Source organism: Pseudomonas sp. St386 (assembly GCF_018325865.1).
In the GTDB taxonomy this organism is placed as follows: domain Bacteria; phylum Pseudomonadota; class Gammaproteobacteria; order Pseudomonadales; family Pseudomonadaceae; genus Aquipseudomonas; species Aquipseudomonas brassicacearum.
The window spans coordinates 5628154-6089526 of record NZ_AP021900.1; the positions used below are offsets into that span (position 1 = coordinate 5628154).

Annotated in this window: 417 protein-coding genes, 8 tRNA genes, 3 rRNA genes and 7 pseudogenes (2 of these 435 cut by a window edge); 204 read left to right on the forward strand and 231 right to left on the reverse strand. The window is 61.1% G+C overall.

The genetic code is table 11. From position 1 onward, the window contains the following. From KI235_RS24840 to KI235_RS24870, 7 genes are all read right to left on the reverse strand, one after another. Positions 1 to 276, reverse strand: partial view of an NAD-dependent succinate-semialdehyde dehydrogenase gene (locus KI235_RS24840; protein ID WP_028236655.1) — the start only. It extends 1212 nt beyond the left edge of the window; the window shows 276 of its 1488 coding nt (coding positions 1-276); it begins with the start codon at positions 274 to 276; its stop codon lies off the left edge, out of view. Between the two features lie 130 nt (positions 277 to 406). Beyond that, positions 407 to 886, reverse strand: coding sequence for an Lrp/AsnC family transcriptional regulator (locus KI235_RS24845; protein WP_003205375.1), 480 nt, complete (start codon positions 884 to 886; stop codon positions 407 to 409). 97 nt (positions 887 to 983) lie between these two features. Next, positions 984 to 1985: a N(2)-acetyl-L-2,4-diaminobutanoate deacetylase DoeB gene (gene doeB, locus KI235_RS24850; RefSeq protein WP_003205376.1), complete on the reverse strand. Its 1002-nt coding sequence runs from the start codon at positions 1983 to 1985 to the stop codon at positions 984 to 986. Positions 1986 to 1988: 3 nt separating this feature from the next. Further along, the gene (gene doeA, locus KI235_RS24855) at positions 1989 to 3179 is read right to left on the reverse strand and encodes an ectoine hydrolase DoeA (protein ID WP_053163286.1); all 1191 of its coding nucleotides are present in this window, start codon (positions 3177 to 3179) and stop codon (positions 1989 to 1991) included. A 42-nt stretch (positions 3180 to 3221) separates the two neighbouring features. Then, entirely contained in the window at positions 3222 to 4214 is a 993-nt protein-coding gene (locus KI235_RS24860) for a cyclodeaminase (RefSeq protein WP_043042277.1), read from the reverse strand. 21 nt (positions 4215 to 4235) lie between these two features. Next, positions 4236 to 5207, reverse strand: coding sequence for a hydroxyectoine utilization dehydratase EutB (eutB, locus tag KI235_RS24865; RefSeq protein WP_028236654.1), 972 nt, complete (start codon positions 5205 to 5207; stop codon positions 4236 to 4238). 144 nt (positions 5208 to 5351) lie between these two features. After that, positions 5352 to 6746 (reverse strand): PLP-dependent aminotransferase family protein, encoded by a 1395-nt coding sequence (locus KI235_RS24870; RefSeq protein WP_003205380.1) that lies wholly within the window; start codon positions 6744 to 6746, stop codon positions 5352 to 5354. Between the two features lie 290 nt (positions 6747 to 7036). Here KI235_RS24870 and ehuB point away from each other — a divergent pair, with 290 nt between their 5' ends. From ehuB to ehuA, 5 genes are all read left to right on the forward strand, one after another. Continuing rightward, the gene (gene ehuB, locus KI235_RS24875) at positions 7037 to 7891 is read left to right on the forward strand and encodes an ectoine/hydroxyectoine ABC transporter substrate-binding protein EhuB (protein ID WP_003205381.1); all 855 of its coding nucleotides are present in this window, start codon (positions 7037 to 7039) and stop codon (positions 7889 to 7891) included. 84 nt (positions 7892 to 7975) lie between these two features. Beyond that, on the forward strand, positions 7976 to 8215 hold the full coding sequence (locus KI235_RS30700; RefSeq protein WP_348532462.1) for an ABC transporter permease subunit: 240 nt from the start codon (positions 7976 to 7978) through the stop codon (positions 8213 to 8215). Continuing rightward, positions 8170 to 8634: an ectoine/hydroxyectoine ABC transporter permease subunit EhuC gene (ehuC, locus tag KI235_RS24880; RefSeq protein WP_348532473.1), complete on the forward strand. Its 465-nt coding sequence runs from the start codon at positions 8170 to 8172 to the stop codon at positions 8632 to 8634. Before KI235_RS30700 ends, ehuC begins: the two co-directional genes overlap by 46 nt. Next, entirely contained in the window at positions 8631 to 9287 is a 657-nt protein-coding gene (ehuD, locus tag KI235_RS24885) for an ectoine/hydroxyectoine ABC transporter permease subunit EhuD (RefSeq protein ID WP_003205383.1), read from the forward strand. Before ehuC ends, ehuD begins: the two co-directional genes overlap by 4 nt. Positions 9288 to 9361: 74 nt before the next feature. After that, positions 9362 to 10156, forward strand: a complete 795-nt coding sequence (gene ehuA / locus KI235_RS24890; RefSeq protein ID WP_027911433.1) for an ectoine/hydroxyectoine ABC transporter ATP-binding protein EhuA — start codon at positions 9362 to 9364, stop codon at positions 10154 to 10156. A 224-nt stretch (positions 10157 to 10380) separates the two neighbouring features. On the opposite strand, the gene KI235_RS24895 is transcribed toward ehuA, so the two are convergent. Together KI235_RS24895 and KI235_RS24900 are read right to left on the reverse strand one after the other, a co-directional pair. Next, positions 10381 to 11115 carry an OmpA family protein gene (locus KI235_RS24895; protein WP_003205385.1) on the reverse strand — a complete coding sequence of 245 codons (735 nt, stop codon included), beginning with the start codon at positions 11113 to 11115 and terminating at the stop codon, positions 10381 to 10383. Between the two features lie 152 nt (positions 11116 to 11267). Continuing rightward, a complete protein-coding gene (locus KI235_RS24900; protein WP_003205386.1) occupies positions 11268 to 12443 on the reverse strand; it encodes an aspartate aminotransferase family protein in 1176 nt (391 codons plus the stop codon). A 99-nt stretch (positions 12444 to 12542) separates the two neighbouring features. Here KI235_RS24900 and KI235_RS24905 point away from each other — a divergent pair, with 99 nt between their 5' ends. The 4 genes from KI235_RS24905 (at position 12543) to KI235_RS24920 (ending at position 16284) form a co-directional block, all read left to right on the forward strand. Further along, entirely contained in the window at positions 12543 to 13460 is a 918-nt protein-coding gene (locus KI235_RS24905; RefSeq protein ID WP_003205387.1) for a LysR family transcriptional regulator, read from the forward strand. 149 nt (positions 13461 to 13609) lie between these two features. Continuing rightward, complete coding sequence (locus tag KI235_RS24910; RefSeq protein ID WP_003205388.1) at positions 13610 to 14623, forward strand: sensor domain-containing diguanylate cyclase; 1014 nt, start codon at positions 13610 to 13612, stop codon at positions 14621 to 14623. A 91-nt stretch (positions 14624 to 14714) separates the two neighbouring features. Then, the gene (locus tag KI235_RS24915; RefSeq protein ID WP_003205389.1) at positions 14715 to 15458 is read left to right on the forward strand and encodes a DUF72 domain-containing protein; all 744 of its coding nucleotides are present in this window, start codon (positions 14715 to 14717) and stop codon (positions 15456 to 15458) included. A gap of 121 nt (positions 15459 to 15579) precedes the next feature. Beyond that, entirely contained in the window at positions 15580 to 16284 is a 705-nt protein-coding gene (locus KI235_RS24920) for a hypothetical protein (protein ID WP_003205390.1), read from the forward strand. Positions 16285 to 16496: 212 nt separating this feature from the next. Here the strand turns inward: KI235_RS24920 and KI235_RS24925 are convergent, their stop codons facing one another. The 9 genes from KI235_RS24925 to hmpA form a co-directional block, all read right to left on the reverse strand. Beyond that, the gene (locus KI235_RS24925; RefSeq protein WP_003205391.1) at positions 16497 to 16811 is read right to left on the reverse strand and encodes a helix-turn-helix domain-containing protein; all 315 of its coding nucleotides are present in this window, start codon (positions 16809 to 16811) and stop codon (positions 16497 to 16499) included. After that, entirely contained in the window at positions 16808 to 17152 is a 345-nt protein-coding gene (locus KI235_RS24930) for a hypothetical protein (protein ID WP_013694185.1), read from the reverse strand. Before KI235_RS24930 ends, KI235_RS24925 begins: the two co-directional genes overlap by 4 nt. Positions 17153 to 17291: 139 nt before the next feature. Then, positions 17292 to 18179: a heme o synthase gene (gene cyoE, locus KI235_RS24935; protein WP_003205393.1), complete on the reverse strand. Its 888-nt coding sequence runs from the start codon at positions 18177 to 18179 to the stop codon at positions 17292 to 17294. A gap of 11 nt (positions 18180 to 18190) precedes the next feature. After that, a complete protein-coding gene (cyoD, locus tag KI235_RS24940) occupies positions 18191 to 18526 on the reverse strand; it encodes a cytochrome o ubiquinol oxidase subunit IV (RefSeq protein ID WP_003205394.1) in 336 nt (111 codons plus the stop codon). Then, complete coding sequence (locus KI235_RS24945) at positions 18527 to 19153, reverse strand: cytochrome o ubiquinol oxidase subunit III (protein ID WP_003205395.1); 627 nt, start codon at positions 19151 to 19153, stop codon at positions 18527 to 18529. Positions 19154 to 19156: 3 nt separating this feature from the next. Next, the gene (gene cyoB / locus KI235_RS24950; RefSeq protein WP_003205396.1) at positions 19157 to 21187 is read right to left on the reverse strand and encodes a cytochrome o ubiquinol oxidase subunit I; all 2031 of its coding nucleotides are present in this window, start codon (positions 21185 to 21187) and stop codon (positions 19157 to 19159) included. 3 nt (positions 21188 to 21190) lie between these two features. After that, positions 21191 to 22138, reverse strand: coding sequence for a ubiquinol oxidase subunit II (gene cyoA, locus KI235_RS24955; RefSeq protein ID WP_003205397.1), 948 nt, complete (start codon positions 22136 to 22138; stop codon positions 21191 to 21193). 775 nt (positions 22139 to 22913) lie between these two features. Continuing rightward, complete coding sequence (locus KI235_RS24960) at positions 22914 to 23423, reverse strand: disulfide bond formation protein B (protein ID WP_212795346.1); 510 nt, start codon at positions 23421 to 23423, stop codon at positions 22914 to 22916. A gap of 456 nt (positions 23424 to 23879) precedes the next feature. Continuing rightward, entirely contained in the window at positions 23880 to 25061 is a 1182-nt protein-coding gene (hmpA, locus tag KI235_RS24965) for an NO-inducible flavohemoprotein (RefSeq protein WP_003205399.1), read from the reverse strand. A 152-nt stretch (positions 25062 to 25213) separates the two neighbouring features. Here hmpA and norR point away from each other — a divergent pair, with 152 nt between their 5' ends. From norR to KI235_RS24990, 5 genes are all read left to right on the forward strand, one after another. Then, entirely contained in the window at positions 25214 to 26770 is a 1557-nt protein-coding gene (norR, locus tag KI235_RS24970; protein ID WP_013694186.1) for a nitric oxide reductase transcriptional regulator NorR, read from the forward strand. 160 nt (positions 26771 to 26930) lie between these two features. Then, a complete protein-coding gene (locus KI235_RS24975; RefSeq protein ID WP_003205401.1) occupies positions 26931 to 27833 on the forward strand; it encodes a chemotaxis protein in 903 nt (300 codons plus the stop codon). A 101-nt stretch (positions 27834 to 27934) separates the two neighbouring features. Then, positions 27935 to 28261 (forward strand): hypothetical protein, encoded by a 327-nt coding sequence (locus KI235_RS24980; RefSeq protein ID WP_003205402.1) that lies wholly within the window; start codon positions 27935 to 27937, stop codon positions 28259 to 28261. Between the two features lie 80 nt (positions 28262 to 28341). Further along, positions 28342 to 29091, forward strand: a complete 750-nt coding sequence (locus KI235_RS24985; RefSeq protein WP_013694187.1) for a YkgJ family cysteine cluster protein — start codon at positions 28342 to 28344, stop codon at positions 29089 to 29091. Between the two features lie 249 nt (positions 29092 to 29340). Next, the gene (locus tag KI235_RS24990; protein ID WP_212795347.1) at positions 29341 to 30312 is read left to right on the forward strand and encodes a D-glycerate dehydrogenase; all 972 of its coding nucleotides are present in this window, start codon (positions 29341 to 29343) and stop codon (positions 30310 to 30312) included. 41 nt (positions 30313 to 30353) lie between these two features. On the opposite strand, the gene KI235_RS24995 is transcribed toward KI235_RS24990, so the two are convergent. Then, complete coding sequence (locus KI235_RS24995; RefSeq protein WP_013694188.1) at positions 30354 to 31256, reverse strand: DMT family transporter; 903 nt, start codon at positions 31254 to 31256, stop codon at positions 30354 to 30356. A gap of 136 nt (positions 31257 to 31392) precedes the next feature. Here KI235_RS24995 and KI235_RS25000 point away from each other — a divergent pair, with 136 nt between their 5' ends. After that, positions 31393 to 32268, forward strand: a complete 876-nt coding sequence (locus KI235_RS25000; protein ID WP_027911439.1) for an AraC family transcriptional regulator — start codon at positions 31393 to 31395, stop codon at positions 32266 to 32268. 135 nt (positions 32269 to 32403) lie between these two features. Here the strand turns inward: KI235_RS25000 and KI235_RS25005 are convergent, their stop codons facing one another. Continuing rightward, the gene (locus KI235_RS25005; protein ID WP_003205407.1) at positions 32404 to 32814 is read right to left on the reverse strand and encodes an HPF/RaiA family ribosome-associated protein; all 411 of its coding nucleotides are present in this window, start codon (positions 32812 to 32814) and stop codon (positions 32404 to 32406) included. Positions 32815 to 33322: 508 nt separating this feature from the next. Between KI235_RS25005 and KI235_RS25010 the strand changes: the two genes are divergently transcribed. Then, positions 33323 to 33640, forward strand: coding sequence for a DUF3509 domain-containing protein (locus tag KI235_RS25010; protein WP_003205408.1), 318 nt, complete (start codon positions 33323 to 33325; stop codon positions 33638 to 33640). Here the strand turns inward: KI235_RS25010 and KI235_RS25015 are convergent. After that, positions 33637 to 34137 (reverse strand): phosphate-starvation-inducible PsiE family protein, encoded by a 501-nt coding sequence (locus KI235_RS25015; RefSeq protein WP_003205409.1) that lies wholly within the window; start codon positions 34135 to 34137, stop codon positions 33637 to 33639. The genes KI235_RS25010 and KI235_RS25015 overlap by 4 nt on opposite strands. Before the next feature lie 322 nt (positions 34138 to 34459). On the opposite strand from KI235_RS25015, the gene KI235_RS25020 reads away from it, so the two are divergent. Continuing rightward, the gene (locus KI235_RS25020) at positions 34460 to 34720 is read left to right on the forward strand and encodes a YebG family protein (protein WP_003205410.1); all 261 of its coding nucleotides are present in this window, start codon (positions 34460 to 34462) and stop codon (positions 34718 to 34720) included. Positions 34721 to 34795: 75 nt separating this feature from the next. On the opposite strand, the gene KI235_RS25025 is transcribed toward KI235_RS25020, so the two are convergent. Continuing rightward, positions 34796 to 36187, reverse strand: coding sequence for a PLP-dependent aminotransferase family protein (locus KI235_RS25025; RefSeq protein WP_003205412.1), 1392 nt, complete (start codon positions 36185 to 36187; stop codon positions 34796 to 34798). 342 nt (positions 36188 to 36529) lie between these two features. On the opposite strand from KI235_RS25025, the gene KI235_RS25030 reads away from it, so the two are divergent. From KI235_RS25030 to glyA (KI235_RS25050), 5 genes are all read left to right on the forward strand, one after another. Next, entirely contained in the window at positions 36530 to 37735 is a 1206-nt protein-coding gene (locus KI235_RS25030) for a benzoate/H(+) symporter BenE family transporter (RefSeq protein WP_212795348.1), read from the forward strand. Continuing rightward, positions 37732 to 38904, forward strand: a complete 1173-nt coding sequence (locus KI235_RS25035; protein ID WP_212795349.1) for an FAD-dependent oxidoreductase — start codon at positions 37732 to 37734, stop codon at positions 38902 to 38904. Before KI235_RS25030 ends, KI235_RS25035 begins: the two co-directional genes overlap by 4 nt. 29 nt (positions 38905 to 38933) lie before the next feature. Beyond that, positions 38934 to 39365, forward strand: coding sequence for a Rid family detoxifying hydrolase (locus KI235_RS25040; protein ID WP_003205417.1), 432 nt, complete (start codon positions 38934 to 38936; stop codon positions 39363 to 39365). Between the two features lie 94 nt (positions 39366 to 39459). Next, positions 39460 to 40713 carry a threonine synthase gene (thrC, locus tag KI235_RS25045; RefSeq protein WP_003205418.1) on the forward strand — a complete coding sequence of 418 codons (1254 nt, stop codon included), beginning with the start codon at positions 39460 to 39462 and terminating at the stop codon, positions 40711 to 40713. 11 nt (positions 40714 to 40724) lie between these two features. Beyond that, the gene (gene glyA, locus KI235_RS25050) at positions 40725 to 41963 is read left to right on the forward strand and encodes a serine hydroxymethyltransferase (protein ID WP_003205420.1); all 1239 of its coding nucleotides are present in this window, start codon (positions 40725 to 40727) and stop codon (positions 41961 to 41963) included. A gap of 138 nt (positions 41964 to 42101) precedes the next feature. Here glyA (KI235_RS25050) and KI235_RS25055 read toward each other — a convergent pair whose 3' ends face one another. Next, complete coding sequence (locus KI235_RS25055; RefSeq protein ID WP_003205422.1) at positions 42102 to 43121, reverse strand: Glu/Leu/Phe/Val dehydrogenase dimerization domain-containing protein; 1020 nt, start codon at positions 43119 to 43121, stop codon at positions 42102 to 42104. 187 nt (positions 43122 to 43308) lie between these two features. Between KI235_RS25055 and KI235_RS25060 the strand changes: the two genes are divergently transcribed. Beyond that, a complete protein-coding gene (locus KI235_RS25060; RefSeq protein ID WP_003205424.1) occupies positions 43309 to 44112 on the forward strand; it encodes a transglutaminase family protein in 804 nt (267 codons plus the stop codon). A gap of 140 nt (positions 44113 to 44252) precedes the next feature. Here KI235_RS25060 and maiA read toward each other — a convergent pair. The 3 genes and pseudogenes from maiA to hmgA form a co-directional block, all read right to left on the reverse strand. Beyond that, positions 44253 to 44890 (reverse strand): annotated as a pseudogene (gene maiA, locus KI235_RS25065) (maleylacetoacetate isomerase). 10 nt (positions 44891 to 44900) lie between these two features. Further along, positions 44901 to 46205, reverse strand: coding sequence for a fumarylacetoacetase (fahA, locus tag KI235_RS25070; RefSeq protein WP_028236651.1), 1305 nt, complete (start codon positions 46203 to 46205; stop codon positions 44901 to 44903). Between the two features lie 3 nt (positions 46206 to 46208). Next, the gene (gene hmgA, locus KI235_RS25075; RefSeq protein ID WP_013694190.1) at positions 46209 to 47513 is read right to left on the reverse strand and encodes a homogentisate 1,2-dioxygenase; all 1305 of its coding nucleotides are present in this window, start codon (positions 47511 to 47513) and stop codon (positions 46209 to 46211) included. 151 nt (positions 47514 to 47664) lie between these two features. Between hmgA and KI235_RS25080 the strand changes: the two genes are divergently transcribed. Then, positions 47665 to 48498 carry an IclR family transcriptional regulator gene (locus KI235_RS25080; protein WP_212795350.1) on the forward strand — a complete coding sequence of 278 codons (834 nt, stop codon included), beginning with the start codon at positions 47665 to 47667 and terminating at the stop codon, positions 48496 to 48498. Between the two features lie 610 nt (positions 48499 to 49108). Here KI235_RS25080 and KI235_RS25085 read toward each other — a convergent pair. The 4 genes from KI235_RS25085 to KI235_RS25100 form a co-directional block, all read right to left on the reverse strand. Beyond that, the gene (locus KI235_RS25085; RefSeq protein WP_013694191.1) at positions 49109 to 51658 is read right to left on the reverse strand and encodes a LuxR C-terminal-related transcriptional regulator; all 2550 of its coding nucleotides are present in this window, start codon (positions 51656 to 51658) and stop codon (positions 49109 to 49111) included. A 67-nt stretch (positions 51659 to 51725) separates the two neighbouring features. Then, the gene (locus tag KI235_RS25090) at positions 51726 to 51893 is read right to left on the reverse strand and encodes a hypothetical protein (RefSeq protein ID WP_155252599.1); all 168 of its coding nucleotides are present in this window, start codon (positions 51891 to 51893) and stop codon (positions 51726 to 51728) included. Positions 51894 to 51958: 65 nt separating this feature from the next. Continuing rightward, entirely contained in the window at positions 51959 to 53326 is a 1368-nt protein-coding gene (locus KI235_RS25095; RefSeq protein WP_003205434.1) for a DUF1329 domain-containing protein, read from the reverse strand. Positions 53327 to 53348: 22 nt separating this feature from the next. Then, positions 53349 to 55142 (reverse strand): DUF1302 domain-containing protein, encoded by a 1794-nt coding sequence (locus KI235_RS25100; protein ID WP_003205436.1) that lies wholly within the window; start codon positions 55140 to 55142, stop codon positions 53349 to 53351. 656 nt (positions 55143 to 55798) lie between these two features. Here KI235_RS25100 and KI235_RS25105 point away from each other — a divergent pair. Continuing rightward, positions 55799 to 56563, forward strand: a complete 765-nt coding sequence (locus KI235_RS25105) for an N-acetylmuramoyl-L-alanine amidase (RefSeq protein WP_013694192.1) — start codon at positions 55799 to 55801, stop codon at positions 56561 to 56563. 44 nt (positions 56564 to 56607) lie between these two features. Here KI235_RS25105 and KI235_RS25110 read toward each other — a convergent pair whose 3' ends face one another. From KI235_RS25110 to KI235_RS25125, 4 genes are all read right to left on the reverse strand, one after another. Then, complete coding sequence (locus KI235_RS25110; protein ID WP_003205439.1) at positions 56608 to 57519, reverse strand: SDR family oxidoreductase; 912 nt, start codon at positions 57517 to 57519, stop codon at positions 56608 to 56610. A gap of 204 nt (positions 57520 to 57723) precedes the next feature. After that, positions 57724 to 58626, reverse strand: a complete 903-nt coding sequence (locus KI235_RS25115) for an alpha/beta hydrolase (RefSeq protein WP_003205441.1) — start codon at positions 58624 to 58626, stop codon at positions 57724 to 57726. Then, positions 58626 to 59408 (reverse strand): class II aldolase/adducin family protein, encoded by a 783-nt coding sequence (locus KI235_RS25120; RefSeq protein ID WP_003205442.1) that lies wholly within the window; start codon positions 59406 to 59408, stop codon positions 58626 to 58628. The genes KI235_RS25115 and KI235_RS25120 overlap by 1 nt, the downstream gene beginning before the upstream one ends. A 133-nt stretch (positions 59409 to 59541) precedes the next feature. Beyond that, positions 59542 to 59997: a flavodoxin gene (locus tag KI235_RS25125; protein WP_003205444.1), complete on the reverse strand. Its 456-nt coding sequence runs from the start codon at positions 59995 to 59997 to the stop codon at positions 59542 to 59544. Positions 59998 to 60150: 153 nt separating this feature from the next. On the opposite strand from KI235_RS25125, the gene KI235_RS25130 reads away from it, so the two are divergent. Further along, positions 60151 to 60624, forward strand: a complete 474-nt coding sequence (locus KI235_RS25130) for a PAS domain-containing protein (RefSeq protein ID WP_003205446.1) — start codon at positions 60151 to 60153, stop codon at positions 60622 to 60624. 54 nt (positions 60625 to 60678) lie between these two features. Continuing rightward, positions 60679 to 61284: a hypothetical protein gene (locus KI235_RS25135; protein WP_003205447.1), complete on the forward strand. Its 606-nt coding sequence runs from the start codon at positions 60679 to 60681 to the stop codon at positions 61282 to 61284. A 54-nt stretch (positions 61285 to 61338) separates the two neighbouring features. Here the strand turns inward: KI235_RS25135 and KI235_RS25140 are convergent, their stop codons facing one another. Next, positions 61339 to 62298 carry a MerR family transcriptional regulator gene (locus KI235_RS25140; protein ID WP_027911445.1) on the reverse strand — a complete coding sequence of 320 codons (960 nt, stop codon included), beginning with the start codon at positions 62296 to 62298 and terminating at the stop codon, positions 61339 to 61341. Positions 62299 to 62518: 220 nt separating this feature from the next. Between KI235_RS25140 and KI235_RS25145 the strand changes: the two genes are divergently transcribed. The 7 genes from KI235_RS25145 to KI235_RS25175 all read left to right on the forward strand — a co-directional run bounded on the left by KI235_RS25145 (position 62519) and on the right by KI235_RS25175 (position 67211). After that, positions 62519 to 63079: an antibiotic biosynthesis monooxygenase gene (locus KI235_RS25145; protein ID WP_028236649.1), complete on the forward strand. Its 561-nt coding sequence runs from the start codon at positions 62519 to 62521 to the stop codon at positions 63077 to 63079. A gap of 210 nt (positions 63080 to 63289) precedes the next feature. After that, positions 63290 to 64000, forward strand: coding sequence for a dihydromonapterin reductase (gene folM / locus KI235_RS25150; protein ID WP_100264011.1), 711 nt, complete (start codon positions 63290 to 63292; stop codon positions 63998 to 64000). Positions 64001 to 64020: 20 nt separating this feature from the next. Beyond that, positions 64021 to 64581 carry a GTP cyclohydrolase I FolE gene (folE, locus tag KI235_RS25155; RefSeq protein WP_003205453.1) on the forward strand — a complete coding sequence of 187 codons (561 nt, stop codon included), beginning with the start codon at positions 64021 to 64023 and terminating at the stop codon, positions 64579 to 64581. Next, positions 64582 to 64953 (forward strand): dihydroneopterin triphosphate 2'-epimerase, encoded by a 372-nt coding sequence (folX, locus tag KI235_RS25160; protein WP_003178065.1) that lies wholly within the window; start codon positions 64582 to 64584, stop codon positions 64951 to 64953. It abuts the gene before it with no gap. A gap of 104 nt (positions 64954 to 65057) precedes the next feature. Next, complete coding sequence (locus tag KI235_RS25165) at positions 65058 to 65354, forward strand: DUF1244 domain-containing protein (RefSeq protein ID WP_003205454.1); 297 nt, start codon at positions 65058 to 65060, stop codon at positions 65352 to 65354. Next, a complete protein-coding gene (locus KI235_RS25170; protein ID WP_003205456.1) occupies positions 65347 to 65685 on the forward strand; it encodes a HopJ type III effector protein in 339 nt (112 codons plus the stop codon). Before KI235_RS25165 ends, KI235_RS25170 begins: the two co-directional genes overlap by 8 nt. A gap of 275 nt (positions 65686 to 65960) precedes the next feature. Continuing rightward, a complete protein-coding gene (locus KI235_RS25175) occupies positions 65961 to 67211 on the forward strand; it encodes an aspartate aminotransferase family protein (RefSeq protein ID WP_003205457.1) in 1251 nt (416 codons plus the stop codon). Positions 67212 to 67332: 121 nt separating this feature from the next. Here KI235_RS25175 and trxB read toward each other — a convergent pair whose 3' ends face one another. After that, positions 67333 to 68295 carry a thioredoxin-disulfide reductase gene (gene trxB, locus KI235_RS25180; protein ID WP_003205459.1) on the reverse strand — a complete coding sequence of 321 codons (963 nt, stop codon included), beginning with the start codon at positions 68293 to 68295 and terminating at the stop codon, positions 67333 to 67335. A gap of 311 nt (positions 68296 to 68606) precedes the next feature. On the opposite strand from trxB, the gene cysZ reads away from it, so the two are divergent. Further along, positions 68607 to 69362, forward strand: coding sequence for a sulfate transporter CysZ (gene cysZ / locus KI235_RS25185; protein ID WP_003205460.1), 756 nt, complete (start codon positions 68607 to 68609; stop codon positions 69360 to 69362). A 40-nt stretch (positions 69363 to 69402) separates the two neighbouring features. Beyond that, the gene (locus tag KI235_RS25190) at positions 69403 to 70602 is read left to right on the forward strand and encodes a glycosyltransferase family 1 protein (protein ID WP_003205462.1); all 1200 of its coding nucleotides are present in this window, start codon (positions 69403 to 69405) and stop codon (positions 70600 to 70602) included. Positions 70603 to 70720: 118 nt separating this feature from the next. On the opposite strand, the gene KI235_RS25195 is transcribed toward KI235_RS25190, so the two are convergent. From KI235_RS25195 to KI235_RS25205, 3 genes are all read right to left on the reverse strand, one after another. Next, the gene (locus KI235_RS25195) at positions 70721 to 71824 is read right to left on the reverse strand and encodes an NADH:flavin oxidoreductase (protein WP_212795351.1); all 1104 of its coding nucleotides are present in this window, start codon (positions 71822 to 71824) and stop codon (positions 70721 to 70723) included. A gap of 257 nt (positions 71825 to 72081) precedes the next feature. After that, positions 72082 to 72564, reverse strand: a complete 483-nt coding sequence (locus KI235_RS25200; RefSeq protein WP_003205465.1) for a glutathione peroxidase — start codon at positions 72562 to 72564, stop codon at positions 72082 to 72084. A gap of 121 nt (positions 72565 to 72685) precedes the next feature. Then, on the reverse strand, positions 72686 to 73171 hold the full coding sequence (locus KI235_RS25205) for a peptidylprolyl isomerase (RefSeq protein WP_003205467.1): 486 nt from the start codon (positions 73169 to 73171) through the stop codon (positions 72686 to 72688). Here KI235_RS25205 and KI235_RS25210 point away from each other — a divergent pair. Genes KI235_RS25210 through KI235_RS25220 form a run of 3 tightly spaced genes read left to right on the forward strand, consistent with a single transcriptional unit; the run spans position 73140 to position 76541 of the window. Continuing rightward, positions 73140 to 73478: a DUF3565 domain-containing protein gene (locus KI235_RS25210; protein WP_013694198.1), complete on the forward strand. Its 339-nt coding sequence runs from the start codon at positions 73140 to 73142 to the stop codon at positions 73476 to 73478. The two genes, KI235_RS25205 and KI235_RS25210, sit on opposite strands and share 32 nt — an antisense overlap. 54 nt (positions 73479 to 73532) lie before the next feature. Beyond that, positions 73533 to 75632 (forward strand): phosphate acetyltransferase, encoded by a 2100-nt coding sequence (pta, locus tag KI235_RS25215; protein ID WP_003205469.1) that lies wholly within the window; start codon positions 73533 to 73535, stop codon positions 75630 to 75632. Beyond that, a complete protein-coding gene (locus KI235_RS25220; RefSeq protein WP_003205471.1) occupies positions 75633 to 76541 on the forward strand; it encodes an acyltransferase in 909 nt (302 codons plus the stop codon). Between the two features lie 158 nt (positions 76542 to 76699). Here the strand turns inward: KI235_RS25220 and cysN are convergent, their stop codons facing one another. From cysN to KI235_RS25235, 3 genes are all read right to left on the reverse strand, one after another. After that, a complete protein-coding gene (gene cysN, locus KI235_RS25225; RefSeq protein ID WP_003205472.1) occupies positions 76700 to 78598 on the reverse strand; it encodes a sulfate adenylyltransferase subunit CysN in 1899 nt (632 codons plus the stop codon). Between the two features lie 9 nt (positions 78599 to 78607). Next, a complete protein-coding gene (cysD, locus tag KI235_RS25230; protein WP_003178041.1) occupies positions 78608 to 79525 on the reverse strand; it encodes a sulfate adenylyltransferase subunit CysD in 918 nt (305 codons plus the stop codon). 252 nt (positions 79526 to 79777) lie between these two features. After that, positions 79778 to 80536 (reverse strand): Nif3-like dinuclear metal center hexameric protein, encoded by a 759-nt coding sequence (locus tag KI235_RS25235; RefSeq protein WP_003205474.1) that lies wholly within the window; start codon positions 80534 to 80536, stop codon positions 79778 to 79780. A 104-nt stretch (positions 80537 to 80640) separates the two neighbouring features. Between KI235_RS25235 and algW the strand changes: the two genes are divergently transcribed. The 3 genes from algW to KI235_RS25250 all read left to right on the forward strand — a co-directional run bounded on the left by algW (position 80641) and on the right by KI235_RS25250 (position 84873). Further along, complete coding sequence (gene algW, locus KI235_RS25240; RefSeq protein WP_003205476.1) at positions 80641 to 81801, forward strand: Do family serine endopeptidase AlgW; 1161 nt, start codon at positions 80641 to 80643, stop codon at positions 81799 to 81801. Between the two features lie 233 nt (positions 81802 to 82034). After that, positions 82035 to 84140, forward strand: a complete 2106-nt coding sequence (locus KI235_RS25245; RefSeq protein ID WP_013694200.1) for a TonB-dependent siderophore receptor — start codon at positions 82035 to 82037, stop codon at positions 84138 to 84140. Between the two features lie 13 nt (positions 84141 to 84153). After that, positions 84154 to 84873, forward strand: a complete 720-nt coding sequence (locus tag KI235_RS25250) for a DUF4198 domain-containing protein (protein WP_013694201.1) — start codon at positions 84154 to 84156, stop codon at positions 84871 to 84873. Positions 84874 to 84988: 115 nt separating this feature from the next. Here KI235_RS25250 and KI235_RS25255 read toward each other — a convergent pair whose 3' ends face one another. From KI235_RS25255 to KI235_RS25265, 3 genes are read right to left on the reverse strand one after another with little or no spacing between them, the layout of a single operon-like run. Continuing rightward, a complete protein-coding gene (locus KI235_RS25255; RefSeq protein ID WP_003205480.1) occupies positions 84989 to 85612 on the reverse strand; it encodes an SOS response-associated peptidase in 624 nt (207 codons plus the stop codon). A gap of 39 nt (positions 85613 to 85651) precedes the next feature. Continuing rightward, a complete protein-coding gene (locus KI235_RS25260; protein WP_003205482.1) occupies positions 85652 to 85912 on the reverse strand; it encodes a DUF2007 domain-containing protein in 261 nt (86 codons plus the stop codon). 15 nt (positions 85913 to 85927) lie between these two features. Beyond that, entirely contained in the window at positions 85928 to 86110 is a 183-nt protein-coding gene (locus KI235_RS25265; protein WP_003205483.1) for a CPXCG motif-containing cysteine-rich protein, read from the reverse strand. Between the two features lie 140 nt (positions 86111 to 86250). Between KI235_RS25265 and KI235_RS25270 the strand changes: the two genes are divergently transcribed. Then, positions 86251 to 87417, forward strand: a complete 1167-nt coding sequence (locus tag KI235_RS25270) for a 1-acyl-sn-glycerol-3-phosphate acyltransferase (RefSeq protein ID WP_032833016.1) — start codon at positions 86251 to 86253, stop codon at positions 87415 to 87417. A gap of 188 nt (positions 87418 to 87605) precedes the next feature. Here KI235_RS25270 and KI235_RS25275 read toward each other — a convergent pair whose 3' ends face one another. Next, the gene (locus KI235_RS25275; RefSeq protein WP_003205486.1) at positions 87606 to 87887 is read right to left on the reverse strand and encodes a hypothetical protein; all 282 of its coding nucleotides are present in this window, start codon (positions 87885 to 87887) and stop codon (positions 87606 to 87608) included. A 231-nt stretch (positions 87888 to 88118) separates the two neighbouring features. Here KI235_RS25275 and KI235_RS25280 point away from each other — a divergent pair, with 231 nt between their 5' ends. Continuing rightward, a complete protein-coding gene (locus KI235_RS25280) occupies positions 88119 to 88325 on the forward strand; it encodes a hypothetical protein (protein WP_014340170.1) in 207 nt (68 codons plus the stop codon). Between the two features lie 169 nt (positions 88326 to 88494). Here KI235_RS25280 and KI235_RS25285 read toward each other — a convergent pair whose 3' ends face one another. Beyond that, positions 88495 to 89079, reverse strand: a complete 585-nt coding sequence (locus KI235_RS25285) for a YajG family lipoprotein (protein ID WP_003205489.1) — start codon at positions 89077 to 89079, stop codon at positions 88495 to 88497. Positions 89080 to 89284: 205 nt separating this feature from the next. Between KI235_RS25285 and KI235_RS25290 the strand changes: the two genes are divergently transcribed. Together KI235_RS25290 and mqo are read left to right on the forward strand one after the other, a co-directional pair. Continuing rightward, a complete protein-coding gene (locus KI235_RS25290; protein WP_003205490.1) occupies positions 89285 to 89518 on the forward strand; it encodes a hypothetical protein in 234 nt (77 codons plus the stop codon). A gap of 738 nt (positions 89519 to 90256) precedes the next feature. Further along, the gene (gene mqo, locus KI235_RS25295; RefSeq protein WP_003205492.1) at positions 90257 to 91765 is read left to right on the forward strand and encodes a malate dehydrogenase (quinone); all 1509 of its coding nucleotides are present in this window, start codon (positions 90257 to 90259) and stop codon (positions 91763 to 91765) included. A 116-nt stretch (positions 91766 to 91881) separates the two neighbouring features. On the opposite strand, the gene KI235_RS25300 is transcribed toward mqo, so the two are convergent. Both KI235_RS25300 and KI235_RS25305 read right to left on the reverse strand, forming a co-directional pair. Then, positions 91882 to 92169 carry a PA4642 family protein gene (locus KI235_RS25300; RefSeq protein WP_003205493.1) on the reverse strand — a complete coding sequence of 96 codons (288 nt, stop codon included), beginning with the start codon at positions 92167 to 92169 and terminating at the stop codon, positions 91882 to 91884. Between the two features lie 61 nt (positions 92170 to 92230). Beyond that, complete coding sequence (locus KI235_RS25305; RefSeq protein ID WP_003205495.1) at positions 92231 to 92713, reverse strand: hypothetical protein; 483 nt, start codon at positions 92711 to 92713, stop codon at positions 92231 to 92233. Positions 92714 to 92916: 203 nt separating this feature from the next. On the opposite strand from KI235_RS25305, the gene dauA reads away from it, so the two are divergent. Beyond that, the gene (dauA, locus tag KI235_RS25310; protein ID WP_003205497.1) at positions 92917 to 94659 is read left to right on the forward strand and encodes a C4-dicarboxylic acid transporter DauA; all 1743 of its coding nucleotides are present in this window, start codon (positions 92917 to 92919) and stop codon (positions 94657 to 94659) included. 165 nt (positions 94660 to 94824) lie between these two features. Here dauA and KI235_RS25315 read toward each other — a convergent pair whose 3' ends face one another. Both KI235_RS25315 and KI235_RS25320 read right to left on the reverse strand, forming a co-directional pair. Next, a complete protein-coding gene (locus KI235_RS25315) occupies positions 94825 to 95298 on the reverse strand; it encodes a WbuC family cupin fold metalloprotein (RefSeq protein ID WP_003205499.1) in 474 nt (157 codons plus the stop codon). Positions 95299 to 95301: 3 nt separating this feature from the next. Continuing rightward, complete coding sequence (locus tag KI235_RS25320) at positions 95302 to 95859, reverse strand: hypoxanthine-guanine phosphoribosyltransferase (RefSeq protein ID WP_003205500.1); 558 nt, start codon at positions 95857 to 95859, stop codon at positions 95302 to 95304. Between the two features lie 164 nt (positions 95860 to 96023). On the opposite strand from KI235_RS25320, the gene upp reads away from it, so the two are divergent. Continuing rightward, on the forward strand, positions 96024 to 96662 hold the full coding sequence (gene upp / locus KI235_RS25325; protein ID WP_003185330.1) for a uracil phosphoribosyltransferase: 639 nt from the start codon (positions 96024 to 96026) through the stop codon (positions 96660 to 96662). 2 nt (positions 96663 to 96664) lie between these two features. Next, complete coding sequence (locus KI235_RS25330) at positions 96665 to 97939, forward strand: uracil-xanthine permease family protein (RefSeq protein WP_013694204.1); 1275 nt, start codon at positions 96665 to 96667, stop codon at positions 97937 to 97939. A gap of 124 nt (positions 97940 to 98063) precedes the next feature. Here the strand turns inward: KI235_RS25330 and hemH are convergent, their stop codons facing one another. Continuing rightward, on the reverse strand, positions 98064 to 99089 hold the full coding sequence (gene hemH, locus KI235_RS25335; protein WP_003205503.1) for a ferrochelatase: 1026 nt from the start codon (positions 99087 to 99089) through the stop codon (positions 98064 to 98066). 13 nt (positions 99090 to 99102) lie between these two features. Further along, positions 99103 to 100002, reverse strand: coding sequence for a TIGR01777 family oxidoreductase (locus KI235_RS25340; protein WP_013694205.1), 900 nt, complete (start codon positions 100000 to 100002; stop codon positions 99103 to 99105). 196 nt (positions 100003 to 100198) lie between these two features. On the opposite strand from KI235_RS25340, the gene KI235_RS25345 reads away from it, so the two are divergent. The 6 genes from KI235_RS25345 to KI235_RS25370 all read left to right on the forward strand — a co-directional run bounded on the left by KI235_RS25345 (position 100199) and on the right by KI235_RS25370 (position 105962). Then, on the forward strand, positions 100199 to 101185 hold the full coding sequence (locus KI235_RS25345) for an NAD(P)/FAD-dependent oxidoreductase (RefSeq protein WP_003205507.1): 987 nt from the start codon (positions 100199 to 100201) through the stop codon (positions 101183 to 101185). 173 nt (positions 101186 to 101358) lie between these two features. Next, the gene (locus tag KI235_RS25350) at positions 101359 to 102321 is read left to right on the forward strand and encodes a DUF523 and DUF1722 domain-containing protein (protein WP_003205508.1); all 963 of its coding nucleotides are present in this window, start codon (positions 101359 to 101361) and stop codon (positions 102319 to 102321) included. Further along, positions 102321 to 103268: a MerR family transcriptional regulator gene (locus KI235_RS25355; RefSeq protein WP_013694207.1), complete on the forward strand. Its 948-nt coding sequence runs from the start codon at positions 102321 to 102323 to the stop codon at positions 103266 to 103268. Before KI235_RS25350 ends, KI235_RS25355 begins: the two co-directional genes overlap by 1 nt. 12 nt (positions 103269 to 103280) lie before the next feature. Beyond that, a complete protein-coding gene (gene phrB / locus KI235_RS25360; protein WP_003205510.1) occupies positions 103281 to 104732 on the forward strand; it encodes a deoxyribodipyrimidine photo-lyase in 1452 nt (483 codons plus the stop codon). Between the two features lie 123 nt (positions 104733 to 104855). Beyond that, positions 104856 to 105629, forward strand: coding sequence for an SDR family oxidoreductase (locus tag KI235_RS25365; RefSeq protein ID WP_003205512.1), 774 nt, complete (start codon positions 104856 to 104858; stop codon positions 105627 to 105629). Between the two features lie 27 nt (positions 105630 to 105656). After that, the gene (locus KI235_RS25370) at positions 105657 to 105962 is read left to right on the forward strand and encodes a YkgJ family cysteine cluster protein (RefSeq protein WP_003205513.1); all 306 of its coding nucleotides are present in this window, start codon (positions 105657 to 105659) and stop codon (positions 105960 to 105962) included. A 124-nt stretch (positions 105963 to 106086) separates the two neighbouring features. Here the strand turns inward: KI235_RS25370 and KI235_RS25375 are convergent, their stop codons facing one another. The 6 genes from KI235_RS25375 to hemA all read right to left on the reverse strand — a co-directional run bounded on the left by KI235_RS25375 (position 106087) and on the right by hemA (position 111465). Then, on the reverse strand, positions 106087 to 106605 hold the full coding sequence (locus KI235_RS25375; RefSeq protein ID WP_003205514.1) for an acyloxyacyl hydrolase: 519 nt from the start codon (positions 106603 to 106605) through the stop codon (positions 106087 to 106089). 113 nt (positions 106606 to 106718) lie between these two features. Then, positions 106719 to 107510: a glutamate racemase gene (gene murI, locus KI235_RS25380; protein ID WP_003205515.1), complete on the reverse strand. Its 792-nt coding sequence runs from the start codon at positions 107508 to 107510 to the stop codon at positions 106719 to 106721. Further along, complete coding sequence (locus KI235_RS25385; protein WP_003205517.1) at positions 107503 to 108258, reverse strand: molybdopterin-synthase adenylyltransferase MoeB; 756 nt, start codon at positions 108256 to 108258, stop codon at positions 107503 to 107505. Before KI235_RS25385 ends, murI begins: the two co-directional genes overlap by 8 nt. Next, positions 108252 to 109082, reverse strand: coding sequence for a peptide chain release factor N(5)-glutamine methyltransferase (prmC, locus tag KI235_RS25390; protein ID WP_003205518.1), 831 nt, complete (start codon positions 109080 to 109082; stop codon positions 108252 to 108254). Before prmC ends, KI235_RS25385 begins: the two co-directional genes overlap by 7 nt. A 14-nt stretch (positions 109083 to 109096) precedes the next feature. After that, complete coding sequence (gene prfA, locus KI235_RS25395) at positions 109097 to 110179, reverse strand: peptide chain release factor 1 (RefSeq protein WP_003205519.1); 1083 nt, start codon at positions 110177 to 110179, stop codon at positions 109097 to 109099. Then, entirely contained in the window at positions 110176 to 111465 is a 1290-nt protein-coding gene (hemA, locus tag KI235_RS25400; RefSeq protein WP_003205522.1) for a glutamyl-tRNA reductase, read from the reverse strand. The genes prfA and hemA overlap by 4 nt, the downstream gene beginning before the upstream one ends. Positions 111466 to 111637: 172 nt before the next feature. Between hemA and KI235_RS25405 the strand changes: the two genes are divergently transcribed. From KI235_RS25405 to ychF, 8 genes are all read left to right on the forward strand, one after another. Beyond that, a complete protein-coding gene (locus tag KI235_RS25405; protein WP_003205523.1) occupies positions 111638 to 113362 on the forward strand; it encodes a tetratricopeptide repeat protein in 1725 nt (574 codons plus the stop codon). Between the two features lie 4 nt (positions 113363 to 113366). Further along, positions 113367 to 113984 (forward strand): lipoprotein insertase outer membrane protein LolB, encoded by a 618-nt coding sequence (lolB, locus tag KI235_RS25410; RefSeq protein WP_003205525.1) that lies wholly within the window; start codon positions 113367 to 113369, stop codon positions 113982 to 113984. A 1-nt stretch (position 113985) separates the two neighbouring features. Continuing rightward, positions 113986 to 114837 carry a 4-(cytidine 5'-diphospho)-2-C-methyl-D-erythritol kinase gene (gene ispE, locus KI235_RS25415; protein ID WP_003205527.1) on the forward strand — a complete coding sequence of 284 codons (852 nt, stop codon included), beginning with the start codon at positions 113986 to 113988 and terminating at the stop codon, positions 114835 to 114837. A gap of 36 nt (positions 114838 to 114873) precedes the next feature. Further along, positions 114874 to 114948 (forward strand) — tRNA-Gln (locus tag KI235_RS25420). A gap of 47 nt (positions 114949 to 114995) precedes the next feature. Next, positions 114996 to 115937 (forward strand): ribose-phosphate pyrophosphokinase, encoded by a 942-nt coding sequence (locus KI235_RS25425; RefSeq protein ID WP_003205529.1) that lies wholly within the window; start codon positions 114996 to 114998, stop codon positions 115935 to 115937. A gap of 143 nt (positions 115938 to 116080) precedes the next feature. Further along, positions 116081 to 116683 carry a 50S ribosomal protein L25/general stress protein Ctc gene (locus tag KI235_RS25430; protein ID WP_003205531.1) on the forward strand — a complete coding sequence of 201 codons (603 nt, stop codon included), beginning with the start codon at positions 116081 to 116083 and terminating at the stop codon, positions 116681 to 116683. A 166-nt stretch (positions 116684 to 116849) separates the two neighbouring features. Beyond that, on the forward strand, positions 116850 to 117434 hold the full coding sequence (gene pth / locus KI235_RS25435) for an aminoacyl-tRNA hydrolase (RefSeq protein WP_003205533.1): 585 nt from the start codon (positions 116850 to 116852) through the stop codon (positions 117432 to 117434). Between the two features lie 22 nt (positions 117435 to 117456). Then, entirely contained in the window at positions 117457 to 118557 is a 1101-nt protein-coding gene (gene ychF, locus KI235_RS25440; protein ID WP_003205534.1) for a redox-regulated ATPase YchF, read from the forward strand. A gap of 229 nt (positions 118558 to 118786) precedes the next feature. Here ychF and KI235_RS25445 read toward each other — a convergent pair whose 3' ends face one another. The 4 genes from KI235_RS25445 to KI235_RS25460 form a co-directional block, all read right to left on the reverse strand. After that, on the reverse strand, positions 118787 to 119164 hold the full coding sequence (locus tag KI235_RS25445; protein ID WP_003205536.1) for a cytochrome c: 378 nt from the start codon (positions 119162 to 119164) through the stop codon (positions 118787 to 118789). A 106-nt stretch (positions 119165 to 119270) separates the two neighbouring features. Beyond that, positions 119271 to 119858 carry a hypothetical protein gene (locus tag KI235_RS25450; protein ID WP_003205538.1) on the reverse strand — a complete coding sequence of 196 codons (588 nt, stop codon included), beginning with the start codon at positions 119856 to 119858 and terminating at the stop codon, positions 119271 to 119273. 14 nt (positions 119859 to 119872) lie between these two features. Further along, positions 119873 to 120307 (reverse strand): DUF3592 domain-containing protein, encoded by a 435-nt coding sequence (locus KI235_RS25455; protein WP_003205539.1) that lies wholly within the window; start codon positions 120305 to 120307, stop codon positions 119873 to 119875. 131 nt (positions 120308 to 120438) lie between these two features. After that, positions 120439 to 122601, reverse strand: coding sequence for a methyl-accepting chemotaxis protein (locus KI235_RS25460; RefSeq protein ID WP_003205541.1), 2163 nt, complete (start codon positions 122599 to 122601; stop codon positions 120439 to 120441). A 923-nt stretch (positions 122602 to 123524) separates the two neighbouring features. Here KI235_RS25460 and KI235_RS25465 point away from each other — a divergent pair. Next, positions 123525 to 125825, forward strand: coding sequence for a calcium up-regulated protein (locus KI235_RS25465; protein WP_123351180.1), 2301 nt, complete (start codon positions 123525 to 123527; stop codon positions 125823 to 125825). A 243-nt stretch (positions 125826 to 126068) separates the two neighbouring features. Here the strand turns inward: KI235_RS25465 and KI235_RS25470 are convergent, their stop codons facing one another. Next, complete coding sequence (locus KI235_RS25470; RefSeq protein ID WP_003205547.1) at positions 126069 to 127286, reverse strand: MFS transporter; 1218 nt, start codon at positions 127284 to 127286, stop codon at positions 126069 to 126071. A 332-nt stretch (positions 127287 to 127618) separates the two neighbouring features. On the opposite strand from KI235_RS25470, the gene KI235_RS25475 reads away from it, so the two are divergent. From KI235_RS25475 to KI235_RS25485, 3 genes are all read left to right on the forward strand, one after another. After that, positions 127619 to 129676 (forward strand): methyl-accepting chemotaxis protein, encoded by a 2058-nt coding sequence (locus tag KI235_RS25475; RefSeq protein ID WP_013694212.1) that lies wholly within the window; start codon positions 127619 to 127621, stop codon positions 129674 to 129676. Positions 129677 to 129779: 103 nt separating this feature from the next. After that, positions 129780 to 129856 (forward strand) — tRNA-Met (locus KI235_RS25480). A gap of 165 nt (positions 129857 to 130021) precedes the next feature. Further along, the gene (locus KI235_RS25485) at positions 130022 to 131245 is read left to right on the forward strand and encodes a tyrosine-type recombinase/integrase (protein WP_039013962.1); all 1224 of its coding nucleotides are present in this window, start codon (positions 130022 to 130024) and stop codon (positions 131243 to 131245) included. A gap of 48 nt (positions 131246 to 131293) precedes the next feature. Here KI235_RS25485 and KI235_RS30535 read toward each other — a convergent pair whose 3' ends face one another. The 4 genes and pseudogenes from KI235_RS30535 to KI235_RS25500 all read right to left on the reverse strand — a co-directional run bounded on the left by KI235_RS30535 (position 131294) and on the right by KI235_RS25500 (position 134340). Next, positions 131294 to 131632, reverse strand: coding sequence for a hypothetical protein (locus KI235_RS30535; protein ID WP_235384593.1), 339 nt, complete (start codon positions 131630 to 131632; stop codon positions 131294 to 131296). Continuing rightward, positions 131629 to 132609 carry an integrase domain-containing protein gene (locus KI235_RS25490; RefSeq protein WP_039013964.1) on the reverse strand — a complete coding sequence of 327 codons (981 nt, stop codon included), beginning with the start codon at positions 132607 to 132609 and terminating at the stop codon, positions 131629 to 131631. Before KI235_RS25490 ends, KI235_RS30535 begins: the two co-directional genes overlap by 4 nt. Next, positions 132593 to 132946 carry a hypothetical protein gene (locus tag KI235_RS25495; RefSeq protein ID WP_043042858.1) on the reverse strand — a complete coding sequence of 118 codons (354 nt, stop codon included), beginning with the start codon at positions 132944 to 132946 and terminating at the stop codon, positions 132593 to 132595. Before KI235_RS25495 ends, KI235_RS25490 begins: the two co-directional genes overlap by 17 nt. Then, a pseudogene (locus tag KI235_RS25500) lies at positions 132933 to 134340 on the reverse strand (YfjI family protein). Before KI235_RS25500 ends, KI235_RS25495 begins: the two are co-directional and overlap by 14 nt. A 983-nt stretch (positions 134341 to 135323) precedes the next feature. On the opposite strand from KI235_RS25500, the gene KI235_RS30705 reads away from it, so the two are divergent. Next, entirely contained in the window at positions 135324 to 135734 is a 411-nt protein-coding gene (locus KI235_RS30705; protein WP_327207363.1) for a hypothetical protein, read from the forward strand. Between the two features lie 139 nt (positions 135735 to 135873). Here KI235_RS30705 and KI235_RS30545 read toward each other — a convergent pair. Further along, positions 135874 to 136517 (reverse strand): annotated as a pseudogene (locus tag KI235_RS30545) (hypothetical protein); the annotation flags it as partial. Positions 136518 to 136894: 377 nt separating this feature from the next. On the opposite strand from KI235_RS30545, the gene KI235_RS25510 reads away from it, so the two are divergent. From KI235_RS25510 to ggt, 10 genes are all read left to right on the forward strand, one after another. Continuing rightward, the gene (locus KI235_RS25510; RefSeq protein WP_039013968.1) at positions 136895 to 137908 is read left to right on the forward strand and encodes an iron ABC transporter substrate-binding protein; all 1014 of its coding nucleotides are present in this window, start codon (positions 136895 to 136897) and stop codon (positions 137906 to 137908) included. Beyond that, positions 137909 to 139498, forward strand: coding sequence for an iron ABC transporter permease (locus tag KI235_RS25515; RefSeq protein ID WP_039013972.1), 1590 nt, complete (start codon positions 137909 to 137911; stop codon positions 139496 to 139498). Beyond that, positions 139495 to 140523 (forward strand): ABC transporter ATP-binding protein, encoded by a 1029-nt coding sequence (locus tag KI235_RS25520; protein ID WP_039013974.1) that lies wholly within the window; start codon positions 139495 to 139497, stop codon positions 140521 to 140523. Before KI235_RS25515 ends, KI235_RS25520 begins: the two co-directional genes overlap by 4 nt. Before the next feature lie 87 nt (positions 140524 to 140610). Further along, positions 140611 to 141375, forward strand: a complete 765-nt coding sequence (locus tag KI235_RS25525) for a membrane protein (protein WP_039013976.1) — start codon at positions 140611 to 140613, stop codon at positions 141373 to 141375. Between the two features lie 16 nt (positions 141376 to 141391). Further along, complete coding sequence (locus KI235_RS25530; protein ID WP_039013977.1) at positions 141392 to 141820, forward strand: hypothetical protein; 429 nt, start codon at positions 141392 to 141394, stop codon at positions 141818 to 141820. Positions 141821 to 141884: 64 nt separating this feature from the next. Continuing rightward, positions 141885 to 142550: a response regulator transcription factor gene (locus tag KI235_RS25535; RefSeq protein WP_039014027.1), complete on the forward strand. Its 666-nt coding sequence runs from the start codon at positions 141885 to 141887 to the stop codon at positions 142548 to 142550. Next, on the forward strand, positions 142526 to 143914 hold the full coding sequence (locus KI235_RS25540) for an ATP-binding protein (protein WP_043042859.1): 1389 nt from the start codon (positions 142526 to 142528) through the stop codon (positions 143912 to 143914). The genes KI235_RS25535 and KI235_RS25540 overlap by 25 nt, the downstream gene beginning before the upstream one ends. A 462-nt stretch (positions 143915 to 144376) precedes the next feature. Next, the gene (locus tag KI235_RS25545) at positions 144377 to 144559 is read left to right on the forward strand and encodes a DUF3606 domain-containing protein (RefSeq protein ID WP_039013978.1); all 183 of its coding nucleotides are present in this window, start codon (positions 144377 to 144379) and stop codon (positions 144557 to 144559) included. Between the two features lie 232 nt (positions 144560 to 144791). Then, positions 144792 to 146729, forward strand: a complete 1938-nt coding sequence (locus KI235_RS25550) for an LTA synthase family protein (RefSeq protein WP_039013979.1) — start codon at positions 144792 to 144794, stop codon at positions 146727 to 146729. Between the two features lie 1167 nt (positions 146730 to 147896). Then, positions 147897 to 149753 carry a gamma-glutamyltransferase gene (gene ggt, locus KI235_RS25555; protein ID WP_049798036.1) on the forward strand — a complete coding sequence of 619 codons (1857 nt, stop codon included), beginning with the start codon at positions 147897 to 147899 and terminating at the stop codon, positions 149751 to 149753. A gap of 171 nt (positions 149754 to 149924) precedes the next feature. Here ggt and KI235_RS30650 read toward each other — a convergent pair whose 3' ends face one another. Further along, positions 149925 to 151241: a PAS domain-containing methyl-accepting chemotaxis protein gene (locus KI235_RS30650; RefSeq protein WP_003205574.1), complete on the reverse strand. Its 1317-nt coding sequence runs from the start codon at positions 151239 to 151241 to the stop codon at positions 149925 to 149927. 214 nt (positions 151242 to 151455) lie between these two features. On the opposite strand from KI235_RS30650, the gene KI235_RS25565 reads away from it, so the two are divergent. The 3 genes from KI235_RS25565 (at position 151456) to KI235_RS25575 (ending at position 154855) form a co-directional block, all read left to right on the forward strand. Continuing rightward, positions 151456 to 152874 carry a TIGR00366 family protein gene (locus KI235_RS25565; RefSeq protein WP_003205576.1) on the forward strand — a complete coding sequence of 473 codons (1419 nt, stop codon included), beginning with the start codon at positions 151456 to 151458 and terminating at the stop codon, positions 152872 to 152874. Positions 152875 to 152986: 112 nt separating this feature from the next. After that, complete coding sequence (locus KI235_RS25570) at positions 152987 to 154147, forward strand: hypothetical protein (RefSeq protein WP_003205578.1); 1161 nt, start codon at positions 152987 to 152989, stop codon at positions 154145 to 154147. Between the two features lie 180 nt (positions 154148 to 154327). After that, complete coding sequence (locus KI235_RS25575) at positions 154328 to 154855, forward strand: hypothetical protein (RefSeq protein ID WP_003205579.1); 528 nt, start codon at positions 154328 to 154330, stop codon at positions 154853 to 154855. Positions 154856 to 154865: 10 nt separating this feature from the next. On the opposite strand, the gene can is transcribed toward KI235_RS25575, so the two are convergent. Together can and KI235_RS30655 are read right to left on the reverse strand one after the other, a co-directional pair. Further along, positions 154866 to 155510 carry a carbonate dehydratase gene (can, locus tag KI235_RS25580; protein ID WP_003205581.1) on the reverse strand — a complete coding sequence of 215 codons (645 nt, stop codon included), beginning with the start codon at positions 155508 to 155510 and terminating at the stop codon, positions 154866 to 154868. Between the two features lie 5 nt (positions 155511 to 155515). Continuing rightward, positions 155516 to 155644 (reverse strand): hypothetical protein, encoded by a 129-nt coding sequence (locus tag KI235_RS30655; protein ID WP_256365268.1) that lies wholly within the window; start codon positions 155642 to 155644, stop codon positions 155516 to 155518. Here KI235_RS30655 and KI235_RS25585 point away from each other — a divergent pair. Further along, positions 155643 to 156047: a hypothetical protein gene (locus KI235_RS25585; RefSeq protein ID WP_003205583.1), complete on the forward strand. Its 405-nt coding sequence runs from the start codon at positions 155643 to 155645 to the stop codon at positions 156045 to 156047. The genes KI235_RS30655 and KI235_RS25585 overlap by 2 nt on opposite strands. Before the next feature lie 188 nt (positions 156048 to 156235). Here the strand turns inward: KI235_RS25585 and rimI are convergent, their stop codons facing one another. Further along, positions 156236 to 156688 (reverse strand): ribosomal protein S18-alanine N-acetyltransferase, encoded by a 453-nt coding sequence (gene rimI / locus KI235_RS25590; protein WP_003205585.1) that lies wholly within the window; start codon positions 156686 to 156688, stop codon positions 156236 to 156238. After that, on the reverse strand, positions 156681 to 157460 hold the full coding sequence (locus KI235_RS25595; RefSeq protein WP_013694215.1) for a hypothetical protein: 780 nt from the start codon (positions 157458 to 157460) through the stop codon (positions 156681 to 156683). Before KI235_RS25595 ends, rimI begins: the two co-directional genes overlap by 8 nt. 181 nt (positions 157461 to 157641) lie before the next feature. Here KI235_RS25595 and mksB point away from each other — a divergent pair, with 181 nt between their 5' ends. Genes mksB through mksF form a run of 3 tightly spaced genes read left to right on the forward strand, consistent with a single transcriptional unit; the run spans position 157642 to position 162450 of the window. After that, entirely contained in the window at positions 157642 to 158922 is a 1281-nt protein-coding gene (mksB, locus tag KI235_RS25600; protein ID WP_013694216.1) for an Mks condensin complex protein MksB, read from the forward strand. Further along, on the forward strand, positions 158912 to 159613 hold the full coding sequence (mksE, locus tag KI235_RS25605; protein ID WP_003205590.1) for an Mks condensin complex protein MksE: 702 nt from the start codon (positions 158912 to 158914) through the stop codon (positions 159611 to 159613). The genes mksB and mksE overlap by 11 nt, the downstream gene beginning before the upstream one ends. Beyond that, a complete protein-coding gene (gene mksF, locus KI235_RS25610; RefSeq protein ID WP_043042862.1) occupies positions 159610 to 162450 on the forward strand; it encodes an Mks condensin complex protein MksF in 2841 nt (946 codons plus the stop codon). Before mksE ends, mksF begins: the two co-directional genes overlap by 4 nt. Positions 162451 to 162664: 214 nt before the next feature. Here the strand turns inward: mksF and KI235_RS25615 are convergent, their stop codons facing one another. The 14 genes from KI235_RS25615 to KI235_RS25680 all read right to left on the reverse strand — a co-directional run bounded on the left by KI235_RS25615 (position 162665) and on the right by KI235_RS25680 (position 178139). After that, entirely contained in the window at positions 162665 to 164968 is a 2304-nt protein-coding gene (locus tag KI235_RS25615; protein ID WP_003205594.1) for an MlaD family protein, read from the reverse strand. Next, on the reverse strand, positions 164961 to 165584 hold the full coding sequence (locus tag KI235_RS25620; RefSeq protein WP_013694217.1) for a paraquat-inducible protein A: 624 nt from the start codon (positions 165582 to 165584) through the stop codon (positions 164961 to 164963). The genes KI235_RS25615 and KI235_RS25620 overlap by 8 nt, the downstream gene beginning before the upstream one ends. Beyond that, the gene (locus KI235_RS25625) at positions 165571 to 166230 is read right to left on the reverse strand and encodes a paraquat-inducible protein A (protein WP_212795352.1); all 660 of its coding nucleotides are present in this window, start codon (positions 166228 to 166230) and stop codon (positions 165571 to 165573) included. Before KI235_RS25625 ends, KI235_RS25620 begins: the two co-directional genes overlap by 14 nt. 148 nt (positions 166231 to 166378) lie before the next feature. Beyond that, positions 166379 to 166494: ribosomal RNA gene (gene rrf / locus KI235_RS25630) — 5S ribosomal RNA — on the reverse strand. A 168-nt stretch (positions 166495 to 166662) separates the two neighbouring features. Continuing rightward, positions 166663 to 169554, reverse strand: a 23S ribosomal RNA gene (locus KI235_RS25635). Between the two features lie 241 nt (positions 169555 to 169795). Continuing rightward, a tRNA-Ala gene (locus KI235_RS25640) sits at positions 169796 to 169871 on the reverse strand. A gap of 10 nt (positions 169872 to 169881) precedes the next feature. Continuing rightward, positions 169882 to 169958 (reverse strand) — tRNA-Ile (locus tag KI235_RS25645). Positions 169959 to 170081: 123 nt separating this feature from the next. Beyond that, a 16S ribosomal RNA gene (locus KI235_RS25650) occupies positions 170082 to 171618 on the reverse strand. The 16S, 23S and 5S rRNA genes sit together here with 2 tRNA genes alongside, the layout of an rRNA operon. 542 nt (positions 171619 to 172160) lie before the next feature. Then, positions 172161 to 172781, reverse strand: a complete 621-nt coding sequence (gene msrQ / locus KI235_RS25655) for a protein-methionine-sulfoxide reductase heme-binding subunit MsrQ (protein WP_003205600.1) — start codon at positions 172779 to 172781, stop codon at positions 172161 to 172163. Continuing rightward, positions 172781 to 173794 (reverse strand): protein-methionine-sulfoxide reductase catalytic subunit MsrP, encoded by a 1014-nt coding sequence (gene msrP / locus KI235_RS25660; protein ID WP_003205603.1) that lies wholly within the window; start codon positions 173792 to 173794, stop codon positions 172781 to 172783. The genes msrQ and msrP overlap by 1 nt, the downstream gene beginning before the upstream one ends. A gap of 75 nt (positions 173795 to 173869) precedes the next feature. Next, positions 173870 to 174715: a CDP-diacylglycerol--serine O-phosphatidyltransferase gene (gene pssA / locus KI235_RS25665; protein ID WP_013694218.1), complete on the reverse strand. Its 846-nt coding sequence runs from the start codon at positions 174713 to 174715 to the stop codon at positions 173870 to 173872. A gap of 144 nt (positions 174716 to 174859) precedes the next feature. Beyond that, positions 174860 to 175876 (reverse strand): ketol-acid reductoisomerase, encoded by a 1017-nt coding sequence (gene ilvC / locus KI235_RS25670; RefSeq protein WP_003185459.1) that lies wholly within the window; start codon positions 175874 to 175876, stop codon positions 174860 to 174862. A 44-nt stretch (positions 175877 to 175920) separates the two neighbouring features. Continuing rightward, complete coding sequence (gene ilvN, locus KI235_RS25675; protein WP_003205610.1) at positions 175921 to 176412, reverse strand: acetolactate synthase small subunit; 492 nt, start codon at positions 176410 to 176412, stop codon at positions 175921 to 175923. A gap of 2 nt (positions 176413 to 176414) precedes the next feature. Continuing rightward, on the reverse strand, positions 176415 to 178139 hold the full coding sequence (locus KI235_RS25680; RefSeq protein WP_212795353.1) for an acetolactate synthase 3 large subunit: 1725 nt from the start codon (positions 178137 to 178139) through the stop codon (positions 176415 to 176417). A gap of 401 nt (positions 178140 to 178540) precedes the next feature. Here KI235_RS25680 and KI235_RS25685 point away from each other — a divergent pair, with 401 nt between their 5' ends. Continuing rightward, on the forward strand, positions 178541 to 178963 hold the full coding sequence (locus tag KI235_RS25685) for a DUF4124 domain-containing protein (protein WP_212795354.1): 423 nt from the start codon (positions 178541 to 178543) through the stop codon (positions 178961 to 178963). Between the two features lie 6 nt (positions 178964 to 178969). On the opposite strand, the gene KI235_RS25690 is transcribed toward KI235_RS25685, so the two are convergent. The 3 genes from KI235_RS25690 to mrcB are packed head-to-tail and all read right to left on the reverse strand — an operon-like array spanning position 178970 to position 182353. Then, positions 178970 to 179299 carry a YqcC family protein gene (locus KI235_RS25690; protein WP_003205615.1) on the reverse strand — a complete coding sequence of 110 codons (330 nt, stop codon included), beginning with the start codon at positions 179297 to 179299 and terminating at the stop codon, positions 178970 to 178972. Then, positions 179299 to 180018 carry a hypothetical protein gene (locus tag KI235_RS25695; RefSeq protein ID WP_003205617.1) on the reverse strand — a complete coding sequence of 240 codons (720 nt, stop codon included), beginning with the start codon at positions 180016 to 180018 and terminating at the stop codon, positions 179299 to 179301. Before KI235_RS25695 ends, KI235_RS25690 begins: the two co-directional genes overlap by 1 nt. 16 nt (positions 180019 to 180034) lie before the next feature. Beyond that, positions 180035 to 182353: a penicillin-binding protein 1B gene (mrcB, locus tag KI235_RS25700; protein ID WP_003205618.1), complete on the reverse strand. Its 2319-nt coding sequence runs from the start codon at positions 182351 to 182353 to the stop codon at positions 180035 to 180037. 119 nt (positions 182354 to 182472) lie between these two features. On the opposite strand from mrcB, the gene KI235_RS25705 reads away from it, so the two are divergent. The 3 genes from KI235_RS25705 (at position 182473) to KI235_RS25715 (ending at position 184965) form a co-directional block, all read left to right on the forward strand. Further along, complete coding sequence (locus KI235_RS25705) at positions 182473 to 184029, forward strand: bifunctional aminoglycoside phosphotransferase/ATP-binding protein (RefSeq protein WP_212795355.1); 1557 nt, start codon at positions 182473 to 182475, stop codon at positions 184027 to 184029. Positions 184030 to 184119: 90 nt separating this feature from the next. Next, positions 184120 to 184461 carry a pentapeptide repeat-containing protein gene (locus KI235_RS25710; RefSeq protein ID WP_003205621.1) on the forward strand — a complete coding sequence of 114 codons (342 nt, stop codon included), beginning with the start codon at positions 184120 to 184122 and terminating at the stop codon, positions 184459 to 184461. Positions 184462 to 184692: 231 nt separating this feature from the next. After that, a complete protein-coding gene (locus tag KI235_RS25715; protein WP_003205623.1) occupies positions 184693 to 184965 on the forward strand; it encodes a TfoX/Sxy family protein in 273 nt (90 codons plus the stop codon). Positions 184966 to 185187: 222 nt separating this feature from the next. Here the strand turns inward: KI235_RS25715 and KI235_RS25720 are convergent, their stop codons facing one another. Genes KI235_RS25720 through KI235_RS25735 form a run of 4 tightly spaced genes read right to left on the reverse strand, consistent with a single transcriptional unit; the run spans position 185188 to position 188738 of the window. Further along, entirely contained in the window at positions 185188 to 186042 is an 855-nt protein-coding gene (locus KI235_RS25720) for a ChaN family lipoprotein (protein WP_212795356.1), read from the reverse strand. 16 nt (positions 186043 to 186058) lie between these two features. Continuing rightward, the gene (locus tag KI235_RS25725; protein ID WP_123351437.1) at positions 186059 to 186826 is read right to left on the reverse strand and encodes a heme ABC transporter ATP-binding protein; all 768 of its coding nucleotides are present in this window, start codon (positions 186824 to 186826) and stop codon (positions 186059 to 186061) included. Beyond that, on the reverse strand, positions 186826 to 187809 hold the full coding sequence (locus tag KI235_RS25730) for an iron ABC transporter permease (RefSeq protein ID WP_167331299.1): 984 nt from the start codon (positions 187807 to 187809) through the stop codon (positions 186826 to 186828). The genes KI235_RS25725 and KI235_RS25730 overlap by 1 nt, the downstream gene beginning before the upstream one ends. 50 nt (positions 187810 to 187859) lie before the next feature. Continuing rightward, complete coding sequence (locus tag KI235_RS25735) at positions 187860 to 188738, reverse strand: ABC transporter substrate-binding protein (protein ID WP_038857101.1); 879 nt, start codon at positions 188736 to 188738, stop codon at positions 187860 to 187862. Between the two features lie 255 nt (positions 188739 to 188993). Here KI235_RS25735 and KI235_RS25740 point away from each other — a divergent pair, with 255 nt between their 5' ends. Continuing rightward, on the forward strand, positions 188994 to 189311 hold the full coding sequence (locus KI235_RS25740; protein WP_028237086.1) for a Rieske (2Fe-2S) protein: 318 nt from the start codon (positions 188994 to 188996) through the stop codon (positions 189309 to 189311). Here KI235_RS25740 and sfsA read toward each other — a convergent pair. Together sfsA and KI235_RS25750 are read right to left on the reverse strand one after the other, a co-directional pair. After that, positions 189267 to 190013: a DNA/RNA nuclease SfsA gene (gene sfsA, locus KI235_RS25745; RefSeq protein ID WP_039014126.1), complete on the reverse strand. Its 747-nt coding sequence runs from the start codon at positions 190011 to 190013 to the stop codon at positions 189267 to 189269. The genes KI235_RS25740 and sfsA overlap by 45 nt on opposite strands. Next, a complete protein-coding gene (locus KI235_RS25750) occupies positions 190013 to 191185 on the reverse strand; it encodes a pyridoxal phosphate-dependent aminotransferase (RefSeq protein WP_027912140.1) in 1173 nt (390 codons plus the stop codon). The genes sfsA and KI235_RS25750 overlap by 1 nt, the downstream gene beginning before the upstream one ends. A 351-nt stretch (positions 191186 to 191536) precedes the next feature. Here KI235_RS25750 and dksA point away from each other — a divergent pair, with 351 nt between their 5' ends. The 15 genes from dksA to KI235_RS25825 all read left to right on the forward strand — a co-directional run bounded on the left by dksA (position 191537) and on the right by KI235_RS25825 (position 211628). Beyond that, the gene (gene dksA / locus KI235_RS25755; protein ID WP_003205639.1) at positions 191537 to 191980 is read left to right on the forward strand and encodes an RNA polymerase-binding protein DksA; all 444 of its coding nucleotides are present in this window, start codon (positions 191537 to 191539) and stop codon (positions 191978 to 191980) included. A gap of 251 nt (positions 191981 to 192231) precedes the next feature. Further along, positions 192232 to 193101 (forward strand): tRNA glutamyl-Q(34) synthetase GluQRS, encoded by an 870-nt coding sequence (gene gluQRS / locus KI235_RS25760; RefSeq protein ID WP_212795885.1) that lies wholly within the window; start codon positions 192232 to 192234, stop codon positions 193099 to 193101. A 78-nt stretch (positions 193102 to 193179) separates the two neighbouring features. Further along, complete coding sequence (locus KI235_RS25765) at positions 193180 to 193356, forward strand: hypothetical protein (RefSeq protein ID WP_003176118.1); 177 nt, start codon at positions 193180 to 193182, stop codon at positions 193354 to 193356. Next, a complete protein-coding gene (locus KI235_RS25770; protein WP_003205642.1) occupies positions 193340 to 196294 on the forward strand; it encodes a sensor histidine kinase in 2955 nt (984 codons plus the stop codon). Before KI235_RS25765 ends, KI235_RS25770 begins: the two co-directional genes overlap by 17 nt. Positions 196295 to 196316: 22 nt before the next feature. Further along, positions 196317 to 197747, forward strand: a complete 1431-nt coding sequence (locus tag KI235_RS25775; RefSeq protein WP_003205644.1) for a sigma-54 dependent transcriptional regulator — start codon at positions 196317 to 196319, stop codon at positions 197745 to 197747. Positions 197748 to 198463: 716 nt separating this feature from the next. Continuing rightward, positions 198464 to 199861: a polynucleotide adenylyltransferase PcnB gene (locus KI235_RS25780; protein ID WP_003205647.1), complete on the forward strand. Its 1398-nt coding sequence runs from the start codon at positions 198464 to 198466 to the stop codon at positions 199859 to 199861. Between the two features lie 3 nt (positions 199862 to 199864). After that, positions 199865 to 200350, forward strand: coding sequence for a 2-amino-4-hydroxy-6-hydroxymethyldihydropteridine diphosphokinase (gene folK / locus KI235_RS25785; protein WP_013694225.1), 486 nt, complete (start codon positions 199865 to 199867; stop codon positions 200348 to 200350). A 365-nt stretch (positions 200351 to 200715) separates the two neighbouring features. Continuing rightward, positions 200716 to 201516, forward strand: a complete 801-nt coding sequence (gene panB / locus KI235_RS25790) for a 3-methyl-2-oxobutanoate hydroxymethyltransferase (RefSeq protein ID WP_003205650.1) — start codon at positions 200716 to 200718, stop codon at positions 201514 to 201516. Further along, positions 201513 to 202373, forward strand: a complete 861-nt coding sequence (gene panC, locus KI235_RS25795) for a pantoate--beta-alanine ligase (RefSeq protein WP_212795357.1) — start codon at positions 201513 to 201515, stop codon at positions 202371 to 202373. The genes panB and panC overlap by 4 nt, the downstream gene beginning before the upstream one ends. 217 nt (positions 202374 to 202590) lie before the next feature. Further along, positions 202591 to 202971, forward strand: coding sequence for an aspartate 1-decarboxylase (gene panD, locus KI235_RS25800; RefSeq protein ID WP_003205654.1), 381 nt, complete (start codon positions 202591 to 202593; stop codon positions 202969 to 202971). 322 nt (positions 202972 to 203293) lie between these two features. After that, positions 203294 to 204958, forward strand: coding sequence for a glucose-6-phosphate isomerase (pgi, locus tag KI235_RS25805; RefSeq protein WP_003205656.1), 1665 nt, complete (start codon positions 203294 to 203296; stop codon positions 204956 to 204958). A gap of 223 nt (positions 204959 to 205181) precedes the next feature. Then, entirely contained in the window at positions 205182 to 207119 is a 1938-nt protein-coding gene (gene acs / locus KI235_RS25810; RefSeq protein ID WP_013694226.1) for an acetate--CoA ligase, read from the forward strand. A 140-nt stretch (positions 207120 to 207259) separates the two neighbouring features. After that, complete coding sequence (locus KI235_RS25815) at positions 207260 to 208276, forward strand: class I SAM-dependent methyltransferase (protein WP_212795358.1); 1017 nt, start codon at positions 207260 to 207262, stop codon at positions 208274 to 208276. A 120-nt stretch (positions 208277 to 208396) separates the two neighbouring features. Continuing rightward, entirely contained in the window at positions 208397 to 211330 is a 2934-nt protein-coding gene (locus KI235_RS25820; RefSeq protein ID WP_039014135.1) for a DUF748 domain-containing protein, read from the forward strand. 1 nt (position 211331) lies between these two features. After that, positions 211332 to 211628 (forward strand): DUF2845 domain-containing protein, encoded by a 297-nt coding sequence (locus KI235_RS25825; protein ID WP_003205663.1) that lies wholly within the window; start codon positions 211332 to 211334, stop codon positions 211626 to 211628. A 328-nt stretch (positions 211629 to 211956) separates the two neighbouring features. On the opposite strand, the gene KI235_RS25830 is transcribed toward KI235_RS25825, so the two are convergent. Next, positions 211957 to 212310, reverse strand: a complete 354-nt coding sequence (locus KI235_RS25830) for a BON domain-containing protein (RefSeq protein ID WP_003205664.1) — start codon at positions 212308 to 212310, stop codon at positions 211957 to 211959. Positions 212311 to 212582: 272 nt separating this feature from the next. After that, on the reverse strand, positions 212583 to 213008 hold the full coding sequence (locus KI235_RS25835) for a pilin (protein WP_013694230.1): 426 nt from the start codon (positions 213006 to 213008) through the stop codon (positions 212583 to 212585). A 224-nt stretch (positions 213009 to 213232) separates the two neighbouring features. On the opposite strand from KI235_RS25835, the gene pilB reads away from it, so the two are divergent. The 5 genes from pilB to yacG are packed head-to-tail and all read left to right on the forward strand — an operon-like array spanning position 213233 to position 217850. Further along, positions 213233 to 214933: a type IV-A pilus assembly ATPase PilB gene (pilB, locus tag KI235_RS25840; protein ID WP_013694231.1), complete on the forward strand. Its 1701-nt coding sequence runs from the start codon at positions 213233 to 213235 to the stop codon at positions 214931 to 214933. 2 nt (positions 214934 to 214935) lie between these two features. Then, positions 214936 to 216153, forward strand: coding sequence for a type II secretion system F family protein (locus KI235_RS25845; protein ID WP_003205670.1), 1218 nt, complete (start codon positions 214936 to 214938; stop codon positions 216151 to 216153). A gap of 1 nt (position 216154) precedes the next feature. Beyond that, entirely contained in the window at positions 216155 to 217024 is an 870-nt protein-coding gene (locus KI235_RS25850) for an A24 family peptidase (protein WP_003205672.1), read from the forward strand. Next, entirely contained in the window at positions 217024 to 217647 is a 624-nt protein-coding gene (coaE, locus tag KI235_RS25855) for a dephospho-CoA kinase (protein WP_003205673.1), read from the forward strand. The genes KI235_RS25850 and coaE overlap by 1 nt, the downstream gene beginning before the upstream one ends. Then, complete coding sequence (gene yacG, locus KI235_RS25860) at positions 217644 to 217850, forward strand: DNA gyrase inhibitor YacG (RefSeq protein WP_003205675.1); 207 nt, start codon at positions 217644 to 217646, stop codon at positions 217848 to 217850. Before coaE ends, yacG begins: the two co-directional genes overlap by 4 nt. Here yacG and KI235_RS25865 read toward each other — a convergent pair. The 3 genes from KI235_RS25865 to KI235_RS25875 all read right to left on the reverse strand — a co-directional run bounded on the left by KI235_RS25865 (position 217847) and on the right by KI235_RS25875 (position 219264). After that, on the reverse strand, positions 217847 to 218062 hold the full coding sequence (locus KI235_RS25865; protein ID WP_013694234.1) for a hypothetical protein: 216 nt from the start codon (positions 218060 to 218062) through the stop codon (positions 217847 to 217849). The two genes, yacG and KI235_RS25865, sit on opposite strands and share 4 nt — an antisense overlap. Positions 218063 to 218125: 63 nt before the next feature. Further along, a complete protein-coding gene (locus tag KI235_RS25870) occupies positions 218126 to 218812 on the reverse strand; it encodes an energy-coupling factor ABC transporter permease (protein ID WP_003205678.1) in 687 nt (228 codons plus the stop codon). 41 nt (positions 218813 to 218853) lie between these two features. Further along, a complete protein-coding gene (locus KI235_RS25875) occupies positions 218854 to 219264 on the reverse strand; it encodes a tautomerase family protein (RefSeq protein ID WP_003205679.1) in 411 nt (136 codons plus the stop codon). 151 nt (positions 219265 to 219415) lie between these two features. Here KI235_RS25875 and KI235_RS25880 point away from each other — a divergent pair, with 151 nt between their 5' ends. From KI235_RS25880 to KI235_RS25900, 5 genes are all read left to right on the forward strand, one after another. After that, complete coding sequence (locus KI235_RS25880) at positions 219416 to 220309, forward strand: LysR substrate-binding domain-containing protein (protein WP_003205681.1); 894 nt, start codon at positions 219416 to 219418, stop codon at positions 220307 to 220309. Positions 220310 to 220856: 547 nt separating this feature from the next. After that, a complete protein-coding gene (locus KI235_RS25885) occupies positions 220857 to 221483 on the forward strand; it encodes a DUF1780 domain-containing protein (protein WP_003205682.1) in 627 nt (208 codons plus the stop codon). Beyond that, entirely contained in the window at positions 221480 to 222007 is a 528-nt protein-coding gene (locus tag KI235_RS25890; RefSeq protein ID WP_003205684.1) for an MOSC domain-containing protein, read from the forward strand. Before KI235_RS25885 ends, KI235_RS25890 begins: the two co-directional genes overlap by 4 nt. Positions 222008 to 222059: 52 nt before the next feature. Further along, complete coding sequence (locus KI235_RS25895; RefSeq protein ID WP_003205686.1) at positions 222060 to 222233, forward strand: DUF3094 domain-containing protein; 174 nt, start codon at positions 222060 to 222062, stop codon at positions 222231 to 222233. Positions 222234 to 222293: 60 nt separating this feature from the next. Beyond that, positions 222294 to 223592, forward strand: a complete 1299-nt coding sequence (locus KI235_RS25900; RefSeq protein ID WP_003205688.1) for an NAD(P)/FAD-dependent oxidoreductase — start codon at positions 222294 to 222296, stop codon at positions 223590 to 223592. A gap of 129 nt (positions 223593 to 223721) precedes the next feature. Here KI235_RS25900 and KI235_RS25905 read toward each other — a convergent pair whose 3' ends face one another. The 8 genes from KI235_RS25905 to rluD form a co-directional block, all read right to left on the reverse strand. After that, positions 223722 to 225347: a methyl-accepting chemotaxis protein gene (locus KI235_RS25905; RefSeq protein WP_013694235.1), complete on the reverse strand. Its 1626-nt coding sequence runs from the start codon at positions 225345 to 225347 to the stop codon at positions 223722 to 223724. A gap of 146 nt (positions 225348 to 225493) precedes the next feature. Then, a tRNA-Pro gene (locus KI235_RS25910) sits at positions 225494 to 225570 on the reverse strand. Between the two features lie 93 nt (positions 225571 to 225663). Then, positions 225664 to 225739 (reverse strand) — tRNA-Lys (locus tag KI235_RS25915). 5 nt (positions 225740 to 225744) lie between these two features. Next, positions 225745 to 225821: transfer RNA gene (locus KI235_RS25920), tRNA-Pro, on the reverse strand. 7 nt (positions 225822 to 225828) lie between these two features. After that, positions 225829 to 225904, reverse strand: a tRNA-Asn gene (locus tag KI235_RS25925). A gap of 300 nt (positions 225905 to 226204) precedes the next feature. Further along, positions 226205 to 228769, reverse strand: a complete 2565-nt coding sequence (clpB, locus tag KI235_RS25930) for an ATP-dependent chaperone ClpB (protein WP_003205692.1) — start codon at positions 228767 to 228769, stop codon at positions 226205 to 226207. A 130-nt stretch (positions 228770 to 228899) separates the two neighbouring features. Further along, complete coding sequence (gene pgeF, locus KI235_RS25935) at positions 228900 to 229625, reverse strand: peptidoglycan editing factor PgeF (protein WP_003205694.1); 726 nt, start codon at positions 229623 to 229625, stop codon at positions 228900 to 228902. Then, a complete protein-coding gene (gene rluD, locus KI235_RS25940) occupies positions 229622 to 230584 on the reverse strand; it encodes a 23S rRNA pseudouridine(1911/1915/1917) synthase RluD (protein ID WP_003205696.1) in 963 nt (320 codons plus the stop codon). Before rluD ends, pgeF begins: the two co-directional genes overlap by 4 nt. A 150-nt stretch (positions 230585 to 230734) precedes the next feature. Here rluD and KI235_RS25945 point away from each other — a divergent pair, with 150 nt between their 5' ends. The 4 genes from KI235_RS25945 to KI235_RS25960 all read left to right on the forward strand — a co-directional run bounded on the left by KI235_RS25945 (position 230735) and on the right by KI235_RS25960 (position 235032). After that, positions 230735 to 231751 (forward strand): outer membrane protein assembly factor BamD, encoded by a 1017-nt coding sequence (locus tag KI235_RS25945; protein ID WP_003205698.1) that lies wholly within the window; start codon positions 230735 to 230737, stop codon positions 231749 to 231751. 125 nt (positions 231752 to 231876) lie between these two features. Continuing rightward, positions 231877 to 232110 (forward strand): PP0621 family protein, encoded by a 234-nt coding sequence (locus KI235_RS25950; RefSeq protein ID WP_013694237.1) that lies wholly within the window; start codon positions 231877 to 231879, stop codon positions 232108 to 232110. Then, positions 232100 to 233689 carry an ATP-binding protein gene (locus KI235_RS25955; protein ID WP_003205701.1) on the forward strand — a complete coding sequence of 530 codons (1590 nt, stop codon included), beginning with the start codon at positions 232100 to 232102 and terminating at the stop codon, positions 233687 to 233689. Before KI235_RS25950 ends, KI235_RS25955 begins: the two co-directional genes overlap by 11 nt. Beyond that, the gene (locus KI235_RS25960; RefSeq protein WP_212795359.1) at positions 233686 to 235032 is read left to right on the forward strand and encodes a sigma-54 dependent transcriptional regulator; all 1347 of its coding nucleotides are present in this window, start codon (positions 233686 to 233688) and stop codon (positions 235030 to 235032) included. The genes KI235_RS25955 and KI235_RS25960 overlap by 4 nt, the downstream gene beginning before the upstream one ends. Before the next feature lie 91 nt (positions 235033 to 235123). Here the strand turns inward: KI235_RS25960 and KI235_RS25965 are convergent, their stop codons facing one another. The 8 genes from KI235_RS25965 to KI235_RS26000 all read right to left on the reverse strand — a co-directional run bounded on the left by KI235_RS25965 (position 235124) and on the right by KI235_RS26000 (position 243514). Then, positions 235124 to 235489, reverse strand: coding sequence for a DUF6124 family protein (locus KI235_RS25965; RefSeq protein ID WP_003205705.1), 366 nt, complete (start codon positions 235487 to 235489; stop codon positions 235124 to 235126). 1235 nt (positions 235490 to 236724) lie between these two features. Continuing rightward, entirely contained in the window at positions 236725 to 237825 is a 1101-nt protein-coding gene (thiO, locus tag KI235_RS25970; RefSeq protein ID WP_003205709.1) for a glycine oxidase ThiO, read from the reverse strand. 55 nt (positions 237826 to 237880) lie between these two features. Further along, positions 237881 to 238282 carry a type IV pilin protein gene (locus KI235_RS25975; RefSeq protein WP_003205711.1) on the reverse strand — a complete coding sequence of 134 codons (402 nt, stop codon included), beginning with the start codon at positions 238280 to 238282 and terminating at the stop codon, positions 237881 to 237883. An 11-nt stretch (positions 238283 to 238293) separates the two neighbouring features. Then, the gene (locus KI235_RS25980) at positions 238294 to 241392 is read right to left on the reverse strand and encodes a PilC/PilY family type IV pilus protein (protein ID WP_027912169.1); all 3099 of its coding nucleotides are present in this window, start codon (positions 241390 to 241392) and stop codon (positions 238294 to 238296) included. Continuing rightward, positions 241379 to 241849 carry a PilX N-terminal domain-containing pilus assembly protein gene (locus KI235_RS25985; protein ID WP_027912168.1) on the reverse strand — a complete coding sequence of 157 codons (471 nt, stop codon included), beginning with the start codon at positions 241847 to 241849 and terminating at the stop codon, positions 241379 to 241381. Before KI235_RS25985 ends, KI235_RS25980 begins: the two co-directional genes overlap by 14 nt. Positions 241850 to 241869: 20 nt before the next feature. Further along, complete coding sequence (locus KI235_RS25990; protein ID WP_003205716.1) at positions 241870 to 242586, reverse strand: prepilin-type N-terminal cleavage/methylation domain-containing protein; 717 nt, start codon at positions 242584 to 242586, stop codon at positions 241870 to 241872. Next, positions 242583 to 243044 carry a type IV pilus modification protein PilV gene (gene pilV, locus KI235_RS25995; protein ID WP_003205718.1) on the reverse strand — a complete coding sequence of 154 codons (462 nt, stop codon included), beginning with the start codon at positions 243042 to 243044 and terminating at the stop codon, positions 242583 to 242585. The genes KI235_RS25990 and pilV overlap by 4 nt, the downstream gene beginning before the upstream one ends. Continuing rightward, positions 243041 to 243514: a GspH/FimT family pseudopilin gene (locus tag KI235_RS26000; protein WP_003205719.1), complete on the reverse strand. Its 474-nt coding sequence runs from the start codon at positions 243512 to 243514 to the stop codon at positions 243041 to 243043. Before KI235_RS26000 ends, pilV begins: the two co-directional genes overlap by 4 nt. Positions 243515 to 243634: 120 nt before the next feature. Between KI235_RS26000 and KI235_RS26005 the strand changes: the two genes are divergently transcribed. After that, entirely contained in the window at positions 243635 to 244174 is a 540-nt protein-coding gene (locus tag KI235_RS26005) for a GspH/FimT family pseudopilin (RefSeq protein WP_028237095.1), read from the forward strand. Here KI235_RS26005 and ispH read toward each other — a convergent pair. The 6 genes and pseudogenes from ispH to murJ all read right to left on the reverse strand — a co-directional run bounded on the left by ispH (position 244128) and on the right by murJ (position 251667). Further along, complete coding sequence (gene ispH / locus KI235_RS26010) at positions 244128 to 245075, reverse strand: 4-hydroxy-3-methylbut-2-enyl diphosphate reductase (protein WP_003205721.1); 948 nt, start codon at positions 245073 to 245075, stop codon at positions 244128 to 244130. The two genes, KI235_RS26005 and ispH, sit on opposite strands and share 47 nt — an antisense overlap. Before the next feature lie 206 nt (positions 245076 to 245281). After that, positions 245282 to 245719, reverse strand: a complete 438-nt coding sequence (gene fkpB / locus KI235_RS26015) for an FKBP-type peptidyl-prolyl cis-trans isomerase (protein ID WP_003205723.1) — start codon at positions 245717 to 245719, stop codon at positions 245282 to 245284. After that, on the reverse strand, positions 245712 to 246224 hold the full coding sequence (gene lspA, locus KI235_RS26020; protein WP_003205724.1) for a signal peptidase II: 513 nt from the start codon (positions 246222 to 246224) through the stop codon (positions 245712 to 245714). Before lspA ends, fkpB begins: the two co-directional genes overlap by 8 nt. Further along, positions 246217 to 249048: an isoleucine--tRNA ligase gene (ileS, locus tag KI235_RS26025; protein ID WP_003205726.1), complete on the reverse strand. Its 2832-nt coding sequence runs from the start codon at positions 249046 to 249048 to the stop codon at positions 246217 to 246219. Before ileS ends, lspA begins: the two co-directional genes overlap by 8 nt. Before the next feature lie 13 nt (positions 249049 to 249061). After that, entirely contained in the window at positions 249062 to 250000 is a 939-nt protein-coding gene (ribF, locus tag KI235_RS26030) for a bifunctional riboflavin kinase/FAD synthetase (protein WP_003205727.1), read from the reverse strand. A gap of 129 nt (positions 250001 to 250129) precedes the next feature. Further along, a pseudogene (gene murJ / locus KI235_RS26035) lies at positions 250130 to 251667 on the reverse strand (murein biosynthesis integral membrane protein MurJ). Between the two features lie 254 nt (positions 251668 to 251921). Here murJ and rpsT point away from each other — a divergent pair. After that, entirely contained in the window at positions 251922 to 252200 is a 279-nt protein-coding gene (rpsT, locus tag KI235_RS26040) for a 30S ribosomal protein S20 (protein WP_003185593.1), read from the forward strand. 378 nt (positions 252201 to 252578) lie between these two features. Here the strand turns inward: rpsT and KI235_RS26045 are convergent, their stop codons facing one another. The 6 genes from KI235_RS26045 to rplU all read right to left on the reverse strand — a co-directional run bounded on the left by KI235_RS26045 (position 252579) and on the right by rplU (position 258639). Beyond that, entirely contained in the window at positions 252579 to 254615 is a 2037-nt protein-coding gene (locus tag KI235_RS26045; RefSeq protein ID WP_053163381.1) for a hypothetical protein, read from the reverse strand. 81 nt (positions 254616 to 254696) lie between these two features. After that, positions 254697 to 255152 carry a CreA family protein gene (locus KI235_RS26050; protein ID WP_003205733.1) on the reverse strand — a complete coding sequence of 152 codons (456 nt, stop codon included), beginning with the start codon at positions 255150 to 255152 and terminating at the stop codon, positions 254697 to 254699. A gap of 9 nt (positions 255153 to 255161) precedes the next feature. Further along, the gene (gene proB / locus KI235_RS26055; RefSeq protein WP_003205734.1) at positions 255162 to 256280 is read right to left on the reverse strand and encodes a glutamate 5-kinase; all 1119 of its coding nucleotides are present in this window, start codon (positions 256278 to 256280) and stop codon (positions 255162 to 255164) included. A gap of 337 nt (positions 256281 to 256617) precedes the next feature. Then, positions 256618 to 257841, reverse strand: a complete 1224-nt coding sequence (gene cgtA, locus KI235_RS26060) for an Obg family GTPase CgtA (protein ID WP_003205736.1) — start codon at positions 257839 to 257841, stop codon at positions 256618 to 256620. 190 nt (positions 257842 to 258031) lie between these two features. Beyond that, on the reverse strand, positions 258032 to 258289 hold the full coding sequence (rpmA, locus tag KI235_RS26065; RefSeq protein WP_003205738.1) for a 50S ribosomal protein L27: 258 nt from the start codon (positions 258287 to 258289) through the stop codon (positions 258032 to 258034). 35 nt (positions 258290 to 258324) lie between these two features. Further along, positions 258325 to 258639: a 50S ribosomal protein L21 gene (gene rplU, locus KI235_RS26070; RefSeq protein WP_003176051.1), complete on the reverse strand. Its 315-nt coding sequence runs from the start codon at positions 258637 to 258639 to the stop codon at positions 258325 to 258327. A 239-nt stretch (positions 258640 to 258878) separates the two neighbouring features. On the opposite strand from rplU, the gene KI235_RS26075 reads away from it, so the two are divergent. The 3 genes from KI235_RS26075 to KI235_RS26085 all read left to right on the forward strand — a co-directional run bounded on the left by KI235_RS26075 (position 258879) and on the right by KI235_RS26085 (position 260857). After that, positions 258879 to 259847 (forward strand): polyprenyl synthetase family protein, encoded by a 969-nt coding sequence (locus KI235_RS26075; RefSeq protein WP_003205740.1) that lies wholly within the window; start codon positions 258879 to 258881, stop codon positions 259845 to 259847. A gap of 204 nt (positions 259848 to 260051) precedes the next feature. Beyond that, entirely contained in the window at positions 260052 to 260393 is a 342-nt protein-coding gene (locus tag KI235_RS26080; protein WP_003205741.1) for a zinc ribbon domain-containing protein YjdM, read from the forward strand. 206 nt (positions 260394 to 260599) lie between these two features. After that, positions 260600 to 260857, forward strand: coding sequence for a hypothetical protein (locus tag KI235_RS26085; protein ID WP_003205743.1), 258 nt, complete (start codon positions 260600 to 260602; stop codon positions 260855 to 260857). Between the two features lie 134 nt (positions 260858 to 260991). Here the strand turns inward: KI235_RS26085 and KI235_RS26090 are convergent, their stop codons facing one another. The 4 genes from KI235_RS26090 to KI235_RS26105 form a co-directional block, all read right to left on the reverse strand. Beyond that, positions 260992 to 261609 carry an FKBP-type peptidyl-prolyl cis-trans isomerase gene (locus tag KI235_RS26090; protein ID WP_003205746.1) on the reverse strand — a complete coding sequence of 206 codons (618 nt, stop codon included), beginning with the start codon at positions 261607 to 261609 and terminating at the stop codon, positions 260992 to 260994. 204 nt (positions 261610 to 261813) lie between these two features. Then, positions 261814 to 262302, reverse strand: coding sequence for a TIGR00645 family protein (locus KI235_RS26095; protein WP_003205748.1), 489 nt, complete (start codon positions 262300 to 262302; stop codon positions 261814 to 261816). Between the two features lie 133 nt (positions 262303 to 262435). Further along, positions 262436 to 262777: a hypothetical protein gene (locus KI235_RS26100; RefSeq protein WP_013694243.1), complete on the reverse strand. Its 342-nt coding sequence runs from the start codon at positions 262775 to 262777 to the stop codon at positions 262436 to 262438. Positions 262778 to 263145: 368 nt separating this feature from the next. Beyond that, positions 263146 to 265584 carry an ATP-binding protein gene (locus KI235_RS26105; RefSeq protein ID WP_003205753.1) on the reverse strand — a complete coding sequence of 813 codons (2439 nt, stop codon included), beginning with the start codon at positions 265582 to 265584 and terminating at the stop codon, positions 263146 to 263148. 274 nt (positions 265585 to 265858) lie between these two features. Here KI235_RS26105 and KI235_RS26110 point away from each other — a divergent pair, with 274 nt between their 5' ends. The 4 genes from KI235_RS26110 to KI235_RS26125 all read left to right on the forward strand — a co-directional run bounded on the left by KI235_RS26110 (position 265859) and on the right by KI235_RS26125 (position 269316). After that, positions 265859 to 266347, forward strand: coding sequence for a DUF3015 domain-containing protein (locus tag KI235_RS26110; protein ID WP_003185616.1), 489 nt, complete (start codon positions 265859 to 265861; stop codon positions 266345 to 266347). Positions 266348 to 266435: 88 nt separating this feature from the next. Further along, positions 266436 to 268289 carry a DUF4105 domain-containing protein gene (locus tag KI235_RS26115; protein WP_003205755.1) on the forward strand — a complete coding sequence of 618 codons (1854 nt, stop codon included), beginning with the start codon at positions 266436 to 266438 and terminating at the stop codon, positions 268287 to 268289. Between the two features lie 104 nt (positions 268290 to 268393). Then, a complete protein-coding gene (locus KI235_RS26120) occupies positions 268394 to 268750 on the forward strand; it encodes a hypothetical protein (RefSeq protein ID WP_028237098.1) in 357 nt (118 codons plus the stop codon). A 74-nt stretch (positions 268751 to 268824) separates the two neighbouring features. After that, positions 268825 to 269316: a GreA/GreB family elongation factor gene (locus KI235_RS26125; protein ID WP_212795360.1), complete on the forward strand. Its 492-nt coding sequence runs from the start codon at positions 268825 to 268827 to the stop codon at positions 269314 to 269316. 155 nt (positions 269317 to 269471) lie between these two features. Here the strand turns inward: KI235_RS26125 and ettA are convergent, their stop codons facing one another. After that, the gene (gene ettA / locus KI235_RS26130; protein ID WP_013694244.1) at positions 269472 to 271136 is read right to left on the reverse strand and encodes an energy-dependent translational throttle protein EttA; all 1665 of its coding nucleotides are present in this window, start codon (positions 271134 to 271136) and stop codon (positions 269472 to 269474) included. 271 nt (positions 271137 to 271407) lie between these two features. Between ettA and KI235_RS26135 the strand changes: the two genes are divergently transcribed. The 6 genes from KI235_RS26135 (at position 271408) to KI235_RS26160 (ending at position 280575) form a co-directional block, all read left to right on the forward strand. Next, positions 271408 to 275256 carry a bifunctional diguanylate cyclase/phosphodiesterase gene (locus KI235_RS26135; RefSeq protein WP_212795361.1) on the forward strand — a complete coding sequence of 1283 codons (3849 nt, stop codon included), beginning with the start codon at positions 271408 to 271410 and terminating at the stop codon, positions 275254 to 275256. 221 nt (positions 275257 to 275477) lie between these two features. After that, positions 275478 to 276731, forward strand: coding sequence for a serine hydroxymethyltransferase (gene glyA, locus KI235_RS26140; protein WP_003205763.1), 1254 nt, complete (start codon positions 275478 to 275480; stop codon positions 276729 to 276731). A gap of 202 nt (positions 276732 to 276933) precedes the next feature. Continuing rightward, positions 276934 to 277464 carry a hypothetical protein gene (locus KI235_RS26145; RefSeq protein ID WP_027912166.1) on the forward strand — a complete coding sequence of 177 codons (531 nt, stop codon included), beginning with the start codon at positions 276934 to 276936 and terminating at the stop codon, positions 277462 to 277464. Positions 277465 to 277755: 291 nt separating this feature from the next. Then, complete coding sequence (locus KI235_RS26150; protein WP_003205767.1) at positions 277756 to 279069, forward strand: C4-dicarboxylate transporter DctA; 1314 nt, start codon at positions 277756 to 277758, stop codon at positions 279067 to 279069. A gap of 59 nt (positions 279070 to 279128) precedes the next feature. Further along, a complete protein-coding gene (locus KI235_RS26155) occupies positions 279129 to 279833 on the forward strand; it encodes a FadR/GntR family transcriptional regulator (protein ID WP_039014177.1) in 705 nt (234 codons plus the stop codon). A 22-nt stretch (positions 279834 to 279855) separates the two neighbouring features. Then, positions 279856 to 280575: a GntR family transcriptional regulator gene (locus tag KI235_RS26160; RefSeq protein ID WP_038858937.1), complete on the forward strand. Its 720-nt coding sequence runs from the start codon at positions 279856 to 279858 to the stop codon at positions 280573 to 280575. Here KI235_RS26160 and yjiA read toward each other — a convergent pair. The 3 genes from yjiA to KI235_RS26175 all read right to left on the reverse strand — a co-directional run bounded on the left by yjiA (position 280567) and on the right by KI235_RS26175 (position 284098). Then, positions 280567 to 281535, reverse strand: a complete 969-nt coding sequence (yjiA, locus tag KI235_RS26165) for a GTPase (protein WP_013694246.1) — start codon at positions 281533 to 281535, stop codon at positions 280567 to 280569. The two genes, KI235_RS26160 and yjiA, sit on opposite strands and share 9 nt — an antisense overlap. 283 nt (positions 281536 to 281818) lie before the next feature. Beyond that, on the reverse strand, positions 281819 to 282016 hold the full coding sequence (locus KI235_RS26170) for a YbdD/YjiX family protein (RefSeq protein WP_003201656.1): 198 nt from the start codon (positions 282014 to 282016) through the stop codon (positions 281819 to 281821). Positions 282017 to 282031: 15 nt separating this feature from the next. Further along, positions 282032 to 284098: a carbon starvation CstA family protein gene (locus KI235_RS26175; protein ID WP_003205773.1), complete on the reverse strand. Its 2067-nt coding sequence runs from the start codon at positions 284096 to 284098 to the stop codon at positions 282032 to 282034. 157 nt (positions 284099 to 284255) lie between these two features. Between KI235_RS26175 and KI235_RS26180 the strand changes: the two genes are divergently transcribed. After that, the gene (locus tag KI235_RS26180) at positions 284256 to 284612 is read left to right on the forward strand and encodes a PilZ domain-containing protein (protein ID WP_003205774.1); all 357 of its coding nucleotides are present in this window, start codon (positions 284256 to 284258) and stop codon (positions 284610 to 284612) included. A gap of 136 nt (positions 284613 to 284748) precedes the next feature. On the opposite strand, the gene radA is transcribed toward KI235_RS26180, so the two are convergent. The 3 genes from radA to katB all read right to left on the reverse strand — a co-directional run bounded on the left by radA (position 284749) and on the right by katB (position 288401). Next, the gene (radA, locus tag KI235_RS26185) at positions 284749 to 286116 is read right to left on the reverse strand and encodes a DNA repair protein RadA (RefSeq protein ID WP_003185644.1); all 1368 of its coding nucleotides are present in this window, start codon (positions 286114 to 286116) and stop codon (positions 284749 to 284751) included. A gap of 42 nt (positions 286117 to 286158) precedes the next feature. After that, positions 286159 to 286707, reverse strand: a complete 549-nt coding sequence (locus KI235_RS26190) for an ankyrin repeat domain-containing protein (RefSeq protein ID WP_003205776.1) — start codon at positions 286705 to 286707, stop codon at positions 286159 to 286161. 152 nt (positions 286708 to 286859) lie between these two features. Continuing rightward, positions 286860 to 288401, reverse strand: a complete 1542-nt coding sequence (gene katB, locus KI235_RS26195) for a catalase KatB (RefSeq protein ID WP_028237291.1) — start codon at positions 288399 to 288401, stop codon at positions 286860 to 286862. Between the two features lie 282 nt (positions 288402 to 288683). Here katB and mscL point away from each other — a divergent pair, with 282 nt between their 5' ends. Then, positions 288684 to 289097 (forward strand): large-conductance mechanosensitive channel protein MscL, encoded by a 414-nt coding sequence (gene mscL / locus KI235_RS26200; protein WP_003205779.1) that lies wholly within the window; start codon positions 288684 to 288686, stop codon positions 289095 to 289097. A 56-nt stretch (positions 289098 to 289153) separates the two neighbouring features. Here mscL and KI235_RS26205 read toward each other — a convergent pair whose 3' ends face one another. Beyond that, positions 289154 to 289930, reverse strand: coding sequence for a ferredoxin--NADP reductase (locus tag KI235_RS26205; RefSeq protein WP_003205780.1), 777 nt, complete (start codon positions 289928 to 289930; stop codon positions 289154 to 289156). A 293-nt stretch (positions 289931 to 290223) separates the two neighbouring features. Here KI235_RS26205 and KI235_RS26210 point away from each other — a divergent pair, with 293 nt between their 5' ends. Together KI235_RS26210 and KI235_RS26215 are read left to right on the forward strand one after the other, a co-directional pair. Then, positions 290224 to 290937: an autoinducer binding domain-containing protein gene (locus KI235_RS26210; protein ID WP_003205782.1), complete on the forward strand. Its 714-nt coding sequence runs from the start codon at positions 290224 to 290226 to the stop codon at positions 290935 to 290937. Between the two features lie 182 nt (positions 290938 to 291119). Further along, positions 291120 to 292259, forward strand: a complete 1140-nt coding sequence (locus KI235_RS26215; RefSeq protein WP_013694248.1) for a methyltransferase — start codon at positions 291120 to 291122, stop codon at positions 292257 to 292259. A gap of 40 nt (positions 292260 to 292299) precedes the next feature. On the opposite strand, the gene KI235_RS26220 is transcribed toward KI235_RS26215, so the two are convergent. The 3 genes and pseudogenes from KI235_RS26220 to KI235_RS26230 all read right to left on the reverse strand — a co-directional run bounded on the left by KI235_RS26220 (position 292300) and on the right by KI235_RS26230 (position 294922). Beyond that, positions 292300 to 292464 (reverse strand): DUF2474 domain-containing protein, encoded by a 165-nt coding sequence (locus KI235_RS26220; RefSeq protein ID WP_212795362.1) that lies wholly within the window; start codon positions 292462 to 292464, stop codon positions 292300 to 292302. Between the two features lie 11 nt (positions 292465 to 292475). Beyond that, complete coding sequence (gene cydB / locus KI235_RS26225; protein ID WP_003205787.1) at positions 292476 to 293483, reverse strand: cytochrome d ubiquinol oxidase subunit II; 1008 nt, start codon at positions 293481 to 293483, stop codon at positions 292476 to 292478. 3 nt (positions 293484 to 293486) lie between these two features. Further along, positions 293487 to 294922: pseudogene (locus KI235_RS26230) on the reverse strand (cytochrome ubiquinol oxidase subunit I). 484 nt (positions 294923 to 295406) lie between these two features. On the opposite strand from KI235_RS26230, the gene KI235_RS26235 reads away from it, so the two are divergent. Next, positions 295407 to 296645, forward strand: a complete 1239-nt coding sequence (locus KI235_RS26235) for an MFS transporter (protein ID WP_003205791.1) — start codon at positions 295407 to 295409, stop codon at positions 296643 to 296645. 46 nt (positions 296646 to 296691) lie between these two features. Here KI235_RS26235 and KI235_RS26240 read toward each other — a convergent pair whose 3' ends face one another. The 3 genes from KI235_RS26240 to KI235_RS26250 are packed head-to-tail and all read right to left on the reverse strand — an operon-like array spanning position 296692 to position 300415. Next, positions 296692 to 298893, reverse strand: a complete 2202-nt coding sequence (locus KI235_RS26240) for a xanthine dehydrogenase family protein molybdopterin-binding subunit (RefSeq protein WP_060614149.1) — start codon at positions 298891 to 298893, stop codon at positions 296692 to 296694. Beyond that, a complete protein-coding gene (locus tag KI235_RS26245) occupies positions 298893 to 299894 on the reverse strand; it encodes a xanthine dehydrogenase family protein subunit M (RefSeq protein ID WP_003205794.1) in 1002 nt (333 codons plus the stop codon). The genes KI235_RS26240 and KI235_RS26245 overlap by 1 nt, the downstream gene beginning before the upstream one ends. After that, a complete protein-coding gene (locus KI235_RS26250; protein ID WP_013694250.1) occupies positions 299891 to 300415 on the reverse strand; it encodes a (2Fe-2S)-binding protein in 525 nt (174 codons plus the stop codon). The genes KI235_RS26245 and KI235_RS26250 overlap by 4 nt, the downstream gene beginning before the upstream one ends. Positions 300416 to 300607: 192 nt before the next feature. On the opposite strand from KI235_RS26250, the pseudogene KI235_RS26255 reads away from it, so the two are divergent. Both KI235_RS26255 and KI235_RS26260 read left to right on the forward strand, forming a co-directional pair. After that, positions 300608 to 300885, forward strand: a pseudogene (locus KI235_RS26255) (type II toxin-antitoxin system RelE/ParE family toxin). Positions 300886 to 300900: 15 nt separating this feature from the next. Then, positions 300901 to 301188 (forward strand): HigA family addiction module antitoxin, encoded by a 288-nt coding sequence (locus KI235_RS26260; protein ID WP_003205799.1) that lies wholly within the window; start codon positions 300901 to 300903, stop codon positions 301186 to 301188. Between the two features lie 6 nt (positions 301189 to 301194). On the opposite strand, the gene KI235_RS26265 is transcribed toward KI235_RS26260, so the two are convergent. Both KI235_RS26265 and KI235_RS26270 read right to left on the reverse strand, forming a co-directional pair. Next, positions 301195 to 301761: a DJ-1 family glyoxalase III gene (locus KI235_RS26265; RefSeq protein WP_003205801.1), complete on the reverse strand. Its 567-nt coding sequence runs from the start codon at positions 301759 to 301761 to the stop codon at positions 301195 to 301197. Positions 301762 to 301900: 139 nt separating this feature from the next. Continuing rightward, positions 301901 to 302356 carry a DUF4879 domain-containing protein gene (locus KI235_RS26270; RefSeq protein ID WP_003205802.1) on the reverse strand — a complete coding sequence of 152 codons (456 nt, stop codon included), beginning with the start codon at positions 302354 to 302356 and terminating at the stop codon, positions 301901 to 301903. Positions 302357 to 302560: 204 nt separating this feature from the next. On the opposite strand from KI235_RS26270, the gene KI235_RS26275 reads away from it, so the two are divergent. The 4 genes from KI235_RS26275 (at position 302561) to KI235_RS26290 (ending at position 306538) form a co-directional block, all read left to right on the forward strand. Next, positions 302561 to 303856, forward strand: coding sequence for an NCS2 family permease (locus KI235_RS26275; RefSeq protein WP_003205804.1), 1296 nt, complete (start codon positions 302561 to 302563; stop codon positions 303854 to 303856). After that, entirely contained in the window at positions 303853 to 304932 is a 1080-nt protein-coding gene (gene trmA, locus KI235_RS26280) for a tRNA (uridine(54)-C5)-methyltransferase TrmA (RefSeq protein ID WP_003205805.1), read from the forward strand. Before KI235_RS26275 ends, trmA begins: the two co-directional genes overlap by 4 nt. A 308-nt stretch (positions 304933 to 305240) precedes the next feature. Further along, positions 305241 to 305681 carry a type II 3-dehydroquinate dehydratase gene (gene aroQ, locus KI235_RS26285; RefSeq protein WP_003205806.1) on the forward strand — a complete coding sequence of 147 codons (441 nt, stop codon included), beginning with the start codon at positions 305241 to 305243 and terminating at the stop codon, positions 305679 to 305681. Further along, entirely contained in the window at positions 305681 to 306538 is an 858-nt protein-coding gene (locus KI235_RS26290) for a shikimate dehydrogenase (RefSeq protein ID WP_212795363.1), read from the forward strand. The genes aroQ and KI235_RS26290 overlap by 1 nt, the downstream gene beginning before the upstream one ends. A gap of 119 nt (positions 306539 to 306657) precedes the next feature. Here the strand turns inward: KI235_RS26290 and KI235_RS26295 are convergent, their stop codons facing one another. Both KI235_RS26295 and quiC read right to left on the reverse strand, forming a co-directional pair. Continuing rightward, positions 306658 to 307335 carry a TetR/AcrR family transcriptional regulator gene (locus tag KI235_RS26295; protein WP_028237288.1) on the reverse strand — a complete coding sequence of 226 codons (678 nt, stop codon included), beginning with the start codon at positions 307333 to 307335 and terminating at the stop codon, positions 306658 to 306660. A gap of 103 nt (positions 307336 to 307438) precedes the next feature. Beyond that, the gene (quiC, locus tag KI235_RS26300; protein WP_027912145.1) at positions 307439 to 309340 is read right to left on the reverse strand and encodes a 3-dehydroshikimate dehydratase QuiC; all 1902 of its coding nucleotides are present in this window, start codon (positions 309338 to 309340) and stop codon (positions 307439 to 307441) included. A 266-nt stretch (positions 309341 to 309606) separates the two neighbouring features. Here quiC and KI235_RS26305 point away from each other — a divergent pair, with 266 nt between their 5' ends. After that, on the forward strand, positions 309607 to 310944 hold the full coding sequence (locus KI235_RS26305) for an MFS transporter (protein WP_003205813.1): 1338 nt from the start codon (positions 309607 to 309609) through the stop codon (positions 310942 to 310944). Positions 310945 to 311083: 139 nt separating this feature from the next. Here the strand turns inward: KI235_RS26305 and KI235_RS26310 are convergent, their stop codons facing one another. Together KI235_RS26310 and KI235_RS26315 are read right to left on the reverse strand one after the other, a co-directional pair. Beyond that, entirely contained in the window at positions 311084 to 311962 is an 879-nt protein-coding gene (locus KI235_RS26310) for a DMT family transporter (RefSeq protein ID WP_003205814.1), read from the reverse strand. A 62-nt stretch (positions 311963 to 312024) separates the two neighbouring features. Next, positions 312025 to 312801 (reverse strand): IclR family transcriptional regulator, encoded by a 777-nt coding sequence (locus KI235_RS26315; RefSeq protein ID WP_003205815.1) that lies wholly within the window; start codon positions 312799 to 312801, stop codon positions 312025 to 312027. Positions 312802 to 313012: 211 nt separating this feature from the next. Here KI235_RS26315 and KI235_RS26320 point away from each other — a divergent pair, with 211 nt between their 5' ends. Both KI235_RS26320 and KI235_RS26325 read left to right on the forward strand, forming a co-directional pair. After that, positions 313013 to 313897 carry a neutral zinc metallopeptidase gene (locus KI235_RS26320; protein ID WP_003205817.1) on the forward strand — a complete coding sequence of 295 codons (885 nt, stop codon included), beginning with the start codon at positions 313013 to 313015 and terminating at the stop codon, positions 313895 to 313897. Continuing rightward, the gene (locus KI235_RS26325; RefSeq protein WP_114731639.1) at positions 313898 to 314845 is read left to right on the forward strand and encodes an alpha/beta hydrolase; all 948 of its coding nucleotides are present in this window, start codon (positions 313898 to 313900) and stop codon (positions 314843 to 314845) included. It begins immediately after the preceding gene. Between the two features lie 143 nt (positions 314846 to 314988). On the opposite strand, the gene KI235_RS26330 is transcribed toward KI235_RS26325, so the two are convergent. The 3 genes from KI235_RS26330 to KI235_RS26340 form a co-directional block, all read right to left on the reverse strand. Further along, positions 314989 to 315582, reverse strand: a complete 594-nt coding sequence (locus KI235_RS26330; RefSeq protein ID WP_013694256.1) for an HAD family hydrolase — start codon at positions 315580 to 315582, stop codon at positions 314989 to 314991. After that, entirely contained in the window at positions 315579 to 316448 is an 870-nt protein-coding gene (gene tesB / locus KI235_RS26335) for an acyl-CoA thioesterase II (RefSeq protein ID WP_003205823.1), read from the reverse strand. Before tesB ends, KI235_RS26330 begins: the two co-directional genes overlap by 4 nt. A 104-nt stretch (positions 316449 to 316552) precedes the next feature. Continuing rightward, a complete protein-coding gene (locus KI235_RS26340; protein ID WP_003205825.1) occupies positions 316553 to 317122 on the reverse strand; it encodes a GNAT family N-acetyltransferase in 570 nt (189 codons plus the stop codon). 73 nt (positions 317123 to 317195) lie between these two features. Here KI235_RS26340 and KI235_RS26345 point away from each other — a divergent pair, with 73 nt between their 5' ends. Both KI235_RS26345 and KI235_RS26350 read left to right on the forward strand, forming a co-directional pair. Further along, positions 317196 to 318116: a histone deacetylase gene (locus tag KI235_RS26345; protein WP_003205826.1), complete on the forward strand. Its 921-nt coding sequence runs from the start codon at positions 317196 to 317198 to the stop codon at positions 318114 to 318116. 276 nt (positions 318117 to 318392) lie between these two features. Beyond that, a complete protein-coding gene (locus tag KI235_RS26350; RefSeq protein ID WP_028237286.1) occupies positions 318393 to 319628 on the forward strand; it encodes a TIGR03862 family flavoprotein in 1236 nt (411 codons plus the stop codon). Between the two features lie 121 nt (positions 319629 to 319749). Here the strand turns inward: KI235_RS26350 and KI235_RS26355 are convergent, their stop codons facing one another. Next, positions 319750 to 321087, reverse strand: a complete 1338-nt coding sequence (locus KI235_RS26355) for a DEAD/DEAH box helicase (protein ID WP_212795364.1) — start codon at positions 321085 to 321087, stop codon at positions 319750 to 319752. Positions 321088 to 321145: 58 nt separating this feature from the next. Continuing rightward, the gene (yedA, locus tag KI235_RS26360; RefSeq protein WP_003205832.1) at positions 321146 to 322048 is read right to left on the reverse strand and encodes a drug/metabolite exporter YedA; all 903 of its coding nucleotides are present in this window, start codon (positions 322046 to 322048) and stop codon (positions 321146 to 321148) included. 161 nt (positions 322049 to 322209) lie between these two features. Here yedA and KI235_RS26365 point away from each other — a divergent pair, with 161 nt between their 5' ends. After that, a complete protein-coding gene (locus KI235_RS26365; protein WP_003205835.1) occupies positions 322210 to 322662 on the forward strand; it encodes an Lrp/AsnC family transcriptional regulator in 453 nt (150 codons plus the stop codon). A gap of 218 nt (positions 322663 to 322880) precedes the next feature. On the opposite strand, the gene KI235_RS26370 is transcribed toward KI235_RS26365, so the two are convergent. The 3 genes from KI235_RS26370 to KI235_RS26380 form a co-directional block, all read right to left on the reverse strand. After that, a complete protein-coding gene (locus KI235_RS26370; protein ID WP_003205836.1) occupies positions 322881 to 323492 on the reverse strand; it encodes a 3'-5' exonuclease in 612 nt (203 codons plus the stop codon). A gap of 21 nt (positions 323493 to 323513) precedes the next feature. Next, complete coding sequence (locus KI235_RS26375; protein WP_013694260.1) at positions 323514 to 323993, reverse strand: NYN domain-containing protein; 480 nt, start codon at positions 323991 to 323993, stop codon at positions 323514 to 323516. Between the two features lie 128 nt (positions 323994 to 324121). Continuing rightward, positions 324122 to 324886, reverse strand: coding sequence for a DUF2076 domain-containing protein (locus KI235_RS26380; protein ID WP_027912149.1), 765 nt, complete (start codon positions 324884 to 324886; stop codon positions 324122 to 324124). A 174-nt stretch (positions 324887 to 325060) separates the two neighbouring features. On the opposite strand from KI235_RS26380, the gene KI235_RS26385 reads away from it, so the two are divergent. After that, the gene (locus KI235_RS26385; RefSeq protein WP_003205840.1) at positions 325061 to 325723 is read left to right on the forward strand and encodes a YciC family protein; all 663 of its coding nucleotides are present in this window, start codon (positions 325061 to 325063) and stop codon (positions 325721 to 325723) included. A gap of 90 nt (positions 325724 to 325813) precedes the next feature. Continuing rightward, on the forward strand, positions 325814 to 326893 hold the full coding sequence (locus tag KI235_RS26390; RefSeq protein WP_013694261.1) for an endonuclease/exonuclease/phosphatase family protein: 1080 nt from the start codon (positions 325814 to 325816) through the stop codon (positions 326891 to 326893). A 129-nt stretch (positions 326894 to 327022) separates the two neighbouring features. On the opposite strand, the gene hrpB is transcribed toward KI235_RS26390, so the two are convergent. Next, complete coding sequence (gene hrpB / locus KI235_RS26395) at positions 327023 to 329539, reverse strand: ATP-dependent helicase HrpB (RefSeq protein ID WP_003205845.1); 2517 nt, start codon at positions 329537 to 329539, stop codon at positions 327023 to 327025. A 95-nt stretch (positions 329540 to 329634) separates the two neighbouring features. Between hrpB and KI235_RS26400 the strand changes: the two genes are divergently transcribed. After that, positions 329635 to 330054 carry a hypothetical protein gene (locus tag KI235_RS26400; RefSeq protein WP_003205846.1) on the forward strand — a complete coding sequence of 140 codons (420 nt, stop codon included), beginning with the start codon at positions 329635 to 329637 and terminating at the stop codon, positions 330052 to 330054. A gap of 28 nt (positions 330055 to 330082) precedes the next feature. Continuing rightward, complete coding sequence (locus tag KI235_RS26405; protein WP_027912153.1) at positions 330083 to 330976, forward strand: cation diffusion facilitator family transporter; 894 nt, start codon at positions 330083 to 330085, stop codon at positions 330974 to 330976. A gap of 223 nt (positions 330977 to 331199) precedes the next feature. Here KI235_RS26405 and KI235_RS26410 read toward each other — a convergent pair. After that, positions 331200 to 332209, reverse strand: a pseudogene (locus tag KI235_RS26410) (DUF6515 family protein). 414 nt (positions 332210 to 332623) lie between these two features. Between KI235_RS26410 and KI235_RS26415 the strand changes: the two are divergent. Beyond that, a complete protein-coding gene (locus tag KI235_RS26415) occupies positions 332624 to 333103 on the forward strand; it encodes an Lrp/AsnC family transcriptional regulator (protein WP_003205850.1) in 480 nt (159 codons plus the stop codon). A 199-nt stretch (positions 333104 to 333302) separates the two neighbouring features. Further along, complete coding sequence (locus KI235_RS26420) at positions 333303 to 333512, forward strand: DUF2788 domain-containing protein (protein WP_003185724.1); 210 nt, start codon at positions 333303 to 333305, stop codon at positions 333510 to 333512. Here the strand turns inward: KI235_RS26420 and KI235_RS26425 are convergent. From KI235_RS26425 to KI235_RS26440, 4 genes are all read right to left on the reverse strand, one after another. Continuing rightward, complete coding sequence (locus tag KI235_RS26425) at positions 333507 to 334073, reverse strand: pseudouridine synthase (protein ID WP_161796661.1); 567 nt, start codon at positions 334071 to 334073, stop codon at positions 333507 to 333509. The two genes, KI235_RS26420 and KI235_RS26425, sit on opposite strands and share 6 nt — an antisense overlap. A gap of 150 nt (positions 334074 to 334223) precedes the next feature. Continuing rightward, positions 334224 to 335723 (reverse strand): AMP nucleosidase, encoded by a 1500-nt coding sequence (amn, locus tag KI235_RS26430; RefSeq protein WP_161796662.1) that lies wholly within the window; start codon positions 335721 to 335723, stop codon positions 334224 to 334226. A gap of 924 nt (positions 335724 to 336647) precedes the next feature. After that, positions 336648 to 338297: an acyl-CoA dehydrogenase family protein gene (locus KI235_RS26435; RefSeq protein ID WP_039014203.1), complete on the reverse strand. Its 1650-nt coding sequence runs from the start codon at positions 338295 to 338297 to the stop codon at positions 336648 to 336650. A 71-nt stretch (positions 338298 to 338368) separates the two neighbouring features. Further along, positions 338369 to 340753 carry a hybrid sensor histidine kinase/response regulator gene (locus KI235_RS26440; protein ID WP_212795365.1) on the reverse strand — a complete coding sequence of 795 codons (2385 nt, stop codon included), beginning with the start codon at positions 340751 to 340753 and terminating at the stop codon, positions 338369 to 338371. 313 nt (positions 340754 to 341066) lie between these two features. Between KI235_RS26440 and KI235_RS26445 the strand changes: the two genes are divergently transcribed. The 4 genes from KI235_RS26445 (at position 341067) to KI235_RS26460 (ending at position 344593) form a co-directional block, all read left to right on the forward strand. Beyond that, positions 341067 to 341864: a hydroxymethylpyrimidine/phosphomethylpyrimidine kinase gene (locus tag KI235_RS26445; protein WP_003205858.1), complete on the forward strand. Its 798-nt coding sequence runs from the start codon at positions 341067 to 341069 to the stop codon at positions 341862 to 341864. A gap of 17 nt (positions 341865 to 341881) precedes the next feature. Continuing rightward, entirely contained in the window at positions 341882 to 342508 is a 627-nt protein-coding gene (gene thiE, locus KI235_RS26450) for a thiamine phosphate synthase (protein WP_027912068.1), read from the forward strand. Between the two features lie 29 nt (positions 342509 to 342537). Further along, positions 342538 to 343821, forward strand: a complete 1284-nt coding sequence (gene hemL, locus KI235_RS26455) for a glutamate-1-semialdehyde 2,1-aminomutase (RefSeq protein ID WP_003205861.1) — start codon at positions 342538 to 342540, stop codon at positions 343819 to 343821. 217 nt (positions 343822 to 344038) lie between these two features. After that, positions 344039 to 344593 (forward strand): tetratricopeptide repeat protein, encoded by a 555-nt coding sequence (locus KI235_RS26460; RefSeq protein WP_003205863.1) that lies wholly within the window; start codon positions 344039 to 344041, stop codon positions 344591 to 344593. Between the two features lie 141 nt (positions 344594 to 344734). Here the strand turns inward: KI235_RS26460 and KI235_RS26465 are convergent, their stop codons facing one another. Beyond that, positions 344735 to 345064, reverse strand: coding sequence for a DUF1820 family protein (locus KI235_RS26465; RefSeq protein ID WP_003185742.1), 330 nt, complete (start codon positions 345062 to 345064; stop codon positions 344735 to 344737). A gap of 133 nt (positions 345065 to 345197) precedes the next feature. Between KI235_RS26465 and miaB the strand changes: the two genes are divergently transcribed. From miaB to lnt, 5 genes are all read left to right on the forward strand, one after another. Beyond that, a complete protein-coding gene (gene miaB, locus KI235_RS26470) occupies positions 345198 to 346526 on the forward strand; it encodes a tRNA (N6-isopentenyl adenosine(37)-C2)-methylthiotransferase MiaB (protein WP_003205865.1) in 1329 nt (442 codons plus the stop codon). Positions 346527 to 346764: 238 nt separating this feature from the next. After that, positions 346765 to 347775, forward strand: a complete 1011-nt coding sequence (locus KI235_RS26475) for a PhoH family protein (RefSeq protein ID WP_003205867.1) — start codon at positions 346765 to 346767, stop codon at positions 347773 to 347775. After that, positions 347768 to 348226: an rRNA maturation RNase YbeY gene (gene ybeY / locus KI235_RS26480; RefSeq protein ID WP_003205868.1), complete on the forward strand. Its 459-nt coding sequence runs from the start codon at positions 347768 to 347770 to the stop codon at positions 348224 to 348226. The genes KI235_RS26475 and ybeY overlap by 8 nt, the downstream gene beginning before the upstream one ends. Before the next feature lie 40 nt (positions 348227 to 348266). Next, positions 348267 to 349106, forward strand: coding sequence for an HlyC/CorC family transporter (locus KI235_RS26485; RefSeq protein ID WP_003205870.1), 840 nt, complete (start codon positions 348267 to 348269; stop codon positions 349104 to 349106). Positions 349107 to 349133: 27 nt separating this feature from the next. Then, a complete protein-coding gene (gene lnt / locus KI235_RS26490) occupies positions 349134 to 350657 on the forward strand; it encodes an apolipoprotein N-acyltransferase (RefSeq protein ID WP_013694265.1) in 1524 nt (507 codons plus the stop codon). Between the two features lie 150 nt (positions 350658 to 350807). Here lnt and KI235_RS26495 read toward each other — a convergent pair whose 3' ends face one another. Both KI235_RS26495 and KI235_RS26500 read right to left on the reverse strand, forming a co-directional pair. Continuing rightward, positions 350808 to 351569: a YdcF family protein gene (locus KI235_RS26495; RefSeq protein WP_027912066.1), complete on the reverse strand. Its 762-nt coding sequence runs from the start codon at positions 351567 to 351569 to the stop codon at positions 350808 to 350810. A 103-nt stretch (positions 351570 to 351672) separates the two neighbouring features. Next, positions 351673 to 351993: a hypothetical protein gene (locus KI235_RS26500; RefSeq protein ID WP_003205874.1), complete on the reverse strand. Its 321-nt coding sequence runs from the start codon at positions 351991 to 351993 to the stop codon at positions 351673 to 351675. A gap of 303 nt (positions 351994 to 352296) precedes the next feature. Here KI235_RS26500 and leuS point away from each other — a divergent pair, with 303 nt between their 5' ends. The 5 genes from leuS to KI235_RS26525 all read left to right on the forward strand — a co-directional run bounded on the left by leuS (position 352297) and on the right by KI235_RS26525 (position 358480). After that, positions 352297 to 354903: a leucine--tRNA ligase gene (leuS, locus tag KI235_RS26505; protein ID WP_013694267.1), complete on the forward strand. Its 2607-nt coding sequence runs from the start codon at positions 352297 to 352299 to the stop codon at positions 354901 to 354903. Between the two features lie 89 nt (positions 354904 to 354992). Further along, positions 354993 to 355598: an LPS assembly lipoprotein LptE gene (gene lptE, locus KI235_RS26510; protein ID WP_003205878.1), complete on the forward strand. Its 606-nt coding sequence runs from the start codon at positions 354993 to 354995 to the stop codon at positions 355596 to 355598. A 39-nt stretch (positions 355599 to 355637) separates the two neighbouring features. Beyond that, positions 355638 to 356675: a DNA polymerase III subunit delta gene (gene holA / locus KI235_RS26515; RefSeq protein ID WP_003205880.1), complete on the forward strand. Its 1038-nt coding sequence runs from the start codon at positions 355638 to 355640 to the stop codon at positions 356673 to 356675. Between the two features lie 245 nt (positions 356676 to 356920). Then, positions 356921 to 357085, forward strand: a complete 165-nt coding sequence (arfA, locus tag KI235_RS26520) for an alternative ribosome rescue factor ArfA (protein WP_003205882.1) — start codon at positions 356921 to 356923, stop codon at positions 357083 to 357085. Between the two features lie 72 nt (positions 357086 to 357157). After that, a complete protein-coding gene (locus KI235_RS26525; RefSeq protein WP_003205883.1) occupies positions 357158 to 358480 on the forward strand; it encodes a lytic murein transglycosylase in 1323 nt (440 codons plus the stop codon). Between the two features lie 112 nt (positions 358481 to 358592). Here KI235_RS26525 and KI235_RS26530 read toward each other — a convergent pair whose 3' ends face one another. From KI235_RS26530 to KI235_RS26590, 13 genes are all read right to left on the reverse strand, one after another. Beyond that, entirely contained in the window at positions 358593 to 359525 is a 933-nt protein-coding gene (locus KI235_RS26530; protein WP_212795366.1) for an LD-carboxypeptidase, read from the reverse strand. Between the two features lie 1031 nt (positions 359526 to 360556). After that, positions 360557 to 361579 carry a lipoyl synthase gene (gene lipA / locus KI235_RS26535; RefSeq protein ID WP_003205886.1) on the reverse strand — a complete coding sequence of 341 codons (1023 nt, stop codon included), beginning with the start codon at positions 361577 to 361579 and terminating at the stop codon, positions 360557 to 360559. A gap of 1 nt (position 361580) precedes the next feature. Next, complete coding sequence (lipB, locus tag KI235_RS26540; protein WP_003205887.1) at positions 361581 to 362228, reverse strand: lipoyl(octanoyl) transferase LipB; 648 nt, start codon at positions 362226 to 362228, stop codon at positions 361581 to 361583. Beyond that, positions 362228 to 362503 carry a DUF493 domain-containing protein gene (locus tag KI235_RS26545; protein WP_003185772.1) on the reverse strand — a complete coding sequence of 92 codons (276 nt, stop codon included), beginning with the start codon at positions 362501 to 362503 and terminating at the stop codon, positions 362228 to 362230. The genes lipB and KI235_RS26545 overlap by 1 nt, the downstream gene beginning before the upstream one ends. Before the next feature lie 81 nt (positions 362504 to 362584). After that, positions 362585 to 363742 carry a D-alanyl-D-alanine carboxypeptidase family protein gene (locus KI235_RS26550; RefSeq protein WP_003205888.1) on the reverse strand — a complete coding sequence of 386 codons (1158 nt, stop codon included), beginning with the start codon at positions 363740 to 363742 and terminating at the stop codon, positions 362585 to 362587. Positions 363743 to 363909: 167 nt separating this feature from the next. Next, entirely contained in the window at positions 363910 to 364935 is a 1026-nt protein-coding gene (locus KI235_RS26555; RefSeq protein ID WP_003205889.1) for a septal ring lytic transglycosylase RlpA family protein, read from the reverse strand. Further along, positions 364935 to 365945 carry a lytic murein transglycosylase B gene (mltB, locus tag KI235_RS26560; protein WP_003205890.1) on the reverse strand — a complete coding sequence of 337 codons (1011 nt, stop codon included), beginning with the start codon at positions 365943 to 365945 and terminating at the stop codon, positions 364935 to 364937. Before mltB ends, KI235_RS26555 begins: the two co-directional genes overlap by 1 nt. Positions 365946 to 365962: 17 nt before the next feature. Then, complete coding sequence (gene rodA, locus KI235_RS26565; RefSeq protein WP_043042958.1) at positions 365963 to 367066, reverse strand: rod shape-determining protein RodA; 1104 nt, start codon at positions 367064 to 367066, stop codon at positions 365963 to 365965. A gap of 31 nt (positions 367067 to 367097) precedes the next feature. Beyond that, entirely contained in the window at positions 367098 to 368993 is a 1896-nt protein-coding gene (mrdA, locus tag KI235_RS26570) for a penicillin-binding protein 2 (protein ID WP_003205893.1), read from the reverse strand. Positions 368994 to 369002: 9 nt separating this feature from the next. Further along, complete coding sequence (gene rlmH / locus KI235_RS26575) at positions 369003 to 369470, reverse strand: 23S rRNA (pseudouridine(1915)-N(3))-methyltransferase RlmH (protein WP_003185785.1); 468 nt, start codon at positions 369468 to 369470, stop codon at positions 369003 to 369005. A gap of 9 nt (positions 369471 to 369479) precedes the next feature. After that, positions 369480 to 369974: a ribosome silencing factor gene (gene rsfS / locus KI235_RS26580; RefSeq protein ID WP_003205895.1), complete on the reverse strand. Its 495-nt coding sequence runs from the start codon at positions 369972 to 369974 to the stop codon at positions 369480 to 369482. A 71-nt stretch (positions 369975 to 370045) separates the two neighbouring features. Next, positions 370046 to 370690 carry a nicotinate-nucleotide adenylyltransferase gene (gene nadD, locus KI235_RS26585; protein ID WP_212795886.1) on the reverse strand — a complete coding sequence of 215 codons (645 nt, stop codon included), beginning with the start codon at positions 370688 to 370690 and terminating at the stop codon, positions 370046 to 370048. A 43-nt stretch (positions 370691 to 370733) separates the two neighbouring features. Next, positions 370734 to 372005, reverse strand: coding sequence for a glutamate-5-semialdehyde dehydrogenase (locus tag KI235_RS26590; RefSeq protein WP_003205898.1), 1272 nt, complete (start codon positions 372003 to 372005; stop codon positions 370734 to 370736). 196 nt (positions 372006 to 372201) lie between these two features. Here KI235_RS26590 and KI235_RS26595 point away from each other — a divergent pair, with 196 nt between their 5' ends. Both KI235_RS26595 and KI235_RS26600 read left to right on the forward strand, forming a co-directional pair. Further along, the gene (locus tag KI235_RS26595; RefSeq protein WP_003205899.1) at positions 372202 to 372879 is read left to right on the forward strand and encodes a DNA-3-methyladenine glycosylase; all 678 of its coding nucleotides are present in this window, start codon (positions 372202 to 372204) and stop codon (positions 372877 to 372879) included. Positions 372880 to 373055: 176 nt separating this feature from the next. Then, a complete protein-coding gene (locus KI235_RS26600) occupies positions 373056 to 374372 on the forward strand; it encodes a bifunctional DedA family/phosphatase PAP2 family protein (protein WP_003205902.1) in 1317 nt (438 codons plus the stop codon). A gap of 66 nt (positions 374373 to 374438) precedes the next feature. On the opposite strand, the gene KI235_RS26605 is transcribed toward KI235_RS26600, so the two are convergent. The 3 genes from KI235_RS26605 to KI235_RS26615 are packed head-to-tail and all read right to left on the reverse strand — an operon-like array spanning position 374439 to position 376118. Next, positions 374439 to 375029 (reverse strand): LON peptidase substrate-binding domain-containing protein, encoded by a 591-nt coding sequence (locus tag KI235_RS26605; protein WP_003205904.1) that lies wholly within the window; start codon positions 375027 to 375029, stop codon positions 374439 to 374441. Between the two features lie 10 nt (positions 375030 to 375039). Beyond that, on the reverse strand, positions 375040 to 375756 hold the full coding sequence (locus KI235_RS26610; RefSeq protein ID WP_003205906.1) for an LrgB family protein: 717 nt from the start codon (positions 375754 to 375756) through the stop codon (positions 375040 to 375042). After that, positions 375753 to 376118 carry a CidA/LrgA family protein gene (locus KI235_RS26615; protein ID WP_003205907.1) on the reverse strand — a complete coding sequence of 122 codons (366 nt, stop codon included), beginning with the start codon at positions 376116 to 376118 and terminating at the stop codon, positions 375753 to 375755. Before KI235_RS26615 ends, KI235_RS26610 begins: the two co-directional genes overlap by 4 nt. Before the next feature lie 192 nt (positions 376119 to 376310). Between KI235_RS26615 and KI235_RS26620 the strand changes: the two genes are divergently transcribed. The 3 genes from KI235_RS26620 to KI235_RS26630 all read left to right on the forward strand — a co-directional run bounded on the left by KI235_RS26620 (position 376311) and on the right by KI235_RS26630 (position 379256). Continuing rightward, complete coding sequence (locus KI235_RS26620) at positions 376311 to 376766, forward strand: MaoC family dehydratase (RefSeq protein WP_003205908.1); 456 nt, start codon at positions 376311 to 376313, stop codon at positions 376764 to 376766. A gap of 102 nt (positions 376767 to 376868) precedes the next feature. Next, positions 376869 to 378587: a C13 family peptidase gene (locus KI235_RS26625; RefSeq protein ID WP_013694275.1), complete on the forward strand. Its 1719-nt coding sequence runs from the start codon at positions 376869 to 376871 to the stop codon at positions 378585 to 378587. A gap of 27 nt (positions 378588 to 378614) precedes the next feature. After that, complete coding sequence (locus tag KI235_RS26630; RefSeq protein WP_003205912.1) at positions 378615 to 379256, forward strand: oxidoreductase; 642 nt, start codon at positions 378615 to 378617, stop codon at positions 379254 to 379256. 176 nt (positions 379257 to 379432) lie between these two features. On the opposite strand, the gene KI235_RS26635 is transcribed toward KI235_RS26630, so the two are convergent. The 4 genes from KI235_RS26635 to KI235_RS26650 form a co-directional block, all read right to left on the reverse strand. Continuing rightward, the gene (locus KI235_RS26635) at positions 379433 to 379717 is read right to left on the reverse strand and encodes a YceK/YidQ family lipoprotein (protein WP_003205913.1); all 285 of its coding nucleotides are present in this window, start codon (positions 379715 to 379717) and stop codon (positions 379433 to 379435) included. Next, positions 379710 to 380342, reverse strand: a complete 633-nt coding sequence (gene ubiX / locus KI235_RS26640; RefSeq protein WP_003205914.1) for a flavin prenyltransferase UbiX — start codon at positions 380340 to 380342, stop codon at positions 379710 to 379712. Before ubiX ends, KI235_RS26635 begins: the two co-directional genes overlap by 8 nt. Next, on the reverse strand, positions 380339 to 381688 hold the full coding sequence (gene mpl, locus KI235_RS26645; RefSeq protein WP_003205915.1) for a UDP-N-acetylmuramate:L-alanyl-gamma-D-glutamyl-meso-diaminopimelate ligase: 1350 nt from the start codon (positions 381686 to 381688) through the stop codon (positions 380339 to 380341). The genes ubiX and mpl overlap by 4 nt, the downstream gene beginning before the upstream one ends. 188 nt (positions 381689 to 381876) lie before the next feature. Continuing rightward, on the reverse strand, positions 381877 to 383784 hold the full coding sequence (locus KI235_RS26650) for a sigma-54-dependent Fis family transcriptional regulator (protein WP_212795367.1): 1908 nt from the start codon (positions 383782 to 383784) through the stop codon (positions 381877 to 381879). Positions 383785 to 384239: 455 nt separating this feature from the next. Between KI235_RS26650 and KI235_RS26655 the strand changes: the two genes are divergently transcribed. From KI235_RS26655 to KI235_RS26715, 13 genes are all read left to right on the forward strand, one after another. After that, entirely contained in the window at positions 384240 to 385760 is a 1521-nt protein-coding gene (locus tag KI235_RS26655; protein WP_003205918.1) for an aldehyde dehydrogenase family protein, read from the forward strand. A 243-nt stretch (positions 385761 to 386003) separates the two neighbouring features. Continuing rightward, positions 386004 to 387374 (forward strand): ethanolamine permease, encoded by a 1371-nt coding sequence (eat, locus tag KI235_RS26660; protein ID WP_003205920.1) that lies wholly within the window; start codon positions 386004 to 386006, stop codon positions 387372 to 387374. A gap of 315 nt (positions 387375 to 387689) precedes the next feature. Continuing rightward, positions 387690 to 389084 (forward strand): ethanolamine ammonia-lyase subunit EutB, encoded by a 1395-nt coding sequence (locus KI235_RS26665; RefSeq protein WP_003205921.1) that lies wholly within the window; start codon positions 387690 to 387692, stop codon positions 389082 to 389084. Positions 389085 to 389111: 27 nt separating this feature from the next. Further along, positions 389112 to 389936, forward strand: coding sequence for an ethanolamine ammonia-lyase subunit EutC (gene eutC / locus KI235_RS26670; RefSeq protein WP_003205922.1), 825 nt, complete (start codon positions 389112 to 389114; stop codon positions 389934 to 389936). A gap of 107 nt (positions 389937 to 390043) precedes the next feature. After that, positions 390044 to 390505 (forward strand): N-acetyltransferase, encoded by a 462-nt coding sequence (locus KI235_RS26675; RefSeq protein ID WP_013694280.1) that lies wholly within the window; start codon positions 390044 to 390046, stop codon positions 390503 to 390505. Positions 390506 to 391451: 946 nt separating this feature from the next. Next, a complete protein-coding gene (locus tag KI235_RS26680; RefSeq protein WP_027912058.1) occupies positions 391452 to 392108 on the forward strand; it encodes a DedA family protein in 657 nt (218 codons plus the stop codon). 5 nt (positions 392109 to 392113) lie between these two features. Further along, positions 392114 to 392926: a M90 family metallopeptidase gene (locus KI235_RS26685; protein ID WP_003205930.1), complete on the forward strand. Its 813-nt coding sequence runs from the start codon at positions 392114 to 392116 to the stop codon at positions 392924 to 392926. Positions 392927 to 393037: 111 nt separating this feature from the next. Continuing rightward, positions 393038 to 393565, forward strand: coding sequence for an inorganic diphosphatase (gene ppa, locus KI235_RS26690; RefSeq protein ID WP_003205933.1), 528 nt, complete (start codon positions 393038 to 393040; stop codon positions 393563 to 393565). Between the two features lie 195 nt (positions 393566 to 393760). Next, on the forward strand, positions 393761 to 394492 hold the full coding sequence (locus KI235_RS26695; protein WP_027912057.1) for a helix-turn-helix transcriptional regulator: 732 nt from the start codon (positions 393761 to 393763) through the stop codon (positions 394490 to 394492). An 896-nt stretch (positions 394493 to 395388) separates the two neighbouring features. Further along, positions 395389 to 397104, forward strand: a complete 1716-nt coding sequence (locus KI235_RS26700; RefSeq protein ID WP_212795368.1) for a class I SAM-dependent DNA methyltransferase — start codon at positions 395389 to 395391, stop codon at positions 397102 to 397104. Next, on the forward strand, positions 397094 to 398479 hold the full coding sequence (locus KI235_RS26705) for a restriction endonuclease subunit S (RefSeq protein ID WP_212795369.1): 1386 nt from the start codon (positions 397094 to 397096) through the stop codon (positions 398477 to 398479). The genes KI235_RS26700 and KI235_RS26705 overlap by 11 nt, the downstream gene beginning before the upstream one ends. Then, positions 398476 to 399513, forward strand: a complete 1038-nt coding sequence (locus KI235_RS26710; protein ID WP_212795370.1) for an SIR2 family protein — start codon at positions 398476 to 398478, stop codon at positions 399511 to 399513. The genes KI235_RS26705 and KI235_RS26710 overlap by 4 nt, the downstream gene beginning before the upstream one ends. A gap of 184 nt (positions 399514 to 399697) precedes the next feature. Then, positions 399698 to 402847 carry a type I restriction endonuclease subunit R gene (locus tag KI235_RS26715; protein WP_244864269.1) on the forward strand — a complete coding sequence of 1050 codons (3150 nt, stop codon included), beginning with the start codon at positions 399698 to 399700 and terminating at the stop codon, positions 402845 to 402847. A 296-nt stretch (positions 402848 to 403143) separates the two neighbouring features. On the opposite strand, the gene KI235_RS26720 is transcribed toward KI235_RS26715, so the two are convergent. The 14 genes from KI235_RS26720 to KI235_RS26785 all read right to left on the reverse strand — a co-directional run bounded on the left by KI235_RS26720 (position 403144) and on the right by KI235_RS26785 (position 420206). Next, positions 403144 to 404145 carry a restriction endonuclease gene (locus KI235_RS26720; RefSeq protein WP_212795371.1) on the reverse strand — a complete coding sequence of 334 codons (1002 nt, stop codon included), beginning with the start codon at positions 404143 to 404145 and terminating at the stop codon, positions 403144 to 403146. Positions 404146 to 404537: 392 nt separating this feature from the next. After that, positions 404538 to 404897 carry a DUF6124 family protein gene (locus KI235_RS26725; RefSeq protein ID WP_123423023.1) on the reverse strand — a complete coding sequence of 120 codons (360 nt, stop codon included), beginning with the start codon at positions 404895 to 404897 and terminating at the stop codon, positions 404538 to 404540. A gap of 721 nt (positions 404898 to 405618) precedes the next feature. Further along, positions 405619 to 406893 carry a glycoside hydrolase family 68 protein gene (locus KI235_RS26730; RefSeq protein WP_014340408.1) on the reverse strand — a complete coding sequence of 425 codons (1275 nt, stop codon included), beginning with the start codon at positions 406891 to 406893 and terminating at the stop codon, positions 405619 to 405621. Between the two features lie 582 nt (positions 406894 to 407475). Then, on the reverse strand, positions 407476 to 408480 hold the full coding sequence (locus tag KI235_RS26735; protein ID WP_013694290.1) for a hypothetical protein: 1005 nt from the start codon (positions 408478 to 408480) through the stop codon (positions 407476 to 407478). A gap of 228 nt (positions 408481 to 408708) precedes the next feature. Beyond that, on the reverse strand, positions 408709 to 410121 hold the full coding sequence (locus KI235_RS26740; RefSeq protein ID WP_212795372.1) for an aldehyde dehydrogenase family protein: 1413 nt from the start codon (positions 410119 to 410121) through the stop codon (positions 408709 to 408711). Beyond that, on the reverse strand, positions 410118 to 411176 hold the full coding sequence (locus tag KI235_RS26745) for a homoserine dehydrogenase (RefSeq protein ID WP_212795373.1): 1059 nt from the start codon (positions 411174 to 411176) through the stop codon (positions 410118 to 410120). Before KI235_RS26745 ends, KI235_RS26740 begins: the two co-directional genes overlap by 4 nt. A gap of 1214 nt (positions 411177 to 412390) precedes the next feature. Next, the gene (locus tag KI235_RS26750) at positions 412391 to 412828 is read right to left on the reverse strand and encodes an Lrp/AsnC family transcriptional regulator (RefSeq protein ID WP_003205952.1); all 438 of its coding nucleotides are present in this window, start codon (positions 412826 to 412828) and stop codon (positions 412391 to 412393) included. A gap of 11 nt (positions 412829 to 412839) precedes the next feature. Then, complete coding sequence (gene thrC / locus KI235_RS26755) at positions 412840 to 414204, reverse strand: threonine synthase (protein ID WP_212795374.1); 1365 nt, start codon at positions 414202 to 414204, stop codon at positions 412840 to 412842. Positions 414205 to 414235: 31 nt separating this feature from the next. Further along, positions 414236 to 415120, reverse strand: a complete 885-nt coding sequence (locus KI235_RS26760) for a LysR substrate-binding domain-containing protein (RefSeq protein WP_003205954.1) — start codon at positions 415118 to 415120, stop codon at positions 414236 to 414238. A gap of 59 nt (positions 415121 to 415179) precedes the next feature. Continuing rightward, entirely contained in the window at positions 415180 to 416610 is a 1431-nt protein-coding gene (locus tag KI235_RS26765; RefSeq protein WP_003205955.1) for an amino acid permease, read from the reverse strand. Positions 416611 to 416761: 151 nt separating this feature from the next. Beyond that, entirely contained in the window at positions 416762 to 418015 is a 1254-nt protein-coding gene (locus KI235_RS26770) for a cystathionine gamma-synthase family protein (protein ID WP_003205956.1), read from the reverse strand. A gap of 279 nt (positions 418016 to 418294) precedes the next feature. Beyond that, positions 418295 to 418753 (reverse strand): GNAT family N-acetyltransferase, encoded by a 459-nt coding sequence (locus KI235_RS26775; RefSeq protein WP_039014068.1) that lies wholly within the window; start codon positions 418751 to 418753, stop codon positions 418295 to 418297. A gap of 102 nt (positions 418754 to 418855) precedes the next feature. Continuing rightward, positions 418856 to 419818 (reverse strand): nucleotidyl transferase AbiEii/AbiGii toxin family protein, encoded by a 963-nt coding sequence (locus tag KI235_RS26780; protein WP_027912225.1) that lies wholly within the window; start codon positions 419816 to 419818, stop codon positions 418856 to 418858. After that, positions 419799 to 420206: a DUF6088 family protein gene (locus tag KI235_RS26785; protein ID WP_003205962.1), complete on the reverse strand. Its 408-nt coding sequence runs from the start codon at positions 420204 to 420206 to the stop codon at positions 419799 to 419801. Before KI235_RS26785 ends, KI235_RS26780 begins: the two co-directional genes overlap by 20 nt. A 411-nt stretch (positions 420207 to 420617) precedes the next feature. On the opposite strand from KI235_RS26785, the gene KI235_RS26790 reads away from it, so the two are divergent. From KI235_RS26790 to KI235_RS26815, 6 genes are read left to right on the forward strand one after another with little or no spacing between them, the layout of a single operon-like run. Continuing rightward, complete coding sequence (locus tag KI235_RS26790; protein WP_027912226.1) at positions 420618 to 421241, forward strand: CDP-alcohol phosphatidyltransferase family protein; 624 nt, start codon at positions 420618 to 420620, stop codon at positions 421239 to 421241. An 11-nt stretch (positions 421242 to 421252) separates the two neighbouring features. After that, on the forward strand, positions 421253 to 423010 hold the full coding sequence (locus KI235_RS26795; RefSeq protein ID WP_003205966.1) for a bifunctional alpha/beta hydrolase/class I SAM-dependent methyltransferase: 1758 nt from the start codon (positions 421253 to 421255) through the stop codon (positions 423008 to 423010). After that, a complete protein-coding gene (locus KI235_RS26800; RefSeq protein ID WP_053163456.1) occupies positions 423010 to 424347 on the forward strand; it encodes a phosphatase PAP2/dual specificity phosphatase family protein in 1338 nt (445 codons plus the stop codon). The genes KI235_RS26795 and KI235_RS26800 overlap by 1 nt, the downstream gene beginning before the upstream one ends. Next, a complete protein-coding gene (locus KI235_RS26805; RefSeq protein ID WP_013694301.1) occupies positions 424344 to 424799 on the forward strand; it encodes a hypothetical protein in 456 nt (151 codons plus the stop codon). The genes KI235_RS26800 and KI235_RS26805 overlap by 4 nt, the downstream gene beginning before the upstream one ends. A 9-nt stretch (positions 424800 to 424808) precedes the next feature. Next, positions 424809 to 425429: a lysophospholipid acyltransferase family protein gene (locus tag KI235_RS26810; RefSeq protein ID WP_003205972.1), complete on the forward strand. Its 621-nt coding sequence runs from the start codon at positions 424809 to 424811 to the stop codon at positions 425427 to 425429. A 1-nt stretch (position 425430) separates the two neighbouring features. After that, complete coding sequence (locus KI235_RS26815) at positions 425431 to 426363, forward strand: phosphatidate cytidylyltransferase (protein ID WP_003205974.1); 933 nt, start codon at positions 425431 to 425433, stop codon at positions 426361 to 426363. A gap of 139 nt (positions 426364 to 426502) precedes the next feature. On the opposite strand, the gene KI235_RS26820 is transcribed toward KI235_RS26815, so the two are convergent. The 13 genes from KI235_RS26820 to KI235_RS26880 form a co-directional block, all read right to left on the reverse strand. Next, complete coding sequence (locus KI235_RS26820) at positions 426503 to 427660, reverse strand: glutathionylspermidine synthase family protein (RefSeq protein ID WP_003205976.1); 1158 nt, start codon at positions 427658 to 427660, stop codon at positions 426503 to 426505. Between the two features lie 12 nt (positions 427661 to 427672). Beyond that, positions 427673 to 428374 (reverse strand): DUF1190 domain-containing protein, encoded by a 702-nt coding sequence (locus KI235_RS26825; RefSeq protein ID WP_003205979.1) that lies wholly within the window; start codon positions 428372 to 428374, stop codon positions 427673 to 427675. A 19-nt stretch (positions 428375 to 428393) separates the two neighbouring features. Further along, on the reverse strand, positions 428394 to 428822 hold the full coding sequence (locus tag KI235_RS26830; protein WP_003205981.1) for a DUF350 domain-containing protein: 429 nt from the start codon (positions 428820 to 428822) through the stop codon (positions 428394 to 428396). Positions 428823 to 428837: 15 nt separating this feature from the next. Beyond that, positions 428838 to 429500 (reverse strand): DUF2491 family protein, encoded by a 663-nt coding sequence (locus KI235_RS26835; RefSeq protein WP_003205983.1) that lies wholly within the window; start codon positions 429498 to 429500, stop codon positions 428838 to 428840. Continuing rightward, entirely contained in the window at positions 429487 to 430521 is a 1035-nt protein-coding gene (locus tag KI235_RS26840; RefSeq protein WP_003205985.1) for an ion channel, read from the reverse strand. Before KI235_RS26840 ends, KI235_RS26835 begins: the two co-directional genes overlap by 14 nt. A gap of 259 nt (positions 430522 to 430780) precedes the next feature. Further along, positions 430781 to 431479 (reverse strand): PspA/IM30 family protein, encoded by a 699-nt coding sequence (locus tag KI235_RS26845; protein WP_003205987.1) that lies wholly within the window; start codon positions 431477 to 431479, stop codon positions 430781 to 430783. A gap of 22 nt (positions 431480 to 431501) precedes the next feature. Continuing rightward, a complete protein-coding gene (locus KI235_RS26850; protein ID WP_013694303.1) occupies positions 431502 to 432083 on the reverse strand; it encodes a YjfI family protein in 582 nt (193 codons plus the stop codon). A 485-nt stretch (positions 432084 to 432568) separates the two neighbouring features. Beyond that, on the reverse strand, positions 432569 to 433402 hold the full coding sequence (locus KI235_RS26855; RefSeq protein ID WP_003205991.1) for a DUF2135 domain-containing protein: 834 nt from the start codon (positions 433400 to 433402) through the stop codon (positions 432569 to 432571). Between the two features lie 3 nt (positions 433403 to 433405). Beyond that, entirely contained in the window at positions 433406 to 435025 is a 1620-nt protein-coding gene (locus KI235_RS26860; RefSeq protein ID WP_212795375.1) for a DUF2300 domain-containing protein, read from the reverse strand. Between the two features lies 1 nt (position 435026). Beyond that, a complete protein-coding gene (locus KI235_RS26865; RefSeq protein ID WP_003205995.1) occupies positions 435027 to 439595 on the reverse strand; it encodes an alpha-2-macroglobulin in 4569 nt (1522 codons plus the stop codon). After that, positions 439592 to 440251, reverse strand: coding sequence for a DUF1175 family protein (locus tag KI235_RS26870; protein WP_003205996.1), 660 nt, complete (start codon positions 440249 to 440251; stop codon positions 439592 to 439594). Before KI235_RS26870 ends, KI235_RS26865 begins: the two co-directional genes overlap by 4 nt. After that, positions 440236 to 441945 carry a DUF2138 domain-containing protein gene (locus KI235_RS26875; protein ID WP_013694308.1) on the reverse strand — a complete coding sequence of 570 codons (1710 nt, stop codon included), beginning with the start codon at positions 441943 to 441945 and terminating at the stop codon, positions 440236 to 440238. The genes KI235_RS26870 and KI235_RS26875 overlap by 16 nt, the downstream gene beginning before the upstream one ends. Before the next feature lie 35 nt (positions 441946 to 441980). After that, positions 441981 to 442739 (reverse strand): DUF2135 domain-containing protein, encoded by a 759-nt coding sequence (locus KI235_RS26880; protein ID WP_049798063.1) that lies wholly within the window; start codon positions 442737 to 442739, stop codon positions 441981 to 441983. A 298-nt stretch (positions 442740 to 443037) separates the two neighbouring features. Between KI235_RS26880 and KI235_RS26885 the strand changes: the two genes are divergently transcribed. The 5 genes from KI235_RS26885 to KI235_RS26905 all read left to right on the forward strand — a co-directional run bounded on the left by KI235_RS26885 (position 443038) and on the right by KI235_RS26905 (position 449487). Continuing rightward, positions 443038 to 444174, forward strand: a complete 1137-nt coding sequence (locus tag KI235_RS26885; RefSeq protein ID WP_003206003.1) for a Fic family protein — start codon at positions 443038 to 443040, stop codon at positions 444172 to 444174. 146 nt (positions 444175 to 444320) lie between these two features. Further along, the gene (locus tag KI235_RS26890) at positions 444321 to 444563 is read left to right on the forward strand and encodes an exodeoxyribonuclease VII small subunit (RefSeq protein ID WP_003185917.1); all 243 of its coding nucleotides are present in this window, start codon (positions 444321 to 444323) and stop codon (positions 444561 to 444563) included. Next, positions 444560 to 445447 carry a (2E,6E)-farnesyl diphosphate synthase gene (ispA, locus tag KI235_RS26895; protein WP_003206005.1) on the forward strand — a complete coding sequence of 296 codons (888 nt, stop codon included), beginning with the start codon at positions 444560 to 444562 and terminating at the stop codon, positions 445445 to 445447. The genes KI235_RS26890 and ispA overlap by 4 nt, the downstream gene beginning before the upstream one ends. Positions 445448 to 445562: 115 nt before the next feature. Continuing rightward, positions 445563 to 447461 carry a 1-deoxy-D-xylulose-5-phosphate synthase gene (gene dxs / locus KI235_RS26900; RefSeq protein WP_013694310.1) on the forward strand — a complete coding sequence of 633 codons (1899 nt, stop codon included), beginning with the start codon at positions 445563 to 445565 and terminating at the stop codon, positions 447459 to 447461. Between the two features lie 145 nt (positions 447462 to 447606). Beyond that, entirely contained in the window at positions 447607 to 449487 is a 1881-nt protein-coding gene (locus KI235_RS26905; RefSeq protein ID WP_212795376.1) for a TonB-dependent receptor, read from the forward strand. 139 nt (positions 449488 to 449626) lie between these two features. Here the strand turns inward: KI235_RS26905 and KI235_RS26910 are convergent, their stop codons facing one another. The 12 genes from KI235_RS26910 to nrdR form a co-directional block, all read right to left on the reverse strand. After that, positions 449627 to 450415, reverse strand: a complete 789-nt coding sequence (locus tag KI235_RS26910; protein WP_200968039.1) for a cobalamin-binding protein — start codon at positions 450413 to 450415, stop codon at positions 449627 to 449629. Next, a complete protein-coding gene (locus KI235_RS26915) occupies positions 450412 to 450831 on the reverse strand; it encodes a hypothetical protein (RefSeq protein ID WP_003206013.1) in 420 nt (139 codons plus the stop codon). The genes KI235_RS26910 and KI235_RS26915 overlap by 4 nt, the downstream gene beginning before the upstream one ends. Continuing rightward, a complete protein-coding gene (gene ribA / locus KI235_RS26920) occupies positions 450828 to 451445 on the reverse strand; it encodes a GTP cyclohydrolase II (protein ID WP_003206015.1) in 618 nt (205 codons plus the stop codon). The genes KI235_RS26915 and ribA overlap by 4 nt, the downstream gene beginning before the upstream one ends. A 109-nt stretch (positions 451446 to 451554) precedes the next feature. Continuing rightward, positions 451555 to 452313 (reverse strand): transporter substrate-binding domain-containing protein, encoded by a 759-nt coding sequence (locus KI235_RS26925; RefSeq protein ID WP_027912096.1) that lies wholly within the window; start codon positions 452311 to 452313, stop codon positions 451555 to 451557. Between the two features lie 11 nt (positions 452314 to 452324). Next, positions 452325 to 452828, reverse strand: coding sequence for a phosphatidylglycerophosphatase A (locus KI235_RS26930; protein ID WP_003206020.1), 504 nt, complete (start codon positions 452826 to 452828; stop codon positions 452325 to 452327). Beyond that, positions 452825 to 453790 carry a thiamine-phosphate kinase gene (gene thiL / locus KI235_RS26935; RefSeq protein ID WP_114731477.1) on the reverse strand — a complete coding sequence of 322 codons (966 nt, stop codon included), beginning with the start codon at positions 453788 to 453790 and terminating at the stop codon, positions 452825 to 452827. The genes KI235_RS26930 and thiL overlap by 4 nt, the downstream gene beginning before the upstream one ends. Positions 453791 to 453808: 18 nt before the next feature. Next, entirely contained in the window at positions 453809 to 454309 is a 501-nt protein-coding gene (gene nusB, locus KI235_RS26940) for a transcription antitermination factor NusB (RefSeq protein WP_003185935.1), read from the reverse strand. Continuing rightward, on the reverse strand, positions 454306 to 454782 hold the full coding sequence (gene ribE, locus KI235_RS26945; RefSeq protein WP_003206025.1) for a 6,7-dimethyl-8-ribityllumazine synthase: 477 nt from the start codon (positions 454780 to 454782) through the stop codon (positions 454306 to 454308). Before ribE ends, nusB begins: the two co-directional genes overlap by 4 nt. Positions 454783 to 454873: 91 nt before the next feature. Next, positions 454874 to 455965 (reverse strand): bifunctional 3,4-dihydroxy-2-butanone-4-phosphate synthase/GTP cyclohydrolase II, encoded by a 1092-nt coding sequence (ribBA, locus tag KI235_RS26950; RefSeq protein ID WP_003206026.1) that lies wholly within the window; start codon positions 455963 to 455965, stop codon positions 454874 to 454876. Between the two features lie 16 nt (positions 455966 to 455981). Continuing rightward, positions 455982 to 456659 carry a riboflavin synthase gene (locus KI235_RS26955; RefSeq protein WP_014340443.1) on the reverse strand — a complete coding sequence of 226 codons (678 nt, stop codon included), beginning with the start codon at positions 456657 to 456659 and terminating at the stop codon, positions 455982 to 455984. Between the two features lie 46 nt (positions 456660 to 456705). Next, entirely contained in the window at positions 456706 to 457839 is a 1134-nt protein-coding gene (gene ribD / locus KI235_RS26960; RefSeq protein WP_003206031.1) for a bifunctional diaminohydroxyphosphoribosylaminopyrimidine deaminase/5-amino-6-(5-phosphoribosylamino)uracil reductase RibD, read from the reverse strand. Further along, a complete protein-coding gene (gene nrdR / locus KI235_RS26965) occupies positions 457836 to 458300 on the reverse strand; it encodes a transcriptional regulator NrdR (RefSeq protein WP_013694316.1) in 465 nt (154 codons plus the stop codon). Before nrdR ends, ribD begins: the two co-directional genes overlap by 4 nt. A gap of 127 nt (positions 458301 to 458427) precedes the next feature. Between nrdR and KI235_RS26970 the strand changes: the two genes are divergently transcribed. The 3 genes from KI235_RS26970 to trxA all read left to right on the forward strand — a co-directional run bounded on the left by KI235_RS26970 (position 458428) and on the right by trxA (position 460601). Beyond that, the gene (locus KI235_RS26970; RefSeq protein ID WP_003206033.1) at positions 458428 to 458892 is read left to right on the forward strand and encodes a YbaY family lipoprotein; all 465 of its coding nucleotides are present in this window, start codon (positions 458428 to 458430) and stop codon (positions 458890 to 458892) included. Next, positions 458889 to 459542, forward strand: a complete 654-nt coding sequence (locus tag KI235_RS26975) for a 50S ribosomal protein L11 methyltransferase (protein WP_003206035.1) — start codon at positions 458889 to 458891, stop codon at positions 459540 to 459542. Before KI235_RS26970 ends, KI235_RS26975 begins: the two co-directional genes overlap by 4 nt. A gap of 186 nt (positions 459543 to 459728) precedes the next feature. Next, positions 459729 to 460601, forward strand: a complete 873-nt coding sequence (gene trxA / locus KI235_RS26980; protein ID WP_003206037.1) for a thioredoxin — start codon at positions 459729 to 459731, stop codon at positions 460599 to 460601. Here the strand turns inward: trxA and KI235_RS26985 are convergent. Further along, positions 460598 to 460963 carry a hypothetical protein gene (locus KI235_RS26985; RefSeq protein WP_003206039.1) on the reverse strand — a complete coding sequence of 122 codons (366 nt, stop codon included), beginning with the start codon at positions 460961 to 460963 and terminating at the stop codon, positions 460598 to 460600. The two genes, trxA and KI235_RS26985, sit on opposite strands and share 4 nt — an antisense overlap. A gap of 120 nt (positions 460964 to 461083) precedes the next feature. Here KI235_RS26985 and KI235_RS26990 point away from each other — a divergent pair, with 120 nt between their 5' ends. Continuing rightward, positions 461084 to 461373, forward strand: partial view of a DUF2796 domain-containing protein gene (locus tag KI235_RS26990; protein WP_003206041.1) — the 5' portion only. Its footprint extends 295 nt past the window's final position; only the first 290 of its 585 coding nucleotides appear in the window; its start codon is at positions 461084 to 461086; its stop codon lies beyond the right edge, outside the window.

Consider the following 461373-nt stretch of genomic DNA (forward strand, 5'->3'; position numbering starts at 1 on the left):
GTGGGCGAGGTCTTCGCTGTGTTCGACGATCAATGCCGCCCAGCGCCGCAGCAACGCGCCCCGGGTCTCCAGGCTCTGCTCACGCCACGCCGGGAATGCACGATGCGCCGCGTCCACCGCCGCGACGATCTGCGGCTGATCCAGCATCGGCACATGGCCGATGACTGTGCGGGTGGCAGGGTTGTGGACGGCCACACTGTGACCGCTGTCGCTGTGGACCCAATGGCCGTCGATGTAGCAAAGCGCTTTGAACAGCAGCGGATGTTGGTAAGGCATGACGTTCACTCCAGAGCGTGTGCGTGAATCCATGCTAGGGCAGCGGCGCTGGGGGAATTGGGGGTTTACCGTGGGTCAAACCCTGGTTTTTTTCTGAATCGAGGGCGGTAAACCGGGTTTTCTGCGGTGCTCAGGACGGCTCGGCCAGCTCCGCCGGCAAGGCACCGGCGGTCTTGATGGTCTTGGTGACGATGTAGGTGAAGTAGCGTTCGATGCCAAGGTCTTCGAGCAGCAGTTGGTCGACGAAACGCTGGTAGGCATCGACGTCCGGCGCCTGGATCATCGCTAGGTAATCCACGCCGCCGCCCGTGGCGTAACAGAACGCCACTTCTGGCGCGGCGATCATGCGTTGCTCGAAACGGCGCATGTCCTGGGCGGTGTGCCGGGCCAGGGTGATTTCCACCAGCACCTGCTGACGCTTGAACACCGCGCCCCAATCGATCTGCGCCCGGTAGCCGATGATCAGGCCTGCTGCTTCGAGCTTGCGCACCCGTTCCCAGGCCGGCGTCACCGACAGGTTGATGGCCTCGGCCAGGCTCGACTTGGTAATCCGCCCGTCCTCGGCGAGGATTTGCAGGATCTTGAGATCGTAGCGATCGAGCTTGTGCATGGGCCGGGCTCCGGGTGGTTACATAAAACTTCCAGACATACATCAATTGTGGCGAGGGGATTTATCCCCTCGCCACAGGTTCTGTGTTCCATCTGACCTAAGCCAACACATCCGCAATCACCGCCAAGGTATCGCCACACTGCACCAACCCGGGAAAGTGCCGGGCCGCCAGCAGGCCGCTGCGGGCGGCGCGGTATTCGACCGGGGCGACGCCGCTGCGGGTGGCGTCGTAGATGCGCGCTACCACCTCACCCCGGGTCACGTGTTCCCCCAGGTCGCGGCACATTTCCAGCAGGCCGTCGTGTTCGCTGGCGATGAAACAACTGGCGTCCGGCATGTCGAGCACCAGCGATGGCTGCAACTCGATCGTGCCCCGCAGGATGCCGGCGTGGATCAACAGGTTGCGTACCCCACGCTCGGCAATCGCCACGCTACGGGCGGTCGACGAACCGCCGCCGCCCAACTCGGTGGTGACGAACACCTTGCCTTGGGACTCGGCCGCCGTGTCGTACATCGCCCCGGCGTCCAGCTCCAGCATGCGCATGCAATACGGCGCGTTGAACGCCAGCATCCCGGCCTCGCAGCGCGCTTGCTGCTGTTTGTCCGGCAACACGTGGCAGGCGGCAAACGGCAGGAAATCCAGGGTCCGGCCGCCGGAATGAATGTCCAGGACAATGTCGGCCAAGGGCAGCAGGGTGCGATTGAAATAGTCGGCGATTTTCTCGGTAACGGTGCCGTCCGGCCTGCCGGGAAAACTGCGGTTCAGGTTGCCCTTGTCGATGGGCGAAGTCCGGCGTCCGGCGTGGAAGGCCGGGGTGTTCATGAACGGCACGATGATCACCCTCCCGCTCACCTCTTCAGCCGTCAGTTGCTGCGCCAGTTTGCTCAGGGCCACCGGACCTTCGTATTCATCGCCGTGGTTGCCACCGCTGAGCAGCGCCGTCGGGCCGCTGCCGCGCTGGATGACCGTGATGGGAATCATCACCGCGCCCCAGGCCGAATCGTCCCGCGAATACGGCAGCTTGAGAAAGCCGTGCTGCACGCCTTCGCGGGTGAAGTCGACCGTGGCGCTGATGGGATTATTAGGCAGATCGGGCATGGCTCAATCCTTCACGAACAATTGACGAGGCACGTTGCACAGCGTCTCGACGCCGGTCTCGGTGATCAGGATGCTTTCGGTGATTTCCAGGCCCCAATCGTCCATCCACAGCCCCGGCATGAAGTGGAAGGTCATGCCCGGCTGCAACACGCTGTTGTCGCCGGGGCGCAGGCTCATGGTGCGCTCGCCCCAATCCGGCGGATAACTGATCCCGATGGGGTAGCCGCAACGGCTGTCCTTGTGAATGCCGAATTTCTCCAGCACCTTGAAAAACGCCACGGCGATGTCGCCAGTGGTGTTGCCCGGCTTGGCTGCGTCCAGGCCGGCGGCGATGCCCTCGACCACGGCTTTTTCGCCGTCGAGGAAATGTTGCGGCGGCTTGCCCAGGTATATGGTGCGCGACAACGGGCAGTGGTAACGCTTGTAGCAACCGGCGATTTCAAAGAAGGTGCCGGCGCCCTTTTCGAAGGGTGAATCGTCCCAGGTCAGGTGCGGCGCACTGGCGTCGGCCCCGGTGGGCAACAGCGGCACGATGGCCGGGTAGTCGCCGCCATGGCCGTCGGCACCGAGGATGCCGCTGCTGTAGATCTCGGCCACCAGTTCGTTCTTGCGCATGCCCGGTTCGATGCGTTCCAGGATCCGGCTGTGCATGTTCTCGACGATGCGCGCGGCGATGCGCATGTAGGCGATTTCCTGGGGCGACTTGACCGCTCGCTGCCAGTTCACCAGGCCCACCGCGTCAACCAGTTTTGCCTGGGGCAAATGCTTTTGCAGCGACAGGTACGCGGCGGCGCTGAAGTAATAGTTGTCCATCTCCACGCCGATGGTCAGCGCGCCCCAGCCACGGGCGATGATCACCTCGCGGGACAGGTAGTCCATGGGGTGGCGCTCGCGGGACTGCACGTAGATGTCCGGGTAGCCGACGATGTTGTCGGCCTGCATGAACACCGTGCGCTTGGCACCGTTGGCATCCTGGCCACGACCGAACCACACGGGTTCGCCCTCCAGTGCCAGCAGCACGCACTGGTGCACATAGAACGACCAACCGTCATAGCCGGTGAGCCAGGCCATGTTCGACGGGTCGGTGACCAACAGCAGCTCCAGGCCCTGGGCCTGCATGGCGGCGCGAACCTTCGCCAGGCGTTGGGTGTATTCCTCCCGTTTAAACGGAAGATTGACGACGATCTCAGACATCCATCTGCCCTCTGTTCAAATGACGCACGAATAAAAAATGCTTTAGCGACCGAACGCGAATCCCTTGCCCGCCGCACGCGCCCGCTCGAACGCCAGGTTGGCGATGGCGGTGTCCTGGGCACCGGTGCCGGTGAGGTCGCACAGGGTGACTTGCGCCTCGCGGGTGCGACCGACCCGTTGCCCCGACAACACCTGGCCCAGTTCCAGCAAGGCCAACTCATCGCGAACGGTGCCGGCCAGCAAGGCGTGGTGCAGCTCGCCAAGCACGCGGGTCTGGCTCAGACGATCGGCGACATAGCAGTCGACGGCCGCCAGGGCTTGCGGGGAAATTTCGTTCTTGTGTTCGGCGTCCGAGCCCATCGCCGTGATGTGCAGGCCAGGATGCAAATGGCGGGCTTGGATCAACGGCTCGCGACTGGGTGTGCAGGTGATGGCGATGTCCACGCCTTCCAGGGCATCGTCAATGGAGGCGCATGGCGAGACGGCAAGCCCGGTGTCACGCGCCAGCTCCTGACTGAACGCCTTGGCCTTTTGCGCATCGCGCGCCCAGACCCGCACATCGTCGATGGGCCGCACCAGGCGCAACGCCTGAAGCTGCAACGCCGCCTGCTCACCGGCTCCGATCAGCGCGACGCTGCGGCTCTCCTCGCGAGACAGGCAACGCGCCGCCACCGCACCCGCCGCAGCGGTGCGCACAGCGGTGAGGTACCCGTTGTCCAGCAGCAGGGCCTCCAGCAGGCCGGTGCGTGCCGAGAGCAGCATCATCATGCCGTTGAGGCTGGGCAGGCCGAGCTTGGGGTTATCGAAGAAGCCCGGGCTGACCTTGATGGCGAAGCGATCCAGGCCCGGCAGGTAAGCGGTCTTCACATCCACTTCACCGTTGTGCTCGGGAATGTCCAAGCGCAGGATCGGCGGCATCGCCACGGCGGCGGTGGCCAGCAGCACGAAAGCCTGTTCGATGGCGTCGATGCTGGCCAGATCGAGGGCCACGCAACTGCGCAGGTCGGCTTCGCTCAATAGGGTGACTTCACTCATGACAGGCTCCGTTAGGGGTTATCAGGCGTTGGCGCCAGCGATCACGCGGGCATGGTGTTCGGTGTCGACGTTGCGCCCGCTGACCACCAGGACAATGGGGCCGCGCGGCTCGATCAGGCCGTCGAGCAGCGCCGCGATGCCCACCACGGCAGCGCCTTCGAGCACCAGGCGTTCGTGGTGATAGGCGTGGCGGATGGCATTGGCGATAGAGACTTCCGAGAGCAGATGTACGTCATCGCTCAGTTGCCGGGTCATGGCGAAGGTGTAGCGGTTGTCCAGGCCGATGCCGCCACCAAGGGAGTCGGCCAGCGTCGGCAGTTCCTCGATGTCCACGGGCTGCCCGGCGGCGAGGCTGGCGTGCATCGCGGCACCTCGGGCCATGCTGATGCCGTGGACTTGAATCGCTGGGTTGGCACTTTTGAGGGCCAGGGCAACTCCGGCGAACAGGCCGCCACCGGACAACGGCACCAAGACCTGGGCCACCTCCGGTTGCTGCTCGAGGATCTCCAGGCCGAGGGTGCCCTGCCCGGCGATGATCGCCGGGTGATCGAAGGGCGGCAAAAAGGTCGCGCCCTGCTCCCGGGCGATGCGCTCGGCCTCGCGCTGGGCATCGTCCTGGGACTGGCCGACGATGCACACCTCGGCGCCCAGGTCGCGGATCGCCTGCACCTTGTTGGCCGGCACCAGGTTCGACAGGCAGACCATCGCCTTGACGCCCTGCTGTGACGCGGCATGGGCCAGCGCTCGACCATGATTACCCGTCGACGCGGTGACCACGCCTCGGGCCTTTTGCTCGGAACTAAGTTGCGCGACGGCATTGCTCGCCCCGCGCAGCTTGAAGCTGCCGGTGATTTGCAGCGCCTCAAGCTTGAGGTACACCTCAACACCCATCAACCGCGACAAACTCGGGGAATGCTCCATGGGCGTACGCCTGACCTGCGACTCGATGCGCTGGCGAGCGAGGTAAATGTCCTGAAGCTGCAACCCTGTCATGACTGCGTCCCGAGCGGATGTGTTGGGCGCAGTCTAAGAGGGCTGGATTGTGGTGATGAATGTACTAGGGCAATTTAGATCGATTACTTGAACCCCCATCCCAAGCCCCTCACAAATCCCCTGTGGGAACTGCAGTGTGGGGCATCAGAAATCATGAATCTGCGGGTACTGGTTGAAGATCTGCCGCATGCCGATCAGCGCATGGCGCATTTCTTCGTCACTGCATTCGGCACCGACGCAGACCCGCACCGCGCGGGGCCTGGGGGTGCCGCGGACGGTGAACGGATCGGGCGAGGTCACGGCGATGTGCTTGTGCCGCAGCGCCCGCACCAGGCTGTCCACTTCCCAATGGGACGGGATACCGACCCAGGCACTCAAGGCATGCGGGTGCTGGCCCAGCAGATGTTCGCCCATGTACTCGGTGACCATCGCCTGGCGCCCGGCCAGCAGTTGACGTTGCAATTGCACCAGCGACTCGGCGCGTCCATCGCGAATCCAGCGGGTGGCGATCTCCGAGACCATGGGCGTGGCCATCCAACTGTTGACCCGCAGGATGCTCTCGGTGCGCAGGGCCAGGCGCTTGGGCACCACCAGATAACCGGTGCGCAGGCCCGTGAGCACCGACTTGGTCATGCTCGTGCAGTAGAACGACAGCTCCGGCAGGTAATGGCTGATGGGCGGCGCCCGGCGCTCGTCCAGCAGCGGGCCGTACACATCGTCTTCAATAATGTGCACACCGAAGCGCCGGGCAATCTCGGCGATTTCCCGGCGGCGGGCGTCGGGCATCAGGCTGGTGGTGGGGTTGTTCAGGTTCGGCGTGCACACCAGCGCCGTGATGCGCTCGTTGCTGCACATGTCTTCGAAATGTTCGGGGTCGATGCCATAGCGGTCCATCTCCAGGCCCTTGAGGGTGAAGCCCAGCACCTGGGAATTGCCGATCACGCCGTGGTCGGTCAAGCCTTCGCAGAGCACCACGTCATCAGGGCCCGCCAGCGAAGCGAGAGCCAGGAAAATCCCGTGGGCCGCGCCGTTGGTGATCAGCACATCGTTACGGTCGACTTTCAGCCCTTGCCGGCCGATCCACTGCGCCGCCGCTTCGCGATGGGATTCAAAACCGGCGATGGGGCGAAACGCATGAATCCACGGCTGATCCTCTTCAGTGCTCAGCGCCGCGCAGGTATCACGCCAGGCCTGGTCATGCTCGCGGGTGTGGAGGATGCGGGTGATGGAAAAATCCACCAGCGCTCGCTCGGGACTGTCGAGAATGTACGTCGCCACCCGGTCGCTCATGCGCCGCGAGACGAAACTGCCACGCCCGACCTCACAGCGCACCAGTCCCTGGCGCTCCAACTCCTTATAGGCGTTGGTGACGGTCTGCACGCTGATACCCATGGCGTCAGCTACCTGCCGTTGCGGCGGCAGGCGCTGGTCATTGGCCAGGGTGCCCTGTTCGATATCGTCGGCAATGGCCTGCACCAGAATCTTGTATTTGGATTCACCGCTGCGGGCGAGGTCCAAGGCTGACTTCCACTTATCCATGACAGCTGCAACCGGCGTGTGTAGGGGTGCGCACAGCATTGCGCGACCATCGCGGCAAAGCAATTGTCCTAGTGCAATACAATCGATGCCGGGGCTTTTGTATGCTCGGTCCAAGGTCGTCACCCAGGCGGGCTCATCGCCCTGACAAAAAGCCGGATCGACCTGTACCGGCGCCGTTCCCGATTCCAGGCCACGCCAGGATCCGCCGCTGTACGCTTTGCTCTTGTAACACTGCCTCCTACCACAGAGCCGTCAAACGACGGATCCACAAGAAACAGGAGATTTTATTGATGAGCAATTTTCTTCCCAGCACCGGTGCGCCCTTGCGTCGGCTCTTGTTGACCTGTGCCGTACTGGGCCTGGCCGGCAGCGTTCAAGCGGCCACCCTGGATACGATCAAAAGCAACAGCAGCATCCGGATCGGCTATGCCAACGAAACCCCGTTTGCCTTCACCGAAACCGACGGCAACGTTACCGGTGAGTCGCCGGAGATCGCCAAGATCATCTTCGCCAAGATGGGCATCAAGCAGGTCAATGGCGTGCTCACCGAATGGGGCTCATTGATTCCAGGCCTGCGGGCCGGCCGTTTCGATGTCATCGCCGCCGGCATGTACATCACCCCGGCGCGCTGCAAGCAAGTGTTGTTCACCGATCCGCAGTACCAGTTGCCCGATGCCTTGCTCGTGGCCAAGGGCAATCCGAAAAAACTCCACAGCTATGAAGACATCGCCAAGCAACCGGATGTGAAACTGGCAATCATGGCCGGCACGGTGAACCTGGCTTATGCCCGCGACTCCGGGGTCAAGGACGACCAGATCCTCCAGGTGCCCGACACCACCGCACAATTACAAGCCGTGCGCGCCGGACGCGCGGACGCTGCCGTCGGCACCCAACTGACCATGAAAGGCCTGGCCAGCAAGGGCGGCGACAAGGTGGAAGCGATGACCGAATTCAAGGACGACCCGTCCCACATCGGCTACGGCGCCCTGGCCTTCCGCCCCGAAGACAAAGACTTGCGCGATGCGGTCAATGCCGAGCTGAAAAAGTGGCTGGGCTCCGAAGAGCATCTCAAGACGGTTGCGCCATTCGGGTTCGACAAATCCAACGTGACCAGCAAGACCGCGGCCGAGCTCTGCGCTCAGTAGTCGCCAAAAACTGGCGTGCCGAAACGGGCATGACGCACGGTGCGTGATGCCTGTTCCCTGCTTCACCGGACATTGGGTTGAACCATGGGCGAATTACTTCCGTTATTGATACAGGGGGCTTGGGTCACGCTCCAGGTGACCTTCTTCGGCTCGCTGCTGGCCATCGTCGCGGCGGTGCTGGCAGCCCTCGGGCGACTCTCGCCGTGGCGAGCGTTGCGCTGGTTTTCCATCACCTACATCGAAGTGTTCCGTGGCACCTCGCTGCTGGTGCAATTGTTCTGGCTGTTCTTCGTGCTGCCGCTGCCCCCTTCAACGTTGAGCTGAGCCCTTACGCCGTGGCGATTGTCGGCCTGGGCCTGCACATCGGCGCCTACGGTGCGGAAGTGATGCGCGGCGCCATCAGTTCGGTCGCCAAGGGCCAATACGAAGCCTGCACGGCGTTGAACTTCAGCGGTTTTACGCGCTTCAAGCGGATCATCCTGCCGCAGGCGTTGCTGGCGGCGATTCCACCGGGCACCAACCTGTTGATCGAGCTGCTGAAGAACACCTCGCTGGTGTCGCTGATCACCTTGTCGGACCTGAGTTTCCGGGCGCGGCAGTTGGATCAGGCGACCTTCCAGACCCTGGAGATCTTCAGCCTGGCCCTGGTGATGTATTTCATCCTCGCCCAGGCCATCAACTTCGGCATGCGCCACATCGAACGACGACTGAGCCGGGGCCGGATGCGTGGAGGTCTGTCATGACGCTGTTCGACTGGTCCTATGCCGCACAAATCCTGCCGGACCTGCTGCGCGCCTCCCTCAACACCGTGGGCATTACCCTGATCGGTTTCCTGATCGCGATTGTCCTGGGATTGTTCCTGGCGATTGGCCGGCGCAGTCGCAAATTCTGGCTATCGTGGCCGGCCACCGCGGTGATCGAGTTCATCCGCAGCACACCGCTGCTGATCCAGGTGTATTTCCTCTACTACGTGCTGCCCAACTACGGCTTGAGCCTGACGGCCATGCAGGTTGGCATCCTCGGCATCGGCCTGCACTACGCCTGCTACATCGCCGAGGTCTATCGCAGTGGTCTGGATGCGGTGCCGCGGGCGCAGTGGGAAGCGGTGACGGCACTGAACATCGCGCCGTACGACGCCTACCGCAACATCATCCTGCCCCAGGCGCTGCGTCCGATCGTGCCGCCGCTGGGCAATTACCTGGTGGCAATGCTCAAAGACACGCCGGTGCTGTCGGCGATCACCGTGGTGGAAATCATGCAGCAGGCCAAGAACATCGGTTCCGAGAATTTCCGCTACCTGGAACCGATCACCATGGTCGGCCTGTTCTTCCTCGCCCTGAGCCTTGCCCTGGCTTATCTGGTACGGCGCCTTGAAACGCGCATGGAGCTACGCTAATGACTTTACCTCTGTCCACGCCCACCGACTTGTCCCGGCGCAGCACGCTGGCGTCGCAGCAGGAGGCCCCGGCCATGCAAGATCCAACAACGTCCCGGCCGATCGTGAGTTTCCAGGACGTGACCAAAAGCTATGGCAGCTTCACCGTGCTCGACCATCTGAACCTGGATGTCGCCCCCGGTGAAAAGGTCGCGATCATCGGCCCCAGCGGCTCGGGCAAGTCCACGCTGCTGCGGGTGTTGATGACCCTGGAAGGTATCGACCAAGGCCAGATCCGCGTCGAGGATGACTCCCTGACCCACATGCCCAACCGCAACGGCGTGCTGGTGCCGGCCAACGACCGACACATCCGCCGGGTGCGCGGCAAGATCGGCATGGTGTTCCAGAGTTTCAACCTGTTTCCCCACATGACCGCGCTGCAGAACGTGATCGAGGCGCCGGTGCAGGTGCTGGGCATGAACCCGAAAGAAGCCCGGGAGCGCGCCGCCGACTTGTTGGAGCTGGTAGGGCTGGGCAATAAGCTCGACCATTACCCGTCGCAGTTGTCCGGCGGCCAGCAACAGCGGGTGGCGATCGCCCGGGCGCTGGCGATGCGGCCCAAGGTGATGCTGTTTGACGAAGTGACCTCGGCGCTCGACCCGGAGCTGTGCGGCGAAGTGCTGAATGTGATCCGCAAACTGGGGGCCGAACACAACCTGACGATGCTGATGGTGACCCACCAGATGGGCTTCGCCCGGGAGTTCGCCGACCGGGTGTGTTTCTTCTACAAAGGGCAGATCCACGAACAGGGCACCCCGGCGCAGATCTTCGAGAACCCGCAGCAGGAGCGTACGTGTGCGTTCTTGAGTGCGGTAAAAGAGGCGAATTGATCCCCTTGTGAACACCTTTGGGCGAGGAGACTTGTGGGAGCAAGGCTTGCCCGCGATGAAAGCGATGCGGTCTTTCAGAAAATCGAGGCGCCTGTTTCGCGAGCAAGCTTTGCTCCCACAAATCCCCTCGCCACAAGTGGCGGCATCAGGCGGATAGAAACTGACAACCATAAAAAAACGGGGGCCCTGTTTCCAGAGCCCCCGTTTCATTTGCCGCCCAGCCGTTATGGGTATTGCTGGTAAGTCTGGCCCTGCTGTGCCGGTGCCTGGTACTGCTGGCCGGGAATGGCCTTGAGGTTGACCTCGACACGACGGTTTTGCGCACGGCCATTGACGTCGGCGTTGCTGGCCACCGGGTTGTCCGGGCCGGCGCCACGGGCCGACAGGTTGGCACCGCTCACGCCCTGGGACGTCAGGTAGGTCGCCACGCTCTGCGCACGACGCTGGGACAGGTCCATGTTGTGCTGGCGGCTGCCGGTGCTGTCGGTGTAGCCGACGATTTCAATCTGGTTCTGGTTGAACTCCTTGAGGGAGTTGGCCAGGTTGTTCAGCGGCTGGTAGAAGCTGGACGCGATGTTCGCCGAGTCGGTGGCGAAGGTGATGTTGCCCGGCATGATCAGCTTGATCTGGTCGCCCTGGCGCTGCACTTCAACGCCGGTATTGGCCATGCTCGCACGCAGCTTCTTTTCCTGCTGGTCGGCGTAGTAGCCGTAACCGGCCGCGGAAGCCCCCACCACCGCTGCACCGATCAACGCCCCCTTGCCCCGGTTATCGTGACCGATGGCCGCACCGGCCAACGCCCCCGCCAGTGCACCGAGGCCGCCATACTTGGCGGTTTTGCTCATGCCCGAAGATTCGGTAGAGGCCTGGCCCTGGTTGTCGTAGGGGTTAGGCGACGCACAGCCGGACAACAGGGCCACAGCAGTTGCGACAACGATCAAGCGACGCGAGGTGAACATGAAGATGCTCCTGGGTTTTCAGTCTGAATGCCAAAGTGTAGGCAATCGACTCTGGCAGGCGTTGGAACGCGGCAATCGTTAAAAATTCCGTCGCGCTGCGTTGCGCTTCGCCCGGCTGACCGATAAGAAACCGGCGTCCGGGCGAACGCCCCTCACCCCTGCGCCAGACAGCGGCTTACACCCCGGACAATCATCTCCACTTCCCGCCCATCGATCGTCAACGGCGGCAGCAGGCGGATGGTCTGGCCCCGAGTGATATTGATCAGCAGGCCGTGGTCCCGGGCGGCGCGCAGGGCCAGGTCGCGAACCGGCTGCTTGAGTTCGATGCCGATCATCAACCCCTGGCCGCGAATCGCCAGGACATTCGGGTTGTCCGCCAACTCGGTGCGCAGCCGGCTCAGCAACTGTTCGCCCTGATGCCTGGCGTTGTCCACCAGCGCTTGTTGCTCAATGATCTCCAGCACCGTGCAGCCGACCCGACAGGCCAGTGGATTACCGCCAAAGGTGCTGCCATGGCTGCCAGGGGTAAACAGTTCAGCCGCCTTGCCCCTTGCCAGGCAGGCCCCAATGGGCACGCCGTTGCCCAAGCCTTTGGCGAGGGTCATGACGTCCGGCACGATGCCCTCGTGCTGGAACGCGAACCATTGGCCAGTGCGACCGATGCCGGTCTGGATCTCGTCGAGCATCAACAACCAGGCGCGCCGGGTGCACAGTTCCCGCAGGGCCTTGAGATAACCCGGCGGGGCGAGTTGCACACCACTTTCGCCCTGGATCGGTTCCACCAGTACTGCGACGATGCGCTCGGCATGAGCCTGCTGGATCGCTTCCAACGCCGCCAGATCGCCGAACGGCACCTTGATGAAATCCCCCGGCAAGCGGTTGTAGCCCAGCCGCACGGACGGACCGTCACTGGCGGACATCGTGCCCAATGTGCGCCCGTGGAACGCATTATCCATGACCACCACCAATGGCTGCTCAATGCCTTTATGCCAACCATGGAGGCGCGCCAGTTTCAGTGCGGTTTCGTTGGCCTCGGCGCCTGAGTTGTTGAAAAACGCCCGCTCCAGCCCCGACAGCTGAGTGAGCTTTTGCGCCAGGCGCTGTTGCCAATCGATGCTGTACAGGTTCGACGTGTGCAACAGCAGGCCGGCTTGCTCGCTGATGGCGGCCACCAACCGCGGGTGGGAGTGGCCGACATTGGTCACTGCCACGCCCGCCACCGCATCAAGGTATTCGCGGCCGTCCTGGTCCCACAGGCGCGTACCCAAACCATGGGTGAAACTCAGCGCCAGGGGTTGGTAAGTGGTCATCAGGCAGGCAGCGGTCATGGCATCAAGCTCCATTTGGTTGGTTTTTTCCAGTATGGTTAGCCACCAAGGCTGGATAAACTCCGCTTTACTTCAATCATTTAAAAGCTGAGCTTGATAATGGACTTGTTCCAGGCGATGACCGTTTACGTGAAGGTGGTAGAAACCGGAAGCCTGACGGCGGCGGCCCAGGTATGCGAAATGTCCACCACCATGGTGGGCAATCATCTTCGTGCACTGGAGCAACGTCTCGGCGTGCGCCTGATCAACCGTACGACGCGGCGCCAGCGCCTGACCGAGTTCGGCTCGGCCTACTACCAACGCTGCCTGGAAGTGCTCGGGCTGGTGGCCGATTCCGAGCGCCTGGCCGAGCAGACCCAGGGCGAGCCCACCGGCACCCTGCGCATCACCGCGCCACTGACCTTCGGCTCCGAGCGCCTCGCACCGGCGCTGGCCGAATTCAGCCAGCGCTTCGCTCAAGTCAAGCTCGACGTGGTGCTGACCAATCAGCGGTTGGACCTGCTCGAACATGGATTCGACGTCGCCATCCGCCTCGGCCATCCCGACCCGAAACTGATTGCCCGGCCATTGATGGACTACACCCTGACCATCTGCGCCTCCCCTGCCTACCTGGCTCGGCGCGGCACACCGGAAAAACCCACGGACCTGCAGCAGCACGACTGCCTGTCGTTCGCCTATTCGGCAGCAGACGAATGGCGCTTCGCCCAGGATCACTGGCCGATCAACGGGCCGGAGGGCGAGATCAAGGTCCCGGTGAACGGGCCGATGCTGATCAACAGTTCCTCGGGCCTGCATCGCGCCGCCCTGGCCGGGATGGGCGTGGTCATGCTGCCCGATGCGCTGGTGGCACAGGACCTGAAGGATGGACACCTGGTGACGTTGTTGCAGGGCTACCAATTGCCCCATCGCCCAATGAGCCTCATGTACGCGCAGGATCGCTACCGTTTGCCGAAGCTGCGCAGTTTTGTCGAGTTCGCGCTGGAGAAATGGGGCAAACCCCCAACACCAGCCGAATGATGTTGTGGCGAGGGGATTTATCCCCTCGCCACAAAAGCGTGCCCTGGCTTGGCTGTACGTCGCTACCCCGCTAGTGACCCCGCCCCCCATCAGCTACTCTTCCTCCTTGGACGAGCATTTTGATATCAAGGCTGATTGAGGGAACGACGATGGGAGATGCCTCGAACATCGATATGCTGCGGTTCGACCTGTCCGATCTGGACGAAGGCGTACTGCACACCATCCTGGAACTGGTCAGCGATGGCATCTGGGACTGGAATGCCAACACCGGCTTCGTCTACCGCAACCCCGGCTGGTACACGATGCTTGGCTACCAGCCTCATTCACTGGACAACACCGTGCTGACCTGGGAGAGCGTGATCCACCCGGATGACTATCCACGGGTCATGGCGTTGTTCGACGACTACCTGGAACACCGATCCCACGTCTACCAAGCCGAATACCGCTGCCGCACCCACGACGGTTCCTACATCTGGATCGAGGATCGCGGCTACGTGATCGCCCGTAACCCAGACGGCACGGTGGCGCGCATGATCGGCGCCCATCGCAGTATCGATGACAAGAAACGCCTGTTCGAACAACTGGAACGGCGCAACAAATCCCTGGAAGCCGTGATCGAAGAACGCACCCGCGAACTGTCCCGGGTCAACCATCAGTTGCAGATCCAGCTCGACGAAAACCGCAAGCTTGCCGAAACCGACGCCCTGACCCGGGTCGCCAACCGTTATCGCCTGGACCAGGCGCTGCCGCTGGCCTGTGAGCGCGCGCAGCGTTTTCGCGAGCCGTTATCGCTGATCGCCATGGACGTGGATGATTTCAAGGACATCAACGATCGCTACGGCCACGCCTTTGGCGACGCAGCGTTGATACAAGTGGTGCAGAGCGTCAAGCGCTGCGAGCGCGGCGGCGACTTGCTGGTTCGCTGGGGCGGTGACGAATTCATCATGATCTTGCCCAACACCACCCTGGCCGACGCCCGCCTGCTGGCTGAGAGCATTCGCCGGGGTCTGTCCGACCTGCTGCCGGTGGGCGACTTCCAGATCACCATGAGTTTTGGCGTGGTGCAGCGACTCGAGGATGAACAGCACGCCGTGTTGCTGCACCGGGCGGACCAGGCGCTGTATCGCTCCAAGATGTCGGGCAAGAATGTGATTTGTGAATGAACCGAGCCCAGGCCCGAAGGCAAAAAAGAATGCAGACATGAGGCGCTGCCAACGGTCATAGGCTGTATCCCTAGCAATCAGGCTTTCACCCTTGCCGACTCGACCGCCCTCCCTCTCACGCCTTTACCTGGGCTGCGCCGGCTGGTCGCTGCCCCGGGAGCACTGGCCGGCCTTTGCTGTCGACGGGACTCATTTGCAACGCTATAGCAGCCGATTCCCGGCCGTGGAAATCAACAGCTCGTTCTACCGCCCTCACCGTCCCGCCACGTATGCAAAGTGGGCAGCCAGCGTGGCCCGGGATTTTCGTTTCTCGGTCAAAGTGCCCAAACAGATTACCCATGAACGGCGACTGATCGACTGCGGAGGGCTTGTGGATGAATTCCTCGGGCAATGCTCGCAACTGGGAGAACAGCTTGGTTGCCTGTTGATTCAGTTGCCACCGTCGCTGGCCTTCGATGCCGCAGTGGCCGGGGGGTTCTTCAAGGCCTTGCGGGACCGTTATCAGGGTTACGCAGTGCTTGAGCCGCGACACCCGAGCTGGCTCATGCCCGAGGTCGCAGCGATGCTGCAAGACGAATGCATCGGCCGTGTCGCCGCCGATCCGTCCCCCTTGCCCGGCGGCGATCAACCCGCAGGCTGGCCCGGCATTCGCTACTACCGCTTGCACGGCTCACCACGAATTTACTACTCAGCTTACGAAGACGCCCGGCTGGAGCACCTCGCCCGAACGTTGAAAGCCGACCCCGACACGCCGACATGGTGCATCTTCGACAACACCGCCAGTGGCGCCGCGACGCCGGATGCGTTGCGGCTGATGGATTTGCTGCGCGACTGAAATAGACACCGGTGACCGGTCCGACCGTGACAACACCGCCCGCGTCCAATAGATTAGGCGACCGGAAAAAAGCTCAATGCCTTTCTCGCCTCATCCCGCTAACAGAAGTAGTGAAATTTCAATGTCCGATTCCAACACCGCTGAATCCTTAGTCACCCTGTCGTCCAAAGCGGAATACGAAAACTCCATCAATCTTTCACAGCATCTGCCCCAGGCCAAAACCATCAGCGAAATGGTCCTCGATGCGTTCCAGTCGAATCGCGAAAGCGACCAGATCCGCGAACTGCGCAACGCCATCCGCCAGGCTCACGATGCGTTCGACGACGACAAGGCCTATGAACTCATGGGCCAGCTCAAACAACTCAAGGACGCCGAAGCCGCCGATTTCGCAGCCCTGGAAGACCTGAGCAGCCGCTTCCCGATCAGCCGTATCCTCTCCAGCTACAAGGACGACCCGTCGTTCCAGGAACTGGTCTACGGCCTGGCCCTGAAAGTACTGAACCAGACCCACCAGGCCATCAGCAACCCGAGCGGCAGCAAGGGCAAGGCCTCGCGGGCCAAGAAGGAAGCCGAAGTGTTTGTTATCAGCAAGGATGGCATCAGCGTCACCCTGCCCCTGCGCACACCACGCTCCAAGCCGAACGTCGACCGCGAGGCCTTCGAGTTCCTGGGCTTCAATTTCGTAGGCGAAGGCGACGAAGCCGAGCTGGAAAGCGAAACCTTCCTGGACAATGACGGCACCGAACAACAGGCCACCCGCAAAAGCATCGTCACCGCCCTGCAACAGCAGAAAGCGTTCGATGGCTACAGCATCGCCCAGCAATAAGCCCATGTGGGAGCGAGCTTGCTCGCGATCGATAGTCCCCACGCTCCGCGTGGGAATGACTCCTCGGACGCTCCGCGTTCGGCTCTTGGGGGACGCAGAGCGTCCCAGGCTGCATTCCCACGCGGAGCGTAGGAGCGATCCTCCAGGCAGTGGCCATGAAAAAGCCCCGCGCTTCTCTCGAAGGCGGGGCTGTTTTCATGGATATGAGCTGATCAAACAGCGCCAAGCCGTTCGACCATATCTGGAAACTTCTCGACCAGCTTGATCAACAAAGCCGCCTGGGCGTTAGGCTTGGACTTCTCCTGCTCCCAGTTCCTGAGCGTACCTGGACTGGTCCTGATGCTCTTGGCGAAAACGGCTTGAGACATGTGGAGCTTGTCGCGCAACGCCACGATTTCTTGGGCAGACACCTCGGGAACCGGTTTGTCTTCGATCGATATCTGGCGAAGGGTAATCTTGCCCTCCCGGTGGGCGGCCATCTCCTCGACGCCTTGCATCATCTCGGCAAACAGATCGCGCTTTTTCATAAGGTACCTCGTACTTTCAACTCAGCTTCTATGGCGCGTTTGAGCGTCTTCTCTTGCTCGGAGGTCAGGTTTTCCAACTCGTCCTTGTCATAAATCGCGAACATCCAGAACTGACGATCGTTCATGAGCCAATAGTAAATAACGCGCAACCCGCCTCGCTTCCCTTTACCACGACGTTCATCGAACCAGCGCAGCTTACGAAAGCCGCCGGTACGTGGCATGACGTCACCAACCTCTGGATGCTGCAGCATATAGGACTGAAGCAGGCGATACTCATCATCAGTCAGGTAATGGCCAACCGTGTCGGTGAATGTAGTCGTTTCAAAAAATAGGGTACGCATGGCAGAAACTATAGGCAAATTGCGCATAGTTCAACAAACCATAATCTATTGCGACGAATGACAGCCAATCCACACCTCACCTCAACAAAAAGCCCCGCGCTTCTCTCGAAGGCGGGGCTTTTTTTGTGGCGTCTGAAGCTTAAGGCGCGTAGGTCAGCAGCAGCTCACTCGGCACCTTGAAGTCCAGGGACATCATGACGCTCAGGGCGGTGATGGTGAAGATCGAGAACACGAACAGCTTGCGTGCCCAGACCGTGTCATCCACCGCCTTGTAGCCGGTCCAGGCCATGTACAGCCAGTACATGCCCATGGCGGCGGCGACGGCGAGGTAGCTCATGCCGGCGTAGCCACTGAAGGTCAGCATCAAGGTCGCCACGAGGAAGGCCAGGATGTACAGCAGGATGTGCTTCTTGGCCACCCGGATACCGCGCTTGACCGGTAGCACCGGAATCGAGGCCGCCAGGTAGTCGTTGAAGCGGAAGATCGCGATGGCGTAGGAATGCGGCATCTGCCAGAGGCTGAACATCACCAGCAGCGTCAGCGCAGCCATGTCGAAGCTGTTGCTGACCGCCACATAGCCGATCACCGGCGGCATCGCCCCCGACAGGCTGCCCACCAGCGTGCCGTGGACCGACTTGCGCTTGAGGTACAGGCTGTAGAGGCCGACGTAGATGACAAAACCGATCACCGCGAACAACGCAGCCAACGGGTTGGCCACCGAGTACAACAGCGCCACGCCGGCCACGCCCAGCACCGTGGCGAACGCCAGGGCCAGTTGCACCGGAATCAGGCCCTGGACCAGCGCCCGATTCTTGGTGCGTTCCATCTTGATATCGATGTCACGGTCGATGCAGTTGTTGAACACACAACCGGACGCCACCACCAGGGAAGTGCCGATCATCGCCGCCAGGAAGATGGCCAGATCGACATGCCCTTTCGAGGCCAGGAAAAACCCGCCTGCCACAGAAAGCACGTTACCGAAAATGATCCCCGGCTTGGTGATTTGGATAAAGTGCTTCAGGGACATCCGGACTTTCCTCAGTGCGCCATCATGTTGGTGTGGATGCTGAACATGATCCACAACGACAGGCCAACCAGCAGGACAATCACGATCGCGGCAAAGACAAACGCGACCACGTTGTTACGTTGGGCGGCGGAGCGGTCCAGGTGCAGGAAGTACACCAGGTGCACCAGTACCTGGACCACGGCGAAGATCAGTACGATCCACAGGGTCAGGCTCTTGGGCAGCGATGGGTACATCACCAGGCCGAACGGAATGACGGTCAGGATCACCGACAGAATGAAACCGATGGCGTAGGACTTGACGCTGCCGTGGCCGGCGTCGTGGCCATCATGGGAATGTGCGTTAGCCATTTACAGGGTCCCCATCAGATAAACAACGGTGAATACGCAGATCCACACCACGTCCAGGAAGTGCCAGAACAGGCTCAGGCAGCTCAGGCGCGTCTTGTTGGTGGCGGTCAGGCCGTTTTTCTGGACCTGGTACATCATGATCGCCATCCAGATCAGGCCGCTGGTCACGTGCAGACCGTGGGTGCCGACCAGGGTGAAAAACCCGGACAGGAAGCCGCTGCGGTTAGGGCCGTAGCCCTCGGAGATCAACATGTGGAACTCGTTGATCTCCATGCCGATGAAGCCGGCACCGAACAGGAAGGTCATGGCCAGCCAGCCCAGTACCTGGGTTTTCTTGCCCTTGAACAACGCCAGCATGGCGAAGCCGTAGGTGATCGAGCTAAACAGCAGCAGCGCGGTTTCGCCCAGTACGTACGGCAGTTCGAAGATGTCGTGGCCCGATGGGCCACCGGCGACGTTGTTAACCAGCACCGCGTACGCTGCGAAGATCGACGCAAACAGAATGCAGTCGGTCATCAGGTAGAGCCAGAAACCGAATACGGTCATCTCGCCCGAGTCGTGGTGATGGTCATCGTGCCCATGGTCATGACCATGGGCGTGTCCAACAGTGGTCACTAAGTTCGACATGGTTTAAGCCTGTTCCAACGAGGTTTCAACACGGGTGGCGGTGGCAGGGACTTTCCCGGCCGCTACCAGACGTTTGTGCTGCTCGGCTTCGATGCGCTCGATGACATCCACCGGCACCATGTAGCCCTGATCGTCACGGGCAGCATGGATAGCGAAATACACCACGGTGCCGACCAGGCTGGCGATGGCCAGCCACCAGATGTGCCAGATCATCGCGAAACCGAACACGGTCAGCAGCGCGCCCATGACCACACCGGTAGCGGTGTTGTTGGGCATGTGGATCGGCTCGTACTTGGCCGGGACCGGGTACGCGGTGCCGTTTTCCTTGGCTTCGGTGAACGGGTCAATGACGTCTGCTTTTGGCAGCACGGCGAAGTTGTAGAACGGCGGTGGCGAAGAGGTCGACCATTCCAGGGTATGGGCATTCCACGGGTCACCGTGGTCGCACATGTTCTCTGGCTTGTTGCGATCGCGCACGCTGACATACAACTGGATCAGCTGGCAGGCGATACCAACAGCGATCATCACCGCACCGAACATGGCGACGTACAGGTACGGCACCCACTCAGGGTTGGTGGTGGTGTTCAGGCGACGGGTCATGCCCATGAAGCCCAGTACATAGAGCGGCATGAACGCGACGAAGAAGCCGGTGATCCAGAACCAGAACGCTGCCTTGCCCCAGCCTTCGTGCAGCTTGAAGCCGAACGCTTTCGGGAAGTAGAAGGCGAAGCCGGCGATGTAGCCAAACACGGCGCCACCGATGATCACGTTGTGGAAGTGCGCGATCACGAACAGGCTGTTGTGCAGCACGAAGTCAGCACCCGGGATGGCCAGCAATACGCCGGTCATGCCGCCGATGGCGAAGGTCACCATGAAGCCCAGGGTCCACATCACGTGGCTGGTGAAACGCAGGCGGCCCTGATAGATGGTGAACAGCCAGTTGAATAGCTTCACCCCCGTCGGGATCGAAATCAGCATCGTCGCCAGGCCGAAGAAGGCGTTGACGCTGGCGCCCGAACCCATGGTGAAGAAGTGGTGCAGCCAGACCATGAAGCCCAGTACCGAGATCGCGCCGCTGGCGTAGATCATCGAGTGGTGGCCGAACAGTTTCTTGCCGGAGAAGGTCGAGATGACTTCGGAGAAAATCCCGAACGCCGGGAGGATCAGGATGTACACCTCAGGGTGACCCCAGGCCCAGAACAGGTTGACGTACATCATCGGATTGCCACCAAGTTCATTGGTGAAAATGTGGAAATCCATGTAGCGGTCAAGCGTCAGCAGAGCCAGGGTAGCGGTCAGGATCGGGAAGGAAGCGACGATCAGGACGTTGGCCCAGGTGCAGGTCCAGGTGAAGATCGGCATGTCCATCAGCTTCATGCCCGGGGTACGCATTTTGACCACGGTGGCCAGGAAGTTGACCCCCGTCAGCGTTGTACCCAACCCGGATAGCTGTAGCGCCCAGATGTAGTAATCCATCCCCACGCCCGGACTGTATTGCAGGCCCGACAGCGGTGGATAGGCAACCCAACCGGTCTTGGCGAATTCGCCAACGCCCAGGGACAGGTTGATCAGCACTACGCCGGAAACCAGCAACCAGAAGCTCAGGGAGTTCAGGAACGGGAAGGCGACGTCACGGGCGCCGATCTGCAGCGGCACTGCAAGGTTCATCAGGCCGGTGAAGAATGGCATCGCCATGAAGATGATCATGATCACACCGTGGGCGGTGAAGATCTGGTCATAGTGTTCAGGCGGCAGGTAGCCAGGCGAACCCTCGGTGGCCATGGCCAGCTGGGTACGCATCATGATGGCGTCGGCAAAACCACGCAGCAGCATGACCATGGCGACGACGATGTACATCACGCCGATTTTCTTGTGGTCGACCGATGTCAGCCACTCGGTCCACAGGTAGGTCCACTTCTTGAAGTAAGTGATTCCCGCGAACAGCGCCAGACCGCCGAGTGCGATGATGGCGAGGGTCACCATGACAATCGGCTCGTGGAACGGGATCGCTTCCCAACTTAATTTACCAAACATCGTTTACTCCTCTGCCCCGGCAGCTGAATGCGAACTCATGTCCATCCCTTCCATGTTGTGGGCCACTTCCTTCTCGTTCTTCTCGTGGTGCATCGGCTTGCCCGGATTCATCCCTTCATACTTGTCGATGATGGTCTGGAACAGGTTCGGTGTAACCGACGAGTAGAGTTCGACTGGATTGTTCTGGCTCGGCTTGGAAAGGGCTTCGTATTCAGCTTTTTCAAGCTGTTTAGGTGCCTTCTTCACATCGTTGACCCAGGCGTCGAAATCTTCCTGGGTCGTGGCGATTGCTTTGAACTTCATACCGGTAAAGCCCGCGCCGCTGTAGTTGGCGGAGATACCGTCGAGTTCGGCGTTCTGGTTGGCGATCAGGTGCAGCTTGGTCTGCATGCCCGCCATCGCATAGATCTGGCCGCCCAGGCCCGGGATGAAGAACGAGTTCATCACGGTGTCGGAAGTGACCTTGAAATTGATCGGCGTGTGGGCCGGGAACACGATCTTGTTGACCGTGGCAATGCCTTGTTCCGGATAGATGAACAACCACTTCCAGTCCATGGAGACCACTTCAATGGTGATCGGCTTGACGTCGGAATCCAGCGGACGATACGGGTCCAGGGCGTGGGTCGACTTGTAGGTGACGTAACCCAGGGCAATGATGATCAGAACCGGAATGGTCCACACCGCCACTTCGATCTTGGTCGAATGCGACCACTTCGGCGTGTAGGTGGCATTGGTATTGGTTGCGCGGTACTTCCAGGCGAACAGGAAGGTCATGACGATGACCGGCACAACGACCAGCAACATCAGCAGCGTAGCGGTGATGATCAGGTTTCGTTCATCCAGGCCGACCTGGCCCTTGGGATCGAGCAAGGTCATGTTGCAGCCTCCCAGCAGCAACGTGCCGAGCAGCGGCAACAAGCCTAGTAATCGGGGGTACCTGTTTTTACTCATCTCACGACCTCTAAAGCAGCTTGCGCAATGCAGTTGGGTTTTGATCGCCAACACTTCACCCTGCCAAGGGTTGGCATTTTCTTGGATTGAATAAGGGCTGCCCGTCGAACGTCAGCGGCTGTTCGACACATCCTGGGCCAGCAGTGAGTTCTTATTCGTTGGTCAAAGGCCTAGTTCAAGCCCAATTCCATTTGGTGCGGGTAGTTGGAGGCACCGACACCTGGGGTCGCATGGGGCGCTGGCGCCCTTCGACCACTCTCGTGCTCAAGCTTGAGCCGGGTCGGAAAATCGGTGCGGGCGATTGTAGTGAGCTGAGGCGCTGTAGACCATGTCTCATCTCGAAATAATTTTTATCCGATCCGGCAACAATCTTTCGCAGATATTGCAACAAGCCAGTATGTTATCGAAATTAATTCTCAACAAGAACCCCAAAAAACGTAGGGCTACTATGCCCGATTTAGACAGCTCGACAGGATCACGAAGAGCTTTTTTGCCCGGCAAGCGCCCAGTTTTCGGGGGCTCTGGCGCCCGACGCTTCGCTGTTAAAAATGCCTGCTGCAGGTGATGCGCGTTTTGCGAAACCGGACGGCTTTTTGTTACAGGAAGGTGCGCTTAATTGCCCTCGAAAAGGCTGAGCGGCTCAAGATATGTGACAACATGTCGCACATTGTCGCAGGCTATTCTTGCCTCGGATCAAGGACGGTCCGGCTCAAGAGTGAAACGCAAAACGCCCCGGCTCTCCAGAAGAGAAACCGGGGCGTTTCATGAAGACGCTTCAGCGAATCTGTTTACGGTTACGTGACACCAGCAACGGCACCAGCACTACCGTCAACACGAAGGCCACCAGTGCCCATTGCGCCAGGGACAGACCCAGGATCGGTGGGTAGGGGGTGGAGCAAAAGCCATCGACCTGGAACCCCAGCGGAAAGATCTTCGCCAGCGGCAGGTCATCGACAATCGGTTGCAACACGTCGATGCCGCAACTGACCGCCGGGAAGAACTGGGTGTACACGTGATGCCCTGCCACCCCGGCACCGGCCAGGGCGCTGAGCACCACCAGGCCTTCGAAGATCGTCAGGCTGCGGCGGGTGCGCATGGCGGCACCGATGAAGGCGAAGATCGCGATCAGCAACAGCGCATAGCGTTGCAAGATACACAGCGGGCACGGCGCCTCGCCGAGGGTCACCTGCATGTACAGCGCACCGCCGATCAGCGCCAGGCAGATCAGCCCCAGCAGCACCAGATAGCGCCGCTCACGGCCTAACCGCATCATTTCCTCACTCATTGCGTTTCCCTTTGTCTGCATTGATCGACGCGCGGCACGGCGACGCTCGGGCGCGCGGTCGGATGCCCGAAGTCTACACGCAGACCATGACAGTGAACGAGCAGCGGGCGTCGACATTGAAGGGGAATAGACCTTGAGAAGGTTAAGTACGGATTAATTCTGGTCAGTTGGACCCAGGATGGATCTGCTGCCGCCATCGCGAGCAGGCTCGCTCCCACAAGGGATTTGTGGCGGACGCGGATTTTGTCACCCGCACAGATCCAGGGTGGGAGCGAGCTTGCTCGCGATAGCGGTGGGTCAGCTTGCATTGATGTTGAATGTACTTACGCAATCGCGAGCAAGCCCGCTCCCACAGTTTTTTTGTGGTGTTCACAGGAATCGTGTCCACCGCAGATCCCTTGTGGGAGCGAGCCTGCTCGCGATGAAGGCAACCCGGTCTCCCGGTTTAGCGCGGCCTTATTCCAGTGCCGCCGCCGGGCCGAAGAATTCGTAACGGCTCTGCTGCTCCGGCACGCCCAAGGCCTTGAGGTGGCGCTTGACGGCGCCCATGAAGCCCTTCGGCCCGAGGAAATAGGCGTCCACGTCACGTTGCTGCGGCAGCCATTGCGCCAGTTGTTCCTGGCTCAACAGCCCCACCTTGTCGGCCGCCGGGCTCAAGCCGTCGTCTTCGTCGTAGCAGTAGAAGCGCTTGAGCTGCGGATGCCGCTTGGCCAGCTCGTCGATCCAGTCGCGGAAGGCATGGGCACGGCCGTTGCGCGCGCAATGAATGAAATGCACCGGCCGCTCGGTTTGCAGCGCCGCCTGCAACATGGCCAGGGTCGGGGTGATGCCGACACCGCCACTGATCAGCACCAGCGGTTTGTCGCTGGCAGTCAGGTAGAAATCCCCGGACGGTGGGAACAACTGGATGCGGCTGCCGACGTCGAAATGATGATGCAGGTGGTTGGACACCCGCCCGCCCGGCTCGCGCTTGACGCTGATACGGTATTGACCGTTGTCCGCCAGGGCTGACAGTGAATAGTTGCGGCGTACTTCCTCGCCATCGAGCATGAGCTTCATGCCGATGTACTGGCCTGGCTCGGCCAGCAGGATCGGGCCCTTGTCCGCCGGTTCAAAGTAAAACGAAGTGATCTCCGAGCTTTCCTGCACCTTGGCAGTCAGGATGAACTCACGCTCGCCACGCCAGCCGCCCGGCGCCTCGGCCTTCTTGTCGTACATGCCGGCTTCGGCGCCGATCAGGATATCGGCCAACTGGTTGTAGGCTGCGCCCCATGCCGCAATCACTTCGGGCGTGGCGATCTCTGCGCCCAGCACTTCGGCAATTGCTCGCAGCAGGCACGAACCGACAATCGGGTAATGTTCCGGCAGGATCTGCAGGGCAACGTGTTTGTTGACGATCTTCGCCACCAGATCGCCCAATTGATCGAGCTGGTCAATGTGCCGCGCATACATCAACACACCATTGGCCAAGGCCCGCGGTTGATCGCCACTGGCCTGGTGAGCCTGGTTGAACAATGGGCGTACCTGCGGGTATTCGGACAGCATCATGCGATAGAAGTGAGTGATCAGCGCCTCACCACCACTTTCAAGCAACGGAACGGTGGAGCGAATGATGGCGCGTTCTTCTCGACTGAGCATAGGGTGACTCCTGGCGTATGACCGATAACAGTTAGGTAAGTCTTATCAGTTTCCATGCCATAAATTTTTTCATTAAATATCAGATAGTTAAAAACAATGTAGTCATATCGACACGGCCCACCTTATAGTCGTTAAGACTACATGGAGTCATTATGACCGCAACCGCCCTGCTGACCTCCCTGCTACCACTGGTGGCCGATCTGTCCCGCGAACTGCCTGAAGGCGAACGTTATCGTCGCCTGCTCGGCACCTTGCGAACCCTGCTGCCCTGCGATGCGGCGGCGTTGTTGCGCCTGGACGGCGACTGCCTGGTGCCGCTCGCCGTGGATGGCCTGAGCACCGATACACTGGGCCGGCGATTCCGGGTCAGCGAACACCCGCGCTTCGAAGCGCTGCTAGCCAGCCCACAGCCCACCCGCTTCGCCGCCGACAGCGGCCTGCCCGATCCGTACGACGGACTGGTCGAGGGGCTCGCCGAACATCTGGAGGTTCATGACTGCATGGGCTGCCCGCTGTTCGTCGACGAACGGCCCTGGGGCCTGCTGACCCTGGATTCGCTGGATCCTGAGCGCTTCGAGCCCATCGACCTGAGTGCCCTGCAAGCCTTCGCCAGCCTCGCCGCCGCCACGGTCAGCGCCGCCGAGCGCATCGAGCGCCTGGCCCTGAAGGCCGAGGACGAGCACCGCCGCGCAGAGGTCTATCGCCAGGCCAGCGGCCAGCAACCTCGCGACATGGTCGGCCAGAGCAAGGCCCACAAGCGCCTGGTGGAAGAGATCGCGCTGGTGGGCAGCAGCGACCTGACGGTATTGATCACCGGCGAAACCGGCGTGGGCAAGGAACTGGTCGCCCAGGCCATCCATGCCGCGTCGAAACGTGCCGAGCAGCCACTCATCAGCCTCAATTGCGCCGCCCTGCCCGATACGCTGGTGGAAAGCGAACTCTTCGGCCATGTACGAGGCGCCTTCACCGGGGCCACGAACGACCGGCGCGGCAAGTTCGAACTGGCCGACGGCGGCACCTTGTTCCTCGACGAAGTGGGCGAGTTGTCCCTGACTGTCCAGGCCAAGTTGTTGCGGGTACTGCAAAGCGGCCAACTGCAACGCCTGGGCTCGGACAAGGAACACCGGGTCGATGTGCGCCTGATCGCGGCCACCAATCGCGACCTGGCCGAAGAAGTGCGCAACGGCCGGTATCGGGCCGACTTCTACCATCGCTTGAGCGTGTATCCGCTGCAGGTGCCGGCGCTGCGCGATCGCGGGCGGGACGTGCTGCTGCTCAGCGGTTTTTTCCTGGAGCACAACCGTTCGCGCATGGGCCTGGGCAGCCTGCGCCTGACCAGCGATGCCCAGGCCGCACTGCTGGCCTACGACTGGCCGGGCAATGTGCGCGAACTGGAACACCTGATCGGCCGCAGCGCCTTGAAGGCCTTGGGCCGGTGCGCGACACGCCCGAAAATCCTCAGCCTCAGCGCCCAGGACCTGGATTTGCCCCAGGCGCCTGTGGACAACCTCACGCCTTCGTCCATCAGCCCGGCACCGACCGCGCAGGGCGTAACCGGAGACTTGCGCGAAGCGGTGGACGAGTTCCAGCGCACGCTGATCGCTGCCTGCCTGGAGCGTCACCAGCACAACTGGGCCGGCGCCGCCCGGGAGCTGGGGCTGGACCGGGCGAACCTGGGGCGGATGGCCCGGCGGTTGGGGCTGAAATAGAAACCTGTGGATTGGCACACTCAAAGGAAATTTGAGCAAGTGAATTGGGTTGCCGACGGCTTTCGCCCTAAAGCCTGTCCCCAACGAGTCGATAACCCAATATCAAAAGCTGTTTTGGCGATCCTCGAGTTCGCCCCACCTTTTTCCACAGAAGGTTTTTATGTCTTCCAACAAAGCCCGCGCAGATTCACTTTCGCTTCTGCTGTTTACCTTGCGCAGCGGCAAGCTGATGGCAATCAACCTGCTCAAGGTCAGTGAAATCATTCCCTGCCCACCATTGACCAAGCTGCCGGAGTCGCATCCGCACGTCAAAGGCATCGCCACCCTGCGCGGGACATCGTTGTCGGTGATCGACCTGAGCCGCGCCATTGGCGAGCGACCGCTGGAAGACCCGGATGGCGGCTGCCTGATCGTCACTGACGTCAGCCGTTCCAAACAGGGTTTGCATGTGCAGGCGGTGAGCAAGATCGTGCATTGCCTGACCACCGACATCAAACCGCCGCCCTACGGCTCCGGCGGTGTGCGTTCGTACATCACCGGCGTGACCTCGGTGGACGGCACGCTGGTGCAGGTGCTGGACATCGAAAAGGTCATCCACGGCATCGCCCCGGCACAGATCGAAACCGCGCCGACCGAACTGAGCATGGAAGACGCCGAAGTGCTGGGCAACGCACGGATCCTGGTGGTCGATGACAGCCAGGTCGCGCTGCAGCAATCGGTGCACACCCTGCGCAACCTGGGCCTGCAATGCCACACCGCGCGCAGCGCCAAGGAAGCCATCGAGTGCCTGCTGGACCTGCAAGGCACGGCCGAACAGATCAACCTGATCGTCTCCGACATCGAGATGTCGGAGATGGACGGCTATGCCCTCACCCGGACGCTGCGCGAAACCCCAGACTTCGCCCACCTCTACGTGCTGCTGCACACCTCGCTGGACAGCGCCATGAACAGCGAAAAAGCCCGGCTGTCGGGTGCCAACGGCGTGCTCACCAAGTTCTCCTCACCGGAACTGACCAAGTGCCTGATCACAGCGGCCAAGGCCGTTGCCGAGCAGGGTCACTGAATCATATCGGTTGCTCGCTTCTGCGTTCCGGCGCGGGAGCGATCACCGTCCGACAACCTCAGGCATACTCTTGTCCTGGCTTCCCGGAACAAGGCTCCCTGATGAAAATCCGCATATTGACGCTCCTTGGCCTCACCGTCCTGGCCTCCCAGGCCCATGCCTCCAGCCCGGACGCCTGGGCCGCCCACGACAAAGCCGTGCTGGCCAGTTGCATCAAGGCCAGCGGCTTGAAGAGCGCCGAGCCGGTGGGTAACGCCGCTCAATTCGACGACCGAGTCGGCTACACCGCGCTGTTACTGCAAGGCCAATATCCGCAGAAACACATGAAAGGGGCGATCGGCACCGAGTTGTGCCTCTACCGCAAAAAAACCAAAACCGCCTATGTGACCGAGTGGGACTCGATCCGCCAGGCCGCTACCGACCGGTGAGTGGCGCATAACTTGCTTCGCACGGTCCATCACGGCGTTTTTCTGTCGCCGTCCCCCAGCTTTCTGCGACCGGGCGCTCAATGAACACAACGTTTTCCTGTGTAGGGTGCGGCAAATGCTGCACCGATCACCACGTCCCCCTGACCCTCGACGAGGCCCGGATGTGGGCGGACGACGGCGGCCAGGTGATTGTCCTGGTGGAAGCCTTCCTGCCCAACGGCCTCGGCCTGCCGGCAGGGCAACGCGAGCATGCCGAGCGCCGCTCGGCGGTGGTCCACAGCGGCAGCATCGAGGCCCTTGTGGCGATCACCTTTGCCGCCTACAACGTCGGCCGCTGTCGGAATCTTGACGATGAAAACCTGTGCCGCATCTATGAGCGCCGCCCCTTGGTGTGCCGCATCTATCCGATGGAAATCAACCCGCACATCCCGCTCAATATCGCCGTCAAGGAATGCCCTCCAGAGTCGTGGGAAACCGGGCCACAACTGATACTCGGCGGTGAACTGGTCGATCAGGAACTGGTCCGGTTGATCGAGCGTTCACGCCAGGCCGACCGTGAAGAGATCGCCATCAAGGACCGCATCTGCGCCGCCCTGGGCATCCGCACCACCGCGCTCAAGGGTGACGGGTTCACCGCGTATCTGCCGCAGATGAGCGCATTCGTGGCCGCCCTCGATCAGGCACGCCTGCAACCTGCGCAACAGCACACCAGTGAATGGCTGTTCCATCTGTCTGGCGATGATGTGGCCAGCCAGGTATTGGCCAGCGGCGCGCGGGTGGTCACTGAAGCGCCGATCAATTACGCCTTTATTTCGCTGCGGGCGGCATAAACCTAGCGACTCGCTCCCACATTCTACCTGGGGTGAGCCCCAATGCCTTGTCCACTGCAGGCCCCTGTGGGAGCGAGCTTGCTCGCGATGGCGGACTGTGAGCCGACATCCATGTTGAGTGGTCTACGGCTATCGCGAGCAAGCTCGCTCCCACAGGGGTTGGCTACATTCCCAATCAGCTCCCTCTCGCCTAACCCTCGCCAGGAATGTTAGCGTGCTTGGTATCTTCTCCCCGACGAGCCTTGCACGATGAAAAAAACCGTACTTGCCTTCAGCCGTATCACACCCCAGGTGGTCGAGCGCCTGCAACAGGACTTCGACGTGATTGTGCCGAGCCCGTCCAAGGGCAATATCAACGCACAGTTCAACGAAGCCCTGCCCCACGCCCACGGGCTGATCGGGGTCGGTCGCAAACTCGGGCGCGAGCAACTGCAAGGCGCCGCGAACCTGCAAGTGGTATCCAGCATATCGGTGGGCTACGACAACTATGACCTGGCCTATTTCAACGAGCGCGGGATCATGCTCACCAATACCCCCGACGTACTCACCGAAAGCACCGCCGACCTGGCCTTCGCCCTGCTGATGAGCAGCGCCCGGCGCGTGGCCGAACTGGACGCCTGGACCAAGGCAGGCCAATGGCAGGCGACAGTCGGCCCGCAACTGTTCGGCAGCGATGTACATGGCAAGACCCTGGGTATCGTCGGCATGGGCAACATCGGCGCAGCCATTGCCCGGCGTGGCCGGCTGGGGTTCAACATGCCGATCCTCTACAGCGGCAACAGCCGCAAGACCGAACTGGAAAACCAATTGGGCGCACAATTTCGCGAACTGGACCAGTTGCTGGCCGAAGCGGACTTCGTCTGCCTCGTCGTGCCATTGAGCGAGAAGACCCGCCATCTGATCGGCCAGCGTGAATTGGGCCTGATGAAACCGAGCGCCATCCTGGTCAACATTTCCCGGGGCCCGGTGGTGGATGAACCGGCGCTGATCGAAGCCCTGCAGAACAATCGCATCCGCGGCGCCGGGCTGGATGTCTACGAGAAAGAACCGCTGGCCGAATCGCCGCTGTTCCAGTTGAAAAACGCCGTCACCCTGCCCCACATCGGCTCGGCCACCCACGAAACCCGTGCCGCCATGGCCGATCTGGCTGTGGATAACCTGCGCAGTGCATTGCTGGGCGAGCGACCGCAGAACCTGGTCAACCCGCAAGTCTGGAAGTAACCGCTTAGGCCGGCCCGAGCGGGCCGGCCAACGCAGTCATTTCAACGCGCACCCAAGGCGGCCTTCATGGGCTGTGGCCGAGGCTTGCGAAACACCAGCACGTTCCCCAGCATCACCAACACCAGCCCCACCAACGCCGGCGCCGTCCACTGGTAGCCCTCGACAAACGCCGACACGTTCAACGCCACCACCGGGAACAACACGGTGCAATACGCCGCCCGCTCTGGCCCCATGCGCCCCACCAGTGTCAGATAGGCAGTAAAGCCGATCACCGAACCCGGGATCACCAGGTACAACAGTGAGCCGATGTAGCGCGTGTTCCATTCCATGTCGAACGGGATGCCTTTGAACGCGCACCATACCGCCAACATCGCCGCGCCATAGGCCATGCCCCAGGCGTTGGTGGTCAACGGCTTGAGGCCGGCCTTCTGTTGCAGGCTCGACAGCATGTTGCCTGCCGAGAAACACAAGGTGCCCAGCAACGCCAGCGCCAGGCCAAGCAAGGTTTGCGGGCTGGCGCTATGACCGGCCAGCTCCGGCCAGAACAGCAGCGCCAGCCCCAGCAGCCCCAGGGCGCCACCCAACAGCACGTTACGGGCAATCCGCTGACCGAAGAACACGCGGGCATTGAGGGCGTTCCAGAGCGTGGCGGTGGAAAACACCACGGCGACCAACCCACTGGGAATCCACTGGCTGGCGGTCAGGAAGCACATGAAATTGATGCAGAACAGACACAGGCCCTGGGCAACGCAAATCAAGTGACCGCGCCGGTTCATCACCTGCAAGCGCCGGCTGAGCAAGAGCATCGCAAACAGGATCAGGGCCGCAAGGCCGAAGCGATAGACAATCGACACCGGGATGGCGACGACGCCCAACTGCAGTTTCAGGGCAATCCAGGTGGTGCCCCAGATGAGCACGGTAAGCAGGTACAACGAGAGGTTCATGGTGACGGCTCCTGACAATGACGTTCAGTGTCCCGCTGCCATTGACCCGGCGCTTGCGTAAACTTGCGGTTTTGTCAGCTGACAGGCTGGCACGGACCGGCCGACGGAGTAGGATGCAAGCGTTGGAGAACCGATCATGTCCACACTGCAAACCCTGCAAGTCTTTCAAGCCCTCAACAGCTCACCCAATGCTCGCCTGGAGCACAGCGCCGAGCTCGGGGACGGCTTGGCGGCCGCTTTGTGGAGCAATCACCACGATGCCCGGGACTACGAGGCGCCAACGCACCATACGCTATCGTGCTACATCGCTGGCGGCACCGGTACGTTTCGCCGCGAGCGACCCGACACCACGGGGGCACCGGACAAACTCTGCATCCTGCCGGCCGGGCATGAATCAGCCTGGGTCATCAACGGCGATATTCGCCTCGCCCACCTGTATTTCAGTGCGGAACAATTTGCCCTTGGTTGCGTCACGCTGCTGGACCGCGAGCCCCGGCAGGTGCAACTGCACGAGGAGACCTTCCTCGACGACCCGCGACAAGCACAGCGTTTTCGCCAGTTGATCGCGCTGAACTGGGACGAACCCGGTGAACGCCTGCTGACCACCAGCCTGGCCCATGACTTGCTCAATCACCTGCTGCTCAGCCAGGTGGGCCAGCGCCAGGGACTTCGCCTCAAAGGCGGCCTGGCCGCTCATCAACGGCGGTTGCTGGTGGATTACGTCGACAGCCACTTGGCCAATGCCATCAGCCTCGGCCAATTGGCGGCGCTGTGTGCGTTGTCCGAATACCACTTCGCGCGGATGTTCCGCGAAAGCTTCGGGCTGCCTCCTCATCAATATGTGCTGGCCAGACGCTTGACCTGCGCGCGGCATTTGCTGCGCACCACCTCACAACCGCTGGGCGACGTGGCGCTGGCCTGCGGATTTGCCAGCGCCAGCCACTTCACCAATCGATTCCGTCAGGCCCTGGGTGCGACGCCTGGGGAGTATCGGCAGGCGTTCTTGCGCTAGCGCCGGCTATCGCCATCGCGAGCAGGCTCGCTCCCACAGGAGAATGTGATCAATGCAGGAGCGCAAAGCGATAAAAACAAAACGGGCCTGCGATTGCAGGCCCGTTTTTCAGTCGCAAGTGAAATGAACGAGGTTTCAGCCGTGAAGCGCGGCCCGTTCGTTTTCCAGGAATTCCTCTTCCAGCATCGCATCGGCCAAGGCTACGGATTCGCTCGGTTCCTCAATGACGGCGCGCTTGCCGCGCAGTTTGCCGAACAAATGCTCCAGGGCATTTTCAAGTTTGGTGGCCGCGCCTTCGATCGCCAGTTCCAGCGATTCGGCCTTGTGCGTCACGGAAATCGGCTGATGGCCCTTTGGCCGTGCTTCAAGCTGGCAACGCAGATCATGGGGACCAGGCTTATCGCCGTTCTCGTCCCGCAGATGAACCTCAACCCGTGTCAGGTCCTCTTCATAACGTTCGAGCGTGCTTTCGATGGTAGTACGTACCCACTCCTCCAGTCGGATGCTGCTTTGAATATGGTTATCGCTGTTGACTTGGATTTGCATAGTTCATCCCTTATTTCAGCTAGCTCGCCGGGGGCCGTCGACGTTGATGCAACGGCCCCTTGAATACAGAGTCGGGCTGGCGGATGAACAATTCAACCCCTAAAAAAAGATAAATATTCATATGCAAATAAAGCCAGACAACGGCCAAAAGCGCTGTTAATGTCGGGAGTTACCCCTGCCCTGCCTGCCCACCATAAATCGCCTCCCCTCCTGCACCGTCAGCGAACATCCGCGCGTTATTGCCCCGAAACGGGCAGCGGCCACAGCCGCATTCCAGAGCGTTTGGCGCCCAGGCGCCGTGATCATTGTCCGACAGTTTTTCCGGCATGCCACTTGCTAACTCCCTGTAGGAGCTGCCGCAGGCTGCGATCTTTTGATCTTGAGGCCTGCCTGGCCCCAGGAATCTCGAGATGAACACGATCATGGAATGGCCGGTGGTCCGGTGTTGCGAACTAATCCCGATCATGGCCGGTCAACAACTGCACGTTCAATCAGGCGGTGACGCATCATGGACAACCCTTTTCAGATCATTACCGACGCCTTTGCGCCGCATTATCAAATCAACCTGAGCATTCAGGGCCTGGACGGCAGCATCATGCTGACCCTGTCCAAGAGCGGGCGCATCGTTGCCAAACGCATGATCAGCGCCCAGCAGCGCAACGACCCGGAGCGGCTCAAGCGGCTGGTGCAAAGCATTCAGTTCGGTATCGCCATCGAGCAGGGCCACAGCGCCGTGGCCATCCTCGAAGCCATGACCGGCGGTGACAGCATCAAGCTGCCACCACCGCACGCACAGGGGCCGGCGCCCTCTGCCGCCGGGATCTAGATTTCTCCTTTCTCCACCTCGGCATGCTCGCTGGAACCCGCGCCGACCTTGCGGTGCGGGTGCTCGATCTTCACCGAGGGGAACTGCGACGAAGCGTAGCGCACCACCAGGATCGAAAACGCCAGCAGCAGGATGCCACCACACAGGTAGATGATCCCCAGGTCTGGCGGGCTGTGGTGGGAAACGTTGGAAATCAGCAGCCGCGTCAGCGCCGTGATCGCCACGTAGATCAGAAACCGCACCGGCATGTGGTTGGTCTTGAAGTAGATCCCGACCATCGCCCCCAATTCCAGATAGATGAACAGCAGCAGGATGTCATCGATCTTGATGTGTCCTGCTTCGATCATCTGCAAGAATTCCATTACCGCCGCCCACGCGGTCACCGCACCGATGGCGAACAGGGCCAGGTAATGGAAGGTCTCGACGAACAGGTTTCCCAGGGACTCGGCCAGTTGATGGACGTTCTGGCGCAAGGTCTCGGCCCAGTTGATTTTCACGATGTAGTTTCCTTAGGTCGGCTCGACCGGATGATGCGGGTTGGACGTGACGGTTGTTCTGCATGCAGAAAAAAGGCCAGCGACTGAAGGTGAGATGGCGATAGGCTGGTATCCGGCACTTTTGTGATCGTCATGCGGCCTTGTCGCGAGCAAGCTTTGCTCCCACACAAGCTTTTACTCCCACAAGCTTTGCTCTCACATGCAGAAACCGGTCTACATTAAAAAGCCACTATCCAAAGCAACAGGATTCGCTTATTCTTTTGCCTGTATATAAATACAGTAGTCACAAAGACAACCAATGTGAAGGCATGTGAGGTGGTGAATGGCCGTCGAAGTGGTATACCGCAGCAGCCGAGATCTGGAGCGCTTGTTCATGGATAAAGCCGAAGCTGACCGTCATGACAAAATGCTGGAACTCGCCGAATTGCTGGCAGAGGTGTTGCAAAAAGCCGTTCCATCGCTGAGCGAGCAACAGGTCGAGGAAGCCGGGATCTACATGGCGAAGAATCGTGATGTGTTCGCCAAGGCGTTCAAGAGCCAGCCGGACGCCTTGTCCGAACTGCTCAATCCGTCGGACGAATAACTAAAAAAGATCGCAGCCTTCGGCAGCTCCCACATGGAACAACCGTGCAGGAGCTGCCGAAGGCTGCGATCTTTTTCAGTAATAACGGCGTGGATCTGAATCGATCAGGCTCGCCAGCTTGGTCAGGGCGAAACGCAGTTCGTCCTGGCTGGTAGGGGACATCAACACCAGCCGTACACAGCGGGTTGTCCCTGAGCGCTCAGCCTGGAATTGGGTGCCGCTGAGGACCAATACGCCGTTGGCCCGGGCGAGCATGGTGAACTCGTCGCTGGTCCATGGCTCCGGCAGCGTCAACCAGACGTGATAGGAATATGGCTGGGTCTTGAGCTCGAAATTGGCAAAGATTTCCCGGGCGATCGCTTGTCGCCCCGCCGCCTCGTTGCGCTGGATGCGAATCAGTTTCTTGTCCAGGCCCTCGGTAATCACATTGCTGGCCAACTGCGCGGTCAATGGCGACGGCATCCAGACGCTGCTGCGCACCATCGAGGTCAGGCGCGACAGCAGTTTCGGCGGGCTGTAGATATAACCGACACGAAGCGCCGGCATGACCGATTTCGACAGACTGGTCAGGTACACCGAACGGTCCGGCGCAAAGGCCGACAGTGGCTTGATCGATGGGTCGGTGGCCAGGAAGCCATAGATATCATCGTCCAGGATGATGAAGTCGAACTCCTCGGCAAGCGCGGCGATCTGGGCCCGACGCTTCTGCGACATGATCGCCGCCGTCGGGTTCTGGCAGGTCGCCACGCAGACCAGCATCGCCGGCTTCTCTCGCAGGCACAGTTCACGCAACGCTTCGGGAATGATGCCCTCGTCATCCATCGGCACGCCACGCAGGCGCCGCTCAAGACCGTGGGCCAGGGAGATGATGCCCGGGTAGCAAAGCGCTTCGCAGAGCACCAGGTCACCGGCGTTGGTCAGGGCGCTCATCGCCACCATCAAGCCATGCTGGGCTCCTGCGGTAATCACCACTTGCTGCCATTGCGCGTCGGGCAATGAATGACGCAACCATTGCGCCCCCGCCTCGCGATGCGCCGGGTGACCGCCATCCGGCGCGTAATCCAGTGCGCGAGCGAAATCGGTGCTCTTGGCCATGCCCACCAGCGCGCCACGCAACCAGTACTCCAGGGTTTCGCTGTAGGGCTTGATGATCGAAAGATCGAGCAGTTCGGATTGCCCCAGGTTCAGCGGCGCGGAGGCGCTGTTGCTGGCCGGCAGCTCCAGCTGTTTCTGGTTGAGCACGTAGGTGCCACGCCCCACTTCCCCCTGCACCAAGCGACGCCGATGAGCTTCGCTATAGGCCCGACTGATGGTGCCCGGCGTGACATTCAAGGTGGTGGCCAGCTCCCGCAAGGTCGGCAGGCGATCGCCCTCGTTCAACACGCCGTTGTTGATATCGCGCGCCAACGCATCGGCAATCGACAAATACATCGGCTGACTGAACTCGCTTAGCTGGGGAACCCACATGAATGATCACTGCCCATCGTAGAAATGATGAATATCCGAGCATATCACATGGAGGTTAGGCAACTAATAATTCGACACAATCGACACATTGAGTCGATTGATACGATTATTGAATCGTTTCTCAATGTCATGTGAAGAAATTTTTACTAGAAATAAAATCATTTAAAATCAAATATTTAGTTCTTTAAATCCGCAAAAATAGCCCGTCACAACGGAAAAATATCTCGTAACAATCCCGCCCCCTATTGAATCAACTCAATTCATTCAAATACACTGATCTCGAATCGAAGCAATCGACTCAATCATTCACTGCGCGCTCCTGTCGCGCCAAGTCGAGACATCATGGACACATTCAGAAAGGATCTATCTCTGTCGGCGATCATCGCGGGCTTCATCGCCGTGATCATTTCCTACGCCGGCCCGCTCATCATCGTGTTCCAGGCAGCCAAGGAAGCGCACCTGCCCAACGACGTGGTGTCTTCATGGATCTGGGCCATCTCCATTGGCAGCGGGATTACCGGCCTGTTCCTGAGCTGGCGCCTGCGTGTTCCGGTCATCACCGCATGGTCGACACCGGGTGCAGCGTTGCTGGTGTCGATGCTGCCCACCGTGACCCTGCCCCAGGCCATCGGTGCTTATGTGGTGGCGTCGGTGATCATCGCGCTGGTCGGCCTGTCCGGTGCGTTCGACAAGCTGATGAGCCGCTTGCCCAAGGCCATTGCCGCCGCCATGCTCGCCGGGATCCTGTTCCGCTTCGGCGCCGAGCTGTTCACGTCGATCAAACTGCAGCCGGCTCTGGTCTTGGCGATGATCGCGGCATACCTGATCTTCAAGCGCTTTTCGCCACGCTACGCGATCCTGTCGGTGCTGATCGTCGGTTGCGCGGTGGCCGCCTCGTTCGGTGAACTCAATAGCACCTCGATCACCATCGCCGTGGCCCAGCCGATCTTCATCGCCCCTGAATGGAACTGGCACGCAATCATCAACATCGGCCTGCCACTGGCGCTGGTGACCTTGACCGGCCAGTACGTGCCAGGCATGGCGGTGTTGCGCACCTCGGGCTACAACACGCCGGCACGCTCGATCATCTCGGTCACCGCGATTGGCTCGATCCTGATGGCCCCGTTCGGTTCCCACGGTTTGAACCTGGCGGCCATTACCGCAGCGATCTGCACCGGCCGCGAAGCCCACGAAGACCGCGACAAACGCTACATGGCCGGGATTGCCTGCGGGGTGTTCTACATTCTGATGGGGACCTTCGGCGCCACCCTGGCCTCGGTGTTCTCCGCACTGCCGAAAGAATTGATCGCCGCCCTCGCCGGCCTCGCCTTGTTTGGCGCAATCAGCGCCGGGCTGACCGGCGCCATGGCTGACGAGAAACAACGCGAAGCGGCACTGATCACTTTCCTGGTGACGGCTTCGGGCATGAGTTACCTCGGCCTGGCCGCCGCATTCTGGGGCTTGATCTTCGGCCTCGTGGCGCACTTCGTGCTGACCTACACCCGCGAACGCAACGCCGCCGTTATCGCCGAGGGCAGCCGACCATGACCGCTCGTTACGACTTCATTGTGGTGGGTGGCGGCATCGCCGGCGTGTCTGCCGCTTATGAATTGGCAGCCCATGGCAGCGTCTGCCTGCTCGAACAGGAACAGCAACTGGCCTATCACACCACGGGGCGCTCAGCCGCGATCTCGATGGAAAGCTACGGCAACCAACAGATCCGCTCACTGACCTGCGCGTCCCGGCGCTTTTTCGAAAACCCGCCCGAGGGCCTGGCCGAGCATCCGCTCTGGTCGCCCCGGGGCGCGCTGATCGTGGCCCAGGCAGCACGGGTGGACAAACTCAAAGCGCGTTTCAGCGCCGTCCTGGGGCAAGTGCCCACGGCCGAGCTGCTCGACGACAAGCAAGTGCAGGAGCTCGTGCCCTACCTCGCCGAAGGCGCCTGGAGCGCCGGGATCTACGAGCCCAGCGCCTTCGATTTGGATGTGCACGGTATTCACGGCGCCTACCTCGGTGGGCTGCGTGCCCGCGGTGGTGTGATCAAGCGCGAGACCGAAGTGCTGCGTGGCGAATATCGCGACGGGCACTGGCGCTTGCACACCCAGGACGGCCAGCAATTGCAAGCAGCCATCGCGGTCAACGCCGCCGGTGCCTGGGCCGATGAATTGGCCGAGCGCTGCGGCGTGCCCAAGGTCGGTGTCCGACCGTTGCGGCGTACCGTGCTGGCGGTCGATCCACAGTGCGACGTGCACCACACGCCCTACCTGGGCACGGTCGACGAGGACATTTTCATCAAGCCTGAAGCCGGGCGGCTGATCGTCTCCCCCTGCGATGAAAGCCCTTCGTTGCCCTGCGACGCGCTGCCGGAAGAGCTTGACCTGGCCATCACCATGGATCGCCTGCAAAACACCACGCGCCTGCGCCCACGCTCGATCATCAACAAGTGGGCAGGCCTGCGAACCTTCGTCGCCGACCGCTCGCCGGTGCTCGGCCAGGATCCGCAGCAAGAGAGTTTTATCTGGCTCGCCGCCCTCGGTGGCTACGGCATCCAGGCCGCGCCCGCCATTGCACGCCTGTGCAGCCATGCGGCGCTGGGCATCGCCATGCCGGACGACCTGGCGGCGCTGCAACTCAACTACCAGCATTTTTCCCCGGCCCGTTGCCGCGACGAGGAATTTTCCAGCCTGGCCGTCAAGCAGGTTGCCGATTTGCACTAACCCCCACCCACTTAACAAGGAACGTCACTATGCAAACCACCGCTCAAATCCAGCCCGCCGCCAAACCTTTCCTGGGCGAAGAGAACGTCATTTTCACCGATAAGGCACCACTGCCGCTGGGTACCTATTCCCAGGGCATCAAGGTCAGCCACGGGCAGACCATCTACCTGTCGGCACAGACCCCGGTCTCGGCGCTGAACAACGAAGTGCTGGCCAAGGATTTCGAAGGCCAACTGCGCCAGACCCTCGACAACCTGGTGCAAATGGCCGAAGCGGCAGGTGGCACTCTGGCGAACGTGGTCAAGGTCACGGCGTTCATCACTGACTTGAGTGAGTTCCCGACCCTCAACCGCGTCATGGAAGAGTACTTCACCAAGCCCTACCCGGCCCGCACCACCGCCGGCGCCAGTGCACTGGCACGCAACACCCTGGTTGCCATCGACGCCATCATGGTGATCTGAAACACCTTCTGTCAGCGGAGTGCCCGTCGGTCCGGTGAGCTGGACCGACGTTGGCAAGGAAAGCACCAGCACAGCGTACTTTCAGAGGGTGACCATGAAAAATTCGTACAGAGAGTATGTATTGCAGTGCCTGGTTTGCGATCGAAGCTACCAGCCCCATGAGGTCAGCTATTACTGCCCTCATTGCAAAGTCGATGGTGCCCTGGACGCGCTTTACGATTACCCGACACTCAAGCGCGAGTGGTCCCGGGACAGCCTGGCCCATGACCACGCCCGTGGCATGTGGCGCTATGACCGCTTGATGCCGTTGAGCTCGACGCAATTCATTCCACCGTTACTGGTGGGCAACACGCCGCTGTACTCACGCCCGGAATTGCTCGGCAAAGGCGCCCGGATCAAAGTCTTCGTAAAAGACGAATCGCGGCAACCGACCGGGTCGTTGAAGGATCGCGCCAGCGCCCTGGCGGTGGCCCACGCCATGCAATCCGGTGCACGCACCGTGGCAGTGGCCAGCACCGGTAATGCCGCTTCGGCATTGGCCGGGATGAGCGCCAGCCTGGGCTTGCACAATGTCATTTACCTGCCCAAGAGCGCGCCCCGCGAAAAACTCGCGCAGATGCAGGGCTACGGCGCCGAGATCGTGCTGGTCGACGGGCAATATGACGAAGCTTTCGAGCAATGCCTCAACGCCTGCGAAGAACATGGCTGGTACAACCGCACCACCGGGATCAACTCGTACATGAGCGAAGGCAAGAAAACCGTCGCCTTCGAGATGTGCGAACAACTCAACTGGCAGGTGCCGGACCTGGTGTTCGTGCCCGTCGGCAACGGCTGCATCCTGGGCTCGGTCTACAAGGGCTTTTTCGACTTGCTGCAATTGGGCTGGATCGAACGCATCCCACGCCTGATCGGCGTGCAGGCCGAGCACAGCAACTTCATGTACCGCGCCTGGCGCGACGACCGCTCGATGCAGAAAACCGAGCGCCGTCCCCCCACCAGCCTGGCCAGCAGCATCAATGTGGCGCTGCCGCGTGATCGCCTCAAGGCCATGCGTGCGGTCACCGCCAGCGGCGGCGAGTTCATCTGTGTCAGCGACCCGAGCATTGTCGCCGCCGCCTCGAGATTGGCCGCCAGCACCGGCGTGTTTCCGGAAGCCGGCGCCGCCAGTGCCTTCGCCGGTCTGCTCAAGTATGCCGAAACACACCCCGACACACCGCAAACCGCCGTGATCCTGATCACCGGCAGCGGTTTGAAAGACACTTCCATTTTTCTATCCGACTCGACCAAAAGCCAGCCACGGGTGTTGCCGCATCACGTGACCGCGCCACTGGCCGAGGCGCTTATCTAGGGAATCACACCATGAGCCTGCAAAATTTCGACCCCACCATTGCCCGCCTGATCGACCGCGAGCGCAACCGCCAGGAAACCCACCTGGAGCTGATCGCTTCGGAAAACTATGTCAGCGAGGAAGTGCTCCAGGCCCAGGGTTCCGTGCTCACCAACAAATACGCCGAAGGCTATCCGGGCAAGCGTTACTACGGCGGCTGCAAGGTCGTCGATGAAATCGAGAACCTGGCCATCGAACGCGCTCGCAAGTTGTTCAACTGCGAATACGTCAACGTGCAACCGCACTCCGGCTCCCAGGCCAACCAGGCGGTTTTCCTGGCAGTACTTGAACCCGGCGACACCATCCTGGGCATGTCCCTGGCCCATGGCGGCCACCTGACCCACGGCGCCTCGGTGAATTTTTCCGGCAAGATCTACCGGGCATTTTCCTATGGCCTGGACACGGAAACCGAAACCCTCGACTACGAAGAAATGGAAGCCCTGGCCAGGGAACACCGGCCGAAGATGATCATCGCCGGGGCCTCGGCCTATTCGCGGACCATCGACTTCCAGCGCTTTCGCAAGATCTGCGATGAAATCGGCGCCTACCTGATGGTGGACATGGCGCACTACGCCGGGTTGATCGCTGCCGGCGTGTATCCGTCGCCGGTTGGCATCGCCGACTTCATCACCTCCACCACCCACAAGACCTTGCGCGGCCCGCGCGGCGGTCTGATCCTGGCCAAGGCGCAATATGGCGCCCTGCTCGACAAGACGATTTTCCCGGTGTACCAGGGCGGCCCGCTGATGCACGTCATCGCCGCCAAGGCCGTGGCGTTCAACGAAGCCTTGGGCGATGGGTTCAAGCATTACCAGCAGCGGGTGATCGACAACGCCCGCGTCATGGCCGACGTCCTGACCCGACGCGGATTGCGGGTGGTGTCCGGCGGTACCGATTGCCATATGTTCCTGCTCGATCTGCGCTCGATGAACATCACCGGCAAAGACGCCGAGGCGCTGCTGGAAAGCGCCCATATCACCTTGAACAAAAACGCGATTCCCAACGATCCGCAGAAACCGGCCATCACCAGCGGCATTCGCATCGGCACGCCGGCACTGACCACCCGCGGTTTTGGCGAAGCCGAATGTGCCGAAGTGGCGAACTTGATCGCCGACCTGCTGGAACAGCCGGACAACGCAGCACGCCTGGACAACACCCGGCGCCGAGTGATGCATCTTTGCGAATGCTTTCCGGTGTATCTGTTGAGGTAATTGCAGCTGTGGGAGCAAAGCTTGCTCGCGATGAACGATGACTCGGTTAGCCTGAACAGTCGCGGCGCCTGCATCGCGGGCAGGCCTTGCTCCCACAGATAGGCTGCTTCACTACTACCCATTACTTCCTTTTGATTTTCAGCGGTACAACAAACGCTCCGCCAGCTCATCGGCTACCCGGGCCGGTGAGCGCTTCTCCGCCTGGGCGTGGGCGAAGACTTCCGTGAGCCGGGCACCGATTTTCGACAAGTGCGCGGTGATCGTCGACAGTTCTTCGCCACGATGTTTCAGCGCGACGTAGATCAGGCCACCGGAGTTGATCACATAGTCCGGCGCATAGAGAATTCCACGTCTTTCCAACTGGTCGGCCACTTGCAGGTTGCTCAACTGATTATGGGCCGAGCCGGCAACGGCCGAGCAGCGCAGTTGTGCCACGCTTTGGCTGTTGAGCACCCCACCCAACCCGCAAGGAGCAAGGATGTCGCAGGGCGTGCTGAGCAACGCGTCGTTGGCGATCGGATGGGCGCCCAGTTGCTCCATCGCCAATTGCACCTTGCCAGGGTCGATGTCGCTGACCAGCAATTCGGCACCAGCCGCGTGCAGTTGTTCGGCCAGGGCATAACCGACGTTGCCCAGGCCCTGGATCGCCACCCGCAGGCTTTCGAGGTTATCGCTGCCCAGGCGGGCCATGGCGGTGGCACGGATACCGGCAAAGACCCCCATTGCCGCGTGGGGCGCGGGATCTCCCGAGGCCGTGGTGCTGGTGACATGGCGAGTCTGCTGGGCGATGCAATCCATGTCGGCCACCGACGTGCCGCTGTCGATGGCCGTGATATAGCGACCGTCCAACTGCTCGATACAACGACCAAAGGCTTCGAACAACGCAGCCCGACTCTCGACATGGGCCGGGCGCATGATCACCGCCACCCCGCCGCCCACGGGCAAGCCGGCCAGTGCCGCCTTGTAGCTCATGCCTTGGGCCAGGCGCACGGCATCGGCCACGGCACTTTCGTCGTCGGGGTAGGCAAGATAACGACAGCCCCCCAGGGCGGGCCCCGGACGGCTGCAATGAATGGCAATCACCGCCTTCAACCCGGTTGCCGGGTCTACGCTTAGGTGCAGCGATTCAAGGCGGGAGCTTTGCATGAGAGCAAACATCGAAAGGCTCCCGAATCACTTTTGTTTGTTTCGCCAGTATAGGCGTGCAGTCGAAATTTGCTGGAGCACGCAGGAATAAGTCGCCGGGGTGGTCAGTCCTTTTCGGCATAACCTGTTACAGCCTCTGTCCGAGACTGGACGAAAATCCACGGCAGGGCTAAAACGGGAGCATAGCCCGGAGAGTTTGATGAAACCGCGCCAAGCCTTTTTTGATTGTCTGCACCGCTCGCCACCAGCGCTGTTCGAAGCGGCGCTGTGGATCGCTGCCGAACATGATCGCGAGGTCGACGTACCGGCCTTGCTGAAGGATTTCAAGGAGCTGCAACAACGGGTCAGCCAGGGCTTGCCGATGCTGCCTGTCAGCGAACTGGGCCAGCCCTTGCTGCGACGGCTCAATGACTTGGGTTTCGCCCAGGACGACTTCACGCCTTTGCGACCGCGAGCGGCGTTACTGGACAAAGTCCTGGCGCGCAAACGCGGGCAGCCCCTGGCCCTCGGCCTGATCGCCCTGGAACTGGCCCGAGGCCTGGAAATTCCGATGGTCGGTGTCAATTTCCCCGGGCATTTCCTGTTGAAGGTGCCCGGCGCCGATCACCTGCTCGATCCGTGCGGTGGCCGCCGGTTGTACCCCAATGACTGCCGGGAACTGCTACAGCGCCAATACGGCGCGAACATGCAGCTCAAGGCTGAACACCTGGTCAACGCCGAGCCGATGCAGATGCTGCAGCGCCTGTCGCGCAACCTGCGTCAACTGCATCTGGCGAACGACGATTACATCGCGGCCCTGATCGACGCCGAACGGGTGCTGGAGCTGGGCAACGCCAGCGCCGCCGACTACCTGGCCCGCGCCAGCCTGTATCAGCGACTCGATTGCCCCAACGCCGAACGCTTCGACCTGGAGCATGCCCTGATGCTCAGCGACGATCCGATCCAGCGAATCCGACTGACGGAGCGGCTGGGGCATTTGCCACCGAATTCGGTTGTGCATTGAGCGGTTGCAGGTGGTTAAATCGCTATCGCGAGCAAGCTCGCTCCCACAGTTGATCGCATTGAACTCAGGTTTTGTGCTTGTCACAGTCCAATGTGGGAGCGAGCTTGCTCGCGATAGCGGTGCAACGGCCTACATCAATGTCAGGCCGGGGTATCCGGCTGCTTCGCCGGGTGCGCCTGTTGGAACGCCACATGCCCAGCCGCCAACGCCGCAACACGACGGATCCGCGGATACGCCAGCAACGAAACATTGAACCGCTCGGCCGCGTACAACTGCGGGATCAGGTATACATCCGCCAGCCCCGGCGCTGCACCGAAGCAATAGCCGTCGTCGCCAATCAACTGCTCCACCGCCGCCAAGCCCTGGCTGATCCAGTGGCCGATCCACTCCGTCACCTGCGTTTCATCGTGGCCCCACTGCCGCAGTTTGTTGAGCACGCTGACGTTGTGCAGGGGTGAATGTCGCAACCGATCAGCGCGGCGACGCCTCGTTCGTGGGCGCGCATCGCCAGGTCGGCGCTGAGCAGCGGCACCTGTGGATAACGCTCCTCCAGGTATTCGATGATGGCCGGCGATTGCACCAGCAGCGCGCCCTCATCGGTGCGCAGCGCCGGCACCCGGCCCTGGGGGTTGATCGCCAGATAGGCCGGCTGGCGATGCTCGCCCCCAGGCGCAGCGATCAGGTTGACCGGCAGGGCCTGGTAATCCAGGCCCTTGAGCGCCAGTGCAATGCGCACCCGATAGGACGAGGTGGAGCGATAGTAGGTATAGAGTTCCATGCCCTGCCCCTCAACGCGCCGGCAGGATCTTGCCCCGGCACTCGCCGAAGCCGATGGACGCGAAACCCTCGCGGCGGCAACGGGCCCGCAAGATGATTTCGTCACCGTCCTCAAGGAATCGGCGCACTTCGCCAGACGCCAGTTCGATCGGTTTTTTACCGCCTTCGGTGATTTCCAGCAGACTGCCGAATTGATGGTTTTCAGGGCCCGACAGGGTGCCCGAGCCAAACAGGTCGCCGGCCTGCAACTGGCAACCGTTGACGCTGTGGTGCGCAACCATTTGCGCCACGGTCCAGTACATGTACTGGGTGTTGCTCAGGGTCAGGCGCTGGGCCGGCAGGTTTTGCTCGCCCATGGCCTCGGTCAGCAACAGGACTTCCAGCTCGATGTCGAAGGCACCGCCGGCCTGGTCACGCTTGTCCAGCAGATACGGCAGCGGTTGCGGATCGCCTTGCGGGCGTGCCGGTTGCGGGCGACGGAACGGTTCCAGGGCCTCAGCCGTCACCACCCATGGCGAAATACTGGTCAGGAAACTCTTCGACAGGAACGGCCCCAGTGGCTGGTATTCCCACGCCTGGATATCCCGGGCCGACCAGTCGTTGAGCAGGCAGAACCCGCCAATGTGTTCGGCGGCATCGCCGATGGGGATCGGTTCGCCCAGGGCATTGCCCTTGCCGATCCAGATGCCCAGTTCCAGCTCATAGTCCAGCCGCGCACACGGGCCGAAGGTCGGCTCGCTCTGGCCGGCCGGCAGGGTCTGGCCCTTGGGACGGCGCACGTCGGTGCCGGACGGGCGAATGGTCGAGGCGCGACCGTGGTAACCGATGGGGACGTATTTGTAGTTGGGCAGCAACGGATTGTCGGGGCGGAACAGCTTGCCGACATTCTGCGCGTGCTCGATACCGACGTAGAAGTCGGTGTAGTCGTTGATCCTGGCCGGCAGGTGCATCTGGCAGTCGACCGCGAGGAGCAGCAGTTTCGCGCCCTGGGCTTCGACCTTGCCACGCAGGGGGCTGTCCTCGCGCAGCAGTTCCAGCAGTCGTTCACGCAGGGCAACCCGGGCGCCTCGGCCCAGGTCGAAAAATGCATTCAACTGGCCGTCGGCCATGGCTTCGACAGCCTGGCGTGCCGCGCCGTCAAACAAGCCCGCGTGCAGCGCCGCCTGCAGATCGAAAATGCGCTCGCCAATCGCCACGCCGCTGCGCAGGGCACCGCCATCGACACTGAAGATACCCAATGGCAGGTTCTGCAACGGGAAGTCCGCATGGCCGTTGGCACAGGCGACCCAGCTACGGGCAGGGGAAAGTTGAGTCATGGGTTATCTCCGGGTCGGGTCGAACGTGACAGGCAGCGAGGCCCAACATGCATCGTAGTCGGTTTGCAGTTGCGGGCAGCCCAGGGCGAAACGACTTGGACGCAGCACCTGGCTGGTCTCGAACATGAACGCCATGGTGTTGTCGATTTTCGCCGGCTGTAGATCGGCGTTGATCGCCTTGGTACAGGTCTCGCCATCCGGGCCATGGGCACTCATGCAGCTGTGCAAGGACGCGCCGCCCGGTAGGAAACCTTCGGCCTTGGCATCGTAGGCGCCCTGGATCAGGCCCATGAATTCGTTCATCAGGTTGCGGTGGAACCACGGTGGACGGAAGGTGTTCTCTGCCACCATCCAGCGTGGCGGGAAAATCACGAAATCGAGGTTGGCCAGGCCGTGGACGCTGGTGGGCGAGGTCAACACGGTGAAAATAGACGGGTCCGGGTGATCGAAGCTGACCGTGCCAATGGTGTTGAAGCGGCGCAGATCATATTTATACGGCACGTTGTTGCCGTGCCAGGCCACCACGTCGAGGGGCGAATGATCCAGCTCGCACCCCCACAACTCACCGAGGAATTTCTGCACCAGCGGGGTCGGTTGCGCGAGGTTCTCGTAATGGGCGACCGGAGTCAGGAAATCCCGCGGATTCGCCAGGCCATTGCTGCCGATGGGCCCGAGGTCCGGCAGGCGTAGCGGCGCGCCATGGTTTTCGGCGAGGTAACCACGGGCCTGCGGATCGAGCAGTTCAATGCGAAATTTCAGCCCCCGGGGCAGCACGACGATTTCCAGTGGTGCCAGTTCCAGCACGCCCAACTCGGTGGCGATCCGCAGCCGTCCCAGTTGCGGCACGATCAGCCATTCACCGTCGGCATTGAAAAATACCCGCTCCATGGAGCGGTTGGCCCGGTACTGATAAAGGCTGATGCCGGCCGGCTTGTCCGCACCGGCATTGGCCGCCATGCACACCAGCCCGTCGATGAAATCGGTGGGCTCGGCGGGGATCTCCAGCGGGTTCCAACGCAGGCGATTGGGTGTGACGTCGCCCAATGGGCCGCCCGCCAATTGCCGTTCGAGCTTGGTGAAGGCCGGATGATTGGCCGACGGCCGGATGCGATACATCCAGGTACGCCGCGCTTCGCTGCGAGCCATGGTGAACGCCGTGCCGGAGAACAACTCGGCATAGAGACCGTACGGGGCTTTCTGTGGCGAGTTCTGGCCGACGGGCAGTGCGCCGGGCAATGCTTCGCTGGCAAATTCGTTGCCCAAGCCTGATTGGTAAGCCAGGTCCGACGCTGGGGAATCGAGGTTCATGGAGCCTCCAGGAATGCGGCCCGTCACTCAACGGAGTGGTTGAGGCGCACCGGGTTATTTTTATCGTAATTCGATTACGCATAACGTAATTTGCTCGACAGCGACCGTCAAGCTATAAAGACGCCCATTCGCCTCTGGACCCTGCGCCTCCATGGAAACCCCGCTCAGCAACGGTAAACAGAAAGTCCGCTCGGCCGAAGTCGGCACCGACATCCTCAAGGCCCTGGCCGAACTGTCGCCCTCCACGTCGCTGTCGCGGCTGGCCGAACACGTGCAAATGCCGGCGAGCAAGGTTCATCGGTATCTGCAGGCCTTGATCGCCAGCGGGTTTGCCGAGCAGAACGCCGCTACCAACCACTATGGCCTGGGCCGCGAGGCCCTGCGCGTAGGCCTGGCAGCGCTCAACGGTATGGACGTGCTGCAAGTGGCCGCCCTGCCCCTGGCCGAACTGCGCGACGACTTGAACGAAACCTGCTTCCTGGCGGTGTGGGGCAACCATGGCGCGACCGTGGTACGGATCGAACCCGCCGTGCGGGCCGTGACCGTGGTGACGCAACTGGGTTCGGTATTGCCACTGCTCAGTTCGTCCACGGGGCTGGTGTTCAGCGCTTATCTGCCGGAGCGCGAGACCATCGGTTTGCGCGAGCAGGAAGTACAAGGCACCGAGCACCACGCCCTCGCCGACGATCGCGTTTATGCCGCGTTGTGCGAACAGATTCGCAGTCGCGGCCTGCACCATGTGCATGGCTTGCTGATGCCGGGCGTGGATGCCTTGTCCGCTCCGGTATTCAATGCCGTCGGCGAGGTGAAAGCGGTGATGACGATCGTGGGACCGACCTCGCTGTTCCACGCCGACGAAGACGGCCCGGCGGCGCAACGCCTGTTGGCGGCGACCCGGGCCGTGAGTTGGCGGATGGGGTATGAAGCGAGTCCGGGATCAGCCCAGCAAATCCGGGACAACCTGATCACTAAATCATTCAGGTGAGAGGTGATCAGTTGCGGATGGAGATAACGCTCTTCGCCGCTGAAGGGAACGGTATAAATCCCCTGGTGACGGCCCTTGGAGTGATAGGGAATCACATCATTCCTGAAGTGGCCCAATAGATACTCAATCAGTTGCTCGGACGACGACACCATGCGCTTGCCGGGGCCGTGCGCAATAAAACTGGTCACGTACACGCCATCCGGATCGACGTTGGGCACGTGGACTTTCAATGCCCCGTGCACATCCTCGACGGACAAGGGCCTGAGGGGACGCGGGGATAAATCCATAGCAGGCTTGTCCGTCAAACTTGTAACAATGTCCGTGACGATTGTCTCAAACGCTATCAAGTCCAGCGTCCTGACCGGTCCTCGGAGTCTTTCAGAGTGGGAAGAAAACAACGGAGTATTCATAAGGCATCCTTGTCATTTCATCGCCTCGAACTTCCTGTCCGGGCCGTTATTGATTGTGCGGCTGATACAACAGCGCGGCATCTCGATTCAACTGAAGACGCAACTTAGGCTTGAACTTCAGTCTCGCCGTTATACACAGGCCAGCGCGTGACTGTAAAAAAGGCAAGTGTAAGCGCGCGTGAAGTGTCGAATCATTGCATCTAACCCATCACGCCCATGACCTTGGCTTTTGCCACTGCCTGCGTACGCCGCTGCACGCCCAACTTGCTGTGGATTCGCCGCGCATGGGTTTTCACCGTGTGCAACGAAATGAACAGCCGTTCGGCAATCTGTTGGTTTGAATGACCTTGCGCAATCAGCTCCAGGACCTCCAGTTCGCGATGACTGAGCAAGGTGTCCTCGGCGCTGGCGGGCGGCTCGACCTGCTCTGCCGATTGTGCCCAACGTACCAGCTCCGGCTGGCGCAAGCGCAGCTCGCACAAGGCTTGCTGGGCCCGCCAGCAAGTGACTCGCTTGAGCCCTTCTTGCAGGAGTATCCGGGCCTGGGAGCGATCGCCGGACAACCAGACAACCTCCGTCAACACCAGCTGCAGTTCGGTTTCCAGGCTGTGCATTTCACTCTGCTGTGCCCGGGCGATCATGGCTTGCAGGCGCGCCTGCGGCTCCTGTGCCCGCTGCAGGTAAACCTCGGCCAGCACCAGCAGGTATTCAAGTCGTGCAATCAATTCCAGGGTCGCGGGAGGCGCATGCTTGGCCTGCGGCCCGTGAAAATGGCGCAAGACGCGGGTCAAGGCTTCATGGGCCAGTTCCGCCCGCCCCTGTTGCAGCCAGAACTGGCAGCTGGTTTGCAGCAACACACCACGGTAAACGGTGTCGGGGATGTGCCGCTGCTGCATGATCCGCTCGGCATCGCGCAGTTGCATGAAGGCCTCGCCATAGTCGCCCTGGTTGGCAGCCAGGCTGGCCTTGCCGAGAAAGCCATAGAGCACTTGTTTGTCCAGGCTGTGCAGGCCCGTTTCCAGGCCCGTTTGAAACTGCTCGGCGGCGCGCTCTTCAAACCCCATGCGCAATGCCAGGCGCCCGCGCCGCAGGGCGATACGCCCCAACAGCGGGGAAAAGTCCTGGCCTGGTTTATCCAGCAGCGCCTGGACGGCGGCCAGCAGATGATCGGCCCGGTGAGGCGCGCCACGTTGTTCCAGGACTTGGGCGTGGTCCAGTTCCAGCAATCCTTCGAATACCAGTGAACCTTGCGCACGCGCCAGGCACAGCGCCTGGCGGTTGATCCGATGCGCAGAAGCCAGTTCGCCTTCAAGCAGCGCCTGCTGCGTGAGCCCACCCAGGCACAGCACCCGTTGGGCCCAGGCCTCGGGGTCCAGGCTGGCCTGGGCCTGGAGGAAGTGCTCGCGCGCCTGTTCGCCATCGCCCGAGAGGTGCAGCAACCAGCCTCGCAAGACCTGCCACCTGGCCAGCAGCTGTCGCTGCTGGCAGGCCGAAGGCTGCGGCATGAACCTGGCCAGTTGCTCGATGCACGTCGACGCCTGGTCGAAGCGTCCGGCGAACAACAGCGCAGCGGTGACCAACCCCACCGATTGCGGCGTACAGAGGGTCAGCGCTTCGCCTTGTTGATCGTGCAGGCCCAGCAACAGCACCACGTTGCGACGCTGCAAGACGTGCTCGAAGCTCAAATGCTGCAAGAAACTGACGGCAGTCTCGAACTCCTCGGCCAACATGGCTTGCTCGAACGCCATTTGCCAATCCTGCTCGGCAGCAAACCACTGGCAGGCCCGTCGATGCCAGGAACGCCCCTGCGGCCAGGGTTCTTCACGTACCAGCCGGGCCAGGGCCGGAAAAATCTGCAACCAGTCCGACGTCTGCTCCCATGGCTCGATGAAACATCCCAGGTCCAGTAGCAAGGGCAAGCATTGCGCGCCCACGGTGTCGCCGAACAGATGCTCGCACAGCCGGGCATTGAAGCGCGGCAGATGCGCCAGCACACGCCAGGCCTGCGCCAGATCCGGGGTCAGCGTGCTGAACAATTCGTACTCCAGGTAGTCGACCAAGGTCCCCGGCCGTCCCGGCGTTGCATGACTGCGCGCCCATTCGCAACGCTCCAACAGCGTGATGCGCACCCCGGCACACCAGCCGCCACTGCGCTGGATCACCTCGTGGGCAGTCCGGGCAGCCTGGGGATCGGGCAGATGACGCAGCAATGGCAGGACATCGTCAGGGGTGAAGAACAATGCCTGTGCATCGAACTCGTGCAACTCGTCATCGAGCAACAGTCGCGGCCAGTTGCAGTGGGGACGGCGGCGGCTATTCAGCCACAGGTGCAACGCCGGACTGCTGGTGTTCAACAGACGGTCGAGCAACTGGTCCAGTTCGGGATTCGGCACTCGGCAGTAGTCATCCAGGAACAACCACGTGGGTGTCTGCAAACGCGCCAGGTGGGCCAGCAGTCCCGCTTCATCGAGCATCGGCAGCCCGAGGGCCTGGGCCAGGCGCTCGCACATTTGCACCGTGCTCAACGCCGCGCCCCCCAGTGGCAACCAATGCAGCCGACACCCGGCGGGAGCCTGCAGGAAGCACTCGGCGAACAATGCACTCTTGCCACTGCCCGCTGGCGCGCAAAGCAGTTTTACTCGCGCTTCGGACGTCAGCAGCGGCTCGCTCAGGGACCGCCGCGGCACGTGCGTCGAGGACAGGCGAGGCAACAATCCTGGACGGTCCGGACACGGGGTCATGGCGGTCATGTGTGCAGATCCTGTTTATTGTTATCTCACCACCCTAGTCCTGTGTCGCCGAGCTTTGGAGAAGTATTCAGCGCGCTGATTGGCGCCCATAAAAAAACGACCGGCAGGGGCGCTGCCGGTCGATCACGATCATCAAGTCAGGCACAACCTTGTGGGCAAAGGATTCACTGTGGGAGCAAGGCTTGCCCGCGATGAACGATAACGCGGGCAAGCTTTCGAACAGCGGTGCGGCCATCGCGGGCAAGCCTTGCTCCGACAGATAAATCCCTTTGCCACAGTTATCTTTCCAACAGTCAGACCTTACCGAACCCCGGTCGAACGCAGCGCTGCCGGCGTGTAGTCGGCGGCCCTGGCCTCGAAGCCGTACTCGTAGCTGTGCTTCTCTTCGTTCTTCATGCCCAGGGCGATGTAGCGGCCGGCGATGATGTCGTAGAGCGCCTCGAGGGTGTAGCCCGGGTTCTGATGGTCGTAGTAGAACTGGGCATGACCTTCGGCCACCCGCCACAGTTGGCCGCGACCGTCGTAGTGATCCACCAGCGCCGCCTGCCAGCTGTCCTCGTCGAAGTACATGTGGCGCTTGGCATAGATGTGCCGCTCGCTAGGCTTGACCGTGCCGACCACTTCCCAGACCCGGTGCAATTCATAGCGAGTCAGGTCCTGGTTGATGTGGCCGGCCTTGATCACATCGTCGTACTTGAGGCTTGGCGAATCGAGCTTGTAGCTGTTGTACGGGATGTACATTTCCTTTTTGCCGACCAGCTTCCAGTCGTAGCGGTCCGGCGCACCGGAAAACAGGTCGAAGTTGTCGGAGGTGCGCAACCCGTCGGCGGCGGTGCCCGGGCCGTCGTAAGCCACTTGCGGGGCACGACGCACCCGGCGCTGGCCGGCGTTGTAGATCCAGGCCAGGCGCGGTTCCTTCACTTGGTCGAGGGTCTCATGCACCAACAGTACGTTGCCGGCCAGGCGCGCCGGCGCAGTCACCTCCTGCTTGAAATAGGTCAATACGTTGCTGGCCTTCTCCGGGTCGGCATCCTTGATCAGGAACGGCACGGCAATTTCTTCTTCAAAGCGGATCGGCGTGAAGCTGCCATTGGTCTGCGGCGTAGCCTGGGTGATGATGCGCCGCAAGTTGCCGCCGTGGTAACGGGTGACGTGGTTCCAGAGCACTTCCACGCCGCTCTTGGGAAGCGGGAAGGCGTAGTAGCGGTTGCCAGTGAAATTGGCCAGGCCATTGCCGTCGTTGATGGCGTTCACGTTGAGGGCGCTGCGCTTGGCCGACTCGTAGATTTCCGGCGGCAGGCCCACGCTGCGGTGGGTCGGATAGACCGGGATCTTGTAGGTTTCCGGGTAGCGCTTGAACATCGCGACCTGGCCTTCGGACAGCTTGTCCTTGTACTTGTCCACGGTCGCGGCGGTGATGGTGAACAGCGGTTTTTCATTGGCGAACGGGTCGGCCAAAAAACCCTTGCTGTCCACGGCACCGGCGTTTTTCGGGATACCGCCGGTCCAGGCCGGAATCGAGCCATCGGCATTGCCGGCTTTTTCCGCGCCCAACGGCGTAAGGCTGGTACCCAGTTTATTCGCTTCATCCGGCGAGACCGCCGCCATCACGTTCGCGGCCAGCAGGCTCAGGGCCAGGGCACCGCATTGCAGGATCATCTTGCGCATTGGGTTTTCCTTGTCAGCCAGATCAGAAGTTCACGCCGAAGCTCAACGCGAGGAAGTCGCGGTCTTCGAGAACGTTGTAATCGCCGCCAAAAAAGTCGGTGTAGCTCAGGCTGGCGGTGTAGGTGTTGCGGTAGTCGGCATCGACACCGACGCTGATAGCCTTGGCGCCTTCGTTGAATAAACCGTTAGGGCCATAACCGGCCACGTCGTGGGACCAGGACACATTGGGCTTGAAGTTCACACCACCGATCACGTTGGAGTAATCGAGAATCGCCCGGGCGCGATAGCCCCAGGAAGTCGAAGTGACAAAACCATCGGTGTCACCTCGGAAGCCATATTGGCCATAGACCGAATCTCGGCCGTAACGCAGCTTGTCCTTGGACTCCAGGCCCCCGACATGCACCACCGCCGCCTCGCCGACCAGGGTCAGGCGATCGGCACCCAGTACCTGATCGACAAAATGCGTCAGGGTGCTCTGGACCTGAGTGATTTCCTTGCGCCGGTAGCCGGTGTTGTCCGCACCCGGCGTGGTCGCGATGGGCGACGCCGCGCCACCGGCAATCGGGTTGACCAGGGCCAGGGTCAGGTCGTTGGTATTGACCTGCACCGGTGCGTTGGGGCGGTAGCTGATTTCCCCGGTCCAGGCGGTGCCGGTGGGCAGCGTGGTGGAGAAACTGGCGCCGTACAGGCGGATGTCTTCGGGGTATTCAAGGTAATACTGACCGCGTCCCAGCATGACGCTTTGCGCCAGGCCGCTGCCGCTGCCTGGGGCCAGAACGTTGGCAATCGAGATCATTCCCGGCAAGGCTGCCAGCGTAGAGGAACCTGCGGTGATGGTGCCAACAGTAGGCGTGCGGCTGTGGTAATTCATGAAGTAGAGGCCGTACTCGGTATCATCGCCGAGCCAGCGCAACGCGGTACCCCACTGGCCGGAGTCACGGGCATCGCGGTCGCCACTACGGGGAATGACCACGCCTTCGCTGGACACCTGGATGCCCTGGCCGAATGCCTCGGTCAATGGCACGAACGGCGCAATCGCCGGGCTGCCCACGGTGTAGCCACTGGTGCAACCATCGGCAACCACGTCATTGCCGAAGAAGGTGCCGCAGTTATCCACAACCGTCTGGTCCCACTCCAACTGGTAGAAACCTTCGACGGTGAGCTTGTCGGTCAGGCCCTGGGAGGCAAACAGCATGTTCACCGGGATCAGGCCTTCCTTGATCTCCGCACCGGGACGACGGAACGCGGACACATCCACCGGGTTGATGCTGTTGATCGAGTTGCCGATGAAGGTACTTTCCCCCCAACTGACCACCTGCTTGCCGGCGCGCACGGTGCCCGGCAAATCGGCGATGGAATAGTTGTGATAGACAAAAGCATCGAGAATCTGCGCCCCTGAGGACTTGGCGCCTTCCTTGCGATTGCTGTCGCTGATGTCCTTGAACTCGCGGTTCTCGTCCTTTAGCTCGAAGTCATACCAGTACTTGCCGCGCACGAACACGCCGGTATCGCCGTACTTGAGTTCGAGGTCGTGCAGGCCTTTGAAGATTTTGGAAAAGGTCTCGCCTTTCTTGAAATTCAGCCGCCCATCATCACCGGTGGAGGATTGGCCGCGACCGCCGTTGACCGTGCCAACCAGGTCCTTGTCGGCATCGCGCATGCCCCAGCTTGCGCCCACGGACAACGACGAATCGAACTGACCCTCGATCTCGCCAATGTTGAATGAAACGGCCTGCGCCTGGGCACAGCAACCCAAGGCCACCGCGACGGCCAGCGCCTGCGGCTTGAAGATGGCGCGCATTGTTATTGTTGTCATGCGTCTTCCCCGGTGAGTGACAGAGGCTTCACCCTACTGCCGCGCGCCATGGGCGATAAGCGCACCAAGGAGGTATTCGCGCTGTACCTAAAAAGGATTACAGCCCATGCGGGACGGGCCTTTGCGCCGTGCATGGATGGACTGGATGATGGGTCATCAGCGCCGCGCATACTCATGCCCAGTATTCGACTGTTACGCGCCCTGCAACGGTGCATGTCCGGATCCGGGCTGTTTCCCGCAAGGCTCGATGCCTATGCTGGCCGGGCTTTCAGGGTAACGGGCCTGCAAGCACAGCCTCATGGCATCCCTCATGCCTGGCACACCGTCTTCGGATGGATTGGCGTCTCGGTCCATCATCCCGTGTTTACCGACGTTGGTTTGTAGCTCCTTTGCAACGTCACGCTTAGGCCGCTGCTTTTTGCAGCGGCCTTTTTTATGTGGTTTATTTTCCCCGGATGAGTTTTTCAGGCGGTTGTTTAGTTATCCAAGAATCGCTTCTACCTTCTTACTTCTATGAACAATCAATTCCTAGACATCCAAATGCCTGCTCCTACAACAAAGCAGGAAACTCACTACAAGCCCATGAAAAATCCACTGGTAGGCTGAAAGTCAGTCGCAGCATTCTGCTTCGATTTTAACTTAGTGAAGTTTCCACGATGCCAATCAACTACAACAGCTATCGATCAAAAAAAGGCTACAACAGCCGAATTCGTTTCCTGGTTTTCCATTACACCGCAGCTAACTTCTCATCCTCCGTCAACGCGCTGACCGGCGCCTCCGTCAGTGCCCACTACTTGATTCCGGACATCACCGACCCAAGCTATTTGAACGCGGGTTTCAACGACCAACAGATTTTCAACCTGGTGGACGAAAACCAGCGCGCCTGGCACGCAGGAGTGAGCAGTTGGGGTGGCCGAACCAATCTGAATGACACTTCGATTGGCATTGAAATCGTCAATCGCGCCACCGATAACCAAGGGCAGTTCAGCTTCCCGCCGTATCAATCCCGGCAGATCGAGGCGATCGAAGTCCTGGCGCTGGACATCCTCAAGCGTTATCCCGACATCAGCCCCGTCAATGTGGTGGGGCATTCGGACATTGCCGCTGGCAGGAAAAGCGACCCGGGCCCGATGTTTCCCTGGCAGGCGTTGTACGCCAAAGGCATCGGCGCCTGGTTTGATGAGCCCACGCAGAAGGCGTACAGGGAGGTGTATCAAGGCAACGGATTGCCGACTCGTGAACAACAACTTGGACTGTTCAAGAAGTATGGCTATGACACGTCGGCCGCCACGACGGACACAGGTTTCCAGCGCCTGGTGCGCGCCTTCCAGTTGCACTTCCGTCCGGCCAGATATGACGGGGTGATGGATATTGAGACCGCCGCGAACCTGGCGGCCTTGGTGAAAAAGTATTGCCCATGAGCACGGTTGTCGCGGCTGACGGCAACCGGCCCGGGCAATGAAACCTAAATGGCGTGGCGTTGCAGATTCGCCATCATTTCCTTCAGCGCTTCCAGGTTGTCGTTCGGGTGTACGGCATTTTCGAAGTCGCAGATCTGCTGCCAATGGGCGGCGACGTCTTCGGGTGAAAAACCTTTGCGCGGATCGAAGCCCGCCCCCAGGCTGCGCTCCCAGCGCACCTTGCCCATCCAGCCGCCGCCCACTTCGAACAGGCCGGAGGTTTCCTGGCAGGTCTCACTGGCCAGGTACACCACCAGCGGGCTGACGAGTTCGGGCTTGAGTTGTTCGAATACCTGCGGCGGGATCAGGCCTTCGGTCATGCGCGTGCCGCCGGTGGGGGCGATGGCATTGACCAGGATGTTGTTCTTGCGGCCTTCGATGGCCAGGGTCCGCGTCAGGCCATAAAGGCCGAGCTTGGCCATGCCGTAGTTGGATTGGCCAAAGTTGCCGTAGATGCCGGAGGTGGAAGCGGTGAAGATCACCCGCCCGTAGTTTTGCTCACGCAGGTGCGGCCACGCGGCGCGGGTCACCTTGTAGGCACCCTCGACGTGGACGCGGTAGACCAGGTCCCAATCGGCGTCGTCCATTTTGTGGAACGTTTTGTCCCGCAGGATCCCGGCGTTGTTGACCACCACATCGACGCGACCGAACGCGTCCAGGGCATTTTGTACCAGTTTGTCGCCATCGGTCACCGAGTCGTGGTTGGCCTCGGCGATGCCACCCGCCTTGCGGATTTCGGCGACCACCCGGTCTGCTGCCGAGGCGTTGGCCCCTTCCCCTTGAGCCGAGCCGCCAAGGTCGTTGACCAGCACTTTCGCGCCTTGTCTGGCGAACAGCAGCGCATGGGCGCGGCCCAGGCCCCCGCCGGCTCCCGTGACGATCACGACTTTATCTTCGAAGCGCACAGACTCACTCATGGCAGAACTCCAGCAGGCGGACAGGACAATGGGCACGAGTGTCCGGCACAAGTTGGCCGGTCACAATCAACACGGTTGCAAGTGAATGGTGGCCGATAAGGTGAGGGGATGATGCAGGCCCAGGCCACGGCGGCACATTCGATTTCCGGCGCCGCTATCGCGAGCAAGCTCGCTCCCACACAAGCTCGCTCCCACAGGGTGTCGTCATGAACAGGCCATTTGTCTGCGCGGCGCGACGATGGCTTCGCGAAACGCCAGGTAATGCTGGAGCACCTGCACCGGCGCCTCGGTGTGTGGGTAATGACCGATGTCGGGCAACAACACCGTGTCCGGGTTCGGGATCAGTGCCTCGTAGCGCGCCACCATGTGTTCACCGGAAATCGGGTCGACCGCGCCGTCAATCACCCGCAACGGCACGTCGCCGCGCCGCATCGCCTGCACCCAACGATCACGCTGCACGCGGCGTTCGGGAATATAGGCGATGAGCTTGTGCATGATCCGCGGGCCACGATGGGCTTCTATCAGGCTCCAGAAATCATCCAGTTCGCTTTCAGTGGGGCCGGTCCTGGGACCGAAAATACGCCGAAAGCTACTGACCAGGCTTTCCCGGGAGAACGCCCGCCCCAGCAGCCAGCCCAGGGGGCTGAGCAAGAGTTTCTGGGCCCAGACCGGACGATGGGTTTCCGGGAACAGGCCGCCATTGAGAAAGACACAACTGGCGAGGCGGATGCGCGCTTCGTAGTGCCGCGCCAGCAGCTCCTGGGCCACGCTGTCACCGTAATCGTGGGCCAGCACATGCAGCGCGCCCCTCACATTCAGGTGCGCCAGCAAGGCCTGTTGCAGATCGGCTTGCTCCAGCAGGCTGTAGACGTGATCCGTCGGTTTGGCGGAGTCGCCGAAACCGAGCATGTCACACGCGATCACCCGGTAGCGTTGTGCCAACGGTTGCCATAGGTAATGCCAATCCCAACTGGCGGTGGGAAAACCGTGGATCAGCAGCAGCGGCTCGCCCTGCCCGGCCACCCAGTAACGGATGGCATGACCACGGAACATGAAGATCTGGCTGCGCTGGCGCCAGATACGCAGGGGAATCTGGGCCAGGGCCATCAACTTCTATACCCGGCATCTTGTTGATCGAGCTTGCGCAATAACGCCGGCCAGGCCAACGCGCCGCCCATGCCCTGGGCGCTTTTGGTCACCCCGGCGATCATCGCCCGGGCGCCAGCCAGGATCTGCGGTTCGATGGCAATCAGCTCGGCCCCGCCGCTCTGCGCCAGGACCTGGATGTCACAGGCCCGTTGAAAGGTGAACATCATCAGGAAAGTATCGGCGATGGTCCCGCCGCAGGTCAGCAAGCCATGGTTGTGCAGCATCAGGAAGTTGCTCTCGCCCAGGTCCGCCTGCAGGCGAGCCTTTTCTTCGTGATTCAAGGCCACCCCTTCGTAGGCGTGATAGGCCAGGCTCGACAGCACGAACAGCGATTGCTGGCTGATCGGCAGCATCCCCTGCTTCTGGGCCGATACCGCCACCCCGGCTGCCGTGTGGGTGTGCAACACACAGGCCACATCATGGCGCACCTCATGCACCGCGCTGTGGATGGTGTAGCCGGCCGGGTTGATCTCGTAGGGGCTGTCCATCAACTTGTTGCCGGCCTGATCGACCTTGACCAGGCTCGAGGCGGTGATTTCATGGAACATCATCCCGAACGGGTTGATCAGGAAATCCTCGGTACCGGGAACCTTTGCGGAAATATGGGTGAAGATCAGGTCATCCCAACCATGCAGCGCGACAAGCCGATAACAGGCGGCAAGGTCCACCCGGGTTTGCCATTCGGCCGCACTGACCTGATCCTTGATGCTGAGTGTCGTTTGGATGGGCGCTACGCTCACGGCTCTGACCTCTGGTTTCTTATATGTCTCGATCGAAACGTCGTACGCAAGAAAATCAGTCTAGTCAGCTCTTTCAGAGGCGGTAGTTGCGTTGGCAGCCAGCTTACTGGCCGAACGAGTCAGCGCATCCGCTTCAAGGGCGCAACGTATCGATCAACTCAGCGAGCCATGGCTCGGCGTCGGTTTCCGGCGTGACGCTTTCGCTGGCATCCAGACGCAGCATCGGCAGCACCTCGCGTACGCCCAATTCGACGAACAGCTCGCACATCTGCTCGCCACCGGCGCAGAAGGTATCCCCATAGCTGGCGTCGCCCAGGCCGATCACCGCGCCAGGCAAACCGCGAAAGAATCCGGGCAACTGGTCGCGGATGACCGAATACAACGGCATCAGATTGTCCGGCAACTCCCCCATACCGGTGGTGGAAGTCACTGCCAGCACGGCCTCTGGTGCGAATGCCTGCACATCCGCCAGGGTCGCACGCGGGTCGTGCCAGGCTTCGAAACCTGCCTCGCGAAGCAGTTTGGCGGCGTGCCGGGCGACTTCTTCGGCGGTGCCATACACCGAGCCGGAAAGAATGGCGACTTTCATCAATCTGATCCTGAACCTGAAAAAAGAGCCGGAATAGTAACAGTTGCACCTGTCCGGCTGCGAATGGCTCTCAACGGCCCCGATGGCCAGTGGACAGCCTATCGATTTCTTTTAGAATGCTGATCCTACAAGGATGTTCAAAGGGTTCTCCCCATGATCAACGCTCAACTGATGCAACTGGTCATCAATGCTTCGAACGACGGGATTGTCATCGCCGAAAAAGAAGGTGAAGACAATATCCTGATCTACGTGAACCCGGCCTTCGAACGATTGACCGGTTATCACCGCGACGAAATCCTTTATCAGGATTGCCGATTCCTGCAATCGGGTGATCGGGACCAGCCTTCGCTGGAGCTCATTCGCAAAGCCTTGAAAGAGGGTGGTGCCTGTCGTGAGGTGCTGCGCAATTACCGCAAGGACGGCACGCCGTTCTGGAATGAGTTGTCACTGTCCACGGTAAAAAACCAGGCTGACGGGCATACCTATTTCGTGGGTGTGCAAAAAGACGTCACGACCCAGGTCAAGGCTCAACAACGCGTCGCCCAACTGGAAAAGGAGCTGGCCGACGCACGGGAGACCATTGCCCGACTCGAAGCGACGAACGGTTCAAACAAACCCACGAATTAATGGTCAGTCACTACAATCACCAGTGAACACGTAAATTATCATTTCGAGCAGATCATGCAGCGCGATGCCCTCCTGACGCAGGATGAACTGGATTTCATCCGGACCATGCAACACAACCCGCAGCTGAACGAGCGGGATGTCACGTCGAGCTTGCTGGTAAACGGTGGGTCGCAGATCCGTGACTTGCTGACACGTCTGGCGGCAAATGAGCAGGTTACGCTGCAAGCCAGTTTCGAAAACCAGCAAATGACCTTTCCGCTGCATCTGGTGGAAGACGAATTCCATGCGATGCACCTGCGCCTGGGTGTGCCGAGCATCTACGAAGACGGACCGAAGATACGCCCATGGCGCCTGGCGCTCGAAGAGCCGGTGGCGCTGGAAAATATCAAGGGTCAGCCGGGACCGCTGTGGGTCCACGAAGTCTCCTGCAAAGGCGTATTGGTAGAGAACCGCAGTCGGACCAAACCGCCGAAGCAGTTTGCCTTGTGGTTCAGCCCATCAGGCTACGAGAGAATTTCGTTGCGAGGCAGCTTCGAACGGGAAACCGATCGCGGTCTGTTTGCCTACCACCTGAACCAGAATGACCAGGACGAGACGGAGCGCCTGCGCCAGTACATCCTGCAGCAACATCGCCTGACCCATCCAACCATGCATCTCTAGTGTCCTGTTTCGCAAATACGTTTCTTTTTGACAATGTGATACAGGACACTCCATTCAGGTATCCAGATTGCCCGCAATGAATTGACGCAGGCGCTGGCGCATCACTGTCCCCTCACTCCCCAGACAACCGATCGAGGACCCGACAAGGCTCTCCTGTGCCAGATCGGATGCTTCACCGGCCAGCATCAACGGGCAATCCAGGCTCATTGCCAACTTCCCCAAGCGTTTAGGTAGATCGGCCGCTGGCGCATGATTGGAAACCAGCACCAATGCCACCGGCTGGATCTTCTGGCACACCAGGGTCAGTTCCTCGAACGGCAGGCCGATCGACAACAGCCTGACGCCGACTTCCGCCTTGGACAGGAACAGCCCTGTAACCAGCAACTCCAGTTCATGGCAATGATCGGCAATCGCGCAGACCAGAACACGCGGCGACGCACCTTCGCGCTTGAGCAAGAGCCGCTGGATGATGCGCGAACGCAGGAAACCATCAAGAAACACCCATTCGCTGGCTTGCCCGAACGTCTGCTGGCGTTGCAATAGCTGTCGCCAAAGCGGCATCAGGATGTCCTGGAAGACGATTGGCACGGTATAGGTGGAAAAGACCTGCCCGTAGACGCGATCCAGGTCCACATCGTCAAAGTTGCTAACCGCGTCCGCCACCTGTTGTTGCCAGCGGGCGTGATCGGCCCTGACCAGATCGGAGGAAATCAGCGTGGAGACCGGTTGCACCGACTCGGTCTTCGCCAGGATCTTTCCCACTTTGCTGACGGCCACCCCGCGCTCTATCCAAGCCAGGATGCTGCGCACTTTTTCAATATCGCCCAACGAGTACAGGCGATGCCCGCTTTCGGTGCGGGTAGGTTGGATCAAACCATAGCGCCGCTCCCAGGCGCGCAGGGTCACGGGGTTCACGCCGGTCATGCGCGCGACTTCGCGAATGGGAAACAGGTCTTCCCGCTTCAAGGCACCTGATGCCTGGAAAACGAAGCCATCCTCTGTGATCACACTCATTTTGGCAGGCAATTCCGACTGGCAAATTGGATCCTAGTTTACCCCTCCCAGGACATGTCATGACAAGGATAAACGTACTCGATGTGCGGTTTTGTTGTTTTATGCGCAATCGGGAATAATCCTTGCCTGTTTTTTGGCGACCAGACGCTACCCACCACCCCGGGGCGTCCCCCGCGAACCTCCTACCCGGAGTGCCGCGCCTGTCTTACGGAGATACATGATGTCTACCTCACCCGTCACCTTGATGGTTGCCCGCCGCGTCGCCAATGGACGCTATCAGGACCTGATCGCCTGGTTGCGCGAAGGCGAACAACTGGCAACCGACTTTCCCGGCTACCTGGGTTCCGGCGTGCTCGCTCCACCGCCCGAGGACGATGAATTCCAGATCATCTTCCGTTTTGCCGACGAGCAGACGCTGCACGCCTGGGAACACTCGGCCTCGCGCACGGCCTGGCTGGGACGGGGCAGCGATCTGTTCGCCCATCCCTCCGAACACCGGGTGCGTGGCATCGATGGCTGGTTCGGCGCGGTCGGCCAGCGTCCGCCACGTTGGAAACAGGCCGTGGCCATCTGGCTGGCGTTCTTTCCCGTCTCGCTGTTGTTCAATTTCCTGTTGGGGCCGCTGCTGGGCGAACTGGGCCTGTTGAGCCGCGTACTCATCAGCACACTCATGCTGACACCGCTGATGGTCTATCTGTTTATCCCGATGTCGACCCATCTGCTGGCGAACTGGCTCAACAGTGCACCGCAGCGGACGTTGCCGGCTACGCAGAATCATTGAAGCCGCCAGCCCAGACTCACGGGCGACAAAAAACCTGTGGGAGCGAGCTTGCTCGCGATGAGGCCAGTACATCCACACCAGGCGTTGCCCGTCAGTCCGCTATCGCGAGCAAGCTCGCTCCCACAGAGGAACTCTGGATTCACCTTTGAACATAGGACGCGCCCCGTGTCGCTGTTATAGTTTTGCTCTTGCCGTGAACCGAGCCGTCCTATGTCCAGCGCCACCGCTCCGATCCTGATCACTGGCGCAGCCCAGCGCGTCGGCCTGCATTGCGCCCGGCGATTGCTGGAAGGCGGGCAACCGGTGATCGCGACCTACCGAACCGAACGCCCCGGCGTGCAGACGCTGCGGGACCTGGGCGCGGTCGTGCTGTTCGCCGACTTCTCCAGCGAAGCGGGGATCCTGACCTTTATCGAACAACTCAAGCAGCACACCGACCGGCTGCGGGCCATTGTGCACAATGCCTCGGCCTGGCTGGCCGAAGACCCGGGCAGCGAAACGGCGGCCTTCAACGCCATGTTCGGCGTGCACATGCTTGCGCCTTACCTGATCAACCTGCACTGCGCCGAGCTGCTGCAGCGTTCAGCCCCAGCGGATATCGTGCACATCAGCGATGACGTGACCCGCAAGGGCAGCGCCCGGCATATCGCCTATTGCGCCACCAAGGCCGGCCTGGAAAGCCTGACCCTGTCGTTCGCGGCGAAGTTCGCCCCGGCGATCAAGGTCAACGGCATCGCCCCGGCCCTGCTACTGTTCAACCCCGAAGACGACGCGGCTTACCGCGCCAAGGCCCTGGCCAAGTCCGCGCTGGGCATCGAACCCGGCAGCGAAGTGATCTACCAGAGCCTGCGTTATCTGCTGGACAACCCTTATGTCACCGGCACGACCCTGACCGTCAACGGCGGGCGGCACGTCAAATAGCCTTGTTTCGAGGATGCACCATGACGCTATCCCTGCCCCAGAACTACCGCGAGATCCTTATAGGCCTGGGGGAAAACCCCGAGCGCGAAGGTCTGCTCGATACCCCGGTCCGTGCCGCCAAGGCCATGCAGTACCTCTGCCATGGGTATGAACAAAGCGTCGAGCAGATCGTCAACGGCGCGCTGTTCGCCTCTGACAGCGATGAAATGGTGATCGTCGCCGACATCGAACTCTATTCACTCTGCGAACATCACCTGTTGCCCTTCATCGGCAAGGCCCATGTGGCTTATATTCCTACGGGCAAGGTCCTGGGGCTGTCGAAAATCGCCCGGCTGGTGGACATGTTCGCCCGCCGCCTGCAAATCCAGGAGAACCTGACCCGGCAAATCGCCGACGCGGTGCAGCAGGTCACCCAGGCCGCCGGCGTGGCGGTGGTGATCGAGGCCCAGCACATGTGCATGATGATGCGCGGTGTCGAAAAACAGAACTCGACCATGAACACCTCGGTGATGCTCGGCGCCTTTCGCGATTCCAGCACCACGCGCCAGGAGTTCCTGCAATTGATTCGACGGAGCAATTAAATGCCACAACTTCAGCCAGCCATGGCACGCATCAAGGTCAAGGACCTGCGTCTGCGTACCTTCATTGGCATCAACGAGGATGAAATCCTCAACAAGCAGGATGTGTTGATCAACCTGACCATCCTCTATGCCGCCCAAGAGGCGGTGCGCGACAACGACATCGACCACGCGCTTAACTACCGCACCATCACCAAGGCGATCATCGCCCACGTGGAAGGCAACCGTTTCGCCCTGCTCGAACGCCTCACCCAGGAATTGCTCGACCTGGTCATGGCCAACGAATCGGTGCTGTATGCCGAAGTCGAAGTCGACAAACCCCACGCCTTGCGATTTGCCGAGTCGGTGTCGATTACCCTTGCGGCAAGCCGCTGAGCGGCACGTTTTCAGCGGCGAGCTTGAAGCGGTAAGCTTGAGGCCACCGCAATCCATCTTGCAGCTTGAAGCCCAGCGCTTGCAGCTGCCCGTCAAGGAACACCATGAACGACCAACAACGCCTCGAACTCGAAGCCGCCGCTTTCCGTCGGCTGGTTGCCCACCTGGACAGCCGCAAGGATGTGCAGAACATCGACCTGATGAACCTCGCCGGCTTCTGCCGCAACTGCCTGTCCAAGTGGTACAAGGCCGCCGCCGATGAACGCCAGGTCGAGGTCAGCCTCGACGACGCCCGCGAAGTGGTCTACGGAATGCCGTACGCCGAGTGGAAAGCCCAATACCAGAAAGAAGCCAGCGCCGAACAACAGGCGGCGTTCGCCAAAGGAAAACCCGATGCCTGATCTCAATACCCTGCGTGCCCGCCTCAAGAGCGGCGAACATGCCTTCGCCGACACCCTGGCCTTTATCGCCGCCGGTTACGACTACCAGCCCCAGGCCTTCGACAACGGTGGCGTGCACAACGCCGCCGGGCAGAACGAAGGTTCGTGCAAGACCCTGGGCCTGGCGCTGCTCGAAGGCTTGAGCGATGAAGAAGCGCTCCTGGCGTTCGGCGAACATTACCGTTCGGTGCTGGCCACGCCCGAAGGCAGCGATCACGGCAATATCCGCGCGCTGATGGCCCATGGGCTGGCCGGTGTGACGTTCGAGGCACAGCCGCTGCAGCGGCGCTGATCCACAGATTCTTGCAGCCCTCTTCTGTGGCGAGGGCATTCATCTGTGGGAGCATGGCTTGCCCGCGATGGGCACGCCGAGGTTTAACAGCAGTTGAACCGCGTTATCGTTCATCGCGGGCAAGCCATGCTCCCACAGGTCTTCCTCCCGCAAATAAATCCTCCCGCTCTACATCCCGACTTTTAAGATTGACCCGGCAACTTTATTTCGTTTGCCGGGCCCCTCTGCTCGCGGCTTAGATAATGGAAATTTCTCCACCGTCCGAGCCGTCATCCATGAGCAGCGAAACCATCAGCCAATCGATCTCCATCGTGCATCCCGTCAGCCTCAGCCACGGCAAGAATGCCGAGGTCTGGGATACCAACGGCAAACGCTACATCGATTTCGTCGGCGGCATCGGTGTGTTGAACCTCGGCCATTGCCATCCGCGCATCGTCGAGGCGATCCGTGAACAGGCCACCCGGCTGACCCATTACGCATTCAACGCCGCGCCCCATGCGCCGTACATTGAATTGATGGAACGCTTGGCGGCGTTTATCCCGGTGGATTATCCGGTCAGCGGCATGCTCACCAACAGCGGCGCCGAAGCGGCGGAGAACGCCTTGAAGATCGTACGCGGCGCCACGGGCCGTACCGCCGTGATTGCGTTTGATGGCGCCTTTCACGGCCGCACCCTGGCGACCCTCAACCTCAACGGCAAGGTCGCGCCTTACAAGCAGAAAGTCGGCGTTCTGCCCGGGCCGGTGTACCACCTGCCGTACCCCAGCAAGGACAACGGCGTCACCGGCGAAGAAGCCTTGAAGGCCATGGAGCGGCTGTTCAGCGTCGAGATCGACGTGAATGACGTGGCCTGTTTCATTGTCGAGCCGGTGCAGGGCGAAGCCGGCTTCCTGGCGATGGACGTGCCCTTCGCCCAAACCCTGCGGCAGTTCTGCGACGATAAGGGCATTGTGCTGATCGCCGATGAAATCCAATCGGGCTTCGGCCGCACCGGCCAGCGCTTTGCCTTCTCGCGATTGGGCATCGAACCGGACCTGATCCTGCTCGGTAAAAGCATTGCCGGCGGCGTGCCCTTGGGCGCGGTGGTGGGACGCAAGGCGCTGCTGGACAACTTGCCCAAGGGTGGCCTGGGCGGCACCTACTCGGGCAACCCCATCGCCTGCGCCGCCGCCCTGGCGACCCTGGATGAAATGACCGACGCCAACCTGCACACCTGGGGCTCGCAACAGGAGGAGGCGATCGTCAGCCGCTACCAATCCTGGCGCAGCCGTGGGCTGACACCCTACCTCGGCCGCCTGACAGGCGTCGGCACGATGCGCGGCATCGAGCTGACCCACGCCGACGGCACCCCGGCTTCCGCACAACTGACACAACTGCTGGCCCTGGCGCGGGAATCGGGGTTGCTGCTGATGCCCAGTGGTAAATCGCGGCACATCATCCGGCTGCTGGCGCCGTTGACGACCGAGGCGACGGTGTTGGAGGAGGGCCTGGATATCCTGGAGGCGTGCCTTGCGAGGCTGACCTGAAATGCTCTGTTTCTGACCACACAAAAAACCTGTGGGAGCGAGCTTGCTCCCACAGGGGGTCAGCGGCAGGTATCCACCCATGAAAAAACCGGCCGAAGCCGGTTTTTTTGTACCCGCCGAATCAGAACGAAGCGTTCTGCAAGCCATCCAGGTAGCGCTCGGTGTCCAGGGCTGCCATGCAACCGGCACCGGCCGAGGTGATCGCCTGGCGGTAGACGTGGTCGGCCACGTCGCCGGCCGCGAAGATACCTTCGACGCTGGTGGCGGTGGCGTTGCCGTCGCGGCCGCCCTTGACCACCAGGTAGCCGTCCTTGAGTTCCAGCTGGCCTTCGAACAGCGAGGTGTTCGGGGTGTGGCCGATGGCGATGAACACGCCGTCAACCTTGATCTCGTCGAAGCTGCCGTCGTTGTTCTTCAGGCGGGCACCGGTCACGCCCATGTTGTCGCCCAGCACTTCGTCCAGGGTCGCGTTGAGCTTGAGGATGATCTTGCCTTCGGCGACGCGGGCATTGAGCTTGTCGATCAGGATCTTCTCGGCGCGGAAAGTCTCGCGACGGTGGATCAGGGTGACCGTGCTGGCGATGTTGGCCAGGTACAATGCTTCCTCGACCGCGGTGTTGCCGCCACCGACCACTGCCACAGGCTTGTTGCGGTAGAAGAAACCGTCGCAGGTGGCGCAGGCGGAAACACCTTTGCCCATGAAGGCTTCTTCCGACGGCAGGCCCAGGTAACGAGCGCTGGCACCGGTGGCGATGATCAGGGCATCGCAGGTGTAGGTCGCGCTGTCGCCGGTCAGGGTGTACGGCTTGGCGGCGAAGTCCACGGCATTGATGTGGTCGAAAACGATCTCGGTCTCGAAGCGCTCGGCGTGCTCCTTCATGCGTTCCATCAAGGCCGGGCCAGTCAGGCCGTGGACATCGCCCGGCCAGTTGTCGACTTCGGTGGTGGTGGTCAATTGACCGCCGGCCTGCATGCCGGTGATCAGCAGTGGCTTGAGGTTGGCACGGGCCGCATAAACCGCAGCGCTGTAACCGGCAGGGCCGGAACCGAGAATAATCACTCGCGAATGACGCACTTCAGACATGACCTGCTCCTGTTGACCGGACCTTGCGGGCCGGAACGCCGGGTGAGCGGCGTGAATAAAAAAGGACCGTTGACGCACTTGGGGAAGGCTTGGGTTCGACGGTCCTGGAAAAGAATGGGTGCAGCGTATCGAGGGAGCGAAGATTAAGGAAATACGGTTTAACAATCCAGCTCATAGGTGAGCTCTATCCCCAGCGGTCCCTTCAATAGGTGCCTTCGCCTCAAGAAACGTTGTTACACGCCATGTCGCCGCTTTCCCGGGCGGGGCAAAGCCGGTAAGGTCGGCGCGTTCACCTTCGCTCGGAGCCACCTATGCCCGCCCCCGTCCTGTCCGGCCCGCAATATTTGCGAGAGGGCCTCAAGCTGGTCTTGAGCCCGGGCCTGCGCTTGTTCGTACTCTTGCCCCTGGCGATCAACCTGGTGCTGTTCGTCGGATTGATTTACCTGGCCGGCCATCAGTTCAGCCTGTGGGTCGATACGCTGATGCCGTCGCTGCCGGACTGGCTCAGTTTCCTCAGCTATGTGCTCTGGCCGCTGTTCGTGGTGCTCGTCGTGCTGATGGTGTTTTTCACCTTCACCATGCTCGCCAACGTCATCGCCGCACCGTTCAACGGCTTTCTTGCGGAAAAAGTCGAAGTGGTCATCCGTGGCACCGACGACTTCCCGGCCTTCAGTTGGGCCGAGTTGATCGCCATGATCCCGCGAACCCTCGGCCGGGAAGCGCGCAAGCTCGGCTATTTCCTGCCCCGCGCCCTGGGCTTGTTCGTGCTGTCGTTCATCCCCGTGGTCAATCTGGTGGCGGCACCGCTGTGGCTGCTGTTCGGCGTGTGGATGATGGCGATCCAGTACATCGACTACCCGGCGGACAACCACAAGCTGGGCTGGAACGAGATGCTCGCCTGGCTGCGGGAAAAACGCTGGCAGAGCCTGGGCTTTGGCGCCAGCGTGTACCTGGTGCTGCTGATCCCGGTGGTCAACATCCTGATGATGCCGGCAGCGGTGGCCGGCGCGACGTTGTTCTGGGTCCGTGAGCAAGGCGCCGAGACCGCGTTGGCCCGCCAGGGCTGAGCCGGTCACAAATCCATCATCTTGTCGTCACAATGACGAAATGGCCCCGGTCGACACTGGGGTCATGACCACACCTCTGCACATTACCCTGATCACCGAAACCTTCCCGCCGGAAATCAATGGCGTGGCCAATACCCTGGGCCGCCTGTACGACGGCCTGCGCGCCCGCGGGCATCAGGTCGAGCTGATACGGCCGCGCCAGGTCGATGACCAACGCCAGGCCAGTGACGGGCAATTGCTACTGTGCCGGGGCTGGCCGTTGCCGGGCTATCCAGGTTTGCAGTGGGGCCAGGCGTCGATGCACAAACTGCTCAGGCGCTGGAAACGCCATCGTCCAGACGTGCTGTACATCGCCACCGAAGGGCCGCTGGGTTTGTCGGCACTGCGCGCGGCACGACGCTTGGGCATCTCGGTGGTCAGCGGCTTCCACACCAATTTCCAGCAATACACCCAGCAGTACGGCCTCGGGCTGTTGAGTCGCGTGCTCACCCATTACCTGCGCTGGTTTCACAACCGCTCCAGCCTGACCCTGGTGCCCAGCCTCAGCCAGCGCCTGGAACTGGAGCGACGCCATTTCGAGCGCGTGGCGCTGCTCTCGCGCGGCGTGGACAGCCAACTGTTTCATCCGGTCAAGCGCTCGACGAGCCTGCGTGAGGCGTGGGGCCTGGGCGACGATGACATCGCCGTGATCCACGTCGGACGCCTGGCTCCGGAGAAAAACCTCGGGCTGCTCAAGCGCAGTTTCGCCACGCTGTGCAGCGCTTTCCCGGGGCGACGGATGAAATTGGTGGTGATCGGCGACGGCCCGCAGCGCTCCGCCCTGGAGCAGGAACTGCCCGAAGCGATCTTTTGTGGCTCGCAACGCGGCGAGGCGCTGGCCAGTCATTATGCGTCCGGGGATGTGTTTGTCTTTCCGAGCCTGACCGAAACCTTCGGCAATGTGGTGCTGGAGGCGCTGGCGTCCGGGCTGGGCGTGGTGGCCTACGATCAGGCTGCGGCGGCCCAACACATTCGCCACGGCTACAACGGCGTGCTGGCAATGCCGGGGGATGAGGAGGCGTTCTGCGATGCCGCCCGTTGGCTGCTGGAAGAGCGCGAGACTTTGCGTTGCGTGCGGCTCAATGCGCGCCAGCATGCCAGTCGCCAGGGTTGGGCATCGGTGATCGAGCAGTTCGAGGCGCAGTTGCGGGGGGTTTGCCAGGTCGAATCGTCGCTGCCCCAGGCAGTGTCGCAGCGCTGAAAAGCATCGCGGGCAAGCCTTGCTCCCACAGAGTTGTCAGTCGTTCACGCACAATGTGTTCGCTGAAGATCAATGTGGGAGCAAGGCTTGCCCGCGATGAGGCCCAACAAGGCGCCGCTTAAACCAGGGTCATCAACGCCTCGCGACTGAACGGCAAGATATCCTGCTCCCGCCCTTCGCGCACTTTCTGCGCCCAGTCCGGATCCACCAGCAGCGCACGCCCCACCGCCACCAGGTCGAACTCGTCGTTGTTCAGGCGCTCCAGCAGTTTTTCCAGGCTGGCCGGTTGCGCGACTTTGTCGGTGTTGACCATAAACTGCAGGAACTCGCCGTCCAGGCCGACGCTGCCAACGGTGATGGTGGGCTTGCCGGTGAGCTTGCGGGTCCAGCCGGCCAGGTTCAGCTCGGAGCCTTCAAACTCCGGCTCCCAGAAGCGCCGTGTCGAGCAGTGGAAAATATCCACGCCGGCGTCAGACAATGGCTTGAGGAATTCGCCCAGGGTTTCAGGGGTCTGCACCAGACGCGCGGTGTAGTCCTGCTGTTTCCATTGGGAGAAGCGGAAAATGATCGGGAAACCCTCGCCCACCGCCGCGCGCACGGCACGGATCAATTCGATCGCAAAGCGCGAACGGTTGGCCAGGCTGCCGCCGTAACCGTCGGTGCGCTGGTTGCTGCCTTCCCAGAAGAACTGGTCCACCAGATAGCCGTGGGCACCGTGGATTTCCACCCCGTCCATGCCGATGCCTTGAGCGTCTTTTGCCGCCTGGGCGAACGCGGCGATTACCTCGTCAATGTCCGCCTGGGTCATACCGTGGACCACCACCTGGCCGTCCTTGAGCTTTTCGGTCGGGCCATAGCCCGGCACGCTGGCGTCCGGCTCGGTGCCGATGCGTCGCACACTGCCCACATGCCACAGCTGTGGAACGATCTTGCCGCCTTCGGCGTGTACCGCATCAACCACTTTCTTCCAGCCGGCCAACGCGGCGTCGCCATAGAAATGCGGCACGTTCGGGTAGCCGTTGGAAGCCTTGTGCCCCACCGTCGTGCCCTCGGTGATGATCAGGCCGACCCCGGCCGCCGCGCGGCGACGGTAATACTCGATGACCTTGGCGTTCGGAACGCCGCCCGGCGAAAACGAACGGGTCATTGGCGCCATCACCACCCGGGTCGGCAACTCGAGCGCGCCGAGGAGGAAAGGTTTGAACAGGGCTTTTGCAGGCATGAGGCACTCCACGGGACAAGGTCGCAGGTCGATATGACGACGATAATATGTGGAGTCCGAGGCGCTCGGTAGCACTATTGATTGGAGTGATTAAGGATCAAAAGGGCGCCGAGTAGGAGCTGTGTAGGAGCTGTGTAGGAGCTGTCGAGTGCAACGAGGCTGCGATCTTTCCCCAAACACTTGAGTCTCAAGCGAAAGATCAAAAGATCAAAAGATCGCAGCCTTCGGCAGTTCCTACATCTGCAATTTCTTGAGGATCAAGCCAGCGCTTTTTCGATCGCCTGGATCACGGCAGGATCATCCGGCGCCGTGCGCGGTGAGAAACGTACCAGCACGCGACCGTCCTTGCCGACCAGGAACTTCTCGAAGTTCCAGGTAATGTCTCCGGGAAACTCGGCGCCCTCGCCCGCCAACAGGCGATAGAGCTGATGACGACCGGGGCCGTTCACGTCCAGCTTGCTGGACAGCGGGAACGTCACGCCGTAGTTGAGGCTGCAAAAGTCCTGGATTTCCTGCTCGGTTCCCGGTTCCTGCCCGGCGAACTGATTGCAGGGCAAGCCCAGCACGCTGAACCCCTTGGCCTTGTATTGCTGATAGAGATTTTCCAGCGCCGCGTATTGAGGCGTCAGGCCACATTTGGAGGCGACGTTGACCACCAGCACGACTTGCCCCTTGAACGGCGCCAGAGCAAGCTCCTGACCATCCAGGGCTTTGAGTTTAAGGTCGTGGAAAGCACTCATGACGAACTCCAGGTTTGCGGATCTTTTCGAAACAGCCGTGGTTGATGCTAACAGCAACCGACTAAAAAGGCGCCGTATGGCGCCTTTCCAGTTCACTGGTCATTTGAGCGTAGCGCACAAATCAGTGGTGATGGCCGCCTTCGCCATGGACGTGACCATGGGCGATTTCTTCCTGGCTGGCGTCACGGATGTCGACGATCTTGACTTTGAAGTTCAAGCGCTGGCCAGCCAGCGGGTGGTTGCCGTCAACGGTGACGTCGTCGCCTTCCAGGTCGCGAATGGTGACGATCTGCATCTGACCATCGGGGGCGGAAGCGTGGAACTGCATGCCCACTTCCAGCTCATCGACGCCTTCGAACATGCTGCGGCTCAGGGTGCTGACCAGTTCGGCGGAGTATTCGCCATAGGCGTCTTCCGGCTCGACGGTAACGTTCAGGTCGTCACCGACCGTTTTGCCTTCCAGGGCTTTTTCCAAGCCCTGGATGATGTTGCCTGCGCCATGCAGGTAGACCAGCGGAGCGCCGCCGGCAGAGCTGTCGATGACCTCACCAGCGTCGTTGGTCAGGGTATAGTCGATGGAGACAGCCTTATTGGCGGCGATCAGCATGGGGCGAGACCTTTTGCATAAGAATGAAGAACGGACAAGTCTAAACAAGGATTTGCCCGAAAGCGAACGGAACCCGGACAAACGGACTTGCCCGAACAGACCGACGGTCACCGGTTTCCATCAGGACGAGGACGGGCACTGGGTGGCCGAGCTGTCTTGTGGCCATACTCAGCATCTGCGTCACCAGCCACCGTGGCAGTCCCGGGCCTGGGTGCAGGACCCCGGGCAACGTATTGAAAAAATAGGCCAGCCCTTTGATTGCGGCTGGTGCGCTCAAGGCCCGGTTAGCGATAACCTTGACGACTGAATTGTGGGTAGACGGCCAGTCATAGGCCGCGCCATTCCCCCTTAGAGAATTCGCATGCAAACTTTTTTTATCGCGCCCACCGATTTTGGTGTGGGCCTGACCTCCATCAGCCTCGGGCTGGTGCGTACCCTTGAACGGGCCGGACTGAAAGTCGGCTTTTTCAAACCCATTGCCCAACCTCACCCCGGCGACACCGGGCCGGAACGCTCCACCGAGCTGGTGGCCCGCACCCACGGCCTCAAGCCGCCGCAGCCCCTGGGCCTGGCGCACGTCGAGCGCATGCTCGGCGACGGCCAGCTCGATGAGCTGCTGGAAGAAATCATTACCCTTTATCAGCAGGCGGCCATCGGCAAGGACGTGCTGGTCGTCGAAGGCATGGTCCCGACCCGCAACGCCAGCTACGCCGCCCGGGTCAACCTGCACCTGGCCAAGAGCCTGGACGCCGAGGTCATCCTGGTGTCGGCGCCGGAAAACGAAGTGCTGACCGAACTGTCTGGCCGGGTAGAATTGCAGGCACAGTTGTTTGGCGGGCCGAAGGACCCGAAAGTTCTCGGAGTGATCCTGAACAAGGTCCGCACCGACGAAAGCATGGAGGCGTTTTCCGCACGGCTCAAGGAGCACTCGCCCTTGCTGCGCAGCGGCGATTTCCGCCTGCTCGGCTGCATCCCGTTTCGCCCCGAGCTCAACGCTCCGCGCACCCGCGACGTGGCCGACCTGATGGGCGCGCAGGTGCTCAATGCCGGCGACTACGAAAGCCGGCGCATGAGCAACATCATCATTTGCGCCCGTACCATGCGCAACACCGTGGAACTGCTCAAGCCCGGCGTGCTGGTGGTGACCCCCGGCGATCGCGACGACATCATCCTGGCCGTGAGCCTGGCGGCGCTCAATGGCGTGCCGCTGGCCGGCCTGCTGCTGACCAGCGACACCCTGCCCGACCCGCGCATCATGGACTTGTGTCGCGGCGCCTTGCAGGCGGGGTTGCCGGTGCTGTCGGTGAGCACCGGCTCCTACGACACCGCCAACCTGCTCAACGGCTTGAACAAGGAAATCCCCATCGATGACCGCGAACGTGCGGAGATCATCACCGATTTCGTCGCCAGCCACCTGGACGCCAAGTGGCTGCACCAGCGCTGCGGCACGCCACGGGAAATGCGCCTGTCGCCAGCGGTGTTCCGCTATCAGTTGATCCAGCGCGCCCAGGCCGCCAACAAACGCATCGTGCTGCCCGAGGGCAGCGAACCGTTGACCGTCCAGGCCGCCGCCATTTGCCAGGCCCGGGGCATTGCCCGCTGCGTGTTGCTGGCAAAACCGGCCGACGTCGAAGCGGTGGCCCGCGCCCAAGGCATCGAACTGCCGCCGGGCCTGGAAATTCTCGACCCGGATTCGATTCGCGAACGCTACGTCGAACCGATGGTGAGGTTGCGCAAGAGCAAGAGCCTGAACGCACCGATGGCCGAGCAGCAACTGGAAGACACCGTGGTCATCGGCACCATGATGCTGGCCCTGGATGAAGTGGACGGGCTGGTATCCGGCGTCATCCACTCCACCGCCAACACCATCCGTCCGGCCCTGCAACTGATCAAGACCGCGCCAGGATGCTCACTGGTGTCCTCGGTGTTTTTCATGCTGTTCCCCGAAGAAGTGCTGGTCTACGGCGACTGCGTGATGAACCCTCACCCCAGCGCTGCGGAGCTGGCGGAAATCGCCCTGCAAAGTGCCGACTCGGCCGCCGCGTTCGGCATCACACCGCGGGTGGCGATGCTCAGCTACTCCAGCGGTGAGTCGGCCAGTGGCGAAGAAGTGGAAAAAGTTCGCGAAGCCACCCTGCTGGCCCACGAGGCCCAGCACGGTCTGTTGATCGATGGTCCGCTGCAATACGACGCCGCCGCCAACGAAACCGTGGCACGGCAATTGGCGCCCAACAGTCAGGTGGCCGGCCGGGCGACGGTGTTCATCTTCCCGGACCTCAACACCGGCAACACCACTCACAAGGCCGTGCAGCGCAGCGCAGATTGCGTCAGCCTCGGGCCGATGCTGCAAGGCTTGCGCAAACCGGTGAATGACTTGCCGCGCGGCGCCCAGGTCGACGACATCGTGTACACCATCGCCCTGACCGCGATCCAAGCCGCCAACCGACCTTTGGACATTTAAATGCTGGACTTCTTGCCTGCCCCCTTGCGCGGCGTCATTGCCTCGCTGCTATTGGCGCTGAACACCATCGCCTGCTGCACGCCGCTGTTCATCGTGGCGATTTTCAAATTGCTGCTGCCCTTCCCCGCTGCCCAGCGCTTCACCGACTGGTTGATGGGCCACATCCACGAAGCCTGGATCAGCAACAACAAGGCCTGGATGAACCTGCTGCGTCGTACCCGCTGGCACCTCAGCGGCCTGGAGGGCCTGGACTACCAGCATTCGTACCTGATCACCAGCAACCACCAGAGCTGGGTCGACATCATGGTTTTGCAGTACGTGCTGAACCGACGCATCCGGCCGTTGAAGTTCTTTCTCAAGCAGGAACTGATCTGGGTGCCGGTGATCGGCCTGGCCTGGTGGGCGCTGGGGTTCCCGTTCATGAAGCGCTACTCCAAGGCTTACCTGGAAAAGCATCCGGAAAAGAAAGGCAAGGACCTGGAAACCACCCGCAAGACCTGCGCGAAGTTTCGCGACAACCCCGTGGGCATTTTCAATTTCGTCGAAGGCACGCGCTTCACCGACGGCAAGCATGCCCAGCAGCAGTCACCGTTTCGCTACCTGCTCAAGCCCAAGGCCGGCGGCATCGCGTTTGTACTGGATGCCATGGGTGAACAGCTGGAGTCGATCATCAACGTGACCATTCATTATCCAGGCGGTCGTCCGGGGTATTGGGATTTGCTCTGCGGCAACGTTGGAGAGGTGGTGGTGCATTTCCAGGAACTGAAGATCCCACCGCAGTTCATCGGCAAGAACTACGATCAGGATGGCGTGTATCGCCTGGAGTTCCAGGGCTGGATCAACCAGTTGTGGCAGGACAAGGATGCGTTGCTTGCGCAGATGCATCGGGAGTATCCCGCCAAGTCTTGAGGTGGCTGCACTGGCCTCATCGCGAGCAAGCTCGCTCCCACATTTGCTCCACCGCTGACCATTGTGGGAGCGAGCTTGCTCGCGATAGCGTCCTTCCAGACAACAGAAAGCCCGCAGATGATCACTCATCTGCGGGCTTTTAGTTACAGCGACTTGCCTTAGATCGCCCCACGCTTGCGCAGCAGATCGAGCACCTGCTTGACGCTCTCTTCCAGGGTCAGCGACTGGGTGTCGATCACCAGGTCGGCATCCAGCGGCACGTCATACGGGAAGGATTCGCCCGGGATGTTGTCGCCAGCGGCGGCATACAGCCCTTGCGGATCACGCTGGGCACACACCGTTGGCGAGGCCTGGACGTAGACGGTCAGCAGACGCTCCTTGCCGATCAGCGCCTTGGCCTGTTCGCGGCCTTCGGCATCCGGGGCGACAAACGCGGCGAGGGTCAGCAGGCCGGCTTCGTTGAACTGACGGGCGACATGAGCCGCACGGCGCCAGTTCTCGGTACGTCCGGAGCGATCCTGCGGCAAGCCCTTGTTCAGGTCATGACGCAGGTTCTGGCCATCGAGGACAAAGACCGCACGGCCCGAGTCGAACAGCTTGCGCTCGACCGCATAGGCCAGCGTGCTTTTGCCAGCGCCCGACAGGCCACTGAACAGGACCGTGGCTGGCTGCTGGCCGAAACGCTGGGCGCGTTCCTCCACCGACACATGGGCCAGCTTGCCGTGGTGCGTGCTGCTGCCGTGAGCCAGCGGCTGGGCGACGATCATGCCGGCACCGACCGTGCCATTGGTCAGGCGATCGATGATGATGAACGCGCCGGTGGTGCGGTTGCTCTCGTAACCGTCCAGGGCGATCGGCGCATCCAGGGCGATCTTCACCTTGCCGATTTCGTTGAGCTGCAACGCGCTGGCCGGACCTTCTTCCAAGGTGTTCACATCCACCTTGTTGACGATGCTGGCAATCGAGCCCGGCACGTAGCTGGTGGCGCGCTTGATGTCGTATTTCTTGCCCGGCAGCATCGGCTCTTCGGCCATCCACACCAGCATCGCTTCGAAGCTGTCGGTGACCGGCGGCACGTTGTCGGCATGCACCAGCAGGTCGCCACGGGAGATGTCGATTTCGTCTTCCATGGTCAGCGTTACCGCCTGGCCAGGACCTGCCTGTTCCAGCTCGCCTTCGAAGGTGACGATGGATTTCACGCGGCTGCTCTTGCCCGAGGGCAGCACCACCACTTCGTCGCCCTTGTGCACGATGCCGCTGGCGAGGGTGCCGGCGAAACCGCGGAAGTTCAGGTTCGGACGGTTGACGTACTGCACTGGGAAACGCAGGTCGGTGAAGTTACGGTCGCCCGCCACTTCCACCGTCTCGAGGATTTCCATCAGCGACTGGCCGGTGTACCACGGCGAACGCTCGGACTTGTTCACCACGTTGTCGCCCTTGAGGGCGGACATCGGCACGAAGTGCATGCTGGTGGGCTTCATCTTCAAGCCTTCGGCGAACTTCAGGTAGTCGGCCTTGATCGACTCGAACACGCCCTGGTCGAAGTCCTTGAGGTCCATCTTGTTGATGGCCACGACGATGTGCTTGATACCCAGCAACGAGGCGATGAAGCTGTGGCGACGGGTCTGGGTCTGCACGCCGTAGCGCGCGTCCACCAGGATGATCGCCAGGTCACAGGTGGAGGCACCGGTAGCCATGTTGCGGGTGTACTGCTCATGGCCTGGGGTATCGGCGATGATGAATTTACGCTTGGCGGTGGAGAAATAGCGGTAGGCGACATCGATGGTGATGCCTTGCTCGCGCTCGGCCTGCAGGCCGTCGACCAGCAACGCCAGGTCGATATCGTCACCGGTGGTGCCGACTTTCTTCGAATCGCGGGTGATGGCTTCCAGATGATCTTCGTAGATCATCTTGGAGTCGTGCAGCAGGCGCCCGATCAGGGTGCTCTTGCCGTCGTCGACGTTACCGCAGGTCAGGAAACGCAGCAGCTCTTTGCGCTCGTGCTGGCCCAGGTAGGCGAGGATGTCCTCGCTGATCAAATCAGATTGATGCGACATGACAGCCCCTTAGAAATAACCTTGACGTTTTTTATCTTCCATCGAGCCTGCGCCATCGTGGTCGATGACCCGGCCCTGGCGCTCGGAAGTTCGCGTCAGGAGCATTTCCTGGATGATGTCCGTCAGGCTTTCAGCCTCGGACTCCACCGCGCCCGTCAACGGGTAGCAGCCAAGGGTACGGAAACGCACTTTCTTCTTGACGATACGGGCTTTGTCTTCGTCGGACAGGTGCTCGAGGATGCGCTCGTCGTCGATCATGATCAGCGTGCCGTTCTTCTCGATCACTTCACGCTCGGCGGCAAAATACAGCGGCACGATCGGGATGCCTTCGAGGTAGATGTACTGCCAGATGTCCAGCTCGGTCCAGTTCGACAGCGGGAATACCCGGATCGACTCGCCTTTGTTGACCTTGCCGTTGTAGACGTTCCACAACTCCGGGCGCTGGTTCTTCGGGTCCCAGCGATGCTTGCTGTCACGGAACGAGTACACGCGCTCCTTGGCGCGGGATTTCTCTTCATCGCGACGGGCACCGCCAAACGCGGCGTCGAAACCATATTTGTCCAAGGCCTGCTTGAGGCCTTCGGTCTTCATGATGTCGGTGTGCTTGGCACTGCCGTGGGTGAATGGGTTGATGCCCTGCGCCACGCCGTCCGGGTTCACATGGGTGATCAGGTCCAGGCCCAGTTCCTCGACCATGCGATCGCGGAACTTGTACATTTCCTGGAATTTCCAGCGGGTGTCGACGTGCATCACCGGAAACGGCAGCTTGCCGGGGAAGAACGCCTTGCGTGCCAGGTGCAGCATCACGGCGGAGTCTTTACCGATGGAGTACAGCATCACCGGGTTATCGAACTCGGCGGCCACCTCGCGGATGATGTGGATGCTTTCCGCCTCCAGCTGTTTCAGATGCGTCAGTTTGTCGACCATGGCTACTCACGAAAACTTTCTTATGAACGGCCAGCGGGCCGTGTTCGAGCGGGGAATCCTAGCACAGCGACCTCTTCTAATCAGGGCGCCAACTAGATCGAAACAGCATATGGATATGCCTGCCGGTTCGGGCCCCGCACACGCTTTTCTGTGGGAGCGAGCTTGCTCGCGATGACGGTGTGTCAGCCATATTAATGTCGGCTGATCCGCCGCTATCGCGAGCAAGCTCGCTCCCACAGGGGTTATAAACAGTCAGATGGGATTCGGGCAATCGATGAAGATGTGCTCCAGGGCAAAGCGTCGCGCCAGGTAGTCACCCAATGCCTGGACACCGTAGCGCTCGGTCGCATGATGCCCTGCGGCGATGAAGCTGATGCCGTTTTCCCGCGCGCTGTGGAACGTCTGCTCCGACGCCTCGCCGCTGAGGTACAGGTCGACGCCGGCCAACACCGCCTGATCGATATAGCCCTGGCCACCACCCGTGCACCAACCAACTCGGCGGATCATTTGCTCGCCTTCGATCAACAACGGCTCACGCCCCATGACTTCCTGGACCTTGCGCGCGAAATCCCGGGCCGTCATCGGTTCGGACAGGGAGCCGACCAGGCCGACGATCTTGGGGTTGTCCGGATCCAGCGGTCCCTCGACGGTGATGTCCAACTGGCGGGCCAACTGCACGTTATTGCCCACCTCCGGGTGCAGGTCCAAAGGCAAGTGGTAGGCCAACAGGCTGATATCATGCTTGAGCAACGTCTTGAGACGACGCTGTTTCATGCCGGTGATACAAGGGTTCTCGCCCTTCCAGAAATAACCGTGATGCACCAGCACCAGGTCGGCCTCGGCCTCGACGGCAGCGTCAAGCAAAGCCTGGCTGGCGGTGACGCCACTGACGATGCGCATCACCTGGGGCGCGCCTTCGACCTGCAGGCCGTTGGGGCAATAATCGGCAATCCGGCTGCTGGCCAGGTAACGGTCCGCTTCTTCGACCAGGGTGTTCAGGGCTACGGCCATGAAAAGACTCCTAAATATCCCGTTCAGAGGCACGCGCGGCCTCGTATAATGCGCGACATTATGGGCGGTCTCATACCGCCTGCAACCTTTGTAGGACGTGCTTAATGCTCAAGGCGCTGCGTTTTTCCGGCTGGCCGCTGTTGGCCGGCGTGCTTGTCGCTCTACTGATTATCCAGCGCTACCCGGAATGGGTGGGCCTGCCGAGCCTCGACGTCAACCTGCAACAGGCGCCGCAAACCAAGGCGGTGCAACAGGGGCCGGTGTCCTATGCCGACGCCGTGACCACCGCGGCGCCAGCCGTGGTGAACCTGTACACCACCAAGGTCATCAACAAACCCAGCCATCCATTGTTCGAAGACCCGCAATTCCGGCGCTTCTTCGGCGACAACTCGCCCAAGCAGAAGCGCATGGAGTCGAGCCTGGGGTCGGGCGTGATCATGAGCCCGGAAGGTTATATTTTGACCAACAACCACGTCACCAGTGGTGCCGACCAGATCGTGGTGGCCCTCAAGGACGGCCGCGAAACCCTGGCCCGAGTGATCGGCAGCGACCCGGAAACCGACCTCGCGGTGCTGAAGATCGACCTCAAGAACCTGCCGGCCATCACCATCGGCCGCTCCGACAGCATCCGCATCGGCGACGTGGCCCTGGCCATCGGCAACCCGTTCGGCGTCGGCCAGACCGTGACCATGGGCATTATCAGCGCCACCGGGCGCAATCAGTTGGGCCTGAACAACTACGAGGATTTCATCCAGACCGACGCTGCGATCAACCCCGGCAACTCCGGCGGCGCGCTGGTGGATGCCAACGGCAACCTGACTGGGATCAACACGGCGATCTTCTCCAAGTCCGGCGGCAGCCAGGGTATCGGTTTCGCCATTCCGGTGAAGCTGGCGATGGAGGTGATGAAGTCCATCATCGAACACGGCCAGGTGATTCGCGGCTGGCTGGGCATTGAAGTCCAGCCGCTGACCCAGGAACTGGCGGAGTCCTTCGGCTTGTCCGGGCGGCCCGGCATCGTGGTGGCGGGGATTTTCCGCGACGGCCCGGCGCAGAAGGCCGGCCTGCAACTGGGCGATGTGATCCTGAGCATCGATGGCGAACCGGCCGGCGATGGCCGCCGCTCGATGAACCAGGTGGCGCGGATCAAGCCCACTGACAAGGTGACGATCCAGGTCATGCGCAACGGCAAGGAGCTCAAGCTCACCGCTGAAATCGGCCTGCGCCCACCGCCGGCACCAGTGGCGCTCAAGGAAGAGCAGTAAGCCGCGTCATAGCCGACTAGCGCGAATCGATCGTTCCCACGCTCCTGCGTGGGAATGTCGCCTGGGACGCTCTGCGTTCCACTGCTGGAAGTGACGCAGAGCGTCACGGTATGCATTCCCACGCAGAGCGTGGGGACGGTCATCTCATCCTGATTCACCTGAAAATACAGATAGCATAAATTCTCATTAGTAGTGTTATATTGTTTCAATACTAAAAATTGGAACAACATAACATGTCATCCCTGAAACGGATTTCCGTTGCCAGTCTCGCCCTGGGCTTGCTCGCCGATCCCGCCTACGCCGAAGAAGTCCAACCTCTGGAACTGGACGCCGTCAACGTGACGTCCGACTACGAATCCCCCACCGGCCCCGTCACGGGCTATCGCGCCACCCGCTCTGCCAGCGCCACCAAAACCGACACGGCCCTGCGCGACATCCCGCAATCGATCAGTGTGATTCCCGCCAGCGTGCTCAAGGACCTGGGCAGCACCAACGTCGAACGAGCATTGGAATACGCCGGCGGTGTATCGAAGCAGAACAACTTCGGTGGCCTGACGCTCTACGAATACAGCGTGCGCGGCTTCACGACATCGGAATTCTACAAGGATGGTTTCAGCGCCAACCGTGGCTATCCGAGCACGCCGGACGCGGCGAACATCGAACGCATCGAAGTGCTCAAGGGCCCAGCCGCCAGCCTGTATGGCCGTGGCGATCCCGGCGGTACGGTGAACATTGTCACCAAGAAACCCCAGCCCGAAGCCTTCACCACCTTGCAAACCAGCGCCGGCAGCTGGGATCGCTACCGCACCGCGCTGGACGTCAACAGGCCACTGGACACCGAAGGCAACCTGTTGTCGCGGGTCAACCTGGCGGTCGAGGACAACCACAGCTTTCGCGATCACGTCGACAGCCAGCGCGTCTTCGTCGCGCCTTCCATCAGCTGGCAATTGAACCCCGACACCCGGTTGCTGGTGGAAAGCGAAATCGTGCGCCACAGCTCGACGTTCGACCGTGGCATCGTCGCCCCGAACAATCGCTGGAGCGGCGTTTCCCGCTCGACCTTTTTGGGCGAACCCAACGATGGCGACATCGACAATCACAACAACATGCTCCAGGCCGCCCTCGAACATCAGCTCAACGACACCTGGCAACTGCGCCTGGCCAGCCATTACAAGCAGGGTGAACTCTGGGGCTTCGCCTCCGAAGCGCGCCCGCTGAACGCCGATGGCCACACGGTGAACCGCCGCTATCGCGAGCGCGACAACAATTGGCACGACAGCATCACCCAACTGGAATTGCGCGGCCTGTTCGACCTCGGCCCCTGGCAACACGAACTGCTGATCGGCAGCGAATATGAGGATTACCGCAAGAACGAGCGCGTGACCACCATCGGTGGCAGCACCTACCCCATCGACATCTATCAGCCGATCTACGGCCAGCCGAAACCCAATGGTACTCGGACCGGCACCGACTTCTTCGAACATGTGCAAAGCCGCGCGCTGAACCTGCAAGACCAGATCGTCTTCACCGACAAACTGCGGGGCATGCTCGGCGTGCGCTATGAGCATTTCGAGCAGAGCATCGACGATCACACCCGCGATCGCACCAACCGCCAACGCCACGATGCCCTGACGCAGCGGGCCGGCCTGCTGTATCAACTGACGCCCGAGGTTGGCCTGTTCGCCAACGCCTCCACCTCGTTCAAACCCAACAATGGCCTGGATGCCGGCGGTAAATCCTTCGACCCCGAGGAAGGCGTCGGCTATGAAGTGGGGATCAAGAGCGAATTGTTCGACGATCGCCTGAGCACCACCCTGGCGGCGTTCCATATAGAGAAGGAAAACGTCCTGAGCCCGGTCGCCGGGACCGACTTCAGCCGCGCCATGGGCAAGGCCCGCAGCCAGGGCATCGACCTGCAAGTCACCGGGCAGGTGACCGACGCCGTGCGGGTGATTGGCGCCTTCGCCTACATCGATGCCGAAGTGACCAAGGGTGACGAGCAAATCCCCACGGGCAGCCGGATCCTTGGCGTCGCCAAACACAGCGGCAGCCTGCTGGGCGTCTACGAATTCCAGGACGGGCACCTGCGCGGTTCGGATGTTGGCGCGGCGTTCACGTACGTCGGCGATCGCTCGGGCGAAGCGGGCAAGGACTTCGAACTGCCGGCCTACCACACCGTGGATCTGCTGGCCCATTACAAGGCCAGCGATGACGTCACCGTGGGGCTGAACCTGAACAACGTCTTCGATGAAAAGTACTACGAGCGCGCCTACAGCAACTACTGGGTCACCCCCGGCGAGCCGCGCAACTTCACCGTCAGTCTCACCCTCGCTCTGTAAAAGGAACATCCGCATGAAATACCCCAAGACCTTCGCCCTGCTCGGCCTGCTCCTGGCCACACAGGCCTCGGCCCATGGCCTGTGGACCGAACAGCGTCGCGGCAACATCGAAGTGATCTACGGCCACGGCGCCGAAGACAATGCCTTCAAGGCGCAGAAAATCAGCGGTGCCTGGGCCTATGATCAGGTCGGCAAGATGATCCCCGTCACCGTCGAGCGCCTGCCGGACCACGCCCGCCTGCAACCGCTCAAGCCACCGGCGGTGCTGGCCGTGGCGCTGGACAACGGCATGTGGTCCCAGACGGCGGACAAGAAGTGGATCAACGAAGGCCGCAGCAAAGTGCCCGGGGCGATCGAGTCGACCCACACGTTCAAGTACAGCCTGGCGATCTATGAGCCGGGGGCGAAACTGCCGACGCTTGCACCGATCAAGTTCGTGATCCTGCCGGAAGTCGACCCGCTGACCGTAGGGCCAGGCCAGTCATTGCCGGTACGGGTGCTGCTGGACGGCAAACCGGCAGCGGGTGTGAAACTGGTGGGTGACTACCGCAGCGCGCCGAACACCGTATCGACTGAAACCGACGCAGAAGGCCGGGCCAAGGTGCTGGTGCGCAACGAAGGCTTGAATGTGATCGCGGCGCAGATGGAAATTGCACTCAAGGACAACAAGGACGTGGCCACCCGTGGCGTGTTCACCTCGTTGACCTTCCTGGGTGAACCGCATCACGAGTAACGCCACAGGGGGATGGCGGTGAACACATTTTTTGTGAACACCCGCAGCCTATTGTGGGAGCGAGCCTGCTCCGGGCGGCGATCCGACGATAAGGCCAATACAAGCGCCGCAAAGCTCAAGCCGGAGTCAAGCACTCCGGCCCATTGAGCTTCGGATCATTGACCATGTTGGCCAGCACTCGCTCGCGCAGTACCGTCGGCTCGCTTGCCAGCAGCCCTTGCAAGGCATGCAGCGGTGTCTCGGGATCGAGCCACAGGCGCTGGCCTTCTTCGTCCAGGATCAACGGCCGGCGCTGACCCGCCGCCGGTTGGGTGATGACCGCCGTGCTCAGCCACACCTGTTCCTGCACCGGATACGCTTCCCAGATCGCGGCGAAAAACAGCGACGAACCCTCCCCCGGCGTCAACCAGTACGGACGCTTGCGCGTGCCGCCGCGCCACTCATAGAAACCATTGGCCGGCAGCAGGCAACGGCGCAGGCGCAAGGCCTCTCGGAACATCGGCTGCTCGGCCACGGTTTCGGCCCGGGCATGGGCCGGGGTGCGGGACAGGTCGGTCAGCCATGGCGGCGTCAGCCCCCAGCGTGCCCGGGCCAGTTCGCGCTGGCCCTCGGCGCCGGCCCGCAGGATCAACACCGAATCGTTGGGCGAAATATTCCATTGAGCCTTCTGATCGGCGGGAAAACCGGGCAGGGCTGCAAAGGTGGGGTTCCAGCGAAACAGGGCATAACGTCCACACATGGGGCAACACGACTCTTGATCGAACAAACGGCCGCCAGCCTAACAGACCAGCGTGCCGGGATAGCTGTCCGGTTCATCGCCGGGCAACGGCAGTGCGGCATTGTACGCGGCGATCAACTCCCGGGCGTATTGCGCCTGGTCATCCTCCACCGCCAGTCCCAGCAAGCCCTGCATCGGCAACTCCCCCGCACCGCCCAGCAAATCGCGCCCCACCAGATGCGCCGTGATGCCTTCGCTGGCAAGCATGCCTTGCAGCAACTCGCCTTCCATCAGGCTTTCCAGCTCGTAGATTCGCCGCATCGGTGTTGCCCCCCGTCAGTCGTCTTCTCTGAAGACCTCGAGATGCCATTCCTCACCATGGACCTGCAACACAAAGGTGATTGGCCGGCAACACACCTGACAATCCTCGATGTAGGTCTGGTCGCCGCCGGACAAGTCCAGGGATGTCTCAACGTCCTCCCCACAATAGGGACATTCATAATGAGCGCTTTCCAGCATCGCGGTCTCCCAGGTGACTTGTGCGTATAATCGCCGGTCTATTTGCAGGGCTATTTTTGTCTGGCTTATCTTCCTGACCGTGCCCTGTCGTTTTTTCGTTAGAACCTTTTACTTACCCTAGCCGTTTCCAACAAGAGAGCATGATGGGCGAATTCGATGCCATCCGACCTTACGACGACAGCGAAGTCCCAGCGGTGCTGGCACGACTGCTTGGCGACAAGGCGTTTCTAGATATCCTCACCCACTTCCGCTTCCCACGCCTGGCCGGCGCCTTCGGCTGGATGCTCAAACCTCTTATAGCGCAAAGATTGCGTCGTGAGTTCGCCGGTGTGACGTCGGTCGCCACGCTGCAGGACAAGGTGGAGTTCTACGTCGACCACACCATCGAGCGCGCCACCGATGGCGTGACCTATACCGGGGTGGAGCAATTCAAGTCTGGCAGTGCGTACCTGTTCATCGCCAACCACCGCGATATCGTGATGGACCCGGCCTTCGTCAACTACGCCGTCTACCACGCCGGCCTGCCGACCCCGCGCATCGCCATTGGCGACAACCTGCTGCAAAAGCCCTTTGTCAGCGACCTGATGCGCCTGAACAAGAGCTTCATCGTGCACCGCTCCATCACCGGGCGGCGGGAAAAAATGGCGGCGTACCAGTTGTTGTCGGCGTACATCAACCATTCGATCCGCAACGACTGCGCCTCGATCTGGATCGCCCAGGCCGAAGGACGAGCCAAGGACGGTGACGACCGGACCGAATCGGCGATCCTCAAGATGTTCCACATGAGCCGCAAGGACGAGCCGTTCGGCGAGGTGATCCAGTCACTGAACCTTACGCCGGTGTCGATCAGCTACGAATACGACCCGTGCGACCAGGCCAAGGCCCGCGAGTTGTACATCCGCGCCACCACCGGCACTTACACCAAGGCCCCGGGCGAGGACGACGTGAGCATCGCCAAGGGCATCACCGGCTACAAGGGCCGGGTCCACGTGAACTTCGCCGCGCCCATCACCGAGCTGTTCGAGGACACCAAGCAATTGGCCCAGGAGATGGACCGGCAGATTCTCGGCGGCTACCGCCTGTTCCCGGTGCATTACCTGGCTTACGCCCAATGGGCCGACGCCGATCCGCAGTTGCAGGTGCCTAAGGCGGCCGAGGTGTTCGGTGCCGAAGAGCTGGCCAAGGCCGAGCAGGAATGGCAGCGCCGGCTGGACGCTTGCCCGCCGGAACACCGACCGTTCCTGGTGCTGCAATACGCAACGCCGGTGCGAAATCAGTATCGGGTCAAGGCGGGGTTGGCGCTTTAAAGCCACGACGAGAGAGCTTGCTCACGCTGGGTTTGTGTAGGAGCTGCCGAAGGCTGCGATCTTTTGATCTTTCGCTTGAGATTCAAGTGTCTGGGGAGAGATCGCAGCCTCGTTGCACTCGACAGCTCCTACACAGCTCCTACGGGCGCTGCCCAGCGGGAGCAAACGCCCTTTCCACGGCTACTGCGTCAGAACTGCGTACTGATCCACGACACCAGCAACGCCAGCGCCAGGCAGCCAAAGCCAAACCGGTAGAAAAACCGGTTCATCCGCTGAGTGGCCAGATCCAGCAGCGCTTCAAATCGTTCGTTGCTATCGCGATTGCGCGCTTCAAGGCAGGCCCGCGCCCGTTGTTCACGGCGGCGCGTCGCATGCAGCACCCAGCCGCCCGGGCAGGCAAACAGCAACGCGAGCAGGTTGATCAGTTTGGCGGGGTGGGCGGCGAACAACGAAAGCAGATGCGACGACATCACGAACCTCAAGCGAAAAAACGGACAGGGTACGTCCGTGGCCTACAAACAGGGCGCGGATTCTACCGAAAGCCTGACGCCCTGCGCCGCTTTTTCCGACCAGTAACGATCCCGCCGCAACGCTGGGTTCTTCTGTGGCGAGGGAGCACGCCCTGGGTTAATTTCACCCGTCACGGTTTCGTCATCTGATTAGGCCACTCTGTCGCCCTTCAAACCTGCACGGAACCCGTCATGCTGCACGCCGAAAACCAGGACCGCCTCTATCTCATCAGCCCAAGCGACGAACAGCAGAACCTCGTCGACAGCCTGTCCTTCAACGTGCAGGACCGACATTGGCTGGTGTATTGCGCCCTGGGCGGCCATCAACATGCCGATCTTCCGGAGACAGACCTGCTGACCGGGATCAGTGTGCTGGAACTGTACTCAGAGGCTGCATGACGGTTTCACTCTGTGGGAGCAAGGCTTGCCCGCGATGAGGGCAGCACCTTCGACAATGCTGTGAAGGACAGATCGCTATCGCGGGCAAGCCTTGCTCCCACAGGTCTTGCTTTCAAAAGTCTCATCGCCCCCTGGGCCATTGCAGCCCAGGGGTCATGCCGCCGAAACCTTACTCAGCCAGTACCTGGCCAATGGTCGGGTCCTTGAACAGCCGGGTCAGGGCATCGCTCAAGACGTCGCTGACCAGCTTGGTGTTGGTGTCCTGGTTAGGTGCCATGCCGAAGCGCTGGTCCAGGGACGCACCGTAACGGCCGCTATAGCGACGGTTGGCGTTCTGCACGTCGGAGCGGAAGGTCGCGCCGATGGTCGCTTCGGTCACGTACATGCCTTCCTTGGGCGACTGGTACTTGAGCTCGGCCAGGGTCACCGTCAGTTGCGGTGCATTCAAGGCATTGGCGGTCGGCGTGAAGCCCAGCAAACGCACGGCGGCTTCAGCCTGGGCCTGCAGCTTGGGCAGGATCTGCGCGCCCTGCACCGTGATCACACTGGTTTCCGGATACAGCCCGCCACGGGTGCCGAGCGTCGGCGACGGACGACCGTCCACCACCCGCACCACCACCGGCTGGCCACGACCCACAGGCGCCAGCTGGGCATTGAGCTTGGGCTCCGGGTTAAGTTGTTGCGGGCTGTGGGCGCAGCCGACGAGGGTCAGACTGGTCACAGCGATCAAACCGAACAACAGGCGTTGCAACATGCTCTTCTCTCCAGAATCGGGCACAAACAGGCCGGCAGTATAGCGGTGCGCCATCGCCGTGAACTAGCGTCGCACGATGAATACTGAAATGTCTGACACGGGCCATGGTTGCCGGTTCCTGTCACCCCATTGTCACGGTCCTTACACCGGCATGTCATAGCCCACTGTCAGGCTTATCCCAAGCTCCCTGACCCGGTATCCGATCATGCGCTTCCTTATTTCCCTGTTCACCCCTCGTCCTCATCACCGCAGCTTCGCCTTGCTCGATCGCGACGGCCGTTGCCAGGCGTTCAAACAGTGCAGCCTGCAACCCATGGGCGAAGGCTGGGTGGAAATCGAAGAGATCCGTCTCAACTGGCTGCACCAGCCACTGCCCGCCAGCGCCCGCGTGCAAGCGCTTCCTGCTCGCGCACGTAACCGGCAGCTGTTGACCATCTGACCGGACGGCTAATAAAAGTCATTAAACACGACCATTTCCCTGCGTTTCTTCGATACAATCTCCCCCCGATTATAAGGACGTCTCCTGATCGGGCCTCGCAACACCGCTGATGCGCTGGTATTGGCACCCCGCAACGCCCACAGAGAGCCGCCCACACAGATCGAGTGAAGCTGGCGTGCTTGCTGTTCCTCCAGGCAAATCACCACTTTTCGCGAATCTGCAGAGCTGTCATTACGCTCGGTCACTGAGCTGTCTGCCCGTTTTGCCTGTCATGTATTACATGGGGGCAACCAAACCGGGCGCAGTGCCAGGCTGGGACAGCCCTTTTTTGAGGTTCACGTCTTCAAAAGAGCGTGAAAAAACGGGTTTTCACAACTTCACGAGAGTGTGGCGAGCAAATGAAGAGTTTTGCGTCTGAACAAGCACCATTAGCGTCTGAAACAGCCCAACGACACAGGACCGGATATCGCTCAAGAACCGGCGCCTGAAGCCTGTCCGCTACGGATTTGGTTGCACGAACGGATGTCTCGGCCATAAGTCGAATTGCCTGCCCGGCGCTTAAATGAGTTCATGTGACTCTTGAGGCCAGGCTGCATGCATCCGCAGTAGGTGCGAAAAATTGCGAAGATTCGGACATGGCGATCCTGGCCATGGATAACTGGGGCGCAACTGACCTGCCCCGCCACTCTTGGCCGCTATGCCGACAATTTGGTGCTGCAGATTTTGGAGACGCGTTAAATGGCGCATAACGAAGCAGTCGATGTAGTTCTGGTAGGGGCCGGCATCATGAGTGCCACCCTGGCCGTACTGCTCAAGGAGCTCGACCCCGCGATCTCGCTGGAAGTCGTCGAGCTGATGGATTCCGGTGCCGCGGAGAGTTCCAACCCGTGGAACAACGCCGGTACCGGCCACGCCGGGCTGTGTGAGCTCAACTACACGCCCCAGGCAGCCGACGGCAATGTCGACATCAAGAAGGCCGTGCACATCAACACCCAGTTCGAGGTGTCGAAGCAGTTCTGGACGTACCTGACCAGAAAAGGCACGTTCGGCTCCTCCAAGTCCTTCATCGCCCCGGTGCCACACCTGAGCTTCGTGCAAGGCGAGAAAGGCGTGTCGTTCCTGAAGAAGCGCTTCGAGCTGATGCACCAGCATCACGCCTTCGCCGACATGGAATACACCGAGGACAAGGCCCGGATGGCCGAGTGGATGCCGCTGATGATGCCTGGTCGGCCGGCCGATGAGGTTATCGCCGCCACCCGTGTCATGAACGGTACCGACGTCAACTTCGGCGCCCTGACCAACCAGTTGCTCAAGCACCTGACCAGCGCCCCGGACACCCAGGTCAAATACTGCAAGCGCGTCACCGGCCTCAAGCGTAACGGCAGTGGCTGGACCGTGAGCATCAAGGACGTCAATTCCGGCAGCAGCCGCGATGTCGACGCCAAGTTCGTGTTCCTGGGTGCCGGCGGTGCGGCGTTGCCGTTGCTGCAAGCCTCGGGCATCGAGGAAAGCAAGGGCTTCGGCGGCTTCCCGGTCAGTGGCCAGTGGCTGCGTTGCGACAACCCGGAAGTGGTCAAGCACCACCAGGCCAAGGTCTACAGCCAGGCCGCCGTGGGCTCGCCGCCGATGTCGGTGCCGCACCTGGACACCCGTGTGGTCGATGGCAAGAAATCCCTGCTGTTCGGGCCATACGCCGGTTTCACCACCAAGTTCCTCAAGCACGGCTCGATCATGGACCTGCCGCTGTCGGTACGTGCCGGCAACATCGGCCCGATGCTGGCCGTGGCCCGGGACAACATGGACCTGACCAAGTACCTGATCAGCGAAGTGATGCAGTCCATGGAACAGCGCCTGGAATCCCTGCGTCGCTTCTACCCCGAGGCAAAGGCCGAGGACTGGCGCCTGGAAGTGGCCGGCCAGCGGGTGCAGATCATCAAGAAAGACCCGAAGAAAGGTGGCGTCCTGCAGTTCGGTACCGAACTGGTGGCGGCCAAGGACGGCAGCCTCGCCGCCCTGCTCGGCGCATCGCCGGGTGCTTCGGTGACCGTGTCGATCATGCTGGAACTGATCGAGCGTTGCTTCCCGGACAAAGCCAAGGGCGAGTGGGCTACCAAGCTCGCAGAGATCTTCCCGGCCCGAGAAAAAGTGCTGGAAACCGACGCGGCGCTGTATCGCAAGATCAATGCGCAGAACAACATCGCGCTGGAGCTGGTTGAAGAAAGCAGCGAGACTCAAAGCTACGCTTGATTTGATCGCATAAAAAAACGCCCCGTTCTCCATGAGAGCGGGGCGTTTTTTATGGGTGACGCTTTCGTGGCGAGGGAGCTTGCTCCCGCTGGCCTGCGAAGCAGGCCCAGGATCAATCAGCCACGCGCCTTCTCGATCAAATCGATGTAATCCTCGGCATTACGCTGGTCGCGCACCAGCGCGACGAAATCGTTGCCGTGTTCATCCTTGCCATTGAGGTCATGACCGGCCGCGACGAAGAACGTCAGGAAACGCTCGAAATCGTCGACCCGCAGGCCGCGGTAGGCCTTGATCAGTTTGTGCAGCGACGGCGACGTGGCATCGACCGGTTCGAAATTGAGGAACAGCTTGATCTGTTCATCGCCAATCTCGTCGCCAATCACTTGTTTCTTGTCTTTACGCATTGCCGGCTCCAGCTCGCACAGTTCACGGGGCGGGCAGTTTACCCCCGGCAGGCCTCGGGGCTCAACGCGGGCGTTCGGCACCGGTGTGCAGGTCGGCCCAGATATGGCCGTTGGCGTAAGTGAGAAACTGCACATAGACCGTGTTGTTGCGCAGCAGATCGATGACCACCCGGTACTGGGCCTGTGGATAAGACAGCGTCAGGGTCTTGCTTGCCTCGTCGAAGACCGGTTTCTTCAGGCTTTTGCTTTCGCCGTCGAAGTTAAGGATCACCTGGCTGAGGGTCGCCCCCTTGTTCATCGGCTTGCCCTTGAGGCGGACCAGCAGCGGCGAAGTGACTGGAATCGGTTGCTGATTGGACTGACGCTGGTTACCCAGCACCACCGAATACTCGGTGACTTGCAGCAACTGCTGCTGTTCAGGCTGCTCCTGGCGCACCACCAGGTCATCAGGCGGCAGGAACTGACTGTGCATCGGCGCAGCCTCGGCCGCCAAGGGCAGGCTGGAGATCAACAGCAAAGTGGCGCAGCGGATCAATACACGCATGACAAGCTCCGGGGTCTTGGCCGGGCACTCTAGCATGAGCCCAAGCGGTAAAAATAACGATCCAGATCAATACATCCGCGCAACGAGCACGGCATACTCAAAGAGCCATCAGCCCCGGTCTAGCGACGCATGATCGTTCCCACGCTCCTGCGTGGGAATGATCTGTATAGGGCCAGTGCCAGCCCCACCTTCAAGGAGTATTCATGTCTTTCTCCGCCCCACCGTTGTTTGCCGCCTGGCGTCAGGCCTGGCGCGCCGGTTACACCCTTGAACGCCTGCGTGGCGACCTGGTGGCCGGGCTGACCGTCGGCATCATCGCCATCCCACTGGCCATGGCCCTGGCGATTGCCGTTGGCGTGCCGCCGCAACATGGCTTGTACACGGTGTTGGTGGCCGCGCCCTTGATCGCCCTCACTGGCGGCTCGCGCTTCAACGTCAGCGGGCCGACGGCGGCGTTCGTGGTGATCCTGCTGCCCATCACTCAACAATACGGCCTCGGCGGCTTGTTGTTGTGCACCATGCTCGCCGGCCTGATCCTCATCACCTTGGGATTGATGCGCGCCGGACGGCTGATCCAATACATCCCCTACCCGGTGATCCTTGGCTTTACCGCCGGGATCGGCGTGGTCATCGCCACCTTGCAACTCAAGGATCTGCTGGGGCTGACCACCATCGGGCAAGCCAAGCACTACATCGAACAGTTGGGCGAACTGATCATGGCACTGCCCAGTGCCCGGCTCGGCGATGGCATCATCGGCGTCACGTGCCTGGCGGTGTTGATTGCCTGGCCACGCTGGGTACCGCGGGTTCCCGGGCATTTGGTTGCCTTGCTGGTCGGGGCGCTATTGGGACTGGCGCTGGAGCGCGGCGGTTGGCCGGTGGCGACATTGGGTGAGCGTTTCAGCTACGTGGTCGATGGCATCAGCCACCCCGGTATCCCGCCGTTTTTACCAAGCTTCGAGTGGCCATGGAACCTGCCTGATGGCCAGGGGCATCCCTTGACGCTTTCCTATGACCTGATCCGCCAATTGCTGGGCCCGGCCTTCGCCATTGCCATGCTTGGCGCCATCGAGTCGCTGTTGTGCGCCGTGGTGGCGGATGGCATGACCGGCAGCAAGCACGACCCCAACGCAGAACTGATCGGCCAAGGCCTGGGCAATCTCGTGGCGCCGCTGTTTGGCGGTATCACCGCCACGGCGGCCATTGCCCGCAGCGCGACCAATGTGCGCAGCGGCGCCTCTTCACCGCTGGCCGCGATCATTCACAGCCTTGTGGTGCTGCTGGCGATGGTGCTGCTGGCGCCCTTGTTCAGCTACCTGCCAATGGCCGCCCTGGCGGCGCTACTGGTGATAGTGGCCTGGAACATGAGCGAAGCCGGACACGTGCTGCATACCTTGCGCATCGCACCGCGCAGCGACGTACTGGTGCTGCTGACCTGCCTTAGCCTGACCGTCCTGTTCGACATGGTCATGGCCGTCGCCGTCGGCCTGCTGCTGGCCGCCGGGCTGTTCATCAAGCGCATGAGCGAACTGACCGACAGCGCCGAACTGCCGCGCCACTTCCACCAGGCGCTGCTGGACATGCCCGAGCATGTGCGCTGCTACGCAATTCGTGGGCCGCTGTTCTTCGGCGCGGCAGAAAAAGCCCTGGACGTGCTGCGCAAGTTCGATCCGGGGGTGCGCGTGGTGGTGGTGGAAATGAGCGCCGTGCCCATGCTGGACATGACTGCGCTGGCTGCGTTTGAAAACGTCCTGAAGGATTACCGCAAACAGGGCATCGGCCTGATCCTGGTCGCGACGGCGCCAAGGGTGCGCCTGAAGCTGCGCCGTGCCGGTATTCATCGCGAGCAGCGGCAATTGGCGTATGTGCAGACCCTGGAGCAGGCGCGGGTCAAGAGCGAGCAATGGCTGGCTGCTGGTAGCACCGCTCGTTCCAGCCTTGCCTGAACCGTGGCGAGGGGGCTGGCTGGCGCCAGGGGCGAATGCCAAAAACTGTGGGAGCGAGCTTGCTCGCGATGACGGCGGTACGTCCGACACCCAGGTAATCCGACACTCCGCTATCGCGAGCAAGCTGGTTCCCACCCTCGGGAACCAGCTCCTCGCTACAGAGTACTAGTCGAACTGGGCGCGCATCCAGGCGTGGTATTGCGCCACGCCGGGCTCGCCTTCACGGGGCGCCCAGTGGGCCAGTTCGCCCTCGCCTACGGGCCGGTAGGGGCCGGCCTTGCATTCGAACATCAGGCTGTCGGCTTCCAGCACCACCAAACCGTGATACACGCCGGCCGGCAGGTCGACGCCGAGGCAATCGCCACCGGCCTGCAGGATGCGCTTGTCCACCACCGCACCGGTTTCATCGAAAATCAACACCCCCAGCCGGCCCTTGAGCACCAGCAAGGTTTCCGCCTTGTCGGCGCTCAGGTGGCGGTGCGGCGGGATGTAGGTCGAAGGCTGCAAGCCCACCGCCATGCGGTGGCACGGCTCATCCATCTCATGGAAGTTATGGTGCTGCCGTCCGCGAGGACTGGCCGCAGCTTTTTCGGCCAATTCATCGAACAGTGCATGATCCAGAAAGCTTGGCCGGGTCATCGATTACATTCCTTTAACGGCGAAAATGCCATTGGCGTTGCGCCAGTAACCTTTGTAGTCCATGCCATAGCCGAAGATGTAGCGGTCGATGCACGGCAGGCCGACGAAATCGGCTTTCAAGTCAGGGCGCGCCTTGCGGTCATGGTCCTTGTCGATCAGCACGGCGGTGTGCACGGCGCGGGCACCGGCGTGTTTGCAGAAGTCGATGATCGCGCCCAGGGTGTGACCTTCGTCGAGGATGTCGTCGATGATCAGCACGTCGCGGTCGATGAACGAGACTTCCGGCTTGGCTTTCCAGAACAGGTCGCCGCCGCTGGTTTCGTTGCGATAACGCGTCGCGTGCAAGTAGGACGCTTCCAGGGGGAAGTTCAGGTAGGTCAGCAGTTTGCCGGAGAAAATCAGCCCGCCGTTCATGACACAGAACACCACCGGGTTGGCATCGGCCAGTTGGTCGTTGATTTGCGCACCGACACGGGCGATGGCCGCTTCGACTTCGGCTTCGGTGTACAGGCAGTCAGCCTCTCGCATGATTTGACGGATATGCTCGAGATCAGCGGACATGGCGCTCTCCAAGGGTGGCAGGGTTCGGAAAAACCGGCAAAGGTACGCATCCCGCCCGGCCAGATCAAGCGTTTGTGGACTAACGTTCTGTATTGTCTATAGGACAACACCCTCGGATAGATTAATCTAGGCCGGTTTTTTTGCCCGCCGCCGGAGCCTTCCCCATGCCCATCCTCGAGATCCGCCATCCGCTGATCAGACACAAACTCGGCCTGATGCGCCGCGCTGACATTAGCACGAAGAACTTCCGTGAACTCGCCCAGGAAGTCGGTGCCTTGCTCACTTACGAGGCCACCAAGGACCTGCCGCTGGAGTCCTATGAAATCGACGGTTGGGCCGGCACGGTCCAGGTCGAGAAAATCGCCGGAAAGAAGATCACCGTGGTGCCGATCCTGCGCGCCGGCATCGGCATGCTCGAGGGCGTGCTGAGCCTGATCCCGGGGGCCAAGGTCAGCGCCGTGGGCGTGGCTCGCAACGAGCAGACCCTGCAGGCGCACACCTACCTGGAAAAACTGGTGCCGGAAATCGACGAGCGCCTGGCGATGATCATTGACCCGATGCTCGCCACCGGCAGCTCCATGGTCGCCACCATCGACCTGTTGAAAAAGGCCGGCTGCCGGGACATCCGCGCCATGGTGCTGGTCGCCGCTCCCGAAGGCATCAAGGCCGTGCAGGATGCCCACCCGGACGTGACCATCTACACCGCGTCCATCGATCAGAAACTCAACGAACACGGCTACATCATCCCGGGCCTGGGCGATGCCGGCGACAAGATCTTCGGCACCAAGCAGAAGGACGCTTGAGCATGCAGGATGAGTTCAACGATCCGCTCTGGCGCCAGGTGCTGTCCGGCGCGCAGATGCTGTTCGTCGCCTTCGGCGCGCTGGTATTGATGCCGCTGATCACCGGGCTGGACCCTAACGTGGCGCTGTTCACGGCCGGCCTGGGAACGATCCTGTTCCAAATCGTCACCGGGCGCCAGGTGCCGGTGTTCCTGGCTTCGAGCTTTGCCTTCATTACCCCGATCATCCTCGCCAAGGGCCAGTTCGGCCTGGCCGCGACCATGGGCGGCGTGATGGCGGCAGGTTTCGTCTACACCTTTCTTGGCCTGGCGGTGAAGATCAAGGGCACCGGGTTCATCGACCGGCTGCTGCCGCCGGTGGTGATTGGCCCGGTGATCATCTCCATCGGCCTGGCCATGGCACCGATTGCCGCCAACATGGCGATGGGCAAGGCCGGCGACGGTACCGAGCTGATTCATTATCAAACCGCGATGCTGATTTCGATGCCAGCCCTGCTTACCACCCTGATCGTGGCGGTGTTCGGCAAAGGCATCTTCCGCCTGGTGCCGATCATTTCCGGGGTGTTGGTGGGCTTTGCCATGGCGTTTTTCTTCGGCGTCGTGGACACCGCGAAAATCGCCGCCGCGCCGTGGTTCGCCCTGCCGAACTTCACTGCACCGGAGTTCAATTGGCAGGCGATCCTGTTCATCGTACCGGTAGCGCTGGCACCGGCCATCGAGCACATCGGCGGCGTGATAGCCGTGGGCAGCGTGACCGGTCGCGACTACCTGAAAAAACCCGGCCTGCACCGCACACTGCTCGGTGACGGCATTGCCACCACCGCCGCCGGCCTGTTCGGCGGCCCGCCCAACACCACCTACGCCGAGGTGACTGGCGCGGTGATGCTGACCAAGAACTACAACCCGAAGATCATGACCTGGGCGGCGATCTTTGCCATCAGCCTGGCATTCATCGGCAAGTTCGGCGCGCTGCTGCAAAGCATCCCGGTGCCGGTGATGGGCGGGATCCTGTGCCTGTTGTTCGGTTCGATTGCGGCGGTGGGCATGAACACTTTGATCCGCCACAAGATCGACCTGGGCGAGGCGCGCAATCTGGTGATCGTTTCGGTCACGCTGGTGTTCGGCATCGGCGGTGTACTGGTGGGCACCGGCACTGGGCCGGACGACTTCGGCCTCAAAGGCATCGCGCTGTGCGCGGTGGTGGCGATTGCGTTGAACCTGCTGCTGCCGGGCAATGACAGCTGGAAGCAGAAGCAGGCGGATGAGCCGCTGCTGTAGATTCACCGCCTGCACTATTGTCATCGCGGGCAAGCCTTGCTCCCACAGGTTTTGAGTGGACCATGCTTGAATGGTCAAGACAAAATCTGTGGGAGCAAGGCTTGCCCGCGATGCTTTTCGAGGTTTACAGAGCTATCGGCGCCCGTTCGCAGAGGGTACTCAACGCCTGCGCCCACTGCGCCTCATCATTGAGGCAAGGCACCAACACCAACTCTTCTCCCCCCGCCTCGCGGAACTGCTCGCGGCCGCGATCGCCGATTTCCTCCAGGGTTTCAATGCAGTCGGCCACGAACGCCGGGCACATCACCAACACTTTCTTCACGCCGCTTTTAGCCAATTCCTCCAAGCGCGCCTCGGTGTAGGGTTCGATCCACTTGGCCCGTCCCAATCGCGACTGGAACGACACCGACCACTGACCATCCTTGAGCCCCATGCGCTGGGCGAACAGCTCGGCAGTGCGAATGCATTGCGCGCGGTAACAGGTCGCCATGACTTCCGGCGGCGCGTTCTTGCAGCAGTCGGCATCCTTGAAGCAATGAAACCCCGTAGGGTCGAGCTTGGTCAGGTGTCGCTCCGGCAAGCCGTGGAAACTCAACAACAGATGATCGTGTTCCTGTATCAGGTACGGCTTGGCGCTGGCCACCAGGGCGTCGACGTATTCGGGCTGATCGTAGAACGGTTGGAGAATCGAGAACTGCACATCGAGTTTCTTTTCCCGCACGACCCGCTTGGCCTCCTCGATCACCGTGGTCACGGTGCTGTCGGCGAACTGCGGGTACAACGGCGCCAACGTGATCTTCTTGTGACCCTGGCTCGCCAGCCGCACCAATGCCGATTCAATGGACGGCTCGCCATAACGCATTGCCAGCTCTACCGGGCCCCGGGTCCACTGCGCGGTCATGGCCTGTTGCAGCCGGCGGCTGAGCACCACCAGCGGCGAACCCTCCTCCCACCAGATCGAGGCGTAGGCATGGGCCGACTGCTCGGGACGCTTGATCAGGATCAGCGACACCAGCAAGCGCCGCACCGGCCATGGCAGGTCGATGACATACGGATCCATCAGGAATTGATTGAGGTAGCGGCGCACATCGGCCACCGAAGTGGAGGCAGGCGAACCCAGATTCACCAGAAGCAACGCGTGATCGGTCATGCAACGTCCTATTTCAAAGGCGGCTGGACAAGTCTTCCAGGGCCGCAGGCAAATCAGTGAACCGGAATGTGAAACCCGCCCCCTGCAATCGGGCCGGCGTGGCGCGCTGGCCGCCGAGCAACAGCAATGACAACTCCCCCAACGCGACTTTCAACACAAGTTCCGGCATCGGCACCACGGCTGGCCGATGCAATACATGCCCCAGGGCCTTGGCAAAATCGCGGTTGCGCACCGGGTTCGGAGCGCACGCATTATAAGGACCGCGGGCATCAAAGCGGTGCAGAAGAAAATCAATCAGGGCGATTTGATCGTCAATATGAATCCACGGCATCCACTGCCGACCATTGCCGATACGCCCGCCCAGCGCCAGTTTGAACGGCAGCAGCAGCCGCGACAAAAAGCCGCCCTCGGCAGACATGACCAGGCCGGTACGAACCAGCACCACGCGTATGCCCAACGCCTCGGCTCGTTGCGCGGTTTCTTCCCAGGCGATACACAACTGGCTGGCGAAATCTTCGCTCACCGGCCCCGATTCCTCGGTCAACTCACGCTCGCCACCGTCGCCATACCAGCCCACCGCGGAACCGGAAATCAATACCTGCGGTTTCTGCTCGCATCGCTCCAGCCACGCCAGCAAAACTTCCGTCAACGTGATGCGACTGCTCCACAACAACATCTTGCGTTTGTGGCTCCAGGGCCGGTCGGCAATCGGCGCTCCCGCGAGGTTGACCACCGCGTCCACCGGCTCGACAATTTCATCGAGCCGGGCAACGCCTCGCACATCTGCCCCACAGATTTTCGCCACTTCTTCGGGTCGGCGACTCCATACCGTCAAGCGATGTCCCTGCCCCAACCAGAGGCGGCAGAGCTGACGTCCGATCAAACCAGTACCGCCGGTCAGCAATATGTGCATGAGATGTTCCTCGCATCGCGTTTTACCCGGCCCATTAGTCTATTTTTATAAGCAGGGATTTTTCGTATTGGACAGGGTCTGTGTTTAACAATAGGACAAGCTGTCCAAACGCGAACGGTAAAACTTATACCAAAAACCCGAATTGTACAGGTTTAAACGACGGCGTAGCCTGTACAGAAAGGTAAACGAGGCCCTCATGACTGTACCTATCGCAATCATCGGCACCGGCATCGCCGGACTTTCAGCCGCCCAGGCCCTGACGGAGGCCGGGCATATCGTTCAACTCTTCGATAAAAGCCACGGCAGCGGCGGACGCATGTCGAGCAAACGCAGCGACGCCGGCGCATTGGACATGGGCGCGCAATACTTCACCGCCCGCGATCGCCGTTTTGTCACGGAGGTCCAGCGCTGGCAAACAAACGGCTGGGCGGCGGAATGGAACCCGCAACTCTACAACTTCCAGAACGGACAACTGAGCCCATCGCCGGATGAACAGACCCGCTGGGTCGGCACGCCGCGCATGAGCGCTATCACCCGCGCCCTGCTCGACAAGTTGCAGGTGCAGTTTTCCTGCCGGATCACCGAGGTGTACCGCGGCCAGGAACACTGGCATTTGCAGGACGCCGAAGGTTTCACCCACGGCCCCTTTGGCCAGGTGGTGATCGCCACGCCCGCGCCCCAGGCCACCGCATTGCTGGCGGCCGTACCGAAGCTGGCCGCAGTGGCCGCCGGGGTGAAGATGGACCCGACCTGGGCCGTGGCACTGGCCTTCGAAACACCGCTGGATACACCCATGGAAGGCTGCTTCCTACAGGACAGTCCCCTGGACTGGCTGGCGCGCAACCGCAGCAAGCCGGGGCGCGACAACACGCTCGACACCTGGATACTGCACGCCACCAGCGAATGGAGCCGGCAACACATCGACCTGTCCAAGGAAGCCGTGATCGAACACCTGCACGGCGCCTTCGCCGAACTGCTGCACAGCGCGATGCCCGCACCGAGCTTCAGCGTGGCCCATCGCTGGCTCTACGCCCGCCCCGCCGGCAACCACGAATGGGGCGCGCTGGCCGATGCCGACCTGGGCCTGTACGTGTGCGGCGACTGGTGCCTGTCCGGCCGGGTCGAAGGCGCATGGCTCAGCGGCCAGGAGGCTGCACGCCGCCTGCATGCAAGCCTGCAGTAAAGCGCGTCACCCATCGCTATCCGCTGCTGTCGAAAGAGACAGCAGCCTGCCTGCGACACAGATTGAGGTCGCCTCGCCACACAATCCGGTTGACTTGTGCCCGTTCGGACCTATGATGAAAATATTGTACAGAAATACAAAACTGTACAAGATTTAGCAATCAGAGGTCGCCTATGCCCAGCACAGCCATCGCCAAACCCAGAATCGCCATCAGCGCCTGCCTGATGGGTGCTGAAGTTCGCTTTAATGGCGGGCACAAGCAATCGCAGTTGTGCAGCCGCACCCTCGTCGACTATTTCGATTTCGTGCCGGTGTGCCCCGAAGTCGCCATCGGCCTGGGTATCCCCCGGGAGCCGATTCGCCTGGTGGGCGACCCCGAACACCCCGAGGCGCTCGGCACCGTGAATCGCGACCTCAACGTGACCCGGCCACTGGCCGACTACGGGCAGCAAATGGCCGGGGAACTGGATGACATCTGCGGCTACATCTTCATGCAGAAATCGCCGTCCTGCGGACTGGAGCGGGTCAAGGTCTACGACCACAACGGCGTGACCCAGGATGGCGGCGGGCGCGGCATCTATGCCCAGGCCTTCTGCGAACGCCACCCCGACCTGCCGGTGGAGGAAGACGGTCGTCTCAACGACCCGGTACTGCGCGAGAACTTCCTGACCCGGGTGTTTGCCTATGCCGCCTGGCAACCCTTGCGCCGCCAGGACCTGACCCGTCGCGACCTGATCGAATTTCACTCGCGCTACAAATACCTGCTGATGGCCCACAACCCGGTGCAATACAAGGCCCTGGGCAATTTGCTGGGCAACATGGGCAAGGCCGACCCCAATGAGTTGGGCCCACGCTACTTCAGCGCATTGATGGCCGCCTTGAAGAAATGCGCCACCCGCCGCACCCACACCAACGTGCTGCAACACCTGAGCGGTTACCTCAAGCGCGCCATCGACGCCGAGGACAAGCAGGAAGTACAGCATCTGATCGGGCAATACCGCCTCGGCATCGTGCCCTTGGTGGTGCCACTGACGTTGCTCAAGCATCACTTGCGCCAGCATCCCGATCCTTACCTGGCGCAGCAGGTCTACCTGCAACCGCACCCGGAAAACCTCAGCTTGCGAAACGCTATTTGATGAAGAGCGAACCCGACTCCAGCGCCAGCGAAGACCTGGGGGCCGACTTTGCCAAGGCCTTGGCACAAGGCTGGCTGCCCATACGCGAGGTCGCCCGGCAAACCGGTGTCAACGCCGTCACGCTGCGAGCCTGGGAACGCCGTTACGGCCTGATCGTGCCGCACCGCACGCCCAAGGGGCACCGGCTGTTCAATGCCGACCATGTGCAACGGATCCTGAGCATTCTCACCTGGATCGACCGTGGCGTTGCGGTGAGCAAGATCAAGCCTTTGCTGGACACACCGCAGCCACCGACCGAACCCACACAGGTGCCGGAGAATGACTGGCAGCGTCAGCGCCACGCCCTGGTGCTGGCGGTGACGCAACTGGCCGAGCGCCAGATCGATGACCTGGTCAACCAGGCGATGGCGCTGTACCCGCCCTGGACCGTGTGCGAGCAGTTGCTCTTGCCGTTGCTGGCCGAGCTGCACCAGCGCTGGCAAGGCCAGTTCGGTGCGCAGCTGGAACGGGTCTTCCTCAACTCGTGGCTGCGCAGCAAGTTCGGCAGCCGGATCTACCACAACAACCGTCAGTTGCGCGGCGCGCCACTGTTACTGGTCAATCATTCGGACTCGCCCCAGGAGCCGCACCTGTGGCTCACCGCCTGGCTGGCCAGCAGCGCCGACTGCCCGGTGGAAGTGTTCGACAGCCCGCTACCGGCCGGCGAACTGGCCCTGGCGGTCGAGCGCCTCAAGGCCCGCGGCGTCCTGCTGTATTCCAGTCACGCCCTCAACCTGTCCCAACTGCCCAGGCTGCTGGGTGGAATCGATTGCCCGATCGTCATTGCCGGCCCGGCCGCGTCGATCCACCACGCCAGGTTATCCACAGGCGTGTCGATGATTGACGTGTCCTGGGCCGAAGACCCGTTATCGGCTCACCGCGAACTGAGTCGCCGAGAACTCCTTTAAATGGAAGACAGCATGCAACTGATCTGGCTGCGCAGCGACTTGCGCCTGCACGACAACACCGCCCTCGCGGCTGCGGCAGCCCAAGGCCCCTGCGTGGCGGTGTACTTGACCAGCCCCGAACAATGGCGCGCCCATGACGACGCACCGTGCAAGATCGATTTCTGGCTGCGCAACCTCGGCGCGTTGAGTGCGACCCTGGCCGAATTGAACATCCCACTGCTGATCCGCGCCGCTGCGCATTGGCACCAGGCCCCGCAGGTACTACTCAAGCTGTGTCGCGAACTGAACGTCGGCGCCGTGCATGTCAACGAAGAGTACGGCCTGAATGAAACGCGACGCGACGCCGAAGTCGCCCGCGTGTTGAATGACCAGGGCGTTGAATTTCACAGCCACCTCGATCAATTGCTGTTCAAGCCCGGTAGCGTACTGACCAAGACCGGCAATTACTTCCAAGTGTTCAGTCAGTTCCGCAAGGTCTGCTACAGCCGTCTGCACTTTTCATTGCCGAGCCTGGTCGCCACGCCGGCCCGGCAGGCCCTCACCGGCATTGCCCGCGACCCGGTGCCGACTCAAGTCGATGGGTTCGCCCCGCCCAGCGAAGCGCTACGCGCCCTCTGGCCCGCCGGGGAAACCGAAGCCCGTCGGCGCCTGGACACCTTTGTCGACCAGCACATCGACGATTACCAAGGCGAACGGGATTATCCCGCCAGACCCGGCACCAGCCAGCTCTCGGCCTATCTGGTGGCCGGCGTGGTGTCGCCACGTCAGTGCCTGCACGCCGCGCTGCAAGCCAACCAAGGTGAATTCGAGAGCGGAAGTGCCGGTGCTGTGACCTGGATCAATGAATTGCTCTGGCGCGAGTTTTATAAACACATTCTCGTGGGCTATCCACGCGTGTCGCGCCATCGTGCGTTTCGCCCGGAAACCGAGGCGCTGGCATGGCGCAAGGCCCCCGCAGAATTGGAAGCCTGGAAGCAAGCACGCACCGGCCTGCCGATTATCGATGCAGCCATGCGTCAATTGCTGGAGACCGGTTGGATGCACAACCGCTTGCGGATGGTCGTAGCCATGTTCCTGACCAAGAACCTGTTGATCGATTGGCGCGAAGGCGAGCGCTTTTTCATGCAGCACCTGATCGACGGCGACCTGGCCGCCAACAATGGCGGCTGGCAGTGGAGCGCCTCCACCGGCACCGATTCCGCGCCCTGGTTCCGTATCTTCAACCCGTTGAGCCAGTCGGAAAAATTCGACCGCGAGGGCCTGTTCATCAAACGCTGGCTACCTGAACTGAACGATCTGGACAAGCAACAGGTCCATAGCCCAAATACCCAGGGCGGCTTGTTTGGCGCCGTGGATTATCCGGCACCGATTGTCGACTTGAGGCAATCCAGGGCGCGTGCGCTGGCAGCGTTCAGAAACCTGCCAGCACGACAGGACGCGACCGTTGAGGGGATGGGCGATTAGCGAACAAGAAATTGCCAGCCAGCGGGATGCATTGTTTATCCGATAACATATAGTCTTACTAGTCGTACGGACTCTACTGAAAAGCTACGTATCAGTGCGCTGTCCAATCGAAAGGAGTAGGGAATGGGTCTAAGACTGCCACGGCGCTATTGGCTCACCGGGGCTGGCAACGGAATCGGCGCTTCGTTGGCTGAGGCGATACTGGAGACAGGTGCATACCTGGCCGTCAGTTCGCGCTCGACCCGATCATGCGAAACCCTTTCGGTACGTTATCCAGGACAAGTGCTAAGCGTGCCCGGCAATTTGACCGACAGCCAGGCCGTGCGCGAGATCGGCGAACAGATCGCCCGTCAATGGGGCGCCCTGGATCAGGTGATCGTCAATGCCGGGACGGCTGAGTACGTTGACGGGCAGCCGGCTGATCACACATTGATCGAGCATATCGTGCGCAGCAATCTGCTGGCTGCCAGTTTCTGCCTCGAAGTGGCCATGCCCTTGTTGCGCGCCGGGACCGAACCTCATCTGGTGGGCATTGCCAGCCCGGCGACTTACCTGCCGCCTTCGCAAATAGAAACGGGTGGCAGCGGGATGCGTCATCTGTTCGAATCGGCTCGGGCAGACTTGGCGTGCGCGGGTGTCGATGTGACGTTGGTACACCCTGGCTACGACGGCCCATTGCTGGGGCCCGACGATTGCTTCCAAACCCCGATTCACTGGTCGGCGGACGAAACAGCGCGGCATGTGCTGGATCAGTTGGTCGAGCGCCCGCGAGAAGTTGCGCTTCCCATTGCCTCCATGACCGCACTCTGGCCTTTGCCTTCGTCGACCGAAACCCTGCCAACCGATATCGGCTCATCCCAGGCGAAAAACGGCTATCCGATCAAGGGACAACCCTGAGCCGCCGATTGCCTTACACTGCGGACCATGAAAACCATCCCCGTCCATGAAATCCCGGCACCGGCCGTCACGTGTTCGACGTGCGCGGCGTGCTGCTGCCAGTTGGAAGTGATGTTGATCACCGACACTGGGGTTCCGGAGCGTTTTATCGACACGGACGATTGGGGTGGAGAGGTGATGCTGCGGCTGGATGACGGTTGGTGCGCGGCCCTGGATCGCGACAGCATGATGTGCACCATCTACGAAAAGCGTCCGCTGATCTGCCGGGAGTTCGAGATGGGCGCACCGGAGTGCCTGGAAGAACGCCAAGGGATTGCGACGGCGTATCGATAAAGGCGTGGTCTGATCTATTGTGGGAGCGAGCTTGCTCGCGATAGCGGTGAGTCAGACAACTTTATCTTGGCTGGTCTATCGCTATCGCGAGCAAGCTCGCTCCCACTGTTCTCAAACTGTTTTGTTACAGCGGCATCGTATAGTGCAGCGAGTAGCTTTCTACACCGTCGTTAGTCGACTTGATACCGGCGTTGGAGTAATGAGTGGCGCGAATGCCCACTTCATGCCCACCGTTGAAGCGCAGGCCGAAGCCGATACGATCTTCAAATTGGAAAGCCGTACCGAGCTTGTTGTCTTCCACTTCGGTATTGGCGAACAACGCCACACCGACACCCGCCTCGATGTAAGGCTTCACGTTCTGGCCGGAAAACTCATACACAAACACAGGCGAAAACGACAGGCTGTGATTGCTGGATGTCTCGTCCCCTTCCCAATAGGTGTAGGCGCCGCTCCAGTAGCCAGTCAGGCGACCGACATCACTTTGCAGCCAACTCTTGTCCCAGTCGAACTGCATGCCCAGGCGATAGGTCATGGTCGAATCGCTGGTCTGGCCAACCCCAAATTCCACACCCGCTGCTTGTGCAGTGTAAGTGTGCCCCAACAATGCGGCCGCAAGCGCGGAAAAGCAGAATAAGCGCTTCATTAGAAACATCCTTTTCGAACAGACTTAGTTAGTTTTGTTACAAACAGACAAAGCTATAGAAATCCGCATCCAAACAGAAGTTCAGCCCGTTTCACACGGTTTTCACATTCTTTTTACAGATCGAAGCTTCGCACAACGCCGGACGAATGCCATAGCGTTGGTAGGATTTTTCTTAAATGTATCGGGTCTGCACTCGTCCAGAAATACGTTTCGCCGGCTGGCCCCTCAGCCAACAGCTCTCGCTCAGCCAAAAGGCGCTGAAGTTGCCGGGCCACGGCGGCACCGGTGTCGATCAGGCTGATGTGCTCCGGAATCATCCGCGCGAGCAATGGCTTGAGGAAGGGATAGTGCGTGCACCCCAGGATCAGCGTATCGCAGCCGGCTGCCAGCAAGGGGTCGACGTAATGTTGCAGCAACTGATACAAGGCCGGACTGTGCAAATCACCCGTTTCGATCAGTTCAACCAGGCCCGGGCACGGTTGCGTGATGACTCGCACATCGGTGGCGAAACGGTCGAGCAAAGCGGCGAACTTGGCGCTCTGCAAGGTGCCGGTGGTGGCGAGCACGCCGACGATACCGCTACGGGTCGCGGCAGCCGCCGGCTTGACCGCCGGCTCCATCCCGACGATGGGCCAATGGGGAAAATCACGGCGTAGATCGGCAACGGCAGCAACCGTTGCGGTGTTGCAGGCTACAACCAGCGCCTTGGCGCCCTGGCCCAGGAGAAAGTCGGCAATGATCGAGCAGCGTTGTCGGATGTATTCCGGGGTCTTCTCGCCGTAAGGAATATGCCCACAGTCGGCGACATACAACAGCGATTCATTGGGCAGCAGCTGGCGAATTTCCCCCAGCACCGACAACCCGCCGACACCCGAGTCAAGCACACCAATCGGCGCTTCACTCATGCTGGCCACCGCAGACGCTGCAACCCGGGTCACGCTTGACCCGCAGTTCACGGAAACGCGTGCCCAGGGCGTCGATCAACAGCAAGCGCCCCACCAGCGGCTCACCGAAACCGGCCAGCAACTTCAAGGCTTCAAGGGCTTGAAGGCTGCCCACCAATCCTACCAGCGGTCCGATCACACCGGCCTCGCTGCAGGTCAGCTCGGCTTCGCTGCCGTGGCCATAAAGGCAGTGGTAGCAAGGGCTTTCGGGGCGGCGTGGGTCGAACACCGACAACTGCCCTTCCAGGCGAATCGCCGCGCCGCTGACCAGCGGTTTACCCGCTGCGACACAGGCCGCGTTCACCGCTTCGCGGGTCGAAAAATTGTCGGAGCAATCGAGTACCACATCCACTGCCGCGACGGCCGCGGCCAGACTGTCTTCGTCCATGGCCGCCCGGTGAGGCACCAGCCGAACCTCGGGGTTGATCGCCCCAAGGCGTCGCATCGCCGAATCGACTTTGCTCAGGCCGACGCTGTCGGTGTCATGGATGATCTGGCGTTGCAGGTTGGTCAGGTCGACGGTGTCGAAATCCGCCAAGTGCATCTCACCCACGCCAGCGGCGGCCAGGTACAACGCCACCGGGGCGCCGAGACCGCCAAGGCCGATGATCAGCACGCGGCTTTGCTTGAGACGCAATTGGCCGTCGATGTCGACGTGCTGCAACAGAATCTGCCGACTGTAGCGCAACAGCTCCTGATCGTTCAGCACGGCAGGCACCCCAAGCTGATGCGCTCATGACCACCCAGGTCCTTGCGGCTGTGGACTTCGACAAAACCTTGAGTGCGCAGCAAATCGCACACCGCCTCGGCCTGATCGTAACCATGCTCGAGCATCAGCCAGCCGCCCGGCTCGAGGTGAGCCGGTGCCTGGGCAACGATCTGGCGCAAATCATCGAGCCCGTCCGGCCCGGCAACCAGGGCACTGGCCGGCTCGAAGCGCACGTCGCCCTCGATCAGGTGCGGATCGCTGGCCGCAATGTACGGCGGGTTGCTGATGATCAACTCGAAACGCGTGTCTTCCAGCGCACTGAACCAGTGGCTGCTCAACACCGTGACGTTGTGCAGGTCCAGGCGCTGGCGATTGCGCTCGGCCAGGGCCACAGCCTCCAGCACCCGGTCGACCGCCGTAACTTTCCAGGCCGGGCGCTCGCTGGCCAGTGCCAGGGCAATCGCGCCGCTGCCGGTGCCCAGATCCAGGACCCGGGCCGGTGTAGCCGGCAGCAAGGCCAGCGCGGTTTCCACCAAAAGCTCGGTGTCAGGACGCGGGATCAGGGTATGGGGCGCGACTTCCAGATCGAGTTTCCAGAAGCCCTGTTGTCCGAGTATGTACGCCACCGGCTCGCCAGAGCGCCGCCGCCGCAGGTATTCGGAGAACAGCAACGCCGCCTCGCTGGGCACGATCCGCTCGGGCCAGGTGTGCAGGAAGCTGCGGGACTTGCCCAAGGCTGCGGCCAGCAACAACTCGGCGTCCAGCCGTGCCGTGGGCGAATCCGGCAACTCGGCCGCGCGTAACAGACTGGCGATGATGGTCATTTTTTCACCTGTGCTTACTCGCCAATCGCAGCCAACTGGTCGGCCTGGTATTCGGCCAGTAACGGCTCGATCACCGCATCGACACCACCGGCAAGGATCTCGTCCAGGGAATACAGGGTCAGGTTGACGCGATGGTCGGTGACCCGGCCCTGGGCGAAGTTGTAGGTACGGATCCGCTCGGAACGATCGCCCGAGCCCACCAGCAATTTGCGTTCGCTGGCGATGGCATTGGCGGCGGCGCTGGTCTGCTGGTCGTTGAGCTTGGCCGACAACCAGGCCATGGCCCGCGCGCGGTTCTTGTGCTGGGAACGTTCTTCCTGGCACTCGACCACGATGCCCGAGGGCAAGTGCGTGATGCGGATCGCCGAGTCGGTCTTGTTGACGTGCTGGCCGCCCGCGCCGGAGGAACGATAAGTGTCGACCCGCAGATCTGCCGGGTTGATCTCGATGGCTTCCTGCTCGTCCGGCTCGGGCAATACCGCCACGGTGCAAGCCGAGGTGTGGATCCGCCCTTGGGACTCGGTGGCCGGCACGCGTTGCACGCGATGGGCGCCGGATTCGAATTTCAGCTTGCCGTAGACGTTGTCGCCTTCGACCCGGGCGATGACTTCTTTATAGCCACCGTGTTCGCCTTCGTTCTCCGAGAGGATCTCCACCCGCCAACCGCGACGTTCGGCGTAACGCGAATACATGCGAAACAGGTCGCCGGAAAAAATCGCCGCCTCATCGCCGCCGGTACCGGCACGGATCTCAAGGAACACATTGCGCCCGTCATTCGGGTCCTTGGGCAACAGCATGCGTTGCAGACTGCTTTCCAGTTCAACCAGTTGATCCTTGGCTTCGCGGACTTCCTCCACGGCCATTTCGCGCATATCCGGGTCGCTGTCCTTGAGCAGTGCCTGGGCACCTTCAAGGTCACCCTGCACTTTGAGCAACTGTTTATAGGTGGCGACAATCGGCTCGACTTCCGCGTATTCCTTGGAATAGGTGCGGAATTTGTTCTGGTCGGAAATGACTTCGCCATCGCCCAGCAAGGCGGTCAGTTCTTCGAAACGGTCCTGGAGGATGTCCAGTTTGTTGAGCAGTGACGCTTTCATTGCGGTTTTTTATCCGAAAAGCTATCCGGTGAGCCCTCACCGAGGGCGAAGAGTTCCTGGGCCATGGCCAGCGCATCGAGGCGGCCTTCGGCGGTCAACTTCTTGAGCTGGACACTGGGGGCGTGGAGCAATTTGTTGGTCAGGCCGCGGGCCAGTTGTACCAGCACCTCTTCGGCATTGCCGCCGTTGGCCAGCAGGCGCTGGGCTTTTTGCAGTTCCTCGTCGCGCAGGCGTTCGCTCTGCTGACGATAGGCCTTGAGCACATCCACCGCCGCCAGCTCGCGCAGGCGCACCATGAAGTCGTCGGCACCGACGCTAATCATCTCTTCGGCCGCCTGGGCCGCGCCCTGCCGGCTCTTGAGATTCTCGGCGACCACCTCATGCAGGTCGTCGACGCTGTAGAGATACACGTCATCCAGCTCGCCGACTTCTGGCTCGATGTCCCGGGGAACAGCAATGTCCACCATGAAAATCGGCTTGTGCTTGCGCAGCTTCAGGGCACTTTCCACGGCGCCCTTGCCAAGGATCGGCAACTGGCTGGCGGTGGAACTGATGACGATGTCGCTGTGTACCAGTTCCGCGGGAATGTCCGACAGCAACACCGCATGGGCACCGAACTGCTCGGCCAGGGTACTGGCCCGCTCCAGGGTCCGGTTGGCGACGACTATGCGCTTGACCCCCAGGTCATGGAGATGGCGGGCGACCAGGGTGATGGTCTCCCCAGCGCCGATCAGCAGCGCCTGGCTGCGTTGCAAATCACTGAAAATCTGTTTCGCCAGGCTGACAGCGGCAAACGCCACGGACACCGGGTTTTCGCCGATGGCCGTGTCGGTGCGCACCTGCTTGGCGGCGTTGAACGTCGCCTGGAACAGGCGCCCCAGCAGCGGGCCGACGGTGCCGGCCTCGCGGGCCACGGCGTAGGCCGACTTCATCTGGCCGAGAATCTGCGGTTCGCCCAACACCAGCGAGTCGAGCCCCGAGGCGACACGCATCATGTGACGAACGGCCGCATCATCTTCATGCACATAGGCACTGGCGCGCAGTTCTTCAAGGCTCAGCTTGTGATAGTCGGCCAGCCAGCGCAGGACTGAATCGGCCGAAACGTGATCCTGTTCTATATAAAGCTCGCTGCGATTGCAGGTGGAGAGGATCGCAGCTTCGCGGCTGTCGGTGAGTCGGCAGAGCTGCTGCAAGGCCTCAACCAGCTGCTCAGGCGTAAAGGCCACGCGCTCGCGGACGTCTACTGACGCAGTCTTGTGGTTAATACCGAGTGCAAGGAAGGCCATTCAAGGTCGCTGATAGTGACGTGAAGCCGGCAATTGTCCTACTTCGTCAGATTCAGAACAACCACTCGATCTCTATCGCCCTGCCCGGGGTTGTAAATCGACGGGGCGGTTATGTTTGACCGAAGGCTTGTGTCATGATGATCTGACCGCAGGTTAGTCGTCCTCTTCCTATATGAATAGATCTTCCGCGTTGCTCCTCGCTCTTGCCTTGCTCAGCGGCTGCCAGTCCATGGCCCCCGTTTCGACGGACGGTACGCCGCCGGTCGAAGACAGCGTGCAGGTACCTGAAAAACCCAAGGTCTACGGCTCGTTCAGCGAAGAAACCATCTTCAGCCTGTTGAGCGCCGAACTGGCGGGCCAGCGCAATCGCTTCGACATTGCGCTGGACAACTACGTGACCCAGGCCATCAATACCCAGGACCCGGGGATCTCCGAGCGGGCATTTCGCATTGCCGAATACCTGGGCGCCGACCAGCCCGCGCTGGATACCGCGCTGATCTGGGCCAAGAATGCCCCGGACGACCTCGAAGCGCAGCGCGCCGCTGCCGTGCAACTGGCCCGGGCCGGACGCTACGACGACTCCATGATGTATATGGAGAAGGTCCTACTGGGCAAGGGCGACACCCACTTCGACTTCCTGGCCCTGTCCGCTGCCGATACCGACCAGGAAACCCGCAACGGCCTGATGAAAAGCTTCGATCGCCTGTTGCAGCGCCACCCGAACAACGGCCAGCTGATTTTCGGCAAGGCCCTGCTGCTGCAACAGGATGGTGACACCCAGGGCGCCCTCACCCTTCTGGAAGACAACCCGCCGGAAGCTGGCGAAGTAGCGCCGATCCTGCTGCGCGCACGCCTGCTGCAAGGCTTGAACCGCGGCGACGAAGCGCTGCCGCTGCTGGAAAAAAGCATCAAGAAGTACCCGGACGACAAACGCCTGCGCCTCACCTACGCCCGCATGCTGGTGGAAAACAACCGCATGGACGACGCCAAGGTGGAGTTCTCCAGCCTGGTCCAGCAATACCCGGAAGACGACGAGTTGCGTTATTCCCTGGCGCTGGTCTGCCTGGAAGCCAAGGCCTGGGAAGAGGCCAAGGGTTACCTGGAAGACCTGATCGCCCGGGAAAGCCACGTCGACTCGGCCCATCTGAACCTGGGTCGCATCGCCGAGGAGCGCAATGACCCCGAGAGCGCACTGATCGAGTACGCCCAGGTCGGCCCGGGCAACGACTATCTGCCGGCGCAGTTGCGCCAGGCCGATATCCTGATCGGCAATGGCAAGACCGCCGATGCCCAGAGCCGCCTCGCCGTACAACGCGACTCCCAACCGGACTACGGCATCCAGCTGTACCTGATCGAAGCCGAAACCCTGGCGGCCAACAATCAGGGCGACAAGGCCTGGAACGTGCTGCAACAAGCCTTGAAGCAGTACCCGGATGACCTGAACCTGCTTTACACCCGCGCCATGCTGGCGGAGAAACGCAATGACCTGGCCCAGATGGAAAAAGACCTGCGCCTGATCATCCAGCGTGACCCGGACAACGCCATGGCCCTCAACGCCCTGGGCTATACGTTGTCGGATCGCACCACCCGTTACGACGAAGCCAAGCTGCTGATCGAACAGGCCCACCAGATCAATCCGGAAGACCCGGCGGTGCTCGACAGCCTTGGCTGGGTGAATTTCCGCCTGGGCAATCTCGATGAAGCCGAACGCCTGTTACGCCAGGCCCTGGAGCGCTTTCCCGACCAGGAAGTCGCCGCTCACCTGGGCGAGGTCCTGTGGGCCAACGGCAAACAACGCGAAGCCCGGCAGATCTGGAGCCGATTCCTCAAGGATCAGCCTGACAGCCCTATCTTGCGCAGCACCATCAAACGCCTGACCGGATCCGAGACTCTTTAAGATTATGTTTTTGCGCCATCTCATCGTTTTCAGCTTCATTGCCCTGCTCGCCGGTTGCGCGGGCTTCGGCGCCCGTGAATCCGTCCAGGGCCAGGGCAACCAGGCCCAATGGCGCGAGCACAAGCAACAACTGAGCGGCCTCGACGGCTGGCAGATCGACGGCAAGATCGGTATCCGCGCCCCGAAAGACTCGGGCAGTGGCACGCTGTTCTGGCTGCAACGCCAGGACTACTACGATATTCGCCTGTCAGGCCCATTGGGGCGCGGTGCGGCCCGCCTGACCGGCCGACCGGGCCAGGTATCGCTGGAAGTTGCCAATCAGGGACGCTACGAGGCGCCCACGCCCGAAGCGCTGCTGGAAGAACAACTGGGCTGGAAGCTGCCGGTTTCCCACCTGACCTGGTGGGTTCGCGGGCTGCCGGCACCAGACAGTAAAAGCCGCCTGACCCTCGACGCCGACAGCCGCCTGTCCAACCTGGAACAGGATGACTGGCAGATCGAATACCTCAGCTATGCCCAGCAGAACGGCTACTGGCTGCCCGAACGCATCAAACTGCATGGCAGCAACCTCGACGTCACGCTGGTGATCAAGCAATGGCAGCCGCGCAAACTGGGGCAATGACATGAGCGCCGCACGCCTGACCCTGCCCTCCCCGGCCAAGCTCAACCTGATGCTGCACATCCTCGGTCGTCGCCCGGACGGCTACCACGAGCTGCAGACGATTTTTCAGTTCCTGGACTACGGCGACGAAATCACCTTTGCCGTACGCGACGACGGCGTGATTCGCCTGCACACCGAATTCGAAGGCGTTCCCCACGACAGCAACCTGATCGTCAAGGCCGCGAAAAAACTCCAGGCACAATCCGGCTGTCCGCTGGGCATCGATATCTGGATCGAAAAGATCCTGCCCATGGGTGGCGGCATCGGTGGCGGCAGCTCGAATGCGGCCACCACGCTGCTGGGTCTCAACCACTTGTGGCAACTGGGCTGGGACGCGGATCGCCTGGCCGCCCTGGGCCTGACACTGGGCGCCGACGTGCCGGTTTTCGTGCGTGGCCACGCCGCTTTCGCCGAGGGCGTAGGGGAAAAACTCACCCCGGTGGACCCCGAAGAACCCTGGTACTTGGTGCTGGTGCCGCAAGTCTCTGTAAGTACAGCAGAAATTTTTTCAGATCCACTGTTGACACGTAACTCTCCTCCCATTAAAGTGCGCCCCGTTCCCAAGGGAAACAGTCGAAATGACTGCTTACCGGTGGTAGCAAGGCGTTATCCAGATGTTCGTAACGCTTTGAATTTGTTAGGTAAATTTACCGAAGCAAAACTCACCGGAACTGGAAGTTGTGTGTTTGGGGGCTTCCCAAGCAAAGCTGAAGCTGATAAAGTCTCGGCCCTTCTGACAGAGACCCTTACAGGGTTTGTAGCAAAAGGAAGCAACGTTTCGATGTTGCATCGCAAGCTGCAAGACCTGCTCTAAAGGAATCGAGTGCTGGGCACTCGCAGCAACAGATACAGGGGCGTCGCCAAGCGGTAAGGCAGCAGGTTTTGATCCTGCCATGCGTTGGTTCGAATCCAGCCGCCCCTGCCATTTTCCTATACTCATCCAGGTATACCCTCAGCCTTCAGGTACTGCGCGTGTCCAAGATGATGGTCTTTACGGGGAACGCCAACCCCGATCTGGCTCGGCGTGTCGTACGTCAGCTGCATATCCCTCTCGGTGACATTTCTGTCGGTAAGTTTTCCGACGGTGAAATCACTGCGGAGATCAATGAAAACGTTCGCGGTAAAGACGTCTTCATTATTCAGCCGACTTGCGCTCCGACCAACGATAACCTGATGGAACTCGTCGTGATGGCTGATGCCTTCCGTCGCTCCTCGGCTACTCGTATCACTGCTGTTATTCCTTACTTTGGTTATGCCCGTCAGGATCGCCGTCCGCGTTCCGCGCGTGTGGCAATCAGCGCGAAAGTCGTGGCTGATATGCTGACCGTAGTCGGCATCGACCGTGTTCTCACGGTTGATCTGCATGCTGACCAGATTCAGGGTTTCTTCGATATTCCCGTGGATAACATCTACGGCTCCCCGGTCCTGGTGGATGATATTGAAGATCAGCGCTTCGAAAACCTTATGATCGTGTCCCCGGACATTGGCGGCGTCGTGCGTGCACGGGCGGTTGCCAAATCCCTGGGCGTGGATCTGGGTATCATCGACAAACGCCGTGAGAAAGCCAATCACTCCGAAGTGATGCATATCATCGGCGACGTCGAAGGGCGTACCTGTATTCTGGTCGATGACATGGTCGATACCGCCGGCACCCTGTGCCACGCGGCCAAGGCCCTGAAAGAGCATGGCGCTGCCAAGGTCTTTGCCTACTGCACACACCCTGTGCTGTCGGGTCGAGCGATCGAGAACATTGAAAATTCCGTGCTGGACGAGCTGGTGGTCACCAATACCATTCCGCTGTCCGCTGCAGCACAAGCCTGTGTGCGTATCCGCCAACTGGATATCGCACCGGTTGTTGCCGAAGCGGTTCGCCGCATCAGCAACGAAGAATCGATCAGTGCGATGTTCCGCTAAGGGCCCTGCCCTTTCCAGGACATCTCGTTGACGAAAAGCGCCCCGCCCCGGCATTACCTGTCGGGGCGGGGCTTTTTTGCCCATATCGCCTTAAGCGCTGGTCGCAAGCGCTGGGGTGAATGTGGTTACTTTGGAGATACAACATGAACGAATTTACTCTGAATGCTGAAGTGCGTTCCGACCTGGGGAAAGGTGCGAGCCGCCGCCTGCGTCGTCTCGCAAGCCTGGTTCCAGCTGTAGTCTACGGTGGCGAGAAAGCTCCTGAGTCCATCAGCATGCTGGCCAAAGAAGTTGCCAAACTGCTCGAAAACGAAGCGGCCTACAGCCACATCATCGAGCTGAACATTGGCGGCACCAAGCAGAACGTCGTGATCAAGGCCCTGCAGCGTCACCCGGCCAAAGGCCACGTGATGCACGCCGACTTCGTACGCGTAGTAGCTGGCCAGAAACTGACCGCTATCGTGCCTGTACACTTCGTTGGCGAAGCTGCTCCGATCAAGAAAGGCGGCGAAATTTCGCACGTTGTTTCGGAAATCGAAGTGACCTGCCTGCCGAAAGACCTGCCTGAATTCATCGAAGTCGACCTGGCTGACGCCGAAGTCGGCACGATCATTCACCTGTCCGACCTCAAGGCTCCTAAAGGCGTTGAGTTTGTTGCTCTGGCACACGGCGATGACAAGGCAGTTGCCAACGTCCACGCTCCACGTGTTGCTCCAGAAGCCACTGAAGAAGGCGCTGCAGAGTAATTTCACTCTGTCGCCGGAGTGACCGGAAACATCGCGGACTGGAACGTAGCGAGACAGCGGGCGAGAACGCGAAGTTTACTTAACGGTAAATCCGCCATTATCGTCCACTGTCGCAACACCGCCTGATTGCGACATCGTTATCCACACTCCAGGAAGGGCCCCTATCGTGACTGCCATTAAACTGATCGTTGGCCTGGGAAATCCAGGCGCTGAATACGAACAGACCCGGCATAACGCAGGGGCCCTTTTTGTTGAGCGCATCGCGCAGGCACAAGGCGTCAGCCTGGCAGCCGATCGCAAGTATTTCGGCCTGACCGGTCGCTTCTCGCACCAGGGTCAGGATGTTCGTCTGTTGATTCCCACCACCTACATGAACCGCAGCGGCCAGGCCGTGGCGGCATTGGCCGGTTTCTTTCGCATCAAGCCTGAAGAAATCCTGGTGGCCCACGACGAACTCGACCTGCCTCCGGGCGTTGCCAAGCTCAAGCAAGGCGGCGGCCATGGCGGTCACAACGGGTTGCGCGACATCATCGCGCAACTGGGTAATCAGAATACCTTTCACCGCCTGCGGCTCGGCATCGGCCACCCGGGCGTTGCCAGTATGGTTTCAAACTTTGTCCTGGGTCGTGCGCCTCGCGCCGAACAGGAAAAACTCGATGCCAGCATCGACTTTGCCCTCGGCGTGCTGCCGGATATCCTCGCCGGTGAATGGAACCGCGCGATGAAAAACCTGCACAGCCAGAAGGCCTGACACTTATCCGAGGGGAAACACCATGGGATTCAATTGCGGCATCGTCGGCCTGCCTAACGTCGGCAAGTCCACCCTGTTCAACGCCCTGACCAAATCCGGTATCGCGGCTGAGAACTTCCCCTTCTGCACCATCGAGCCGAACACCGGCATCGTTCCGATGCCCGATCCACGCCTGGAAGCCCTGGCGGCCATCGTGATCCCGGAGCGCGTGCTGCCGACCACCATGGAGTTCGTGGACATCGCCGGCCTGGTGGCTGGGGCCTCGAAAGGTGAAGGCCTGGGCAACAAGTTCCTGGCCAACATCCGCGAAACCGATGCCATCGCCCACGTGGTCCGCTGCTTCGAAGACGAGAACGTGATTCACGTCTCCAACAGCGTCGACCCGAAACGCGATATCGAAATCATCGACCTGGAACTGATCTTCGCCGACCTCGACAGCTGCGAGAAGCAACTGCAGAAAGTCGCTCGCAATGCCAAGGGTGGCGACAAAGACGCCGTCGCCCAGAAAGCCCTGCTCGAGCAGTTGATCGCCCACTTCACCTTGGGCAAGCCGGCACGCAGCCTGATCAAGAACATGGGTGCCGATGAGAAGCAGATCGTTCGTGGCTTCCACCTGCTGACCACCAAGCCGGTCATGTACATTGCCAACGTTGCCGAAGACGGCTTCGAGAACAACCCGCTGCTGGACGTGGTAAAAGCTATCGCCGAAGAAGAAGGCGCGATCGTGGTACCGGTCTGCAACAAGATCGAAGCGGAAATCGCCGAGCTTGAAGACGGCGAAGAGAAAGACATGTTCCTGGAGGCCCTGGGCCTGGAAGAGCCTGGCCTGAATCGCGTGATCCGCGCGGGTTATGAAATGCTCAACCTGCAGACGTACTTCACCGCTGGCGTAAAAGAAGTCCGCGCCTGGACCGTTCGCGTCGGGGCTACCGCGCCACAAGCCGCGGCCGTGATCCATACCGACTTCGAAAAAGGCTTCATCCGCGCCGAAGTCATCGCCTATGACGATTTCATCCAGTACAAGGGTGAAGCCGGTGCCAAGGAAGCCGGTAAATGGCGTCTGGAAGGCAAGGAATACATCGTCAAGGACGGTGATGTGATGCACTTCCGCTTTAACGTCTAAGTTGTCGCTGGTGTTGCGGGTGATGGTGTGTATATCCGTTATTTAGGTAACGGCTGCTTAGGATTCCGCCCTGACGGCGGCTCACTTTTGAGAAGCCCGGAAGCCGGCCCAGTCAAAAGTGACCCGCTGTAAGAGCGGAACCGCCAGTAGTCCTTACCGCAGAAACGGATATACACACCACCCCAAACCGTTTCTATCGCACTCAAGAGATCAACAGCAACCCAAAAAATCATCGGCCCTTCGAAATCACACCACCCATATACTGATTCAAATCGCGAAAATCCTTAACACTCCAAGGATACGGCGATAGCTTCACACCATTCTCTCGCAAGGTCCTCGGAATCAAATCCCCATTGGGTCGCAGTATTATCGACGACACAATCACACCCGGATAATCACTGAGTCGTTTCTTGAAAGCGGCAGTTGTAAGGTCAGGCGTAGGAGGATTGCTTTTATGAGCCAACGGCCCTGTCCCCTTGATATCTGCGCCGTGACACATGGCACATCTCTGTAAATAGAGATTTTTCCCATTGGCACTATCCGCAAAGGATAGTGATGTTTGAATGAGCGATAAAAACCCTAGCGAAGCGATGACTAATATTTTCATTATGCTTTCGGCACATGCCAATTTTTATGGGCGCAACGCCCTGCGGGAACAAACTCATTCCCACAGGTTTTAGATGCCGGGATTGTTGTCTGTTCGCACAATCTGACTAGAACAGGTAGCCCATGTAGATCGCCGCCCCACCACCAGCCTGCAAGCCAGCGTTCATCCCGGCCATGACCACCGCGCCCTTGGCCGAACGCGCCAGTTGCCGGTTGACTGTGGTCGAAGCAATGAGCGAGGTTGCCGGGTTGGAACTCAGGACCACCGACAACGCCAGCAACTTGGGATCGAGCCCGAACAGCAGCGCTGTGGCCGAACCGCCGATCCCCAGGCCCACGCCCACTTCGGTATACATGCAAGGGCCGGTGATGTCGTCACTGGTCAGGTCGCGATCGACCAGGGCGTCACTGACAAACACTCTGCCAACGCTGTAAAAAGACTCCGCCGCACCCGCAGCCGACACACCCTTGCCCTTGATCTGAATATTGATCTTGCCAAAGCGCGGCAATCGCGCGCCAACACCGACACCTACGCCGACGCCGCCATAGCGGTAACTGACGTCCTCGCCCTGGGGCGAACGCAGGATAATCGAACCGCCACTGCCAGCCACCATGACCACGGTCAGGCCACCACCGCTAGCGGTCTGGTACTGCCAGCGACTCTCATTAACCGGGAGTGGGATGTTATAGCTCATACGTTCAAAGTCCTTTAAGTGAATGAACCGCACCGCGACCGCGCTGGTCGGATGGTTTTCAGCAACCCGACCAGGGTGAAGAACAGCCCCATGGCACCCAACATCACTGGTGTCCCCCACAGTGCACCTCGATCCACGACAAGGGGGTTGGCGGCCGGCTGCTCGGGCAAATAATAAACTCGCACCGGCTGCCCCGGCTCATAGCCGAAGATGAAGCCACCCTGGGGGTAGGAAATTTTTTCACCTTTGCCAGTGGTGAACGCGATTTCGGGGTGAGAACCACCGGCGTTCAGCCGACTAACGATGCCATCGGCGGTCTGTGCCCGGGCGAGGAAGTCGCGACGGTCGAGGGTGAGATTGACGGCAATGCCCAGCAAGCCAATGCCGATCAGCGCAAAAAGCAGGCCCAGCAGTATCGTCCCGATGCGTGACGGGGTGTCGTTAGCCATAGCTTGTCCCGGTATTCATCCATGAAAGAAGGCGGCGAGGATAACAAAAAGCCTGCTATGCCGTAATGCTGTTCATTCGAGGTTTGTGACCGCCGTGGCAAGGGAACTTGCTCCCTCGCCACGGACGCCCATTAGCCTCTTTTGACTTTGAAGCGTCCCAACACCCGCTGCATCAGCGAGGCTCGCTCTGAAAGGTCCTTGGCCGCCACTGCGCACTCTTGCGAGTTCGACTGGTTTTTCTGCGTCACTTCGTCGATCTGCTCAAGCCCGATACTGGCCTGCTGCAAACCTGAAGCCTGCTCGCTGGAGGCCTGGTAGATCAGCGAAACCAGGCTCGACACCGCGCCGGTTCCGCTGACGATGTTCTTCAGCGATTCGGCGGTCCGGCCGGCGATGACCATGCCGCGCTGAGTCTTGCTCGAGGAATCGGCGATCAGCGCGGCGGTCTGCTGGGCGGCCTCGGCACTGCGGGCGGCCAGGCTGCGTACTTCATCGGCCACCACGGCAAAACCGCGCCCAAGCTCACCGGCCCGGGCAGCTTCGATCGCCGCGTTCAGGGCCAGCAGGTTGGTTTGTGCGGCAATGTTGTCGATGGTGGTGATGATCGCAGTGATGTCCTTGCCCGAGTTGTCGATTTCGGCCATGGCGGCAATCAGTTCGCTCATCAATTTGTCGCTTTCCCCGGCATCGGCCCGCGAGGCCTGGGATTGCTCATCGGCTTTCTTGGCGTTGGCGGCGTTGTCCCGGGTCTGGGCGGCCATCTGCGTCATCACCGCGCTGATTTCGGTGATGGACGAGGCGGAATTGGAGGCCCCGTCGGAGAGTGACTGACTCAAGTCGGTAACCTGCGCCGAGCTGCCGGTGATCTGGGTGGCGCTGATCTGAACCTCGGAAATCAGCTGGTTCAGGTTGCTGACCATCTTCTCCAATGACTTGCCAAGGGTGTCATGGGGCGAAGACAAGCGGACCTCCAGGTCCAGGTCACCTTCGGAAATACGCTCGGCCACCCGCACCTGCCGTTGCAGGCTTTCAGACATGTCGTTGAGGGCCGCAGACAACTGCCCGACTTCGTCTTCGGATTTCTGCACCAGGCGACGAGAGAAATCTCCCAGGCTGATGGTGGCGGCCAAGGCGGCGGCTTCGCGAATCGGCCCAACGATTTTTGCCGCGGCATACCACAGGGCAGCCAGGGCCAACAACGAAATGACCAACCCTACCGACACTTGCCAGATGCTGTTGTTGAGGCTGCGTGCCTGCAGCTCCTGCTCCAGGGCGATGGCCTGGCTCATGACCACAGCCTTGGGCAGGCGAATCAACACCGCCCAGGGCTTGCCCGTGCGACCGAGCGCAATGGGCATCAGCACTTCAATGTTCTGTGTTTGCGCATTGAGCAGGCCATCACCCCGACCGGCCTGGATATCGCGGAGCACTTTTTCCCAGGATTCAGGCAACAAGGCCTTGATCGGCTGGCCAATCAGGTCGGTCCGCTGGCTGTCCGCGACCACCAAGCCCTGGTTACTCAGGATCGAAACCGTGCCTTTGCCGCCGTAGAGATCAGCAGACATCTGCTCGCTGAGTTTCTGGATAAACGCGATATCGAAGTCAGCCCCGACCACACCGTAGAACTTGCCGTTGGACACGATGGGCACCGACAAGGTGGTCAGCCAGACGTTTTTCCCCTGGACCACATAAGGAATGGGGTCGAGCACGCTTTCCTTCAGGGTGTCGCGCGGGCCGCTGTACCAACCGCCCTTGGGCACACCGTTGGGATGACGGTCCGGGGAGTCATACTCGACCAATGGTTGCACCGCGACATGGCCGTCGGCGCTGCGCGTCCAGTAAGGCGTGAAGCGTCCGGTCAGCGGGTTATTGCCATCCTCTGCATTGCGGAACGCCGGATCCTGCCCGTCTAACGCATTCGGTTCCCAGCAGGAATAGGTGCCATTGAAGTCCGGGTTATCCTTGAGGACGCTGAGCAGTACGCTGTTGATCTGTTCACGCCCCAATGCCAGGGGGCTTTGCGAGGCCTTGCTGGCGGCAAAGGCATTGGCCATGGTGCGGGCCGCATCCAGCGCATTCTGCAACTTGGCCTGGATGGCGTTGGCCCGGGATTCGGCCAGGTTCTGAATTTCCCGGATGGTTGATTTCTCAACCAGTGCGCTGACCTCGGTCGAGACATATTGCTCATTGGCCCGGGCGCTGAAGAGCCCGTAGACAATCAGGCTGATGGATGAAACAAACAGGCATACGCCTGCCGTGACACAAATGCGTGCCTGCAATGACTTGAACTTCATATCATTCCCCGCCTGATTCTATTTATGGCCAACGTCAAAAGACGGCAGCATCTAACGTGTGCACGACACGGCATGACAATCGATCACGGCTGCTACGCCGCCCCCCAAGACAAACACCTTGGAAGAACTTGGCGATACAGCTCTTTATAAGAATTTCAATATGGCAGGTGGGGGGCACAACCCCTGTCCGCCCGCAGCGCAGAAGAGGTCATCAAACCAAGAACCGAAGGCCTTATGTCCGGGACAATAAGGGCGATAGGTGGAAAGAATGTGAAAGCCTGCTTTTCCAGTCACCACAGGGGTCACCCTTGAATAATGCTGCAGATTCCCTTCTAACCATTAACCACAACAGCAAATTAACACGACCAACCCTTATACAAATACCCACTTAAGGCTTATACAAACCAGTACTTTGGTCGCAACAGCAACGTACTTATCAAGTACAAGATTCAAGTTGAGACTCTCTCGTTGCACGGCACTGGCCGCCACCCCGCAATGGCGACCTCGGGCAAGATATGAGCACCAGGCTACACTCCATGCGCGTCCTGCAAGGCACAACGCTCAAGCGCCTTCTTCCGCATGGATAGGGAGATTCTCATGCACAGTCTCGCAGACTACGGATATACGAAGAGACCAGCCCCCGCCCCCGCCATTCGTGCAGTGCTGCCAGCCACTGGCGACATTGAACGGCACCCTCCTGGCTGAGTATTCCCTCGGCTACCTCAAGTCCGGGAGCGGTTGATTCGCTCCGGGACCTGTTCGCGACCCAACACTTGAAAAGACTTCCCGATCAATTGCATCGGCGTAGCAGGCACAGGCGCGCCGGATTCGTGGGAGCGCAACCGTGCCCATGCACTGCGCGCGCTCTCACGTCCGAAAACAACCGCAAGGCGTCCACCCAATGTCGTGAAAAGGAGATCAACATGAACAACCTGAGCGATATAGCGCTGGCAACATCCACCAACCCCAGCACCTTCCTCACGGTCCCGCTCGGCGATCCGGTCCAGGCTGACAACGGCAACATTCCACCCAACACGCGGATGCTGCCCGGCCAGTGGGCGGCAGCGGACGGTAACGGCTATGTGTTGCTGCTGCAGCCTGACGGCAACCTGGTGCTGTACCAGGTCGTCACAGGTCCCGTGGCGGCCAACAGCTCGTTCACCGGTAGCGCGATCTGGGCCACTGGCACCAACAACGGTGCCTACTTCGATGTCCAGACCGATGGCAACCTGGTCCTGGGTACCAGCGACGGCAACGTGGCATGGTCGCCCTACACCAACGGCATCGACCCTCAGGAACTGCTCGTCCAGACCGACGGCAATCTCGTGCTGTACAACACCCTCAACCAAGCCTGCTGGGCCTCGAGCAGCAATCACTATCAGGTTTGGCCGCCGACTCGCTGGGTCAATGTGCAAAGCCACCTCGTCGCGCCCGAGAAAGGTGTGCCCTTTGTACTCACCGCCAGTTCCGACGGCGTGACGTTGAGCCCCTTCGTGGCCGGTTCGCCCAACCAGATCTGGCAAGTCACCGCCGATGGACGGCTGCTCAGTGGCCTGCTCGACGGGTTGGTGTTGGGTCAGGATGCCGGCAGCAGTACGCCAATCAACACCACACAGAGTGTACCCGTCCCGGTCGAGCAGACCTGGCTCTGGGGAACGGGGCTCGGCCCCACGGCCATCCAGAACAGCGCTTCGAATCAGTATCTGAGTGTCGATATCACGGGGGGCTCGGTACAGATGCAAGACACCGACACCTCGAGCCAATGGTACCTCATGCCGACCACGCCCCTGGACAGCATCATGGCCTTGCCGGCGTCCGACCCGGCCTTCCCGGCCTTTACGCCTGACCAACAGGCTGTCTATGACTGGATAAACAACAAACTGGCGGCCATGAACAATCAGCGCCATTTGATCCTGCGCGAGCAGTACACCAACGGCGCCAGCACTCTGGACAATTACCGGCAAGACATGCTTGGCCTGGACTACAGCGCGTTCCCACCGCAAGTCTGGCAACCCGTAGTGGAGCAGTTGAAGTTGGAGCTCAGCGCAGCGAGCGCCGTCAACAGCCTGTTCGCCTGCTACACCAGTTTCCACACCCTGTTATTCGTGGACCAAGGAGCGCTGCTCTCCGAACTGGGCCTGGATGCCGGCTTCGAGGACGGTGACTCGACCAATATCGGCGGCATCATCCTGGCGGTGCTCTCGGGCGTCATCTACACCGTGCTCTCGGCTGAAACGATGGAAGGCGACATCAATTATTTCGCCGTCGCGGCCAACGTTCTCCAGAGCGGCATCAATGTGGCGGTCGCGGCCCAGAGCTCGAATGTTTCTCCCAGCCTGTTCCAGGTGGCCTATGCCGACCTGTGGGGACAATTGAGCACTACCTTCGAAGGGTTGCTGGATACGTTCGACACCATGGAAACCGCCATCCTGACAGACTGGGCCAAGCTGAAAATCACCTATACGCTGATCGCCTCGACAGCGCCCGACGGATTGTTCTGGAACTCCGGTGAAACTGGAAATATGGTGAAAGCCGCCAAGCAGGGTTACGTGCTGTCGGTGATGCAGATGCTGCTGCCGGCCAAATACCAGATCTACCAATACCTGGACGTCAATAACAACCCCATCGACGGTGTGCCCGCCTATGCGCAGTACATCACACCCGCGATCGACGGGACCTACTTCAAATACTGGATCGCCGATTCGACGGACTGGTCAATCTATCCGGAAGAAATCGCGCTCACCCAGGTCTGGGACAATGGCGGCTCGAAGGACGACTTCTTTAACAGCAGGAACGGTTGGGCGTTCGCCTTGACACGGCCCTACACCTACAGCGGCAACGCCGCCAATTACCTGGTAATCGCGCTTACCAACCTGAGCCCGAACACGCTGGTGGCCACGGTGTTCAATCCGTCCCCCACCTCCGCCGGGCCGTCCCCACAAACCCTGTATCCCTACGAGACGGTATTGATCGAGGCCGAAGCTGCATATCCTGGTGGCGTAGCGATCACTCTCTCGATCTTCGACCCTTCCCGTGGCAACTACTTCGACGAGCCAATCGCCTCGTTCGATGCCTTTCAGGATTACTCTGGGTTCGCGGCCGGTAATGTGCGCACCGCCAACGCCACGACGGCGGGCGATTACCAACTGTCGACACCGCTGTGCAACACGGGCGGGTACAAGCAATACCCCGGCGCTATCCAGGCCAGTATCTACCGTCCTTGAGGGGTGAATCGCAGGCATGAGGAGCGGGAGTTCCGCTCGAAGAAAAAGCCGTGTTGATCGGCGGGCTTGCTCCGAAGGCGTTGGGTCGGTTTGCATTGATACAGGATGTGCCGACGCCTTCGCGAGCAAGCTCGCTCCCACAGGTTTTTGTGTCGTGTGCAGATGGCCGAGAACACCCACCAACCCATGTGGGAGCGGGCTTGCTCGCGAAGGCGTCGGCTCAGCTACATGGATCTTCTCGCCTCAAGCCTTTCGAGTCCTCGGCAAGAAAATCGCCAACACCCCGAACAGCGGCAGGAACGAGCACAACCAGTACACATACTCGATGCCACGGATGTCCGCCAGGTGCCCCAGCAGCGCGGCGCCAATCCCGCCGAAACCGAACATCAGCCCGAAGAACACACCGGCGATCATCCCGACATTGCCCGGTACCAGTTCCTGGGCATACACCACGATGGCCGAGAACGCCGAGGCCAGGATGAAGCCGATGACCACGCTGAGGATGCTGGTCCACAACAGGTCGACATGAGGCAGGATCAGGGTGAACGGTGCCACGCCGAGGATCGAGAACCAGATCACCGCCTTGCGCCCGATCCTGTCGCCAATCGGTCCGCCGAAGAAGGTCCCCGCCGCCACCGCCCCGAGAAACAGGAACAGGTGCAACTGCGAAGAGGCCACCGACAGGTCGAACTTCTCGATCAGATAGAACGTGAAGTAGCTGGTGAAACTGGCCATGTAGAAATACTTGGAAAACACCAGCAGCCCCAGCACCACCAGCGCACTCAAGACCCGTCCCTTGGATAGGCCATGCGTGGCCGCCTGGCCTTGCTTGAGTTTGAACAGGTTCAGGTGGTTGGCGTACCAACGGCTGATGCGGTACAGCACGAACAGCGCAAACAGGGCGAACAACCCGAACCAGGCCACATTGCCTTGCCCATAGGGAATGATGATCGCCGCCGCCAGCAGCGGGCCAAAGGCTGAGCCGGCGTTACCGCCCACCTGGAAGGTCGATTGCGCCAGCCCGTAGCGGCCGCCCGAGGCCAATCGCGCCACCCGCGACGCTTCCGGATGAAAGGTCGACGAGCCAATCCCGATCAACGCCGCCGCCAACAGGATCAAGGCAAAACTGCCGACCATGGACATCATCACGATGCCGATCAGCGTGCACACCGTCCCAGCCGGCAGCAGCCAGGGCTTGGGGTGCCGGTCAGTGTGATAGCCGACCCAAGGCTGCAACAAAGAGGCGGTCAACTGGAACGTCAGCGTGATCAAGCCAACCTGCGTGAACGTCAGGCCATAGCTATCCTTGAGCATTGGATAAATCGAGGGCAGCACGGCCTGGATCAAGTCATTGATCAGGTGCGCCAGCGCCACGGCACCGATGATCCGCATGACCAACGGGCTGCTTTGCGCAGTGGCGGCAACGGCTGGGGTCTCGGCCTGGGTATTGCTGATAGCCATGGGAGTTTCCATACGACAGAGGGTGCACACGGGCAGGTGCGTCAATGTGCCATTTTTCGGTGCAGCAAGGCTATCCCCTTAGCTAGCTATCGACCTCGAAAAATTGCCGAAATCCAAGGTGATAGCCCTACGCCATGGTCTGAATCTTGCCTTGTTAATGGCCTACAACGCGGCTCCTTACAAAGGGGACCGAGAATGGGAAGTTTCGCTACAGAGCTGGCCTACCGAGCCGATTTGGACAAACTTTCGAGGCCTTTTAAAAGGGCACCTGTTTCAGCACTTGTGTAGAAAACGCACAAAAATAGTGCAAGGGTGTTCAGGGGAGTATGGGCATGCAGGCTTTTCTATCACCGGGAATCAGGTTGTTGGGGCATTTCGGCTTCGCCCGCAAATTCCAATTGCTGTTCCTGCTTTTTATCCTGCCGCTCATGGGCAGCCTGTGGCTCATCGGCCAGGACTATCGCGACAAACTCAGCCTGATTTCCGGGGAACGCGCCGGGGTGCGCCAATTGCTGGCCCTGGATAACCTGGACAACCTGCTCACCGCCCAGCGCAACCGCGCCGCCCGCTGGCGCGCCACCGAAACCAATCGGCAGCCGACACCCGCGACGCTGGCCGCCATGGCGGCGTATGACGCAGTGCAACCGGCCCTTACCCAGGCCGCCAGTGACCTGGGCAACGCCCTGCAAACCGAAGGGGCCGAGGCCGATACCCTCGCCCGCTATCAAGCCCTGCAAACCAGCCTCAACGGCCTGGATTCGAAGAGCCTGGGCAGCGTGGGCTGGTGGCCGGATGGCTACGACCGCTTCACCGCTGCCCTCAGCGCCCTGCAAGCCTTGCGCGAGCAGATGGTCATGGACAACCGCCTGACCCTCGCCTCCTGGCTGGAAACGTATTTGCTGACGCAGATTTCCACTCAGCAGACGCCGGACCTGATCGAACGGGTCGGTCGCCTGGCCAGCGTTGGACAAGCTTCCGTGGTATCAGGCCAGTTCACGTTGCAGAGTCGCCTGCAACTGCGGGACCTGCGCAGCCGTATCGGCGACGCCCGGGACCAGTTGGTCAAGACCGGAGCGCTGCTGGAAACCCGCCTGCCCAGCGATCTGCAAACCTGGGCCGGACAATACCAGGGCAGCCTCAAGCACTTGGATGCCGGCCTGAAAGTGTTGGATGACGGCGTGTTCGGCGGTTCCATCAATCTCAAGCCCGAAGACTTCGAGAAACACATGGACGCCCTCCTCGTCGACCTGGCGACCCTGCGGCAACAGTCACTGGTGGCACTGGATACGCGGCTGGACCACTACCACGGTTCGGCGATTCGCCAGTTCACCCTGGTAGCAACGGTACTGGGCTGCCTGCTGCTGGCGGCGCTGTATCTTTTTGTTTGCCTGCAAGCGTCGATCCGGCGCAGCGCCAGCGGCATCACCCTGCTGGCCGAAGCCCTGCGCGACGGAAATCTCAGCTTGCAAGTGCCAGTGCAAGGACGCGATGAACTGGCGGCCATCAGCACCGCCCTCAACGTCGCCGTGGTGCAGCTGCGCAACAGCCTGCTGGGGGTGGACCACGAAACGTTGCAGTTGAGCAACGCCGTACGCACCCTCAATACCCACTCCAGCGGCGCCCTGGGCGAAGTCGAAGCCCAGCAGATGCAGATCAGCCAGATCGCTGCCGCCGCAACACAACTGGCCGCCACCTCCCAGGGCGTGGCGAAGAGTTGTGAACAGGCCTCCGATAGCGCCCAGCAGACCCGCCGCATCGCCACCGACAGCAGCCGCGACAGCCAACGCACCACGGCCAGCATCCAGCAGCTCAACCAGCGCCTCAACGAAACCGCCGCCGCATTGGGGCGGGTCAGCGAACAGGGGCAACAGATCCAACTGGTGGTCGATACCATTCGTGGCGTGGCCGAGCAGACCAATCTTTTGGCCCTCAATGCCGCCATCGAAGCCGCTCGCGCCGGGGAACAGGGCCGTGGTTTCGCGGTGGTGGCCGACGAGGTGCGCAGCCTGTCGCAACGCACCCAATCCTCCACGCAACAGATTGCCGCCACCGTCGACAGCCTGCGCGCCACGGTCAACGAAGCCGTCAGCCTGATGGAAGCCGCCTGCGGCCAGGCCCAGACCGACGCCCAAGCAGTCACCGGCCTTGGCGAACGGCTGGGAGAAATAGCCAGCGCGGTGCAAAGCGTCACCGACACCCTGGCGCAAATCGCCACCGCCGTGGATGAGCAAGCCAGCACCGCCGACGAGGTCAGCGGCAATATCCAGCAGGTCGACCAGGCAGCGATGCGTTTGCTTGAAGGCGCAAGGGCCGTGAACCTGGCGGCGGATACCCTGAGCCAGGGAAGCCGGGCCCTGAGTGCCAACACAGGGAGATTTCAGCTCGGTTGATAGCGATTTGCAGCGAGGATTGTTAAGCGGTTGAAAGCGCAGAGAAATATTTCAGATTTACGCTTGACACATCTTCGTTACCGGCGAATAATGCGCGCCACTTGGCTACATAGCTCAGTTGGTTAGAGCATAGCATTCATAATGCTGGGGTCCGGGGTTCAAGTCCCTGTGTAGCCACCAAGTACCGATCCATAGATGTCTATAGCAGTCTATGAATCACCTCAAGAAGCCCGCCTCGTGCGGGCTTTCTTGTGTCTGGACATCCAAACTGATCCACCCACATCCTTCACATCCTGTATGCCCCCATGTATGCTTCAATAAAAATTGAACTGGAGGCATACACGGATGAAACGCAGCGATATCAAACGCCGTCCTCTCTCCGATACCGCACTAGTCAATCTCGCTCCCGAAGCGGGGGCCTACCGCGTGCTAGACAGCTCGGGGCTTTATTTCAGAGTAAAGCCTAACGGGCAGAAATCATGGGAGTTGCGCTATAAAAAGCCCGACGGCAAATGGTCGTGGCTCGGGCTTGGCGGGTACCCAGAAGTCAGCGGCGCCTTTGCTCGGCAAAAAGCTGCCGAATTGAGATCGGATGCAGCAGAAGGCAAAAATCCGATAGCCGCCAAGAAAGCTAGAAAAGCTGCGGAGGTAGCAGCAACAAACGAAACCTTTGAAGCGTTGGCTCGTGAATGGCATACGTCTCGCTTGGCTGGCTGGGATGTCGGCACAGCAAAAAGGGTCCTTGGAGCCTTGGAGCGTCACGTGTTCCCTCTTGTCGGAAAACGTCCTTATGTCTCCATCATGTCGATGGAGTGGATGGAGCTTTTGAGAGGGCTCGAACGTCAGGGAATCCTCGAGCAGATGAGTCGCGTGAGGGCATACTGCAAAGACATTTACGACCTGGCTCGCGTAACCGGCAGGGCGATGAACAACCCCTTAGAGGGGGTTCATAAATTTCTCTCATCGGGAAAGGCCGAGAACTACGCCCATGTCTCCCTAGAAGAACTTCCCGCACTGCTCAGAGCAATACGATCATACCCACACGCCAGGGATGTCCAGCTAGGCCTCCAACTGCTTACTCTCATGGCTGTCCGCCCCAGCGAGCTTCGAGAGGCATACTGGGCTGAGTTCGACTTTGACAAAAGGCTTTGGACCGTCCCCGTTGAACGCAAAGGCCGTAAAAAAGGGCGTGAACACCTTGTACCACTCTGCAAGCAGGCGCTAAGCGCTCTTACTGAACTACGAAAAATCACGGGAGCGTACCCACTGTTGTTCCCTGGTCGAAGCGATCGAACCAAGCCTCGCAGCGATACCGTCTTTTTAATGGCGCTAAGGCGCCTTGGTTACGAAGGACGACAGACCGGACATGGCTTCCGTCACATTGCTAGCACGGTACTCAACGAGCACGGTTTTCCAGCGGACCACATTGAAGCCCAGCTCAGTCACAAGGCGTCAGGTGTACGCGGGATCTATAACAAGGCTCAGTATCTGGAGCAACGTACGACAATGATGCAGTGGTACGCCGATCATCTTGACGGGCTTGAAGCAGGAAATATCAGAGCCGTATAAAACAACGGCCTCTTAGCTTCTTGCCCAGTAAAGAGCGTCCTGATAGGCCTAGCTTGAAGTCGACCATTTAGGCTGCGGAATGCCACAGCTTGGTGAGCACTTATCCAAATGGAGCTGACTGTCAGCTTTAACACTTTCACGCCGCCTACGAATTAACGCTGCTGTTAACTCGTAATAATAAACGGTAGACGGCGCTGAGCATCGCAGGTAGTGCTCCAGAAACCATCTCACGTGCTTTTCTCTCCAGGACCAGGGAGTCGCGCAACCCCAGCGTTCACGAATCACCTCGTGCATCCTTTCTGCTTGCCTGATGTGCCGCTGCTGCGTGGCATGTGCACCTTTGAGCACGGGGCGCAGAAACAACGCTATGTCGAACTCGGCCGTCATCGCCGACCTCCGATGTAGGCACTCACCACATCGATGCGGTTATGCCCCAACTCGTGGCTGATCTGCTGTCGTGCACGCAGATCAAGCTCTCGATCTTCGCGATAAACACGAGCGCCATTTACAGGTGCAGGAAAGCCGGTCATCTGCTCATAGCGCTCACAGGTGTAAGCCGCCCGCAGCTCATGAAAGCCTTTCAATCCATGTTCATGCAGGAGGTCCCGTGCCGGTCGCACAACTGATTGCATAAACTCTTTGTAGCTCTCGTTGGGGGCCAACAGGTTCCGACTGCCACTGGGTGAAGCCTCCCAGGCCCGATCCAAGGCGCCACGGATTTGATCAGTGACCGTAATCCAACGCGGTGCTGACGCGCCTGATCGACCGCCTTTGGTGCCGTCTTGGATGTTGATCTTGCCCAGTTGCCTGGCCTCACGTTGCAGTCGGGGCAGATCCGCCAAGATCGCTTCACGCAGACGCATACCAGTCTTCCGGGCCAGATGCACAATTGCGGCCACTCGTTGCTGACTTCGCTCTGACAGCGCGCGTGCGATCAATTCGATCTGAGCACGATCTTGGCCTTGCGGTGCCTCCCCGCGTACGCTTGAGCGCTGCAAACCCAGCGCCTTGCTCGGACTGGGGATTTTGACGTACTGATCACCGCGCAGCGCAGCCATAGTTCGGTTCACGCTGGACAGTCGGTTCTGCGCGGTGCCAATGCTGATGTTGTCCTGGTCAACCTGCTGCCGCATATAGGCGGCGTACCGCATAAGCATCTCGCGGTCGATCTGCCGCGCGTCATTGAGCCTCGGCCCTTCCTCGGATCGACACCAATTCACGAAGGCCTGCCAACGATCACTATGGGCTTTGACGGTAGCAAAATGACCGTCGCCAAACAGATCTTTCAGGGCTTGCGGTCCGGCATAGCTGAGCTGGCGACCGAAGCCGAAATTGCGCCCCGCTCGCTTACCGACGCGAGCCATTTTTCTGTTCCTGATCGACTGCAGCAAGCTCATGTAGAAGCGCTTGCCAGTGTGCACTCACAATAGCGAACTGGGCCCAATCAGTCGGACGGAAACAAAGCGTGTTGTTGGCGACGTAGAGATGCGCGCCCTGCTCTTCCAACCATTGGATGATGGCTGTCGTCGAGGCAATAGTTTTGTGGGTAGTGGCGACACCGGCGACAGCGGCGACAACCCTTGCCTTGTCTGGTTTTGAGCGTGGCGACAAAGTGGCGACACTCGCGGCGACAAGCCGCACTTTCGGTTCTTTTTGGCGCTGAGCCAGATGGTTGCGCAGCGCTTCATCAAGATTGAACATGGCGCACCTCGAAGGTGTGACCGTCGGTGATCAGCCACTGATGCTCAAGCAACTCGACCAGCAGCTTGGCGGCATGACGACTGCTCTTACGGGCAAAACGGGGACCGTTGCGGTTCAGGTCTCGAATACTGAAGCACTTCCAATCCTTGGCCTGCAGCCAACGCAGCAGACGGTCCGCCTCCTCCTTTACCCGGCATACCGGTTCCTGTTCGGTCAGACGCTGGATCTCGGTGAGGTAGTAGCCGACTAAAGCGGAGGCCCGCTGGATATGGTCGGCCCCCACCGTGCTGCCCTCCTCCACAACTGCCAGGATGGCAGCGATTCGGAGCAGGTTATCGGCGGCCTTCGATCCGCTAGGCCGCACGCTGGCCAGTTCCCCAAACTCCCCCAGCTGAGCTTCGATGGCATCATGCAAATCAATCCAGCGACGGCGGGCTAACGGACTCAGTGTCAGCGGTGATAGCCGCAAGGCACCGTCAGCGGAAAGTGACCAAGGCTGATGAAACAGGGCCGAAAGACGGTGGTGATATCGCTTTAGGGCGGGGTCTTTGGACAAGTCGACAGACTGGTAACTGCGTTGTCCGGCCAGGCTGGTGGGCCAGGTAATGAGGCAGCGACCTAGAATGCCTTGCCCCTGCAGCAACGGGTCACTGAGTAACTGCATGGCCAAATACGGTTGCAGCATCAGGTGCAGGCTTAAGCGTCGATCGTAAGCTCGCAAGCTTTCACCAGCCATAGACCGCGCGCGATCTATCGGACTGCCGTCCCAGAGCGACGACAAGGTCGTAACCGCTTTCAAACGGTTATCTCGACTCATGGTGCTGCTGCCGAGGAATTGCCCCCCCCTCGTCACAGAACAGCCCCATGCTCGGCAAGTCATGGCAGAGCCCCTTGATCAGGGCCTCGATCGTCGGGTCTGTGGTGATCAGCCGAGGGGCCGAAGGCTCCGCTTCGAACGGTACGCTGTTTGTGGGGGCGGGATCGGCAGGATTGATACGCTGCGCTTGTCGCTGTGCGGCACGGTACCGAAAGAGCTGCTCACGATAGTGTTGCCACTGTTCACGCTCCCATTGGCGCGCTGGCAGCAGTGCGGATCGGTCTGCCGCGGTCTTGCGATCACCGGACGCAGCCACCGTGATCAGGTACAACGAGAGGGGATAATGTCTCCCGTCGAGTTGTAAGCCCGCATGACCTTGAGTGGCCAGGGCCGAGGCGGCCAACACCGATTGCGCGGCCAGTGCCTGGGGCACGCCGATGACCTCGGCCATGCGCTCAACCGCGGGCCCAAGAATTCCACCCAACGCCTGCACTGGATAAGGCTCGGCCACCGTGCGCGACTCGATTAACGGTCGAGGGGATCTTGGTAGTTCAAGCTTCGGATCTAACTGCTGCATGGGCCCTCTCCTCGTTCATTACTGATTGTCCTCACGTAGTCCCGCCACGGCTGTTGAGTGTTATCAGGGATCAAGGCCCCTGCGGCCTGTGAGGTGTTCACTGACGCGGAACGAACGGCTCCTTACGACCGGGAGCAAGGGCATGACCCCATGAATCTGGCCTCCTTAAACGCATCCGAAAATGCGGGCGGGCGGAGGCTGTGCCGACTGACGAGTTCGGCACCTGGAGATCCTGAGTGGGAGAAGGCAACAACATCGACGTCTGGGGCATGCCTGACTGTCAGTCAGGTGCAGCCTTTCCATGGGCTGCGGCACCGGTGCCTGTGTCGTCGCAGATGGCGACGAATCGGATTTGTCAGACCGATTGTCACGAGGAGAGTTGCGGCAATGCCTTGTACGACGTGGCTTGCAGCAGTGCTACGAGCGCCCGTCTCTTTCCAGGAGAAAGAGACGGGCGCGGATTGGCGCAGCGAATTGAGCCGAGAGGTGAGGTTGCTGCAGCGCAGCGAGGTAGGTCCATCGTCTGCCGCAGTGGGTAGATAAGTTGAGTAGGCATCCATCACTCTTGGGAGTGACCGTACGAGCCGCCGGACGCTAATCGCACTTGGGGAAGAACCACCACGCGAGTGGCGTAGCCTTCAAGGTTCTGGCTACCTGGGCTGGTGCTGTCAACGACAGCGATCCGTGCGCCAATTTTTATACCCACACGAAAAGGCGGTCAAGCGGCACGGCTAATGCGCTCAGAAAGTGGCGACTGTCGCCACTTCTGTCGCCACGTTTCAGGTCACGTTCTACGTGTGTTGTCGCCGGCGTCGCCGCTGTCGCCACACCTACATTCATGCCTCCACGAAAAGATCCGCTTTGACACTGAAACGGCGCTGCGCCCGATACAGATCACGAGCAATTACTGACGGGTAAAAGAAGGCTGGCGCTGATCAAATTTGAAATGAAAGGGGGAACGCGGTGGCTGCAAGAAAAAGCGAGTGAACCCGCCGATCGGCGCGATCAAAGATCGCTTGATCGGAGGGTTTGGCGGGAAAAGAAAATCTCAAACGTCAATTACAGACTCAGGCATTAAAAAACGGGTTGATTGGGAAGTGACGGCCTCACGCCGCATGATCAGCGTCTGCTGCAACCGCAGCAAAAACCGGCTTCAAATGCCTCTTGTGAATCACCTGAACGATGACGATTTCGATTCTGAGACAGCGCCCACCATAACGGTAATGATGAGCCTTCAAGCCAAGTCTCTGCGCAACGAACAGCCTCCTTTATTACCGGAGCGAACTCATCACACCACGGTGTTTGGATCGCGGGAGCCCCTTCAGCATCCAACAGCTCTACTGCCAGCTCAACGTCATGCGGAAAATGAAGCAAAATACTCTGGGCTCCGTTAAGCCGGAGAGTGGCAGCCTGCCGCAGTTTAATCGCTGCACCTTCAGGAGTAAGCGATGAAGTATCGATGCTGTTGGGTTTGGGGAGGCCGATTAGAAGCGAAGATCAAACATCGCGGAATCCTCCGAGATACACACCTCCCTCCCTCCCGTCCACACACGTTTCCTTGATCTCCAACCCCGTCACGCCCACATCCAGCGCCAACCCCACATACGTGCCCCTCCCCCAGCCAATTCGAGGTCTGCGCAATCTCGCGCATGCGCTGGGTATACCCAGCAATCTCGCCCTTGTGCAAATAGCTCTTGGTGGAAATCCCCAGCACTTTCTTCTACGCCATGTTACTGCACAGCCCCGTGCCCAGGTGCGCCGCGCCTTGCAGTTGGGTATTCATCCGGTCAAACAGCACCTTGCGCTGGCGAAAAAACGCCTCACGGTCCAGGCCCCCACCCTTAACCGCTGATGCAAGTGCTCGACCTGTTACAGCGTATGCGCCACCTCATCCGGGTGCCGCGCCACGCCGATATCGCGCAACCGATGCCCAGCGAGGTGTACCCCAGCAGGCTTTGCAGCAGGTCATAGTCATTGACCACCTGGTGCCAGCGGCGTTATCCAGTTCCCGGCGAATCGCTTCGGCAGGGCGCACCAACCAGGCTTATTCCAGCGAACCGCTCAGGCTGTAGGCATCGGGCGCAATCACCAACTGCCGGGCTCACCAGCCTATGGCGGAGGTCGCGGTTCAACACATCAAAATGATCAGAACGTTGCGGGTTGATGCCAAGGCCCATCAAGCGGGATTTCAAGCTGTGGTAGTCGGTGGCGCGGTCGTTGATATAGCCCTGCGTCCCTGAATGCAATGAAGATGGCTTCGGAATATATGCAAGCGAATACGCCTCGGATACTAGCTCGGAGGGGGCTGAATTACATTTGGGAAGTTACCTACAGCCAAGAGAATAAGCGCCGACAGAACAGCCCCCTCCCATAGTTATAACTGCGTCGCCTGATAAGCCCAATCACACTTATTAACCGTTTATTTGACGTTTTTTTCTCATTCACGGCCCTACATTCGCCGCGCCTAAACATGCAAATGATTCCTATTGGCCGAGTCTCAATCGACCACCCACAGGCTTCCCGTGTACCCATAAAAAACCGGAGCATTCAACGTATGGCTTCCCGTCTACCGCCTTTCCTCACTAAAGTCCTTATCGCCACTGCATTGGTCGGCGCCGGGCAGGTGTATGCCGCCGAAACGGCCGGCATTGTGGTGTACAACGCCCAGCACGAAAGCCTGACCAAGGCCTGGGTTGAAGGCTTCACCCAGGAAACCGGGATTCCGGTCACCATCCGTAACGGCGATGACACCGAGATGGGCAACCAGATCGTGCAGGAAGGCGCCGCCTCCCCGGCCGATGTGTTCCTCACCGAAAACTCCCCGGCCATCGTGCTGGTAGACAATGCCGGGCTGTTCGCGCCGGTCGCGCCGACCACCCTGCAACAGGTAGACGCCGCGTACCGCCCGGCCCATGGCAAGTGGCTGGGCATTGCCGCGCGCTCCACGGTGTTTGTGTACAACCCCAGCAAGGTCAAAGAAGCCGACTTGCCCAAATCCTTGATGGACCTGGCCTCGGCCAACTGGAAAGGCCTCTGGGCCGCCTCGCCGGCCGGTGCCGACTTCCAGGCCATCGTCGCCGCCGTGCTGGAACTCAAGGGCGAAGCCGCCACCCTCGACTGGCTCAAGGCGATGAAAGCCAATGCGACCATCTACCGTGGCAACAGCGCCGTGCTTAAGGCCGTCAACGCCGGCCAGGTCGACAGCGGCGTGATCTACCACTACTACAGCTTTGTCGACCAGTCCAAGACCGGCGAAAACAGCAAGAACACCCAACTGCACTATTTCAAGCACCAGGACCCTGGCGCGTTTGTGAGCATCTCCGGTGCTGGGGTACTGGCTTCCAGCAAACATAAAGAAGAAGCCCAGGCGTTTTTGAAATGGATCACCGGCAAAGACGGCCAGGCCATCCTCAAGGACGGCAATTCGTTCGAATACGCCGTGGGGCAGGGCGCGCAATCCAACCCCAGGCTGACCCCGCTGGCACAGCTGGACGCGCCGAAAGTCAATGCCTCCAAGCTCAACAGCAAAAAAGCGGTGGAGTTGATGACCCAGGCCGGGCTGCTCTGAATGTTGCCTGAGGCTGCGGCCCAGGCGCTGACGGCGCCCGCGCAACGCCGCGTTCAGGGCCTGTTCAAAGGCCGTGGGGGCAGGTGGGGCACGAGTTTGTCGGTGCTGGTGTCGCTGTTGGCACTGCTGCCGATTGCGTTTGTGATCGGCGTGTCCTGGCAAATCGGCTGGGCACAGATCGAAGCGCTGGTGTGGCGCCCGCGTGTGGGTGAGCTGTTGGTCAACACCGTGCTGCTGGTGGTGATCACCCTGCCCCTGTGCATGCTGCTGGGTATTGCGCTGGCGTGGCTGACCGAGCGCACCGACCTGCCGGGGCGGCGGCTGTGGTCGCTATTGGCAGTCGCGCCGCTGGCGGTGCCGGCGTTTGTGCACAGTTACGCGTGGGTGAGCCTGGTGCCTTCGATACACGGCTTGCCGGCCGGCGTGCTGGTGTCGGTGATTGCCTATTTCCCGTTTATGTACTTGCCGGTGGCGGCGACCCTGCGCCGGCTGGACCCTGCGATTGAAGATGTAGCCGAGTCCCTGGGCCTCAAGCCGTGGGCGGTGTTCTGGCGCGCGGTGTTGCCGCAGTTGCGCCTGGCGATCTGCGGCGGTGCGCTGCTTGTGGGTCTGCATCTGCTGGCCGAGTACGGCCTGTACGCGATGATCCGTTTTGACACCTTCACCACCGCGATCTTCGATCAGTTTAAATCCACCTTCAATGGCCCGGCGGCAGATATGCTCGCGGCGGTGCTGGCCCTGTGTTGCCTGGCGATGCTCACTGCCGAGTCCGCCGCACGCGGCCACGCCCGCTATGCGCGGGTCGGCTCCGGCAGCGCCCGCGAGCAGCGAATCGTGCGCCTGAGCCCGCGCACCACCCTGCTCGCCCTGGGCCTGCAAAGCCTCACCTGCGCGCTGGCCCTGGGCGTTCCGCTGGTGACCCTTGGCCAATGGTTGATCGCCGGCGGCCGCGAGGTCTGGCGCTTCAACGAATTACTGCCGGCGCTGGAGCAAACCGTATTGCTGGGAGTGGCCGGCGCGGTGCTGACCACCTGCGCGGCGGTGCCGATTGCGTGGCTGTCGATCCGTGCGCCGGGGCGCTTGCAGCGCATTCTGGAGGGTTGCAACTACATCACCAGTTCGTTGCCGGGCATCGTGGTGGCGCTGGCCTTGGTCACGGTGACCATACACTTCGCCCGGCCGATCTACCAAACCACTATTACCGTGCTGCTCGCCTACCTGTTGATGTTCCTGCCACGGGCCCTGGTGAGCCTGCGCGCAGGCATCGCCCAGGCGCCGGTGGAGCTGGAAAACATGGCCCGCAGCCTCGGCCGCTCGCCGGGCCGCGCCCTGTGGCTGATCACCCTGCGCCTGGCCGCGCCCGCCGCGGCTGCCGGGGCAGCGCTGGTGTTCCTGGCCATCGCCAACGAGCTGACTGCCACCTTGCTGCTCGCGCCCAATGGCACGCGCACCCTGGCCACCGGCTTCTGGGCGATGACCAGCGAGATCGACTACGCCGCCGCCGCGCCTTACGCGCTGACAATGATCCTGTTGTCACTGCCGTTGACCGGCCTCCTCTACCACCAATCCAAACGCACGGCAGGCCGATGAACGCCCTTGAACTCCACGCCCTCTGCAAATCCTTCGGCAGCCAGCGCGCCTTGGCCGACGTTAGCCTGTCGGTGCCCACCGGCGGGCGCACGGTAATCGTCGGGCCCTCCGGCTCCGGCAAGACCACCTTGTTGCGCATGATCGCCGGGTTTGAATTCCCCGACAGCGGCAGCCTCACACTCAACGGCCAGGTCCTAGTGGACGCCACCCACGCCGTGCCGGCCCATCAGCGCCAGATCGGCTATGTGCCGCAGGATGGCGCACTGTTTCCGCACATGACTGTGGCCGACAACATCGGCTTCGGCCTGGCGACCAAGGGCGAGGCGCACCATAGCCGCATCGCCGAGCTGATGGACAGCGTGGCCCTCGACGCCAATATGGCGCGGCGCTGGCCCCATGAACTGTCCGGTGGGCAACAGCAACGGGTGGCGCTGGCCCGCGCTCTGGCGCAACAGCCACGCCTGATGCTGCTGGACGAGCCCTTTTCGGCGCTGGACACCGGCTTGCGCTCGGCCATGCGCAAGATGGTCGCGCGGCTGCTGAGCGATGCCGGCATCACCACCATTCTGGTGACCCATGATCAGGCGGAAGCACTATCATTTGCCGACCAATTGACGGTGATGCGCCAGGGCCGCCTGGTGCAGTCGGGCCACCCGATGGAGATGTACCAGTACCCGGCCGATGAGCAGACCGCGCTGTTTCTCGGGGATGCGGTGGTGCTGCCCGCGCGTATCCAGGCCGGCTGGGCCGACTGCGACCTGGGGCGGATCCAGACCAACAGCCCGCTGAGCCACGGCACGGCGCGGATCATGCTGCGCCCTGAGCAGGTACAACTCAGTGCCTCCGGTTGTCCTGGCGTGGTGACCGAGCGCGAGTTCGGCGGCAACACCTGCACGCTGACCGTGGCGTTGCACGCTGACCCGAGCCATACGATCCTGGTGCGCAGCGCCGGCCTGCTGGCGCCACCGGCCGGCAGCGCGGTGCACCTGTCTACCACGGGCACCGCCCACGTGCTGTTTGGATAAAAAACCCGGTCCTCAGTCTCAGCTAAGTCTCGTGCGGTACCTTCTCCCTTGCGCCAACCACCGCGCGGTCACGGAGAGGTAACCCCGATGAATGCCCCAGCAGCCCGTTGGCTGAACAAAGTACCCCAGGTGACGCTGTCATTCTGGGTGATCAAGGTACTGTCCACCACCGTGGGCGAAACCGGCGCGGATTACCTCGCCGTGGATGCCGGTTTCGGCGCCGGCCCCACCAGCCTCGGCATGGCCGCGTTGCTGGGGCTCGCGCTGTTCGGCCAGCTGCGCACCAAGGCCTACACGCCGTGGATCTACTGGCTGACCGTGGTGCTGGTGAGCATCGTCGGCACGCAGATCACCGATATCCTCACCGATAAACTCGACGTCAGCCTGTATGCCAGCACGGTGATTTTCTCGGTGCTGCTCGCGCTCAACTTTATGCTCTGGTACCGCACCGAGCGTAGCCTGTCGATCCGCGACATCGTCACCCCACGGCGCGAATGGTTCTACTGGACCACGGTGCTCTGCACCTTCGCCCTGGGCACTGCCGCGGGCGACCTGGCCACCGAGGCACTGGGCCTGGGTTTCACCCTCGGCGCGGTGATTTTTGCCGGCCTGATCGGCGTTGCCCTGCTGGCCTGGCGCCTGGGCGTCAACAGCGTGCTGACCTTCTGGGTCGCCTACATCCTCACCCGCCCATTCGGTGCTTCGCTGGGCGACCTGCTCACCCAGGCCAAGACTTATGGCGGCCTGGGCATGGGGGCCAGCTGGACCAGCGCGCTGTTCCTGTTCGTCATCGTTCTGCTGGTGGCCGTGGCGCAATTCAGCCTCGGCAACCGCAAACCCCTTACTCATTGAATCCAAGGACATCACCATGCTTAACCTCAGAAACATGATCCGTCACGTCGCGATTATTTCCGCCATCGGCCTGCTGAGCATCGCCACTGGCTGCTCGAAACCTACCGATAAACCCAAGGACGCAGCCAGTGCCGGCTCAAGCAGCAGCCAGCGCCAGGCCTCGAAACTAGGGGACCTGTCGGAGTTCCGCAACATTGCCGTGGACGTGTCGGCCCTAGTCTCCAAGCACGACCTAGCCGGCGCCAAAGCCCGCATCAAGGACCTGGAAAGCAGCTGGGACAGCGCCGAAGCAGGGATCAAACCGCGTGCCGCCAGCGACTGGCACGTGCTGGATAAAGCAATCGACCGGGCGCTCTCGGCATTGCGTGACAACAGCCCGAACCAGGCCGACTGCCAGGCCGCGGTGGACGACCTGCTCAAGGCCTTCGATTCGATGAAAGGCTGACAACATGCTTCACTACACACGCGGCGACTTCCTCGCCACGTTTGCGTTGGCGCTGGAGAGCAAGATGCGGATTCTACTAGTCGAAGACGACCCCATGATTGGCGACGCCATCCAGCGCGCGCTCAGCGATGCGAGTTATGCCGCCGACTGGGTCAAAAACGGCCTTACGGGCCTGGCCGCCCTCGACACCCACCCCTACGACCTGGTGCTGCTGGACCTGGGCCTGCCCGGCAAGGACGGCCTCGACGTGCTGGACTGCATCCGCGCGCGCAACAACCTCGTGCCCCTGCTGATCATCACCGCCCGCGACAACCTCGATGACCGCCTGCGCGGCCTGGACGGCGGCGCCGACGATTACCTGCTCAAACCCTTCGACATCGCCGAACTGCTGGCACGCATTCGCGCCGTGCTGCGCCGCAAGGGTGGAGCCGCCCAGTCGGTACTGGGCAATGGCGTGGTGACCCTGGACCTACTGAGCAAACACGCGAGCACCGACGAACAGCGCGAGGTGGCGTTGTCCAGCCGCGAATTTGCCCTGCTGCAAGCGTTGCTGATCCGCCCAGGAGCGATCCTTTCGCGCAGTGAGTTGGAAGACCGCCTGTATGGCTGGGGCAATGAAGTGGAGAGCAACGCCATCGAGTTCCTGATTCACGCCTTGCGGCGCAAGTTGGGCACCCACGTGATAAAGAATGTCAGGGGCATGGGATGGATGGTTTCAAAAAGCGTTTGAGTGAGTCGGTGCAACTGCGGCTGTCGGTGACCCTGTGCCTGGCGATCCTGCTGGTGGCGTTGGCGGCCAGCGTATTTGCGTTTGTCTCGGCGTTTGAAGAAACCCACGAACAACAGGACGCCACCTTGCGCCAGGTGGCGATGTTGTTCGACCGCCAGCACATGACCCTGCAGTACCCGCAAGGCCCGGCCCTGGCCGGCGACGACGAAGAAACCCGGGTGATCATCCAACGCCTGAGCGACAGCCCGCACGCCACGGGCACCACCGATGAAGCCCTGCCCCTGCCCTTTCCCGCCGGCCTGGCCGATGGCTTGTCCACGGTTGAGGTGGCCGGTGAAGCCTTTCGCGTGCTGGTGCACACCACCGCCGGTGGCGAGCACATCGCTGTGGCCCAGGAGTCCGACGCCCGCGACAAGGATGCCCGTGAAGCCGCCTGGCGCAGTTTGTTGCCGTTCCTGATCCTGTTCCCCGTGCTGTTGCTGGTAGTCGGCGACCTGGTGCGCAAGCTGTTTCGCCCGATTGGGGTGCTGGCGGCCGAGATCGACCAACGCGCCGAGCAAGAATTGCACCCCATCGAGGAGCAGCACCTGCCCACCGAAGTGCGCCCGTTTGTGGTGGCGATCAATCGCCTGCTGGCGCGCGTCGCGCAGTCCATGGACAGCCAGCGGCGCTTTGTCGCCGATGCCGCCCATGAGCTGCGCTCGCCCATGACGGCCTTGGCGTTGCAGGCCGATCGGCTAGCCGCCACCGAGATGTCGCCCATGAGCCGCGAGCGTTTTGTGCCGCTGTCCCGGGGCATCGCGCGTGGGCGCCAGCTGATTGACCAACTGCTGAGTCTCGCGGCAGCACAGTCAACCTCGGAGCGGGTGCACACCCGCCTGTCGGTGCATGCCGTGTACCGCCAGGTCCTTGAAGACCTGCTGCCGCTGGCCGAACGCAAGCAGCTCGATATCGGCGTGGACGGCGCTCAGGACGTGCACGTAACCTTCAACGCGATGGACCTGCTCACCCTGGTGAAAAACCTGGTGGACAATGCCATTCGCTATACCCCGGAGGGCGGGCGCATAGACCTCTCGGTGACCCAGATCCCAGGCGCCGTACTGCTGCACATCAAGGATTCCGGCCCCGGTATTGCCACAGAGGAACAGGCGCGGGTGTTCGACCCGTTCTACCGCAGCCTGGGCACAGACGAGGCCGGCTCCGGGCTGGGCCTGTCGATCGTCAAGGCGATTGCCGAGCGCAGCGGCGCACGGGTGCAGTTGTCGTTCAGCGATACCCTAGCCCAGCGTGGCCTGTGTGTGACGGTTTGGCTGCAAGCGCTGAAAGCACCTGCGCCGAATAAAGACAATCACCACCTTTTTTGACTTTTTTACCAACATCCGCCCTGGAGCGGCCTTATCAGCCCTATAGACGGCCGACAATGAAACACTCTGATGCCATGGACGACGCGCTCCTCACCCAAGCCCCAACACTTAATGCCAGTGTAGAGGGGCTTGGTTACCGCAACCTTAAAAAAGACCCCACACCTGGTTCAAGTGTAGGGGCCTTTTGAACATAAGCGCCGTTCTACTCAATGACTGTCAAAGGCCGCAATCGGCCAAAGGCTGGCGCTCGGGACAGGCAGCTCTCGGCCAATAGCTGTATGTCAAGCGTCCTCAACAGTGATTTTTGAGCGACGCACCAGCTCCAGCTTTTTACGCCAGCGCGGCCGGATGAACATTGCTACCTAAGTAGTTTCCGGCAGTGTACGCAACTGAGAAATTAGGCAAGATCTGTTGGAACCGACTAACCTGGATCCAGATCTTCCCCGCGCAAAGGAGAACCTGATGAAGAAGCCAAAAAATATTAGCGGCAACAACGCAATAATAATCAATGCAACGGATAGCATGGAGCTCAAGTACTGGGCTAAGAAGTTTGGTTGCTCGAGAGATCAGATCCGATTAGCTGTCAAAGAGGCAGGTAATTCTCTAGCCGCAGTCGAGCGACATCTTGGACTTGTAATGTGCTGATGCTGCAGCGATACGCCAAGTCGAATGGCCGAATGTAGACTCCTCGCAATTGCAACGGAGACCAGCAATCCGCTTTCACGAAATTTTGCTAATGCATCGGATAGGTTCAATTCCCCCTCAAATGGGTCGTAACTCAGCGCATTCGGAGACAGGAATGTCCTAATGCGTATGACCTGCCCATCCATCGGCACAACAATTCCAGTCTGGAGGGGAGCACAACAAGGAGTTTTTAATGCATTTGCCCGCTTCAGCCCCGCTGCGTTTCCTACTGATGATCTCCGGCCTTTGGCTAGTGATTTTTTTCCTCACCCGCCTTGTGTTATTCGCCACTCACCTTTCAGAGGCGGGTACTGCATTTGCGTCGATCTTTGGTATCGGTATTTTATACGACCTAGGCTTTTTACTATATGCCGCACTACCCATTGGCCTGTATGTGCTGCTGTGCCCGCCGTCGCTGTGGCGTGCACGTGGGCATTGCTGGTTTTTACAGGGGCTACTGACCCTCAGCGTTTTCGTCATGCTATTTACTGCGGTGGCTGAGTGGCTATTTTGGGACGAGTTCGGCGTACGCTTCAATTTTATTGCCGTGGATTATTTGGTGTACTCCGACGAAGTGTTGAACAACATTCTGGAGTCCTACCCAATCGGCAAATTGCTTAGCGGGCTGGCGCTGCTCGCGGTTGTCATTTGTATTGCTCTGCACAAACCTCTGCAGCGGGTGATTGGTGCGCCGTTGCCGTCCTGGCGCCAACGCCTGCTCAGTATCGCAGTGATTTTCGCTCTGAGTGCTGTCGTTCTGTTGGTCGTTGACCAAGACACTCCACGTGGTAAGGGTGGCAACACCTATCAGCATGAGCTGGCCAGCAATGGTCCCTACCAGTTCTTTGCCGCATTTCGCAATAACGAGCTGGATTACGATACGTTCTACGGCACGTTGCCGAATGACGTAGTTGGCAAGAACATCCACCAAGAGTTGGCGGAAGGCGACGTGCGGTTCATCGGTAAGGATCCGCTCGATATCCGTCGAATCGTGCCCCAGAACGATAAGCCCCAGCGACATAATATTATTTTGGTGACTATCGAAAGCTTCAGCGCCAAGTACATGGGCAGCAATGGGAACCCTGGCAACCTGACGCCTAATCTCGACCAATTGCGTAAAGAGAGCCTGTACTTCAACAATTTCTATGCCACTGGCACCAGGACGGATCGCGGCTTGGAAGCTATTACATTGTCTATCCCGCCGACGCCGGGACGCTCTATTGTCAAACGGGTTGGCCGTGAAAGTGGTTTCGCCAGCTTGGGCCAACAGCTGAATCACGTCGGTTACGACAGCGTGTTTGTGTATGGTGGCCGTGGCTACTTTGACAACATGAATGCGTTCTTCAGCGGAAATGGTTATCGGGTCGTCGATCAAAGCAGTGTCGATGAAGCTGAGATCCATTTCAAAAATGCCTGGGGTATGGCTGATGAAGATCTTTACCAGCAAACACTGAAGCTGGCGGACCAGAATTTTGCCAAACAGACACCTTTCCTGCTGCAACTGATGACCACCTCCAACCATCGTCCATACACTTACCCTGAAGGCAGGATCGACATTGCATCCGGTGACGGACGTGACGGCGCTGTGAAATATACCGACTATGCAATCGGCAGGTTTCTTGAAGCAGCCCGAAAGAAAGCTTGGTTCGACGACACTATCTTCGTCTTCGTCGCTGACCACACCGCTGGCAGCGCGGGCAAGGAAGACCTTCCGATTCGCAACTACCAGATCCCTTTGTTCATCTATGCGCCCAAGCTCATTCCGGCGCGTGAAGAAAATCAACTGGCCAGTCAGATTGACTTGGCTCCAACCCTGCTCGGGCTGTTGAAACTTAACTACGAGTCGACATTCTTCGGTCGTAACTTGCTTCTGCCTTCTACCTTGCCACCCCGCGTATTGGTAGGCAATTATCAGCATCTTGGTCTATTCGATGGTAGGGATCTGGCTATTCTCAGCCCACGAGCGATTTTTCGACGCCACGATGACGCTCTGGGCAAAAGCCATGAAGTGACGGTTCAGTTCGACGACCCGCTAGTGACACGTGCGATTACCTATTACCAGGCTGCGAGCTATGGTTTCACCCATCACTTATTGAGCTGGGACGGCAGCGTAAACACTGCTAAGCAATAACTCACCTCCGGTGATCCCCGTTCGCAGCCATCGTGGAAAATGATCCAGTGCATGGATTCGGCAGGCTTGGGGCGACCCGCTTGCCATGCAAGGCATGCGGCGGGTCTATGTCAATGGTGGGAAGGTGGTGCAATCATTACTGCGCGTTGGATTGGGTGATCTCCACCGTTCCCCTACTGAGGGCACGCCCTGCCCTCGATCATCAACCGAAACCTTGGATGGTTTTGCTGGAGGGTCGGAAAGGAGCTCCAGAATAATCTGCGTCCGCTGGCTGCTTCTAGCAACCGTCCGAGCAACACACCTTCCTGACACCGTCGCTTGAGGCGATGGTGTCCACCTAAATGACTAGTTTTGGCCGTTTTCTGCTAGTCACCACCTTCAGCTTTTTATCAAGCGTAACCCGTGTCCTGACAGTGGCAGGAAGATCCCCCCTGATCATAGATGAGAGCAAGGGTGTGAATTGATTACAAGCGACGGACCAGAGCATGGCTATCTCGTGAGGTATTCGAATTGGTATTCCAATAGAAATAAAAAAGACTGTTAGCGACTCATCAATAGTATAGGAGGCCAATTCAGATTACTCCGGCTGGCCGCAATGTCACTCCAATAGGTCGCCGGCTCATTGGATTACGATAAAACTCATAATCCATGCAGCATAGCAACAGAGTGGCGAATGCCGCACTTGCCCCTACTTGTCTGCGCTCTTCAGGCCAAGTCCCTGTACATGGGAAGGCTCCGCATTCCCATGTACAGGGGCTCACTTGTAAAGGCAGCAAACGGTTAAACGTCCAATCCAGATTGGCAGTTTTTGATGGATCAGCCCGAGGTCGCGATCTCGTTGCGTCAAGACGAGTGGCATCATGCCAAGCTCAGATATGAGGGAAGAACATTCGTTCACCCCCTCGCGGTATGTATGCCTATGTGTATGCCTAACTGACCGGAAATTAAAAAAATATATTAAATACAAAAAGTTATGATTGTGGTTCAAATGGCTGTGTACCACCAAGTACTAAAAACGGCCTATCGAAAGATAGGCCGTTTTTTTATGCCTCGAGAAAAGTGCCTGTCCTCTCAGGATTTGGTTGCCCCCCTGTGGCGAGAGGCCTTGTTGATTTGCGCCACACGCCTCGCATCGCTACAGTCGATCTCCATACCCCTGGCCCACGGATGGAGCGACACGTGCTTATAGATCTGAAACCAAACCTTCATCGTCTTTCAGCCGTTTCGTTGCTGGCTGTCGCGCTAACGCTTAGCGCCTGCAAGGCCCCGCCCTCCTCCTCCGCCACACCGGCATTGCCCGCTCCGCCGGAAATCACCTCAGGCTACCGCACCGATGTGCAGACCCGTTACGCCGACAAGCACATGGCGGCCGCGGCCAACCCGTTGGCGGCCGAGGCCGGGCGGGAGATGTTGCGACGTGGCGGCTCGGCCATCGACGCGGCGATTGCGATGCAAGCGGTACTGACGCTGGTGGAGCCGCAATCTTCAGGCATCGGCGGCGGCGCGTTCATTGTGCTGTGGGATGGCGAGGCCGTGCGCACCTACGACGGTCGCGAAACGGCACCGGCTGGCGCCACCGAAAGACTTTTCCTGCAAGCCGACGGCAAACCCATGCCGTTTACCGCCGCTCAGATCGGCGGCCGCTCCGTGGGTACGCCGGGGGTGCTGCGCGCCCTGGAACTGGCCCATCGCAAACACGGGCGCCTGAAATGGGCGACACTGTTCGAGCCGGCCATCGCGCTGGCAGAGCAGGGTTTTGCAATCTCGCCCAGGCTGCATTCGTTGATCGCGACCGATCCGTCCCTGCCGGGCTCGCCGGATATGGCCGCCTACTTCCTGAACGCCGATGGCAGCCCGAAAGCCGTCGGTACGACACTGAAGAATCCAGCCTTGGCCGGCGTGCTCAAGCGCATCGCCAAAGAAGGCCCGGATGCGTTGTACAAAGGGCCGGTGGCCGAGGAGATGGTCGCCAAGGTGCGAGGTCACGCCAATCCCGGCAGCCTTTCGCTCAATGACCTCCAGGGCTACGCCGCCCGAGAGCGCGCGCCGTTGTGCTCCGACTACAAGCGCTGGCAAGTGTGCGGCATGGCCCCCCCTTCTTCTGGCGGGATCGCCTTGGCGCAGATCCTCGGGACATTGCAGGCCCTGGAACAACGCGACAGCCACAATGCCCTCGCGCCGTTGAAACCACTCAAGACCGAAAAACCCGCCGGCCTCGAGCCCGCGCCCGAGGCGGCGCACTTGATCGCTGAAGCGGAACGCCTGGCCTACGCTGACCGCGCCCAGTACGTCGCCGACTCGGATTTTGTTCCCGTGCCGGTCAAAGGCCTGGTCGACCCGGGCTATCTGGCCAGCCGCGCAGGCCTGATCGGCGCACGCAGCATGGGCGTCGCCAAGCCCGGGACACCGCCGGGCATTCAAGTGGCCTATGCGCCGGACCGTTCGCCACTGCGCATTTCCACCTCGCAAGTGGTGGCGGTGGATGACCAGGGCGGTGCAGTGTCCATGACCACCACGGTGGAATCGGCGTTTGGCTCGCACTTGATGGTCCAGGGTTTCATGCTCAACAACCAGATGACTGACTTCTCGTTCATCCCTGAAGAAAACGGGCAAAAAGTCGCCAACCGCGTCGAACCCGGCAAACGCCCGCGCTCGTCCATGGCGCCGACGCTGATCTTCGATCGTCAAAGTGGTGAGCTGCTGGCCGCTGTTGGTTCACCGGGCGGCTCGCAAATTATCGAATACGTCGCCAAGTCAGTGATTGGCCTGCTCGACTGGAACCTGGACCCGCAAACCGCCATCAACTTCCCCAACTTCGGCAGCCGCAACGGCCCCACCGAACTGGAAAAGGGGCAGTTCAGCCCGACGCTGATCCAGGCGCTGAAAGACAAAGGCCATGCGGTAAGCGAGATCGACATGAACAGCGGCACCCAGGCGATCGTCCGGGTGCGTGATGCACAAGGGAAAACGTCGCTGGCCGGCGGCGCGGACCCGCGGCGCGAAGGTGCCGCGCTGGGGGATTGAGCGCTCGCCGATCAGGTTGAGTCAGCGTGCAAGGATGTTGAATGTGTGGCCGCCATCGCGAGCAAGCTCGCTCCCACAGGAGGTGGCGGCGAACACAATATCAAGGCTATTCAGGGAGAACTGTGGGAGCGAGCCTGCTCGCGATGACGGCGGCTCGCTCAGCAGTTTTCCTCAGGTCGATAGCTGGTTGGCAAACTGGCTCACCGCATCGACCACCTTCTTCGCCCCGTCCTGGATCTCGACGATCACCGTGCCCGCCTCGGCGGCCAGGGCCAGGCCGTGCTCGGCCTGGTGCTGACCGTCGGTCATCAGGGCCACGGCATTGCGGGCCATGTCCTGGTTCTGGCGGACCACGCCAACGATTTCATCGGTCGCCTGGCTGGTGCGCGATGCCAGTTGTCGCACTTCATCGGCCACCACCGCAAAACCGCGACCTTGCTCGCCGGCCCGGGCCGCTTCGATCGCGGCGTTGAGCGCCAGCAGGTTGGTTTGTTCGGCGATGCCGCTGATGGTCTTGACGATGGTACCAATCACCAGGGATTGCTCGTTCAACGCCTCGATGCCTTCACCAGCGGTTTGCATGTGCCGGGCCAGGTCGCGCATCACCTCCACGGCCTGGGTCACCACCGTCGTGCCGCGCTGGGCGGTGTTGTCGGTCTGCAGCGAGGTGCTGTAGGCGATGCTGGCCGCATCAGCGACGGCTTTTTCCTGGTTGACCTGGTCGGTGATGTTGGTGGCGAACTTGACCACTTTGTACAGTCGATCGTTGGCATCGACCACCGGGTTGTAGGAGGCTTCCAGCCAGACCTCACGACCGTTGCTGTCGAGACGCTTGAAGCGGCCGGCCACGAATTCACCGCTGTTCAGGCGTTTCCAGAACTGCTGGTAGGCCGCACTGTTGTATTCCTCGGGTTCACAAAACGTGCGGTGATGCTTGCCCTTGATCTGCGCAAGGCTGTAACCCATGGCATTGAGGAAACGATCATTGGCCGTCAGCACGTGACCACCCAAATCGAATTCGATCACCGCCGTTGAACGCACCAACGCACCGATGAGGTTTTCATGCTCGCGAGAGGCCTCGATGGTGCGGGTCAGGTCATTGGAATACATCGAAAAATAGCGGATCCGCCCGTCTGCACCCCGTACAGGCTGGAGGATCGAACGCAGCCAGGCTTCCTGGCCATTGCCTCGCAGCAGGCGCACGGCACCGGAAAAGTGCTCGCCACGGGTCAGCGCCGACTTGAAACGAACCTGGAACTCATTGGATTTCAAATACGCAGGGACCAGTTCATCCACAGGCCGGCCGATCAAGTCCTGGCTCTTGTAGCGCATCTCGTCGAGGAAATTCTGATTGACCGATTGAATCCGTCCATCGGCATCCAGGGTGAGGCCAAGCATTTCGCGATCCAGGCTTTCCTTGACTTGCGCAAGGCTGGACAGTTCTTGGCGAAGAGCCAGCAGCTCCTGCTTCAGGCGGTTGTTGAACATGGGTAGCTCCGACAGCAGGAGAATTAAATGCTGTTCCCTAGCCATCGGCCCGGCGATTTTTTTCTAAAGAGCACCACGAGCCCCTGGTGAAAATATTCCAGGACGCCCTCGAACCCGATAAGCCTCCCATGGTCACTGGATTGTTCTACTGTTGCGCCTGACCTTTGAAGCCTTTGCCATCAATACCCATAACCATAAAAACGAGGTAATTGCCGTGACCACCGACATCGAAGACAGCCGTTCCGCCCGCTTCGCCTTGCGCTGTTCCAGTTTCGCCGAGCGCTGGTTCCCCGACTCCTGGGTCTTCGCCGCGCTGGCGGTGCTGGTGGTCGCCGTGGCGACACAATTCATCGGCGCCACGCCCACGGCGGCAGCCATGGCGTTCGGCGACGGCTTCTGGAGCCTGATCCCGTTCACCATGCAAATGGCCTTCGTGGTGATCGGCGGATACGTGGTCGCCAGCTCGCCACCGGCCGTCAAATTGATTGACCGCCTGGCACGGATTCCGACCAACGGCCGCTCCGCTGTGGCGTGGGTGGCGCTGATCTCCATGGTCGCGTCGTTGCTCAACTGGGGCCTGTCGTTGGTGTTTGGCGGTTTGCTGGTGCGCGCCCTTGCCCGGCGCACCGACTTGAAAATGGACTATCGCGCCGCCGGGGCCGCTGCTTACCTGGGCCTGGGCGCAGTGTGGGCCCTGGGCTTGTCTTCGTCGGCAGCGCAATTGCAGGCCAACCCGGCCAGCCTGCCGCCCTCGATCCTGTCCATTACCGGCGTCATTCCCTTTACCCAAACCATTTTTCTCTGGCAGTCCGGGGTCATGTTGCTGGCGCTGATCGTGATTTCCCTGATCGTCGCCTACGCCACCGCCCCCGGGCCGAACAGCGCCCGTGACGCCGCAGCTTGTGGTATCGACCCCAGTTTCAGCATGCCGGCGTTGCAGCCGCGTACCCGCCCAGGAGAATGGCTGGAGCACAGTCCGCTGCTGATCATCGCCCTGGTGCTGTTGGCGGCCGGCTGGCTGTTCCACGAGTTCTCGACCAAGCCTGCGATCAGTGCCATTTCCGGGCTCAACACTTATAACTTCCTGTTCATCATGCTGGGCGCCTTGCTGCACTGGCGGCCGCGCAGCTTTCTCGACGCCGTGGCTCGCGCGGTGCCGACCACCACCGGCGTGTTGATCCAGTTTCCGTTGTACGGCTCGATCGCCGCGCTGCTGACCACGGTCAAAGGCAGCGATGCCCAGACCCTGGCCCACCACATCTCGACCTTTTTCGTACAAATCGCCTCCCATGACACCTACGCCTTGTTGATGGGCGTCTATTCGGCGGTACTGGGCTTCTTCATTCCTTCTGGCGGCGGCAAGTGGATCATTGAAGCGCCCTACGTCATGCAGGTGGCCAACGACCTGAACTATCACCTGGGCTGGGCGGTGCAAATCTATAACGCCGCCGAAGCGCTGCCGAACCTTATCAACCCGTTCTACATGCTGCCGTTGCTCGGGGTCCTGGGGCTGAAGGCCAGGGACCTGATCGGTTTTTCCTTCGTGCAGCTGCTGGTGCATACGCCGTTGGTGCTGGCGCTGCTATGGGCGCTGGGGACAACATTGAGTTATTTGCCGCCAGTGATGCCATAAAGCCATAAAAAAGGGCCGATATTTCCATCGGCCCACTTCTTCTTCGGCCCGGTCTGTTTCAGTATGGATGCGCCCTGTTTCGAGGGGCCCACACGCTGAAAAGGATCTGAGCATGTCCAAAATCGCCGTACTTTCTTTTGCCGCCCTGGCCTTCAGTGCCGCCGCCCACGCCACCGACATTGACGTACAACTGGGTAGCACCGAACGCGTCACCCGTCTCTTTGCCTTCCCCAATAACTGCAACGTCATCTGCTTTCGCGACTGGACCCTGGAACAGACCGTCGAGCACTACCTGACTCAAAGCGTGCAGCGCGACGGCTACGGCACGGCCAAGGTCCACGTCAAAATCGATAACGACAAGGTCTATGCCAGCATCAGCGGCGTACCGAAGAGCTACGGCCAACCACTCAAGGCCCTGCTCGACGCCGGTGACCTGGCGTACAACGGTGCCTCGAAACTCAACAGCGACAAGAAATGGTCCTACAACTGGTATCTGTTCCTGCCGCTGGGCATGGCCCTGGAAAACCGCAAGAGTGTCGAGTTGCTGCACTTCCCGCCGGACTACTCCCTGACCCAGGCCCAGGACTACCTGGAGTCGGCCACCACCGACCGTTGGGCCACGCTGCTGACCGTCAACGGCATTGCGGTTGAACAGACGCCGGCCTACCAGACCATTATCGACATCGCGCCCATCGCGGCACCGTCCAATGCTGGCAGCACATTGGAAGGGCTCTACAGCTACTTCAACGATTACCAAACCACCATGGTCACACAGGTCACCCAAACCGCCAGCGGCGCCGCATTGCCGATGGTGGCCTTCGGAGCGCCCGTTCGGAACTGGATCAAGACCCAGTACGGCCAGACCGTGAATGTGCTCAGCTTGGCGACCATCACAACCGGCAGCGGGGTCAAGGTTCCGGTCCTGGGCTCCAACCACCCGAGCTATATCTGGTACGCCGCCGACAAGGACAGCTACGACGGTGACGAAGCCAAGGCCGATGCCGCCGGCCTGAAAGTCATGGGCCAGGACCTGAGTGCTTCATGCTGGCAGGCCGGCATGGGCAGCAAGCCAGGCACCGACCCGAGCACACTGCTGAACCAGTGCACGCAAACCTGGCAAGTCACGCAAAAGGAAAAGACCTGTGAATTGTTCTACACCTCCATTCGCAACTTGACGCCGGATGAAGCGGCGAAAAAATGCGAAACACCGGCGATCAAGTCGCAACTTCCACAACTGAAGGTGCCCATGCCACTGCCAGCCGAGGCGGTCTAAACCTTGAGGCGCCTTCCCGCGTAGGCTGGCGCTGACGCGGGGAAGCGCCTTTGGCACCTGTCAGAGTCGACAGTAGATGACGCCCCCGACTTGGGCGAAGCTATCAAGGTTTTTTTCAACGACCGCCGGCAGGATCGCCAGCGCCAGAAAGTCGAGTGTTTAGCACCGACAAGGACTGTCATGACCACGTTCATTACAGATCGCGCCTGTTCACAGCACCGGGATTGCATCTACCCGGAAAAACCACTCAGTACCCGCCTGGGCTACCCCTCGGTGCACGACTTCGAAGTGCGTCGCACGACCGACGGCCGCGGCAACGCCATCATCGCCCGAAAATCATTCGCCCCCATGGAGAGGATGTGCAGGGTTTCGGGGCTGCTGGTGAGCCGACGGCGCCTGCACACGCTGCAGATCCTGCCGGACGTCCACATGTATGACCCGCGCTTCGCCGGATTGCTGCTGCATTCCTGCAACCCGAATGTCTTCCTCGACATGAGCGAACTGTGGCTGTGGTCACTGGCCCACATCGATGAAGGTGACTGCCTGACGATGGACTACGCCAGTACCGAACAGAAACTGTATCGACAGTTCGCCTGCCGGTGCGGTTCACCCAACTGTCATGGCTGGATTACCGGCTATGACGAACCGCCCAATGAGCAGGGAATGAAGTTTCTACGGCACTGGCGCCGACAATGTCACCGCGACTGACGAACCGGACTCAAGGCGCGTCGACCGGACGCAGCCGATACTGTGGCGGCAACTGTTCGAAACCGCTGATCGTGGTGTCCAGGCTCTTCCAGCGTCCATCCTTGATGCCGTAGATGCAGCCATGGATCGACAGTTTCTGCCCGCGATGCCAGGCGTTCTGCACTATGCTGGTATGGCCGACGTTGGCCACCTGCTGGATCACGTTCAACTCGCACAGCCGGTCGACACGTTCCTCCTCGGTCGGCAATTGGCCCAACGCCTCGCGATGTTCGTAGTACAGGTCGCGAATCGAGCGCAGCCAGCCGTCGATCAGGCCCAGTTGCCGGTCCTGCATCGAGGCACGCACACCGCCACAGCCGTAATGGCCTGTGACCAGGATGTGTTTGACCTTGAGCACGTCCACCGCGTACTGGATCACCGACAGGCAGTTGAGATCCGTGTGCAGCACTACGTTGGCCACGTTGCGGTGTACGAACAGATCGCCCGGCAGCATGCCGACGATCTCGTTGGCCGGCACCCGCGCATCGGAACAGCCGATCCACAGGTATTCCGGGGTTTGCTGACGAGCCAGCTTGGAGAAGAAGTCAGGATCTTCCTGCTTGATCGCATCGGCCCAACGCGCGTTGTTATCAATCAGATCTTGTAATTCGTTCATGCTGTCTAGCCTCGATTGAGAGTGCGCAACTGTGACAAACGACCGCCGGTCGAGGTCACGTCGGCGATGCATTGGAATTCCTGGATGCGCTGCCGGTCGACACCAGTAAGGCCCACAGTATGAGGAATTGCCATGAATGATTCACGACGCCCCTTCGATGCGACGCAACCGGAACCCATTGACGACAATGAGGATCGCATGGGCTCGATGCATGAACTGGAGTTCGACGAAGAAGAACCCAGCGCGAAAATCGGTGACGAACTGCCGGAAAACGAACGCGAACACCTGATGCCTCGCGAACGCGTCCGTGAAGCCGGGATGACCGGGGCTTCGACGGATGATCACGAATCGACCGACGACGACATGAGCCCGGAAACCCTCATCCACGAAGACGGCGCCCGGGACGCCCACGAGACCGGGGACGACGAACAGGCAGACTGGGACCTGAGCGTGGTGGATGAAAATGATATTGGCGGGGGCGATGGGCTGGACGAAGCGGAAATGGCGGATATCGATCCGCTGGATGGCAAGCGCTGACCCGACAATCGCCATCGCGAGCAAGCTCGCTCCCACAGTGGTTTTGTGTTTGGCCTCGGATTTAATGTACACCGCCAAGCCCCTGTGGGAGCGAGCTTGCTCGCGATAGCCGTGGCTCAGTTTGCATCAATGTTGGATGTACCGCCGTCTTCGCGAGCAGGCTCGCTCCCACAGGGGGGCGTGGCAGTTCAGTCCACCAAGGTACAAGCCATGACCACCGCATCCTCACGCCCACCCACCGCCGGGTAGTAATCCCGGCGCCGGCCAATTTCATTGAAGCCATAGCGCTCATACAGCCGGAACGCCGTGCGGTTGCTGTCGCGCACTTCCAGGAAACACTCCCGGGCCTCGGCCTTGTAGGCAATCGACATCAAATGTTCCAACAGGCGCAAACCCAGGCCTCGGCCCTGGTTTTCCGGTTTGACGGTGATATTGAGCAGGTGCGCCTCATCCAGGATGATCTGCACCACACCATGGCCCACTTGCTGCTGGCCTTCGAACATCAGCCAGATCTGGTATTTGCCCAGACCGTCGAGAAATATCCCCCGGGTCCAGGGGTGGCTGTAGGCGGCGTATTCGATTTTCAGTACAGCGTCGAGGTCCGCCTCGGTCATCGGGCGGAACGATACAGCGTCACTCATTCGATTCTTTCCAGCGCGCCATCAGCCGGCGCATGGCTTGCCAGACATCAGCCTTGCGCTGTGGCGTTTCCATTAACAGTTCCAACCCGGGCAACGCCCAGGCCGAGCCCAGGCCTTCGACCTGCAATTCACGATTGAACGCTTCGGCATCCGCCTCGCCGGCAAACTTCACCGCCGGCAGGCCGATCAGCCACAGGCACACGCAGGGCTCGTCTTCGAGGCGCGCCGAAACGAACCCCTGGACAAAATCCCGCGCCGCTTCGGGCCCCTGGTCCATGGTGCCGCGCGACAACAGCGGCCAGCGCACCGGTTCGCCAATGATCTGCGGGCTATCCGGCAGACCGGCGGCGCGCAGCATGTCCTTGAGCAGCAAGTAGGCTGGATCGCGGCTTTGAAACGGCTCACCCGTAGGCAACTCCACCAACAGCAGGCAACGCCCGGCCCGCAGCAGTTGCAGGGCGAAACGCGGCGGCGCGACGTAGGGCGCCTTGGGCGGCGCCTCGACAACTTCTTCCACCGGCTTGGCATTGGTACGGGTCGAGGCCAGGCTCGGACGCGGCACTTCGATTTTTGGCCGTTCGACCACGGGCGCCACCGGCTCGGCAACCGTCTTGGCCTCAGGCGCGGTCACGACCGGCGCGATGTACTCGGGCTCGGGCGTTTCCAGCAGCTCGGGCCGCGAGGGGGCGGCGAACGGCAATTCGGTACGCGGCAGCCAGTTGACCACCTGCATGGCGGTCAGATAGGCGCGGCGACGGGACTCGATAAGCAAGGGTCGGCCACTTGTGGATAACTGAAAGTGGGGGGGATTCTACCGCCCTTCGAGGCGGATCGCTTCCCTGTTGAGCCAATAGTTGATCGATAGCAAACGACAGTCCGTCCAAGGGGTGAATCGCAACCGGCCCGATGCAGTACAATCGCCGCTTTTAATTGCCAACCCGACGGCCATTGCGATGATCGAACCCAAGCGCGTCTTGCGCGCCCTCGCTGAACACTGGGCATTGCTGGAACCTTTGTGCGAGCACTTCGACCAGGGCACCCTGAGCCTCAACGAATTGCGTTCACAGCTGGCCGCCCAACAACTGGACAGCACGCCTCAGGACATCACAAGCCTGCTGGATGTGTGGATCCGCCTGGACATCCTCGTACCGGTGGCGAAAAGCCCGAACCGCTTCGAGCTCAACGCCCAGATCCATGACTTCCTCGCCTACCTGCGCCGCGAACACCGCCTGGGCCTGTGCCTGGAGATCGAAGCCTACCTGCGCCACCTCGAGCGCCTGGCCGGCTACATCCAGGACGCCTTCGACATTCGCGACGGTAACGACCTGGCCCGCCAACTGCGCCTGCTGGACATGCGCGTGCGCGACGTGCTCAAGAAACTCGCCAACGACGAACAGGCCCTGGTGGCCGTCGCCGAACGGGCCAAGACCAGCGACCGGCAGATCCCGCTGCGCCAACGCTATGCCGAAGTGCTGGCGACCTGGGACGAATACGTCGAGCCGATGATCCAACTGGTGAACGCCGACGGCGCCTTCGAGCAAGGCGTGCGCAAGGTCGAGAACGTGCTGTTGCGCATGCTCACCGAACAGCAGCGCCTCGGTCACCTGGTGGACGACGACATGCTGCTGCGCACCCACGCGCGCATTCTCGAGATGCAGACCAGCGCCCAGTTGACCCTGCGGCATGCCCGTGAACTGCTCCTGCCACTGCGCGAAGAGGCTCGCCGGCACAACGCAGTGACCCGTGGCGCGGCTTTGGCCCTGGCGGCCATTCGTCGCAAAGGCATCGATGCCGTGCCGCAGGCCGCCATGCCGATGTTTACCCGGCCGCAAAGCACGTTCCTGGGCAGCGCCAGCCAGGTCGAAGCCTATGTCTATGCGCTGGCCCGTTTCGAACCGAAACCGGCGCGCTTCCCCAAGTCCCACAAGACCCACAAGGGCGGCGAGGCACCGCGTGCGCCACGCACCGTGCGCGAGATGGTCGAGCGTTGCGAAGACGCCCTGCCGATGCCGGACCTGATGAGCTGGCTGCTGGAACAGGAACCGGACGGCGCCACCGACGAATTGCTGTACTGGTTCTCGCGCCTGTCGCGGGAAAAACGTTTCAAGCGCGAGCGTCTGGAACGCCGCGACTATCACACTCACGAGCATCAGGTCAGCCTGCGCTCCTTCGCCCTGCTCTCGGCCGGCGACACCGCCGCCGAGGATTCTGCGAGCATCCCCCATGCATCTTGATCTATCCGAACTGTCACAGCTGGCGCCGATCTTCCGCGAGCTGTTCAAGGGCTACCACGTCAGCCGCCGCGACCCGGAGCTGTACGCACAACTGTCGAACTTCCAGGACCAATACCGCACGCTGTTCAAGGCCCTGGGCTTCGAACTGGTGTGCGATACCCGTGGCTTCTATTACTTCGTGCCGGACCTGGCCGCCGCGGCGGTGAACAAGACCGCCCAGCGCCTGGCCCTGTTCACCTTCATCCTGGTCGAGCATCTGGCCGACCAGGGCCGCGACCCGATTGCCGTGCTCGACGGCGGCAGCCTGGGCCGCGATGAGCTGCCGTCGCTGCTGGAAAAGTACCGCGACCTGTTCATCCAGGCCGAAGTACAGACCCAGGAAGAACTGGAAGAGAAAATCATGCGACGCATGACCCAACTGGGTTTTGCCAGCGAAGAAAACGGCGTGTACCGCTTCCTGCCGCCGATGCATCGCTTCCTCGACGTGTGCCTGTCGGTCCAGCAGGACCGCGACCTGGCCGCCAGCCTGCACAGCGTGCTGCCGTTGCCGGTGCCCGTGCTGATCGACGAAGACAGCGACGAAAAACTGCTGCAGACCGATGATCCGCTGGACCTCAGCGAATTTGAAGGTGAGAGCGAAGAAGACGCACTGGCCCGCGCCATTGCCGAAGAACAGGAGACCGACGCATGAGCAAGGAACGCTACGGCATCCGCCGCTTTGCCCTTTTGAACACCGCCGGCTACAGCCTCGGTCTGTTCCCGCTGGAAGAACCGCTGTCGGTCTATGGCGCGAACAACCTCGGTAAATCCGCCTCGATCAACGCCTTGCAGTTCCCGATCCTGGCGCGCATGTCGGACATGAGCTTCGGCAAGTACAGCCTGGAACAATCCCGGCGTTTCTACTTTGCCTCGGACACCAGCTACATCCTGGTGGAAGTCGCCCTGCCCCACGGCCCACACGTGATTGGCGTGGTCGGTCGCGGCCCTGGCGGCGGTTTCGGTCACCAGTTCTTTGCCTACGCCGGCAAACTGGACTTGGCCCACTATCAGAAAAATGACACCTGCCTGCGTCAGAAAGAGCTGTTCACCAACCTGGAGCGCGAAGGCCTGAAAGCCTACGAACTCAAGCCGGATGAACTGCGACGCCTGCTGGTGGGTGGCCACACCTCGATCCCGCTGGACCTGACGCTGATCCCGCTGCGCTCCACCAGCGAGCAAAGCCTCAAGACCTTCCGCGCGCTGTTCATCAACCTGCTGCACATGCGCGAAATCACCGCAGCCAAACTCAAGCAACTGTTCCTCGACGCGTTCGAGCACAGCCTGCGTTCCGGTAGCGTGGACTACATCGCCGCGTGCGAAGAAGCCTTCCGCGACGTACGCCGCATGGAGCAGGACTACAACTCCCTGGTGGCGGCCGGTCCGCTGGTGGAAGCCCTGGCCAATGGCGTGAAGCAGCGCGATATCCTGCGCGGCAAATTGCATCGCCTGTCGCCATTGCTCGACTCATTGCTCGGCACCTGGTCGGACTACGCCAGTGCGCGCAAGGAAGAGCTGACCATCCAGGCCGAACACTACCGCAACGAACAGGATTCGCTGCAGAACGACCAGCGCGGCGGCACTCAGGAACTGATGCGCCTGGAGCGGGAAATCAGCGGCATCCAGCGTTGGCTCGGCGAACTGTCGGTGCTCAAGCATCGCTTTGCCCTGGTGGATGACGTCAAGGTCCTGGAGCAGCAACTGCTCGCAGCCAAGGACGCCCACGACGAACTGGCCGGCGCCCTGGCCCAGTCCCGGCAGTTCAGCGCCGAGGACCTGGAGGAGCGCCTGCGGGACCTGGAAAAACGCCTGAAGTCGGTCAAGCAGCAACTCGATCACGCCGACAACAACAGCTATGCCCGCCTGCGGGAAGAGTTCTCGCAGCAGGACGTCGAACGCCTGATGCGCCTGTTCAACAGCGCCCTGTTCAGCCTGCCGCTGGGCGAACACGGCATCGCGCTGGACGAGAATGGCGAGTGGGTCAAATCCATGGAGCTGATCCTCGACGGCTTCAAAGGTGAGCGTTTCGAAGTGCCGGGCCTGTCTATCGACCTGTCCCACATCGAACCGCCTGCCCTGCAAGCCCTGGCCGACCGCGCCGCGCTGCGCGACCAGAAAGAACGCCTGGAAAAAGAACTCAAGCAGCTCAAGACCCAGCAAGCCGTGGCCGCCGACCGCGCCGCGAGCAAGACCCAGACCGAAGCGCTGTACCAGCAGGTCCTCGATGCGCAGAAAGCCCTGGAAGACTTCCGCCGCAGCCAGACCCTGAGTGCCGAAGAAGGCGAGAAGCTCGAGCAACTGGCGCAGATGGAAGCCGCCCAGGACGAACTCAAGCGCTCCAGCGATGCCTTCACCGAGCGTGTCCAGCAGCTGTCCGCCAAGTTGCAGTTGGTGGGCCGGCAGATCGCCGACATGGAAGCCAAGCAACGCACCCTCGACGACGCCCTGCGCCGTCGTCAATTGCTGCCGGCGGACCTGCCGTTCGGCACGCCATTCATGGACCCGGTCGACGATTCCATGGACAACCTGCTGCCGCTGCTCAATGACTACCAGGACAGCTGGCAAGGGCTGCTGCGGGTCGACGGCCAGATCGAAGCGCTGTATGCCCAGGTGCGCCTCAAGGGCGTGGCCAAGTTCGACAGCGAAGACGACATGGAGCGACGCCTGCAACTGCTGATCAACGCCTATGCCCACCGCACCGACGAGGCCCTGACCCTGGGCAAGGCGCGCCGTGCGGCCGTGACCGACATCGCCCGGACCCTGCGCAACATCCGCAGCGACTACGACAGCCTCGAACACCAACTGGCGCTGTTCAACCGCGAGATCAACAAGCGCCAGGTGTCCAACCTGCAGAGCTTCCGGATCGTCCTGGCGCCGAACAAGGAAGCGCTCAAGCACATCGACCAGATCATCCACAGTGCCGGCCAGTACGAGGAAGGCGAGACGCTGTCGGTGTTCGACCTCAGCCAGAGCGCCGAGCAGGACAACAAGAACGAAGAAGCCAAGGAATACCTGGCGCGGCTGGTGGCGGCGAACCACAACCAGCTCGGTCTCAAGGACCTGTTCGAGCTGGCGTTCGAGATCACCAAGGTCAACGGCCAGCCAGTGATCCACACCGACATCGACGGCGCGGCGTCCAACGGCACCACCATGACCATCAAGGCGCTGACCAACATGTACTTGTTGCTGCACCTGATGGACCGCGAACAGGCCGGCCGCGTGCGTCTGCCGTACTACCTGGACGAAGCCGCGGACATCGACGAGAAAAACCAGGCCGCCCTGCTGGAAACCAGCCTGCAACTGGGCTTCGTGCCGATCCTGGCCAGTGTGAAGCCGCAAGTCTGCGCCAGTGTCGCCATCGACCTGGAAGGTGGCAGCGGCCCGAACGGCATCTACATCGACGAAGCGGACTGGAAGTACATCCGTCGTCACGATGCGGTGAAGGCCACGGTGAATGTCCAGGCCGACGAGCCGGAGCTGGATTCGGTGTGAGGTGAATTACCGGGCATGAAAAAGGCCGCGATCCATTGGATCGCGGCCTTTTTTATTGCGCTGGTTTTGAGTCGTCAGTGCAACTGATGGCCTCATCGCGAGCAAACTCGCTCCCACAGGTTTGGCGTCGTTCATGGCAATCAAGTACGACATTCATCCATTGTGGGAGCGAGCCTGCTCGCGATGGCGTCAGAACAGACTAACGCCACTCCAATCACTTACCGAGACTGATCTTCGGCGCCCAAGTCAGCCATTCATCTTCAAACTTATCGAACAGTGGGAAAGTCTGCTCCGGTCGAGCCGGATTGCCCATTCGTTCGCCATCCGGCGTTGCGAACGCAATGCCGCCCTGGATAAGCGTTTCAAGCGACTCGGTGCGCACCGTCGCGCCCTTGAACAGACCAAAGTCCAGACCGAAACCACTGCTATTCCAGAAACGTGTGCCGCTGCGCACCAGCGGCGCATACTTGGGCTCGATCAGGATATGGATCAGCACCCGGTCCGCGGTCTGGCCCAGTTCATAACCGGTGACCTTGCCCACCGTAATCTCGCGATAGGTCACCGGTACGCCGATCTTCAACGAACCACGGCGGGCCGCGCTCAGCACCAGGCTCAGTCCTGCTTCGGGCACAGCGCTTTCCGGTGGGTTGGCCAGGGCCACGAAGCTTTTCTGCGGCCCGAGGTTTTTCGCCGAAGGCTGCACTTCAATGTATTGGCCGGTTACCAGCGTTTCCAGGTTGGAGGTCTTCATCAACCCCAACTCCGGCTTGACCACCCAGAACTGGGACCCGACCCGGGCGATGCGCTCCGGCACTTCGGTGATACGCGCCGTGAGCAGCACCGATTGCATATCGGCGCTGAGATCAACATCCTCGATCTTGCCCACATCCAACCCTTTGAACCGGATCGGCGTACCACTGCGCAAACCATCGGCGCGATCGACCTTGATCGTGACCTCAGTGCCTCGCTGTTGTGCGGCTTCGTGATCGGCGAACAGGCGGAAACGGGGGATGCGTCTTTTCAGCGGCACATTCGGTTCCGGAGTTTCGAAGGCAATCCCACCAGCCATCAGGCTTTGCAGGGACTCGCTCTTGACCTGGATCCCGCCCGTCAAACCTCCCGTAAGCGTGATACCACTGGCGTTCCAGAAACGTGTCGAGCCGTTGACCAGCCCTTCGTACTCCTTCTCGATGTGCACACCAATGATCAGCTGCTTCTTCTTGCGGGAGAACTGATAGCTCTGCACCGACCCGACCTTGACCTGCTTGTAGAGGATCGGACTGCCGACCTCCAGCGATCCGAGGTTTTCGGTCAGCAGGACCAGGTGCAGCCCCGGGGAACGCAAGTCCAGTGGTGGAGCTTTTGCCCGGGCTTCGAACTCCCGTTGCGGCGCGCCGCCCTTGTCACCCGGTCGCACGGCAATGTAGTTGCCCTTGACCAACGCTTCCAGGCCGGTGATACCCGCCAGCGAGATCGATGGCTTGACGACCCAGAACTGCGTGCCGGTTACCAGGTAATCTTCGGCCAAGGGGTCCAGGGTCAATTCAGCCGTGGCGCTGGCCAGGTCCGGATCGACCTTGAGGTTCTTCAGGCTGCCGACCTGGATGCCTTTGTACATGACCGGCGTACGACCGGCCTGCAACCCTTCGAAATCGCTGAGCTTGACCTTCACTCGAATGCCCGCCGCAGCGGCGTCAAAGTCTTCGTAAAGACGGAACGGCAGGCTTGGGTCCGTCGGCGGGCTGTCCTTGCGGCTTTCCGGCGTGGCGAAGGCAATCCCTCCGGCCACGATGCTGGCCAGGGACTCGCTGCGCACTTTGACGCCCGAGAGGTTGGCATCGATGCTGATGCCACTGGCATTCCAGAAACGCGTGTGTTTGCGCACCAGGCTGGCATAGGTCGGCTCGATGAAGATTTTGATCTCGACCTTGCTCTGATCCTCCGACAGCAGGTAGCTCTTCACCTGACCGACCTGAATCTGTTTGTAGAACACCGGGCTGCCACGGTTCAGCGAACCCAACCGATCAGCCTTGAGGGTCAAGTGCAACCCCGGCTTGGCATCCGACAGCGGCGGCTCTTCGGCCAGGGCCTTGAATTTACGGGCCGACTCCCCTTCACCTGGGCTGATAGCCACATAGTTACCCGAGACCAGGGTTTCCAGGCCAGTGATCCCGGCCAGACTCACGCTCGGCTTGACCAGCCAGAAACGTGTTCCGGTCTTGAGGTACTGCTCGACGTCCTTGTTCATCTCGATGGTCGCGACCACCCCCTTGGAGCTGCCTTCGTCATCGAGGGTAAGAGCCGTCACTTTGCCGACCGTCATCCCTTTGTAGACGACTTCGGTTTTGTTGACCTGGATGCCTTCTCCGCTCTCAAAGCGCACATTGATCTCGATTCCGGTCTCGTTATAAGCCCGCCAGCCGAGCCAGCCGCCGATGATCAAGGCAATCAACGGCAGGACCCAGATGGCCGACCAGTTCGAAGCCGGTCGAGTTTTAGCGGTAGGCAAATCAGTCATGGTCGTCATCCGACTCCGTGTTATCCCAAATCAGTCGGGGATCGAAGGTTACTGCGGCAATCATTGTCAAAATCACTACGCTGGCAAAAGCGATCGCGCCGAGACCGGCTTCGACACTGGCGAGCCGTCCGAAATTCACCACGGCCACCAAAATGGCGATCACGAAAATATCCAGCATCGACCAGCGACCAATGAACTCGATGAAACGGTACATAAGGATGCGTTGCTGCGCCGACATAGGCTGATGCCGCTGAACGGAAAACAACAACAAGGCGATGCCCACCAGTTTGAAAGTGGGTACAACGATGCTGGCGATGAACACCACGGCAGCAATAGGAATCATGCCGTGTTGAACCAGCTCGATGACGCCGGCCATGATGGTACTCGGGGCGCCCTGGCCCAGCGAGTTGATAGTCATGATCGGCAACATGTTGGCCGGAATATAAAGAATCGCGGCCGTGATCAACAATGCCCAGGTCCGCATCAAGCTGTTCGGGCGACGGGGGTGAACCAGCGCGCCGCAGCGAGTACAGGTTTGGTTATCGGCCTCAGCATCCTGCCGATTCAACTCGTGGCACTCCGTACAGATCAGAATCCCTGCATCAATCGCCCGCATGGGCATCTTCTCCTGATAACGCCTGCCAGATCTGATGGGGTGACATCACCACCTCCAGCCAGAACTGGACCAGCAACAAACTGATGAAGCACACCAGGCCAAGGCCTACGGTGATGGCCGCCATGTCTGCCAACTTGACGATGGCCACCAGCACCCCCATGAGGTAGACCTCAAGCATCCCCCAGTCTCGTAGATGGTGATAAATGCGATACAGCAACAAACCGTAACTACGGCCAAAGTCCAAGCGAATGGACAACAGCACCACCAACTGACAAAGCAACTTGAGTAGTGGAATGCCCATGCTGCACAGGAACACCACTGCCGCGATGCCTTGCATACCGGTATCAAACAGCCCGACCACCCCACTCCAAACGGTGTCCTGGGAGGACTGCCCGAGCAGATTGAGTTCCATGATGGGTAAGAAGTTGGCCGGCACATATAACAGCAGGGCCGCGATAACCAAGGCAAGACTGCGTTCAACTACATTGTGCCGATGAGCATAGAGCTCATAGCCACAACGGCGGCACTCGGCTTTTTCACCATGGGCCAGCTGAGGCTTGCGCATCAACAGGTCGCACTCATGACACGCCACCAGATCGCTCAGGGGCAGATCTGACAACCTATCAATGTCTGACGGATCGGGCATAAACAGCTCTGGCTCAGCTAAGGTGGGGCTATTCTAGTGCTCCGGCTCGGAAATAACTGTGCAAATTTATCACGAGCTTTCGCAGACTTTCCTGGGGGCAAAAACAAAACCCCTACCTGCATCAGCAGATAGGGGTTTCGGAATTTAATCTTGACGATGACCTACTCTCACATGGGGAAACCCCACACTACCATCGGCGATGCATCGTTTCACTGCTGAGTTCGGGATGGGATCAGGTGGTTCCAATGCTCTATGGTCGTCAAGAAATTCGGGTACTGAGTCGCGGCCAGTCGGCCTCGCTTCAGCAAATTGGGTATGTGATAGCTTTGGTGTTTTGTGAGATTCGAACTTTCGGTTCGTTTCGTCTTCACACACCGCAATCTGGTCTCGTTCGCTTTTCAGCTCGGAGGATACAAATTGCTTGGGTGTTATATGGTCAAGCCTCACGGGCAATTAGTACAGGTTAGCTCAACGCCTCACAGCGCTTACACACCCTGCCTATCAACGTCGTAGTCTTCGACGGCCCTTCAGGGGACTCAAGGTCCCAGTGAGATCTCATCTTGAGGCAAGTTTCCCGCTTAGATGCTTTCAGCGGTTATCTTTCCCGAACATAGCTACCCGGCAATGCCACTGGCGTGACAACCGGAACACCAGAGGTTCGTCCACTCCGGTCCTCTCGTACTAGGAGCAGCCCCTCTCAAATCTCAAACGTCCACGGCAGATAGGGACCGAACTGTCTCACGACGTTCTAAACCCAGCTCGCGTACCACTTTAAATGGCGAACAGCCATACCCTTGGGACCGGCTTCAGCCCCAGGATGTGATGAGCCGACATCGAGGTGCCAAACACCGCCGTCGATATGAACTCTTGGGCGGTATCAGCCTGTTATCCCCGGAGTACCTTTTATCCGTTGAGCGATGGCCCTTCCATACAGAACCACCGGATCACTAAGACCTACTTTCGTACCTGCTCGACGTGTCTGTCTCGCAGTCAAGCGCGCTTTTGCCTTTATACTCTACGACCGATTTCCGACCGGTCTGAGCGCACCTTCGTACTCCTCCGTTACTCTTTAGGAGGAGACCGCCCCAGTCAAACTACCCACCATACACTGTCCTCGATCCGGATAACGGACCTGAGTTAGAACCTCAAAGTTGCCAGGGTGGTATTTCAAGGATGGCTCCACGCGAACTGGCGTCCACGCTTCAAAGCCTCCCACCTATCCTACACAAGCAAATTCAAAGTCCAGTGCAAAGCTATAGTAAAGGTTCACGGGGTCTTTCCGTCTAGCCGCGGATACACTGCATCTTCACAGCGATTTCAATTTCACTGAGTCTCGGGTGGAGACAGCGCCGCCATCGTTACGCCATTCGTGCAGGTCGGAACTTACCCGACAAGGAATTTCGCTACCTTAGGACCGTTATAGTTACGGCCGCCGTTTACCGGGGCTTCGATCAAGAGCTTCGCGTTAGCTAACCCCATCAATTAACCTTCCGGCACCGGGCAGGCGTCACACCCTATACGTCCACTTTCGTGTTTGCAGAGTGCTGTGTTTTTAATAAACAGTCGCAGCGGCCTGGTATCTTCGACCGGCGTGGGCTTACGCAGCAAGTGCTTCACCCTCACCGGCGCACCTTCTCCCGAAGTTACGGTGCCATTTTGCCTAGTTCCTTCACCCGAGTTCTCTCAAGCGCCTTGGTATTCTCTACCCAACCACCTGTGTCGGTTTGGGGTACGGTTCCTGGTTACCTGAAGCTTAGAAGCTTTTCTTGGAAGCATGGCATCAACCACTTCGTCACCCAAAGGGTAACTCGTCATCAGCTCTCGGCCTTAGAATCCCGGATTTACCTAAGATTCCAGCCTACCACCTTAAACTTGGACAACCAACGCCAAGCTGGCCTAGCCTTCTCCGTCCCTCCATCGCAATAACCAGAAGTACAGGAATATTAACCTGTTTTCCATCGACTACGCTTTTCAGCCTCGCCTTAGGGACCGACTAACCCTGCGTCGATTAACGTTGCGCAGGAAACCTTGGTCTTTCGGCGTGGGTGTTTTTCACACCCATTGTCGTTACTCATGTCAGCATTCGCACTTCTGATACCTCCAGCAAGCTTCTCAACTCACCTTCACAGGCTTACAGAACGCTCCTCTACCGCATCACTTACGTGATACCCGTAGCTTCGGTGTATGGTTTGAGCCCCGTTACATCTTCCGCGCAGGCCGACTCGACTAGTGAGCTATTACGCTTTCTTTAAAGGGTGGCTGCTTCTAAGCCAACCTCCTAGCTGTCTAAGCCTTCCCACATCGTTTCCCACTTAACCATAACTTTGGGACCTTAGCTGACGGTCTGGGTTGTTTCCCTTTTCACGACGGACGTTAGCACCCGCCGTGTGTCTCCCATGCTCGGCACTTGTAGGTATTCGGAGTTTGCATCGGTTTGGTAAGTCGGGATGACCCCCTAGCCGAAACAGTGCTCTACCCCCTACAGTGATACATGAGGCGCTACCTAAATAGCTTTCGAGGAGAACCAGCTATCTCCGAGCTTGATTAGCCTTTCACTCCGATCCACAGGTCATCCGCTAACTTTTCAACGGTAGTCGGTTCGGTCCTCCAGTTAGTGTTACCCAACCTTCAACCTGCCCATGGATAGATCGCCCGGTTTCGGGTCTATTCCCAGCGACTAGACGCCCTATTAAGACTCGCTTTCGCTACGCCTCCCCTATTCGGTTAAGCTCGCCACTGAAAATAAGTCGCTGACCCATTATACAAAAGGTACGCAGTCACCCAACAAAGTGGGCTCCCACTGCTTGTACGCATACGGTTTCAGGATCTATTTCACTCCCCTCTCCGGGGTTCTTTTCGCCTTTCCCTCACGGTACTAGTTCACTATCGGTCAGTCAGTAGTATTTAGCCTTGGAGGATGGTCCCCCCATATTCAGACAAAGTTTCTCGTGCTCCGTCCTACTCGATTTCACTTCTAAGATCCTTTCGCGTACAGGGCTATCACCCACTATGGCCGCACTTTCCAGAGCGTTCCGCTAAAATCAAAGAAGCTTAAGGGCTAGTCCCCGTTCGCTCGCCACTACTAAGGGAATCTCGGTTGATTTCTTTTCCTCAGGGTACTTAGATGTTTCAGTTCCCCTGGTTCGCCTCTTGCACCTATGTATTCAGTACAAGATAACCATCTTATGATGGCTGGGTTCCCCCATTCAGACATCTCCGGATCAAAGTCTGTTTGCCGACTCCCCGAAGCTTTTCGCAGGCTACCACGTCTTTCATCGCCTCTGACTGCCAAGGCATCCACCGTATGCGCTTCTTCACTTGACCATATAACCCCAAGCAATCTGGTTATACTGTGAAGACGACATTCGCCGAAAATTCGATCTGGCTCTAAGAGCCACTCACAAATTTTACCTTAGCCTGATCCGTTACCAGTGAAAGTAACGTTCAGTCTATCTTTCTATCACATACCCAAATTTTTAAAGAACGATCTAATCAAAAGACTAGAAATCAACATTCACCATCACTTTGATGGAATGCTCATTTCTAAGCTTTCAGAAGCAGTTTATGGTGGAGCCAAGCGGGATCGAACCGCTGACCTCCTGCGTGCAAGGCAGGCGCTCTCCCAGCTGAGCTATGGCCCCATTACAAAATTGGTGGGTCTGGGCAGATTCGAACTGCCGACCTCACCCTTATCAGGGGTGCGCTCTAACCAACTGAGCTACAGACCCAATTTCGAGCTTGTAACTGTTAGCTATGAGCTATCAGCTTGGAGCTTAAAGCTGCTTCTATCGTCTTCTTCAATGAATCAAGCAATTCGTGTGGGAGCTCATGAAGCAGCTGCGGTCGTCGATTAAGGAGGTGATCCAGCCGCAGGTTCCCCTACGGCTACCTTGTTACGACTTCACCCCAGTCATGAATCACACCGTGGTAACCGTCCTCCCGAAGGTTAGACTAGCTACTTCTGGTGCAACCCACTCCCATGGTGTGACGGGCGGTGTGTACAAGGCCCGGGAACGTATTCACCGCGACATTCTGATTCGCGATTACTAGCGATTCCGACTTCACGCAGTCGAGTTGCAGACTGCGATCCGGACTACGATCGGTTTTGTGGGATTAGCTCCACCTCGCGGCTTGGCAACCCTCTGTACCGACCATTGTAGCACGTGTGTAGCCCAGGCCGTAAGGGCCATGATGACTTGACGTCATCCCCACCTTCCTCCGGTTTGTCACCGGCAGTCTCCTTAGAGTGCCCACCATTACGTGCTGGTAACTAAGGACAAGGGTTGCGCTCGTTACGGGACTTAACCCAACATCTCACGACACGAGCTGACGACAGCCATGCAGCACCTGTCTCAATGTTCCCGAAGGCACCAATCCATCTCTGGAAAGTTCATTGGATGTCAAGGCCTGGTAAGGTTCTTCGCGTTGCTTCGAATTAAACCACATGCTCCACCGCTTGTGCGGGCCCCCGTCAATTCATTTGAGTTTTAACCTTGCGGCCGTACTCCCCAGGCGGTCAACTTAATGCGTTAGCTGCGCCACTAAGAGCTCAAGGCTCCCAACGGCTAGTTGACATCGTTTACGGCGTGGACTACCAGGGTATCTAATCCTGTTTGCTCCCCACGCTTTCGCACCTCAGTGTCAGTATCAGTCCAGGTGGTCGCCTTCGCCACTGGTGTTCCTTCCTATATCTACGCATTTCACCGCTACACAGGAAATTCCACCACCCTCTACCATACTCTAGCTCGACAGTTTTGAATGCAGTTCCCAGGTTGAGCCCGGGGATTTCACATCCAACTTAACGAACCACCTACGCGCGCTTTACGCCCAGTAATTCCGATTAACGCTTGCACCCTCTGTATTACCGCGGCTGCTGGCACAGAGTTAGCCGGTGCTTATTCTGTCGGTAACGTCAAAACACTAACGTATTAGGTTAATGCCCTTCCTCCCAACTTAAAGTGCTTTACAATCCGAAGACCTTCTTCACACACGCGGCATGGCTGGATCAGGCTTTCGCCCATTGTCCAATATTCCCCACTGCTGCCTCCCGTAGGAGTCTGGACCGTGTCTCAGTTCCAGTGTGACTGATCATCCTCTCAGACCAGTTACGGATCGTCGCCTTGGTGAGCCATTACCCCACCAACTAGCTAATCCGACCTAGGCTCATCTGATAGCGCAAGGCCCGAAGGTCCCCTGCTTTCTCCCGTAGGACGTATGCGGTATTAGCGTCCGTTTCCGAGCGTTATCCCCCACTACCAGGCAGATTCCTAGGCATTACTCACCCGTCCGCCGCTCTCAAGAGGTGCAAGCACCTCTCTACCGCTCGACTTGCATGTGTTAGGCCTGCCGCCAGCGTTCAATCTGAGCCATGATCAAACTCTTCAGTTCAAACATCTTTGGGTTTTGAGAAAACCCTAAACTTGGCTCAGCAATCGTTGGTTACATCTTTGATTTCTCGCGGAGTAACTTGTGATGCTGATAATCTGTTGACTAGCAGTCTGACTCCACAAGCACCCACACGAATTGCTTGATTCAGTTGTTAAAGAGCGGTTGGCTGAGTCTTTCGTCTCAACCGAGGCGCGCATTCTACAGCGCCCCGTGTATCTGTCAAGCGGTTATTTTCAGAAGTTTTCAAAGTTTCCTTTGCAACTTCAACCACTTGCGCTTCCGATCTCTCGTTAGCGGGAGGCGAATTCTACAGCGTTACTCGCTGCTGTCAACACCTCTTTTTCACCGCTTTCGACCGAGAAGATCGAACCGCTGATAGAGCCAAACAACACCGCTCTACCTGCTCCTTCCGGGCTTCGATGAACTGAAGCCCAGCACCTTCGAAACCTACTTAACTCATTGAATCTCAAGGAGTTTTCCGTTTCGACTGCGCCGGAAGTGGGGCGAATTATAGACTTCCAGAATCTGCCGTCAACCCCTAATTACGCTTTTGTTGCAGAAGGAACTTTCCTACCCAGCAAACGCGGGATCCGACGCATAACCGGCGGGACTCTCAGCATCAACAGTACAGCCCCTATAAAGGCGTATATCGCCCACTCCTTCAGATCTGCCCGCACGATCCACAGCATATGCAACAACCCAAGCCCCAGGATCAGATAAACCAGGCGATGCAATTTCTTCCAGCGCACGCCAAGCCGCCGCTGACTGTAGCGATTGGATGTGACCGCCAGCGCCAGCAGGCCGAGAAAGCCAAGCGCCCCGACAATAATGTAAGGCCGCTTGCTCAACTCGACGCCCAGCTGCGACCAGTCGAACCCCAATATGAACGCCGCATACCCGCTCAAATGCAGCACCACATAAGTAAAGCACCACAACCCCAACTGCCGCCTGACCGCAATCCACCCTGCCCATCCCGTCAGCTTTTGCAGCGGCGTCATGCTCAAGGTGATCAACAACAGGATCAACGTGCCCAACCCGAGCCGATCCACCAGCACCTTGCCCGGGTCAGGACCCAGCGAGTTCATCAAGGCCTCGTAAAGCCAGAACAAGGGCCAGATCGCCGCCGCGATGAAGACGCCGATTCGCCAGACTGGAAAACGCATCAGTAGTCCTTCCTCAGGTCCATCCCTGCATATAAAGAAGCGACTTCATCCTGATAGCCGTTGAACATCAACGTATCGCGAACATTGGGACTGAACAGCCCGCTCGGTAAACGACGCTCATGCGCCTGGGTCCACCGCGGATGATCGACCGTCGGATTGACGTTGGCATAGAAACCGTATTCGTCAGACGCGATGCTCTGCCAAGTCGTCTTCGGCTGCTCACTCACCAGACTGATACGCACGATGGACTTCACACTTTTGAAACCGTATTTCCATGGGACCACTAGCCGCAGCGGCGCGCCATTCTGGTTCGGCAACTCCCGTCCGTACATTCCCACCGCCAGGATAGCCAACGGATTCATGGCCTCATCCAATCGCAAGCCTTCGACATATGGCCAGTTGATCAAGGCGAAACCGGAACGCTGCCCCGGCATGACCTTGGGATCCTGCAGGGTTTCGAAGCGGATGTACTTGGCCTTGGAGGTCGGCTCGACCTGCTTGAGCAATGCAGAGATGGGGAAGCCAATCCACGGAATAACCATCGACCAGGCCTCGACACAGCGCAATCGATAGATACGCTCTTCCAGTTGATAAGGCTTCATGAAGTCTTCCAACCCGTAGCGTCCCGGCTTGCCCACCTCCCCGTCCACGACCACGCTCCAGGGCTCGGTCTTCAACGACCCGGCATTGGCTGCCGGGTCTCCCTTGTCGGTTCCGAACTCATAGAAGTTGTTGTAATGGGTCGCGTCCTTGAACGGCGTGATGGGCTCATTCTTGACCGTGACCGCGCCCCATTGGACTGAAGGCAGTTTCTCGGCAAACCAGGACGGCGCCTTTCCGGGCTCGACATCGGCATACCGCGCCGCATCGGCAGCACTGGCCCATTGAGGCAAGCTGCTGACGGCGAGGCCAGACAGGGTTGCACCGAGCATTTGCCGACGGGATAGATAGAGGGATTCGGGCGTGACGTCCGATTCACGGCAGTCGGACGACTTAGGGATCTTGATCAGCATGACAACTCCGCAGTATTGGAGGGCAGATGCACCAATAGACTGCGGAGTATGGGGGAAATTACATTAAGGCAACGTTTAGCGTCGACGAAGACGCAACAAGTATTGCACCGGTCCGGAGGCGGCATAGCCCAGGAACACCAACAACAGGATACGCGGCGGATCACTGAACACCACTGCGAACACCAGCACCACCGCCAGAATCGCCACGAACGGCACACGGCCCTTCAGATCCAGCTCCTTGAAGCTGTTGTACTTGATATTACTGACCATCAACATCCCGGCCGCCGCAACCAGCAACGCCACCAGGAACGACATTTTCGACCCCTGGATGCCGTAGTCGCTGAATGCCCAGACAACACCTGCCACGACACCCGCCGCGGCCGGACTGGCCAGGCCGATGAAGTAGCGTTTGTCAGCCTTGCCAACCTGGGTGTTGAAACGAGCCAGGCGCAATGCCGCCCCCGCCACATAGATAAAGGCAACCATCCAGCCGACCTTGCCCATGTCCCCCAGCGCCCAGCCGAACGCCAGCAAGGCGGGAGCCACGCCAAAGGCGACCATGTCGGACAGCGAATCATATTCGGCGCCAAACGCACTCTGGGTATTGGTCATGCGGGCCACGCGCCCGTCCAGGCCATCGAGCACCATGGCGACGAAGATCGCAATGGCGGCGAACGCGAAGTAACGGCTCGCCCCTGCGCTATCGCCAGCGCTCAAGGCAGCCTGGGCACTCATGGAGCTGATGATGGAATAGAAACCGGCGAACAGGTTCGCGGTGGTGAACAGGTTCGGCAACAGATAGATGCCACGATGCCGGACCTTACGGCCTTCAGCGTCATGGCCTTCTTCGACGTGCTCATCGATGGGCAACAGGCTTTCGGCGTCAGGAGCCTGGTTTGGCTCGTCGGGACGTTCGCTCATGGACAATACCTTGCAACGGTGTGAAAAAATTCGACAGATGTCTGGGACGACGGTTCGGCCGCAAACGATGCAGCTTTATACCAGAAGCCACCGCCCAAACGAAAAAACGCGGCCGAGGCCGCGTTTTTCGATCAAGTTCGCGACTTAGTTCTTGGCTTTGTCGACGATCTTGTTGGCACCGATCCACGGCATCATCGAGCGCAGTTGCTCGCCGATGATTTCGATACCGTGAGCGGCATTGTTACGACGCTTGGCGGTCATCGAAGGATAGCCGGTAGCGCCTTCGCTGATGAACATCTTGGCGTATTCGCCGTCCTGAATACGTTTCAGGGCGTTGCGCATGGCCTGACGGGATTCGGCGTTGATGACTTCCGGACCGGTCACGTACTCGCCGTATTCGGCGTTGTTGGAGATCGAGTAGTTCATGTTGGCGATACCGCCTTCATACATGAGGTCAACGATCAGCTTCAGTTCGTGCAGGCACTCGAAGTAGGCCATTTCCGGCGCGTAGCCAGCTTCAACCAGGGTTTCGAAACCGGCCTTGACCAGCTCGACGGTACCGCCGCACAGAACGGCTTGCTCGCCGAACAGGTCGGTTTCGGTTTCGTCCTTGAAGGTGGTTTCGATGATGCCGGTACGGCCGCCACCCACGCCAGCAGCGTAGGACAGGGCCACGTTCTTGGCGTTGCCGGACGCATCCTGGTAGATCGCGATCAGGTCAGGGATACCGCCGCCTTTCACGAACTCGGAACGCACGGTGTGACCCGGGGCCTTCGGCGCGATCATGATCACGTCGAGGTCGGCACGTGGCACAACCTGGTTGTAGTGGATCGCGAAACCGTGGGAGAAGGCCAGGGTGGCGCCTTTCTTGATGTTCGGTTCGATTTCGTTCTTGTACAGCGCCGATTGGAACTCGTCCGGGGTCAGGATCATGACCAGGTCGGCCGCAGCAACGGCAGAAGCCACGTCGGTCACTTTCAGGCCATGGGCCTCGGCCTTGGCAACGGTGGCCGAGCCTTTACGCAGGCCGACAGTCACGTCAACGCCGGAATCTTTCAGGTTGCACGCTTGGGCGTGACCTTGGGAGCCGTAGCCGATGATGGCGACTTTCTTGCCCTGGATGATCGACAGGTCGCAGTCTTTATCGTAGAAAACTTTCATGAATTTCCCCTATATCCGGCCGTTCAGGCCATTCGCTAATTTGGTTAGATGCTCAGTACTTTGTCGCCACGGGCAATCCCGGTGACGCCACTGCGTACGGTTTCCAGAATCGAGGCAGTGCCGATCGATTGAATGAAGCTGTCGAGCTTGTCGCTGGTACCGGTCAACTGAACGGTATAGACGCTGGCGCTGACATCGACGATCTGCCCACGATAAATATCGGTAGTGCGTTTGATCTCGGCGCGCTGGGCGCCGGTGGCCTTGACCTTGACCAGCATCAGTTCACGCTCGATGTGAGCGCTTTCCGACAGGTCCACCAGCTTGACCACCTCGATCAGCTTGTTCAGGTTCTTGGTGATCTGCTCGATGATTTCATCGTGCCCTACGGTGGTCAGCGTCAGACGCGACAGGGTCGGGTCTTCGGTTGGCGCCACGGTCAGGCTTTCGATGTTGTAGTTGCGCTGCGAGAACAGGCCCACAACACGAGACAGCGCACCTGGTTCGTTTTCCAGAAGCAGGGAAATAATATGTCGCATGATTAGGTACGCTCCGTCTTGCTCAGCCACATATCGCGCATGGAGCCGTCTTTGATCTGCATCGGGTAGACGTGCTCGCTGGTGTCGACCGCAATATCGATCACCACCAGGCGATCCTTCATGGCGAACGCTTCCTCCATCTTCGACTTCAAATCCTTCGATTCGGTGATGCGCACGCCAACGTGACCGTAGGCCTCTGCCAGCTTGACGAAATCAGGCAACGATTCCATGTACGAGTGCGAGTGACGGCTGCCGTAGCTCATGTCCTGCCACTGGCGAACCATCCCCAACACGCCGTTGTTCAGGATCACGATCTTCACCGGCAAACCGTATTGCAGGCAGGTGGACAGCTCCTGGATGTTCATCTGGATGCTGCCTTCGCCCGTGACGCAGGCGACATCAGCCTCTGGGAAGCTCAACTTGATGCCCATGGCCGCCGGGAAACCGAAGCCCATGGTGCCCAGGCCGCCGGAGTTGATCCAGCGATTGGGTTTGTCGAACTTGTAGTACTGCGCAGCGAACATCTGGTGCTGGCCCACGTCGGAGGTCACAAAGGCATCGCCCTTGGTCACTTCGCACAGGGTTTCGATCACGGTCTGCGGCTTGATCACACTGCCGTCACCCTTGTCATAAGGGAACAAGCCACGATCGCCGCGCCATTCATCAACCTGCTTCCACCAACTGGCCACGGATTCCTTGTTTGGAACCTCGCCGATTTCCTTGAGGATGGCGACCATTTCGGTCAGCACGCTCTCTACAGGACCGACAATCGGCACGTCTGCCTTGATGGTCTTGGAGATGGACGCCGGGTCGATGTCGATGTGGATGATCTTGGCGTTCGGGCAGAATTTCGCCGGACCATTGATGACGCGGTCGTCGAAACGTGCGCCGACCGCCAGGATCACATCGGCGTGGTGCATCGCCAGGTTGGCGGTGTAGCTGCCGTGCATGCCGAGCATACCGATGAACTGACGGTCGGTGCCCGGGAACGCGCCCAGGCCCATCAGCGTATTGGTGACCGGCAGGTTGAGCATTTTCGCCAGTTCGGTCAGCGGCGCGGAGCCACCACCGAGGATCACGCCACCACCGGAGTACAGCACAGGGCGCTTGGCCGCCAGGAGCATTTCGGCTGCCTTGCGGATTTGCCCCGAGTGGCCGCGTACGGCCGGGCTGTAGGAACGCAGCTTGGCTTTTTTCGGGAAGATGTATTCGAACTTCTCGGCCGGGTTGGTCATGTCTTTCGGAACATCGACCACGACCGGGCCCGGACGACCGGATTCTGCCAGGTAGAAGGCCTTCTTCATGACTTCCGGGATTTCCGACGCGTGCTTGATCATGAAGCTGTGCTTCACGATCGGCCGGGAGATACCGATCATGTCGGTTTCCTGGAATGCGTCGGTACCCACCATGGTGCTGGGCACCTGGCCGGAAATGATCACCATCGGGATGGAGTCCATGTACGCGGTGGCGATACCAGTGACGGCGTTCGTGGCGCCTGGACCGGAAGTCACCAGTACCACGCCGGCCTTGCCGGTGGCACGGGCATAGCCGTCAGCCATATGGGTGGCGGCCTGCTCGTGACGAACCAGGATATGGGTCACTTCCGGTTCTTTGAACAGGGCATCATAGACATGAAGAAGAGCACCACCGGGGTACCCGTAGATATATTTGACGCCTTCGTCACGCAAAAAGCGGACGAGCATCTCACCGCCAGATAAAAGCTCCACGTTGTTCACCTCTAAAACGCCAGAATACCGACCCACAAGAAAGGGACGGGTCTTAATAGGTTTACTTCTCGGCAGAGCATGAGCGACGGTGGTCGCCGACTACGTCAGCACTGACTGAGCAAGTATTGGGATCGTCCCAAGTGTTGCGGGCCTTTCCCACCCAGCGCGAGGTAACGCGTTGCGGGTGTAACAGGTCGGCGCGGATGTGCGCCTCATGATCTGCTGAGTGGGTCTGCTTCTGGCAGTCCCTCTACAGCGGACTTTGGATTCTTCTGTTTCGCCTCCTTCAAGTCAAGTCGTCTATGTGTTTTATTCGAAGTAAGCGCATGAGAACGCAAGAAAAAACCTTTAAACGGCAACTGTGTTAGCTTCAATTGCGCAACCCATGACAAGGAAACAGCATGCGAATGATCTTCTTGACGGCCAGCCTGCTGGTTGGCCTGAGCCCGATGTGCATGGCCGGTCAGGTCTACAAATGGGTGGACGCCCAGGGCGTTACCCACTTCGGCGCCCAGCCGCCCGAAGGCACGGAGGCCACGACCGTGATCAAGTCCGCCCCGCCGCCCGCCAAACCGGCGGCACCGCCGTCTGGCGGAGTCATTGGCGACCAAAAGGCCATCGACCAACAGGTCAAGAAACAGATTACCGAGCAGGAAGCCCAACTCAAGGCGTTCTGCGAACAGGCCCGGACCAATCTGGCGCAATTGCAGAACAACCCCAGGGTACGCGAAGACGTAGAGGGGGAAATGCGCCGCCTCACCGAAGAAGAGCGGCGCCAGCGGATCGACGAGACCCGCAAGCAAATCGAGGAGAATTGTCAGTAACGCCGGTCAGCCGGCGTTGCTGATCAACTGATCGAACTGCGCCAGCAGCCGCTGCAACTCGATGCCCTGCCCTGGCCGCTGTGCATAGACCATCTCGGCCATGGCAAGGATGCCCGAGGCGTTGGGCAGCGGCAGGTCGTTTTCCAGGATGGCTTTCATCCTGGGCAGGAAGATCCATTGCAGCCATTGCTCGAAGTCCAGGGTGTCGACCGCGAACGGCTCGACACTGGCCAGTGCCTGCGCCGAAGGCGAAACATCGCTCCACCAGCCCTGGACTCGCAACTCCCGCTCGATCAACAGCAACTGATCGGCGATTTGAGGAAAACGCGTATCCATCAAAGCGAAACCTTGGCCTTCTGACGGGCCAATGCCGCGCCAGCGGAATCGCCCTGTTTCTCACGGGCCTGGGCGATCAACTCCCACAGGCTGGCCTGAAGTGCCGGGCGACCACTGGAGAATGTCAGGCCACGACGGGCCAGCTGTTCGGCTTGCGGCGCATCGCCCTGGGCCATGCGCACCTGGGCCAGGCGATAAAGCACCTGGGGTTCGCGCGGCGCGACACGCTGGGCACGCTCCAGGCTGGAAGACGCACCGTTGAGGTCACCACCGGCCTGTTGCTGTTGCGCCGTGGTCAACAGGGCCAGAACCGGGCCGTCGAGCTGTTCATCGGCGGACAGACCACCGGCTCCTGCCGACGGAATGCTGCTCGGCGTCGAAGGCATGCTATAGCTGCCCTGGTCGATCGGCGAGGTTTCGATTGGCCCGGGGGTAATCGGGCCCGGCGTGATCGGCGTGCTGCTGATCGGCGCAGAGGTCGTCGCGCCGCCACCTGGCACCATCACGACGACACCGGTGTCGCCCTGCGGGATTGCCTGGACCTGGCCCTGCGCCGGCCGCTTCACTGTCGTTTGACGGAAACCGCCATTGGCCGAGACCCGCTCGCTGTTGGAAACAGCGGTGCCGGAATCAACGACCGGAATCGAACCGCGTTGTACGGTAGAGCAACCACTGAGCAAAGCCACGGCCGTTACCGCTGGAATCAACCACTTGTTCACTTGAAACCCTCTTTGCTTAATTCATCCAGTCCTTGACCCAATCCATCACCGATTCGGCGGGATTCGTGCCGCCACAGGCTGCACCGGGTGGCGGTTCGCTGCCGCGAATATACGGCATCTGCACGGCGCCCGGGCAATTGGCATCGGAGCCTTGTCCCGTGCGCGAATCGACCCACGCCTGGACGATGTTGTCCGGTTGCGGCATGTCCAGCGGCAACGGGTCGGCCTTGCGCATGAAGCTGGTCCAGACCTGCAGCGCACCGGTGGCACCGGTGAACGGGGTCTTGCCATTGTCATCACGTCCGAGCCAGACCACCGCCAGCAGGTCCTGGCTGAAGCCGGCGAACCAGCTGTCGCGCGAGTCGTTACTGGTACCGGTCTTGCCCGCCAAGGTCAGGGTCCGGGGCAGCACGTTATAGACCGAGCTGCCGGTGCCTTCACGCATGACCCGCTGCATCGCGCTCTGGATCAGGTAAATGGAGGCCGGATCGAAACGCTGCTGGATCTGGAACGGATAACGCTTGAGCGGTTCGCCATCGGCGGTCAGCACGCTGCGGATCCCGCGCATCGGCGTATTGAAACCGCCGTTGGCCAGCGTCTGGTACATGGCCGCCACTTCGATCGGCGTAAGGCCTCCGGCCCCCAGCAACATCGATGGGAACGCCGGGAATTCGCGACTAACCCCCAGGCGCGCCAGGGTCTTGAGTACGTTCGGTACGCCGACTTCCAGCCCGAGGCGAGCGGTCGACAGGTTGTAGGAGTGCGCCAGCCCCTGGTACAGGAACACCGTACCGTGGGAACGACGATCATAGTTCTGCGGTTTCCAGACCTGGCCATCGGCGCCCTTGACCGAGAACGTCTCGTCCGACAGCCAACTGGTCAGCGTGTATTGGCTCGGCTTTTCCAGGGCGGTGAGGTACACCGCCGGCTTGATCAGCGAGCCAATCGGACGCACCGCATCCAGCGCTCGGTTGAAACCGGCGAAACTGGCCTGCCGGCTGCCGATCATGGCCTGGACTTCACCGGTTTCCGGGTTGGTCACCACCATGGCCGCTTCAACTTCGTCGGCGCCCTTGCGCCCACCCAGCCGCTTGAAAGTGTCCTCGACCGAGGCTTCAGCCTTCATCTGCAGGATCGGATCGAAACTGGTGAAGATGCGCAGGCCTTCTTCGGTCAAGTCTTCGTCGCGGTAGTCTTCCCGCAACTGACGCTTGACCAGGTCCATGAAGCCGGGGAAGGAGCTGTCCGCCAGGCTGCCGCGCTTGGTCACGCCCAACGGCATCTTTTTCGCCGCCTCGACTTGCTCGGCCGTCGCCACACCCTGTTGTTGCAGCAGGTCGAGCACCAGGTTGCGCCGTTCGAGGGCGCGTTCCGGATTACGACGCGGGTTGTAGGAAGACGGTCCCTTGACCATGCCCACCAGCAACGCCACCTGATGCAACTTGAGTTCGGACAGCGGTTGGCTGAAGAAGAACTGGCTGGCGAGGCCGAAACCGTGCACCGCCCGTTGACCGTCCTGACCGATAAATACCTCGTTGAGGTACGCCTCCAGGATCTCCTGCTTGTCGTAGTGCAGCTCCAGCAACAACGCCATCATGGCTTCGGTGAGCTTGCGGGTCAGGCTGCGTTCGTTGGTCAGGTAGAAGTTCTTGACCAACTGTTGGGTCAGGGTACTGCCGCCCTGGCGCATGTGGCCCGAGGAGGTATTGACCCAGATGGCCCGGGCAATCGACTTGGGCGAGACGCCGAAGTGATGGTAGAAGTCGCGGTCTTCGACGGCGATCAGCGTATCGAGCAGGAACGGCGGCACCTGGTCGATCTTGATCAGGATCCGGTCTTCGAGGTTCTTGGGGTACAGGCCACCAATGAGCAACGGCTCAAGGCGCACCACCGACAGGCTTGCGTTGTTGGCGCCGGTCAGCGCAGCGACATAATCGCCGGAAAAACGCACCCGCACCGGTTGTGCCTGCTCCATGCCTTCATAGAACTGAAAGCCACGGGTGTTGAGGTCGATGGTATTGCCATTGACCGAGGCCGCACCCGGACCATTGGCCACGCTTTCACGGCGATAACCCAAGGCATCGAGCTCGGTCAGGAAATCATCCTTGCTCAGCTTCTGTCCGACGAACAGCTCCAACGGCCGGGCATAGACCTTGGCCGGAATGGTCCAGCGCTTGCCAGAGAACTTCTCCTGGACCACGGCATCGAGATAGACCGCAAAACCGGCGAGCACGACGAGGCCCACCAGGCTGAGTTTAAGGGCCCAGCCCAGCCAGGGCCGCAGGCGGCTGGCGGGTGGTTTCTTGGGGGTACGGGGGGATCGGGTACGAGTCATGGCGGCGGATTATACGCACTTTGCCTCGGTTCAACATGAGCCCTCCACGCGGTTTGCGTTAGCGCGGCTTGCGGCCATAATGACGGCCTTGAATTTTTCCAGTCTATGAAGGACCGCCCGTGAGCCAATCCCTGATCGCTGCCCTGCAAAACCCGGCCCTCTACCCGCATCCCGTCGAAGGGTTCCAGGTCATCGAGACCCACATTTCCTGGGTATTGCTCACTGGGCCATACGCCTACAAATTCAAAAAGCCGGTCAACTTCGGCTTCCTCGACTTCACCAGCCTCGAGGCGCGCAAGCACTTCTGTGGTGAGGAGTTACGCCTCAACCAGCGCCTGACCCAGGACCTGTACCTGGACGTCCTGCCGATTACCGGCAGCGCCGAAGCGCCACAGCTGGGTGGCGACGGCCCGGCCATCGAGTACGCCCTGAAGATGCGTCAGTTCCCGCAGAGCGAACTGCTCAGCACGCTGCAAGCCAACGGCGAACTGACCACCGCGCACATCGACGAGATGGCCGCGCAGATCGCCCAGTTCCATCTCTCCACGCCCAAGGTGCCCGCCGAAAACGACGCCGGCACCCCGCAAAGCGTGATGGCACCGGTGCTGCAGAACTTCGAACAGATCCGCCCGTTCCTCAACGACAAGGCCGACCTGTTGCAACTCGAAGCCCTGCAAGCCTGGGCCGAGAGCAGCTTCGAACGCCTCAAGCCGCTGTTCACCCAACGCAAGGCCGAAGGTTTCATCCGCGAATGCCACGGTGATATCCACCTGGGCAACGCCACCGTGATCGACGGCAAGGTGGTGATTTTCGACTGCATAGAGTTCAACGAACCGTTCCGTTTCACCGACGTCTACGCCGACACCGCATTCCTGGCGATGGACCTGGAGGACCGAGGCCTGAAATCGCTGGCACGGCGCTTCGTCAGCCAGTACCTGGAACTGACCGGTGACTACCAGGGCCTGGAGCTGCTGAACTTCTATAAAGCCTATCGTGCCCTGGTCCGGGCAAAAGTCGCGTTGTTCAGCATGCCGGCCGAAGCCGATCCGGTGCAGCGCGCCACCACCCTGCGCCAGTACCGCAACTACGCCAACCTGGCGGAAAGCTACAGCACCATTCCTTCGCGCTTCCTGGCCATCACCCACGGCGTCTCGGCCGTTGGCAAAAGCCATGTCGCGATGCGCCTGGTAGAGGCGCTGGGCGCCATTCGCCTGCGTTCGGACGTGGAGCGCAAGCGTCTGTTCGGCCAGCAACAAGTACCCAACGATCCAGAGGCCGGCATCTATAGCAGTGACGCCAGCAGCGCTACCTACGCCCGCCTGCATGAAATCGCCGCGGTGATCCTGCGCGCCGGCTTCCCGGTAGTGATCGATGCCACTTACCTCAAGCGCGATCAACGCGACGCAGCGGCGAAAATCGCCGAGGCCACCGGTGCTCCGTTCCTGATTCTCGACTGCGACGCGCCGCAAGCGGTCATCGAAAGCCGCCTGGCACAGCGTCAGGCCGACCAGAAAGACCCCTCCGATGCGAACCTGGCGGTCATTGCCGCACAACAATCCAGCCGCGAAGCCCTGACCCCGGCGGAAATTCTCTGCAGCAAACGGGTCCAAACCAATGAAAGCGGCACACTCGACATCGTGGTCGCGCAGATCCGTCAGCGCCTGCCAGGCCTGTAGATATTTTTTCGGCCGTGAAGCGATGCCCGGCTTCACGGCCGTCAAATAGTGGCACTATACTGGCGTCATAAAACCAACAGGTGATATGAAATGAGCCTTCCCAAGCTTCTCAACACCCCGCTTTATGCCTTGCTGCGCAAAGACGATATCGCCGGGTTCAACAACGAACGCCCACAAGGCCCGGTCGACATGCGTGGCGGCGACTTTCGAGGCCTTGATCTGCGGGAACTGAATGCGGACGACGTTGACTTCAGCGACGCCTACTTCCGCTCCGCCGATCTGCGTGGCATCGATTTTCGCAAGTCGTCACTGGAAGGCGCGAGCCTGGCCCATGCGCAAATCTCCGGTGCCTACTTCCCGCCGGAACTGTCTGCGGACGAGATCCTGATGTCGATGAACTTCGGCACCCGGTTGCGCTACCGCACTCGCTGAACCTGTTTGAAGCGGGTCGGCCAACGAGCGGACCTGCCACAGACTGAACGGATCTCCAGCGCCCCCGCTTGCGCTGGAGCATATAGTTTGCAGCCTTTTCCCACCCCATCGTGCGTAATGCATTAGAAGCTTTTGCGTCGAATCCGACCAAACAATCACGCTTTTCCTACTGACCGCTACACTGCTCAGAAGCTTGCCCACTGCACCAGTCGGCCGTCGCAAGGAGGCTCGATGAATGATGAACTGCAACACCTGAAGAATCTGGGCAAGACATCAGCCCAGTGGCTGCACGCTGTGGGCATCCACAGCGCATCCGATCTACGCCGGCTCGGCGCGGTGGACGCCTATCGCGCCGTACGCACGCGCGGCTTCCGGGCTTCCAAGGTGTTGCTGTACGCCATCGAGGGCGCGTTGATGGATGTGCATTGGAATGACATTCCCGCCGAGCGCAAAGAAGCCCTGAATAAACAGCTGGACGCCATTTCGACGCGCCACAAGGCCTGACGCCCTTTCGTTTCCTGCACGGACCCTGGCCGCGAGGTTATTTCGGCGAATCGCAAAACAATGTTTGACATGGTAATGAGAATCGCTATGATTACCACATCCGGTCGCGAGACTGGTCGATATTTGAACAGCCCTTGGTTCGGACTCTCAGATATCTCCTCATCAGGCTAATCACGGTTATTTGACCCGGCTGTTGCCGGGTCTTTTTTTGCCTGTAGAAAATCACTTTCCGACGTGTTCACGCATCTGCGCACAGTAATCCTGTGGCGGCATGGCCGGCGTGTACCACACGTAATCCGCCATGGCCGACGTCACCTCACTGCCCTCCTCGGCCAGCATCAGGACGATCGGTGCCTCGCTGGCGCCAAGATCCAGCGCATGCAGCGGCACACCAACATCCTTTCGCGCATGCCAGGCACCGGCGAACAACAATGCCGGTGTCGGCGCTTGCAGCAGGCGTTCGGCCATGCGTCGGTCACGCTGTTGCTGCACGGCCAGCATCGCCGGCATTTGCGACTCGGGCAGCAAACCGCAGTGGGATTCACGGATTTGCCCCAACAACTCGTCCTTCACAGTGGCTGCATTGGAGCGAGTGCCCATCAAGCCCGGTGCTTGTCGATAGAAACGCTGGATTTCGGCGGCGTCCAGATTGGCGGCCAGCAACGGATAGCGTTGCGCCAGGGCAAACTCGACGACGGGGCCATACAGGCGCCAATCCCAGGCGGGCGACCAGTCCAGTGCGCCGGGCAGGTCCTTCGGCAAGGCGGGTAACTGGCGGACCGAATCAACGCGTGGCTGCTGGGCGGGGGTGAGCATTTCCAGCAACAGACTGCCCTGGGCACGCTGCCCGGCCAGGGCCTGGAGCAGCCAGACCTGCAGCGCGTGGTGATCGCGATTGTCGTGCCGCTCCCCCACCACCACCCGAGGCGCCTTGGCCAAGCGTTCAACCAATGCCTGGGGCGTCACGGCCTGGCCATTGTGCAAATCGCGGATTCGTCCGCCGAGTGGGGGCGGTGCGATGCTCTGACACGCCGTCAGTACACTCAATGCCAGAATCAGAAGCAGGCGCACGTCCATATCCTCCAGGGTGCCCTCAGCGGGCAATGATCAATGGATGCCCGCGCTCCGGATGGTCTTGCACCAGCACGTCCAGGCCAAACACCGCCTTGAGCGGTTCCGGGCGCAGCACATGCCGGGGCGTGTCCAGGGCCACCGGCCGACCGGACGCGAGCAGCAACAGGCGATCACAGTAACGCGCCGCCAGGTTCAGGTCATGCAGGATCACCAGCACGGCAGCGCCGCGACTGGCGAATTCACGCACCGCCAGGAGGATGGTGTGCTGGTGCAGCGGATCGAGCATCGAGGTCGGCTCGTCCAGCAACAGGGTTTGCCCCGCTTCACCTGGCCACAACTGCGCCAACACCCGCGCCAAGTGCACCCGCTGACGTTCACCGCCGGACAACGCCAGATAACTGCGACCGTGCAGATGCGCGGCGTCTGCCGCTTGCAGCGCCGCGGAGACGACTTGCTCATCGCGCACTCGACCACTCTGGTGCGGCAGGCGCCCCATGCCCACGACCTCCTCGACACGAAAGGCGAAATCCAGGGTCGAGGACTGCGGCAAGACCGCCAGGCAACGGGCGCGCTCGGCACCCTGCCACTGGGCCAATGGCCGGTCATCGAGCCAGACCTGCCCCTGGGCCGGGCGCAATTCGCCGCACAGGCCCGCCAACAAAGTACTTTTACCTGCGCCGTTGGGCCCAAGCACTCCGAGTACTTCGCCAGGGTTGAGTTCGAGATCGACGTCCGCCAGCACCGTCTTGCGGCCACGTTGAATGTGCAGGTTCTGCGCTCGCAGCATCAGGCGCGCCCTCGCACCAATAGATAAAGGAAGAACGGCGCGCCGATGAAGGCCGTGACAATGCCGATCGGCAATTCCGCAGGAGCCAGGGCCAGGCGCGCCACCAGATCGGCGAACAACAGCAGGCTGGCACCCGCCAACACCGAAGCGGGCAGCAACACACGGTGGTCGGGGCCTGCCACCAGGCGCACCAGATGCGGCACTACCAGCCCGACAAAGCCGATCATGCCCGCAGCCGCCACCGCCGCGCCAACCCCCATGGCCGTACAAAACACCAGTTCACGCTTGAGGCTTTCGACGTTAACGCCCAGGTGGGCAGCCTCGGACTCCCCTAGCAACAGTGCATTAAGCGCCCGGGCCCGCCGTGGTAGCCAGAGCGCCACGCCGACGCTGACCAGCAACAGCGGCCACAACCGCGCATAGCTGGCGCCGTTGAGACTGCCCAGGTTCCAGAACGTCAGGGTGCGCAGGGTCGCGTCGTCCGCCAGGTAGGTGAACAGGCCGACGGCCGAACCGGACAGCGCGGTCAGGGCAATACCGGCCAGGAGCATGGTCGCGACATGGGTCTGGCCGTTGCGTCGCCCGAGACGATAGACCAGTGCCGTAACGCCGAGCCCGCCAAGAAATGCACACAACGAAAGCACGTAGGGGCCAAAGGCTTCGGGCAACCCACCCAGCGCCGAGCCACCGACAATGGCGAACGCGGCGCCCAGTGCCGCACCGCTGGACACACCCACCAGCCCCGGGTCCGCCAGTGGGTTGCGAAACAACCCCTGCATCGCCACACCGGACAACGCCAACACCCCGCCCACCGCCAACCCCAGCAAGGTACGCGGCAAGCGGATCTGGCCAAGGATCAGTTCGGCCTGCTCCAGGCCATCGGCGGCCACCGGCAAGCCCAACAGACGCAAGGCAGCACGCAAGGTGTCGAGCAACGGCAAACTTACCGGCCCCAGGGCCAGGGACAGCCAGGTTGCCAGCAGACACAGCAGGCCCAGGCCAATGAACAAGGTACCTGGCTTGACCAACGAGGTCATGGCGCCGTGGCCGACGCAGCCGGATAAAAGCCTGCCGTCAGTGTCATCAGGCTTTGTGGCAACCGCGGGCCCAAGCCGCCTACCAGCAGCGTCGGATCAAGCTCCATGACACGCCCGTCCCTGGCGGCCCGGGTCGAAGAAAGAATCGGGTTTTCCCTGAACAACGCCGCACGCGCTTCTTCACCGCTCAAGGCACGGTCAGCAAAGACCAGAACTTGCGGATTCAGGCTGGCCAGGGTTTCCACGGAAAAAGACTTGTAGCCGCTGTGGGTCGCCAGGTTGTGACCGCCGGCCTGCTGTAACAACCAATCAGCGGAAGTGCCCTTGCCCGCAACCAGTGGTTTGCCGCCGGAACTGCCCACCAACAGCAATACGCCGGGAGCCTTTTGCTTGCGCTGGGCTTCGGTCACCCGGGCCTGTTGCTGGGTGAGTTGTTTTTGATAAAGGTCGAACAACCGCGCCGCCTCGGCCTCGGCCCCCAGCAGTTTTCCCAGGTGCCGCAAATTGCCCTGCAGGGCCGGCAGGTCTGGTGTGGCCGAGAACAGTTCGACCTGCACACCGGCGCTGCGAATTTGCGCCAGCACGGGCGGTGGCCCCATTTCCTCAGTGCCCACCAGGATCTGCGGACGCAGGCTCAGCACGCCCTCCGCCGACAGCTGTCGCTGATAGCCAACACTGGGCAAGGCCCGCAAGGATTCAGGATGCTGGCTGGTGGAGTCCACGCCCACCAGCTTCGATTCGCCCCCCAGTGCACTGACCCACTCCGACACGGCGCCGCCGGCACTGACCCAGCGTTGCGGCAATTGGGCCGCGCTGGCCCCCTGGTTGACCAACAGTGCGACACAGAGCGCAACAACGCGGATATTCAGGCGCATCGGGCAGCTTCCTCAAAGAAGTTTTTCACAGGACCGGGCATGGCCAAGTATCCTCAGCCTCCTGCGAAGAAGACGCCATTTGATAATTGTTTTCATTTGACCGTCAAGCGTGGATCTTTTGCCACACGAAACCTTGTGGGAGCGAGCTTGCTCGCGATAGCGGCGAGTCAGTCACCGAGATGTTGAATGTGCCGCCGTCATCGCGAGCAAGCTCGCTCCCACAGTGGATTCACTCCGACAAATATTGAGACACACATGAAGTTTCTTTGTACCGCCGCCCAATTGCCTGACAACGGCAGTCGCGGCTTCGATATGGATGGGCGCAAAGTACTGGTCGTGCGGCGCGCCGGCCAGGTCTATGCCTATCTCAACCGCTGCCCGCACCGGGGCGTACCGCTGGAATGGCAACCCGACCAGTTCCTCGACCCCAGCGCCAGTCTGATCCAGTGCGCCACTCACGGCGCACTGTTTCTGATCGAAAGCGGCGAATGCGTAGCCGGCCCCTGCGCCGGTCAGTTCCTCGCTGCGCTAGACAGCCGGGAGGACGAGCAAGGCATCTGGGTCGAGCTCTAGCAATACCGGCAACGCACGGTCCACCCACATCTGCTCGGACGTCAGCGTGACCCCATAGGCCAGCACCTCCACACCCGCCGCCACCGCATCACGCAAGGCCGCGGCGTACACCGGGTCGATTTCCTGTGCCGGGCGCACCGCTTCGATGCCGCTCAGGTTCACACAATACAGCTGCACCGCCCGCACACCTTCCCGGGCCAGGCAGGCGAGCTCCCTCAGGTGCTTGGCCCCGCGCAGGGTCACCGCATCGGGAAACGCCGCCACATTCGTGCCATCGAAACCCAGAGTGACACTTTTGACTTCGACCCAGGCCGAGCCTTGATCGTAGTCCAGGCGAAAATCGATGCGGCTGTTTTCCACCCCATAAGCCACTTCACGCTTGAGCCCGGTAAACCCGCTCAGTTCGCTGATGACCCCGGCGCGCAAGGCTTCTTCGATCAACGCGTTGGCCCGCGCGGTATTGATGCAGGCGAGCCGCCCTTGAGGGGTTTCGCCGATTTCCCAGGTGCCGGGCAACTTGCGCTTGGGGTCGCTGGAGCGACTGAACCAGACACGCGCGCCTTCAGCCATGCAATTGAGCATCGAGCCGGTGTTGGGGCAGTGAATAGTGAGCAGTTCGCCATGAACGGTCTCGATATCGGCGAGAAAACGCTTGTAACGTCGAATCAAGCGACCTTCTTCCAACGCAGGGAAAAAATGCATCAGCCTTGCCAGCTCCGTAGTCCGCGTTCGATTCGTGCCACCGCTTCCTGTAGCCGCGGCAGGCTCTGGGTGTAGGCGAAGCGCACGTGGTGGCCGGCCTGATGACGGCCGAAATCCAGGCCCGGTGTAAAGGCCACGTGTTCGGTCTCCAGGAAGTGCTGGCAGAACGCAAAGGCATCGCCGCCGAACGCACTGATGTCGGCATAGAGGTAAAACGCCCCTTCCGGCTCCACCGCAATACCGAAGCCCAATTCACGCAAGGCCGGCAGTAGAAAGTCACGGCGCCGCGCAAACTCGGCCCGTCGCTGCTCGAAGATCTCGATGGTCGCCGGCTCGAAACAGGCCAGGGCGGCGTACTGGGCCATGCTCGGCGCACTGATGTAGAGGTTCTGCGCGAGCTTTTCCAGCTCGCCGACAGCCGCCGAAGGGGCCACCAGCCAGCCAAGTCGCCAGCCGGTCATGCCGAAATACTTGGAGAAACTGTTAAGGACAAAGGCATCGTCATCGACTTCCAGCACGCTGGCGGCGTCGGTGCCGTAGGTCAGGCCGTGATAGATCTCGTCCACCACCAGATGGCCGTTGTGGCCCTTGATGGCCTTGGACAGCCCCGCCAGCTCGTCCCGGGTGAGAATCGTCCCGGTCGGGTTGGCCGGTGAGGCCACCAACGCACCGACGCTGTCCTGATCCCAATAGCGGTTCACCAGGTCTGGCGTCAATTGGTAACGCACATCCGGCCCCACCGGCACCAATTGCGCCGCCCCTTCGACCAGGCGCAGGAAATGACGGTTGCACGGATAACCGGGGTCGGCCAGCAGCCAATGCTTGCCTGGGTCCACCAGCAAGGCGCTGGCCAGCAGCAACGCGCCGGACCCGCCCGGAGTCACGAGGATGCGCCTGGGGTCAATCTCCACCCCGTAGCGCTGGCCGTAGAAACCGGCGATGGCCTCGCGCAGCTCGGGGATGCCACGGGCCGCGGTGTAACGGGTCTTGCCCGCCGCCAGCGCGGCCTGGCCGGCCTGGATGATTGGCTCGGCGGTGGTGAAGTCCGGTTCGCCGATCTCCAGGTGGATGACGTCATGCCCGGCGGCCTGCAGTTCGTTGGCACGGGCCAGCAACGCCATCACATGGAAAGGTTCGATGGCGCGGCTGCGCGCACTGTAGGGCTGAGCCATTGGCCTTCCTTCAGGGGGAAAAAGAACCGATTCTACCCAACTCTCCAGCCAAGTCAGAAACAACTGCGGGAACGCGCGCGAACCGCAAGTGGTCTGAGCCCGTGAATTGCAGGAAATGACTCCCGCGATTGGCCCAGGCTTGACTAGAATCAAGCATTGAGCAGGTTTAAATCCCCACCGAAGCGAACCCCGCCACGTTTTACAGGCCTCGGTCGCCGCAGGCTCGACAACCGGGAGTAGCGCGGCCCGATTTGATCTGGTAAGTTCGCCCGCTTGCAGCCGCAGGGCCGGCAGGTGTCGGTGATGGAGCAATCCTGCGTAGTGGATTACAAGAGTAGAGGCGGTCCATTCATGCCCACCCAAGCAAAGCAAAATCAAAATCAGTCGCTCAGCGGGTTTGAGCCTTACGTCCCGCAAGCTGGCGAAGAGTACATGGGCGCCCCCATGCGCGCGCACTTCACCAAGATCCTGAACAAGTGGAAACAGGACTTGATGCAGGAAGTCGACCGCACCGTGGATCACATGAAAGACGAAGCGGCCAACTTCCCCGACCCGGCCGACCGTGCCAGTCAGGAAGAAGAGTTCAGCCTCGAACTGCGCGCCCGTGATCGCGAGCGCAAGCTCATCAAGAAAATCGACAAGACCCTGCAGTTGATCGAAGACGAAGAATACGGTTGGTGCGAGTCCTGCGGCATCGAGATCGGCATTCGCCGCCTGGAAGCCCGCCCGACAGCCGATCTGTGCATCGACTGCAAGACCCTGGCGGAAATCAAGGAAAAACAGGTCGGCAAGTAACTGCCGGGGCTGTCACCGAAACGGAGCGTTCATACGCTCCGTTTTTTGTTTCCGATACCGTCTCCAAGTCTGGCGCCTCCTTGTGGGAGCGAGCCTGCTCGCGAAAGCGGTGGGTCAGCCAGCCTTGATGTGACAGATACACCGCTATCGCGAGCAGGCTCGCTCCCACAGGGGATACGCTTCATTGTCGAAATTGTATGCCTACCGCTCAGACTCAGTAACATTCGCCCTATGACTGCCACCGCCCCTACATCGGCCGCTTCGCCCCCACCCCCAGCGGCCACTTGCACTTCGGTTCACTGGTCGCCGCACTGGCGTCGTACCTGGATGCCCGCGCCGTGGGCGGGCGTTGGTTGCTGCGCATGGAGGACCTCGACCCGCCCCGGGAAGAACCGGGCGCGCAAGCGGCGATTCTCAAGGCACTGGAAAGCTACGGGTTCGAATGGGACGGCGAGATGGTTCGCCAGAGCGAGCGCCATGACGCCTACGATCAGGTCATCAACCGGCTGTTCAGCCAGGGCCTGGCCTACGCCTGCACCTGTTCGCGCAAGCAACTGGAGGCGTACCAGGGCATTTATCCGGGGCTGTGCCGCAATGCCGGGCACAGCACCGAGGACGCCGCCATCCGCCTGCGCGTCCCCGAGCTTGAGTACCACTTCACCGACCGGGTCCAGGGCGAGTTCCGCCAGCACCTGGGCCGTGAGGTCGGTGACTTCGTGATCCGCCGCCGTGACGGGCTCTACGCCTATCAATTGGCCGTGGTCCTGGACGACGCCTGGCAAGGGGTGACCGATATCGTGCGCGGCGCCGACCTGCTGGACTCCACGCCGCGCCAGCTCTACCTGCAAGAACTGCTCGGGTTGCCGCAACCGCGTTACCTGCACGTGCCGCTGATCACCCAGCCTGATGGGCACAAGCTCGGTAAATCCTACCGCTCACCGCCCCTGGCTGCCGATCAGGCCACGCCACTGCTGTTACGGGCGTTGCGCGCGCTGGGCCAGCAACCGGGCCTCGAACTGGTCGATGCCAGCCCACGGGAACTGCTGGCTTGGGGCATTCGCCACTGGGATGCAGGCAAGATCCCGCGCACACTGAGCCTGCCCGAAGCGCAAATACGTTGACGGCCCTTGCAGCTTGGCGCCCATCCGTTACCATCGCCGCACGTTTTTTGGGCACGCGCATAAATTAGAGAGGCCGGGATGTATATCTATCGCTTGGTCCTGCTCCTGGTAGTGGGGATTTATCTGTTCTCCCCGGCCATCATGGATTGGTGGATCGATGCCACGGGTGCCTGGTATCGGCCGTATCTGCTCTGGCTGATCCTGATTGTCGTGACCTTCATCCTGCAGAGCCAAAAAGATGCCGATGAGCTTTAGCCTGACCCAGATGGTCCTGATCAGCGCCGCCTACCTGGCAGTGCTGTTCGGCGTAGCCTGGATCAGCGAACGAGGCATGATCCCCCGGGCGATCATCCGCCACCCGCTGACCTACACCCTGTCGCTGGGTGTCTATGCCAGCGCATGGGCGTTCTATGGCACGGTCGGGCTGGCCTATCAGTACGGCTATGGTTTCCTCTCCAGTTACCTCGGCGTATCGGGCGCGTTCCTGCTGGCGCCGGTGTTGCTCTATCCGATCCTGAAAATCACCCGCACCTACCAACTGTCGTCGCTGGCCGACCTGTTCGCCTTTCGCTTTCGCAGCACCTGGGCCGGCGCGCTGACCACGATCTTCATGCTGGTCGGGGTACTGCCGCTGCTGGCCCTGCAGATCCAGGCCGTGGCCGACTCCATCAGCATCCTGACCCGCGAGCCGGTGCAGCACCGGGTGGCGCTGAGCTTCTGCGTACTGATCATCCTGTTCACGATTTTCTTTGGTTCCCGACACATCGCCACACGGGAAAAACACGAAGGCCTGGTGTTCGCCATCGCTTTCGAATCGGTGATCAAGCTGATTGCCATCGGTGGTGTCGGTCTCTATGCCCTGTACGGCGTGTTCGACGGCCCACAACAGCTGGAAGTGTGGCTGCTGCAGAACCAGACAGCCCTCGCCGCCCTGCATACGCCCTTGCAGGAAGGCCCATGGCGCACGCTGTTGCTGGTGTTCTTCGCATCGGCCATCGTGATGCCGCACATGTACCACATGACCTTTACCGAAAACCTCAACCCGCGCTCGCTGGTAAGCGCCAGTTGGGGCCTGCCGCTGTTCCTGCTGCTGATGAGCCTGGCGGTACCGCTGATCCTCTGGGCCGGCTTGAAGCTGGGCGCCAGTACCAATCCGGAATACTTCACCCTGGGTATCGGCATCGCCGCCAACAGCAAGGCCCTGGCGTTGCTGGCCTATGTCGGCGGCCTGTCGGCGGCCAGCGGCTTGATCATCGTCACCACGCTGGCATTGTCGGGCATGGCCCTCAACCACCTGGTGCTGCCGCTCTACCAACCACCGGCCGAAGGCAATATCTACCGCTGGCTGAAATGGACACGGCGGGCGCTGATCGTCGCGATCATCATGGCCGGCTACGGTTTTTACCTGATGCTGGGTGAGGGACAGGACCTGGCCAACCTGGGCATCGTCGCCTTCGTTGCCACCTTGCAGTTCCTGCCCGGCGTGCTGTCGGTGCTGTATTGGCCGACCGCCAACCGCCGTGGCTTCATCGCCGGCCTGTTGGCAGGGATCCTGGTGTGGCTGGTCGCGATGCTGTTGCCGCTGATGGGCAACCTGCAGGGCTTCTATATTCCGCTGCTGAACATGATCTACGTGCTCGACGACACCAGTTGGCATATGGCGGCCATCGCCTCTTTGGCGGCAAACGTGCTGATGTTCACCCTGATCTCGCTGTTCACCAACGCCAGCAGCGAAGAGGCCAGCGCCGCCGAAGCCTGCGCGGTGGACAACGTCCGCCGCCCGCAGCGCCGCGAGCTGCACGCCGCCTCGCCCCAGGAATTCGCCACGCAACTGGCCAAGCCCTTGGGCGCCAAGGCCGCGCAAAAGGAAGTCGAACAGGCCCTGCGCGACCTCTACCTGCCCTTCGATGAACGTCGTCCGTATGCTCTGCGTCGTCTGCGGGACCGGATCGAGGCCAACCTGTCCGGCCTGATGGGTCCCAGCGTGGCCCAGGACATGGTCGAGACATTCCTGCCCTACAAGGCCGGCGGCGAGAACTACGTCACCGAAGACATCCACTTCATCGAAAGCCGCCTCGAGGATTACCATTCGCGCCTCACCGGCCTTGCCGCCGAATTGGACGCCTTGCGCCGTTACCATCGCCAGACCCTGCAGGAACTGCCGATGGGCGTGTGCTCCCTGGCCAAGGACCAGGAAATCCTGATGTGGAACAAGGCCATGGAAGAACTGACCGGGATCGCGGCCCAGCGCGTGGTCGGTTCACGCCTGAGCACCCTGGGCGAGCCGTGGAAAGGCTTGCTGCAAGGCTTCATCAACCTGCCGGACGAGCACCTGCACAAACAGCACCTGGCCCTCGACGGCCAGACCCGTTGGCTGAACCTGCACAAGGCGGCGATCGACGAGCCGTTGGCGCCGGGTAACAGCGGCCTGGTGCTGCTGGTCGAAGACCTGACCGATACCCAGATGCTCGAAGACAAGCTGGTCCACTCCGAACGACTGGCAAGCATCGGCCGGCTGGCCGCCGGGGTGGCCCACGAAATCGGCAACCCGATCACCGGCATCGCCTGCCTGGCGCAGAACCTGCGCGAAGAGCGCGAGGACGACGGCGAGCTGACGGAAATCAGCGGCCAGATCCTCGAACAGACCAAGCGCGTGTCGCGCATCGTCCAATCACTGATGAGCTTCGCCCATGCCGGCGGTCACCAGCACAATGACGAGCCCGTCTGTCTGGCCGAAGTGGCCCAGGATGCCATTGGTCTGCTGGCGCTCAACCGGCGCAATTTCGAGGTGCAATTCTTCAACCTGTGCGATCCGGACCATTGGGTCGATGGCGACCCCCAGCGGCTCGCCCAGGTGTTGATCAACCTGCTATCCAACGCGCGGGACGCCTCACCGGCCGGCAGCGCGGTGCGGGTCAAGAGTGAAGCCTTCGAACACACGGTCGACCTGATCGTCGAAGACGAAGGCAGCGGTATCCCACAGAACATCATGGACCGATTGTTCGAACCTTTCTTCACCACCAAGGATCCTGGCGAAGGCACCGGTCTGGGCCTCGCACTGGTCTATTCCATCGTTGAAGAGCATTATGGACAAATCACCATCGACAGCCCGGCCGATGTACAAAGCCAACGCGGCACCCGTATCCGGGTGACCTTGCCGCGTCATGTCGAAGCGACGTCCGCTGTGAACTGAGACCGTCGAGAGAATCGAATCAATGCCGCACATTTTGATCGTCGAAGACGAAACAATTATCCGCTCCGCCTTGCGCCGCCTGCTGGAACGCAACCAGTACCAGGTCAGCGAAGCCGGTTCAGTGCAGGAAGCACAAGAACGTTTCAGCATTCCCACGTTTGACCTGATCGTCAGCGACCTGCGCCTGCCTGGCGCCCCGGGTACCGAGCTGATCAAGCTCGGCCAGGGCACACCCGTGCTGATCATGACCAGTTACGCCAGCCTGCGCTCGGCGGTCGACTCCATGAAAATGGGTGCGGTGGACTACATCGCCAAACCGTTCGACCACGATGAGATGCTCCAGGCCGTGGCCCGCATCCTGCGTGACCGACAGGCGGCGACCAGTAACCCGGCGGAACCCGCCGGCAAGGCCAGTGCCTCGGCGAAAGCCGGCGCCAGCAACAATAATGGCGAAATTGGCATCATCGGTTCCTGCCCGCCCATGCAGGACCTGTACAGCAAGATCCGCAAGGTGGCACCGACCGACTCCAATGTCCTGGTCCAGGGCGAGTCCGGTACCGGCAAGGAGCTGGTAGCCCGCGCCCTGCACAATCTGTCACGCCGGGCCAAGGCGCCGATGATCTCGGTGAACTGCGCGGCGATCCCGGAAAGCCTGATCGAGTCCGAACTGTTCGGTCATGAGAAAGGTGCGTTCACCGGCGCCAGCGCCGGGCGCGCAGGCTTGGTGGAAGCGGCGGACGGCGGCACGCTGTTCCTCGATGAAATCGGCGAGTTGCCGCTGGAAGCCCAGGCGCGGTTGCTGCGGGTGCTTCAGGAAGGCGAAATCCGCCGGGTCGGCTCGGTGCAGTCGCAAAAAGTCGACGTCCGCCTGATCGCGGCTACCCACCGTGACCTCAAGAGCCTGGCGAAGATCGGCCAGTTCCGCGAAGACTTGTATTACCGCTTGCACGTGATCGCCTTGAAGCTGCCCGCCCTGCGCGAGCGTGGCGCGGACGTCAATGAAATCGCCCAGGCATTCCTGGCTCGCCAGAGCGCGCGGGTCAACCGCACCGACCTCAAGTTCGCCCCGGACGCCGAGCAGGCCATTCGTCATTACGCCTGGCCGGGTAACGTTCGCGAGCTGGAAAACGCGGTCGAGCGGGCGGTGATCCTGTGCGAGAGCCCGGAAATCTCGGCCGACCTGCTGGGCATCGACATCGAACTGAGTGACCTGGACGACGAAGAGTTCATCGGCCTGGCCCCGCAACAGGGCGGCGCTGCCAACAACAGCCACGAACCCACCGAAGACCTGTCCCTGGAGGATTACTTCCAGCATTTCGTCCTGGAACACCAGGACCACATGACCGAGACCGAACTGGCACGCAAGCTGGGCGTAAGCCGCAAGTGCCTGTGGGAACGTCGCCAGCGCCTGGGAATTCCACGGCGCAAGACCGGAGCGACCAGCGAAAGCTGAGGTGTGGGGGTAACACCGCTGAATGTGAAAAAACTGTTACCTCAGCTTTTTCACGTAACAGAAGCCGGGGTTTACGGTAACGAAACCCCGGCTTTTTTTCGCCCCGAAAAAATGGTTATAACCCTAGAACCCCCGGTTTCGCTGGGCCTCGCAAAAGTTGGCACGCACCCTGCTATAGCTTTGGTACAAGAACAATAACAAGCAATGCAAAAGACAATAAAAATAAGACGAATCGACTCACGCACAATAAAAACAAGACGGCGAGAGGCGCAGCTAACTGATTCTTTTGGAGAGGCGTTGTATTTGGGGCTTGCCCCACAACCAGGCCGAGAACAATAAAAACTGTCTCAAGACAGGTGCCTGAACTGGTTGGATCGATTGATCACTGCAACACAGCGACCAAAGCAATCCGTTTGCTCTTGGCTCCCGATTGGGAGGGTCACAAAGGAAAAAACCTTGTGGCGTGGGCACTCAACAAAAACAAGAAGCCCGAAACCAATAATAAAAATAGAGCACGTAACTAATTCTGGGGGAGCTTCGGCTCCCCTTGTGGTTTCTGTCGTTCCGCCTCCCCGCAGCCTACAAGGCTTGTCGCTGAAGCTTGCAGCTCTAAACTGCTCCGTCCTACACCATCCCTCGACTAAATGCTAGAATCTCGGCCCATCATGCGGTCATTCTTCGTTTTTGGCCGAATATTCCTTCAAACAGTGCATCCCATGCTGAAGAAGCTGTTCCAGTCATTCCGTTCTCCCTTGCGTCGTACGCAACACATTCGCAGCACGCCTGAAGTGCTCAACAGCGGCCAGCATTCACTGCAAAAGGCCCAGTTCAGCCGTTATGCGGTGAACATCGTCGAACGTTTGCAGAACGCCGGTTACCAGGCTTACCTAGTCGGTGGCTGCGTGCGCGACATGCTGCTCAACATCACCCCCAAGGATTTCGACGTCGCCACCAGCGCCACGCCGGAACAGATACGGGCCGAATTTCGCAATGCGCGGATCATTGGCCGGCGCTTCAAGCTGGTCCACATTCACTTCGGCCGCGAAATCATCGAAGTGGCGACCTTCCGCGCCAATCATCCGCAAAACGATGAAGAGGAAGACAGCAACCAGTCTTCCCGCAACGAGAGCGGGCGCATCCTGCGCGATAACGTCTACGGCACGCTGGAGGAAGACGCGCAACGCCGCGACTTCACCATCAACGCCCTGTATTACGATCCGGTCAGCGAGCGCATCCTCGATTACGCCAACGGCGTACACGACATTCGCAATCGCCTGATCCGCCTGATTGGCGACCCCAAGCAGCGCTACCAGGAAGACCCGGTGCGAATGCTGCGGGCCGTGCGTTTCGCCGCCAAGCTGGATTTCGGCATCGAAAAACACAGCGCCGTGCCGATTCGCGAACTGGCGCCGATGCTGCGGGAAATCCCTTCGGCGCGCCTGTTCGAGGAAGTGCTCAAGCTGTTCCTGTCGGGCAACGCCGCAGACACCTTCGAGATGCTGGTGGACCTGCAGTTGTTCGATCCGCTGTTCCCCGCCAGTGCCGAGGCCCTGGAGCACAACCCGACCTACACCCACACCTTGATCAGCGAAGCACTGATCAACACCGACCTGCGCATCAAGCAGAACAAGCCGGTGACGCCTGCGTTCCTGTTCGCCGCGCTGCTCTGGCCTGCCCTGCCGGCCCGGGTGTTGCGCCTGCAAGAGCGTGGCATGCCGCCGATCCCGGCGATGCAGGAAGCAGCCCACGAGCTGATCGCCGAACAGTGCCAGCGCATCGCCATTCCAAAACGCTTCACGATGCCGATCCGCGAGATCTGGGACATGCAGGAACGCCTGCCACGGCGCAGCGGCAAACGTGCCGACCTGCTGCTGGACAACCCGCGTTTCCGCGCTGGCTACGACTTCCTGCTGCTGCGTGAAAGCGCGGGCGAGCAGACCGATGGCCTGGGCGAATGGTGGACCGATTACCAGGACGCCAACGACAGCGAGCGCCGCGACATGATTCGCGAACTCAGCGGCAAGGATGAAGGCGCCAGCGGCCCGCGCAAGCGCCGTCGCAGCAGCGGTGCCAAGCGCAAGCGTGCCGGTGTACCGAGCGCATCGGGCGAGTAATCGATGGAACGCATCTACATCGGCATGGGCAGCAACCTGGCGGAACCCGCCGAACAATTGCGCAGTGCCATCCAGGCGCTGGCGCAATTGCCCGATACCCAACTGGTGGGGGTCTCGGCGTTTTATCAAAGCGATTCCCTGCTGCCCGGCCAGCCGCGCTACACCAACGCGGTGGCGGCGCTGGACAGCCGCCTGGCACCGCTGGACCTGCTCGATGCGCTGCAAGCCATCGAAACCGGGCAGGGTCGAGAACGCCTGGAACGCTGGGGTCCGCGCACCCTGGACCTGGATATCCTGCTGTTCGGCGATCGCCTGATCGACGAGCCTCGCCTCAAGATCCCCCACTACCACATGCAGGCCCGGGCCTTCGTGCTGTATCCGCTGGCGGAACTGGCGCCCGCCGACCTGCACCTGGCCGATGGACGCTCACTCAAGGATCTGCTCGCGGCGTGCCCATTCGTTGGCCTGGAACGCTTGCCGCCTATCTGACGAAGACCATCCCCTGTGGGAGCGAGCTTGCTCGCGATAGCGGTGTAGCAATCGACATTTATATTGACTGGTCCGCCGCCATCGCGAGCAAGCTCGCTCCCACAGGATTCAGACCCGGCAGTCAGATCCGAAACACGCCTCTACGCTGAAACGCATCAGTAACCCCGGTAACACCCGGCGGTAACACATCCAATTGACTTCCCGAGAGCTCCTCACGACTATAGGCGTCCCGATGCCGCCAACGCGGCGTTTAAAGGGCGCAATCCAGGCCTTACAAGCACCACACATAGAGGGTGCGCCTGTATAGATGACGATTCATGCGCGTTACTCGCAGTAGCTCAAGAGCGCCTAATGAGGACTTTTTCATGCCAGCTATTACCCTGACCACGCTGCAAGGTCTCAAGCAAAAAGGTGAGAAAATCACCATGCTGACCTGCTATGACGCAACTTTCGCCCACGCCTGCAATGAGGCCGGTGTCGAAGTGTTGCTGGTGGGCGATTCCCTCGGCATGGTGCTGCAAGGTCACGACAGCACGCTGCCGGTGACCACCGCCGAGATGGCCTACCATGTGGCCGCCGTCAAACGCGGTAACACCGATGCACTGATTCTCGCCGACCTGCCATTCATGGCCTACGCCACCCTTGAACAAACCATGACCAACAGCGCCATGCTGATGCAGGCCGGTGCCCATATGGTCAAGGTCGAGGGTGCGTTGTGGCTGGCCGATTCGATTCGGTTGCTGGCCGAGCGGGGTATCCCAGTGTGCGCGCACATGGGACTGACCCCACAATCGGTCAATATCCTCGGTGGCTACAAGGTCCAGGGCCGCAATGAGAACCAGGCGCGGCAGATGCGCGCCGATGCGATTGCGCTGGAGCAGGCTGGCGCGGCGATGTTGCTGCTCGAATGCGTGCCCAGCGAGTTGGCGGAAGAAATCACCCAGGCGGTGAAGATCCCGGTGATCGGGATCGGCGCCGGCCACGCCACCGACGGCCAGGTGCTGGTGCTGCACGACATGCTCGGGCTGTCGATCACCGGTCGCGTGCCCAAGTTCGTGAAGGACTTCATGGCAGGGCAAACGTCCATCCAGGGCGCCCTGAGTGCCTATGTCGCTGAGGTCAAGGCCGCGACCTTCCCTGGCGTCGAACACGGGTTTTCTGCATGAACACCGTCAAAACCGTACGCGAACTGCGGGCCGCCGTGGCCCGTGCCCGCGGCGAAGGCAAACGCATTGCCTTCGTGCCGACCATGGGCAACCTGCACAGCGGCCACGTGGCGCTGGTCACCAAGGCCGCGCAACGGGCCGACTTCGTGGTGGCGAGCATTTTCGTCAACCCCCTGCAATTCGGTGCCGGCGAAGACCTGGACAAATACCCCCGCACCCTGGCGGCCGACCAGGAGAAACTGCTCCAGGCTGGCTGCCATCTGCTGTTCGCGCCCAGCGTCGAAGAGATGTACCCCGACGGCATGGCCGGGCAGACCCGGGTCAGCGTCCCGCAATTGTCCGAAGGCTTGTGCGGCGCCAGCCGTCCAGGGCATTTCGAAGGTGTGGCGACAGTGGTCAGCAAGCTGTTCAACATGGTCCAGCCTGACCTGGCGGTGTTTGGCCAGAAAGACTACCAGCAACTGGCAGTGATCCGCGCACTGGTCCATGACCTGAACATGCCGATCCAGATCATCGGCGAGCCGACCGTTCGCGCCGAGGATGGCCTGGCGCTGTCCTCGCGCAACGGCTTCCTCAGCCCGGATCAACGCGCCGTCGCGCCCGTGGTCTATCGCGTCCTGAGCCAGATCGCCGAGGCCATCAAACAGGGTCGACGAGATTTCCCGGCGCTGATCGGTGAGCAGATCAAGCAACTTGAAGCTGCCGGCCTGCGTCCTGATTACCTGGAGATCCGTCACGCCAAGACCTTGCGCCCGGCATTGAACGAGGACCGTGACCTGGTGATTCTGGTGGCGGCCTTCCTCGGTACCACGCGCCTGATCGACAACCTGCACCTGGACCTCGACAACCCCGCCTGAACCCACACCCGCCCCAATCTGGGGATGGGCCTTGTGGGAGCAAAGCTTGCTCGCGATAGCGGTCTGATATTCGACATACGTGTCGAATTTGACCACGTCATCGCGAGCAAGCTTTGCTCCCACATACAGACTGCACTTGCAAATCCCTCGCGTATTGCCGCCCCACAAGCCTTCAGGCAGACTGCCCGCCGTTCGGACTCGACCAGAGGAAAAATACATGCACGCCATCATGCTCAAGGCCAAGCTGCATCGCGCCGAAGTCACTCACGCAGTGCTCGATTACGAAGGCTCCTGCGCCATCGATGGTGAGTGGCTGGACCTGTCGGGGATCCGTGAATACGAACAGATCCAGATCTACAACGTCGACAACGGCGAGCGCTTCACCACCTACGCCATCCGTGGCGAGGAAGGTTCGCGGATGATCTCGGTGAACGGCGCCGCAGCGCACAAGGCCAAGGTCGGTGATCGTGTCATCATCTGCGCCTATGCCCACTACAGCGAAGCCGAGCTGGTCAACTTCAAGCCGCGCATGCTGTACATGGCACCAGGCAATGAACTGAGCCACACCAGCAATGCGATTCCGGTACAGCTCGCCTGATCGAACCCGAACGATATCTGTGTACAAACCTGTGGGAGCAAAGCTTGCTCGCGATAGCAGTGTGTCAGGCGACATCCATGCAACGGGTCCATTGCAATCGCGAGCAAGCTTTGCCCCCACAGCGAACCATTTCCGCCCCCTGTTGTATAAAAAAGTACCGGGAACCGGTCAGACAAAGTCAAGACAGATCGCAACGCGAGGTTTACTGTATCCGCGCTGCGTCCGGCGATCGTGTCGATGCAGTGTCCGGACGCCCACCTCGAGCCGCGCCGGAATTTTTAGTGTACAAAAGGTCGTTCAAGTAAAAAGGAAACCCGCAGCGATGGCGTATTACCGAACCCCTCATGACGTGACCGCTCTGCCAGCCTGGCAAGCGCTGAATGACCACCGCAAAGCCATGCAGGATTTCAGCATGCGCGAAGCGTTCAATGCCGATCCGCAGCGTTTTACTCAATTCACCCTGTCGAGCTGCGGCCTGTTTCTCGACTACTCGAAAAACCTGATCAACGCCCAGACCCGCGACCTGCTGGTGGGCCTGGCCAACGAAGTCGACCTCAAGGGCGCGATCAAGTCGCTGTTCGAAGGCGAAATCGTCAACGCCTCGGAAAACCGCCCTGCCCTGCACACCGCCCTGCGTCGGCCGGTGGGCGACAAGCTGCTGGTCAACGGCGTCAACGTGATGCCGGACGTGCACAAAGTGCTGAACCAGATCACCGACCTGGTGGGCCGCATTCACGACGGCCTGTGGCGCGGCTACACCGAAAAGCCGATCACCGACGTGGTGAACATCGGCATCGGTGGTTCTTTCCTCGGCCCGGAGCTGGTGTCCGAAGCGCTGTTGTCCTACGCGCAAAAAGGCGTTCGCTGCCACTACCTGGCGAACATCGACGGCAGTGAGTTCCATGAACTGACCATGAAGCTGCGCGCCGAGACCACGCTGTTCATCGTCTCGTCGAAATCCTTCAACACCCTCGAAACCCTGAAGAACGCCCAGGCCGCCCGCGCCTGGTACCTGGCCCAGGGTGGCTCCGAAGCGGAGCTGTATCGCCACTTCATCGCCGTGTCGAGCAACAACGCCGCCGCCGTGGCCTTCGGCATCCGCGAAGAAAACATCTTCCCGATGTGGGACTGGGTCGGCGGGCGTTACTCGCTGTGGTCGGCCATCGGCCTGCCGATCGCCCTGGCCATCGGCATGTCGAACTTCAAGGAATTGCTCTCCGGGGCCTATTCCATGGACCAGCATTTCCAGAGCGCCCCGTTCGAGCAGAACATGCCGGTGCTGCTGGCACTGCTGGGCGTGTGGTACGGCAACTTCTGGGGTGCGCAGAGCCATGCGATCCTGCCGTACGACCACTACCTGCGTAACATCACCAAGCATTTGCAGCAATTGGACATGGAATCCAACGGCAAGAGCGTGCGCCAGGACGGTACCCCGGTGTCGACCGACACGGGCCCGGTCATCTGGGGCGGCGTCGGCTGCAACGGTCAGCACGCTTACCACCAGTTGTTGCATCAGGGCACCCAGTTGATCCCGGCCGACTTCATCGTGCCGATCGTCAGCTTCAACCCGGTTTCCGATCATCACCAGTGGCTGTACGCCAACTGCCTGTCCCAGAGCCAGGCGCTGATGCTCGGCAAGACCCGCGCCGAAGCCGAAGCCGAGCTGCGGGACAAGGGCGCCAGCGAAGAAGAGGTGCAGAAACTGGCCTCCCACAAGGTGATCCCGGGCAACCGTCCGAGCAACACCCTGGTAGTCGAACGCATCAGCCCACGTCGCCTCGGCGCACTGGTGGCGCTGTATGAACACAAGGTGTTCGTGCAGAGCGTGGTCTGGGGCATCAACGCCTTCGACCAATGGGGCGTGGAGTTGGGCAAGGAACTGGGCAAGGGCGTCTACAACCGCCTGGTGGGCAGCGAAGAAAGCCTGGCCGAAGATGCTTCGACCCAGGGCTTGATCAACTACTTCCGCGGACGCCACCGCGGCTGATCCCTGGGTTTGCATTCCCCCTGTGGGAGCGGGTCTTGTGGGAGCAAAGCTTGCTCGCGATAGCGGTCTGATATCAACCTATGTGTTGAATGAGACGGCGTCATCGCGAGCAAGCTTTGCTCCCACGAGGCTCGCTCCCACAGTTGCTTTGTGCATGACTTGAACCCTCAGGCTACTGGGCGCATCTTTATATCTTGTCGCAAAACAAGAATAAGGAACCGTCATGTTCGATATCAGCCAGTACCCCCAAGCCGATGCCGTCCGCCGGGCTGCGCAACTGAGTCAGGACGAGTACAAGCGGCTCTACAAAGAATCCATCGAACACCCCAGCGCCTTCTGGGCCGAGCAGGCCACGCGCTTTCTCGACTGGATGACGCCCTGGCAAACCGTCCAGCGCTATGACCTCAAGAACGGCGACGCGACCTGGTTCGCCGGTGGCAAGCTGAACGTCAGCGCCAATTGCATCGACCGTCACCTGCAAACGCGCGGCGACCAGACGGCAATCATCTGGGAAGGCGACGACCCCGCCGAATCGGCAGAAATAACCTACAAAAAACTTCACAACCATGTGTGCCGCCTGGCCAACGTGCTGAAAAGCCGTGGCGTGAAGAAAGGCGACCGGGTCTGCATCTACATGCCGATGATCCCCGAGGCCGCCTACGCCATGCTCGCCTGTACCCGTATCGGCGCCGTGCATTCGGTGGTGTTCGGCGGTTTCTCACCGGACTCGCTGCGCGACCGGATTCTCGACGCCGATTGCCGCACCGTGATCACGGCGGACGAAGGTGTGCGCGGCGGGCGCTTCGTACCGCTCAAGCGTAACGTCGACAAGGCCTTGGAAAGTTGCCCGAACGTCAGCACCGTGCTGGTGGTCGAGCGCACCCAGGGTGAGGTGGGCTGGGTTGAGGGCCGTGACCTGTGGTACCACCAGGCCATGCACGAGATGAGCGACGACTGCCCACCGGAACCGATGGACGCCGAAGACCCGTTGTTCATCCTCTACACCTCCGGCAGCACTGGCAAACCCAAGGGCGTGCTGCACACCACGGGCGGTTATCTGCTGCAAGCGGCGATGACGTTCAAGTACGTGCTCGATTACCGCGACAACGAAGTGTTCTGGTGCACCGCCGATGTCGGCTGGGTCACCGGCCACAGCTACATCGTCTATGGCCCGCTGGCCAATGGCGCCACCACGCTGATCTTCGAGGGCGTGCCGAGCTACCCGAGCAGTTCGCGCTTCTGGCAGGTGATCGACAAGCATCAGGTCAACATCTTCTACACCGCACCGACCGCCCTGCGCGCGCTGATGCGCGAAGGTGCCGGACCGTTGCAGGAAACGTCCCGCAAAAGCCTGCGACTGCTCGGCACCGTTGGTGAGCCGATCAACCCGGAGGCGTGGGAATGGTATTTCAACACGGTAGGCGAACAACGCTGCCCGATTGTCGACACCTGGTGGCAGACCGAGACCGGCGGCATCATGCTCAGCCCGTTGGTGAGCGCCCCACGGCTCAAGCCAGGCTGCGCCACCCGGCCGATGTTCGGCGTGCAACCGGTCTTGCTGGATGAAGTGGGCAAGGAAATCAGCGGTGCCGGCAGCGGCGTACTGGCGATCAAATCCAGTTGGCCCGGGCAGATTCGCAGCGTCTACGGCGATCATCAACGCATGGTCGACACCTACTTCAAACCCTACCCCGGCTATTACTTCACCGGCGACGGCGCGCGCCGCGACGAAGACGGCGACTACTGGATCACCGGGCGCATCGACGACGTGATCAACGTCTCCGGGCATCGCATCGGCACCGCCGAAATCGAAAGCGCCCTGGTGCTGCACGACAACATTGCCGAAGCGGCCGTCGTCGGCTATCCCCACGACCTCAAGGGCCAGGGCATCTATGCCTTTGTCACGCCGATGAACGGTGTGGAGGCCAATGACGAGCTGAAGAAGGAATTGCTGGCCCACGTCAGCAAGGAAATCGGCAGCTTCGCCAAACCGGAACTGATCCAGTGGGCGCCAGCGTTGCCCAAGACCCGTTCGGGCAAGATCATGCGGCGCATCCTGCGCAAGATCGCCTGCAACGAACTCGATAGCCTCGGCGATACCTCGACCCTGGCCGATCCAAGTGTGGTGGAGGGGCTGATCGACAAACGCCTCAATCGCTGAGGATTCCTGTGGGAGCGAGCTTGCTCGCGATGGGGCCCTGTCAGTCCAGACCGCCATCGCGAGCAAGCTCGCTCCAACAGGGACCACGCCAGCCATAACTGCTAAACTCCCGCGCCTCATTTCTCTAAGGCGCGCCCGGCATGTCTTCCTTGAATCAGGCGCTGCGCGCCGCCCTCGACCAGCGCCAGGAGCTGCTCGGCCAACTGCACCAGCAAGGCACCGACTGCTATCGCCTGTTCCATGGCAGCCAGGAAGGCGCCCCCGGACTGACCATCGACCGCTACGGCCCGCAACTGCTGGTACAGAGCTTCCATCAGTCGCTGGAGCGCGACGACCTGCTGCAACTGCACGGCATCGTCAACGAAGAGCTGGGATTGGAGACTTTGTTGGTCTACAACGACCGCGCCCGGGGCAATTCGCGCGTCGACCGCCAGGACACCGTCTATCAGGCGGACGAGGCCGCCCTGCAAGACCTGGTCGGGCATGAATGGGGCTTGAATTATCGCGTACGCGGTCGCCATGCCGGGCAGGATCCACTGCTGTTTCTCGACCTGCGCAACGCCCGGGAATGGGTCAAGGCACACAGCCGCAACAAAAGCGTGCTGAACCTGTTCGCCTACACCTGCGGCGTCGGCCTGAGCGCTGCGGCCGGTGGTGCGCGGGAGGTGTGCAACCTGGACTTCGCCGAAGGCAACCTGGCGGTGGGCCGCGAGAACGGCCTGCTCAACCCCGATTTGCCGCCGATGGAGTTCGTGCAGTCGGACTACTTTCCGGCGATCCGCCAACTGGCCGGCCTGCCCATCAGCCAGCGGCGCGGACAGAAACTGCCCAGCTACGTGCGCCTGGAACAACGCCAGTACGACCTGGTGCTGCTCGACCCACCGGCCTGGGCCAAAAGTGCGTTCGGCACCGTCGACCTGTTGCGCGACTACCAAAGCCTGCTGAAACCGGCGCTGCTCACCACCGCCGACAATGGCGTGCTGATCTGCTGCAACAACCTGGCAAAAGTGCCCATGGACGACTGGCGCGAGCAGGTGTTGCGTTGCGCGGAAAAGGCCGGACGCCCGGTACGCGAGTGGAGCGTGCTGACGCCCGGCAGCGATTTCCCCTCCCGGGACCAGCAGCCACCGCTCAAGACTTTGGTGCTCCAGCTCTAAGCCAGACTCAGAATTCTTACTCGAAAAACGGACAAATCTCATAAATCACAGTGGCTTCGGAACCGTAAACGCATGCCATACTCCAAGGCATTCCGAATTCACACCAAGATGAAGCCGCACATGCCCAAAGGATTGATTCGCGCCATCGGCGCTCTGTTGACCGCACTGGCCCTCTATAGCCTGTTGGGCTTTCTGATTTTGCCGGGCATCGCCTTGCGCATCGCCAACCAGCAATTGGCCACCCTTGCGACGGTGCCGGCTCAGATCCAGCGCATCGAACTCAATCCCTTCAGCCTGGAAGTCACCCTCTGGGGCCTGAATATCGGCGAACCAGGCAAGGAACAGGTCGGCTTCGAACGGCTGTACGCCAATTTGCAACTCGACAGCTTGTGGTCCGGCGCCCTGCACCTGGTCGACATCGAGCTGGACAAGCCCAAGACCGAAGTGATGTTCGCCAAGGACGGTCAGTTGAACCTGCTGGGCCTGTTCAAGCTGCCGGCCAGCGAGCCGACGCCTGCCGACCCCGAGGCCAAGCCGTTCCCCCTGCGGGTCGACCGAATCAAGTTGGCCGGCGGCTATGTGCATTTCCAGGACCTGCGCCCCAGCGAACCCATTGAGTTTCTCTACGACACCCTCGATTTCGAGCTGAAGAATCTCAGCACCCTGCCCGACGACAACGCCGACATGACCCTGGTGGCTGCTGGCCCCGAAGGCGGACAGATCGACTGGACCGGTAATTTCAGCCTCACGCCGATTGCCTCCCAAGGCACGCTCAAAGTCACTGGCGGCCAAATGAAAGCCTGGTGGCCCTATGTGCGCGACGCCGTGCCGCTGGTTCTGGAAAACGGTGTCCTGAACCTCAGCACCGACTACAAGCTCAACCTGGCCAAGGGCACCGAACTGCTGCTCAACAACGTCGCGGTCAGTGTCGCGCCCTTCGCCATCAAGGCACCCGATGGCCGTCCACTGGTGAAGCTCGAACGCCTGGACGTGAGCGAAACCACGGTAGACCTGGCCAAGCAGCAAGTTATCGTGGGCAAGATCCGCAGCCAGAAGCTGGAAACCTGGGCCGCTCGCGAGGCAGACGGGCAGCTGGACTGGCAAAAACTCTTCGCCAGCCAGCCGACCAAACCGCAGGTCAAGGCTGAACCGACATCCGCCCCGGCAGCGGCTGACTCGCCAAAAGCTGAACCGGCACCGCCCAGCAAACCCTGGCAGGTGATGTTGAAGGACGTGCAGCTGCGCGACTATAAGGTGCACTTGGCTGACCGTCAGGCCCAGCCCGCCGTGGCACTGGAGGTCGGCCCGCTGAACCTCGACCTGCAGAACTACGACACCCTCAACGGCTCGCCCTTTACCCTCAAGCTGGACACCGGGATAGGCAAGCAGGGCAAGATCCTCGCCGACGGCGAGGTCAACCTGAACCCGATCACCGCCAAGCTCAAGGTCAAGACCCAGGACGTCGACCTGCGCGTCGCCCAGTCGTACATCAACCCGTTCATTCGCCTGGAGCTGCGCTCCGGGATGCTCGGCAGTGACCTGGCGGTCGACCTCAAAAGCACCGAACCGCTGGCATTTGCCGTCACCGGCCGCGCCCAGGTCGATCAGTTGCACACCCTCGACACGCTCAAGACCCGCGACTTCCTCAAGTGGCAGAGCCTGGTCCTCGAAGGCTTGAATTATCAGCACGGTGACAGCCTGTCCATCGACAAGGTCAACCTGTTCCAGCCGTATGCGCGCTTCATGATCAACGACGACCGCACCACCAACGTCGATGACCTGCTGATCCCGCAACCGGCCGACAGCGGCACGAAGAACACTGCGGCAAAACCGGCGTCCCAGGAAAAACCGCTGGGTATCCACATCGGTGGTATCGCCATCAATGACGGTTCGGCCAACTTCGCCGACTTCAGCCTGACGCCCAATTTCGCCACGGCCATCCAGCAGCTCAATGGCCAGATCGGCACCATCGACAGTCGCCAGGCCAAACCGGCCAGTGTCGACATCAAGGGCAAGGTCGATCGCTATGCACCGGTCACCATCAAAGGGGCGGTCAACCCCTTCGATCCGATGGCCAGCCTCGACATCGCCACCAGTTTCAAACGGGTCGAACTGACCACCCTGACGCCCTACTCCGGCAAGTTCGCCGGCTATCGCATCCGCAAGGGCCGGCTCAATCTCGACCTGCATTACCGGATCACCCAAGGCAAGCTCCAGGCGGAGAACAAAGTGGTGGTCGAGCAACTGCAACTGGGTGAGAAAGTCGACAGCCCGGACGCCGTGAGCCTGCCACTCAAATTGGCCGTCGCATTGCTGAAGGATTCCGACGGCAAGATTTCCATCGAGCTACCGGTGTCCGGCGATCTCAACGACCCGCAATTCAGTGTCATGCCGATCATCTGGCAGACCCTGCGCAACCTGGTGGTACGAGCGGCCCAGGCGCCGTTCAAGCTTATCGGTGGGCTGGTGGCCGGCGGCGGCTCGGAAGACCTGGGCAGCGTGGCGTTTGCGCCGGGCTCCAGCGACCTGAGCAAGGACAACGAAGGCACGCTGCTCAAACTGTCCGAGGCCCTTGGCAAACGTCCGGAGCTGCGTCTGGAGATCGAAGGCACCGCCGCCGAAAGCAGCGACGGCCCGCTGCTCGCCGCCCAGCGCCTGGAACGCGAATACCAGTACAACTACTACAAGATGCTGCAGCGTCGGGGCGACAAAGTTCCGGCCCAGGCCTCGCTGATACAGGTGCCGGAAGACGAAAAGGCGCCGCTGCTCGAAGGCATCTACCGCACCCGCCTCAAGACCCAACCGCCCGCCGAATGGACGCAATTGGACAAAAAGGCGCGCATCGAGAAACTGCGTGAAGGCGTGATCAAGTTCTGGAGCGGCAGCGACGTGCTCTTGCGTCAACTGGGACAGGAACGGGCCAGCAGCATCAAGGACTTCCTGGTGGACAAAGGCCAGTTGGCCGATGACCGCGTGTATTTCATCGACGCCAGCCTCGGCCAGGCCGAGAGCGATGGCCGGGTGATTACCCCGATGCATCTGGATGCCGAATAAGATGAAACCCTGGTTCGGGCTCTGCCTGGGTCTATTGCTGGCCGCCGGCCAGGCCGCGGCTGCCGACACGCTGCGTTGCGGCAGCCAGTTGATCAGCGTCGGTGACCGCTCCAGCGAAGTGCTGCAAAAGTGCGGGGAGCCAGCGGCGCGGGATGACCTGGGCTACAAGCGCAGTGTCAATCGCCGGGAGGAATACCCGGTGGAGGAATGGACCTACGGCCCCAACAGCGGCATGTATCAGTACCTGCGTTTCGAGGGGAATCGGCTGGTGCAGATCACCAGCAAGCGGGGGCGGTGAGCTTGTCCGCACAGATGTGTTGAATGTGCCGCCGCCATCGCGAGCAAGCTCGCTCCCACATTGTTTAGGGCGATCTCAAAATCCGTGTTCACCGCCGCCCCCGGTGGGAGCGAGCTTGCTCGCGATGGCGGCAACTCGGTTCTGACTCGTGTGCAAACGCTGACCCGCAGATTGATTCCCCAGAATAGAACAGGCCCCCGGCACGAATGCCGGGGGCCTGTAATGGCCACGTCCGTGTGGCCTTTCGCATGAACTCCAAAGCGACGGCAAACGTATATCCTGGCCCGCTTGCCGCGCCTTCTCCCAGTCCAGGCGAGAAGTCTTGGCCTTACTCGGCTTTCAGGCCGTCAGCCGATACGGCCTTGACGCCTTTGATTTTCTTGGCGATCGCCACAGCGGTGTCTTTTTGTGCATCAGTGACTTTGGTCATCGAAGACAGGGACACAACACCTTTGTTGGTTTCGACTTTGATATCAGTGCCTGGAATGCCTTTTTCGGTGACCAGGTCAGCTTTGACCTTGGTGGTGATCCAGGTATCGGAAACGTCTTCCTTGGCCTCTGTCACTTCGCCCGCAGCCAGCATCATTGGCGCCTGAGTTGCTTGAGTGGTCTCGGCGAATGCGCTAGCCATGGTCAGGGTCAGTGCGGTAGCAGCGGCGGCAGTGATAGCGAACTTCTTCATACGAGTAACTCCTGTTTTTCTCAAAAACTGCCGGAGGTGGATCCCGGCAGGGTTAGCAGGAGTAGTGCGAACGCTGTGCCAGCTTTTAACAATTAATTAATTTCTTATAAATCAGCAAGTTAAGCGAAACGGCAACTTTCGTGATCATGCAAAATGCATGAAACGGTGATTCTGGACATGCAACTTGCGGTTTTTTGGCCAACTTCTAAGCTTATGAATTGCGAAGGGTTTCTGTATCGAGGCAGTTCACTGCCTCGATACGTGCACTCAAATTACGGAGTCGTCGCTGCTGTACCTGTGCATCCAGCCGGCAGGAATTCCTGAGCGGCGGTCGAACCGCAGGTCCAAACGCCTTGAGTAGAACGCGTCAGGGTGATCGCTTTGCCAAGCACTGGAGCGGGTGCATTCAAAAGGGTACACGCGATGGTGCCCGCTCCGTCCGCTGCTGTTCCTGAAGCCGTCAAGGTGCAATTGCTGGTGGGCGAGGTCCCGCCGATGTTGGCCAACGTTGGATTGGTACCTTGATTCATGATGTCCTCAAACGGCACTTTCAACGCAGAGACCTCCGCCAGCCCCGCCGTGGCCTTGGCCCGCGCCTGATACTTCGAATATTGCGGCAACGCAAACGTCGCCAGAATACCGATGATCGCCACGACGATCAGCAGCTCGATCAAGGTAAAGCCACTCTGCTTATTCATAGACATCTCCCATGCATGAGTCGAAATCTCATGACCTGAAACGGCCATTGCAGGGCACATGCCAACCCTGAAACCCCATCACTCAAGGGATTTGAACCAGCACAACGGCAACGTCCTACCTCAACAACCGCACTATCTGACGTTTTTTGTCACCCTGCCCCGCTGGTTTGGCGTCGAGGCTTGACTAGGCTATAAGTCATGAACTGTTCGCCGCCAGGATTCCCATGAATGACATCGCCCTCAGCGGCCTGACCAAGCAATTGGTGCTGGCCGAACTGCTCACCGAGCAAAGTGCGCACCAGGCGTATCAACAGGCGCAACGCAATCGCATCCCCCTGGTCAGCTATCTGGTGCAGAACAAACTGGTCCAGAGCCGACAGGTCGCGGAGATCGCCTCGGAGCATTTCGGCGTCGCCCTGCTGGACCTCAACAGCCTGGACAAAGAAACCCAACCCACCGGCCTGGTCAGCGAAAAACTGGTGCGCCAGCATCACGCCCTGCCGCTGTGGCGGCGCGGCAACAAGCTGTACGTGGGCATCTCCGACCCGACCAATCACCAGGCCATCAATGACATCCAGTTCAGCACCGGCCTGACCACCGAAGCCATCCTGGTGGAGGACGACAAGCTCAGCGACGCCATCGAAAAGTTTTTCGAATCCAGCAGCACGGGCCTGGAAGGCATGGGCGATGTCGACCTCGACGGCCTGGACATCGAATCGATCGACGACACCAGGCAGGACTCCATCGCCGGCCAGGACACCGACGACGCGCCCGTGGTGCGCTTCGTCAACAAGATGCTGCTGGACGCGATCAAGGGCGGCTCTTCCGACCTGCACTTCGAGCCCTACGAAAAAATCTACCGGGTGCGGGTGCGCACCGACGGCATACTGCGGGAAGTGGCCAGGCCGCCGATCCAGTTGGCCAACCGTATCGCCGCACGCCTGAAAGTCATGGCCAGCCTGGATATTTCCGAGCGGCGCAAACCCCAGGACGGGCGCCTGAAAATGCGCCTGTCGAAAACCAAGTCCATCGATTTCCGGGTCAACACCCTGCCCACGCTCTGGGGCGAAAAAGTGGTGATCCGGATCCTCGACCCGTCCAGCGCACAAATGGGCATCGATGCCCTGGGCTACGAACCGGACCAGAAAGACCTGTACATGGCCGCCCTCAAGCAACCGCAAGGGCTGATCCTGGTGACTGGCCCAACCGGCTCGGGCAAGACCGTGTCGCTCTACACCGGACTGAATATCCTCAACACCGTGGACATCAACATTTCCACCGCCGAAGACCCGGTGGAAATCAACATGGAAGGCATCAACCAGGTCAACGTGAACCCGCGCCAGGGGCTGGATTTCGCCCAGGCCCTGCGCTCGTTCCTGCGCCAGGACCCGGACGTGATCATGGTCGGTGAGATCCGCGACCTGGAAACCGCCGAGATCGCCATCAAGGCCGCCCAGACCGGGCACCTGGTGCTCTCCACCCTGCACACCAACAGCGCCGCCGAAACCCTGATCCGCCTGCAGAACATGGGCATTCCGGGGTTCAACATCGCCACCGCCGTGCACCTGATCATTGCCCAGCGGCTGGCGCGCAAGCTGTGCAGTCACTGCAAGAAGGCCATCGAGATTCCCGAGGAAACCTTGCTCAAGGAAGGTTTCCCTCGGGAACGCATCGGCACATTCACGATCTATGAGCCGGTCGGTTGCGAACAGTGCAACAACGGTTACAAAGGGCGCGTGGGGGTTTACGAAGTGGTCAAGAACACGCCCGAGCTGCAACGGCTGATCATGGCCGAGGGCAACTCGCTGGAAATCGATCTGCAAATGCGCAAGGACGGTTTCAATGACCTGCGCACCTCGGGGCTGCTCAAAGTGATGCAGGGCGTCACCAGCCTCGAAGAAATCAACCGGGTCACCAAGGATTGAACATGGCGGTCAAGGCAGTCAAAACCGATGTTTACACTTGGGAAGGCAAGGACCGCAAAGGCACGAAAATGAGTGGCGAGCTGACGGGTCAAAGCCCGGCGCTGGTCAAGGCACAGCTGCGCAAACAAGGCATCAACCCGCAGAAGGTGCGCAAGAAATCCACCTCGATATTCAGCAAGGGCAAGCGCATCAAGCCGCTGGATATCGCCCTCTTCACCCGCCAGATGGCCACCATGCTCAAGGCTGGTGTGCCGCTGTTGCAGGCGTTCGACATCATTGGCGAAGGCTTCGACAACCCCAACATGCGCAAGCTGGTGGACGAGGTGAAGCAGGAAGTCGCCGCTGGCAACAGCTTCGCCGCGGCGCTGCGCAAGTGCCCGCAATATTTCGACGAGCTGTACTGCAACCTGGTAGACGCCGGCGAGCAGGCCGGTGCCCTGGACACGCTGCTGGACCGGGTCGCGACCTACAAGGAAAAGAGCGAAGCGCTCAAGGCCAAGATCAAGAAAGCCATGACCTATCCAGCGGCAGTGGTCCTCGTCGCCGCAGTGGTCACGGGGATCCTGCTGGTCAAGGTCGTGCCGCAATTCGAATCGGTATTCTCCGGGTTTGGCGCGAAACTGCCAGCCTTCACAGTGATGGTCATAGGCCTGTCGGAAATCATGCAGCAATGGTGGTGGGTGATGCTTGGCGGGGCGGTGGGGGCTTTTTTTGGCGTGAAGTATGCGCTCAGGCGTTCGGAGCGCTTTCGCGACTGGCGCGACAAATGGCTGCTCAAGCTGCCGCTGATCGGCACCTTGCTGTACAAATCCGCCGTGGCCCGCTACGCCCGCACGCTGTCCACTACCTTCGCCGCCGGCGTGCCGCTGGTGGAGGCCCTGGATTCGGTGTCTGGCGCCACCGGCAACGTGGTATTCAAACGTGCCGTGCAGCGCATCAAGCAGGAGGTCTCGACCGGCATGCAGTTGAATTTCTCCATGCGTGCCTCAGGGATTTTTCCGAACCTGGCGGTCCAGATGACCGCCATCGGCGAGGAATCCGGTGCGCTGGACGACATGCTCGACAAGGTGGCGAGCTTTTATGAGGCCGAGGTGGACAATCTGGTGGACAACCTCACCAGCCTGATGGAACCCTTCATCATGGTGGTCCTGGGGGTGGTCGTCGGTGGCCTGGTAGTTGCCATGTACCTGCCCATCTTTCAACTCGGCTCTGCGATCTGACATGCCCCTGAGCGAATTCTTCGTGCTGTATCCCCTGGCTTTCGTGCTCGTTGCAGCATTGCTCGGCCTGATCATCGGCAGCTTCCTCAACGTGCTGGTGTGGCGCCTGCCGAAGATGCTCAACCGCGAATGGCGCCTGCAGGCCCACGACCTGCTGGGCCTGCCGGCCGAAACCCCGGGCCCGGTCTACAACCTGATGCTGCCCCACTCCCAGTGCCCGCACTGCGGCCATCGCATCCGCCCCTGGGAAAACATTCCGCTGCTCAGCTACCTGATACTGCGCGGCCGCTGTTCGAGCTGCGCCGCGCCCATCGGCAGGCGTTACCCCCTGACCGAATTGGCCTGCGGCGCGTTATCGGCGTTCGTCGCCTGGCATTTCGGTTTTGGCTGGCACGCCGCGATGGTGATGGTGTTGACCTGGGGCCTGCTGGCCATGAGCCTGATCGACGCCGAGCATCAATTGCTGCCCGATACCCTGGTGCTGCCGCTGTTGTGGCTGGGCTTGATCATCAACAGCTTCGGGCTCTTCGTGTCCTTGAACCAGGCGATGTGGGGCGCGGTGGCCGGCTACCTGGCGCTGTGGTCGGTGTTCTGGGTGTTCAAGCTGATCACCGGCAAGGAAGGCATGGGCTATGGGGATTTCAAGCTGCTGGCGATGCTCGGCGCCTGGGGTGGCTGGCAGATCCTGCCGCTGACGCTGCTGCTGTCGTCGTTGGTCGGCGCCGTTATTGGGGCGATTGTGCTGCGCTTGCGTGATGCCCCGGGGTCGACGCAGATCCCCTTTGGACCTTATCTGGCCATTGCCGGCTGGATTGCCTTGCTCTGGGGTGGTCAAATAACCGACTTCTATTGGCAGTCTGTCGGTTTTTAATGAATACCTCAGTGAAAAAACCCTGGATTCTCGGCCTGACCGGTGGCATCGGCAGCGGCAAGAGCGCGGCGGCCCAGCATTTCATCGACCTGGGCGTGCACGTCATCGACGCCGATCATGCGGCGCGCTGGGTGGTCGAGCCCGGGCGTCCGGCGCTGGCGAAAATCGCCGAGCACTTCGGCCCCGGCGTATTGCAGGCCGACGGCGCCCTGGACCGAGCGGCGCTGCGCAAGTTGATCTTCGAGAATGCCGATGAACGCCGCTGGCTCGAGGCGCTGCTGCATCCGCTGATCGCCGAGGAAATCGCCCATCATCTGGCCCAGGCACAATCGCCCTATGCGATCCTGGTATCGCCGCTGCTGATCGAGTCAGGGCAGTACACCATGACCCAGCGGATCCTGGTGATCGATGCGCCGGAACAATTGCAGATCGAACGTACGTTGCAGCGCGACCAGACCAGCGAACAGCAGGTCCAGGCGATTCTCAAGGCCCAGTCCAGCCGCCAGGATCGCCTGAGCCATGCCAACGACGTGGTGGTCAACGATCGCGACCTCGCCTGGCTGCACAGCGAGGTCGAGCGCCTGCATCACTTTTACCTTACTTTGCGTGGAGGCCAATCATGAGCCAAACCCCAACCGTTGATTGCCCAACCTGTGGCGCCCCTGTGGAATGGAGCCCGGAGAGCAAGTTCCGGCCGTTCTGCTCTGACCGCTGCAAACTGATCGACCTCGGCGCCTGGGCGTCGGAAGAACACAAGATCCCGGTCAGCCCCGACGCCGAGGACGAGCTGTTCAGCGAAGACTTCGAGCCTCGCTCACATCATTAAGGCCGCATGAAACCGTAGTCCTGTTCATCGTCGAGGTTTTCCGCCAGGAAACTCAACTCATCGGCCAGGTCTTCAGGGCTGCGCACTGTCTTGCTCTGTTGCACGATCGCACTGAGCAAGGCGCGCAGGCTCAAGCCTGGGTCAAAACCAATCTCCATTGCGGCATCGTGGCTACGCCTGATCTCTTGTCTCGCCCACTCATAAACACTCATGGTTGTGCTCCTGGAAGTTTTCCAAAGCATGAAGGGCGTGTGGTGGTGCAGCCTTGACGTGAATCAAGGCTTGTCATCATCGTTCCACGGAGCCGACAGGTAGCGCGTGCGGTTGAAGGTCTCCAGCCATTCGGGACTGAACACCACCAACGCACTGATCACCATGCCGTTGATGAAGGCCTCGGGGAAGATGATCAACCAGAGGTAGCCGACAAAATCTTCCAGCCAGTAAGGCATGGCGAATATACCGTCGTACCACAGCAGACCAAGCCCCAGCAGCAGGCACGCCAACGCCGAAAGCGCGGCCGCGAGAAACCCCGAACAGAAGATATACACGAACAGATTGCGCGGCTGGGCGCGCTCCACCAGGATCGCGCAACACTCGGTGACCAGCACCGGCAACAGGATCAGCAGCGCACCGTTGACCCCTACCGCGGCCATGTCCTGACGGCCCAGTAGCACCAGCGCGAGCTGCGCGCACAGGCCACCGAGGATCGCCAACGGCCAGTCCAGCAGCAGCGTCACGGCAGTCATGCCAATGAAGTGATACGAAACGCCCGTATCGAAATCCCGGCGCACCAGCCACAGCATGAACAACGCCAGCACCGTGCCGAACAGCAGGTGCTGGCGACGGCTGTCGGTGAACAGTTCGACCCACGGCGCCCGCACCACGGCCCAGGCCAACACCGGCACATACACCAGCCAACCGGCCGCCAGGGTCTGCGGTGAAAGCAGTTCGGCACCGATCATGGGCTACTCCTGCGAGAACTAGAACGCCGTCCGTGCGCTACTTAAGTAGCGACACTTCCTGGCTGTTGTACCAAGGCCATTGCAAACTTACCAAAGCCTACCGACCAATCCGAATAGTCATTCTCGTGCATGAAGATGAAAACGTCTTGCGGACGAACCTGGGCTTGAACCCCGAGATTGTCCGCGATTTTTTTGTAGAGCTCGCGCTTCATCGCATCACTGCGCCCTCTGCGCATCGTAATCTCAATCACGATCAAATGGTCTGAACGAGCCACACCGTTAAACGTGCGGCTGTAGAAAAACTGTTCAGGGTCATAGTCCGTGACCAGGTTGAACAATTCATCCTCGGGCATACCAATGCTCTCGACCAGCGCTTGATGTATGCCATCGACGATGCGCTGACGTTGCTGCTGGCTGGTGCCCTTGATGACGGCGGTACGAACGAATGGCATGTGAGGTGCTCTCAATTTGATAGGGAATGCCCCTCAATCCTGGCGACTCGGAACAGTCGGCAGACACTGCGGGGGCCGGGGGATTCTGCAAAATACGCCCGATACCTGATATCGATTTATACGCTCGATGTAATTGAGTTAAAGTCACTTTATGAAACGTCGCCTCCCCCCATTGAATGCGCTGCATACCTTCGAGGCCGCTGCCCGACTGGGCAAAATGATCGCGGCCGCCGAGGAGCTGTCTGTCACGCCTGGCGCGGTGAGTCGCCAGGTACGCCAGCTGGAGCTGAGTCTTGGTGTGGACCTGTTCGAAGGCCCAAAAAACAAACCTCAGCTCACCGTTGCCGGTAGAGAACTGCTGCCGGAACTGACGGCCGCACTGGATCAGATCGAGGCCGCGGTGAGCAGGGTCCGAGACACGGCGACAGGCACCTTGGACGTGTCCTGCTTCAGCACATTTACGGTCAAGTGGCTGATACCGCGTCTTTTCGACTTCAATACGACTTATCCAGGGATCAAGATTCGCCTGAGCTCACCGGTTCACGGGAGCGATCCGGGCCGGGATCGCTATGACGTGATGATCACGGCTGAACAGGGCATCGTGGGCGAGCAGAAAAACACCGTCCGGCTGTTTCCTGAACGATTGGGCGTCGTGTTGTCGCCCACCTTATCCGCACGTATTCAATTAGCCGACGTGGGCTCGATTTTCAGCCATCCCCTCCTGCATACCAAAACCCGTCCGGATGCCTGGGCAAACTGGGGGGATGCGATTGGACACCAGGCCACCGCGCCGGCCGGGCTGGAATACGAGCACTATTACTTTACGTTGGAGGCGGCGATTGCCGGCCTGGGGATTTGTGTCGCCCCATGGCACTTGGTGGCTGACGACATTCGCCTGGGTCGCCTGGTGGCGCCGTTCGGGTTTCGCCCGAGCCGCTACGTCTATATCGCCAAGCGCAGCGCGCAGCAGAGCAAGAAGCTGGATTTGTTTTGCGCTTGGTTGGCGTGTCAGGCTGAACAGGATGGCATGCTGGGGCCTGCCTGAGGGTAATGCTACTCACTTGAGCGTTTATCGGAATTTTATCTTCCATTCCGAGATCTGTTTCAGCCTGGCGTGTATATCCGTTTCTGCGGTAACGCCTACTTAGGGTTTCGCCCTTACGGCGAGTCACTTTCGAAAAGCCCGGAAGCCGACCCAGTCGAAAGTAACCAAAGCGCTCCTGCCCCACCACTCGGTGCCTCGCCTAGGCTCGGCATGCCTGGCTCTCCCGGTCGTACATCCGTTAGATCTGTGGGAGCAAAGCTTGCTCGCGATAGCGGTCTGTCAGGCAACATCAATGTTGAATGCGCCGCCATCTTCGCGAGCAAGCCCGCTCCCACACTGTTTTTGAGGCATGCACAAAAACCAACGTTCACCGCAGCCCCCCCTGTGGGAGCGAGCCTGCTCGCGATAGCGGTGGTGCAGATGCATAGAGGCTCGCCCCCTTGCTTTAGGCTCTAAGTGAACAGCATTACCTGGCCTGAGCGGAAATTTGCCCCTTCACAGCAAGCTTTATTTTTTTTGATCACATTTGAACGCTAAGCTTGGGCTCATGGATGACTCAGATTACTTACGCCTGCTGACCATCGCGGCCGAGCAAGCCAACGCCTTTCTCTCCAATGCCCGCAAATGGGAGCGTGAGCGTTGGGTCTGCCAGCGTCTGCTGCAAGGGCTGAACGTGCCTTATCGCGCCGACGAGTTCGCGCCGGCCGGCGAGCCGCCGGACGTGTTGTTTCGCGATGCCAATTTCGAGGTGTTTTTCGTGCTCGACGAGGGCCGCCGCCTCAATGACGAATGGCGCGATGAACTGCAACGCCGCCGCAGCGCTTTCTCCCTGAGCCAGCTGGTGCGTCGTGAGGCCAAGCCGCGGCGGATCCCGGCCAATGAGTTCCTGATGCGGCTGGCCCCGACCCTGCGCAAGAAAGCTCACAACTACACCGAGCGCGGCATGGACCTGGGCGACCTGGACATCATCGCCTTCGCCAGTCTCAAGCGCGAAGTGCTGGACCTCAACAGTCACTTCCCACCACCGACCGAATACCTGCGCCAGGGCTGGCGCTCGCTGTCACTGGTGGGGCCGACGTTTGCCCGGGTGCTGTTCGCCCACCCCGACGCGCCGGACTTCCTGCGCAGCAACCTGGGTCGCAGCATCGTGTTCGATGTCGGGATCAGCCTGTGAGCCCACTGCAGGAACTGATTGCCGCTGTGCCCCAGCAAGGCCGCGTACGCTGGATTGGCGTACGACCCCAGGGCCATGCACCCATGATCGAACTGGACGCCGTGGAGGCCCGCCTGGAGGCTGGGCTGACCGGCGATCATGCCCGCCCCGGCGTGCGCAATGCGCGGCAAGTGACGCTGATCCAATGGGAGCACCTGGCCGTGATCGGCGCGCTGATGGGCCGTCCCGAAGACCGGCCCGTGCTGCCACAGGAGCTGCGACGCAATATTGTGGTCAGCGGCATCAATCTGTTCAGCCTCAAGGGCCGGCGCTTTCGCATTGGCCAAGCCATTTTTGAAACCACCGGTTGGTGCCAGCCTTGTGCCCGACTGGAGCGAAACCTCGGCGAAGGTACGTTCCAGGCGGTACGCGGCCATGGCGGAATCACCGCCCGGGTGTTAAAAAGTGGAATCATTCGCCTGGACGACAGCCTGAGCGTCGAACCCGTTCCGGCGAGCGGCTACGCTGCTTTCAATGCCGGCTAGCCGGACGCTGTAACGTCTTCACATTCCGCAACGTCTACCTGACGAGGCCTTTATGACCAGCCGCCTGAACCCAGAAGACCAGAAGCATGTCGAAGAGTACCTGCAACTGTCCCAGCACCGAGTCGAGCGCCGGCCTTTCCGGCCGTGGATGCTCCTGGTGGTGGTACTGGCCGTGACCATCGGCCTGGGCCTGTTGAGCCGACTGATCAGTTACCTGACGCTATGAGTTGCATGGCACTCGCGCAGGTAACGGCACCGATTTCCTTTAGCCTTGCGAGATATCCCCATGACTCATCGTATTGTCATCGTTGGCGGCGGCGCCGGCGGTCTGGAGTTGGCTACCCGTCTGGGTAAGACTCTGGGCAAGCGTGGCACGGCCAGTGTGATGCTGGTCGACGCGAACCTGACCCACATCTGGAAACCGCTGCTGCACGAAGTGGCCGCCGGCTCCTTGAACTCCTCCGAAGACGAACTCAACTATGTCGCCCAGGCAAAATGGAACCACTTCGAGTTCCAGCTGGGGCGCATGAGCGGCCTGGATCGCGAGCGCAAGAGAATCCAACTGGCCGCCACCTATGACGAGACCGGCGTCGAGCTGTTGCCGGCCCGGGAACTGGGCTACGACACCCTGGTGATTGCCGTCGGCAGCACCACCAATGACTTCGGCACCGAAGGCGCGGCGCAGCACTGCCTGTTCCTCGACACCCGCAAACAGGCCGAGCGCTTCCATCAGCAATTGCTGCACCACTATCTGCGCGCCCACGCCGGGCAGACCGATATCGTCGAGCGCATCAGCGTCGCCATTGTCGGCGCCGGTGCGACCGGGGTCGAACTGGCCGCCGAGCTGCATAATGCCGCCCACGAACTGCACGCCTACGGCCTGGACCGGATCAAACCGGAGAACATGCACATCACCCTGATCGAGGCGGGCCCACGCGTCTTGCCGGCCCTGCCGGAGCGTATCGGCGGGCCGGTGCACAAGACCCTGGAAAAACTCGGGGTCAACGTCATGACCAACGCCGCCGTCAGCCAGGTGACCGCCGACAGCCTGATTACCGCGGACGGCAAAGTGATCGACGCGAGCCTGAAAGTCTGGGCCGCCGGGATTCGCGCCCCGGACTTCCTCAAGGACATCGACGGGCTGGAGACCAACCGGATCAACCAGTTGCACGTGCTGCCCACTTTGCAGACCACCCGCGACGAGAACATCTTCGCCTTCGGCGACTGCGCCGCCTGCCCGCAACCCGGCAGCGAGCGCAACGTCCCACCTCGCGCCCAGGCCGCACACCAGCAAGCCTCACTGCTGGCCAAATCCTTGAAGCTGCGGATCGAGGGCAAGGCCCTGCCGGAATACAAATACACCGACTACGGCTCGCTGATCTCGCTGTCGCGGTTCTCGGCAGTGGGCAACCTGATGGGCAACCTGACCGGCAGCGTGATGCTCGAAGGCTGGCTGGCGCGGATGTTCTATGTGTCGCTGTACCGCATGCACCAGATGGCGCTGTACGGCATGTTCCGCACGGCCATGTTGATGCTGGGTAGCAAGATCGGGCGTGGGACCGAGCCTCGGCTGAAGCTGCACTGAGTCAGCAGCACTGACATTGAATGATCCACCGTCATCGCGAGCAAGCTCGCTCCCACAGTTGATCGCGGTCATCCTGTGGGAGCGAGCTTGCTCGCGATGAGGTCGGTACAGCCAGTACTGAATCCTCGATCAAACCTGAAACCGCTGCACCATCATGCGCAGCGAATTCGCCAGCTGCGACAACTCATGGCTGGACGCGCTGGTCTGGCCCGCGCCGGAAGCCGAGCGCACCGACAAATCACGAATGTTCACCAGGTTGCGATCCACCTCGCGGGCCACTTGCGCCTGTTCTTCGGCGGCGCTGGCGATCACCAGGTTGCGTTCGTGGATTTCATTGACCGACGCCGTGATGGTCTGCAACGCGTCCCCCGCCCGTTCCGCCATGGCCAGGGTACTGGCGGCGCGACTGGAGCTGGCCTGCATGGAGTCGAGTGCCTGGGTGGCACCGCTGCGCATGCCCTGGACCATTTGCTCGATTTCCTGGGTCGATTGCTGCGTGCGATAAGCCAGCGCCCGCACCTCATCGGCCACCACCGCAAACCCACGCCCGCTCTCACCCGCCCGGGCCGCTTCGATGGCCGCGTTGAGGGCCAGCAGGTTGGTCTGCTCGGCGATGGCGCGGATCACGTCCAGCACCTTGCCAATATCCTGCGATTGGTTGGCCAGGGATTGCACCAGGCCACCGGTCACCTGCACATCGCTGGCGAGGGCGCCGATGGCATCGACCGTGTCGCTGACCCGCTGCTGCCCAAGGGACGCCGATTCACTGGACTGACGCGTGGCATCGGAGGTGGAAACCGCATTGCGCGCAACCTCCTCCACGGCAGTGGTCATTTCGGTGACGGCCGTGGCCGCCTGTTCAATTTCGTTGTTCTGTTGTTGCAGGCTGTGGGTGCTGTCGAGCGTGACAGCGTTCAGCTCATCGGCGGCGGTGGCCAGTTGCGCGGCCGAACCGCTGATGCCCTGCAACGTCTCACGCAGATTCTGCTGCATGGCCGCCAACGCCTTGAGCAAGCGACTCACTTCGTCGTTGCCATGGGTCTCGATTGGCCGGGTCAGGTCACCCCGGGCGACGTTCTCCGCAGCGTTGAGCGCCTCACCCAAGGGCTTGACGATACTGCGCGTAAGCAACATGGCCAGGGCTACCGTGGCCAGGGCGGCAAGCACAACGAACAGGCTGACGATCATGCGGGAATTGGCGTAGTGCTCCTGGGACTTCTGGCTCTCGATGGAGACCTGCTTGGAGAACAGCTCCGCCAGGTCGTTGAGCTGCTTGCCGGAACCGTCCACCACGGTCTTCATGTCCACCAGCAGCAGCTTGATCAGCTCATCCCGACGCCCTTGTTCTGCCAGGGTGAAAGATTGCGCAATACCTGCACGGTAAGCGGCGAAGGTCTGCTTGAACTGGTCGTAGAGGGCTTTGCCTTCAGGCGTCACAACGAGCTTTTCGTAGGCAGTGATTTTTTCGCTCAGCTCCTTGTCGCGCGTATCCATCTGCCCGCGATACACCGCAATGTTCTTCGGGTCCTGATCCAGGGCCATGCGCAGGGAAATGGTGCGGATCCGCAGCATCCACTCGCGGATCTCGTCACCGCCGCGAATGCTCGGCAGCCACTGGGTTTCCACCGCGACTTCACTGTCACGAATACTCGACATCTGTCCCAGTGCGAACACCCCGAGCAACGCCACCAGCACGGCGATCAAGGCAAAACCCAACGCGGCACGAGGGGCGATATTCAACTGACGAAGAACCATAGGGAATGCCTTTTTTATTGTTGGCCTGAAGTGGGGCCAGGCCCCTGTCGGCGGGTTATCGGCAGGTTGTACGATGTCTTAAGTCCAATTCACTTTATCGCAGGCAAAAAAAATCCCCGTATCTTTCGATACGAGGATTTTTAATATGGTCGGGGTAAGGGGATTCGAACTCCTGACATCCTGCTCCCAAAGCAGGCGCGCTACCGGACTGCGCTATACCCCGGTAAAAAAAAGGCGACCTTCGCAAGTCGCCTTCTCGATCAGCGCTTTTGGCCTCTGATCTTAAGATTCGATTCCAGCGAGCTGGTTTCAAAAATGGTGGGTCGTGTGGGATTCGAACCTACGACCAATTGGTTAAAAGCCAACTGCTCTACCAACTGAGCTAACGACCCAAAAATGGTCGGGGTAAGGGGATTCGAACTCCTGACATCCTGCTCCCAAAGCAGGCGCGCTACCGGACTGCGCTATACCCCGATTGAAATGGCTCCGTGACCAGGACTCGAACCTGGGACCCAATGATTAACAGTCATTTGCTCTACCGACTGAGCTATCACGGAACTGATATTTCAAGTTACAACGTTGAAGCTAGCTTCAACCTCTTCTACCCTTACGCATCGCTGCGTTCGTGTGTCTGAGGCGCGCTATTCTACAATCTTCAAAACCTCTGTCAACCCCTTAAATTGCTTTCAAGACAATGATTTGCAACTTATTTTGGATTCCTTCTCAGCGAGAAGTAACCCTTGGGGTGACTGACTGCGGGGCGCACTTTACAAGCCTTTTCCTTTGAGTTCAACGGCCTGATGAAAAAAATGGCCTCGCAAAGCGAGGCCATCTCAATTGCAGGCAGTGCCAGCCTTTCAGTTGAAGACGATTTCGTCGTTCTCCACTGTACCGGTCACAGTCTCACCAGGCATGAACCGACCGGACAGGATCAACTGCGCCAGCGGGTTTTCGATCCAGCGCTGGATCGCCCGCTTCAGCGGCCGTGCGCCATAGACCGGGTCGTAACCCACCGCAATCAGCTTGTCCAACGCCTCGTCGCTCAACTGCAGTTTCAGCTCACGTTCGGTGAGGCGACTGCGCAGGCGACCCAACTGGATCTCGGTAATGCCGGCAATCTGATCACGAGCCAATGGCTCGAAGATCACCACTTCGTCGACCCGGTTGATGAACTCCGGCCGGAAGTGCGTAGAGATCGCGTCCATCACCGCCGCACGCTGCGCCTCGCGGTCGCCCACCAGTTCCTGGATCTGCGTCGAGCCCAGGTTGGAGGTCATCACGATCACCGTGTTGCGGAAGTCCACCGTGCGCCCGTGGCTGTCGGTCAGGCGACCATCCTCCAGCACCTGCAGCAGGATATTGAACACATCCGGGTGCGCCTTCTCGACCTCATCGAGCAGGATCACCGAGTACGGCTTGCGACGCACTGCCTCGGTCAGGTAACCGCCCTCTTCATAACCGACATAACCCGGTGGCGCACCGATCAGCCGTGCCACGGAATGTTTCTCCATGAACTCGGACATGTCGATGCGCACCATGGCCTCTTCAGTGTCGAAGAGGAACTCGGCCAGCGCCTTGCACAGCTCGGTTTTACCGACACCGGTCGGGCCGAGGAACATGAACGAGCCGCTCGGCCGGTTCGGGTCCGATAGCCCGGCACGGGAACGACGCACGGCGTTGGACACCGCCACCACCGCCTCTTCCTGGCCGATCACACGCTGGTGCAGCAGGCTTTCCATCTTCAGCAGCTTGTCACGCTCGCCTTCGAGCATTTTCGAAACCGGAATGCCGGTCCACTTGGAGACCACTTCGGCGATTTCTTCCTCGGTGACCTTGCTGCGCAGCAACTGGTTTTCGCTCTTGCCGTGCTGGTCGACCATCTGCAGGCTGCGCTCCAGATCCGGGATCACCCCGTACTGCAGCTCGGCCATGCGGTTGAGGTCGCCTTTACGACGGGCCGCTTCCAGCTCCTGGCGGGATTGTTCGATCTTCTGCTGGATCTGCGCCGAGCCCTGGACTTCGGCTTTCTCCGAGTTCCAGATTTCCTCGAGGTCGGAATACTCACGCTCGTGACGAACGATTTCTTCCTGCAACCTTTCCAGACGCTTCTTCGCCGCTTCGTCGCTTTCTTTCTTCAGGGCCTGGGACTCGACCTTGAGTTGAATCAGGCGCCGCTCCAACCGATCGAGCACTTCGGGCTTGGAGTCGATTTCCATGCGGATACGGCTCGCGGCTTCGTCGATCAGGTCGATGGCCTTGTCCGGCAACTGGCGGTCGGTGATGTAGCGGTGGCTGAGCTTGGCCGCCGCGATGATCGCGCCATCGGTGATCGCCACCTTGTGGTGAACTTCGTAGCGTTCTTTGAGGCCGCGCAGGATGGCGATGGTGTCTTCCTCGCTCGGCTCCTCCACCAGCACTTTCTGGAAGCGCCGCTCGAGGGCTGCGTCCTTCTCTATATATTGGCGGTACTCGTTGAGCGTGGTCGCGCCGACGCAGTGCAACTCGCCACGGGCCAGCGCGGGCTTGAGCATGTTGCCGGCGTCCATCGAGCCTTCGCCCTTGCCCGCACCGACCATGGTGTGCAGTTCGTCGATGAACAGGATGATCTGCCCTTCCTGCTTGGACAGCTCATTGAGCAGGGCCTTGAGCCGTTCTTCGAATTCACCACGGTACTTGGCACCGGCGATCAAGGCCCCCATGTCCAGGGACAACAGGCGTTTACCCCTGAGGCCGTCCGGCACTTCGCCGTTGATGATGCGCTGGGCCAGGCCCTCGGCGATGGCGGTTTTACCCACGCCTGGCTCACCGATCAGCACCGGGTTGTTCTTGGTACGGCGTTGCAGCACCTGGATCGTGCGGCGGATTTCATCGTCGCGACCGATCACCGGGTCGAGCTTGCCTTCCTCGGCACGCTTGGTCAGGTCGACCGTATATTTGTCCAGTGCCTGGCGCGACTCCTCGTGGTTGGCGTCGTTGACCGCTTCGCCGCCACGCAGGTTGTTGATGGCATTTTCCAGGGCTTTCTTGCTCACGCCCTGGCCGAGCAACAATTTGCCGAGCTTGCTGTTCTCGTCCATGGCGGCGAGTAGCACCAGCTCGCTGGAAATGAACTGGTCGCCCTTCTGCTGGGCCAGGCGATCGGCCTGGTTGAGCAGCCGCGCCAGGTCCTGGGACATGTTCACGTCACCGGTGGGGTTCTGGATCTTGGGTAACTGGTCGAGTTCCTTGGCCAGTTCTTTGCGCAGGCTGTTGACGTCAAAGCCGACCTGCATCAGCAGGGGCTTGATGGAACCGCCCTGCTGTTCGAGCATGGCCTGCATCAAGTGCGCCGGTTCGATACCGGGATGGTCCAGGCCGACGGCCAGGGACTGGGCATCGGACAGGGCCAACTGTAATTTGCTGGTTAAACGATCAATACGCATGGGTCACCTTCCTAATGAGCAGGCCGGACCTTGGAAACATCCTGAATGAAGAAACCTGCCAGATACCGTTATAGATGTGGTCGATTCTGGAAGATTCAAGCCGGGCGCCCTTGATACAGATCAGAGAAGTCTAGCGTTCGATCCAGATCAACGAGGCGAAGCGACCAGTGCGCGGGTTGCGGCGGTAGGAAAAGAACCGAGGGTCGGTCACGGTGCAGAGACCGCCACCGTAGACGGCCGTGACACCGCGTGCGGCCAGGCGCAGCCGTGCCAACGCGTAGATATCGGCCAGGAACTTGTCGGCGTTGGGGCTCGCAGTAAAGGCTTGTGCCGCCTGGGGCAGTTGCGCGATGAAGGCTTCACGCACTTCCGGCCCGACTTCAAACGCTTGCGGACCGATGGCCGGGCCGAGCCAGGCGAGGATTTCATCCGCGGGCACGGCAAGGCTGTCGAGGGTAGCTTCCAGCACGCCGCTCGCCAGCCCGCGCCAGCCGGCATGGGCCGCCGCAACGCGGGTGCCGATACGGTTGCAGAACAGCACGGGCAGGCAGTCCGCGGTCATCGCGGTGCAGGCGATACCGGGCGTGTCGGTCCAACTGGCATCGGCAGCCGCCACCTGGGCCGGATCAGCCTCGACCACGGCAATGCCGTGGACCTGCTGCAGCCAGGTCGGGGTGATGGCGAATTGATCGGTGAGACGCCGACGGTTTTCGGCGACGGCCACAGGATCGTCGCCCACATGGTCGCCCAGGTTGAGGCTGTCGAACGGCGCCAGGCTGACGCCGCCCGCACGGGTCGTGACACAGGCCTTGACCCGAGCCGGCGCGGGCCAGTCGGGTATCAGCCAGTCACTCATCCGATGAACGCCTCGCGGTCCTGCTTGAGCAACGTCAGCAGCCAGACGAAATCATCCGGCAACGGCGACTCCCAGCTCATGCGCTTGCCGGTCGTCGGATGATCCAGCTCCAGGAAACGTGCATGCAGCGCCTGGCGCGGGAAGTTCTTCAGCGATTCGACCATGGTCTGGCTGGCAGCCGGCGGAATGCGGAAACGACCGCCGTAGGCCGGGTCGCCCACCAACGGGAAGTTGATGTGGGCCATGTGTACACGGATCTGGTGGGTCCGACCGGTTTCCAGCTTGACCCGCACATGGGTGTGGGAGCGGAAACGCTCGAGCACGCGATAATGGCTGACCGCCTGCTTGCCGCCCTCCATCACCGCCATGCGCTGGCGCTGCTGGCCGTGACGACCGATGGGGGCGTTGATCTTGCCACCGGCGGTGACGACCCCGATCACGATACATTCATAGATGCGGCTGACGCTGCGGCTTTGCAGCTGTGTGACCAGCTGTGTCTGCGCCTGGATGGTCTTGGCCACCACCATCAGACCGGTGGTGTCCTTGTCCAGGCGATGGACGATGCCTGCACGCGGCACATTGATAATGTCCGGTACGTGGTGCAGCAAGGCATTGAGCAAGGTGCCATCAGCATGGCCGGCAGCCGGGTGCACCACCAGGCCCGCAGGCTTGTTGATCACCAGGATGTCATCGTCTTCGTAGACGATGTCCAGGGCGATGTCCTGGGCGACCCATTCTCCCTGGGCCTCCTGTTCGGCAGTCAGCTCGAGAATGGCACCGCCGTGGACGATGTCGCGCGGACGGATCACCGCCCCATCCACAGTCAGGCGGCCGTCCTTGATCCAGGCGGAAAGGCGCGAGCGAGAGTGCTCGGCAAAGAGTTGTGCGGCGACTTGATCGAGGCGTTGGCCGCCCAATTCGGACGGCACCTCTGCGCGAAGTTCTATTTTATCGGACATGCTCGGACTGGGCGTCGGCACAGCCTTTGGTTTCGGCTGCGCGCTTGTGGTTAAATACGGCGTCTTTTGCCCCGAGGCTTTCAACGGGGCGCTCATCATAACAGGACGGCCCCGCCCAAGACAGCGGCCGTCATAGGGACGCAAGCCGCCATGCAAGTGAAACACCTGCTGCTGATCGCCATCCTCGCATTGACTGCTGCTTGCTCGTCGAAGGAAGTCGTAGACGAAAACCTGAGCGAAGTCGAACTGTACCAACAGGCGCAGAACGACCTGGATAACAACAGCTATACCAGCGCCACCGCCAAGCTGAAGGCGCTGGAGTCGCGGTATCCGTTCGGTCGCTACGCCGATCAGGCCCAGTTGGAGCTGATCTACGCCAACTACAAGAACGCCGAGCCGGAAGCCGCCAAGTCCGCCGCCGAGCGTTTCATTCGCCTGCACCCGCAGCACCCGAATGTCGATTACGCCTATTACCTCAAGGGCCTGACCTCCTTCGACCAGGACGTCGGCCTGCTGGCGCGCTTCCTGCCGCTGGACATGACCAAGCGTGACCCGGGCGCGGCGCGCGACTCCTACAATGAGTTCGCCCAACTGACCAGCCGCTTCCCCAACAGCCGCTACTCGCCGGACGCCAAGCAGCGCATGATCTACCTGCGCAACCTGCTGGCCTCCTACGAGATCCACGTGGCCGACTACTACCTGACCCGTCAGGCCTACGTCGCCGCCGCCAACCGTGGCCGCTACGTAGTGGAAAACTTCCAGGAAACCCCTTCGGTGGGTGATGGCCTGGCCGTGATGACCGAAGCCTACCAGCGCCTGCACTTGGACGAACTGGCGGCCACCAGCCTGGAAACCCTCAAGCTGAACTACCCGGATCACCCATCCCTGGTCGATGGCCAGTTCACCCCACGGGTCGACGAAGCGGACAACCGTTCGTGGCTGAGCAAGGCGACCCTGGGCCTGATCGAGTCCCGTCCACCGCTGCCGCCAGGCGAGACACGCGCCAACCAGGACGTACAGCGCCAGTTCCAGGATGCCAAGGAAGCCATCCCGAACGAACTCAAGCCCAAGGATGAAAATGGCGACGTGATCGAGGAAGAAGAGCCTGAAAGCGAGTCCAGCGACCGCTCCTGGTTCAGCCACCTGACCTTTGGTCTGTTCGACTGAGATCAAGGCATCCCAAAAAAGGGAGACCCGACGGTCTCCCTTTTTTTTGCCTGGGTTTTATTGCGCTGTGCGCCGTTCCTGTCCTTGGCTAAACTGCCTGATCTCTAGCCAAAAAGCCGCCCATCATGCTTCGTTTACTGTTCTGGATCGCCCTGATTGCCGCCGCGGTATGGTTCTGGCGCAAGTTCAAGGGGGGCTCCTCCGCGCCGAACGCTCCCCGCGAGCAGGACGCACCGCCCATGGTCCGTTGCGCCCATTGCGGCGTACACCTGCCCCGTGACCGGGCGCTGGCCCTCGAACAACAATGGTATTGCAGCCAGGCTCACCTTGAGCAAGGCCCGGGCACTCGTGAGCGCTGAGGCCTCAAGCCCACGCGAAAAACAGGCGCAGCGCCTGCTGCGTCTCTATCACCTGTATCGCCTGAGCATCGGCATCACCCTGGTGCTGCTGATCTCCAGCAAACTGGACAACCGCCTGCTGGAGTTCGCCAATGACGACCTGCTGCGCAGTGGCAGTTGGTTGTACCTGGTGCTGAATATCCTGCTGGTGGTGTTCCTTGAGAACACCCGCCGCCCTGCCCGGCTGTTCGGCCTGGCCCTGACTGACGTGCTGCTGCTCTCGTGGCTGTTCTTCGCCGCGGGCGGTGTGCCCAGTGCCATCGGCAACCTGCTCATTGTCTCGGTGGCCATCGGCAATACGCTGTTGCGAAGCCGGGTCGGCCTGTTGATTGCCGCTGTCGCCACGATCGGTATCGTCGGGTCGACTTTTTTCCTCGGCCTCAGCGACTCAAACCGTCCCAGCAGTTATCTGCAAGCCGGCACCCTGGGGGCACTGTGTTTTGCCGCCGCCCTGCTGGTACAGGGCCTGACCCGGCGACTGGAAGCCAGTGAAACCCTGGCCGAGCAACGGGCCAGCGAGGTAATCGGCCTCGAAGCGCTCAACGCACTGATCCTGCAACGCATGCGCACCGGCATCCTGGTGCTCGACCGCGAACGGCGCGTGCAATTGGCCAACGAAAGCGCCTTGAACCTGCTGGGCATGCACGACCTGGTCGGCCAGCGAATCGATGACTATTGCACCGCTCTGGTCGAACGCCTGCAATTGTGGCTGAACAACCCCAGCCTGCGCCCCCCCAGCCTGACCGTGACCGGCACAGGCCTGACCCTGCAACCGAGCTTCATCGCCTTGGGGCATCACGATCAGCAGCAGTTGCTGGTATTCCTTGAGGACCTGGCCCAAGTTGCCCAGCAGGCCCAGCAACTGAAACTCGCGTCCCTCGGGCGCCTCACTGCTGGCATCGCCCATGAAATCCGCAACCCCTTGGGCGCCATCAGCCACGCAGCGCAATTACTGCGCGAATCCGAGGAACTGAACAACGCGGATCGGCGTCTGACGCAGATTATTCAAGATCACTCCCAACGAATGAATCGCGTCATTGAAAACGTCCTGCAGCTGTCTCGCCGCCAGCAAACCACCCCCCAACGCCTCGACCTGCGGACCTGGCTCGATCAGTTCGTCCGGCAGGCCCGCGAAAGCATGGCCGAGCACCAGCACTTGCACCTGAGCATCGACCCGGGTGACTACACCACGCTGATGGACCCCGACCAGTTGACCCAGGTACTCGACAACCTGCTGCGCAACGCCTGGCGCCACAGCGCCATGACCCACGAACAGGCCGAGGCCTGGCTGAAACTGTTCATCGATCCCCACAGCCAGCTGTCCACACTGGACATCATCGACAACGGCCCCGGTGTAACACCCGAGCAGCAGGCACATTTGTTCGAACCCTTCTTTACCACCAGCAGCCAGGGCACCGGCCTTGGGCTCTATCTGTCCCGTGAGCTGTGCGAAAGCAACCAGGCCCGCCTAGACTTCAAACCACGCCAAGGCGGCGGTTGCTTTCGCATCACCTTTGCTCACGGACGGAAACAGATTTGAATAATCGCTCACGGCAACGAATCCTGATCGTCGATGACGAACCGGACATCCGCGAACTCCTGGACATCACCCTGGGCCGGATGAAACTCGACACCCGCAGCGCCAAGAACCTTGCCGAGGCCCAAGCCCTGCTGGCGGGGGAAGCCTTCGACCTGTGCCTGACCGACATGCGCCTGCCCGATGGCACCGGCCTGGAACTGGTGCAGCACATCCAGCAACGCTACCCCCAACTGCCCGTGGCGATGATCACCGCCTATGGCAGCCTGGAAACCGCCATCGACGCCCTCAAGGCCGGCGCCTTCGACTTCCTGACCAAACCGGTCGACCTGGGTCGGCTGCGAGAGCTGGTCACCAGTGCCCTGCGCCTGCCGCCGGTCGCCACGCCGGGCACGACCCTCGAGCGCAGCCTGCTGGGCAACTCGCCACCGATGCTCAGCGTGCGCAAGCAGATCGGGAAACTCGCCCGCAGCCAGGCACCGGTGTACATCAGCGGGGAATCGGGCTGCGGCAAGGAACTGGTCGCCCGGCTGATCCACGAACAGGGCCCTCGTGCCAACCAGCGCTTCGTACCGGTCAACTGTGGGGCGATTCCCACGGAGCTGATGGAAAGCGAGTTTTTCGGCCATCGAAAAGGCAGCTTCAGCGGCGCCATCGAGGACAAGCCCGGGCTGTTCCAGGCCGCCCATGGCGGGACCCTGTTCCTCGATGAAGTGGCCGACTTGCCCTTGGCGATGCAGGTCAAGCTGTTGCGAGCCATCCAGGAAAAAGCCGTGCGCGCCGTTGGCGGCCAACAGGAAGAAGTGGTGGATGTGCGCATCCTCTGCGCCACCCACAAGGATCTGGACGGCGAAGTGGCTGCCGGGCGCTTTCGCCAGGATTTGTATTACCGGCTGAACGTCATCGAACTGCGCGTGCCGCCGTTGCGTGAACGTCGTGAAGACATCGAGCTGCTGGCTAACCACATGCTCCAGCGCCTGGCGGCCAACACCGGCAGTCCACCGGTCAGATTGCATCCCCAAGCGTTGGACGCTCTCAAGAATTACCGCTTCCCGGGCAATGTGCGAGAGCTGGAGAACATGCTCGAACGTGCCTACACCCTTTGTGAACAGCAGCAGATCGAAGCGGATGACCTGCGCCTGGCCGAGGGCAATAGTACTACTGAGGCAGGCAATCCCTATTTGATGCAGGTCGACAACCTGGAGGATTACCTGGAAGACGTTGAGCGCAAGCTCATCCTCCAGGCGTTGGAGGAAACCCGCTGGAACCGCACGGCGGCGGCGCAGCGGTTGAAGTTGTCGTTTCGGTCGATGCGGTATCGGTTGAAGAAGCTTGGGCTGGATTGAGCCACGGTTTCGAAGCCCACGTATTCCCCTGTGGCGAGGGAGCTTGCTCCCTCGCCACAGGTTCGGCGTTCACCCTCTGTAACGCCGCTCTCTAGCCCTCCGGCACAGGTACCCGCTCGTCCAGAACACGATTGGCCAATAATTCACTCAACTCAATCAATTGCTGTACCCCCAAGGCGATATGCCGCCGCGAGCCTTCAAGTTCGAAGGCCAGGTCGCTGATTGTTGCGTTGGCGCAGGCCAGGGTTTCGCTGAGGTTGGTGAGGAGACATTCGGTGTCGATACCGTCCACGACGGTGAATAGCTGGTTTGAGGCGGGTTTCTTTTTGGCTTCGGGCTTTGGGCCAAGGTAATAGTCGAGGGCGCGTTTGGCGGCTTCATCGAGCTTTTTTGGGTCAAGGCTGGCGTCAGGAGAGGCTTTATTGGTTTCTGAAGATGATGGAGGTTTGTTACACATTGCGGTACTCCAAAGAGGGAATGGATTACCAAGTTTTGCGGGCCGCGACGCCCGGACGCTGAATTGGCAGCGACGGGAAAAGGTTAGCCAGAGTTCTTCCCACCCGGCAACCGCCAGAACTCGTCGGAAAATTCTTTTTGAATCAGATTTTTGTCCGACCATTCCCACAAAGCCTGGTTGGCTGTGAGGGTGGTGTGTATATCCGTTTCTGCGGTTACGGCGGCGTAGGGTTCCGCCCTGACGGCGGCTCACTTTTGAGAAGCCCGGAAGCCGGCCCAGTCAAAAGTAAGCAAAACGCTTCTGCCCCACCACTTGGCACCTCGCTTAGGCTCGGTGTGCCCTCACTCCGGCATTGCTCCGTGGGCCCGCCGCGAAGGGCCATCCATAGCCCAGCGCGGCTATCCCGGCATCCATGCCGGGATACCCACTCCACAATGCCTGCGTTCGGCCAGCGTGGTTAACGGGGCGCCCGAGATCAACGTCCACCGCGAGGCGGCCTAACAGCCGACCTGATTTAGGGTGATCGCGTTTCTCCTGTGGGAGCGGGCTTGCTCGCGAAGGGGCCGGAGCATTCAACATATTCATCGCCTGTGCCGCCGTCTTCGCGAGCGAGCTCGCTCCCACACTGGGTCGGCGACGATCTACAGATTTTTGGCCACTGCAAATCCCTGTGGGAGCGAGCTTGCTCGCGATAGCAGTGGATCAGCTTGCATCAGCCTTGGATGTGCCACCGTCTTCGCGAGCAGGCTCGCTCCCACAATGGGATCGGAGTACGACCGGGAGAACCAGGCCGGCTGTCAGGCCGCCTCGCGAGCAAGCTTTGCTCCCACAGGTCCTGCTCAAACAGATTTGACGGGTGTACGACCAGGAGAACCAGGTCGGCTACTAGGCCGCCTCGGGGCGGACGTTGATCTCGGGCGCCCCGTTAACCACGATGGCCGAACGCAGGCATTGATCCGTGGGCATCCCGGCATGGATATGCCGGGATAGCCGCGCTGGGCCATGGATGGCCCTTCGCGGCGGGCCCACGGAGCAATGCCGGAGTGAGGGCACACCGAGCCTAGGCGAGGTGCCGAGTGGTGGGGCAAAGCGCTTTTGCTTACTTTTGGCGCTCTTCCAAAAGTGACCCGCTGTAAGAGCGGAACCCTAAGCAGCCGTTACCGCAGCAATGGATATGTACTCGATCAACACACCGCCATCGCAAGCAAACTCGCTCCCACAGGAAAAACCGAACCTTACAACCGCCCCGCCGGCGCATACGGCACAGGATCGATCACCGGCTCACGCCCCAACATCAAATCCGTAAACAACTGACACGACGCCGGCGCCAACACCAACCCATTGCGATAATGCCCACAGTTCAACCACAGCCCCGCTACCCCCGGCACCTCGCCGATATAGGGGATGCCTTCAGGCGAGCCAGGCCGCAACCCAGCCCAATGCCCGACCACCTCAGCGCCCGCCAGCGCCGGAATCAGCTGCTGCGCCGAAGCCTTCAGGCTCTCCAACGCAGTATCCGTCGGGGTCTTGTCGAAGCCCTCACGCTCCAGCGTACTGCCAACCAGAATATGCCCATCACGGCGCGGAATCGCATAACGCCCCTTGGCCAGGACCATGCTCGACAGAAAATCCGACGCACACTTGTACAGAATCATCTGACCCTTGACCGGCTCGACCGGCAACTTCAAGCCCAAGGTCTTGAGCAACTCGCCACTCCACGCACCGGCGGCCAGTACCACCTCATCGCCACGAATTTCTCCGGCAGAACTGTGCACGCCCACCACACGCCCACCGTCGCGAATGAACCCACTGACTTCGCAATGTTCATGAAGCGTGACGTTCGGCATCGCCAGCAAGGCAGCCTTGAGGGACTTCACCAATCGGGGATTGCGCACGTTGGCCACGTCGGCCATGTAGATCGCCCGGGAAAAACCCGCGCCCAACACCGGCACGGCATCGTGGACAGCCGAAATATCCACAGCCCGCATCGGCCGCCCTTCCCGCTCGGCCCAGGCCAGCGCTTCGTCCTGATCGTCCAGGTCCAGCCAATACAGACCGGTGACATGCACCTGCGGATCAATTCCGGTCGCGGCGAACAAACGCTCGCCCAGCTGTGGATAAAAATCCTGCGACCAATGGGCCAGCGCCGTGATCGCCGGGCTGTAGCGCCAGGGGTACAACGGCGACACGATACCGCCGCCGGCCCAGGACGATTCCTGACCGACACTGGAACGGTCCAGCAGCACCACACGCTGCCCTTCGGACGCCAGATTGAACGCCGTCAGCAGGCCAATGACTCCGCCGCCGACAATCACCACTTGCTGTTGCCTGGTCATGTTCTGATTCGACTCATAAGACAGAGGGCGCAAGGCTGCACCCGAAAAAAGAAACTCAGCGGCCCCAGCAATCCTTGGCCGTCAGCCCGGCAGCCTGGTTGACCATGTCTCGCGTGCCCGTGTTGTTGATCCTGAAATCACCGCACTTATCCGTCGCCATGGACGAGCCACTCTTGCGCACAGCGGTCAGGGTGAAGCTCTGGTCCGCCAGCGTCGGGGTAATGGTATAGAAATCGTTGCCGCCGCTCAGGCCGGTCGCATTGGTGTAGACGTTGTTCTTCGAGTAATAGCGCTCGAGAATCTGCGCCTGCTCCGATAACAGCCCGGCGATTTCGGTCCGCCGGCCCTTCTTCATGTATTCGGTCAGGCTCGGATAGCCGACGGTGATCACGATACCGATGATCGCGATCACGATCATGATTTCGATCAAGGTGAAACCTCGGTTGGATCTGCGCATGCCTTGCCTCTTCATTGTATTTGTCGCCACATGATGCGGCGGCTGCCGCCCACGGATTTTTCCAGCAGCTCGGTGATGTTGCCGCTGGAGTCGTTGACGATCATGTTGGTGGCCCCGCTGGCGCTGACGACGGCGCTCAAGGTCGGGATCCCCCCCGTGAAGACCACCCCGCTGGAAATCGTGTCGGAGCTGTTGATCGTGCCGTCACCGTTGGTATCGAGCACCGCATAATTGAGCATCTTACCGTTGAACGCATCCAATTCGATCAGTTTGCCGGTACCGAAGCTGGCACAAGGGTCGGTAGTGTCCACGGCAGCCGTGGTAAAGACCACGCGCCCGCTCACCAGATTGGCCGGGTTGATCACCCGCTCACCAGTCAGCGCATTGTTGTACACCAACGGCAGGTACCAACCCTTTTTCGTCGGATAAGCCACGTCGGTCTGGCTGGTAGTCACGAACTGCCCCGTGCTGCCTGAGAACACTCCCGTGATCGACTGGGCCTGCAGGCTCGACACGGTGATTTGCCCGGCACCGCCGGTGGCGTCCCATATCGAGTAGAACCCTTGCAGGTCCTTGTTGAGTTTATCCGCGGTTTCGTTGAACTTGCCGGTGCCGAAAAACACCTGGGTACCGCCCTGCGGGTTGTCCGCCAGCAGCGGTTGAACGGTGATCGGCTGGGTCGCGCCACCGGAGGTGGTGAACAATGGCTGACCGGCAAACGCTACGCCCCAAGCAGTCGGGGAAGTGCCACTGAGGTCGAATTTCCACATCCGCCCTTTCAGGTCGCCACCGTATGCCGCCTGCACCACATTCTGGGAGTTGACCCGCAGCTTGACCGACGACAAGCCATTACCGGTCTCGCTGCTGTTGATGACGATTTTCCTGATCAACGAGCCGTCGCGGATATCCACCACGTACAGCGCCGCGACACCGCTGTTGCTGCCGTAGCCGTTGGAGATGAACGCCGCCCAGCGCCCATCCGCCAGGCGGGCGACTTCGGGGCGGGCGTAGGCGTAGCCCAGGTCATTGAAGGCATTGGTCGTGCTGGCAACGACTGGCGCGCTGATTTCCCACAATGCCCGCAACACATTGCCCGCTGTCGCATCGAACAGCTGAACCGCATAGAACGTCTTGCCCCCGGCACCAGTACCGCCCAGGGCCACTGTCTTCCAGACACTCCCCGATTGCGTATCGAATACGCCGACCTGCCCATCCACCAGGAACTTGTGGCTCACGCCATTGACGTAGTTGGTGTCGGCAATGTTCTGCAGCGATGGCAGTACGCTCGACGGCATATAGGCATAACGCCGCGTACCGTTTGCACTGTTGATGACGCTAAAAAAACCGTCGTTGGCGTTCACCACCAGGCTGGTATTCATGTTCGCCGCTTTGGTCGTCAGATAAGTGCTGTAGCTCGTGTCGTTGAGCAAATCCGCAGCGGTCTGCTCATTGGGCGATGCCAGTACCAGCGGCGAATTGATGATGTCGCCCAGCAATACACTGCGCACCTTCAAACCGGTCTTATTGACGCCCTTGCTCCACTCCACCAAGTCATTGCCGGTGATTCCCGTGGGCAGGTTCTGGCTGAGGCTGGTTTGCTGGGCCGGTGAGAAGTTAGCGAAGGCCAGGGTGACAGGTACATTCGTCACGGTGTTCCAGGATTGGTAAATCGGTGCCGTGGCGCCGGGCACGATGGCGGTGTCGGTGGTCCACTGCACCGCAGCCCTGTTGACCGTGCCTGCCGAGGTGAAGCCGAACGCCCGGATGGTGCCGCGCCAGTCCTTGGGGTCGTAGGTGGTCTGGTAGTAACTGGAGGTGCTGGACAACGTGGCGGCGTTGGTCGTGCCGGCGCCCCCGGACCCGGCCTTGGAGGTGATATCGCTCAAGGCGGAGGCCAACGCTGAGTTCAGGCCTTCGCTGTCGCTCGCTTGGTAATACTTGCCTGCGCCGTAGCGGGCGGCGTCGGACAACATCGGGTTGCTGGCGGTAAAACCCACGGTGTAGGTGTTCAGGTATTGCCGAGTGAAATCCGTGGCGTTCCAGCTCTGGCCGGTGGCGTCGGTGCCGGTGGAACGCATGTCGATGTCGAAGGCGAACTTGGCGATATCATCCAGATATAGCGTGTCGCCCTCGCCGTCACCACTGAGATCGGCACCATCGTTGTTGACGCCATCCCAGTTCGGCAAACGGGCCAAGCCTAGTGGGTCGTTGGTGGGAAACGTCCGGTCATAGGTGGGTAAACCGTCGGTGATGACCACGCCGAAGTTTTTCTGGCAGCGGTACTGAATCGGGCTGGTATAGGTGGTCGGCGTGCTGTTGTAGTACGGCGCCATGCCCCTGAAATAGCGGGTGACTTCGTAATAGCTCTCGGCCAGCGGCGTATTCGCAACGGCGCCCAAGCCGTTGATGGCGTTGATCAGGGCGCTGTAGTTGCTGTTGGCCTGGGTCTGGGTCACGCTGCCGCTGACCGGCGACAGGTCGCTGATGGCGCGAGCGATGTAGCCCCCTGGCCCGGAATTGCTGCTGTTGGGCGGGTTGAACGTGGCGAGGCCGATACGCAAGGCACGATTGCTGGCAACCAGGTCGTTGGACACATCCCGCGCCACGTTGACTCGATAATCGTTGGGAATCGTGCCAGTGGTGAAATCCCGGCTCGAGCCGTTGGCCAGGGTCACCAGATACGCCAGGTATTTACCGGTATAACGGGTATTGCCGCCTCCCACAGGGTCTGGCAACCGAAGGCACACCCGCCCAATGCCGGGTCGATAGAAACCGTACCAGCCAGACGAGCAGCCGCCACGCAACAGGCCCACCAACAGGATGTTCGAATCTTCCAGGTCCAGCTCATACCTGTCGTTACAGTTGTTACTGGCGCTGCAGGCATAAGTGCGCGTTTGCGCCGCCGCCGGATCAAACCCCGCCGCCCAGATAATGTTGTTCATGCTCCCCGAATCATCGATCAGCAACATCACGTTCGGTGTAACGGCAGCTGCACTCAACAGCGGTGAATCAGAAGGCGTGAACGCATAGGCCGGTGCCGCCAGGTAAAGGCTGAGCAACAACCCCCACAACATCGCTATCCAGCCACGGCGAGCCTCAGTATTTCGCATAGATGCTCTCCACCACGCTGCGCTGGTTATTGCCCACCACCGCCACCGCCGTGATCCGGTACAGCGTCGCCGAGGTATTGACCGGCACGTTGACCGCCGCAAGCGTAGTGCCGATGTTCTGCACGCCATAAAACCCGCCGGCAGCGGTAACCCAGAGCACCCCCGACGACGAATTGCGCCCCGCCGCCGTGATGGTCGCCGACTCGGCCGGCGGCGCGCATTGGATCGTGGTGGTACAGGCTGGCAAGGAATAGGTCTCGACCTGCACCGCACTCTCACCCATCCTCAACGCAGCCTCGGCAATCTGGAAGGACTGGTTGCGTTGCATGACGCTGCTGGTCATTTTTTCCTGGAGGGTGGCGCTCTGCATCGACGACAGGCCGATCAGCGTCAGCAGCAACAGGAAAACCAGGCTGACCAGCAGTGCCATGCCACGCTGGCGATGCTTGAGATCCATCGAGATCATCGAGCGCCCCCTCATAGAAGCCGGTTGCGCAAGGCGGCAACCACGTTGAAGGTCTGCTCGCGCACCGTGTTCCTTGGATCAAAGAGCGTCAGGCTCAGGCGCACGCTGCGGATCAGTGCCGGGTCTGCCGGGTTGCCGGTGTAGCTCGACGCTGCGACGTCCGTGGCGCTGGCGGCCACGCCAAACGTCACGTCGAACGCCCGCACGTTGTCCACCAGCACCGACAGGGTCGGCGGATTGGCGGTGCCGCTGCCCAACAGCAATTGGTTGTTGTTGAAGCTGTAGACCAGTCGACGGATCGGGAAGGCCAACTGCCCCGCCGCTGGCACCCGTGCGTTCGAGTAGGCCGTCGCCGAGGTACGGCAATCGGAGACGACGGTCCAGGTCGGCACGCTACCGCCACTCCCAATGTCCGCAGTGACCAGGGTCAACCTCCGGTTGGCGTTATCCCATCGGATTGGAGTGGTCTGGCTGGCCGCGAAACTGTTATCCGTTGAAGCATCGATGACGGTCGCCAGGCAGCCGAACATGCCCACCATGCGAATTTCCTGGACCATTTTGCTCAAGGCAAACCGCGCGTCCTCCTGAATCACCGCGGCGGCATTCTGGCTGACGTAGGTATTTTTGGCGGCAATGAAAATCTGCACGACACCCAACACGACGATCAGGCTGAGCACCAGCGCGATCATCAACTCGATCAGGCCAAAACCGCGACTGTGCCGGTTCATGGCGTTGTCCCCACCGGGTCGACGGCGACGCGGCTGGTCAGCACGAAGCTGCGCCGCGCCTCGGCGGCGTTGGTGGTATTGGCGGCCCGGGTGTCGTCCCAGGAAATGGTGATGGTGTAGACGCGCTGGTTCAGCGCAATGGTGCCAGTGGCCGTGGTGCCGCCGAAGGCAATGATGTTGGTCTTGAAATCGTAGAGGTCCTGGTCCCGGGCCACGTTGAGGTTCGGCGAGCTGGGCGGTGTGATGGTGTAGTCGGCTCCGGAGTTGGCGCGAATGCGGTCGAGCAGGTCGTAGGCAATGAAGCTGGCCTGGCTGGTCATGCGCGAACTGTCGGTGTACTTGAGCGCATTGAGCTGGATCATCGCCGCCCCCAGCAAACCGACGCCGAGAATCAGCACCGCCACCAGCACTTCGATCAACGTCATGCCGGCCTGCGCCCTTTTACTGCAACCCTTCATCCGCAACTTCCACCCAATACGATTCTTCCATTGAGGCAAACACTCAGCGTCCTGCTCTGCGCCCCGCGTACATAATTGAAACTCACCGGCGTGGCTGGTGCCGACAACCCGCCGAGGTTGTTGAAATCAATGTTAGTCACGTCTGAGGTTAGCGTCAGAGTCGCGCCGCTGCTCATTGCTGGAACAACCCGCAATACATTGGCCGGCGTGCCAGTACTGTCATAGACCGTCAGTTCGCCGCTCCAGACACTGCCCTGGGCCGTGGGGCGAATTCGCGTGGTGATACCACGGTCGATCGCCTCCATCCGGGCAAAGTTCAGCGCCCGGCGCAAGTCGCCGATATCGGTATCGGCCTTGGTGCTCTGCAGCGAGCCAGTGAATGACGGTACCGCCATGGTGATCAGGATCAGCAGCACGCCAAGGGCCACCAGCACCTCGATCAGCGTGAAACCTTTTGTACGAAGATCCATCGGTGCCCTCCGTTGCCGTCGGCTATACCTGCCTCTACACGCTAGAACAAACCACCGCCGTATGTGCGGTTGTTTCGGTTTACGGCGTTCGTCGTTTTCGTACTCCAGGGAGGAGACGTCATGTATCAACAGGGTTTCAGCCTGATCGAACTGCTCATGGGACTGGCAATCGCCGCAATTGTTCTGCCGTGGGCCGGCGCGAGCTACAAAGAGCTGATCGAATCCATCGAACGCGAGGACACCGCGCAGTTGCTGATCAACGGCTTGCGCATCGCCCGCAGCGAAGCCATCACGCGTAATCGCAGCGTATTGATACAAGGAATAGACAATGATTGGGGCCGGGGTTGGCGGATCATGCTGGACAACAAGGAAAAAACCTTGCTGATGGAACGCCCCGCTAGCGCCCGTGTGGTCGGCAACCAGCCGATGAGACGCAGGGTGAGGTTCGGCAACCAGGGGGAAGCACTGCACCCCAGCGGCGCATTCCAGGCCGGCAGGCTGCATGTCTGCGCCAAACGCGGGCCGGTCAGCCACCATCAAGTGATACTGGCGCCCTCCGGCCGCGTCCGCCTGGAAAGCGTCGAGGCCGAGCAGGCGCTGTGCGAGAAAGGACTTAAAGCAAGGAGCGCACGCGCAGCTCTTTCGGCATCGAGAACGTGATGTTCTCCTCGCGACCGGCCAGTTCATCGGAGCCCGTTGCACCCCAGGCCTGCAATTGCTGGATCACGCCGCGCACCAGCACTTCCGGCGCGGAAGCACCGGCGGTGATGCCGATGCGCTCGACGCCGTCGAACCAGCTGCGTTGCATGTCCTCGGCACCGTCGATCAGATAGGCCGGGGTGGACATGCGCTCGGCCAGCTCACGCAAGCGGTTGGAGTTGGAGCTGTTGGGACTGCCGACGACCAGGACCACATCGCATTCGTCGGCCAGTTGCTTGACCGCATCCTGACGGTTCTGGGTGGCGTAGCAGATGTCATCCTTGCGCGGGCCACCGATGGCCGGAAAACGCGAGCGCAGGGCGTCGATCACACGGCTGGTGTCGTCCATGGACAGGGTCGTCTGGGTAACAAAAGCCAGGCTCTCAGGGTTGCGAACCTGCAAGGCCGCCACGTCCTCCTCGTCTTCGACCAGATAGATCGCTCCGCCGTTGCTGGCATCGTATTGGCCCATGGTGCCTTCGACTTCCGGATGGCCTTCGTGACCGATCAGGATGCATTCGCGACCGTCACGACTGTAGCGCGCCACTTCGATGTGCACCTTGGTCACCAATGGGCACGTCGCGTCGAAGACCTTCAGGCCACGACCGGCGGCTTCGGTGCGTACTGCCTGGGAAACCCCGTGGGCACTGAAGATCACGATGACGTCGTCCGGTACCTGGTCCAGCTCCTCGACGAAAATCGCCCCGCGGCTACGCAGGTCTTCGACGACGAATTTGTTGTGGACCACTTCGTGGCGCACGTAGATCGGCGGCCCGAAGACTTCCAGGGCGCGGTTGACGATTTCGATCGCCCGGTCCACACCGGCGCAGAAGCCACGGGGGTTGGCGAGTTTGATTTGCATGCTGTGCCTCGTGTCTTGCGCGCAAGAATTGAATGCTTGCCTGTTAATCGAGCGAAAGGCCCGAAAACAATGGAGATCCCATGTGGGAGCGAGCTTGCTCGCGATGGCGATGGGGCAGTCACCCCTGGACTAAAAGGGTCTGCGCAATCGCGAGCGAGCTCGCTCCCACAGTAAATCGAGTGGCAGCAGGAACTGCCTGTAAAACCTTAAACCGCCTTCACTTCGAGGATTTCCACTTCGAAGTTCAAGGTCTTGCCCGCCAGCGGATGGTTGAAATCCACGGTCACCTGGGCGTCGTCAAAAGCCTTCACCACACCCGGCAGCTCGGTATTGGCCGCGTCGTTGAAGATCACCAGCAGGCCCTCGGACAGCTCCATGTCCTGGAACTGGGAGCGTGGCATGGTCTGCACGTTTTGCGGGTTGGGCTGACCAAAGGCGTTTTCTGGCGGTACGACCACGGTGCGCTTGTCGCCGGCCTTGAAGCCGAAGATCGCCGCTTCGAAGCCTGGCAGCAGGTTGCCGTCACCGACCTTGAACACCGCCGGAGCCTTATCGAAGGTGCTGTCGACGGTGTCACCGTTTTCCAGGTACAGGGCGAAGTGAAGCTTCACTTCAGTGTTTTGAGCGATACGCTGCTCAGTCATGGACGGCTTCTCCGGTTTTCTTGCTCTTGAACATATCCAGGGCGAGCATCACGGCGCCCACGCTGATGGCGCTGTCGGCAAAGTTGAACGCCGGGAAATACCAGCGGTTCTGCCAATGCACCAGGATGAAATCGATGACATGGCCCAACGCGATGCGGTCATAGAGGTTACCCAAGGCACCACCGAGCACCAAGGCCAACGCCACGGCCAGCCAGGTCTCATTGCGCCCCAGGCGCTTGAGCCAGACCACCAGCACGGCGCTGACCACGACGGCGATCAGGGCGAACAGCCAGCGCTGCCAGCCCGAACTGTCGGCCAGGAAGCTGAATGCCGCCCCAGTGTTGTAGGCCAAGGTCCAGCTGAAGTAGTCGGGAATGATCACGATCTGCTGGTACATGGTCAGCGAGTTCTCGAAGTAGTACTTGCTGGCCTGGTCGATGACCAGTACCAGCACACTCAACCAGAGCCAGCCCAGCCGCCCGAAGCGGCCCGCCGCGTTAGGCATAATGACGAACCTCACCGGTGCCGCTGATGTTGTCGACGCAACGACCGCAGATTTCCGGATGCTCCGGGTTCACGCCGACGTCTTCGCGGCAGTGCCAGCAACGGGCGCACTTGGTGTGGTTCGACTTGACGATCTTCAGCTTCAGGCCGCTGACTTCAGTGGTCACCGCATCGGCCGGCGCCTGCACGAAAGGCGCGACGCTGGCGGTGGAGGTGATCAGCACGAAGCGCAGTTCGTTGCCCAGCTTGGCCAGGTCGGCGTCCAGTGTGTCTTCGGCATAGAGGGTCACTTCGGCCTGCAGGTTGCCACCGACGGCCTTGGCCGCGCGCTGGATCTCCATTTCCTTGTTGACCGCCGCCTTGACCGCCATCACGCGATCCCAATACGCACGGTCCAGCTCGAAGCCTTGCGGCAGTTCGGTCAGGCCTTCGTACCAGGTGTTGAGCATCACCGATTCGTTACGCTCGCCCGGCAGGTACTGCCACAGCTCGTCAGCGGTGAACGCCAGGATCGGTGCGATCCAGCGCACCAGCGCCTCGCTGATGTGGAACAGCGCGGTCTGGCACGAACGACGGGCCTTGCTGTTGGCGCCGGTGGTGTACTGGCGGTCCTTGATGATGTCGAGGTAGAAACCACCAAGCTCCTGCACGCAGAAGTTGTGGATCTTGGAGTAGACGTTCCAGAAGCGGTATTCGCCGTAGTGCTCCTGCAATTCGCGTTGCAGCAACAGGGTACGGTCTACGGCCCAACGGTCCAGCGCGAGCATTTCTTCGGCCGGCAGCAGGTCGGTGGCCGGGTTGAAACCGGTCAGGTTGGAAAGCAGGAAGCGCGCGGTGTTACGGATCCGCCGGTAGGCGTCCGCGCTGCGCTGCAGGATCTGCTCGGAAACGGCCATCTCGCCGGAATAGTCGGTGGACGCAACCCACAGGCGCATGATGTCGGCGCCCAAGGTGTCGTTGACCTTCTGCGGCGCGATCACGTTGCCCAACGACTTGGACATCTTGCGACCGGACTCGTCGACCGTGAAGCCGTGGGTCAGCAACTCGCGGTACGGCGCGTGATTGTCGATGGCGCAACCGGTCAGCAGCGACGAGTGGAACCAGCCACGGTGCTGGTCCGAGCCTTCCAGGTACAGGTCGGCACGCGGGCCGGTCTCGTGGCCCATCGGGTGCGAACCGCGCAGCACGTGCCAATGGGTGGTGCCGGAGTCGAACCAGACGTCCAGAGTGTCGCTGATCTTGTCGTACAGTGGCGCTTCGTCGCCCAGCAGCTCGGCGGCATCCATCTTGAACCAGGCTTCGATGCCTTCGGACTCGACGCGCTTGGCAACTTCTTCCATCAGTTCGACGGTGCGCGGGTGCAACTCGCCGCTTTCCTTGTTCAGGAAGAACGGGATCGGCACGCCCCAGTTGCGCTGGCGGGAGATGCACCAGTCCGGACGGTTGGCGATCATCGAGTGCAGGCGCGCCTGACCCCAGGCCGGCACGAACTGGGTTTCTTCGATGGCCTTGAGCGAACGCTGGCGCAGGGTGTCACCGCTGGTGGGCTGCTTGTCCATGCCGATGAACCACTGCGCAGTGGCGCGGTAGATCAGCGGGGTCTTGTGGCGCCAGCAGTGCATGTAGCTGTGTTCGATGACGGTGGTGTGCAGCAGCGCGCCGACTTCAGTCAGTTTTTCAACGATGGCCGGGTTGGCTTTCCAGATGAACTGGCCGCCAAAGAACTCCAGCGACGGTGCGTACACGCCATTGCTCTGCACCGGGTTGAGGATGTCGTCGTTGACCATGCCGTATTTCTTGCAGGTCACGAAGTCGTCGACGCCATAGGCCGGCGCGGAGTGAACCACGCCAGTGCCTGCGCCCAGTTCCACGTAGTCGGCCAGGTATACCGGCGACAGGCGGTCATAGAACGGATGACGGAAATTGATCAGCTCCAGCGCCGAACCTGGCGCGGTGGCGACCACCGAACCTTCGAGGTTGTAGCGGGCCAGGCAGGATTCGACCAGTTCTTCGGCCAGCACCAGCAGCTTGTCGCCGACGTCGACCAGGGCGTAGTTGAATTCCGGGTGGACGTTCAGCGCCTGGTTGGCCGGGATGGTCCACGGGGTGGTGGTCCAGATCACGATCGAGGCCGGCTTGGCCAGCTTGCCCAGGCCGAAAGCCGCGGCGAGCTTGTCTTCATCGGCGATCGGGAACGCGACGTCGATGGTCGAGGACTTCTTGTTCTCGTACTCGACTTCCGCCTCGGCCAGGGCCGAACCGCAATCGAAACACCAGTTCACTGGCTTGAGGCCCTTGAACACGAAGCCGCCCTCGACGATTTTCGCCAGGGCACGGATTTCGCCGGCTTCGTTCTTGAAGTCCATGGTCTTGTACGGGTTGGCGAAGTCGCCCAGCACGCCCAGGCGGATGAATTCAGACTTCTGCCCTTCGATCTGCTCGGTGGCGTAGGCACGGCACAGTTCGCGAGTCTTGTCCGCGCCCAGGTTCTTGCCGTGGGTCACTTCGACCTTGTGTTCGATCGGCAGGCCGTGGCAGTCCCAGCCCGGGACATACGGCGCATCAAAACCCGACAGGGTCTTGGAGCGGATGATCATGTCCTTGAGAATCTTGTTCAGCGCGTGACCGATGTGGATAGTGCCGTTGGCGTACGGAGGGCCGTCGTGCAGGACGAACTTCGGACGATCCTTGCCAATTTCGCGCAACTTTCCGTACAGGCCAATGCTGTCCCAACGCTGCAGAATCTGTGGTTCGCGCTGAGGCAGGCCGGCCTTCATTGGGAAGGCGGTGTCCGGAAGGTTTAGCGTGGCTTTATAGTCGGTCATTTAAGGCTCTTCATTAGCGATTGGCGCTGGTTGCGACAAGGGCACGGGCGGCGGCGATATCTGCATGGATCGCCGTCTTGAGCGCCTCCAGAGAGGCAAAACGCTGCTCTTCACGCAGCTTATGGTGGAAAACCACCGTCAAACGCCGGTCATACAGATCGCCGGCAAAATCCAGAACATGTACTTCAAGGTGAGCCTTGCCATCGCCCTGGACCGTGGGTCGCACACCGATGTTGGCAACGCCGGGCCAGGTCTTGCCGTCGATCTCGACACTCACCAGGAATACCCCGGTGAGCGGTACACGACGACGCTTGAGTTGCACGTTGGCCGTCGGCGTGCCCAATTGGCGCGCCAGTTTCTGCCCATGCAGGATCCGCCCGGCAATCCGGTACGGCCGGCCAAGCAAGCGCTCAGCCAATTCAAAGTCGGCAGCCGCCAGGGCATTGCGGACCTGGGTGCTGCTGACGCGCAAGCCATCGATCTCGACAGTCTGCGCCGCTTCGACGGTGAAACCCTGGGCGATACCGGCCTGTTGCAGGTAGTTGAAATCGCCTACCCGGTCGCAACCGAAGCGAAAATCGTCGCCCACTTCCAGATGCTTCACGCCCAGACCGTCCACCAGGATGGTCTCGACGAAGGCAGCAGCGCTGAGCTTGCTCAGGCGCCGATTGAAGGCCAGGCACAGGACCCGGTCGATGCCTTCGGCGGCCAGCAATTGCAGCTTGTCGCGCAACCGGGCCAGACGGGCCGGGGCAGTGGCCGGGTCGAAACATTCCCGCGGCTGCGGCTCGAAAATCACTACGCAGCTCGGCACGCCCAATTCCAGCGCGCGCTCGCGCAGCCGCGCCAGGATAGCCTGGTGGCCACGGTGAACACCGTCAAAGTTGCCAATAGTGGCGACACAGCCCCGATGTTGGGGGCGCAGGTTGTGGAGGCCTCGAACCAGCTGCATAACGCGCTTCTTGCTCATAAAGTGGCCGATTATAACCACACCCGGCGGCCGACGACAGGCAACACCGCACCCCAAAGTGATCGAACCGACAAAACCACTGCCCACTCCGGGATTATCGAGGGCTTGCCCTCAGCTCAAGGCCTTGCGATTGAAGTCACGCAGACGGAACCCCATCAGCAGCAACATGCCGAAATACGCCACCACGCCGGCAACCACCAGCGCACCCAGGCGCAGGAAACGCTCGAGCATCTGCCCTTCGCCCCAGGCCGGCATGAAATGCATCGCCCCCAGCAAAACCGCCGACATCACCGCCACGGCCACCAGCAGCTTGAGACCGAACTTGCCCCAACCCGGCTGCGGTTGATACATCTTCTGCTTGCGCAACTGATAAAACAGCAACCCGGCGTTGAGGCACGCGCCGGCACTGATCGCCAGGGCCAGGCCGGCGTGGGCCAGCGGGCCGATGAGCAACAGGTTGAACAACTGCGTCATTACCAGGGTGAAAATGGCGATTTTCACCGGCGTGCGAATGTTCTGCTGGGCATAGAACCCCGGCGCCAGCACCTTGATCACGATGATCCCGAGCAGGCCCACCGAGTAAGCGATCAGCGCACGCTGGGTCATCAAGGCGTCGAAGGCATTGAACTGGCCGTATTGGAACAGCGAAACCGTCAGCGGCTCAGCCAGGATTCCCAGGGCCAGGGAACAGGGCAAGACCAGCACGAAACACAGGCGCAGGCCCCAGTCGAGGATGCGCGAATACTCCTGGCGGTCCTGACTGGCGTAGGTCTTGGCCAGGGTTGGCAGCAGGATCGTGCCCAGGGCCACACCCAGCACGCCGGACGGCAGCTCCATCAAGCGGTCGGCGTAATACATCCACGACACCGAGCCAGCCACCAGGAACGAGGCAAAGATGGTGTTGATGATCAGGGAAATCTGGCTCACCGACACCCCGAGGATCGCCGGCAACATCTGCTTCATCACCCGCCACACGCCGCTGTCGCGCAGGTTCAGCCGTGGCAGGACCAACATGCCGATCTTTTTCAGGTGCGGCAGTTGATAGAGCAATTGCGCCAGCCCCCCACCAGCACCGCCCAACCCAGGGCCATCACCGGCGGATTGAAATACGGCGTCAGGAACACCGCGAACACGATCATGCTGACGTTGAGCAGGGTCGGTACAAAAGCCGGTACGGAAAAGCGGTTCCAGGTATTGAGGATCGCCCCGGCCAGGGACGACAGGGAAATCAGCAATATATAAGGAAAGGTCACCCGCAGCAGGTCCGAGGTGAGCTGGAATTTTTCTGGCGTATCGGTGAAACCCGGGGCCGTGGCCCAGATCACCCATGGCGCGGCGAGCATGCCGGCCGCCGTGACCAGCGCCAGCACCAACGTCAGCAGGCCAGTGACGTAGGCAATGAACGTGCGGGTCGCTTCGTCGCCCTTCTGGCTCTTATATTCCGCCAGGATCGGCACGAAGGCCTGGGAGAACGCCCCTTCGGCGAAGATCCGCCGCAGCAGGTTGGGCAACTTGAAGGCGATGAAGAAGGCGTCGGTGGCCATCCCGGCGCCGAATATCCGTGCGATCAACGTATCGCGAACGAACCCCAGGACGCGGGAAAGCATCGTGATAGAGCTGACGGCGGCCAACGATTTGAGCAGATTCATGAAAAGAGTTTTTGCCTGTCGATAAACAGCAGGCGAACAACGCGCCCACTTGTGCGATACTCCGCGCCGCTAAACAGTGCAGAGCCAAAGCCCGCGAGTTTACAGGTCGCACGCCGGAAAGAAATCCTTCGGTGCGCAGCACCTGCCATTCAGCGGAACGCGTCACCCGCCCTTGACAAGACTTCAACTCATCGGCATGATTCGCGGCCTATTTTGTTTGCTATTTCCCAAAAAGTCTTTCGAGGAGCTCGACGGTGGCCAACACACCTTCCGCCAAAAAACGTGCAAAACAGGCTGAGAAGCGTCGCAGCCACAACGCCAGCCTGCGTTCCATGGTCCGTACCTACATCAAGAACGTAGTTAAGGCCATCGACGCAAAAGACGCTGAAAAAGCTCAAGCTGCTTACGTTCTGGCTGTGCCAGTTATCGACCGCATGGCCGATAAAGGCATCATCCACAAGAACAAGGCTGCTCGCCATAAGAGCCGTTTGAATGGCCACGTAAAGGCCCTGAACGTTGCCGCTGCTGCCTAAGCGACGCGCTCGTTAAAAAACCGACCTCAGGGTCGGTTTTTTATTGCCTGCGATTTACCCCCCTTGCGGGAGCAGTGGATCAGCTTGCCTTAATACTGAATGCGCCACCACATCGCGAGCAAGCTCGCTCCCACATTGATTCCGAAGAGCTCACACAAATCGCACCCACCACAAATCCCTGTGGGAGCCGAGCTTGCTCGCGATGGCGGAGAGTCAGCTTGCATCCATGCTGGATGTGCCACCGCTATCGCGAGCAAGCTCGACTCCCACATTGGCTCTCGGGCGCTGCATATCCACTGCTCACCACAGATCCCTTGTGGGAGCGAGCCTGCTCGCGATGGTGTCAGTGAAAACAGATATCTCCACTAAAGCCCTGCACTATTCCCCAAAATTGAAAACCACCGGCTTGGGCGGAGGACAACCACCAGGTGGCGGGAAATTCTGCACGCCCGCCTCGTCGTAGCCGGTGTAACAACCCACTATCTTGTCGCCCTTGAAGTTCATGCGGCGCTCAACCACACCTGTCGGGTAGTAGTAGACCGTCTCCCCTTCGCGCTTGGCGTACGAGTAGTCCCTGTATTCGCGCCCCTCGACCGTTATCAGGCGAAAGCCCTGCTTGGCCTCGGAGAACTTCAACTGGCCGCTGGGGTAGTACTCGTTGTGAGTCACGCGATCATCAGGCCCCAACAACACCTCCCGGACCTTGCGCCCGTCCTGGGTATGGCGGGCGCTTTGCTCATTACCGAACAGGTAATCACTCTCCGAGTCGAAATGCCCGTTGTTGAAAGCCCCGCGCTGCTTGCCGCAAAGCTTGATACGGGTGTATTTCCCATCAGGCACGTGGCAATAGTTCCTGTCCGCGATCAACACCCCAGTCGCATCAAATGATTGCACGTTACCGATGGGCTCATCCCCCTCGTACATTGCCACCGTATCGGGTTGACCATTGGGGTGATAGAGACGAAAGGCACCCTCTCGCGAACCATGGCGCCACGAGATATCCGAAAGCAGCACGGCACCGTCATCGGTGTAGGTCAGCGCCCGCCCCTCGATCTGGCCGTTGGCATAGTTGGCCGAATAGGTGAGCTTGCCATTGGCCGCGTAGGCTTCTTTCAAGCCATCCAGCACACCCGCGCGGTAATGCTCGACGAGCCGTAACACACCCGCGGCATCCACTTCGCGCAATTCGCCTTGCTTCTTGTCGGCGACAAAATCCACAGTCTGGACACCACCGCCGTCCATTCTCAAGGTCCAACGACCTTCCCGGACGCCCTGCACATAACGCCCCTCACCCCAAGGCATTATCCAGTCCCCGTGCTGCTGCCCCGCCACAAAATCGCCGCGCTGGACAACCTCCCCATGACGCACGCGCTCGGAGGGCCCGTCGAAATCACCATGCTTGTAAGTATCGAAGCCAGACATCTGCTCTTCATCGTCACGCGCCTCGATCGTCCAGCGCCCCTCATAGAAATCGTCGACGATCATACCCTTGGAAACCGTGCCCCCATCACTGACGACCCACGGCCCCTGGCGCAGTCCATCCACATAGGTGCCGGTGGACGCGTAGCCCGACTCGTCGAATTCCGCCCACTTGCCCGACCTCTTGCCCTGAACATAGACACCCAGCGCCCAGAGCCGCCCATTGCCCAAGGCCGCCCAGGCCCCATCCTCGGAACCCTGGTACACCTTCGGATCGGTTTCCCAAGCCATCCTGCTGACACGATAGGCAGAACCCACATCCTCGTCCTGAGGCGGCACGCGCTCGTAAGTCAGCGTGAGCCAGCGCCCTTCGCGCTGCTGGAAAGTCTTTTTGTAGGTGTCGCGATGAGGATCCTCCGGCGGTTGCCCCACTGACGCCGGGACACCGTCGACACCAAAGTAGCCCACCAGCGTGCCACTCGCGGGCTGCAGCGTGTCGAACTCGGCGACACCGGTCTTGGGCAACACAGCGCTGTAATCGTAGGGCGGTAACTTGCCCAGCTCTTTCTGGACCAGCGCGGCAGTGAGGACCTTGCGATCAGCGGCTATACGATCCAATACCGGCTGCAACGTCTCGAGCCGGCGATACCCACCAGTGGACGGCACGAACCGATAGCCATGAAGAGCGTACTGCCCCTTTGCCCGTGACAGCACGACCAGTGTCTGGAGAGCACTGTCGAGGCTGGCGTAGAACACCGACTCGACACTCGCATCGCCATACCTGTCGAGCACTTGCGGGACGCCATCCGGCGAATCACACAGGCATGAGTAGCCTACGACACCCTCGGCTTCGCGGATAAATGCCAGCGTCGCCCCACTCTCCTGGGAAGTTTTTATCAGCGGATGGGCCAAGGGTTTTTCGCTATAAAACGGCTCAGCCAAAGCCCCGACCGACACCGAACAACCCAATACAAACAGCAGCAAAAACGCACGCATACGAATCCCTTCGCGCCAAAAGCACAACAAATCCATGTAGATAAAAAAAGCGAGCCGATCGGCTCGCCCGCCATTCGCGACTTAACGCCAAGGCAAGATCGGAATAGCCGTCACCGCGTTCTGCGGGCTGCCCTCGATCACGCGATCGCTGTAGACCAGGTACACCAGCGTATTGCGCTTCTTGTCGAGGAATCGCACCACTTGCATGGTCTTGAACACCAGCGAAGTGCGCTCACGGAACACCTCTTCGCCGTCCTTGAGCTCACCCTTGAAGCTGATGGGCCCGACCTGGCGGCAGGCGATGGACGCCTCGGCGCGATCCTCGGCCAGGCCCAGGCCGCCTTTCACGCCGCCAGTCTTGGCCCGCGACAGATAACAGGTCACGCCATCCACCTTGGGATCGTCGAACGCCTCGACCACGATCCGATCGTTCGGCCCGACAAACTTGAACACCGTCGACACTTGGCCAATTTCTTCAGCCGAAGCCAGCAGCGGCACCGCCAACAGCAAGCCGATCAATCCTTTTGCCAAACCCATGATTTTTCCTTAGACGAGGATCAGGTTGTCACGGTGAACCAGTTCGGGCTCCGCCATGTAACCCAACAGACCGACAATCGCATCAGACGACTGACCGATGATTTTCTGCGCTTCCAGCGCGCTGTAGTTGGCCAGGCCACGGGCGATCTCACGACCGTCCGGCGCCACGCACACCACCATTTCGCCCCGACGGAAACTGCCCTGGACCAGCTTCACACCCACTGGCAGCAGGCTTTTGTTGCCTTGGGACAGGGCCGCCACCGCGCCAGCATCCAGCACCAACGTGCCACGGGTCTGCAGATGCCCAGCCAGCCACTGCTTGCGCGCTGCCAGCATGCCGCGCTCCGGGGAGAGCAAGGTACCGATCCGCTCGCCGGCTTTCAGGCGGTCCAGCACCCGCTCCAAGCGCCCACCCACGATGATGGTATGAGCCCCGGAACGCGCCGCCAGACGCGCAGCGCGCAGTTTGGTCTGCATGCCGCCACGGCCCAGCGCACCACCCGTGCCGCCCGCCACCGCGTCCAGCGCAGGATCGTCGGCACGAGCTTCGTAAATCAGCTTGGCATCGGGATTGTTGCGCGGATCGGCATCGAACATGCCGTCGCGATCCGTGAGGATCACCAGTAGATCCGCCTCCACCAGGTTCGCCACCAGCGCCGCCAGGGTGTCGTTATCGCCGAAACGAATCTCGTCGGTGACCACCGTGTCGTTCTCGTTGATCACCGGGATGACTTTGAGCTCCACCAGCGCGCGCAAGGTACTGCGGGCATTGAGGTAGCGCTTGCGGTCGGACAGGTCGTCGTGGGTCAGCAGGATCTGCGCCGTATGGCGACCGTGCTCGGCGAAGCTTGATTCCCAAGCCTGCACCAGGCCCATCTGGCCGATGGCGGCGGCGGCCTGCAGCTCATGCATCGCGCTGGGTCGCGACGTCCAGCCCAAACGGCTCATACCGGCTGCCACGGCCCCCGAAGAGACCAATACCAGCTCGACGCCAGCCTCATGCAAGGCCACCATCTGCTCGACCCACACCGCCATTGCCTGGCGGTCCAGGCCCTTGCCATCCGCCGTCAGCAGTGCGCTGCCGATCTTCACGACCCAGCGCTGCGCACCCGTCACCTTGCTCCGCATTATCTTCAACCTTTGCCAGCGAACGACGCGACCCAGCGCCGCCCATGGGATTATTCGTATTTGCGTTTTACAGATACCAAAACGCCGCTCGAATGAGCGGCGCCTTGGAAACCGGCTGGTTGCGATGATAACACCGCACTGGACCAGTTAAACCTGCCCCATGCCAGCCACCCGAGAATCCCTGTGGGGGCGAGCTTGTGGGAGCAAAGCCTGCTCGCGATGACATCGTCACATCCAACACCTTTGCTGGCTGTAAAATCGCTATCGCGAGCAAGCTTTGCTCCCACAGATTCGCTCACATAGGCCTTAGCCTCAACTGAGCGGCATCAGCACAAGATCAGTCGCGAACGTAGATGATTTCCGGACCATCCTCGTCATCCACATCTTCTTCGTCCCAATCGTCGTCACCGATGTCATGGACCGACTTGACGCCACTGCGACGCAGGGCACGCTGGTCGTCCAGCGCCTGCAACTGGGCACGGGCCTCGTCTTCGATGCGCTGATCGAGCTCGGCCAGCTCTTCCTTGTAGGCCGGATCGTTGGCCAGGCGGTCGGCGCGATCTTCCAGGTAACGCATGATGTCGTGACACAGGCGCTCGGTGCCTTCTTTGGCGATGGCCGAGATCACGTAGACCGGACCTTCCCACTCCAGGCGATCGACAATTTCCTTGACCCGCTCCTCATGCTCTTCTTCAAGGATCTGGTCGCACTTGTTCAGCACCAGCCAACGGTCGCGCTCGGCCAGGGCCGGGCTGAACTTGGTCAGTTCGTTGACGATGACTTCGGCGGCATCGGCGGCACTGGTTTCATCCAGCGGCGCCATGTCCACGAGGTGCAGCAACAGACGGGTACGGGACAAGTGCTTGAGGAAACGAATCCCCAGGCCTGCACCCTCGGAAGCCCCTTCGATCAAGCCTGGAATGTCGGCGATTACGAAACTCTTCCAGCGGTCGACGCTGACCACGCCCAGGTTCGGTACCAGGGTGGTGAACGGGTAATCGGCCACTTTCGGCTTGGCCGCCGACACCGAGCGAATGAAGGTACTTTTACCGGCGTTCGGCAAGCCCAGCAGGCCCACGTCGGCCAACACTTTCATTTCCAGCTTCAGGTCACGCTGCTCGCCTGGCTTGCCTGGCGTGGTCTGGCGTGGCGCACGGTTGGTACTGGATTTGAAACGGGTGTTGCCCAGGCCGTGCCAGCCGCCATGGGCGACCAGCAGACGCTGGCCAGCCTTGGTCAGGTCGCCAATCACTTCCTGGGTGGCCGAATCGATCACCGTGGTGCCGACCGGCACACGCAGGATCAGGTCTTCGCCCTTCTTGCCGGTGCAGTCGGTGCTGCCGCCGTTGGAGCCACGCTCGGCATCGAAGTGCCGGGTGTAACGGTAGTCCACCAGGGTGTTGAGGTTTTCGTCGGCGAGCATGTAGATCGAGCCGCCGTCGCCCCCGTCACCGCCGTTCGGGCCACCGTTTTCAATGAACTTTTCCCGACGGAAACTCATGCAACCATTGCCGCCGTCGCCGGCCTTTACTCGAATCGATACTTCATCAACAAACTTCATGACACACGCCTCTCGCCATACGGACGAGCCAAAAAAACAAGACATAAGACTCTTGCAAAAATGAGCGCAGCGACCTGATGACACGCCCCAACCGCAGCGCCGACAGCCCATACAAACAGTTTTGCAAGAGACTCACCCCACAAACGAAAAAGCCCCGTCGCAAGACAGGGCTTTTCCAGCGGTCTCGCAATTAAGCTGCGATAACGCTTACGTAACGACGACCGAAGGCGCCTTTTACTTCGAACTTGATCACGCCTTCGACTTTAGCGAAGAGGGTGTGATCTTTACCCATGCCCACGCCGTAGCCAGCGTGGAATTGGGTGCCGCGCTGACGCACGATGATGTTGCCTGCTTTGATAGCCTGGCCGCCATACATCTTCACGCCAAGGCGTTTGGCTTCTGAGTCGCGACCGTTACGGGTACTACCACCAGCTTTTTTGTGTGCCATGAGTTCAATTCTCCTAGTGAGGAATTAGGCTGAAATTAAGCCTGAATACCGGTGATTTTGATCTCGGTGTACCACTGGCGGTGGCCCATACGCTTCATGTGGTGCTTACGGCGACGGAACTTGATGATGCGGACTTTATCGTGACGACCTTGGGAGATCACTTCAGCCACAACGGTAGCGCCAGCAACGACTGGAGCGCCGATATTCACGTCATCGCCATTGGCGACCAACAGAACGCGATCAAAAGTCACGGATTCGCCGGTAGCGATTTCCAGTTTTTCGATCTTCAGGTATTCACCTGGGGCGACCTTGTATTGCTTGCCACCAGTAACAATTACTGCGTACGACATGGTATTTCTCCGATAATCCTGCTCACCCAGCGCTTTATAAGAAGAGGTATTGGCTGGCATGGCTGCATGGGCTGGAAGGCCCTAATGCAATTGCGTAAGGCAGGTGCTGCCCAGGAAGTTCAGGGTGCGCGATTGTACGCAAGCCAAGAGAGCCTTGCAAGTAGCCGTCCATCGCGCCTTGACAGGCCTGGGTGGGGGTCCTAGCATGCCGCGCAACCCTTCTGGAGCACCTGTCGCTGATGCAACCCCAAGCTTTCTACCGCGCGGTGGCGGACGATTTTAGCGCCGTCGACGGCATCATCAAGAAGCAGCTGACTTCCCGAGTGCCGCTGGTATCGAAAATCGGCGACTACATCACATCGGCCGGCGGTAAACGCCTGCGTCCTTTATTGGTGCTGTTGTGCGGCAAGGCCCTGGGTCGCGAAGGCGACGACATGCGCCTGCTGGCCGCCACCATCGAATTCCTGCACACCGCGACCCTGCTGCACGACGACGTGGTCGACATGTCCGGCATGCGGCGTGGCCGTTCGACCGCCAACGCCATGTGGGGCAATGCCCCGAGCGTGCTGGTGGGCGACTTCCTGTATTCGCGCTCATTCGAAATGATGGTCGAGCTGGGCTCGATGCCGGTGATGAAAATCCTGTCCCAGGCCACGCGCATCATCGCCGAAGGCGAAGTACTGCAGTTGTCCAAGGTACGCGATGCCAGCACCACCGAAGAAACCTACATGGAAGTCATCCGCGGCAAGACCGCGATGCTCTTCGAAGCCTCGACCCACAGCGCCGCCGCCCTGGCCGGGGCCAGCGCCGAACAGAGCGAAGCGCTGCGCACCTTCGGCGACCACCTGGGCGTGGCTTTCCAGCTGGTGGACGACCTGCTGGACTACAAGGGCGACGCCGAGACCCTGGGCAAGAACGTCGGTGACGACCTGGCCGAAGGCAAGCCGACCCTGCCGCTGATCTACACCATGCGCGAGGGCACGCCTGAACAGGCAGCACTGGTTCGCCAGGCGATCCAGAAAGGCGGGATCGAAGACCTGGAAAGCATCCGTGTCGCGGTCGAAGCGTCCGGCTCGCTGGACTACACCGCGAACCTGGCCCGTGACTACGTCGCCCGCGCGATCAAATGCCTCGACGCCCTGCCGGCCAGCGAATACCGCGATGCGCTGGTAGAACTGAGCGAGTTTGCGGTGGCTCGCACGCACTGACACACAGGGCTTTTGTGGGAGCAAGGCTTGCCCGCGATACCGGCGACTCGGTTTCTGAAGGATCGCATAGTCGCCATCGCGGGCAAGCCTTGCTCCCACAAATCCTCTCGCCACAGGATATCCAAACGCAGCACCGTCCCTCTTTCGCAACAAAACCCTATATAATGTGCGCCCTTTTGTCCTCCTGATACCCAAGGAACCTTAGTGAGCACGTTGCCTCCCTGCCCGAAATGCAATTCCGAATACACCTACGAAGACGGTACTCAACTGGTCTGCCCGGAGTGTGCCCACGAATGGTCCGCCAGCGGCGAAGCTGAAACAGTGTCCGACGATACCGTGAAGAAAGATTCGGTCGGCAACGTCCTGCAGGACGGCGACACCATCACCGTGATCAAGGACCTCAAGGTCAAGGGCACGTCGCTGGTGGTCAAGGTCGGCACCAAGGTCAAGAACATCCGTCTGTGCGATGGCGACCACGACATCGATTGCAAGATCGACGGCATCGGCCCGATGAAACTCAAATCCGAGTTCGTCAGAAAAGTCTGATCCTGCTGTATTCCATTCCACACCCCGCGTGTGGGATGGAGCTTCGCCCTCTGCGCTTCAGCCCCATTTCTCGGACGTTAGCCAAGTGCCAGCCGTCCTGAGCGGCCATAACCCATCGTCAGAAAAACAATCGCAACGCCAATAGAGCCTTGCTATTTAGCGAATAAGAATTATTCTCATCGAACCCCATCAAGGAGATGAGAACCATGACTTATTTGATCGATGCCTGGCTGGACCGCCCACATCCCTACCTCAGGATCCTGCATCGGGAAACCGGGGAAGTCTGTGCGGTGCTTGAAGAAGAAGCCTTGAACGAGCTGCAGGACCAAGGGGATCTGGACCTCAACAGCCTCAATTCCAGTGAACCGTTGGTGCTCAAGGAACTGGTGCGCAATCTGTTCCTGTTCTGCTACGCCCGGGCATTGCGCCCGACGGGTGATTTCAGCGGCAGGTTCCACGGATGAAGCACCTGACCCTGTGGGAGCGAGCTTGCTCGCGAAGCGGTGTGTCATTCAACATCGATATCGATTGACTGACCGCCATCGCGAGCAAGCTCGCTCCCACAGTTTTTTGTCCGGCAGTAAAACCGGGCAGGGTCTTACAGTACGTCCAACAGCTCGACGTCAAACACCAGCACGCTGTGCGGTGGAATGCTGCCAACGCCTTGAGCGCCGTAAGCCAGTTCGCTCGGCACGTACAGACGCCATTTGCTGCCGGCGTTCATCAGTTGCAGGGCTTCGGTCCAGCCTGGAATCACGCCGCCTACCGGGAATTCGGCTGGCTGGCCACGATCGTAGGAGCTGTCGAACACAGTGCCGTCGATCAGGGTGCCGTGGTAATGGGTACGCACCTGGTCTTCACGGGTCGGCTTGGCGCCTTCACCCTGGGTCAGCACTTCGAATTGCAGGCCGGAAGCCAGGGTGGTGATGCCTTCACGCTTGGCGTTTTCGGCCAGGAACGCACGGCCTTCGCCAGCGGCGGCTTCAGCCTTGGCAGCGGCTTCGGCTTGCATGATTTCACGGATGACCTTGAAGCTGGCGGACATCTCGTCCTGGCCCACGCGGCTTGGCTTGCCGGCGAACGCATCGGTCAGGCCGGCCAGGATCGCATCCAGGCTCACACCCGGTGGCGGGTTGTCGCGCAGTTGGTCGCCCAACTGACGGCCAATGCCGTAGCTGACGCGGGTTTCGTCGGTGGACAGGTTAACTTCGGACATGATGCTGCTCCGCTGTGCGGACGGCTCGAGAGTTGCCGTGCGTGACACAGCGCCTCCCGGAGCGCCCGGAACCAAAAGGGCGAGCAGACTAGCACAGATGCCACCGCGGGTGACGAGCCCCCTGCGTCAAAGCAGGCCGCCAGAAACGACAACGCCCGCCTGCAATTCTACAGGCGGGCGTTGCGCCAGCGCGGTGAGCGGACCTCAGTGCTTGGTCAGTTTGTCCAGGTAGCCCATGGCAAATGCCGAGACCACGAAAGTCATGTGGATGATCACGTACCACATCAGGTGCTCGGGATCGACGTTCTTGGCGTCCATGAAAATGCGCAGCAGGTGGATGGAGGAAATGGCCACGATCGAGGCGGCGACTTTCATCTTCAGCGACGAAGAGTCCATGGTGCCCAGCCAGTTGAGCTTTTCCTTGTCGTCGCCGATATCCAGTTGCGAGACGAAGTTCTCGTAGCCGGAAATCATCACCATCACCAGCAGGCCGCCCACCAGCGCCATGTCGATCAACGACAGCAGCACCAGGATCAGGTCGGACTCGGCCATGGAAAACACGTTGGGAATGACGTGAAAGACTTCCTGGAAGAACTTCAGCGCCAAGGCCAACAGGCCCAGGGACAACCCGAAGTAGATCGGCGCCAGCAGCCAACGGGAGGCGTACATTGCGTTTTCGATAAAGCGTTCCATTGAATCTCACACCAGGGCTGAAAAAATCGCGGCGAGTATATCAGCCACGACCGGCCCCACAAATGCCGGGCCCCTCCCTGGCCCCTGCTCTTGTGTCAAAATTTTACTGCCGGTGCCCGTGCGGTGATGGCCTTCAATGCAGCGGACGAAACTCGAAGCCGCCGACATTGCGACAACGGCCTCCATTGATTTCACGCAGTTGAGCTTGCATGTGCAGGGACCAGATCTGCGGGTCGTCGGCCAGCTCATAGCCGTGCAGTGTCAGGCTTTGCACAATGGTATCGAGGATGGATTCGGCGGCAGTCGGGCCGGGGAATGGCCCTTGGGCCTTGATGGCAGAAGGTTGTTCACCGGCCATTCCGGCGGCGAAGAGCAAGGTCCACATACCGGTATCTCCCGCCAGGGGGCGGATGGCGCATTCGATACGGGTGACAAGGCCCAGGCATTGACGAGTGAGGCAAAGGTTGCGCGACATGGCGGCGCCCCTCGGTAGATCCGGTATTCAGCCCCGGGAGGAGGCTGTTTCGATCCGATGATGACTCTCGTTATCCTTGAGCTGAGGATAGAAGAAAAGTTCCGGTCGCAAGGACTTTCGAGACCAGAATACGCCGAGCGGTCACAGTGTGAATATTGACGCCAAAGTGGTGGCACTTTTTAGCAATAATCCCCAAAACATTGATGGTGACAGCAAGCCTGTGGGAGCAAAGCTTGCTCGCGATGAGATTGTCACATGCAACATTTCTGTTGACTGGACAAACGCTATCGCGAGCAAGCTTTGCTCCCACAGGCTGTTCTCCCACAAGCTAGCTCCCACAGGGGGGGCTAGCTGCGGTCAGGAAAACATCAAGCCGGCTTGGCCTCCGCCAATGCCTGCTGCGCCAGTTCCTTTTCCGCTTCCTTGATATCGTCTTCGCTGATCATCTCCGCAATCACCCGCAGCCGTTCCACCACGCGGGCGTTGACGCTGCCCTCCGGGAACTCGCCGTTTTCATCCGGCTCGCCAGCAGGCTCGCCCACCAACAGGCTCAGGGCTTCGTCGGCCTGGCGCACCGCGTAGACGTGGAACTGCCCGGCGCGCACGGCGGCCAGCACTTTCTCGTCGAGCATCAGGGTCGCGACGTTGGCCTGGGGAATGATCGCCCCTTGCTCACCGGTCAGCCCGCGGGCTTCGCAGAGGCGGAAGAAGCCTTCGATCTTCTCGTTGACCCCGCCCACCGCCTGCACTTCGCCGAACTGGTTGATCGAGCCGGTGATGGCGAAGCACTGCTTGAGCGGCGTCTTCGACAGGGCCGAGATCAGCGTACACGCCTCGCCCAGGGACGCGCTGTCGCCGTCCACGTAACCGTAGGACTGCTCCAGGGCGATGCTGGCCGAGATCGCCAGCGGGAATTCCTGGGCATAACGACTGCCCAGGTAACCGGTGAGGATCATCACGCCCTTGGAGTGGATTGGCTGGCCGAGGTTGACCTCCCGCTCGATGTCGACGATACCGCTGCCGCCCGGGTACACCGTGGCAGAAATCCGCGCTGGCACACCAAACGCAGAGTCGCCGACCTCGAGTACCGTCAGCCCGTTGCATTTGCCCACGGCCGCGCCAGCAGTGTCGATCAGGATGATCCCCGCCAGCATGTCGTCGAGGATTCGCGCCGAGACACGCCCGGTGCGGGTGGCCTTGGCCTTGAGGGCGCGTTCGATATGACCGGCGTCGGTCATCTCGTCACCGGCCAGTTGGCGAATGAAATCCGCCTCGCTGACCAGTTGGAACAGATCACCGATACGCGCCGACAAGCGCCCCTGGTGTTCGGCCAGACGCGCACTGTAGGTCGCCAGGCGCGCCACCGCGTCGGCGGTCAGCGGCGCCATGCCCTCTTCCGAAGTACGGGTCTTGAGCAACTGGGCGAACTGCTCCAGGCTTTCGTCGCCCATCGGGATGTCTTCGTCGAAATCCACCAGCACGCGAAACATTTCCTGGAAGTCCGGATCCAGGTCCTGCAAGGCGTAGTAAAGCTGGCGGGCGCCGATGATCACGACCTTGACCTGCAGCGGAATGTGCTGCGGCGTCAGGGTCACCGTGGCCAGCCGGCCCAGCTCACCCAACGGCGATTCCATTTTCAGCTTGCGCGATTGCAGGGCACGCTTGAGCGCATCCCACACGAACGGCTCACCGAGCATTTTTTCCGCTTCGAGAATCAGGAAACCGCCATTGGCCCGGTGCAAGGCACCCGGACGCAACTGCCGGTACGTGGTGTAGAGCGCGCCCTGGTCGGTGCTGTATTCGATGCGACCAAACAGGTTGTCGTAGGTCGGGTGCGGCTCGAACACCACCGGCGCGCCGCCACTGAACGGATGCCCGACCACCAGGCTCGGGGCGTACTGTTCCTCCAGCAGTTTACGGGCGATGGCGTCGGTCTTGCTGTCGTCCACCAATTGCTCGACCACGGTCTTGAGCAGATAGACCTGCATGGCCTGCAGGTAGCCGCAGACCGCAGCGTTCTCTGCGTATTTCTCCGACAGCGGTGCCAGCAATGGTTGCAGAGCCAGGGTGATGGTTTCTTCGTTGAGGTGGCGCAACTGGTTGCTGGACTCGCGCTTCCATTGCGGCAGGCTGGCGAGCTCTTCGTTCAAGCGCTCTTCCAGGCCCGAGATGTCCTCGTGGAAACGCTCGCGCTCGGCTTCCGGCAACTGGGCGAATTCCGCTTCATCCAGGGCCTTGCCTTCGCTCATCGGCGTGAAGGCAATGTTGCTGCTGTCACGGTACAGCGCGACATCCTTCTCCAGCGCCAGGCGCTCGATCACGTCCAAGGCGCGGTCATAGCGCTGGTTGAAGGCGCGGTCGATCGCGCTTTTCTTCTGCTGGTAGGACGGGTGCTCGAACACCGCCGGAAAAGTCGCCAGCAGGTTGTCGATCAGGCCGTTGATGTCGGCGATGAAAGCACCGGCCGTGCCTGACGGCAGTTCCAGGGCACGGGGTTCGCGGGGCTCATCGAAATTGTTGACATAGACCCAGTCCGCCGGGGTCTGCAGGCGCTTGCCTTCGGCCTTGAGGTAGCGTTTGACGAACGAAAACCGGCCAGTGCCGGGCTCGCCCATGACGAATACGTTGTAACCGGGGCGCGGCATGGCCACGCCGAACTGCAAGGCTTCGACCGCACGTTCCTGGCCAAGCACACCGCGGAAGGGCTCCAGATCATTGGTGGTAGAGAAGCTGAACTGTTCAGCGGAAAACGGACGGGTCAGCGCTTCGGGCGCTAGACGCAAGCTGGCAGCAACAGGATCAGGCATCGGGCTTCCTTACATCAGGCGGGGCAGATAGCGGCATTCTGGCGCTGCCTGTACCTGACTGGCAAGGAGCGCCTCAGACCAAAGCATAGTCAATGGGAAAACCCCAGGCGGGGCCCCGTAAACAGGCGATCCCCAGTAATGTTTTTGCAAAATGTCACGGAACCCTCGGATCGTGCCTAAACTCCAAATTGCGCGGCTGGAACAATAACCGGCCCACTGGCAGCTGTAGGGGCCAGACCCTGTCCATTGGTATGCACATAAAGAGAACATAGCTATGAAACGGATTCTTCTCGGTACTCTCTTCACCGCTGTATCCATCAACGCCATGGCTCAGGCGCCGGGCGGCCCGGATTGCGGCTGGGGCAACATGCTGTTCGAAGGTCAGCGTGGCACTCCGGCACACTTCCTGGCATCCACCACCAACGGCACTTCCGGTAACGCGACCTTCGGCATGACCTCCGGCACCAACGGGTGCTCGACCAATGCTGCACTGACCTACGGTGGCAAGTCCTGGCTGGCCATGAATGGCATGATGAACGAGCTGTCCGAAGACATGGCCAAGGGTCAGGGCGAAGCGCTGACCACCTATGCCGTGGTACTGGGCGTAGCGCCGGAAGACCGCGCACATTTCTCTGCCGTCACCCACGAGCACTTCCAGCAGATCTTCAGCAAGGCTGACGTAACCGCCGAAGACGTGCATACCAACACCCTGGCCGTGCTGAAAAGCGATCCTCGCCTGGCCAAGTACGCCACTCAAGCTTAAGCTCGACACCACTCGCTCCTCTCGGGGAGCGGGTTTTCTTTTTGGGGCCCCTTCGGTCTTTATTTTTCGCCTTTCCAAGTAGCCGACTATGCTCAAACGCCTTGCCTGGCTGGCGCTCTGTGTGTGCGCCCCGCTGTCCGCCGCGCCTCATGTCGACCCTCAACGTTTGCAGCAACTGGCCAATGACCGCTTCTGGATTTCCCTGGGCCACTACGAAACCGCCAAGCTCGGCGGTTGGCGCAGCTATATCAGCGACAAGAAATTCTTCCTCGCGCCCGATGGCAACGAACATCCCGAGCGTGAACTGAGCGCCACGCTAAAAGCCCTGTACGGCCCGGCCAGCGCCGGCCAGCAGCATGCCCAGTGCGTGTACCCGGCGCGCACGCGCTGGCTCAAGGCCCAGCTCAACCTGACGGATCTGCCGGCCGTCGACTGCGGCGACTTCAACCAATGGTTCAAGGACGTCTCGCCCCACAGCGCGGTGATGATCTTCCCCGCCGCTTACCTGAACAGTCCCTCCTCGATGTTCGGCCACACCCTGCTGCGCATCGACCAGGCCGATGTGCAAAGCGACAAGACCGCCCTGCTCAGCTATGCGATCAATTTCGGCGCCTACATCGAAGGCTCGGACAACAGCATCCTCTATGCCTGGAAGGGCCTGATGGGCGGTTATCCCGGCCTGTTCGCCCTGGTGCCGTACCAGGAAAAACTCTCCGAGTACCGTAGCCTGGAGAACCGCGACCTGTGGGAATATCGCCTGAACCTGAGCCAGGCGGAAACCGAGCGCATGGTCGAGCACGTCTGGGAACTCAAGCAGATTCAGTTCGACTATTTTTTCTTCGACGAAAACTGCTCCTATCGCCTGCTCGAATTGCTGCAAGTGGCTCGCCCCAGCCTGCGCCTGACCGAACAATTCCCGCTGACCGCGATTCCCACCGACACCGTCAAGGCAGTGAAAGAATCCGGCCTGGTGGAAAGCATCCAGTATCGACCGTCCCGTGAACGGGAACTGCTCAGCCGCGCCGAACCGCTCAGCGATGATGAACAGCAATGGGTACTGAAAGTCAGCGCCGACCAGCAGCAACTGCAAGCCCCCGGCTTCAAGGCGCTGCCGCGCGAACGCCAGGCGCTGATCATCGATGCGGCCTATCGCCTGGAGCGCTATCGCGCCAACGGCCAGGAGCGTGATCCGCAGCGCTCCCAGCGCAGTTTCGAACTGTTGCGGGCAATCAACCAGAACCCCGCGCCGGAACTCGATATCCCGCAACCGGGCCTGCCCGAGGACGGCCACCAATCACGCACCTGGCAGGCCGGCCTCGGCACCCGGGGCGACCGGGCGTTCGGCGAGTATGGCTTGCGCATGGCCTATCACGATCTGAACGACAACGCCGAGAGCTTCCCCTTGGGCGCACAGATCGAAATCCTGCAATTGAAACTGCGCCAGTACGAAGGCAATGACTGGCAGGTGCAACAACTGGACCTGGCGACCATTCGCTCCCTGACCCCACGCAACGAGCTGCTGCAACCGCTGTCCTGGCAGGTCACCGGCGGCCTGGAGCGGGTGCCAGGCAAACACGACGATGAAACCCTGGTCAGCCACGTCAACGGCGGCGCCGGTGGCACCTGGGCGCTGGGCGAAGAGGTGCTGGGCTTTGCCCTGGGCACGGTACGGGTCGAGCACAACAACGATTTCGCCCAATTCATCGCCCCGGCCGCCGGTTTCAACAGCGGTGTGCTGTGGAAAAACCCGCTGGGCAACCTGAGCCTGGAAGCCAAGGGTGATTATTTCGTCAACGGCGAAGTGCGCCGCAGCCTGAGCTTGAATCAACAATGGGAATTGTCCCGCAACCTCGGCCTGCGCCTGAGTGCCCAGCGGGAATTCAGCCAATTGGCCTCGCCGGAGAACGAAGTGATGCTCGAGGTGAAGTGGTACCACTACTGACCATGGCCTAGGCAACGAACGGATTAATCACCACGCTTTCACGCCTTACTGACGAATCCACTCCTAGACTTATTGTATGAGCGGGATTCGGCAGGAAAGCAGAAATGAAGCGTGCGACAGTGGTCCTGAGTGTGTTGATGTTGCTCGGTGGCTGTGAAACCACCCACGAAGACCTGATCGCCCGGGGTTATCCACCAGCGTTCGCCGACGGCTACGACGACGGTTGCAGCAGCGGCCGGCAAGCCGCCGGGGTGATCACCGGCCAATTCAGAAAAGATGTGCCGCGTTACCTCAAGGATCCGCGTTATGCCGAGGGCTGGAGCGATGGCTTCCGCCAGTGCCAGGCCATGCGCGAGAACGAAGAGCGCAATGCCTATCGCGAGCGCCATTGGGACGAACGTGAACGGGCCTGGCAGCAACAGAAAGACCAGGACGCCGCCCGGGCTTATCGCTCGCAATAAGTCGCGTACAGACATCCGTCGAAACCAAAACCCTGCAACCATGGCCCAAACTCCAATGCAGAGGAGCAAATGCCATGAGCCGCGCCTTCGTCAACGAAGATAACGCCGCTGCCCAGGCCGACCAGCCGGTCGAGCGCCAGGTCAGCGCGCAACCCAACTACGTCACGCCCACAGGACTTGCCCAGCTACAGGCCCGGGTCGCCGAGTTGCAGGCGCTACACGCCCAGCAGGCGAGCCGTGGGGAGCTGGCGGACAAGCAGCGGATCGCCGACCTTGAGCGGGATCTGCGCTATTTCACGCAGCGCCTGCAAAGCGCCCAGGTCGTTGCGCCGACTTCATCCGATCAAGTGCGGATCGACCACTGGGTGACCTTTGTCGATGAACAGGACCACGAGCAGCGAGTGCAATTGGTCGGGGAAGACCAGGCCGATGCGGCCAGTGGGCTGATCAACTGGGGCTCGCCGCTGGGAAGGGCGTTGCTGGGGGCAAAGGTTGGCGATGAGGTGACATGGGAACGACCATTGGGGAATCTCGCTATAGAGGTCGTTGCGATCGATCTCCAGTGATACTGCCAGTCTGTTTAAACATGCCTGAAGCCTCTAACAAGACCCGAGATTACCCGGTGCTCGGGTAGCCCCATCAATTAAGCCTCCCACAATGGATTTGCATCCATAAAAAAACGGAGCCTTCGAAGGCTCCGTTTTTCATGCAACCGACCGAATCAGGCCAATTTCTTGTGCCGTACGCGATGCGGCTGGGCAGCAGCTTCGCCGAGGCGTTTCTTGCGATCGGCTTCGTACTCGGTGTAGTTGCCTTCGAAGAACACCGCTTGCGAGTCGTCTTCGTACGCCAGGATGTGGGTCGCCACGCGATCGAGGAACCACCGATCGTGGGAGATCACAATGGCGGCGCCCGGGAAGTCCAGCAAGGCTTCTTCCAGGGAACGCAGGGTTTCGACGTCGAGGTCGTTGGACGGTTCGTCGAGCAGCAGGACGTTGCCGCCCTCCTTCAAGGTCAACGCCAGGTGCAAGCGACCGCGCTCACCACCGGACAAGTCCTTGACGAACTTCTGCTGGTCGCCGCCCTTGAAGTTGAAACGGCCCACATAAGTGCGCGACGGGATTTCATAGTTGCCGATGCGGATCTGGTCGGAACCGTCGGAGATCTGCTGGAACACGGTCTTGCTGCCGTCCAGGTCTTCGCGGCTCTGGTCGACGCAGGCCAGTTGCACGGTCTCACCGATTTCGATGCTGCCTGAATCCGGCGTTTCCTTGCCCATCAGCATGCGGAACAGCGTGGATTTACCCGCGCCGTTACCGCCGATCACACCCACGATGGCACCTTTTGGCATGGAGAACGACAGGTTGTCGATCAGCACGCGGTCGCCATAACCCTTGGAGACGTTCTTGAACTCGATGACCTTGTCACCCAGGCGCGGACCGGCCGGAATGTAGATCTCGTTGGTTTCGCTGCGCTTCTGGAATTCCTGGGATTGCATTTCCTCGAAGCGTTGCAGACGTGCCTTGGATTTGGACTGACGGGCCTTGGCGCCTTTGCGCACCCACTCCAGTTCTTCCTTCATGGCTTTTTCATGAGCCGACTGCTGCTTGGATTCCTGGGCCAGACGATCGGACTTGGCCTCCAGCCAGCCCGAATAGTTGCCCTCGTACGGAATGCCTGCGCCGCGGTCGAGTTCCAGGATCCAGCCGGCGACGTTGTCCAGGAAGTAACGGTCGTGCGTGATCGCAACCACGGTGCCTGGGAAGTCGTGCAGGAAGTGTTCGAGCCAGGCGACGGAATCGGCGTCCAGGTGGTTGGTAGGTTCGTCGAGCAGCAGCATGTCCGGGGCCGACAGCAGCAGGCGGCACAGAGCCACACGGCGCTTCTCACCACCGGACAGGTGTTCGACCTTCGCGTCCCAGGCCGGCAGGCGCAACGCATCGGCGGCGACTTCCAGCTGGCGATCCAGGTTGTGGCCGTCGCTGGCCTGCAGAATCGCTTCGAGCTTGGCCTGTTCGGCGGCCAGCTTGTCGAAGTCGGCATCCGGATCGGCGTAGGCGGCATAGACCTCGTCGAGGCGCGCCTGGGCGTCCTTGATCACGCTGACCGCTTCCTCGACCACTTCACGGACGGTCTTGCTCGGGTCCAGCTGCGGTTCCTGGGGCAGGTAGCCGATGTTCAGGTCCGGCATCGGGCGGGCTTCGCCGTCGAATTCGTTATCGACGCCGGCCATGATTTTCAGCAGCGTGGACTTACCCGAACCGTTGAGACCCAGTACGCCGATCTTGGCGCCGGGGAAGAAGGACAGTGAAATATTTTTCAGGATTTCCCGCTTCGGCGGAACTACTTTGCTCAGCCGATGCATGGTGAAGACGTATTGAGCCATGGTGAACCTAGCGTCAGTGACAGGTGAAAAGAACGAGCCAGGCCATGCGCGGCACCGGCACTTGACGGTCATCAATGCCTGCGGGCGGATAGAGCCTGGGAATCTGGAGCTGGAACGCTCTTGTTTGACCGGCAAAGCTACCTCAACCGTCGGTCAAGGTCCAGCCGCCAAGGGCTGGCACTTTGCCACAAGTCAAGGCATGCTAGCCGCCCTTCGGGCGTCCGGCTTATAGTGCACGTCGCGCCAGTCCAGCAAACCGCAGGATTACAGCTTGTCCAACGTCACTCCGCCCCTGTCCCCTCGCGCACCCGCTGTCGTGCCCGGCTCGCCCCTGCGCGGGACATTGAAGGGCGGACTGGCCACGCTGGTGCTGCTGTTACTCGGCTTGCTGTTCTGGCAACTGCTCGACCAACTGCGCGAAACCCAGCAGCAACAACGCCAATACACCATCGACTACACCGCCGATCTCGCCGCGCAGGTCAGCCTGAACATGGCCCTGAACGCGCAAATCGCCCTCAACCTGCTACCGATTGTCGAACAACCCCAAACAGGCGACGAACAGCGGGCCCTGGTGCGCAAACTCCAGCAATCGCTCCCCGAATTGCGCAGCCTGGCCCTGCTGAGCCCCTCCGGCCGAGTGCTCAGTGACAGCGACGCCGACAGCCACGACGCCGATTACCTGGGTGAACTGGTGCGGCGCAGCCGGGCCCAGGCCCATTACTTCAGCAATGCCGAAGACGGCTCCGTGGTGCATCTATTGTTGCACCAGGCCAGCGGTAGCAGCCGTGGCTACTGGGCGCTGCGCCTGAACCCGAAGTTTTTCTCCACCCTGACCAAGCAGACCGATATGGGGCTGCGCCCGCTGTGGCTGGTGGAAAACCGTCTCAACCAGCAGATCATCAGCCGCGACGAAAGCCTGCCCTCGAGCAGCCCTACCCATTTGTCCCCGGATGACCTGGAGAACACCGTACTGACCGTGCCCTTGAGCAGCAGCGACTGGCAACTGCGGGGGTTGTTCGACAGGCGCCAGGTGATCGAACAACTGCTGCCGGCCTTCATCGGCAAATGCCTGCTGGGCCTGGCGTTTTCGTTGTTGCCGGTGATTGCGCTCTTGAACATACGCCGGCGTCAGCGGCAGTTGCATGAAGGTCGGCGGCGCTACCAGGATATTTTCGAAGGCACCGGCGTGGCCCTGTGCGTGCTGGATCTGTCGGGGCTCAAGGCCTTTTTTGAGCGGACCGGCCTGCACACGGGCGATCAATTGCGCGCCTGGACGAAAACTCCCCATCAACTCGAGCAATTGCGCCAGGAAGTCCACGTCACCGAAGTCAACCAGATGGCGTTGAAACTGCTCAACGTCGATTCCTGCGACCAGGCCTGGCAACTGCTGGTCGGCAAGGGTGCGCAGGACAACAACCCCGTTGGCTCGAAGCTGCTCGAAGCGCTGCTCGATCGACACAAGCAACTGGAACTGGAAATCAAACTCCAGGACGCCCATGGCCGCGACCAGCACCTGTGGCTGGTGCTGCGCCTGCCGGAAAAACAGCAAGACCATAACGCGGTCATCCTGAGCATCAGCGACATCACCAGCCGCAAGCTGATCGAGCTCTCGTTGCTCGAACGCGAGGGTTTCTGGTCCGACGTGGTGCGCACCGTGCCGGATCATCTCTATGTGCAGGACGTCATCAGCCAGCGGATGATCTTCAGCAACCACCACCTGGGCCAGACCCTGGGCTACGACCGCACCGAGCTGCACCAGATGGGCGAGTACTTCTGGGAAATCCTGCTGCACAGCGACGATGCCGATCACTACCACGGCCTGCGCCAGGCACAACGGCGGGGCGGGTACACGCAATTGTTGCAATGCCAACTGCGCTTTCGCCATCGCAATGGCAAATGGCGCTGCTTCGACATCCGCGAGCAGGCACTGGCCCGGGACCGGGACAATCAGGTGACACGAATCATCGGTGTGGCCAAGGACGTCACCGAGCAGATCGAGGCCAGCGAATCGCTGCGTGACAGCGAGCAACGCTACCGGATGCTCGCCGAAAGCATCAGCGACGTGATTTTCTCCACCGACAACAAGCTTTCGCTCAACTACGTCAGCCCGTCGGTGCAGGCGGTGCTGGGCTACACCGCCGACTGGATCTTCCAGAACGGCTGGCAATCGATCATCGCCAATCCGCAACAGCTGACCGGCATCTACAGCCTGATGGACCGGGTCAGCAAGGCCCTCGACAAGCCCGAACAACTGGCCGAGCTGCGCAACCAGATGCAGACCCAGTTGTTCCTGTTCGACTGCCTGCGTGCCGACGGGCGCAAGATTCCCATCGAGCTGCGGCTGGTACTGGTGTGGGATGAACACGGCGCGTTCGAAGGCGTGCTCGGCGTTGGTCGCGACATCAGCCAGCAGCGTCGCGCCGAAAAAGACCTGCGCATGGCCGCCACGGTCTTCGAGCACTCGACCTCGGCGATCCTGATCACCGACCCGGCCGGCTACATTGTCCAGGCCAACGAAGCCTTCAGTCGCGTCAGCGGTTATGCCGTGTCGCAAGTGCTGGACCAGTTGCCCAACATGCTGACCGTGGACGAACAGCAGGAAGCCCACTTGCGCTACGTGCTCAAGCAGTTGCAACAGCACAGCACCTGGGAAGGCGAAGTCTGGCTCAAGCGCCGCAATGGCGAACATTACCCGGCTTGGGTCGGCATCACGGCCGTGCTGGATGACGAGGGCGACCTGGCCAGCTATGTATGCTTCTTCAGCGACATCAGCGAGCGCAAGGCCAGCGAGCAGCGCATTCATCGCCTGGCCTATTACGACGCCCTGACTCACCTGCCCAACCGCACGCTGTTCCAGGATCGCCTGCACACCGCGCTGCAATCGGCCGACCGGCAGAAGACCTGGGTCGTGCTGATGTTCCTCGACCTGGACCGCTTCAAGCCGATCAACGACTCCCTGGGGCATGCCGCCGGCGACCGGATGCTCAAGGAAATGGCCACGCGCCTGCTCGGCTGCGTCGCCGACGACGACACCGTGGCGCGCATGGGCGGCGATGAATTCACCCTGCTGCTGCAACCGCGCGCCAGCCGCGAAATGGCGCTGAACCGGGCCATCAACGTAGCCGAGCAGATCCTCGCCAGCCTGGTCCGGCCATTCGTGCTCGAAGGCCGGGAGTTCTTCGTCACCGCCAGTATCGGTATCGCCCTGAGCCCCCAGGACGGCAACGAACTGAGCCAATTGATGAAGAACGCCGACACGGCCATGTATCACGCCAAGGAGCGTGGCAAGAACAACTTCCAGTTCTATCAGGCCGACATGAACGCCAGCGCCCTGGAGCGCCTGGAGCTGGAAAGCGACCTGCGCCACGCCCTGGAACAGAACGAGTTCGTGCTGTATTACCAGCCGCAGTTCAGCGGCGATGGCAAACGTTTGACTGGCGCCGAAGCCCTGCTGCGCTGGCGCCATCCGCGACGCGGGTTGGTGCCGCCGGGGGACTTCATCCCGGTACTCGAAGAGCTCGGCTTGGTGGTGGACGTCGGCGACTGGGTCATCGCCGAAGCCTGTCGGCAGCTCAGGACGTGGCACCAGGCCAAGGTCCGGGTGCCGAAGGTCTCGGTCAACATTTCCGCCCGGCAGTTCTCCGACGGCCAGTTGGGCACGCGCATCGCCAATATCCTGCGCAGCACCGGCCTGCCGCCGGCCTGCCTGGAGCTGGAACTGACGGAAAGTATCCTGATGCGCGAAGTCAGCGAGGCGATGCAGATCCTGGCCGGGCTGAAAAACCTGGGCCTGAGCATCGCCGTCGATGACTTCGGCACCGGTTATTCGTCGCTCAACTACCTCAAGCAATTCCCCATCGATGTGCTGAAGATCGACCGCACCTTCGTCGACGGCCTGCCGTCCGGCGAGCAGGATGCGCAGATCGCCCGGGCGATCATCGCCATGGCCCACAGCCTCAACCTGGCGGTGATCGCCGAGGGCGTCGAGACCCACGAGCAACTGGACTTCTTGCGCGAGCACGGCTGCGACGAAGTCCAGGGCTACCTGTTCGGCCGGCCGATGCCAGCCACCCGGTTTGAAGCGCAGTTCAGCAATGATGCGTTGTTCATGCTCGACTGAGGCCTTGTACTATCTGGGCCGGCCTCTCGCGGGCAAGCCTTGCTCCCACAGGGGAACGAGGGCTTCTGTGGGAGCAAGGCTTGCCCGCGATGAGCCAGTACAGGCAACACCCCTCTTGCGTGAAACCCATTCGTCCGCGACATGACGCCCTTTCATATGCCTTCCAAAACCGGTTGAGGTAGAATGCCCCCCTTTTCTGCCCCCGATCCTTGAGGACCGCCATGTTCAGCCGTGATTTGACTATTGCCAAGTACGACGCCGATCTCTTTGCCGCCATGGAGCAAGAAGCTCAGCGCCAGGAAGAGCACATTGAGCTGATCGCTTCGGAAAACTACACCAGCCCCGCGGTGATGGAAGCTCAAGGCTCGGTACTGACCAACAAGTACGCCGAAGGCTACCCGGGCAAGCGTTACTACGGTGGTTGCGAGTACGTCGACGTGGTCGAGCAACTGGCCATCGATCGCGCCAAGCAACTGTTCGGTGCCGACTATGCCAACGTCCAGCCGCACGCAGGCTCCCAAGCCAACTCCGCCGTGTACCTGGCGCTGCTGTCGGCCGGCGACACCATCCTGGGCATGAGCCTGGCCCACGGCGGTCACCTGACCCACGGCGCCAGCGTTTCCTCCTCCGGCAAGCTGTACAACGCCATCCAGTACGGCATCGACGGCAACGGCCTGATCGACTACGACGAAGTCGAGCGCCTGGCCCTCGAGCACAAGCCGAAAATGATCGTGGCCGGTTTCTCCGCCTACTCCCAGGTCCTCGACTTCCCGCGTTTCCGCGAGATCGCCGACAAGGTCGGTGCCTACCTGTTCGTCGACATGGCCCACGTTGCCGGCCTGGTCGCCGCTGGCGTCTACCCGAACCCGGTGCCATTCGCCGACGTGGTCACCACCACCACCCACAAGACCCTGCGTGGTCCACGTGGCGGCCTGATCCTGGCGCGCGCCAATGCCGACATCGAGAAGAAGCTGAACTCCGCCGTCTTCCCGGGCGCCCAGGGTGGCCCGCTGGAGCACGTGATCGCAGCCAAGGCGATCTGCTTCAAGGAAGCCCTGCAACCTGAGTTCAAGACTTACCAGCAACAAGTAGTGAAGAATGCCAAGGCCATGGCCGGCGTGTTCATCGAGCGCGGCTTCGACGTGGTGTCCGGCGGTACTGAAAACCACCTGTTCCTGCTGTCGCTGATCAAGCAAGAGATCTCCGGCAAAGACGCCGACGCGGCGCTGGGCAAGGCGTTCATCACCGTCAACAAGAACTCGGTGCCAAACGACCCACGCTCTCCGTTCGTCACCTCGGGCCTGCGTTTCGGCACCCCTGCCGTGACCACTCGTGGTTTCAAGGAAGCCGAGTGCAAGGAACTGGCTGGCTGGATCTGCGACATCCTGGCGGACCTGAACAACGAAGCGGTCATCGACGCCGTACGTGAGAAGGTCAAGGCTATCTGCAAGAAGCTGCCAGTCTACGGCGCTTAATCAGCCCGCTAGAACGAGTTGAATAAGGCCCGCATCGAAAGATGCGGGCCTTTTTTTATTGCCCTGGAAAACAGGGCCAAACAACTAACACCATCCAACACTTAATTTTCTGCAATACAGAAAACCTTACACGCAATTAATAAACCCATACGATCTCTCCTGCCCCCTGAACTTAATCACTCAAAACAGGACGCTTATTCACATGGACAGTGAACAATCCTTTAATGCAACACTCAGCATGTTCAACACCCGCGTAAATCTACTGGAAAGGCTGCATGGCAAACCCGCGATGGCGACCATCAGTGCATTCAGCGGTGGATTCTTCACCGGTAGACCCCAAACCCAGGATCACTCAAGCCTGCTCGGCATGCGCGTCGAAGACCAGGCTGTGCGCGGCGAGCCCTTGCGGCTGCACTTGCGGTATACCGCTGGCGGCTACCTCCTGACCCTGAAAAACACCGGTGAACACTACAACAAACTGATCAGTAAAAGCTGGCTCGAAGTGTTTGGGGCAAGTGATCCAAACACTCGCAACCCGACTCTTTTCAGCCTGGTCGATCATCAGCAAAACATCATCACACGCAAGCACATCAAATCCCGCCATGTCCCCATCTCGCTCATGACAGGCAATAAGAAACATGTCGGGGGATTAAGGGTACGCGGCTCGCCTTATCTTTATCTTGCCGAGACAGACGAACAATCAAAAGCGACGTTCATTCTGAGCGTGCTCTGAAGGTCGCCCCTGTTGGCATGTAAAGTCAGTCGAAGGGACGAAGCACGACCCTTGTGGCGGGGCGGTTATTGACCACCCGTCATTTTTTCTTTTGAGAAAACGCTCAAGCACAGGGCTTTCACCTCAACTGGTAAGACCGGTCATGCCAAACCAGCACAATCGAGCTTGCATCCCCGCAAAAACAGCGCTTAGACTGCGCCTGCACTGGACAAACCGGTAAGACCACAATAATGAAGTCCCAACGCCAGCCCTCCCCTGGCGAACAAGGACACCGAACCAGGAATCCCTCCCATGCTCAAATGGTGCTCGCGGTCGATCTTCCTTCAAGTTGTCCTCGGACTGGTGCTCGGCATCGTCTGTGGACTTACCCTTCCTGAATACTCTGCACAACTCAAACCCCTCGGCGACGGCTTCATCAAGCTGATCAAGATGCTCATCGGCCTGATCGTGTTCTGCGTGGTGGTCAGCGGTATCTCCGGCGCCGGCGATCTCAAGAAGGTCGGGCGCATTGGCCTCAAGTCGGTCATCTACTTCGAAATACTCACCTCCATCGCCCTGGTCATCGGCCTGGTCCTTGCTTTCAGCACAGGCATTGGCAGCGGCGCGAACATCCACCTGGAGCAGCTCTCCAGCGCGGACGTGAACGATATCGCCCAGCGCGGCCAGCACATGGTCACCACCACCCAGTTCCTGATGAACCTGATCCCGACCTCGGTGATTGGCGCGTTCGCGGAAAACAACATCCTGCAGGTGCTGCTGTTTGCCGTGCTGTTTGGCAGCGCGTTGAACCTTGTTGGTGACGCCGCTTCCGGCATTTCACGCCTGATCAACGAACTCAGCCACGTGATCTTCCGCATCATGGGCATGATCGTACGGCTGGCCCCGATCGGCGTCTTCGGGGCCATTGCCTTCACCACCAGCAAATATGGCCTGGATTCGCTACAGCACCTGGGCAGCCTCGTTGGCCTGTTCTACCTGACCTGCATCGCCTTTGTCGCGGTGATCCTGGGTGCGGTAATGCGCGTGTCGGGCCTGCCGATGCTGCCATTCCTCAAATACCTGCGCGAAGAGCTGCTGATCGTGCTCGGCACCGCGTCGTCCGATGCCGTGCTGCCACAGATCATGCGCAAGCTCGAACACCTGGGGATCGGCAGCTCCACCGTGGGCCTGGTCATTCCAACCGGCTACTCGTTCAACCTGGATGGTTTCTCGATCTACCTGACCCTGGCCATTGTCTTCATCGCCAACGCGACCGGCACGCCCCTGGCCATGAGCGATCTGTTGACCATCCTGCTGGTCTCGCTGATCACCTCCAAGGGCGCCCATGGGATTCCCGGCTCGGCGCTGGTGATCCTGGCAGCGACGCTAACCGCGATCCCGGCGATCCCGGTGGTCGGCCTGGTGCTGGTGTTGGCCGTGGACTGGTTCATGGGCATCGGTCGCGCCCTGACCAACCTGATTGGCAACTGCGTGGCCACCGTGGCGATTGCCCGCTGGGAAAAAGACATCGACATCCCTCGGGCGCGCAAGGTGCTGTCCGGCCAACAAGGCTATACCTTCCAACCCAGGAAACCGGTGGGCAGTGCCCATCACCAGCAATTCTGAAAGACGGCGATGCCGGCCCGCGAACCGGCATCGCCTGATCGATTTCCAAGGAGTCACATGTGATCAGTTCATCGACCGTCGTCAATTCCGTGGTGGAGAAACTCCGCGCCGCCCTCGCCCGAGGCCAATGGCGCTCGGGCGACATGCTGCCCGGCCAGCGCGAGCTGGCCGAGCAACTGGGCATCAGCCGGCCAAGCCTGCGTGAAGCGGTGATTGTGCTGGAAACCCTGGGCCTGGTGCGCTCGATGCCCGGCAAAGGCGTCGTGGTGCTGGAGGCCAATCTCAACGATGCTGCCGGTGAAGGCAGCGCCATGGCCGGCGCGAGCCTGGAAGACCTGCTGCAGCTGCGCTACACCCTGGAGCCGTTCATCGTCGGCCTTGTGGCCCAGTCCATCAGCAGCAAGGAGGTCGGCCAGTTGCGCCTGACCCTCATGGACATGCGCGAAGCCCTGGAAGCCAACGACAGCGACGCCTGCGCCAACGCCTACATCGCCTTCCATGAAGAATTGTTTGCCCTGACATCCAACCCGATCTTCCAGAACGTGGTCCAGCAGACCAGTAACGCCCTCAAGCAGAGCGCCGATATGTTGCGCAATTCGCCCGAGCACCTGGCTGAACGCCTGGAAGAAAACGAAGCCGTGGTCCGTGCCATCCGGGGCAAGAACAGCGCCCAGGCCAGCGCCGAAATGCGCCGGCACATTCTCCGGGAAGGCCAGCGCATGGGCATCGAATTGAACATTCCGGACGACAACCTCGGCACCTGAGCCATTGCCTGTGGAGACCGCCATGAACAACCTCATGCCCCATCAACCCCAGCACAACCACAACGTGCTGGCCGCCCTGCCCCCGCCCGGCCGGGTCGGCAAACCGTCGGTGGACGATATCTACCCGCGGATCTTCGACGCCATCCTCGAACAACGCATTGCCCCGGCCAGCCGCTTCACCGAGGAAAGCCTGGGGGATGTGTTTGGTGTCAGCCGCAGTGTCATTCGCCGCGTTCTGGCGCGCCTGTCTCATCAGCAAGTGGTGATCCTGCGGCCCAACCACCGGCCACAAGTCGCTGCGCCAGACCTGGAGCAGACCCGGCAGATCCTCCACGCTCGCCGCCTGGCTGAGCAGACCCTGGTGCGCCTGGCCTGCAGGGCGCCGCAGCCCAAGGACTTGCAACAGCTGCGCGATCTGGTGGAACGCGAGCGCCAGTGCCTGGATCGTGGTGAACGTGGCCCGGCGATCCGCCTGTCCGGCGAGTTTCATCTGCAACTGGCCGCCATGGCCGGCAACGCGCCGTTGATGCAATTTCTCGGCAGCCTGGTGCCGTTGACCTCGTTGGCCCTGGCGCGACACGAGATCAAGTCCCGCCGGCACTGCGCCTGGCAGGAACACCTGGCAATCGTCGACGCAGTGGAAGGCCGCAACGTCAACGAAGCGGTGCGGCTGATGGACGAGCACCTGGACCATCTGGAGCAGAAACTGCTGCTGGCCGCAGGTACGGGTTCGTCAAAGTAGCGCGGCTTCGAAACCGGCGCGGATCTTCTCTTCCGGCAGTTCGTCGGCGATGAACACGATCACGCTTTCCCGGGCTTCGCCGGGGGCCCATTCGGTGTCCCAATCGAAACCGTACAACTTGAGCACGCCCTGGAACACCAACCGACGGGGTTCGCCCGCGATGTTCAGCACGCCCTTGTAGCGCAGCAATTGCTTGCCGTGTTCTTCCAGCAACTGGTTCATGAACTCGCTGAGCTTGTCGATATCCAGCGCCTTGTCGGTACGCAGCACCAGGCTGCTGATGCGATCGCCCGGGGTGGCCTTGCCGACCGGTCGCAGGCTGAACCCCGCGCCCAGGTCCGCATTGAGATTGAAGCCGCGGATGTCGAGCAGCTCGGCCAGGTCGATCTTGCCGTGCTCGACCACCCTGATGGGTGCCCGTCGGTTGATGCGCGTCAGGCGCTCGCCAAGGGCCTGGACCTGGGCCGCGTCCACCAGATCGGTCTTGCTCAAGAGCAGGCGGTCGGCAAACCCGACCTGGGCCTGGGCGATGGCCTGGGTCAGGTGGACATCGGCATGAGCGGCGTCCACCAGCGTAAGAATGCCGTCGAGGATATAGCGCTCGCGCAGGTCCTCGTCGATGAAGAACGTTTGCGCCACCGGGGCCGGGTCGGCCAGGCCGGTGCATTCGATGACCAGGCGATCGAAGGCGATCTCGCCGCTGTCCAGCCGCTCGAGCAACAGGTACAGGGCCTTGGTCAGGTCGGTGTGGATGGTGCAGCACACGCAACCGTTGGCCAGGGTCATGACTTGCACCGGCTCGTCGCCCAGCAGTTGGGTATCGATGCCGGCATCGCTGAATTCGTTCTCGATCACGGCGATTTTCAGGCCGTGCTCGGCCTTGAGCAGATGGCGCAACAGCGTGGTCTTGCCGGCGCCGAGGAAGCCGCTGAGGATGGTGACCGGGATGGGAGAGGACAAACTGAATCTCCTTGATGCCTGAAAGGGAAGCGGTTTTGTGGGAGCGAGCCTGCTCGCGAAGGCGATGGATCAGTCGACATTATCATTAACTGACACTCCGCTATCGCGAGCAAGCTCGCTCCCACAGGGGATCTGTGGTGTATGCACATCTTGAGACCACCCCAAAAACAACTGTGGGAGCGAGCTTGCTCGCGAAGGCGGAGTGTCAGTCAACATCAATGCTGCTGATCCACCGCCTTCGCGAGCAAGCCCGCTCCCACATGGGGTTCGAGGCTACCTCAACTCAACAGCACTTGGGCCCACCCTTGCCGCCGTAACGGGCCTCCTGGCGTTCGCGAAAGAACGCCTCGTAGTCCATCAACGGTTTGTCCGGGTGCTTGGTTTGCATGTGCTCGACGTAGTTGTCGTAGTCGGGCATTCCGACCATCAGGCGGGCGGCCTGACCGAGGTATTTACCCAGGCGACTCAAGTCATTGAACATCGTTGCAATCCCCTATCAAGCGTCCGGCAAGGCCTGGAATGGCGCTTCCTTGTCCGTGCGTTCCTTGGTGCCCCAGGCGGCGATACCGACCTTGAGCGCGTAGAACAGGATGCTGAAGACCACGAACAGGAACAAGGCCGTCAGCGTCGCATTGGTGTAGGCGTTGAACACCACGTGCTGCATCTGCTCGATGCTCTTGGCCGGGGCCAGGACCTGGCCGGCGGCCAGGGCATCGTTGTATTTGCGCGCCAGGGCCAAAAAGCCGATCGCCGGGTTGGCGTCGAACAGCTTGATCAGACCCGCAGTGGTGGTGCAGATCAGCAGCCAGACCGCCGGCAGCATGGTCACCCAGACGTAGCGCTGGCGCTTCATCTTGATCAGGACCACGGTGGCGAGCATCAGGGCGATACCGGCCAGCATCTGGTTGGAGATGCCGAACAGCGGCCACAAGGTGTTGATGCCGCCCAGCGGATCGATCACGCCCTGGTACAGCAGGTAACCCCACATCGCTACGCAACCGGCGGTGGCGATCAGGTTGGCCGGCCAGGATTCGGTGCGCTTGAGCGAAGGCACGAACGAACCCAGCAAGTCCTGCAGCATGAACCGCCCGGCACGGGTGCCGGCGTCCACCGCGGTGAGGATGAACAGCGCTTCGAACAGGATCGCGAAGTGGTACCAGAACGCCATGGTGTTCTCACCCGGCAGCACCGAGTGCAGGATCTGCGCGATACCGACCGCCAGGGTCGGCGCACCGCCGGCACGGGCCAGCACAGTGGTCTCGCCGATGTCCTTGGCCACCGCTTGCAGCGCCTCGGGGGTGATTGCAAAACCCCAGCTGCTGACGGTCTGGGCCACGGCCACCACGTCACCGCCGACGATCGCCGCCGGGCTGTTCATGGCGAAGTACACGCCCGGCTCGATGACCGAAGCCGCGACCATGGCCATGATCGCCACGAAGGACTCCATCAGCATGCCGCCGTAACCGATGTAGCGGGCGTTGGTTTCGTTATCCAAGAGCTTGGGCGTGGTGCCCGAGGAGATCAGCGCGTGGAAGCCCGAGACCGCGCCGCAGGCGATGGTGATGAACAGGAACGGGAACAGGCCGCCCTTCCATACCGGCCCGGTGCCGTCGGTGAACTGGGTCAGCGCCGGCATTTTCAGCTCGGGCATGGTGACCAGGATGCCGATCGCCAGGGCAACGATGGTGCCGATCTTGAGGAAGGTCGACAGGTAGTCCCGCGGCGCCAGGATCAGCCACACCGGCAGCACCGCCGCGACAAAACCGTAGCCGATCAGCATCCAGGTAATCTGGATCCCGGTGAAGGAAAAGGCCTTGGCCCAGACCGGATCGGCAGCGATCTGCCCGCCCAGCCAGATCGAGCCCAGCAGCAACAGCACGCCGATGAGCGAGATTTCACCGATGCGGCCCGGGCGGATGTAGCGCATGTAGATGCCCATGAACATCGCGATCGGGATGGTCGCCATCACCGTGAAGATGCCCCACGGACTCTCGGCCAGGGCCTTGACCACGATCAGCGCCAGCACCGCGAGGATGATGATCATGATCAGGAAGCAGCCGAACAGCGCGATGGTGCCGGGGATGCGGCCCATTTCCTCACGGACCATGTCACCCAGGGAACGCCCGTTGCGGCGGGTGGACAGGAACAGGACCATGAAGTCCTGCACCGCACCGGCCAACACCACGCCGGCGATCAGCCAGAGCGTACCGGGCAGGTAGCCCATCTGCGCCGCCAGCACCGGCCCGACCAGCGGCCCCGCGCCGGCAATGGCCGCGAAGTGGTGGCCGAAAAGAATGTGTTTGTTGGTCGGGACGTAGTCCAGGCCATCGTTGTTGAGCACGGCGGGAGTAGCCCGGCGCGCATCGAGTTGCATCACGTTGTTGGCGATGAAGAGGCTGTAGTAGCGGTAGGCGACCAGGTAGATGGCCACGGCTGCGACGACGATCCATAAGGCGTTGATCGCCTCGCCTCGACGCAATGCCACGACGCCCAGGGCGCACGCTCCCACGACGGCCAGCAGTAGCCAGGGTAGATGGCGCAGCAGGCTATTATTGTTTTTCATTTTTATATTCCAGCCAGGGTGACAAGAAAGACAGCCACTGGAGTTTAGCGCTAACCCGGGCAAAGGCCATACTCGACGTTCGTTTGTCAGCAGCCGAACGGTGACGATGCCCCGTCAGTTGGGTCTATAGTCAGTGAATCTCCAGAGGGAATGCGTAATGAGCGAACGTCGCCGCTTCGTACGAGTTGACTTCAATGCCAGGACCGAGCTGAGCCAGGGCCCGTTCATCTGGCCGGTAGAGTTGCTGGATCTGTCCCTCAAGGGGTTGCTGATCAAGAAACCCGAACCCTGGCTTGGCGATATCGAGCGCCCCTTCATGGCCGATATTCATTTGAGCCCTGATGCCGAGATCAAAATGGAAGTTCGTTTGGCCCATGATGACCATGGTCACCTGGGCTTCGCCTGCGAGCACATTGACCTGGACTCCATCGCACACCTACGCCGGCTGGTCGAGCTGAACGTGGGCGACCATGACGAGTTGGAGCGGGAGTTGGCGGCGTTGATCCAGATCTGAGCTACCCCCTTGGCGAGGGAATCCATGTGGGAGCAAGGCTTGCCCGCGATGGCTGCGATGCGGTCCTTCAAAATCGAGTCGCCTGCATCGCGAGCAAGCTTTGCTCCCACATACAGTCCTTGCGCAATTGCCAGGGTTATTCGAACAACGCATCCAACGCCTGTTCCAGGCGTGTCACGGCAATGATCTGCAACCCCGGCGGGGCTTCCTTCGGCGCGTTGCCCTTGGGCACGATGGCGCGTTTGAAGCCGTGCTTGGCCGCCTCCTTGAGCCGCTCCTGGCCACTGGGCACCGGCCGCACTTCGCCCGACAGCCCGACTTCGCCGAACACCAACAGGTCGTGGGGCAGCGGCCGGTTGCGCAGGCTGGACATGACCGCCGCCATCAACGCCAGGTCGGACGCGGTTTCCAGCACCTTGACCCCACCCACGACATTGAGGAACACGTCCTGGTCGTGAGTCGGAATCCCGCCGTGTCGATGCAACACCGCCAACAACATGGCCAACCGATTCTGATCCAGGCCCAGGGTGACCCGGCGCGGGTTCGCCAGGTGGCTGTCGTCCACCAGCGCTTGCACTTCGACCAGCATCGGCCGGGTGCCTTCCCACGTTGCCATGACCACGCTACCGGGGACTTCTTCCTGGGCACGCGTCAGAAAGATCGCCGAAGGGTTTGAGACTTCTTTCAGACCTCTATCGGTCATGCCGAACACACCCAGTTCGTTGACAGCGCCAAAGCGGTTCTTCACCGCCCGCAGCAAACGCAGGCGCCCATCGGATTCGCCTTCGAAATACAACACGGTATCGACCATGTGCTCCAACACCCGCGGCCCCGCCAGTGCGCCTTCCTTGGTGACGTGGCCCACCAGGAAAATCGCCGTGCCGCTCTGCTTGGCGTAGCGCACCAGCAACGCCGCGCTTTCGCGCACCTGGGACACGCCGCCCGGGGCCGATTGCAGTTGTTCGGTGAAAATCGTCTGGATCGAGTCGATCACCATCACCTTGGGTTTTTCCAGGCGCGCCGTGGCGATGATGGTCTCGATGCAGGTTTCGGTCATGACCCGCAACTGGTCCTGGGGCAAGCCCAGGCGCCGGGCGCGCATGGCGACCTGCTGCTGGGATTCTTCGCCAGTGACGTACAGCGCCGGCATGCGGGTGGCGAGGTTGCACAAGGTTTGCAACAAGATGGTGGATTTGCCGATGCCCGGATCGCCGCCGATCAGCACCACCGAACCGTCCACCAGGCCGCCGCCCAGCACGCGGTCCAGTTCACCGGATGCGGTGGAGAAACGCGGGATTTCTTCGACACTGACTTCGGCCAGGGTCTTGATCTGCGCCTGCTGACCGGCCCAGCCCGTGCGACCGGTGGGTGCCGCCGCGCCGCCGCTTTCCACCATGGTTTCAGTCAGGGTGTTCCAGGCCCCGCATTCGCTGCACTGGCCGGCCCATTTGGGAAAGGTCGAGCCGCACTCGGTGCAGCCGTACATGCGCTTTGCCTTGGCCATCTGAACTCCGGATAAAAACCGCGATGATAGCCCACGCGGAGGTCAACGCGGGGCCGGCATTCTGATTTCACCCCTCGCCAGATCCACCGCAGTGTTGCCCAACGGGTCCTGGGCCTGCAGATCGGCGCCCTTGGCCTTCAAGGCATCGAGCAATTCATCCCGTTTGAACAGGCCGGCATACATCGCCGCGGTCTGCCCGGCGCCGTTGCGTTGGTCCGGGCTGCAATCGGTGGACAGCAAACGACGGGCGATCTGCACTTCGCCCTTGAAAATGGCGCCCATCAGCGCCGTGTTACCGCGTTTGTCCTGGGCACAGGCATCGGCGCCAGCGGCCAGCAGCCGCTCCACCGCCGGGCCGTGGCCGTGATAAGCCGCCAAAATCAGTGCGGTGTAGCCCTTTTCATCCTGGGTATTGAGCGAGTAACCGGCCTCGATAAAAGTCTCGAGCATCGGCACATCGCCGCGGCGAGCGGCGTCGAAGTAGTAGTTTTGCAACTGTTCTTGTACGGCGGCCGGTTCGGTGGGTATTGGCTGATCGGCCAGTACGCCCAGTGACCAGGTCGCAAGCATCAATAAAAGAAATCTGCGCATCATGACGTCTCCTCTGGCAGATGACTGTGGGGGCATGGTTGTGGGAGCACGGCTTGCCCGCGATGCAGACGACTCAGTCTGGTTTCAGACCCCAGCGCCTGTATCGCGAGCAAGCTTTGCTCCCACAGGTCATACACCTGCCTGGCTGTGGATCAGTCAGTCAGTTTTTCCGCCAGGGCCTTGACCCGGGCCAAGTCACCTTTGGCGACACGGGCCACGCCAGTACCGTACTCAGGGTCAGCCTTGTAGAGGAACGACAGGATGATGTGCTTGCTCTCGTCATCGGTGGTCGCCAAAGAGCCGCCGAAGCTGTCGATCAGGTCATCACGCTCTTTCTTGCTGAACGAACGATACAAATCACCGGCCTGCTTGAAGTTCTGCTCGCGCTGGATCTTCGCCTGCTGGGTGCTGCCGCTCAGCGCGGTCTGGCTGTAGCGTGCCGCTTGCGGTTCTTCACGCGGCGTCAGGCGACTCGGCTGATAGTTCACGCCGGTGCTGGTGCTGCCTGGATTCATCGCACCGTCCTGGTTACCGTTGTTCACCGCCACCTTGGGGGCGTTGATCGGCAGTTGCAGGGCATTGGCACCCAGGCGGTACATCTGCGTGTCAGCGTAGGAAAATACTCGCCCCTGAAGCAAACGATCCTCGGAAGGTTCGATACCCGGTACAAGATTGGCCGGTGCCATGGCGACCTGCTCGGTTTCCTGGAAAACATTCGCCGGATTGCGGTTCAAGACCATTTGCCCGACTTTTCGCTCAGGCACACCCGGCCAGATCTTGGTCGCGTCCAGTGGGTCGAAGTCAAACTTGGCAAGGTCCTGTGGATTCAGCACCTGGATGTACAAGTCCCATTTCGGGAAGTCGCCCTTATTAATATGATTCACCAGATCATTTGTCATATGGCTGTAATCTTGGCCTTGAACTTTCACAACTTCTTTCGGATCGAGATTTTTCAGCCCCTGCAAACTTTTCCAATGAAACTTCACGTAATGAACTTCACCCTTGGCGTTAACCAGTTTGTAGGCATGTACACCGTTACCGTCCATCTCACGGTAACTGGCCGGTGTCCCGGAGTTGGAATACAACTCGGTCAGGGTGCGGGTCGATTCTGGAACATGGGAGAAGAAATCGAAGCGGCGTGAATCATCGTCCAGGTTGGTCCGCGGGTCGGGTTTGAAGGCGTGGACCATGTCCGGAAACTTGATGGCATCGCGGATGAAGAAGGTCGGGAAGTTGTTACCCACCAAGTCCCAATTACCGTCGGCGGTGTAGAACTTCGTGGCGAAACCACGGGGGTCGCGCAGGGTTTCCGGCGAATGATTGCCGTGCACCACGGCAGAAAAACGCACGAACACTGGTGTGACCTGGCCTGCGGCAAAGACTTTGGCCTTGGTCAGGTCGCTGAGATCGTCGGAAACCGTGAAGGTGCCGTGGGCGCCGGTCCCACGTGCATGCACCACGCGCTCGGGGATGCGTTCACGGTCAAAGCGCTGGAGCTTCTGGATCAACTGCACGTCTTGCAACAAGGTCGGGCCATTGGGGCCTGCCGTTTGCGAGTTCTGGTTGTCGCCGACAGCCGCACCATTGTCCCGGGTCAGGGTGGCCGCGTTGACAGACAAGGACAAAAGGCTCGCGGTCAGCACAAAAAAAGCGCGGCGATGGGAATAAGCCCCGTGGCCAAGGGAAGTGTTCATAGGCGTGTTCCTCTGATGTTATAGAGCGCATCCATGTGCGCCATCCAGAGGCTAGTGCTCGAAAAAGGAAAACCTAAATAGAAATGCCGTACCGCATCGATAGAAAAAACGTTGTGGGGCGCCAGGCCGAAACCGCGTATCACGCGCGATTGATGGCACTTTGAAAACTTTTCACCCAAGGCCAGGTCGATAACTGAAGCTTTGTAAGCAGGCGTTTCGAGCAGGACTCGTTGGGCTGATTTACACTGCCACTCATCTTTCATTTGTTACAAGGAATAGCTCATGGGCGTGCTAAGCGAGTTCAAGGCCTTCGCGGTCAAAGGCAATGTCGTCGACATGGCCGTCGGGATCATCATCGGTGCCGCTTTCGGCAAAATCGTTTCGTCATTCGTTGGCGACGTGGTCATGCCTCCCATCGGCCTGCTGATTGGTGGAGTGGACTTCAGTGACCTGGCCATCACCCTCAAGGCCGCCCAGGGTGATGCGCCTGCCGTGGTACTGGCCTACGGTAAATTCATCCAGAGCACCATCGACTTCATCATCGTGGCGTTCGCCATTTTCATGGGCGTCAAGGCGATCAACCGCCTCAAGCGCGAAGAAGCCGTAGCCCCCAGCGCGCCTCCTGTTCCGACCAAGGAAGAACTGCTGCTGAGTGAGATTCGCGATCTACTCAAGGCCCAGAACGAGCGGCCCTGAGGCAGTCAGTCACTGACGCCTCTTGTGGCGAGGGGATTCATCCCCTCGCCACAGTCCTACCAGTAGTTTTCCACCGCCACCTGCCCCGGCCGACGGGTCAGGCTCAGTTGCAGCCCCCTGGCCTTGAGCAGCTTGCGCGTGTCATCGATCATTTGCGGATTGCCGCACAGCATCACTCGCGAATGCTCCGGCGTCAGCGCTACGCCGGCCGCCCGCTCCAGCTCGCCATTTTCGATCAGCGTGGTGATCCGCCCACTGAGCGCCCCCGGATGCTGCTCACGGGTGACGGTCGCAATGAAATGAAACTTATGAGCGTACTCGGCCAGGTAGTCGCGCTGGGGCAGCTCCTTGATCAGCGCCTGATACGCCAGCTCCTGCGCCTCGCGCACGCTGTACACCAGGATGATCCGCTCGAATTTTTCCCAGGCCTCAAAATCCTGGAGGATAGAAAGAAACGGCGCCACCCCCGTCCCGGTGGACAACAGCCACAAATCCCGACCATCGACAAAGCGATCCAGCGTCAGATAGCCGAAAGCCTGGCGATCCACCAACAGTTCGTCACCCGGTCGCAGGCGGCTAAGCTCACTGGTGAACTCGCCATCGGGAACCACGATGGAAAAGAACTCGAGGAACTCGTCGAACGGCGAAGACACCATGGAGTACGCCCGCCAGACGGCGGTCCCGTCCGCCTTGACGACCCCCAGCCGGGCAAACTGACCCGCCCGAAAACGAAAACCGCGATCCCGGGTCGTGCGCAAAGTAAACAAATGAGGCGTCAACGGCTGGACATCGAGCAGGGTTTGGCGGCTGAACTTCTCTGCGCTGTCGGTCATGAGCCACTCCAATGGGACGAGACTTGCAGTGTCCCGCAAAGCGAGCGTCTTCACCACCGATGACGAGTAATGGCACTTTAGCCACAAACAACGTCTGACCAACAAAATCTTTTACCTAACTTATACAAACCTCACAGAACTGTAAAAATAGTTAACTAAAAAGTTTAGTTCCTTAAACATCTCAGAATGTAAGCAAACTAAAAAAAACTCACTACAAATTAAGAATAGTCCTACACTCAAATTCCGCATCATGGATTGGATCCGCATGAACGAATCAAACCCAGGAGAGAGCGATGGACAAGTGGAAAGACTTGTTATTGAGGAAGCTATCCTGCGAAAAGGACCTGCAAACGGCCTATCGTCTGGTCCTGAATTTCTTTAATAATCAGGGATTTGAATATTGCGCATTTGCAGCCTATCTAGGAAGCCCCGACAAACACACCAGCAAGGTGAACCTGAACAACTACCCTTATGGATGGGACAGACTTTATGAACAAAATGGCTATGCGTCGAACGATCCATTAGTAGCACATTGCAATCAATCATCACTCCCCATCTTGTGGGACGAGACTGTCTTTGCTCATGCCCCCAAGTTATGGCGAGAACTTAATCGACAAGGACTCAAGTATGGCTGGACCCAGTCCGTTCATGATGAACAGGGCGCACATTGCAGCCTGTTCAGCCTCGCACGGAGCCACTGTCCCATCGATATCGAGGAGCACTATGCAAATCTCGGCTATGCCATCTTCGCCAGTCAAAGGCTGCATGCACTCGCCAGCAAAAAATTGTCTGACGCCCTCGCAATCCAGCCCAAATGCCACCTGTCACCCAGAGAGATCGAAGTGTTGAGGTGGTCTGCCGAAGGCAAGACGGCGTCGGAAGTGGGCAGGATTCTCTGTCTTTCCGAACGGACCGTGAATTTCCATGTGTGCAGTTGCATGCGAAAACTGAACGTCAGCAATAAAATTTCAGCGGTGGCAAAAGCCGCCCAGATCCATGTGATCTGAACAGTGGAGTGACAGCGCCGGGCTGAAAAACCCGCGAGTAATGTGCAACAAAAAAACGTACCATTTACGGTTCCACTTGGATGATGCCGCTTCTTGCACGCGACGCAGTTCATTCAGGCGGTCCCGCACAGACACCTATCTCCAGGCAGCGGGACATTCGTTGATCTCCAGAGTCCCCAGCCATGCCCCTGCTCGACAGCCCCTTCGCCCAACTCGACCTGATCCGCCAACCCGAACAGCAGAACGAACCGCTGCAAGCCTTCGATGCGGCCGATGAATACCTGCTCGCGTACCTGGCCGAACAACAGCCGAGCGCGCAGACTCGGGTCCTGGTGCTCAATGACAGCTTCGGCGCCCTGGCCGCCAGCCTGGCGGGCAACGTCCTGGTGACCAGCAGCGGTGACTCCTTCCTGGCATTGCAGGCGCTGGAGAAAAACCTGGTGCGCAACGGCCGCTCCTTCGATGCGGTGCCGACGCTACCTGCCAGCGAGCCGCTGACCGGCCCGTTCGATCGCGTCCTGGTCAAAGTACCGAAAACCCTGGCCTTGCTGGAGGAACAGCTGATTCGCCTGCAAGGCCAACTAGCGCCAGGCGCCCAAGTGATTGCCGGGGCCATGATCAAGCACCTGCCCCGGGCCGCTGGCGATTTGCTGGAGCGGTATATCGGCCCGGTGCAGGCCTCCCTGGCGGTGAAAAAAGCACGGCTGTTGATTGCCACGCCACAACCTGGCTCTTCACAAGGCAGTGCGCCGATCGTATCGCCCTACCCCACGCGTTACTGGCTGGACGAGCCGAAGATCGAGCTGCTCAACCACGCCAATGTGTTCTGCCGCGAAGGCCTGGACATCGGCACCCGCGCGTTCCTGCCACATCTGCCGAAAAACCTCGGGACGGCACGGGTCGCGGACCTGGGGTGCGGCAACGGCGTGCTGGCCATCGCCAGTGCCCTGCAAAACCCCGAGGCCCACTACACCCTGGTGGACGAGTCGTATATGGCCGTGCAATCGGCCGCCGAGAATTGGCGTGCGGCCCTGGGCGAACGCGAAGTGACCCTGCGGGCCGGAGATGGCCTGGCCGGACAAGAGGCGCAGTCACTGGACGTGGTGCTGTGCAATCCGCCCTTCCACCAGCAGCAAGTGGTGGGCGATTTCCTCGCCTGGCGGATGTTCCAGCAGGCTCGCGAAGCGCTGGTGGTGGGCGGCGCGCTGTACATCGTCGGCAACCGGCACCTGGGTTACCACAGCAAATTGGCGCGGTTGTTCCGCGGTGTCGAGCAAGTGGCCGCCACGCCGAAATTCGTGATCCTCAAAGCCCGCAAATAAATCGTCCCCTGTGGGAGCAAAGCTTGCCCCCACAGAGAAATCAGTGGGTGGTCAGCCCTGCGGCATTCATGAACATCCGCATCAGGCTGGCAACAATGAACAGCGCCAGCACACTGCCGGCCCAGATCAGCGCCAGCCAGCCGAGCCGCTGCCGGAGTGGCTTGCGTTCGGCGGCCTCGATGTCTTTCAAGTCAGGTTTGGCCATGCTCGACGCCCTCAATGGTAGCCGTCGTCATGGGTCACCTTGCCGCGGAACACGTAGTAGCTCCAGAAGGTGTACACCAGGATCAACGGAATGATGAACAGCGTGCCGACCAACATGAAGCCCTGGCTCTGGGGCGGTGACGAGGCGTCCCAGATCGAGATGGACGGCGGCACGATGTTCGGCCACAGGCTGATGCCCAAGCCGCTGTAGCCGAGGAAGATCAGCACCAGAGTCAGGATGAAGGGCGTGTAGTTGGCGTTGCGCGCCACGGCGCGGAACAATCCGTACATGGTCACCAGCACCAGGATCGGCACCGGCAGAAACCAGAACAGGTTCGGCAAGGTGAACCAGCGGGCCGCGATGTCCGCATGGGCCAGCGGTGTCCAGATGCTGACAATGCCGATCACCGCCAGCACCACGAACGCCAGCGGCCGGGCCAGGTCATGCATCTGCTCTTGCAGCTTGCCCTCGGTCTTCATGATCAACCAGGTGCAGCCGAGCAACGCGTAGGCCGCGATCAACGCCAGGCCACAGAACATCGTGAATGGCGTGAACCAGTCCAGGGAGCCACCGGCGAACTGGCGATTGACCACCTCGAAGCCGTCGATGAACGCCCCCAGCGCCACACCCTGGAAGAAGGTGGCCGTCAGCGAACCGCCAATGAATGCCTTGTCCCAGAGGTGGCGCTTCTCAGCCTTGGCCTTGAAGCGGAACTCGAAGGCCACGCCGCGGAAGATCAAGCCGATGAGCATCAGGATCAATGGCAGGTACAGCGCCGAAAGCACCACCGAATAAGCCAGCGGAAACGCCCCGAACAGCCCGGCACCGCCCAGCACCAGCCAGGTTTCGTTACCGTCCCAGACCGGTGCCACGGTGTTCATCATCACGTCGCGGTCGCGCTCGCCCTTGACGAAGGGGAAGAGAATGCCGATCCCCAGGTCGAAGCCGTCCATGACCACGTACATCATGATGCCGAAGATGATGACCACGGCCCAGATCAGCGGAAGATCAATACCCATGATTCAATTCCCCTTGTTCGAGCGTTCGTTATGGTCCATGTCGTCGCCGTCATCGGCGGCCGACAATGGCCGGGCCGGCGTACGTTTCTGGCCCGGGCCACCATCGCTCGGCTCGGCTTCGTGGGCCTCCGGCCCCTTGCGCACCAGACGCATCATGTAGCTCAGGCCGGCGCCGAACAGCGCGAAATACACCACGACGAACAACACCAGGGTGATGCTCATCTGGGCGAAGCTGTGGCCGGACGACGCATCGGCCGTGCGCATCAAGCCATAGACCACCCACGGCTGGCGGCCGATCTCCGTGGTAAACCAGCCGGCCAGGATCGCGACCAGGCCGGACGGCCCCATCCACAGCACCATGTAGAGGAACGGCCGGGACTGATAGATCCGATCGTTACGGCGCAGCCACAGGCTGCACAGGCCGGTGAAAATCATCAGCAACCCAAGGCCGACCATGACCCGGAACGACCAGAACACGATGGTCGAGTTCGGTCGGTCCTCCGGCGGGAACTCCTTGAGGGCCGGCACCTGCTTGTCCAGGCTGTGGGTCAGGATCAGGCTGCCCAGGTAAGGAATTTCCACGGCGTATTTGGTCTTTTCCGCCTTCATGTCTGGCAGACCGAACAGGATCAGCGGGGTCGGTTCATTGCCGACGTTTTCCCAGTGGCCTTCGATGGCGGCGATTTTCGCCGGTTGATGCTTGAGGGTGTTCAGGCCATGGAAGTCGCCGATGACCGCTTGTATCGGCGCTACCAGCAAGGCCATCCACATCGCCATCGACAGCATCCGGCGGATGGCCGGGTTATCGCGGCCGCGCAGCAAATGCCAGGCCGCCGACGAGCCGACGAAGAACGCCGTGGCGACAAACGCTGCGGTGGACATGTGCAGCAATCGATAAGGGAACGAGGGGTTGAACACCACCGCCAGCCAGTCCACCGGGATCACCCGGCCGTCGATGATTTCGTAACCTTGGGGGTTTGCATCCAGCTGTTGGAGGACAGGATCCAGAAGGTCGAGATCAGGGTGCCGATCGCCACCATGACCGTGGAAAAGAAATGCAGGCCGCGGCCAACGCGATTCCAGCCGAACAGCATCACGCCCAGGAAACCCGCCTCGAGGAAAAACGCCGTGAGTACCTCGTAGGTCAGCAACGGCCCGGTCACCGCACCGGCGAAGTCCGAGAAACGGCTCCAGTTGGTCCCGAACTGATAGGCCATGACCAACCCGGACACCACCCCCATGCCGAAGTTGACGGCAAAGATCTTCGACCAGAAGTGGTACAGGTCGCGGTAGGTGTCATCGCGGGTCTTGAGCCACAAGCCTTCGAGTACCGCCAGGTAACTCGCCAGGCCAATGGTGATGGCCGGGAACAGGATGTGGAACGAGATGGTGAACGCGAACTGGATTCGGGCGAGATCAAGCGCCTCCAAACCGAACATAAGTCTTCCTCTGTCAGGTAAAACCGGCTGCGGGCGGGGCCTGCATCACAATCCCCAGGGATATGGAGTGCAATGCTTTTCGAATCGTTCTTTTTATAACCGTCACAACGCAGGACTCTGGCCGGATGGCCGCCAGCCCAACACCCCGAAAGGTATTGATCTGGATCAAGCAATGATCAAAGAGTAGCCGCATTCTCGTCGATGAACGGCGTGGTCGTTTGTCGCGTGACAGGTTGTCTCAGTGCTGACTGAGGCGAGGGGATATGTGGGAGCAAGGCTTGCCCGCGATGAAGGCGATGCGGTCTTTCAGAAATCGAGTCGCGTCCATCGCGGGCAAGCCTTGCTCCCACAGATAAATCCCCTCGCCACAAAAAAAGGTGCGATGTGGAAGATCGATGCTTGGCTAACTATTTTTTCCGCCACCGCAACTTCCAGTTACAGCTCGGTGATAATCTCGATGCCTTCATCACCGGACCCGTCATAGATGCCCAGCCAAGCGCCGCTGCTGCTCCGTCACCATCGTCCTTTCATAGCCTTCTGGCTGGCCCGGATATTCACCGCCAGCGGCTTCCAGATGCTCACCGTGGCTATCGGCTGGAACCTCTATCAACTGACCGGCAACGTCCTGGACCTCGGCCTGGTGGGGTTGGTGGAATTTGCCCCGCGCGTGCTGTTCATGCTCCACACCGGGCATGTGGCCGACCGCTATGACCGCCGCAAGGTGGCGGCCATCTGCCAGTCAATGCAGGCCATGATTGCCCTGGCGCTGGTGATCGGCAGCGCCACTGACAACGTCACGCGGGAGATGATCTTCATCCTCGCCTTCCTGCTGGGCGCCGCCCGCTCCTTCGAAATGCCGACCACCCAGGCGCTGCTGCCGAGCATCGTGCCGGCTGCGCTGTTTCCCCGTGCCGTGGCCGCCGCGCAATCGGCCCAGCAGTCGGCCACCATCGTCGCCCCGGCACTCGGCGGCTTGCTCTACGCCTTTGGCAGTGTCTGGGTCTACGGGCCGACGGTACTGCTTTACCTCATCGCGTGCGGCCTGATGCTCAACCTGCCCGCCCGACAGACACCGCTGAACAAAGGCAAGGCGACGCTGGATTCGTTGCTGGCCGGGATTCGCTTCATTCGCAGTCGCCCGGACATTCTCGGGGCGATCTCCCTGGACCTGTTCGCGGTGTTGCTCGGCGGCGCGACGGCGCTGCTGCCGGTGTTTGCCAAGGACATCCTGCTCACCGGTCCCTGGGGCCTGGGCCTGTTGCGGTCGGCACCGGCGGTCGGGGCCTTGCTGATGTCGCTGTGGCTGGCGCGGTTTGCCGTGGAGCGCAAAGTCGGCCGGGTGATGTTCACAGCGGTGGGCGTGTTCGGCGTCGCCACCATTGCATTCGGCCTCTCCACCTCGTTCTGGTTTTCCCTGGCGGTGCTGGTAGTGCTGGGCGCGGCGGACATGATCAGCATGGTGATCCGCGCCTCCTTCGTACAACTGGAAACACCGGATGAAATGCGCGGCCGGGTCAGCGCGGTGAACGGGTTGTTCATCGGCGCCTCGAACCAGTTGGGCGAGTTCGAGTCCGGCCTGACCGCCCACTGGTTCGGCACCGTGCCGGCGGTGGTCATGGGCGGCGTCGGCACGCTGCTGGTGACCGGGGCCTGGATCAAACTGTTCCCGACCCTGGCCAACCGTGACCGGATGCACGAACTGGTGGAAGAAGCAAAAGCCTAGTGGCCTGTACGGTTAATTTGAGTGCGCGAATTAGCCACACAGGCCACTAGATTAACTTGTCGAGGGTGATGGGAAAGTCCCGCACCCGCTTGCCGGTGGCATGGTAAATCGCATTGGCCACCGCCGCTGCCACCCCGACGATACCGATTTCACCCACGCCCTTGGACCCGAGCGCATTGACGATCTCGTCCTGTTCCTCGACGAAAATCACCTCAATGTCGCCGATGTCGGCGTTGACCGGCAGGTGATACTCGGCCAGGTTGTGGTTCATGTGGCGCCCCAGGGCGTGGTCCGTCAGGGTTTCTTCATGCAAGGCCATGCCGACGCCCCACACCACGCCACCAAGAATCTGGCTGCGGGCGGTTTTCGGGTTCACGACCCGGCCAGCGGCGATGGCGCTGACCACGCGATTGACCTTCACCGTCCCCAGGTCTTCGTCCACCAGCACTTCGACGAACACCGCCGAGTGAGTGGCCGTGGCGTAGGCCTGGCGTTTTGCATCCGGCTCGGCAGTGACCTGGGCCTGCAACGGCGTCTCGCCGCTTTTCTGCGCCAGCTCCGCGAGCGCAACGCTCGCTTCGCCCAGTCGCAGCTGACCATCGACAAACGTCACTTGCTCAAGGGTCGCGCCGCTGAAGGCCGGACACGCCTGGCGGGCCACGGCCAGGAGTTTTTCCTTCAGTGCTTCACAGGCCTGCTGCACAGCGGTGCCTACCGACGATACGGTGAACGAGCCGCCCTGCAGCGGCGCGGTGGGCAGCGATGAATCCCCCAGGACAAACGTGATGTCCTCAAGGGAAACGCCTGACGCCTCGGCGGCGATCTGGGTCATGACCGTGTAGGTCCCGGTGCCGATGTCAGTGGTGGCGCTGCTGACGGTCAACTTGCCATTGGTATCCAGCGACGCCTGGGCGCTGGCCTTCTGCTGCATGGCCTCCCACACACCACCGGCCATGCCCCAGCCCACCAGTTGCCGGCCTTCACGCATGCTGCGCGGTTCCGGGTTGCGCTTGTCCCAGCCGAAACGACGGGCGCCTTGGGCATAGCACTCACGCAGTTCCTTGCTGGAATACGGCTTGCCTTCGTTCTCGTTGCGCTCGGCGTAGTTGATCAACCGCAATTGGACCGGATCGATCGCCAGGGCACAGGCCAGTTCATCCATGGCGCACTCCAGGCCAATCAAGCCGAGGGCCGCACCGGGTGCGCGCATGTCCAAAGGCGTGTAGACGTCCAGTGGTACCAGTTTGTAAGTCAACTCGACGTTGTCGCAGTGATAGAGCATGCCGCTCCACTCCACCACATGCTCGGTGAAATCCTCGAAGCGCGAGGTCTGGCCGACGGCGCTGTGCGCCACGGCGAGCAAGCGACCGTTGGCCGCCGCCCCCAGTTGCACGCGCTGGAGAGTTCGCGGCCGATAGCCAAAGGTAAACATCTGCTGGCGCGTCAGGCTGACCCGCACGGAACGCTTGAGGGCCAGTGCCGCCATCACGGCCAACGGCAGTTGATATTGCGGACGCAGCCCGGAACCGAAGGCGCCGCCGACAAACGCGGCAAACACTCGCACTTGCTCTTTCTCGAGCCCGAAGACTTTTTGCACATAGGCCTGGCCGTTTTGCGTGCCTTGGGTCTTGTCGTGGATGTGCAGGCTGCCATCAGGCTGATACAGCACGGTGGAGGCGTGTGGCTCCATGGGGTTGTGGTGTTCAATCGGCGTGCTGTAGGACACATCCACGCTGAGCGCGGAGCTGGCGTACTCGCCCTGAAAATTCCCACGGGGCTTGGGTAATTCAGCCGGCGCTGGATGGGCGTCGTTTTGCAGGATTATCAGATCGGTCTGATGCTCCTCAGTCGCGTATTCGATGTCTATCAGCGAACCGGCATACCGGGCCAACTCGAGATTTTCCGCCACCACCAAGGCCAGGGGCTGGCCGCTGTAGAGGACCTGGTCGTTGTACAGCGGCCGGAACGGCGAGCCGTCCGCCGCATCGGCATCCTGGTAGGGTTCGTCGTAGCTGGCGATCCTCGGCCGGTTGGTGTGGTCGATCACCGCGACCACGCCGGGTAGCGCCAGGGCGCGGGAAGCATCGATGCGCAGCACGCGACCACGGGCGACCGTACCGGACACGACGCTGCCGTGCAGCAAGCCGTCCTCGGGGTATTCACCGGCATAACGGGCCTGGCCCGTCACCTTGAGCAGGCCATCGACCCGGTCGAGTGGTTGCCCTATGGATTTGCTCGGAGCGTTCATCAGGCTTGTCCTCCCTGCGGTGCGCGACCCAACGCGGCATCGCTCAAGGCGCGGATAATTGCCCGGCGCGCCAATCGGATCTTGAAACCGTTGTGTTCCAACGGCTCGGCGTCTTGCAGCAGTGCATCGGCGGCGACGGCAAAGGCTTCGCGACTGACGGTCTGTCCGACCAGCCAGCTCTCCACGGCCCGGTCGCGCCACGGTTTGTGCGCCACGCCACCGAGGGCCAGGCGCGCCTGGCGAATCACCGGCCCATCCAGTTCCAGCGCCGCCGCCACCGAGACCAGCGCAAACGCGTAGGAGGCGCGGTCACGGATCTTCAAGTAGTGGCTATGCTCGGCAAAACCGGCGGCAGGCAACTCGATGGCGGTGATCAGCTCATCGTCGGCCAATTGGTTATCGCGCTCCGGGGCATCGCCGGGCAGGCGATGGAAGTCGGCGAATTCGATGGTCCGCGCACCGCCCCGACCCAGGACATGGACCACCGCCTCCAGAGCGGCCAAGGCCACGCACATGTCGGAGGGATGGGTGGCGACACATTGATCGCTGGCACCGAAAATCGCATGGATCCGGTTCAAACCGTTCCGGGCCGGGCAACCGCTGCCGGGCCGGCGTTTGTTGCACGGTACGCTCGCGTCATAGAAGTAATAGCAGCGTGTGCGTTGCAGCAGGTTGCCGCCGGTACTGGCCATGTTGCGCAGTTGCGGTGAGGCGCCCGCCAGGATGGCCTGGGCCAGCAGCGGATAGCGGCGCTCGATCCACGGGTGCCAGGCCAGGTCGGCATTGCTCACCAATGCCCCGATCATCACCCCGCCGGACGGCGTTTCACTGAGGTCCGCCAGGGGCAGCCCGGTAATGTCGATCAGGTGCTCGGGGCGGGTCAGGTTCTCTTTCATCAGGTCCAGCAGGTTGGTGCCACCAGCGATGAAGCGGGAAACCGGGCTCGACAAATCGACGGCCGCCTGCACGGTATCGGGCTTGCTGTACTGGAAGGGATTCATTGATCACCTCCCGGTTGCCGGCAGAGCGGCAACGCCTCTTCGATGGCATCGCAAATGTGGGTATAGGCCCCGCAGCGGCACAGGTTGCCGCTCATCAGTTCACTGATTTGCGCGCGGGTCTGCGCCCTGCCCTCGTTGGCCAGCCCCACCGCTGAACAGATCTGCCCCGGCGTGCAGTAACCACACTGGAACGCGTCATGGGTGATGAAAGCCTGCTGTATGGGATGCAATGCGTCATCACCGGCCAGGCCTTCGATAGTGGTCAATTCGGCGCCGTCGCACATCACCGCCAGGGTCAGGCAGGCATTGATCCGCTTGCCATCGCGCAGCACCGTACAGGCGCCGCACTGGCCGTGGTCGCAGCCTTTCTTGCTGCCCACCAGGTCCAGTTGCTCACGCAGCAGGTCCAGCAACGTGGTCCAGGCCAGCACTTGCAACTCACGCACCTGGCCATTGAGTGTCAGGCGGATCGGATGACGGACGAAGGACACCGGCGTCGCTTCGGACAGGGTCGCGCTCATGGAACACCTCACGGTTGGTCGTACTCGCGGCGTTTTGGGAAACCGCCGTCATAAGGGGTACGACTTCAGGGTGGGGTGGAGCGTTCAAGGCAATTTGCGATGCCGTGGTAACGCAAGAGGCACGGTTTTAACGGGGCTGTGCGGTATATATGTACCGCCCCGAGTGTAATGTATCGCCTTACACTCCATTCCATGATTAAATCTTTTCAGCACAAAGCCTCAGGCTCTTTTATGAGACGGGGTCGACCCGTGGTATCCGGGCGGACCACGGGAAACGCCTGGCCCGCATGCTCCAGTTCCTGGACAGGGCTCAGGTCGCCAACGACTTAGATATCCCCGGATGGCGATTGCATCCGCTCAAGGGTGAGCTGGATGGATACTGGTCGCTTGAGGTTTCGGGAAACTGGCGGGTTATTTTTCGTTTCATCGGGTCCGATATCGAACTGGTCGATTATCTGGACTACCACTGATCAGGAGGCTGGAACATGCCCATGCACAATCCGCCACACCCTGGCGAAACCTTGCGGTTGGACGTGCTGCCCGAACTGGGCATCACGGTCACCGAACTGGCGCGACACCTGGGTTTCGCCCGGCCTCATTTTTCCCGGGTCCTGCATGGTCATGCGCCCATCAGCCCTGATCTGGCCGTGCGTCTGGAGCGTGCCGGGATCGGCAAGGCCAGGGTCTGGCTGGGCGTCCAGACCGATTACGATTTGTGGCAAGCCGAGCAGCGCGTGCAGCCTGTGATTGAACCCTTCCCACAACACGCTTGATGCCTGTCAGGCCAACAACTCCGCCGCCACCACACTCCTCACGCCCTTGCCACTGAGTTGTTCCACCAGCGTCAAGGCAAACGCCAGGGCGGCGGCTGAACCCTGGGCCGTGATGCAGTTGCCATCCACCACCACGGGTTGATCGACGAAGCTGCAACCGGACAGTTGCTGGCTCACGGCGGGCAGGCAGGTCATGCGTCGCTGGCGCAGGACGCCGAATGCCTGTAGCGCCAGGGCCGGGGCTTCGGCGATGGCGGCGAAAAACCGTCCGGTGGCGGCCTGGCCCTTGATCAGTTGTTGCAGCGGCTGATGGGCCGCCAGGTGTTGGGCGCCGATGATGCCGCCCGGCAGGACGATCAGGTCGAAATCCTGCACGAGCACGTCCACCAGCATGCCATCGGCCGTCAGGCGCGTGCCGCGGGCGCAAGTGAGCATCCGCCGCCCTTCGATGCTCGCCACCACGGTTTCGATCTGCGCTCGACGCAACACATCGATCAGGGTGACCGTCTGCAAGTCGTCGACACCCTCGGCGACGGCTATCAGGGCTCGGGGGATCTTGGTTCCAGGAATCATGGGCGCTCTCCGCTGGGTGATGCTTGTAGTGTAGGAGCTGCCGAAGGCTGCGATCTTTTGATAGGCGCTTGAAATTCAAGCGTCAGAGGGAAAGATCGCAGCCTCGCTTCGCTCGACAGCTCCTACACAGGTTGGCGGGCTACTTGATATACAGCTGGGTCGACATCCGGTTGCCCGGTGCGTTGATCGAGATGTTGCTGAAGCTGAAGGTGCCCTCTTGCTTGCCCTTCAGGTCGAAGATGTACACATAGCCGACGACTTTGGTTCGCACGGAACAGTCGTTAAGGTTGCCATTACTGTACGCACACACGGGCGAGCGGGTGCCGTCGACTTCAAAGCCGTCCAGGGTGACATGGGGCTGGCGGCCATAACCGACCTCCAGCACGTAGACCTTGATATTCGGGCCGCTGTGATCGCAACGCGTCTGCGCCTGCCCCGGGACGATGTCCTCGAAACCACAGGCCGGCGACTCGACCTTGAGCACCTTGACCTCGCTCAAGGGCGGTGCCGACGCGGCATTGGCGGCCTGGCCGGACAACCACCAACCCAGCATGCAACCCACCGCCGCCAGCAGCTTTTTATTCATGCAATACATAGAGACCTCCCGGAACCGCGCGCAGTATGGCCCACTTGGCGCGTTGGCAAAACATCGACGACGATCGCAGCCACAACGCTACGCTGCTGGTATGATGCGCGGCTTTTTCCGACCCACAGAAAATTCCCGGGCGCCGCTGGCGACCTGTGCTTTGCTGTTGAGGTCGATACATTCACGGCGCCGGGCGCGCCACGGGGAGCAGACATGCTGGAAAGGCTGTTTCAACTCAAGGCACATAACACCAACGTGCGGACCGAGATCCTGGCGGGCGTCACAACGTTCCTGGCCATGGCCTACATTCTGTTCGTCAACCCAAGCATCCTCGGCGAAACAGGCATGGACAAGGGCGCGGTATTCGTCGCCACCTGCCTGGCAGCGGCCATTGGCTCCACGGTCATGGGCCTGATCGCCAACTACCCGATCGCCCTCGCACCGGGCATGGGCCTGAATGCCTTCTTTACCTACACCGTGGTCCTGCACATGGGCCACACCTGGCAAGTGGCGCTGGGCGCAGTGTTCATTTCCGCCGTGCTGTTCTTCATGTTGTCGATCTTTCGCATCCGCGAATGGATCATCAACAGCATCCCGCTGCCGCTGCGCTCGGCCATTGCCGCCGGTATCGGCCTGTTCCTGGCGCTGATCGCCCTGAATAACGCCGGCATCGTGGTGAAAAACCCGGCGACCATGGTCGGCCTAGGCGACTTGAAACAACCGGCGCCGATCCTCGCGACCCTCGGTTTTGTCCTGATCGTCGCCCTTGAAGCCTTGAAAGTACGCGGCGCGGTACTGATCGGCATCCTGGCGGTCACCATCGTCTCGATCCTGATGGGCTTCACGCCGTTCGGCGGCGTGATGTCCATGCCGCCGTCCCTGGCCCCGACCTTCCTGCAACTGGACATCAAGGGCGCCCTGGACATCGGCCTGGTGAGCGTGATCTTCGCCTTCCTGTTCGTCGACCTGTTCGACAACTCCGGCACCCTGATCGGCGTCGCCAAGCGCGCCGGGCTGATGGGCAAGGACGGCCACATGCCGAAGATGGGCCGTGCGCTGATCGCCGACAGCACCGCCGCCATGGCCGGTTCGCTGCTGGGCACCTCCACCACCACCAGCTACATCGAATCGGCGGCGGGCGTCAGTGCCGGCGGCCGCACCGGCCTGACCGCCGTCGTCGTGGCGATCCTGTTCCTGCTGGCGCTGTTCTTCTCGCCACTGGCCGCCAGCGTCCCGCCTTTCGCCACTGCCCCAGCCCTGTTGTTCGTCGCCGTACTGATGACCTCGGGCCTGGCGGAAATCGACTGGGACGACATCACCGTCGCCGCACCAGTGGTGGTGACCGCCCTGGCAATGCCGTTCACCTATTCCATCGCCAACGGCATCGCTTTCGGTTTCATCGCCTGGACCGCCATCAAACTGGTATCTGGCCGTGGTCGTGAGCTGAACTCGGCGCTGGTCATCCTGTCGATCCTGTTCGTGATCAAGTTGGGTTGGTACAACGCATGACTTTTGATTCCCAGGCCTACACCGCTCAGCTCCAGGACAAGGTCACCCGCTTGCGTGACCTGCTGGCGCCGTTCGATGCACCAGAACCTGCGGTGTTCGATTCGCCCCTGAAGAACTTCCGCCTGCGCGCCGAATTCCGTCTGTGGCGCGAGGCCGGCGAACGGCACTACGCAATGTTCTCCCAGGACGACAAGCGCACACCGATCCTCATCGAGGAATTTCCCATCGCCAGCCTGCGCATCAACCAGTTGATGCCGCAACTCAAGGCCGCCTGGCAAGCCAGCGCGCCCCTGAGCCACAAGCTGTTCCAGGTGGAGTTCCTGACCACCCTGGCGGGCGATGCGATGATCACCCTGTGTTATCACCGCCCGCTGGACGAGCACTGGCACGCTGCCGCCTCGAAGCTGGCGGCGGACCTGGGCGTGAGCATCATTGGCCGCTCCAAGGGCAAGCGCGAAGTGATCGGCCATGACTACGTGGTGGAGAAACTCGAAGTGGGCGGTCGTACCTTCAGCTATCGCCAGCCCGAAGGCGCCTTCACCCAGCCCAACGGCACGGTGAACCAGAAGATGCTCAACTGGGCTTATGACGCGCTGGGCGATCGCAGCGACGATCTGCTGGAGTTGTACTGCGGCAACGGCAACTTCACCCTGCCCCTGGCCACCCGCGTGCGCAAAGTGCTGGCCACCGAGATCAGCAAGACCTCGGTGAACGCCGCGCTGAGCAACCTCAGCGAAAACGCGGTGGATAACGTCACGTTGGTGCGCCTGTCGGCCGAAGAACTGACCGAAGCCCTGAACGAAGTCCGGCCGTTCCGTCGTCTGCATGGCATCGACCTGAAAAGCTACGAGTTCGGCAGCGTCTTCGTCGACCCGCCTCGCGCCGGCATGGACCCGGACACCTGCGAGTTGACCCGACGCTTCGACAACATCCTGTACATCTCCTGCAACCCTGACACCCTCGCCGCGAATATCGCGCAACTGAACGACACCCACCGCATCACGCGCTGTGCGTTGTTCGATCAATTTCCCTGGACCCATCACATGGAGTCCGGAGTGTTGTTGACTCGGCGCTAAACGCTGGGGCGATCTCCCACCGGGCTGGACTAGGCAAAGCTCTGTGGGAGCAAGGCTTGCCCGCGATACAGGCGACTCAATTTCTGAAAGACCGCATCGCCTGTATCGCGGGCAAGCCTTGGTCCCACAAATAAATGCCCTCGCCACAAGAGCCCTCCCTCCTCTCTTGGCAAAGGCCATGTTCGATCATCGAACACTTATTGGCCGATGTCGGCTGCTTTATTTGACCAAATTAACCATCTAGTACAATTTATCTCCAGCGGCTGAAACCTGGCCGACACCAACAATAAAAATGTGGAGAAATTGCGATGCCTCCGATCGTTCTGGTGCTCAACGGCCCGAACCTGAACCTGCTCGGCACCCGCGAGCCGGCGACCTATGGCCATGAAACCCTGGCTGACATCTCGGCACTGTGCGGCCGCGCCGCTGAAGAGTTCGGCCTGGCGGTGGAGTTTCGCCAGACCAACCAGGAAGGTGAGCTGCTGGACTGGATTCACGGCGCCCGTGGCCGATGCGCCGGTATCGTCATCAACCCGGCGGCCTGGACCCACACCTCCGTGGCGATCCGCGATGCCCTGGTGGCCAGCGAAGTACCGGTCATCGAAGTCCACCTGTCCAACGTCCACGCCCGTGAAACCTTCCGTCATCACTCCTTCGTCTCATCCGTCGCCATTGGCGTGATGTGCGGGTTTGGCAGCCATGGTTATCGCCTGGCCCTTGAACATTTCAGTCAGCGGTTGAAGGGTTGATGAGCATGTCGAATATCACTGTGCTGGCCGGCCTGATCGGCGCGGGCATCCAAGCCTCTCGCACGCCTGCGCTGCATGAACATGAGGGCGATGCCCAAGGCATGCGTTACCTCTATCGGCTGATCGACCTCGATGCGCTGAAACTCGACAGCGGCGCCCTGGCCGATCTACTGGTGGCCGCCGAGCGCATGGACTTCACCGGCCTGAACATCACCTTCCCCTGCAAGCAGGCGATCATCCCGCTACTCGATGAGTTGTCACCCGAGGCCCGTGGTATCGGCGCGGTCAATACCGTGGTGCTCAAGGACGGCAAGCGCATCGGCCACAACACCGACTGCCTCGGGTTCGCCGAAGGTTTTCGTCGCGGCCTGGGGGATGTGGCGCGCAAGCGCGTGGTCCAGATGGGCGCCGGTGGCGCTGGCGCGGCGGTGGCCCACGCGCTGTTGATGGAAGGCGTAGAAACCCTGAGCATTTTTGACGTCGAGGTCAGCCGTGCCGAGGCGCTGGCCAACAACTTGAATCAACACTTCGGCGCTGGCCGCGCCCGCGCCGGGCATGACCTGCCCACCTCCATGGCCGAGGCCGATGGCCTGGTGAACACCACGCCCATGGGCATGGCAAAACTACCGGGCATGCCGGTGCCGGTCGAGCTGTTGCGCGGCACTTTGTGGGTCGCGGAAATCGTCTATTTCCCACTGGAAACCGAACTGCTGCGCAACGCCCGCGCGGTCGGCTGCCGCACACTGGATGGCGGCAACATGGCCGTGTTCCAGGCGGTGAAGGCGTTCGAACTGTTCAGCGGCGTGGCACCAGATGCGCAGCGGATGCTCGCGCATTTCCAAAGCATGAATCACTAAAGCCTGGTGATAAGCCCTTGTGGGAGCGAGCTTGCTCGCGATGGCAGTGTGTCAGTCGCAATCGATGCTGGCTGATCGGCCGCTATCGCGAGCAAGCTCGCTCCCACAAGGGGTCGAGGTCAGGCTTGCAGATAGCGCAACACCGACTCACAGACCATCTCACGATGCCGCTGCTTGATAGCTTCATCCGACAGGTCGATCTGAAAGATCTCACCGAACGTCTGGCGATTGGACACCCGGTAAAAACAGAACGAACTGATCAGCAGATGCACATCCAGCGGCTCGAGGCCGGCACGGAACACGCCCTCTTCAGCACCGCGCCGCAGGATCACGCCCAGGGAATCGAGGATGGTATTGGTCATCGCCTTGATCGCACCTGACTGCTTCACGTACTCGGCGTTGTGGATGTTCTCGATGCAGACAATGCGCACGAAATCCACATTGCGATCATGGTGGTCGAAGGTGAACTCCACCAGGCGCCGGATCGCATCGACCGGGGCCAGCTCCGCCAGGTGCAGGCGGCTCTCGGTGGTGCGGATGTCACCGTAGAGTTTCTCCAGCACCTCGACGTACAACTGCTCCTTGCTGCCGAAGTAGTAGTAGATCATGCGCTTGGAGGTGTGGATGCGCTCGGCGATGGCGTCGACCCGGGCACCGGCCAGGCCTTGCTGGACGAACTCGACGATGGCTTCCTGAAGAATGTTTTCCCGGGTCTTCTCCGGGTTGTTCTTGCGACTCTTGCGCGGCGCGGCGACGGGTTCGTCGAGCGCTGCGGAAAGCTCTGGATTCATAGTCATTGCGGGGCTCACGGCCATCACTGCACAGGCTGGCGATTATGGGCCGCACCGTGCACTGAAGGAAGCCAGGACACGGCCCATTACCGCCACGTTTACGATTTTCCTACAACTTGGCGTGCCGCAAACCACCGCTGCGGGACTTGGCCATGGCCGCCAGTCGCACCGCGACATTGGCTGCGCCGTAACCGGCGTAACCATTCTTGCGCTGGATGATTTCGAAGAAAAACCGCCCTTCGAACGGCTCGGTGTAGACGTGGAACAGCTCGCCACCCTGGGCGTCACGGTCGTACAACACGTTGAAGTAGGCCAGTTCGCTAAGGAACTCGTCGTCGAAATCGAAACGCGCCGCCAGATCGTCGTAGTAATTGAGCGGGATGTCCAGCAACGGCACACCCGCCTCTTTGGCACGACTGACCTGGGCGAAGATGTCGTCGCAGTCGAAGGCGATGTGATGCACGCCGGAGCCACGATAACTCGACAGCGCGTGTGAGATCGCAGTGTTGCGGTTCTCGGAAATGTTCAGCGGCAAGCGGATCGAACTGCAGCGGCTACGCAACGCACGGCTTTTTACCAGGCCATAAGGGTCGGGCAAGACCACTTCGTCGTCAGCCTCGAAATCCAGCAGGCTCTTGTAGAACAGCACCCAACTGTCGAGGCTGTCGGCCGGCAGCGCCATCGCCATGTGGTCGATGCGCTTGAGCCCGGCCCCAATGACCGCACCCGGCTGCAGGTTGAAATCGGTGCCATAGACATCGGCCTGCTGGTCCACCAGGTAAATCAGGCTACCGTCCGGTGCCCGCACCGCGGCCAGCTCCAGCTCATTGGGGCCCACCAACCCCCGATAAGGCTGGCCTTTGTAGGCAACAGCCCGCTCCAGGGCGCTGGCACTGTTTTTCACGCGCACGGCGGTGGCGCACAACGAAGGTCCGTGGGCTTCGAAAAAACTGTGGGCGAACGAGTACGGCTCGCTATTGAGGATCAGGTTGATATCACCCTGGCGCAACAGGCTGACATTCTTGGAACGATGCTGGCCGGCCTTGACGAACCCCAGCCGTTCCAGCCAATGGGACAGCTTGGCGCCGAGGTTATCGTCCACGGCGAACTCGAGGAATTCGATGCCGTTGTATTCGCTGGCCGGCGGCGTGGCGAACAGGATGTCGGCATTGCCCATGGAGGGCACTTCTTCAACCAGCCGCTGACGGGTTTTTTCTTCCAGGTACAGCAGCGAGCGCAGGCCGTCGGCGGCATTGGCCCGTGGCGGCGCGGCGCGGAAACCGTCGTTGAAGATTTCCAGCGACAGCGGTCCGGTGTAGCCACTCTTGATGATCGGCGCCAGGAAACCCGGCAAGTCGAACTCGCCCTGCCCCGGGAAACAACGGAAATGCCGGCTCCATTCCAGGACATCCATGGCCAGGATCGGCGCGTCGGCCATTTGCACGAAGAAGATCTTGTCGCCGGGAATCTCGGCGATCGCACTCGGATCGCCCTTGAGGGACAAGGTATGGAAGCTGTCGAGCAACACGCCGAGGCTGGGGTGATCGGCCTGGCGCACAATGTTCCAGACCTGTTGATAAGTATTCACGTGCCGGCCCCAGGCCAGCGCTTCATAACCGATCCGCAAGCCGCGCGCACCGGCGCGTTCGGCCAGCAGGCGCAGGTCATCGATGAGAATCCGTTCATCGCCGACACTGTCGGCCGAGGCGTTGCTGCACACCAGCACCAGGTCGGTGCCCAGTTCCTGCATCAGGTCGAACTTGCGCTCGGCCCGCTCCAGGTTGCGCGACAGGCGATCGCGGCGGCAGCCTTCGAAGTCGCGAAACGGTTGGAATAAGGTGATGGCGATGCCCAGGTCGGCGCACATCTGCCTGATTTCCCGAGGGCTGCCATCGTAGTAGAGAAGGTCGTTCTCGAAAATTTCCACCCCGTCAAACCCGGCGGCGGCAATGGCTTCGAGTTTTTCCGGCAAGGTACCGCTCAAGGACACGGTGGCAATGGAACGCTGCATGACTTCGGCTCCCGGGACAGGCATCGGCTACAAAAGGTGCGCCGCTTTTTAAAGAGTCAGCCGATTATTGAGCTGCCGGTTTCTTTCAGCAATTTAATATGTACCATCCAGTTAGTTTTTTGGGCGATTATCGAACAAAATGGCCATTGCCGAATTGACGATTTTTTGCTCACTGCGCACCATCGCTCCCACATTGACGCCGGCCCTGCCGACCTCGATGGACAGACCCAGACCAACCATAAGAATTTCAAAAACGGGTACACGCTATGATCCCTTCCCAAAGTTCCCGCCTGGCCCCCAGCCTGGGAGTCTCCTCCAGCGGCATCGGCGACAAGATCCGCGGCGCCATGGCCGTGGGCAAGACCCGTTGGGGCATGCTCGCCCTGGTGTTTTTTGCCACGACCCTGAATTACATCGACCGTGCCGCCCTGGGCGTCATGCAGCCTATCCTGGCCAAGGAAATGAGCTGGACGGCGATGGACTACGCCAACATCAACTTCTGGTTCCAGGTCGGTTATGCCGTCGGCTTCGTGTTGCAAGGACGGCTGATCGACCGGATCGGCGTCAAGCGCGTGTTCTTCTGCGCGGTGCTGCTCTGGAGCCTGGCGACCGGCGCCCACGGCCTGGCCACCTCGGCGGTGGGCTTCATGGTCTGCCGCTTCATCCTCGGCCTGACCGAAGCCGCCAACTACCCGGCCTGCGTGAAGACTACGCGGCTGTGGTTCCCGGCCGGTGAACGGGCCGTGGCGACTGGCATTTTCAACGCCGGGACCAACGTCGGCGCGATGTTCACCCCGATGCTGCTGCCACTGGTCCTGCACGTGTGGGGCTGGCAGGCGGCGTTCCTGTGCATGTCGGCATTGGGCGGGATCTGGCTGCTGTTCTGGGGCCTGAAATACTTCAACCCCGAAGACCATCCCAGCGTCAAACAGTCGGAACTGGACTACATCCAGGCCCAGGAGGAACCGGACCAGGTCCGCGTGCCGTTCTCACGCATCCTGCGCATGCGCGGCACCTGGGCGTTCGCCCTGGCCTACTCGATTACCGCCCCGGTGTTCTGGTTCTACCTCTATTGGCTGCCGCCGTTTCTGAACCAGCAATACAACCTGGGCATCAACGTGACCCAGATGGGCATCCCGCTGATCATCATCTACCTCACCGCCGACTTCGGCAGCGTGGGCGGCGGCATCCTGTCTTCGTTCCTGATTGGCCGTGGTCTCAATCCGATCAAGGCGCGACTGGTGTCCATGCTGCTGTTCGCCTGCTGCATCATCGGCGTGATCATGGCCGCGGGCTCCAGCAGCCTGTGGATGGCGGTATTCGCCATTTCCCTGGCCATCGGCGCGCACCAGGCCTGGACCGCCAACATCTGGAGCCTGGTGATGGACTACACGCCCAAGCACATGATGAGCACGGTGTTCGGCTTCGGCGGCATGTGCGCGGCCATCGGCGGGATGTTCATGACTCAACTGGTGGGCCACATCCTCACGATCACCAATAACAACTACACCGTGCTGTTCACCCTGATCCCGGCGATGTACTTCATTGCCCTGACCTGGTTGTACTTCATGGCACCGCGCAAGGTGCCTACGCTGGAAAACTGATTCCCGTCAGCCCGGGATTATTTATCCCACTGCGGGAGCAAGGCTTGCCCGCGATGAAGACGATACGGTCCTAAGTGAACCGAAGCGCCTTCATCGCGGGCAAGCCTTGCTCCCACAATTACCCCCTTCACAATCGGTGTTAAGCCCGCCGCTGCTGCCACGCCGCCGCCAACCCACTCAAGCAGATCAAGGTGATGCCCACCACGGTGGTCAGCGTCGGCGTGTGGTTGAACAACAACCAGCCCAGCAGCCCGGCAAACACGATCTGGCAGTACCCGAATGGCGCGAGCAGCGCCGGGGCGGCAAAGCGGAAGGCCTGGGTCAGCATCAGGTGCGCCGTCATCCCGCAGGCGCCCAGCGCCAGCATCATCGCACCGTGCAACAGGCTCGGCACTTGCCAGAAGAACGGCACCAGCGCACTCATCACCAACGTATTGCACAGGCCAGCGAAGAAGTTGCTGGTGGTCGGGCTGTCGATCTCGCTGAGCTTGCGCGTGAGCAGTTGGTAGAAACAGAAGAACAGCGCCGAACAGAACGGCAATATCACCGCCGGGGTGAACAGATCCCCACCCGGATGGACGATGATCAGCACCCCGATAAAGCCGAAGATCACCGCGATCCATTGGCCGCGTGTCACGTGTTCGCCCAGCAATGGCACCGACAACGCGGTGACCAGCACGGGCGCGAGGAAGTTGACCGCCGTCGCCTCGGCCAACGGGATATACAACAGCGCCGTGGTGAAGAACAGGCTGGTGCCCAGCAGGCACAGCGCCCGGGCCAGTTGCCACAAAGGACGCTTGGTCCGCAGGACCCGCAACCCCGAGCGCGGCAGGAAAATACCCGCCATCAACAACGTGTGCACCACGTAACGTGCCCAGACCACCATGATGATCGGGTAGAAACCCGAGAGATATTTCGACAAGGCGTCATGACTGGAGAACAGAAACGTCGCCACCAGAATAAGCAGGATGCCCTTGAAAGCCTGATTGACGCCGGAAAGCGGAGTGCTGACGGTCATGTAGGAATCCTGCGTTGCGTGATGTAGGGAGCAAGGCTTGCCTGTGACGGATGAGACCGCATTCAGCTGAACAACTCCGAGGCCTGACTGGCTTGCGATAGCTCCTCGGCAAACGCCAGCAAGGTCGGTGCCAGCTCATGCAACCGCGCCCGCGTCATCCGTGCGCTGGGGCCGGCAACACTCAATACGCCGATGACTCGGCCATCCAATGGATGACGGACCACAGCGGCAATGGCCGACGTGCCGATCGCCGAGCTTTCCTCGACACAGGCATAGCCTTGCTCGCGGGCCTGGTGCAGGTACTGGAGCAGTTCAGCCGGGCTGCGTGGTGCGTTTGGCCCGGCGTCCGCCGGCACTTGCACAGCCTGGCGCGCCACCAGTGCCAACGCCTCGGCGTCACTCATGCAAGCCAGCCAGGCATGGCCCGACGCGGTATAGGACAACGGCGTCTCACGCCCCATGTCCGGGTCGTAGCGCAAGCCGGAACGGGCCCCCTGAGACTTGGCGATCCAGGTCTGGCACTCCCCTTCGATGACACCCAGGCGCACCAGTTCACCCGTTTGCTGTGCAAGGCGATCGAGCACTGGCTGGACGATGTCGGCTCCACTTCGCGACAGATAACGAAAGCCCATGGCGACCAGGCGAGTCGACAAGTGATAACGCAGGTTCTCGGGACTCTGGCGCACATAGCCCAGGCGCATCAGTTCGGCGAGCAAACGGTGGGTGGCACTCTTGGGAATCTGCAACTGTTCGGCCAAGCCTAGCAGCGGCCAGCCGCGAGGGTCGCTGGCGAGGCTTTCCAGCACATTGAAAACCCGTTCGATTTGACTGCCGGCCATGAGCGATCCAAAGGTAAGTTCGTCGATTCTAGAATATGCAAAGTGTAATGCAAATTCTGGAACCGATGCGCCATTCATTCATGCGCTGATGAACCAAACCCCGCGACGGTTGCCTGAAAGCTCAGGCATCACGCGCATCCTGACGCCCCAAAAGCTAGACTCACCGCAACGACAATACAGTGACACCCCGGCCAATCAGAGGAACGCCCACATGTTATGGAAAAAAGGTCGCCGCAGTGACAACGTGGTGGACGCTCGCGGTGACGGTGGGGGCGGTGGCGGGATGCGTTTCGGCGGCGGCAAGGGCTTGAGCCTGACGGCCGTCCTCCTGATCGTCGGCATCGGCTGGATCACCGGCCAGGACCCGATGCAGATTCTCGGCCAACTGGCCGGGCAGATGGATCAATCCGCACCCACCTCTTCACAGACCCGCCAGGCGCCACCGGCCAACGATGAACAGGCCGAGTTCGTGCGCTCGATCCTTGGCGATACCGAAGACACCTGGGGCCAGGTTTTCCAACAGGCCGGACGCCAATACCAGCAACCGAAACTGGTGTTGTTCAGCGGCCGGGTCAACTCGGCCTGCGGCCTTGCCTCGTCGGCGACCGGTCCGTTCTATTGCCCGGCAGACCGGCAAGTCTATCTGGACATGAGTTTCTTCAAGGAAATGTCCCAACGCTTCGCCGCCGCCGGAGACTTCGCCCAGGCCTACGTCATTGCCCACGAAGTCGGACACCATGTGCAGACGCTGCTCGGCGTGTCGGCGAAAATCCAGGAAGCACGCCAGCAAGGGCGGCAGATGGAGGGCGATGGCGGCTTGTTGGTACGCCAGGAGTTGCAGGCCGATTGCCTGGCGGGTGTGTGGGCCAACCATGCGCAAAAACGCCTGAACTGGCTGGAGCCGGGAGACATCGAAGAGGCCTTGAATGCCGCCAATGCCATCGGCGATGACCGCTTGCAGCAACAAGGCCAGGGCCGCGTGGTGCCGGACTCGTTCACCCACGGTACTTCGGCGCAGCGAGTGCGCTGGTTCAAGACCGGGTTCGCCCAGGGCCAGGTCAGCCAGTGCGACACGTTCGCGGCGAAAACCCTGTAGATGAAGTGGGGGGCGTTGATCGGGCTGGTGCTGTGCTGCGCCGTTGCCCAGGCCGAGGAACACGGCGTCAACGTGGTCGCCCAAGGGCGACTGCAGTTCAAGGGTGGTGCCCTGGCCGTCGGCGTAAGCCCACCGCCGGCGTCCATCCAGCGCGTGTTGATCATCCTCCACGGTCGGCTGCGCAATGCCGACACCTACCTGCACAGCGCCGAAAAGGCTGCCGGGCAGGCCGGGCAACTGGGCACCACCCTGATCATCGCCCCGCAGTTCCTCAATGAACAGGACGTGGCGCGCCATCAATTGCCCAATGACATCCTGCGCTGGCAAGGCAACGACTGGATGGCCGGTGGTTTATCCACAGGGCCGAACCCGGTCAGTTCCTACCAGGTACTCGACGACATCGTTGCGCGAGTCAGTGACCGGCAACAGTTTCCCGAAGTGAAAGAGATCGTCATCGCCGGCCATTCCGGCGGCGCCCAGGTCGTGCAGCGCTATGCCCTGCTCGCCCACGGCCAGTACCGGATCAACCCACGCTTTGTCATCGCCAACCCGTCGTCCTATGCCTACTTCGATGCGCAACGGCCCATGGCTTTCGACCCGGCCAGTTGCCCTGGCTTCAATCATTGGAAGTACGGCCTGCAGAACTTGCCAGCCTACGCGGCGGGGCAAACACCCGCGCAACTGGAAGATAACTACGCCAAGCGCGACATCGTCTATTTGCTCGGACAACAAGACACCGACCCGGAACATCCGGCGCTGGATAAAGGCTGTGAAGCACAAACCCAGGGGCCGTATCGGTTACTGCGCGGGCATTTCTTTTTCGACTACCTGACCCGGCGCCATCCCGTGGGGTTGAACCAGCGGCTGATCGAAGTGCCGGGGGTGGGGCATAACGGGGATGGGATGTTGACTTCGCCCGAGGGGTTGAAGGTGTTGTTTGGTCAGTGAGTTTTGTAGCGAATGACAGGGACCTATCGCGAGCAAGCTCGCTCCCACAGGGGGTCTCTGTCGATTACAAAATCTGTGCTCGACACAAATTCACTGTGGGAGCGAGCTTGCTCGCGATAGCGATCGATCAGTCAACCCAGCGCTCAAGCCAACAGCATCCGCCGCAACTCCCCACAATCGCGCGCATGCCAATCCGTCAGCTCCGGCCACGGGTTGTCCGGCAGGTTCACCAGCACCGTCCGTGCACCCGCCGCGCGCCCGCAGTCCAGGTCAAAGCGGTAATCGCCCACCATCACCATCGTCTCGGGCGCCACGTTCCAGGCCTCGGCCAGCTTTAACAGGCCACCGGGGTGGGGTTTGGGCGGTGCTTCGTCGCGGCCCAGTACATCCTCCACGGCGAAGCAGTCCGCCAGGCCGATGGCTTCGAGGGTGACGTGGGCCAGCTCGCGGGCGTTGCGGGTGAGGATGCCCAGGCGATAACCGCGCCCGGCCAGCTCTCGCACCAGTTCAACCGCCCCCGGCGCGGGCCTGGAGCCCAGCGCCAGGTCCCGTTCATGCTCCAGCAGCCAGGCATGCTTGGCCGCAGCTTCATCAGCCGGCAACGCCGCCAGGTGGGTGAGGATGTCGTCTTCGGCCGGAATCGCCAGGGCCACGCGGATCGCCGCGAAGTCATGCACGGCAATCGTCAGCGTGCCGTCCATGTCGAATACCCAGTGACGAACCTCGGCCAGGCTCATGCCCAGTCCTTGCGATGGCGGATCAAGCCTTCCTGGGTCACCGAGGCCACCAGTTGCCCGGCGCGGTTGAACACGCTGCCACGGGAAAACCCGCGGGAGTTTCCGGCCCACGGGCTGTCCATGGCGTAGAGCAACCAGTCATCGGCGCGCAGGTCGGCATGGAACCACAAGGCGTGGTCGAGGCTGGCGACCTGCATGTCTTTGTGCCAGACCGATTTGCCGTGGGGCAGCAACGAAGTGGTCAACAGGCCGAAGTCCGACGCGTAGGCCAGCAGGTATTTGTGCAGGGCCGGCGAATCCGCCAGGGCGCCATCGGCGCGGAACCACACGTATTTGACCGGGTCCGCCGGTTGCGGGTTGTAAGGGTCTTTTTCGGTGACCGGGCGCACCTCGATCGGCTTGGGGCACAGCAGTTTTTCGCGCATGTGCTCAGGCAGCAGGTGCGCGCGCTGCTGGGTCAGTTCCAGCTCGGATGGCAGATTCTCCGGCCCGACGACTTGCGGCATGCTGCTCTGGTGCTCAAAGCCCTCTTCGTCGTACTGGAATGACGCACTGCAAGTGAAAATCGGGTTGCCCTTCTGGATCGCCGTCACCCGGCGAGTACTGAAGCTGCCACCGTCGCGCACCCGGTCCACCTGGTAGACCACCGGCAGCGCGGCGTCGCCCGGACGCAGGAAGTAACCGTGCATCGAATGCACATGGCGCGCCTCTTCCACGGTCTGGCTGGCCGCCGACAACGACTGGCCCAGGACCTGGCCGCCGAACAACTGGCGAAATCCCAGGTCCTGGCTACGCCCGCGAAACAGGTTCTCTTCGATCGGTTCCAGGGTCAGCAGGTCGACCAGATCTTCCAACACGTGGCTCATTCAGACTTTCCTCACACAGCGCAAAAACCGCGCAGTCTATGCTGCGGCGGCGGATCGATAGTGGCCCGGGCCATTTTGGCGGGCATTGTAAACGTCCGTGTCGGCTAACCGTGCAGGGTCTGCAACCACTGCTCACGATTGATGCGATAGAGCACATGGTGACGCAATGGATGACCGACGGCGAGTGTCGGGTGTTCGAAATCGTCAGCCGGGTCGTGCTGCATGCCAATGGCCTGCATGACCTTTTGCGATGGCAGGTTGTCGACGGCGGTGAACGCCACCACTTCGTCCAGCGTCAACTGGTCGAAAGCACAACGCAGGGCGGTCCAGGCCGCTTCGCTGGCATACCCCAGGCCCCAGTGTTCCCGGGCCAGGCGCCAACCGATCTCGATAGCCGGTGTGAAAGGCGCATCGAACCCGACCACACCCAGCCCGGTAAAGCCAATGAAGGCGCCAGTGTCCTTGCGTTCCAGGGCCCACAAACCAAAACCATGCTCGGCGAAATGCCCCCGCACGCGACCGATCAGGGCAGCGCTTTCCAGGCGGCTCAGGCGCGCCGGGAAATAACGCATCACCTGCGGGTCTGCGCACATGGCGGCAAATTCCGGCAAGTCATCATCGTGCCACTGCCGCAATAGCAGCCGCGCGCTTTCCAGTTCCAGTATCGGCTCCATTTTCACTCCCCTTCCATGCCCCAGAGTCTACATCGCTGGTAGGATCCGTCACTCAATCACTACTGAAAACACCATGTCGCTGCCGCTTATCTATCACGAAGACTACAGCCCTGACTTCCCGGCGGAACACCGTTTCCCCATGGACAAGTTTCGCCTGTTGCGCGATCACCTGGTGGACAGCGGGCTGACCCGCGACGCCGACCTGCTGCGCCCGTCGCTGTGTCCGCCGGACATCCTCGCCCTGGCCCACGACCGTGCGTATATCGAACGCTACATGGGCGGCGAGTTGTCCCGTGAGGACCAACGGCGACTTGGCCTGCCCTGGAGCGAAGCCCTCGCCCGCCGAACGGTGCGCGCCGTGGGCGGCTCGCTCCTGGCCGCCGAACAAGCCCTTGAGCATGGGCTGGCCTGCCACCTGGCCGGCGGCACCCATCACGCCCACTACGACCACCCGGCCGGGTTCTGCATCTTCAACGACCTGGCGGTGATCAGCCGCTATTTCCTGGCCAGCGGCCGAGTCTCGCGGGTGCTGATTTTCGACTGTGATGTGCACCAGGGCGACGGCACCGCCCGAATACTCCATGACACCCCGGACGCCGTGACAGTTTCCTTGCACTGCGAAAAGAATTTTCCTGCACGCAAGGCGCAAAGCGACTGGGACATCCCCCTGCCGATGGGCATGGAAGACGCGGCTTATCTGAAGGTGGTGGACGATGCGCTCAACTACTTGCTGCCGCTCTATCAGCCGGACCTGGTGTTGTATGACGCCGGCGTAGACGTACACAAGGATGACGCCCTCGGCTACCTGAAACTGACCGACGAAGGCCTCGCCGCCCGGGACGAGAGCGTCATGCGCCATTGCCTGGGGCGCGATATCCCGGTGGTCGGCGTGATCGGTGGCGGCTACAGCAAGGACCGCCAGGCCCTGGCCCGCCGCCACGGAATCCTGCACCACAGCGCACAAAGGGTCTGGACGTCATCAGGTTGTCACTGAAACCTGGGCTTTACCCACAATGCCTGTGGAGCGGCCTGTGGATAACCTGAGCGAAACGACCTACAGGCTATGCTGCCTGTAGCGTACAGAGGCTTGGCTGTTTTTTGATCACCTCTTTGAAAGCACCACCCACCCCCTGTGGGAGCGAGCTTGCTCGCGATAGCGGAGGGTCAGCTACATGAATGTCACTGACACACCGCTATCGCGAGCAAGCTCGCTCCCACAAAGAATTGTGCTGGTAGAATGCCCCGCCTACCCCAGCCCCCAGTTCAAATCATGACCTCGACCGCCAAGCCTTCCGCCCCAAACGTCGCCATCATCGGCGGCGGCCCCGCCGGTCTGATGGCGGCCGAGGTGCTAAGCCAGGCAGGCCTTCAAGTCGACCTGTACGACGGCATGCCCTCGGTGGGCCGCAAATTCCTGCTGGCCGGCGTGGGCGGCATGAACATCACCCACTCCGAAGCCTTCCCGGCCTTCCTTTCCCGCTACGGCGAACGTGCGCCGAACATTGCCCCGCTGCTGCGGGCATTCGGCGCCGAGCAATTGTGCGAATGGATTCACGGGCTGGGCATCGACACTTTTGTCGGCAGCTCCGGGCGGGTATTTCCTACCGACATGAAAGCCGCGCCACTGCTGCGCGCCTGGCTCAAGCGCCTGCGCGATGCCGGCGTGGCGATCCACACGCGCCACCGCTGGCTCGGCTGGAACCCCGATGGCAGCATGCGCATAGCGAGTCCGGAAGGTGAGAAAACGCTACGCCCCGACGCGACACTGCTGGCCCTGGGCGGCGGCAGTTGGTCGCGCCTGGGCTCCGACGGCGCCTGGATGCTGCCGCTGGAACAACGCGGTGTGACCCTGGCGCCATTGCAACCGAGCAACTGCGGGTTCGAGGTAGAGGCCTGGAGCGACCTGATGATCAGCAAATTCGCTGGCGCCCCGCTGAAGAACATCGCCATCGGCCTGAACGACGATGTACCGCGCCTCGGCGAATGTGTGATCACCACCACCGGCATCGAAGGCAGTCTGATCTACGCCCTGTCGGCAGCGATTCGCGAAGCTATCAACCAACACGGCAGCGCGACGATCCATCTGGACCTGCTGCCGGGCCGGCCTGTGGATAAGATCCAGCAAGCCCTGAGCAAGCCACGCGGCTCCCGCTCGATGGCCAAGCACTTGCACAGCCAGTTGGGGATCGACGGCGTCAAGGCCGCGCTGTTGCGTGAGCTCACACCGGCCGAGTGCTTCACTGACCCGGCGCGGCTGGCCCAGGCGATCAAGGCCCTGCCGCTCACTCTGGTGAAGACCCGCCCCTTGGACGAAGCCATCAGCAGCGCCGGTGGCGTGACCTTCGAGGCCCTGGATGAACGCCTGATGCTCAAGCAATTGCCCGGCGTGTTCTGCGCCGGGGAAATGCTCGATTGGGAAGCACCGACCGGCGGCTACCTGCTTACGGCGTGCTTTGCCAGTGGCCGCGCAGCGGGGCTAGGCATGCTGGAATTCTTGAGGCAGTGATCGTTCCCATGCTCTGCGTGGGAATGCTTCTGCGGACGCTCCGCGTTCGGCTTTTGGGACGCAGAGCGTCCCGGGCGGCATTCCCACGCAGAGCGTGGGAACGATCACTAATGCCTTAATATCAGGGTTTTTTCTTACGCGGCCCGGTATTGAACACCGGTACTTTGCGCACAGGCTTGACCGAAGGCTCCACCGGCGAGGCATCACCGCTGTCCACCCACTTGCCCAGGTTGCGCTTGCCGCCGCCACCGGAGGTTTTCGGTTTCTTCGGCTTTTTCGGTTTCTTGATCACCTGGCCACTGGCGTCGGTGTCCGGAACCCGATGCTCAGGCTCGAAATCCTGTTCCATCTGACGAGTCAGCGTCTGGCGCGTCAGCATCTCGATGGCCGACAGCAGGTTCACTTCGTCGGCGCAGACCAGGGAAATCGCTTCCCCGGTCGAGCCCGCCCGACCGGTACGGCCGATGCGGTGGATGTAGTCCTCGGCGACGATCGGCAGGTCGAAGTTCACCACCAACGGCAAATCCTCGATATCCAAGCCACGGGCGGCGACGTCGGTCGCCACGAGGATCTGCACTTCGCTGGCCTTGAAGCGGTCCAGCGCGCGCTGGCGGGTGGCCTGGGGTTTGTCACCGTGGATGCCGTCGGCGTTGACGCCCAGGCCCTGGAGTTTCTCCACCAGCGCATCAACGCCACTGCGGGTCTTGGCAAAGACCAGCACCTGCTTCCACTTGTTCTTGCGCATCAGGTGCACGAACAATTCCGGCTTGCGCTTCTTGTCCACCGTCACCACCCATTGCTTGACGGTGTTGGCGGCGACGTTGCGCGGGCTCACTTCAATGCTCAGCGGATCGTTGAGCATCTGCCCGGCCAGCAGGCGGATCGCGTCGGAGAAGGTCGCCGAGAACAGCAGCGTCTGGCGCTTCTTCGGCAGTGCCTTGTAGATATTCGCCAGTTCCTCGGAGAAGCCCAGGTCGAGCATGCGATCGGCTTCGTCCAGCACCAGGGTCTGCAGCTGATTGAACTTCAGCGCGTTCTGGCGGAACAAATCGAGCAGACGCCCTGGCGTGGCGACCAACAGGTCGACGCCTTTGCGCAACTTCATCATTTGCGGGTTGATGCTGACACCGCCGTACACAGCGTAGGTGCTCAGCGGCAGGTTTTGCGCGTACTGACGCACGCTTTCATGGACCTGCTCAGCCAGCTCACGGGTCGGCACCAGGATCAGCGCTCGCACCGAGTTGGCCGCGACCTTCGGCCCTTCGGTGGTCAGCAACTGCAACAGCGGCACGGCGAAACCGGCGGTCTTGCCGGTGCCGGTCTGGGCCGCGGCCATCAGGTCACGACCGGCCAGCACCGCCGGCATGGCTTGGGCCTGCACTGGGGTCGGGGTCTGGTAACCGAGCGTCTCGAGGGCGCGCAGCAAGGGTTCGATCAGGCCAAGGGTGGCGAAAGTCATGGAAGTACCGTAGGAAAAATCAGCGCAAGGTGTGCAATGCGCGGCAGTTTACCCTAAATCAGGAAGCGGCCGGCGCAGGCTTGGGTTTGCGCCACTGCGGCAAACCGATCAACACCACGGCACTGATGATCACCAACATCGCCAGACTTTCTTCAGCGCCAATGGTTTCACCCGCGAACACGATCCCCAGCAACACTGCCACGGCTGGGTTGACGTAGGCATAACTGGTGGCCGCCGCCGGACGCACATGCTTGAGCAGGTACATGTAGGCATTGAAGGCAACGATCGAGCCGAAGCAGGTCAGGTAAGCCAAGGCAAACCAACCTTCCAGCGGCGGCATGCTGTCCAGGTGCTCGCCGCTGGCCACGCTGCCGATCAACAGCACCACGCCGCCTACCAGCATTTCCACGGCACTGGCCATCGCCCCTGCCGGCAACGGCACGTGTTTGCTCAGCACCGAACCGAAGGCCCAGGACGCCGCCGCGAATACCAGCAAGGTCGCACCCAACGGGCTGGACTGCAGGTTGGAGCCCAGGTTGAGCATCGCGATGCCAATCAACCCCAGCACAATCCCCGCCCATTCCAGACGGGTATTACGCGCGCCCCAGAAATATCCGCAGAGCAAGGTAAACAAAGGCACCGTCGCCACCGCCAACGCCGCCACCCCGGACGCCACGCCAGTGTGCTCGGCCACACTGACCGCGCCGTTGCCGAAACTGAGCAACAACACACCGATGATGGCCCCGGCCTTCCATTGCGCCCAGGTCGGCGCCGGTGCCCCGCGCCAGCGCAGGAAGCCATACATCAGCGAACCGGCCAGCACAAAACGAATCCCGGCCAGCAACAGCGGCGGCCAATGCTCCACACCGATGCGAATCACCAGGTAGGTCGAACCCCAGATGACGTACAAGGCAAAAAAGGCAGCAATCAACGGCAAGGGAAAACGGCGTGGGCCGGGCATGTTCAGCTCGAAGTCAGGACAATGAGAGACGTTATTCTAGAAAGGCGACAGACGGAAAATAAGTTACAAAACCTGTTTATCCGAGCCGTACACTTTTCAAAACACGGATATCAACGCTATAAATCGTGTTTTCGAAAGTCACACCAACAGGAAGCCATACCGTGGATAAATACGACCGCATGCTGCTCAGCGCCCTGTTGGAAAACGGTCGTGCGTCCTACGCCGAACTGGCCCGCAAAGTAAACCTGTCAGCCCCGGCCGTGGCCGAGCGGGTCAGCAAACTGGAAGCCAGCGGCGTCATCACCGGTTATCAAGCCAAAGTCGACATGGCGAAGATCGGCCTGCCGGTGCAGTGCGTCATCGAATTGCGGATGAACCAGCATGGCAACCAGAAGACCTACGACGAACTGTGCAAGATCCCGCAACTGACCGAGTGCCACCGGGTCACCGGAGACCCGTGCGTGATCATGCAAGCGGCGGTTGGCTCGATGCCGGAACTGGAAGAGCTGATCAACCGCATCGCCAAGTTCGGCTTCAGCAAGACCTCGATCGTGCTGTCCAGCGCCATTGAAAAGCGCGTGCCGTTGGGGCAGTTGGAAGGCAACGGGAAGTAACACTGATCGAAACTGTGGGAGCGAGCTTGCTCGCGATAGCTTTGGATCAGCCAACCTCAATGTCGACTGACACACCGCTATCGCGAGCAAGCTCGCTCCCACATTGGATCTTCAGTGGGCACAGGGTCTGGGTGTTGCCGGGATCTGGTGTGGGAGCGAGCTTGCTCGCGAAAGCGGCCTGTCTGACACATCACTCCCACAGTTGCTTTGTGGTGTGTTTAGAACCCGCGATGCCGCTTGAGGTGCTCGTTGATCTTCGCCGCCGGCACTTTCTGCAAACTGCACAACAGATCATGGGACAACTCCCGCAGCCCATGCTTTTGCCGCAATTGCGAAGCCAGGTGCGCGGTGAGGTTGGCGGCCATTTCGGCGTCGGCCATGGCCCGGTGAGCCTGGCCGGTATGGGGCAGGCCGGCGAACGTGTTGAGCGTGCCGAGCTTGTGGTTCGGCGCCGCTGGCATCAGGCGCCGGGCCAGCAACAGTGAGCAGGCAAAATTCTGCAGGCGGGTGCGCTTGATTCGCCCCAGTTCGAAATCCCAGAACTTCTGGTCGAACGCAGCGTTGTGCGCCAGCAGCGGCGTGATGCCGACGAATTCGTTGACCTCGTTCATCACCTTTTCCGCCGACGGGGCGCTGCGCAGCATGGCGTTGCTGATGCCGGTCAGTTGCTCGATAAACGCAGGGACGCGCACACCGGCATTCATCAGGCTCTGGTAGCGGTCGACGATCCGGCCTTGCTCAAGCATCACCACCGCGATTTCAGTAGCCCGGCAACTGCTGCTCGGGGTGATCCCGGTGGTTTCAAAGTCGATGACTGCGATGCGTTCCAAACCTTTTGAACTCCGTGAAAATCAATTCTTGAGCAACAACGCGCCTTCGATGGGCACGTAGCGGCTGGCAGCGCGGATCAGCGAGTTGGCGGTCAACCCCGGCACACCATAGGCCACGGCCTGTACGCCGTGTTTTTGGATGATGCGTTCGAGCAGCATGTCGAAATCGCCGTCGCCGGAGGCCAGCACCACTTCGTCGACGTGGTCGGCGGCGTCCATGATGTCCAGCGTGATGCCCACGTCCCAGTCGCCCTTGGCCGAGCCGTCGCTGCGCTGGATGTAGGGCTTGAGCTTCACGATAAAGCCCAGGTTGCGCAGGATCTGCTGGAATTGCTGCTGCTTGCTGTCACCGCGATCGATCGCGTAGGCATAGGCCTCGACGATCTGCCCCTGCTTGCTGACATCAGCCCACAGCGCGGCATAGTTGAAATGGCAACCGTAGGCTTGGCGCACGGTGTAGTAGAGGTTCTGGACATCGGCGAACACTGCAATTTTTTTCACCGCGTTTCCTCTTGGATGCACACGCACGCAGACCACCTGGGCCGAAAAGTCGCCCAGTATGCCAGCCCGAAGGATTGTTCCGCGAATAATCGCCCCGAGGCGCCTGTGCGCCCCGGACGAATGGCAGGTCAGACGAAGGAGTCGTCGTCGCCGAAGGAAGATGAATCGTCGCTGTAGTCCGCGTCGCTGAAACCGCCCGGGTCATTACCATAGCCGTCGTTATCGGCCACCCGTTGGTCATCGCCCCAACCGTTGTCGCCGCTGTTGGCGGTGTCGTTGACCGGTTGAGCCGGCTCCTCCTTGATGACCTCGACGATTTCCTGGGGTTGCTGGTTACTGTGGAACAGGCTGCTGATGCCTTGGGCCAGCATCACACCGCCGGCCACGCCTGCCGCGGTTTTCAGGGCGCCGCCGAGGAAGCTGCCCGCAGCCGGGGCCTGCTGTTGCGGTGCGCCATAATTGCCGGGCGGCGCGCCGAAGCTCTGTTGGGGCTGGGGCTGGGCATTGAAGGACGGCTGTGCCGGTTCGCGCCAGCCTCCCCCACTGGACGTCGGTGTGCTTGCCGGGCGTGAATCCCGGGCGCTGCCACCAAAAATGCTCGACAGAAAGCCTCCGCCACCGCTGGGTGCCGATGGCTGGGAACGGGCCCGTTGCAGCTCGGCCTGCAATTGCTCGACCTGCTGGGCGAGTTGCTTGTTCTGTTCATCGAGGCGCTTGATCGCGGCCTCCTGCACCAGAATCGCCTGGGCCATGAAATAGCCCGCCGCTGGCTGGCTGGCCAGGTGTTCCTTGATCCGCGCCTCGGCCTGGACGTCGCGCGGGGCTGAATCCTTTTCGGCCTGTTGCAGCCGTGAAAACAGTCCATCGATCAGGGTTTGTTCTTCGCTGTTCATGGCGACCTCATTAGATTGCCGGGTAGAAACCATTCCGGTCCAGAAGACCGGTGCCCACCAGTAATGGGGCTCGCCGCAAAGGTTTCAATGGTCTTTACCTGATGTTTACGTTTGCTTGTGCGGGCGCTTGATCGGTTAAAGTGTCGGACCGCTTTTGAACTGCGATACCGACTCATGAATCCGTTTGACGTGCTGCGCGACTCTTTGTATTTCTTCAAGCGCCATCTGGGCCGGATCGCCCAGCTGTGCCTGCCGCTGGTCATACTCGAGGCCTTGCTGCAGCAAGGCGTGGACAGCGCCGTCGGCCCCGAGGGTTTCCCCGGCTACAGCGTGATCGTCGGGCTCTTGGTGTACCCGTTGTACACCGCCGCGTTGATCCTGTTTCTCGACGCCCGCAGCCGCGGTGAAGCACCACGCACCCGTGACCTGCTCGCAACGGCCCTCACCCTGTGGCCACGCTTTGCCTTGCTGACGGCCCTCAACACGCTGTTGATCCTGGTGGGGCTGTCGTTGTACTTCCTGCCGGGCCTGTGGCTGATGGTGACCCTGGCCTTCAGTGAATACCTGTTGGTCCTCAGGGGCCTGACACCCCTGGCGGCGATGAAGGAAAGCCTGAACATGTCCCGCGGCAACTTCTGGCGGGTCCTGCTGTGTATTCTCTGTGTGATGGGCCCGCTGTGGCTGCTCAAGGGCGTCAGCGTCTCGGTGTATCCACCGCCTCAGAACCCTGTGCTCAGCCTGCTGATCGACAGCGTCCACAGCTTCTTGCAGCTGTTCACCAGCGTGGTGCTGTTCCGCATGTTCATGTTGATCGAAGCCAAGCCTGACAACCGCTGATCGCACACTGCGAAGGCCCTGGGCTTGGGCTTGAGAACCGCTCTCGGTTATGCTCGGGATCACTTTCGCGTTTCGCCCATAAGCCGAGCCATGACCCGTCTACTGCGCTACACCTTGCTGGGCCTGCTGTTGATCCTCAGCCTGGCCGCCCTGTCGATCTACGGCCTGACCTGGCGGCCACAGCCCCGGGAAACCTTGCCGGTCAGTTGCACCGCCAACGCAGCACCGCTGGCGCCCGGCCAGGCCTTGAAGGTGATGACCTGGAACGTCCAGTTCCTCGCCGGCAAACGCTACGTGTTCTGGCACGACCTGGCCCAGGGCAACGATGAAAGCCCGACCCTGGAAGACATGGCCTTCAGCCTCGACGAAGTGGCACGGGTCATCCGCGACGAGCAACCAGACGTCGTGCTGCTCCAGGAACTGGACAAGGGCGCCAAGGCCAGCGATTACCAGGACCAGCTCAAGCTGTTGCAGGAGCGGCTGGCCGACCTCTATCCGTGCGGCACCAGTGCCTTCGACTGGAAGGCCGATTTCGTCCCCGATCCGCACATCTTCGGCAGCGTCGGCCGGCAACTGGCGACCCTGAGTCGCTACCGCATCGACCATGCCGAACGGGTACAACTGCCGGTGGCCGACACCAACATCATCAGCCGTCAGTTCCAGCCGAAAAATGCCTTGTTGGTGAGCTATCTGCCGCTGAGCGGCGGCGGTCAACTGGCAGTGCTCAACACCCACCTGGAACGGGCCACCGAGCCGGACGAAACCCTGCCCAGACAAATCACCGCCGTGGCCAAGGCCCTGGATAAATTCGAATCCGCTGGCACACCCTGGCTGATCGGCGGCGACTTCAACCTGCTGCCCCTGGGCCAGTACCGACGCCTGCCGACCGAGCAACGCACGCCCTACTCCGCCGACAGCCCTCTGCACCTGCTGTGGGACAAATACCCGATGATCCCCACCAACAACGAGGCCAGCGGTATCGACCGCGAACACTGGCTGACCCACTACCCGAACGACCCCGGCCTCAACGGCCCCGACCGCACCGTCGACTACCTCTTCTACAGTCCGCGCCTCAAACGGGTCGAAGCCCAGGTAAGGCAGGACGACACCTTGCGTATCTCCGATCACTTGCCGGTGATTGCGCGGTTCCTGTTGCCGGCAGCGCCTTAGCCCTTTGTGGGAGCCGAGCTTGCTCGCGATTGCGGTGGATCAGCAGCACGGTCATTGACTGACACACCGCTATCGCGAGCAAGCTCGGCTCCCACAGAGTTTGTATTTCATATCCTGAATATCCTCAGCTCACTTACGCGGCTTGACCCGCGCCGTCGCCTCCGCCACCAGCGGATCGTCCGGCCAGTAATGCTTGGGATAGCGCCCCTTGAGGTCCTTCTTCACCTCGGCGTAGGTGCTGCGCCAGAAGTTCGCCAGATCCTGGGTGACCTGCACCGGCCGGCGCGCCGGTGACAGCAGGTGCAACTTGACCACCTGGCGCCCGCCAGCGATGCGCGGGGTGTCGGCCAGGCCGAAGAGCTCCTGCAAGCGCACCGCCAGGATCGGCGGATGCTCGCTGTAGTCCAGGCGGATCGACGACCCCGAGGGCACGCTCAAATGGTGCGGCGCCAATTCATCCAAGCGTTGCGGCAGGGGCCAGGGCAACAGGTTGTGAACGATGCTCGACAAATCCAGGTTGGCAAAATGGCTGAGGCGCGAGACTCGGCCCAGATACGGCATCAACCAATGCTCTAGGCTGCCCAGCAATGCGCCATCGCTGACATCCGGCCATTCGCTCTCGCCCTTGGCGTCCAGGTCCAGGCGACGCAGCAGCGCCACCCGCGCCTGCCATTGCCGCAGTTCCGGGGTCCAGGGCAATAACTCCAGGCCCTTGCGCCGCACCAGGTTCACCAGGGCCTGGCTACGGGCCGACTCATCCAGGCCGGTCAGCGGTTCACGGCTGAGCACCAGTTCGCCAACCTTGCGCTGGCGCTCGGCGCGCAGCACGCCTTCGCGCTCGTCCCAATCCAGTTGATCCACAACACGGACTTGTTCGGCCAATACCGAATCGAACAGCGCCGGGTCGAAATCCGTCGCCAGGTAGATCCGCTCTTCGCGCTGGCCCTGACGGCTGCCCAGGTCGGCGATCACCAGCCACGCTTGTTTCATCAGGCTGTCAGCCTCGGCAAACAGCGCCGCACGGCCGTTGGCCAAACGATATTCGGCGCCGCCGGGCCGGCGTTGCTGGGCGACGCGGTCCGGGTAGGCCAGCGCCAGCAACGCACCAAGCCAGCGCGGATGATCGGGATCGGCCACGGCTTCTTCGGCTTTACCTCGCAGGTAACCGCGATATTGCCGGGCCAGTTGTCGCGCCCGCTGCACCCCGCCCTGGGCGCCGCGCGCTGCGCGTTCTTCGCCGGACAGCAAGGCCAGGCGACTGTGCAGATCCGCGCCGGCGCCACGCAGAATATCGCGCTCGCCCAACAGTGCGGCGACGTTGCAGGCCATGTCCGCCAGCCCCAGCGCCTGACCGCGCAACAGCAAATGAGCGATACGCGGGTGGGCCGGCAGCTCGGCCATGGCCTGACCATGGCGAGTCAGTTGCTCGCCTTCCAACGCGCCCAGGCGTTGCAGCAGGTCCTGGGCCTGGGCATACGCAGCGGTGGGCGGAATGTCGAGCCAGACCAATTGCTGCGGCGTCACGCCCCAGCGTCCCAACTGCAGGGCCAATCCAGCCAGGTCCGCCGACAGAATCTCCGCGCTGCCGTAGGCGGCCAATTGTTCATGCTGGTCTTCGGACCACAATCGATAGCAGACACCAGGCTCCAGACGCCCGGCCCGACCAGCCCGCTGGGTAGCGCTGGCTCGGGAAATGCGCTGGGTGTCGAGTCGGGTCATGCCGCTGCCCGGGTCGAAACGCGGCACCCGGGCCAGACCGGCGTCGATCACCACCCGCACGCCATTGATGGTCAGGCTGGTTTCAGCGATGTTGGTGGCCAGCACCACTTTGCGCTGGCCGAGTGGCGCGGGGTCGATGGCGGCGCGCTGGGCGGCGAGGTCCAGTTCGCCGTGCAATGGACAGAGCAACACATTGCCACCCTCGCCCAAGGCCTCGGCCAGTTGCTGATGGACCCGGCGGATCTCGGCCTGCCCGGGCAAGAACACCAAGACGCTGCCGGTTTCATCCCCCAGTGCATCCAATACGGTCTGCACCAACCGCGGCTCGATGAACTCGCCGGGCTGGAACGGCCGGCCCCAACGCACCGTCACCGGGAACATGCGGCCTTCGCTGCGCAGGATCGGCGCGTTGTCCAGCAACCCGGCCAGGCGCTCACCTTCCAGGGTGGCGGACATCAGCAGGATCTTCAGTGGCTGGTCTTCGCGAAACAGCTCCCGACCGTTGAGACTCAGGGCCAGGGCCAAGTCGGCGTCGAGACTGCGTTCATGGAATTCATCGAAAATCAGCAACCCCACGCCTTCCAGCGCCGGGTCGTCCTGCAAGCGCCGGGTGAGGATGCCTTCGGTGACCACTTCAATGCGGGTCTTGGGGCCGACCTTGCTGTCGAGGCGAATCCGGTAGCCGACGGTTTCACCGACCTTTTCCCCCAGTTCACTGGCCAGCCGCTCGGCCGCCGCCCGTGCCGCCAGGCGCCGGGGTTCGAGCATCAGGATGGTCTGCCCGGCCAGCCAGGGCTCGTGCAACAAGGCCAGGGGAACACGGGTGGTTTTACCGGCACCGGGCGGCGCTTCGAGCACGGCTTCGTGGCGCGATGCCAAGGCTTGACGCAGGGCGGGTAAAACTTCATCAATCGGCAAAGAAATCATGCTGGCTCCAAAACAGAGGGCCGAGTATAACGGCGAACTGTTTAGCGTGGTCTGGACTCCAACCAGCAACGCCTTTACCTGTTCAGGAGATTGCTATGCGTATTCCCTTTCGCGTGATCGGTGGCGTCCTGGTCGCCTCCTTGCTGACTCAAATCAGCGCCTGTGGCTCGATCTTCTACCCGGACCGTCGCGGCCAGATCGATGGCAAGATCGACCCGGCGATTGCCGCGCTCGACGCCGTCGGCCTGCTGTTCTACATCATCCCCGGCCTGATCGCGTTCGCCGTGGACTTTGCCACCGGTGCCATTTACTTCGAGCCGGGCAAAAGCGTCCAGATCGAACCAGAGAAACTCAAGCCAGCCATCAACCCCGACGGCACCGTCAATAACCACGTGTTGCAGGCGATCCTGGAACGCGAACTGGGCCGCAGCTTCCCGCTGGACGATCCTCGGCTGATCCAGCACAAGGGCAGCGCGCAACAACTGGCCGCCCTCGGCCTCAAACCTTCCGCATGACAGGCGCCGCTCAAGGAACGACCGCACCATGACCACCAGCATCGAACACGCCCGTCTGCTGCGCCTGGCCACCCGGGCGTCAGTGGCCGTGGCGCTTACCCTGGTCGTCGCCAAGGCCCTGGCCTGGTGGCTGAGTGGCTCGGTGAGCATGCTTGCCGGCCTGACCGACTCGGCACTGGACGGCGTCACCTCGCTGCTCAATCTGCTGGCGGTGCATTACGCGCTGCGCCCCGCCGACGATGATCATCGCTACGGTCATGGCAAGGCCGAATCCCTGGCCGGCATGGCCCAGGCGCTGTTTATCGGCGGCAGTGCGGTATTGATTGCCTTGCAGGCTTTCGAGCGGCTGAAAAACCCGGTGCCGGTCGATGCCCCCTGGCTGAGCGTCGGCGTGATCGTGTTTTCCCTGGGGCTGACCCTGGCGCTGCTGGCGTTGCAGCATCGGGTCATCCGCGCCACTGGCTCCAACGCCGTGCGCGCCGACTCGCTGCACTATCGCTCCGACCTGTTGCTCAACGGCAGCATCCTGGTGGCGCTGGTGCTGGCCGGGTTTGGCTGGTATCAACTCGACGCCTGGTTCGGCCTGGGGATCGCCATTTACATTCTGTGGAGCGCCGTCCAGATCGCCCGGGAAAGCTTCGCCGTGCTGATGGATCAGGAACTGCCGCCCGACGTCAGCCAGCACATGCTGGAACTGGCCTGCGCCGTGCCCGGCGTGCTCGGTGCCCATGACCTGCGTACGCGGATCTCCGGCAACCACTGGTTCGTGCAACTGCACCTGGAGTTGCCGGGGGAACTGACCCTGTCAGTGGCCCACGGCATCAGCGACCAGGCCGCCGATGCGATCCATCATGCTTATCCGAAGGCCGAAGTGCTGGTGCATGCCGATCCGTCGGAAGTGGTGCAGCGCGCCAGCGCCTGATACCCCCGAGGTTCGAACACAAAACCTGTGGCGAGGAGCCCTGTAGGAGCTGTCGAGTGCAACGAGGCTGCGATCTTGTCCCTGGCTATTGAATCGAAAGCGAAAGAGCAAGATCAAAAGATCGCAGGCTTCGCCAGCTCCTACAGAGTCCAGCGGGGCGGTGCGACGTTTCGCTAAATCCCCTCGCCACAAGAAGCAGCGTCCGCACGATCTTTACCGCATCTCAGTACGTCACCTGATATCCACGACTGCTCAAGCAACTGCCCTGGGCCTGGCGATAGGTCTGCACCACTTCCGGTGCCGGTGGGTAACTGTAATTGCGCGGGTCGAAACCGCTCTGCTGCACCGCCCAGCGATAGCAGTCGTAGCCATCCTGGTTGACCTGCTCGGGCGACTGGCCGTTAGCCGGGTAGGCCACCACGTCAAAGCTGTTGCCTTGCGGTTGAGGCTGCGGGTTGGCCACGGGCGGCTCGACCACGACGTAGTCCTGGGTGCTGGCTTCATAGATGTAATAGGCGCCGGCAGCGAGAAAGAACAGCGAGCTGCCGATCCACACTTCCCTGGCGTAATCGGGCAGGTAACGGGTACGGATGCCCCGCGGTGGCTCGACCACGATGTAACGCGGCCCTTGAGGGCGATACCAGTAGCCGCCCGAGTAGAAATAATCCTGGCCGCGATAGGGCACGCGGTAGTTGCGATCCGGGAAACGGTCGATCACGTAACCCGGGCGATACTGCGGCCCCGGCCCCAGCCGTTGCCATGGCCGTCCGGTCGACCGGGCCAATGCTGCTCGGGACGATTGTCGTGGCTTGGGCGTGGCCCGCCGTTTGGATAACCGTCGTTGCGACGCGGGACATCGCGGTAATACCCTGGTTGCGGTTCGCGGGTCTGGGTCACGCTGTCGGGCCGGCCCTGGATCGGCAGGTTGTTGCCGGGTTGCGGCTGCGGACGACCATGGTCGTTGGGGTCTTGGGGGCCACGATCATAGCGCTGGCCGCCCTGGTATTGCGGCTGTGGCTTGACCTCGAACTGACGACTGTTGTCGCCCCGAATGATTTCGTTGCTCTGCGGCCGCGGCTGGCCCGAGTAACCCTGGCCGTTGCCGCCGCGTCCGTCCTGACCACGACCGCCGTCGGGGCCGCCACGGTTTTGCTGATCGTCGGCCATTCCCTGCGCACTGACACTTGCCCACAACAGACCAACACCTGCCAAACGCCAGATGCGCGACTTCATGAAATTCCTCACAACGGTTCAGGGCCTGATAGTAAGACTGGAAAAGCCCAGGCCGGTTCTGCGATAGGTTATCAGCCACGGGGTTTATTTCGCAGGCATTAAAAAAGGGAGGCCCGTCGGCCTCCCCTTGAGAATTTCGTCCGTGCTCGACGCTTATGACGTCGGCTCACCTCACGCCGTCTTCTGGACAGTGTGCAGCTCGGGGGTCTGCCAGTACCGGTGGGTACTGCGACCGCAGCCGGCCTGATTGGGCGGGCTGCACTGGACTGTTTGTCCGAGCAGTGATCTTGGTGATAAGAGTAAACCTGAGGTGCCGACAGATGATTGCGAAGATTGCGGAAATAAACACAACTTGCGCAATTTTTAACCTCGGATAGATAATCTGCCGCAATTATCAAGATAAAGGCCCGACCGATGAGCAAACTCGACCGTTACGACCTGAGCATTCTGGCGGAATTGCAGCGCGACGCGCGCATCTCCAACCAGGAACTGGCCGAACGCATCGGCCTGTCGCCCTCCCCCTGCTCGCGACGGGTCAAGCAGTTGGAGGATGACGGCTACATCACCCGCCAGGTCGCCCTGCTCGACCGCAAGCTGCTGGGCCTGAGCCTGACGGCTTATGTGCTGATCGGCATGGACCGCCACACCCCCGAGCGTTTCGAGAACTTCGAAGCCGCCATCCGTAACTTGCCGCAAGTACTGGAGTGCAGCCTGGTGACCGGGATGGACGCGGACTACCAGCTCAAGGTGGTGGTGCCGGACATGGACCACTACCAGAAACTGCTGCTGGGGCACCTGACCCGGATCGATGGCGTCACCAGCGTGCGTTCGAGTTTTGTGCTGAACCAGGTACTCAACAGCACCGAACTGCCGTTGACTCACCTGCGTAACTGAAACCCCCATCGCGAGCAAGCTCGCTCCCACAAGGAATTGCGCCCTGACACAGATCCACTGTGGGAGCGAGCCTGCTCGCGATGGCGTCAGCCCAGCCGATGAATAGCTGCGACACACCGCCGCAGGCCAATCCCGCGCCCGCGCCCCATGCCTTATACTCGCCGCGCCTTTTCAACCCCGCCCACGCCGGAGTGTCCTGATGGATCCTGCTGTTTTCGAAGAGTGGATGATGACCGGCCTGGTCAGCATCCTGATCATTTTCATGGGTTTCATCGTCTGGGACTTGGCGAAGAAGTCCAAGGCCGGACGTTTCGGCTCGTTCATCCTGTTTTTCGTGCTGGGCCTCGGTGTGGCCGCGTTCGTCATCAAGAGCGTGGTGATCGGCCTGATCGAGTCCGGAGCGTTATAAGCGCGCTGGCACTTCCTTCCACTGGCCCTGATCGAGCCCTTCGATCGTCCAGTCGCCGATCCTGACCCGCACCAGGCGCAATGTCGGCAAACCCACGGCGGCGGTCATGCGTCGTACCTGGCGATTGCGCCCCTCGCGTATCACCAGCTCCACCCAGCTTGTGGGCACGCTTTTACGAAAACGTACCGGCGGGTTGCGCGGCCACAATTGCGGCTCATCCAATGAGCGCGCCTCGGCCGGCAGGGTCATGCCGTCGTTCAACTCCACCCCATCGCGCAATCGCTGCAACTGTTCGGCACTCGGCTCGCCCTCCACCTGTACCCAATAGGTCTTGGCCAGCTTGTGCTTGGGGTCGGCAATCCGCGCCTGCAACTGCCCATCGTTGGTCAGCAACAGCAAGCCTTCGCTGTCGCGGTCCAGTCGTCCGGCCGGGTAGATGCCCGGTACGTCGATAAAATCCTTGAGCGTCGCCCGCCCCTCACCGTCACTGAATTGCGTCAGTACATCGAAGGGTTTATTGAACAGGATCAGCTTCGGCTCGGCCGGCGGGGCCTTGGCCATACGGCGCGGGGCGGAGGCTGGAAGCTTCGCGCCAGGGCGACGGGAAGCAGGGCGTGGAGGACGGGGCATGGCGAATACAACATTTAACGTTCGGGCCCACCATGCTAGTGGCCCGACCGTTAAATAACCACCACCCCCTTCAACGGGGCATCAGCGGAACGGCGGCTCGTCGAAGCTGCGCAGCTTGCGCGAATGCAACGAGTTGAGTTCGGTGCGCAACAGGTCCAACGCCTCGATGCCGATCTTCAGGTGCTGGTTGACCGCTCGCTCATAGAACGCGTTGGCCGAGCCCGGCAGCTTGATTTCGCTGTGCAACGGTTTGTCCGAGACACAAAGCAACGTGCCGTAAGGCACCCGCAGGCGATAACCCTGGGCGGCGATGGTGCCGCTTTCCATGTCCACCGCCACCGCGCGGGACAGGTTGATCAGCGGACGCTCCTGGGCCCAGCGCAGTTCCCAGTTGCGGTCGTCATAAGTCAGCACGGTACCGGTGCGCAGGCGTTTTTTCAGCTCGTCGCCCTTTTCGCCGGTGATGTTCGCCGCGGCCTGTTGAAGCGCCATCTGCACTTCGGCCAGGGCCGGAATCGGAATGTTCGGCGGCACCACCCGATCGAGAATGCCATCGCGGCGCATGTAGGCGTGGGCCAGCACGTAGTCACCGATGGTCTGGGACTGCCGCAGCCCGCCGCAGTGGCCGATCATCAGCCAGCAATGCGGGCGCAGCACGGCCAGGTGGTCGGTGATGTTCTTGGCGTTGGAAGGGCCAACGCCGATGTTCACCAGGGTCACGCCATGGCCATCATTGGTCTGCAGGTGATAGGCCGGCATCTGGTAGCGGTGCCAGACCACACCGGCGGCGATGGCCGATGCTTCGCTGTGCTCCATGTTCTTGTCGATGATCACGTTGCCCGGCAAGACCATGCGCACAAAGCGCGGGTCGCTGCGCAGTTGCTCCAGGCCATGGACGATGAACTGGTCGACATAGCGGTGATAGTTGGTCAACAGGATCCACGGCTGCACATGGCGCCAGTCGCTGCCGGTGTAGTGCACCAGCCGGCGCAGGGAAAAATCCACCCGCGCGGCGTCGAACAGCGCCAAGGGCAGTGGGTCGGTGTTTTCCCAGTCATAGAGGCCATCGGCAATGCCATCGGTGGCCGCCGACAGGTCGGTGCTGGGGAAAACCCGCGCCAGCACGGCGGCGGTCACGCCGGAGCCGGCCAGTTCGTCGCCCTGCTCCACCACGTACGGGTACGGAATGTTCTGCTCGCTGACGCCCACTTCCACGGTGACGGTAAAGTCGTGCATCAGCGGGACCAGCTGTTCCAGCAGGTACTTACGGAAGGCGGCGGGATGGGTGACGGTGACGCTGTAGGTGCCGGGCAACTGGACCTTGGCATAGGCTCGCGTGGTTTGCGGGACTTCGCCGTGGCAGTGATAGGTCAGCCGCAAGGCCGGATAGCGAAACAACGCACGCTGTTCGGCATCCGGCTCGACGCGGTCCTTGAGATAACGCATCAGCGCCTGGTTCAACGCGGTGGTCGCACGCTCGTGCAGGGCCGCCAGACGATCCACGGCTTGTTCGGCGGTTTGAACGACAATAAACGCTTCGGTCACGATCAGCTTCCTGTGTTCTGACTTGCAGGCCTTCATCTTGCCTGCATCGCCGCCCGACGGGAACAGTGGCGTAGTGGACTCGATCGATTCCCTGCGGGAGCGAGCTTGCTCGCGATAGCGGTGTATCAGGCACCACAGATGCTGGATGTACCTCCGTCATCGCGGGCAAGCCTTGCTCCCACATGGACTCTGGGATGTTCTGTGGGAGCTGAGCTTGCTCGCGATAGCGGTGTATCAGGCACCACAGATGCTGGATGTACCTCCGTCATCGCGGGCAAGCCTTGCTCCCACATGGACTCTGGGATGCTCTGTGGGAGCTGAGCTTGCTCGCGATAGCGGTGTATCAGTCACCACAGATGCTGGATGTACCTCCGTCATCGCGGGCAAGCCTTGCTCCCACATGAACTCTGGGATGTTCTGTGGGAGCTGAGCTTGCTCGCGATAGCGGTGTATCAGGCACCACAGATGCTGGATGTACCTCCGTCATCGCGGGCAAGCCTTGCTCCCACATGGACTCTGGGATGTTCTGTGGGAGCTGAGCTTGCTCGCGATAGCGGTGTATCAGTCACCACAGATGCTGGATGTACCTCCGTCATCGCGGGCAAGCCTTGCTCCCACATGAACTCTGGGATGTTCTGTGGGAGCTGAGCTTGCTCGCGATAGCGGTGTATCAGTCACCACAGATGCTGGATGTACCTCCGTCATCGCGGGCAAGCCTTGCTCCCACATGGACTCTGGGATGTTCTGTGGGAGCTGAGCTTGCTCGCGATAGCGGTGTATCAGGCACCACAGATGCTGGATGTACCTCCGTCATCGCGGGCAAGCCTTGCTCCCACATGGACTCCGGAATGCTCTGTGGGAGCTGGGCTTGCTCGCGATAGCGGTGTGCCAGGCAGCACAAATGTTGGATGTACCGATGCCTTCGCGAGCAGGCTCGCTCCCACAGGGTACGTGTCGTGTCTAAAAGCCGTGTGGGGTGGAGCGCGTCACGATCGCCTCGACATTCAAGCCCCGAGGCAAGGCACCGTACACCCGGCCGGCCGAACCCAGGCGACTGGCGATGAAGGCATCGCTGACCTCACTGTTCCCGGCTTCGAGCAACAGCTTGGCCTGCAGGCCAACGGCGATGTCTTCGGTCAATTGCCGGGCGCGGTACTGGATGTCGTCGGTATCCTTGAACGCGGCGTGCAATTGGTGGATGTGACCAGCCAGGCGCTTGTCGCCGTGGCCATCGCCCAGTTCGCGGAACAATACCTCCAGCATGCCGGGCTCCTTGGACAAGGCGCGCAGCACATCCAGGCATTGCACGTTGCCGGAGCCTTCCCACGTCGAATTGACCGGCGCTTCGCGGTACAGGCGCGGCAGGATGCTGTCTTCGACGTAGCCGGCACCGCCCATGCATTCGGCGGCTTCATTGATCATCGCGGGGGCGCGCTTGCAGATCCAGTACTTGCCCACTGCCGTCACCAACCGGGCGAACTTGGCCTCATGCTCGTCATTCAAGTGGTCCAGCGCCCGGCCCATGCGCAGGCTCAAGGCCAGTGCGGACTCGCTTTCCAGCGCCAGGTCAGCCAGGACGTTTTGCATCAGCGGCTGTTCACTCAACAACTTGCCACCGACCTTGCGGTGCGCGCAGTGATGGCTGGCCTGGGTCAGCGCCTGGCGCATCAGGGCGCTGGAGCCGACCATGCAATCGAAACGGGTCATGGCGACCATCTCGATGATCGTCGGCACGCCCCGCCCTTCTTCACCGACCATCCAGGCCAGTGCGCCACGGAACTCGACTTCGCTGGAGGCGTTGGAACAGTTGCCCAGCTTGTTCTTCAGCCGCTGGATGTAGAACTGATTGCGGGTGTCGTCGGGGCGATGGCGCGGCAACAGGAAACAGGTCAGCCCCTTGTCGGTCTGGGCCAAGGTGAGGAAGGCATCGCACATCGGCGCCGAACAGAACCATTTGTGCCCAACCAGCTCATAGGCCTGGCCCGGGCCGCTGGCGCCCACCGGATAGGCCTTGGTGGTGTTGGCCCGCACATCGGTGCCGCCCTGTTTTTCGGTCATCGCCATGCCCAGGGTCACGCCGGCCTTGTGGGCCATGCCGACGTTGCGCGGGTCGTACTCGGTGGCCAGCACCTTGGGCACCCAGTGCTCGGCCAGGTCCGGCTGCAAGCGCAGCGCCGGCACACTGGCGAAGGTCATGGTCAGGGGGCAGCCGGTGCCGGCTTCGGCCTGACTATGCAAATAGGTCATCGACGCCCGGGCGACATGCGCGCCGGGTTGCGGGTGCGCCCAGGGCAAACTGGGCAGGCCGTGCTCGACGGCAGTGCGCATCAACTGGTGATAAGCCGGATGGAATTCCACCAGGTCGATGCGATGGCCGTAACGGTCATGGCTGGAGAACACCGGTTTGTTCTGGTTGGCCAGGAAGCCCGCTTCCATCAACGGCCCGCCGGCCAGCGCCCCATACGCATCGATCCGCGCCTGTGCCCAGCCCGCCCCAAAGCGCTGCGACCACTGCTGCAGCGGCAGGTCGATGCGGTACAGGTTGGCGCCATCCAGGGACGGCGGCTGATTGGTGACGTCGTGGGTTTCAGCGAACTGGTGCAGGTTCATGACAGGGCTCCTCGATCGGCCAGGGATTCAGTTAAGCACCGCCTCCAGGCCGAACAAAGTGTCATATGCGCCTAAATGTCGGCGCTTTCACCCTGTCTTGGGCAAAGCACCCGGCGCTGGAGCATCGCCTGTAGCGCCTCGAACTTCACTGGCTTGTTCAAGTAATCGACCGGCGCGCCCGCAGGACAGCACTCGCGCCCCACGTTCGGGCTGACCACCAGCACCGGCAGTTCCTCGCAGCCGGACAAGGTGTGGATCTGGCAGCAGAGCGACACGCCGTCCAGCGGCGGCAACTGGCAATCGAGCAGCACCGCATCAAAGCGCTCGCCGTGCAGCAGATCCAGCGCGGCGCGGCCACTGTCGGCGGTGCGCACCCGATAACCGAGCTTGAGCAACATGCCGCGCATGACCAACTGATCGATGCTGTTGTCATCGGCCAGTAGCACCGTGCAATCCTGCGGCTGGCGCGAACCCTGGCGGCCACCGAAGGAAAACGGCGTCGGGACCGCCGCTGGCAAGGCCACGTCAAACTCCACGTCCAACTGGAAACGGCTGCCGCGACCGGGCTCGGAGGTGTGGGTCAGGCGTCCGCCCAGCAGTTCCACCAGTTGCCGACAGATAGCCAGCCCCACGCCGAGGCCGCCGTATTCGCGGGTCATCGAGCCGTCGAGTTGGAAGAAGCGCTGGTACAAGGTCGCTTCCCCCAGGTCGGTAAAACCGATTCCGGTGTCGATGACGGCAAAGGACAGCACCAGCCGATCAAGCGCCGTCGGCCTGCCGTTGACTCGCAGGGCCAGGCCGCCAACCCGGGTGAACTTGATGGCGTTGTCCAGCAGGCATTCCAGACTCTGGGCCAGTTTGCCGCTGTCGCCGAGCAACCGGTCCGCCAAACCCGGGGCCACGTCGACCTTGAAGTCCAGGCCCTTGGCCGCGGCATTGGCGCCGAACTGCACCTGCAGCGCATCGACCACCCCACGCAGGCTGAACGGTGCCGGATAAACCTTGAGCTTGCCGGCCTGCAACTCGGTCAGGGTGAGCATGCCATTGACCATGCGCATCATGTCCCGCGCCGAACCGGCGGCGGTCTGTTGATACTGGGTCAGTTCCTCGTCCATCTCGACGGTTTCCATCAGCTCAAGGGAACCGATCACGCCATTCATCGGCGTGCGCAGTTCGTGGGTCAGGGTGGCGAGGAATTCATCCTTGAGCTTGTTGCCGTGGGCCAGTTGCTGGTTGAGCACTTCGAGTTTCTGTCCGGCGTCCAACAGGGTCTGGGCCTGCTGTTCGCGCATGGCATTGATGCGGTCGGCCAGGGCCAGGGACAACAGCGCCACTTCGATGGCCGAGCCGATCTGGCTGGCGTACATGGTCAGGAAGACGTTCGGCAGGTAACCAAGCACCATCAACGTATTGACGATGCCCCCCAGCAGAAACGCCGACCAGGCAATGATGAAATAACGCGCCACCCGCAGGCCACGCCACCAGGCAAACAGCCCGGCGGCAAAGATCGCCACCGTGAACAGCAGCGCCAACACCGTCGCCAGGCGCAGCGCTAGGGCATAACTGGTCATCAGCGACAGGCCGACCACCCCGGCGCTGTAGGCGATCAGCGCCAGCAGCAAGCGGTCCAGCCAACGGCTATGCTGGGCCGTTTGCAGGAAACTGCGGGCGAACTGGCTGCCAAACAGGCCCGCGCAGCCGATGAAGAACGGCGTCGCGGCGTTGGCCCACCAGGGGTTGTCCGGCCAGAAGTACTCCACGGCGGCGCCGTTGACCGACAACTGGTAGAGGCCGAACGAGGCAATGTAGAAGATGTAATAGAGGTAGCTGGTATCGCGCACGCTCAGGTAGATGAACAGGTTGTAGACCAGCATCCCCAGCAGCACGCCATAGATGATCCCCAGCACATACAAGCGCACGGGCTGTTGTTCGAGATACGCGGTGCTCGACCACAGCGTCAGCGGCGCCTGGATCGAACCCTGGCTTTGCAGGCGCAGGTAGAGGGTCTGCTGTTGTTCGGGCTTGAAAGCCAGGCTGAACAGGTAGTTGTTCTGGCGGATCTCGCGGCTGGCGAACGGCAACGCATCACCGGTCTGGCGAACCAGGCGATAGCCCCCCGCCGCATCGGGCAAATACAAGTCGAGGTGGTCCAGCGGCGGGTATGCCAGCTCCAGCAGCCAGGTGCGCTGGGCGTCCGGATTGGCAGGACGGTAGTGCAGGTCGATTTTCAACCAGAAGGCTGATCGCGAGTAACCGGCGTTCAGGGTAGCTTGGTCATGGGGCTTGAAAGCACCAGCGGCAGCCTGAGCCAGGACATCGTCAATGGTGGCCGTGCCGCGCGCATCTTCGAACACCTGCAGGGCATGGCCCAAGGGCAGGTTTTGGGTGAATTCATCGAATTCGAGAGCACTTGCCAAAGGGGACAAGCACAGCAACAACATCAGCAAATAGCGCATTTAAGCCCCAGCGCGGCCTGTCCGGTTGAGTCAGGAAGCCCCCCATTCCCTGAGTAGACGTAAAACCGGCATTACCTGTTATGAGTTGGATCCATCTCTAGCATAGCCGCTGATGGCCAATTTGCACCATTGAATTTTTTCCTACAAAAGGCTCTAGAACGGGCGTTTCAGAGCAAAGCATTGAGATAGAGCTGTTGCGTTGTTCAGGTCGGCAAATGACGGGGCAAAAAAGCATCCACCCGCAAGCGACTGCGCATAAAACCCTCTGAGTCCGACCACCGATAAAAGAGGTTTGGTGGTAAGCTCGCGCACCATGAATATCTACAGCTCTCGCCCCGTTGTCCTCTGTCTCTCCGGCCACGACCCCAGTGGTGGCGCCGGTTTGCAGGCAGATATCGAAGCCCTGCTTGCCCAGGGTTGTCATGCCGCCCCTGCCGTTACCGCATTGACCGTGCAAGACACCGTCAACGTCAGCGATTTCCGAGTGCTCGACCGAGAGTGGGTGCTGGCACAAGCCAATGCCGTGCTCAACGACGCCCAGGTGGCAGCGGTCAAGCTGGGGATGCTTGGCTCACTGGAAATGGTCGACACGGTGGTCGAACTGCTCCAGGCGCACCCGCACCTGCCCATGGTCTGCGACCCGGTGCTGCGCGCCGGCGGTGGCGGGCGCCTGGGCAAGGATGAGGTCGGCTACGCCATGCGCGAACGCCTGCTGCCCCTGGCAATCATCGCCACCCCCAACCTGCCTGAAGCGCGCATCCTCGCCGAACTGCCCGAGGGCAGCGCCGACGAGTGCGCGGAAAAACTGCTGCCCTTCGTCAAACACCTGTTGATCACCGGTGGTCACGGCGACGAACATGAAGTCCATAATCGCCTGTACAGCCGCGACGGCGGGCGCGAAACCTTTACCTGCCAGCGTCTGCCCGGCAGTTACCACGGTTCCGGCTGCACCCTGGCCAGTGCCCTGGCCGGTCGGCTGGCCCAGGGCGAACAGCTCGCCAGCGCCGTCAAGACGGCACTGGATTACACCTGGCGCACCTTGCGCGATGCCGAACAACTGGGCAAAGGCCAGTTCGTGCCGCGTCGCCTGCCGCTGGATTTCTGCTCGTAGTACCGGAGGCCTGTGGAATGAAATTACGTGGCCTTTACGCCATCACCGATAGCCAATTGCTGGCCGGCAAGTTCCTCGCTTATGTGGAAGCGGCGCTGGAAGGTGGCGTCACCCTGCTGCAATACCGTGATAAAAGCAGCGACGAGGCCCGCCGCCTGCGGGAAGCCGAAGCACTGCGCAACCTGTGCGAGCGCTACAAGACCCAGTTGATCATCAACGACGACGCAGAATTGGCCGCACGCCTGGGCGTCGGTGTGCACCTGGGCCAGACCGATGGCCCGTTGGCGCCAGTGCGGGCACTGCTCGGGCACAAGGCGATCGTCGGTGCCACCTGCCACGCCAGCCTGGCACTGGCCGAACAGGCCGCCAGCGAAGGCGCCAGTTATGTCGCGTTCGGGCGTTTCTTCAACTCAAACACCAAGCCCGGCGCCCCCAGCGCAAACCTTGAACTGCTCGAACAGGCGCACCTCAAACTGCATGTTCCGGTGTGCGCCATTGGCGGCATCACCCTGGACAACGCCGCCCCGCTAGTGGCCCACGGGGTCGACCTGCTGGCGGTGGTCCACGGCCTGTTCGGCGCCGACAGCACCACTGAAGTGACGCGCCGCGCCCGCGCCTTCAACGAGCTGCTGCAGATCAAATAGTCCATTTTTCCGTTTTCGAGAGCCCAACCATGTCCCGTTCCGAAACCCTGTTTGCCGATGCCCAGAAACACATCCCCGGCGGCGTGAACTCGCCCGTTCGTGCGTTCAAGAGCGTCGGCGGCACCCCGCTGTTCTTCAAGCACGCCGAAGGCGCGTACGTCACCGACGAAGACGACAAACGCTATGTGGATTACGTCGGTTCCTGGGGCCCGATGATCCTCGGCCACAGCCATCCGGACGTGCTGGATGCGGTGCGCAAGCAACTGGTACACGGCCTGTCCTACGGCGCTCCGACCGCGATGGAAACCGAGATGGCCGACCTGGTCTGCTCGATCGTGCCGTCGATGGAAATGGTGCGCATGGTCAGCTCCGGCACCGAAGCGACCATGAGCGCGATCCGCCTGGCGCGGGGCTTCACCGGTCGCGACAGCATCATCAAGTTCGAAGGCTGCTACCACGGCCACTCCGACAGCCTGCTGGTCAAGGCCGGCTCCGGCGCACTGACCCAGGGCGTGCCGAGCTCGGCCGGGGTACCGGCAGCGTTCGCCAAACACACCCTGACCCTGCCGTTCAACGACCTTGAAGAAGTCGAGAAGATGCTCGGCGAAGTCGGCCAGGAAGTGGCGTGCATCATTGTCGAGCCAGTGGCCGGCAACATGAACTGCGTACCGCCGGCACCGGGTTTCCTCGAAGGCCTGCGCAGCCTCTGCGACCAGCATGGCGTGGTGTTGATTTTCGATGAAGTGATGACCGGTTTCCGTGTAGCCCTCGGCGGCGCCCAGGCCCATTACGGCGTCACGCCGGACCTGAGCACCTTCGGCAAGATCATCGGTGGCGGCATGCCGGTGGGCTGCTTCGGCGGCAAGCGCAAGATCATGGAATGCATCGCGCCGCTGGGCCCGGTCTACCAGGCAGGCACCTTGTCGGGCAACCCGCTGGCCATGGCCGCCGGCCTGACCACACTGCGCCTGATCAGCCGCCCGGGCTTCCACGCCGAACTGACCGACTACACCACCCGCCTGCTCGACGGCTTGCAGGTTCGTGCCGACGCGGCAGGCATTCCGTTCGTGACCACCCAGGCCGGCGGCATGTTCGGCCTGTATTTCAGTGGCGCCGATGACATCGTCACCTTCGAAGACGTGATGGCCAGCGACGCCGACCGCTTCAAGCGCTTCTTCCACCTGATGCTCGACGGCGGTGTGTATCTGGCGCCGAGCGCATTCGAAGCCGGCTTCACTTCCATCGCCCATGGCGAGACCGAGCTGAAGATCACCCTTGATGCGGCCGAACGGGCCTTTGCTGCGCTGAAATAAGCCTGTGGATAACTGACGCTGGCTGAAGCTGGCGTCAGTGATTGCCGACAACCTCCCGCCTTTTTCCTACGTATTTATGCCCGAAGCAGCTATTAGCATTCCCTCGCAGCAGAAAAACGAGTAAAGACTTTGTAAGGATGGCCCTGCTTATTTCATAATGCGCGCTTATTGGATCCCCCGGAGGGTCCGCGCGCCCCTCAGAGGTAAGTCGATTCCCATGAACCGCACCGGCCGCACCCTTGCCTTGGGCTGCCTGTTGCTCCTTCAGCCCCTGCTCGCGAATGCACAGGCAGGCGGTAACTCGTTGTTGATCCCGGCGCTGGGCCGTTGCACGCTCAATACCCAGCCACAAGATCTCGCACCGGCACTCGACGCCTGTCAAAAAGCGGCGGACGCAGGTGATGCACAAGCGCAATACGAGTTGGGCGAGTTCTACTACGAAGGCAAGGCTGCGCCGCGCGACCTCAAAAAAGCCCTCGACTACTTCGAAAAAGCCTCGCTGCAAGGCCATGCCCAGGCGCAATTCAAGCTCGGCGGCATGTTCTTCCATGGCGAGGGCGTGCCGGCCAACAACGTCCAGGCCTATATCGTCCTGAAGATGGCCGCGGTCAACGGCGCCGAAGAAGCCCTGGACACCGCCGACGAAGTCGCCGAGCAAATGCCCCGTGACGAATTGGAAGTGGCAACCCAGGTGCTGGGGCAGATCTTTCGCAAATACCTGATGGAATTGCAGAACGCCGATGGGCGTACGCCCTTCTCACCTCTGCCCTGATTATTGCGCAGGCCTTGATGGCCTCATCGCGAGCAAGCTCGCTCCCACACTGGATCGCTGGTGTACACAAATCTTGTGTTCACAAAGCCCCCTCTGTGGGAGCGAGCTTGCTCGCGATTGGGAGCAACCCGATCTTGAATCCTACTTCTCAGGCATCGGCATCGGAAACGGCATCACATTGCCCACCGCGCCGCGGGCTTCGCTGATTTTCGGGGTGCCCAGGCGTTCGACTTCGTCGATGCGCACGATCGAATGCATTGGCACGAAGCTGCGCACCACGCCTTCGAACTGCGCCTTGAGCTTTTCCTCGCTCGGATCGACGACCACTTGCGTGCGCTCGCCAAAGACGAATTCTTCCACTTCCAGGAAACCCCACAGATCACTTTGATAGATCTGCTTGGCGTACATTTCGAACACCTGGCCCTGGTTGAGGAAAATCACCTTGTAGATTGGAGCTTCACGTTTGGTCATGGCTGGCGAAACACATCGGCGGGTAAAAATGAGGGCGCGAACTATAGCATAGCCACTGCTCGCACAGCGGTGGGAACCCAGGGACTTGTTCTCTATAATGCGCGGTTCTTTGAATCACGTGATGATCCCGTCCATGGCCAAGAAGCTTTACATCGAAACCCACGGTTGCCAGATGAACGAGTACGACAGCTCGCGCATGGTCGATCTGCTGGGTGAACACCAGGCCCTGGAAGTCACCGCCCGCGCTGAAGACGCGGACGTGATCCTGCTCAACACCTGCTCGATTCGCGAACGCGCCCAGGACCGGGTGTATTCCCAGCTCGGCCGCTGGCGCGAACTGAAGTTGGCCAACCCGGAGATGGTCATCGCCGTGGGCGGTTGCGTGGCCAGCCAGGAAGGCGCGGCCATTCGTGATCGCGCACCCTACGTGGACGTGGTCTTCGGCCCGCAGACCTTGCACCGCCTGCCGGAGATGATCGACGCCGCGCGCAGCACCAAGCTGCCGCAAGTGGACGTCTCGTTCCCGGAAATCGAAAAATTCGACCACCTGCCCGAACCGCGCATCGACGGCCCAAGTGCCTACGTGTCGGTGATGGAAGGTTGCAGCAAGTACTGCACGTTCTGCGTGGTGCCCTACACCCGCGGCGAAGAAGTCAGCCGGCCGTTCGACGACGTGATCGCCGAGATCATCCACTTGGCGGAACACGGTGTGCGCGAAGTGACCCTGCTGGGGCAGAACGTCAACGGCTATCGCGGCCTGACCCATGACGGGCGCCTGGCGGACCTCGCCGAACTGATCCGCGTCGTGGCGGCAGTGGATGGCATCGACCGCATCCGCTACACCACGTCTCATCCGCTGGAGTTCTCCGACAGCCTGATCCAGGCCCACGCCGAAGTCCCCGAACTGGTCAAGCACCTGCACCTGCCGGTGCAATCGGGCTCCGACCGGATCCTTGCGGCCATGAAGCGCAACCACACGGCGCTGGAGTACAAATCCAAGCTGCGCAAGTTGCGCGCGGCAGTGCCGGGGATCTGCATCAGCTCGGACTTTATCGTCGGCTTCCCTGGCGAAACCGAGAAAGACTTCCAGCAGACCATGAAGCTGATCGAAGACGTGGGTTTCGATTTCTCCTATTCGTTCGTCTACAGCCAGCGCCCTGGCACTCCGGCGGCCGACCTGGCGGACGACACGCCCGAAGAGCTGAAAAAGGAACGGCTCAACGCCTTGCAACATCGTCTCAACCAGCAAGGTTTCGAGATCAGCCGACAAATGGTCGGTTCCGTCCAGCGGATTCTGGTGACCGATTACTCGAAAAAGGACCCGGGCGAGTTGCAAGGACGGACCGAAAACAACCGCATCGTCAACTTCCGCTGCGACACCCCGGCCCTGATCGGCCAGTTCGCCGACGTGCACATCGACGCCGCGCAACCGCACTCCCTGCGCGGTTCGCTGATCCAGTAACCTGCTAAAAAACACTATTGTCTGTGCAAGCAAGACCTGTGGGAGCAAGGCTTGCCCGCGATAGAAGCACCGCAATCTCACTGAAGACCGCGGCGCCTTGATCGCGGGCAAGCCTTGCTCCCACAATGGGTTGTGCCAACCCTGTGATCAGATTCGCCTGTTTAAGAGCTTTCGCACCCAGCCTACTGGCGTTATCCTTGATTTCACCTTAATTGCCCCCGGGCGGCTAAAAACGACCTTGAACGCACCCATCGAACCACATCGCTTTATTCTCGAGCCCTTTGAGGCTCGCCGCTTCGCCAATCTGTGCGGGCAATTCGACGAGCACCTGCGCTTGATCGAACAGCGCCTGGCCATCGAGATCCGCAACCGCGGAAACCAGTTCGAACTGATCGGCGAACCCAAGCACACCACCTCCGCGGAAAACCTGCTGCGCCGCCTCTACCGGGAAACCAAGGGGAGCGAGCTGTCGCCGGATACGGTCCACCTGTTCCTGCAGGAGTCGGCTGTCGAAGAACTCGACAACCACGCCCCGTCGGAACCGGCCGTGGCCCTGCGCACGAAAAAAGGCATGATTCGCCCTCGCGGCTTGAATCAGCAGCGCTACGTGAAGGAAATCCTGGGCAACGACATCAACTTCGGCATCGGCCCAGCCGGTACCGGCAAGACCTACCTGGCCGTGGCCTGCGCCGTCGATGCGCTGGAACGTGAACAGGTGCGGCGCATCCTGCTGGTGCGACCGGCGGTCGAAGCGGGCGAAAAACTCGGTTTCCTGCCCGGCGACCTGGCCCAGAAGATCGACCCGTACCTGCGCCCGCTCTATGACGCGCTGTATGAAATGCTCGGCTTCGAATATGTCGCCAAGCTGATCGAGCGCCAGGTCATCGAGGTCGCGCCACTGGCCTACATGCGTGGTCGGACGCTGAACAACAGCTTCATCATCCTCGACGAAAGCCAGAACACCACGGTCGAGCAGATGAAAATGTTCCTGACCCGGATCGGCTTCGGCTCCACCGCCGTCATCACCGGGGACATCACCCAGGTCGACCTGCCCCGTGGCACCAAGTCCGGGCTGAACCATGTGATCCAGGTCCTCAAGGACGTGCCGGGCATCAGCTTCACGCACTTCATGCCCAAGGATGTCGTGCGCCATCCGTTGGTGCAACGCATTGTCGAAGCCTACGAGCGTTTCGAGAATCGCGCCGATGAAGACTCGGCCGAAAGCAAAGGCAATCGCCACAATGCTTGAACTCGACCTGCAAGTGGCGTGCGAACACGCCGCCCCCAGCGAAGCCCAGTTCCGCCAATGGTGCGAACTGGCCCTGCGCCAGCGCAGTGCCGACTCGGAGCTGACGATCCGCCTGGTGGACGAACCCGAAGGCCGTGAACTGAACCACACCTGGCGGCAGAAAGACTACGCCACCAACGTGCTGTCGTTCCCCGCCGATGTGCCTGACGAACTGCTCGACATCCCACTGCTGGGCGACCTGGTGATCTGCGTCCCGGTGGTGGAGCGTGAAGCAGCGGAACAAGACAAGACCCCTGAGGCCCACTGGGCCCATCTGGTGATTCACGGCTGCTTGCATCTACTGGGTTACGACCATATAGAAGATGACGAAGCCGAAGAAATGGAAGCACTGGAACGAACGTTGCTTGCAGAGCTGGGTCATCCCGACCCCTACGCCGGCGACGAACACTGATACATCAACCTGTAACGACAAAGGATTCAGAGTAATCGCTATGAGCGAAGATCGATCGAGCAACGGGCAGAAGTCATGGCTGGGCAAGCTCACCCAGGCTTTTGCCCATGAGCCGAAAAACCGCCAGGAGCTGCTGGAGCTGCTGCGCGATGCACACCAGAACAAACTGCTGGACAGCGAAGCGCTGGCCATTGTCGAAGGCGCCATCCAGGTCGCTGACCTGCAGGTCCGGGACATCATGGTCCCGCGCTCGCAGATGGTCAGCATCAAGGCGACCCAGACCCCTCGCGAATTTTTGCCCGCCGTGGTCGACTCCGCTCACTCGCGCTATCCGGTCGTCGGCGAAAGCCATGACGACGTCATGGGCGTGCTGCTGGCCAAGGACCTGCTGCCGCTGATCCTTCAGGAGAACGGCGACAGCTTCAACATCAAGGACCTGTTGCGCCCGGCCACCTTCGTGCCCGAGTCCAAGCGCCTGAACGTGCTGCTGCGTGAATTCCGCGCCAACCACAACCACATGGCCATCGTCATTGACGAATACGGCGGCGTGGCCGGCCTGGTCACCATCGAAGACGTGCTCGAGCAGATCGTCGGCGACATCGAGGACGAGCACGACGTCGAGGAAGACAGCTACATCAAGCCCCTGCCCAGCGGCGACTTCCTGATCAAGGCCCTGACGCCGATCGAGAACTTCAACGAATTCTTCGACAGCCAATTCTCCGACGATGAGTTCGACACCGTCGGCGGCCTGGTGATGAGTGCTTTCGGGCACCTGCCCAAGCGCAACGAAACCACGGAAATCGGCTCCTGGCGCTTCCGCATCCTGAATGCCGACAGCCGTCGGATTCACTTGCTGCGCCTTTCGCCCATTGGCCGATAACCCCTGCGAGACCCGCTAAGGACAAAAATGCGCTGGATAACCCGCCCCGGCTGGCCCGGTAACCTGCTGGCCATGGCGGCCGGTGCGATCACCACCCTGGCCCTGGCGCCGTTCGACCTCTGGCCGCTGGCATTGCTGGCGGTCGGTTTGTTCTACGCCGGGCTGCGCGAACTCTCGCCACGCCAGGCCCTGGGCCGAGGCTGGTGTTTCGGTTTTGGCCTGTTTGGTGCCGGCACCAGTTGGATCTACGTCAGCATCCATAACTTCGGCGGCGCCTCGGTGCTGCTCGCCGGGTTGTTGATGCTGCTGTTCATCGCCGCCATCGCCTGGTTCTTCGCCCTGCCCGCCTGGCTCTGGGCGCGCTGGCTGCGCCGCAACGAAGCGCCGTTGGCCGATGCCCTGGCGTTCGCCGCCCTGTGGTTGGGCCAGGAAGCCTTCCGCGGCTGGTTCCTCACCGGGTTCCCCTGGCTGTATTCCGGTTACAGCCAGCTCAACGGCCCGCTGGCCGGCCTCGCGCCGCTGGGCGGAATGTGGCTGATTTCCTTCACCCTGGCCTTGACCGCCGCGCTGCTATACAACGCGCCCCGGTTGATCCGCACCGGGCGCAAAGGCTTTATCGCCGCGGGCGTGGTGCTGCTGATCGGCCCATGGGTGGCCGGCCTGGCCCTCAAGGGCCATGCCTGGACCAGCCCTTCGGGCGCCCCGCTGAGCGTCGCGGCGATCCAGGGCAACATCGAACAAAGCATGAAGTGGGACCCCGAGCAGCTCAACGCGCAGTTGGCGCTGTACCGTGACATGAGCTTTGCCTCCAAGCGCGTCGACCTGTTGATCTGGCCGGAAACCGCGGTACCGGTGCTCAAGGAATCTGCCCAGGGTTACCTGGACATGATGGGCAGCTTCGCCGCCGAGCGGCATTCGGCGTTGATTACCGGTGTGCCGATTCGCCAACTGGTACATCGCGAGAAGCGCTACTTCAACGGCATCACCGTGACCGGCGAGGGCGACGGTACCTACCTGAAGCAAAAACTCGTGCCATTTGGCGAATACGTGCCGCTACAGGACATCCTGCGTGGCCTGATCGCCTTCTTCGACCTGCCCATGTCGGACTTTGCCCGGGGCCCGGCCGACCAGCCACTGCTGCAAGCCAAGGGTTACCAGATCGCGCCGTTCATCTGCTATGAAGTGGTCTACCCGGAATTTGCCGCCAGCTTGTCAGCGCGCAGCGACCTGCTGCTGACCATCAGCAACGACACCTGGTTCGGCACCTCGATCGGCCCGCTGCAACACCTGCAAATGGCCCAGATGCGCGCCCTGGAAGCCGGCCGCTGGATGATCCGCGCCACCAACAACGGCGTGACCGGGCTGATCAACCCCTTCGGCCAGATCACCGCACAGATCCCGCAATTCGAGCGCGGCATCCTCTACGGCGAAGTGGTGCCGATGCACGACCTGACGCCTTACCTGCAATGGCGCTCATGGCCGCTGATCATCTTGTGCGCGTTGCTGCTGGGCTGGGCGTTGATGGCGGGACGGATGGCCAGGACGGTTTGATCCCTCGGCGATGAACTACCTTGGGGCCAAAGAGCTTCTTGTGGGAGCAAGGCTTGCCCGCGATGCAGGCGCCCTGACTCCCAAGGCAGGACCGCGTCGACTTCATCGCGGGCAAGCCTTGCTCCCACAACTCTCCCACATCCTCAATACTTAGCGGTAGAACAACGCATACCCCACCAGCCCCGCCGCCTCATTCATCAACTGCCCGGATTGCCAGATCGACTTGAACTCCGGCATCCAGCCGCCCAACGGTCGGGCATTGTCCTGCCCCAGGAAACCCACCGGCGCCGGCACCACTTCAAACCCCGCGCGTTCGAAACTCCAGACCGACCGCGGCATGTGCCAGGCCTGGGTGATCACCACGACCCGCTTGATGCCTTCCGGCAACAGGATCTCGGCGCTCATCTGGGCGTTTTCCCAAGTGGTGCGGCTACGTCCTTCCTGCCAGCGCACGTTGACGCCGAAATCATCCAGCATCGAGTCGGCCATCAACTTGGCCTCGCTGGGTGGGGTGCCGTAGTGCAAGCCGCCGGTGGTCAGCACGGGCAAGCCCGACGCCTTGGCCAGCCGCGCCGCATAACGCTGGCGCTCCAGGCCGACACCGGTGGGCTGGTCGGCGCCCCAGGCCAGGTCGCCGCGCTCGCGACCGGATCCCAGCACCACGATGGCGTCGGCACGCTGGGCCAGGGTTGCCCATTCACTGCGCAGCAGCGGCGGCTCACGCTCCAATGCCTTGGCGCTCCACTGCACCACCACCGGCAGGCTCATCAACCAGAAACCGCCCAGGCCCACGGCGAAACACAGCCGGGCCAGGCGCGGCCGAGAATGGCGCCACCACCAGGCGAGCGCCAACAGCAGTAAAAGAATGCCGGGCGGCAATAGAAGTTGTTTGATGAAATAGCGAAACGGCATCGGGCATCTCCATAGATGCCCGAAGCCTAAGTGGGTTGACGCAAAGCGACAACAGATTCGAAAAAGCCTTGAACCAAAAAAAGCGACACGCGTGAATCCGGCTTTACTTGAACTGCAGCGACCGGATCCTTACAGCATCCTTATCAGGCGTCCGGTCCTTGAGCCACACAACCTTGGCCGAACGGGGCGTATCGAGACGCTTGAGTACCTGGGCCTCACTGGTGGAGGTTTGATGTCCGACCTGTTCGAGGTAAGCCTCGACCAGTTCGAACTCCGCGGGGCTCAAGCCTCGCAGTTCCAGCTCTACCGGGCGTTCATCACGCAAGCGACCGGCGGTTCTTGCAGCGTCCAGGGCCACCCCGAGACGATCGATCAGTTTTTCGTACAACTCAGGTGTAGCGACTTTTCGTTGTGATTCAACCATCCCTCACCTCATTGAAGATAAGACTCACTCCCCATTGAGAAGCTTAGCTTCGCTGGGCAAACCGGCAGGGCGCCGCGACCAACGGCCCTGAACACGGGTCATCGCCGATGATCGGCAGTGGCTCGGCGGTGGTTCGGCAGCAATCAGGGTTTCCCTCGGCAGAGCGCGGTCATGTATGCTACGGCGCTTCCTGTAACTCCACTTCCAGCTTGGCTGGGCATCGAAAACGCCGCATTCGGCGTCGTCTGCGTCCAGCATGGCAACGAAGAGGATTGGGCCACCCCATTCAGTACAAAAGTAGCCATGCACGAACACTACCAGCCCCGTGAAATCGAAGCCGCCGCCCAGTCGTTCTGGGACGAGCAAAAGTCCTTTGAAGTCAGTGAACAGCCAGGCAAGGAGACGTACTACTGCCTGTCGATGTTCCCTTACCCCAGCGGCAAGCTACACATGGGGCACGTGCGCAACTACACCATCGGCGACGTGATCTCCCGCTACCAGCGCATGCAAGGCAAGAACGTCCTGCAACCCATGGGTTGGGACGCCTTCGGCATGCCGGCGGAAAACGCCGCGATGAAGAACAACGTGGCCCCCGCCAAGTGGACCTACGAAAACATCGCCTACATGAAGACCCAGCTGCGCAGCCTGGGCCTGGCGGTGGACTGGTCCCGCGAGGTCACCACCTGCAAGCCCGACTACTACCGCTGGGAACAATGGCTGTTCACCCGCCTGTTCGAAAAAGGCGTGATCTACCGCAAGAACGGCACCGTGAACTGGGACCCGGTGGACCAGACCGTACTGGCCAACGAGCAAGTGATCGACGGTCGCGGCTGGCGCTCCGGCGCGCTGATCGAAAAGCGCGAGATCCCGATGTACTACTTCAAGATCACCGCCTACGCGGATGAACTCCTGGAGAGTCTCGACGAACTGACCGGTTGGCCCGAGCAGGTCAAGACCATGCAGCGCAACTGGATCGGCAAGTCCCGGGGCATGGAAGTGCAGTTCCCTTACGACGTTGCCTCCATTGGCGAAACCGGCACCCTGAAAGTCTTCACCACCCGCCCGGACACCCTGATGGGCGCCACGTATGTGGCCGTGGCCGCCGAGCATCCGCTGGCCACCCTGGCGGCACAGAACAACCCTGAGCTGCAGGCGTTCATCGCCGAATGCAAGGGCGGCAGCGTCGCCGAAGCCGATGTCGCCACTCAAGAGAAGAAAGGCCTGCCGACTTCGTTGTTCGTCGAGCACCCGCTCACCGGCGAGAAACTGCCGGTGTGGGTCGCCAACTACGTGCTGATGCACTACGGCGACGGCGCTGTCATGGCGGTGCCGGCCCACGACGAGCGCGATTTCGAATTCGCCCACAAGTACAACCTGCCGGTCAAAGCTGTCGTGCGCACCAGCGCCGGCGACCAGACCCCCGAACCTTGGCAGGACGCCTACGGCGAACACGGCGAGCTGATCAACTCCGGTGAGTTCAACGGCCTGGATTTCCCTGGCGCGTTCGATGCCATCGAAGTCGCCCTGATCAAGAAGAACCTCGGCGCCTCGCGCACCCAGTTCCGCCTGCGGGACTGGGGCATCAGCCGCCAGCGCTACTGGGGCTGCCCGATCCCGATCGTGCATTGCGATACCTGCGGCGACGTACCGGTGCCGGAAGATCAACTGCCCGTGGTCCTGCCGGAAGACGTCGTACCCGACGGCGCCGGTTCGCCCCTGGCGCGCATGCCCGAGTTCTATGAGTGCAGCTGCCCGAAATGCGGCGCACCGGCCAAGCGTGAAACCGACACCATGGACACCTTCGTCGAGTCGTCCTGGTACTACGCGCGCTACGCCTCGCCGCACTATCAAGGCGGCCTGGTGGAAAAATCCGCGGCTGACCACTGGTTGCCAGTGGACCAGTACATCGGTGGCATCGAACACGCCATTCTTCACCTGCTCTACGCACGCTTCTTCCACAAGCTGATGCGTGACGAAGGCCTGGTGAGTTCCAACGAGCCGTTCAAGAACCTGCTGACCCAAGGCATGGTGATCGCCGAGACTTACTATCGTCGCGAAGCCAACGGCGCCTACACCTGGTTCAACCCGAGCGACGTCGAACTCGAACGCGACAGCAAGGCCAAGGTCATCAGCGCCAAGCTGATCGCCGACGGCCTGCCGGTGGAAATCGGCGGCACCGAAAAAATGGCCAAGTCGAAGAACAACGGCGTCGACCCACAGTCGATGATCGACCAGTTCGGCGCAGACACCTGCCGCCTGTTCATGATGTTCGCCTCGCCACCTGACATGAGCGCAGAGTGGTCCGATTCCGGCGTCGAGGGGTCGCACCGTTTCCTCAAGCGCGTCTGGCGCCTGGCGCAAGCCCACGTCACCCAGGGCCTGCCGGGGAAACTGGACGTTGCCAGCCTGAACGACGAGCAGAAAGCCATTCGCCGCTCGATCCACCTGGCCATCAAGCAAGCCAGCCATGACGTCGGCCAGAACCACAAATTCAACACCGCCATCGCCCAAGTGATGACGTTGATGAACGTGCTGGAAAAAGCCGCGCAAGGCACCGAACAGGATCGCGCTCTGGTTCACGAAGGCCTGGAAGCCGTGACGTTGCTGCTCGCGCCGATCACCCCACACATCAGCCACGAGCTGTGGAATCAACTGGGTCACGCCGACCCGGTGATTGACGCACGCTGGCCGGTGGTGGACGAAACCGCGCTGGTGCAGGACAGCCTGACCCTGGTCATCCAGGTCAACGGCAAGCTGCGCGGCCAGATCGAAATGCCGGCCGCCGCCACTCGCGAAGAAGTCGAAGCCGCTGCGCGGGCCAACGAAAACGTGCTGCGCTTTGTCGATGGCCTGACGATTCGCAAAGTGATCGTCGTACCCGGCAAACTGGTCAACATCGTCGCAAGCTAATTGGATCGGGCGCGGGCTTGAGCCTGGCGCCGAATACAACCTGCGGGGTCGCATCGTCGACCTCCATAGGGTTCAAGGGGAGCAACAAGATGATCAAACGTAATCTGCTGGTAGTGGGCCTGGCGGTCCTGTTGAGCGCCTGCGGCTTCCAACTGCGCGGCACCGGCACCACCGAGCTGGCGATCAAGGAACTGGACCTCAGCGCACGGGACGCCTTTGGCGACACCGTCAAGATGCTGCGCGACACCCTGGAAAACAGCGGTGTGAAAGTCTACACCGGGGCCCCGTACAAGCTGGTACTGACCCGTGAACAGCAAAGCCAGCGCAGCCTGAGCTATGCCGGTGCCGGTCGTTCCGCCGAGTACGAACTGAACGACGTGCTGAGCTATGAGATCCGCGACCAGAACGACTTGGTGCTGCTGGACGACAAGCTCCAGGTGCAGAAGGTCTACCTGCACGATGGCAATAACATCACCGGTTCCGACCAGGAGTCCACCGAAGTGCGTGGCGAAATGCGACGCGACCTCGTACAACGCATGATGCTGCGCCTGCAACAGCTGAGCCCGACCCAGCTGGAACAGCTGCAACAGACCGCCAACGCCCGCGCCAAGGCCGAAGCCGATGCGCTGGAAGCGGCACGCAAGGCTGAGGCGGAAACCCCGCAACAGTCGCCAATGCAGATCCCGGCTGAATAAGCCTTGCGGGGCGCTCCGGCGCCCCGCTCGCCTTTTCTTATGAAGCTCGCTCCCGCCCAACTCGGCAAACACCTGCAAGGCGCCCTCGCGCCGGTCTACATCATCAGTGGCGATGACCCACTGCTGTGCCAGGAAGCCGCCGACGCCATCCGCTCCGCCGCCCGCCAGCAAGGCTTCGACGAGCGCCAGGTCTTCGCCGCCGACGCCAGTTTCGACTGGGGCACGCTGCTGCAGGCCGGGGCGAGCATGTCGTTGTTCGCCGAAAAACGCCTGCTGGAACTGCGTTTGCCCTCCGGCAAACCCGGGGACAAGGGCGCCGCCGCGCTGATCGAATATTGCTCACGCCCGGCCGAAGACACGGTACTGCTCATCAGTTTGCCGAAACTCGACGGCAGCGCGCAGAAGACCAAATGGGGCAAGGCCCTGGTCGAAGGCCCACAGACCCAGTTCGTGCAGATCTGGCCGGTGGACGTCAGCCAGTTGCCCAGCTGGATCCGCCAGCGCCTGTCCCAAGCCGGTCTCTCGGCCAGCCAGGACGCAGTGGAGCTGATTGCCGCCCGGGTCGAAGGCAACCTGCTGGCCGCCGCCCAGGAAATCGAAAAGCTCAAGCTGATGGCCGAAGGCGGACAGATCACCGTGGAAACGGTGCAGGCTGCCGTGGCCGACAGTGCGCGCTTCGATGTCTTCGGGCTGACCGATGCGATCCTCAACGGTGAAGCCGCCCATGCCCTGCGCATGCTCGAAGGCCTGCGGGGCGAAGGTGTCGAACCGCCGGTGATCCTCTGGGCCCTGGCCCGGGAATTGCGCCTGCTGGCCAACCTGTCCCTGCAATACAGCCAGGGCGTACCGCTGGACAAGGCCTTCAGCCAGGCCCGCCCGCCCGTCTGGGACAAACGCAAACCGCTGATGAGCAAGGCCCTGCAACGCTATTCCGCATCGCGCTGGGCGCAATTGCTGCTCGAGGCCCAGCGCATCGATGCGCAGATCAAGGGCCAGGCCGCCGGCTCGCCGTGGATGAGCCTCAGTCGCTTGTCGCTGTTGATGGCTGGACAGCGGTTGACGTTGCCTGCCGAATAAGCACGCACTGAAGGCTGTTCTGCGGCGAAGATATCTGTGGGAGCAAGGCTTGCCCGCGATGAAAGCAGCGCGGTGTCTCTGAAACCGAGGTGCCTGTATCGCGAGCAAGCTTTGCTCCCACCTATCGGCGCCACAAGTCGTGTGTTCGTCTGAATGACATTTCCTACGCAATGCAGGGACTGGACAGCCCCCCAACTCTGCCCCATGATTTATCCCGCAAAACCCACCCTACGAGAGTACCCACCATGAGCAAAAAGCCATCCAAGCATGGCCCCAACAAGGCCAAGTCCATCGTCGCCCAGCCCCTGTTCCGCAGCCGCCAGGAACGACCCGCCAAAGGCAAAGGCAGCTACCGCCGCGAAGCCTTCCAGTCTGACAACTGGGAGGCTTCTTGCTTTCTGGCCGCTTGAAACACCAGGACAAGCCCTACGCCCCTTTCGCATGTTAAGGTCAGCACCTGATTTGTATTTCTGGACCCGTGCATGCCCTTCTGTCTTTCCCATCGTTGGCCACTGCGCCAAATGATTGTTGCCGCAAGCGTTGCCCTGCTTGTCGCCTGCGCCGAAAAACCTACTGCCGCCGACGCCCAACCGCTCCAGACAGCCCCCGCCGTGACCGCTCCGGCCATCGTGCCGCCTCTGGTACCGACCGGTGAAGACCTGGCCATTGCGCCCACCCAGACCTTCGCGCAATGGCAGGCCGGGTTTCGCAAGGAGGCACTGGCCGCCGGGATCCGTGGCGACCTGTTCGACCGTGCGTTTATCGGCGTCAGCCCGGACATGAGCGTGATCAAGGCCGATCGCAGCCAGCCGGAATTCACCCGTCCCGTGTGGGAATACCTCGATGGCGCGCTGTCGCCACTGCGGGTCAACAAAGGCAAGAGCCTGATCCAACAGAACGCCCAGATCCTGCAAAGCATCGAGCAGCGTTACGGCGTCGATCGTGAGGCGCTGGTAGCGGTGTGGGGCATGGAGAGCAACTTCGGCCAGTTCCAGGGCAGCAAGTCGGTGATCAACTCCCTGGCGACCCTGGCCTACGAAGGACGGCGCCCGGGTTTTGCCCATGCGCAACTGATCGCCGCGCTGCAAATCCTGCAACAGGGCGATATCACACCGGAAAAAATGCTTGGCTCCTGGGCCGGCGCCATGGGCCAGACCCAGTTCATTCCCACCACGTACAACACCCATGCGGTGGATTTCGACGGCGACGGTCGCCGCGACATCTGGGGCAGCTCCACCGACGCCCTGGCCTCGACCGCCCACTACCTGCAAAGCTCCGGCTGGCAGCGTGGCCAGCCGTGGGGGTTCGAAGTCGATCTCCCAGAGGGCTTCGACTACACACTGGCCGATGGCACGATCCGCAAGCCTGTTGCTGAATGGGAGCGACTGGGGGTTTCAGAATATGGTGGCCTGCCAATAACCCCGGATGACAAACAGCTGTCGGCGTCCCTGCTCCTGCCGGCCGGCCATCGCGGCCCGGCGTTCCTGATCTTTGATAACTTCCGCGCCATCCTCAAGTACAACAACTCGTCGTCCTATGCCTTGGCGGTCGGGTTGTTGTCAAAGCGCTTTACCGACGGCGGGCTGGTCTATGGCCAGTGGCCCAAGGAGGACCTGCCCCTGAGTCGCAGCGAACGCATCGAGCTGCAAACCCTGCTGGGCAAGCACAACTATGACGCGGGCAACCCCGACGGCATCATCGGCGCCAACACCCGCAAGGCCATCCGCAGCGCCCAGCAGTCGTTCGGCTGGCCGGCTGATGGGTATCCGACGCACCAGTTGCTGGAGGCGTTGCGTAGCCGCTGAATTGCCTTATGGCGACTACCGCTTTCGCGAGCAAGCCCGCTCCCACAGGTATTCCCGATCAACCTGTGGGAGCGAGCTTGCTCGCGATGACTGATTTGCGGACGCTACAGAACTAGCAGCTAACCACCACATCCTGCTCCAGCGCCAACCTCTTCTCCCCCGCATCCAGCGTCACCAATGCCCCCATGGGCAAGGTCAGGTTCGGATCGCAGTGCCCGCTGCGCCAGCCGGACAGCACCGGGATGCGCAATGGCTCGAAGGTCTGCTTGAGCAATCGGTTCAACGCCTCGACGTCGACCCCGGCCACATCCCCCACCAACACGCCGCGTAGCTGGTGCAACGTGCCGGCCAACCGCAGCTGCGTCAGCAGTCGGTCGATGCGGTACAACGGCTCGTTGACGTCTTCGATGAACAGGATCACCCCTTCGGCGTCGATCTGATAAGGCGTGCCCATGGTCGCGGCAATCATCGACAGATTGCCGCCCAGCAGACGTCCATGGGCGATGCCCGGCTCAACGGTGGTCAACGGGTAGGCGGCGGGATGGTTCAGCGTGCTGCCGGCCTTCAACTGTCCACGCAGCAGGCTGAAGAACGAGGTGACGGTTGGGGGTTCCTTGTCGCCCAGCAGATCGGCATTGAGCAGCGGCCCGTGGAAGGTCACGAAGCCGGCGTAACGGCTGATGGCCAGGTGCAGGGCGGTGATATCGCTGTAGCCTACGAATGGTTTGGGGTTGCGCTTTAAGAGCTCGAAATCGATACGATCGAGTAGACGGGGCGTGCCGTAGCCGCCGCGTAGGCAGATGATGGCTTTGACTTCTGGGTCGGCGAAGGCGGTGTGCAGGTCGTTGAGCCTTGTCTCGTCGCTGCCGGCCAGGTAGTTGTCCTTTTCGTAGACGCCGGGGAATATCCGGAGCTCATGACCCCGGGCGCGCATCCATTGGATGGCTTTTTCCGTGTCCAGGGGGGCGGGGCCGGCGGGGGCGATCACGGCGATCAGGCCTTCTTGAGGGAGGGCTGGGACGGGGTGGTGTGGGGTTAGGGCCATGGGGTTCCCAGTTTTCTTGATCGTGTGTATATCCGTTTTTTTTGTAACGGCGGCTGGCGGTTCCGCCCTTACGGCGGGTCACTTTTGGAAAGAGCGCCAAAAGTAACCAAAAACGCTCTGCCCCACCACTTGGCACCTCGCCTAGGCTCGGTTTGCCCTCACTCCGGCATTGCTCCGTGGGCCGCCGCGAAGGGCCATCCATGGCCCAGCGCGGCTAACCCGGCATCCATGCCGGGATGCCCACTGCGCAATGCCTGCGTTCGGCCAGCGTGGTTTAACGGGGCGCCCAAGATCAAAAGCCAAAGCAAAGCAAAGCAAAGCCAAAGCGCGGCACATCCAGCATTTACGTAGCTGTGCCACCGCTATCGCGAGCAAGCTCGCTCCCACATTGGATCTTCAGCAGCCACAAAACTCATGTACACCGCTACCCCTTGTGGGAGCGAGCTTGCTCGCGATGAGGCCAGCACATCCAACATCCTCATCGACTGTGACATCGCCTTCGCGAGCAGGCTCGCTCCCACATTGGATCTTCAGCAGCCACAAAACTCATGTACACCGCTACCCCTTGTGGGAGCGAGCTTGCTCGCGATGGGGCCGGCACATCCAACATCACCGCAAACTGACACACCGCTTTCGCGAGCAAGCCCGCTCCCACAGGGGAAACGCGGTCTCACCAAGAACCAGGTCGGCTCTAAGGCCGCCTCGCTTTGGCTTTTGATCTTGATCTGGGGCGCCCCGTTAACCACGATGGCTGAACGCAGGCATTGGTTCGTGGGCAACCCGGCATGGATGCCGGGTTAGCCGCGCTGGGCCATGGATGGCCCTTCGCGGCGGCCCACGAACCAATGCCGGAGTGAAGGCATGCCGAGCCCAGGCGAGGCACCGAGTGGTGGGGCAAAGCGCTTTTGGTTACTTTTGACTGGGCCGGCTTCCGGGCTTTTCCAAAAGTGACCCGCTGTAAGAGCGGAACCGTCAGCCGCCGTTACGCAAAAACGGATATACACACCACCCCAAAAACCAACGCTAAAAAATCAGGACCCGAGCAGCTCAGCCTTAACCAACTTAGCCTGCTCATCCGCATGATACGAAGACCGCACCAACGGCCCCGAAGCCACGTTCTTGAAGCCCATCTTGTACCCTTCCTCAGCAAACCAGGCAAAGGTATCCGGATGCACAAAACGCTGCACCGGCAGGTGACTACGCGAAGGCTGCAGGTACTGGCCCAAGGTCAGCATATCGATGTCATGCTCACGCATGCGCTTCATGACCTCGATGACTTCCTCATCGGTCTCACCCAGGCCCAGCATCAAGCCAGATTTGGTCGGAATGTGCGGCATCATCTGCTTGAAGCGTTGCAGCAAGGTCAACGACCACTGGTAATCCGAACCCGGACGCGCGGCCTTGTACAGGCGCGGTACGGTTTCCAGGTTGTGGTTGAACACATCCGGCGGCTCGGCCGCGGTGATTTCCAGGGCGATGTCCATGCGGCCACGGTAATCGGGCACCAGGGTTTCCAGCTGAACGTTCGGCGACAGCTTGCGGATCTCGCGGATGCAGTCGGCAAAGTGCTGGGCACCGCCGTCACGCAGGTCGTCGCGGTCCACCGAGGTGATGACCACGTACTTGAGCTTCAGGTCGGCGATGGCGATGGCCAGGCTTTCCGGCTCGTTGGTGTCCAATGGCTTCGGACGGCCGTGGCCGACGTCACAGAATGGGCAGCGACGGGTGCAGATGTCGCCCATGATCATGAACGTGGCGGTGCCGCCGGAGAAGCACTCACCCAGGTTCGGGCAGGAGGCTTCTTCGCAGACGCTGTGCAGCTTGTGCTTGCGCAGCAGGGCCTTGATCCGGTCGACTTCCGGGGACACCGGGATGCGCACGCGGATCCAGTCAGGCTTCTTCGGCAATTCGGTGGTCGGAATGATCTTGACCGGGATGCGTGCAACCTTCTCGGCGCCGCGCAGCTTGACGCCGGCCTCTACCTTGGCACGTGGGGCCGGACGCTCGGTGACGTCCTGCGTCGGGATAATGGTTTGCACTGCATCAGTAGTCATATCAGTCGATTCCGCCCGTGAGGGTCGTCTGCTCAGCATAGTCGAGGTGTTTGACGAGCTGCGCGCGCAGCCGGGCACTTACCTCGGCAAATTCAATCGATCCTGCATGCTCGCTCAACTGGGTCATCGCCAGTCCCGCGTAGCCACAGGGATTAATCCGTCGAAATGGCGCAAGGTCCATGTCCACGTTCAGCGCCAGGCCATGAAACGAACAGCCGTGGCGGATTCGCAATCCCAAGGAGGCGATCTTCGCTCCGTCGACATAGACACCCGGCGCATCCGGCTTGGCCGCCGCCGTCACACCGTAGCTGGCCAGCAGCTCGATCAGGCATGTCTCCATGCGGGTGACCAGCTCGCGCACGCCAAACCCCAGCTTGCGCACATCCAGCAACAGGTAGGCGACCAATTGGCCAGGGCCATGGTAGGTCACCTGCCCGCCCCGGTCGACCTTCACCACCGGGATATCCCCCGGCAGCAGCAGGTGCTCGGCCTTGCCGGCCTGGCCCTGGGTGAACACCGGCGGGTGTTCCACCAGCCAGACTTCATCGTCGGCGGTGGTGCCGCGTTCATTGGTGAAGCGTTGCATGGCATGCCAGACCGGCTCGTAAGCCATCGTGCCCAGCTCGCGAAAGCCCAGCGTGCCCGGCATCACAACACCATGTGCACGAAACCGGTCGCGCGCAGCTCGCTGTTGATGTCGTAGAGCTGTTCCTGACCGGTGGCAATGATGTGCAACTGGATCGTCGTGTACTTGCCGTTGGTACTCTGGCGCTCGGCCAGGGTCTTGTGGTCAACGGTGGCATGTTTTTCAAGGATCGCAATGATCCGGTCCTTGAAACCCACGCCGGTGTCGCCGATGACCTTGATCGGATAATCCGCGCAAGGGAATTCGATCTTTGGCGCTTTTACTTCAGAGTCTGTCATGGGGTAACGGCCTCGTAAGCCGTGGTAACGCACATGGCCCCGCTCCGGATGGGAACGAGGCCATGCAGGTCAACACTTCAATCAGTTGAACAAGCCGTAGAAGAATAGACGGATGCTATCCCACATGCGGCGGAAGATACCACCTTCCTCGACCGCGTCCAGAGCGATCAGGTCGGCGCTGTGCACCACTTTGTCGTCCAGTTTGACTTCGACTTTACCGATCACGTCGCCCTTGGCGATGGGAGCGGTCAGTTGCGGGTTCATGGTCATGCTGGCAGCGAGCTTCTTGAGCTGGCCTTTAGGCAAGGTCATGGTCAGGTCTTGGGCCAGGCCGGCCTTCACCTGATTGGTGGTGCCTTTCCAGACCTGGGCCTGGGCCAGTTCGGTGCCCTTCTGGTAGAAGGTCTGGGTTTCGAAGAAGCGGAAACCGTAGGTCAGCAGCTTCTGGGTTTCAGCGGCACGGGCCACTTCGCTGCTGGTGCCGAAGACGACGGCGATCAGGCGCATGCCATCACGGACAGCCGAGGACACCATGCAGTAGCCAGCCTCGTCGGTGTGGCCGGTCTTCAGGCCATCGACGGTCTTGTCGCGCCACAGCAGCAGGTTGCGGTTAGGCTGCTTGATGCCGTTCCAGAAGAATTCCTTCTGGGAGTAGATGGCGTAGTGCGCCGGGTCTTCATGAATGATCGCCCGTGCCAACAGCGCCATGTCGTGAGCCGACGAGTAGTGCTCAGGGTTCGGCAGACCGGTAGGGTTCATGAAGTGGCTGTTGGTCATGCCCAGGTCGGCCACGGTTTTGTTCATCATGTCGGCGAACGCATCTTCGCTGCCGGCGATGTGCTCGGACAGGGCGACGCTGGCGTCGTTGCCGGACTGGATGATGATGCCGTGCAGCAGGTCGCTGACGGTCACTTGCGAACCGACCTTGATGAACATCCGCGAACCGCCGGTACGCCAGGCGTTTTCGCTGACGGTCACCGGATCGTTTTCACCGATCTGGCCGCGACGGATTTCCAGGGTGGCGATGTAGGCGGTCATCAGCTTGGTCAGGCTGGCCGGTGGCAGGCGCTGGTCGCCGTTGTTCTCTACCAGGACCTCGCCGCTGCTGGCATCCATGAGCACAAAGGATTTGGCGGCCAATTGAGGAGGCGCAGGCATCATCTCGACCGCGAACGCGGCTGGAGAGAGAAGCAGCGGGACTAGCAGGCAAAGGCGTTTGGCAAAGGTGGTGATGTTCATCCGTCTCTCGAAATCGCTAATGGAACTGCCCGAAGGCAAAACTAAACAGGCAGCCTCTTAACGGGCCACCGCGTATTTAAGTTGCTCACTCACAACCCTTGCCGGGCTTTTGTTATTCATGGAGCCAACAACCTGACCCGCTCCAACCGCAAGCGGGCCTCAATCAATTACTCGGCGGTGACCAGGCTCGGCGAACCGAGATTGGCCAGGCGCACACTGTTCTGTACTTGCTGGACTTCACCCGGAGAACCGATCGGCCCCAGACGCACCCGATGCAGTGTCTGCTGGTTGCGCACGATCGAGCTGATGAACACCGGGGCGCTCACCATCGAGCTGAGCTTCGACCTCAGCAGCTCGGCAGCGTCCGGGTTGGCGAACGCGCCCACTTGCAGAAACTGGCCAGACGCTGTTGCAGAAGCGTTTTTTTTTGCGTCGAGCTGAACGGGCACTACGGCCGCCGCGTGCTGCTGCGGCGGTGGCGTCCACTGCTCGACCGTGCCGGTGGACGCCGTCACGGTCGGCGCGGCATTTTGCGCCACTTTCGGCTCGTTGAGCATCAAAGGCGCCGGACGGCCGCGTTGGGCCCACCATTCCTGCGGGTCGATACCTTCGACCTTGACCCGGGCGGTGCCGATTTCAGCGTAACCAAGTTTTTTCGCCGCCGCATACGACAAGTCGATGATGCGGTCGGAATAGAACGGCCCACGGTCATTGACCCGCAGGATCACGCTCTTGTTGTTGTCCAGGTTGGTCACCCGCACATAGCTGGGCAGCGGCAAGGTCTTGTGGGCCGCGCTCATGCCATACAGGTCATACACTTCGCCGTTGGCGGTGTTCTGGCCATGGAACTTGGTGCCGTACCAGGACGCCGTGCCCGAAGCGACATAGCGCTTGGAGTCGCTCAGCGGGAAATAGGTCTTGCCCAATACCGTGTACGGGTTGGCCTTGTAGGGGCCGGTGTGCAGGGTCGGCGTCGCGTCGGGAATGCGCGAGACATCCACGTCCCACCACGGCGCGCCGTCCTTGTGGGCCCGGTTGATGTCCAGGCCCGGCGTCGCGCGCACGGCGGTGGAGTCTTTCTGGGCCGGCGTGCGGCTGGTCGAACAACTGACGACCAACAGCGACAGCGCGGCCAACGCCACGAGCTTGAGGGGCTTGGTTTTCAGGGGTTGATAGGTAGGCAGTGCCCGCATTATTTGACGCCCCGTGCTTTGACCAGCTCTTCAGACAGTTGATATACGGCCATGGCGTACATCACGCTGCGGTTATAACGCGTAATCGCGTAGAAATTCTTCAGGCCCATCCAGTATTCGGGGCCTTGTTCGCCTTCCAGGCGTATCGCGGTGACCGGCATGTCGTCACGCAGCGCATCATGACTCGACCAGCCCAACGCCCGCAACTCCCCGACGGTTTTCGTCGGCTCGATGCCCTCGGTCAGGCCCTCGTCCACCTGCTCGCCACGCACGTCGGCCCGGCTGACCACCGGCTGGCCGGCTTCCCAGCCGTGGCGCTTGAAATAGCTGGCAACACTGCCGATGGCATCGGTCGGGTTGGTCCAGATATTGATGTGGCCGTCGTCGTCGAAGTCCACCGCGTAAGCGCGAAAACTGCTGGGCATGAATTGCGGCAGGCCCATGGCCCCGGCGTAAGAACCCTTGAGGGTCAGCGGGTCGACCTGCTCTTCGCGGGCCAGCAGCAGGAACTCGCGCAGCTCCTTGCGGAAGAATTCGGCGCGCGGCGGGTAGTCGAAGCCCAGGGTCGACAGCGCGTCGATCACCCGGAAATTCCCGGTGTTACGGCCAAAGAAGGTCTCGACGCCAATGATAGCCACAATGAACTGGGCTGGTACGCCGTACTCCTGCTCGGCACGGGCCAGGGCCGCCTCGTGCTGGCGCCAGAAGTCCACGCCCCGGGCGATACGCGCCTCGGTGATGAACATCGGCCGGTACTCGCTCCACTGCTTGACCCGCTCGGCGGGCCGGGAGATGGCGTCAAGGATCGACTGCTTGCGCTCGGCCTCGCGAAACACGCCCATCAGCTGCTCACCGGCAAAACCGTAGTCGCGGGTCATCTCACCGACGAATTCGGCCACCTGCGGCGAGCCTTCGTATTCGCCAGCCTGGGCATGGGACGCACCGCCCAGGAAGCCGACCAGGCCGATCCACGGCGCATATCGCGTCGACCAGCCACGCATTGCTTGCATTGAACTCTTCACCTTATTCAAACCTGCGCGATCCATTTGCGATGCGTATGAATCGACATCAAGACCCCAAACGCTGACAGTAGTGTCACCAGCGAAGTTCCTCCGTAGCTAATGAATGGCAACGGCACCCCCACGACCGGCAACAGGCCACTGACCATACCGATGTTGACGAAAACATAAACAAAAAACGTCATGGTCAGGCTGCCCGCCAGCAACTTGCCGAACAACGTCTGGGCCTGGGCGGTGATCACCAGCCCCCGGCCGATCAGCAGCAAATAGATCAGCAGCAGCACGCAGATACCCACCAGGCCGAACTCCTCGCCCATCACGGCGATGATGAAGTCGGTGTGGCTTTCCGGCAAAAAGTCCAGGTGCGACTGGGTGCCCATCAGCCAGCCCTTGCCGAACACCCCGCCGGAACCGATGGCGGCCTTGGACTGGATGATGTTCCAGCCGGTGCCCAGCGGATCGCTCTCCGGGTCGAGGAAGGTCAGGATTCGCTGCTTCTGGTAGTCGTGCATCACGAAGTACCACATGGCCACCGACACCGGCACGGCGATGGCGATCACGCTGAGGATCCAGCGCCAGCGCAACCCGCCCATGAACAGCACGAAGGCACCACCGGCCAGGATCAGCAGCGAAGTACCCAGGTCCGGCTGGCGCACGATCAGGATGAACGGGATGCCGATCAGCAACAGGCTGATGCACACGTGCTTGAGCTGCGGCGGCAGGGTGCGTTTGGACAGGTACCAGGCGATGGTCGCCGGCATGATGATCTTGAGGAACTCCGAAGGCTGGAAGCGGACCACCCCGGGAATGTTGATCCAGCGGGTGGCACCCATGGCGTTGTGGCCCATCACGTCCACCACCACCAGCAGGCCCACGCCCACCACATAGGCCAGCGGCACCCAGCGGGCCATGAAACGCGGCTCGAGCTGGGCAATGACGATCATCGACACCAGGCCGATGCCGAACGAGGTGGCCTGCTTGCCCAGCAGGTCCCAGTTCTTGCCACTGGCCGAATACAGCACGAACAGGCTGCCTGCGGCCAGGGTCAGCAGCAGGATCAGCAACGGACCATCGATGTGCATGCGCTGCAACAGCGTGGCACGACGGCGCATCACATCTTCGCTGGAGAGGATCCGGTCGAAATTATTCTTCACGGGCCGTAGCCTCCGCAGTGGTGGGGCTTGCGTATTCAGGCTTGAGCTGGCCGTGCTCGTCCAGCAGCCAGGCGTCCATGATCTGGCGCACCACCGGCGCGGCGACGCCGGAACCCGACTCACCGTTCTCGACCATCACCGATACGACGATCTTCGGGTTGTCGGCCGGCGCGAAGCCGACGAACAAGGCGTGGTCGCGATGGCGTTCCTGGACCTTGGAGCGGTCGTACTTCTCGCCCTGCTTGATGGCGACGACCTGGGCCGTACCGCTCTTGCCGGCAATGCGGTAGGGCGAGCCGATGGCCGCCTTGCGGGCGGTGCCCCGGGCGCCGTGCATCACCTGCTGCATGCCGTTGTTGACCTTCTGCCAGTCCGACGGATTGCGCAGGATGATGTCTGGCATCGGGTCCGGGTCCACCGGTTTCTGGCCTTCGATGGTCTTGGCCAGGTGCGGGCGATACCACTTGCCCTTGCTCGCCACCAGCGCCGTGGCCTGGGCCAGCTGCAAGGGCGTGGCCTGCATGTAGCCCTGGCCGATCCCCAGGATCAGGGTTTCGCCGGGGAACCAGGCCTGGCGCCGGGTCGCGCGCTTCCATTCCCGGGACGGCATCAAGCCAGGTGACTCTTCGAACATGTCCAGGGAGACCTTCTGACCGATGCCGAACTTGCCCAGGTAGGACGACAACCGATCGATCCCCAGCTTGTGGGCCAGGTCATAGAAGTAGGTGTCGTTGGAACGCATGATGGCCGTTTCCAGGTCCACATAACCGTCGCCGGTGCGGTTCCAGTTGCGGTACTTGTGGTCGTAGTTGGGCAGCATGTAATAGCCGGGGTCATAGACCCGGCTCGACGCGGTCACCACGCCAGAGTCCAGCCCGGCAATCGCCACGGCAGGCTTGATGGTCGACCCCGGCGGATAGAGGCCGCGCAGCACACGGTTGAACAGCGGCCGATCGATGGAATCGCGCAACTCGGCGTAGGCCTTGAAGCTGATACCGGTGACGAACAGGTTCGGGTCGAAACTCGGCTGGCTGACCATCGCCAGCACCTCGCCGGTGTTCGGGTCCAGCGCCACCACGGCGCCACGGCGACCGCCCAGCGCCGCTTCGGCGGCCTCTTGCAGCTTGATGTCCAGGCTCAGGACGATGTCCTTGCCGGGAATCGGGTCGGTGCGCTTGAGCACCCGCAATACGCGGCCGCGGGCGTTGGTTTCGACTTCCTCGTAACCCACCTGGCCATGCAGCTCCGGCTCGTAGAAACGCTCGATACCGGTCTTGCCGATATGGTGGGTGCCGCTGTAATTGACCGGATCGAGGGTCTTGAGCTCTTTCTCGTTGATCCGCCCCATGTAGCCGACCGAGTGGGCAAAGTGCGGCCCCTGGGGATAATGACGCACCAACTGCGCCACCACCTCGACGCCGGGCAGGCGGAACTGGTTCACGGCGATCAGGGCGATCTGCTCTTCGGTCAGCTCGAACAGGATCGGCACCGGCTCGAACGGACGTCGGCCCTGGCGCATGCGCTTCTCGAAGATCGCCCGGTCCTCGGGCGTCAGTTGCAGCACTTCGACGATCACGTCGAGCACGTGCTGCCAGTCGCCGGAGCGCTCGCGGGTCATGCTCAGGCTGAAGCTGGGCCGGTTATCCGCCACCACCACGCCATTGCGGTCAAAGATCAACCCGCGGGTCGGCGGAATCGGCTGCACATGCACCCGGTTGTTTTCCGACAGGGTCGAGTGGTACTCGTACTGGATCACCTGGAGGAAATACAAGCGCGCAATCAGCACGCCGATCAGCGTCACCACCGTAATAGCGCCGAACACGACGCGGCCCCGCACCAGGCGGGCGTCTTTTTCGTGGTCCTTGATACGGATCGGCTGGGGCATGGGGCAGGATTACTTGTGGTAAGGGTGCCCGGACAGAACTGTCCAGGCACGATACAGCTGTTCGCCGATCAGGATCCGCACCAGCGGGTGTGGCAACGTCAACGGCGACAATGACCAGCGCTGATCGGCCCGGGCACAGACTTCCGGCGCCAGCCCTTCCGGGCCACCGACCATGAAATTGACCGTACGCGAATCCAGCCGCCAGCGGTCGAGTTCCACCGCCAGTTGCTCGGTGCTCCAGGGCTTGCCATGGACTTCGAGGGTGACAATGCGCTCGTTCGGCCCGACCTTGGCCAGCATGGCTTCGCCTTCCTGGCGGATGAAGCGCGCCACGTCGGCGTTCTTGCCACGGGTGTTGAGCGGAATTTCCACCAGTTCCAGGGCCAGCTCGGACGGAAGACGCTTGGCATATTCATGCCAGCCTTCTTCCACCCACTTGGGCATGCGAGAACCGACGGCGATCAGGCGCAGTCGCACAGCGGTCCCTTATTGCTGGTCTTTGTTGAGCTTGGTGAAGTGCTCATGGGGGTTTTCCGGGCTGTGGTGCGCGGCGCTGGCCGAACGGCTCTGCTCGGCACCGGCCCACAGGCGCTCCAGGTCGTAGAACTGGCGCGCCGAGGCGGTCATCATGTGCACGATGACGTCGTCCATATCCAGCAGTACCCAGTCGCTGTCGCCCTTGCCTTCTTCACCCAGCGGCTTGACGCCCTGGGCCTTGACCGCTTCGCGGACCTTGTCCAGCATCGCGCCGATCTGGCGGTTGGAGGTACCGGTGGCGATGATCATGTAGTCCGTGATGCTCTGCTTTTCACGAACGTCGATCACCTGGATGTCCTGGGCCTTGACGTCTTCCAGGGCCGCCACGGCCACCTTGACCAGTTCTTCACCGGCCAGTACGACGCCGGTGTGGGCCTCTACTGGCAGCGGGGCGCTTTTGAACGTGCCTTTGCGCTTTACTTTGTTTACGTCTTTGTCAGTCATATAAAACTCGTTTTGCTCGTATGTTCGGGCGCTTCGCTACACGCATTCACGTGCCTTGAAGCACACCTTTTTCAGTTCGACGCACGGTAAAGCCCGTGCGCATCGATGTAGGCCAGGACCGCGTCGGGCACCAGGAAACGTACCGACTTACCGCTGGCCAGCAGTTGACGGATCTGGGTGGCGGATACCGCGAGCGGCGTCTGCCAGACGAATGCAATCTGTCCGTTCGGCCCTTTCAGGGCCAGCGGGTCGCTCACCGAGCGGGCCGCCAGCAGGTTGCGCAAGGCATCCGGCGGCTCGCTGTCGGCATCCGGGCGTTGCAGCACCAGGATGTGGCAATGCTGGAGCAACTCTTCCCAGCGATGCCAAGTGGGCAGGCCGCAAAATGCGTCCCAGCCCAGAAGCAGAAAAACCTGGGCATCAGCGGCCAGTTCGGCGCGCATCAGCTCCAGGGTATCAATGGTGTAGGACGGTTTGTCCCGCTGCAATTCGCGGGCGTCCACCACCAACGGTGCCACACCGGCCACCGCGCACTCGACCATCGCCAGGCGGTCCTGCGCCGACACCTGCGGCGTATCCCGGTGAGGCGGCCGGGCGCTGGGCGTCAGGCGTAGCTCATCGAGGGCCAGGGCGTCGGCGACTTCCAGCGCACCGCGCAAATGGCCGATGTGCACCGGGTCGAACGTGCCGCCCAGGATACCGATGCGCCGGGGCAGGGTTGTCGTCGTCACAGCAGCTGGCGGGTCGAGATCGCCCAAGTCAGACCGACTCCTGTCCGCGCAACTGGCCGTCACCGACCACGATGTACTTCTCGCAGGTCAGGCCTTCGAGGCCCACCGGGCCGCGGGCGTGCAGCTTATCAGTAGAAATGCCGATCTCGGCACCCAATCCGTATTCAAAGCCATCGGCGAAGCAGGTCGGGGTGTTGATCATCACCGACGCCGAATCCACTTCGGCCACGAAGCGCCGGGTTTCACCCAGGTTTTCACTGACAATGGAGTCGGTGTGGTGCGAGCCGTGGCGATTGATGTGCTCGATGGCCTCCTCCAGCCCGTCGACCACACGGATCGACAGGATCGGCGCCAGGTATTCGGTGTCCCAGTCTTCTTGCGTGGCCGCAACGGCCTCGATGATCACCCGGGTGCGCTCGCAACCGCGCAGCTCGACGCCTTTCTCGCGGAACTGGGCAGCCATCGACGGCAGGAAGTCCTTGGCCACGGCCTGGTCCACCAGCAGGGTTTCCATCGCGCCGCAGATACCGTAGCGGTAGGTCTTGGCGTTGAAGGCGATGCGCTGGGCCTTCGGCAATTCAGCGTGGGCGCTGACGTAGACGTGGCAGATGCCGTCCAGGTGCTTGATCACCGGCACGCGGGCGTCACGGCTGACCCGTTCGATCAGGCCCTTGCCGCCACGCGGCACGATGACATCGACGAACTCGGGCATGGTGATCAATGCCCCGACTGCGGCACGGTCAGTGGTTTCCACCACTTGCACCACGGCCGCCGGCAGATCGGCTTCGGCCAGGCCGCGCTGGATGCAGGCGGCAATGGCGCGGTTGGAATGGATCGCCTCGGAGCCGCCACGCAGGATGGTCGCGTTACCCGACTTCAGGCACAGGCTGGCGGCGTCGATGGTCACGTTCGGCCGCGACTCGTAGATGATCCCGACCACGCCCAGGGGCACGCGCATCTTGCCGACCTGGATGCCCGACGGCCGGTAGCTCATGTCGCGGATCGCCCCGACCGGGTCCGGCAGGGCCGCGACCTGGCGCAGACCGACGATCATGCCGTCGATGCGTGCGGGGGTCAGCGCCAGGCGCTCGAGCATGGCCGGTTCCAGACCATTGGCCCGGCCGGCGGCCAGGTCCAGCTCGTTGGCAGCGGACAACTCGGCACGCGCGGCGTCCAGCGCATTGGCGGCGGCCTGCAGGGCGCGGTTTTTCTGCGCGGTGCTGGCCCGGCCGATGATGCGCGACGCTTGGCGAGCGGCGCGACCCAGGCGGGTCATGTAGTCAAGAACGGACTCAGTCATGGTCTGTGTGGTCTTGGCGATGAGGAAAGCGGCAGATTATAGCTGTCGTAACCCTCGACTAACAGCATGGACTCACAGTGGTGACCGGCGGAGGAGCAAAACAGGCGTAAACAGCCGGTTGAAGCGACTGTTCAGCGGTGATTAAGCTTTCCATTGCTATCATCGCGCTTCCTTTGGCCTCACCTCGTTTATCGCCATGACCGATTTGCCATCGCCCAACGCCCTGCCCCACGCCTTTTTCGATCGCGACGCCCAGGTGCTTGCCAAGGACCTGCTGGGCAAAGTCATCCGTCACAAGGTCGGTGACCTGTGGCTCAGCGCGCGGATCATCGAGACCGAGGCGTATTACTTCGCCGAAAAAGGCAGCCACGCCTCGCTGGGCTACACAGAAAAACGTAAGGCTTTGTTTCTGGATGGCGGCCACATCTATATGTACTACGCCCGGGGCGGCGATTCGTTGAACTTCAGCGCCCAGGGCCCCGGCAATGCGGTGCTGATCAAATCGGCGTACCCGTGGGTCGATGCTCTTTCCGGGCCGGCGAGCCTGGCGCAGATGCTGCTCAACAACCCCGACGCCCAAGGCCGGCCGCGCACACCGCAGAAACTCTGTGCCGGCCAGACCCTGCTGTGCAAAGCCCTGGGGCTGAAAGTGCCGGACTGGGACGCCAAACGCTTCGACCCCGAGCGCTTGCTGGTGGAAGATGTCGGCGTGCCGACGGTCAATGCGATCCAGACCACCCGCCTGGGCATTCCCCAGGGACGGGACGAGCACCTGCCCTACCGCTTCGTCGATGCCGCCTATGCCCCGTGGTGCACCCGCAACCCTTTGCGGCGCGGACAGGTCGAAGGGCGTGATTATTTTTTGTTGTCCTGATGAAATATCGTCCCCCCTATGGGAGCGGGCTTGTGGGAGCAAGGCTTGCCCGCGATGCAGGCGACACGGATCAACAGTAAGGTCGCGTCATCGTTCGTCGCGAGCAAGCTTTGCTCCCACAAGCGCTCCCCACAGTAAAAACTGCATGCCGATCAATATTCAATGGAGTTGTATTTATGGGCCCATGGCTCGATAGCATCACCGGTTGGTTGACCGTCAACCCGCAATGGCTGGCGGTGGCGGTGTTCATCGTCGCCTGCGTGGAGTGCCTGGCCATCGCCGGCCTGATCGTGCCCGGTACCGTGCTGTTGTTTGCCATCGCCGTGCTGGCCGGCAGCGGCGCATTGTCCTTGGGCGAGACGTTGCTGCTGGGCCTGCTCGGCGGCTTGCTGGGGGACCTGGTGTCGTACTTCCTCGGCCGGCATTTCCACCAGAACATCCGGCGCCTGCCGGGGCTGCGGCATCACCCGGAATGGATGAGCGCGGCGGAAAACTATTTCCAGCGCTACGGCATCGCCAGCCTGCTGGTGGGCCGTTTCATCGGCCCGCTACGGCCCATGTTGCCGATGGTGGCCGGGATGTGCGACATGCCGTTCCCGCGTTTCGCCGCCGTCAGCGTGTTGGCTGCGGCAGGCTGGACCGTGGCGTACCTGCTACCGGGCTGGGCCACCGGGGCGGCGTTTCGCCTGCCGCTGCCTGAAGGTTTCTGGCCGCAGGCCGGCGTGGTCATCGGCAGTATCGCGGTGATGATCGGGCTGAGCGTCAACAGCAGCCTGCGTCGTCATCGCCATGCCACGGCGCTGATCGCAGGCCTCGGCCTGGTGATCCTGATCGGCCTGTTCATCGGCTTTCGCTACCTGACGGCGTTCGACCAGGGCTTGATGGCCCTGGTCCAGGAGCATCGCAGCCCGACGCTGGATGAAATCGCCGTGACCTTCACGCTGATCGGCGAATTCCGCTACATGCTGATTGTCTGCAGCCTGTTGACCGCGTTATTGCTGTTGGCACGGCAATGGCGGCAGGCGATCTTTGCCGGTGGCACGATGCTGCTCACCTCCCTGGCCAATACCGGTAGCAAACACTTCTTTGCCCGTGTGCGCCCGGAAATCCTCACCGACCCGCTGACCAGCTACAGCATGCCCAGCGGCCACTCCTCCGGGGCATTCGCGCTGTTCCTGACCCTCGCCGTCCTGGCCGGTCGCGGCCAACCGCCACGCCTGCGCCTGACCTGGCTGCTGCTGGGCTGCCTGCCAGCGCTGGCCATCGCCCTGTCGCGGGTTTACCTGGGGGCGCACTGGCCGAGCGACATCGTCGCCGGGGCGATGCTCGCCGCCAGCATCTGTGCGGCCGCCCTGTGGTTGAGCCAGCGCCAGAGCCCGCTACCGGCCATGCCGCCGAAAGTCTGGTGGCTGATCCTGCCGGCGCTGGTGGCGGTGTTCAGCTTCTTCGCGCTGCGGCACTTGCCGCATGCGATGTTGCGGTATGCCTATTGAACACACTATCTGTGGGCACTGGAGATCCCCTGTGGGAGCGGTGTTGTTCGGTGGATATGAGTGGTGTCAGGCGAACAGTTCGCCCTGCAACTCATCGAGCAACGCCTGGATCGCATCCAGGCGCTGTTGCGGGTCGTCGAGTTGCAGCAGGTCGATCTTGTCCAGCTCATTGAACGGCAGCAGGTAGGCCAGTTGATTGGCCAGCGATTGCTGGCCGGTCGCTTCGGTGCCCATGTTCAAGGCCTCGACCATCGGGTGCTCGGCCAGGGCCTTGAGCAGCGCCACCAGGTCGGCGTCTTCCTCTTGCAGCGGTTGCTCCGGTTCTTCTTCCAGCCACTCGACTTCAGCGACCGTCAGTTGATCCGCCTGGACGCTGCTGTCATGGACGATAAAACGCCGCCCGCCCTGCACGCGAATGCCCAGCAGACCATTGTCCTGCTGGGAAAAGTCGGTGATGCGCGCTTCGCAACCGACCCGCGCGTAGCCCTCAGGCGCGATGCCGACTTCCTCGCCATCGAGGATGCACACCACGCCGAAGCCTTCGCCCTTTTTCATGCAGCGCCCGATCATGTCGAGGTAACGCGCCTCGAAAATCTGCAAGTCGAGGATGCAACCGGGGAACAGCACGGTGTTCAACGGGAAAAGCGGCAAGCTCATAACCAGTTCCTTAAACCGTCATCGACACCACCAACGGCAGCAGCACCGCCGTGGCCACGCCCATCAGACTCATTGCCAGCGCCGCAAAGGCGCCTGTTTCCTCGCTTTCCTGCAACGCCACCGACGTGCCCACCGCATGGGCCGCCAGCCCCAGGGCCATGCCCCGAGCTTCTGGGCTATGGACACCCAGCCTGGTCAGAATGCTCGGGCCGAGGATCGCCCCGAGCACACCGGTGATCAACACGAACACCGCCGCCATCGCCGCCACACCGCCGATCTGCTCGGCCACCAGCATGGCGATCGGCGAGGTCACGGACTTGGGCGCCATGGTCATCAGAATCATGTGCTCGGCACCAAAAGCCCAGCCCAACACCACCGCAGAGCCCGTGGCAAACACCCCAGCTATCACCAGCGTAGTAAAAATCGGCCAGAACAACTGCCGGATCCGTCGCAAGTTCAAATACAACGGCACGGCCAGGGCGACCGTGGCCGGGCCCAGCAGGATGCTGAGGATCTCGGTGCTCTTGCGGTATTCGGCATAGTCGATGCCGCAACCGACCAGCACGACGATCAACAGCACCATCGACATCAGCACCGGCTGCAGGAACACCCAGCGGGTCTTTTCGAACGCCGCCAGTACCAGTTGATAGGCGCCCAGGGTAATGCCGATGCCAAACAGCGGATGGTGGATCACCGAGGTCCAGGCACCTTGCCAGTCGAGCATCATTGACTGTCCTCCGGAGCGGCGATGTGACGCCGGGCCAGGCGCTGCATCAGCACCCCTGTCAACGCCACGGACAGCACCAGCGATAAGGTCAACGCGCCGACGATGGCCCAGAAATCGGCGGCAATCGCCCGGGCATAGACCATCACCCCCACTGCGGGCGGCACCAGCAGCAATGGCAGATAACGCAGCAGGCTGCTGGCGGCCAGGTTCAGCGGCTCGCTGACTTCGCCGCGCACCACCAGATAACCGAGCAACAGCAGCAGGCCAATGATCGGCCCCGGCAACACCGGCAAGAACAAATGATTGATTGCAGTGCCCAGCAATTGAAACAGCACCAGCCAGGTCAGGCCCCGTAGCAACATCCGCTCTCTCCCCTGCAACACTTACTCAAAGAATGCGCGGGCATTATAAGCATGCCCACGCTATGGGTCGGCATTCGTAAAAAGCATGTTCGGTGACCTTACTTGCGCGCCATGTTGATCTACAGTGGTTCTCCGGGGATGCCGATCCCCGTTCCAGAAAAAGTAAAACAGATGAACCCAAGGAGAGTCTCAATGCCCTACGTCCCCGTTGCAGCGCTCAAAGATTATGTCGGCAAGGAACTTGGACGTTCCGAATGGCTCACCATCGATCAGGAGCGCATCAACTTGTTCGCCGAAGCCACTGGCGACTTTCAGTTCATCCACGTCGATCCGGTCAAGGCCGCGCAGACCCCGTTTGGCAGCACCATCGCCCACGGTTTCCTGTCGCTGTCGCTGATGCCCAAGCTGATGGAAGACATCCTGATCCTGCCCGAGGGCGTGAAGATGGTCGTCAACTACGGGCTGGACAGCGTACGCTTCATCCAACCGGTGAAGGTCGATTCCAAGGTGCGGCTCAAGGTCGACCTGGTGGAAGTCACCGAGAAAAAACCTGGCCAATGGCTGCTCAAGGCCACCGCCACACTGGAGATCGAAGGTTCGGAAAAACCGGCCTACATCGCCGAGCCGCTGTCGCTCTGCTTCGTGTAAACCTGCGCGGTCGCGAAACCGCTCAGGCAGTTTCGCATCGCTTCTCTGTATCCAAGGGGCATAGCTGCGGCATACTCGTGGCCTGATGACCTGGATCCCGTTATGCGCTTATTCGTCCCACTGACTCTGACCCTGCTGCTCACCGCCTGTGGCAACGGCGAATCGCCGCTGCCTCCCGACGCGCGCCTGCCCGACGGCGGCCGCTATCGCGGCGACCTGGTGGACGGGCTGCTGCAAGGCCAGGGGCGCATCGACTACCCCAATGGCAGCTGGTACGCCGGGCAGTTCGACAAAGGCCAGTGGCACGGCACCGGGGAATGGCATGGCAGCAATGGCGAGGTCTATCGCGGCCAGTTCGAGCAGGGCCTGTTCCACGGCCAGGGCAGCCTGACCACACCGACCAGCAGCTACACCGGCGGCTTCAAGCTGGGGCGCCGGGACGGTGAAGGGACGCTCAAGGAAAACGGCATGACCTACCGGGGCGAGTTCAAGGCCGACCGCTATTCCGGCCTCGGACGCCTGGAACTCGACGACGGCAGCCAGTACCAAGGCCCGTTCGCCAACGGCAAGCCCAACGGTGAAGGCCAGCGCTTCGACGCCAGCGGCAACCAGTTCACCGGGCATTTTGTCGACGGGCAACTGCAGGGCAAGGGCACCTTCAACAGTGCCGATGGCGATGTCTACATCGGCGGCTTCAAGAACAACCAGCTCAACGGTCGCGGGCGCTACGAAAATGCCGACGGCGATGTCTGGATCGGCCGGTTCAAGGACGGCGCGCTGACCGGCAAGGGCGAACTGATCGGCGCTGACGGCAGCCACTATCTCGGTCAATTCAATGATTGGCGCTTTACTGGCGAGGGCCGCCTGAACCTGCCCGACGGCAGTTTCTACGTCGGCCAGTTCGAAAGCGACAGCTACCACGGGCGCGGCACCCTGGCGCTGACAGACGGCACCGTGCAAAGCGGCACCTGGGCCAACGGCCAACGGGTGCGCGACGCGGACGGCAGGCTGCTGCCGGATGTGCTCGAACTTGGCGTGCTGGCCCAAGGCCGCCTACTGGACGATGCTCTCGCCAACATCCCGGCCTCGACCCCGGCGGTGGAGCTGTACAGCCTGACCCTGGGCGGCGATGGCAAGCAAAGCGTGTTCCTGCGCGAATCCGACTATGTCGCCAACATGCTCGCCAGCCGTTTCGGCGCGTTCGGGCAGATTCGCCTGGTCAACCACCGCGATCACCTCGGCGACCGGCCCATGGCCAGCCGCGAAAGCCTGCGCCGCGCCGCCGCCACCCTGGCCGAGCGCAGTGGTCCGGAAGACCTGATTTTCATCTACCTGACCAGCCACGGCACCAGCGAGCATGAGCTGGTGCTCGACCAGCCGCGCATGGAACTGGCCGACCTGCCCGCCGATGAACTGGCCGTGGTGCTGGCGCCACTGAAGAACCGCGACAAGATCGTAGTGATCTCGGCCTGTTATTCCGGCGGCTTCATCCCGGCACTCAAGGATGAACGCACCCTGATCATGACCGCCTCCCGGGGCGACCGGGTGTCCTTCGGCTGCTCCGAGGAAGCCAACTTCACCTATTTCGGCGATGCGCTGTTCGCCCAGGCATTGAACCAGACCGACGACCTGGAGCAGGCCTTCAAGCGAGCCAAGGCCACCGTTGCCGAGCGCGAACAGGCCGACAACTTCGAAGCGTCCGAACCTCAGATGTGGGCGCCGAGGACGGTCCTTTCCCACTGGCAACTGCTGCGCAAACAGCAGGCACGTAAAGCATTGCAAAGTGCTGCATTGAACGACGAGGCCACAAAGAGCAACTAAGCTGAACCGTATCAAGGGGGAAACACTATGTACTTGACGCCTCAGCATGTTTTGCTCGCCGGTGCTACCGGGCTGACCGGGGAACATCTACTGGACCGGCTGCTCAACGAGCCGACCATCACTCGCGTATTGGCGCCTTCACGCCGGCCACTGGCTGAACATCCACACTTGGAAAACCCGGTTGGGGAGCCGGCCCAGGTGCTGCCACAACTCAGTGGCCAGGTGGACATCGCCTTCTGCTGCCTCGGCACAACCATCAAGAAAGCCGGCTCTGAAGCAGCCTTCCGCGCGATCGACCTGGACCTGGTCGTGGCGTTTGCCAAGCGCGCCCGGGAACTGGGCGCACGGCATCTGGTGGTGATCAGCGCGCTGGGGGCCGACGCCAAGTCATCGATCTTCTACAACCGGGTCAAAGGTGAAATGGAGGCGGCGCTCAAGGCCCAGGGCTGGCCGCAACTGACCATTTGCCGGCCTTCCCTGCTGCTGGGCGACCGCGTCGAACCGCGCCTGGCCGAGCAACTGGCTGGCCCCTTGTCGAAGCTGATCCCAGGCAAGTACCACGGCATCGAAGCCTGCCAACTGGCCCGGGCCATGTGGCGTCTGGCGCTGGAAGAGCAGGATGGGGTGCGGGTGGTGGAGTCAGATGAGTTGCGCAAGCTCGGCAAATGATTGCGGCGCCTGAGCGGGCGCCCTGTAGGAGCTGCCGAAGGCTGCGATCTTTTGATCTTTTGATCTTTCGATCTTTCGCTTGTGACTCAAGTGGCTGGGGAAAGATCGCAGCCTCGTTGCACTCGACAGCTCCTACACAGCTCCTACAGGGCTCCTGCGCGCAACCCAGCCCTTGGCTACAACCCCCCTGTAGCCTGAAACCCCACACCTATGGCGGTAAACAACGACAACGGCAACAACAAGGTATCGAGCAGCGCACTGCCCGGCAGATCGAGACCCGGGTAGCTCGGCGCCTCGGCGCCAAAGCGGTCCTTGGCGCAGCAGCCACCGTTGAGGGCGTACAAATCCAGGCGTGTTCCGGCGTACACCACCGGCGCACCAGGCTTGGCGGCGTCGAGGGTGCGGGCCGTGGCGCAGCCGGTCAGCTGCAGCGCCAACAGCACGATCAGCAGCTTATTCATCGCTGCTCAAATGATGTTCGCCCCAGCGCGGCAACATGTCCTGGGGAATGTTCAGCAGATTGAGGATCCGGGCGACGACAAAATCGATCAGGTCATCAATGGTCTGCGGCTGGTGATAGAAACCCGGCGAGGCCGGCAGGATGCTCACGCCCATGTTCGACAGCTTGAGCATGTGCTCCAGGTGAATGCTCGAATACGGCGCTTCCCGCGGCACGAGGATCAACTGGCGGCGCTCCTTGAGCGTCACGTCCGCCGCCCGTTCGATCAGGTTGTTGCAGGCCCCGGTGGCAATCGCCGAGAGCGTCCCGGTGGAACACGGCACCACCACCATGGCGGCCGGCGCGCCGGAGCCCGAGGCCACCGGCGACATCCAGTCTTCCTTGCCATACACGCGAATCTGCCCCGCCGCCGCACCGGTGTATTCAGTGAGGAAGGCTTGCATCATCTGGGTCTTGGCCGGCAGGGTCACGTCGGTCTCGGTGGCCATCACCAGCTGCGCGGCCTTGGAGATGAGGAAATGCACCTCGCGGTCTTCGCGCACCAGGCAATCGAGCAGGCGCAAGCCGTACTGGGCGCCGGACGCACCGGTCATCGCCAGCGTGATGCGTTCCGGACCATTGCTCATTTCAGCGCCTCGGCCAGTTTGCCGTGCAGGCCGCCGAAGCCGCCGTTGCTCATGATCACCACGTGAGTGCCGGGCTGGGCCTGGCTCTTCACGCGCTCGATGATGCCTTCCAGCGAATCGCTGACAATCGACGGCACCGTGCACAGCGCCGCAGTGGCACCGAGGTCCCAGCCGAGGTTGGCCGGTGCGTACCAGATCACCTGGTCGGCATCGACCACGCTTTCCGGCAGGCCGTCACGGTGCGCGCCGAGCTTCATGGAGTTGGAACGCGGCTCGATGATCGCAATCAGCGGCGCATCGCCGATGCGCTTGCGCAACCCGTCGAGGGTGGTGGCGATGGCGGTCGGGTGGTGGGCGAAGTCGTCATAGATGGTGATGCCGCGCACTTCGGCGACCTTCTCCATCCGCCGCTTCACGCTCTTGAACGCGCTCAACGCGGCAATGCCCATGGATGGGACTACGCCGACATGCCGAGCCGCCGCCAGGGTCGCCAGGGCATTGGCAACGTTGTGCTGGCCGGTCATGTCCCACTCGACCACGCCTTGGGACACGCCTTCGAACATGACTTCGAATTGCGAACCGTCATCCTTGAGCAACTTCACCTGCCACTGCCCACCCGCGCCGGTGGTTTGCACCGGAGTCCAGCAGCCCATCTCGATCACGCGCTGCAAGGCCGGTTCGGTGGTCGGGTGAATCACCAGGCCTTCACTCGGGATGGTGCGCACCAAATGGTGGAACTGCCGCTCGATGGCCGGCAGATCGGGGAAGATATCCGCATGATCGAACTCAAGGTTGTTGAGGATCGCGGTACGGGGACGGTAGTGGACGAATTTCGAGCGCTTGTCGAAAAACGCGCTGTCGTATTCGTCAGCCTCGATCACGAAGAACGGCGTGCCACCCAGGCGCGCCGACACCGAGAAATTCTGCGGCACGCCACCGATCAAAAAGCCCGGGCTCATGCCGGCGTGCTCCAGCACCCAGGCGAGCATGCTGCTGGTGGTGGTCTTGCCGTGGGTGCCGGCCACAGCCAGGACCCAACGGCCCTGCAGCACGTGATCGGCCAGCCACTGCGGCCCGGACACGTACGGCAGGCCTTTGTTGAGCACGTACTCCACCGCCGGGTTGCCACGGGACATGGCGTTGCCAATGACCACCAGGTCCGGCGCCGGGTCCAGTTGCGCCGGGTCGTAGCCTTGGGTCAGCTCGATGCCCTGGGCCTCCAGCTGAGTGCTCATCGGCGGGTAGACGTTGGCGTCGGAGCCGGTCACGTGATGGCCCAGCTCCTTGGCCAGGACCGCCATCGAACCCATGAAAGTGCCGCAAATACCGAGAATATGGATGTGCATAGTCGACCTCGTAAAACATGGCCGCAGGTTAGCCTAGGGAGGGGGAAATCGCACCTTGTGTTTCGAATCTGATCGTTCCCACGCTCCGCGTGGGAATGCAGCCCGGGACGCTCTGCGTCCCTGGAAGCCGAACGCGGAGCGTCCGCAGAGGCATTCCCACGCGGAGCGTGGGAACGATCGTCACGCGGTTATCGGGCAATCGCGTGTTTACGCAGCTTGCGGTAGAGGGTATTGCGGCTAATGCCCAGTTGTTCCGCCGTGTGGGTCATGTGCCAGCGCTGGCGCTCCAGCGCATCGAGCAATGCCAGCCGTTCGGCATCCTCCAGCGGCCGCTCCGCCACCGTTTCAACCAGCGCAATCGACGGACGCTGGCGGATCATCGCCGGCAAGTCTTCCAGCCCGATCCGCCCGCCGTCGCACAGCGCGGCGAGGGTCCGCAGCACGTTGCGCAATTGCCGCACGTTGCCCGGCCAGTCGAACGCCAGCAACGCCTGGCGCGCCGGTTCGTCGATGGACACCGTCTCGGCCCCGCTCTCTTCCGTCAGCAGAAAATCCAGCAACTGCGACTTGTCGCTGCGCTCGCGCAACGCCGGCAACGGGATTTCCAGGCCGTTGAGCCGGTAGTACAAATCCTCACGAAAACTGCCGTCCTGCACCCGATCCAGCAACTGCCGGTGAGTGGCGCTGATGATGCGCACGTTCACCGCCTCGGGCTCGCCGCCGATGGGCACCACTTGGCGGTCTTCCAGCACCCGCAGCAAACGGGTCTGCAAGGCCAGGGGCATGTCGCCGATTTCATCGAGGAACAGCGTGCCGCCGTCAGCCTGTTGCAGCTTGCCACGCATGCCTTCCTTGCGCGCGCCGGTGAAGCTGCCGCCGCGATAACCGAACAGCTCGCTCTCGATCAGGCTTTCCGGGATGGCCGCGCAGTTGAGGGCGACGAAATGCTTGCCGGCGCGCTGGCTGGCGTGATGCACGGCCTTGGCAAACGCCTCCTTGCCGGAGCCGGTTTCGCCCTGAATCAGCAGCGGCACATCGCGCTCGAACACCCGCAGCGCCTTGCGAAAATGTTCCTGCAACGCCGCATCCCCCAGGCAAATGCCCGGCAGCCGCGCGGGCTCGATAATCTTGAGCGCTGGCGCAACCGGCACCGGCACGCTGCGCGGCTGACCACGCAGCACGGCGAACAAATGCCGGCCGTCACGGGTGCGCAACGGCCAACTCGCACTGGCATTTACACTCGCGCGGCCGAGCAATTCGTCCAACGAACAGTCGAAAAAGTCCCCCACCCGCTGCCCCAGCAAGCTGCCGCGAATATGCCCCAAGAGGTTCAGCGCACTCTGGTTGACGGCGCTGATCCGCCCTTCGCCGTCGAACGCCATCAGGCCTTCGCTGAACAGCCCCACGGACTCAGCCTGCAGATGGAAGCGCAGCAGCCATTGATTGTCGAAGCAACGCAGGAAGTAGCAGCTCTCGATCATCTTCGCCGAGAGATTGACCAGGGCCATGGTGTGGAACTGGCTCTGGCGCGACACGTCCGGCCGGGCCGAAGACACGTCGAGCACCGCCAGCAGCTCGCCCTGGGGGTCGAAGACCGGGCTGGCCGAGCAGGTCAGGCCGGTGTGGCGGCCGCGAAAATGTTCTTCCTGGTGGATGGTCAGGGCCTGGCGCTCCACCAGGCAGGTGCCGATGCCGTTGGTGCCTTCGCAGGCTTCGCTCCAATCGGCGCCGAGCCAGAGGCCGGCCCGTTCGAAAATCTTCCGTTCGCTGGGGGCGGTGACGCAGTTGAGGATCACGCCCCGGGCGTCGGTCAGCAACACCGCGTGGCCGGCGCCGGAGAGTTGCTGGTGCAGGCTGGTCATTTCATTGCCGGCGATGTGCAGCACCTGTTGCAAGCGCTCGCGGCTTTCCAGCACCCGGCCATGTTCGAGCACCGTCGGCGCCAGGTTCTGGGCCGGGTCGAGGTGATAGTCCTCGAGGCAGCGCAACCAGGAACGGGCAATCGACGGATCGCTGCCAGGGCCCTGCAAATGGGCCTTGCCCTGGGTGACCGTCAGGACTTGCTGGGCATGGCGACTCAAATGGTTGCTGTGCATTTCTTATTGTTCTCCCCGAAGGTTGCGGCCTGCTGGAGCAACTGTCGAACCTGGCCCCTGTGGGAGCAAGGCTTGCCCGCGATGAACGATGACGCGCAGGTCAGTTGAACCGCGTCGTGGCTATCGCGGGCAAGCCTTGCTCCCACAGACCTTGCCCCCACAGACCTTTGTTCCCGCAGGAGCTGTGCTGAATGTTCAGCATCCTCCAGCCCAACCGCCTTTGCAATGCTGGCGCGACCTGTCAGTCACAGACTGTCTCGCATCTGGCACAAACTGTCACACCCGCTGTATCGCAAGCGTCACACAACCCATCCGTTTGTCCGACCAACTCCTCCTAAAGTCTTGATTTACGGGCCCTGCAAGGCAATGGCCCAACCTTTGCTCTAGGCTTAATTACCAGCGCTCAATTTTGCGCGGCCCTCCCGTATAAGCACAAAAGCCAAGGAGAACTCATCATGCGTTACGCTCACCCCGGTACTGAAGGCGCTATCGTTTCGTTCAAGAGCAAATACGGTAACTACATCGGCGGCGAGTTCGTCGCGCCTGTCAAAGGTCAGTACTTCACCAATACTTCCCCGGTCAATGGCGAGGTCATTGCCGAATTCCCGCGCTCCACAGCCGAAGACATCGAAAAGGCCCTGGATGCCGCCCACGCTGCCGCTGATGCCTGGGGTGCCACGTCGGTCCAGGCCCGTTCGCTGATCCTGCTGAAAATCGCCGACCGCATCGAAGCCAACCTCGAAGTGCTGGCGATCACCGAATCCTGGGACAACGGCAAGGCCGTGCGTGAAACCCTCAACGCCGACATCCCCCTGGCCGCCGACCACTTCCGCTACTTCGCCGGTTGCCTGCGGGCCCAGGAAGGCAGCGCCGCCGAGATCGACGGCAACACCGTGGCCTACCACATCCATGAACCGCTGGGCGTGGTCGGGCAGATCATCCCGTGGAACTTCCCGCTGCTGATGGCCGCCTGGAAACTCGCCCCGGCCCTGGCCGCCGGTAACTGCGTGGTGCTCAAGCCGGCCGAGCAAACCCCACTGGGCATCTGCGTGCTCATGGAGCTGATCGGCGACCTGCTGCCGCCTGGCGTACTGAACGTGGTGCAAGGTTTCGGCAAAGAAGCCGGTGAAGCCCTCGCCACCAGCAAGCGCATCGCCAAGATTGCCTTCACCGGCTCCACCCCGGTGGGCTCGCACATCATGAAATGCGCCGCCGAAAACATCATCCCGTCTACCGTGGAACTGGGCGGCAAGTCGCCGAACATCTTCTTCGAAGACATCATGCAAGCCGAGCCGAGCTTCATCGAGAAAGCCGCCGAAGGCCTGGTACTGGCGTTCTTCAACCAGGGCGAAGTCTGCACCTGCCCATCCCGCGCCCTGGTGCAGGAGTCGATCTACGACGAATTCATGCAAGTGGTGATGAAGAAAGTCCTGCAGATCAAACGCGGCGACCCGCTGGACACCGAGACCATGGTCGGCGCCCAGGCGTCCGAGCAGCAATTCGACAAGATTCTTTCGTACCTGGAAATCGCCAAGGGCGAAGGCGCCGAGCTGCTGACCGGTGGCAAGGTGGAAAAACTCGAGGGCAACCTGGCGACCGGGTATTACATCCAGCCGACCCTGCTCAAGGGCACCAACAAGATGCGCGTGTTCCAGGAAGAAATCTTTGGCCCTGTGGTGAGCATCACCACCTTCAAGGACGAAGCCGAAGCCCTGGCGATCGCCAACGACACCGAGTTCGGCCTCGGTGCCGGCCTCTGGACCCGCGACATCAACCGCGCCTACCGCATGGGCCGGGCGATCAAGGCCGGTCGCGTGTGGACCAACTGCTACCACCTGTACCCGGCGCATGCTGCGTTCGGTGGCTACAAGAAGTCCGGCGTCGGGCGTGAGACGCACAAGATGATGCTCGACCATTACCAGCAGACCAAGAATTTGCTGGTGAGCTACGACATTAATCCGTTGGGGTTCTTCTAACCTGCGGGAAATTGCGCCCGGCTGATCGTTCCCACGCTCTGCGTGGGAATGCCTCTACGGACGCTCCGCGTTCGGCTCTTTGGGACGCGGAGCGTCCCTGGCTGTGTTCCCACGCAGAGCGTGGGAACAATCAAAATCAAACAACAACGCCGTCCCACCGCTCTGGCATGAGCCTTGCGTGCCCGCTCCACAGCAATCCCGAAAGTCCAACAGATCAAACAATAAAAAAGACAGAGAGGACTTATGACTTCTACCACTCAACTCAAACCCACACTCGGCACCCTGCATTTATGGGGCATCGCCGTCGGCCTGGTGATTTCCGGTGAATACTTCGGCTGGAGCTACGGCTGGGGCACCGCAGGGACCCTCGGGTTTCTCGTCACCGCCCTCATGGTGGCATTGATGTACACCTGTTTCATCTTCAGTTTCACCGAACTGACTACCGCGATTCCTCACGCCGGCGGGCCTTTCGCCTACAGCCGACGGGCCTTCGGCGAGAAAGGCGGGTTGATCGCCGGGATCGCCACCCTGATCGAATTCGTCTTTGCGCCCCCGGCCATCGCCATGGCGATTGGCGCCTACCTCAACGTGCAATTCCCCGAGCTGGACCCCAAGCTGGCGGCGGTCGGCGCGTACATCGTGTTCATGACCCTGAATATCCTCGGCGTCAGCATTGCCGCGGCGTTCGAGCTGGTGGTCACCGTGCTGGCGGTCGCCGAGTTGCTCGTGTTCATGGGCGTGGTCGCGCCGGGCTTCAGCTTCAGTAACTTCGTGCTCAACGGCTGGGCCGGCTCCAATGAGTTCAGCCTCGCCTCGATCCCGGGCATTTTCGCGGCGATCCCCTTCGCGATCTGGTTCTTCCTCGCCATCGAAGGCGCGGCCATGGCCGCCGAAGAAGCCAAGGACCCGAAACGCACGATTCCCCGCGCCTATGTCAGCGGCATCCTGACCCTGGTGTTCCTGGCCATCGGCGTGATGATCATGGCCGGCGGCGTGGGTGACTGGCGCACCTTGTCGAACATCAACGACCCGCTGCCCCAGGCCATGAAGGCCGTGGTCGGCAACAATTCAACGTGGATGCACATGCTGGTGTGGATCGGCCTGTTCGGCCTGGTGGCGAGTTTCCACGGGATCATCCTCGGCTACTCGCGGCAGTTCTTCGCCCTGGCCAGGGCCGGTTACCTGCCCCGAGGCCTGGCGAAGCTGTCGCGCTTCCAGACCCCGCACCGGGCGATCCTGGCCGGCGGCGTCATCGGCATCGCGGCGATCTACAGCGACGGCCTGGTCAACCTGCAAGGCATGACGCTGACGGCGGCGATGATCACCATGTCGGTGTTCGGCGCCATCGTGATGTACATCATCAGCATGCTCAGCCTGTTCAGGCTGCGTAAGACCGAACCGAACCTGGAACGCACCTTCCGCGCCCCGGGCTACCCGATCGTGCCGGGCATCGCGCTGTTCCTGGCGGTGGTGTGCCTGGTGGCGATGGCGTGGTTCAACACCGTGATCGGCCTGGTGTTCCTGGCGTTCATGGTGGTCGGCTACCTGTATTTCCAACTGACCGCCAAGCAACGCTCCGATGCACCGGCGGACGCTATGCTCACAGGTATCTGAAGTTGCACCGGCACCGGGCCTAGGGCCTGGTGCCTGCTATTTAAAAGTGCACACAGTTCCCTTCCTGTGTGGGAAAACTCTTGGGAAGGCTCTGTGGGAAGGACTCTGTGGGAGCAAAGCTTGCTCGCGATAGCGGTGTATCAGTGGAGAATACTTTTCTGACACTCCGCTATCGCGAGCAAGCTTTGCTCCCACAAGGTTCTCCCACAGAGCTCTCCCACTGGGCTCTCTCACTGGGTTCTTCCACTGGGTTCTTCCACTGGGTTGGATCTGTGGTGTATTTGAGTATTTAGAGAACCAGGAGGACACCGCCCCATGGCCGCATTCGCCCATTCCGTCGGCGCCCAGACCTATCGCTTCGACAGCCTCAAAGACCTGATGGCCAAGGCCAGCCCGGCGCGTTCCGGGGATTTTTTGGCCGAGGTCGCCGCGCTCAACGATGGTGAGCGCGTGGCCGCGCAAATGGCCCTGGCCGACCTGCCCCTCAGCCATTTCCTGCAAGAAATGCTGATTCCTTACGAGGTCGACGAAGTCACCCGGCTGATCGTCGACACTCACGATAAACAAGCTTTCGCCACCGTCAGCCACCTCACCGTCGGCGGTTTTCGCGATTGGCTGCTCAGCGACGCCGCCGATGAACAGAGCCTGCGGGCGCTGGCCCCGGGCCTGACGCCGGAAATGGTCGCCGCCGTGTCGAAGATCATGCGCGTGCAAGACCTGGTGCTGGTGGCGCAAAAGATCCGCGTGGTGACCAAGTTCCGCGGCACCCTCGGCCTGCGCGGGCGCCTGTCCACCCGCCTGCAACCCAACCACCCCACCGACGAACCCGCCGGGATCGCCGCGAGCATCCTCGACGGCCTGCTCTACGGCAACGGCGACGCCATGATCGGCATCAACCCGGCCACCGACAGCACCGCCTCGATCTGCGCCATGCTGGAAATGCTCGACGCCATCATCCAGCGCTACGACATCCCCACCCAGGGCTGCGTGCTGACCCACGTCACCACCTCCATCGAAGCGGCAAACCGTGGCGTGCCCCTGGACTTGGTGTTCCAGTCCATCGCCGGCACCGAAGCGGCCAACGCCAGTTTCGGCATCAGCCTGAGCGTCTTGAAAGAAGGCTACGATGCCGGGCTCAGCCTGAATCGCGGCACCTTGGGCAACAACCTGATGTATTTCGAAACCGGCCAGGGCAGCGCGCTGTCAGCCAACGCCCACCACGGCGTCGATCAACAGACCTGCGAGACCCGGGCCTACGCCGTGGCACGGCATTTCAACCCGTTCCTGGTGAACACGGTTGTAGGATTCATCGGCCCGGAGTACCTGTACAACGGCAAACAGATCATCCGCGCCGGCCTCGAAGACCACTTCTGCGGCAAGCTTCTGGGCGTGCCGATGGGCTGCGACATCTGCTACACCAACCACGCCGAAGCCGACCAGGACGACATGGACACCCTGCTGACCCTGCTGGGCGTGGCCGGGATCAACTTCATCATGGGCATCCCCGGCTCCGACGACATCATGCTCAATTACCAGACCACCTCGTTCCACGACGCCCTCTACGCCCGCCAGACCCTGGGCCTGAAACCAGCGCCGGAATTCGAAACGTGGCTGGCGAACATGGGCATCTTCACCCAGGCCGATGGCCGGGTGCGGTTCGGCGACAACCTGCCACCGGCGTTTCGTCACGCATTAGCTCATTTGGGATAAGCCGCATTGGGGATGAGAGAACTGCCCATGGACAAAAAACCTGTCGATCCACAAAACCCTTGGCTGAACCTGCGCAACCTGACCCCGGCGCGCATCGCCCTGGGCCGCACCGGCACCAGCCTGCCGACCCAGGCGCAACTGGACTTTCAATACGCCCACGCCCAGGCCCGCGATGCGGTGCACCTGGCGTTCGATCACCAGGGCATTCGCGCCCAACTGAGCGAGCGCGGCCGTGAAAGCCTGCTGCTCCACAGCGCGGCGGCCGACCGACACAGTTATCTACAGCGCCCGGACCTGGGCCGACGGCTCGACGACGCCTCCGCGCAGGTCCTGGAGGATTACGCGGCGGCCCACCCTGGCGGCGTGGATCTGGCCATCGTCGTGGCTGACGGCCTGTCGGCGCTGGCGGTGCATCGCCATACCTTGCCGTTCCTGGCGCGGCTGGAAGAGCAGATCGCTGCTGACGGTTGGTCTGTGTCGCCAATAGTTTTAGTGGAGCAAGGCCGCGTTGCCGTGGCCGATGAAGTGGCACAGCGGCTCGGCGCGAAAATGTCGGTGATCCTGATCGGCGAACGCCCCGGCCTCAGCTCCCCCGACAGCCTGGGGCTGTATTTCACCTACGCCCCCAAGGTCGGCCTGACCGATGCCTATCGCAACTGCATCTCCAATGTCCGCCTCGAAGGTTTGAGTTACGGCATGGCCGCCCACCGCCTGATATACCTGATGCGCGAAGCCTGTCGCCGCCAGCTTTCGGGGGTCAATCTGAAGGACGAAGCCCAGGTTCACACTCTGGATTCGGAAAACGCTGCCGATATGAAAGGTAACTTCCTACTGGCGCCGCCCCGAAACTGATCCGTTTATCCGATTGCGTTTTTGATCCGCTTTCAGGCAGCATCAAAAGCACGGCAGCGCGATGTTGTTGTCTGAATATCTGTCGACCTTTGCAGACGAGACCTACCATGCGGATTATCCAAGCGACCCTGGAACACCTGGACCTGCTGACCCCATTGTTCGTCAAATACCGGGAATTCTACGGCTCCCTGCCCTACCCGGATTCGTCCCGAGCCTTCCTTGAAAAACGCCTGCGCCGCAAGGAATCGGTGATCTACCTGGCCTTGCCCGATGACGACGACAGCAAATTGCTGGGCTTTTGCCAGCTCTACCCAAGCTTCTCGTCGCTGTCGCTCAAGCGCGTGTGGATCCTCAACGACATCTACGTCGCCGAAGACGCCCGCCGCCAACTGGTGGCCGACAACCTGATCCGCACCGCGAAAAAAATGGCCAAGGAAACCAACGCCGTCCGCATGCGCGTCTCCACCAGCAGCAACAACGACGTGGCGCAGAAGACCTACGAGTCGATTGGGTTCAAGGAAGACACCGAATTCAAGAACTACGTGTTGCCGATCAGCGAGGGGATCTGAGCCGTTGGGAGCAATGTTGGATGTGATGGTTGGGGACATATCCATTGCTGCGGTGAGGGCGGCTTAGGGTTCCGCCCTTACGGCGGGTCACTTTCGAAAAGCCCGGAAGCCGGCCCAGTCGAAAGTAACCAAAGCGCTTTATGCCCCACCACTTGGTGCCTCGCTTAGGCTCGGCATGCCCTCACTCCGGCATTGCTCCGTGGGCCCGCCGCGAAGGGCCCTCCATGGCCCAGCGCGGCTATCCCGGCATCCATGCCGGGATACCCACTCCACAATGCCTGCGTTCGGCCAGCGTGGTTAACGGGGCGCCGAGATCAACATCCACCGCGAGGCGGCCTAACGGCCGACCTGACTCTCCCGGTCGTACACCCATCAGATCTGTTTGAGCAGGACCTGTGGGAGCAAAGCTTGCTCGCGAGGCGGCCTGCCAGCCGGCCTGGCTCTCCCAGTCGTACCCGATCCCATTGTGGGAGCGAGCTTGCTCGCGAAGGCGGCCTAACAGCCAGCCTGATTCTCCCGCTCATACACCTATCAGACCTGTGGGAGCAAAGCTTGCTCGCGATAGCGGTCCGTCAGGCCACATCAATACTGACTGTTCCACCGCCATCGCGAGCAAGCTCGCTCCCACACTGGTTTTGAGGCATGCACAAAAAACTAATACTCACCGCAATCCCCTGTGGGAGCGAGCTTGCTCGCGATAGCGGTAGTCCAGCTGCATCAATATCGAATGTGCCGCCATCTTCGCGAGCAAGCCCGCTTCAACAAGGTGCTCCCCTGCCCACAGAACCACCGAAATCCCCCGCTACAAACTCAACACGCGCTTCACAATCCTCGCCGTATAATGCCGCTCTTCCCGGCTTGTAAGAAAAAGCTACACACTCTGTAGCCATACTCAAAGCCAGACCCACAAGCCTGCCGAGTCGGGCCGCCACCACAGGTGCTATGCATGGATTTCAATCCCCTCGACCTCATTCTGCATCTCGACGTCTACCTCGACATGCTGGTGACCAACTACGGGACGTGGGTCTACGCCATCCTGTTCCTGGTGATCTTCTGTGAAACCGGCCTGGTGGTCACACCCTTCCTGCCGGGCGACTCGCTGCTGTTCATCGCCGGCGCCGTCGCCGCTGGTGGCGCCATGGACCCAGTCCTGCTGGGCGGCCTCTTGATGCTCGCGGCCATCCTCGGCGACAGCACCAACTACCTCATCGGCCGCACCGCCGGCGAAAAACTGTTCAGCAACCCCAACTCGAAAATCTTCCGCCGCGACTACCTGCAGCAAACCCACGACTTCTACGACAAACACGGCGGCAAAACCGTGACCCTGGCGCGCTTCCTGCCGATCATCCGCACCTTCGCGCCCTTCGTCGCCGGCGTCGGCAAGATGAACTACCTGCGCTTCTTTGGCTTCAGCGTCCTCGGCACCGTCCTCTGGGTCGGCGGCCTGGTGACCCTCGGCTATTTCTTCGGCAACGTGCCATTCATCAAGCAGAACCTGTCGCTGCTGGTCGTCGGCATCATCCTGCTGTCGCTGCTGCCGATGATCATCAGCCTGGTGCGCAGCAAACTGAGCCAGCGCGCCTCGAAAGCCCAACCACGCTGATCGCCATGTGGTCCCTGAGCAACTGGCGCCGCCGACGCACCCTCGCCAAACACCCCGTGGCCGAGGACACCTGGCAGCGAGTGCGCCAACAATTGAGCTTCCTCGACGGCATCAGCGCCGCCGAGGACCAATGGCTGCGGGAAGCCTGCGTACTGTTCCTGCACGACAAACACCTCACCGCCCTGCCCGGCGTCGAACTGCACCAGGAACAACGCCTGCTGCTCGCCGCCCAGGCCCAATTGCCGCTGATGCACCTGGGCGAACTGAACTGGTACCAAGGCTTCCACGAAATCGTCCTCTACCCCGACGACTTCCTCAGCCCCCAGCGCTACCGCGACGCCAGCGGCATCGAGCACGAATGGGACGGCGAACACAGCGGCGAAGCCTGGCCCCAAGGCCCGATCATCCTGGCCTGGGACGGCGTGATGGCCAGCGGCGGCTGGGACGGCTACAACCTGGTGATCCACGAACTGGCGCACAAACTCGACATGCTCAACGGCGACGCCAACGGCCTGCCACCGCTGCACGCCGACATGCGCGTCAGCGACTGGGCCGACGCCATGCAACAAGCCTTCGACGACCTCGACCGCCAACTCGACCACAACCCCGACGCAGAAACCGTCATCGACCCCTACGCCGCGGAAAACCCGGCGGAGTTCTTTGCCGTCACCAGCGAATACTTCTTCAGCGCCCCAGACCTGCTGCACCAGGCCTATCCCAAGGTCTACGAACAGCTCAAGGCGTTCTACCGTCAGGATCCATTGGCCCGGCTGCGGCAACTTCAGGCCGAAGATCCGGTCTATCAGGCGTCATACTAAGGTCTCTACGACCCTGGTAACGTGGCAACAGCGGCTGAATATGCCTATAATCGCCGCCACTTTTTGGTCAATCCGACCAGTCATTTGGTCAACTAACGGGGGCACCGCCCAATGAGCTACAGCAAGATTCCGGCTGGCAAAGACCTGCCGAACGACATCTACGTCGCGATCGAAATCCCGGCCAACCACGCCCCGATCAAATACGAAATCGACAAAGACAGCGACTGCCTGTTCGTTGACCGTTTCATGGCCACCCCCATGTTCTACCCGGCCAACTACGGTTACATCCCCAACACCCTGGCCGACGACGGCGACCCCCTCGACGTGCTGGTCGTGACTCCTTACCCAGTGGCTCCAGGCTCGGTCATCCGCGCCCGTCCAGTCGGCATCCTGAACATGACCGACGACGGCGGCGGCGATGCCAAAGTCATCGCAGTGCCACACGACAAACTGTCGCAACTGTACGTCGACGTGAAGGAATACACCGACCTGCCACCGCTGCTGATCCAGCAGATCGAGCACTTCTTCGCGAACTACAAAGATCTCGAAAAAGGCAAGTGGGTCAAGATCGAAGGCTGGGCCGGTGCAGACGCCGCCCGCGAAGCGATCACCAAGTCGGTTGCCGCCTACAAAGGCTGAAACAAACTTGATAAAGAACCCCGGTTTGCCCCGGGGTTTTTTTATGTCTTAATGGTTCCCAATACGAAACTGTATTAACACTGTGTAACCACGTTTAGCCCGCGCCTTTCAAATCCTGCAAACGGAAAGATCGTCTTATATATTTGAACGACTTGTTTATTGCCGAAAACACAGTCGCCCCTAAACTTTCCGTTTATGAAAATACTTTCCAGTGGCGACCGCTTCAGAGCCCTTCTAAGAGAAGCGAACATCCGTTCCGCCGACTTCGCGAAGTTATACGGCGTGAAATCCCAACACGTGAACAACTGGTTCAACCGTGGCATCCCACCCGGGCGCATCCACAGCATCGCCAGCCTGCTGACCGTCAGCCCAGAATGGCTCGCCCACGGCGAAGGCCCGCAGACCCCATTGGGCCTCGGCCCCGGCACCACCTATGAGGCGGCCGAAAACGATGGCGTCTACAGCGTGGTGGAACCCACGGACATTGAACTGCCTTTCTACAAGGAAGTCCCCATCGCCCCCGGCGAAACCAAAACCCACATCACCGAAATCCCCGACCAATCCATCCGCCTGCCCCGCAGCCACCTCGAATCCCTGGAAATAAACCCCAACGACGCCATCTGCATCACCATGGTCGGCGACAGCATGGCCGAACGCATCGCCGACGGCTCCACCCTCGCCATCGACCGCGGCCTGACCCAAATCGTCGACGGCCAAATCTACGCCCTCGAACACGACGGCATGCTGCGCATCAAATACCTGCACAGAATTCCCGGCAACCGACTGCGCCTGCGCAGCCACAACAGTGCTGCTTATCCGGATGAAGTCTTCAGCGCCGAACAGATCGACGCGCAACACATTCACGTGATCGGCTGGGTGTTCTGGTGGTCAACCCTCAACAAACAGAGACCGCCGGTGTTCGACTAACCCACCCGAACGGACAGACAAGCAAAGCTCCTTGCGCTGAGGAGCCTTTGTGACAGCAAACTTTTGTGACAGAGAGTTTGTGGCAAAGAGCTTTTGTGGCGAGGGAGCTTGCTCCCGCAGCAGCCCCTGCTTTTTTATCTGAATCACCCCTAACCCAATGATTCCACACCACTTACCACTGGGCTTCCGAACAAAACCCGCGTATCCTCCGCCCCACATTTGCGAGCCCACGCCTCGCACCGACAAGGCAGATCACTTTCTGACCAAGTCCCACAGCCGGCCGCAAGAGCCGGATGTACGTTTTGAAGGCTGGTAAGGTTTGTCAAAAACGAGCTGAATCAGTCAACGAGAAGCCGGCCATAAGCCGGCTTTTTAACTTTCAAAACCCTGATTTCATTGGCTTCCAGTCGAGCCCAATTTTACCTGCCCATACGCTGGAGAATGCCAGTTCACCGTTTCCGCTAGCGGTACGATATTGTCCCAAACACGTCGCGGGCAACTTCGCACGTTTTGGCTCCTTCTTCGTCCTTGGTTTGATCAGAATCAGCATAATACGAAACAGTCTGCATAATGGCATTCCACCCTATCAGGCGTTTGCATCGGGCCTCGTCAGCGCACTGGATGTCTTCGACTGGCAGAAATCGGTCAGGTATGGTCAATCGAGGACGATAACACTTACGCCCACAAGTTGGTTCTTAGATGGCTACAGAAGCAGGGCGACTCAGTCAGATGCCGTTATCAGTGGCTCGCCATGCCATTTGCTGTAGCGTTTACAAGGCCACGGCGTGTATCTTCACACGCACTATGGCCTCTCAGCACTTATTTAGGCGCCGAGCGCGAATTTCGCTGGACATGCCCTGCTGAAAGGGCGTGCCTAGCCGTTAGGGAATGACCAGATGACCCCCACTGAACAACAATTCTTCACCGAACTCGAAAAGAAGCTCTGGACGGCCGCTGATAAGCTGCGTTCGTCCTTGGATGCATCGGTTTACAAGCATGTGGTGCTTGGCCTGATTTTTCTCAAGTACGTATCCGACGCCTTCGAGGAGCGCCAGCGAGAGCTACGCGCGCAGCTCACCAACCCTGCCGACGATTACTTTATGGACCCGGAGGATTACGGCGACCTTGGTAGCGATGAGTACGAAGAGAATGTCGCCGCCGAGCTGGAGGTGCGCGACTATTACACCGAAAAAAACGTCTTCTGGGTGCCGATTGAAGCGCGCTGGCAAACACTGCGCGAGTTAGCGCAATTGCCACCCGGCGAACCTTTGCCTTGGAACGCGCCAGGTAAAGACATGGCAGAAAAGATGCGCACCGTCGGCTGGCTGATCGACAACGCCATGGACGCCATCGAGCGCGAGAACGTCAAACTCAAGAACGTGCTCAACAAGGAGTTTTCCCGCACCCAGCTCGACAGCCACAAGTTGGCCGACCTGATCGCCCACTTCTCCGACACCAACTTCAGCCAGCCTAGCTACAACGGTCAGCCGCTCAACCTAAAGAGCAAAGACATCCTTGGCCACGTCTACGAATACTTCCTTGGCCAGTTTGCCCTGGCGGAGGGCAAAAAAGGCGGCCAGTACTACACCCCCAAAAGCATCGTTACACTCATCGTGGAGATGCTGCAGCCTTTCAAGGGGCGGGTGTACGACCCCGCCATGGGGTCGGGCGGTTTTTTTGTGCAAAGCGAGGAATTTATCGCAGAGCATGGCGGCAAAGTGGCCAACGGCAAGACTGGCCAGATCAGTGTTTATGGCCAGGAAAGCAACCCCACCACCTGGAAACTGGCGGCCATGAACATGGCCATTCGTGGCTTGGACTTCAATTTTGGCGGCCAGCCTGGCGACACCCTGCAAAACGACCTGCATCCCGATCTGCGCGCCGACTATGTGATGGCCAACCCGCCTTTCAATATGAAGGAATGGTGGAACGCCAAGCTGGAACAAGACCCACGCTGGCTGGCGGGCACGCCCCCGCAAGGCAATGCTAACTTCGCCTGGCTGCAGCACATGCTCTACCACCTGGCCCCCACCGGCAGCATGGCGCTGCTGCTGGCCAATGGCTCGATGAGCAGTAACACCAACAACGAAGGCGAAATCCGCAAACAGCTGATCGAGCAAGACTACGTGGAGTGCATGGTGGCATTGCCCGGGCAGTTATTTACCAATACGCAGATTCCGGCCTGCATCTGGTTCCTGACTAAAGACAAGGCCAACGGTTTCAACCTCGACAAGAAAAAACGCAACCGGCGCGGCGAGTTGTTATTTATCGACGCCCGCCAGCTCGGCTATATGAAAGACCGCGTGCTGCGCGACTTCACCCTTGACGACATCGAAAAGGTGGCCAACACCTTCCACTCCTGGCAGCACAGCGAAGGCTACGAAGACGTGCCCGGCTTCTGCTATTCAGCGACACTGGAAGACATCCGCAAGCACGAGCACGTTTTGACGCCGGGGCGCTATGTGGGCGCCAAGGAGCAGGAGGATGAGGGCGAAGGTTTTGTCGACAAGATGGCGCGGCTGACAATGCAATTGACGGAGCAGTTTGCTGAGAGCGCCAAGCTAGAAGAAGAGATCAAGAAAAGTTTGACGGGGCTTGGATATGGTCTCTAATAACGGGTTCATGCCGCTTAGAGAACTAAGTGTCCGTATAACAAAAGGAACTACCCCAACCAAAGGCCAGGGATTCGTTTCGCAAGGAATCAATTACATCAAGTCTGAGTCAATTACTCCTGTCGGCACAATTGATAAATCAAAGTTCGCATTTATAGACGAGAAAACACATGCTGCACTAGAACGCTCTCAGCTGCGCGTCGGCAATGTCCTTTTCTCAATGGCAGGTGTCTACCTTGGCAAAACAGCTGTCGTACAACAAGAATACTTACCAGCAAACACAAACCAAGCGGTTGGCATCATTTCACTAGATGAATCAAAGGCAGACCCATACTTTATTCACTACGCACTTCAATCCCCGGAGTGCCGTGGCTGGGTTGCTCGATCTGCCGCTCAGTCTGCGCAACCGAACTTCAATCTAAAGGAGATTGGTGATCTACCAATACCCAAGTTTTCACTGCCAGTACAAAAGCAAATATCGGAAAGTCTACGGACCCTCGACAACAAAATTGCCCTCAGTCGCCGCATCAACCAAACCCTAGAAGCTATGGCTCAAGCCATCTTCAAATCGTGGTTTGTCGATTTCGACCCGGTCAAGGCCAAGATTGTCGCCATTCAGGAAGGCCGCGACCCGCTGCGCGCTGCGATGAGCGCCATCAGCGGCAAACCCGATGCCGAGCTTGAAGCGCTGCCGCCCGAGCAATACGAACAACTTGCTACCACTGCCGCGATGTTCCCGGATGAGATGGATGAATCCGCAGTGATGGATATTCCGAAGGGTTGGGCAGTCCAGGCCGCCGACTCGTTGACTGAGGTAGGTATTGGAAAGACCCCCCCAAGAAAAGAGCCCCAGTGGTTTACTGAAGGTCAGGGAGAGTGTCGGTGGGTATCAATCAGAGACATGGGCGCCAGCGGTGTTTTTCAGCAGCGATCCTCGGAATACCTTACCTTAGAGGCGGTTGCACGCTTCAATGTGCGGGTTGTGCCGGACCGAACAGTGCTTCTTAGCTTTAAGTTAACCATTGGCCGCGTAGCTATAACAGATGGCCCAATGGCGACTAATGAAGCTATTGCTCACTTTAAGTTACCTAGTGGTGCTGCGGTTTCGTCGGAGTACTTATATCTTTATCTGAAGGGTTTTGATTATTCGACGCTTGGTAGCACTTCATCTATTGCCGATGCGGTCAACTCAAAGACGATACGTGAAATGCCGATCATTGTGGCGAACCGTGATCTCGTTGTTAGATTCACAAAGTCAGTGACTCCTCTCTTTGAGGAGATGCGCAACCGGCAAAATGAAATGGCATCTCTTGCTTCGATACGTGACGCCCTGTTGCCCAAGCTGCTCTCGGGCGAGATTGAGGTGCTTGCATGAAGCATCTCAAACCGATTTTTGTTGATGCTTTGGCGCAGGAGGAAAGCCTCTTTGTCGACAAGGGTAGAGTCTATATCCGAAATAAGCACTGGGCGCCCGATGAAATTCTTGAAGTGTTGCTCAAGCCCGAAGCCTACAACGACCTATTTCTGGATTGGGTTCAGGAGCGAAAAGAAGAGCTAATCGAATCGGCAAAGGCCATTTTGGACGAGTTCGGCTTGCAAGATCGCTTTAGCAAGCTTAAGGAAGTTTATGCCAGAGGCGTTGTGGTTCCCTTCGTCGGTGCAGGTTTATCAGTCTCAAGTGGCTATCCTGGATGGACTGCATTCCTAAAGCAAAACATTCGCGAGACGGCGATCGACCCTCTCGCGTTCAACGAAGTCCTGCGTGCGGGTCTGTATGAGGACGCAGCTCAAAGACTGGCAGATGCTCTTGGCCCTGCTTTCAATGAATCGGTAGAAAATGCTTACGGGCGCTCGCGTGATATTTCGGGTTGTATACAACTTTTACCCCACGTATTCGATTCGTGCGTAATTACAACGAATTTTGACGACGTGGCTAAACGTTGTTACGAGGCCGCTGAAAAACCATTTTCGGAAGAACTGTCCGGCGAGCATTCCCGAGAACTTCCAAGGAAGCTGGCCGAGGGCAAGCGAGTACTGCTTAAACTGCATGGAACCTCTACCAGCCCCCGCGGCAGGATTCTTACTGCCGCTGAATACCAAAAACATTACGGCGATGGCGAAGAGCTACAGCATGCTATTGAAGCTATCTGCTCTAAGACTTTGTTGTTTATGGGCTGTAGCCTGACAGTTGACCGAACACTCACCGCAATGAAGACGTTCGTAGAAGCTAATGGACATGACAACGTCGCACGGCACTACGCTTTTCTGCCTGCACCAATTGATGGTGCAGAGCGAATTGCGCGACGAGATGCATTGATTGAATGCAACGTCTACCCGATCTGGTATCCGGCAGGAACGCACGACGAATCTATAGAGGCACTGCTGTTGGCACTGATGGAGAAGATATGAGTAACTCTGTCAAACAGATCGATATCTGGCGCAGTATCGCTTCCCGGCATGGGTATAGCCGTCATTTCATCGCAAATCGGCTTTGGTTGCCGGATTTAAATTAACTCATTGATTTTATGATTTTCTTATTTCATCACAAGCCAGGGCGTTTGCCAGCTAGCCCAGGAAGGCGTAAGGGTTTCACATGTTGAACGAACAGCAACTCGAAGAACTGTGCCTGAACTGGTTCCAGCAGGTTGGTTGGCGATTTGCCCATGGCCCGGATATTGCGCCGGATAGCAGCGCCCCCGAGCGTACCGACTACCGTCAGGTGGTTCTGCGAGAGAGCCTGCTGGCCGCACTGGCACGAATCAACCCGCAGATTCCGCCTGCCGCCCTTGAACAGGCCGTGCATGCGCTGCAAACGGTGAGCGAGCCGCAGATGGTGGTGCGCAACCGCAGCGTGCACCGTTTGTTGCTCAGCGGTGTGGCGGTGGAGTTTGAAGTCGGCGAGCAGAAGAAACAGGACTGGGTGTATTTCATCGACTTTGCCCAGCCCAGCAACAACGACTTTCTGGTAGTGAACCAATTCACCATCACCGGCACAAGGCAACCACGCCGGCCCGACTTGATCGCCTTCGTCAACGGCTTGCCGTTGGCCTTGGTGGAGCTGAAGAACCCCGCCAACGAACAAACAGACGTCTGGGACGCCTTTAACCAGTTGCAAACATACAAAGACGAGATCAGCGATCTGTTCAACAGCAACGCCGCCTTGGTGGTGAGTGATGGCTGGACGGCGCGGGTGGGTTCGCTCACGGCTAACGCCGAACGAATGCTGCCTTGGCGCACCATCCTCAATGAAGACGACCGGCCGAGCCTACAGATGGAGCTGGAGACGGTGGTGCGTGGCTTCTTCAAGCCCGAGTTGTTTCTGGATTACGTGCGGCACTTCGTGTTGTTCGAGCAGGATGGCGACAGCATTGTCAAAAAGATTGCCGGCTATCACCAGTTTCATGCGGTACGTGAGGCTGTGCGCGCCACGGTGATTGCTTCCCAAAATGCAGATAAAGGTGTGCTGGCGGTCCACGAGGAGCGTGCGACCTATGCCAAGGAGGTGCAGCCTGGCTCACGCAAAGCGGGCGTGGTGTGGCATACGCAGGGATCGGGCAAAAGCATCACCATGGCGTGCTACGCGGGCAAGCTGCTGCAGCAGCCCGAAATGAAAAACCCTACATTGGTCGTCGTGACCGACCGCAACGATTTGGACGGCCAGCTATTCGCAACCTTCTGCGCCGCCAGTGACTTGCTAAAGACCACCCCCCTGCAAGCCGGTGACCGCGATGAGCTACGCGAGATGCTGGCATCACGCGAGGCGGGCGGCATCATCTTCACCACAGTGCAGAAGTTCGCGCTGCAAGAGGAAGAAGAGGCGCATCCATTGCTCTCCGATCGCACCAATATCGTAGTGATCTCTGATGAGGCTCATCGCAGCCAGTACGGCACCAAAGGCCGATTGGACACAAAGACCGGCAGGTACGTGTTCGGCTATGCCAAACATCTGCACGACGCCTTGAAGAACGCCACCTTCCTTGGCTTTACAGGTACGCCCATAGCCTTGGAAGACCGCGATACCCGCGAGGTATTTGGTGACTACGTCAGCATCTATGACATTCAGGATGCCGTGGATGATGGCGCAACAGTGCCGATTTTCTACGAAAGCCGGCTTGCCAAGCTGGATGTGAACCAAGCCGAAATAGACACGCTCAATGAGCAGGTTGAAGAGGTTATTGAAGACGAAGAAGACATTGTCAGTCGAGAAAAAACCAAAGGCGAGTGGGCCGCGCTAGAAAAGCTTGTGGGTTCAGAACCTCGCCTGCAGCAGGTTGCGTGTGACCTGGTCGAGCACTTAGAGGCGCGCGTCTCTGTGGCAGACGGCAAGGCCATGATCGTGTGCATGAGTCGCGATATATGCGCCCATCTCTACAACGCCATCGTAAGCTTGCGTCCTGACTGGCACAGCGACGACCCCGAGCTAGGGGCTATCAAGATCGTGATGACAGGATCGGCTGCCGACAAGGCCCTGCTGCAGCCGCACCTTTACAGCAAGCAGGTGAAGAAACGTCTGGAAACTCGCTTCAAAGACGTGAAAGACCCGCTGAAGCTGGTGATTGTGCGCGACATGTGGCTGACGGGCTTTGACGCGCCGTGTTGCCACACCATGTACATCGACAAACCCATGAAAGGCCACAACCTGATGCAGGCCATTGCCCGCGTCAACCGGGTGTTTAAGAACAAGCCTGGCGGCCTGGTGGTTGATTATATCGGCATCGCCAACGAGCTGAAAGCGGCGCTGAAGACCTATACCGATGCCAAAGGTAAAGGTGACCCCACTCACAACTCTGCTGAAGCATTGGCTGTGCTGTTAGAGAAGATGGATATCGTGCGAGGAATGATGCACGGTTTCGATTACAGCGCATTTGAGACCCGGCCACTCGAACTACTGGTGCCCGTTGCCAACCATATTCTGGGCCTGAAGGACGGAAAAACACGCTTCCTCGACACCATGCTGGCAGTGACTAGGGCCTTTTCGTTGTGTGGCACATTGGATGAAGCCGCGCCACTGCGTAAGGAGATTGCTTTCTTCTCGGCCATCAAGGCGGCCATTACCAAGTTCACCACTGTCGATAAGAAGCGCAGCGATGCCGAGAAGAACAGCGCGCTCAAGCAGATTCTGGACAATGCCATCATCTCTGATGGGGTGGACGATATTTTTGCGCTAGCCGGGTTGGATAAGCCCAACATCGGCCTGCTCTCGGATGAGTTCCTGGAGGACGTGCGGCAGATGGAAAGCCGCAACCTTGCCGTGGAGCTGCTGGAAAAACTGTTGCGCGACGAAGTTAAGGCGCGCGCGCGAAACAACGTAGTGCAGGAGAAGAAGTACGGCGACCGCTTGCTGGAGACATTACGCAAGTATCACAACCGAGCGATCGAGACGGCGCAGGTTATCGAAGAACTGATCCAGATGGCCAAGGAATTCAAGGCCGCGCTGGAGCGGGAAGCTTCGCTGGGCCTAAGTCACGATGAAATTGCCTTCTACGATGCGTTGGCTAACAACGAAAGCGCGGTGCGCGAGCTGGGTGATGAGACGCTCAAGAAAATCGCCATGGAGCTTACCGAGAAGCTGCGCGCCAGTACGACTATCGATTGGCAGGTTCGTGAGAGCGTACGGGCGAAGCTGCGCATTTTGGTGCGTCGCTGTTTGCAGCGATGGAAGTACCCGCCAGACCAGCAATCAGATGCAGTGGAGTTGGTGCTGAAGCAGGCAGAGTCTCTGTCGAATGAGTGGTCACAGTAAGCCGGCAGTAATTACGAGGCCAATCGCACCGGGCAGCCAGCGTCGGTTGGCTGTTTTTTTGCAAATCTATCGTCACGCATCTCTCTTGCGTGGGCGATATTTCAGTGCGGGCACAAGAGAGGTGCGCGTTACTGCCGACCTATTACCTCATCACACAGGTTTTGACCGTTTGATCTTCAATCGGATGAAGCCGGGGCAGCAGATCGTAATCGACCAAAACTGAGACGCTGCGAGCGCGCCCCAGCTCGCGTGAGATCAGCCCGGCCTTTTCAGCATGACAGGTGAGCGACGCGTCTCTACGCAGGCACGTAAAAGTAACTCAACGGCACCAATCGCTTAGTCTCCGGATCGGTAGCTGGATAATGCGCCATCAACGTACGAGCCAATTCATCCAGCGTCCACATTGTCAGATGCACGTTAGCCCGCTCACCCTCATAAAGCGCCTCCTTTGTGAACCCTCCAGTGCTCACATACAGCCCTCGATCCTCCTTGTGCCGCCCACCAAGAAAGCTACGGATCTCATTACTCCCCATCCGTACATTTCGATGCTTAACCTCGACAACAATGCGCGGCGGCTCAAATCCAAAGCCGTCGGGCGAAGCGATGATATCTTTGCCACGATCAGCACCGGCTGGGGAGACGAGCGTTTTGTAGCCCATCGCTCGTAAGATGCCAGCAACCAGCTCCTGCATTTCAGACCAGTCCAGGCTATTGATTTGGTCCTTGATGCGCTCGAAAGCAATCTCCTGAACACCTTTCAGCGGATCTTCAAGAGCTTCGGGATCGTCGATTAAGTCTTTCGGCGGCGTCGATACGTCTTTACCGGTAGCAAGGGCAAGCAATTCCTTCTGAGCAACCTCCGCGACGTTAAATATGGTTAGTGTGGACCCCAAGCTATTTCTGCTGACGCTGTTTAGCTTGTCGCGATCAACCTCATGCGGATACCACTCAACAGGTCTGGTCAACGACATCCCATAGTCTGCCAGGTCGGGACGAAGCTGGCATGCGCCAGTGAAGCGACCTACCAAATAGGTCCGGTTCGCAGGTGAGTAAGTGACGACCGTGTCGCCTTCTTTGATTTCGTTAACGAAACGGAACACCTGAGAAGCACCCGATACCGCGCTAGCGTCCTTAATACCAGGTTGGAGTTCCTTATAAGCTTGGATCAAGGCCTTCCGGGAAACGCCAGGCTTTGCGGCAAGTGCTAACTGAGCCCAACCAATGGCTGCCAGATTGCGATCCCTGAAGTCGTCATAGAGACGACCGCCATCACCTCGAACCATCCACATCGTTGGCATATTGGTACTCATCCTTTCCACGGAGTCGGGAACGTGAATGTAGCAATGGCGATAGCACCGTGTGAATCAAAGATTCAGAAAGCCAGCCATAGGCACTCCTGGGCAAATGCCCAGCTCAGATAACACGGGCCGGCGATTCAAAATGGAAGCAAAGCACACTGCAGCAAGCGCTACCGACAATAGCGATTTAATAAACCAGCCCGCATAGTTACCGGTCTAGGGCGCTGCTGTGGTCATGATCTACATTAGCGATTAAATGAAATTCACAGCCAAAATTGAGCGACGAACCCTCGGCGCTCCCATACCTGACTCCCATTGCCGCGACCTCTCACGAAAAAAGGCCTTGCTGAACAAGACCTTTTTTCCTCTCAAAGCGCGAATGCCTCGCCCTTCTACCTCACTTCAACAATATCCAAAGCCCGATTCGCCAACAGTTCACTCACCTCAATCACCTGCAAAATCCCCAACGCAAAATGCCGTCGCGATCCCTCAAGACCAAACGCCAAATCACTGATCATGGCATTGGCAGAAGCCAGGTTTTCGCTGAGATTGGCAAGCAGACATTCCGAATCAACATCCGGTGCGATACGGAAGATGGTGTTGGGTTTGTCAGACGTTTCGTCCTTCGGCGTAGGCTTCAAGTAGTAATCCAACGCCCGGTTGGCAGCATCATCAAGCTTGTTATTACGAGCCGACTGAGCGCGAGACACATGCTCATCTGCAGTCGGAGGGTTCGGTGTAATTTTGACCATAGCCTTAACTCTCTTTGGTGAGGCCACGACCCTCTCGCTGCTAAACGAGTGGGTGGCAGCTGTACGCGGGTTAGCAGACCGACGAGTTAAGAAATCGGCGCGCCCAAGGGCGCCCCACGCACAGCCACCATCAAGTGCAGGGATGGGGATACCTGACTGATGAAGCTTGATGCGACTCAACTCGACGGGCTGCTAAACCCGATCACTGATGCTCAGTGACAGGATTCAAACTACCGACGCCCTCCAAGACGCACAAGCCGGCGGATTCTGGCGTAGTTGTAGGCAATGGCGCAAGGCGATGTCGGTCGTGGCTGGCCTCGTGGAGACACGATAAACAGCTGGCCGAAATGTTGTTGATACACCGCTATCGCGAGCAAGCTCGCTCCCACAGAGTAGCTTGCGTCAGGCATTTCAAACGTAGGAATGGCGGAGCGGGTTATGCGGTGCGTCAGCGTCATTTAGCAAGGCGCGACGCTGCGGTCGGGGAATTGCGCAGCAGGCTGCTGCACTACTTAAGAGAACTCATCGTTCCAAGTGCGCAGTGCGGAAATGCATTCGCGACTGGCTGCATCCTTGCAGCCAGTCGCGAAGAGGATTACGACGCGTTATTCAATGGGGCTTGCGAGCAATGTCGCAATGAATCAGGCGGGATATCTCGATCATATCCACGACGGTTTTGTCATCGACCGCAAACCCGCTGCCTGAAACCCCTGTGTTGCTGTTACTTGAGTGTGACGTCGAGCATCGGCGGGATGTAACCGTAGTCGTACTCGGCCACCACGAACGTCTGCAGCCCCTTTATTTTCATGCCCACCGTTGGCGCCTCGGTGCCACCGACACGAATCTGCGTGCCGGTTTCGTCGGTCGGTACGCTGTCGATGAAGGAGGTCACCAGGCCGTTTGGCATTACATAGTGCGAGTAGGTCTGGAATGGCTGCGAGGACGGGTTGCCCAGCACCAGGCCGGAGCCGTTCAGTGGCACGTAAGGGCCGAACAGCGAGTCCGCGACGAAACCGTACACCCCGTCCGGGCCGGTGACACCGTCGGCATAGGTGAAGGTATGGCTGATCGTGAACAGGTAGTACTTGCCATCCTGGAACACGAAGTGCGGGCGCTCGGTCTGGTCGTTTACCCCGACGGCGGTCAGCAGTGGCGGCAACATTTCCCAGTCGTCACCGTCCGCGTCGCGGGCCACGGCGATGCCGACACAGGCGGTCTGGTAGCGCGAGTTGCCGACATCTTCATAACCCGGCGGCACGTCGCCGATTTCTGCCTCGCCTACTTTGTGCGAGCCGCGCTCACCGGCCACGTTGCCCTCGAACAGCATGTACAGCTTGCCATCTTTCGGGTCGCGGAAAGGCCATGGGTCGCGGAAACCCCAGAACGCGTTTTGTGCTTCGGTCTGGTACATCTTGCCGTCAGCCTCGAACAGCGGCTTGACCTTCTCGAAGCCGACCATGCTGACACCATGTTCAGTGGTCACTACCCGACCGCGCACCTTGACGATGGTCGCGCCTGGAGTGACGGCGGTGTAATACAGGTCCACTTCACCTCGGTCGTTCAACAGGATCGGCGTACCGGCCCATTCGCGAGCGGTCGGCGAAACGCCTTCGGCCATCACGCGGCCACCGAATTCCCAGTTCTTGCCGGTACGAGAGAACCAGTAGTACATCTTTGCCCGACCGTGACGATCGTTCCAGTCGCGGAGGATGTCGTAGTTGCCGTCCTCGTCGAGGTACTGCGGGTCGTTTGGATGACGATCGGCAGTCAGGGTAAAGATTACCGACCAGCCATCGACGGACGTCACGTTACCGTCCAGGTCGCGCAAGGGCATGGTGTCCCAGATGAACACGTCGTTGTTCAGTACCGGGAAATCCGCGCTGACCAGCGGCTGAGTGGTGGTGGGATCATCTGCCCGGACTTTCAACGCGTCGGCGCGGGTCCAGAGGCTGGGTTGATGGGGGGTTACACCGAATTTTTCAGTGGTGGTTTTCATAGGTTATTGCCTCGTCCATGAATGGATTCAAATAAATAGTGATTTAGAAATACTGTATGTGCATACAGTGAAGCCACCTTATAGGGGGTTATGCATGTGGGTCAAGCATAAAAATGCATTTGTGCATAATTGGATTTTTTCTTTGGGCTGATACGTTTCAGCTGTGAACGTTTGCAGAAGTTAGTTCATGGGGAGATCGACGACGTTGGCTGCACGGTCGGCGCTCTGAACGCTACTCGGTGGAAAGCGCGCGTAACGGGGCACCGGGCGAAAGCAATGCATAGAGGGATTGGCCAACTGAGCCTGCGGGTTTTGCGCAAAGGCCAATGCAGGGTGGGGAGCCACACGGGGTTTAGATTTGTCGCCGTCGGCGGCGTGAAGGGAAGCGGGACGTGGTGAGCTGCTTGCGAGGTGGTGAGTCAGTGGTTTTGATGTTGACTGGTGTGCCGCTATCGCGAGCAAGCTCGCTCCCACAGTGGGAGCTGCGAAATGCCTGTTATGGCGGTGGGTCACGAACGCTCAGTCACTCAATACCCGGGGTAAGCGCGGCTCTGAATTTCACACATCGAGGTCAGGCTTGGTCTAGGCAAACGCGCAAACAAAACTCCTGACGCGGCCGGCTTCAACACCCAACAAGCCTATTTCGGTTTCATCAATGGCTTGGAGTTGAACCAGGTTCATGCCTTCGCGCCGGTAAACTGCACTGCCCTCTGAATCTGCATGTACCACATACCCCCCATGCTTTACGCCTACACGACCTTTATCGAGAACAATACTGGCCGAGACCAGGATATGGAAATCCAGGACGTTGTTCTTATGCAGAACCGTCGCGCCAATGAAATGTTCTGCGCATATTTCCAAAGCCATTTGCAGCCCATGGATCGCTGGGGTTTCCCGATAACTGCCCGGCATGAATATCTTATCTTCCCAGAACTGCGCGTCATTCAGTTCTTCCAGCCCATCGTTTCCTATGTTGGGGTAACGTTTATGCTGGTAAAAAACGTTTCCATTCCAAATGATGAAGCCTGTATTTCTAACGATTCCGCTGCCGGCTTCTGAACCATCTGTTTCGATTTTTGCGATCCGCTCCTTCGTAGCCTTTGCATAATCGCCATAAACCCCTTTGTTCATGCGGTCCCGCTCCGGGATTTCATTCACAACCGCATCTATTTCCGCACCATATTTTGCCTTGTTGATATTTCTGGCCTGCCCCCATGATTTCAACTGCTGGGTTCCCCTTTTCAGCTTCCTGGAATCTGGACGCAACATTGACTTGAACCAAAGCGTCGTGCCTGGGACCAGTATCAGCCATGGATTTATCTTTGAAATATCTATCAATGTTGCACGGATGATTTCTTTTTCTTCCTCCGAAATAAACGAGACAGGCATTTCCTTGGAGAAAAGGTACTCGGGGGCAACGACAAGACAATAATCCAGTTGATGTCGATCGATATGTTTGGCGAAGGCAGTTCTCGCCATGTACAGCAAAGCCCCGATTCTAAGCTGTATGCAGAGAAGGCTATTCTCGACGGGAACTCTTAATCTGCGTGTATCGAAGTCCCAGACCACCACCAGCACGTTCGGCATCCTTTCCTCCCGCCTGGCTGCTGAGCGGTGCCGCAAGCCGGGTTGGCCGCATTCGTGTGAGAAGGCACTTGGCGCATATTCCAGGAAAATTCAGCTTAGATGAGCCAGGACGATTTGGCCGACAGCCCCTGAAAAATATTTGTGAAACGCAAGAGTCGAGGCTCTTTTGGATGCCGCAAAAAAAATCGGGCAGGTGACCAAACTGCCCGACGCCAACGACCTGCCCCATCACCCCAACGTATTCAAACAAACCACCTTCGGCTGGGTCATTTCCTCATACGCGAAGCGCACCCCTTCCCTGCCCAAACTGCCGTACTTGGAACCGCCAAACGGCATCGCATCAAACCGGAAATCCGACGAATCATTGATCATCACACCCCCCGCTTCGATCCGCCGCGCAGCGCTCATCGCGGTGTTGAGGTCGTTGGTGAAGATCCCAGCGTGAAGCGCGTATTCAGGTTCGTTAGCCAACGCGATGGCCTCATCAAACGTGTCGAACGGCTGCAACACCACCACTGGCGCAAAGGCTTCGTTGCGCCAGAGTCGGCTGGAATGATCGACATTCTCCAGGACGGTGGCGGCGTAGCAGGTGCCTTGGCGGCGATGACCGCTGAGCAAGGTGGCGCCTTGTTGCAGGGCTTCGTTGACCACCTGTTCGGCGTTCTGCGCGGCTTGTTGGGTGATCATCGGGCCGATGTCGGTGTTGGCGAGCAGTGGGTTGCCGACGACGAGGGCTTGGGCCTGGTTGACGAAGCGTTCGCGGAAGGCTTCGTAGATCGGTGCGTGGATGAGCAGGCGTTGGGTGCCGATGCAGTTTTGCCCGGCGGCCCAGAAGGCGCCGGAGATGCAGCTGTCGACGGCGGCGTCGAGGTTGCAGTCGCCCATGACGATGACGGGGGCGTTGCCGCCGAGGTCCATGGCGAGTTTTTTCAGGCCGGCAGTGCGGGCGATTTGTTCGCCGGTGACGAAGCCGCCGGTGAAGGAGATCATCCGCACGTCGCGGGCGGCGACCAGGGCTTTGCCCAGTTCCGCGCCGCCGGTGGCGACGGTGACCACGGTTTCAGGCAGGCCGGCGGCGACCAGGTACGACACCAGTTTGAGGGCCGACAACGGTGCCAGCTCGGACGGTTTGAGGATCACCGCGTTGCCGCCAGCGATGGCCGGGCCGAGTTTGTGGGCGACCAGGTTCAGCGGGTCGTTGTAGGGGGTGATGGCGACGATCAGGCCCAGGGGTTCGCGGGTGAACCAGCCCTGGCGCGATTCGGCGCCTTCGTAGGCGTCGAACGGTACGATTTCGCCGGCGTTGCGCTTGGCTTCTTCGGCGGAGAGCTTGAGGGTGTTGACGCAGCGTTTGACTTCTTTTTCCGCCTGCTTGAGGGTCTTGCCGGCTTCGTCGACGATCAGCCGGGCGAAGGCTTTGGCGTCGCGCTCGATGTTCAGTGCCGCGTGTTCGAGAATGCTGGCGCGGCGATGACGTGGGAGTGCGGCGCAGGCGCGTGCGCCACTGCGGCCGGTCTCGAGCAGGTGTGGGACTTCTGAGGCGCACACGTCGGCGACGGTGCCGACGATGCTGCCATCAAACGGGTTGAGGACTTCGATGTGCGGTTCGACGACCGCCAGGGCCAGGCGCGATACGTTCACAGGGTGTGCTCCTGTTTGCGGGTTGCCGATTGGTGGATGTGGATGATGTCCGACAGCAGTGCGAAGGCGGTTTCGGTACGGCCTGCGCCCGGACCGGAGACGGTGACGGCGCCGAGCAGTTCGCTGGTGAACGACACAGCGTTGGTGGCGCCGCTGATGCTCGCCAGTGGGTGGTCGTTGCTCAGCAGGCGTGGTTCAACGCTGGCACTGATGGAACCGTCGGCCTGGCGCGTGGCGGCGCCGATGAGTTTCCAGCGGGCGCCGTCGTGGCGGGTTTTTTCGATGTCGGCGAGGCTGAGGGCGGAGATGCCGCTGCAGGTGACGTCGTTGACGGTGAGTTTGGCGTCCAGCAGTTCGTTGGCGAGGATCACCACTTTGAGTCGCACGTCGTGGCCTTCGACGTCTGCCGTTGGGTCGGCTTCGGCGTAGCCCAGGGCTTGGGCCTGGCTGACGGCTTCGGCGAACCCGAGGCCGCCTTCCATGCAGGTGAGGACGAAGTTGGAGGTGCCGTTGAGGATGCCTTCGAAACCGGTGATCGAGCTGCCGGCCAGGGACTGTTTGGCGAGGCGAATGACCGGGGTGCCGCTCATGACCGAGCCTTCGTATTCGAAAGCGACGTTGTTGCGCTGGGCCAAGGCTTTGAGCTCGGCGCCGTGCAGGGCGATGGGGCCTTTGTTGGTGGTGACCACGTGTTTGCCGCGCTCCAGGGCCCAGCGGCAGAACGAGGTGGCAGGCTCGCCGTCCACCGGATTGGTGAAGGTGGCTTCGGCGATGATGTCGGCGCCGCAGTCTTTGATCACGGCTTCGTTGAGGGCGTCGACGGTGCCGCCGGGCAGCTGAGCCATGGCGCCTTTGGTGGTGGGCAGTTTGGCCAGCAATGCGGCGTCGAGGCCGTGGCGGTCCATCACCGAACCGAGGAACAGGTCGGTCACGCCGACGATTTTCAGGGTGAAGCCGAGCTCGGTTTTCCACTGCTGGTTGCGCTCGGCAATCAGTTGAGCCAATGCCCGGTTCACACCGCCGAAGCCGACCAGCGCCAGTTTGTATTCAGTCATTTTTGTTATGTCCTTGATCCGGGTGATTGGAGTTGTTGGGATCTAGGTTAGGGAGGTGGCGTGGGCAGTGAAATATGCCAATTTGCTCTATTTTTTGGGCGTTTTGACCAGGGGGTGGGCAAAGCGGTAGGTGTGGATTCGATCGTTCCCACGCTCTGCGTGGACATGCATCCCGTGACGCTCTGCGTCGCCCTCTCAGAAGCGGAACGCGGAGCGTCCCTGGCGGCATTCCCACGCGGGAGCGTGAGGAACGATCGCTCACAGCCCCCGCGACCTGATCGTTCCCACGCTCTGCGTGGGCATGCATCCCGTGACGCTCTGCGTCGCCTCGCAGAAGCGGAACGCGGAGCGTCCCTGGCGGCATTCCCACGCGGGAGCGTGAGGAACGATCGCTCACAGCCCCCGCGACCTGATCGTTCCCACGCTCTGCGTGGTAATGCATCCCGTGACGCTCTGCGTCGCCCTCTCAGAAGCGGAACGCGGAGCGTCCCTGGCGGCATTCCCACGCGGGAGCGTGAGGAACGATCGCTCACAGCCCCCGCGACCTGATCGTTCCCACGCTCTGCGTGGGCATGCATCCCGTGACGCTCTGCGTCGCCTCGCAGAAGCGGAACGCGGAGCGTCCCTGGCGGCATTCCCACGCGGGAGCGTGAGGAACGATCGCTCACAGCCCCCGCGACATGATCGTTCCCACGCTCTGCGTGGGCATGCATCCCGTGACGCTCTGCGTCGCCTCGCAGAAGCGGAACGCGGAGCGTCCCTGGCGGCATTCCCTCGCGGGAGCGTGAGGAACGATCGTTCACAGCCCCCGCGACCTGATCGTTCCCACGCTCTGCGTGGGCATGCATCCCGTGACGCTCTGCGTCGCCTCGCAGAAGCGGAACGCGGAGCGTCCCTGGCGGCATTCCCACGCGGGAGCGTGAGGAACGATCGTTCACAGCCCCCGCGACCTGATCGTTCCCACGCTCTGCGTGGGCATGCATCCCGTGACGCTCTGCGTCGCCTCGCAGAAGCGGAACGCGGAGCGTCCCTGGCGGCATTCCCACGCGGGAGCGTGAGGAACGATCGCTCACAGCCCCCGCGACCTGATCGTTCCCACGCTCTGCGTGGGCATGCATCCCGTGACGCTCTGCGTCACCCTCCCAGAAGCGGAACGCGGAGCGTCCCTGGCGGCATTCCCACGCGGAGCGTGGGAACGATCTGCACTACCGGGCTCAGACCACCGACGACAACACAAACGACGTCACGGTGTTCTCCACCCCCGGCAACGCCGAGATTTCTTTCCACACCTTGTGCACCCGCTCCGGGTTCGCCGCGCCGACGCGCAGCATCAAGTCAAACTCGCCACTCATCACATCGCACTGCAGCACTTCGGGCATGGCTTGCAAGGCCTGCAATACCTCGGCGCCGCGCATGCGGTCGTAGCGGTAGACGAAGATCACCGCGTTGATGTTCGACGACGCGTGCGCGCCCTCCCCGGTGCGCACCGTGTAGCCCTGGATCGCGCCGTCACGTTCGAGGCGTTCGATGCGTTGGCGTACGGCGTTGCGCGAGAGGTTGACCTTGGCTGCCAGTTCGGCGTGGGCGGCGCGGGCGTTGAGGCGCAGTTCGGCGATGATGCGTTCGTCGAGGGGATCGAGAATTCGCTTCATGGGGCCTCCGGTTATAGGGCGCCGAGCAGTTGATGGAGGGCACCGAGGTCGTCCGGCTGGATGCGATGAATCTGCGCCGGGCCGTGCTCGGAAACCGGGCGTTGTTGCGCCGCAATGTGGATCCCCAACTCGCCGAGCAACACCGCCGATTTGGCTGGGGAGATCTCGCCCAAGGTCACCATCGGCGCCACCAGGCTGCGCCGGTACAAGCGCGCCGCGAGCACACCGGTGGCGGTGTGTGGGTCGATGACGTAGCCGGTGTCGCGATGCAGCGAAGTGATTTCCTCCAGCGTCTGTTCATCGCTGACCGCGTACGAGTCGATGATCATCCGCGCCTGCAACCAGAACTCGTTGGCGATGGTCATTTCGCCGTGGGTTTCGAAGGTGTGCATCAGCGCGCTGACTGCTTGATCATCGTGCCCATAGAGTTCCCAGAGAAACCGTTCCAGGTTGGAAAAAATCGACAAATCCATAGCCGGCGACAGGGTCTTGCTGGCGCGCAATCGCGAGTAGTGGTTTTTCAAAAAGAACTGATGCAGCGCGTCATTCTGGTTGGTGGCAACGATCATCTGCGTGATCGGCAAGCCCATCTTCTGCGCGATGTAGCCGGCATAGACCTCGGCAAAACTCGCCGCCGGCACGCTGAAACCGATGGGCCGCTGACCGCCGCCCAGTTGCAGCACGGCGTGGAAATAAAACACCAACTGCGCCATGACGCTGACCCAGTTGCTGGAATTGAAACTGATCGCCTCATGCTGTCGGAACAGTTGGGTGACCAGGGTCTGGCATTCATCGAAACTGCCATCGACGGCCACTTGATGAACCCGCGGATGTGCCGTCGCTTGCAGGTCTTGAAGCTGGTCTTGCGGTACGCCGGCCTCGGGATAAATCACCACCACGTCGGTCTCTTCGCAGTGCTTGAAGGCCTCGATGGCGGCCAGGCCGGTGTCGCCGTTGGTGACGCCAATCACCACGGCGCGACGCCCGCGTTTGCGCAGGAAGTACTGCACCAGTCGCGCCTGCAATTGCGCGGCAAAGTCCTTCGAGGAGCGGGTCGGCCCATGGAACAATTCCAGGACCCATTCATTGCGATCCACTTGATGCAACGGCGCCAGGGAGCGATGGCTGAACTGGCTGCCGGCCTCCTTGAGCACCCGCTTGAAGTCAGCCTCGGGGATCGCCTCGCCCACGAACGGACGCATCACTCGATAGGCCAGTTCGTCGTAGGACAAGGTCGACCAGTTGGCGATGTCCTGGGGTTCGAACAGCGGCAGTTCGACGGGAACGAACAGCCCGCCGTCCTCGGCGATGGCCGACAGTACGACGCGTTCGAAGTCGACCTGCACGGTTGAATTTCGGGTACTCACATAGCGCATGGTCAGCTCCGGATAATCTTCTAAAAACCGCTTATTTAAAACGATGCGCCTGCTCCACCAGCCAGGTGGAAAACCGCGCCGCGTCCGGGTGCTGCTCGGCCCCGGAACTGCGCACCAGGTAGAACGATTCGCTGGCTTCGATGCGCTGGGCGAAGGGTTCGACCAGGCGCCCGTCGCCAAGCATGTCACTCACCATCGACGAGCGCGCCAGGGCGATGCCCTGCCCCAGTTCAGCCATGCGCAAGGTGCAGACCAGCGTGTCGAACTGCATGCCGGTCGAGGAGTCGACGCTATCGGCACCGACCATTTTCAGCCAGTAACCCCAGCCCTCTTCGTAGCCCAGCACATGCAGCAATGGATGCTTGGCCACGTCCGCCGGCACTTTCAGCGTCGCCATCAAGGCCGGCGAGCACACCGGGAACAAGGTGTCCCAGGTCAGGCGCTGCGACACCAGGCCGGGCCATTGGCCGTGGCCCCAGCGAATTTCCATGTCGTCTTCGCCATCGAGTTCCTTGACCCAGATGTTGCTGATGTAGCGGATGTCGACGTGAGGATGCGCCTGGCGAAAATCCACCAGTTTCGGCGCCAGCCAGTGCACGAAAAACGCCAGGCTGCCGCGCACCTTGATTGGCCGACGCTTGTGCTGGCCAAAGATTTCGTTGGTGCCCACCGCCAGTCGCGTGATTGCGTCCTGTACCACCGGCAGGTACGCCTGGCCTTCCTCGGTCAGGCCCAGGCCACGGGGCAAGCGCTTGAACAGCGCCACCCCCAGGTGGCTTTCCAATTGGCGGATCTGCTGGCTGACCGCGCCCTGGGTCAAGAATAATTCGTCGGCAGCGTGGGTGAAGTTCAGGCAGCGGGCCGACACTTCGAACGCCCGCAGCCAGTTCAACGGGGGCAACGTTTTTTGCTTCATGATCTGTACCTCGTTGACCCCCACGCACCGGGCACGTTTGCCCGCCCCGTCGACGCGCCTTAGAACGCGTCGGACGGTTGTGCCACGAGGGCAACCGACAAGCGTCGCTCGCGGCTTTTGCGGGTAATGTAATACACGAAGTAACACCAGGCGATGAACGGCAAGCCGAAGTACAGCGCCACTCGCTGCTCAGGGTCGAAGGCGATCCCGATACACGCCAGGCTGCAGCACACCAGCGCCCCCAGCGGCACCCACGGATAACCGCGAACGCGGAACTTGAGGTGGCGAATGTCGCCGCCGTTGGCCACATAGTGACGCCGGAAAGCGATCTGGCTCGCGGCGATGCTCATCCACACCACCACCACTGCCAGGCCGGAAATCGACACCAGCGCCAGGTAGATGGTGTCGGCGGCAAACACGCTGCTGAGCAACGACGCCGCGCCGCCGGCCATGCTGACGATGATCGCGTTGAGCGGCGTGCCCATGCGGGTCAGGGCCGAGAACTGCTTGGGCAGGTGGCCTTGGTCGCTGAGGGTCCAGAGCATCCGCGAGGCGGCGTACAACCCGGAGTTGGCCGCCGACAACAGGGCGCTGATGATCACGAAGTTCATGATGTCGGCGGAGTACGGAATGCCGATGTAGGTGAACACCGTGACGAAGGGACTTTCGACCAGACCGGCCTGCTCGCGGGGCAACAGGGTCGCCAGGACAAAAATGGTCCCGACGAAGAACACCGCCAGGCGCAGCACGGTGGTGCGGATGGCGCGTGGCACATTGCGTTGCGGGTCCTTGGTTTCACCGGCGGCGATGCCGATCAGTTCAGTGCCGGAGAACGCGAAGGACACCGCCAGCAGCGTCATCGCAATCGGCATGAAGCCGGTAGGAAAAAGTCCTTCGCGGGTGAAGTTGCTCAAGCCGATGCTGTGGGCCTGGTCGATGTTCAGCAGGCCGAGAATCGCGCCACCGCCAATCAGCAGGAACACCACCACGGTCAGCACTTTGATCAACGACAACCAGAACTCGGTCTCGGCGAACAAACGCACCGAAATCACGTTGGTGAGGAACACCACGCCGGCAAACAGCGCGCTCCAGATCCACACCGGCGTGTCGGGAAACCAGCGCGACATGAGGATGCCGGCAGCGGTGAATTCGGAACCGATCGCCACCGTCCACGTCAGCCAATACAACCAGGCCACGGTGTAGCCGGTGCCCGGGCCGAGAAACCGCGTGGCGTAGGTGCTGAACGAACCGGTTTCCGGCATCTGCACCGCCAGTTCACCCAGGCACATCATCACCATGTAGACCATGAGCGCGCCAATGATGTAGGCGATCACCGCGCCCATGGGGCCGGCCTGGTTAACGGTATACCCAGACGTGAGAAACAGCCCGGTACCAATGACGCCACCTAATGCCAACATGACAATATGGCGCGTCTGCATTTCCTGTTTAAAACCGGCACGCGAATTAAGTTGTTGTTCTTTTATGGACATGGTTGTTCTCATGAAAGTTGTTAGGGCGCGCATTGACGTCCGCGACAAGTTATTGGGCAGAGTAAAAGTGCATCGCCACTAAGCTTTATTATTATTCCTATTCATGAACGCCCCACTCACGGCCTTGTGGTGGGGTACCAACTTTCAAACTTCAGTTTGCGGTCTCGATATGCACTTCATTGAGCTGCGGATTGAGGGTCTTCTTGACGAAGGCGAAGGCCTGTTTCAGATCGTCCAATAGATCGTCGGTGTCTTCGATGCCGACCGAAACCCGCACCAGGCCTTCGGAGATACCCAGGGCCAGGCGTTCTTCCAAGGTGTTCTCGACATGGCTGGTGGTGCGGGCCGGGCCGTAGATGGTTTCCACAGCACCCAGGTTGCCCGCGCAATGGGCGAAGCGCAGGCGCGGCAGCAGCAATTTGACCGTGTCCATGCCACCGACCAGGACAAAACTGACGATGGCGCCGAAACCGGACATCTGCGCGCAAGCCACGGCGTGGTTCGGGTGGCTCGGCAAGCCGGGATAATTCACCGCCTCCACCAGCGGTTCGGTGCAGAGGAATTCGGCCAGGGCCCGGGCGCTGTGTTGTTGCTGGCGCATGCGCAGCGCCAGGGTCTTCATGCCACGGATGATCAGGTAGGCCGAGAACGGGTCGAGGCTCGCGCCGTTGATTTCCCGGTAATGCCGCACCTGGGCCATCAAGGCTTCGCTGCCACACACCAGGCCACCGAGCACGTCGCCATGGCCGCTGAGGAACTTGGTCGCGCTATGAATCACCACGTCCACCCCCAAGGCCAGCGGGCTCTGGTTCAGCGGTGTGGCGAAAGTGTTATCGGCCACGACCACGGCGCCGACACGCTTGGCCGCTGCCACCAGGCGCGGGATGTCGAGGATTTTCAGGGTGGGGTTGGTGGGGGTTTCCAGGTAGAGCACCTGGCAACCCTTGGCGATTTCACGCTCCAGATCGTCGTGATCGAAGGTCTCGCACAAGGTCACCGCCACGCCGGTGCGCGGCAGGAACTCTTCGAAGATCTTGTTGGTGCCGCCGTAACTGTCCTTGGTCGACACCACGCGATCGCCGTGGGCCAGAAAGGTGTAGAGCACGCTGCTGATCGCCGCCATGCCGCTGCTGAAGGCCACGGCGGACTCGGCCATTTCCAGCTCGCGAATCTTGGCTTCGAGGGTCTCGACGGTCGGGTTGCTCATGCGGCTGTAGATAAAACCGGGGGCCTTGCCCAAGGCGACGTCGTACCAGACATCGATGTCGTCGTAACCGTACGCGGCGCTGGCCACGATAGGGGTTTGCGTGGCGTTGTAGGGGTGCCTGACTTGCTCCCCACCCCAAACCGCCCGGGTCCCTGCTCCCGCGTTATCAAGCCCTGTGCTGTCAGGTTTATTGTTCATTGAGGCTACTCACACTGAGGGGGTGGACGTTGAGCCATCCACCGAATCTGAGGGCCAATATAGGGAAAAGCCGCGCGCCCGAGAAACGATGTTATCGGTGCCAAAGGGGTGGTTTTTTTAATGGCTGAGTGCGAAGCAGCAACCTGCAAGTCACTGATAAACCTGTGGGAGCGAGCTTGCTCGCGATGACGGTGGCTCAGCCAACATTAATATCGACTGACACCCCCATCTCCTCCTAATACCCGACCAACACCCTGCTATCGAAGGGGAGGCGCCAACCTATAAACACCGCGCCATCAGCCATTGCTCTTTTCCCCAAGCCTCAAAGCGCTCCAGCACGTCCCAACCCAGCTTGGCGTAATAATCACGTTGGCTGTGGGTGTGCAGGAACAAGGTGATGATTCCAGCCTCTCGCGCATGGCTGCAGATGCCTTCGATCAACTGCGCTGCAAGCCCTCTGCGTCGAGCCTCTGGGGTGATGAACACACACGCCAGCCATGGGCCCAGCTCTGGCCGGTCAGGCAGGTCGTGGCTGGCCAGTGAAGCGCCGCCGAGCAACTGGTCGTGTTCCATGGCGATCAGGCACTTCCAGCGGCCATCGTGCTGCCCCGCAGCGAATTCCTGCTGCCAACTGGCGAGCGATTGCTGGGCAAATTCATAACTGAATTCCCGATGGAGCCACTCGGCCATCTGGTCGCTTTTATCCATGTGGTTAGTGAGCCAATCCATTTGCAGCATTTGAAACACTCCTTGTATTTAGTCAGCCGGCCACTGACCCGCTTTGCTCGAAAGAAGACACCCGCGTGCAGAATCCCTTAACCCGTTTATGATCCGAGAGTTTCACAGTGTCCGAATCAACGCTTCGGCGTGCAGACGAAACACGACATAAGCTTCATCAAAGCTCGGGCGGACATTGCCAAAAATCAGCGGCATGAGCTTCGCGTCGTACTGGCTACGAATCAGCGCATCCGAACTCGCCTGATGGAGAGCGCTCCGCATGACATCTCCCGGATCGTCAGCAAATGGAGGAAACTGCCGACCAAATTCGAGCGCATCAAACTCCACCAGACGTTTGAAACCGAGAGCGGCTCGTTCGCCAACAGCGGGATCGCCACGGCTTATGCAGTAAACATCATAGATATGCCGCACCAATGTATCGTCCCATGGCTGGAGCATGGCTCCGGCTTGGTGTTGGGCATAGCGGCGAAGAAACGAAATGACTTTCTCCGCAAGCGTTTCCTCAACCGCTACGCAGGCAATATCGTCCAATCGCCCAGACCTTGCGGCGAGTCGATTGACCAGGTATTCCAGCGGCTGCTGAGTCACTTCAAACTGTGGGATTCGCGCAGTCAGCTCAAGACTTAGATAAGGGCGCAAACTGGTGTCGTGAGGGTATTGCGGGGCATATTGCCAACGACTGGCGAAGTATCGGTTTTCATTCCGGGCAACACGCGCTTCTACGATTTCCTCAAAACCGAGACCGGCGAGGACATGACAGACCTGAGCTTTCAGGTTGCTGAGATGCCGCTTCTGAGCCGAGGCACTTAACGCATCAGGCTCGTCCAAAACGATCTTTAAGTCGACGTCCTCAGACATACGCTCGATCAGTTGGTAAGCCTTCGATAGGCTTGTACCACCGCAAAACACCAGGCGAACACCTGGAAACCGCATCCCCATCAGAGCTTGCAAAGCATCCGTCACGTGGACGTCTTTTTCCAGGATGCTAGCCGTAAGTAATCCGACATCAACCTCAGCCAACACCGCATCGATTAACTCGACCTGTTCAGGCGTGATGATTTTCATAAACGACGTACCGACCACCGAAGCCGAGCTTGCGATTAATACGCCGTGACCCCGTGTCAAAAACGATGCCGGCGGGTAGCTGCAAGCTATCGCTGGCGTTGTATTCACGCACTGCGCGTCCCGCCGTGATCTTCACGCCAAGCTTTTGCAGAACCAAAGGTGCCAGGACTTCAAGGGGGCGAACCGGTATCGGCTTGCCCGTAAGGACACTGGCCTTGGCCTTTGCGAACACACCCACGCCGAGCTTGACCAGTACGCCGTTGGCCACCAGATGACGCAGCGCTCGGGATACCTGCGCGGGGCTGCCAAAGTCGGAAAACTCGGAGCGTAGAAACACATCGTCCTTTCGCAAGGCGATTGATCTTTTAAGCCGCTCTTCGATAACCATGGCTTACCTCCCGGCAGCACCTAACAAAAAATAACTCTCAACAGATTGTTTTATAAGGAGATTTTAATACAAATAGTGCTCACAATTTGCTCAGTATAAATCAGAGTCAAAACATCGGCCAATGCAGCCTTGAAACAGGATCGCATGCACAGCGCACTATTCATTTCAGACACAAAACCTGTGGGAGCGAGCTTGCTCGCGAATGCGCTGGGTCAGCCGCCATGGATGTTGACTGAAACACCGCATTCGCGAGCAAGCTCGCTCCCACATTGGCTATTTCTTGCACAGGTCATTGGTTTTAGATGCCTACCCGCGCGCATTCTCGAGAAATACCCGCCTGCAACCCTTCAACCTATCGTAATCTCGCACCTGTATAAGCCCAGCCCCGCAACCGGCCGAGATCTCACCCCGATGCCCTCCATCTACCAACTCAAGCCCGCCTTTCAAAACCTGCTGCGCCCCATGGTTCAACGCCTCTACAACAACGGTGTCACCGCCAACCAGGTCACGGTGCTCGCCGGCATCGTTTCAGTCCTGGTCGGTGCGGTCATCGCCTGGTTTGCCAACCATCCGTGGATCTTCGTCCTGGTGCCGATCTGGATGATCCTGCGCATGGCGTTGAATGCCGTGGACGGCATGTTGGCGCGGGAGTTTGGTCAGCAATCGCATCTGGGCGCCTACCTCAATGAGCTATGCGATATCATCGCCGACGCTGCCCTGATCCTGCCTTTTGCCCTGTTTGCCGATACCAGTCTGTTGCTCGTGTTGTTGGTCACGCTGTTGGCGCTGTTCAGCGAATACGCCGGCGTGCTCGGGGCGATGGTGGGGGCTTCGCGGCGGTATGACGGGCCGATGGGCAAGAGTGATCGCGCCTTTGTGTTGGGCGTGCTGGCGACCGGCATTGCCCTGGGTTGGCTCGGGGCGCTCTGGGTAGATGGTGTGATGGCGGTGGTTGCCGCCCTGCTGGTTTATACCTTGGTCAATCGGGTCCGTCATGGCCTGAGCCAAGTGAAGGAAAACGCTCCCTCAGCATAAAGGAACTTGCAATGCGCGAAGCCCAGGAACTGACGTTCACCACCCACGATGGCGTGGAGTTGTTCTACCGGCACTGGCCGGCTGTCGACGCGGCGGCGGGTGAGCCCCGCCAGGCTGTGTTGTTGTTTCATCGCGGTCATGAACACTCCGGGCGCATTGCGCACCTGGTGGATGAACTGGACCTGCCCGGGTTCGACTTCTTTGCCTGGGACGCACGCGGCCATGGCCAGTCGCCTGGCGAACGAGGCGACAGCCCGAGCTTTGCCGCCAGTGCGCGGGATGTGCAGACCTTCTGCGATCACATCGGCGTGGCGCATCAGATCGACGAAGCAAACATCGCCGTGGTCGCACAAAGTGTCGGCGCGGTGATCGCGTCCACCTGGGTCCACGACTACGCGCCGCGCATTCGCTCGCTGGTGCTGGCGTCGCCGGCGTTCAAGGTCAAGCTCTACGTGCCATTCGCCCGTCCGGGCCTGGCGCTGATGCGCAAGTTGCGTGGCAACTTCTTCGTCAACAGCTACGTCAAGGCGAAATTCCTCAGCCATGACCCGGAGCGCGTGGCGTCCTACGACAGCGACCCGTTGATCACCAAGGCCATTTCGGTGAACGTGCTGCTGGGCCTGTACGAAGCCGCCGACCGCGTGGTGGCCGATGCCCAGGCGATCCAGGTGCCAACGCAGTTGTTGATCTCCGGCTCGGACTTTGTCGTGCACCGCAAACCCCAGGAGCAGTTCTTCGAGCGCCTGGGCAGCCTGCACAAAGAGAAGCACATCCTGCCGGGTTTCTTCCACGACACCCTCGGCGAGAAGAACCGCGCGCCGGCCGTTGCCAGTGCCCGCCGCTTTATCCTGCAGAACTTTGCCCGACCGCTGGACCGCCCTTCCCTGCTCGACGCCGATCGCCTGGGCGCGACCTGCGCCGAAGCCGAAACCCTGGCAACGCCGCTGCCGCACAACTCGTTGCGCGACCTCTACTGGCGCATGACCCGCGCCAGCATGCGCTTTGGCAGCAAGTTGTCGGCCGGGGTGAAGCTGGGCTTCGACACCGGGTTCGACTCCGGCAGTACCCTGGATTACGTCTACCGCAACCGCCCCACCGGCACCTCGGCGCTGGGCAAGATGATTGACCAGAATTACCTGAACTCCATCGGCTGGCGCGGCATTCGCCAGCGCAAGCTGAACGTCGAGGAGCTGCTGCGCCTGGCGATGGCCGAATTGCGCGCCCAAGATCGCGAGGTGCGCATCGTCGACATCGCCGCCGGCCATGGCCGCTACATTCTTGAAGCGCTGCAAGGCGTCAGCCCGTTGCCCGAGTCGATCCTGCTGCGCGACTACAGCGACATCAACGTGCGCGACGGCAGTGCGCTGATCGTGGAAAAAGGCTTGGGCGATATCGCCCGATTCGTCAAAGGCGATGCCTTCGACCGCCAGGATCTGGCAGCGTTGGAACCGAAACCAACCCTCGCCGTGGTGTCGGGCCTGTACGAGTTGTTTGCCGACAACCAACTGGTCGGTGGCTCCCTCGCCGGCCTGGCCGAAGCCGTGGAGCCTGGCGGTTTCCTGGTCTACACCGGCCAGCCGTGGCACCCGCAACTGGAGCTGATCGCCCGTGCCCTCACCAGCCACCGCGCAGGTCAGGCCTGGGTGATGCGTCGACGCACCCAGGCAGAGATGGATCAATTGGTTGAGGCGGCGGGCTTCCGCAAGATCACCCTGCGGGTCGATGAATGGGGCATTTTCAGCGTTTCGCTGGCCCAGCGAGTGCAGTAATGAGCGCCGTCATCGCCCCGGCCCGCGAGCCCGCACTGCTGAAACCGGCGGTGCTGTGGCTGCTGTTGCTGGCGCCGCTGTTCTTCACCACCTATGGCTTCGCCACCTGGGTCACGTCCCAGCGTGACGACGTCGGCACGCTGGTGTTCGCCTGGGAAAGCCACATGCCGTTCATGGCCTGGACCATCGTGCCTTACTGGTCGATTGATCTGCTGTACGGCCTGTCCTTGCTGTTGCCCACCAGCCGCGAAGAACTCAAGCGCCACGCCTTGCGCCTGCTCACGGCCCAGGCGATTGCGGTCAGTTGCTTCCTGCTCTGGCCGTTGCGCTTCACCTTCCCCCGTCCGGAAATGGACGGGGTGTTCGGTTGGTTGTTCGAAGTGCTGGCGGGTTTCGACAAGCCGTTCAACCAGGCGCCGTCGCTGCACATCGCGTTGCTGGTGGTGCTGTGGGTCTGTTATCAGCGGCATCTGCAGGGCTTCTGGCGCTGGGTGATGCACGGTTGGTTCGCGTTGATCGGCGTGTCGGTGCTGACCACTTATCAACATCACTTCATTGACCTGCCCACGGGCGCGCTGGCCGGTTGGCTGTGTGTCTGGCTGTGGCCGCTGGACCGTCCGAGTCCGCTGCTGAGTGCGCGGCTGGCGGTAGATCCTGCCCGCCGACGCTTGGCCTTGCGTTATGGCTTGGGCGCGGCGGCGCTGTTCATCCCGGCGTTTGCCTTCGGCGGCGCGTGGCTCTGGCTGATCTGGCCGGCGGTCGCGGTGCTCATGGTGGCGCTGAATTACCTGTTGTTCGGTGCCGACGGTTTCCAGAAGCGTGCCGACGGCCGCTTGAGTCCGGCGGCGCGTTGGTTGCTGGCGCCTTATCTGGCGGCGGCGTGGATCAATTCGCGCAGTTGGACGCGCAGGCATCCGCAGCCGGACCAGGTGGCGGATAACGTCTGGCTGGGGCGCATCCCCACGCCGATGGAGCTGAAGGACAGTGCGTTTACCGGGGTGCTCGACCTCTGCGCAGAACTGTCCATGGACAGCACGGGCGTCGCCTATCGCTCATTGCCGGTGCTCGACCTGACCGCTCCGACCGCCGAGCAATGCCTGAAAGCGGCAGAAGCCATCGAAAGCCTGCGCCAGCACGGACCGGTGCTGGTCTGCTGCGCCCTGGGTTATTCGCGCAGCGCCACGGCGGTAGTTGCCTGGTTGTTGCACAGTGGGCGGGCAGCGAACGTTGACGCGGCGATCGTGCAAATCCAGCGCGCTCGACCGCGTATCGTCTTGCACGCGGCGCACCGTCGCGCGCTGGAACAGTTATCCACAGCACAGGGGGAATATCCATGATCACTGATATGGAGCTCCACACCGTGGCGAGTCTGTTGCGCCGGGGCCATTCGCTGGATCAGCTGTCCACCGGGCTGACGCTGCTGGCAGCGCTGGTAGGACTGGGCCAATGGCTGGTGGGCGTTATCGATCCGTGGTTGCTGCTGTTGAGTGCCGTACTGATCGTCCTCGGCGTGCTGGAGAAATACTGGGCGCTGCGCGTGGCATTCGATGCCGATCTGTTCCAGCGCATGGCTGACAGCACCCAATCCCTGGCCGAACGCACCTATACCTTGGACCAGGCCCTCACCTCGCTGGGCCTGCAACCGGCCGCACGTGCAGGCCGTCTGTGGACCGAACGCCGGCACGGCGCGTTGTTGCTGCTGCGCCGGCAATCGCGGTTGCTGGCTGCACAAGTTGTCTTGACGCTGGGCTTCATCCTGGCCAGTCCCTGGCTAGCTTTCTCAGGATAAGGAATCCTCATGTTCGAACCCGTGGTCGCCAACCTCATCACCTCCGCCGCCCGCATGGTCACGGGCGCTCGCAGCCTGTGGCTCGGCTGCGCGCCGACGCCGGTGCAGCGGATCTACTTCGCCAACCACAGCAGCCACGGTGACTTCGTGTTGCTCTGGGCCTCGCTGCCGCCGGCGCTACGCAAGCTCACCCGCCCGGTGGCGGGAGCCGACTATTGGCAAACCAGCCCGGTGCGGCGCTACATCATCAACCGGGTGTTCAACGGCGTGCTGGTGGACCGCGAGCGCAAGGATCCTTCCTACAGCCCATTGCAGCCGATGCTCGATGCGCTGGAAAACGGCGACTCGCTGATCATCTTTCCGGAAGGCACGCGCAATCCGGAGGAAGGCTTGTTGCCCTTCAAGAGCGGGATCTATCACTTGATGAAGAATCACCCCGAGGTCGAGGTGATCCCGGTGTGGATCGCCAACCTCAACCGCGTCATGCCCAAAGGTCGGGTACTGCCTCTGCCGCTGTTATGCACCACCAGTTTCGGCGCGCCGCTGTGCATCGAAGAAGGTGAAAGCAAAGAGCAATTTCTTGAACGCAGCCGCGCCGCGCTGCTGGCACTGGCCCCGGAGCACGTCTGACATGGATCGATATACCCTGATGTTGTTTGGCGGGATCGGCGCCATTCTGGTGCTGGCTTCGTTGATCGGTTTCATTCTCAGGCTGCGGACCAAAGGCGCGCCGAATTCCGTCATCGACAACCTCAATGCGCGGATCAATGCCTGGTGGATCATGGTGCTGGTGATCGGCATCGCGTTCTGGCTCGGCAACGCGGCGGTGATCCTGTTGTTCTACGCGGTGTCGTTCTACGCCCTGCGAGAATTCCTGACCCTGACACCGACCCGGCGCAGTGATTATCCGGCCCTGGTGGCCGCGTTCTACCTGGCGCTGCCGCTGCAATACCTGTTGATCTACTACGACTGGTACGGGCTGTTTTCGATCTTCATCCCGGTGTATGTGTTCCTGCTGCTGCCGATCCTGGCGTCTCTGGGCGGCGACAGCACGCACTTCCTGGAGCGCGCTTCCAAGGTTCAGTGGGGCTTGATGATCGCGGTGTTCTGCATCTCCTTCGTCCCGGCCCTGCTGACGTTGGACATCGCCGGTTTCGAAGGGCGCAACCTGTTGCTGATCGCGTATCTGGTGATCGTGGTGCAGCTCTCGGATGTGTTGCAGTACGTCTGCGGCAAGCTGTTCGGCAAACACAAGATCGCGCCGAACCTGTCGCCCTCGAAAACCGTGGAAGGGTTTGTCGGCGGCATTTTCCTGGCCTCGCTGATCGGTGGCGCGCTGTGGTGGATCACGCCGTTCAATCCCTGGCAGTCGTTCCTCATCGCCTTGCTGATCAACTTGCTGGGGTTCGCTGGCGGCATCGTCATGTCAGCGATCAAGCGCGACCGCGGCGTCAAGGACTGGGGCCATATGATCGAAGGCCACGGCGGCATGCTCGACCGGTTGGACTCGGTCTGCTTCGCGGCGCCGATCTTCTTCCACCTGGTGCGGTACTGGTGGACCTGAAAAAGCCTGTGACGAACACCTAAACCTGTGGGAGCGAGCTTGCTCGCGATAGGGCCAGGTCAGTCAACATCGATGTTGACTGGTCCACCGCCATCGCGAGCAAGCTCGCTCCCACAGGGGTTTGGGTGTGGAGGGAGAATCAGTCGAGGATCAGGTGCGGCAAGAACCGGCTTGAATCCTTGGTGATCAGGCTGTTGTCTTCCCGCACGCCAATGCCGGCGGCCTGGTCGCCGATGACCCAGGAGCCGATCAGGGTGTAGCTGTCGCCAAAGCGTGGCAGTGGCGCGAATTCCTGGAGGATGAATGGGGCGTCGGTGTAGGGGCCGTCTTCTTTTACGATCAGGCCATCAGCGGTCTGCAGCTCGATGTTGGCACCTTCCCGGGAAAAGAACGGCTTGCGCACCCAGCCCTTGGGCACCGCTTTGCTCGTGTCGGTATCCAGGTGGGCCGCGAGCAGGTTCGGATGGCCTTTATTGAATTCCCACAGCAGCGGCAGGATGCCTTTGTTCGAGATGATCGACTTCCAGGCCGGCTCGAAAAACTGCGTATCGCACTGGGCAATCGCTTCACCAAACGGCTCGTGGAAGATGAACTCCCAGGCATGCAGCTTGAACAGGTGCGGAATCCAGCGTTCTTCCAGGTCAACAAAACGCCCGTCACTGTTGAGGCCGATGTCTTCGATATCGATGTGCCGCGATTCAATGCCGACTTTTTCCGCGATCAGGCGCAAGTAGTCCGTGGTGCCCTTGTCTTCCACCGAGCCTTTCATCGAGGCGAAATAAAATGGCTCTTTGAGCTGCAACTGGGCAAAGGCCTGGTGCAGCTTGGTGTCGATGCTGTTGAACTGGTCCGCATGCTTGGGCAGCAAACCGCGCTCGATGCATTGCTCCAGCCAACCCCACTGGAACGCCGCGGCCTCATAGAGGCTGGTCGGCGTGTCGTAGTTGAGTTCCAGCAGCTTGGCCGGGCCCGTGCCGTTGTAGGAGAAATCCATGCGCCCGTACAGGTGCGGGTGACCTTCGAGCCATGAAGTGCGCACCAGGTCGAAGAACGGCGCGGGAATGCTCAGGCGCTCCAGCAATTCTTCGCTCTGGACCACGCGGGCCACGAGGTCCATGCACATCTCATGGATCTCGCTGGTCGGGTCTTCCAGGTCGTCCTCGATCTGCTTGAGGGTGAACTGGTAGTACGCGCTTTCGTCCCAATAGGGCTCGTCGTCGATGGTGTGGAACAGAAAGCCGAGCTGCTCGGCGGTCTGTTTCCAGTCATGACGTTCTGCGCAATGGATCTTCTTCATGGCGCTGGTTCCTCAACCGCCGGAGCTGCTCGAACCGCCCCAACCGCTGCGGGCACTGGACTGGCTGCCGAAGCCACCGCGAGACGTGGACGAAGCGACGGACATCGCCTTGCTGCTCTTGACGGAGTCGGTGTAGCTGCCATACCGCGCCTGGTTGGACTTGGTAAAGGTCGAGCCACTGGACACCCGCTGGCTGAGCGTCGAGGACCCGAAGTTGCCGCGATCATCACGGTAACGGTAGACCGGCTCGGAGTAATAACTGCTGCGGTGGCCGCTCAACATGTTGCCGATCAGCATGCCGGTCAGCAGGTTGCCGAAGCCTGAACCACCCACGTTCGCTTCCGAAGCCGGCAATTGAGCCCGGGCGGCGTCGACCTCGGTTTGCGTGACCTCGCCATCGGCGCTCAACTCGAAACCGCCCAGCTTGGGGATGAACTTGCCGGCCGAGTCCTGCTGGCACCAATCGGGAACAAAGTCGGCATCGCAATCGGCCTGGCTGTCGTATACCGGGGCAATGCGACGATGCTCAGACAAGGCGCTCATGTAGGCGTTGGAACAAATGTCCACCGGCAGCTTTTCATCGACACATTGCTGGACGGACTGGAAGTTGTACTTCTTCTGCAACTTGTAGGTTTTTTCCGTTGGCCCGCAGCCGGATATCGCCAGGGCGACCGACGCGGCCAGCGAAAGCTGGACGTACTTGCTTCGTTTCATCGGGTTCTCCGTGGCGCAATCAGTTCGTGGAAGGCGTCATGCACGCGGCGTTCAACATGCCGACGCTGATGGCCACGGCAGCGATGTAGATACCGGCGGCGATTTCACCGTTCTTGATGCGCGCGGAAGCGCCCTTGAGCACCAGGCTGGTCACCAGGAACGCCAACAACTGAACGACAGCGGCGATCACTGCCCAGACGACGAAATCCAGCAGGCTGATCGAGTAGGCAATCACGTTGCTGGCCGGGATGGCGAAACCAATGAGGGCACCGCTCAGGGCGATGGCCGCAGCCACGTTGCCCGAACGGATCAGTTCGAACTCTTTGTGTGGCGTGACATGGATGTAGATGAACTGAAACAGCGCGAACAGCACCGCGGCGCCGAGGATGTACAGGACGAAGCCGAACACGGCGGCCTTGTTCAGGGAAATGGAGAGCGCTTCAAGCATGGACTTCTTCCTTATTCAAAGAGTGTTCAGGTCAGTGGTGTACAGCGAAATACCCAGCGAAGTGCTCAGGCTGACGGTGCCTTCGGCGTCCTCTTCGACAGAGAACAGCAGGAACTCCCGGCGATCTGTCAGGCCAGTGTCGCGGGCGTACAGCATCGAACGGTGCTCGACGCTGTAGGACTCATCCGGGTTGCTCACGCGCTCGCTCAACGTCACCAGTTCTGTCTGGCCAGCCTCGGTGCCCCACTCGCGGGTGTACTCGACGCCGTCGTGGGTATAGGTCGGCAGGCCGATCAGGCTTTCGGGGCCGGCCAGGCGACGCAACTCCGCTTCACTGTTGATCGTGACGTAGCTGAGGTAGTTGAACAGGATCACCGACTCGACCTGCCCGGCGATATCGCCACTGGTGTGCACTTGCAGCCAGTAGTCCTCGTCGTTCATGTAGCAGCGCGACAGCCAGTTCGACTGCCCGAGGTCGACGATGCCCAGGCTCCAGATCTGTTGGGAGGCCGGGATGACCACGGTGCTGTTGCCGTCGAGCAACAACTTGAGCGTGGAGTCGAACATGACCTGCTTGCCGGAGGCCAGGCCCAGCGGCCCGGTGACAGGCGCGCTATTACCGGCTGCCGTGTTCGCGTTCGGGGCCTCAAGCCCCATCAACTGTTTAAACCACCCCATGGGAAATTTCCTTGAGACGCGTGGAGGCGATGTAGAAGAGTTCTCCGCCCACGACGCGGGTGGCGCCGGGCGGGTTGATCGACGGGTGTCGGGCGCCCTTGGCGCGGTAACCAATCAGCGTAGCGTTGTGCTGTTCTTTCATCCGGGCATAAAGGTCGCCGAACGTCGCTTCAAACGCCTCGGGTAGCTTCATCAGGTACTGGGTGGCGCCTTGGCCGACACAGAGCAATTCATTGATGACCACGGACGAGCCCGGGTCCTGGGAGGCACGCACCAGCATTTCGATGGCCATGCTGGAGGTGCATTCCAGGCTCGGCGCATAAGCGCTGGCGAGGGCGGCGATTTCGCTGTCATTGAAGTGCGCGACCACATGCCCGGCGGGCTCCAATTGATTGACCGCCAGCACGGTGGCCAGGGTCAGGTCGTCGGAATGGGTTCGCACCAGCACGCGTTCGGCACCCGGCACGCCGGCACGCTGCAACAGCGCGACGGAGGACAGGCTGTCGCCCTTGATGAACGAGGTCTTGCCGGGCATGGGGTTTTCTTCAAGATCGCAATCGCAGATGACGATCAGATTGTCATTGGACGTTTCGTCCTGCAGCAGCAACTCAATGACCCGCTCGCTGGAGGCGCCCTCCCAGCCGATGAGAACCGTGTGGCCGACCTTGCCGGTGAAATCGCCTTTGCCCTTCATGCCTTTTCTCCATACATCAATGACGCTGCTGGTGGTTTTGCCGATGACCGTCGTCAACAGGGCAATGCCCCCGAGCATGATCCAGGTCGCCACAAAAATTCGCCCGGCGGATGTCTGTGGCAACAGATCGCCATAGCCGACGGTGAGCGTGGTGGTGAGATAGAAGTAGATAAACGTGGCGGCGGCGATGAGGTGTTGCTCGCCCAGCAGCACCAGGCCGATCCAGGCCGTGGACAGGTGCACGCCCAACGCTATGGCCAGGCCCGCCCAGCCGAACCGATGGAAGAAGGACGCAGCGTACGTGCGCAACAAAAGGAAAATCGACATTCGTCCCTGACTCCGTGGGGCTTCGTTCCTGGCGGGATCATCGCTCTGGCGTCTGAGGGCTCGAGCGTAGTGGCCGGACAGCATTAAACCTGCTGTGCGGTTTGGATAAAAGTGCTTTGGTGACAATAAATCGGACGATTTTCTGGAAAGCAGGACTCAGACACAAAAAAACCGATGCCGAGCACAAATCCCTCGCCACAAGGTCTGTGCCTGGCCTGGCTTGCCTTGGCGGGTCTTCACCAAGGCAAGCCCCATCCGATTACTCAGCCGATTTTTTCTTCAAGCGTTCCAGGATCGCATTGGCACTGCCTTCGTTCGGCGTGATGCCGGCGTCGCGCAGCTTGCGCTCCAGGTCGGAGCCGGTCGAAGCCTCGGCCAGTTCATCCTGGGCTTGCAGCTCGGCGGCGCGTTGCTGTTGCTTGGCCTGTAGGCGGTTGAGCGTACCGACGGCGGTTTCCAGCTTGCCATTGGCGCCGCCGCTGGCGATCGAAGCACTGACCTGGGCCTTCTGCACGCTTTCGCGGGCCTTGGCCATGTCCACTTGCTGACGCAGGCTTTTGATCCGGCTTTCGGCCTTGGTGATGTCTTTGCGCATGTTGTCCGCGTAACCGCCGAATTCGGTCGCGTGCTTCTGCTCGGCGTCCAGTTCGTTGGTCAGGGTCGAAATGGCTTCGGCCACTTCCAGCGCCAGGTCTTCGCGGTTGGCCTGGATCGCGGCCAGGGCCTTGGCTTCCAGGTCCTTGATCTTGGCGTTGTATTCGCCGACGCGATCAGTCGCCAGCTTATGCTTGGCCATGATGGTGACCAGCTCACGCTTGGCGTTGGCCAGCGCGCTGTCGGCATCGCGAATTTCCTGGTCGAGGATGCGCAGGGCCTGTTGGTCGACGATCGATTCACCGACTTCGCTGGCACCGCCACGCAGTGCGGTGAACAATTTGCTCCAGATGGACTGAGTCATTGGATAGTTCCTGTTCGGTGAATTAAATGAAGAAGCGTTCGAAGGCTTCGCTGGCGCGCTGGACGTTGTCGACGAGGGTTTTGACCTCGGTCACGACGTTGGTCAGGCTGGAGTCGGAGCTCAACGCACCGAACATGTTGTAGACGACCTGTCCGTTGGGCATGGTCTCGATGCCGATGGACGACAGCGGGAACATTTCCCGGCTGCGCAGCACGGCATCGTTGAAGGCCGCCACGTCGTTGATCGACTCGACGTCCACCAGGACGGTATCGACGATGATCTGGTCACCCACCACCGCGATGTAGATCGGCAGGCCACCAAAATCATTCATTTCCAGCTTGATGCTGGACTCGGAACCTTGAACGAGAGAAAGAGTGATGTCGTTCGCGACCACTTCGTCCAGGGCCTGAAGGGCGCTGTAGAGGCGATCGATGTTCCAGTTATTACCTGCGCTCATGTAATCCTCCGACATGAATGAGCCAGCCAGAATCGGTTGGCGTAGCTGTTTCTCCATCTGCTTGAGCAGGCTTCGGTTTTCGGGAAGCACCCAAGTCTCGTGTTTCACATACCCGGCGGCACTCAGGCCCGCGCGCATCTGCTTCATGTAGAAGCTCGACGGTTTTTTCGCGGAGGGTTTGGCGCGCTCTCCCGTGCGGCTCGCTGAATCGGTCACAGACCCGTCTGACGGATCTGATGGAGAGCTGGTTGACATGGTACTGACCCCACTGTGAAAAACTCACGCGTGAGAAACACTACAGGTACTTTCCAAACCTCACAATAGCTCACGCGTGAGATTTTTTAGCGACTGATCCCCCTTGTGGGAGCGAGCTTGCTCGCGATAGCGACCTACCAGACACCTCGATGCCGAATGTGCCGCCGTCATCGCGAGCAAGCTCGGCTCCCACAGGTTTTTTGAGCGTTCACAGATCAGGCGTCCACCATCGATCCTCTGTGGGAGCTGAGCTTGCTCGCGATGGCGGTGGGTCAGCTTGCATTGATGCTGGATGTAAGACCGTCTTCGCGAGCAAGCTCGCTCCCACAGGGGGATCTCCCCAGGCGGCGACATCAGTTGTGACTGCTGATGGCGCCTTACGGATAGCTGAAGCTTTTGACCAACGTCAGCTCGCCCACCGCCCGCATCGGCACGACGAACGTTTCCATCTTCTCGTTCGGCGTGCCCTCTTCGGTGATCACGGTAACTTGTGCGGTGGTCAGGGCTTGTTGCGCTTGCTCTCCACCGCCCTCGCCCTCTTCGTCGACCTCCTCACTGCGATAACCGCCGCCGTAGTAGTTCACATACACCAGGTACTGGCCTTTGATCGGCGCGGGCATGGCGAAGATTTCCGGGCCGTAGCCGGTGGTGACGTCGACGTCGAGAGCGGCGCCGTTGGCGGCGGCGCGGTCGCCGTACCAGATGTGGGCGCCGTCCGGGGTGACCAGGTGCAGGTCCAGGTCGGTGCCGTCGCTGTCCCAGGTCAACAGGACCCGCAGCTTGGCCGGTGTGGCGCCGCCGCTGGTGTTGAGAAATTGCGTGCGGTGGCGCTGCTGGCCATCGGCGCTGCGTACTTCAACGCTGTTGCTGCCGTTGGGGAACGAGAACGGCCGGTCGAAGCGACCTTCCTCGTCCAGCTTCAGCGGCAGGCTGACGCCGTTGACGATGAGTTGGCCCGGTACGTTGCTGTCCTTGGGTGCGCTTTTGATCTGCCCGGTAATGCGTGCGGTGTTGGCTTGGCCCGGGGGCGTGTTGACCGACGAAGCCGGGTAGTTGACGGTCTGGCTGAAACTTTCGCCTTCACCGCCCGGCGCACCGCTGCGCCAGCCGCCAATCGGAGTGTCGAGCTTGATAGTGTCGGCGGCCATGGCCGAGGGCAACGCGGTCAGGGCGCAGAGCAACAGCAAGACCTGTGGATAACGGAGTGTCATGGTCTATTCCAGCAAGAGGTGACGGGCAAGCCCTTCGATATAGGTTTCGTCCTGGCCGTTGGGATGAGCTTCGAAGGCCAGGTGCAGATATTCATGCGTCAGGTCGAGACGATCCTGCAGCGACAGCACGCCGCGCACGTAGATGCGCTGGCGCTCGCGGTCGACATAAGGCCGGCCAAAGGCGACGCGGCAGACGGCGAAAGCGCTGATTTCGTTGTAGCCCATTTCACTTTCCAGCCGCTCGCGCCAGCCCCGACGCTGTTTCAGCAACCAGTCCTGCGCGGCGGGCAGCGCCTCGCAGGATGCCACCGGGTTGTCCCAGCGGCTGAGGCTGGCGCGCGGGTAGGCGTGCAGCAGGATGGCGTCGTAGCGCTGGCCGGCGTTGGCTTGTTCCACCGCTTGTGCCCAGGACAGTTTGTCCGGCCCAGGCTGGTCGGAGTGGTAGGTAACATCGGTGCCGGCCAGGACCAGGTCGCTGGTCCAGGCGGCAATGGCGCGGGTTTCGGGCGCCGCCGGGCGTGGCGCGACGCGCTGGCGATGGCTGCTGTCGTCGATGCTCAGGCAATCGCCGTTACGCTGGGCGTTCTGCAGCAGGTAGGTGCGGATCGCCACGGCCAGGGCCTTGGCCGCCTCGGCAGGCTCGGCCTTGGCTTCGCGCTGCAAGACCCGGGCGACGTATTCCTCCCGGTCCAGACGCGCCACCAGCTTGCCGGGCATCAGGAACAGCTCGCCATCGCTGTGGATGTCCAATTGATTGCCATTGGTAAATTCGACGCGGTAGTCGCCGCGCAGTTGACCCGGCGAGGCCGGACGGTCACCGGACATCACCCGCTGCAACGGATAGCGGGCAAACAGGCCGACTTCCACGCAACGTCCGGTTTCCGCCGGCCAGCGCGCTGGCAATGCCGCCGCCAGACCTTCACCGTAGACCTTCAGGACCTGCTGGCTGGTGCCGCGGCCACCGGCCCACACCGGGGTGCCATCGGCCAGCCAACCGGCGAAACCGCCCTGTCGCGATGAAGGCCCCTGGTCACCCAGCCAGCTCCAGGTCTTGACCCGCAGGCGACTGCCCAATTCGCCGACCAGCCGCCCGTCGGCCGCGCTGAGCGCCACATCCAGCAGCACCCGTCGCGCCTGCTCCTGGGCCGGCAGCGTAGCCAGGGCCTTGAGTAACTGCACGACGGGCACTTGCGTCTGGGGTTGCAAGGTCGGCAGATCCAACAACCATGCCGGCGCCTGACGGGCCTGCCAGTAATCGCGCCAGTTCGAGGCCGACAGCCCGAGCCGCTGTGGCTCGAAATACAAGCCACAGGATTTCACCAGGGCCTGGTCACGACCGATGCTCTGCCCGGCGTTGCAGCAATAGACTTCTTCCTTCGACTCGCCGCGGCACTCATAGACCGGTTCGCGAGCGTCGGTGTCCACCAGCCAGGCGTAGACAAACAGCTTCCACAGGCTGCCCAGTGGCGCCTGCAAAGTGTCGGGCAATGGTTGGCGATCCAGCACCTGGGTCTGGCTCACGCGCAGCAATTGACCGTCGAAGGCCAGGCGCAACGGCTCGTCCTGCGCTGTTGCCAGCGCAGGGATCAAGCACAACAACCACCCAACCCACAGCCTGCGCATGTCAGTTGACCGTGATCTGACCGAGCGCCGGTTTCTGTTCCCGCGCCTGATGTTGCGGCGCGTAGACCTGGGTGAAGCGCACCGGTGGCAAGGTGAACTGGCCTTTCTGGGAGAAGCGCACCAAGTGCCGCAGGCGCAGCTCGCCACTGAGGGCATCCACCGGCACCGCATACGCCATCTGGCCGGGCTCGAAGCGGGCTTTTTCCAGGGACGTCGGCTCGCTGTCGGCCTTGCCCATCAACTGGATGCCCCAGGTAGTGCGCTCCACATCGGCGCCCGGCGGCAGCGGCACTTCGAGCATGCCGTAGCGCAGAGGCGTCGGCGCCTTGCTGTTGATGATCACTTCATCCAGGTAGAGGCTGTCGCTGGACAACGGTTTGTTGCCCACGGCTTCAAGCTTGAAGGTGAAGGCCTCGTCGCCCGGCACCAGACGCGACAGGCGACGGGTGATGGACACGGCCATCGGTGCTACCGGCGGTTGCTGGCTCTGGAAGCTCAGTGCCGCTTGCAATGGACGCTCCTGGGCGCCGGTCAGGGTCAGCATCGTTGGAAGCTGCGCGCCCTGCCACTGCCAGTAGGTTTCACCGGTCGCGCCCTGCTTGGCTACCCAGCCTTCGCCCGGTGCCAGGGCCACGGCCGGTGCTGCCTGTTCGATGCTGCGCTGCAACCAGGTCAGGGCCAGGGCCCGTTCCAGGGTGGACTGCTGCGGCAACACACGCTCCAGCAATGCCGTGGCGCGGGCCTGATCGAAGCTCTGCAACGACAGCACCAGGGCCTCGACGAACGGCTGCGAGCTGAGCTCCAGTTGCTGTTGCGCGGCATCGGCTTGACGACTGAAGGCCGCCGGCAACGGCACCTTGGCTTGTTTCGCCAGGGACGCGGTCAGGACACGGGCACTGGCCAAGCCAAGGGCCGAATCCGGGGCGTTCATGACCAGGCTGTCTTCGCCGCTGTCCAGCACGCTCTCGGTACTGTCTTCACTGGCCTTGGCCAGGTCGTCCATCAAGCCGCTGAGCAGGGTGTTCACCGGCAGTTGCATCTGCTTGGCGAACGACAGGATCAGCGCACGCTGCAGCAGCGGCGTATCGCCGGCCTGCTTGGCGTAGACCTCCAGCACCCGTTGCCAGTGTTCCGGCGGCAGGCTCAGGTCCAGGGCCTTGCTGGCGTGCCAGTCGGCGTAATAGGCATAGGCGGTGAGGAATGCATCCGGCTCACCGTCCTGGCCCCACCAGGTAAAGCTCGCCGAGGGGCCGGCCATCTGCACCAGGCGCAAGCGGCTGTTCTGCATGATCAACCGCAAGCGGTCGCGGATCTGCGGGTTCGACGCCAGGGTCGGATAGGCGATGCTCAATGGCAACAGACGGCTGGCGGTCTGCTCGACGCCACCGTACGGATAGCTCAGCAGGTCATCCAGGGCCGAACGGAACAACGCTTGCGGGCTGTCATCCAGGCGCAGGCGAATATCGCTGGCGTCGGCCGGCAGGGTCAACGGGGTGTCACCGCTCGCCACATCAAGGCGCTGGTTCTGGGTGACTTGCCAGCCATTGCCGCTGGCGTTCAAGCGCATGGCCAGGGCGTCCTGGGTTTCGCCGTTCAATTGCAACTGCACGCTCAAGTCGCCACTGCTCAGTTCCAGGGCCGGCAGCGCCACATAGTTGATGCCGTTTTTCAGGTCCACCGCCATGCGCTGTTCAGTGCCGGCGTAGCGGATCAGCAGCTCGGCCTTCAGTGGTTTTTCAGACTGGCTGAACGCGAACAGGCCCAGTTGCGGCTTGTCGCCCGTGCGGAAACGGGTCGGGCCGCTCCATTTCAGGTACAGCGGTTTTTCCGAGGCGATGAACTGCTTCTTCTGGCCCACTTGGCCGTCGTCGGCAATGGCCTTGGCCGTGATGCGCCAGCGAGTCAGCGAGTCCGGCATCTTGAAGGTGAAACGGGCCTTGCCGTTGGCGTCAGTGACCAGCTCCGGCTGCCATGCAGCGGTGTCGACGTCTTCACGACGTGGCCGCTCCAGTACCTTGACCCCGCGTTCGCTGCGGTTGGCCTTGCCCGGCGCGCCAGGGCTGCCTGGCAGTGCCACGTCGTAGCTGATGAACGACAGGCTGGCACTGGTGCGCACGTTGTTGCGACGCGGGTGATAGAAGAACTGATCGATGGTCGGGGCCACTTCCGGTTGCAGGGCGTAGACCATTTCGTCCACCACGCTGACCGTCAGGTGCGCCGGGATCGCCTTGCCAGCGAACTGGGTACTCAGGTCCACGGTCACCGTGTCGCCTGGGCGGTAGGTGGCTTTGTCAGTGACGACGGCAACGTCGATCTGCGGCGTGACCACCTTGATACCGGCGTTCTGGAAGCTGTACTGACCGCCTTTGGTGTACAGCACCGAGAAGGTCAGGTTCGGCGCGAAGTTATCCTTCACGGCAATGCGCGCGCGGTATTGGGTGTCGCTGAGCTTTTCCATCTTCAGCCAGTCGCCGCCCTTGGACAGCAGCGCCGTGGCCTCGACCTTGTCCCGCTCAAGCGACAGCAGCGCGTCGCTGACCGGCTCCGGGAAGGTGATCAGCGCCAGCGCTTCGTCACCGGTCTTGTATTCAGGCTTGTCGAAGACGATCTCGACAGTGCCCGGCACGGCCTTGATGCCTTCACCGGTCACTGCATGGGCGGCGGCGCCAATGACCCGGCCGTGGTCGTCCTTGAGCGTCAGGTTGTAGGTGCCAGGGCGATCGAAGGTCAGGCTGAAGCCCTTGTCCTTGGCCGCCAGTTTGCCTTCGCCGGTGCTCTGGTCTTCCAGGCGCACCCAGGCGTAGCTGCCTGGCGTCACGGCTTTGGCTTGTTCGTTGCCGCCTTCGTTGGCGTAGCTGAACGACACCTTCTGGCCGGTGGCGCTGAACCGCTGGGGAGCGCTCAGGCGGAAATTCGCCGCGCCACGGTCGATGAGGATTTCCTTGGTGGTCTTGACCCGATACGCCGCGCCATCGCTGGCAAACACGGTGAGCGTGTAGCGGCTCGGCTTGTCGGCGGCCGGCAAGTCGAGGGTCGCGTTGCCCTTGGCATCGGTGGTCACTTCGCTGCTGGTCAGCTCGACCGGGAATTGCCCCAGGTATTGCAGCTCGTTATCGACCATCGACAATTGCTGGGCGCGCAGGCTCAGGCTCACCGTGGCATTCACCACAGGTTTGCCGTCCGGGTACAGCAGCACAAGGTTGCCCTTGACCGGCTCGCCGGTGCGGTAGTCCTGCTTGGCCAGGTTCAGGGCGATCTCGAAGTGCGGCTTGATGTATTCGGCGACACGAAAGGCGCTGCTGTAGAGCTGGTCCTTGTAGCTGAAACGCAGCTCATAACCGCCGGCCACGGCGTTTTCCGGCAGTTGGAAACGGCCTTGGGTGCCGGCCTTGGAGTCGAGCTTCAGGGCCAGGGTTTGCAGCTCGGTACCGGTGGCGTCCAGCACGCTGACATTGACGTCGGCGGCGCTCGGTTGCACCGAATCACGGGCGTTCTTGAACTCACGACCGACGATTTTCAGCGATACCCAATCCCCTGGCCGGTATAGCGGCCGGTCGGTGAAGGCATAGAGCTTGGTGTCGTAGATTTCGCTGTCGTAGTAGAAGTTTTCCGAGACGAATACCCCGCCCTCCTCATCTTCACCGATGACGAAGGAACGCTCCGGGCTGACGTGCTTGAGGCGCAGCAGGCCGTCTTCATCGGTGGCACCGCTGCTCATCACGCCCAGGCCGTCGGTCCACAGCACGTTGACCTTGGGCACCGAACGCCCTTCATGCTTGCGTGCGGCCCAGACCAGCAATTCATCACCGGCAATCTTGCTTACCGCCACGGTGTTGGAGACGAAGACCATGGTGGTCGCGCGGTATTTGCCGATCAGCGCTTCCACCAGGTACAGGCCTGGCTTCAACTGGCCCAGCGGTACATAGACGTTGCCCGGCGCGACGCTGACGAAGTCACTGGACGAGCCGGCCAGGTTGACGCCCGCGGGCGGCTGGATCGGCTTGGCTTCCCAGAGCGGATAACGGAACTGGCTGACCACCGGCAAGCCCGGGATCAAGGCGAATTGTGGCGGTGCGTCGTACGGGGTCGGCGCGACCAGGGCATCACCGACACTCAGTTCCGGCACTTCTTCAATGACTTGCAGGCGCGACTCATAGGAAAACGCCCGTTGCATCACCCGACGAGACTTGCGGTACCAGTTGTCCCACAGGTACGCGAGGGTGTTCGACAGGCCTTCGCCCTTGAACTGGCCGTCGCTGACCACGCGGTGCAGGTTCTTCTGGCGCTTGAGGAAATCCAGCGGCTTGTCGATGCGATAGACGCGGATATCGGCGCCGCCGTAGGGCTCCATGCGGAATCGACGGTAGTCGCGGCCCGGCGCTTCGAGGCGAACCATGGCCTGCTCGTCGCTGGCAAAGCTGCTGTCGGCCAGCAGGAAGAAACTTTCACCGGACACCGGCGTGTAGCCGCTGGGCTCCACCGTATCTTCGGCGTTCACGACAGGTGCCAGCAACAAGACAAACAGCAGGGGCAATTTTGAACACAAGCGCAGCATGCGGGCACCGGTCATTGGGAGAGAAAGTTGAGTCGATAGACGCCGATGAAGTTGGGGTTGGCTGCGTCGGGTATCCATCGGGTGTCCTTCCAGTTCATGAGTTGTTGCAGGCTTGCGGAGCGCATGCCGTTGTCGGTAGGGGTTGTGGTGCCGGTGTGATAGGCGATGTAGCGGCCCATCCAGATCATCAGGTGCTGGTCGTCGCCCTGATCGAAGAACATCAGGTCGCCGGGACGGGCCTGGGCGACATCGCGGCCCACCAGGTGACTGTTGAACTGGATCAGCTTGATGGCGTTGACGTAGGGTCCGACCTTGCCGCCGCCCTGCTGCCATTGCTGGGCGAGGCGCCGTTGCGCATCGCTCAGTGGCAGTTCCGGCGGCAGGTAGCGATTGGACAGGCCATTGCTGCGCAGCCATTTTTCATCGTGGACCTTCAGCGCTTCGTTGGCGGCAAAGCGCACCAGCCCGGCGCAGTCCTGCTGATACCAGCGCGGGCTCGGGCCTTTGGTCAACTGTTCCTGGGCGATGCGCACGAACCAGGCACGAAAGACCTGGGATTGCTGCACGTCCAACGCCGGCGCCTCGACGGCAAGCGCAGGCCCGCCGAGCAGCAACGCCAGCAGCAGCGTCAACGCGGGGTTGCGGATCAGTGCTGTCACAGCGCTTTCCATTCCAGCGGCAGCCACTGCCAGTGGCCATCCGGCTCGCTGCCTTCAGGCAACGTCAGGGCGTATTTGCCGTAGCCGCCGAGGGTGCGCAGTTTCGGGATCAGGTAGGTTTGCGCGGCGTTGTAGAACACCGGCTCCATGTCCTGGGGCAAGCTGTCGAGGGTTTCGCGCTGCATCAGTTGCGCCATGGAGTCCGGGCCGAAGTAGACCGGCATCAGCAGGTCCTTGGGCACCACGTCGGCCATGGGCGGGAAGCGTTTGTCGAGGGTGCCGAGGGCCTTGTCCACCAGTTTGTCATCGAGGGAGAACAGCAAGGTCGAACCGTGGCGCGCCAGGCTGACCCGCAGGAAGGCCTTGCCGGTAATCGCGTCAGGCTGTTCCGCTTCCTTGGCCAGGTAGGGACCGAAATTGGAGCTGACCTGACGCAGCCACTGGTGCGTCGGGCCTTGCTGCTTCTCGACCACCGGGAATGCATGCTCGGCAACGTTGTTTTCATAGGCACCGACCATCGAACCGAACAGGTTGCCCAGGTCGGCGTCGAGCTTGCCGTCGTCTTCATTCAGGCTCGCCACCAGCAGCGGCGTGTACAGGCGCGAATCGGCGTACCAGCACAGGCCTGCTGCGCCGGCCACATGGTCGACCATGGCCTGGGCGGCTTTTTCGTCGGCACCGAGTTTTACCAGCAACGGTTTCTGTTGCTCGGCGGCCAGGGGCAAGGCCACGCAGGCACTGGCGCCCATGGGCATGGCTTGCCAGATCGGCTTGAAGTCGAAGTCCGGCTGGTTTTCCAGCTCGTCCATCGCCAGGAAGCTGTGCCAACCCTTGTCGTCCATGTCGAAACGCAAGCCGGCGAAGTTCGGGATGAACCGCTGGTAGCCCATGGCGAGCACGCTGGCGTTGACCGAGATGCGTTGCTTGACCTCCGGCGCCTTGGGCGGCAGGCCGAAGGCTTCGGGGAACAGTTTGTCGCCATTGAGCAAGGCAGCCAGGGCGGTCGTCGAAACGCTGCCCGGCTCAACCGCGGAGCCGCTGGCTGGGTCATACAGCTTGGTCGGGTTGGACAGCACCACCAGCTTGTCGCCATGGGAGGCGAAGACCAGGGATTTGCTGGCATTGTAGCTGAGCTGGTAGAGCGCGACGTCGTCACCGCCTACCTTCAGGTCGCTGAGCTTGCTCAACTGAGTGTCGTCCAGGGCGACTTTCGCCAACGGCTCCAGGACCTTGGCCAGGCCACCGCGATCCATCACCAACAGGAAATCCTTGAGGCGACCGTCCGCACCGCGCCACAGCGCGACATCGGCCGGCTGGTCGAAAAGTTCTTCGATCAGGCTGTCCTGCAGCTTGAGGTCATGCTCGTAGATGATCCGGCGCAGGCTGCCGATCAGCCCGAGACGGTCGGCATGGGCCTCGTAATAGAAGACGAAGTCCTCGGTGAGCGTGGCCTTGAGGAACGGCACCGCCAACAGGTCCTTGGGCAACTGGCTCAGGGAATGGGCCTCGAGCAAGCCGTCGGGACGGCTCAAGCCGAGTTTCTCCAGCGCCAACTCCATGGGCGGCGCCTTGGGCTTGTTCATGAACCAGCCCAGCCCGGCGGCCACACCGCCTACCAGGCACAGCCCGATCAGTATCGCCGGCCAGCGGCGCACAGGTTTGGCGACAGGTGTCGGCGTGGTCGGGGAAGCAGTGTTGTCGCTCATATTCACAAGGGCCTGTTCATCCGTGGAGCGGATACTTAGTAGTTGAAAGTCTTGACCAGCAACAGATCGCCAATGGCGCGCAGGGGCACGACAAAGGTCTCGCGTTTTTCATTGACGGTGTTTTCGTTGAGCACCAGGTTGATCTGCGAGGTGATCACCTCGTTCTCGTTACTGGTCTCATCGAAGTTGTAGCCACCGCTGCCGTAGTTGCCCCAATAGTTCACGTAGACCAGGTAGGTGCCGTGCATCGGCGCGGTCATGGTGAACATTTCAGGGCCGGGGCCATCGACGCCATCCGGGTCGAGACCACCGCCGTTGCTCAGCGCCGGTTGGCCGAAGAACGCATGTTGGCCGTCGGGTGTGACGATATGCAGATCGAGTTCGGCCTTCGGATCGTCCCAGCCCAGCACCACGCGGATCTGCGCCGGGGTGCGCAGGTTGTTGGCTTCATAGAATTGCACGCGCTTGAGGGACTGGCCTTCTGAGCTGCGCACCTCGACGCTGTTGGAGCCGGCGCCGAACGCATACGGCCGGGCGAAACGGCCGTCGTCGTCGGTATAGAGATTCAGTGGATTGCCGTTGACCGCCAGGCTGTGGGGCTGGCGAGCCGTGCCCATGGCCTTGAGCCGGCCCTCGATCATTGTGCGATTGCGCTGCACGCCCCGGTCGATGGGCGGTGTGGGATAGGCGACTTGCGGGTTTTCGGTGCGATCAAGCAAGCCGCTGTAGCGCCAACCGCCCACCGGCTCCGACATCTCGGCAGAAGGCTGCGCCCACGCCAGCGGCGCGCCCATCAGCACGATCAATAAAGAAAGAAAACGCACGTATGCCTCCTGCCATGCACGACGCAACCCGGCGCCAATCCTCAGCGCGCTTGTCATTATTCAGGTTTCGTCTGAAGGCCCCGTCGCAAGGGGGCCGTAGATGGCGCGAAGGTTAGCGATTCGGCGGATTATTAACAATCGGGGAACGCACGATTCTGTGTGGGAAATCACGTACTGAGGGGGGCGTGAGCCGAATAGAGGGCCTATTCGGCTCACAAAATGAGCCGAATAGCGCTATTATTCGGCTCATTCATCTTTGGACAGGCGCATGACACCCCATTGGATCTGGCAACAGCCCGACTGGCCCGACTTCCGCTGGCAAGCTGAAGCATTGGCCCCCCTGCTACGCGAATGCGTGCAGACACAAGGTCAATTGCTCGGAATGACGGGCGCGGTCACGGCTTCGCTCAGTGCCCAGAACGAACTGGATGCCTTGCTGCAAAACATCGTGACCTCTTCGGCTATCGAAGGAGAACAATTGAATGTCGGCTCGGTGCGCTCGTCCCTCGCTCGCCGCCTGGGCCTCGAGCACGTCGACGACACGCCGGTCAACCAACGCAGCGAAGGCTTGGCGAACCTGTTGCTGGACGCGACCCGGCACTTCAACCAGCCCCTGACGGTCGAACGCTTGCTGGAATGGCACGAGTGGTTGTTTCCTGATCAAACAAGCGACCTTGCCTATCGACAGATCCGCGTAGGCGCGCTGCGCGGTGACGAACCGATGCAAGTGGTTTCGGGCAGGCTGGACCGACCTATCGTTCACTTCGAGGCGCCGCCTCGCCAGGGCCTTGAACAGCAATTGCAAACGTTCGTCGACTGGTTCGAAGCCAGTCGCCATCAGGTCAGCCTCGATCCGCTACTGCGTGCCGGCATTGCTCATTTCTGGTTTGTTACTCTGCATCCATTCGACGATGGCAATGGTCGCCTGACCCGCACCCTGACCGATTTGGCATTGGCCCAGGGTGAGGCTCAGGCGATCCGTTTCTACGCCATGTCCGTGAGCATCCTGGACGACCGCGCCGGTTATTACCGAATCCTGGAAAACAGCCAGAAAGCCACGCTGGATATCACCGGCTGGCTGACTTGGTTCCTGCAGACACTGTTGCGCAGCCTGCATAAAGCGATGACACAGATCGAAAGCGTGCTGGGCAAGACCCGGTTCTGGCAGGCCCATCGCGCTTCGGCACTCACGCCTGAACAGTCCAAAGTGCTGAACCGGTTGCTCGATGGCGGCGAAAAAGGCTTCGGGCAGGGGATCAGCGCCACTCAATATCAAGCCGTGGCCAAGGTCTCCAAGGCGACAGCAACGCGACACCTGGCGGAACTGCTGGAGAAAGGTTGCCTGGAGCGGATGCCCGGCGGCGGGCGCAGCACCCGTTACCGAATAAACTATCCCGCTGATTGAGATCATTTGTGGCGAGGGGATTTATCCCCTCGCCACAGGTTCCGACATCCTTGCTGATCGGGGTGACGCCCGGCGGTCCTGATTTGCCCCAATACCCCATGTCTGCTAGTGTCGCGCCGGTTTAACAGTCAACCGGAATAGCCGCCATGGCCCGCAAAAAAGCTGCACTGGATTTCGAACAATCTCTGGCCGACCTGCAAACGCTGGTCGAACGCCTGGAGAACGGCGAATTGTCGCTGGAAGACTCGCTGACCGCCTTCGAGCAAGGTATCGGCTTGACTCGCGACTGCCAGGCGGCGCTGGCCCAGGCCGAGCAGAAGGTGCAATTGCTGCTCGAACGTGACGGTGAGCTGACCGAAGAGCCTTTCGACGCGGAACAGCCTGAATGATCGGCGCCTATCAGGCCAGCAGCCAGGCCCGGGTCAATGCTGCACTGGAGACGTTGTTCAGCGCCCCGAGCCCGGAGCTGGCGCGCCTGTACGAAGCCATGCGCTACAGCGTGATGAACGGCGGCAAGCGTGTGCGGCCGCTGTTGGCCTACGCCGCGTGCGAAGCCTTGGGCGGCCAGGCCGAGCAGGCCAACGGCGCCGCCTGTGCGGTGGAGTTGATCCACGCGTACTCGCTGGTGCACGACGATTTGCCGGCCATGGACGACGATGACCTGCGGCGCGGCCAGCCCACTACTCACAAGCAATTCGACGAAGCCTGCGCGATCCTGGCCGGCGACGGCTTGCAGAGCCTGGCCTTCACCGCCCTGTTGGATCCAGCCCTGAGCGATTGCCCTGCGCAGGTTCGCCTGGACATGGTCAGCGCCCTGGCGCTGGCGGCAGGCCCTGCCGGAATGGTCGGCGGCCAGGCCATCGATTTGGGCTCAGTGGGCCTGAAGCTGGACCAGAGCGCCCTGGAATACATGCACCGGCACAAGACCGGCGCCTTGATCGAGGCCAGCGTCCGGCTCGGTGCCCTGGCCAGCGGCCGGGCCACGCCCGCCCAGTTGCAAGCCTTGCAGACCTACGCCCGAGCCATCGGCCTGGCGTTCCAGGTGCAGGACGACATCCTCGACGTCGAAAGCGATACCCAGACCCTGGGCAAACGCCAGGGCGCCGACATCGCCCGCGACAAGCCAACCTATCCGGCCCTGCTCGGCCTCGACGCCGCCAAGGCCTACGCCCTGGAGTTGCGCGACCAGGCGCTGGCCGCGCTGCGACCCTTTGACGCGGCGGCCGAGCCGTTGCGCGACTTGGCGCGCTATATCGTCGAACGACGCAGCTGATACAGGGTCAACCCATTCATAAGTGCGTATCGGCCAAGTTCCGGCCTACGCGTGGGCAGCTTGCGATGCATAAGGTAAACTGCCGCCTCTTTCTATACCTATAACGATTCGCCTGATGCCCACGACGTTTCAAGAGATTCCCCGCAAGCGCCCGACCACGCCCCTGCTGGACCGCGCCAACACGCCGGACGGCCTGCGTCGCCTGGGTGAAGCCGAGCTGGAAACCCTGGCCGATGAGTTGCGCCTGGAGCTGCTCTACACGGTCGGCCAGACCGGTGGGCACTTCGGCGCGGGCCTGGGCGTCATCGAGCTGACGATCGCGTTGCATTACGTGTTCGACACCCCGGACGACCGGCTGGTGTGGGACGTTGGGCACCAGGCCTACCCGCACAAGATCCTTACCGGTCGTCGCGAGCGTATGGGCACGCTGCGCCAGAAGGACGGTATCGCCGCCTTCCCGCGCCGCTCCGAGAGCGAATACGACACCTTTGGCGTCGGCCACTCCAGCACCTCCATCAGCGCCGCCCTGGGCATGGCGATTGCCGCACGCCTGCAAAACAGCGAGCGCAAGGCCATTGCCGTGATCGGCGACGGCGCACTGACCGCGGGCATGGCCTTCGAGGCGCTGAACCACGCGCCGGAAGTCGACGCCAACATGCTGGTGATCCTCAACGACAACGACATGTCGATCTCGCGCAACGTGGGCGGGTTGTCCAACTACCTGGCGAAGATCCTCTCCAGCCGCACCTACGCCAGCATGCGCGAAGGCAGCAAGAAAGTGCTGTCCCGCCTGCCCGGCGCCTGGGAAATCGCCCGCCGCACCGAAGAATATGCCAAGGGCATGCTGGTCCCCGGCACGCTGTTCGAAGAACTGGGCTGGAACTACATCGGCCCCATCGACGGCCATGACCTGCCTACGCTGATCGCCACCCTGCGCAACATGCGCGACCTCAAGGGGCCGCAGTTCCTGCACGTGGTCACCAAGAAAGGCAAAGGCTTCGCCCCGGCGGAAGTCGACCCGATCGGCTACCACGCCATCACCAAGCTCGAACCCCTGGACGCTCCGGCGGCCGCGCCGAAAAAGGCCGGCGGACCGAAATACTCCGGCGTCTTCGGCCAATGGCTGTGCGACATGGCCGCCGCCGACCCGCGCCTGGTGGGCATTACCCCGGCGATGAAGGAAGGCTCGGACCTGGTGGCCTTCAGCGAACGCTACCCGCAACGCTATTTCGACGTGGCAATTGCCGAGCAGCACGCCGTGACCCTCGCCGCCGGCATGGCCTGTGAAGGTGCCAAGCCGGTGGTGGCGATCTATTCGACGTTCCTGCAACGGGCCTACGACCAACTGATTCATGACGTCGCGGTACAGAACCTCGACGTGCTGTTCGCCATCGACCGCGCCGGCCTGGTGGGCGAAGACGGCCCGACCCACGCCGGCAGCTTCGACCTGTCGTTCCTGCGCTGCATCCCCGGCATGCTGGTGATGACCCCGAGCGACGAAAACGAGCTGCGCAAGATGCTCACCACCGGCCACCTGTTCAATGGCCCGGCGGCAGTACGCTACCCGCGCGGCACCGGCCCGAACGCGCCGATCTCGACCGACCTCGAGCCAATCGAGATCGGCAAGGGCGTGATTCGCCGCCAGGGCAAGCAAACCGCCCTGCTGGTGTTCGGCGTGCAACTGGCCGAAGCCCTGAAAGTCGCCGAGACCCTGGACGCCACCGTGGTGGACATGCGCTTCGTCAAACCCCTCGACGAAGCCCTGGTGCGCGAGATGGCCGGCAGCCACGACCTGCTGGTAACGGTCGAGGAAAACGCCATCATGGGCGGCGCCGGTGCGGCGGTCAGCGAGTTCCTGGCCCGGGAAAACATCCTCAAGTCGGTGCTGCACCTGGGCTTGCCGGACAGCTATGTCGAACACGCCAAGCCGGCGCAGATGCTCGCCGAATGTGGGTTGGACGAGGTGGGAATCGAAGCGGCGGTGCGCCAGCGGTTGCTGTTGCTGGGCCTGTAAGTTCAGCCCACACAAGCCCCTGTGGGAGCGAGCTTGCTCGCGATAGCGGAAGATCAGTCAATAAACCCATTGGCTGACACACCGCTATCGCGAGCAAGCTCGCTCCCACATTGGTTTTGTGTGAATCAAGCATGATTGGAACCCCATGAAACTCCGCCTCGCCCTCACCCTCTCCCTGCTACCCACCCCCGACCTGCTGGCCGACACCTTCGAGCGCGACCAGGCCCTGAAGCTGCCCGACATCGTGATCAGCGCCAACCGCCAGGTCGAGGCCCGCAACGACAGCAGCGCCGCCAACACGGTGTTCACCCGCGAGGACATCGAGCGCTTGCAACCGGCCAGTGTCACTGACTTGCTCAGCCGTGTGCCAGGCGTGCAGGTGGCACCACTGGGTGGGCGCGGCAGCCTTCCGGGGATTTACATTCGCGGCACCAAATCGGCCCAGAGCCTGGTGCTGGTGGACGGTCAGCGCATCGGCAATGCCACCTCCGGCGACAGCAACCTGCAACGCCTGAACATCAACCAGATCGAGCGCGTGGAAGTGCTGCGCGGTTCGCGTTCGGTGATCTACGGTGCCGATGCGGTGGGTGGGGTGATTCAGATTTTCACCCGTCGCGGCAACGAGCAAGGTCTGCAACCGCGCCTGCATGTGGGCGTTGGCAGCCACCAGACCTGGGAACGCAGCCTGGGCCTGTCCGGCGGCGACGACCAGACCCGCTTCAACCTCGGCGCCAGCCTCGACGAGAGCGCTGGAAGCAATCGGACCCGCGAGTCCTATGCCAGCGACCGCGACGACGATGCCAACCGCAACCAGTCTTTCAGCCTGAGCCTGAGCCATGCCGCCAGCGATGACCTGGAAGTCGGCCTGAACGTGCTGGATAACCGCGGCAAAAGCGAATACGACAACCCGTTCGGCCGCTTCGACCCAGCCACCTTCGAATCCCTGCCCCAGCAACCCTACAGCGAGTTTGCGGTGAGCAGCTTCAGCACCTATGTGGACGGGCGAATCAACGAGGCCTGGAAGTCACGCCTGGAACTGGGCCACAGCGAGAACCGTGAAAAGACCTTCGACAAGCTCAGCGACGTCCGCGAAGTCTTTAACACCTACCGCGATTCAGTGACGTGGCAGAACGACGTGACGCTGGACGAGCGCAACAGCCTGATCGTCGGCGGTGACTGGTATCAGGACCGGGTCAACAGCAGCACGCCGTTCGACGAAGACAGCCGCTGGAACCGTGCCGCGTTCATCCAGCACCGCTTCCAGGCCGAAACGTTTTCCACCGAACTGGGCCTGCGTCGCGACCAGAATCAGCAATTCGGCGGCCAGAACAGTTGGAGCGGCACGCTCACTCTACCAATCAATCCGGACAACGACGTATTGCTGACCTACAGCGAAAGCTTCCGCGCCCCGACCTTCAACGATCTGTACTACCCGGACTTCAGCAACCCTGACCTGAAACCCGAAACGGCAAAAAGCTACGAACTGCAATGGCGCAGCCAGCTGAGCGAGAGCGCCCGCCTGGAGACCTCGCTGTACCGCACAGACCTGGAAGACGCGATCATCTTTGGCAGCAACTCACGCCCACAGAACGTTGCCTCGGCGCGGATCAACGGTTTTGAGATGGCCTACCTGCAGGATGTGTTCGGCTGGCAGGGCAACCTGGGCCTGGCCATCATCGACCCACGTGACCGCGACAGCGGCCACACCCTGGCCCGCCGTGCCCGGCGGACCTTGAGCCTGGACCTGGACCGGCAATTCGACCGCCTGGGCCTGGGCGCCACCTGGCAAGCGGTGAGTGGCAGCTATGACGATGAAAACAACCGCCATGCCCTGGGCGGCTATGCCCTGTTCGGGCTGCGCGGCAACTGGGCGCTGACTCGGGAAGTGAAGCTGGAGATGAAGGTGGATAACCTGCTGGACAAGGGTTACAGCCGGGCGCTGTATAGCCATGATGGGGGCCAGTATGGGTATCGGGAGGAGGGTCGGACCTGGTTGTTTGGGGTTACTTGGACCCCCTCTCTCTGATCCAAAACCTGTGGTGCCTGGACTGACCTCATCGCGAGCAAGCTCGCTCCCACAGTTGATCTTCAGTGGCCACAGGTTTTGTGTTCACAACAAAATCCCATGTGGGAGCGAGCTTGCTCGCGATTGCAGGCGCCACGGTCTAACGATCTGGCGCAATCAACTCGCACAACCGCGCCGTCGCCTCGATCATCTGTCCACTGGGCCGTTCCAGCCCCTTGTCATTGACCAGCAACAACCGCCCCTGCGCCACCGGCCAGGTTTTCCAGGCGTCGAGCTGCGCCTGTTCCGTGGCGAGGATGACCTGCGGATTGCGTTGCAGCACCGCTTCCACACTCACCTGCGGGGCCGGCACGCTCAGGTCGGCAAAGACGTTGCGGGCCCCGCACACCGCCAGCGCATCACTGATGATCTGGCCGCCCCCGATGGTGTACAGCGGCCGGTCCCAGACCTGGTAGAACACCGGCAACGGCGGGTCCCGTCGATAGCGCTGGCGTAACGCCGCAAGACGCACACGCAACCGCGCCGCCCGTTGCACGCCCCGCTCCGGGCGGCCGAGCTGCGTGGCAATGTCTTCAATTTGCACGATGAGTTGGTCGAGGCTGCGGGGCTCGGCGACATAGACAGAAATGCCCAAGCCCTTGAGCTGCTCGCGCTGGGCCGGGCCGACACTGCCGGGCCAGAGCAGGAGCAGGTCGGGCTGGAGGCTGAGCAAGCGCTCCATGTCCAGCTGGCCGTAACGGCCTACGGAAGGCAGGTCTTTAAGGATTGGCGGACGATCACCGCCATCCAGCACGCCCACCAAGAGGTCGGCGGAGCCCAGCTCAACGACGATTTCCGACAGCGACGGCGCGAGGCTGACAACCCGCGAAGCCGCCATCGTCGAGGCGCTGACGGCCAGCAGCAAGACCGCCAGCCAGCGGTTCATCAGCCGAGTTGGCGCGGGATGCGGTACAGGTAGAACAACACGGCGGTCGACAAGGCCAGCAGCATCAACGGCACCGCCTCCAGGCCAACGAACACCGCAAGGGCACCGACCCAGGCCGGTAGCCCGGCCACCAGGAAGGCGGCGCGACGACGGGCCGCCAGGTCAATCCAGGCCTGGGGTTCTTCGGGCGTGTCGAGGGCTTTCTGGGTGGCGATCAGGGCTTGCTTGTACGGCCCGAAGAATCGCAGGCTGACAAACATCGACGCCATGCCGGCAATGAACAACGGCATCGCCAGCACCGGCAGAATCGCTTCGCCCTGGCCGAACACCGCGTTGATCACAAACAGTGGCAGCAAGGCCAGGGCCAGGTATTTCCACCAACTGACGGACAGCCGCCGCCGGACCTGACCGCGCGTCACGCCCGGTCAACCTCGCCTTGGTGCTCGTTACCCATCATGTGGTCGAGCTTGCTGGCCTTGGTCGCCAGGTAGAGTTTGTTGTGGGGGTTGTGACCGGTGTGCAGCGGCACACGCTCGGCCACCACGATGCCCATGTCGGTCAAGGCCTTGACCTTGCGTGGGTTGTTGGTCATCAACCGCAGGGACTTGATACCCAGGTGTTCGAGCATCGGCAGGCAAATGCTGTAGTCCCGCAGGTCGGCCGCAAAGCCCAGCCGTTCGTTGGCCTCCACGGTATCGGCGCCGCCATCTTGCAGTTCATAGGCGCGGATCTTGTTCAACAGGCCAATGCCACGACCTTCCTGGCGCAGGTACAGCAACACGCCACGGCCTTCACGGGCGATGGCCTGCAGCGCGGCCTCGAGTTGCGAACCGCAATCGCAGCGCTGGCTGAACAGGGCGTCGCCGGTCAGGCATTCGGAATGCAGGCGGCCCAACACCGGAGAACCGTCGGTAAAATCACCCAGGCTGAGCACGACGTGCTCGCGGCCGGTGGCCTCATCGAGAAAACCATGCATGGTGAATTGCGCAAACGGCGTTGGCAGCTTGGAAGCGGCAACAAAAACGACAGGCACCGGTGTGCTCCTGATCTAGTACTGGAGTTTCGCAGAGGCGGGCATTGTAACAGCACGCTCCTGTAGACGCTTAGGCTGAATTGTCGGCCATAACCATCGAAAAGTTTGATTACGGCTTCGGTGGATTGCCATTCTCGTCGAAAGGATAGGGTTGCTTCCAGCGTTCGAAAATCGGTTTCAACTCGCCGCTCTTCACCAGCACTTCCATGCGTCGGTCGAACAGCGCACGCAACGTACGGCCGTTTTCGTTGTTGGCGAAGCCCAGGTACAGCGGCAAATTGATCAGCGGCGAAAGTTTGAATTGCTTGGGATCGTCGGCCTTGGCGAGCACTTCTTCGATTTCCATCGATGCATCGATGTAAAAGTCCGCTCGCTCATGAATCAGCATCGGCAAGATACCCACCGACCGGTGGATCTCATTGAAACGCCGGATGTTGGGCAGGTAGTTGTTGTATTCGTAGCCGCGCATCCATACCAGCCGATAGCTGCCAATCGTCGCCAGCGTCGGTGACGGCTTGGACGCCAGCCCCAGGGCATAGATGTGATCGACGTCATAGTGCCACTTCGGGTAAAGCACGCCTTCGGACTCATCCCGATAGGCACCGACCTGCACATCGACCTCGCCGCGCTGCACCAACCCGATTGAGCGGGTGTAGGGCACACTGCGGATCTCCAGCTTGACGCCTTCAGGCTCGAACACTGCACGCAAGATGTCCCAGCCCATGCCCTGGCCATCGGCCTGGGTGTAATCGGCCCACTCTTCGCTGGCCGCACGGATCTTGTCAGGCAGCGGAGCCGACTCGGCCACCCTTGCACCCACACAGGCTCCTAAACACAGCAACAGCAGTAGTGCGCGGCTTACGCCCATGCCTGACTCCCTCAGGTGAAACACCACACCAATCCTTGCATTGCCAGCCAGGCGAAAACCCCGGCCAATACATCATCGAGCATGATGCCGACACCTCCGTGTACGTGCCGGTCGATCCAGCGGATCGGCCACGGCTTGAGGATATCGAAGAAACGGAACACCAGGAAACCCGCCAGCAACCAATACCAGCCTTCCGGTACCAGCCACAAGGTGATCCACATGCCGACCATTTCGTCCCAGACGATGCCTTCATGATCGTGCACCCGAAGGTCGTCCGCCACTTTGCCACACAGCCAGAAGCCAAACAGCATGGTGATGCCCAGCATCAACCAGTAGCCCCAGTCCGGCAACATCTGCCACAACGGTATGAAGGGTAGCGCAACCAGCGAGCCCCAGGTGCCCGGGGCTTTAGGCAAAGTACCCGAACCGAAGCCAAATGCCAGGAAGTGCCAGGGATTACGCCAGACCGAAGGCGGAACGAATTCTGCCGGGACCTGGTTGGGATGATCTGTCACGGTGTCTCCCGAAAATGTTGATAGCCCCGCACTGGCGGAGTGATGTCGTGCCCGACGCTGTCGACCAGCGTGACGCCTTGCCCGGCCAGTACGCTGCCGATCACGTGGATCGGCCAGCCGGCGGCCTGCAACGTCGACAACCGGTTCGGTGGCACGGCGAATAACAGCACGTAATCGTCACCGCCGCTCAGGGCCACCTGCTCGGCATCCGCCCGGCCAAGAAACGCTACCAGAGCGTTGGACAACGGCAGTCGGTCCCGTTCAACCTGCAAGGCCACCCCGGACGCCAGGGCGATATGCCCGCAATCGGCCAGCAGGCCATCGGAAATATCCATCGCCGCACTGGCCTTGCCACGCAATGCCAGGCCCAGGTCGATCTGCGGACGTGGCGACCAGTAATGGGCCAGCAACGGCTCGACAATCGCAGGTTCGGCGCCGCGCTGGCCGAGCACCAGCGGCAGTGCGCCAGCGGCATTGCCCAGCTCGCCGCCCACACACAGCAGGTCGCCGGGCCGTGCGCCGCTACGGGTCAGGGCCTGGCCGGACGGCACGTGGCCGAACACGGTCATGGTCAGGCTCAGGGGCCCACGTGTGGTGTCCCCACCCACCAGCGCCACGCCACAGGCCTGGGCCATCTGGTTCAAACCGCGGGCATAGGCTTGCAGCCAATCGGTGGTCACCGTCGGCAAGGTCAGGGCAAGGGTAAAGGCGTAAGGGTTGGCGCCCATGGCAGCCAGGTCGCTGACCGCCACGGCCAGCGAGCGCTGGCCGAGCAGGAACGGGTCGCACGGGTCTGGAAAATGCACACCGGCCACGAGCGTGTCGGTGGACACCGCCAGCTGTTCCCCGGGAGGAACGGCCAGCAAGGCGCAGTCGTCGCCAATCCCCAGCGCAACGCCCTCGCCGCCCTGCGCACAAGGCGCGGCAGCGAAGTAATTACGGATCAGCTCGAACTCACCCATGCGGATATCAAGCGCTGACTAGCGCTTGAACGCCTTCACTTCAGCTTCACGCAGACGTGGGGCGAGCTTGTCGAGCACACCGTTGACGAATTTGTGGCCATCGGTGGAACCGAAGACTTTCGCCAGCTCGATCCCTTCGTTGATCACCACGCGGTACGGTACGTCGACGCGCTTGAGCAGTTCCCAGGTGGACAGGCGCAGCACTGCCAGTTCAACCGGATCCAGCTCTTCGATGGTCAGGTCCAGGCAAGGCGTGAGCGCGGTGTCGATTTCAGTCTTGAACTGCGGGACCCCGTGCAGGATCTCGCGGAAGTAAGCGCCATCAACATCACTGAAGTCGTTGTCGACCCGAAACTGCGCTTCGATCTCGTTCAGCGATTGCTTGGCCATGTGCCATTGATACAGCGCCTGGGTCGCGAGCTGACGAGCTTCGCGACGCTTGACGCTTTTCGACGGCTTGCCGGCATCCGCAGGCTTTGGATCGCGCGGGTTGAAACGATCGCTTTCGTCGCTAATCACTTGGCCTCCAACTGCGCCAGCAGGCTGACCATTTCCAGGGCGGACAGGGCAGCTTCGGCACCTTTGTTACCGGCCTTGGTGCCGGAACGTTCGATGGCTTGCTCGATGGAGTCAACGGTCAGTACGCCGAAAGCGACTGGCACGCCGAATTCCATGGACACCTGGGCCAGGCCCTTGGTGCACTCGCCGGCCACGTATTCGAAGTGCGGAGTACCGCCACGAATGACCGCGCCCAGGGCGATGATCGCCGCATATTCGCCCTTTTGAGCGACTTTCTGCGCAACCAGCGGAATTTCGAAGGCGCCAGGGGCACGGATGATGGTGATGTCGCTTTCGCTCACGCCATGGCGAACCAGGGCATCGACCGCACCGCCAACCAGGCTCTCGACCACGAAACTGTTGAAACGGCCCACTACCAGAGCGTAGCGGCCTTTGGGGGCGATGAAGGTACCTTCGATGGTCTTCAGGGTCATTCGTCAGATCTCTTAAAGAGCCGGAGCACGTTCTATAACGCGCTCCTCAGTGATATTAGCCACGAATACAGGGCCGGAAAATCCCGGGCTATTATTCGGAGGGCACGTATTCTACAACTTCCAGATCGAAACCGGATATCGCATTAAATTTCATCGGCGCGCTCATCAGGCGCATTTTACGCACGCCCAGGTCACGAAGGATCTGCGAACCGGCACCGACAATGCTGTAGGTGGTCGGTTTTTTCACCGCCGCCTGGTCACCGGTTTCACGGATGTGCGCCAACAGCACGTCGCCATCGAGCGGGTGACCGAGCAGCAGCACCACGCCGCTGCCGGCCTCGGCCACCGCAGCCATGGCGGCCCGCAGGCTCCAGCGACCGGGTTGCTTGACCATCAGCAGGTCGCGCAGCGGGTCCATGTTGTGCACGCGCACCAGGGTCGGCTCTTCGGCGCACACGGTGCCCAGGGTCAGCGCCATGTGCACGTCGCCTTCCACCGAGTCGCGGTAGGTCACCAGGTTGAACTGGCCCAGTTCGCTGTCCAGCGGCTGCTCGGCAATCCGCTGAACGGTACGTTCGTGGATCATCCGGTAGTGGATCAGGTCGGCGATGGTGCCGATCTTGATGTTGTGTTCGGCGGCGAAGGTTTCCAGCTCCGCACGACGGGACATGGTGCCGTCGTCGTTCATCACTTCGCAGATCACGCCGCTGGGTTCGAAGCCCGCCATGCGCGCCAGGTCGCAGGCCGCTTCGGTGTGGCCGGCGCGAGCCAGGGTGCCGCCAGCCTGGGCCATCAGCGGGAAGATGTGGCCGGGGCTGACGATGTCTTCGGCCTTGGCGTCCCGGGCGGCAGCGGCCTGCACCGTGCGCGCGCGGTCAGCGGCGGAGATACCGGTGGTCACGCCCTCGGCGGCCTCGATGGACACGGTGAACTTGGTGCCGAAGCCCGAGCCGTTGCGCGGCGCCATCAGCGGCAGCTTCAGCAGCTCGCAGCGCTCGCGGGTCATCGGCATGCAGATCAGGCCACGGGCGTGCTTGGCCATGAAGTTGATGTGTTCGGCCTTGCAGCACTCGGCGGCCATGATCAGGTCGCCTTCGTTCTCGCGGTCTTCGTCATCCATGAGGATGACCATCTTGCCTTGGCGGATGTCTTCAACCAGTTCTTCGATGCTATTGAGCGCCACGCGGCACCCCCTTGGGTCAGGATTTGAGGTAGCCGTTGGCGGCCAGAAAACTTTCAGTGATGTTACCCGCCCGCCGTTGTGAAGAGTCAGACTCTGCGGCCTTGTCTCCCATAAGCAGGCGCTCCAGGTAACGGGCCAGCAAGTCGACTTCCAGGTTGACCCGGCGACCTGGCCGGTACGAGGCCATGATGGTTTCGCTCAGGGTGTGGGGAATGATCGTCAGCAGGAATTCGGCGCCATCCACCGCGTTGACCGTCAGGCTGGTGCCGTCGACGGTGATCGAGCCTTTGTGGGCGATGTACTTGGCCAGTTCCTTCGGCGCGCGGATGCGAAACTCCACGGCCCGAGCGTTATCAGTGCGCGACACCACTTCACCGACGCCGTCCACGTGGCCGCTGACCAGGTGCCCGCCCAGGCGAGTGGTGGGGGTCAGGGCTTTTTCCAGGTTGACCGGGCTGCCGCTCTTGAGGTCGTTCATGGCCGTGCAGTCGAGGGTTTCGCGGCTGACGTCCGCCAGGAAACCGTTGCCTGGCAATTCGACGGCCGTCAGGCACACGCCGTTTACCGCGATGCTGTCGCCCAACTTGACGTCGCTCAGGTCGAGCTTGCCGGTTTCGACGTAGACCCGCACATCGCCGCCCTTGGGGGTGAGTGCACGGATGCTGCCGATGGATTCGATGATGCCGGTAAACATGGAGTCCTCCTCGAGAACGGGCCGCCGCTTGCGCGAAAGCCGGGAATTATACGCTCGCCTGCGCAACGGGAACGGCGATGACTCGCCAGTCATCGCCCACGGCGCGGATTTCGGTGATTTTCAACTGCGGGGCGTCTTTCATCTGCGCCAGCGGCCAGTCCAGCAGTGGCCGCGCCGAAGAACCGAGGAACTTGCCGGCGATGAAAATCTGGAACTCGTCGACCAGCCCTTGCCGGGCAAAAGCCCCCGCCAGGCGCGGACCGGCTTCCACCAGCACCTCGTTGACGCCACGGCCCGCCAGTTCCACCAGCAGGCGATACAGATCGACCTGGCCGTCATCGCCCGCCACGATCATGCATTCGGGACCGTTGGCGTACTGTTCTTCCACCGCCATGCAGGTAGCGACCAACGCCGGGCCGGCTTTGAAAAACGCGGCATCCAGCGGCACCCGCAGACGCCCGTCCACCAGCACCCGCAGCGGCGGACGGCTCATGATCAGCGCGGTCTGCTCGGCATCGAGCCCCAGTTCATCGGCGCGCACGGTCAGCCGGGCGTTGTCCGCCAGCACCGTGTCGGCGCCGGTCAATACCACGCTGGCCTGGGCGCGCAGGCGTTGGACCGCCGAGCGTGCGGCCGGGCCGGTGATCCATTGGCTTTCGCCGCTTTCCATGGCGGTGCGGCCATCGAGGCTCATGGCGAGCTTGACCCGCACGAACGGCAGGCCCTGCTCCATGCGCTTGAGGAAACCTTCATTGAGCTTGCGCGCTTCGCCCTCCAGCACGCCGCTTTCGGTGGCGATGCCGGCCTGGGCCAGCCGTTGCAGGCCACGCCCGGCGACTTCCGGGTTGGGGTCCTGCATCGCCGCCACCACCCGCGCCACGCCGGCGTTGACCAACGCATCGGCACACGGCGGCGTACGCCCGTGATGGCTGCACGGCTCAAGGGTCACGTAGGCCGTGGCGCCGCGGGCCTGTTCGCCAGCGGCGCGCAGGGCATGGACTTCGGCATGGGGCTCGCCGGCGCGGATGTGCCAGCCTTCGCCGACAATCTGCCCGTCACGCACGATCACGCAACCGACCCGGGGATTGGGGTGGGTGGTGTAGTGACCGCGCCGCGCCAACTCCAGGGCACGGGCCATGTAGTGGGCGTCGAGGATGGCCTGCTGCGCCGAGGCGGTCATTCTTTCACCGGTTCGCGGGCCAGGCGGTCGATTTCTTCGCGGAACTCGTTCAGGTCCTGGAAGCGCCGGTACACCGAGGCGAAACGGATGTAGGCGACTTCATCGAGCTTCTGCAGCTCGGCCATCACCAACTCACCGACCACCAGGGATTTGACCTCGCGCTCGCCGGTCGCCCGCAGCTTGTGCTTGATGTGCACCAGCGCCGCTTCCAGGCGCTCGACGCTCACCGGGCGCTTTTCCAGGGCGCGCTGCATGCCGGCGCGCAGTTTTTCTTCATCGAACGGCTGGCGGCTGCCGTCGGTTTTGATCAGGCGCGGCAACACCAGTTCAGCGGTCTCGAACGTCGTGAAACGTTCGCCGCAAGCCAGGCATTCGCGGCGGCGGCGGACTTGTTCGCCCTCGGCGACCAGTCGCGAGTCGATGACCTTGGTGTCGTTGGCACCGCAGAAGGGACAGTGCATGGTGGCAGGCAACAAAAAAAGGGAGGGCCATGGTAGCGCATCCCACTGGCAAGACAAGCCATAGGGTTTACGGTATACAGACGGGCCTACCGTCAGATCCATGGAATTCACCTTGCTGGAGCCACACATGCCGCTACGATCGCTCGTTTTGCTCAGTCTTTTCAGCCTGCTGATGGCGTGCAGCAGCGACGCCCCCAAGCCCGCGCCCCCCGCCCCGGCCCCAGCGCCGAAACAGGCCCAGGAAAAAGCCCGCCAGGCGGCCGAACTGGGACCTCTGCCGGCGTATCAGCGCGAATTGAGCGGCACCTTGCAAGGCGTGCCGGCCGGGGCCGAGGTCGAACTGGCGTTGCTGGTGATCGATGACAAGGACCGCCCACAGCAATTGCTCGCCAGCTCCAGCCTGATCGGCACCAACCAGGCCCTGCCCTTCCGCCTGCGTTTCAACCCCGATGCCTTCCCGGTCGGCGCCCGCGTCGAACTGCGCGGCCGCGCCAGCCAGTCAGGCCAGTTGATCCTGCACCTGCCGGAGCAACGCATCGGCCAACCGACCACCCAGGCCCTGGGCACCCTGCAATTCGTCAAAGCGCCATGAGTGCACCGCAAGACCTGCAACGGGCGTTGAGTGAATTACTCGGTGACGCGCGCCTGGTGGCCTGCCCGCTACCCGGCGCTGACTTGAAGTTGTGGCTGATCGACGGCGACAACATGGACCGTGCCTTCAGCCCGGAAGAAACCCGCCGCATTCTCCACGAGCCGCCCTATTGGAGCTTCTGTTGGGCCAGCGGCCTGGCGATGGCCCGCTACCTGGCCGAACAGCCGCAGTGGGTCGAGGGCAAGCGCATATTGGATTTTGGTGCCGGTTCTGGCGTGGCGGGCATCGCGGCGGTCAAGGCCGGGGCGCTGGAAGTGGTGGCCTGCGACCTCGACCCGCTGGCGATTGCCGCGTGCCAGGCCAATGCCGCACTCAATGGCGTGGAGCTGGGTTATTCGACGGACTTCTTCGCCGAGGCTGATCGCTTCGACCTGATCCTGGTCGCCGATGTGCTCTACGACCGGGCCAACCTGCCACTGCTCGATCAATTCCTCAGCCGTGGCCGTGAGGCGTTGGTGGCCGACTCTCGGGTACGGGATTTCCAGCATCCGCTGTACAGACGCATCGACATGCTCCAGGCCATGACCTTGCCGGACCTGGCTGAGCCTGAAGAGTTTCGGCATGTGAGCCTGTACCACGCGCGGCGCTAGCCTTAAAAGCATCGCGAGCAAGCTCGCTCCCACAGGGGTCGCCTGAACACTTGAGATCCCTTGTGGGAGCGAGCTTGCTCGCGAAGGCGTCCTATCGGACACCACAAGACGAAAGACCTCCCCGGCTTTCAGCCACCCCCACCAAGCCGTATAGTTGCCCCATTCAAGCGCTCTACGAGATTGCCCATGACTCAGGAAACGCCCTACATCTTCGACGCCACCACCGCCGATTTCGACCAGTCGGTGATCGCGAACTCTTTCCACAAACCGGTGCTGGTGGACTTCTGGGCCGAATGGTGTGCGCCGTGCAAAGCCCTGATGCCGATGCTGCAAACCATTGCCGAGAGCTATCAGGGCGAACTGCTGCTGGCCAAGGTCAACTGCGACATCGAGCAGGACATTGTCGCCCGCTTCGGCATTCGCAGCCTGCCAACGGTGGTGTTGTTCAAGGACGGCCAACCCGTCGACGGTTTTGCCGGCGCCCAGCCGGAATCGGCGGTGCGGACCATGCTCGAACCCCATGTGCAGATGCCGCCTCCAGCTGCCGCCGACCCATTCGAACAGGCCCAGGCGCTGTTCGACGACGGTCGTTTCGCCGACGCCGAAGCCGTGCTCACGGTATTGCTGGGTGAAGACAACACCAACGCCAAGGCCCTGATCCTGTATGCCCGCTGCCTGACCGAGCGCGGTGAGCTGGACGAAGCGCAGACCGTGCTCGACGCGGTGAAAAGCGACGAGCACAAGGCCGCCCTCGCCGGCGCCAAGGCGCAGATCCAGTTCCTCGGCCTGGCCAAGCACCTGCCGGACGCCGCCGACCTCAAGGCGCGCCTGGCGAAAGACCCGCAGGACGATGAAGCGGTGTACCAACTGGCGATCCAGCAACTGGCACGCCAGCAGTACGAAGCGGCCCTCGATGCACTGCTCAAGCTGTTCATGCGTAACCGCAGCTACAGCGAAGGCTTGCCCCACAAGACCTTGCTGCAAGTGTTCGAACTGCTGGGCAACGATCATCCGCTGGTGACGACTTATCGGCGCAAGCTGTTTGCGGCGTTGTATTAAGCCTCAGCCCCAACCCAGCTATAGAGCGGCGTATCGGCGCCGCTCAGTACCTTGACCTCGGCACAGTGGCGCAAGCGCACCAACAGGCGCTTGCCCGCCGAGGCGCTGCCGCTCAGGCCTTCGAGCTGTTCCAGCAAGTCCGGGCCGCTCAGTTGCCCGGCCTTGCGCAGCAGTTCCTTGGCAATCTGCCACTGGGCATCGTCCTGACTCACTGGATTGGCCACCGGTTTGGTCGCCGGTACCGCCACACCTTCTGACTTGGCCACTTGCAACTGCGCGCCGAGCTGCGCCCAGTCGCCCTCATCCATTTCGATCGACAAGTCCACCGGCCAATCGCCGACGGTTCCGCGTATCCGCAACATCACCGTGCTCCTGAATATTTCATGTTCGCATGCTCCCATGGCCCTTGCGCGACGCCAAGCAGACGGTCAAACTCTCCGCACTTTCGTTATAAGATTACATAACCTTTTCGGAGACTCGTCATGCGTCGTCTGCTTCTCGCTTTGCCGTTCGCCCTGCTGCCATTGGCTGTCGCTCACGCGGCGGTCGAGCATGATCATGACCACGAACACGGCAGCCTCGGCGCCCATGAACACGGTGTGGGCCGGTTGAACGCCGCCCTGGACGGCCAGACCCTGGAGCTGGAACTGGAAAGCCCGGCGATGAACCTGGTGGGCTTCGAACATGCCGCCACCAGCGATGCCGACAAGGCCAAGGTCGCCGCCGTACGGGCGCAGCTGGACAAGCCGCTGGCGCTGTTCAACCTGCCCGC

Coding starts and splice junctions, on each gene's coding strand:
- KI235_RS24845 (WP_003205375.1), bottom strand. CDS start 886: ATGCACAAGCTCGATCGCTACGATCTCAAGATCCTGCAAATCCTCGCC.
- doeB (WP_003205376.1), bottom strand. CDS start 1,985: ATGCCCGATCTGCCTAATAATCCCATCAGCGCCACGGTCGACTTCACC.
- doeA (WP_053163286.1), bottom strand. CDS start 3,179: ATGTCTGAGATCGTCGTCAATCTTCCGTTTAAACGGGAGGAATACACC.
- KI235_RS24860 (WP_043042277.1), bottom strand. CDS start 4,214: ATGAGTGAAGTCACCCTATTGAGCGAAGCCGACCTGCGCAGTTGCGTG.
- eutB (WP_028236654.1), bottom strand. CDS start 5,207: ATGACAGGGTTGCAGCTTCAGGACATTTACCTCGCTCGCCAGCGCATC.
- KI235_RS24870 (WP_003205380.1), bottom strand. CDS start 6,746: ATGGATAAGTGGAAGTCAGCCTTGGACCTCGCCCGCAGCGGTGAATCC.
- ehuB (WP_003205381.1), top strand. CDS start 7,037: ATGAGCAATTTTCTTCCCAGCACCGGTGCGCCCTTGCGTCGGCTCTTG.
- KI235_RS30700 (WP_348532462.1), top strand. CDS start 7,976: ATGGGCGAATTACTTCCGTTATTGATACAGGGGGCTTGGGTCACGCTC.
- ehuD (WP_003205383.1), top strand. CDS start 8,631: ATGACGCTGTTCGACTGGTCCTATGCCGCACAAATCCTGCCGGACCTG.
- ehuA (WP_027911433.1), top strand. CDS start 9,362: ATGCAAGATCCAACAACGTCCCGGCCGATCGTGAGTTTCCAGGACGTG.
- KI235_RS24895 (WP_003205385.1), bottom strand. CDS start 11,115: ATGTTCACCTCGCGTCGCTTGATCGTTGTCGCAACTGCTGTGGCCCTG.
- KI235_RS24900 (WP_003205386.1), bottom strand. CDS start 12,443: ATGACCGCTGCCTGCCTGATGACCACTTACCAACCCCTGGCGCTGAGT.
- KI235_RS24905 (WP_003205387.1), top strand. CDS start 12,543: ATGGACTTGTTCCAGGCGATGACCGTTTACGTGAAGGTGGTAGAAACC.
- KI235_RS24910 (WP_003205388.1), top strand. CDS start 13,610: ATGGGAGATGCCTCGAACATCGATATGCTGCGGTTCGACCTGTCCGAT.
- KI235_RS24920 (WP_003205390.1), top strand. CDS start 15,580: ATGTCCGATTCCAACACCGCTGAATCCTTAGTCACCCTGTCGTCCAAA.
- KI235_RS24925 (WP_003205391.1), bottom strand. CDS start 16,811: ATGAAAAAGCGCGATCTGTTTGCCGAGATGATGCAAGGCGTCGAGGAG.
- KI235_RS24930 (WP_013694185.1), bottom strand. CDS start 17,152: ATGCGTACCCTATTTTTTGAAACGACTACATTCACCGACACGGTTGGC.
- cyoE (WP_003205393.1), bottom strand. CDS start 18,179: ATGTCCCTGAAGCACTTTATCCAAATCACCAAGCCGGGGATCATTTTC.
- cyoD (WP_003205394.1), bottom strand. CDS start 18,526: ATGGCTAACGCACATTCCCATGATGGCCACGACGCCGGCCACGGCAGC.
- KI235_RS24945 (WP_003205395.1), bottom strand. CDS start 19,153: ATGTCGAACTTAGTGACCACTGTTGGACACGCCCATGGTCATGACCAT.
- cyoB (WP_003205396.1), bottom strand. CDS start 21,187: ATGTTTGGTAAATTAAGTTGGGAAGCGATCCCGTTCCACGAGCCGATT.
- cyoA (WP_003205397.1), bottom strand. CDS start 22,138: ATGAGTAAAAACAGGTACCCCCGATTACTAGGCTTGTTGCCGCTGCTC.
- KI235_RS24960 (WP_212795346.1), bottom strand. CDS start 23,423: ATGAGTGAGGAAATGATGCGGTTAGGCCGTGAGCGGCGCTATCTGGTG.
- hmpA (WP_003205399.1), bottom strand. CDS start 25,061: ATGCTCAGTCGAGAAGAACGCGCCATCATTCGCTCCACCGTTCCGTTG.
- norR (WP_013694186.1), top strand. CDS start 25,214: ATGACCGCAACCGCCCTGCTGACCTCCCTGCTACCACTGGTGGCCGAT.
- KI235_RS24975 (WP_003205401.1), top strand. CDS start 26,931: ATGTCTTCCAACAAAGCCCGCGCAGATTCACTTTCGCTTCTGCTGTTT.
- KI235_RS24980 (WP_003205402.1), top strand. CDS start 27,935: ATGAAAATCCGCATATTGACGCTCCTTGGCCTCACCGTCCTGGCCTCC.
- KI235_RS24985 (WP_013694187.1), top strand. CDS start 28,342: ATGAACACAACGTTTTCCTGTGTAGGGTGCGGCAAATGCTGCACCGAT.
- KI235_RS24990 (WP_212795347.1), top strand. CDS start 29,341: ATGAAAAAAACCGTACTTGCCTTCAGCCGTATCACACCCCAGGTGGTC.
- KI235_RS24995 (WP_013694188.1), bottom strand. CDS start 31,256: ATGAACCTCTCGTTGTACCTGCTTACCGTGCTCATCTGGGGCACCACC.
- KI235_RS25000 (WP_027911439.1), top strand. CDS start 31,393: ATGTCCACACTGCAAACCCTGCAAGTCTTTCAAGCCCTCAACAGCTCA.
- KI235_RS25005 (WP_003205407.1), bottom strand. CDS start 32,814: ATGCAAATCCAAGTCAACAGCGATAACCATATTCAAAGCAGCATCCGA.
- KI235_RS25010 (WP_003205408.1), top strand. CDS start 33,323: ATGGACAACCCTTTTCAGATCATTACCGACGCCTTTGCGCCGCATTAT.
- KI235_RS25020 (WP_003205410.1), top strand. CDS start 34,460: ATGGCCGTCGAAGTGGTATACCGCAGCAGCCGAGATCTGGAGCGCTTG.
- KI235_RS25025 (WP_003205412.1), bottom strand. CDS start 36,187: ATGTGGGTTCCCCAGCTAAGCGAGTTCAGTCAGCCGATGTATTTGTCG.
- KI235_RS25030 (WP_212795348.1), top strand. CDS start 36,530: ATGGACACATTCAGAAAGGATCTATCTCTGTCGGCGATCATCGCGGGC.
- KI235_RS25035 (WP_212795349.1), top strand. CDS start 37,732: ATGACCGCTCGTTACGACTTCATTGTGGTGGGTGGCGGCATCGCCGGC.
- KI235_RS25040 (WP_003205417.1), top strand. CDS start 38,934: ATGCAAACCACCGCTCAAATCCAGCCCGCCGCCAAACCTTTCCTGGGC.
- thrC (WP_003205418.1), top strand. CDS start 39,460: ATGAAAAATTCGTACAGAGAGTATGTATTGCAGTGCCTGGTTTGCGAT.
- glyA (WP_003205420.1), top strand. CDS start 40,725: ATGAGCCTGCAAAATTTCGACCCCACCATTGCCCGCCTGATCGACCGC.
- KI235_RS25055 (WP_003205422.1), bottom strand. CDS start 43,121: ATGTTTGCTCTCATGCAAAGCTCCCGCCTTGAATCGCTGCACCTAAGC.
- KI235_RS25060 (WP_003205424.1), top strand. CDS start 43,309: ATGAAACCGCGCCAAGCCTTTTTTGATTGTCTGCACCGCTCGCCACCA.
- fahA (WP_028236651.1), bottom strand. CDS start 46,205: ATGACTCAACTTTCCCCTGCCCGTAGCTGGGTCGCCTGTGCCAACGGC.
- hmgA (WP_013694190.1), bottom strand. CDS start 47,513: ATGAACCTCGATTCCCCAGCGTCGGACCTGGCTTACCAATCAGGCTTG.
- KI235_RS25080 (WP_212795350.1), top strand. CDS start 47,665: ATGGAAACCCCGCTCAGCAACGGTAAACAGAAAGTCCGCTCGGCCGAA.
- KI235_RS25085 (WP_013694191.1), bottom strand. CDS start 51,658: ATGACCGCCATGACCCCGTGTCCGGACCGTCCAGGATTGTTGCCTCGC.
- KI235_RS25090 (WP_155252599.1), bottom strand. CDS start 51,893: ATGGCCGCACCGCTGTTCGAAAGCTTGCCCGCGTTATCGTTCATCGCG.
- KI235_RS25095 (WP_003205434.1), bottom strand. CDS start 53,326: ATGCGCAAGATGATCCTGCAATGCGGTGCCCTGGCCCTGAGCCTGCTG.
- KI235_RS25100 (WP_003205436.1), bottom strand. CDS start 55,142: ATGACAACAATAACAATGCGCGCCATCTTCAAGCCGCAGGCGCTGGCC.
- KI235_RS25105 (WP_013694192.1), top strand. CDS start 55,799: ATGCCAATCAACTACAACAGCTATCGATCAAAAAAAGGCTACAACAGC.
- KI235_RS25110 (WP_003205439.1), bottom strand. CDS start 57,519: ATGAGTGAGTCTGTGCGCTTCGAAGATAAAGTCGTGATCGTCACGGGA.
- KI235_RS25115 (WP_003205441.1), bottom strand. CDS start 58,626: ATGGCCCTGGCCCAGATTCCCCTGCGTATCTGGCGCCAGCGCAGCCAG.
- KI235_RS25125 (WP_003205444.1), bottom strand. CDS start 59,997: ATGAAAGTCGCCATTCTTTCCGGCTCGGTGTATGGCACCGCCGAAGAA.
- KI235_RS25130 (WP_003205446.1), top strand. CDS start 60,151: ATGATCAACGCTCAACTGATGCAACTGGTCATCAATGCTTCGAACGAC.
- KI235_RS25135 (WP_003205447.1), top strand. CDS start 60,679: ATGCAGCGCGATGCCCTCCTGACGCAGGATGAACTGGATTTCATCCGG.
- KI235_RS25140 (WP_027911445.1), bottom strand. CDS start 62,298: ATGAGTGTGATCACAGAGGATGGCTTCGTTTTCCAGGCATCAGGTGCC.
- KI235_RS25145 (WP_028236649.1), top strand. CDS start 62,519: ATGTCTACCTCACCCGTCACCTTGATGGTTGCCCGCCGCGTCGCCAAT.
- folM (WP_100264011.1), top strand. CDS start 63,290: ATGTCCAGCGCCACCGCTCCGATCCTGATCACTGGCGCAGCCCAGCGC.
- folE (WP_003205453.1), top strand. CDS start 64,021: ATGACGCTATCCCTGCCCCAGAACTACCGCGAGATCCTTATAGGCCTG.
- folX (WP_003178065.1), top strand. CDS start 64,582: ATGCCACAACTTCAGCCAGCCATGGCACGCATCAAGGTCAAGGACCTG.
- KI235_RS25165 (WP_003205454.1), top strand. CDS start 65,058: ATGAACGACCAACAACGCCTCGAACTCGAAGCCGCCGCTTTCCGTCGG.
- KI235_RS25170 (WP_003205456.1), top strand. CDS start 65,347: ATGCCTGATCTCAATACCCTGCGTGCCCGCCTCAAGAGCGGCGAACAT.
- KI235_RS25175 (WP_003205457.1), top strand. CDS start 65,961: ATGAGCAGCGAAACCATCAGCCAATCGATCTCCATCGTGCATCCCGTC.
- trxB (WP_003205459.1), bottom strand. CDS start 68,295: ATGTCTGAAGTGCGTCATTCGCGAGTGATTATTCTCGGTTCCGGCCCT.
- cysZ (WP_003205460.1), top strand. CDS start 68,607: ATGCCCGCCCCCGTCCTGTCCGGCCCGCAATATTTGCGAGAGGGCCTC.
- KI235_RS25190 (WP_003205462.1), top strand. CDS start 69,403: ATGGCCCCGGTCGACACTGGGGTCATGACCACACCTCTGCACATTACC.
- KI235_RS25195 (WP_212795351.1), bottom strand. CDS start 71,824: ATGCCTGCAAAAGCCCTGTTCAAACCTTTCCTCCTCGGCGCGCTCGAG.
- KI235_RS25200 (WP_003205465.1), bottom strand. CDS start 72,564: ATGAGTGCTTTCCACGACCTTAAACTCAAAGCCCTGGATGGTCAGGAG.
- KI235_RS25210 (WP_013694198.1), top strand. CDS start 73,140: ATGGAGACAGCCTTATTGGCGGCGATCAGCATGGGGCGAGACCTTTTG.
- KI235_RS25205 (WP_003205467.1), bottom strand. CDS start 73,171: ATGCTGATCGCCGCCAATAAGGCTGTCTCCATCGACTATACCCTGACC.
- pta (WP_003205469.1), top strand. CDS start 73,533: ATGCAAACTTTTTTTATCGCGCCCACCGATTTTGGTGTGGGCCTGACC.
- KI235_RS25220 (WP_003205471.1), top strand. CDS start 75,633: ATGCTGGACTTCTTGCCTGCCCCCTTGCGCGGCGTCATTGCCTCGCTG.
- cysN (WP_003205472.1), bottom strand. CDS start 78,598: ATGTCGCATCAATCTGATTTGATCAGCGAGGACATCCTCGCCTACCTG.
- cysD (WP_003178041.1), bottom strand. CDS start 79,525: ATGGTCGACAAACTGACGCATCTGAAACAGCTGGAGGCGGAAAGCATC.
- KI235_RS25235 (WP_003205474.1), bottom strand. CDS start 80,536: ATGGCCGTAGCCCTGAACACCCTGGTCGAAGAAGCGGACCGTTACCTG.
- algW (WP_003205476.1), top strand. CDS start 80,641: ATGCTCAAGGCGCTGCGTTTTTCCGGCTGGCCGCTGTTGGCCGGCGTG.
- KI235_RS25245 (WP_013694200.1), top strand. CDS start 82,035: ATGTCATCCCTGAAACGGATTTCCGTTGCCAGTCTCGCCCTGGGCTTG.
- KI235_RS25250 (WP_013694201.1), top strand. CDS start 84,154: ATGAAATACCCCAAGACCTTCGCCCTGCTCGGCCTGCTCCTGGCCACA.
- KI235_RS25255 (WP_003205480.1), bottom strand. CDS start 85,612: ATGTGTGGACGTTATGCCCTGTTTCGCTGGAACCCCACCTTTGCAGCC.
- KI235_RS25260 (WP_003205482.1), bottom strand. CDS start 85,912: ATGCGGCGAATCTACGAGCTGGAAAGCCTGATGGAAGGCGAGTTGCTG.
- KI235_RS25265 (WP_003205483.1), bottom strand. CDS start 86,110: ATGCTGGAAAGCGCTCATTATGAATGTCCCTATTGTGGGGAGGACGTT.
- KI235_RS25270 (WP_032833016.1), top strand. CDS start 86,251: ATGATGGGCGAATTCGATGCCATCCGACCTTACGACGACAGCGAAGTC.
- KI235_RS25275 (WP_003205486.1), bottom strand. CDS start 87,887: ATGTCGTCGCATCTGCTTTCGTTGTTCGCCGCCCACCCCGCCAAACTG.
- KI235_RS25280 (WP_014340170.1), top strand. CDS start 88,119: ATGCTGCACGCCGAAAACCAGGACCGCCTCTATCTCATCAGCCCAAGC.
- KI235_RS25285 (WP_003205489.1), bottom strand. CDS start 89,079: ATGTTGCAACGCCTGTTGTTCGGTTTGATCGCTGTGACCAGTCTGACC.
- KI235_RS25290 (WP_003205490.1), top strand. CDS start 89,285: ATGCGCTTCCTTATTTCCCTGTTCACCCCTCGTCCTCATCACCGCAGC.
- mqo (WP_003205492.1), top strand. CDS start 90,257: ATGGCGCATAACGAAGCAGTCGATGTAGTTCTGGTAGGGGCCGGCATC.
- KI235_RS25300 (WP_003205493.1), bottom strand. CDS start 92,169: ATGCGTAAAGACAAGAAACAAGTGATTGGCGACGAGATTGGCGATGAA.
- KI235_RS25305 (WP_003205495.1), bottom strand. CDS start 92,713: ATGCGTGTATTGATCCGCTGCGCCACTTTGCTGTTGATCTCCAGCCTG.
- dauA (WP_003205497.1), top strand. CDS start 92,917: ATGTCTTTCTCCGCCCCACCGTTGTTTGCCGCCTGGCGTCAGGCCTGG.
- KI235_RS25315 (WP_003205499.1), bottom strand. CDS start 95,298: ATGACCCGGCCAAGCTTTCTGGATCATGCACTGTTCGATGAATTGGCC.
- KI235_RS25320 (WP_003205500.1), bottom strand. CDS start 95,859: ATGTCCGCTGATCTCGAGCATATCCGTCAAATCATGCGAGAGGCTGAC.
- upp (WP_003185330.1), top strand. CDS start 96,024: ATGCCCATCCTCGAGATCCGCCATCCGCTGATCAGACACAAACTCGGC.
- KI235_RS25330 (WP_013694204.1), top strand. CDS start 96,665: ATGCAGGATGAGTTCAACGATCCGCTCTGGCGCCAGGTGCTGTCCGGC.
- hemH (WP_003205503.1), bottom strand. CDS start 99,089: ATGACCGATCACGCGTTGCTTCTGGTGAATCTGGGTTCGCCTGCCTCC.
- KI235_RS25340 (WP_013694205.1), bottom strand. CDS start 100,002: ATGCACATATTGCTGACCGGCGGTACTGGTTTGATCGGACGTCAGCTC.
- KI235_RS25345 (WP_003205507.1), top strand. CDS start 100,199: ATGACTGTACCTATCGCAATCATCGGCACCGGCATCGCCGGACTTTCA.
- KI235_RS25350 (WP_003205508.1), top strand. CDS start 101,359: ATGCCCAGCACAGCCATCGCCAAACCCAGAATCGCCATCAGCGCCTGC.
- KI235_RS25355 (WP_013694207.1), top strand. CDS start 102,321: ATGAAGAGCGAACCCGACTCCAGCGCCAGCGAAGACCTGGGGGCCGAC.
- phrB (WP_003205510.1), top strand. CDS start 103,281: ATGCAACTGATCTGGCTGCGCAGCGACTTGCGCCTGCACGACAACACC.
- KI235_RS25365 (WP_003205512.1), top strand. CDS start 104,856: ATGGGTCTAAGACTGCCACGGCGCTATTGGCTCACCGGGGCTGGCAAC.
- KI235_RS25370 (WP_003205513.1), top strand. CDS start 105,657: ATGAAAACCATCCCCGTCCATGAAATCCCGGCACCGGCCGTCACGTGT.
- KI235_RS25375 (WP_003205514.1), bottom strand. CDS start 106,605: ATGAAGCGCTTATTCTGCTTTTCCGCGCTTGCGGCCGCATTGTTGGGG.
- murI (WP_003205515.1), bottom strand. CDS start 107,510: ATGAGTGAAGCGCCGATTGGTGTGCTTGACTCGGGTGTCGGCGGGTTG.
- prmC (WP_003205518.1), bottom strand. CDS start 109,082: ATGACCATCATCGCCAGTCTGTTACGCGCGGCCGAGTTGCCGGATTCG.
- prfA (WP_003205519.1), bottom strand. CDS start 110,179: ATGAAAGCGTCACTGCTCAACAAACTGGACATCCTCCAGGACCGTTTC.
- hemA (WP_003205522.1), bottom strand. CDS start 111,465: ATGGCCTTCCTTGCACTCGGTATTAACCACAAGACTGCGTCAGTAGAC.
- KI235_RS25405 (WP_003205523.1), top strand. CDS start 111,638: ATGAATAGATCTTCCGCGTTGCTCCTCGCTCTTGCCTTGCTCAGCGGC.
- lolB (WP_003205525.1), top strand. CDS start 113,367: ATGTTTTTGCGCCATCTCATCGTTTTCAGCTTCATTGCCCTGCTCGCC.
- ispE (WP_003205527.1), top strand. CDS start 113,986: ATGAGCGCCGCACGCCTGACCCTGCCCTCCCCGGCCAAGCTCAACCTG.
- KI235_RS25430 (WP_003205531.1), top strand. CDS start 116,081: ATGAACGAATTTACTCTGAATGCTGAAGTGCGTTCCGACCTGGGGAAA.
- ychF (WP_003205534.1), top strand. CDS start 117,457: ATGGGATTCAATTGCGGCATCGTCGGCCTGCCTAACGTCGGCAAGTCC.
- KI235_RS25445 (WP_003205536.1), bottom strand. CDS start 119,164: ATGAAAATATTAGTCATCGCTTCGCTAGGGTTTTTATCGCTCATTCAA.
- KI235_RS25450 (WP_003205538.1), bottom strand. CDS start 119,858: ATGAGCTATAACATCCCACTCCCGGTTAATGAGAGTCGCTGGCAGTAC.
- KI235_RS25455 (WP_003205539.1), bottom strand. CDS start 120,307: ATGGCTAACGACACCCCGTCACGCATCGGGACGATACTGCTGGGCCTG.
- KI235_RS25460 (WP_003205541.1), bottom strand. CDS start 122,601: ATGAAGTTCAAGTCATTGCAGGCACGCATTTGTGTCACGGCAGGCGTA.
- KI235_RS25465 (WP_123351180.1), top strand. CDS start 123,525: ATGAACAACCTGAGCGATATAGCGCTGGCAACATCCACCAACCCCAGC.
- KI235_RS25470 (WP_003205547.1), bottom strand. CDS start 127,286: ATGGCTATCAGCAATACCCAGGCCGAGACCCCAGCCGTTGCCGCCACT.
- KI235_RS25475 (WP_013694212.1), top strand. CDS start 127,619: ATGCAGGCTTTTCTATCACCGGGAATCAGGTTGTTGGGGCATTTCGGC.
- KI235_RS25485 (WP_039013962.1), top strand. CDS start 130,022: ATGAAACGCAGCGATATCAAACGCCGTCCTCTCTCCGATACCGCACTA.
- KI235_RS30535 (WP_235384593.1), bottom strand. CDS start 131,632: ATGACGGCCGAGTTCGACATAGCGTTGTTTCTGCGCCCCGTGCTCAAA.
- KI235_RS25490 (WP_039013964.1), bottom strand. CDS start 132,609: ATGGCTCGCGTCGGTAAGCGAGCGGGGCGCAATTTCGGCTTCGGTCGC.
- KI235_RS25495 (WP_043042858.1), bottom strand. CDS start 132,946: ATGTTCAATCTTGATGAAGCGCTGCGCAACCATCTGGCTCAGCGCCAA.
- KI235_RS25510 (WP_039013968.1), top strand. CDS start 136,895: ATGGCTTCCCGTCTACCGCCTTTCCTCACTAAAGTCCTTATCGCCACT.
- KI235_RS25515 (WP_039013972.1), top strand. CDS start 137,909: ATGTTGCCTGAGGCTGCGGCCCAGGCGCTGACGGCGCCCGCGCAACGC.
- KI235_RS25520 (WP_039013974.1), top strand. CDS start 139,495: ATGAACGCCCTTGAACTCCACGCCCTCTGCAAATCCTTCGGCAGCCAG.
- KI235_RS25525 (WP_039013976.1), top strand. CDS start 140,611: ATGAATGCCCCAGCAGCCCGTTGGCTGAACAAAGTACCCCAGGTGACG.
- KI235_RS25530 (WP_039013977.1), top strand. CDS start 141,392: ATGCTTAACCTCAGAAACATGATCCGTCACGTCGCGATTATTTCCGCC.
- KI235_RS25535 (WP_039014027.1), top strand. CDS start 141,885: ATGCGGATTCTACTAGTCGAAGACGACCCCATGATTGGCGACGCCATC.
- KI235_RS25540 (WP_043042859.1), top strand. CDS start 142,526: ATGGATGGTTTCAAAAAGCGTTTGAGTGAGTCGGTGCAACTGCGGCTG.
- KI235_RS25545 (WP_039013978.1), top strand. CDS start 144,377: ATGAAGAAGCCAAAAAATATTAGCGGCAACAACGCAATAATAATCAAT.
- KI235_RS25550 (WP_039013979.1), top strand. CDS start 144,792: ATGCATTTGCCCGCTTCAGCCCCGCTGCGTTTCCTACTGATGATCTCC.
- ggt (WP_049798036.1), top strand. CDS start 147,897: ATGGAGCGACACGTGCTTATAGATCTGAAACCAAACCTTCATCGTCTT.
- KI235_RS30650 (WP_003205574.1), bottom strand. CDS start 151,241: ATGTTCAACAACCGCCTGAAGCAGGAGCTGCTGGCTCTTCGCCAAGAA.
- KI235_RS25570 (WP_003205578.1), top strand. CDS start 152,987: ATGTCCAAAATCGCCGTACTTTCTTTTGCCGCCCTGGCCTTCAGTGCC.
- KI235_RS25575 (WP_003205579.1), top strand. CDS start 154,328: ATGACCACGTTCATTACAGATCGCGCCTGTTCACAGCACCGGGATTGC.
- can (WP_003205581.1), bottom strand. CDS start 155,510: ATGAACGAATTACAAGATCTGATTGATAACAACGCGCGTTGGGCCGAT.
- KI235_RS25585 (WP_003205583.1), top strand. CDS start 155,643: ATGAATGATTCACGACGCCCCTTCGATGCGACGCAACCGGAACCCATT.
- KI235_RS30655 (WP_256365268.1), bottom strand. CDS start 155,644: ATGGCAATTCCTCATACTGTGGGCCTTACTGGTGTCGACCGGCAGCGC.
- rimI (WP_003205585.1), bottom strand. CDS start 156,688: ATGAGTGACGCTGTATCGTTCCGCCCGATGACCGAGGCGGACCTCGAC.
- mksB (WP_013694216.1), top strand. CDS start 157,642: ATGATCGAACCCAAGCGCGTCTTGCGCGCCCTCGCTGAACACTGGGCA.
- mksE (WP_003205590.1), top strand. CDS start 158,912: ATGCATCTTGATCTATCCGAACTGTCACAGCTGGCGCCGATCTTCCGC.
- mksF (WP_043042862.1), top strand. CDS start 159,610: ATGAGCAAGGAACGCTACGGCATCCGCCGCTTTGCCCTTTTGAACACC.
- KI235_RS25615 (WP_003205594.1), bottom strand. CDS start 164,968: ATGACTGATTTGCCTACCGCTAAAACTCGACCGGCTTCGAACTGGTCG.
- KI235_RS25620 (WP_013694217.1), bottom strand. CDS start 165,584: ATGCGGGCGATTGATGCAGGGATTCTGATCTGTACGGAGTGCCACGAG.
- KI235_RS25625 (WP_212795352.1), bottom strand. CDS start 166,230: ATGCCCGATCCGTCAGACATTGATAGGTTGTCAGATCTGCCCCTGAGC.
- msrQ (WP_003205600.1), bottom strand. CDS start 172,781: ATGCGTTTTCCAGTCTGGCGAATCGGCGTCTTCATCGCGGCGGCGATC.
- msrP (WP_003205603.1), bottom strand. CDS start 173,794: ATGCTGATCAAGATCCCTAAGTCGTCCGACTGCCGTGAATCGGACGTC.
- pssA (WP_013694218.1), bottom strand. CDS start 174,715: ATGAGCGAACGTCCCGACGAGCCAAACCAGGCTCCTGACGCCGAAAGC.
- ilvC (WP_003185459.1), bottom strand. CDS start 175,876: ATGAAAGTTTTCTACGATAAAGACTGCGACCTGTCGATCATCCAGGGC.
- ilvN (WP_003205610.1), bottom strand. CDS start 176,412: ATGCGACATATTATTTCCCTGCTTCTGGAAAACGAACCAGGTGCGCTG.
- KI235_RS25685 (WP_212795354.1), top strand. CDS start 178,541: ATGCGAATGATCTTCTTGACGGCCAGCCTGCTGGTTGGCCTGAGCCCG.
- KI235_RS25690 (WP_003205615.1), bottom strand. CDS start 179,299: ATGGATACGCGTTTTCCTCAAATCGCCGATCAGTTGCTGTTGATCGAG.
- mrcB (WP_003205618.1), bottom strand. CDS start 182,353: ATGACTCGTACCCGATCCCCCCGTACCCCCAAGAAACCACCCGCCAGC.
- KI235_RS25710 (WP_003205621.1), top strand. CDS start 184,120: ATGAGCCTTCCCAAGCTTCTCAACACCCCGCTTTATGCCTTGCTGCGC.
- KI235_RS25715 (WP_003205623.1), top strand. CDS start 184,693: ATGAATGATGAACTGCAACACCTGAAGAATCTGGGCAAGACATCAGCC.
- KI235_RS25720 (WP_212795356.1), bottom strand. CDS start 186,042: ATGGACGTGCGCCTGCTTCTGATTCTGGCATTGAGTGTACTGACGGCG.
- KI235_RS25725 (WP_123351437.1), bottom strand. CDS start 186,826: ATGCTGCGAGCGCAGAACCTGCACATTCAACGTGGCCGCAAGACGGTG.
- KI235_RS25735 (WP_038857101.1), bottom strand. CDS start 188,738: ATGCGCCTGAATATCCGCGTTGTTGCGCTCTGTGTCGCACTGTTGGTC.
- KI235_RS25740 (WP_028237086.1), top strand. CDS start 188,994: ATGAAGTTTCTTTGTACCGCCGCCCAATTGCCTGACAACGGCAGTCGC.
- sfsA (WP_039014126.1), bottom strand. CDS start 190,013: ATGCATTTTTTCCCTGCGTTGGAAGAAGGTCGCTTGATTCGACGTTAC.
- KI235_RS25750 (WP_027912140.1), bottom strand. CDS start 191,185: ATGGCTCAGCCCTACAGTGCGCGCAGCCGCGCCATCGAACCTTTCCAT.
- dksA (WP_003205639.1), top strand. CDS start 191,537: ATGCCCACCCAAGCAAAGCAAAATCAAAATCAGTCGCTCAGCGGGTTT.
- KI235_RS25765 (WP_003176118.1), top strand. CDS start 193,180: ATGTATATCTATCGCTTGGTCCTGCTCCTGGTAGTGGGGATTTATCTG.
- KI235_RS25770 (WP_003205642.1), top strand. CDS start 193,340: ATGCCGATGAGCTTTAGCCTGACCCAGATGGTCCTGATCAGCGCCGCC.
- KI235_RS25775 (WP_003205644.1), top strand. CDS start 196,317: ATGCCGCACATTTTGATCGTCGAAGACGAAACAATTATCCGCTCCGCC.
- KI235_RS25780 (WP_003205647.1), top strand. CDS start 198,464: ATGCTGAAGAAGCTGTTCCAGTCATTCCGTTCTCCCTTGCGTCGTACG.
- folK (WP_013694225.1), top strand. CDS start 199,865: ATGGAACGCATCTACATCGGCATGGGCAGCAACCTGGCGGAACCCGCC.
- panB (WP_003205650.1), top strand. CDS start 200,716: ATGCCAGCTATTACCCTGACCACGCTGCAAGGTCTCAAGCAAAAAGGT.
- panC (WP_212795357.1), top strand. CDS start 201,513: ATGAACACCGTCAAAACCGTACGCGAACTGCGGGCCGCCGTGGCCCGT.
- panD (WP_003205654.1), top strand. CDS start 202,591: ATGCACGCCATCATGCTCAAGGCCAAGCTGCATCGCGCCGAAGTCACT.
- pgi (WP_003205656.1), top strand. CDS start 203,294: ATGGCGTATTACCGAACCCCTCATGACGTGACCGCTCTGCCAGCCTGG.
- acs (WP_013694226.1), top strand. CDS start 205,182: ATGTTCGATATCAGCCAGTACCCCCAAGCCGATGCCGTCCGCCGGGCT.
- KI235_RS25815 (WP_212795358.1), top strand. CDS start 207,260: ATGTCTTCCTTGAATCAGGCGCTGCGCGCCGCCCTCGACCAGCGCCAG.
- KI235_RS25820 (WP_039014135.1), top strand. CDS start 208,397: ATGCCCAAAGGATTGATTCGCGCCATCGGCGCTCTGTTGACCGCACTG.
- KI235_RS25825 (WP_003205663.1), top strand. CDS start 211,332: ATGAAACCCTGGTTCGGGCTCTGCCTGGGTCTATTGCTGGCCGCCGGC.
- KI235_RS25830 (WP_003205664.1), bottom strand. CDS start 212,310: ATGAAGAAGTTCGCTATCACTGCCGCCGCTGCTACCGCACTGACCCTG.
- KI235_RS25835 (WP_013694230.1), bottom strand. CDS start 213,008: ATGAATAAGCAGAGTGGCTTTACCTTGATCGAGCTGCTGATCGTCGTG.
- pilB (WP_013694231.1), top strand. CDS start 213,233: ATGAATGACATCGCCCTCAGCGGCCTGACCAAGCAATTGGTGCTGGCC.
- KI235_RS25845 (WP_003205670.1), top strand. CDS start 214,936: ATGGCGGTCAAGGCAGTCAAAACCGATGTTTACACTTGGGAAGGCAAG.
- KI235_RS25850 (WP_003205672.1), top strand. CDS start 216,155: ATGCCCCTGAGCGAATTCTTCGTGCTGTATCCCCTGGCTTTCGTGCTC.
- coaE (WP_003205673.1), top strand. CDS start 217,024: ATGAATACCTCAGTGAAAAAACCCTGGATTCTCGGCCTGACCGGTGGC.
- yacG (WP_003205675.1), top strand. CDS start 217,644: ATGAGCCAAACCCCAACCGTTGATTGCCCAACCTGTGGCGCCCCTGTG.
- KI235_RS25865 (WP_013694234.1), bottom strand. CDS start 218,062: ATGAGTGTTTATGAGTGGGCGAGACAAGAGATCAGGCGTAGCCACGAT.
- KI235_RS25870 (WP_003205678.1), bottom strand. CDS start 218,812: ATGATCGGTGCCGAACTGCTTTCACCGCAGACCCTGGCGGCCGGTTGG.
- KI235_RS25875 (WP_003205679.1), bottom strand. CDS start 219,264: ATGCCATTCGTTCGTACCGCCGTCATCAAGGGCACCAGCCAGCAGCAA.
- KI235_RS25880 (WP_003205681.1), top strand. CDS start 219,416: ATGAAACGTCGCCTCCCCCCATTGAATGCGCTGCATACCTTCGAGGCC.
- KI235_RS25885 (WP_003205682.1), top strand. CDS start 220,857: ATGGATGACTCAGATTACTTACGCCTGCTGACCATCGCGGCCGAGCAA.
- KI235_RS25895 (WP_003205686.1), top strand. CDS start 222,060: ATGACCAGCCGCCTGAACCCAGAAGACCAGAAGCATGTCGAAGAGTAC.
- KI235_RS25900 (WP_003205688.1), top strand. CDS start 222,294: ATGACTCATCGTATTGTCATCGTTGGCGGCGGCGCCGGCGGTCTGGAG.
- KI235_RS25905 (WP_013694235.1), bottom strand. CDS start 225,347: ATGGTTCTTCGTCAGTTGAATATCGCCCCTCGTGCCGCGTTGGGTTTT.
- clpB (WP_003205692.1), bottom strand. CDS start 228,769: ATGCGTATTGATCGTTTAACCAGCAAATTACAGTTGGCCCTGTCCGAT.
- pgeF (WP_003205694.1), bottom strand. CDS start 229,625: ATGAGTGACTGGCTGATACCCGACTGGCCCGCGCCGGCTCGGGTCAAG.
- rluD (WP_003205696.1), bottom strand. CDS start 230,584: ATGTCCGATAAAATAGAACTTCGCGCAGAGGTGCCGTCCGAATTGGGC.
- KI235_RS25945 (WP_003205698.1), top strand. CDS start 230,735: ATGCAAGTGAAACACCTGCTGCTGATCGCCATCCTCGCATTGACTGCT.
- KI235_RS25950 (WP_013694237.1), top strand. CDS start 231,877: ATGCTTCGTTTACTGTTCTGGATCGCCCTGATTGCCGCCGCGGTATGG.
- KI235_RS25965 (WP_003205705.1), bottom strand. CDS start 235,489: ATGTGTAACAAACCTCCATCATCTTCAGAAACCAATAAAGCCTCTCCT.
- thiO (WP_003205709.1), bottom strand. CDS start 237,825: ATGACCAGGCAACAGCAAGTGGTGATTGTCGGCGGCGGAGTCATTGGC.
- KI235_RS25975 (WP_003205711.1), bottom strand. CDS start 238,282: ATGCGCAGATCCAACCGAGGTTTCACCTTGATCGAAATCATGATCGTG.
- KI235_RS25980 (WP_027912169.1), bottom strand. CDS start 241,392: ATGCGAAATACTGAGGCTCGCCGTGGCTGGATAGCGATGTTGTGGGGG.
- KI235_RS25985 (WP_027912168.1), bottom strand. CDS start 241,849: ATGGATCTCAAGCATCGCCAGCGTGGCATGGCACTGCTGGTCAGCCTG.
- KI235_RS25990 (WP_003205716.1), bottom strand. CDS start 242,586: ATGAACCGGCACAGTCGCGGTTTTGGCCTGATCGAGTTGATGATCGCG.
- pilV (WP_003205718.1), bottom strand. CDS start 243,044: ATGAAGGGTTGCAGTAAAAGGGCGCAGGCCGGCATGACGTTGATCGAA.
- KI235_RS26000 (WP_003205719.1), bottom strand. CDS start 243,514: ATGGATCTTCGTACAAAAGGTTTCACGCTGATCGAGGTGCTGGTGGCC.
- KI235_RS26005 (WP_028237095.1), top strand. CDS start 243,635: ATGTATCAACAGGGTTTCAGCCTGATCGAACTGCTCATGGGACTGGCA.
- ispH (WP_003205721.1), bottom strand. CDS start 245,075: ATGCAAATCAAACTCGCCAACCCCCGTGGCTTCTGCGCCGGTGTGGAC.
- fkpB (WP_003205723.1), bottom strand. CDS start 245,719: ATGACTGAGCAGCGTATCGCTCAAAACACTGAAGTGAAGCTTCACTTC.
- lspA (WP_003205724.1), bottom strand. CDS start 246,224: ATGCCTAACGCGGCGGGCCGCTTCGGGCGGCTGGGCTGGCTCTGGTTG.
- ileS (WP_003205726.1), bottom strand. CDS start 249,048: ATGACCGACTATAAAGCCACGCTAAACCTTCCGGACACCGCCTTCCCA.
- ribF (WP_003205727.1), bottom strand. CDS start 250,000: ATGCAGCTGGTTCGAGGCCTCCACAACCTGCGCCCCCAACATCGGGGC.
- KI235_RS26045 (WP_053163381.1), bottom strand. CDS start 254,615: ATGCGTGCGTTTTTGCTGCTGTTTGTATTGGGTTGTTCGGTGTCGGTC.
- KI235_RS26050 (WP_003205733.1), bottom strand. CDS start 255,152: ATGGGTTTGGCAAAAGGATTGATCGGCTTGCTGTTGGCGGTGCCGCTG.
- proB (WP_003205734.1), bottom strand. CDS start 256,280: ATGCGGAGCAAGGTGACGGGTGCGCAGCGCTGGGTCGTGAAGATCGGC.
- cgtA (WP_003205736.1), bottom strand. CDS start 257,841: ATGAAGTTTGTTGATGAAGTATCGATTCGAGTAAAGGCCGGCGACGGC.
- rpmA (WP_003205738.1), bottom strand. CDS start 258,289: ATGGCACACAAAAAAGCTGGTGGTAGTACCCGTAACGGTCGCGACTCA.
- rplU (WP_003176051.1), bottom strand. CDS start 258,639: ATGTCGTACGCAGTAATTGTTACTGGTGGCAAGCAATACAAGGTCGCC.
- KI235_RS26075 (WP_003205740.1), top strand. CDS start 258,879: ATGCAACCCCAAGCTTTCTACCGCGCGGTGGCGGACGATTTTAGCGCC.
- KI235_RS26085 (WP_003205743.1), top strand. CDS start 260,600: ATGACTTATTTGATCGATGCCTGGCTGGACCGCCCACATCCCTACCTC.
- KI235_RS26090 (WP_003205746.1), bottom strand. CDS start 261,609: ATGTCCGAAGTTAACCTGTCCACCGACGAAACCCGCGTCAGCTACGGC.
- KI235_RS26095 (WP_003205748.1), bottom strand. CDS start 262,302: ATGGAACGCTTTATCGAAAACGCAATGTACGCCTCCCGTTGGCTGCTG.
- KI235_RS26100 (WP_013694243.1), bottom strand. CDS start 262,777: ATGTCGCGCAACCTTTGCCTCACTCGTCAATGCCTGGGCCTTGTCACC.
- KI235_RS26105 (WP_003205753.1), bottom strand. CDS start 265,584: ATGCCTGATCCTGTTGCTGCCAGCTTGCGTCTAGCGCCCGAAGCGCTG.
- KI235_RS26110 (WP_003185616.1), top strand. CDS start 265,859: ATGAAACGGATTCTTCTCGGTACTCTCTTCACCGCTGTATCCATCAAC.
- KI235_RS26115 (WP_003205755.1), top strand. CDS start 266,436: ATGCTCAAACGCCTTGCCTGGCTGGCGCTCTGTGTGTGCGCCCCGCTG.
- KI235_RS26120 (WP_028237098.1), top strand. CDS start 268,394: ATGAAGCGTGCGACAGTGGTCCTGAGTGTGTTGATGTTGCTCGGTGGC.
- KI235_RS26125 (WP_212795360.1), top strand. CDS start 268,825: ATGAGCCGCGCCTTCGTCAACGAAGATAACGCCGCTGCCCAGGCCGAC.
- ettA (WP_013694244.1), bottom strand. CDS start 271,136: ATGGCTCAATACGTCTTCACCATGCATCGGCTGAGCAAAGTAGTTCCG.
- glyA (WP_003205763.1), top strand. CDS start 275,478: ATGTTCAGCCGTGATTTGACTATTGCCAAGTACGACGCCGATCTCTTT.
- KI235_RS26145 (WP_027912166.1), top strand. CDS start 276,934: ATGGACAGTGAACAATCCTTTAATGCAACACTCAGCATGTTCAACACC.
- KI235_RS26150 (WP_003205767.1), top strand. CDS start 277,756: ATGCTCAAATGGTGCTCGCGGTCGATCTTCCTTCAAGTTGTCCTCGGA.
- KI235_RS26160 (WP_038858937.1), top strand. CDS start 279,856: ATGAACAACCTCATGCCCCATCAACCCCAGCACAACCACAACGTGCTG.
- KI235_RS26170 (WP_003201656.1), bottom strand. CDS start 282,016: ATGTTCAATGACTTGAGTCGCCTGGGTAAATACCTCGGTCAGGCCGCC.
- KI235_RS26175 (WP_003205773.1), bottom strand. CDS start 284,098: ATGAAAAACAATAATAGCCTGCTGCGCCATCTACCCTGGCTACTGCTG.
- KI235_RS26180 (WP_003205774.1), top strand. CDS start 284,256: ATGAGCGAACGTCGCCGCTTCGTACGAGTTGACTTCAATGCCAGGACC.
- radA (WP_003185644.1), bottom strand. CDS start 286,116: ATGGCCAAGGCAAAGCGCATGTACGGCTGCACCGAGTGCGGCTCGACC.
- KI235_RS26190 (WP_003205776.1), bottom strand. CDS start 286,707: ATGCGCAGATTTCTTTTATTGATGCTTGCGACCTGGTCACTGGGCGTA.
- katB (WP_028237291.1), bottom strand. CDS start 288,401: ATGAACACTTCCCTTGGCCACGGGGCTTATTCCCATCGCCGCGCTTTT.
- mscL (WP_003205779.1), top strand. CDS start 288,684: ATGGGCGTGCTAAGCGAGTTCAAGGCCTTCGCGGTCAAAGGCAATGTC.
- KI235_RS26205 (WP_003205780.1), bottom strand. CDS start 289,930: ATGACCGACAGCGCAGAGAAGTTCAGCCGCCAAACCCTGCTCGATGTC.
- KI235_RS26210 (WP_003205782.1), top strand. CDS start 290,224: ATGGACAAGTGGAAAGACTTGTTATTGAGGAAGCTATCCTGCGAAAAG.
- KI235_RS26215 (WP_013694248.1), top strand. CDS start 291,120: ATGCCCCTGCTCGACAGCCCCTTCGCCCAACTCGACCTGATCCGCCAA.
- KI235_RS26220 (WP_212795362.1), bottom strand. CDS start 292,464: ATGGCCAAACCTGACTTGAAAGACATCGAGGCCGCCGAACGCAAGCCA.
- cydB (WP_003205787.1), bottom strand. CDS start 293,483: ATGGGTATTGATCTTCCGCTGATCTGGGCCGTGGTCATCATCTTCGGC.
- KI235_RS26235 (WP_003205791.1), top strand. CDS start 295,407: ATGCCCAGCCAAGCGCCGCTGCTGCTCCGTCACCATCGTCCTTTCATA.
- KI235_RS26240 (WP_060614149.1), bottom strand. CDS start 298,893: ATGAACGCTCCGAGCAAATCCATAGGGCAACCACTCGACCGGGTCGAT.
- KI235_RS26245 (WP_003205794.1), bottom strand. CDS start 299,894: ATGAATCCCTTCCAGTACAGCAAGCCCGATACCGTGCAGGCGGCCGTC.
- KI235_RS26250 (WP_013694250.1), bottom strand. CDS start 300,415: ATGAGCGCGACCCTGTCCGAAGCGACGCCGGTGTCCTTCGTCCGTCAT.
- KI235_RS26260 (WP_003205799.1), top strand. CDS start 300,901: ATGCCCATGCACAATCCGCCACACCCTGGCGAAACCTTGCGGTTGGAC.
- KI235_RS26265 (WP_003205801.1), bottom strand. CDS start 301,761: ATGATTCCTGGAACCAAGATCCCCCGAGCCCTGATAGCCGTCGCCGAG.
- KI235_RS26270 (WP_003205802.1), bottom strand. CDS start 302,356: ATGTATTGCATGAATAAAAAGCTGCTGGCGGCGGTGGGTTGCATGCTG.
- KI235_RS26275 (WP_003205804.1), top strand. CDS start 302,561: ATGCTGGAAAGGCTGTTTCAACTCAAGGCACATAACACCAACGTGCGG.
- trmA (WP_003205805.1), top strand. CDS start 303,853: ATGACTTTTGATTCCCAGGCCTACACCGCTCAGCTCCAGGACAAGGTC.
- aroQ (WP_003205806.1), top strand. CDS start 305,241: ATGCCTCCGATCGTTCTGGTGCTCAACGGCCCGAACCTGAACCTGCTC.
- KI235_RS26290 (WP_212795363.1), top strand. CDS start 305,681: ATGAGCATGTCGAATATCACTGTGCTGGCCGGCCTGATCGGCGCGGGC.
- KI235_RS26295 (WP_028237288.1), bottom strand. CDS start 307,335: ATGACTATGAATCCAGAGCTTTCCGCAGCGCTCGACGAACCCGTCGCC.
- quiC (WP_027912145.1), bottom strand. CDS start 309,340: ATGCAGCGTTCCATTGCCACCGTGTCCTTGAGCGGTACCTTGCCGGAA.
- KI235_RS26305 (WP_003205813.1), top strand. CDS start 309,607: ATGATCCCTTCCCAAAGTTCCCGCCTGGCCCCCAGCCTGGGAGTCTCC.
- KI235_RS26310 (WP_003205814.1), bottom strand. CDS start 311,962: ATGACCGTCAGCACTCCGCTTTCCGGCGTCAATCAGGCTTTCAAGGGC.
- KI235_RS26315 (WP_003205815.1), bottom strand. CDS start 312,801: ATGGCCGGCAGTCAAATCGAACGGGTTTTCAATGTGCTGGAAAGCCTC.
- KI235_RS26320 (WP_003205817.1), top strand. CDS start 313,013: ATGTTATGGAAAAAAGGTCGCCGCAGTGACAACGTGGTGGACGCTCGC.
- KI235_RS26325 (WP_114731639.1), top strand. CDS start 313,898: ATGAAGTGGGGGGCGTTGATCGGGCTGGTGCTGTGCTGCGCCGTTGCC.
- KI235_RS26330 (WP_013694256.1), bottom strand. CDS start 315,582: ATGAGCCTGGCCGAGGTTCGTCACTGGGTATTCGACATGGACGGCACG.
- tesB (WP_003205823.1), bottom strand. CDS start 316,448: ATGAGCCACGTGTTGGAAGATCTGGTCGACCTGCTGACCCTGGAACCG.
- KI235_RS26340 (WP_003205825.1), bottom strand. CDS start 317,122: ATGGAGCCGATACTGGAACTGGAAAGCGCGCGGCTGCTATTGCGGCAG.
- KI235_RS26345 (WP_003205826.1), top strand. CDS start 317,196: ATGTCGCTGCCGCTTATCTATCACGAAGACTACAGCCCTGACTTCCCG.
- KI235_RS26350 (WP_028237286.1), top strand. CDS start 318,393: ATGACCTCGACCGCCAAGCCTTCCGCCCCAAACGTCGCCATCATCGGC.
- KI235_RS26355 (WP_212795364.1), bottom strand. CDS start 321,087: ATGACTTTCGCCACCCTTGGCCTGATCGAACCCTTGCTGCGCGCCCTC.
- yedA (WP_003205832.1), bottom strand. CDS start 322,048: ATGCCCGGCCCACGCCGTTTTCCCTTGCCGTTGATTGCTGCCTTTTTT.
- KI235_RS26380 (WP_027912149.1), bottom strand. CDS start 324,886: ATGAACAGCGAAGAACAAACCCTGATCGATGGACTGTTTTCACGGCTG.
- KI235_RS26385 (WP_003205840.1), top strand. CDS start 325,061: ATGAATCCGTTTGACGTGCTGCGCGACTCTTTGTATTTCTTCAAGCGC.
- KI235_RS26390 (WP_013694261.1), top strand. CDS start 325,814: ATGACCCGTCTACTGCGCTACACCTTGCTGGGCCTGCTGTTGATCCTC.
- hrpB (WP_003205845.1), bottom strand. CDS start 329,539: ATGATTTCTTTGCCGATTGATGAAGTTTTACCCGCCCTGCGTCAAGCC.
- KI235_RS26400 (WP_003205846.1), top strand. CDS start 329,635: ATGCGTATTCCCTTTCGCGTGATCGGTGGCGTCCTGGTCGCCTCCTTG.
- KI235_RS26405 (WP_027912153.1), top strand. CDS start 330,083: ATGACCACCAGCATCGAACACGCCCGTCTGCTGCGCCTGGCCACCCGG.
- KI235_RS26415 (WP_003205850.1), top strand. CDS start 332,624: ATGAGCAAACTCGACCGTTACGACCTGAGCATTCTGGCGGAATTGCAG.
- KI235_RS26420 (WP_003185724.1), top strand. CDS start 333,303: ATGGATCCTGCTGTTTTCGAAGAGTGGATGATGACCGGCCTGGTCAGC.
- KI235_RS26425 (WP_161796661.1), bottom strand. CDS start 334,073: ATGGCCAAGGCCCCGCCGGCCGAGCCGAAGCTGATCCTGTTCAATAAA.
- amn (WP_161796662.1), bottom strand. CDS start 335,723: ATGAAGGCCTGCAAGTCAGAACACAGGAAGCTGATCGTGACCGAAGCG.
- KI235_RS26435 (WP_039014203.1), bottom strand. CDS start 338,297: ATGAACCTGCACCAGTTCGCTGAAACCCACGACGTCACCAATCAGCCG.
- KI235_RS26440 (WP_212795365.1), bottom strand. CDS start 340,753: ATGCGCTATTTGCTGATGTTGTTGCTGTGCTTGTCCCCTTTGGCAAGT.
- KI235_RS26445 (WP_003205858.1), top strand. CDS start 341,067: ATGAATATCTACAGCTCTCGCCCCGTTGTCCTCTGTCTCTCCGGCCAC.
- thiE (WP_027912068.1), top strand. CDS start 341,882: ATGAAATTACGTGGCCTTTACGCCATCACCGATAGCCAATTGCTGGCC.
- hemL (WP_003205861.1), top strand. CDS start 342,538: ATGTCCCGTTCCGAAACCCTGTTTGCCGATGCCCAGAAACACATCCCC.
- KI235_RS26460 (WP_003205863.1), top strand. CDS start 344,039: ATGAACCGCACCGGCCGCACCCTTGCCTTGGGCTGCCTGTTGCTCCTT.
- KI235_RS26465 (WP_003185742.1), bottom strand. CDS start 345,064: ATGACCAAACGTGAAGCTCCAATCTACAAGGTGATTTTCCTCAACCAG.
- miaB (WP_003205865.1), top strand. CDS start 345,198: ATGGCCAAGAAGCTTTACATCGAAACCCACGGTTGCCAGATGAACGAG.
- ybeY (WP_003205868.1), top strand. CDS start 347,768: ATGCTTGAACTCGACCTGCAAGTGGCGTGCGAACACGCCGCCCCCAGC.
- KI235_RS26485 (WP_003205870.1), top strand. CDS start 348,267: ATGAGCGAAGATCGATCGAGCAACGGGCAGAAGTCATGGCTGGGCAAG.
- lnt (WP_013694265.1), top strand. CDS start 349,134: ATGCGCTGGATAACCCGCCCCGGCTGGCCCGGTAACCTGCTGGCCATG.
- KI235_RS26495 (WP_027912066.1), bottom strand. CDS start 351,569: ATGCCGTTTCGCTATTTCATCAAACAACTTCTATTGCCGCCCGGCATT.
- KI235_RS26500 (WP_003205874.1), bottom strand. CDS start 351,993: ATGGTTGAATCACAACGAAAAGTCGCTACACCTGAGTTGTACGAAAAA.
- leuS (WP_013694267.1), top strand. CDS start 352,297: ATGCACGAACACTACCAGCCCCGTGAAATCGAAGCCGCCGCCCAGTCG.
- lptE (WP_003205878.1), top strand. CDS start 354,993: ATGATCAAACGTAATCTGCTGGTAGTGGGCCTGGCGGTCCTGTTGAGC.
- holA (WP_003205880.1), top strand. CDS start 355,638: ATGAAGCTCGCTCCCGCCCAACTCGGCAAACACCTGCAAGGCGCCCTC.
- arfA (WP_003205882.1), top strand. CDS start 356,921: ATGAGCAAAAAGCCATCCAAGCATGGCCCCAACAAGGCCAAGTCCATC.
- KI235_RS26525 (WP_003205883.1), top strand. CDS start 357,158: ATGCCCTTCTGTCTTTCCCATCGTTGGCCACTGCGCCAAATGATTGTT.
- KI235_RS26530 (WP_212795366.1), bottom strand. CDS start 359,525: ATGGCCCTAACCCCACACCACCCCGTCCCAGCCCTCCCTCAAGAAGGC.
- lipA (WP_003205886.1), bottom strand. CDS start 361,579: ATGACTACTGATGCAGTGCAAACCATTATCCCGACGCAGGACGTCACC.
- lipB (WP_003205887.1), bottom strand. CDS start 362,228: ATGCCGGGCACGCTGGGCTTTCGCGAGCTGGGCACGATGGCTTACGAG.
- KI235_RS26545 (WP_003185772.1), bottom strand. CDS start 362,503: ATGACAGACTCTGAAGTAAAAGCGCCAAAGATCGAATTCCCTTGCGCG.
- KI235_RS26550 (WP_003205888.1), bottom strand. CDS start 363,742: ATGAACATCACCACCTTTGCCAAACGCCTTTGCCTGCTAGTCCCGCTG.
- KI235_RS26555 (WP_003205889.1), bottom strand. CDS start 364,935: ATGCGGGCACTGCCTACCTATCAACCCCTGAAAACCAAGCCCCTCAAG.
- mltB (WP_003205890.1), bottom strand. CDS start 365,945: ATGCAAGCAATGCGTGGCTGGTCGACGCGATATGCGCCGTGGATCGGC.
- rodA (WP_043042958.1), bottom strand. CDS start 367,066: ATGCGCCGTCGTGCCACGCTGTTGCAGCGCATGCACATCGATGGTCCG.
- mrdA (WP_003205893.1), bottom strand. CDS start 368,993: ATGCCCCAGCCGATCCGTATCAAGGACCACGAAAAAGACGCCCGCCTG.
- rsfS (WP_003205895.1), bottom strand. CDS start 369,974: ATGACTGACAAAGACGTAAACAAAGTAAAGCGCAAAGGCACGTTCAAA.
- KI235_RS26590 (WP_003205898.1), bottom strand. CDS start 372,005: ATGACTGAGTCCGTTCTTGACTACATGACCCGCCTGGGTCGCGCCGCT.
- KI235_RS26595 (WP_003205899.1), top strand. CDS start 372,202: ATGACCGATTTGCCATCGCCCAACGCCCTGCCCCACGCCTTTTTCGAT.
- KI235_RS26600 (WP_003205902.1), top strand. CDS start 373,056: ATGGGCCCATGGCTCGATAGCATCACCGGTTGGTTGACCGTCAACCCG.
- KI235_RS26605 (WP_003205904.1), bottom strand. CDS start 375,029: ATGAGCTTGCCGCTTTTCCCGTTGAACACCGTGCTGTTCCCCGGTTGC.
- KI235_RS26610 (WP_003205906.1), bottom strand. CDS start 375,756: ATGATGCTCGACTGGCAAGGTGCCTGGACCTCGGTGATCCACCATCCG.
- KI235_RS26615 (WP_003205907.1), bottom strand. CDS start 376,118: ATGTTGCTACGGGGCCTGACCTGGCTGGTGCTGTTTCAATTGCTGGGC.
- KI235_RS26620 (WP_003205908.1), top strand. CDS start 376,311: ATGCCCTACGTCCCCGTTGCAGCGCTCAAAGATTATGTCGGCAAGGAA.
- KI235_RS26625 (WP_013694275.1), top strand. CDS start 376,869: ATGCGCTTATTCGTCCCACTGACTCTGACCCTGCTGCTCACCGCCTGT.
- KI235_RS26630 (WP_003205912.1), top strand. CDS start 378,615: ATGTACTTGACGCCTCAGCATGTTTTGCTCGCCGGTGCTACCGGGCTG.
- KI235_RS26635 (WP_003205913.1), bottom strand. CDS start 379,717: ATGAATAAGCTGCTGATCGTGCTGTTGGCGCTGCAGCTGACCGGCTGC.
- ubiX (WP_003205914.1), bottom strand. CDS start 380,342: ATGAGCAATGGTCCGGAACGCATCACGCTGGCGATGACCGGTGCGTCC.
- mpl (WP_003205915.1), bottom strand. CDS start 381,688: ATGCACATCCATATTCTCGGTATTTGCGGCACTTTCATGGGTTCGATG.
- KI235_RS26650 (WP_212795367.1), bottom strand. CDS start 383,784: ATGCACAGCAACCATTTGAGTCGCCATGCCCAGCAAGTCCTGACGGTC.
- KI235_RS26655 (WP_003205918.1), top strand. CDS start 384,240: ATGCGTTACGCTCACCCCGGTACTGAAGGCGCTATCGTTTCGTTCAAG.
- eat (WP_003205920.1), top strand. CDS start 386,004: ATGACTTCTACCACTCAACTCAAACCCACACTCGGCACCCTGCATTTA.
- KI235_RS26665 (WP_003205921.1), top strand. CDS start 387,690: ATGGCCGCATTCGCCCATTCCGTCGGCGCCCAGACCTATCGCTTCGAC.
- eutC (WP_003205922.1), top strand. CDS start 389,112: ATGGACAAAAAACCTGTCGATCCACAAAACCCTTGGCTGAACCTGCGC.
- KI235_RS26675 (WP_013694280.1), top strand. CDS start 390,044: ATGCGGATTATCCAAGCGACCCTGGAACACCTGGACCTGCTGACCCCA.
- KI235_RS26680 (WP_027912058.1), top strand. CDS start 391,452: ATGGATTTCAATCCCCTCGACCTCATTCTGCATCTCGACGTCTACCTC.
- KI235_RS26685 (WP_003205930.1), top strand. CDS start 392,114: ATGTGGTCCCTGAGCAACTGGCGCCGCCGACGCACCCTCGCCAAACAC.
- ppa (WP_003205933.1), top strand. CDS start 393,038: ATGAGCTACAGCAAGATTCCGGCTGGCAAAGACCTGCCGAACGACATC.
- KI235_RS26695 (WP_027912057.1), top strand. CDS start 393,761: ATGAAAATACTTTCCAGTGGCGACCGCTTCAGAGCCCTTCTAAGAGAA.
- KI235_RS26700 (WP_212795368.1), top strand. CDS start 395,389: ATGACCCCCACTGAACAACAATTCTTCACCGAACTCGAAAAGAAGCTC.
- KI235_RS26705 (WP_212795369.1), top strand. CDS start 397,094: ATGGTCTCTAATAACGGGTTCATGCCGCTTAGAGAACTAAGTGTCCGT.
- KI235_RS26710 (WP_212795370.1), top strand. CDS start 398,476: ATGAAGCATCTCAAACCGATTTTTGTTGATGCTTTGGCGCAGGAGGAA.
- KI235_RS26715 (WP_244864269.1), top strand. CDS start 399,698: ATGTTGAACGAACAGCAACTCGAAGAACTGTGCCTGAACTGGTTCCAG.
- KI235_RS26720 (WP_212795371.1), bottom strand. CDS start 404,145: ATGCCAACGATGTGGATGGTTCGAGGTGATGGCGGTCGTCTCTATGAC.
- KI235_RS26725 (WP_123423023.1), bottom strand. CDS start 404,897: ATGGTCAAAATTACACCGAACCCTCCGACTGCAGATGAGCATGTGTCT.
- KI235_RS26730 (WP_014340408.1), bottom strand. CDS start 406,893: ATGAAAACCACCACTGAAAAATTCGGTGTAACCCCCCATCAACCCAGC.
- KI235_RS26735 (WP_013694290.1), bottom strand. CDS start 408,480: ATGCCGAACGTGCTGGTGGTGGTCTGGGACTTCGATACACGCAGATTA.
- KI235_RS26745 (WP_212795373.1), bottom strand. CDS start 411,176: ATGACTGAATACAAACTGGCGCTGGTCGGCTTCGGCGGTGTGAACCGG.
- KI235_RS26750 (WP_003205952.1), bottom strand. CDS start 412,828: ATGAAGCGAATTCTCGATCCCCTCGACGAACGCATCATCGCCGAACTG.
- thrC (WP_212795374.1), bottom strand. CDS start 414,204: ATGCGCTATGTGAGTACCCGAAATTCAACCGTGCAGGTCGACTTCGAA.
- KI235_RS26760 (WP_003205954.1), bottom strand. CDS start 415,120: ATGAAGCAAAAAACGTTGCCCCCGTTGAACTGGCTGCGGGCGTTCGAA.
- KI235_RS26765 (WP_003205955.1), bottom strand. CDS start 416,610: ATGTCCATAAAAGAACAACAACTTAATTCGCGTGCCGGTTTTAAACAG.
- KI235_RS26770 (WP_003205956.1), bottom strand. CDS start 418,015: ATGAACAATAAACCTGACAGCACAGGGCTTGATAACGCGGGAGCAGGG.
- KI235_RS26775 (WP_039014068.1), bottom strand. CDS start 418,753: ATGCTGCAAATGGATTGGCTCACTAACCACATGGATAAAAGCGACCAG.
- KI235_RS26780 (WP_027912225.1), bottom strand. CDS start 419,818: ATGAAAATCATCACGCCTGAACAGGTCGAGTTAATCGATGCGGTGTTG.
- KI235_RS26785 (WP_003205962.1), bottom strand. CDS start 420,206: ATGGTTATCGAAGAGCGGCTTAAAAGATCAATCGCCTTGCGAAAGGAC.
- KI235_RS26790 (WP_027912226.1), top strand. CDS start 420,618: ATGCCCTCCATCTACCAACTCAAGCCCGCCTTTCAAAACCTGCTGCGC.
- KI235_RS26795 (WP_003205966.1), top strand. CDS start 421,253: ATGCGCGAAGCCCAGGAACTGACGTTCACCACCCACGATGGCGTGGAG.
- KI235_RS26800 (WP_053163456.1), top strand. CDS start 423,010: ATGAGCGCCGTCATCGCCCCGGCCCGCGAGCCCGCACTGCTGAAACCG.
- KI235_RS26805 (WP_013694301.1), top strand. CDS start 424,344: ATGATCACTGATATGGAGCTCCACACCGTGGCGAGTCTGTTGCGCCGG.
- KI235_RS26810 (WP_003205972.1), top strand. CDS start 424,809: ATGTTCGAACCCGTGGTCGCCAACCTCATCACCTCCGCCGCCCGCATG.
- KI235_RS26815 (WP_003205974.1), top strand. CDS start 425,431: ATGGATCGATATACCCTGATGTTGTTTGGCGGGATCGGCGCCATTCTG.
- KI235_RS26820 (WP_003205976.1), bottom strand. CDS start 427,660: ATGAAGAAGATCCATTGCGCAGAACGTCATGACTGGAAACAGACCGCC.
- KI235_RS26825 (WP_003205979.1), bottom strand. CDS start 428,374: ATGAAACGAAGCAAGTACGTCCAGCTTTCGCTGGCCGCGTCGGTCGCC.
- KI235_RS26830 (WP_003205981.1), bottom strand. CDS start 428,822: ATGCTTGAAGCGCTCTCCATTTCCCTGAACAAGGCCGCCGTGTTCGGC.
- KI235_RS26835 (WP_003205983.1), bottom strand. CDS start 429,500: ATGGGGTGGTTTAAACAGTTGATGGGGCTTGAGGCCCCGAACGCGAAC.
- KI235_RS26840 (WP_003205985.1), bottom strand. CDS start 430,521: ATGTCGATTTTCCTTTTGTTGCGCACGTACGCTGCGTCCTTCTTCCAT.
- KI235_RS26845 (WP_003205987.1), bottom strand. CDS start 431,479: ATGACTCAGTCCATCTGGAGCAAATTGTTCACCGCACTGCGTGGCGGT.
- KI235_RS26850 (WP_013694303.1), bottom strand. CDS start 432,083: ATGAAGCAGATGCGCGCGGGCCTGAGTGCCGCCGGGTATGTGAAACAC.
- KI235_RS26855 (WP_003205991.1), bottom strand. CDS start 433,402: ATGACACTCCGTTATCCACAGGTCTTGCTGTTGCTCTGCGCCCTGACC.
- KI235_RS26860 (WP_212795375.1), bottom strand. CDS start 435,025: ATGCGCAGGCTGTGGGTTGGGTGGTTGTTGTGCTTGATCCCTGCGCTG.
- KI235_RS26865 (WP_003205995.1), bottom strand. CDS start 439,595: ATGACCGGTGCCCGCATGCTGCGCTTGTGTTCAAAATTGCCCCTGCTG.
- KI235_RS26870 (WP_003205996.1), bottom strand. CDS start 440,251: ATGGAAAGCGCTGTGACAGCACTGATCCGCAACCCCGCGTTGACGCTG.
- KI235_RS26875 (WP_013694308.1), bottom strand. CDS start 441,945: ATGAGCGACAACACTGCTTCCCCGACCACGCCGACACCTGTCGCCAAA.
- KI235_RS26880 (WP_049798063.1), bottom strand. CDS start 442,739: ATGGGCGCGCCGCTGGCGTGGGCGCAGCCTTCTGCCGAGATGTCGGAG.
- KI235_RS26885 (WP_003206003.1), top strand. CDS start 443,038: ATGACACCCCATTGGATCTGGCAACAGCCCGACTGGCCCGACTTCCGC.
- KI235_RS26890 (WP_003185917.1), top strand. CDS start 444,321: ATGGCCCGCAAAAAAGCTGCACTGGATTTCGAACAATCTCTGGCCGAC.
- ispA (WP_003206005.1), top strand. CDS start 444,560: ATGATCGGCGCCTATCAGGCCAGCAGCCAGGCCCGGGTCAATGCTGCA.
- dxs (WP_013694310.1), top strand. CDS start 445,563: ATGCCCACGACGTTTCAAGAGATTCCCCGCAAGCGCCCGACCACGCCC.
- KI235_RS26905 (WP_212795376.1), top strand. CDS start 447,607: ATGAAACTCCGCCTCGCCCTCACCCTCTCCCTGCTACCCACCCCCGAC.
- KI235_RS26925 (WP_027912096.1), bottom strand. CDS start 452,313: ATGGGCGTAAGCCGCGCACTACTGCTGTTGCTGTGTTTAGGAGCCTGT.
- thiL (WP_114731477.1), bottom strand. CDS start 453,790: ATGGGTGAGTTCGAGCTGATCCGTAATTACTTCGCTGCCGCGCCTTGT.
- ribE (WP_003206025.1), bottom strand. CDS start 454,782: ATGACCCTGAAGACCATCGAAGGTACCTTCATCGCCCCCAAAGGCCGC.
- KI235_RS26955 (WP_014340443.1), bottom strand. CDS start 456,659: ATGTTTACCGGCATCATCGAATCCATCGGCAGCATCCGTGCACTCACC.
- ribD (WP_003206031.1), bottom strand. CDS start 457,839: ATGACCGCCTCGGCGCAGCAGGCCATCCTCGACGCCCACTACATGGCC.
- nrdR (WP_013694316.1), bottom strand. CDS start 458,300: ATGCACTGTCCCTTCTGCGGTGCCAACGACACCAAGGTCATCGACTCG.
- KI235_RS26970 (WP_003206033.1), top strand. CDS start 458,428: ATGCCGCTACGATCGCTCGTTTTGCTCAGTCTTTTCAGCCTGCTGATG.
- KI235_RS26975 (WP_003206035.1), top strand. CDS start 458,889: ATGAGTGCACCGCAAGACCTGCAACGGGCGTTGAGTGAATTACTCGGT.
- trxA (WP_003206037.1), top strand. CDS start 459,729: ATGACTCAGGAAACGCCCTACATCTTCGACGCCACCACCGCCGATTTC.
- KI235_RS26985 (WP_003206039.1), bottom strand. CDS start 460,963: ATGTTGCGGATACGCGGAACCGTCGGCGATTGGCCGGTGGACTTGTCG.